Source organism: Megasphaera sueciensis, from assembly GCF_050219315.1.
GTDB lineage: Bacteria > Bacillota > Negativicutes > Veillonellales > Megasphaeraceae > Megasphaera_A > Megasphaera_A sueciensis.
In genome coordinates this window covers 749728-1211100 of record NZ_CP116939.1, presented here as the reverse complement: position 1 = coordinate 1211100, position 461373 = coordinate 749728, and the positions used below count along the sequence as shown (strand labels likewise).

The window sequence follows — 461373 nt, the reverse complement described above, 5'->3', positions numbered from 1 at the left end:
CGCAGTGCCGGTACCAGCGTGAGCTGCGGCGCCATTCCGACATATCACGGCATCGTACTGCTGCTGGAACGGATGAACCGTATCCTGGAAATCAACGAAGAAGGCATGTACATGGTCGTAGAGGCCGGTGTCCGCACGATCGATATCCAGAACCTGGCCCATGAAAAAGGACTCATGTATGCCGGAGATCCCTGCAGTTCGGACAGCTGCCTCATCGGTGGCAATCTGGCGACCAATGCCGGCGGCAACAAGGCAGTCCGCTACGGTACGACGCGCCATCAGGTATACTCCGTCGAAGTCGTGCTGCCGAACGGCAAGGTAACGACACTGGGGGCTACACTGAAAAAATGCTCGACCGGCTTTTGTCTCGATCAGCTGATCATCGGCTCCGAAGGGACGCTGGGCATCATCACCAAGGCCACGCTGAAACTCGTGCCCCTGGCGCCCTACAAACTGGATGTACTGGCGGTCTTCACGGATCTGGCCAAAGCAACGGCATTGGTGCCGAAACTGGTCAAAGCCGGACTCAATCCGACGAGCGTGGAATTTATGGACAATAACTTCGTCCGCAGTGCCAGCGACTATTCGGATCTGAAACTGCCGCATTACGAAGATGGCTGTTATGATATCGTGTCGATCGAAACCTTTAATGAAGATGAATTGGATGACAAAATGGAAAAACTGAGCGCCATCTGCGAAGAATGCGGGGCCACGGACGTACTCGAAGCCGACGACCGTGTATGGCAGGTGCGCCGCAACTGTCTGGAAAGCACGCGGTCCCTGTCCGAGGTACAGACCTCAGAGGATCTGGTCGTTCCGGTTACGAAGATTGCCGACTGCATTCAGGCTCTCGTCAAAGAAAGCAAGCAATATGATTTCCGGGTATTCTGTCTGGCCCATGCCGGTGACGGGAATCTGCACTTCCAGATTCTCCGATGTGATATGAGCGATGCCGAGTGGGAACGACAGCTGGAGGGATTCCGCCATACGGCGTACCGCTACGTCTATGACTTAGGCGGCCGCCTTTCCGGCGAGCACGGCATCGGCATGAAGCGGGTATGCTATATGGAAGAATATACAGATCCTGTAGAACTGGAACTCATGAAAACCATCAAGGGAGCTATGGATCCCAACTGGGTTCTCAATCCGGGAAAGGTATTTCATCCGGCGGAATAATAAAAAAAGAGAAAAAAGAGTTATTTGATCAACCGATATCAGATAACCCTTTTTTTATCGTACGAGGTCCGGATGTTTTTTTATGTATTTCTCCTGCGCTGGAAAACCGCCCAGCCGGGCGGCAGGGACACAGGATATGAAATCCTGGTGATAGATAAGGAAACTGCGAGTATATGTTTTTTTAAAAAAAAGGAAATACCGCAGAAAAATAGGAATGCTGAAATGCATATATATAACAAATAATATTGTATTTAAACAAATTCGTTTTTGAGAATATTGACGATACCGTTCTTGTTGGTGTATATTTATAAAAAGAGTATCCTTACGCGTGATGATGATAATAAAGTAAACGGCATATAGAAAAAGGAGTGGGGGTATCATGATAGATATACATTCTCATATTTTGTATGGCATAGATGATGGATCCCAGTCGCTGGCGATGTCCTTGGACATGCTGCGCATGTCTGCAGCATCCGATGTGACCGATATTTTTGCCACGCCCCATGTGAACCGCCGCGGTGTAGTCCCGGAATGGCCGGTCATTACAGCCAAGGCGGCAGACCTGCAGCAGCAGGCAGACGCGGCAGGCATTTCTATTCGGATCCATGCGGGGGCGGAAGTAGAACTCAACTATGATACGCTGGAATTTATCACCGAAGGCAGCCGGGATTATTGCCTGGCGGGCAGCCGATATATTCTCTGCGAGTTCACGGCACAGAGTCAGCCGGATCAAGCGGAGGCACTCTTATATGAACTGATGCTGCGGGATTTTGTACCGGTATTGGCTCATCCGGAACGCTATGACCGGATCATGACGCATCCCCGCCGGGTATTGGAATGGATGCATAACGGTGTGCTGGCACAGTGCAACACCGGCAGTTTCAAAGGCTCTTTCGGAAAAGATACGCAGCTCCGGGCAGAAAATCTGCTGCGCCACCATATGGTTATTTTCCTGGGGAGTGATGCCCATCGGACAGAAGCCCGCAATACAGACATGCGGGAAGGACTCCGGGCGATAGAAGCCATGGGAGATACGGATGCAGAGGATACGTGTACCTGGAATGCCGAACGGATCCTCGAAGACCGCGTTCTCTATCCGGAGCTTCCCGAACACTGGGATAAACCCAAAAAGGGGATCATTTCCCGTCTGTTGGGCAAGTAAACTGATACATATATTTTACATAGCACATACGATGTAAATAAAATAATACACTGTTCCTGATTGTACTCTTTGCAGGGGTATGATACAATGTGAACATACATCATAGCGATAGTGTATATACGAAAATGAATAATAATGATGAAATATCATTATAACTATGCAAAAATATGCAAGGAGGAGATACTGTTATGCGGCAGTATGTATTGCCGGGATTTTTGGTACTGGCTGATATTTTTACATTGATCATGGTTGCTTTCATCAGTCTTTTTTTACGCTTTGGAGAACTCGTGATCGATGCGTATTTTGTGCAGGTAGTAGTATGCCTGCCTTTTTTTGTTATTTCCTATCTGTTGATGCTGGCGGCCATGCATCTGTATACCCGCGTATGGCGTTATGCCGGCACTCGCGAGGTGGGGGCTGTGTTGTTTGCCACTTCCGCAGGCGCCGTGATTTTTTTTATTTGCACACTGCTTGTCAATATCCATCTACCACGCTCCTTGTACTTTATTTCCTATATTGTGGCGACCGGATTTATTGGCTTAGGACGGCTCCTGCTGCATTATGTCATTATCCATGCGGATACGGAAAAGGTGGCAGAGACAGAACAGACGCCGGTCTTGATCGTAGGGGCCGGAGACGCCGGTGCCATGATCGCGCGGGAAATCATGCAGTTCCATACGCGACGGCGGAATCTTGTGGGGTTTATTGACGATGACCCGCGGAAGCAGCATCATATCATGGGAGGGATCCGCATCCTCGGCGGGCGCGGCGATATTCCGACGATGGTGGAAAAATACGGCATCAAGGAGATCATCATTGCCATGCCGTCAGCCAGACGGGCCGTCATCAGGGAGACGATTGAGATCTGTTCGCCTCTCAAATGTCAGGTAAATACCTTGCCGGGATTGTACCAGCTTCTGGATAATGAGGTACTTATACAGCGTCTTCGTCCGGTATCCATTGAAGATCTGCTGGCACGGGACGTGGTAAAGCTGGATATCCAGAACATCGAAGAGTACATTACGGGGAAAACCGTTCTTATTTCCGGGGCCGGCGGTTCTATCGGCTCGGAAATATGCCGCCAGGTCATGTATATGAAGCCGGCGCGGCTGATCCTCATGGGACACGGAGAAAACAGCATTTATCTTATTCATCAGGAACTAAGCCAAAAATACGGGACGGAACGGATCGTTCCCATCATTGCCAGTGTCCGCGATCCGCGGCAGCTGGATCGTATTTTTGATAAATATCGGCCCCAGGTCGTCTTCCATGCGGCGGCGCACAAGCATGTCCCCCTCATGGAACACCAGCCCATGGCGGCGGTCCTCAATAACATATACGGAACGCGCAACATCGCAGAAGCTGCCGGCGGATACGGCGCAGAACGGTTTGTCATGATCTCTACGGATAAAGCCGTCAACCCTACTAGTGTCATGGGCGCGACGAAGCAGGTCGCGGAAAAAGTAGTCCATGTCATGAATGACCGCTATGCGACGAAATATATTACCGTCCGTTTCGGCAACGTCCTAGGCAGTCGGGGCAGTGTCGTTCCTTTATTTCACCGGCAGCTCGCTGCGGGCGGTCCGCTGACCGTGACGGATCCCGACATGACACGGTACTTTATGACCATTCTCGAAGCCAGTCAGCTCGTGCTGCAGGCCGGTTCCATGGGCAAAGGGGGCGAAGTATTCCTTCTGGAAATGGGAGAACCCGTCAAGATCATGGATCTTGCCAAAAATATGATCCGCCTCTCCGGCTATGAACCGGGAGTGGACATTCCCATACAAATCACCGGCATTCGCCCCGGCGAAAAATTGTATGAAGAACTGTTGACCCAGGCAGAAGGAACGCGGAAGACCGCTCACGAAAAGATTTTTACGGCACAACTGGAAGAAGTCGATGAAACCTGGCTTCATCAGCAGATCGATTCCTTTCAGCAATGCCGGACGGAAGAAGAAGTCATCCATGTCCTGCAGCGGATCATCCCAACCTATCATCCCAACCATGATCCGGAGTAAAAAATAGAAGAGCGGTTGTAAGGAGAAAGAGTGGTTGTAAGGAGAAAGAGTGGTTGTGGAAAAAGCGGAAGCGGTTGTAGGAATGGGTAAACAGGAGATGTGTGTTACAGATGAGTTTAACTACGCAACGATTCACTACGGTTACCTGTATATTTTTACTGACTCGGTATATAGAATATGCTATACTTAATTAGAAAGATAGTAGTATCATATTGCATTTATTTATTATTATTATCAGTTGGAGTGAATGATATATGAAAAAAAAAGTAGTAGCGATAGCCTTGGCACTGGCTATGTCGACAGGCATGGTATCGGCGGCAGACTATCTCATGCGTCCCGGTGATGAATTGTATATAACGGTTACACAGGAACCGGATCTGAGTAACTCAACGACCAACCCCAATCCGTTTCTCGTGCGCCCTGATGGTAAGGTATCCTTTCCTATGGTAGGAGAGATCGATGCCCAAGGCATGACGGTGGCGCAGTTTACAGATACTCTGCGCAATGGATTGAGCAAGTATATCGTAAATCCCGATGTGGCTGTGAACATTGCAAAACTGGGAACGGTCCGCGTCTATGTCTTTGGTGAGATCAATCGGCCCGGTGTCTATCAATTGGAAAAATCCCACCGGGTATTGGATGCTATCGGAGCAGCCAATGGGTTCAACTGGGATACGGCAAAGAAGAAAATCTTTTTGATCCACCAGGATGAACCGGATAAACCCATTGTCATCAATCTGAATCATATTTTGGAAACAGGAGACATGCGCCAGAACTACGTTATGCGCGAAGGCGATGTCCTGTACTTTACGAGGAACAGCCGCATCAGCTTCTCCCGTGATATAGCACCTATCCTGACAGGAGCCTATATGGTCTCGGAAATCAAGAACAATACGAATTAATATCATTGTGTATTATCTTCTACGGCTCCCTTGTCAGGGGAGCTGGCACCGAAGGTGACGGAGAGGTTATAACAAGCACGTTCATCTAGTACTACCATTATCCTTTAGGAGTTGATTTTTTTTGGAAGAGGAAATGACGATCGATTTGCGGGAACTCCTGCAAGTCGTCAATGATCATAAAAAAATAATTGCAGCGATTACGTCGGGATTTCTTCTCTGTGCGGGCGTGTATCTTCTTGTCGTATCGCCAACCTATGAGTCCGTATCCTTGGTCCGGGTAAAACAGGAAAAAGGACTGGGGGACTCGATCCTCAAAAGTATTACCGGTGGGAATGATATGGAGGACAAGAAATTGATGATGACCGATGCGGAAATTCTAAAAAGCCGTAACGTCGTCATTCCGGTCATTCGGGCTACCGAAAAAAAAGATAAGGATGGCAAGTACCCAGGCTACGAAGAATATGTAAAAGGACATATCAAAACGACACCGTTTAAAGATACGGAGATTTTACAAATCGCCGTATCCGGTACCTCGCCGGAACAGGCACAAAAAGCCAATACTCTTTTAGTACAGGGATTTATGGGACGGTTGACGGAAATGTCTCATGATGAACAGAAGTCCATCCGTCAATTTCTGGAAAAGCGGCTGACATCGTCGAAGCAAGAACTAACAGAGGCCGAAACAAAGCTGCAGCAATATCAGGTAGCCAACAAAGTATACTCTCCCAGCGAGCAGATGAAGGGGCTGACGGATAAGCTGTCCATGGTGGATAAAGCAAAGGCAGATAACCAACTGGCCTTGGAAACGGCACAGGCGGCGCTAGCCAGTGTCAACGGTCAACTGGAAAGTGCCGGCAAGAGTATTGCCGATAGTCCGGCCATTCAGCAGTATAAAAAACAATTGGCGGAGCTGGAATCAACGAAAGCAAGCTATGTCGGAAAATACACCGAGGACCATCCGAAGATGCAGGAAATCAATAACCAGATTGCCGCAACACAGGATGCCTTACATCAGGAGATTTCTAAAATCGTAGCACAAGAAGCCCCGTCGAGCAGTACGGTACAGCAAAAACTGATGGCGGATAAATTTCAGAACGAAGCTGCCATCGCTGTAGCGCAAGGGAAGAATCAAGCACTTGCCGACTTGGATGCACAAAATAATACGATGATAGCAACGCTTCCCGTACAGGAACAAGGGTTTGTCCGGGCCAAACGAGATGCCGACGTAGCACAGGAAATCTATGTTATGCTGGCAAAACGGTTAGAAGAAGCTAAAGTTGCGGAAGCCATGGTGCCGACGGAAGTCCAGGTGGTCGATGCGGCGACCTTGCCGGAACGACCGATCAAACCGCGAAAAGCATTGACACTGGTCTTAGCCGCTGTATTAGGTATTCTTTGTAGCATAGTCCTCGTTGTGGCACGGTATTTACTGAATCGTAAGATACGCACGGCGGACGACGTGGAACAGTTGCTCCATTTGCCTGTATTGGGAATGGTTCCCGATGCAGATCACATGAAGGAAAAAAATAGATATAGAGGAGTACTGGCGAAGGTGAGGGATAAACTATGGCGGAAATAAATCTCATAACCCAATATAATAAGAAATCCCCTATTTCCGAAGCCTATCGGGCGATTCGTACGAATCTGCAGTTTGCCGGTGCGGGAAAACCGTTGAAATTAATCAGCTTTACGTCGGCAACACCCTCCGAAGGAAAATCGACGACCGTATCCAATCTGGCCATCGTCATGGCGCAGAATGAAAAGAACGTGCTGCTTATCGATTGCGACATGCGTAAGCCCGTACAGCATAAGTATTTTGAATTGCCGAATCGTGGACTCAGTAACTATATCGCTACGGGAGCCAAACTAGACACCGTGATTCAAAAAGGGGTACTGCCCCATTTGGATATTCTGCCCAGCGGGCCGGTGCCGCCGAATCCGTCGGAACTGTTGAGCTCGGCAAAGATGGAAGAAGTCTTGCAGGCAGTCCGGGATGTGTATGACTATGTTCTGCTCGATATGCCGCCGGTCCTGCCGGTGACGGATGCGGCGGTCCTATCCTCCAAGGTAGACGGGGTTGTTCTCGTACTATCGTCAGGAGATATCTCACCGGAGGAAGCCAACCGGACAAAAGCGCAGCTGGAACAAGGAGGAGCCAATATTCTCGGTGTGATTCTCAACAAGGTACCCGCACAGCGAGGCTATGGGTATAGTCATTATTACTATTACTACTACTACGATGCAGATCATGTAAAACATAAAGGGCATAGACATCATCGTAAGGAATCGGATAGTGGACAATAGTGGGTAATTAATTGTTAGCAGTTAATGTTATTACAGGCTCCCTTGACGGGGGAGCTGGCGCTGAAGGTGTCTGAGAGGTTGAGTTTTACGCTTTTTTTCTTTACTATTTTAAACATAAGAAGGGATTCCATTGCCAATTGAAAAATTTCCAATTTTTGAAAAACGAGTATATCTGTCTTCTCCTACGATGCATGGAGAAGAACAGCGGTATGTTCAGGAAGCATTTGATACCAACTGGGTTGCTCCATTGGGAAAAAATGTCGACGAATTTGAAAAAACAGTAGCGGCGTATGTAGGGGTACAAGAAGCAGCGGCGTTGACTGCCGGTACGGCAGCACTCCATTTAGCCGTAAAACTTGCCGGGGTACAACCGGGAGATATAGTACTGTGTTCCGACCTTACCTTTGCGGCGACGGTGAATCCAGTAAGCTATGAAGGTGGCATTCAAGTATTTATCGATAGTGAACGGGATACATGGAATATGGATCCACGGGCACTGGAAGCGGCATTTGAAAAATATGATGGGAAAACGTATCCCAAACCTAAAGCTGTTATTGTAGCCAATCTCTACGGAACACCGGCAAAGTTGGATGAATTACGCACGATTTGCGACACCCATGATACGGTCCTTATCGAGGATGCAGCAGAAAGTTTAGGAGCTACGTATAAGGGGCAGCAGACGGGGACCTTTGGAACCTGGAATGCCATTAGTTTTAACGGCAACAAAATTATTACAACCAGTGGCGGCGGCATGTTTCTTAGCGACGATGTGGAAGCCGTCAAAAAGGTACGATTCTGGGCAACGCAGGCACGGGAACCGTTTCCCTACTATGAACACAAGGAAATTGGCTATAACTATCGCATGAGCAATATCGTAGCCGGTATCGGCCGGGGACAGATGCATCATATTGACGAACACATTGCACAAAAGCGAGCCATTTATCATCGCTATAAAGAAGGGTTTACTGGGGTTCCTGTGCAAATGAATCCTTATGTACCTTACAGTGAACCTAATTTTTGGCTTAGTTGTTTCACTATTAATAAAGGACAAGCTGTTACACCCGATGATATTCGATTAGAACTGGCAAAGTATAATGTTGAATCCAGACCGATATGGAAGCCCATGCATTTGCAGCCCGTATATGCTGCAAACGATTTTATTACATTAGACGATCCTGTGGGAGAAGATATATTTGCTAGAGGACTTTGTTTGCCGAGTGATAATAAAATGACCGAAAAACAGCAAGACGTAGTTATAGAAATTATAGATGGATTATTTAAATAAGGAGTACATACATGAAGCGACTGTTGATTATAGGAACTGGAGGATTTGCGAGAGAAGTATACTGGCATGCACAAAATTCTATTGGGTATGGAACCGAATTTGAAATAAAAGGATTTTTAGAGGGGACACTGCCTTTAGAACCTGAAAAGTATTTTTTATTACCGGCTAAAGTATATGAAAATGTTACTAGCTATGAAGTGCAGAAGGATGATGTATTTGTTATTGCACTAGCCAATTCGCAGGTTAAAAATGAAATAGCCAATATTATTACTGAAAAAGGTGGACATTTTATTAACCTTATTCATAAAACTGCGTTGGTTGCACCAAATGCAATATTAGGAGAAGATTTAATCTTATGTCCATATACTATTGTTACCTGTGATACTACTATAGGCAGTCATGTGATGTTTAATCTGTATTCAAGTATTGGGCATGATTCTATTGTGGGAGATTACACAAGTATTATGTGTTATGTAGATATAGCGGGAAATGTAAAAATTGGGACACATAATTTTTGGGGGAATTGTTCATTGGCAATCCCAGGTAGCCAAATTGGAGATGATGTGATCGTTGGAGCAGGGGCAGTAATTCTTAAAAAAATAGAAGATAATCAAACAGTAGTAGGTATTCCTGCAAGAGAAGTTCATAAAAACAAGGTGGTGTAAATATGTATCGACATTGCATAAAGCGACTAATAGATCTGATATTATCTGTGATAGCAGTTGCAATGTTATCACCATTATTGATTGTTATTGGGACTTTAATACGCATAAAATTAGGAAAACCTGTTTTTTTTAAACAACAACGGCCAGGTAAAAATGAAGTAATTTTTGAAATTTTTAAATTTAGGACAATGAAAGATACCAAAGATCAAAATGGAAATTTATTATCCGATGAACTCCGATTGACTAAGTTTGGAAAATTTTTACGATCTACCTCGATAGATGAATTACCGGAGTTGATCAATATTTTAAGAGGGGACATGTCTATTGTTGGACCAAGACCATTATTGGTCAAGTATTTACCACTGTATGATGAGTTACAGCGTCAACGTCATGATGTTAAGCCGGGACTTACTGGACTTGCTCAAGTAAATGGTAGAAATGCAATTACTTGGGAAAAAAAATTTGAGTATGATGTTGCGTATGTTAAAAATATTACTTTTGTGGGAGATTGTAAAATTGTTTTTCAAACAATACTAAAAGTATTACAGAGAAAAGGTATTTCATCAAAATCGTCTGTGACGATGGAAGAATTTAGGGGAAGCAAATGAATATATTATTTCTTACGATTGCGTGGCCTAAATTGGGAGAAAATAACTTATATACAGATTTAATGGATGAATTTGTTGGACATCAACATAATGTAACGGTTGCTTGTTCGATAGAAAAAAGGTTTGGCTGTAAAACATATTTAGAAGAAGAAAATGGAATTAGAGTTTTACGAATAAAGACGGGCAATTTAACTAAAACTCCTTTTGTTGAAAAAGGAGTTTCAAATTTATTTATTAGTATGCAGTTTATGAGAGCCATTGATAGATACTTTTCTGGAGAACATTTTGAGCTTATTATAATGTCAACACCTCCCATTACCTTATCGGGTGTATATAAAAAATTGAAATATAAATATAATGCAAGTACGTATTTATTGTTAAAAGATATTTGGCCACAGGGAATTGCCGATTTAGGTTTAATTAAAAATAAGGGATTAATATATAAATATTTTTCATGGCAAGAGCAACGTTTATATAATACTAGTGATTTTATTGGCTGTATGTCTCCTGCAAATGTAAAGTTTGTGAAACAGCACAATATATTGGCAAATAAGCCTATTGTAGAAGAGAATCCTAATTCGATTAAAATTAGAAAATATAATGTAACTAAAAATTGGGAAGTTCGCAAAAAATATGGAATACCAGATAATCGGTGTGTTTTTTTGTTTGGAGGAAATTTAGGAAAACCACAAGGAATATTAAGCTTTTTGAATATGTTAAAAAAAACGGATAATGAAAATGCTTTCTTTTTATTTGTAGGAGATGGAACTGAAGCAAAAGTTGTTTCTGATTATTCGAAAGCACATGTAAATAATTTTAAATTTATTAAACGTCTTCCTAAAAGTGAATATGAAATATTATGTGAATCGGTTGATGTTGGGCTCATTTTATTAGATGGTCGGTATCATATACCAAATTTTCCTTCACGATTGCTGAGTTATTTAGAAAATAAACTGCCTGTACTTTGTTGTACTGATGCTAGTACCGATATTGGTGCTATAGTTGAGAAAAATAGATGTGGTATTAGTGTGTTACAAGGTGATTTAAAGACTTTTAATTGTGCTGTGGATACGTTGGTTGATAATGATCAATATAGAAAAGAAATGGGAAATAATGCATTTGAATTGTTGGAAAATAAATATACTTCATTACAATCATATCAGATTATTATAAATCATTTTTTAGAGGAGTAAATGTATGTTTAAAGATAGAATATTACTTATAACTGGAGGAACAGGATCTTTTGGAAATGCTGTTTTAAGACGATTCTTAGACACAAATATAAAAGAAATTCGGATATTTTCTCGAGATGAAAAGAAGCAGGACGACATGCGACATGAATATCAAGTACAATATCCTGTACTTAGCAATAAGATAAAATTTTATATTGGTGATGTACGAGATATTCAATCAGTCAAAAATGCTATATATGGTGTAGATTATATTTTTCATGCTGCCGCATTAAAACAGGTTCCGTCTTGTGAATTTTTCCCCTTAGAGGCAGTGAAAACCAATGTCATAGGGACCGATAATGTGTTAACGGTAGCCATTGAAGAAGGTGTGAAAAAGGTTATTTGTCTTTCTACGGATAAGGCAGCATACCCTATTAATGCGATGGGAACGTCTAAAGCTATGATGGAAAAAGTATATATAGCGAAATCACGTACAGTTTCACCTGATAAAATATTGATTTGCGGGACTCGGTATGGTAATGTGCTTTGTTCTCGAGGATCTGTGGTACCGCTTTTTGTGGAACAAATAAAGGCTGGATTATCACTAACTGTTACGGAACCGAGTATGACACGATTTATCATGAGTTTGGAAGAAGCCGTAGAATTAGTTATCTATGCGTTCGAACATGCGCATTCTGGAGACTTGATGGTACAGAAATCTCCGGCTAGTACGATTAGTGACTTAGCGCAGGCAGTTAAAGAATTGTTTCATGCGGATAACGAAATTAAAATTATTGGTATCCGTCATGGAGAAAAAATGTATGAAACGCTACTTACGAATGAAGAATGTGCAAGGGCAGTAGATTGTGGTAATTTTTATCAAGTACCGGCAGATAATCGTGACCTGAATTATGATAATTATTTTACACAGGGGAATACAAAGCGAAACAAGTTGACGGAATTTAATTCTGCAAATACAAAACTATTAAATGTAGCGGAAATCAAAGAAAAATTGTTGACAATTCCGTATATCAAGGAAGAATTAGCCAATTGGGAGGAAATGAAGTGAAAATATTAGTTACCGGATCTAATGGTTTTATTGGAAAAAACTTATTGGCTCAACTTCATAATATTCGGGACGGGAAAATTCCCAATTGTACATTAACTCGAGATTTGACATTATATGAATTTAGTCACGATAGTGATTCGGCTTTGTTGGATACATATACAGCAGATTGTGATTTTGTTATTCATTTGGCAGGAGTAAATCGTTCTAAAGATCGTGAAGTATTTATGCCAGGAAATTATGGTATTACAACTGAATTGTTGACTGCTTTAACAAGACATAACAATAAATCGCCTGTCCTTTTTACATCATCTATTCAAGCTGTTCTTGATAATGTATATGGTGTTTCTAAAAAGATGGCCGAAGATTATCTTTTTGCTTATGAAAAAGAAACGGGTGCTAAGGTATTGATTTATCGATTGCTGAATGTGTTTGGTAAATGGTGTAAGCCTAATTATAACAGCGTAGTTGCAACATTTTGTTATAATATAGCGCATGATTTACCAATACGAATTGATAATCCTGATACAGATATGTTCTTAGTTTACATAGATGATGTTGTTAATGAAATTATAGGAGCATTGCAGGGGAAAGAACATCGACAAAATGAATTTTGTAATGTACCGACGTCTTATGAAGTCAAATTAGGAAAGATTGCGGAGCTGATCAAAGAATTTAAGGAAAGCCGTACAAATCTTTCTGTGCCGCAATTGGATGATTCATTCACTAAGGATTTATACAGTACCTACCTCAGTTATTTGCCGATGGATAAATTTAGTTATCCTCTTAAAATGAATACCGATAATAGGGGCTCATTTACAGAAATTATTCGTACATTAGATCGGGGACAATTTTCCGTAAATATTTCTAAACCGGGTATTACAAAAGGCAACCATTGGCATAACACGAAAAATGAAAAGTTTGTCGTCGTAAGCGGTGAAGGGTTGATACAATTTCGTAGGATTGGGACGGAAAAAGTTTATCGGTATCATGTAAATGGTGATATGATAAAAGTTGTAGATATTCCTACGGGATATACACACAGTATCATGAATGAGGGAGATACAGATTTAGTGACATTTATGTGGTGTAATGAATGTTTTGATTCAGAAAAACCTGACACGTATAGTGAAGAGGTATAACAACATGGCGAAATTAAAATTAATGACAATAGTCGGAACACGTCCGGAAATTATTCGTTTATCGGAAACTATCAAAAAATGTGATGTTTATTTTGATCAGATATTGGTTCATACCGGACAGAATTATGATTATGAGTTGAACCAAGTGTTCTTTGAGGATTTACACTTACGGGAACCGGATTTTTATTTGAATGTTGTTGGAAAAGATTTGGGAGAAACGATTGGGAATGTCATTGCCCGAAGTTATACACTGATGGTGGAACAGAAACCGGATGCGTTGTTGATTCTCGGTGACACTAATTCCTGCTTATCTGCCATTGCTGCCAAGCGACTTCACATTCCTATCTTTCATATGGAAGCGGGGAACCGCTGTTTTGATGAATGTTTGCCGGAAGAAACAAACAGGCGAATCGTAGATCATATTGCTGATGTGAATATGTGTTATTCAGAACATGCCAGAAGATATCTGAATGCAGAGGGAACTGCAAAAGAACATACTTTTGTTACAGGTTCGCCGATGGCAGAGGTCTTGAGATCTAACTTAAAACAAATCGAAGCGTCAACAGTACATGAAAAGTTACATCTGGGAAAATGGAAATATATACTTTTGTCCGCACATAGGGAAGAAAATATCGATACAGAAAAGAATTTTTTTGATTTAATGAATGCAATAAATGCGATGGCAGAAAAATATGATATGCCTATTCTGTATTCTTGTCATCCGAGAAGTGCTAAATATATTGCTGCCCGTCATTTTCAATTTGACACGCGTGTTATGCAGCATCCGCCTCTGGGGTTTCATGATTATAACTGTTTGCAAATGAATGCGTTTGCTGTGGTCTCTGATAGTGGTACACTGCCGGAGGAAAGCAGCTTTTATCTTTCTATAGGAAAACCTATTGCTGCTGTATGTATTCGTACCAGCACGGAACGGCCGGAGGCTTTAGATAAGGGAAACTTTATTATTGCAGGAATTACTAAAGTACAGGTTCTACAGGCTGTTGATACAGCAGTTCAGATGATTCACAATCATGATTTTGGAATCCCGGTACCATATTATATGGAAGATGTAAGCAATAAGGTTGTTAAGATTATACAAGGTTATACGGGAATTATTAACAAAATGGTGTGGAGAAAATGAATATATTAGTATATGACGTGGCAGCAAGTGAGGGTGGAGCGTTAAGCATTTTACAAGAATATTATAGTAAATGTAGTAAAGATCAAAGCAATCACTACTATTTTGTGATTAGTACGCCGATGCTTGAAAATACAAACAATATTACGGTATTACGATTTCCAGATATAAAAAAAAGTTGGTTACATAGGATTTTTTTTGATATTTTCAAAATTCGTAAAATTATTAAATCCTATAATATTGAACAAATTATATCTTTACAAAATATAATAGTATGGCATATGACTGTTCCACAAATTTTATATTTGCATCAGCCACTTCCATTTGTACAATATCAATTTAGCCTTTTTGAAAACAGAACATTTTGGATATATCAGCATATTATCGGTAAATTAATAAAACACTCTGTTTGCCATGCAACGAAGGTGATTGTACAAACACAATGGATGAAGCAGGTTTGTATAGAACAATGCCACGTGGTCTCTAAACAAATAGATGTGATAGCACCATCCATTGATAGTAGTAAGCTGAAATATTTTGTTGAATTTAACTTAAAGCGGAAGACATTCTTTTATCCTGCTGGCGTGCAAAGTTATAAAAACCACATGATTATTCTTGAAGCTTGTAAAATGTTGCAAATGAAAGGTGTTGATAATAGCTTTTATGAAGTTTTATTTACTATTGAAGGTAATGAAAATTCATATACAAAAAAAATCTATCAATATGCTGTTAGAAATAAATTACCTATACGATTTCTGGGTCCCATAAAGCGAGAAAAAGTTTTTGATTTATATTCCAAATCCATTCTCTTGTTTCCATCCTATATAGAAACATTTGGTCTTCCATTATTAGAAGCTAAATTAAGTAGATGTCTAATTGTTGCGAGTGATACAGTGTTTTCCAAAGAGATATTGTCTAATTATGGTAATGTATTTTTTTGCGATCCTTTTGATAAAATATCATGGTTTCAACGAATTTATCAACTAATAAAGCAGGTGACATATTGATCTACAAAAGAAATGTGAGAAATTTGCTGTGTGTCAGTAATAGGTATAAGTGTTGGAAAACGCCATTGACCAATGTAATAATATCCAAAGATAGTTGTTCTAAATGACCATGTGGAAATAAAAATGTATGTACACATGTTTTAAAATATAATTTTATACGAAGTATTACAGTTGAAGATGTATATAAACAAATTATGAATGTACTACGCTTGAATAAAAACTAACTTGTATATTTAAGTCAAGTTATGAGAATATATGGGGGATTGAAATGATATTTGACAAAATAAAGGCAAATATTGCACATGGCATTTTATTATTCAGTAATGCAGTAATTTACATAATTACATCTGTTCTTTTTACATCAAAAGAACAGAATATTTTACGCATATGCATATACAAAGTAGGAAATATTGGGGATTTAATATGTATTATTCCAACATTATATGCTATAAAAAATTATTATCCAGATGCTCAAATAGTACTTCTTTCTTCGCCAGGGTCACTAAATTCTATTGGGGCAGCAGACGTTTTATGTGGAGTTTCATGTATTAATAAAATAATGCTTTATTATCATAATGACATTAACTCACTTTCGAAAATAAATTGCTTCAAGAAAAAAGTTAAAGCCGAAAATTTTGATAAATTATTTTATTTGTCTAATGAAAGTGGCGATATAAAGCGAGTGTTGAGGGATGCTGTCTTTTTTAGGTTTTGTGGTATTAGAAATGCTACTGGATTTCGTATTAATACAGTACGGATTTTTCCACAGGCACAAACTAAATTTTGTCATTTTCCCAATGAAGTGGAGCGGAATTTAAGTAATTTGCCGTTTAAATGTAAAAATATTCCCCAATTTGAGATCCATATTACAAAACGTGATAAATGTTTTGTAAATCATGTTTTAAAAGAAAGTGGAATAAACAGTAATGACAAGATTATGGCTATTTCTTTTGCTGGGAAAGGTGAAGCACAATGTTGGGCCAATGAGAATTTTTCTGAAATTGTTCGTCGGTGGGGTAACATTTCTGATCATCATAAAGTAATTCTCATTGGTGGATTAGGTGAAGTGGAGAACGGAAATCAAATTATGCAAGATAGTATGTCTCTTCATGTATTGAATTTTTGTGGAAAATTTTCTATCCAACAAAGCTTTTATTTCATGACGAAGATATTATTCTTGCTATCCATTGATACTGGGACTGCTCATATGGCGGCGGCTATGAATACTAAGTGTATAGAACTTTGTACTGCTTATGATTTTCCAAACAAGTGGGTGGCTTATGGGATGAATACTCTTGCAATTAGAAAAAATTTGTCATGTTCTCCTTGTCTTAAAAAAAAATGCAAGTATGGATATCCTGCTAAATGTATGCAGGCTATAACAATAAATGAAGTATGGCAAGCCATTCGGCAAATATGAAAGAAAGAAGGTAAATATGCTAAAAAAAACAAAAATGGGCATAGGGATATATAATACTGTTTTTTTCGAGCTATCTGTTTTTATTTACATAATATATTTGTATTCACTGTCGTCTGCGAATATAGATGATTTATTGTATGCTATAGTACATGGATGTTTTTCTGTATATATAATAATAAAAACATGGAAAAAAATATTGCATTATTATGCTGAGAACGACTTTCCATTGATTTTAATTACATTATTAATGTTTGCTATTTATTATGAACTAAGCTGTGTGAAATATTTTACTTCACCCCCATATTTTTATTTTGTGCAAGATAATTTATATCGCTTTTTGTTTTCTATATTTACAGGATTTCTTATATTGGGTAGTGTTGAATTAATGCCATGGCTTGCTTATAAAAATACAAAAGCAATAAAGACACCGATGAAATATAAGATCAGTAAAACTTGGTTAATGATATGTATAATATTATTAATTTATACAACTTATGCGAAATATTCCAATAATTACATATCTCCTTATTTACAGCCTACTATCGAATTAACGATGTATGATCAAATTATCTTATTTGCTAATGATTTTTTATATATTATTCTTTCAGTTTTGGCTGTTGCTCAATTTGAAAAAAAATCTTTTATTTCAAAAATTCCAATATTTTTTTTAATGGGAATTACGTTGGCGGAAAGCTCACTAAGTGGTTCTCGATATATTTTTTTTCACGAAATGTTGATTTTATTTTTTCTGTTTCTTTTGTTTAGGAAAATTAATCTTATTAAATTTACAAAGCTTTTAATTATACTTCCAGGGATTATAATTTTAGTAAGTCTATTAGCATTTAATGTTTCAGGAAGATATTCAGGTGATAATGCGGCAATAGTTGATGATTTATCATATAGATTTGAATTGTCTGATTATCCTTTAGCACTTATCCATAATAGAGATTGGGGGGAATTTTCTTTAGGAACGATTCAAAGTGGAATTATAGTTGCAATTCCATCAATTATTATAGGCGAGAAAAATGTAAATGATATGACTTTTTCTAAAGATAGGATTCTTAGTCAAGCCAATTTAAGTACTGATGTAGATTATGCAGATACGTATTTTTCTATGGGGACTGAAAATTTTGGAATTGTTGGTTTTATTACCATACTTCCTTTTATTATTTTTTTACTTAATGCATTGGATATTGAATTAAGTAAAATGGGGCCATATTCACCTTTTGCTAAAATTTCATTTATACAATTATTTACTACCATAGAACTTGAATGGCTCGATTTTTTCCCGGAAATACGAAATGGAATGTTAACTATGATTTTGTTATATGTTTTTTATAAGTTAGCCATAAGGAGTGAGAGATGAAAATTGTAATCATTGGACAATTTGGAATAGAAGCCTTTGGGTTTCATATCAAAGAAAATTTAGAAGCTATGGGGCATGAAGTAGTTGCCTGTATTCCTTTCTCGAATGATAAGAATGTGATGATGTATCGAGTAACTCCTATTGATAAAGTTATTAATAAAATCAAAAGAAAGATGCTATTTGCGTCTCCGAGATTAAGACGTTTTTCATTAAAACATATTTTTGTTGCGTTAAAACATATAAAATGTGATCTAGTAATATGCACATATGATTATTTTCTGCCTGATGAAATTGAGTTAATTAGAAAAATAACTGGAGGAAAAATAATTCTATGGTTTCCTGATGCTATTAGTAATTATCAACGTGGGCTTGCCATAATTGCTGGTTATGACGCTCTATTTTATAAAGAACCATATATTGTAAAATATTTGCATGATATTTATAAATTAAATGTATTCTATTTACCAGAAGCCTTTAGCAAACTTAGACACACGCCTACATGTGATTATCACAATGAAAATGTGTTAAAAGATAAATATCGTTGCGATATAGTTATGATTGGTTCATTACATTCAGCTAGGCTTCCTTTATTAGAACGACTTACTGATTTTGATCTTAAAATTTATGGTAATCGTGGAACGTGGTGGCTTAATACTTCTAAAGTTATTCAATATCATACTAATAAGTTTCTATCCAATCATGATAAAGCTGACGCAATTAAATATGCTAAAATTTCTTTAAATACAATAGATCCTCCAGAAATATATGGTGTAAATGTACGAACCTTTGAATATGCAGGCGCAGGAGGATTTCAGATTGCACAGCATAAAAAAGCGATTGGTGATTTATTTGTATGTGATCGTGAAATTGTTACTTATCGTACAATGGATGAAATGATTCAGAAAGTTCGATATTATTTAGGTCATAATGATGAGAGAAATAAAATTGCTAATGCAGGTAAGATACGAGCATGGAAAGATCATGACTATCAGAAAAGATTAACGAGACTTATTAATATGACTTTTAAAGAAAATATTATAGATGAAGATCGATTCGATTATAGAATTTTGAAATGAGGTTGTATTATGAGTAATGTTAAAGTATCTGTTTTGGTACCAATTTATAATGTTGAAAAATATTTGCCTGAATGTTTGGATAGTTTGAAACAACAGACGTTGAAAGAAATCGAGTTTATTTGTTTGGATGATGGATCTACGGATTCTTGTTCTAATATACTAGATAAATATGCAGATAATGATAAAAGATTTGTTGTTGTTCATAAAAAAAACTCTGGATACGGAGATACTTTAAATAAAGGGTTAAATATTGCACAGGGAGAGTATATTGGAATTGTTGAATCTGATGATTTTGCTGCATCAAATATGTTTGAAGAACTTTATGGATTCGCGAAAAAATTTAATGTTAATATTGTAAAGTCATTGCATTATTTATACTGGGATAACAAAAATGTTTTCCCGTTTGATGATATGCCTTTTTCTGTGCCGAGAAATAAAATCATCGATCCATTAATTAATACTGATATTTTTATGATAGGAGCTACTATTTGGGATTCTATTTATAAATCTTCTTTTTTAAGAAGTGAAAATATATGTTTTTTAACTACTCCAGGAGCTTCTTACCAAGATACTTCTTTTAATTTTAAAGCATTATCAAAATCAGGTCCAATTTATTTTACTTCAAACAGATATTTATACTACAGACAAGATAATCCCCAGTCATCGGTGAAGTCTGTTAGTATGAAAAAAGTGATGTCTAATCATATTGAATTTTTAGAAATTGAAAAATTTTTAAATAATAATCCTAGTATTGAAAGAAAAGTATTAGATATTTATAAAAAAAGAAAAATAAAAATTTTGATAGGAAATGTTTTAAAAATATATGATATTAATGAAAAAATGAAATATGTTTCTAAAATTTCAGAAGAATTTAAATGTTGTTATCAATTATATGGTTTTACTTATTTAAATAAAAAATATCAATTTTTATATTTTCTTGTTATGCATAAAGTGAAATATGGATTCATGATATATGATGGTTTAAGAAAATTAAGATGGTAGTTATTTTGGCTTTATTTTTTATTTATAATAGAATTATGATTTATAAGAAATTTTATGAATGTTAAAAGATAAATTTTTGATTTGATAATTTATTCAACAAAATTCTAGAGATAATATATTTGTTTTATTCAGGAGATGAAAAGATGAGTATTTATGATTATCTAATAGTTGGCAGTGGTTTATTTGGCTCTGTATTTGCACACGAGGCTAATAATAAAGGGAAACGATGTCTCGTTATTGAGCGAAGGAATCATTTAGGTGGAAATGTATATTGCCAAAATAGAGACGACATTAACATTCATTTTTATGGGGGACATATTTTTCATACTAATGCACCCGATATTTGGGAATATGTAAACCAATTTGTTGTATTTAATCAGTATATAAATAGCCCGATAGCTAACTATAAGGGGGAACTGTATAATCTTCCTTTTAATATGAATACATTTCATGAAATGTGGGGGGTTATAACACCTAGGGAAGCTAAGAGAAAAATTGCAAAGCAAAGAGCTTTAATTACTCATGAACCTCAAAATTTGGAAGAACAGGCAATTCATCTTGTTGGTACAGATATTTATGAAAAATTAATTAAAGGATATACAGAAAAACAGTGGGGAAGGAAATGTACTGAGTTACCTGCCTTTATTATTAAACGATTACCAGTCCGCTATACGTATGATAATAATTATTTTAATGATCGATATCAAGGAGTTCCCATTGGGGGATATAATGTGTTAATTAATCATTTGTTGGAAGGTATAGACGTTCGGTTAAATTGTGATTTTAATACAAATCAAGAAGCATGGAGAGATATAGCAGATAAAGTGATTTATACAGGAACGATAGATGAGTACTTTCATTATTGTTTGGGCGAACTGGAATATCGCGGTCTTCGTTTTGAGACGGAGAAATATAATATAGATAATTATCAGGGAGTAGCAGCTGTTAATTATACTGATGCTGAAACACCGTATACACGGATTATTGAACATAAGCATTTTGAATTTGGCACACAATCGGTTACTTATATTACCAAAGAGTATCCTGTGTTTTGGAAACGTGGTGATGAAGCGTATTATCCAATAAACGATGAGAAAAATCAAAATCTTTATCAACAATATTTGATAAAAGCTAAACAAGAAAAAAATGTTATATTTGGAGGACGGCTGGGAGAATACAAATATTATGATATGGATAAAGTAATACAATCGGCATTACATCTTACGGAAAAAGAGTTATCTTAATATGATGTAATTATTTTGATAAATGAATTTTAAAATATTATAAAATAAAGGATTTTATCAATAATGATGCAGAGAAAAGTTTTGATTTTATAAAAGTAAAGTGCAATAATTATTGATTATGAGTGATTGATATGGCGAGTATATCTAAAAATTATTTTTATAACATGATTTTTCAAGTATATAGTTTGATTTTACCAATAATTACTATCCCTTATTTGTCAAGAGTCATTGGTGCCGAAGGGCTAGGAAAATATGCATTTGCATTATCTGTTGTAACTTATTTTACGATGATTGCGTTTTTAGGAATGAATAATTATGGACAACGAACGATAGCTTATGTTCGTAATCAGGATATATATACACTAAGTGCAACCTTTTGGGGGTTGTTTATTGTCAAATTAGTGTTATCAACGATTGTGTTGTTTATGTATCTTGTATTCATATTTTTTTGTTTTTCTAATATATTTTTATATGTTATTCTTGCTATGGAGATTGTTACTGTTTCTTGTAATGTGGATTGGTTTTTTCAAGGTATTGAAAATTTTAGAGTGTTAGCAGTACGAAATATTTTTATAAGGACACTAGCTACTATATCTATATTTTTATTTGTTAAAACATCTAATGATTTTGTGATCTATGTTTTGTGTATGACATTTGCGGATTTTTTAAGCACAGCATCCATGCTCCCTTTATTAACAACATACATTTGCAAAGTTCATTTTATAGATATTCATTGTTGGAAGCATGTAGTAGGTTCTTTTCGATTATTTATTCCTCAAATTGCAATGACGATTTACTTGGTTATGGATAAGACGATACTTGGTGTATTAAGTAATTCGCCGATGGAAGTTGGGTTTTATGATCAGGCACATAAACTGGTTTTAGTCTTATTAACAATTGTAACTTCTTTGGGGACTGTTATGTCTCCTCAAATATCTTTTTTATATGCTAATAAAAATTATGAAGGTATTTTACGAAATTTGCGATATAGTTTTCACATTGTAGGGTGTTTGGCTATTCCTATGATTTTTGGAATTTTTTTAGTGGCTAACATATTTGTCCCATTCTTTTTTGGAAATGGATTTGACCAGGTAATTCCATTATTAAAAATTTTTAGTTTTCTTTTGTTAGCGATTGGATTAAGTAATATTTTAGGAAGTCAGTATTTGATACCCATTGGAAGAGAACATTTGTTGACTATTTCAGTGACAATAGGTGCTATAATCAACGTTTTTTTTAATATAGTACTTATTCCAGCCTATGCATCACTTGGATCAACAATAGCTTCTGTTATTGCGGAAATTGGAGTATTTGGTTATCAGTTTTGGGTGACACGAAAGGAATTACCCTTTCGCCAATATTTTTTGAGTATGAAAAATTATATTTTTGCTGGTGCAATCATGTTTTTTATACTGTATTTTATTCCTCAGAATATTCCCACTGTACTTTACTTACTAATTAGTATTTTTTCAGGAATTGTTATATATATTATGGTTTTAATTCTTTTAAAAGATAAGTTTATTATTGAAGTAATCAGTAGGATAAAAAGAATTTTAGTGAATAGTTAAATATAGAAACTATAGTAGAAGATAACAGGGACGCTCTTTTTTTGTCGCATTAGTTGATAATAGAGAATATACTGGTCGGATAGAGCCAACGTTTCGATGTGGCGTGAGCTACATGTCCGGAATTGTTGAGATACTATCCCTAAAAGTATTCGCTTACAGATTGTTCCAATTCATATCCTTCAATGCAGAGCGTATATGGATTGAAGCAATGCTTTACATGTTTATTTTGATACTGAGAGCAAAAGATGGTAGCGGATTTCTTTCGTTTCCGGTGAGGCAGTTCAACGATATACATGTAATTGTAGGAAAGGGGACATAGTTTGTGATTCCATTTGGAAATTGTTTTATGATGCGCTTCTTTTTTGTGCGTTGAATATACTGATCGGATAGAGCCAGCGTTCCGGTGCGGCGTGAGCCGCATGACCGGAACTGTTGAGCCACTATCCCCCAAAGTTATTCGCTTAAAGATTGATCCAATCCATATACTTCACGCATTGAAATATCCTTTGATGGATCTGTACTTTCGATATTGATTTTATATGCATCGTGTACGATGCGATCAAGGATGGCGTCGGCTAGTGGACTGGCGTCTCCTCCTAGTTGCTCATACCAGTCGTTGTCTCTATACTGAGAACAGAAAATGGTCGAAGATTTTTTGCGGCGCCGGTGAAGAAGTTCGAAAATATCTTTGCATTCCATCTCACTCGGCTTCATGAGCAGCCATTCATCAAAAATAAGCAGCACCGGATTGGCATATTTAGCCATAACGTTCTTATAAGTGCCATCATTCCTTGAGATTTCTATATCGATGAGAAAATCTGGCAACCTGACATATTTTGTTTTGTAATATTGTTTACAGGCTTCCATACCGAATGCACAGGCCATATAGGTTTTGCCGCTACCGGTTGCACCCGTAATGAAAATATTTCGATGTTCCGTAATATATTCACAATTTGCGAGTCTTTCAATAAGACCCCGATTCAGTTTGCGGCCAGATTTATAGTTGATATCCATAATGCTGGCATCTGACTGATCAAATCCAGCACCTTTAATAAGCCTTTTCCTTCGATTATTTTTTCGACTGCTGTATTCAATGTCCACCAGCATACCAAACCGATCCTCAAATGGAATTTCCTTCATTTTTTGATCATTTTGTTGAGTAAGAAAAGCATCCGACATCGCAGTAAGACGCATTGCAAGTAATTTATCTATTGTACTTTGATTCGTCATGGCTGTTTCCTCCCGTAGTATGCAGAACCTCTGGTAATGCCATGGTTCTTTCGCGTAGACGCTGACTCAACTGGTGTTTTATCCGTATCCGTTTTTGCTGACAAGATATTTTTGATGCTCTTGTAGCTCGGATTTACCGTATAGCTTAAAGCTTTTTGACAAGCAACTTCAAGCTGCATTCCAGAATATCTTTCCGTGAGCTTCAACAGTCCCATACAGCTTCGATAAGCCTGTTGTTCCACACGATGGGAGGTAAGGATTGCATCTATTGCCTTATACGTATTGGGCCCGATTTTTTCAGCCCATTTGCGGAATCTGTCGCCGTTCCATGACAAATATTGCTGATGATCCTTTGGCATGTGTTCCAGAATGGTACTATACTGCCCCTTACGTCCGTAAAGCCGACGATGTGATGCAATTCGTTTATGATTGTAAAAAATCTCAATGATTTTATCTGTTATCCGCACATCTACCTTCCGTTTTATATATTCATATGGGACGGAGTATAGCATTCCGCTGATAGATATGTGATAATTAAATTGAACGGTGTACTGTTTCCAGTCCGCTAGTTCATACGAGGTAGCAGGTAAAGGTGCCAATAATGGCAATTCTTCGTCGTGGAAGAGTCTCAGCCGGCTGCCTTCTTTCTTTTGAAAGAGTCTGGCATTAAACTCTGCCAGCTTTTCTCGGATTGATTGATTGATCTCAGCAAGAGAAAAGAACTGCTCATTACGAAGCGCCGCCGTAATCCATGTAGAAATTTTGCCGACTGTACCTTCAGCATTCGGTTTATCCTTGGGAGCTTTCACTCTGGCAGGAATAATAGCCGTGCCATAATGCTCCGCCATCTCATGATAGATGGTGTTGACCTGCTGACTATACCAACCACCGTTATGTACAACGGCTGTTTTGCAATTATCTGGCACAAGGATCTTAGCAACACCACCGAAGAACTCAAACATATGGATATGAGCTGTAATCCAAGCCTGTTGCTTTTCATTGATAAAGGCTTCGACATACGTGTATTGGCTGTACGTCATCACACCAACAAAAAGATATGCGTCTATAACTTCACCCGTATCAGGATCCATAATGTGAGCCGGATCTCCAGCCCAATCTACTTCGACCTGTTCGCCAGGCTTGCGGTTGATATGCATGGTGGCCCGACGCTTTTGTTCATCCTGTTGAATGTAGTAGCAAAACTGCGAGTACATGAGAGGCGCTTCACCACTTAGCCGGCACGTCTCCATATATTCTGTCCATAGGAGTTTCTTGTTTACCCCGCTTTTCATCAGTTCTTTGTGGATGTAGGACAAATTAGGTTGGCACCTTTGAACATTGGATTTTGGATGAGAAACCAATATTTTCTCAAGTGCAACATCTGTCATGTTTTCGTCCAAGGGCCAGAAAAGCTTTAATTCAGCAGCCTTTTTTAAAACTTTTGCGACGGTATTTCTAGAACAAGGGCAGCTACGTGCTATGTTCCGTTCACTGAAACCAAGGTGAATATTCCATTCCTAAAGTGCAATCTTTCCGAAGTTTTAGTGCACCCCTTTCTAGAAATTTAGTGCATAGCTCCCGAAAATTCAGTGCAGTGCTCCCGGAAGCTATGCAGTCGTAAACCTTTTAATAACTTAATGTTTTTTGTTGTGCAGATTGTTTTAACCCGTGACGTTCGCGCATTGAAACCTGTCCGTCAATAAAGACTTCATAACTGTTGTGTACAATCCTGTCAATAATGGCTTCAGATACGGTGGCATCACTTTCTGTACCAATCCTGTTGTACCAGTCGCCTGGTTCAAATTGTGTGCAGAATATCACAGATCCCTTAACGCTTCTTGCTTCAATAATTTCTAGCAATTCTCTTGCCTGATCACTGGATAAAGGTGTTAACAAGAATTCATCTACGATCAGCAATCCAACTTTTTGGTAAGATTTAATGAGCTTTTCAAATGTTCCTTCACCATGAGCAATTGCCAGTTCATCCAGAAGCTCTGGCAACCTTATATACCGAACCTTTAAGTAGTTTCTGCAGGCAGCATTGCCAAGGGCACAGGCAATATATGTTTTCCCATTTCCAGATGCTCCTTTCAGAATAATATGGTGACTTTCACGAATGTATTGGCAAGTAGCAAACGAATTAATTAGTGCTTTATCAAGGTTCCTGTCAGGCTGGTATTCAATATTTTCAACGCAGGCATCTGGATAACGAAATGCTGCTGTATGAATAAGCTTGTTCATCTTCGTGTTTTGGCGTTTAGTCCATTCTCGATCAATCATCATCCCGATTCTGTCTTCGAAGGAGAGATTGTCGAAATATTTATCATTGCATTGTTCTTCAAAAACAGCGGCCATTTCGGACAAACGCATATCATGTAGTTTATCAACAGTGGATTGTTTTAACATTTTTCTTTACCTCCCCGGAAATATGCTGCACCGCGTGTTATGCCGTGAGATGTATCAGATTGTAAGGACGGGGGCTTTACCTTAACTTTGTCCAGACCGTTTTTAAGAATTGTTGCAATATTTTTAAGGCTGGGACTTGGGGTATATGTTAAAGCGGTACCGCATGCTTGTTCGAGCCTGTTTGTAGAATAGCGGTCTGCTAGTCTCATTAACGAAACACAGGATTTGTAGCCCTGTCTTTCTATCTTATGCATATATAGAAAGTTTTTAATAACAAGCAGCGCGTTATCCCCTATGTTTTCACCCCATTTAAGAAAATTCTCACTGTTGTATGCAAGATACTGCCTGTGGTTTGCCGGCATATGTTCAGGTACATAAATTGGTTCTTGGGAGTATGCTCTACGGATATGCGAAGCAATTCTTTGTCCATGGAAAAACATCTCTATTGTCTTTTCCGTGGTTCGTACCTCAATTTTTTTACCAATAAATTCATATGGCACAGAATACTTGCAATTCCCGACGGGTATGAGATAATCGGGTTGTATGGTGGCTTTCGACCAGATAGCCGTCTCATACGGGGAAGCAGGCAGTGGCATGAGGAAGTCCTTTTCTTCCTCTTCAAATGCTGTGAATCTGCTTCCTTTCTTCTTTTGAAACGGTTTTTTGTTGAATTCTGTAAGCTTTTCAAGGATTACGGCATTTACTTCCGTAAAGGAAAAACACTTCCTGTTGCGAATTGCTGCCAAAATCCAGGTTTCAATAACGCCAACGGTTCGCTCAGCATTAGCTTTATCTCGTGGAGTGAATGGCCTAGCTGGAATTATGGCGGTGCCATAATGTTCTGCCATCTCATGGTAGGAATGGTTTAAAATGAGCTCTGTGCTTGTGTTTTTAATCACTCCTGTTTTGAGATTATCTGGTACAAGAATGCGGGTTACGCCACCAAAGAAAGAGTAAGCATGAACATGGGCTTCAATCCAGTGATTGGACTTCATGTCTGGAAATGCTTCGGCATAACTGTAAAGGCTGCATGGTAGGCATGCCACAAAAACATAAGCTTTTATTTCTTCTCCTGTTGTTTCATCAATAACAGACAATGTATTTCCAACCCAGTCGACCTCCATGATTTCTCCCGGTTTTCTTGTTATCCTAAGGGTTGCCTTCTTTGAAGCAGCGTATGCATGGTACTTGTCACTGAATTGGGAATGCTGATAGGGAATCATTCCTTCATGTCGACATTTCTCACAGTATTCCGACCACAACAGGGAAAGCGTAACTCCTGGTTTCGCCAGCTCTTTGTAAATATACTCATAATCAGGGAGTTTTCGTCCTTGAGACGTGAGTCGTCCAGGGTAGAGAATAGCAGATAGATCCTTATTTGTAAGATTATTTGGAATTGGCCATGTTAACTCTTTGTCTTGAGCTAATTTCCATACTTCGGCGATAGTATTCCGGGAACTTCCACAACTGTTGCCGACACGCAAGTTGCTGTACCCCAGGCTTTTAAGCCTGATGATTTCTCGATAATTTAACATGATTATCGACCTCCAATAATGATAGTCACACGTATGTGTGCCATTTTCATTATATAGGGCATGCACTGTTATCGAAAATGAGTGCACTTAATTATCGGAAAGATACGCACTAAATTGTCGGCAAGACTGCACTATTTTGTTGGAATATACAACCAAGGTGCTTCAACCTTATGATTTCGCGATATTTGGTCATCATATGACCTCCCGTATAATGTATTTACATCTCTAGATGTATACATACATTATACGGGTTATGGTCATGGCTCACTTCGTCCGGACAGGTGGCTCAGGCTTAAACGGTATGGTGGCTCACTTTGATCGGACAGGTGGCTCAACTAGATCCGTATTATTCATGCGTCACGTTGTTTCTTTATTTAACGTGCGGACTGTGTCAGCCCGCACGTTTTTTTATAGTATGACATTGTATACCACGATTTTGCCCAGTATTTTAAATTTTTCAAGATTTTCATGGGTGATGACGGTTTCACGGAAGGATAGATTTGTACTGTCGGGGCGTAAGATAATATCGCCTGTTTTTTTGTCCCGATAGAATCGTTTTATGATGTATTTTTTTTCTGTACCATATAGGGCGGCGATAATATCTCCGTTATGGAGTGTATCTATGGTTATCTGTGTGAGCACGGCAATGGCAGCGCCTTTTTTTACAATGTTGTTGATAGAGTCACCGGTGACGTGCATGATGACCAGGTTTTTGTTGCCGGCGTAGGGACCCAGCAACGTATCTGCTATAGACATGTGGGGGAGATGAATCATACTATCTGCGGTTAATACATCACCGATGGGCATACCGATAGGAATTTCATAATACACAGAGGAAGGAGACTTTTTTTGATAGGGTGTACGGTATGCTGCTAGGGGACTTGTCTTGTCTGACAGGGCACTGGCAATGTCTGCCGATATATGCAATACCTTTGCGATTTCACTGATCGCATCGAGGGGGATTTTGGATGTCCGCCCTGTGATGTAGCGTTGCAGTGTGGATTTTGGTATTTTTGTTTCTTTTGACAATTCACCGTAACTGACAGCATCTTCCTTCATTTTTTGTTTTATTAGCGATATGATTTCGTTTGGCAGGTTTTTTTGGTTCATAATAAACCCTCCTTATTAAAATATTATAAACTCTTGGTTTCATAAACGCAACGATGGATTGCGTAAAATATGCCAGTCGTTTCAAAAATGGGATTGACAGACTATATCAAATATTTTATAATATAGTTGTCCCAAAAAATGGAACGAAAAGGAGGGAGAATTCATGAATGTTCCAAAATTGCGAGCTAAAATAGCGGAAAGAGGAATTAAATATTGTGATGTTGCTGTCCAAATGGGAATTACACCACAGGCTCTCAACCGGAAGATGCGGGGAGATACCCGGTTTTTTCTGGATGATGCCATTAAGTTATGCGATATTTTGCATATTACAAATTCTTCGGAACGCAATGAAATTTTTTTAAGCCAATCGTCTCAAAAACGGGACGAAACAAGGATGTAAACTAAAAAATTGAAAGTGAGGTGGGCATAGTTAACCTGCGTAAGAGCTAGGCATCAGAACTTACGTATATACTATGATGACATAGTATGATTCGGTTACCGTGTATTGTATTGATGTGAGGTATCATATGGAAAATAATACTCTTTTTAAAGTGATACGTATTTTAGATGAATACCGGATTGTTATTAATGCCGGAGCGGACAGGCATATAACAGAGCAGTGCTATTTTCAAATTATAGGCGCAAATAATGAGATCATAGATCCGGAAACCAAGCAAAGCATGGGCATGATCCACAGTGTAAAGGAATTGGTACGGCCGATACTGATTGAAGATCAATTTTGTGTCTGCGAACATTTCGATGATCGATTTGTGAAAAACACGGATGTAGTGCAAGAGAATCAACTGCTGTTTACGAATTCGAGAAAATTGAATATTAATAAGGCGCAGATCACAACCTATGCGGTGGATGAACCCATCAATGTGTTAGATAAAGCGGTATTAATCGTGATGAAATCTGCGGCGGAAAATGCGAATCATTCCGGGCGTATTCCGGATAAAAAACATTCCCATTCCCTTTCTTTGTTTTCCGTATTTTTTGGATGACGATGGACATTTCTGCTTTTTAATATTTTTAATACTAGTACTGCACCTATGAAGCGTTTCCTGTGAAAAAAGGCTTTATAGGTGCAGTACTATTCGATTTCACTATAAAAAGCAACGGCTTTGCCCAGTATTTTGAAGGTGTCATCATGGCAGGTGTCAAAATACAGCGGTTTGTAGTTGGGATTTTCTGCCAGGCATTGTATTTTTTCGCCTATGAAGTATACGCGTTTCAAGGTCGTCGTGTCATTGATCAGGACGGCTGCGATTTCCCCGTCATCGACGTGGTCCTGCTTATGGATGAATACGATATCGCCATCGTTGATTCGTGCAGCGGTCATGCTGTCTCCCTGCATGCGGAGCGTAAAGTCGGCATGTATATCCAGCTGATACGGGGCCTGTTCTTCGATACAGGTGCCGGATTCTCCGGCGGGTTCTCGGATAATGGGAATCGTAATCGGCATAGGGACGTTTTCTGCGTATATACGGGTATATGCCTGCAGTTCTTCCATCGAAACATCATCTTTTAAGAGCAGGGCCGGGGGCAGGGTCAAGGCTTCGGCTAAGAGTGCTATTTTATCTCGTCCCATGTTTTTGATGATGCCGTGTTCCCATTTTCGCACGGTGCTTTTTCCGACATCTACATGCCGGGCGACTTCTTCTAAGGTCAGGTTTAATTGTTTACGGCGCCAGGATAGTACATCTTGTATTTTCATTTGGATTTACCTCATCTGTTAATATATTTATTATACTGTGAAAGTTGCTAAGAGGCAACGGTATTCATGCAATATTGGCAACTGTGTCCGCACATGTTGACAGCATCGCGGGGAATACGTATAATTAAAGTGTCGTAAAAGATACGTAGAAAAAGGAGGATATAGGAATTGAATGCGGAGTTATTGCTGGCTAAGATCAGAGAAGAAGGCATATCCATGGGGCGTTTTCTGCAATCTATTCATATGTCGTCTTCTACCTGGAACAAGAAAATCGGTGGCATCTATGAGTTTGATCGGGATGAGATGCAGCGGATTATCGTGCGTCTTAAGTTAAAGGAGATTGATGTGACCGTTATTTTTTTTGGCCGGAATGTATCTTAAAAGACACGTTTTAAATACGGCAGACAGCAGGGGAAAGGGGAGGATATGCGTATCATGTCAAAACGATACGTTTGTAACCGGATGTGCTTGTTTCCGGTTCCAGACAGTTAAAGGAGGCGAGGTTTCGTATATAAGGGATACCGTATCATATTTAAGGAGGAATAGAAATGGAACCGTCTTCAACAAAAACGTCTATGGCAGATGATTTTACTGCCGGGGCGTTGGAAAAGCATTCCGGGCTGAGTCCGGAGGAATGGAAAAAAGCGACCCGCTTCGATAGTACAGACTGGGGCTGGGTCATTATGAGTATCGGCATGGCTATTGGTGCCGGTATTGTATTTTTGCCGGTGCAGGTAGGCTTGATGGGATTATGGGTATTTTTGTTATCTTCGGTCATCGGATATCCGGCAATGTATTTATTCCAGCGGTTATTTATCAATACGCTGGCTGATTCCCCGAAGTGCCAGGATTATCCCAGCGTCATCAAAGGGTATTTGGGGAAGAACTGGGGCATGTTCTTGGGTGCGTTGTACTTTGTTATGCTGATCATCTGGGTGTTTGTGTATTCTACGGCGATCAACAATGACAGTGCCTCTTTCCTGCAGTCTTTTGGCGTGACGGACACGCTGCTGTCGAAAAATCCGCTGTATGGACTGGGAATCATCTGCTTGCTGGTCCTGCTGGCTTCCCGCGGGGAAAAAGTGTTGTTCAAGATCGCAACGGGCATGGTGCTTACTAAGTTGTGTGTCGTAGCTATCCTCGGCTGCCTGATGGTGAGCCACTGGAATCTGGCGAATGTCGGGGCCATCCCGCCGATCGGCCAGCTCATCCATGATACGATCGTCATGCTGCCGTTTACGCTGACTTCTATCTTATTTATTCAAAGCTTGAGTCCCATGGTTATTTCTTACCGGTCCCATGAAAAGTCTATTGCCGTGGCTCGGTATAAAGCGATGCGGGCCATGAATATCGCATTTTGCATCCTGTTCGTCACCGTGTTTTTCTATGCCGTATCGTTCACATTGTCGATGGGACATGACCAGGCAGTCGCGGCGTACCATGCCAATATTTCGGCACTGGCGATGGCGGCCCAGGGCAGCGGACAGCAATATGTTAAGGTATTCAGCTTGATTCTCAATATTTTTGCGGTTATGACGGCGTATTTTGGTGTATATCTCGGATTCCGCGAAGCCTGCCAAGGGCTGGCCATGAATATGCTGTGCCGTGTGATGCCGGAGGAACGTGTTAACAAGACGATCCTGAAATATGGCATTATCTTTTTTACGATCATGGTATCGTGGGGCGCTATCGTGCTGAACGCACCGGTACTGAGTTTTACTTCCATCTGCAGTCCGGTCTTTGGGATGGTAGGGTGTCTGATCCCGGCGTATCTTGTATATCGGGTGCCGCTGCTGCACCGGTATAAAGGTGTGTCACTGTACATCATTATTATTACGGGCATATTGTTGTGTGTATCCCCGTTCTTGGCGTTTATGTCCTAATTTAATTCGTTGGAAAGGCAAGGTGTTACGTTATGCAGGATACGAAAAGTAATACAGATATGAATCCATTATGGAAAGAAATGATCAAAGCCGTACGGCATGAAGTCGTACCGGCTATCGGCTGTACGGAACCGGTATCCTTGGCGCTGGCGGCAGCCATTGCGTCAGAAACCTTGGCATTACCTGTGTATGCCATAGAAGCGCGCGTGTCTGCCAATATGATGAAAAACGGTATGGGTGTCATTGTTCCCGGAACCGGGACCGCGGGACTTTTGATCGCGGCGGCTGTCGGTGCGATCGGCGGAGATCCGGACGGTAAACTGGAGGTCTTGAAGGATATTACGCCGGGGCAAGTTGCCGAAGCGAAGGAAATGGTGGCGGACGGAAAGGTAACGATCAGTGTTGCCGATGTAGACCATGTCCTGTATTCCGAAGTACGTGTTCTGCATGGGACGTCATCGGCACGTGTCTGCATCGCCGATACGCATACGAACGTCATCCGTATAGAAAAAAATGGGAAAGCCATTTTTAAAGCGGCTCCCCAACAATCTAATGACAGGCAAAAAGCCTATTCTCTTACCGGTATACGGGCGCAGGATATTTTCGAATTTGCGGCCCAGGCACCTATCGATTCTATATCCTTTATTGAAGAAGCAGCAAAAATGAATGATGCTTTAGCAGAAACCGGGATGCAGCAGGTGTATGGATTGCAGATCGGCAGAATATTACAAAAACAAATATGTGAAAAACAGTTGGATCAATCCCTCTTGCTGCAAATGGCAGCCTGCACGGCGGCCGCCTCGGATGCACGCATGGGCGGGGCCTCACAGGCGGCCATGACCAACTCCGGTTCCGGCAATCAAGGTATCACGGCTACCGTACCGGTAACCGTGGCTGCCAAATACCTGCGGGCAGATCGGGAAACTACGATACGGGCCCTCATGCTTTCTCACATGATGGCTATCTATATTCATAGTAAATTACCGAAATTATCAGCCCTGTGTGCCGCTTCGACAGCCGCCATGGGTGCTGCTGCAGGAATAGCCTACCTTTATACCAAGGATTTCAAGACGGTCTGTATGGCTATATCCAGTATGATCGGAGATATCCCGGGCATCATCTGCGACGGAGCCGCTCATAGCTGCTCGATGAAAGTCACGACTTCTGTTATGGCTGCCTATAAAGCCGTGCTCATGGCACTCCAGAACATTCGTGTCACCGGGGAGGAAGGTATTGTGTCGGATGATATTGACGACTCTATCGATAACATCGGGACACTGGCCTGTCAAGGAATGGCAGAAACCGACAAGCAAATATTGGCTATCATGATGCAGAAGAAGAAAAAAGAACGACGTTGATGTCTTATTGTGTGGCATAGGAAAGTGTAACAAAAATCCCCCAATACGGATTGTATTGGGAGATTTTTGTATATGATGCAGTGGGGATTTAAAGACACGGGAACGGGAGAAGGGCAGGAGCAAGGGCTAACCTCTCCGTCTTCGGACGAAACCCATGTCCGAATCCACCTGATAGACAAACTAAGCGATTCGCATGCTTTTGTGCGTCACTGCGTTCCTGCAAAAGCAGCTCTCTGCTTATCCCCTGTTAAGGGAGGCTTTCAGAGCTGTTGCATTTGGCCACCGGATAGACGGATTGAGCGATTCGCATATTTTTGTGCGTCACTGCGTTCCTGCAAAAGCAGCTCTTTGCTTATCTCCTGTTAAGGGAGGTTTTTAGAGCTGTTGCATTTGGCCGCCGGATAGACGGATTGACAATAAATAATAAATATTGTATAATGACAATATAAATAATTGTTATCAATTAACACGTATTATTTAATAAGTGGATATATTCATAAACGCTTATCGTTTTTTTTGGTTTGAGAGGTGGTTATCGTATGGATAAGGTTATATCGTTGGATACAGCTATGCAGCATGTAAAGAGTGGCTCGACTGTCATGATCGGTGGATTTTTGGGAGTAGGGGTTCCGCTGCGCTGTATAGAGAAGTTGATTGAAAGAGGTCTCACGGATTTGACGATTATTTCTATTGTGAGTGCCAGTCCGGCCGGTAATTTTGATTTGGCTCCTTTGTTTCAGCATAAAATGGTAAAGAAATTGATTACATCCCATGCCGGAACATGCCCCGAGGCAATTCGGCAGTATAAGGCAGGAGAGATTGATATTGAATATCATCCCATGGGGAGTTTTATAGAGAAGGTCAGAGCGGCAGGGGCCGGGTTAGGCGGCGTTTTGTCTCCTACCGGTTTGGGTACTATTTTGGAAGAGGGGAAGCAGAAGATCGTTGTAGCGGATAAGACGTATTTGCTGGAGACACCTCTTAAGGCAGATGTTGCCCTTATTAAAGGTTTCCGCGCAGATCGGATGGGGAATGTACAGTATCGCGGCGTAGCTGTTAATAGTAATCCCGCAATGGCTACAGCGGCCGCTTATACGATAGCGGAAGTGAACGAAATCGCAGCGATAGGAGAGATCGATCCCAACCAGGTAGGAACTCCGGGGATTTTTGTGGATGCTGTCGTACAGGGAAATAGTATGGAAGAGCAGCATCAGGTTTTGGGTGATTTGTGGTATAAGGCCGGTTTTTTGAAAACGGTTGCACCCGAAAAGGAGGACGTATAATGAGCGATAAAGAACGTATTGCACGGAGGGCAGCATTAGAGTTGCAGGATGGGGAATATGTCAACCTTGGTTTCGGCATGCCGATGAGTGTTGCCAATTTTGTTCCCAAAGGAGTGGAAGTTATTTTGCAGTCGGAAAACGGTTGTTTATTGTTCGGCGGGACACCTACGGGGGACACGTATGATTCGGATATTGCCAATGCCGGCGGACAGCCTATTACTTTGGTAGACGGGTCCTCGGTTTTTGATTCGACGACGGCGTTTGCCATGATCCGCGGCGGCCATATGGATGGTACTTTCCTGGGAGCACTGGAGGTAGACCAAGAGGGAAATATTGCCAACTGGGCATTGCCGGTCGCACCGGAACGATATTCGCCGGGACCGGGCGGCGCCATGGATCTGGTGGCGGGAGCCCGCAAGGTTGTGGCTATGCTGCTGCATACCAATAAACAAGGGGAATCTAAAGTAAAGAAACATTGTACGCTGCCGCTTACCGGAGCCGGCATCGTCGATATCATCATCACGGAACAAGCCGTGTTCAAGGTGCAGCCGGGAGGCTTAGTGTTGACGGAAATAGCAGCCGGAAAGACTGTGGAGGATATACGGAATATCACAGAGGCTGATTTTACCGTGGCTGAAGATGTAGGTGAATATCGCCTTGCCTGATGGTGTGATGGCATGAGTATATAGATAATGCATGGTAAAACCCCAAGGAGTATTGTACTGACCCCCATAAGTTAGACCTAGAAATCTAGCTTATGGGGGTCAGCTTTTTATGGCAAAATATAGTTTTGAATTTAAGATGAAAGTTGTCAACGAGTATTTGCAAGGAAAATTAGGCTATATGCTATTATCAAAGAAGTATCATATTCCTAGCAACAAAGTTCTCAGAGAATGGGTTGCCGTGTATCGTGAAAACGGTTCACAAGCTCTTCAACGGTCACGCCAGAAGAAAACATACTCTTTTCAATTTAAGCAACATGCGGTAGAGTTATATCTAAGTACAGAGTCATCTTACAACGAGTTAGCTCTTTCGCTAGGTATACATACGCCAAGTATGCTAACCTCTTGGGTTCAGCGTTATCGTGCGGTTGGTGTAGATGGCCTCAAACCGCAACGGAAAGGCAGGAGATCGAAGGTGTCAGATAAATCAACTATCCACCCAGCATCACCAGAAGCGCAGACGGAGAGACTTAAACAACTCGAGGAAGAAAATCTCAAATTACGAATTGAGGTAGCATATTTAAAAGAAGTGAGGAGACTGCGTTTAGCGGAAGAGGCGCAGAAAAACAAGCAAGGATCATCCACAGTCTCCGAGGATCATTCAAACTAAAAGATATCCTTGCCGTTGCCAAGCTTCCCAAGGCAACGTATATGTACTGGCAGAAGCGCTTCGATCTGCCTTCTCCAGATGCAGATATAGAAGCAAAGATTATAGCCATCCGTAAAAGTGATAAGGACTTTGGTTATCGTCGTATCTGGGGGAAACTGCATGAAGAGGGCCTTCTCATCAATCGAAAACGTGTACAACGACTGATTCAGAAGCTGGGGCTGCAGGTTACGTCATTTATACACAAAAACCGTAAGTATAATTCCTACAAAGGAACCGTGGGCCGCGTCGCGCCTAACCGTCTGCGCCGACGATTCGACACCTGTATCCCACATCAGAAAATCACCACGGATACGACAGAATTTAAATATTATGAGATCGACACAAAAGGAACCATCATTACACGTAAGGCGTACCTTGATCCATTCCTGGATCTATTCAATCGTGAGATTATCAGCTTCAGCTTTACGAAACGCCCGTCATCACAGGGAATCATGTCTGCCTTGGAACGGGCCATTGAGGTAACCGGCGACTGTCCTTATCGCCGGACCTTTCACTCCGACCAGGGTTGGGCCTATCAAATGGGAGGATATGTTAGTCGCTTAAAAGAAGAACGGATTTATCAGAGCATGTCCCGAAAGGGAACCTGCCTTGACAATAGCGTGATGGAAAATTTCTTTGGACTCTTAAAACAGGAACTATATTATGGCCGTACATATCACAGCTTCGAAGAGTTACAAAAAGCAATTGAGAAATACATCATCTATTATAACAACCGTAGAATCAAATCAAAGCTTGGCTGGTTAAGTCCGGTAAACTATCGGTTACGTCATGTCGCAGCATAATAAAAACCGTAGCAGCAATAAATGCTACTACGGTTAGGTCTAACTTTATGGGGTCACTACATATATACAAATTCCTTGGGGTTTTATCATGCATTTTTCATTACGCTTTCGGTGCGGGCATCTGATGACCGTCGTGCTGGTTATCCGTTTTTTTCGGATGGTGCTGTTGACAGTTTTTGTCCTTGCAGTTTGGATTTTTGCAGTTCATTTGCGGACATTTCATGTCTTTACAGTTTTTGTCCTGACATTGCTGCTGCATTTGCATGGGCATTGGCTGCGGTGGTTCCGCCGCAAAGGATACGGACAAACCCATCATGCATACACTGCCGATTACAAGGGCTGTTATTTTCTTCCATTTTTTTATCATGTAGGCAGCACTCCTTTCTTATAGAATAAAAATATATGTTTATATTTAAATTATAATTTATTTTAAGAAATTATTCAATGAATCATAAAATATTTAAATAATATAAGGCGGTATCTATTTTTGAATGTACTTACTATATAGTAAAATATGAAAATTAATATTATGTATTCATTCTGATGGGTATGATATAATGGTTACAATATTATGTAGGACAATGAGGAAATACATTAAGCATATCATACCAGGTCTAACGCGTATGGTACAAAAGTATATTGTTTTTTTGTAGTAATAACGGGGGCGATGAAGATATGAGATGTACTATGGTTCATTATATTGATGCTGTTATTACGAAAGGAATCCATGATTTACTGCAACAGCATATTCCACATCTTGTCAAGGCGTGTCACACTGCGCAGTACTTTGCCTGTATATGTATTCATGACGATATTGTTTGTCATGTCCAATCTCCGGCAAGTGTTTTTGAACGTGATTCGATGAAGCGGGTATTACAACCTATTTTTCGACAGATGCGCCAGACCGGAAAGGCGGTTGTTATTTATCCGTATCTTGCGTGGCCGCTGCGCATTCCTGATCCGGATTTTGACACGATTCGCCATATCGCTGTATTTCCCGTGCAATATGCGGGAAACTTGGCAGGAAGCATCGGCATTGCGTTTGCTGCGGAAGGGACGGTATTGCATCCCCATGAGATTCAGTTGATTCAAGAGTTGATCGATATGTATGCACAATTTATCTTAGGCTGCAGAAATAGTACGTTTTCCATTCCAGAAACGGGTATATGGATTTATAATACGGAAAACAGTATGCTTACCATGGGGCAGGAGTTGTGCGATATATGTGGGATTACGACTGCCTGCGGGACGACGAGGATTGCCGTTGATGAATATATTGAGAAATTCGTGTATCCTGATGATAGATGGAAAATCAGACAGATACGAAAGCAAATACGGCAAGAGGGTTCCGCTAAACTAAATGAAGTGCAGCATCGTGTTGTCCGTACCGATGGAAGGGTACGGTATATATTGACGCAGGGGATTTCGGTTAAAACCCTTGATGGCCAGCAGGATGTTTGCGGATTTACCCGGGATATTACAACACAGGTGGATACAGAGAAAAAGAAGAGACAGCATGAACGGCGTATTGAACGTATGGCATATTATGATTCTTTAACACAGCTTCCGAATCGTAGATATATGGGGAAATGGCTGAATCAGGAAATGAAATTGGTTCGAAAAGGAATGATGGGGGGGATCGTACTTTTTATTGATATAGATAATTTAAAAATAGTCAATGATACGTATGGGCATGAATACGGGGATCAGTTGATCATAGCGATGAGCAAGCGTATTCGGGATGTATTAGGGCCGGACGCGTTTGTGGCCCATATGAGCGGGGATGAATTTATTGCCGTTTTACATGGTGCGTATACACGTGACCCCATACAGCATATTGTGGGACGATTACATCGTTCTTTGCAGAAAAAGCATGAAATATTAGGGATTTCTTTTCATTTAACTGCCAGTATCGGTATTGCGGAGTATCCGAAAGATGGCAATACGACGGAAGAGATTCTTAAGAATGTAGATAATGCCATGCATGAGGCCAAGAAGAACGGCAAAGGGCAGTACCGATTTTATGTACCGGCAATGCAAGATGCAGCATTTAAGAAAATACAATTGTTGGAAGGGGTATATGATGCCTTTGATAACAACGAATTTTTTTTGGTATATCAGCCGCAGATTGCGGTTGCAGATACCTCGGTGATTGGATTTGAGGCACTGTTGCGATGGAATAGCCCTGTTTACGGGTGTATTTCCCCTTCTCAATTTATACCATTGATCGGTCAGGCCGGGCTTACTCGCAGTATGGGAACGTGGATATTTAAAACTGCATGTCAATTTGCTCGCAGGTTGTTAGATCAAGGGTGGAATGGGTGTGTACATGTTAATATTTCTCCTATGCAGTTAGCGATGGATGATTTTGTGAACATGTTGTTTCAGGTTATACAAGAAACCCGGGTCCCCTTTTGCAATATGGGAATCGAAATTACAGAAGATGCCTGTATGGCCTGTTTTATGTCTATGGAAAAGATTGTTGAGAAAATACGTAAGGTGACAGATGTGGGCATGCAATTGGCAATGGATGATTTTGGTACCGGATATTCTTCTTTGACACTTCTGAATCAGCTGCCCTTTGATACGATAAAAATAGATAAATCGTTTATTGATAAAATAGGAACTACGGTTAGTGATGAGGAATTGGTGTCTTCCATCATTCAAATGATTCATGCCGTACATAAAAAAGTAGTAGCCGAAGGCGTCGAAACAGAGCAGCAGTTAGCCTTTTTGCGAGTGCATCATTGCGACGTGATTCAAGGGTATGTGTATAGTAAACCGTTAACAGAAGAAAAAGCGATGGAATTTTTACTAACAGCACAGCCATCGACTTAAATAGCAAGCGGGAGTCGCTCTATTGTCATTTGCAATCAAGACGTGATGATACCGTGATACGTGAAATGATATATGGATTATAACAAGTATGTGACATTTTTTTCACAGTTTTACAACTCTTTAAGCCAAGGGGTAGATTCTACGTAACATATATTTTATAATTAGCGTATCTAATAGTACTATACTTGTTAAACATATGGATGGGGTGATTAAAAATGAAGAACATAGTGCATGCGCTTATTTTAGGAACTTTTTTATTTTCGTTGAGTGGGATCGGGGTAACGAATACATATGCCATGTCTCAAGATGAATCTCAGTGGCAGCATAGTCATAATCAGCAGAGCGATACCCGACAAAGGCCGAATACTCACGACAGACAGGGATCGCATACTCATGATAGACAGGGGCCGCATGAGTATGACAGACAGGAGTCGCATGAGTACGACAGACAGGGATCGCAGGAGTACGACAGACAAAGGCGGCATACGCACGACAGGCAGTGGCAGTATACCCATAAAAGGCAGTGGCGTGAACACTCGCAGGAATGGAAGGATCATGACCGCGAATGGAGAGAACATGAAGGGGACAGGCATTGGCGGGAAGTTCATGCGCGTGAATGGCATGATTGGTACCAGTGGCATCATGATAATGGAGATGATGGATTCAGCGAATTTTTACTCGGTACGATCGTAGGAGTCGTTTTAGCATCATCATGATAGGTTTCCGTTTACGAGAGTGGTTTGTTGACTGATACCGCAAGGTGTCGGAACGGTTGGTTTTTTGTCGTACAGTAAGGAAAAATAAAAAGAGGGCAGCGCATCCATGGGAAGGTGCTGCCCTCTTTTTATTTTGTCTTTATTTATAGGTAGTTTTTTCTTTTAAAAAGGTATTGTTTTTCAGTTCTGAAAATGCTTTTTTTAGTTCGTCCTGTGTATTCATCACGATGGGACCGCCCCAAGCGACGGGTTCGTGAATGGCCGTGGAGCTCATGTACAGGATTTGTGCCGGGCCTTCCTCGCTGTCGAGGGTGAGAGTGTTGCCGGCAGAGAGTGTGACAGCTGTTTTTTCTGGTATGGTTTCACCGCCAATGCATATATTTCCTACCAGTGTAAAGAGTATTACTGACCGGTTTGCATCGGTGTCGAGCGTAACCGTCGTATGGGGGTTCATATGAATGTCGTAGTAGTCCAGCGGCAGATAGCGGCTTTGATAGCCTTGGTGTTCGTGATACGAACCTGCCAGAAGGCGGAGTTTGCCGCAGGGCAAGGGAATTTCCTGAATGTCGGCCCGCTTGATGCTGTGATACATGGGTGGAGCCATTTTGTCCGCTGCGGGAAGGTTGAGCCATAGCTGCACGCCCAAGAGGTTCTTGACGGCGGGGACTTGTTCTTCGTGAAGAATGCCGGAGCCTGCGGTCATCCATTGTACTTCGCCGTCGGTAATGCTGTCTTCGTTGCCGAGGCTGTCTTTATGGACCATTTTCCCATTGTAGACATAGCTGATGGTTTCGATGCCCCGATGCGGGTGCATGGGGAATCCGGCCGTGTATTCGTCGGGATTTTGACTGTCAAAGGAGTCCAGCATCAAAAACGGATCGAAGGGACCGACGGTACGGTTGTCCAAGACACGTACCAGATGTACACCGGCTCCATCGACGGTACGAGTTCCCTGTATTTTTTGCAGGACATATCTTTCTTTTCTTTCCATAGTATAACGCCTCCTATCGTAGGGTCTGTATTCATGCTATGTGTGGCACTCCAAAACAGACTTCGGAAGTGCTGTGATATATTTTTATTGTACAATGATTTTTTCGGGAAGTCTATTGGGAGGAGAAAGATGCAAGGAAAAGATCTAACTTCGCCGTTTTTGGACGAGAAAAAAAGGATATGAAAGAGGTATTGTAGAATAAATATAGTATTAGGAATTATGCGTGCGGTATTGTAAGACAGGAGGTGCTTGCTGTGAGAAATCGAAAGGGTTGGAATGTATATGTGTGCGGCGTATTGAGCGGGTTTGTTTCTATTGGTTCCATTTGGTTTGTGGGTAAGTTTTTTGGGGCGTCTACTACGTTTGTCCGGTCTACAGGGATGATCGAGCAGATTTTTTCTCCGGATAGGGTAGCGAGTATGCCATATTTCTTAAAGGAGATGCCCGTGATTGATTGGCAATGGATGTTTGTCCTGGGGATCGCCGTGGGAGCGTGTATCGCTGCCGTTTTGTATCAGGATTTCAAAATACAGTGGGTTCCTGACCGCTGGCGTGAACGGTTTGGTCTGTCTGTACAGAAGAGAGCAGCAGTTGCCTTCTTGGGTGGGATTATTGCTATGTTTGGTGTACGACTGGCCGATGGGTGTCCGAGCGGGCATGGACTTAGCGGTGGCTTGCAGTTGGCGGTGAGTGGGTATATTGCATTGGCTTGCTTTTTTATCGGTGGGTTGATTGCGGCTCGATTATTGTATGGAAAAAGGGGGGGATAGCTTATGATGCTGGTATATGGAATCGTTACGGGGATTCTTTTTGGTTTCCTTTTACAGCGCAGTCATGTTATCCGCTATGATGTGCAACTGGGGGCCTTGTTATTGAAGGATATGACGATCATGAAATTTATGTTGTCTCATATTGTGACGGCCATGATCGGTGTGTATGTATTGTATGATTTTCAGATGGTTCAGTTGTCGTTGAAGCCGACGATTTTAGGCGGCGTCGTGATCGGCGGTCTTATTTTTGGTGTCGGCTGGGCGTTGCTGGGGTATTGTCCCGGTACGTCGTTAGGAGCTTTGGGAGAAGGCCGTCTGGATGCGTTGTGGGGGATTGCTGGGATGCTGGTGGGAGCCGGATTATATGCAGAAGCCTATCCGTATTTGTCCAAGACGGTACTGACGTGGGGCAATTATGGAAAGATCACGATCCCCCAGGTGCTGGGTGTATCCCATTGGGTCGTTATTTTCTGCATGACGGTGTTTGTGATACTGTTGTTCCGCTGGTTTGAAAAGAAGGGGTTGTAAGAGAGAGGAACGATGTTTTTTTGTCGCATTTAGCTGACAAGGTGGGATGGGTGGGAAGATTGGCAAGGGCATGCATCGTGTATATACACCGAAATCCTGTAGGGGAATGACATATGTTGAAGTATGGCATAGTAGTTACATTTCCATGTCACACGTCCTCCTTGTATTGAATATTTTTGCAGAAACCCGTAATTTTCTTCAATATGATTACACGCCTGTCACATTGTTTTTACAACTTCTATTGAACATTTTTGCAGAAACCCGCAAATTTCTTTCATGCGATGCCGCTCCTATCCCACCATTTTTTAGGATAGGAGTGGTGGCTATTTAGATGCTGAAATTAGTCAATTAAAAACAGAATATCGTCAGAATTGTAAGGGGTATTGAAGGGAAAACGAGACGTATGTTATACTTAATTTATATGAGGAACAGTGTAAGGTATAAGAGGGCTGGGATAGGCCCTCTTTTGGTATCTGCCTGTTGTGTATTTGATTTTTTGCAGGCATGAGTATGCCGGAAGGAGTGTTGAAGCGGTGGAAATAAAAACAATGATGGCGATCATTATTTTCTTGGTTGCCTATGTGATGATCGTTTCTGAAAAAGTTCATCGTACGATTGTGGGTATTGTGGGGGGGATACTGGTCATCCTTTGCGGGATTTTGACGCAGGAGAAGGCTATCGGGTATATTGATTTCAATACCTTGGGGCTTTTGATCGGGATGATGATCATTGTCAATATTACCACGGAAACAGGGCTTTTTAATTTTCTGGCTATTTGGTCGGCAAAGAAGGTCAAAGCTAAACCGGTAGCCTTGCTGGTAGTATTGTCTACGCTTACCATGCTTTGTTCGGCTTTTTTGGATAATGTTACGACGGTGTTGTTTATCGTGCCCATTACGCTCAGTATTACAACACAGCTTCATATGGAGGCCAAGCCTTTTTTGATTTCCCAGATTATTTCGTCGAATATCGGCGGGGCGGCGACATTGATCGGGGATCCGCCGAATATTATGATCGGCAGTGCTGTCGGCTTGGATTTTATGGATTTTATCGGGAACGTCATGGGGATCAACTTGTTTATTTTTGTTGTCGTGATGGTGCTGTTGGTGGTTGTCTATCGGAAGCAGCTGCACACGACACCGGCGCTGCAGGATCAGATCATGAAGCTGCAGGCGCGCAGGCAGATCAGTCAACCGGGACTGCTGAAAAAATGCCTGTTCGTATTATGTATTACGATTGCCTTTTTTATTTTCCATACGGCGCTTCATTTGGAAACCGCGACGGTCGCACTCACGGGAGCCGGACTGTTATTGCTCATCAGCTGCACGCGCGATGAAGGGACGATTGTCAAGGTGTTGAGCAAGGTGGAATGGACTACGATTTTCTTTTTTGCCGGACTTTTCGTTTTGGTCGGCGGGTTGGTGGAAACCGGCGTTATCCGAGATTTGGCTGTAAAAGCGATGCAGCTTACGCAAGGGAATCTGACGGCTGCGGCGATGCTGGTGCTTTGGATGAGCGCTATTGCATCGGCTTTTGTAGATAATATTCCTTTTGTGGCGACGATGATACCGTTGATCCGGGATATGGGGAATTTGGGAATCACGCAGTTGGATCCGCTGTGGTGGTCGCTGTCCTTGGGCGCGTGTCTCGGCGGGAACGGGACGCTGATCGGGGCCAGTGCCAATGTTGTTGTTGCCTCTATGGCGGCTAAGAGAGGAAAGCAGATTTCCTTTATGGGATATATGAAAATTGCGTTTCCCATAACGATTTTGTCCGTTCTCATTAGCAGCGTATACGTATACTGGCGGTATTTGTAGGATGGTAGAGGAAGACCTAATTTTTCTGCGTTATTCGATTCCGTTTCCATATACCTCTTGTTCATTACTGTTTGGGAGGGATATATATAGTATGACGGGTATTTTTATTTGTTGACTGATCCAGTTTTTTAATTTTTCTGCATCTGCTGGCGGTATTTGTTCTTTTACAGTGATAAAGGCAATAAAGGTTTGATACGTTATGGTTTGTTGTTCTGTTATGCTGGCAATCGAGCCGCCTTGGATGTTTATTATTTCCGGAAAGAGTGTAGGAGCTTGTTCTTTGAGAGCCAGAATAACTTTTTGATCGTTGATTGTTCGTCTGTAGTCCGGATAGTATTGATTGGCGAGTTCTTTATAGGATTTTCCATTATCATCTTTGGTTTCATTGCTTATTTTTGTGTTGATGATTTGCTGTATTTGTTCTTTGTTTAGTGAATCTCCACTGTTGTCTTGTACGATTCGTAGTTCTGCATTGTCTAATTTGCTGTAGTGTTTCATAGATTTTTTTAGGTTGGTAATTTGGGTATTGGTTAGTGGCATGCCGATCAGGTCTATCGTGAGTATTCCATTATCAAATTGGTATGAGACAATGCTGGATGTATCAAAGTCAGCTTCCTTAGAAATAAATTTTTTTACTTGAGCGTCTGCTATGTTGGTATCTACGGATTGATAGGCCATATAGATGCTGGGGACAGTAATCAGAATTCCGATAATCCATAGAAGTGTTTGCTGCCGTTTAAAATGTTCTCGTCCAATTCCATCTTTTACAGGCACGCGCAGTATTTTGAAAATCAAAAAACTTGACAGCGCGATGAAGAAACCGTTGATAAAAAACAGGTAAATAGCTCCACCAAAAAAATTTAAGGAGTGCATGGTAATGCCATAACCGGCTGTGCATAAAGGCGGCATAAGTGCGGTGGCAATTGCGACACCGGGTATGACGTTGCTTTTTTCTATTCTCGTATTTCCAACGGCTCCGGCAATACCCCCGCATAAGGCTATTAGTACATCCCAGATAGTGGGAGAGGTACGGGCGATTAATTCTGAAGAGGGAGTAGAAATAGGTGTGAGTGAAAAGTATATGGTTGAAGCAAGTAGTGCGAAACCGACTTGGAATCCTAGTTTAATAACGGATTGTTTAATAAACTGGATATCATATGTTGCCATTCCGTACCCGATGGCGACAATACCTCCCATGAGCGGGGATATGAGCATGGCTCCGATAATAACGGCAACGCTGTTCATATTTAATCCTACGCAGGCAATTAAAATAGCTGTTACTAAAATAACTAGATTGGGACCTTGTACTGTAGAGTCTTTTCCAATCCGATTGTATATTTCTTCCATGGAGGCACTGTCTTTTCTTAAGTCAAATAAGTCTGTCATCTTATCACCGCCTTATTCTTATTTCTGTATAATTGTATTATAGCATACCGCTGCATTATACAGTATATCCGGTGAATTATATGGAGAAAAAAGCTATGTGTGGTACACGTATTGAATGACAATCAGCATGTATATGGGATATGAAAATTGAAAGTAGAATTGGCAAAGAAAACTTATAAGGTGTTACGACGGTGTATTGCCAGAATAATGTGTGCTAATGGCATGGTATCTGTATATATAATAAAAAAATATGGGCATATTCATACGGAGTATGGCAGTGGATTTAAAATCATAAAAATAGAATTTGTCCGTTTCAAATTTTTAAAAAGCGTAAAAATGAATTATTTTTTTATACATGCAGGTGTATTATTTCCTTATATTTTAATAAATTTCTTGTTTTTTTGCATTTTATAAGAGTATAATAAAATATTTATGCTTATTTTGTTATAGTATCGAAATCTGCGATATATATATGGTATACTTAAAAGGTGCCATTTATTTTTTTTGTATCAATTTATTATGATAAAGGAGGTTATTATGGAAAAAATCAGAGTGGGCCTTTTTGGATTTGGCCGTACGGGAAAGCTTGTTGCAGAAGAGCTTATCCATGAGCCGAATATGGAGTTGGTTTGGGTTATTAAAAAGTCACCGAATTCAGAACCGGCATTTGCTGGGCAGGTTTTGCGTCTTCATGTGGATGAGGGGCCTATATATAGTATTAATGACCTCTCTGAGACGTTTTTTAAGGAAAAGCCTGTGGATGTTATTGTGGATTTTTCGACGAGTGCCGCGATTCGATTGTACAAGGATTATATAGGTGAGTCTACCGCGGTGGTGTCGGCTATTTCACATTATGAACCGGATGATTTGGCACTTTTGACGTCGTGCAAGGAAAAGGCTGCCATATTGTATTCGCCGAATATAACGATAGGAATCAATTTGCTGATGATTATTTCCCAAGTATTGGAAAAAGTAACTCCTCATGCGGATATTGAGATCATAGAGGAGCATTTTAAGGAGAAGGAGAGCGTGTCCGGCACGGCTAAAAAGATAGCGGATATGTTGAATTTGCCGCCGTCCTTGATTCATTCTATCCGCGTAGGGAAAACAATCGGCAAGCATATGGTTATTTTCGGTCTTCCTAATCAAACGATCCGTATCAGCCATGAGAGCACAAATCGGGCTGCTTTCGGTCAGGGCGCTATTTTTGCGGTCAACCGCATTGTTCATCAGCAGCCGGGATTATATAGCATGGAGCAGTTTCTTTTGAAGATGTTCCATGAAAATGTACCGGTGTATTGATATCCGTAGAGGATGGCGCGCAGCGGTGTGCCGTATGGAGCGTATAGTTGAAAAATAGTATAAACGTGTTAGTGCATAACGTGCTTCTCCTATGTCCAATATATCATTCTGTATATAGGGAAGCACTTTTTTTAAATAAAGGCTTCTTACTATTTTTCTTTTCGAAAAAAATAGTATAATGGGAACATATAGTATAGATGGGGGTGATTGGTTGATGGATAGGTTTTCATGCAGTAATATCAACGATCCGGAAATGAGAAAAGAGTGTAAGAAACAAGTAGTATTAGAAGAATATGAGCGTTTATCTCCGGATTTATTGTTTGAAATTATTCGGCAGGATGGAGAAGAGGAATTGCATCGATCGACGAAGGCCTTGGTTTATTCCGGAATCGCTGCGGGTATTGTTATTTCTTCTTCTTTTTTATTTAAAGCGGTCTTGATGGAGCATACGTCGTTTGTTTCTTGGGGAAATCTTATTGCTAGTCTGGGATATACCGTTGGATTTATTATTGTCATCCTGGGACGGATGCAGCTTTTTACCGAAAATACCATTACTACTGTTGTTCCTTTATTTTATGAACGATCTATGAAGAAATTTATTCAGGTGGTACGGCTTTGGGGAATTGTGTTATTGTCTAATTTACTAGGTACCTGTCTGGCGGCGGCTTTTTTGTCGAATTCATTATTGGTTTCTGCCGATGTGGCGGTACAATTGCATGAGATCGCTGTCCATGTGGTCCATATGGTACCTATGGAAAATATAATTCGCGGTATTCCGGCGGGAATTTTGATTGCCGCTGTGGTGTGGATGATGCCGATGTCACGAAGTTTTAGCTTTTTTATGATTTTATTTTTTACGTATTTTATTTCATTAGGAGATTTTGCCCATATTGTTGTTGGTTCCTGTGAAATGGCATATGCTGTTTTTCATGGCGATGCGGGATTATATCAATATTTTTTTACTTTTTTACTGCCTACGGGTATTGGAAATATAATAGGAGGAACTTTTGTGTTTACGCTGCTTGTGTATGCACAGGTCAGCAGTGAATTATCAAATCATTGAGCGGGGTGTAGGGATTGTGCGGTAATGAAAGCACGGAAAAAGACACAGCCGGCAGATGTAGTGACCCCATAAAGTTAGACCTAAAAATCTAGCTTATGGGGGTCAGTACAAGATTCTGCCGGCTGTGTCTTTTTTTCATATGAGTATACATTTTTTACTGTTCCATTTTTGTTATCGGTTCCAACCCATACAGCCGCCTCGGCCGGAGGAATAACCGGGAGCGCCGTATCCACAATAGTACGATTGTCCGTTGCTATCAGCTGTACTATTTGCGGCAAAGCCTACCCCGATTCCCAGAGCCAGAATGCCTATGGCAACTAAGCCTATGAGTTTCTTTGAGAGCATCATTTGTGTATCACCTCCGAAAGCACATTATACTAGTGCAATGATCTTGGGCTTTGTATGTTCTGCTTTTGATAGGGAACGATCAAAGAGCTTCACGCCTACTAAGCCCAGGGCAAAGGCTGCGATTCCGCCTATACTTTCTGCTTGGGTTATATCATAGCCCCAAGTTAGTGCCGCAAATCTACCGGCTAAGGCCCCGATTAAGGCAGCTAGCAGCGGCATGACAAAACATATGAAGGCACCGATGACAATGTTGGCATCTCGTACTTCAAATTCTACTTTTTGACCGAGTTTTGCATGCAGCGTATTTATGGCTGTGATCGTGATGTTTTCTGCACCCGGACAAGCGCCGCAAGCCATACAGTCAGAGTGTCTGCCGACTTTTACTTCGGCTAGATTATTATCCTTGATAGCGGTAATGGTTCCCACTTCTGTTTTCATAGAAATCACCTCATTCAACATTACTTATTAAATAAATACTAATTTTGTATACATTATAACATGAAAAATTAAATATACAAGATACTTCCTTCAAATCAATTGTAAATTTTTTGTTTCTTTTATCCTTTCATGGGTTTGGCGTGGTATTGGATACAAGTATATAGAGCGTTCGGATTAGTCCTTTAGCGAAGTGATGGGAACTACCATCACGCCATCTTTTCGCGTATATGCTATATGGGACATACCGCAAATAACACAAAGAATGGCTGGTTCATGTTCCTTCAGTATTTTCTTCATTGCTAGCAACTGTTCTGCCGCTTTATCAATTTGATTTGCCCCTAATTTAATTTCAAATGCGCCCCAGCGACCATCGGACAGTTCTACTACGGCATCGATTTCTTTATCCTTCTCATCTCGGTAATGAAATAGTTTGCCCCCGTTTGCTTCCGCATAAATTCTTAAATCACGTTCACATAATGATTCAAACAAAAATCCGAATGTATTTAAATCTTGAAGCAGCATCGTGGAATTAACTCCCAGTGCAGCTACTGCTAAAGAAGGATCGACATAGTGACGTTTCGGTGATTTTCCTACTCGGATGGAAGAGCGGATATTGGGACTAAAGGCAGGCTGATCTTCTAAAATAAAAAGTCGATGAAAGATATCCAAATAATTACTTACTGTATTTCGATCCATTGATTCATTATCATATTCTTGTATATCTTTTACAAGTTTTGTATTACTTGCAACCGTGCATTCGTTGCGCGCCAAAGATCGCAGCAACAGTATTGCAGCTTACCATCAAACAACGCTGCTAAAGATACTTGTCCGTTGGAATCTCCTGATTCATATAATGACATCGTTCGATTTTGAAAATTATTTGTGGGATCGCCCATATACACAACACTTTCGGCATGATTTAATGAAGTCCACGTTTTTCCACACCATTTAGGTCCTTCTATACAAAGTGCTCCAAACACCCTTTCGACTCCTGTTTTATGTTTATTTTATCTCATTCAGCAGTTTTCGCCAATTTCATTCAGCAGTTTTCATATTATATAATCAGCGGTTTAAAATGGTACGTTACCATTCGCGTATAGCCAGATATCCAAGTAAAGGGGATTTTTGGTAAAAAACGTATTCGTTTTTTGGGGTTGGGAGAAAAAAAAATACTACGTGAAGGGAGGAAACTACTATTTGTTAGGGGGAGAGATTGTACTACGGTTGCAATCACGGAGGGGAGTTTGGTACAATACATCTATCGGAGGGTATTACCGATACAATAAAACTATGATCTTGAACTGAAAAATCTTTTGTTGAACAGAAAGAAGGGAATCCTATGAGCATTTTATTTTCTCCTATATCCATCGGTTCTATGACCGTCAAAAACAGATTTGTGCGGTCGGCTACGCAGGATTGGCTGGGTGATGAAAACGGGTATTTAACAGATCGTTCGTATGCGCTTTATAAAGAATTGGCAAAAAATGATGTCGGACTTATTGTGACGGCCCATTCGTATGTATCATATCCGAGAGGAAAAGCGTCTCCGAAACAAAATGCCGTGTATGATGATTCTTTCATAGAAGGGTATGATGCATTGGCGACAATCGTTCATGCCTATGGAGCAAAGATCGTCCTCCAGGTTTCTCATGCCGGTGTGCAGACGACGCTGGAAACGACCCAGGGGGTTGCGCCGGCAGAAACCAATGCGCTGACCGAGGCGGAGATACAGGAAATCATCCGCTGCTATGCGCAGGCTGTCCGTCGGGCTCAGCTGGCTGGGTGTGATGGGGTACAGCTGCATTTAGCTCATGGGTATTTATTATCTCGGTTCTTGTCTCCGCAGTCGAACCTTCGGACCGATCAGTGGGGAGGCTCGGTGGAAAATCGCTTGCGCATCGTTACCGAAATAGTCCATCAATCCCGGCAGTGGGTAGGAGAGGACTTCCCGATTATGGTCAAGCTGAATTCTTCGGGTGGCTTTTTGGGTACGGCGGCCATTCCTATTCAGGATGTCGTGGAAATTGCTGTCCGGTTGGAACAGCTCGGCATATGTGCCATCGAGGTAAGCGGCGGTGTCACATCGGAGCCTGAAAATTCCTTGTCTTGGCTCGGAATCACAACGGAAGAAAAAGAAGGATATTTTGCGGAAAATGCGAAAATGATCAAGGATGCGGTCCATATCCCGGTGATTCTGGTAGGCGGCCTGCGTTCCCGGTCTGTAATGGAACAGGTTTTGGAAAGCCGGACGGCAGACATGGTCTCCATGAGCCGGCCTTTTGTACGGGAACCGGATCTGGTCCGCCGATTGGCACAGGGACAAGATAAAGCGGCTTGTATTTCCTGCAACCAATGCCGCAACATAGAAGGCATCGCCTGTCCGTTCGTTTAAAAACTGGCAGCGAGGAAGGTCCGTTGAACTAGGCAGACGATAGATCTGGGGGTATAGGGAAAATTTCCATAGGGGATAGGAGCGTGTCCACATGAACCATGACGTATTGATTTTGATTGATATTCAGAACATGTATTTTTCCGAAGGCGCGTATCAATTACATGAACCTGAAAAAGCAGCAGAAAAGGCGGCTATTCTATTAAAAAAATTCAGAGAGGAACAGAAACCGGTCATTCACGTCATGCATCGGTTTCCTGTTGGGGACCAGGCGGAAGGACGCTATCTGCTGGAATTTAATGAAGCGGTCCTGCCGCAAGCAGGGGAAACCATCATAGAAAAAGACTATCCCAGTGCCTTCTTGCAAACGGGACTGAAGGACGCATTAGATGCACTCCACGCAAATACGCTGGTAATTGCAGGCATGATGACCCATATGTGCATTGATACGACCGTGCGGGCAGCACAAAACTATGACTACAAGGTCACCGTAATAGACGATGCCTGCACCACGAAGGACTTGGTATGGAAAGGCGAAACGATTGATGCGAAAACCGTCCATGCCAGTATCATGGCATCGTTGCAGGGGACCTTTGCGACGGTAATGGGAATAGATAAGTTCATGCAGCAGCAATAAACGATTGATGGAAACAAAACATGGATATATTACATAACGGCAGATGACCAGTACAGGGCGCTGGTCATCTGCCGTTATGCGATCGTGTTTTTATTATGACGTTGCCTAGTTTCTTTTCCAGGGTTGCTCGAGAGAGTTTTGCTGTGGTATTTCCGCCTTGGCCTATCTTAAAGGTCATCCCGGTGTTTACCATGTTCTCTCCGCCGCCCATGGATAGACCGGTACTTACCATGGTGTTTTCACTGGGGCGGTAAAACATGCCGATAGCTACAGCGTTGGTATTTTTATAGTTGCCATAGCCGACGGCAAAGTCCAATTTTTCGTCGGGATTTTTCGCTCATGCTGCGAATTTGTCAAAACTCGTCAAATTGAAGGAAGTTTGCCCACTTTCTGCCCACTAAAATTACAATGAAATCATCTCACCTTTACCGCCTGCCAATGTGTAGGCGGTTCTCTTTTATATTGTGGAATGTCAACTTTTATCAATAATACGTATGGCATGGTTAATAACTTTTGAGTTATTGACATCATGATAACTTTAAAGTATACTTGTGATAGGAAAAGGGGGTAAATACTTGCATAAGATATTCTTTTACAAGGATAAAAGCGGCAATGAACCAGTCTTAGAGTATATGTATGAATTAGCAGATCGGAAAGACAAAGACAGCCGCATCAAACTTAACAAAATAAACGATTATATACAGGCTTTAAGCGTTTACGGTACACAATTAAGTGAAAACTACGTTAAGCATTTAGACGGGGACATATGGGAACTCCGGCCCATACGGAACAGGATACTGTTTGTAGGGTGGCAAAATGGCAGTTTTGTATTGCTGCATCATTTTATGAAAAAGTCCCAGAAAACACCACGGAAAGAAATAGATAAAGCCAAACGAGAATTGAATGATTTAATAGAAAGGGGGGTTACCTATGAAAAATAGTGCGATCGGTCATAGTTGGGAAGATGCAAGAAAAGAACTTTTTACCCCGGAAGAAAACGCCGCAAGTGATCTCCGAGTGGCATTGATTGGGGAACTTATACAGGCACGGCGGCAAAAGGGAATCAGCCAAAAGGAGTTAGAAAGATTAAGTGGCGTAAAACAGCCGATCATTGCGAGAATGGAAAAAGGCAGTACATCACCTAATTTGAATACGGTACTTAAAGTATTGGCACCGTTGGGCAAAACTCTTTATGTGGGAAACATCAAATAGAATATCCATCAAATGATAATCCGCATCAAAAAGGCCGGCAGTAATATGTCGGCTTATTATTTTTCCCCTGCGTATGTGTTGTAAAACTCCATTAATTGCCTTTTTAGGGCTTGTGTTATCTGTGGTATTAGGTCTGTGTTAAGTTTTTAGCATTTTTGCCGAAAGAACAGGATCCGGCTTTCAGAATCAAAAGCTTTTCCATGTTCTCCCGGTATCGTGTTACTTCATGCAATTTCAAAGCAGATCATGAAAAAAGTCAAATTTTCTGTATTTATTAAAAAAGTATTTGCCATACGGTCTGGCATTTTGAACGCTGCTTTTCGTTTGGTGGGGGGGACCGTCATTTAAAATGACACAATTACCGACACAAGCAGAAACACTTATAAAAATTTGTATAAATGAGGCAAATTATGTTCTACTATAATCGATTATACACTATAAAAAGAATTTTTAAACTTATTGGTGGAGGCATAAAAGTAATCGATTTAGATAATATCGTTTATATTGAATGTTTTTCTCATATTCAGAAAGTGTATATGAAAGAGTCCATATATCGAAAAGAATATATACGATGTATAGAAATTAGAGAAAGTTTAAATGAACTGTTACGTGTATTTGAAAGAGTATCATTCGGTCAATTTGTTTCTCCGTATAAAGGATACATTATCAACTAGCAAAAAATAACACTAAGCAATCACTCCTCTGAAAAATTGTCCGGAAAAGTGTTGCCAATCCAATTTTGTCTGTCAAAAAAGAAAAATACGTAACAAAGTATAATTTTCACTAGTTAATGATTTAAAAATTGAGGAAAAGTTGTTATACTGTATACGAGAACTACACGTCACATTTTTTGCGGGGGATCAGGGTGAATGAGTATAAGAACTGTATTTTTAATTTAGCCATGCGAGTTTCCAAAAATCGGACGTTACGAGCTATTCAGGATGGCTATCTGTTGATCATTCCGATCGTTGTTATTGATTCGTTTGTTTTGCTGTTTCTTTTTTTGCCTATTCCTGCGTATCAAACGGTTTTAAAAGATGCATCTTTTACGTATGTGTATACCGCTTTGAAACTAATCCATACGAGTTGTCCGGCAGGTTTTTTCCTTTACCGTCGCCGATATGATCCGCACGCTCGCACTGCGCAGGCCGCAATTCAGAAAGACGGCGGTATATGGGCACTTTGGCAGGGAAGAGGAAGGCTTTTTATGGGAACGCACGGATAAGAAGGACGAATTGCGGCGGTTAGCCGGAACGTAAATAGTGATAACAGAGCACCATCAATCGTGGTATTGGTGGTGTTTTTTTGTTTTTATGCTGCCGGCGGCGGTCATTTTCAGGCGAAACAGACGACTGTTTTTCCGTGGGAAAGAGAGACTATCAAAAAAGTGTTATTTCCGAAATAGGCGCATAATTTTGTTGTATTAGATCATGCTATAATCTATTCGAAACATCAGGTTGAGATTATCGCATAGGCCTAGATACATCGCGATTTGATGTCATACGTTAGCAGTAAAATACTAAGGAGGTATTGTTATGGATATGTTAGAAAAAGGGTTTTCCCAACCGACTGATCGGATCAAGGCATTACGGAGTGCAATTTACGATGCAACACCCATTGTAGAAGCAGATCGCGCGGAATTAATAACGGCTTCGTATAAAGAAACAGAAAGGATGCCGATTATTATTCGCCGGGCTAAAGCGGTAGAAAAAATTTTAACTGAATTGCCTGTTGTCATTCGTGATAATGATTTGCTTGTTGGTAGCATGACTGTAAATAATCGTAGTTGCCAAATTTTTCCTGAGTTTTCTTTTAAATGGGTAGAAAAAGAATTTGATACGATGGGAACTCGTATGGCAGATCCGTTTGTTATACCTGAAGAAACGAAGAAACGGTTGCACAATGCTTTTCAATACTGGCCTGGTAAAACAACGCATGCACTGGCAACATCTTACATGTCACAGCCATGTTTGGATGCGCAAGAAAATGGTATTTTCAGCGTTGGTAATTATTACTTTAATGGTATTGGTCATATGGTAGTTGATTATGGTAAGGTGTTGAATTTAGGATACGCAGGAATTATTCAAGAAGCAGAAGCTAAAAAAGCAACTCTTGATATTACAAATCCAGATGATTTAAAAAAATCACAATTCTATGATGCAGTATGTATTGTATATAGAGCAGCTATTACTTTTGCTCATAGATATGCTGATTTGTGTGATAAAAAGGCTGAGCAGGAAATGAATCCGACACGTAAATCTGAACTCAAGCAAATGGCTGCTAATTGTCGTCATGTACCAGAATATAATGCATCAACATGGTGGGAAGCTGTCCAAGGATTTTGGTTTACCCAACTAATTTTACAACTTGAATCCAATGGACATTCTGTATCCCCGGGACGTTTTGATCAATATATGTATCCGTTCTTAGTTGCCGATAAAAATATCAACAAAGATTTTGCTCAGGAAATATTGGATGATTTATGGGTCAAGTTTAATGAATTAAATAAAACAAGGGATGATATTTCGTATCAAGCTTTTGCTGGATATATGTGTTTCCAAAATATTCAATGTGGTGGACAAACCTCTGAAGGATTGGATGCTACAAATGCACTTTCTTATATGATGTTTGATGCAGCGGCTCATGTGGCTATGCCATCTCCATCCTTTTCTATTCGGTATTGGAATAAAACACCTGATGAATTTCTTTATAGGGCTTGTGAAGTTGTCCGCTTAGGTCATGGATATCCAGCTATGTACAATGATGAAGTAATTATCCCGGCGCTGGAAAATCGCGGTGTATCTTTGCGGGATGCTCGTGACTATGGTCTTGTGGGTTGTGTAGAACCACAAGCTAGCCATCGCACCGATGGCTGGCATGATGCTGCTTTTTTCAATATTGCTAAAATTTTAGAATTGACTCTCCATAATGGTCGCTGTGGTAAAAAGCAGTTAGGACCAAAGACAGGAGAAATGGAAGATTTTAAAAATTTAGGGGATCTAATGGTAGCCTATAAAAAACAGATGGAATATTTTGTTCGTTTAGTGGCTGAAGCTGATAATTGTGTTGATTATGCTCATATGGAACGAGCACCATTACCTTTTGAATCAGCTCTTATTGATGACTGCCTAGTAAATGGCAAAAGTGTTCAAGAAGGTGGGGCACGGTATAACTTTACGGGGCCACAAGCCTTTGGTATTGCTGATAATGGAGACTCATTAATGGCTATTGAAAAACATGTATTTGAAAATAAAGATGTTACGATGAGTCAATTACGGGAAGCCATGAATCATAACTTTGGATATTCAGATGCATCCGGCAAAAATGAACAATTTTATGGGACAGGCTCTGTTAATTCGTATACAGCTGTTCCAGGAACTGATGAACAGCAAATTTATGAAGCGGTTAAACGTATTTTGAGCGCTAATGGTAATATTGATATCAATCAACTTCAAAAGGATTTAGAAAAAGGAACATCTACTTGCCAAACACCAATTAATTCTAATGATGCAACGCAATATCAGCATATTAAACGTATTATGGAAAATACTACATGGTTCGGTAATGATGATGATGTTGTTGATTCTATTGCTCGTGAAGTGGGCCAGATTTATGCCCGTGAAGTAGAAAAATATAGAAATCCTCGTGGTGGTCAATTCCAAGCGGGGGCTTATCCAGTATCGGCGAATGTATTATTTGGTAAAGATGTGGCTGCTATGCCAGATGGACGATTAGCTTGGACCCCAGTGGCAGATGGAGTTTCTCCTCGTGCCGGAGCAGATACACATGGTCCAACAGCCGCAGTAATGTCAGTATGTAAGTTAGGACATGAAATTTTCTCCAATGGTACTTTGTATAACCAAAAATTTGCACCGGAAGCTTTAGCTGGTGATGAAGGTTTGAAACGGTTTGCAGCCATGTGTCGTACATATTTTGATAATAAGGGTATGCACATACAATTCAATATTATTGATAAAGCCACATTGCTTGATGCACAGCAGCATCCGGAAAATCATAAGGATCTGGTTGTCCGGGTTGCCGGGTATAGTGCACAATTTATTTCCCTGGCTAAAGAAGTACAGGATAATATTATTAGTAGAACAGAATTGCGGTTTTAAATTTTATATAAAAATCTTTTGATGAAGGGAGGTTAGTAATGGTAATTAAATATGATACAGAGGGCGATATCTTTGATATCCAGCGATTCTCACTGAATGATGGTCCCGGGATCCGAACAATCGTATTCCTGAAGGGCTGCCCCCTTTCCTGCTGGTGGTGCAGCAATCCGGAATCGCAGCGACGCAGACCGGTTGTCATGTACAATGAAGCGGAATGTCTGCATTGCAGACGTTGTGAAAGTGCTTGCAAGCAGCAGGCCGTTATGTTTACCGAGGACGGCACGCGGCATTTTTCTTATGACAAATGCATCGGCAGCGGGGATTGTGCTGCCGTGTGCCCGTCTCAGGCGCTGGTCATGAAGGGCAGTCGGATAACCGTTGGCAATTTGATCAGTGAACTGAAAAAAGAACGGTCTCTGTTCCGGCGTTCCGGCGGCGGTGTTACCTTGTCCGGCGGTGATCCGCTGATGCAGATCGATTTTGCGGTGGAACTGCTTAAGGCATGTAAAGCGCAGGGCTGGAATACGGCAATCGAAACGGAATGTTGTGCCGAACGAGAAGATATACTGCGGGCCGTTCCGTATATTGATCATATCATGGTCGATATCAAGCATATGGATGAAGAAAAGCACCGTACATTTACGGGTGTTTCCAATCGGCTGATCTTAGAAAATATCAAGGCCGTTGCCGCTTTTTCACCTATCACGATACGGGTGCCGGTGATTCCTCATGTGAATAATACGGAAAAGGAAATTGGCGATATTGCCCGTTTTGCTGCTACCTTGCCTAACGTCCAATGTGTCAATCTGCTGCCGTATCATTCGCTGGGTGAGAATAAATATAACATGCTCGGACGCGAATATAAAATGAATCGCCTGAGTGCGAAACCGCTGGACAATGCAGCGTTAGAAAAGTATCGTTCCCTTGTGGAACAAGCAGGTGTGCCTTGTAGAATAGGCGATGAATCCTAAAGGAGGGACATTCATGGATCAGGAATTATTAGAAAAAGTGATGAACCAGGTAAAGGCGGAACTGAATACTGCCGGCGAACAAAGCAGCAGTAAGGGGGATGCTTCCGGGATCAATCACGCAACAGGCAGAACAGAGTTTGTAGGGACATCGGTAGGCGATACGATAGGATTGGTTATTGCCAGCGTAGATCCGATGCTCAAAGATTCGATGAAATTGGGAAAATTCCGTTCGATCGGAATTATCGGCGGACGTACGGGAGCAGGTCCGCAGATCATGGCGGTAGATGATGCGGTCAAAGCAACGAATACAGAAATTATTTCTGTTGAAATGCCGCGTGATACGAAAGGTGGTGCCGGACACGGCTCCTTGATCATCATCGGGGCGGAAGATGTATCCGATGCTCGCCGTGCGGTAGAAACGGCACTTTCCGTATTACCGAAATATTTTGGCGATGTATACGGCAATGAAGCCGGACATTTGGAATTCCAATACTCCGCTCGTGCCAGTTATTGCTTGGAAAAAGCAATGGGTGCCAAATTTGGCAAGGCCTTCGGCATGACTTGTGCCGGACCGGCAGCCATCGGTGTCGTGTTGGCGGATACGGCGGTCAAAGCGGCGAATGTCGAAGTTGTCGGCTATTCGTCTCCGTGCAATGGCGGCACCAGCTATTCCAACGAAGTTATCTTATGTTTCAGCGGTGATTCCGGTGCGGTACGGCAGGCGGTCAAGGCAGCTATCGCGGTAGGCAAAAAACTGTTGGGGGCACTCGGCAGCGAACCTAAGTCTACAACGACACCGTACATTTAGGTACAACTATTACAGAAAATTATAAACTGGAGGAATTATCATGACAAATGAAGCATTAGGTATGGTTGAAACGAAAGGCCTTGTAGGCTCCATTGAAGCAGCGGATGCAATGGTAAAAGCTGCGAATGTAACTTTAATAGGATATGAAAAAATCGGTTCCGGATTGGTAACCGTTATGGTACGCGGTGATGTAGGCGCTGTTAAAGCGGCTGTTGATGCCGGTGCTGCATCGGCTAAAATCGTCGGTGAAGTTGTTTCTGTCCACGTTATTCCTCGTCCCCATACGGATGTAGAAAAAATCCTGCCGCATTTGGACTAGGTCGTCGATGAGGTGATATTTTGGATATCAACGGAAATGAGTTCAAAGAAATGGTCATGCGTATTGTGCGGCAGGTCTTACAAGAACAACAACATTCGGCGCGCCGATTGTACATCGTCTTTGAGGATTCCTTTGATGTTCGTTATGATACCTTCTTGCGTTCTCTTACAGGAGACTATGAGGTCTGCGCTGTTGTCCCCGATCACTGGCCGGGGTCTCCTTTGGCACAGCGTATCACGGATTCCTGTACGTGTTGTAAGCTGATAGGCCGGACGGCGTCAGTGGATCTAGCTGTATCCGATTCACTGACCGTTTATCCGGTAGCCTCGCGGAACGGTATTGTCAAGGCGGCGCTGGGCATCTGCGATACCTTTGAAACGCAGTGGTTTCAACGATGTTTGTCAGCAGGAGCAGCGGTGCGCCTGTTGTTGTCGGGACTGGAACCGTTTACGGGAAACGAACCGAAACCGTACAGAGAACGAATCTTATCCTATTACCGCATCTTATTGACGTATGACGTAGAAATCGGTTTTTGGGAAACCTTGGAACAGCTGTCTGATGCCCGTTTTCAGGCACTGCCGGGGGAACCTCACGATACCGTACCTGTTCGGGCGGTCCGTACGCCGGGGCGGCAGATCATTACGGCTGCCGATGTAGCCGGATACGCCGCGGGGAGCAAGGTATCGATTTCTGCAGAAACGATTATTACTGCTTTGGCACGAGAACGGGCAGCAGATAAAGACATTCAATTTGTAACTAGGTAAAGAGGCAGGTGAGTACAAGTGGAACAATCTTTAGGACTAGTCGAAGTACGAGGATTGAGCGGAGCGATCGCGGCAGCCGATGTTATGGTCAAAGCGGCTAATGTGACACTCGTCGAACTGGAAAGTGCCCGCGGCAGCGGGATGATGACGGTAAAAGTACGCGGCGACGTAGGTGCTGTCAAAGCGGCGGTGGAAGCCGGCAGTGCGGCGGCGATTGCCTGCGGTGCGTTTGTTTCTGCCGATGTTATTGCCCGGCCCATTGCCAGTACGGAAACGATGTTCCTTGATCCGTCCAGACGGCGTGAACGACCGATGTTTTACAACAGCCGGATGATGTCGGCAGCCGTCGCGGATTCTCCTGCGGGCTCACCGCAGCCGGCAGAACCACAATCCGATCCGACAGCCCGTGAGGCGGCAGATTTGAAAACGAAAGAGATAGCGGAACCAGAAAAGACGGTCACAGAAGAAGCAAGTGCTTCTTCGCAAGAAACAAAGGCAGTACCGGTAACACCCGTAAAAAAAACACGGAAAGGCAAGACAACGGCTAAACGCCGAAACACTTCGAAAAAAACGCAGGATGAATAGTAAAGAAGGGATTCGATCATGAAAATTGCAAAAGTAACAGGATCCGTCGTTTCAACCAAAAAGGAAGAAGCTTTAGTGGGATCTAAGCTCATGATTGTCCAATTTGAATCGAGTACAGGTGCTGCATACGGCAATGAAGAAGTTGCCGTTGATTACGTAGGTGCCGGAGTCGGTGAACTCGTACTGGTAGCCAGCGGATCCGCTGTACGTACGCGAGATGCAAATCATGAAAAGCCGGTAGATTTGGCTATCGTCGGCATTATTGATTACGTGAATTAGACGGTGCGATAGTACTTCGCCTGCTGCATGATATATATCATAAGGAGGAATAAAAAATGGCAAATGAAGCATTGGGAATGGTAGAAACAAAAGGCCTGGTCGGCTCTATTGAAGCTGCCGATGCGATGGTAAAAGCTGCCAATGTATATTTGATAGGGTATGAAAAAATCGGTTCGGGACTGGTAACGGTCATGGTCCGCGGTGATGTGGGAGCTGTCAAGGCTGCCGTTGATGCGGGGGCTGCTTCGGCGAAAGCCGTGGGACAGGTCGTATCCGTCCATGTTATTCCTCGTCCGCATGCGGATGTGGAAAAGATCCTGCCCCATTTGGCACAAGAAACTCCGGATACAACAAAAACGGAGTAGGAAAAAAAGGCAATTTACGTGTATGCCATAAATTGCCGTATAGGAAGGGGCATTTGCAATAATGGAGGAGCAAGATTTATTTGACCTTATTACAGCACGGATACAAGGTAAGGTCATTCAATACGATAAAGGAAAAATCAAAGTAGGTGTATCCAACCACCACGTACATGTGAGCCGTGCGGATCTGGATGTATTATACGGTGCGGATTATGCATTGACCCAAAAAAGCAAGCTGGGCCAGCCGGGACAATTTGCGGCAAAGGAAACAGTGACCTTGAAAGGGCCGAAAGGCGAATTTAAAAATGTGCGAATTTTAGGGCCTATCCGCCAACAAAGTCAAGTGGAAATCAGTAAGACCGATAGTTTTCGCTTGGGCATCGCGGCTCCGATTACCCTATCGGGTCATCTGGAAGGGACGCCGGGCATTACGCTCATCGGCCCCCGCGGTTCGGTGGAATTGCCGCAGGGTGTTATTATTGCCAAGCGGCATATCCACATGACTCCGTCACAGGCTGCAGAACGGGGACTCCATGATAATCAAATCGTATCCGTTGAAACCTTCGGGGAACGGCAAGGGATGCTGGGTGATGTGGTTATCCGCGTATCGGAAGCTTCGGCCTTGGAAATGCATGTCGATGTGGATGAAGCCAATGCTTGTTCATTAAAGAATAAAGACTATGTCATGATTTGCCCGTAGTGTTACGAAGTGAGAGGCGCATAGGATGATGGAAAATAAGTTGCTGGCAGAATTTGCCGAATTGGTACGAAGCGGACAGACGAAGCCGTTTACAGGTCCTTTGAAAGCAGGCGTCGATCTGGGAACCGCCAATATCGTGTTGGCCGTTGTAGATAGTCATAACCAACCGGTGGCCGGAATGACGACACCCTCGAAGGTCGTCAAGGACGGTATTGTCGTTGATTATGTAGGGGCCGTGCATGCTGTCCGGGCTATGAAAAATACATTAGAACAAAAGCTCGGTGTGGAACTGACAAAGGCTGCTACGGCCATACCGCCGGGCATTATAGAGGGCAATATACGCTGTATTGCCAACTGTGTGGCCGGAGCCGATTTTGAAGTGACGAATATCATTGACGAACCTACGGCTGCCGCTACGGTACTGGGTATACGGGACGGAGCGGTTGTCGATGTAGGCGGCGGCACGACGGGAATCAGTATACTGCATGACGGCGAGGTCATTTTTACGGCCGATGAAGCTACCGGAGGTACCCATATGTCTTTGGTATTGGCCGGTTACCACGGCATCGATTTTGATGCGGCAGAGCAAATGAAATTGGATCCGGCCCAGGAGGCGGATGTATTTCCTGTGATCAAGCCGGTAGCCGAAAAAATGGCATCTATTGTCGGGCGGTTTATTTCCGGTCATCCTGTTTCCGATATCTACGTTGTCGGCGGCGCGTGCTGCTTTACACAATTTGAAGACGTATTTGAAAAGCAATTGCACATTCCTGTATGGAAGCCTAATGATTGCTTGTTTGTTACCCCGTTAGGCATTGCCATGAACGGATAAAAGAATAAATGGGAGGGTGAATGATGAGTACCAATATTGATCCTGAAGTTATGCGGACATTGGTTTCGCAGGTCATAAAAGAATTAAAGGAAAATGGGGCGGGAACGAGCTGTCCTGCACCGGCAGCAGCGTCCAGCCTATATGGCGTATTCCCGACGATGGGCGAATGCATTGATGCATCGGCAAAGGCACAAGAACTATTGTTGTTCCAGACGCCGGCGGTACGCCAAAAATGGGTGGAAGTTATCCGCAGGACCTGTCTGGATAAACGGAATATGGAAATGATGTCCCGGATGGCCGTAGAAGAAACCGCTATCGGGCGGTATGAAGACAAAATCATTAAAAATACGGCAGCAGCCCAGTATACACCGGGTATTGAAGATTTGACGACAGATGCACGGACCGGCGGCCACGGTATTACTTTATTTGAATATTGTCCGTTCGGCGTTATCGGTTCCATTACACCGACGACCAATCCGACGGAAACGATTATCAACAATTCCATCTGTATGATTGCCGGCGGCAATACGGTGGTATTCAGTCCGCATCCGCGTGCCCGCAAGACTTCGGCATTTTTGGTGCAGACACTGAATCGGGCACTGGAAAAATCAGGCGCACCGGCCAATATGATCACCATGGTGCAAAATCCTTCTATCGAAGCAACCAATGAAATGATGGCCAGCCCCAAGGTTCGCATGCTCGTAGCGACAGGGGGTCCGGGAATTGTCAAGACCGTGTTATCTTCCGGCAAAAAGGCAATCGGTGCCGGACCGGGAAATCCGCCGGTCGTAGTAGACGAAACCGCCAATATCGAACAGGCGGCCAAAGATATTGTGGCAGGCAGTTCATTTGATAATAACGTGCCGTGTATTGCCGAAAAAGAAGTCTTTGCCGTGGATTCTATTTTTGACTATCTCCTGATCAATATGAAAGGTGCCGGAGCTTATGAGATCAAAGACCGGGAAACGATAGAAAAATTGTGGAACGTGGTTTCTAAGGAAAAGGGCGGTCCTAAAGTCGAATTTGTCGGTAAATCTGCGCAATATATCTTGGATAAAATCGGTATTCAAGTAGACGATTCTATTCATCTCATTATTATGGAAACAAACAAGGATCATCCCTTTGTACAAACGGAAATGATGATGCCTATTTTACCGCTGGTCCGCTGTGACAACGTGGATCAGGCCATCGAATGGGCCTATGAAAGCGAACATGGCAATCGGCACAGTGCCATGATGCATTCTACTAATATTGCCAAATTGAGTAAGATGGCAAAATTGCTGCAAACGACTATTTTTGTAAAAAACGGCCCGTCCTTTGCCGGTCTCGGTATCGGCGGAGAAGGCTATCCTACTTTTACCATTGCCGGTCCGACAGGAGAAGGACTGACCAGTCCTAAATCCTTCTGCCGCCGCCGGGAATGCGTCTTGAAGGACATGTTTAATATCCGTTGATAAGGAGGAAACTTATGGCCGAATGTCAAATTGTTACAAAAGTCGTTACAGGCATTCATTCGCTGACCATGCTGCGGACCTATCGGAAAGAACGGATATTGATTATTTGCGATCGATTTCTGCGTGATAATGGCAGTATTGCGCGCATAACGGAAGAACTGGATCCCAGCAATACTGTGTCTATTTTTGCGGATACGGTACCGGACCCGACCTTGGAGGTCATTGCCAGCGGGGTTACCATGGCAGCCGGCATGCAGCCTACGATCCTCATCGGTTTCGGCGGCGGAGCGGCTATCGATACGGCCAAAGGCATTATCTATTTCTCCTTATTTGGCAAGGTCGTAACCCATAAACCGTTCTTTATCGCAATTCCGACAACGAGCGGCACCGGTTCGGAAATGACAGCTTTTGCTGTACTGACTGATGCGCAGACCCGGCGCAAACTGCCGATCATAGATGATACTTTGTATCCGGATTTGGCCATCTTAGATCCCCATCTGGTCTTGTCGGTACCGCCGTCAGTTACGGCCAATACGGGATTCGATGTGATTACCCATGCTATCGAAGCGTATGTTTCCGTATCGGCCTCGAATTTTACCGATGGGGTAGCTTGCAAAAGTTTTGAACTGGCGCTGCAGTCTTTGCCGGTTTGCTATCATGACGGAGGAAATATAACCGCTCGCAAAATGATGTTGTCTGCATCGAATATGGCCGGCATGGCCTTTAATCTGAGCGGACTGGGAATGGCACACAGCTTGGCACATACGCTGGGAGGCATGTTCCATGTTCCGCATGGACTGGCCTGTGCGATGTTCCTGCCGGCTAGTATTACGTATAACAGCTGTTTATCTGAGGTAAAAGAAAAATATGCTGACTTAGCATATAAAGTCGGCATCGCTCCGCGATCCCTGACGCACGATGGAGCGGTGGCGGCACTGCGTGCCGTATTGCTGGCACTCATGGATAATATGGACATGCCGAGACACGTATCCGCATTGCCTGAATCCATACCGCAGCAGCACTATGAAGAAGAAATATCTCTTATGGCGCAAAATGCGCTGCAAGACCGATGTTTGCCGGAAAATCCAGTGCTGCTTACCTATGCGGCAGCCGTACGTATTTTCCATGAAATCTATTAAAACACAATCTAGCTCCTATATATAGTACAAAAGCCGGAGTTACGCCGCCAAGGACGTAACTCCGGCTTTTGTTTGTGGTTGCCTCGATTCTCTTGTCAGGATAACTGGCAGTACGTTCAGAGAGGTGTGTGAACGTACTTTTTGTTCGTAGAAAAGGATTCATACGGCTGCGTGGCAAGGCTTCTTTGTGATGTTACTTGGTAATTTTATTTTATAAGACGTTCCGTATGTAGACTGTTTTTAGGTGTTGCATTTGATAGTATTGCACTGTCCTCGTTAGGTGACGGAGAAGAGAACGGCTTGTTTTCTCATTTTACAGGTGCCTGGTTTTGTGGAATGAGGATGTCTTTCTGACCAACGATGTGTATTACGGCGCGGCTGTTGGCACTGTTTTCTTCGTCGGTGATAGTATCGCGCTGCAGCAGGGCGTGTTTCAGCGCAAAGGTTTTCATGTTTTGCGCAGTGTATGTTAGGTTGATGGCAGCGTGGGTCACAACTTGCATTTTGATTTTCTGGTCGGTGAGAAGGGGAACTAATTTTCTCAGGTGTGGCAGACAGAGCCCTTGTGATTGCTGGTAGTGATGAAATCCGACCGGTGTTTGCAGGAGAAGGGCGAGTTGATTGAGATAGTTGGTTTCAACGCGGTCAAGCATGTGACAGATGGCACATGCGGAGGGACTTGTTTGGAGTGGGGAGTTTTCTGTTACAAGGGGTGTAAGGGATAGGTAGTGATAAAGAGATTCAGCTGTCTTTTCGAGAAGAACGGCATAGCCTGTGGAAAAACCTTGGGTTGAGGAGAGTGTCAGCAACTGCCATGTATGGAGGTTACAGAAGCCTTGGTTTTGGGCAACGTTCAGCTGGATTTCCGGTTTTTTGCTGAATAGGTATTGAAAGTTTGCATAGTAGTCGAAAGTTACTTTTTCCAAGTGCTGACAGAGGGGGCATTCGGCGTCCGCACATTCGGCTAGAATTTCTTCGAGGGATACCTCGTATTTCATTTTGGGCAGTTCTGCGGGCGGTGAGGTAGTGTCTGAAATATGGTCATATTTTCGGGCTGCGGTTTGGAGGGGGCCGATTTCGGTTTCCATTTGGGTTATCAGTGTTTTTGTTTTATGGAAGGAAAGAAGGGCGGCAAGTTTTTTTTCTAGAAAGGCGAGTTGGCTTTTTATGTATCCGTCGTTATTGTTGTTTTTTTTGGACAGCAGTCCTTCTTCCGGAAACAGCCAGAGCAGATTTTCCGGCGGTAGATTTGTTTTTTTCTGTATGTCAGAGTAGAGGCGGGCGGCCGATTTTTCTCCGCTTTCTCCGGACGTATAGGTGTGCTGTGGGAGTACGAGGAGTAGCGGCGTGTCCTTCGGACAGTTTTGGAGGAGGGTCATTTCTGCTTCCGTCAAGGGAACACCGCTGGAGTGGACGACTAGCAGGAGATCTGCAAGCGGTTCTTCTGCTCCCTTTGGTTGTGAGAGGTGCGCAGTGAGGGCTTTCAGGCAGGGAACATAGGTGTAGATAACGCTGTTGCGTAGCATAGGGACCGGTAGTTCCACCCGGATGGATTTGATTGGCAGGACAGTGTCGGAATTGTATTTTGGGGTTATGATGATCGGCAGATCCTCTATGGCTTTTTCTTGTGGGAAGATAGAGTTTGTTTTGGTGAGGATTACTTTCTGTTTCGTACCGTATTGCATGTGGACAGGCATATCCATACGCGAGGCCGCGGCGGCATTGTAGATTTTCTGGCCGAGCAGGGCGTTTAAGACGGAATCAGTATCTTTGTTGTTTTCGCCGGTGATAATGCACCGGAACCGGTCTTCCAACAGCGTGAGACAGTGCTTTTGTGCGGCATCGGCGAGACATGTGGTTTTCTCTGTTTTGCTGAATAGCTGATATAATTCGTAACATTGTGCGGCTATGTCTATTTTTTTTTGATTGCATTGTTTTAGCGGCTGTAAGTTTGATTCCATATCTAATGCATTCCAATGAAGTTTCATCTTGTGCATCTCCTCTCTTTTTTTTGACATAACAAAAACTCCTACCTTGTTTATTTCAGGTAGGAGTCATTACGTTCAGAAGAACGGGGTAGAGACGAACTCCATCGTCTTATAGTTTCTATTGTAAAATATTATCGGCAAAATAGCAATATGATTTATTGACATTTTACGATGTGTAATTTATACTTAAATCAAATAAGCGATGGAGTTCGCTATAAACTTGCTCTTGATGACTCCTACCAGAAAACTGGTAGGAGTTTTTTTGTTCCTGCCAGGATGTGAAAATTTATGTAAACGGGCAGACGGGGGTGGAATATGGAACAAAATTTTTTGGTAGCTTCACAATGGTTTTTGTTAGCTTTCATTGCTACGGTGCTTTCCATACGGTTGGGTATTTCTGTCGCGTTGATGGAAATCATGGTGGGCGTTGTCGGAGGAAATGCAATCGGTATCGAAATCACGTCATGGGTTACATTTTTGGCAGGGTTTGGAGCGGTACTGCTGACGTTTTTAGCGGGGGCCGAAATTGATCCGGAAAGTTTGAAAAATAATCTCAGGGAGAGCTTGACGATTGGCAGCATGTCTTTTTTTCTCCCTTTTTTCTGCGGTCTTGGATTTGCGTATTATGGTCTCGGATGGGATGCCAATGCTGCAAAAATAGCCGGCATTGCCATTTCTACTACTTCGGTGGCTGTAGTATATGCCGTCATGATGGAGAGCGGATTATCAGAAGAATCTTTAGGGCAGGCTATTTTAGCTTCTTGTTTTGTTACGGATATCGGGACTGTACTGGCACTGGGGATTTTATTTACGGGGTTTTCCATACAGATACTGTATTTTGTGGTAGCTGTGGCGGTATCCGTTCTGTTGCTGATACCCGTTTCCAAAAGATTGTTTACGTCTTTTGGGGGAAGAGTCAGTGAATTGGAGGTAAAATTTATGTTTTTAGTTCTTCTCGTGCTGGCATATATTGCTGTCCGCTGCGGAAGCGAAGCTGTTTTACCTGCCTATGTCGTGGGACTAGCCATGGCCGGTTTCTTTCAAAAGAATAAAGAAACACTTACTAAGATGCGGACAATTGTATTTGCTATGTTTACGCCTTTTTACTTTATAAAAGCCGGGGCACTGGTGTCTCCTGCGGCATTATATCATATGATAGGAATCATATTGATTTTTCTTGTTTTAAAGGTAGCGGCCAAATTTATTGGGGTGTATCCCTTTACCCGGGTGTTCCATTATCAATTCCGGACGGGGATGTATACGACACTACTTATGAGTACCGGTCTTACCTTTGGTACTATTTCGTCCTTGTACGGTCTTACGAATCATTTTATAGACAACAGCCAGTATACCATTTTGGTAGCGACGGTCATATTCAGTGCCGTAGTCCCGACATTGGTGGCTCAACGATGGTTTTTCCCAAAGAATATAACTAGTAATGGTACATAACAAAAAGGAGTGGATAACGATGATGTTCAAAAAAATAATGGTAGCATATGATGCTTCGCCGCGGAGCGAAAAAGCATTGCAGTGGGCCATACAGCTTGCGTTACAATTGAAAAGCGACATAGAAATAATAACCGTGGTTACGCCCCCGGAATTCAGTACCAATGTAGATGAGATAGATGAATTTTATTCTGATGGAGATTCTCATTATATTCCGGCGCTAGAGGAGTCTAAGATCCAGGCGGAGCATGCCGGTATACCAAACGTGTCATACAAAATATTGCACGGACATCCGGCTGAAAGTATTGTGCGGTATGCATCGAACGGGAAATTTGATCTTATCGTCATGGGTACCCGTGGAATGGGTGGTTTTAAAAATCTGATCATTGGCAGTGTGGCACAGCGTGTGATGACTTATGCAGAGGTGCCGGTGACTATTATAAAATAACAAAGGAGTGATTTCCGATGGCTTTTACGGGGTTATTGTTTCCGTTATACGAGCCGCACCGAGTGACGGCTGATTTGCCGTTGTTCCATGATTTGCATTTATCTGTGATTATTGCAGAAGCCCTCCGTGGTAGAGAAGAATACAGATTGGAGGAATATTTTTACAGTCCTGTTCTGCATAAAGAAGAAGTGATATACCGGCAGGAAGTTATGCAGGATATTTCAAGACCCGATGTTTGTTCCTGTATAGAATCGTTTGCAAGTCACATGAAGGAATCGCGCCGATGGGAGCAGCAGGCAGCAGCTTGTTATGATATATATGAAAAGGCCAGCCTGCAATTACGTGCTATTTGTGCGTATGTAGAAGGTACGGATACATTGTATGCCGGTCTGCGTGCGGCAGGTGTCCTGTCAGAGGGAATGCAATCCTTTCTGGCATATATGGAGTCCTACTACACCTCCCCGGCATTTCAGCGGCTGTGGAATACTTCTGCCGAAACAGCGCTTTCCCTGGAAGGAGTCGTGTATGCGTTATATTTGCAGGATGCCGCGATTGAGGTCCGGCCGTATGAGGGAGAAGCGGATGTAAGTCACCGCATGCAAACGTTTTTTGCGCGATTTTTCACCGAGGAGACACCGCGTTTTTCCGGCGATACGATCCACAAGGACGGATTGAATCATATAGAAGCACGGATCGTACAGAAATTGGCAGCAATATATCCCCATGTATTCGAAGGATTGCTTTCCTTCTGCGGGCAGGCAAAACAGTTTCGGGAGGATACGCTGCTTCAATTTGAACGGGAGAGTCAATTTTTTTTAGCCTATCTGACCTGCATACGCAGCGGGAAGGAACGGGGACTGCTTTTTTGTTATCCCGAGGCAGCCAGTGAAAAAAGTGAAATATATTGTGAACAGGCCTATGATTTGGCATTAGCGATCCAGTCCGGTAAAGATACGCGGTTGGTGCCGAATTCCTTTTCGCTGCGGGGTACGGAACGCAACATGGTGGTGACAGGACCGAATCAAGGCGGTAAGACGACGTTCGCCCGCATGATCGGACAACTGGTATATCTGGCATCCCTGGGATTGCCGATTCCGGCGAAGACGGGCCGGATTTTTTTGCCGGATGCCATCTATACCCATTTTGAACGGCAGGAGCGAGAAGTTACTGCGAACGGGAAATTGCAGGATGATGTGGAACGTATCTATGATATATTGCAGCAGGCAACAACGAACAGCCTTATTATTATCAACGAAATGTTTGCGTCGGCGGTTTTGAAGGATTCCCTTTGTCTAGGACGAAAGGTTATGCATATTATTTCCCGGAAGGATCTATATTGCGTGTATGTAACGTTTTTAGAGGATTTAGCTTCCTTTGATGAAAAAACAGTGAGCATGGTGTGTACGATTGCACCTGATTTAAAAATGCGGACCTATCAAATCGTAAGACAGCCTGCCGATGGAAAAGCGTATGCTTATGCTCTTGCAGCACGATATAACCTGGGCCGGGAGGACATCATAAGGAGGGTTTTGCATGAAAGTATGTCTACTGGAGAAAACGGCTGATTTTAATTTTGATGCCGCCGTATCGAAACCGATGGAGGCTGTGTGGGAGGATTTGGAACTGGAAAAGGTGCTGCAGACGATGGCGGCTGACGATGCATTTCTGGCAGAATCGGGTAAAGCGGTGTTGTGCGGCGGCCGGAAAACAAAGGAAACAATCTGTTATCGGCAGGCGGTATTGCAGGATTGCATGAAATTTCCGGATGATTTTCGTGCGTTGTATCAGTTGGCTGTTGCGGGAATGGAATATCACGAAGGAAGTTATTTATCTATGTTTCAGCATTCGCCTTATCTGATGCTGGAGGGTTCGATCGCCGATTTGCACGGCTTTCTGCCGATCCTCGATGCAATGTGCCATATGGCGCAGCGCATGAAACCTCTGATGCAGTCCTCCGGCTGGCAGCGTTTTTTTGACATGCTGGAAGAGACTGTTCCGGCAGCCTATACGGCGGAAATGGAAGACCTATTACAATCCCTCCATTTTCCCCGGGGTATGTTGGTGAAAACACATTTGGATATTACCCTGAAAGGGGCTTCTTATATTCCCTGCGAACAACACAGCAAGCAGGAATCTGCGTTTCATGCTTGGGTGATGCATTTTTTCCGTAGGAAAAAAGAACATTGCATTTATATTGATCCTCGTGACGAAAGCGGGTCGCGCATTCTCGGCGAACTTCATGACCGGGGCCTGCGCAGCCTCGCCCATACGGTCATGGCGGTACGGGATGCAATCCGTTCGTTTTTCACGGTGCTCCGGAAAGAATTGGCGTTTTATATCGGCTGCCTGAATTTGGAAAATCGGCTGCAGGAATGGGGGATATCCTATTCCTTTCCTGTCCCGCGGGAGGAACCGGATATACTATCCGGCTGTGGATTGTGCAACATCAGTCTGGCACTGCGGACACAAGGCCGGGTGATTGCCAATACGATTACGGCGGAAAAAAAGCCGCTTATTTTGATTACGGGAGCCAATCAAGGCGGAAAAACCACGTTTTTGCGGGCAGTGGGACAGGCGCAGTTGATGATGAACAGCGGCATGTTTATTGCGGGAACGGAGTTTCAGAGTAGTGCAGGCGGTGTTTTTACCCATTTTAAGCGGGAGGAAGACCGGGCACTTCACAGCGGTAAATTTGATGAAGAACTTAAACGGATGAGTGATGTTGTAGCTTGCTTGCGTCCCGGTGATTTGCTGCTGATGAATGAATCCTTTGCTGCGACAAATGAACGGGAGGGAACGACGATAGCCATGGATTTCCTTGATGGATGTCTTGTCAGTACACTCCGGATTATTTTTGTTACACATTTTTATACCTTGGCAAACAGTTATTACGAAAGTGACGGTGCAGCACATGTATTGTTTTTGCGGGCTGAACGAGAGGCGGATGGCCGGAGACCGTATGTGATCGCGGTGGGAAGACCGCTGGAAACAAGTTATGGGGAGGATATTTATCAAAGAAAATTTGGGGTGATCTTATGAGTAATAAAACAAAGTCAGCCATGGCTTTTATTCTTTTTATGGGAATTGTCAGTCTTTTTGCCGACATGACGCATGAAGGCGCACGCAGTGTTTACGGAAATTATTTAAATTTATTGGGGGCCTCGGCTACGGTCATCGGTTTCGTTACCGGACTGGGGGAGTTGCTGGGCTACTCCTTGCGGTATGTTACCGGACGGATAGCCGATGAGACAAAAAATTACTGGACAATGACGATTTTGGGCTATACCGTAAATGTTATCGCTATCCCTTGCTTAGCCCTTATTCCCGATACCGGGTGGGTATGGGCATCGATCCTGATTGTTGCGGAACGCGTAGGCAAGGCGATCCGGCAGCCGGCTAAAAATACGTTGCTGTCGTTTGCTGCTTCGCAGAATGGCTTGGGGAAAGGGTTTGCCATTCAAGAATGTATGGATCAAATAGGTGCTTTTCTGGGACCTGTTTTGTTATACTATGTGGTTCTTATGAAAAGTGGCACCGGAGCGCTCCGGACCTATTCGTGGGGATTTGCCGCGTTAGGGATGCCGGCGGTTTGCTGTATCGCCTGCGTTCTTTTGGCTAAACGTTCGTTTCCTCATCCGGAAACCTTTGAACCGGTAAAACAAAAAAAAGAAACGATGCATTTGCAAAAATCGTTTATATGGTATATGGCGGCGATTTGCCTGACGGCGTTCGGCTTTATTGACTTTCCGCTTATTACCATGCATGTGGCGAATAACGGACTTCTTCGCACCGAAGAATTGCCGCTGTTGTATGCCGGGGCCATGCTGGTCGATGCGGTGGCAGCATTGACTTTTGGCTGGATGTTCGACATGATCGGTATGAAGGTGCTTATGATATCGACCTTGGTGGCGGCACCCTTTGCGTTTTATGTTTTTACGGCAACTTCACGCGAAGCGGTATACATGGGGGTCGTGTTATGGGGAATCGGGATGGGAGCCCAGGAATCAACGCTCAAATCCGCGGTTAGCATGATTATGCCGCGCGGGCTGCGTTCGACGGGGTTTGGTATTTTTGAAACGGGCTTCGGCATCGCCTGGTTTGCCGGAAGCTTTTTGCTGGGGGCGCTGTATGATTGGTCTTTGCCGCTGATGATCAGTATTTCCGTGCTGGTGCAACTGGCGGCGATACCGGTGTTCTGGTACACGAGCAGATGTATGAAACAAGCGGTATAAACGATACCTGCAAGGGAACGCAGGAAGGGTCAGGAGGAATGAGACATGGACAGAAAAACAGCATTTGTATTGTGGTTTGATGAATTGCGGCGTGCCGACGGGGTAATTGTAGGCGGTAAGTCATCTTCCTTAGGGGAAATGACCGGAAATATGAAACTCCCGGTTCCGTATGGATTTGCTACGACAGCCTATGCATACCGCTATTTTATGAGGCAGACGGGATTGGATATGCGGCTGAAAACAGTACTGGAAACGTTGACCGATGTCGAGGACTCCGCATGTCTTCGTAAGGTAACTGCGGCAATTAGAAAGGAAATCTGCATGGCAAAAATGCCGGCTGATTTGGCACAGGCCATACGTGATAGCTATGTGGAATTAGGTAGGCGACAGGTAGAGGAGGCCCCGTTTGTAGCCATTCGTTCCAGCGCTACGGCCGAAGATTTGCCGGATGCCAGCTTCGCCGGGCAGCAGGATACCTATTTAAATATTACAGGAGCAGACCGCGTTGTCGCCAAGGTTCAGGAATGCTATGCCTCCACGTTTACAGATCGGGCGACGTATTATCGGGTAAAAAAAGGGTTTGACCATTTGCAGGTGGCATTAAGTGCGGCGGTTCAGATGATGGTGTTTTCTAAGGCGGCCGGGGTTATGTTTACCGTGGATTTAGCGACAGGAGATGATTCCAGTATCACTATTGAAGGGGCTTGGGGACTGGGGGAATATGTAGTACAGGGAACGGTAGTCCCGGACAATTTCAAAGTACGGAAGTCGGATTTGGCAATCATGGGCAAGACGATAAATGCCAAGCAAGTTATGTTGGTGCGCAAAGAGAATGGTGATTGTGAAGAACAAAAGGTACCGGATGCGTTGATCGAGACACCGGTTCTTTCGGATGAACAGATACAAGAACTGGCGAGATATGCCAATCGTATTGAAGACCATTATGGCTGTTATATGGATATGGAATGGGCCGTAGATAGCCGAACGAATGCTTTGTGGATATTACAGGCCCGTCCGGAAACGGTTTGGTCCCAGCGCAATAAAAAAAAGAAGGTTGCCGTAGTTCGTTCATCTACAGCCATGACCAACGATCGTGTAGTAGTAGTCAAAGGACTGCCGGCCAGTCCGGGACGTATTGCCGGCAAAGCACACGTCATTCTGGATCCCGCTCAGATAGAAGAATTTAAAGATGGAGAAATTTTGGTGACGACGATGACGGCACCGGACTGGGTACCGGCTATGAAAAAAGCGAAAGCGATCGTAACCGATGCAGGAGGCATGACGTGCCATGCCTCGATTGTCAGCCGCGAATTGGGAATTCCCTGCATCGTAGGTACGAAGAGCCGCAGTCAGGAAGCGACAACGACGATTCAAAACGGTATGGATATTACGGTGGATGCGACAAACGGCATCGTATATGAAGGAATCGTAGCGGATATTGTAAAATCAGCAGAAGCGCCGCAGGCGGCAGGAAGTGCCGCGGTTACAGCAGAAAGCGCTCCGATAACGGGAACGAAAATTTACATGAATCTGGGAAATCCGGACCTGGCCGAAAAATACGGCGTGCTCCCCTGTGATGGGATCGGACTGATGCGGGAAGAGTTCATCTGGACGACGTTTATTCATGAACATCCGTTATATTTGATCGAAATAGGGCATCCCGAACGGGTAGTGGATCAATTAGCCGATGGCATACGGAAAGTATGCCAAGCGTTATCACCGCGTCCGGTCACGCTGCGGTTCAGTGATTTTAAATCGAGCGAATACCGCAATCTGAAAGGCGGCGATAAATATGAACCGGAAGAAAGCAGCGCCCTGTTGGGATGGCGGGGAGCATTGCGGTATTACGATCCTAACTACATAGAAGCTTTTAAATTGGAAATAAAAGCGGTACAGAAAGTGCGGGAAGAATATGGGTACAAGAATCTGCATGTTATGATTCCGTTTTGCCGAAGAGTAGATGAAATGTCACGGATCGTTGCTTTGATGGCGCAGGAAGGATTGCGGCGTGGGCCGGACTTTAAAGTATGGCTCATGGCAGAAATTCCATCCAATATCATTTTAGCCGATCAGTTTAACGAATTTGTCGATGGATATTCGATCGGATCGAATGATTTAACCATGCTGATCATGGGCTGCGACCGGGATAATGATACCGTGGCGCCGTTGTTCGACGAACGGAACCTGGCAGTCAAGAGAGCCATACGTCATCTTATTACCGTTGCGCATAAAGATGGCAAGACGGTATCCATTTGCGGACAGGCACCGAGCGTATATCCGGATTTCACCGAATTTTTGGTGAAGAGCGGAATCGATTCTATTTCGGTCAATCCGGATGCCGTGACAGCAACGAAAAAGTTAGTTGCCCATGTAGAACAACGTATTATGATGGATGCACTGACAGGCAAAGGACGTGCTGATACAGAAGATTATACTTGGTAAGATAAAAAACAGGAAATGTGATTATAAGGGGCTGTAACAGAATAAAGGTTTTTTTTATTTTGTTACAGCCTCATGATGTTTGTTTCTCATCGAGACTTCAGGAGGCTCAGCGGGATGGCACCGTGCTTTTTAAAGCTAGTGTACAAGGCAGGTTTATAAGGATTGTGCCGATGTATAGTTTTTGTATTTTTTTTTGTGCAAATGAACAATTGTCTATTATCGATAAGAATGTTACACTTAGTAAAATTGAATAACAAATTTTTACGACGACGGGGTCATGATACCATGATTTGCGTCGTTTTTTTATGGAAAAAATGAATGCCGAGGGGGAATCAGGATGGTTGAAATCAAGGCAATTATCAGGAGAGAGAAATTTGATTTAGTGAAACAGCAACTGGCGGAAAAAGGCTTTAACGGCTTGACTCACTGGCATGTGATGGGCCGCGGAAAGCAAAAGGGGGTTGTCATAGACGGAGTTTGTTATGATGAACTGCCGAAGGAAATGGTGTACCTCGTCGTGCAGGATGAGGATAAAACGGAGGTTGTTACGACGATTATTCATACAGCCAAAACCCTACCCAAAGGGAAGGCCGGAGACGGACGGATTTTTGTCCGCCGGATCGATGAAAGTTATACGATCAGTACACAGCTGATGTAAGCAGAAAAGCAGCGGCGTGTGGCAGCCGTCGGGGGCGGTTTGTGTGATTGTACAATCGTATTGGAAAAATGTAAAAAACAGAGTGTCCGGCCATATGGATTTCTCACATAGGAAAGAAGAAGGCAGCCTTTGCATGGAAGAAGCATACGGTATGGCGTATTGCATATACCGATAGAGATTGAGGGGATTCGGAGAGGGGCGATTATGTTGGGCGATACGTTGTTTTTGCAATTTATACAACAGCTTATCAACGGAATATCACTGGGGAGTATATATGCGTTGATTGCCTTGGGGTATACGATGGTATACGGGATTATGAAATTGATCAATTTTGCGCATGGCGATGTGTATATGGTGGGGGCCTATGTTGGATTTTTTGCTGCGACAGCTGTTAGGCTGCCGTTTTTTCCATCCATATTGCTGGCAATGGTGGTTACGGGTATTTTGGGGATGGCCGTAGAGCGATTGGCCTATAAGCCGCTGCGGCACAGTCCTAAAATAGCCATTTTGACGACGGCTATCGGGGTCAGTTTATTTTTGGAGTATACGACCATGCTGGTACTGACTCCGCAGCCGCGGACGTTTCCGCCGCTTTTGCCGGAGACGATTTATACGGTCGGCGGATTGATCGTATCCTTTCAGCAGCTGGTTATTTTAGTGGTATCCATTATCTTGATGATCTTATTAACGTATGTGGTGAACCGTACCAAAATGGGAAAAGCCATGAGAGCGGTCTCTTATGACCCCGATGCGGCACAGCTGATGGGTATCAATGTAGATAAGACGATTTCCTTTACGTTTTTTGTGGGTTCCAGTTTGGCCGGTGCCGCCGGTGTGCTGGTCGGTATTTATTATAACTCCATCGAACCGCTTATGGGCATCATGCCGGGGATGAAGGCCTTCATTGCGGCGGTGCTCGGCGGGATCGGCATTATTCCCGGGGCCATGGCCGGCGGTCTTATCCTGGGTATTGTCGAGGCGCTGATCAGCGGTTTTATTTCTTCTACCTTCCGCGATGCTGCGGCATTTGCTATTTTAATTATCATTTTACTTATTAAGCCGACAGGCCTCTTGGGCAAAAATGAACACGAGAAAGTGTAGGCGATGATAATGATAAAAAGACTACGTAAACAAGATGCGATATTTCTCCTTATTTCTTTTGTTGTTTTTGCGGCATTCCAATTCTTGATTTCTGAACGGATATTGAGTTCGTTTTGGCGGCTGAATATTGCCGTTATCTGCCTGAATATTATTCTGGCCTCCAGCCTCAATCTGATCAACGGCGTAACGGGCCAGTTTTCTCTGGGACATGCCGGCTTTATGGCGGTGGGTGCCTATGTGTCCGCTGTGTGCACGATGTTCTTTCATTTGCCCTTTATCTGCAGTATCCTTGCCGGGGCGGCAGCGGCCGGCGTGCTGGGATTTTGCATCGGCGTGCCGACACTTCATTTGCAGGGCGATTATCTGGCGATTGCCACCCTGGGGATGGGGGAAATCATCCGGATCACGATTCTCAACATCCCGCAGGTCGGCGGTGCGTCGGGGATGTCGGGGATCCCGACGGAAACGACCTTTACTTGGTTGTTTTTCTGCATGATCGTGACACTTTTCGTGCTGAAGAATATCATTAACTCCAATCAAGGGCGGGCCTGTTTATCGGTCCGGGAAAATGATATTGCCGCCTCGGCTATGGGAATCAATACGACGGAGTTCAAGGTATTTGCTTTTACGGTTGCCTCTATCTTTGCCGGTTTGGCAGGCGGTTTATTTTCTCATTATTTCGGCATCGCCCATCCGTCCAGTTTTACCTTTATGCGGTCCTTCGATATCATGACCATGGTCGTGCTGGGGGGCTTGGGGAGTTTGTCCGGTTCTATCATCGGGGCTGTTATTTTGACGTTTATTGCAGCGGCCATGCAGAGCTATCCGGAATATCGCATGATCGTCTACGCCCTGCTCCTGATCATACTCATGCTGTATCGCCCGAATGGCATATGCGGGGATAAAGAGTTGGTCAGCGTTATTCTAGGCAGGTTTAAAAAGGGAGGGAAGCATGATGGAACCGTTGCTGAAAACAAGTAATTTGTCGAAATCGTTCGGCGGTATTAAGGCTGTTCAGGATTTTAATATCTATTTACATTCGGGAGAGCTGGTCGGTTTGATCGGACCGAACGGAGCCGGAAAAACGACGGCTTTCAATCTGCTGACCGGCGTGTATACTCCGACGACGGGAACCATTACGTTTGACGGCAACAGTCTCGTCGGGTTGAAACCGTATAAAATTACCAAACTGGGAATCGCCCGGACATTCCAGAATATCCGGTTATTTGATAAGCTGACGGTACTCGACAATGTAAAAATTGCCTATCATTACCATATCAAGTACACGCTGCCCGAAGCGATTCTGCGTATCGGCCGATATGGGTCGGAAGAAGAATTAGTGGAAAAAAAAGCATTAGATTTGCTTTCTATTTTTAATTTGACCGATAAAAGGGATGAGCTGGCCTCCAACCTTCCGTATGGCCAGCAGCGGCGACTGGAAATCGCCCGGGCACTGGCGGTGCAGCCCAAATTACTGCTGCTCGATGAACCGGCGGCCGGGATGAATCCGCAGGAAACCAAGGAATTGATGGATATGATCCGCTGGATCCGAAAAACGTTTGCCTTGACGATCCTTTTGATCGAGCATGATATGTCTCTGGTCATGGGCATTTGTGAACGTATTTACGTGCTGGAATTCGGCAAAATGCTGGCCCATGGGACTCCGGATGAAATCAAGTCCAATACAGAGGTCATTAAAGCGTATTTGGGAGAGGAGGTGTAGTCGCATGCCGATGTTGCAGTTGGAGGATATTAATGTATACTATGGCGCTATTCATGCGCTTAAAGGAATTACGCTGTCTGTGGAAGAAGGACAAATCGTCAGCCTCATCGGGGCAAACGGTGCCGGCAAAACGACGACGCTGCGCACGATTTCCGGACTCCTTCGGTCTAAAACGGGAGGAATTACGTTTTTTGACAAACCGCTCCAAAAAAAAAGTGCAGAATATATTGTCTGCAGCGGGATTTCCCATTGTCCCGAAGGACGGCGGATCTTTGCGAATATGACAGTCAGCGAAAATTTGGAAATGGGAGCGTTTACCCGCAAGGATAAAAAAGAAGTGGCGGCAACGCTCCAAACGGTATATGAACATTTTCCCCGCTTGAAGGAACGCATGTTTCAAATGGCCGGGACGCTGTCAGGCGGGGAACAGCAGATGCTGGCCATGGGCCGGGCGCTCATGAGCAAACCTAAGCTTCTTCTGCTCGATGAACCCTCCATGGGGCTGGCACCTCTGCTGGTAAAGGAAATCTTTACGATTATCAAGGAGATTCACGAGATCGGTACTACGGTCCTGCTGGTGGAACAGAATGCCCGCATGGCATTGTCTATTTCCGACTATGCCTATGTGCTGGAAACCGGAACCATATCGCTGCAAGGGGATGCGCGGGCCTTATCGGAAAGCGAAGATGTAAAAAAAGCCTATCTAGGCGGATGATAGCAGCCTGTTCCTTGCGTTTTCCAAGGGATTGCGGGTGTGATTGGTGATTTTTATGTTTTTTCATGGCAAGGGTATTCATGTAATACTACATTATTATATTTTTTCTCTGGGATGAGCCTTCAAAGGCATATGCAGAGGACCTATACGGGGGAGGAACGAGCATGAAAAAATTTACATTGAGCAAGTGTGTATTGACCGCAATAACCATCTTATCTATGGCGGCCATACTGACCGGATGCGGCGGTTCAGAGGGGAACAAAGCAGATACGATCAAACTGGGAGCCAATCTTGAACTTACAGGCAACAGCGCATCGTACGGGGCATCCGCCAAAAACGGCATTGAAATGGCTGTTAAGGAAATCAATGACAACGGCGGTCTTTTGGGAAAAAAAGTAGAAGTCGATTTTGCGGATAACCGCAGTGAAGCAACGGAAGCAGCCAATGCCATGCAGAAATTACTGGATGACAAGGTCGATCTGATTGTCGGACCGGATACTTCCAGCGGTGTTCTGGCGTGTGTCAGTACGGCGGATAAGGAAAAAATACCGCTGTTGACGCCGTTTGGCACGAATCCCGATATCACGGTGGATCCGGCAACGAAACAGGTCCGTCCCTATGTCTTCCGCGCTGCCTTTATCGATACCTTCCAGGGGAAAGTCATGGCGACCTTTGTCACCAACCAGCTGCATGCTAAAACCGCCGCTGTATATGTAGACAATTCCAGCGATTATTCGAAGGGGCTGCAGAAGTTCTTCGTAGAAGAATTCCAGAAATCGGGCGGCAACGTGGTAGCGTCAGAAGCCTATTTGCAAAAGGATACGGATTTCAAAGCGGCTTTGACGAAAATCAAAGCGGCTAATCCGGATGTCATCTTCGTACCGGGCTATTACCAGGAAGTCGGGATGATCATCAAACAGGCCCGTGAAATGGGGATTACACAGCCGATCGTCGGCGGGGATGGTTGGGATAGTTCTAAATTAGCGGAAATAGCAGGTGCGGCTAATTTGGAAAACTGCTACTTTGCCAATCATTATTCAGCCGATGATACGTCGGAAAAGGTAAAAACTTTTGTTGCCAATTACCAAAAAGCATACAATCAAAAAGCCGATGCACCGGCAGCGCTAGCTTATGACAGCGTCATGATCGTTGCGAAAGCAATCAAAGATGCCAACAGCATTGATAAAGATAAAGTAAGAGAAGCCTTAGGCAAGATAAAAGATTTTGATGTAGTAAGCGGCAAAATCACCTTTAACGAATTCCATGATCCCGTTAAATCAGCGGTCATCCTGACCTTTAAAGGCGGACAGCAAGCATTTGTAACTAAAATTGCACCTTGAGTGAAGCAGTAGATAGTAAATAGGCTTAACACACCGAGGCACGGCGGCTTTCATCAGCTGCCGTGCTTCGGCGTGTTTTTGTTTCTCCATCATGGAGGGGACGTTGTTTTTTAGGAGACTTGCCGTACTTGTTTTTGTATTATAATTGAACTTAAGTTCAGTATTATACTCCTTTAGGGAAAGGAAACAGACAGATGGCGCAGGTGTTGAAGGAAGAAATCAAAAATAAAATATATCAGATGACAAAAGCTTCCTGGCAGAGAGGACATATTAGATGCAAAACGTTTGCATCTAGTTGACGATTTTTTGATTTCATGCTAAAATGACTCTTATATTGCGAATGCAAATTATTTGCAATTAAGATCAAGGAGGTACATAGTAATGAGAAAATGGATCGTACTGGTTATCAGTGCACTATTGGCAGTCGGGCTGCTGACGGCTTGCAGTACCGATAAAATACCGGAAGAAACGTCTTCTTCCAAAGTGAAGGTGGCGGTCACGTTTGATGCGATGCGGGAATTTGTACATGCCGTAGGCAAAGACAAAGTCGAAATCGTCACTATGATTCCCGATGGAACCGAACCGCATGGGTTTGAACCTACGATACAAACAGTAAAACAATTGGGGACGGCCCGCTTGTTTGTATACAATGGTCTGGGAATGGAACCTTGGGTAGAAAAAGCGGTGCAAAGCGCCGGAAATAAGAACTTGATCATAGTGGAGGCATCTAAGGGAATTAGACCGATCTCATTGACCGATACAGAGGAAATACAAGAACACGGCCAATATGATCCCCATTCCTGGCTGAGCCTCGAAAATGCGCAGATCGAAGTGAAAAATATTGCCGATGCACTGGCAGAAGCGGATCCTGACAATGCGGATTTCTACCAAACGAATGCAACGGACTATACGGCACAGCTGCAGCAGCTGGAGGAGGAATATGCTCGTAAATTCCAAGCCCTGCCAAACAAGCAATTTGTCACGGGGCACGCCGCGTTTGCCTATTTGTGCCGTGATATGGGACTGCAGCAAAACAGTGTTGAATCCGTATTTGCCGATGGAGAACCGAGTACGCAGCAACTGGTCCGTTTGACGGAATATTGCCGTCAGCACCATGTAAAAACTATTTTTGTCGAAGACATGGTCAGCCCGAAAACCTCACAAACCCTGGCTGACGAAGTAGGCGCCTCGGTCAAGCAGATACACACGATGGAAGCCAGTGAAGGCGGTGCCTCCTATCTCGACCGGATGAAAGAAAACTTGGATGAAATTTACAGCAGCCTGCAATAACCCCTGTCAGGGAGATGACTGTTGGGATACATCCGACTTGTAGGTGCTGCCCAGGCTCTCTTGACGGGAGAAAACAGCGTACCTTTTTCAAGGAATAGGAGGACGCACCAAAAGACGACCATGCAGAAGCGGAAAGGTTTCTGCGTGGTCGTCTTTTTTACGGACGCGCGCTAGGTTGCCGAATAAGCAGATTTTTTGTCCTATTATTTTTTGATACCCTCATTACGGATCGCGCGTGCGGCACAGATTCGCAAGATCGTTACTTTTTCCGGAGGAATATGAACGTCTGTTTTGGGAATTACCGTAGTACACAGTTCTTCGTCCGAAGCGGTTACAATATGCTGCGGTTTCAGCAGGTCTTCTATATCCTTCAGTCCGTAGAAATCTTCGCCCCGGCTCCAGTCATGCCGGCTGTTGTACGGACAGGCATCCTGACAAGCGTCACAGCCGCATATCCAAGATCCGAGGTCTTTTTCCTCGAGCGTATCGGGAACTATGCCGCCGCCGAATGTCGTTAGGAACGATACGCAGGTAAGAGGATTCATCGTATACGGTTCAGACAAGGATTTTGTGGGACATGCCTGACGGCAAAGGGTACATTGTTCGGCACACGGTTTGATAGTGGGTGTATGAATATATTCACCTTCCTGGTCGATCAGATAGCCTTCCAGCATATAGTACGAGCCTTTTTCCCCATAAAAGAAATTATTTTTTCGAAAAATTCCCAGACCGGCTGCGACGGCTGCATGACGTAAAGGCATAATGCGGGCCGGAGCACCCTTTTCTCCGCCTTCAAAATGGATATGCTGTTCCTGCAGCCATGTCTCGAATTGCAATTTTTTCTGATGTGCCGGACTTTCCGGAACGGTATCCGGGGACAACATAAATGCTTTGGCGTATTTTCCCTGCAGGGACTTGAGATAGGTGTATTTTCCTAACCAGATGGTACAGATAACAACCGACTTGGCCCAAGGATGCAACTCCCGAAGCCGGGTAAAGGCGTTATAAAAACCATATACCTTTTTGCTTTCCGGGATTTTTTCCATTCGTTCCTCTATACGCATTTTGTACCCCGTCATCGCTTCGATAGGAATGATACCACACCCATCATAGCCACACGCTAATGCCGTCTGATGGATTTTTTCTGAAAGAATTTGATTCAACATAGGATCGCCCCTTTTCCTATTTACCAATTGCTGTCGTCAGCAGTTTAAAAATATCTTGCAGGTCTTGCCGCATTTTTTCAAATTGCTGGCAGTCTCCGCTGATTCGGAACAGCAGGAGCCGGCCTTCATACATGGTAAAGAGTATATCTGCAACTTTTACCGCTGTTTCTTCCGATATGCCGGAGTTCATGATGACCGCGGTAAATACGTTTTTCAATCGTTTCAGTGCTGCTGCATAGTGTTGGGCGATTTCTGGTTCCGCCATAGCCAGTTCTATTCCTACAACAGCAAACGGGCAGCCGTAATGAGAGCCGTCCCGTGCAGCGTCGATCATATAATCATATATTTTTTTGATAAAGACATCCCACGCCGTGTTGTTAGCGAATTCCTGTAATGTGGCGGTGACGGTTTGTTCATAATAAGTAATACAGGCAGCTGCGATATCTTTCTTGCTTTTAAAATAGAAGTAAAAGGAGCCTTTAGGTAAGGCCGCTTCCTTTAATATTTCGCTTATCCCTGTCGCATGGTATCCGCTGCGCCAAAATAATTTTGCGGCACAGACGATCAAATGGTTTTTCGACTGTTCTCCTTTTTTCACGGGCCTCTATCCCTCCTGGTTATTTGTTGATTTTTTCATTATAGACCTATCGGTCTGTTTTGTAAATAGACCAATAGGTCTATTTTTATATTTTCGCTATATACCGGGAGAGAGGCAGATTTTTTCTTCGTATATATCGTATTTTTTCAAATAAAAATAGGACTGTCGTTGAACAGCCCCGTTTTTATACACCGGATAGTATCGTTTATCTGGCCATGCTGAAAATAAATTCATAGAGCAATACGCCGAAGGAGCCGCCCAGGATAGGAGCTATCATAGGTACTAAGGCGTAGTCTGCCCAGTGGGCACAGCCTTTGCCGTGGATCGGCATTACCGTGTAGGCAAGGCGAGGGCCCCAGTCACGAGCGGGGTTGATGGCATATCCCGTAAGACCACCGAGTGATTGACCGACGGCAACGATGATGCCGAAGATGTACAGATTTCCCATGCCGACGGCAAGTCCCATTCCTTGAGTCGGGTGCAGTCCGGCGGCGTTGGAGATACCCATGATCGAGAACAGCAGTACAAAGGTACCGACAAATTCGGTTAAGGAGTTCAGCGGAATATTGCGGACTGCCGGCTGCGTGCAGAAAATGCCTAATTTGGCATTGGGATCGCCTTCGGTTGCATTGAATTGATCACGGAAGAGGATTGAAACGAGTGCGGCGCCGCAAAAGGCTCCGGAGAATTGGGCAATCAGGTATCCGGGAACCATGCTCCAGGGGAAGAGGCCGCCGACGGCAAGACCTATAGTTACGGCAGGGTTAAAATGGCCGCCGGAAAACGGTCCGAAAATGTATACCGGGATCATAACGGCCAGGCCCCAGGCACAGGTTATCATGCAAAGACCGCCGCCTTTAAAGTTTGATTTGTTCAGCGTAACGTTGGCGACAACGCCGTTGCCGAGAAGAATTAGAATAAATGTACCTACAAATTCACATATGTACAAAAACATTTGAATACCTCCTTTAAATTAACTGCCTTATTATTTATAGGGTGCTGCCTGCTTTGCTTCTGCTATTTCCTTTGCATATTTTTCATCCCAGGGAAGTTTGTCATTTTCTTCTTTCAGGTACTCAAGCAGTTCCGGAATTCCTTCCCCGGTGATGGAATCTACATAAAAAATCTTTTTGCATCCCGTGAGCTCAAGCCATAGAGAAACCTGCGGCAGGTTGGCATAGGTATCGTGGATATGCGTGACAATGCCGATTACTTCGCGTGTGGCAAGAGAGACGATATTCGGACTATAGAGGGTATAGGCTTCTGCCGCGTTTACCAATAGACCGACGATATCCGCTTCATGTGAATAGACGATAAGGGCCCGGCCCAGTGCTGTATTTTCACAGTATTCGCCGGGGGTGTCAATGACTACATCTTCGTGTGTTATGTATTGGGTTTTATGATAGGTAATTCGGGAACCTTTTAGTGCTTGCGTTAATGTAGTCTTGCCGGCTCCGGTACGTCCTACCAGCATGATTTTTTTCATTCGGAACCTCCTTTCTTATTGACGGGAAGATTTTTTTTATGCTTTGGTGATGGGACAAACTTCGAAGCAGAGAACATGGGAAGCATACTCCAGTACTTTTTCCCAGGCAATGGTGACATCGGAAATAGAGCCGGTCACGACCAGGGTTCCGCTGAAACGGTCTACAAATCCCAGGGTAATTGCAGCGGATTTCAGTGCTATATCGGCGGTGATGATAGCGGTTTCATAGGGAGTCTGGCATAAGATGCCGATCGCTGCATTATGGTAATCGATGTTTGGGTCTAATCCCAGCTTGCGGTATAATATAGGATCGGGACTGGCAATGACATGAGCCAGTGTGATTTGTTTTCCCGGGACGCTTTCCATGATGATGCGAGAGGTTTTTTGCATGATATCTGACGTTGTAGTAAACTCCATGTGGGGTAAACTCCTTTCTTGTTGCTATGAGTGATGGTAATAGCTCCTATGTATTTATTGTAATGTCTTTTAAAAAACGCAACAAGGACGATGATTATTGTCTTTGTTGCGTTTTACTATAAAATAGGTTAATTTATAACACATTTTTATCTACTTGCGTCACAAGATTATGCTATAATTTGTTATCTTTTTATCAATAAATAAGATATATCCTTTGCTTCTTTGAGGAAAAGACAAAAACGGCAGTGTTTCATACCGGTGCTGCAGGCGTTAGCCCGTCGTTCTTATAGAGGAGCATTTGTTTTGGCTTGCAGGAAATGGACTGGCGGCACCGAATTATTTTTAGTATAAGGAAGCGTGGCCGTCCTTCGCCGGAACAGGAACCGGATAGATCGGCCGGATACAAGCGGTGCGCTGTCGAGTCCGCTTGCAGAAGCGGAGTGGTAGGGAGGAGGCAATAGGGTATGCGTATGTGGAAACGGATTCAATGGGGATTGATGATCAGCATTTTCGGAATCGTGATGTGGGTGGCGGCACCGACAACGGCGGTTGCCGAGGGGATGGCGTATCGGGAGCTTCCCGTAGGCGTGACTGTCCGCATCGATGATAGGAATACGACGACGGTCGGAGTCGCTATAACGCCGGGAGAGTGTCTGCGGGTAGAACTGTTGGCTGCCGGCGGAACGGGGTATGACTGGGTTATCGATAATACGGCATTGCAGCTGCTGGAGGTAAAATATCACACGGAGGCACCGGTGCTGCATGCGAACGGATTTACAGGAGGACCGGTGCGGACCGTATTTATTTTACAGGCTAAAGAAGGGGTACGCGGGAAGGAAACGGTGGTGTTTTCTTTGCGGCGGCCTTGGGAACCTGCCGGAATGGCAGCAAGACATGTATATTGTGATGTCCGTGTCCGAAACGGAGCGTCTATATCCGCTGCCGCTATGTGATCGTGTTGACGGAATGTTTCCCGGACGATAAGCTATCCGTGTAGATGATATAAAAAAGAGATGATAGTCTTTGCAAACTGCGAGGGTGGAAACCTTTACATAAGAGTCCAAGATAATGGTGAAATGATCGGGAGAGATGAAACGAAGATTCACTCGATCCCTATATAACAGCAAATACATCGGACGAATTGGATTATGATACGTCCGACGGTTGTAATCAGTTACTCAACATTGCAGCATCTGATTATGTAGAAACTATTTTAGACAACAAAGATTCTTCATTTCATAGTCACTTGCTTTGCAAGGTATATAATTCATTAAACAGAACACCCCGCTATTGCGATGCGTAGAGCAATAAATCCTCAGGCAACGTAATAACGGGGTGCTTTTTACCGAACAGTCCAGAAGACTTTTACTCAAGATAGTTGGTATCATATGTAAAATTTTTCGGATGATTAACATTAGATAGGGCAAGTTGATTTATATCTTTCCAGCGACGAATATCATATTGCACTTAAACCTATCAATGTGTTGCTATGTAGTTGCTACACGACATGAGTATTACATCAAAATGCTTTTGTCTGTAGAGGGGAAATCTTGATGCCTTTCTTTTCATGACTTCTCTTTGCAGCCGAGACCGCTTAACGTGTAGGGAGTGCTGAGATAATAAAATTATTTTAAAGAAAGATCTTCCTGAGACTTGTTATAGACATCGAATCTATTGTTTATGTCAATCTGGTTAACCATCCAACCACGAACCATGCAAAGTTTGATGAAATCATCTATTCGATTTTCACCAGACATTTCTTTTAGCGTAACAACAACGCCAAATGGTAATCCCCTACCATTTCTGGTACGTAGTCTTTCTTTTACCTTGATACTAAGGCCCCATGCACCTACACCATATACTTTTCGGGGTTTTGAGCGGTCTGTAATGACATCACTAATGAGCTTTATATTGTCCCATTTGCGATATAGTTTTCGCGCTTCCTCTTCAAGGAGTGGATTAAAACCCATATCACCTTGCTTGTTTGCATTTATCGATTTGATTGTTGCCCTGCCATTATCTTCTTTCACGCGTCCAAAGTGAACATCTATTTCTGTACTGGTATAATCAACGCCTTGGTTTCTAGAGCACTTAGGAAAATAACAAAGGGTTGCTCTAGCGAAAAACGGTTGTTTGTTGTTATAAATCGGAATAGGAATATTGTAGGTATATGTTTCGTAAGAATCACATGATCCGGTCATGATAAATCTGATTTCATCACTTGGAGTTTGGAGGATATTTTCAATTCGTTGTGGGACAACACCATACCCAACAGAATGAGATACCGTGTCCATGTCCATTCTATTCCATCCAGCAGCCGCATCGATAAGCAAAGCTTTTGCAACCTCTCTGGTAAAGCCCATAGTATAAATCAAGTATGCCATTTTTCGTGAAATCCATGGTGCTGAAAATGAAGTTCCCATGACGAATCCCTCACCACACGGAGTGCAAACTTTCATTGGCTGCCCTATATCTCCGCCATAATAACTAATATCTGGCTTATGGAAGAAAGAAAGGACAGGGCCGACTCTATGATAGGATACGGGTTTATTATTCAAATCTACTGCATTAACCACAACAGCGTTCAAAGAATCCGCAGGAGCACCAATTGGCATTTCTTCAGATGACGCTTCTCTTTTATTAGTGCCCGCAATAATAAAAATAATATCGTAATCACTTTGGATTTTATCGAGCTCCGCAGCTTCGGGAGATATAAAGTTTCTATTAATTGGCATATCAGAACCAAGTGATAAATTCCATACCTTGATATCTTGGTTTTTAGCAACAATATGGCGAATTGCTTTCAAAATACTGAATGAACTAAAACGCCCTGCTTTTGCGGCACCAAAGTGTTTGACTTTGAACCTACCACAACCATCATCTAATTCAGGATTAATAGTTGGTCCATCAACAATAATAGACGTTACCTCTGTTCCATGATTATAGTCTCGAGGTTCGATTTCAATACCTTCATCTATCATGGAAACGTAAGTAACCCATTCTCCGAAATACACTTTTTTATCGAACGGTGTATCAATGACGCCAACTGTTGGTTCTTGCCGGGGCGCTGGAATATTTACGATCTTTGTATTACTACCAAGTGCTTCTTCTGGGGTTACTTCCCTTAAATCGCGAACTTTCATTGCAATTAAATAGGGAGCATTTTCTTTCAATAGCTTAATTTCATCCGGTTCTAAACGGATGGTAGTATCATCAATAACTTTTGCATTGATCATGTCAATTCCCAATTTGCTAAGCAGATCTTTAGTCGAAACATTTGTTTTGTAAATGGTTATGATTGAGCGATCTTCCACGCCTTCGGCATCCTGATCCACATCGAACCTTTGGACGTAATAAGCATCTTTAATCACCTTTAAAAAATTGGTCTTCGCAAGTTTTGTATTTCTATAGGTTTTTCGCTTGTTGTTGAGTGCTTCGATATCTTTTTGGGTTATTTTCCCGGCATATTCATTTTTAACGACGGTAATACAGACATCCAATCGAATGATAGACTCTTGCAAGACATCTAGCATCACATAATGCGTAAAGACATGTTTTATCGGTTTTTCGCCATCAAATTTTGATCCTCTTATGGAATCGTTTGGATTCGAAGAACCTTTACATAATAGGCCCTGGATTCTGTTGCTTTTTGCAACAACGTGTTTATAATGTACACTCACAAGAGCGCCTTTTATCAATGTATTTTCCTGCCAAAACCGCAGTATTCGTTGCAGTTGATTTTTTAAATCCTCCAGATGGGTTGATTCAACAAAACCATTTTTAGGCAAATTCGGCGGACCCATTTTGCCTGGGTTGCTTTGCTGTTGAAATTGGCCTTTTAATTGCAATATATTATTCATTTAATTCTCCTTTAAGTCTCTGGATACTTGACTTTTTGAAACACCTGTAAGAACTTGTATTTCTCTTACTGTAAATCCCTGTTTCTGAAGCTTTTTTAGATCCGAAGTTTGCTCTCCGCTTACGGTATAATACAGACGTTTTAGATAGTCAAATTCATCGTTAGGATTACTAAATGCAATTGCTGTACGAATCATATTTTTTAAATCTCCTGGGTACGGAACAGGATCTAGTAGACTGATTATTTTTCTAAAAAGTCGAACATTTCTACCAACACATTTAAACTTGTTTAAAAAGGTATTCATTAGAATTTCGGCGATTTCCAATAGATCTTCTTTGCGATATCGGTTAAAATCTATTACTGAATCGAAACGCCTTATTAAGGCTTTATCAAAATGTTCAAATAGGTTTGTTGTTGCAATTAAAACAATGCGATCATCTAATCGATCCAGCCCCTTCAAAATGGTAGAAGTGGCTCTGCCCATTTCTCGTAAATCGTTAGAATTAGTACGATCCATTGCAATTGAATCGATTTCATCAAACATGATAAGTACTTTTTCCGGGTGGGCAAAGCTGTTAATCTCCTTAAAAAGCGAATCAATGTTTTTTTGCGTTTGGCCAAGTTTGCTATCAATTACAGTGGAAAAATTTACGGAATACAATTCTCGTCCCAAAATACGAGAAACTTGTTTTGCTGTTTCAGTTTTTCCTGTTCCGGGCGCACCTTGGAATAGAAATTTGTTAATTCCCAAATTACGTCCTACTGCATTTACCAGGCCAATTATATCTTCTTCCATTGACTCAGGTAATGGAAGTGGTTCATTACTAATACTTAATTTTTCAAAAAAGCCCGAGGGACTTTCGCTTATTTGAGGAATGAACGTATTTGCGTTTGACAATAAAGCCATAATATATTCAGCTAACTGGGAATCACCGGCAGAATCAAAGTCTTTAGCAATTTCATAGGCTTCACTTCTAAAACCGGCATCATTTTCTTCCGCATAGTATTTTATTAAGTTAATTATGTTCTTCTTTTTCATATAGAGGCCCCCTAGCAAAGTCTTTAATCATAGTATATCAGATTTGGGACAAAAGTAAACATATTGGGACATATTTTATTATTTATTTAATCCGTTTCACAAAGCTGACTCATGTATTTTGTCGTTTGGAATTAATTAAAGCGTATGGAACGGGTATGATTATCCAAAAAATAAGCAAGAGACACGTTGGGATACTGGCGAATGACCGGACGTCCTATAGTAACACGTGCCATCACAAACGAAAAGCTCGTATTGACGGGATAATATGACTTTCCGAGTCAATACGAGCGATTATGCAAACAGCACGAAGGCAGTTGAAACACTGTATATCGAACGATACGTACGGTGTTGTGAGAGACCGGTCACGCAACTAATGGGTGACCTCCTACGCGATTTTAAAAAATATTTTGTGTCGGTAAAAAATGTGATCAGGCAAGCCGTGCCGGCAGGAGTATGGAAAAGGTGGTTCCTTTCCCCGGGGTGCTGGCTGCCGAGATGGTGCCGCCGTGGCTCATGACAAATTGCCGGGCCAGTGCCAACCCGATGCCGGAGCCGCCGCTTTTACGGTTCCGTGATTTTTCGCCGCGGTAAAAATATTGAAAGATATAGGGGATATCCTCCGGGGCGATGCCGGGGCCCGTATCGGTGATCCGTATGCTGATATAGGGAACTTTTTTCTTTTCGATCCGGTCCGTGACAATAAAAATACTGCTTTTTTCCGGAATATAGCGGATCGCATTGCTGATAATATTATAGAGTACCTGATTGATCCGGTCTTTGTCGATATAGGCGGTACAGCCGTTTTTCAGCAGATTCAGCTGCACGGAGAGATTTTTTTCATCGATCAGGGGCTGCAGCATATTGACGGCACGGGATAGCATGGCATTGATGTCCGTATCTTCTTTGTGCAGTTCCAATTCGTTGATTTCCGCCAAGGATAAATCACGCAGGTCTTGTACCAGACGATTGACCCGCAGGACTTCCTCCTCCATAGACAGGAGCATGGTTTTGTTGACCGGTATCACATCGTCGATCATGCCTTCCAGGTTCCCTTGTATAATAGCCAAAGGCGTCCGGAGTTCGTGAGCGATATTGGTAAAAAGGTGATGCCGCATCTGGTCGTTTTGGTGCAGCTGCAGGGACATGGCGTTGATCGTATCGGCCAGCATGCCGACTTCATCCTGCCTCGTAATAGCCACAGTTTTTCCGTAGGTGCCTTCTTTCAGCGTTTGGGCGGCTTCATTGAGCGTGCATAAGGGTTTTGTAATGCTGCGGGCCGTCAAATAGCTGATGAACAGGCTGATCGTCAAGATGGCGGCGCCTACCCAGATGAGAGAGTGATGGACGGAGGCCATAAAGTGCTGTTCCGGCGTTCCGTGTGCCGAGTAGGGCAGCGTCAATGTCGTGCCGTTATACTGCAGATATTCGGAAAAATGCTGATCCATTTGCAGGTTGACAAGGAACAGCAGGATTCCGATCGTCGAAATAAGTAGGATAAACGACATTCCTGTCAAACGATAGACAATGCTGTTATATTTACGCATGGCTGCCTCCGGAAAATTTGTATCCGATGCCGTATACCGTTAGAATATATTCAGGGTGGGCGGGATCCCGTTCCAGTTTTTTCCGCAGATTGCGGATATGGGTGTCGATGGTTCGCTCATAGCCTTCGAAACTGTAACCGCCTTGGGCTTTTTCCATGAGCTGCAGCCGACTGTATACCCGGTCCGGGGAAGACGAGAGCACTTCCAGCATGTTGAATTCCGTCGGTGTGAGCAGGATGGGTTCCGTACCGCGGTATACGGTATATTTTTCTTTGTCGATGTGCAGGTCGCCGATGACGTATTGCGTCGTCGCTTGCACGATTTCGCCGCGGACGCGGCGCAGACGCGCATATACCAGGGCTACGAGTTCTTTGATGTTGAACGGTTTTGTCAGGTAGTCATCGGCACCGATATGCAAGCCTACGAGCCGATCGGTTTCATCATCTTTGGCGGTCAAGAACAAAATAGGAAGATCGTTGATCTGCCGGACACGGCGGCAGACTTCGAAGCCGTCCATGTCCGGCATCATCAGATCAAGGATCAGTATCTGCGGTTCGTAGCGTCGCAGCAGGTCTAAGGCACTGCGGCCGTCAAAGGCTGTATATACGACAAATTGTTCCCGTTCGAAATAGGTGCGCAGTACTTGGACCAATTTGACATCATCGTCTACGATTAAAATTGAATTTTGCAGCATCGCAATTCCTCCTGTCTCTTTTCCTTACTATACACTGTTCGGGCCAGGTACTTCAAGCGGTACCGTACATTTTATTTTTCGGTACCGCAGAACCGGGGACAGGGTGGTTTGCTGTTCCCGGTTCTGCTATGCTGCTAGGGGCGGTTCGTTTCATGGTTCATCTGGGAATGGTCCATCTGCATATAGGCTGCCGGCAAGGGTTCCTGCCAGCCGCCAAGAGTGGGATTTACCATGCCGAAGATCATGGCAATATGGCTGACGACGAGAAACGCGATCAACAGTACGGCATGTATTTTAAGACGGGTATGCTCGCTGCGGCCGGAGCCGAGGAGACCCCATTCCATGAGGGTAATGGAAAATAAAGGAATAACACCCAGCATGTATGCGTATACCGCGACTTGATCGATCCATCCGCGCCAAGTCAGAGACGGAACGATAATAATGGCTAAATAAAGGAATACGAAAAGGAAGTATACTCCTAATATCATACCGATATATTTATTCCACAGACGCCAGTACTTGTTTTTGCTTTCTCCCCAATACAGTGTAAAAAATTCGGTTGCTACAAGGGCCTCAGCCATTCCGACGGGGATGACCATAAACAAGATCAAGTTCCAAGGCTGATTCATCGCCAATAATTCCATATAATGTGTCATTATCATATATATACACTCCTTTTTTTTGATATATCCTTAGTATATAAAGGGTATATACAGAAGATATGAAGAACATGTGAAGGAATTGTTAAGATGTATACTTTTTTTCTGCTGCTATTCATTTTGCAATGCAGGGGAAGCAGGAGTTTGTTAACGTGTGCCGAATATTTTAAATAAGGATTTATCTGCTGTCACGGTTGTGGGTGTGATGATGGATTGTATCCGGAAAGAGACATCGTCCTTTTTTTGTGCTGCATAACAAGGAAGATGCCCATTGTTATTTTTATGAATCGCAAGAGCAGGATAACGACTTTTACATACAGGGAGTATGGATATCGGATATGCGGCTGATCCATAGGGAGTGGGATGAATAACCTGATTACAACAACTATTTACGTGCATATAAGGAACTCATTTACATGTTTTTACACCAGATACTAAATAAAAAAGGGCAAGGTATAACTGAATATGGCATCATTCTGCTATTTGTCGCACTCTTGGGAGTCAGCGAATATTACTCGGGAAATATAGGCCAAAACATCAGCTCGTTGTACAGTGCGGCCTCTACCCGTTTACATTCTATTGTGAACGGACCGAAAACGGACTATGATACGGGAATCACCTTCACGGATTCACAGGGCAATGTATGGCATCAGACCTCATTGATCTATCAGACGATGGACGGTGCCGATGATCCGACCAAGGACTATCGGGTATACTGGTTCATAAACGACGGCGGCAAGGGCAATAAAGAATATAAAGTGGGAATGAGCGCACGGGGCGGCGGCAACAGCTTGCAGGCATATCTGGGAGGAACTTCGTATTTTGAAGATACGGACGGCAAGTATTATAAATTAGTGGAAAACGGCGGAAGCAATACGACGATAGAACAAGTATCCGGCACGAGCATAGATACACATAAAATGAGAAATGTATTGCCCGCCGATATTCCGAACCTGTGATCGGCGGGATAAAGCAGCCCGAAGTGCCGTTGTTCCTGAAAGAGAAACGGATATTCTGCTTATTTTTCAGGAACGGTGACGGAAAGACTGTCGTTATATAGATTTTTATCATATGAGACATTGATTTGGGATGTATGGGAGAGACGATGTATGATGAATAGGGTATTGCGTTTTGGTATGGGTGTGTGTTTGGCGGCGCTGCCGGCAGTGGGAATGGCGGCGGCTCCGGTTGTGACGGCAAATGTTTCGGCGGACAGTGTGTATTATTCGTATGTAGACAAGTTAAGCGGCATGGGATATATTACCTCCCTGCCGAATGGTGCCAGACCGTACAGCCGCATGGAAATGGCCAAGTGGGTGCAGGAGGCGGAAAAAACGGCGAAGAAAAAGCCGATGCCCGGCTATTTGCAGGATGTGCTGCAAGCTATGGAGACGGAGTTTGCTCCCGAACTGGCGACGCTGCAGGGACATCGTACCTATGACGGGGTACGGCTGTATTCCGTGACGGCGGCGCTGGCTTATCAAGGCGGCGATGCGTCTTCGTACCGCTATCCTTCCGGAGTCCACGGCAGTTGGCAGCCGTTTGGGACAAATCGCAACGGATACCAGTACGGGGCGGATGGCAATGCGATTGCTTCCTTTGAAGCCTCCGGCATGATCGGGCATGAAACGGCAGTCTATATCCGCCCGCGGGTGAGCTACGACAAGAATAATCATCTCAGCATGAGTTTGGAGGAAGGATATATCAAAACGCGCAGCGGTATCTGGGCATTTGAAGCCGGCCGTCAGGCTATGCGATGGGGACAGGGAGCCACGGGCACGCTGGCTCTCAGCAATACGATGAGTCCTTTGACGACTTTGCAGGCCCATTTTATGGAACCGCAGCAGGTCGGTGGGTTTTTCCGTTTTCTCGGACAGGCCGACGTTCATCTGTTTTACGGAAAACTGGAGAGCGACCGATCGGATCGGGCGGCAGCGTACGGCCGGACGGAGTATGATGATGCCGGACTGCTCGGTATGCGTGTCGATATTACGCCGACTTCGTATGTTACGGTGGGGTTGGAACGGATATCCATGCTCGGCGGCAACGGCAACGGCTTGAATGCCTCCGACTGGGGACATTGGATATACGGACGCAACGATGATAATCGGAAGGACCGGTGGGATGATATTGCCGGGGTGGATTTCCGGCTGCGTTTTCCCGGCGTGCAGTTGTACGGAGAGTTGTACGGAGAGGATCAGGCCGGATATCTGCCTTCGGATATTGCATATCGGGCAGGCGTCTACCTGCCGCAGCTTACTAAGGATGGAAGCTGGGATATGACGGCTGAAATCGTAAATACAAATAACAGCTGGTATGTCCACAGTAAGTTCCAGAACGGCTGGACGTACCGCGGCGATATCATAGGCGATGCCATGGGAACCAATGCCCGCAAATATTATGTAGGTCTTACGCGGCATTTTCGCCGGGAAGGGACTATCGGCGTCTATGTCATGCGGACGGATATGGACCGGGGAACGGCCCAGCATCCCACGGTCGACGAAATCGGCCTTACGGGACAGCGGAAACTGCGTGACAATGTCTATCTGAACGGCACGATCGGAGCGGCACGGGTAGAACATGCTAACTATACGAGCAGCACCGATCATGATACCTTTGCTCTAGCCAGTGTGAAATGGCTGTATTAATGGTACTGTCAGACAAAAACGGGGCACGGAGAATGGTGGTGTCCGCCATTGGGCATATGCACAAAACGGAAGGGTAATTTTATTGCTGTTACACAATTGTTTCGTGCGCATGATGATGTTATACTTAATAAAAATAAAAAATAGCACATAACGACGGCGTTATCTTTACATAGATGCCGTCGTTTTTTGTTTGCGGGAGGGAGGATATACGCAGTATGACACCGTGGGAATGTGTTTTTGGGGGCAGGTAGCAAGAAAACAGTATCGAGGGGAGATAGGATATGATGAAAGACATACTGGAAGAGTATAAATTTGAAATATACTACATCGTATTTATTTATTTCAGCTTAATATTGTTGACGATCATGTCATTGCAATATGGCGAGTGATTTTTTAAGAGCCGTTTGTTTTTTTACTGTGTTTTGTGCATATGCTGAAGCCGGAACGCGGTGCTATCTGCCGGCCGGGGGCCGACGCAGGAGCCGTGCGTTGTGCAACTATACAAAATATAGCGGAAATATTGTATGATTTACTGATGGAATTTATACGGGTAAGTGGATATACTATACTATGTAAATCAAACAGAGGCATACACACAAGGACGTGTTTTTATATAGACTGCCTTTGTGTTTTTTTATTTATTGACTATTTATACTAATAAAATTAAAAATAATTGATATTGCACGTAATAATTTTATTTGGTATACTATCTTCAAGCAAAGAAGCTTGGAATAGCTCCTTTGTTTTTTTTATTACTTTAATCTGTACAGGACAATGGTGTTCTTCTGCCTCTTTAGGGAAGGTAGAGCGAACGCTTTTTTTGTTGCAGAAGGTCTTGGAGGAGCTTATATATATAAGGAGGAGTCAAGATGGGATTGCTGGCATCGCAAGTTATTAACGGGTTAACGAATACATCTATTCTGTTTTTGGTGGCCGTCGGGCTGGTCGTCATTTTTGGATTGCTGGATGTCGTCAATATGGCCCATGGGGAATTTATCATGTTCGGTGCTTATAGTGCCGTGGTATGTGTCAATACGCTGCATTTGCCTTTTGCCGCGGCAGTATTGATCGCGGCATTGTTTACGGCTCTTGTCGGATCGGTCGTAGAACGATTCATCATTCAGCGGCTGTACGGCAAGGTGGCGGAAACATTGCTGGGGACATTTGCCTTAAGTTATATTTTCCAACAGCTTGTCCGTACTATTTTCGGACCGGAGGATCAGTTGATGGCGCTTCCCCTTGATACGACCTTACATTTCGGGTCTATTGTCGTGCCGGTTTATAATGTAGTACTGATCGTTGTTTCTATCCTCGTTTTGGCCGGGACGCTGCTGTTGCTGATCAAAACAAAATTCGGGATGCAGCTCCGGGCCAATGTCCAGAATCGTACGATGGTGCAATGTCTGGGCGTTAATTCTGCCCGCATTGATAATCTGACCTTCAGTTACGGCTGCGCGCTGGCCGGGTTGGCCGGAGCGCTGATCGCACCGGTCAAGAGCGTTACGCCGGACATGGGAGTTACCTATGTTGTCGATAGCTTCATGGTCGTCGTACTGGGCGGTCTGAATTCTATTTTCGGCAGTTTTATGGGCTCCTTTGTGGTCAGCGAATCGTCTACGGTCATGGCTGGATACATGAGTGAAATCACGGCGAAGCTTTTGATTTTTATCGTAATCATCGGGGTTATCCGGTTCAGGCCGCAAGGCTTGTTCTTCAACAAGGATAAGCGCTAGGAGGGAGAGGACGACATGAAAAACATAAAATCGATGTTGGAAAATATGACGATTGATAAATATATTGCGTTGTTTATTTTTATCGGACTGTTGATATTGCCGCTGCTTTCCTCGCGGTACAGCGTGCAGATATTCGGTAAGTATATTACCTATACTATACTGGCGCTGGGGCTGGATATTCTATGGGGCAGTACGGGACTTATGAATCTGGGTTTTGCTATTTTCTTCGGGTTGGGTAGTTACATTTTCGGGATTTCCATGGCGATACAAAAGGGATTGCCGGCGTTTATGTCTTTCGGCGGATTGACGGAGCTTCCTTGGTTATATGTACCGCTTCAAAGTCCCGCCGTTGCCGCTCTCCTTTGCGTCGTGATTCCCGGACTGGTCGCGCTGATTCTCGGGTATTTTGTATTTACGAGCAAAATAAAAGGTGTTTTTTACAGTATTATTACCCTGGCTTTTGTAGCACTTTTTGAACTGTTTATTACGGATCAGCAGATTTATACGGGCGGCGCCAGCGGTGTCAACGGTATCCCGACAGGCCTTATGACGCTGCGCCTGTTCGGCAGCAAGATCTCGATCTTTGATTGGTATTATATTGCCTTCGCTTCTCTGGTGGTCATTTATATGTTCTGCCTATGGCTCAATCACAGCCGGTTTGGCAAAATCATCCATTCTATCCGCGATAATGAGATGCGGGTACAGTTTTTAGGGTATAATCCGGCGGTTTTTAAGATCGCTATCTTCACTATTTCAGCGGCCATCGCAGGCTTTGCAGGACTCTTGTACGTTCCGATGTCCTCCTTTGTGTCGATCGAAAATTCAGGAGTTGCTTTTTCTACGATGATCATCATCTGGCTGGCCGTAGGCGGCAGGGGGAACCTGACGGGAGCTATGGCCGGTGCCTTATTGGTCAGTTTTCTGCAAAATATTTTATCCGGATATTTCGGCGGCATGTGGCAGGTCGTCCTGGGTGTCGGCTTGATTCTTATCGTCATGGTCCTGCCCAAAGGACTGATAGGCAGCTTGATCGATTGGCAGTATATGCGGCGCATTCACGGCAGGCAGCATGCAAAATCCGGGACAGATCCGGTTCCTCCTGCGCAGAAAGTAGAGGTGTAGGCCATGTATTTGGAAGTGAAGCATTTAACCGTTGATTTTAATGGCTTTTTGGCCGTACATGATGTAAGTTTGGGAATCGAAAAAGGAGAAACCCGAGTCATTATCGGGCCGAACGGGGCCGGTAAAACGACTATTATCGATATGATCACGGGAAAGACAAAGCCGACGCAGGGAGAGATACTGCTGAACGGCGTCAATATCGCCGGCAGAGAATCCTATGATATTTCCAATACCTATGGGATCGGACGTAAATTTCAGGGACCGAATGTGTTTGATGAAATGAGCGTGTATGAAAATCTGGAGGTAGCCCTTTCCGGACATACGAGCTTATGGCAGGCGTTTACGTACCGCCGGACGCGGGCGGTAGATGCCCGGCTGGAGGAAATACTGAGCCAGATCAATTTGACGGAACAGCGGGATATGCTGCCGCGTTTCTTATCTCACGGACAGCGGCAGTGGCTGGAGATGGGCATGATTCTGGCACAGAATCCGGCGATTATCACGCTCGATGAACCGGCGGCGGGTATGACGGATGACGAGACCTTTAAAACGGGGGAAATGATCAAGTCGGTCATGAAGGATAAGACCGTCATCGTCGTGGAGCATGATATGGATTTTATCAAGCAGATCGCCAAGACCGTAACGGTGCTGAACCAGGGAGAAATACTGGCGGAAGGCACGTATGAAGAAGTTTCGCATAATGCAGAGGTCATCCGCGTATATTTAAAAACGGATGATACGGAGGAAGAGGAGGCAGGAAGCGTATGATGCAGGCAGCGGATATCTCTGTCAGTTACGGAGCGGGACCTATCGTATCGCATGTTTCCTTTACGGTGAACGCAGATGATAAACTGATTATTTTGGGCCGCAACGGCGTAGGCAAAACGACCTTGCTCAAGGGCATTATGGGGATTTTGCCGACCAAAGGAACGCTGACATTCAAGGATACGGATATTACAAACGATTCCGCATCGAAGCGATCCCGCAGCGGACTGGCGTATGTGCCGCAGGGACGGGAAATATTTCCCGATTTGACAGTGGAAGAAAATCTTCAGATCGGGGCCATGTCGCACCCCGTCGATTTTAAAAATAAATTGGCGGAGGTACTCGAGTATTTCCCTATTTTGGCCGAACACATGAAGCGTAAGGGCGGTGTCCTGTCCGGCGGACAGCAGCAGCAGCTGGCGATTGCCAGAGCCTTTATCGGTGAACCGGCCGTATTGATGCTGGACGAACCGACAGAAGGCATCCAGCCGAATATCGTGTCTCATATTTCTCATATTTTGACGCGGTATCACGAGGAAAAGCATATTCCGCTCATCGTGGTCGAACAGAATTTGAAGTTTGCACGTAAACTGGGAAATAAATTCCTGATTATTCAAAAGGGGACTATCGTGGAATCCGGCCCGATAGAAGCATTGACAGATGAAGTCAGCATTGCGTATTTAAGTGTATAAGAGTGAGGGGAATACAGCATGGATATAGAACATACGGCGGCAGGCGTTATTGCCGATCTGCAGGAACTGGCGGCCCTGACGTCCGATGAAAAAGGAGCACAGCGTGTAGCTTGGACGCCGGTGTGGGATACAGCGGAAACATGGTTCAAGGAAAAAATGATAGCCGAAGGAGCAGAAATTACCGTGGATTCGGCGCATAACGTGTGGGCGAAGTTTGCCGGAGAGACGGAGGAGGCGGTCGTCATCGGCAGCCATCTGGATAGTGTTCCGGACGGCGGCTGGTTGGACGGTGCGCTGGGTGTTGTTGCCGGGATGGGAATCGGCAAGCGGTATGGAATACATGGAGTAAAGCCTGAAAAGACGATTTATATCGTCTGCTGGGCAGATGAAGAAGGCGCCCGGTTCAGTCAAAGCTGCATGGGATCGGCAGCGGTCAGTGGTATGTTTACTGCCGAAAAAGCAAAAAATCTTATGGATAATGAGGGAATACGATTCCAGGAAGCTTTACAGCGTTACGGACTGCGGGCAGAAGATTTCAGCAAGGCAAGAACGGAATTTTTGGAAAAGCCGATTACGGCGTATTTGGAACTGCATATTGAACAGGCACCGGTGCTGGAACAGGCGCATAAGTCCGTGGCCTGTGTATACGGTGTGACAGGGTGTTACCGCCAGTACCTTACCTTTACCGGACAACAGTCCCATTCCGGTTCCCCGATTGCTATGCGGCACGATGCGTTTTTAGCTGCCGCTCAGGCATCGCTGGCCTTCCGCGAGATAGGAATACGGCATGAAGGGTATTGCACCGTCGGCAAGGTGGCGGTAGAACCGGACGTGGTTACTATTTTTCCGGGACGCTGCATTATTTCTTTGGATCAGCGTTCCATTGAGGGTGCGACCTTGGATATCATGGCGGCGGAAGCGAAGCAGGCAGCGGAACAAGCAGCTGCAGACAATGGCGTCACTGTTTCCTTTGAAGAAATATGGTATACGCCGCCGACAGTATTTGATGCGTCCTTAACGGCATTGTGTCAACAGGCTGTAGAAGCTGAAACGGGCGAGGCTGCGACGATGTATTCCGGACCTCTTCACGATGCCGTCGAAATTTCCAAGGTCGTACCCTCTGTTATGATGTTTGCCATGTCCCATAACGGCTTGTCCCACTGCAAGGAAGAAGATACACCGCTGCCTGTTTTAAAACAGGCGATCCGCGCTTTTTTGCGGCTGGCTGATACCGTCGTAACCGTATAGGGAAAGGAATGATATCCATGTTAGATATTATAGGCATATCCGTTGTGACGTTTCAGGCACAATGGGGAAAGAAAGAAGAAAATCTGCAGCGCATGCTGGGATATATAGAGCATGCGGCACGACAGGGAAGCGATTTGATCGTGTTTCCTGAAATGAGCTTGACCGGGTATGACGATGAAGGACAGGTACCGGCCGCTTTGAAAATGCAGACACGGCTGGCCGAGACGATTCCCGGTCCGGCATCGGAGGCGGTGGCACAGGCGGCGAAAGCTCATGGTATCTATGTTTTGTTCGGCATGCCCGAGATGTATGAGGGCCGGGTGTATAATTCTCTGGCGGCTTGTTCGCCGGAGGGGACGATCGTTTCGTATAAAAAAATGCATCTGCCCCTGCAGGAACCCAATTGGGCGGCACACGGCGACAAACCGCTGCTGCTGCCTACGCCTTGGGGACCTATTGGGTGCAGTATTTGCTATGACGCATACAGTTTTCCGGAGTTAATACGATATTATGCGGCAAAGGGGTGCCGCTTGTATATCAATGCGACGGCGTTTGCCAAATCACGCAATCCGAATCGTGCCAGAACTACGCTGGAGGCGTCTGTATTGCGCGAAGATGTGTATATTGCTACGGCTAATTTAGGCGGGGTGGATCTGGTTACTGATTTTCTGGGTGGCAGCAGCATCATGGGCCCGTCACGGACGTATGGCGAGGTCCATTATTATGCCGGACGGACGTTTGATGATCCGGCGGCTCCGGAATCGGAAATGTACAGCGCCGTCATCGATTTGACCTTGGCGTCCCGGAGTTTGTATGTACCGAAGGAGGGAAGAAAAGAAGCCGATTTCCGGCCGGCTTGTTATGCTGCTATGTATGCGGAACTGGCTGGAAAATAACATCGGGTATCCGATAGACGATAGATAGGGAATATATGTATAGGGGGAACAGTATATGAAAAAGTTAAAAAAACTGTTGGTATTGGGAATGTCGGCGATGGTGTGCATTACGGCATTGAGCGGGTGCGGCGGAGAGACGAAAACCGCGGAAAAGGGACTGGGGGACAGTGTGAAAATCGGAGTGCTGTACTCGACGACGGGGGCCTTTTCCATTAATGAAACACCGATGCAGAACGCTGCTAAAATGGCGATCGACGAAATTAACGCAAAAGGCGGCATAAACGGCAAAAAGATAGATGCAATCTATATGGATTACGGTTCGGATCCGACGATGGCAGCACAGAAGGCCCAGGAACTCATCCTGAAAGACGGCGTTTGCGCGATCGTCGGGACCAATTCGTCGGCGACGCGGCTGGCGGTTATTCCGACAGTAGAACAGAATGATTCGCTGTTGGTGTACAATACGTATTATGAAGGGGAAAAGCCATCGCCTAATGTGCTGTATACCAACAGCGTGCCGAGTCAGCAGATCGATGCCTTCGTACCTTGGATGATGAAGAATCTCGGAAAACGGGTATTCTTTGCGGGTACGGATTATGAATTTCCCAAGAAGAGCATTGCCATTGCCAAGAAGCTGGTTCAGGATAACGGCGGTGTTGTTGTAGGAGAAGAATACGTACCGACGACGCAGACGGACTTTTCTTCGATGATCAATAAGATCAAGGAAGCTAAACCGGATGTGGTCTTTTCGGTGGTGGCCGGCAATGCGGCAGTTCCGTTCTACAAGCAATACAGCCAGTACGGCATGGATCCCAAGAAGGTGCCTATCTGCTCCATTTCTACCAGCGAAGCGACTTTGAAGGGAATCGGTGCAGCGGCGATCGGGACCTATTCGTCCTTTGATTATTTCAATACGATCGATACACCGGCTAATACAGACTTTATCAAGAAGTATCAGGAGAAATTCGGCACCGATACGACCGTAACCAATCAGGCCGAAGGGGCGTACCATGGTGTGTATATGCTGGCGGCGGCGATCGCCAAGGCTGATTCCAAGAGTGCGGCTGATATCATCAAGGCGGCGGCAGGACTGGAAATCGATACGCCCGCAGGGAAAATAAAAATGGATGATACCAATCATCATGCTTGGCTTAACAGTTATATCGGCAAAGTAAATGACAATCTCGCGTTTGATATTGTCTATCAGTCGGATGGACTCGTAAAACCGATAGCGGAATAAATAGTGACAGGAAACAGAGCCTTCGATGCCGTGTGTAGTTATCGAGGGCTCTTTCCGTATATAGGAGGTACGTATGGGAGTTTCCATTGAGTATTTATATGAAAAGAGCTCGCATCTTTATCGCATGGAGCTCATAGGCGGCAAAACCGGGGTAGATCATCCTGTCGAATGGATACATATGCTGGAAAGTCCCGATTCGGCTTTTTTCCTTCACGGCGGCGAACTGGTATTTACGACAGGGGTTATGAATAAGGGAGAAGCCTGGCTGGTTGATTTTGTCCGGCAGCTGCACCTCCATGGCGGGGCCGGTGTCGTTTTCAATATAGGACCGTATATCAAAAAAGTGCCGCAGGAGGCGGTGCGTTATTGTGATGAGCATGCGTTTCCTTTATTCGTGCTGCCTTGGGATGTTCATCTTGTTGATATTACCCGGTATTTATGCCGGTTTATTATTAATGACGAAAAACAGCGGCTGAGTATTTTGAACTTGTTGCAGCAGATCCTAATTATGCCGGAACAGGGAAAATCCATCTGCTTATCTTTGGAAAATCAAGGTTTCAGCGCGGTGGGACGGTTTCGGGCAGCCATTATCTGGTCGAAGTCGCGGGAGTATGATCAGGATGCCATTATGGCTTTGCTGAAAATGTGGAACAACCATGTTATCGTGTTTTCGTATCATGATGATCTGGTTGTCGTATTGGCGGAGCCGTCGTATGAAGCGGAACGGCGGGTTACGGAGGAACTGTATGCCTATCTGACCAGCCGGGTGAAAAAAGTCTGTATCAGCATCGGTGCGGCGGTTACTCATATTACGGAACTTTCCTGCAGCTATGTGCAGGCACATACGATCGTGCATCTGGCATGCAAGAAAGGCAAGCATATCTTTTTCTATGAAGAATTGGGAATCTACAAGCTCCTGCTCGAAGGGAACAACCCGGCCCTTCTGCAGGATTATTATAATGAAGTATTGGGAGCGCTGGAGACACACGATGCTATGCACAATGCCAATTTAACCGATACGTTGTATTACTATTTGATGCACGACTGTAATGTAAAAGAAACGGCGGCACATGAATATGTACACCGGAATACCATTATGTATAAACTCAATAAGATCGGCAGCATTATTGGAATGGACATTGCGGTGGAGGAGAATAAATTAGCGATTCTCATGGCATTTAAAATCCGGGATATTGCCGATCAGAAGTAGAATCCCGCGGTATTTGTGCATAGTGCATGTGCACAATAAAGTCGAGGAATTGACTAATTGTATTGCCTCGGTACAACGGCTATACTGAAAGTACAGAAAAAAGCAATGGTGCTGTCGCGCAAGATAGTTCCGTTGTTTTTTTATTTTATGTATTTCATTATATTTAAGGGGTGACGGGGATATGACCGGACAGGAAATCAAAGAAATGGATTTGCAATATAATCTGCATTCGTGGGCGAAGCAAGGTTCTTTACATCCCATGGTTATTACTAAGGCGGAAGGCATCTATTTGTGGGACAGTGACGGCAAACGATACATGGATATGTCGTCAGAATTGGTCAACTCCAATGTGGGACATGGCAATCGGGATATCATAGAAGCCATTAAGAAACAAGCCGATCTCTTTTGTTTTTTATCACCGGCGTTTGCGTTAGAACCGAGAGCCAAGTTGGCTAAGATGGTCATTGACCGCATGCCGGATACGATGGGAAAGGTGTTTTTTACGAACGGCGGCGCCGATGCCAACGAGAATGCCATTAAAATTGCCAGAATGTATACGGGACGGCATAAGATCATGAGTCGGTACCGCAGTTATCACGGATCCTCCTTCGGGGCCGGCAATATTACGGGCGAACCGCGGCGATATGCCTTGGAACCGGGCATTCCGGGATTTGTGAAATTCTTTGATCCCTATGTGTATCGGGAAGCTATTTCTTTTGCCAGTGAAGAAGAAGCCACACGCTTTTATATCACTAAATTACGGGAACAGGTACAGTATGAAGGGCCGGATAGCATTGCGGCTATCGTGATGGAAACGGTAACCGGTTCTAACGGCATCATTATCCCGCCGAAGGGATATCTGCCAGGCGTGCGCAAGATTTGTGATGATTACGGTATCATGATGATTTGCGATGAAGTCATGGGCGGTTGGTGCCGGACGGGAAAAATGTTTGCCTTCGAAAATTTCGATGTCAAGCCGGATATCGTATCTTTTGCCAAGGGAATTACCTGCGGCTATGTGCAATTGGGCGGCGTAGCGGTATCTAAAAAGATTGCGGCCTTTTTTGATGATCATGTGTTATCCTGCGGCTTGACGTACAGCGGCCATCCGCTGGCTTGTGCTGCGGGTATCGCCTGCTTGAATTATTATGATACGGCTCATATTCTGGAACACGTAAACGAAGTCGGGGCCGTGCTGGGAGAAATAGAAGAAGAATTGAAGAAAAAGCATGCCTGTGTCGGCGATGTCCGGTATATCGGCTTGTGGTCGGCGATCGAACTGGTCAAAGATAAAACGACCAAGGAAGCATTGGTACCGTACGGAAAAGATCCGGACGGCGTCATGCCCGCCATCATTAAAAAGCTTCTTGCCAGAGGGTTTTTCACCTATTCTCATGAAAATATTATTATGGTGGCACCGCCGCTCATTATTACGGAGGAACAGCTGCGGGAAGCCATGGCGATCATGGACGACGTATTAGGTGAAGTCGATGGGATGATCGCCTTGTAAGTGCGATCGGATCGTTTCTGAAATATACACCAAGCATCCTAAAAAGAGGTATCTGCGCAGTTAGATATCTCTTTTTGGAAATTTTCTATATATGAATTACTGCATGGAGATGGTCATATGTTTATGTATGAAATGCCGACAACATTATTTTTTGGCAGAGATTGTATTGCCCAGTCCGGGGCGGCGCTGGCCCGGCTCGGTAAGAAAGCACTCTTGGTGACGGGACGTCATTCTGCCAAAGTGAATGGGTCACAACAGGCGGTCGTCGACGTACTGGAGGCACTGCATATTTCCTGGGTCCTATTTGATGAAGTGGAAAGCAATCCGTCCATTGAAACGGTGCGCCGCGCTGCCGCCGTAGGCAGAGCGGAACAGGTGGAGTTTGTGGTGGCTATCGGCGGCGGCTCGCCGATGGATGCCGGGAAAGTCATCGCCTTATTATGTACTAACGAGTTGGACGACACACAGCTTTTTACCGGGCCCTACAACAAGGCGCTGCCTATTGTTGCCGTCCCGACGACCGCCGGAACGGGAAGCGAGGTGACCAAAGCGGCGATACTCACGAATCCGCACGCAGGGACTAAACAATCCGTAGCAGATCCGCTTATTTTCCCGACACTGTCCTTCGCAGATCCGGCGTTTACCCTGGGCGTTTCAGAGTCGGTTACCGTGGATACGGCTATCGACGCCGTATCGCATGCAGTGGAAGGGTATATGGCCCGCACGGCGACGCCGGTCAGCGATGTATGGGCGGAAGAAGCGATGCGTTTTCTGGGTTCCCAGCTGCCGGCATTGGGCGGACCGCTGACCTATGATGCCCGGGAGGACCTGATGTACGGCTCGACGCTGGCAGGTATCGTCATTGCCCAGACCGGCACGACCTTGATCCATGGCATGGGCTATCCGCTGACCTATTATAAAGGGCTGACACATGGCCGGGCCAATGGGATACTATTTCCCCAGTATATGAAATACATGAGCGAAACGATGCCGGATAAAACCGATACGGTTTGGGAACTGTTGGACGTGAACGGACTGGCGGAATTCACGGCGCTCATGAAAAAACTGATGCCCGATACGGTGCTACTTACCCAAGAAGAAATCGACCAATTTACAAAATTGACGATGCCGACTAAAGCCGTGCAGCATACCTCCTATGATGTAACGGCGGAACTGGTCGCTCATATTTACGGTACATTAGGCTGATTGCAAGGAGGAGGTCTCTGCGATACTGTTGCAGTTCGCTGGTTTACGGGGATTTTTTATATATTTCCTTTATATATTTCCTTATATATGTACATGGCAGACAGCCGGGAATCGTTGTATCTATTGGCGTATAGATACAACGATTCCCGGCTGTTTTTGCGTAGGGGATTCTATAGAGTGAAGAAATTACTCTTCCCCTTCTCCGTGGAAATCTACCAAATCATTTTTCTTTATCAGGGATTCGAGTTCTCCCGAAGTCTTCATCTGCTGAATAACTTTATTTAGTTCCTGCAGCAGGGCATTGTTGTCTTTGCGTACGGCAATGCCATAGTCCTGCGGTGCAAATTTTTCTGGCAGGATCATCATGTCCGGTGTTTTCATACTGTTCAGGATGGAAGAGTCCGTGCTGTAGGCCGCGGCGCGTCCGGAGCTCATGGCCGACAGGCTTTCCGTATTCGTTGGGAATTCTGTGAATTTCAGTTTGATGTTGGCTTTTTTGGCGTATTCCTGATCGGCCTGACGACTGGTAGCTCCTTGCTGTACGGCGATCGTCTGGCCGTCGAGCTGTTTGGCAGAGGTGATGCCGCTGGATTTAAGGACCAGGAAGCCGACGGGGTCCCGATAGTATACATCGGAAAAATCCCAGGATTTTTTGCGTTCGTCGTTGATGGTATAGGTAGCGATGACAAAGTCGACTTCATCACTATCCAGAATAGGGCCGCGGGCTTTTGCCACGACCGTCGTAAATTCTACTTTGCTGGGGTCGCCTAAAATATCTTTGGCAATGGCTCTGGCCATGTCGGCATCCAGACCGGTGATGGTCCCGTCTGTTTCTTTGAAGCCGAAGCCTTTTACCGTATCGCCGATGCCGACCTTGACTACGCCGCGGTCTTTGATGCGCTGTACACCGTCTATTTGCTTGCTTTTTTCTCCTGTTTTTGCATTGCCGCTGCCGGCATCATTACCGCAGCCGGCAGCTATCATGCCAAACATGGCGGCGCATAGTGTTCCGATAATCATTGCCTTGTTCCGTTTCATCATCATTCCCCCCTGCATATAGTTCTTATAAATTTTTTTGCATATAAAAACAACGGCGCTTTGATTTCCCCTCAGATACAAAGCGTCGTTGCTCTTGCTGTGTTATATAAAATATGTGTCTACCGTGCGTCTACGGCGGCTTTCATCCGCCGGCAGGCTTCTTTGATGACATCTAAACGGGTCGCATAGGACATACGCAGATAGGTATTTCCGCAAACGGAGCCGAAGACAGTGCCAGGGACTAAGGCTACATGTGCTTTTGTCATGAAAAAGTCGGAGGCTTCCTGGGCACTCATATGAAGTGCGTGTATATCTATCCAGGCATAAAAAGCGCCTGTGGGTTTGGGACAAGAGAGTCCGTCTATTTCATTAATGGCTTGAAATACATAATCCCGTCGTTTTTTGTATTCTGCCTGCATATGTGCAATGGATTCGTCTTCTTCCTGCAGTGCCGTAACGCAGGCATCTTGAATAAAACCGGGAAGGCAGCTGGAGCCATAGCCGTGTATGGCGGTTACGGCTTTAATGAGAGACGGCGAGCTGGCCACATAGCCGACACGCCAGCCGGTCATGGAATATATCTTGGAAAAGCCGTTCAAGGTAAGCGTCCGTTCTTTCATGCCCGGCAGGGCTGCGATGCTGGGAACTTCCAGATCGTCATATAGAATGCGGTTATATATTTCATCGGCAATAACATAAAAGTCATACTTTTGGGCAAGGGCAGCGATTTTTTCCAAGGTTTCCCTGGTGAGGACCGTGCCTGTCGGATTATGCGGAGTAATCAGGACCAGCGCCTTTGTTTTTGCTGTTATGCGCTGTTCCAATTCTTTTGTCGAAAGCTGAAAATCATTGCTGGCCTGCAAGCTGTATTCTACGATGCCGGCTTTCAGCATATGACAGATACCGTTGTAAGAAGGCCAGCACGGATCGGGCAGCAAGACTTCGTCGCCTTCTTCGACCAGTGCGTTCAGTACGTCATACACGGCTTCGGATAAACCGGAGGTTACGACGACTTCATCGGCTGTATAGGACAGCTGGTAATCCTCGGCGAGTTTATCGGCGATAGCGGTGCGAAGATTCAACTGACCTTGCGTCGGCGTATACGACGTGTTGCCGCTGCGCAGACTTTGTATACAGGCTTCTTTGATATAGCTCGGTGTATCGAAATCAGGCCGGCCGCTGGTCATGTAGATCATGTCACCGGCACCTTCCTGTTCCATTTTTTTTGCTTTTTCCGTGACGATACCGATTCCCTTTGGCGGCATATGATCGAGCAATGACGATAATTTTTTCATGTACAGTTTTCCCCCTCAACATACAAAAAAACGCTATGATTCCATTATATCACAGCGTCTTTGCCTATAAATTTATACATTTTATTTTTCTATTATAAAGGGACTTTTGTACAGTGTCAACAGATGTTACGTATAAGTATATCTATAGCGACAAGGTTTGCAGGAGAAAAAGATAAGTAACATTCATCGGTTATTCAATGGTTCTTCACAATTTTTTCACAATGACAGTATATAGTTAGATCTGCAATGAGAATCAAAATTGAGGGAGGGTGGAATCGATGACACAGGATACGGCAGCAGATGTTATTATTATTGGCGGCGGTATAGCAGGATTATCGGCAGCCTATATGCTGGCAAAGGAAGGAAAGTCCGTTATTCTTATGGAGCGCGGAGAGACGTGCGGCAGTAAGAATATGACAGGAGGGAGAATTTATATACATTCCTTAAAACAATTACTGGGAACTTCCGCAGTAGCGCAAGCACCTTTAGAACGATTGATTGTCAAAGAACGGATGTCTATTATGAGCACGACGGGAACAACCATGGTGGAATATACGGATGTCCATGCAACAGAGGAAGATTTTCAATCGTATTCTATTTTACGAAGTGTTTTTGATGCATGGCTGGCAGATAAAATCGAAGAACTGGGCGGGATGATCCTTACTGGCGTGCAGGTGGAGCAATTGGTAGAACAAGATGGCAGGATCGCGGGCGTACAAATTTCAGGAGAAGAAATTTTAGCAGATACCGTGATTGCGGCTGATGGTATTCACAGTTTTATAGCGCAACAAGCCGGCTTGAAAAATGATTTGGATACGGACTCGGTGGGACTGGGTGTGAAGGAAATAATTCAATTATCTGAAGAAAAAATAAATGAGAGATTCTCGTTACGACAAGGAGAAGGAGCTGCTCATCTGTTTTTAGGCGTGACACAGGGATTAAGTGGAGGCGGATTTATTTATACAAATCGTTCCAGTATTTCGTTGGGGATTGTCGTTGATCCGCAGGAGCTTGCCGGACAGGAAAAGACTATATATGAGCTGCTGCAGGAGTTTAAAACACGGGATGCTGTTTTTCCGTTGATTCAACAAGGGAAAACAGTAGAATATTCCGCGCATTTAGTAAATGAAGCCGGTCTGATGAGTGTACCTCGGACGTTGTGTCGTGAAGGCTTGCTGGTCATCGGAGATGCTGCCGGCTTTGTTATTAATATGGGGACGACGATACGAGGCATGGATCTGGCTGTCTGGAGCGGAATAAACGCTGCAAAGGCGATTCTTACAGCCTCTTCAGCCAGAGAAATCAATGAAATGTATATGAAATATACGAATGAAACGATTATACCGGTAATGGAACGATATAAACGGTATCCGAAGTTGTTGAAAAATCCCAGATTATTTAAAGAGTATCCAACAGCTGCCAATGATATGATGCATGCCGTTTTTTCTGTAGACAGCAGCATGGTTCCGGCAGAGTCAATCAAAGAAGCCTGGAAGATAGCGAAAAAATCCATTGGCATTAAACATTTAGCATTAGATTCGTGGGAGGTATTGCGTTCATTATGACTACTAAATATACATCTATAGAAGATCTATTGGCCTGTGACCGGTTTCATACAGATGAAAAACATCCACATATTGTTGTTGATAGCCGCCGCTGTGCAGCATGTACGAGCCGGCCTTGTTTAACCAGTTGTCCCGCACATTTATATACGCAGGATTTGCAGGACGGGAGTCTTCATTTTGATCATTTAGGCTGTTTGGAATGCGGGACGTGTCGTTTTGTATGTGCTGTCATGGGAAAACAGGGAATCATTCAATGGAGTTATCCCAAACGGACTTCCGGAGTTCAATACCGATATGGTTAATAGAGGGAAGAAAAAGCGGCAGCTGGATAATGAACCGAGGAGGGACTATATGATATCCGATGGTACGAGACTTAAAAAAGTAATGTGTAGTGTAACCGCATTTCTTATGTTTTCTATGCCTGCATTAGCGGCAAATTTTTCCGAGAAACCGTTGGTTGTCAGCATGACACAGGACGACATGAGCAGACATGATATGAACAAGGACGACATGAGCGGACATGATATGAGCAAGGACGACATGAGCGGACATGATATGAACAAGGACGACATGGATGAACATGATATGAGCGGACATGATCGTGAAACGCATGAAACGCAGACGCAGGATACGTCATTTAGTATTTTGTCTGTGTTTGCAGGTCTTTCCGTTCTGGTTATCGGTATTGCTGGGATATTGAAATACATGGGAATAAGAAAACGGAGGTAGCCTAATGAAATGGCCAATGGTACACACTGATACAATGTTAAAATCAATAGTAAAGAGCAAATGGTATCCCGGGATATTTCAATTTCCTGTGTTAGCGGTATTTATTTTTATTACCTATGAGTTGTTTTTTGGACCGATGAATGCGCATAAAAACTTTGGGACAGCCTTGACATGGGTCTTATGGTGGCCGGTACTTCCTTTGTTGTTTTTATGCATGGGGCGGTTTTGGTGTGCTATTTGTCCGTTTGCGACTATCAGTGACTGGGTTCAGAAAATAGTGGGAAATAATAGGCCCGTTCCTCGGTTTTTAAAAAAATACGGCATATGGTTTATTGATGTATTTTTCATCATGATTACCTGGGGCGATCATGTTTTTGGTATTGTGGAATCCCCGCGAGGATCGGGATTTATGATGGTGCTGATTGCATTGGGAGCGATTACGGCGGGAGCTTTTTTTGAACGTCGGACGTGGTGCCGTTATGTATGTTTTTTAGGAGGATTAGCCGGGAACTATTCCCGGGCAGGCATGGTGGAATTACGGGGAACTCCCGAAAAGTGTCGATCATGTACTGTAGCGGCCTGTTATAAAGGAGGACGGAAAGCTTCCGGATGTCCTATGTTTGAATTTCCTAAAACAATGGATACGAATGCCCGTTGTAATTTATGCGGGAATTGTCTGAAAAATTGCCCCTATGATTCTCCGCATATATCTTTTCGATTGCCGACTAAAGAACTTTGGTTCATTCAAAGACCTCGCTTTGAAGAGTCCTTTTTAGCCGTTGTCATTATGGGCATTGTATTTGTACAAAATATAACGATGGTAGCTATTTGGCAGGAAGCGCAGACATGGCTGGAACACCTGTTGGGCACGCAAGAATATGCCATCACGTTCACGGTCATATTCTTGATTGCCATGGCGATTCCCGTAGCTTTGCTGTATTTCGGCAGCTGGGGAGCAGCGAAAAAAGACGGAGAGTCTGTACATATGAATTTTTCACGGTTTGGCTATTCGTTGATACCACTGGATTTTTCTGCTCACATGGCTCATAATCTGTTCCATTTACTGGCAGAAGGAAAATCTATTTTTAGTACCGGTATGGCTGCTTTGGGCATATCGGTGTCTTCCTCCTCGGCCGCTGTCGTAAGTATGGGAACGATTCATATCTTGCAATATGTGTTGTTGCTGCTGGGAATGCTTGGGTCTATGTATACAGCCTATAAAATTTCCAAGTCTCATTATACTGCGGCAGATATTCTGCGGATTACGCTGCCTATCGGTATTTTGATTGTAGTATTAACGATGGCGAATGCCTATTTATTTACGCTGCCTATGGTTCATCGCATGTAGGATAGATATTTTATTTTTGATACCATATATTCCCGTTTTTTATGTGGTGTGTTTGGCGATTGCGCGATATAATAATACATGTATAATCGAAAAAAAGGCAGCTGTTTTGGTTTGCCGCCGGGTGGAACGGATATCTGGCAATTCGATTCCGAAGAGACATGCAGGGAAGGGATCAGCGTTCTTGCATACAGCATACATGGGAGGTTTTTTATGAAGCGGGATACGGCAGTGGAGTTTATTCGCGGACAGTTGGGACGGTATTTGGAAAATCGCGGAATCAGTACAAGTGATTCGTTTCCGTGTTTGAATCCACTTCATGCGGAAAAAGAAATTCAGTCTATGCGGTTTAATGAAAAGCGGAACAGAGTACATTGTTTTGGCTGCGGTGTAGATTATGATATTTTTGATGTGATTCGCGTGTTGGAGGATATATCCGACAGGGAGGCTGTTTTTCGGCGGGCTTGCGAGCTTTTTGACGTGGTAGTGGATGAAGATGAACAAACTGTTCCCGAAGCATGGCCTCTCTATGAGGGACTGCGGGAACGGCGTGAGGCTATGATGCGGCGCCGCGGCGCTGTAGATTATACGGAGTATTTCAAGGCGTGTGCCAAGCGTATAGGGGAAATAAACTATCTGCATCAGCGGGGGTTAAGTGATGAGATTATTCAGTGGGCCGGGCTCGGCTATGATCCCAATTATACTCGCGGGACAGGCGGCAAGGTTTGGAAAGCTGTCATTATCCCTAAAAATAAATCGGGATTTATCGCCCGTAATACAGATACGGCGTCGAATGAGCGGTACCGCAAGACAGGGCCGAATTCGATTTATAATGCCATTGCCATTAAAAATGCCCAGCAGCCTGTATTCGTCGTGGAGGGCGAACTCGATGCACTGAGCGTTATGGAGGTCGGCGGAGATGCCGTGGCCTTGGGCACGACATCTAATATCAATAAGTTTATCGAATTGTTAAAGACCTGCCGTCCCAAGCATCCGCTGCTTATTGCCATGGATAATGATTCCCAGGGTCGGTCCGCGTCCCGAGAACTACAGATCGCCTTGAAGCAGATGGATATCCCCTTTTACTGTGTCAATTTAACAGGACCGTATAAGGATGCCAGTGAGGCCTTGGTAGAGGCACGGGATGGTTTCCGGACGGTTGTGATGGAAAATGAAAGTATCGAAGAACCCGCTTGGGAGGTCGACAAGGAAGGGTATTTACAGAATAGCATGTTGAATCATATTCCGGCTTTCATCCGCGGTATCAATACCAGCGTCCATGCTTCCGTTATCCCTACGGGGTTTGCCAAGTTGGATGCCGTGTTGGATGGCGGCTTGTATGAAGGACTGTATATTGTCAGTGCCGCCGGTTCGCTGGGAAAGACGACGTTTGTGCTGCAGATGGCCGATCAAATTGCGGCGGGCAAGGGAGGTACTGCCGAAAAGGGCGGCACCGATGTTGTTTTCTTTTCTCTGGAAACCGGGCGGTCCGCATTAATGGCCAAGAGTATTTCCCGTATTACTTTTGAAAAGGCCATGCAGCAGTCGGCGGAGGTCAAACTGGCCAAGACGGCGCGGGCTATCAGTACCGGCCGCCGGTATACCTCCTATGATCAAGAAGAGATAGATTTGATCAATGAAGCGATTGAGACGTATAAAACATATGCCGGTCATGTGTATATCAGTGAAGACTTGGGAGATATCGGGGTTACGGATATCCGGAAAATGGTGGACAAGCATATTCGTTTTACCGGCCGCCGACCGGTGGTGATCATTGATTATATTCATCGGCTGTCGCCGTATGATGAACGGATGAATGATCGGCAGAATACGAATAAGGCCGTATTGGAATTGAAACGGATCAGTCGGGATTTTAAAGTCCCTGTGGTTGCCGTTTCCGGTGTAGATAGTGTGGACGGCGGTACCTATGCGTATGCCTCTCCCGGCGAGATGAAGGAACTCGGGGCCATCGAACATTCCAGTGATGTGCTCATCAGCATGCAGCTGGCCGGAGAGACCTATAGCGATATAGAGAGCGCACATCCGATCCGCAGCATTGAACTGGTCATATTGAAAAACCGCTATGGAAAAGCCGGTGATACGTTGTCTTACCGATATCACACGATGTATAACTGTTTTGAGGAATAAGTGCCGGCGTCTGGATCATTCGTAGTCGGTATAGAGGCTGGGCAGGGTGTTTAAAAACTGACTTTGTACATATTCTGTGTTGCGGTTTTGCTGGCACCAGGTGATACATAGTTTTTTCTTGGCCCGCGTTACGGCTACGTAAAAGAGCCGTTTTTCTTCATCCAGGTCGTTGGTTTTTAAGGCGAACCATGTCGGAAAGGTACCTTGCTGCATACCGGCAAGGAAGACATAGTCGAATTCGCTGCCTTTGGCTTGATGGATGGTGATGATCGGTATTTTGGGCTTTTTAGCGAGCAGCATATCCAGCTCCGTATTGGATAACGCCGTGTAGGTAAGCAAACTGAGCAAGGCATCATGGGGTGTTTGACCGAGAGTGTCCAGTTCTTTGGCCTTGCGGTAGAGGGACCGCAAATTTTCTACCCGGCTTTCTTCTCCTCTTTTTTCGTAATAGGCGACTATGCCGCTGGTTTTAATGATTTCAAAGAGGAAATCACAGGGCCGCAGGACCGCTGCTTTTTCCCGCAGCTTCTGCAGAACTGCGGCTGCCGGCTTGAATTTTTCCAGGTATTTTTCCGTATAGGCCTGGCGTACTGCCGCCGTCGGGTGAATATCATGAGATACGGCATACCATAGAAGCTCCGCGGTTGCCATAATATCGTCGGCAGCATCATGGGACGAGCGGTGGGTCACGTGGAAATACGAGCCTAAGTATTCCAATGTGTGGTTTTTCAAATTGGGATAGAAACGGCGGAATATATCCAGCGTATCGTAATAGGAAAGGTACTGTGGCTGCGCCATGTGCAGCCGGCCCAGGTAGCTTTTGAGGATATGGATATCATAGGAAACGTTGTGTCCTACGAGTACGGCTCCCTGTATAAAAGAAAGAAAAGCGGTCAATACGGTTTCCGGTTCTTCTCCCTGCTGCTGCAGCTGTTCATCGGTAAAATGGTGGATCCGCACGGAATCACCGACGGTTGGTTTATCTTTTAACTTGAGCAAGTGCATGAATTTTTCTTTTATGTTTCCTGTTTTGTCAAGACGGATAGCGGCTATTTGAATGATTTCGTCGGTTAAGGTATCGACACCCGTAGATTCTACGTCAAAGACAACGATGTTTTCTTTTTCCAATTCTTGTTCCAGCAGTGCAAAAGCATCTTTCCGGTTCTGCGTAGAGGAATCCAGGTAATCCGTAAGGCGAATACCGGCTTTTTTATAGGTTTCGGAGGAGATGGCCCGGAGTGCGGCGCTGCCGATGCCCGGGGCAAAGCGCTTTATGATGCGCGTCATGCTGATTGTATCATGGGGATTGATGCTTACTTTGGCAAAAGCCAAGACGTCTTTTATTTCTTGGCGGCGGAAGAATTTGAATTCATCGACGAGCATAAAGTCCAGGGGTGCGGTGTCCGCAGGCTGCCGGTTCAGGAAATCCAATTGCTGGCTGAGTTGTATATTGTACCGATTGGTGCGTGTGAGGATACAGATTTTAGACAATATGGCGGGATCTCCAGAGAGATGGCGGATTTCCTGTATGCGGCGATAGATCCAGCGGGCTTCCTCCGTGATATTGCGACAGGATTTGATTGTGATCCGGCTTCCTGCTTCTTGTTCTGGAGGTGTCTCCGGATCCTTGGCATACATGGCGGTGACCGTTTCGGGACCGAATAAATTTTTCAGGCAGTCTGCGGCAGCGTGCAAAAGTGTCCGGGTGGAACGATAGTTTTCGTTAAACCGGATGCAGCGCGGGTCATAGTTTGCTTTAAAACTGGCGAGTATGGCTTTGGGATGAGAACCGCGCCATTCATATACGGTCTGAAAATAGTCGCCGCAAAGAAGGATCCTATTGTGTCCGAAAATCGAAGAGAGAATATGATATTCCAACTCGCTTGTGTCCTGGACCTCATCAATGTTGATATACGTGAAGCGGTTCTGCCAAGTCGTGCGGATCGTTTCATTTTTGAAGCATTCATAGGTGGTAATGAGGAGATCGTTGAAATCAAGACCATGGGCATCACGGAGGGCCGCATTATAGGTCATGACAACGGTTTCGCCGGATATTTTCAATACGTTGTACAGCTCTTCGTCCAAGACATGCCGGGAATTGCCGCATATTTCACGCAGGCGTGCTTCCTTTTCTGTATACAGGCGGGCAATGGTCTGTTGATAGTCATGGGCGGCATCTTCCGAGTAATAGCCATAGGCGGGCCGGCTTTCCTTAACGAGATCGATGAAGCTTTGCAGGGCATGCACGGCATAATCCGGATATAGGGAGGAGATGATTTCTTTGCAGTCCTCTTCATCAAAGATCATATAGTCCGCATACAGATCGGAGTGCCGTTTTGCTTCCGAGCGGACGATGTCGGAGCAGAAACTATGGAAGGTGCGTACTACGACGCGGGTGCCGTTTTCGCGGACACGGGATATAATGCGTTCCCGCATTTCACGGCAGGCTTTATTGGTGAAGGTAAGACACAGGATTTCTTCCGGCTTGGCACGTCCCGATTCGATGCCGTAAGCAACCCGATAGGCCAGGGTATTGGTTTTTCCCGTACCGGCAGAGGCGATGAGCAGGATGTTGCGGTCCCATTCTTCTACTACTTGGCGCTGGGCAGGGTTTAATTGAGACAGATCAAGCATAGTATAACACTTCCTTTTCGGTTCGTATGGACAGGGTTTGCCTATATCTATCATACCATACTTGCCTCCGGGCGTGCAGGGTGGTGCTGCGGTAAATGCAGCACATTTTTTTTCTTGCATGACAGCGGTTTTCGGTGGTATACTGCCTTAGGCAGAGGTGATTTTTATTATGATGATTCGGAAAGGAATTCTCCATATTTTGGATTTTAATTCAGGCATGTGCATTTTGTCACAGGAGGAACTGGATTTTTCCCGTGGAGAGATAGATATATTTTTAGAGAAACACATAGAACGGGTACAGAACGATGCCGGCAGCCAAACGGGAATTTTTTATGAGTCCAGTCCGTGTAAGCTGCGCCTGCAACAGTATATAAGCGGACAAGTGGAGTTTATTCCTTTTACGGCGGATGTGGCAAATACACTGTATGAAGGACTGGCCGGGAGCGAGGAGACGGCATCTGTTGATTTGGCGGTTGTTGATTATACGGATAATGATATCCCGTATGTGGCGATATTGCTGTTAGGGCATAAGACGGCATATACGCATGAAGTGAACCGGACGGAAGGCAGAATATCCAATCAGCTTATCCGCCATTTTGCTATTTTGCCAAATGTGACGCAGAAGATAGAGTCTTATGCGGTCATCCGGTGTGATGATTTGTCGATCCGCTTGTTTGATAAGAAGCGGATCATAGACGGGCAAGAGGTGTTTGTTCTGGCAGACCGCGTATTGCAGTGTACGACGCAGATCTCGGCTAAAGATGCTATTAAAAAAGTCAATCAGACGGTCGGCAAGGTGGCAAAGGAATATGGGGCTAATTCAGCGGTAGCACTTTCCAAGGCGAAAAGTTATATTATGGAGAACGCAGCCGTATCTGATGGATTTTCTCCGGTAGCATTGGGAAAAGAAGTATTTTCCGATTCCCGCGAGATGCAGCATGCGTTTGAAACCCAGGTGGCAGAGGAAAAACTGCCGGCTGATGTGAAGGTAGAAAAGCAGGTTGCCGTCAAGACCGGAAAAAATCATAAAATCAAGACGGATACAGGAATCGAAGTTATATTTCCGGCGGCTTATTTTGAAAATCAGGAATATATCGAATTTGTCAATAATCCTAATGGGACTATTTCCATCGAAATCAAAAATATCGGCAAAATCACGAATACATAATATACAGCAAAACGGCGGATTTTTTTCAGTAATCTGTCGTTTTTTTTTGTACTGGTGTTGTGGTAAAATATACGATATACTATAGATGACAAGTGAAATTTGCGGCGTATTGTTATTGTATACAGCATAGAAAAGGGTGATCGTAAGATGAAGCGAATGATGCGGGTATGGATTCTTTTCATTGTATTGGTTTGCGGGGCGGTGTATGTTTCAGCGGCTGCTTCTGACACCGGCGGCGTTCGGGGCGTTGTTACCTGGAAGTACAGCAAGTTTATCAGAGAGCGGGGACATGATGGACTTTCGCAGGGCGGACTGAATCTCAATGCTTTGCGGGACAAAGAGTATGCCAAACCCCGGGGAGACGTGGGCGCTAAAGTAGAACTGATTCCCGTCACCTTTAACAAGAACAGCATTACTGATGTCCGGGAACGGCTGTGGTATAGTTCCAATCTGCCGCCGGAAGGAACGAATATTTTTTTTACAGCGGCAGATAATGCCGGATATTATGAAATCAACGGCGTTCCGGCTGGGGAATACATGTTGTTTATAGTGTCTGCCAAAGCCAGAGCGTATTATGCCTATCCGGAGAAGGACGTACTGCAATATATCCGGAATTGGGATTATTTCAACGCCTTTGTTCTTGACGGCAATGAGTATTCTTTGCGCCGGGTTACGATACAAAAAGGACAAAACCTTACGGTGAACCGTGAATTTGAATATACCGTACGGCATGAGTATTGATATAGGAGTAGGACATGCTTTTTTTGATTAAATGGGTATATGCCTGGTTGCTGCCTATCGGGTGCATTGCAGCGGCTTTGGTGTTTTTGACGATATATTTATATTGGCGCCGCTCACCGGGACGAAAACCGTTGCTGGTGATCACCGTATTGTTGTATGCTTTATCGGTGCAGCCCGTTTCCCATATGATCATGAAGCCTTTGGAAAACAGTTACGTGCCGCCGCAGGCAGTACAGGGAGATGTGATTATCCTTCTGGGCGGCGGGACACGCGCCGGCGTTCCTGATTTTGACGGGATTGGGCAGGTAGGCTCGGCGGCGGCTAATCGGTTTTTGACGGCAGTGCGGCTGCAGCGTACACTGGATCTGCCCATATTGCTTTCGGGCGGCGCGGTTTTTTCCTATGATGCCGACGAAGCGGAAATCGATAAGCGCATGCTTCTTTCTCTGGGGGTGGCGGAGGATAAAATCTTTCTGGATAATCAGAGCCGCAACACAGCGGAAAATGCCCGGTTTTCCAAAGAAATATGCATTGAACAGGGGTGGAAGCATCCTGTTGTGATAACCAGTGCGTTTCATATGCCGCGGTCTGTTGTGTTTTTTAAACGGGAGGGGATGGACATTACACCGTATCCTTGCGATTATTATACGGATGAGCCGTATCATTGGTCGGCATTTTCCGTTATTCCGAATTCGTTTGCGTTGTATACTTCGTGTTTAGCTATAAAAGAATATGTGGGCATCGCTGCCGCAAAAACAGGTCTGCAATAAGGCCTGTTTTTTTATCGGGTTTTCTATTTATTTATTGGGACATTATTCGTCCATGGGATTGCATTAAATTACCCGGAGTGGCATAATGACATTGTAAGAACGATGAAATTAAAAATTCCATGTTGTTCATTTATTTTTCAAAGGAGTGTACGATATGATTAAAGTAGGTATTAACGGGTTTGGCCGTATTGGTCGTTTTGTTTTCCGTGCAGCACAATCTCGTGATGATATTGAAATTGTAGGTATCAATGACTTGTGTCCTGTCGATTACATGGCTTATATGCTCAAATATGATACCATGCATGGCCGTTTTGAAGGTACTGTTGAAGCGGATATGAAAAACAGTCGGTTAATCGTTAACGGCAAGGCGATTCGCGTAACGGCGGAAATGGATCCGGCTAATCTTAAATGGGACGAAGTCGGAGCGGACTATGTTGTGGAGTCTACCGGTCGATTCCTTACCATGGATTTGGCGGAAAAGCATTTGCAGGCCGGGGCTAAGTATGTAGTATTGTCGGCACCTTCCAAACAGGGCAAGGATGGACGGCAGGCGGATATGTTCGTCTGCGGCGTGAATACGGATTCCTATAAAGGACAGCGTATCGTATCCAATGCCTCCTGTACTACAAATTGCCTGGCTCCTATTGCGAAAGTATTGAATGATGCCTTTGGAATTGCAGACGGTTTGATGACAACCGTCCATTCTACAACGGCTACGCAAAAGACTGTAGATGGTCCGTCTATGAAGGATTGGAGAGGCGGACGGGCTGCTGCCGGCAACATCATTCCTTCTTCGACAGGGGCGGCAAAAGCAGTAGGCAAGGTCATTCCCGAATTGGACGGGAAATTGACCGGCATGTCTATGCGGGTTCCTACGTTGGATGTATCTGTTGTCGATTTGACTGTCAACTTGGCAAAACCGGCTTCCTATGAAGAAATATGCCAGGCAATGAAAAAGGCTTCGGAAGGTGAATTAAAAGGAGTTCTCGGATATACGGATGAAGCCGTTGTTTCTTCTGATTTTCTGGGAACGACGCTGACTTCTATTTTTGATGCTTCCGCCGGGATTGCGCTGACGGATACGTTTGTCAAGGTTATTTCCTGGTACGACAATGAAATAGGCTATTCCAACAAAGTATTGGACCTTATTTCCAAAATGGAACGTTATCATGTCAAACATCATGATTGTGTAGCGGGCAGCTTTGATACAAAAAAAGATGCGGAAAAAGCAGTTGTATAATATAAGAGTGAGTCGAGGCGGCGAGGGAGACTTTGCCGCTTTTTGCTTTTTTGACAACACGGCGCGCTCTTTCCTGTACAGGCTGTTCGTTTGATACGGCCGCTATGGATAAAATTGTATTATTTCTCTTAATGTGCCATAATACATAGTAAGAAACAATCGAAATGTTTTATAAAGATGTATTTACGGCAGAAAGAGGTGGCTTGACATGATCAGAGTGGGTATTAACGGGTTTGGACGTATTGGCCGTTTTGTACTGCGTATGGCGTTGATGCGTAAAAGCATTGAGGTTGTCGCTATCAATGATTTGATGGATGTAGACTATATGGAATATTTGTTGAAATATGATACGATGCACGGTCCCTTTAACGGTACGGTGGAAACAGATGTTGCCAATCATTGCCTTATCGTCAACGGCAGCGTGATTCGGGTCACGCAGGAAAAAGAACCGGAAAAGATCGATTGGGGTGCTGTCGGTGCAGAGTATATCGTAGAATCGACGGGACTTTTCCTGAAAATGGACAAAGCGGAAAAGCATCTGAAGTCGGGTGCCAAGTATGTCATTATGTCGGCACCGTCTAAAAAAGGGGAAGACGGACGGCAGGCAGATATGTTTGTCTGCGGCGTGAATACGGACCGATATCATGGCCAGCAGATCGTTTCCAATGCGTCCTGCACGACGAATGGATTAGCGCCGGTGGCCAAAGTCTTGTACGATAATTTCGGCATCAAAGAAGGTCTCATGACGACTGTCCATTCCATTACAGCTACCCAGAATCCGGTAGACGGCGCTTCGGCTAAGGATTGGCGCTCCGGCCGTGCTGCGTTCGGCAACATTATTCCGGCGGCAACCGGTGCGGCAAAAGCTGTGGGCAAGGTCATTCCCGAATTGGACGGAAAATTGACCGGCATGTCCATGCGGGTGCCGACATTGGATGTTTCCGTCGTAGATTTGACGGTCGTGCTGGAAAATCCGGCACCGTATGAAAAAATCTGCGAGGCCATGAAACGAGCTTCCGAGTCGGGAGCGCTGAAGGGCATTTTAGGGTATACGGAAGAGGAAGTCGTATCCTCTGATTTTTTGGGCATGACGACGACGTCTGTGTTCGATGCGACCGCCGGGCTGGCATTGAATGACCATTTTGTCAAAGTGGTAGCCTGGTATGATAATGAAGTGGGATATGCCAATCAGGTCGTGAATCTGATCGAGATCATGGATCGATATAATAGCACTCATCACGAGTAACAAAGGAGAATGAACGAATGACATCAGCAAAAAAACCGATTATGTTGCTTATTATGGATGGCTTTGGCTGCAGCCGTATTCAGGAGGGAAATGCAGTAGCCCAAGCGAAGCTGCAGGTACTGCCCCGACTCATACGGACGTATCCGCATGCACAACTGGAGGCTTCCGGTGAGGCCGTAGGCCTGCCGGCGGGGCAGATCGGCAATTCCGAGGTCGGTCATTTGAATATTGGTGCCGGGCGCGTGGTGTATCAGGAATTGACACGCATTACGAAGGATATAAAAGAAGGTGCGTTTTTTCAAAAGCCTGTCCTTGTAGAAGCGATGCGGCAGGCTGTTTGCAATCATAAAGCATTGCATATCATGGGATTGGTTTCGCCGGGCGGCGTGCATAGCAGTCAGGCCCATGTATATGCGCTGCTGGAAATGGCAAAACGGTATGGTATTTCCCAGGTCTATATTCATGCGTTTCTGGATGGACGGGATGTGTTGCCGCGCAGTGCTGGCGCCTATCTGGCAGAGCTTGAAAAAAAATGCAAAGACATAGGGGTCGGTGAAATCGCTACGGTCAGCGGCCGATATTATGCGATGGACCGCGATAAGCGCTGGGAACGGGTAGAAAAAGCGTATGCCGCAGTGGCTTTGGGTGAAGGTCCAAAGGCACCTGATGCGCAGACACTACTGCAGCAATCCTATGCTGCGGGGATATCGGATGAATTTGTTGTTCCGACAGTCCTTCATACCCATCCGGTTGAAGAGGGCGACAGTATAATATTTTTCAATTTTCGTCCCGATCGTGCGCGGCAGTTGAGTGAAGCCTTCACGGCAGTAGATTTTCAAGGATTTTCCCGTCCTAAAAAGCTGGCAGTATATTATGCGACTATGACCTCTTATGAAGAAGGACTTCCGGCGCACGTCATATACGAAAAAGAAGAGCTTATACACACCTTGGGAGAGGTGCTGAGTACGGCCGGAAAAAAACAACTGCGTATTGCAGAAACTGAAAAATATGCGCATGTGACATACTTTTTCAATGGTGGCGTAGAAACACCTTTTCCGGGAGAAGATCGTATTCTGGTACCCTCTCCCAAGGTGGCAACGTATGATCTGCAGCCGGAAATGAATGCTTCTGTTGTTACCGACAAGGTTATCGCGGCTATTGAAACAGGCACCTATGATGTGATCATACTTAACTTTGCCAATGTCGATATGGTAGGCCATACAGGTATATTTGCCGCTGCAGTCAAAGCCGTGGAAACAGTGGATGCCTGCGTGGGACGCATTGTCGACGCCATGCTTCCCATAGGGGGACAAATACTGATCATTGCGGATCACGGCAACGCTGAAAAAATGATTGATCCGGAAAGTGGATCTCCCTATACGGCACATACGACAAACCCCGTGCCATGTATTCTCGTGAGCGGGCAGCATCAATCGGATACACTGGAAAATGGAATTCTGGCAGACGTAGCACCGACCTTGCTGCATCTGACGGGGATGGAACAACCGGAGGAAATGACCGGTAAAAATTTATTGATCACAACATAAAAGAACCTGAAAAAACAGGAATTGCCTGCATGCGGACAATGGGCCGGTGTGTAGACAGTTCCTGTTTTTTGCTATTTAAAAAAATAAGAAATGGTAATCCTGTAATATTTGCAATTGTGTTATAGAAAAAAGTATTTAAAATGCAAATACGTATATTGTATAGGTAGAAAATATAAAAGCGTTATTTGATATGATCTTGTAACGTTTTATTATACCATTACGTCCATGAGAGATGTAGGCAAGAGCGAATATAAGCTTCTAGGACGGATAGAATTTTTATGACATCATGCACTTTTTTCAAGATGGATGATGAATCTGTAGTGTGATACAATATAAGAAATAAGATATTCGTCAGGGAGGGAGCATATGGATACGCATACTTATATTGCAATTGATTTGAAATCGTTCTACGCTTCCGTCGAGTGTGTGGAACGTAAGCTGGATCCCTTGACAACACACCTTGTAGTGGCGGATAAAAGGCGGACGGAAAAAACAATCTGTCTTGCCGTTTCCCCATCGCTGAAAGCGTATGGTATTCCCGGACGGGCAAGACTATTCGAAGTCGTGCGGAAAGTCAAAGAGGGTAATGCAAAACGACAGCTCATGGCGCCCCGGCATACATTTACAGATTCTTCTTTTGATGATGCCAAATTGAAAGCTTCACCGGAATTATCCTTGGACTACATTACAGCGCCACCACGGATGGGACTGTATGTAACATACAGCACGAGGATTTATCAAATTTACTTGCAGTACATTGCGCCGGAGGATATCCATGTGTATTCCATTGATGAAGTATTTATGGATGTGACCGGCTACCTCAAAACATATAAGCTTTCACCGCGGGAACTTGCGATGAAAATGATTTTGGATGTGCTTCATACGACAGGTATCACGGCAACGGCAGGAATCGGTACCAATCTCTACCTGTGTAAAATTGCCATGGATGTGCAGGCCAAACATGTAGAAGCGGATGAAAACGGCGTCAGGATCGCAGAACTGGATGAGATGAGCTACCGGCGGAATCTTTGGAACCATCGTCCTATTACAGATTTTTGGCGGGTGGGGAGCGGCTATGCAAAAAAATTGGAAGAAAACGGCTTATACACAATGGGGGATATTGCCAGATGTTCTCTGGGGAAAAAGTATGAATATCATAATGAAGAATTGCTATATACGCTATTCGGTGTTCCTGCGGAGTTGTTGATAGACCATGCATGGGGCTGGGAACCCTGTACCATAGCAGATGTAAAAGCCTATACGCCGAGTTCGGCAAGTGTAAGCTCGGGCCAGGTCCTCAAGTTTCCCTATACTTTCGATAAAACCAAACTGGTCATTCGTGAAATGACGGAACGGCTTGTCCTTGATTTGGTAGATAAAAATCGGGTGACCGATCAAGTGGTACTAACGGTGGGGTATGATGTGGAAAACATTAAAAATCAAGCATTGCGAGAGTCCTATCAGGGCGAAATCACCACGGACCGTTACGGACGCACGATACCTAAACAGGCGCACGGTACAGCAAACCTGGGCCGGCAGACTTCCTCCACCCGGCTCATCATGAAGGCTGTTATGGAATTGTGCGATAACATTCTCGATCCTGCTCTTTTAGTCCGACGGATCCATGTAACAGCCAACCACGTCGTTGATGAAAAGGGTGTTATAGACATGCATACTCCGGAACAAGGGGATCTCTTTACGGAGTATGCCATGGAAGATCAGAAGCGGATAGAAGAGGAAGCAGCACTGATACGGGAAAGAAAAGAGCAGAGGGCGATGCTGGCTATCCAGAAAAAATACGGGAAAAATGCGATCTTAAAGGGAATCGACCTGCAAGACGGGGCTACTGCGATAGAACGGAATACACAGATAGGGGGGCATAAAGCATAATGAGTACATACGATGATATCATACATCTACCACATCCCACTTCGCCGACACATCCCCGTATGTCTATTTCAGCTCGGGCGGCACAGTTTTCTCCGTATGCAACGCTGGCCGGCTATGGCGATGCGGTAAAAGAAACGGCACGGTTGACAAATAAGAAACTGGAGTTAGATGAAGATAGGAAAGCTGACATCAATGAAACACTGATGCGAATACAGGCACAGATAGACTATAAACCGAAGGTTGCTATTACATATTTTAAACCGGATGATAAAAAAGACGGCGGCGCCTATATTACAGTTGTCGGTCATGTGAAAAAAATAAAAAAATATGAAGGCATTGTTGTCATGACGGATGGAATGGAAATTCCCATCGGTGATAGTATACAAATGAAAAAAATAGATACATTCGTTTAGCATGAGTAAAATGATGGTGTGGTTGTATAGTGAAATCTCCTTGTGATATTGGTTGGCAATATAATCCGCCAACTTCCGGTTGGTGAATTGGTGACGAGTCTATCGTACCAGAAGATGTTGTCTTTGTCTTTTTGTGTGTCCTACTTCGTATTATCATCAACCTTTGAAATTTCAGGTCATTTAGCAATATATTTTGATTGACAAAACACCGTGATTGAACTAGTATAAAAATATAGTAAAGACAAAGAGGTCTTGGCGCTGCCGAGGCTTCTTTTTGTTTTGAAAAGAGGTGGTACGAATGCGTTCACAAACCTATTGTTTTGATCAGGATGTTTTATATCGAGAAGTATTGGTACAGCATCCTATTATTGAAGCTTACTTTGAGTTTTATAATCCGGGTAATAAACCGATCATCGTTATACCTGATGGTGCATCTGATTTTTTGTTTCTCTACGGGCAGGAACATCCGGCGGTTTATCTGGGCGGCACGGCACTCAAAGGCAGAAATCGCATTATTCCTATAGCAGGAAAAGCTTTCGGTGTTCGCATCCGTCCGGGAATTGTATTTAACTGCTTTCGCGAGTCTTTGAATAAAATCATTGATTCGTTTATTTGTCTCAATGATAAAGAACCATTCAGCGATTTATTAGAAAAAATGTCTCATACTAAAGAGTTTTGCGAACGGATTCATCTATTTAATCACATGATGCCGATAGGGGACAATGTTCATTTTCATCCTATTACAAAATTTCTGCTGTCACGACTGGATGAGGCAGGGGGAGCTGCCGTGTTGGATGATCTTATCACGGAAACCGGATACAGCCATGTCCATGTTAACCGTATTTTTAAAGCGGAAACAGGCTTGTCCTTGAAATTTTTCATCGATACATTGCGGATGCAAAAGGCAATTTATCTCATGCGCCATAAAAAAATCAATAATTTGCAGTTATTTTCCACAGAAATGGGATTTTATGATCAGGCACATTTTTCAAAAACTTTTAAATATTACACCTGCTATTCACCTAAAAAATTCTATAAAACTTTTAAATTTTCTTTATCATGATGAATTTTTACAAGAATTGTCTTTGACTTGGTGTTATGATATACCATAAAGGAAAGAGACAATGAAGTCGTTTATCGATTTCATTGTCTCTTTTTGATTTTGTGGATGGGGGGAATCTACCTGTTTACTTCATGAAGTAATTAAAGAAGAAAAGGGTAATGGGGAGATAGATAAATCCCTTCATAAAAATGATGAATTGGCTGTTCGTATTGCTAAACAGTAAGAGGTGTGCATAGTGAATAAAATTATGTTTGAGGAAATGAAAGATTTAACGAAAAAGCTGGTTTCTATTCCAAGTATAAACGGTTCTCGTGGGGGAGAAGCAGCCATCGCTGATTTCATCTATCAGTACATTGCCGATATGCCGTATTTTCGAAACCATTCCGGAGATGTATTTGTCCAAAATATTGCCAAAGATTCGCTCGGGCGTAAAAATGTTTTTGCGCTGTTACGGGGGACAAAAGGGAAGAGCCGTAAGACGTTGCTTTTTCATGGACATATAGATACCGTTGGTGTTGATGATTTGGGTGTACTTAAAGAGGTTGCCTTTGATTGTGACCGGTTGGCAGAAGAAATGAAAAAACTGCCTCAGGATACAGAGGTTCGACATGATCTCGAGTCGGGAGATTATCTGTTTGGCCGCGGTGCGTCCGATATGAAAAGCGGCGATGCTGTTTTCCTTATCCTTCTGAAACATCTTAGTCTTCAGCCGGAACAGATCGATGGGAATATCTTGTTTATGTTCAACCCTGTGGAAGAGAATCATCATACGGGTATTCTTGCAGCATTGCAAACATTATTGGATTTACGGGAGCAAGAGGGATTGGATTATATCTTTGCTGTCAATAATGATTATATTTGTCCGTTGTATGCCGGAGATACAACACGTTATATCTATACGGGGGCTATGGGGAAAATATTGCCAAGCTTCTATGTGCTTGGCAAGGAGACGCATGTAGGACAATGTTATGAAGGCGTCAGTGCCGCTGGTATAGCTTCCCGTATTGTTCACGCTATCGACTTAAATCCTGCTTTATGCGATACCTATGACGGGGAATGTTCTTTGCCGCCGGTTGTGTTGAAGATGAAGGATCTCAAGCCGCGGTATGATGTTCAAACTATTCGTGAAGCGTTGGTGTACTTCAGTTATATGGTAGAAGATGACGATATGGGAAATGTTTTATTCAAACTTAAAGATATTGCCCGGAAAACGTTGACAGAAGTATTACAGCAGCAAGAGAAAAAAGCAAATATGTACTCGAAAATTTCCGGGAGCTCCCAACGTGCACTGCAATTTGAGGGACATGTATATTTGTTTGAGGAACTTATGCAGCGGGCTTTGCGACAAGGGATTTCGGATATGCCACAAGTACTTGAAAATATTGCAGCCAAGGAACAGGAAGCTGGCAGTGATGCTCGTGAGATTTCTCTTATGGCAGTGCGTGAATTATGCCGACGTCTTAATGTAAGTGCTCCGATTGTGGTTATCTTCCTGTCACCGCCGTATTTGCCGCATAATACACTTCACAGCAACAATAGCGCAGAATTGGAATTAATGGAAGGAATCGGAAACATAGCGGCCTCGGTAGGTAAAGAAACAGGGGAAACATTCGAAATGCTTCATTTTTTTCCAAGTCTGAGCGATAGCAGTTATTTGAAAATTGATGACAGTCAGGAATCGGTTGATGAGCTTATTCATAATTTTCCGCTCTACCATACACTCTTTCCTGTACCTACAGATATGATTCGACAGCTATCCATACCAAGCATCAATTACGGTTGTTTTGGAAAAGATGCGCATAGAAAGACAGAACGAGTATATATGCCATATAGTTTCGGCGTGTTGCCGGAACTGATTATGCAGACTATATACAACTATTTATAATAAGGGGGATGTTAGATATGGCAAGTTTATATGAAAGAGCATGTAAGGTGATCCCGCCGGTGGGTACGGCACGGTATACGAAACTGGGGGTCGTCAAAGGGGAAGGATCCTATCTGTATACGGACGATGGCCGGAAGCTGCTGGATTTCGTTATGGGCATCGGTGCCAATAATGTCGGGCACAACCATCCTCTTGTTATAGAAGCGGCTCGTAAACAAATGGAAAATCTGGTTCATGCCGGTCACAATGTGGTATATTATGAATCTTATGTTGCTCTTGCGGAAGAAATCACCAAAGCCGTCGGCGGAGATTCCATGATATATTTCAGCAACAGCGGCAGTGAAGCGAACGACGGAGCGATCAAGCTTGCCAAATATGCGACGGAACGTCCGGCAATCATCACCTTTATCAATGCATTCCACGGGCGTACGATGGGGGCGATGGCGTTAACGGCATCGAATTCGGCATACCGCAAGCATTATGAAGGACTTATGCCAAGTGTTTATTATGCCCGGTACCCGGATCTCTACCATAGTCCTGTACCGGTAAAGGACGGTAAGTGTCCGGAATTCTTCATGGAACAGTTCAAAACTATGTTTGATACGATCGTAGACCCGTATTCCGTAGCAGGCATCATTATGGAACCGGAACAAGGCGAAGGCGGCTATATCGTACCACCAAAGGAATTCGTTCATTTTATGCGTGATATGTGTGATAAATACGGTATTATGCTTATTTTTGACGAAGTTCAGTGCGGCAACGGCCGTACGGGCAAACTGTATTGCCAGGAACATTTCGGTGTCCGCCCGGACTTCTTCTCTACAGCCAAGGGCATCGGGGCAGGTTTCCCGCTTAGTGCCGTTATCGGCAAGACATCGGTGATGAAAAAATGGCTGCCGGGTGCGCATGGCGGCACCTTCGGCGGAAATCCCGTTTCCTGTGCGGCAGGACTTGCATCGCTCAAGATCCTTCGGAACGGCGGCATTGAAAATGCGGCCAAGATGGGAGCTTATTTCAAAGAACAATTACTGCAGCTGCAGAAGAAATATCCGGTGATCGGCGATGTACGCGGACTCGGCCTGATGCTGGCAATTGAAATGGTAAAGGATGGCAAGAAACCTGATACGGAATTGACAACCAAGCTTATTGATACAGCACTTGATAAAGGATTGCTGCTTATCAGCTGCGGCACATATCATAATGCTATTCGTTTTATCCCGCCATGTACGGTCAGCAAAAAAGAAATAGATGAAGCTGTCACGATTCTGGATAGTTGCTTTACGGTTTGTCTATCTTAATGGATTTTCTGAAATTACATAACGGACTTACTAAAAGCAACGGCGCTTTTGAACCCAACGTGGTTTAAGAGCGCCGTTTGTTTATTATCCGCAGAAAGGAGCAGCATGTTATGGATGTTATATTGAATACGGCTATCAAATACGGCGACATATTTATCATGGGAACAAAAATCACGATTTTCACATCGCTCCTTGCCACATTTGTGGGATTGCTGTTGGGTATTCTACTGGCTTTGTTCAAAATGAATATTTTCAAGATCCCGCCGTTGTATTGGCTTACCGTCGTTTATGTAGAAGTTATCCGCGGGACACCGCTTTTGGTACAGATCGCGCTGGCTTTCTTCGGTTTGCCGCTGCTGGGGATACAGTTTCCCTCGGTCGAGTTTATGGGAGTTGAATTCGACCGTATGTTTGCCGGTATATTCGCACTTACGATCAACATGTCGGCATATGCCTGCGAAATCATCCGTTCCGGCGTGCAGTCTATCGACAGCGGGCAGATGGAAGCGGCCAAATCATTGGGGTTCAGTACCTGGCATGCGATGCTGAAGATTGTCCTGCCGCAGGCGCTGAAAAACTTACTGCCGGTTTTGGGCAACGAATTCATCGTCATGGTAAAAGCATCCTCGCAGGTTTCCGTTATCGGACTGGCAGATCTCATGTTTTCCGCAACGACGGTGCAGGGCATCAGCTTTCAGCCGTTCCCGCCGCTTGTCATTGTAGCCGTTATCTATTTGATAATGACGCTTATTATCTCGGCCTTGGTCCGACTGATGGAAATGAATCTGAATAAAAGCAACAGTAAATAAAAATCGCAAGATGTCTGGTTTTGATTGTATTTATGTTTAAGGGGGAATTCATATGTTATGCAGTGAAAAGAAGACAAAGACTATCCTATGTACACTGTTGGCCGGACTTACGTTGCTGGCTGCCGGATGCGGCGGCGGTGCGACGCCGTCGAATGGCGGCGATACCAAAAAAGCACCATCCTCGCTGGAACAAATCAAGCAAAAGGGAGAAATAACTGTCGCTATCGAAACCAATTATCCGCCGTATGATTTCGTCGATACATCAAAACAGGGGAAAGTGATGACTGGCATCGACGTGGCGTTGTCCAAAAAAATCGGGGAAAAGCTGGGCGTCAAGGTGAAAATGGTTGACAGCAACTTTACGGCGCTCTTGGCTTCCGTCAGTAGCAATAAGGTCGATTTGGGCATGTCCGGTATGACGGCGACGGAAGAACGCGCCAAGACGATGGATTTTTCCGACCCGTATATCAATTCGAAATATGTCGTTATTATTCGCAAGTCTGATGCGGATAAATTTACGACGCTGGAATCCTTTGATGCCTCCACGAAGATGGGAGTAGAAAAATCTTCAACGGCGATTCCTGTTGTAACGGCCGATATGCCGAATACCAAGCAGGTCGTCCTCGACCAGATCCCGGATCTGCTCATGGAATTGAAGCAAAATAAACTGGACGGTTTTGCTGTGGATGAAGTTATTGCGCAGCAGTACCTTATCACCAATCCGGATGTTATGGTCGCTTCTGTTCAGTTCAAGAGCCCAAAGGCCAAAATGGATACGATCGTGAGTGCCGGCAAGGATCGCGATAATGCCGAATTGATGAACGTTGTCAACGAAGTGATCAAGGAAGCCCGCGATAGTGGTGAAGTGCAGCAATGGATCAAAGAATACAGCGAACTGGCTGTTAATAATGCGAAGAGTTAGTAATTAGCAGTTTGTAAGTTCGCAGTTAGTAAATTCGTAAGTTCAATAGTAGTTATTTAGTTATTAGGGGGGGAGTATGATGGACGCAAAAAAGATCGGTATTCCGGCTGCCGTACTGGTTGCTGCGGCACCCTGTGCACTGGCTGCCGGGACAGATGTTGCGTACCCCGCGGCAGATATCGGCTGGCTTGTCTTGGCAGCATTCCTGGCGTTTGTATTACAGCCCGGATTTGCAATGCTGGAGTCGGGTCTGGTCCGTACGAAAAATGCTGCCGATATCATGACCCGGATATTCATGAATCTGAGTTTGTCCACGCTGCTGTTCTGGACGATCGGCTTCAGCTTCCTTTTCGGGCGGGACATTACGGGGATACTGGGAGTCCCAGACCTGTTTGCCGCCGCCTATACATTGGGATATGGGAGCGAGTTTGATACACAGGCGATTCTGCTGTTTCAGACGATGCTCTGTGCGGCAGTCGTGGCCATCATATTCGGGTCCATGGCGGAACGGACCAAATTCTCTGCTTTTTGCCTCTGCAGCATAGGCATGAGTGCCATTGTGTACCCGATAGCCGGTCACTGGATTTGGGGCGACGGCGGCTGGCTTGCCTCTCTCGGTTTTCATGATTTTGCCGGCGGTGCGGCAATCCACTGTCTTGGTGGAATCGCAGCCTTTATCGGATGCAAGATGGTCGGGCCCCGTATCGGGAAATACAATCTGGATCGTACATCCAACGCCATCCGCGGTCATAATCTGTCCTTATCCGTACAGGGCATGTTTCTCCTTTGGCTCGGTTGGTTCGGCATCGCCTGCGGTTCCTTTCTCGTTCGACCCGGCGGTGAAACCATTGGAACTGTCCTGTTCAACCTGAATCTGGCAGTGGCGGCCGGTATTGCGGCGACGCTGTTTGTTACGTGGATCCGCTACGGCAAGCCGGACATTTCCATGATGCTGAACGGCGGTATTGCCGGTATTGCTGCTATTTCTTCCGGTTGCGATCTCGTATCGCCGTTCGGGGCGTTTGCTATCGGCATCCTTTCCGGGCTCGTTGTCGTATTCTCGATAGAACTTGTGGATAAGAAACTGCGGGCCGATGATCCGACCGGTGCCGTTTCGGCACACGGCGTCTGCGGCATCCTCGGCTGCATCCTTACCGGAGTCCTGTCACAGCAGGGCGGCATCTTGTATACGGGAAGCACGACGTTCCTTTTGACGCAGTTAGGAGGCATCATCAGTCTCCTGTTTTACGGAGCGATCCTGAGCGCTACTCTGTTTTATGTTATTTCCCGGCTTACGGGACTGCGTGTCGGGCAGGATGAGGAAGTCGCAGGATTGGATTTTTGGGAACAGGGGCTGGCCGGTATATATGCCGATTCGGCACCGGTACTTGATCCACTGGCTGATACGCGGATGTCCGGTGATCCCATACCCACGCTGCAGGGCATGAAATTAGGATGGCGGCCGCAGCGGGGCAGCACGGGCAAGGTCAATGTGGACGACGCGGTCCCGGTAGAGCATCTTCCGGCGGCTCCTGAAACGCGTAAAGGACCGAAGATGACGCATGTTGTCATCATTACATCAGAACTGCGCTTTGAAGCACTGAAGGATGCCCTGGAAAAAGTCGGCATTACGGGCATGACTGTGACACGGGTCCTTGGATTCGGTCTGCAGAAGGGGCATACGGATGTGTACCGCGGGTCCAAGGTGAAATCACGCCTTCTGCCCAAAGTGAAAATTGAGCTTATCGTTTCCGCTGTACCGACAACGACCATTGTCGACGTAGCCAAGAAGATACTCTACACGGGCCGTTACGGGGACGGGAAAATATTTGTATACGATGTGGAAAATGTCATTAAAATTCGTACCGGTGAAGAGGGCTATGACGCGCTTCAAGACTATCCGATCTCGTAGGCGGCTGAGGTGAATAAAATGAGTGTATTTAAAATCAAGAATTTGGAAAAGAAATTCGGGAATAACGAAGTCCTGAAGGACATCAACATGGAAATAAAAGAAGGAGAGGTCGTCGTTATCATCGGCCCGTCCGGATCTGGGAAAAGCACGTTTCTCCGCTGTCTGAACCTGTTGGAAACCCCGACGAGCGGCGAGCTCTATTACGAAGAAACATTGATCGATAAAAAAACGGACGCCCGCAAACTGCGCCAGGAAGTCGGCATGGTGTTCCAACGTTTCAATCTGTTTCCTATGTTTACGGTGCTGAAAAACGTGATGTATGCGCCGGTGGAAATCAAGCATGTCTCCCAGAAGGAAGCGAAGGAAGCGGCGATAGAGTTGTTGGAAAAGGTGGGCCTGTCCGATTTTTCCCAAGCCTACCCGGCAACATTGTCCGGCGGTCAGCAGCAGCGTGTGGCGATTGCCAGAGCACTGGCAATGCAGCCGAATATGCTGCTTTTCGACGAACCGACATCGGCATTGGATCCGGAACTTGTCAACGATGTACTTTCCGTCATGAAGGATTTGGCGAAGGCCGGCATGACGATGGCCGTCGTTACTCATGAAATGGGATTTGCACGCGATGTGGCAGACAGGGTCATCTTCATGGATAAGGGATATATTATTGAGGAAGGAAAACCGGCCGATATTTTCTCCCATCCGCAAAATGAACGCACCAAGGTATTTCTGCAGCGCGTTCTTTCATCGTGATCGGGCGACTTTTTCGAAAAACGGAAGGTTGAGACGAGGGGGACAACTGTAATGGCGGAATTTGGTGCATTACGGGAAAATTTTATTCCCTATTTGCAGAATGAAATCATGATGCATTATGACTTGAGAACGATAGAATCCATTTGCTGTATTTCGTATTCGGAAAATATCACTTACGCCGCATATGACGGAGCAGGTGGAAAGGTAGCGATCATATGTGTGAATAAGCCGGGATATCATCGACCCAAGGAATTGCTTGGAGAAGTTGCCTGGATGGATGAAATACGCAGAAAGACAGATGTGCATATCCCGCAGGTCTATACCGATATGCAGGGAACTGCCGTGCGGCATTTTACCTTTCCCGGCAATTCACAGATCTATTATTATATCGTCTCGGAATACGTGGAAGGAGAGGAATTGGAGCATCTTGCCGGACCCATCGACAGTAGTATGGCTGTACGAGTCGGGGAAATAGCGGCTAAATTACATGTGCAGTCTTTTCTTCGATCTCGTGAAAAACCGGATCTGGATTGTTTTCAGTGGGATGTGGAAAATCTTTTGGGACATCGGGCGCGCTGGGGTGATTTTAATCTGTATCCGGCAGCTGACGCATCCCGGCAGCTTTTAAATACGGCAGCGCAGCGGATCATTCGTAAATTGAAGACGTACGGGAAAAGCAGGGATACCTATTTCCTCATTCACTCCGACCTCCATACCGGCAATCTTCTGGTCAACGGGAACGATGTGACGGTCATCGATTTTGACGATTGCGGGTACGGTTGGTTTCTTTATGATCTTGCGGCTTTTTTGAGTCATCAGAATGATCATTTGGATGAGCTGGTCAATGGCTGGTGCACGGGATATGAAACTGTCAGGGCGCTTACGGATGAAGATATACAGATGATCCCTGTTTTTGTGCTGTTGCGCCGGTTAGTTCGTTTAGGCTGGCTTTCCACGCGTAAAGGAAATGATGTTGTTTCACATGTCGGAGACGACTATTTCGAGGTAACACTTGCTTTGGCGGAACAGTATCTATCCGGTGCAGTACATCATTGACATGGGGGCGAAGTATGGGTAATCAATTAGCAGGGAAAAAAGCGCTTGTTACAGGCGGCGGCAGCGGCATAGGAAGAGCCGTTGCTGCTGCCTTCAGTGCAGCCGGTGCCGTTGTTGCCGTTTTGGGACGGAGCGGAAAAGTACGGGAGGCCGCCGCTGTGTTGGGGGATACCGTTTATCCGTATCAGGCAGATATCGGAGACGCTGCATCGGTACGAGAAGCCGCAGCCAAAATTGATCAGGATATGGGCTCTGTTGATATCTTAGTCAATAATGCCGGCATGTCCCACCTATGTCGGTTTTTAGACATGTCCGGCGAATTGATTGAACAGCATTACAGAACGAACGTATTGGGGGCCGTTTATTGTACGCAGCTTGTTCTTCCGCACATGATGCGGCAGCACTTTGGCAGGATCATCAATATGTCTTCCGTGACAGGCCCGTTTGTGGCAGATCCCGGTGATTGTGCTTATGCTATGACGAAAGCGGCGCTCATCGGATTCACCAAGTCACTGGCTGTGGAGTTTGCATCGTATCATATTACGGTCAATGCTATCTGCCCCGGCTATATTCAATCGGATATGAGCCGGCACAGTGCAGAAATTTCGCAGCCGGGAAACCTGCAGGATGTCTTTGGGCAAATCGCTGCCGGCGTTCCTCTGCAGCGATTGGGAACGCCGCAAGATGTGGCGAATCTGGCTGTATATTTAGCAAGTGACGGCGCTGCCTACATTACGGGACAAGCCGTTATTATCGATGGTGGCCGTAGCATTTCTGAAACGACAGTCATGGGGTTGCGGGATTCATAGAGAAGTGGAGTGATACGATATGGACAACAAAATAAATCCGTCGGGAATGCCTAACGGATTTTCATTGGATCGTATGGGAGAGCTTGATGCAGGGGAGCAGCAGTTGATCACGCGGCGTATGGAGCTTCTGGGACCGGCGTATCGTCTGATGTACGATCATCCGCTGGAGTTCGTTCGCGGCGACGGCATGTATCTGTACGACGTGAAAGGAACGCCGTATCTGGACTGCTACAACAACGTCGTGTCTGTCGGACACTGTAATAAGCGGGTGGCCGAGGCCGTGGCAAGGCAGGTGTCGCTGCTGAATACGCATACGCGGTATCTGCACCCGGCTATTTTGGATTATGCCGAACGACTCCTCGCTACTTTCCCGGATCCGTTATCCCGTATTATGTTTGCTTGTACGGGCAGTGAAGCGGTCGATCTGGCGCTGCGCATTGCCTTTTCCAATACGCAGGCAGAGGGTGTCATTATCAGCGAGTTTGCCTATCACGGTACGACGATGGCGGTATCCTCCGTATCTCCGTCCCTGGGGGATGCTGTTCCGCTGGGGCAGCATGTGTGCACCGTGCGGGCGCCTATCGCCTATCGGTCTGATAGTGAAGACGTAGGGAGACGGCTGGCACAGGATGCGGAAGCGGCTATCACTGATTTGGAACGGCATGGCATACGGTTCGCCGCATTTTTGGCGGATACGATTTTTTCCAGTGACGGACTTGCGGCTGATCCTGTCGGCCTTCTGCAGCCGGTGGTCGATGTCGTCCACCGGCATGGCGGCCTTTATATTGCCGACGAGGTGCAGTCCGGATTCTGTCGCACCGGGGATGCCTTTTGGGGATTTTTGAGACATCATATCGTTCCGGACATTGTTGTAATGGGAAAGCCAATGGGGAACGGAATCCCTATTTCCGCATGTGTAACAGCTCCTGGATTATTGGATACATTCGGAACGTGTCGTTATTTCAATACCTTCGGTGGAAATCCTGTTTCCATTGCGGCCGCATCTGCCGTTTTAAGTGAATTGCAAGAATGTAATTTATTAGAAAATTGTCGTGTAACAGGAAATTATCTGAAACAGCAATTAAAAAAATTGCAGTGTAAATATGCATGTATTGGGGATGTACGGGGGGTAGGACTTTATTTATCTATTGAATTTGTTAAATCAAGAAAGACTAAAGAACCAGATTCCATAAAAACTTTGGCAGTTGTAAATTCTCTTCGTGAAGCGCATGTTCTTGTAAGTACGTACGGTATTTTTGAAAATTGTCTTAAACTTCGCCCTCTGCTTATTATGAAAAAAGAACATGTTGACTATTTTATTGATCAACTAGATAAAATATTAGATAAATTGAATAAATCCTAATGACTCAATAATATATTAGATCTCTAACTTCATAGAATTATAACATGTATAAACCAATGTTAATTTTTAAAAACCAAGGGGGCTGTCGCAGGCAGTGATTTTTACTGCTGCGACAGCCCCCTTGGTTTTTAATATAGGTTTTATTGCTTGTGGGTTTGAAAACTTTCCCGTTCGATCAAGTTGGCGTCGAACACGGTTTTGCTGGGAAGGGCCGGAGCCTCGCTTTGCATGAGCTGGATGATCGTTTTGATCGCCGTTTCACAAAGACGATCCAGGCGGTTATCTAAACTGGTAAGCGTCGGAGTGGCACATTCGGCAATGATCGAATTATTGCAGCCGATGACGGGGACACCATGATTATTTCTTCGTGCGATTCGCTGCGCGGCAACTGCCAGGATATCTTCGGAAGCGAGAATGGCGTCAAACGGTACTTTCTGTTTCAGCAGCCTATGGATCATGGCCGCCACGGCTTCAAAGGTGCGCGGTGTTTTTTGTGTCAAGGCAGGCTGTGTATCCAGACCGAGTTCAAGAACCCCTTGCTTATACCCGTTTAGTTTGTGCCGTCCGCTGTAGGTAAGGGCGTCATATAGATATAAAATAGAACGACAGCCAGTATTAGATAGCGCATATACGGCATTGCGCATGCCTGCTTGTTCATCGCAGATGATGCTGTAAGTCCCCGGAAGTTTATAATTATTATTGATCGCGACTAAGGGAATTTGTTCCGCTATTTTTTTTAATGCAGCCGCATTGCCCTGCACGGCAAAGGGAGTCCCGATGATAATGACGGCGTCTACATGTTTTTGCATCAAGTAACGGAGTGCTTTAATATCTTTGCCGTTACTTTCTCCCGTGCAGGATAACATCACATCAAAATTGTGTTTTTGCAGAGCATGTTCAATAAGCGATACGGCTTTGGCATAAAAAGCGTCGGCTACGTCCGAGCAGAGGACGCCGACCATTTTCATAGAATCCAGCCCCAGACCTCGGGCAAATGGGTTGGGGGCGTAATCTTGCTCTTTTATGGCGGCTAGTACTTTGGCTCTCGTTTTTTCGCTTACGCGATCACTGCCGTTCAATACACGCGAAACCGTAGCGATCGATACATTGCATTTTTTTGCTATATCGTAAATAGTCATGATTTTCCTCTTTATATTGTTACTATACGTATGACTACACATAGTAACATGATTTGCGGAACATGGGAAGAGAGAAGTCCTCATGGATAATAGTAGGAGGTTTGCCGAAGATTTGCAATGTATTATGTGAATATGATATATATGTGTGCTATTTTTCACGTTTTCATGCCGATTCGGCATAATCATATTGACGAATCAGGAAACGAATGATACATTACCATTAATAAATGTAAGCGATTACATTATAAGCGGAGAAGAATTCAGAGATTAAAAAATGAATGGAGATAAATAGAATGAAAAAATTTATGGATGAAGATTTTTTATTGGAAACGGAAACAGCCAAACGATTATTTCAGGATTATGCCAAAGATATGCCGATAATTGACTACCACTGTCACATTTCTCCGCAGGAAATCGCAGAGGATCACAGATTCGGAAGTATTACGGAAGCATGGCTCGGCGGTGATCATTACAAGTGGCGCTTGATTCGTTCCAATGGAACACCGGAAGAAAAAATCACCGGTAAAAATTCCAGCGATTTGGAAAAATTTGTCGAATATGCGAAAGCTCTTTCAAAAGCAGTCGGAAATCCGTTGTATCATTGGAGTCATCTGGAGTTACAGCGATATTTTGGCTGTACTACACCACTTAGTGAAAAAACAGCACAACAAATCTTTGATTTCTGCAACGAAAAGTTGAAACAGCCGGATATGAGCGTACAAGGTCTTATCAAAAAATCCAATGTAAAAGTCATTTGTACGACCGATGATCCGGCAGATGATTTAAAATGGCATAAGAAATTGCAGGAGGAACAGTCTTGCAGTGCCAAGGTATATCCCGCGATGCGGCCGGATAAAGCGCTTAATATAGATAAACCCGGGTTTGCGGACTACATGGCTGTATTGGGGCAGGCGGCAGGCGTATCTATTTGGACGATGCAGGATGTCCGCACCGCTATGGGAAACCGCATTGCTTTTTTTGAAACCATGGGCTGCCGGGCAACGGATCATGCTCTGGAATATGTATGCTGCCGGGAAGCAGATGAAAAAACATTGGATGCTATCGTAGACAAGGCACTGCGGCACGAATCGATTTCCATAGAAGAAATGGAAGCCTATAAAACGGCACTGCTTACGTATTTGGCCGGTGAATATGCAAAACGCGGCTGGGTCATGCAGATCCATTATGCAACGCTTAGAGATAATAACACACAGATGTTTAAAAAATTAGGGCCTGACACGGGATTTGACTGCATCGCAGAAGGAAATTGCGGCAGGGGACTGGTTGCTTTTCTGGATCATTTGAATGAACGAGGCATTTTGCCGAGAACGGTATTGTACTCCGGCACACCGGCCGATAACACGATGATCGGGACTATTATCGGTTCTTTCCAAGGAACGGAGGCTTGCGGTAAAATCCAGCAGGGAGCTCCCTGGTGGTTCAATGATACCAAGCAGGGCATGATCGACCAGCTGACCAGTATTGCCAATCTTTCCGTGTTCGGCAATATACTGGGAATGCTGACGGACTCCCGCTCCTTTTTGTCCTATGCCCGGCATGAATATTACCGCCGTATTCTTTGCAACTGGATCGGCAATCTCGTAGAAAACGGAGAATATCCCGCGGATATGGAATTTTTAGGACAGTTGGTGCAAAATATTTGTTTCAACAATGCCGCTGCCTATTTCCAATTCAAGATGTAAACGGCAAGGAGGAGGAGTTACCTGGAATGAAAAATGTTAAAGATGTATCGTCACGTGTTTCCCGGCCTGTCAAGATTCTTCAAATCGGCGAAGGGAATTTTTTGAGAGCATTCATCGAATATGGCATTGATATAGCGAATGAAACTTTGGACTATAATGGCAATGTTGCGATGGTCGTGCCGCGTTCTCCTAAAAAAGAAGCATTTGACAAGCAGGACAATTTGTATACGGTTTGCCTGCGCGGGCAGAAGAACGGCAGTGTTTACCGGGAAAACCGCATTATTACTTGTGTAGAAACGGTCGTATCCGCCAATTATGATTTCAGCGGATTTCTCCGTCTGGCCCATAGGGATACACTGGAATTTGTGATTTCCAATACGACGGATGCAGGAATATTGTTTGATGATACGGATCGGCCGCTGCCGGATACACCGGCGAGCACGTTTCCCGGTAAATTGACACAATTCCTGTATGAACGGTACCGATTTTTTAAGGGAGCGGCCGATAAGGCACTGACGATGCTTCCCGTGGAATTGATCGATCATAACGGCGAAGCGCTTAAAACATGTGTTTTTCAATATATTGATATATGGCAGATGGAGGCAGATTTTAAACATTGGGTAGACACGAAATGTGCCTTTGTCAGTACGTTGGTAGACCGCATTGTAACAGGATATCCCAAAGATACAGAAGAAATTGCGGCAATGTACGAAGAACTGGGATATGAAGATGAATTGCTGGACATTGCCGAACCTTTCAACAGCTGGGTCATTGGAGCGGCATCCTTGAAGGAAAAATTCCCGGTAAGCAGTCCGCAGTGGCAGGTGGAATTTACCGATGATTTGGAGGCGTACCGGGAACGGAAAATCCGTATTTTGAACGGGGCGCACACCTCTATGGTACTGGGGGCCTATCTTGCCGGCAAGGAGTATGTGGGAGAATGTATGGCGGATCCGGTGATCCGCCGGCAGCTGGATCAGTCTGTGTATGGTGAAATCATCCCTACGGTGCATATGCCGCGGGAAAAAGCCGAAGCGTTTGCGGCGGATGTATATGAACGGTTTGAAAATCCCTTTGTAAAGCATGCTCTCCTTTCTATTTCGCTGAATTCCATTGCAAAATGGAAAGGCCGGGTATTGCCGACACTGAAGGATAGCATAGCGCAGACGGGCAGACTGCCGAAATGGCTGACCTATTCCTTGGCAGCATTGTTGGCGTTTTATCGCAGCGAGCACAGGGGAGACGGCTGTCTGATCGGGAATCGCGGTACTGATATATATGAAATTCATGATGAACCGGACAATCTTGCATTTGTCCGCACGCATGCCGGCCTTGCTGCCGGTGACTATGTACGGGACATGATGGCGCATACCTCCTTTTGGGGAGAAGATTTGACTCATATAGATGGGTTTGCCGAAGCAGTAACAGCCCATCTGGAACGCATGGCCGAAGTCGGGGTCAAGGCGCATATTGCCGAATTGGGAGAGCAGGTATAAAAAATGGCAGATATCTATCAAATTAACGAAAAAGATAATGTAGCAGTTGCGACGGCAAGTATTCCTAAAGGGACGGTCGTTATGGTACAGCACCAGTCTATTGTGACCGGAGCCGCTATTCCGGCAGGCCATAAGATGGCGATACGACCCATTGCAGCCGGGGAGGATATCATTAAGTACGGTTTCCCCATCGGCGTCGCCCGGGAGGCGATCGCACCAGGTGCGTGGGTGCATACCCATAATACAAAAAGCAAACTGGGAAATCTTTTGACCTATACATACGAACCGGACACCGCGGTACGTCCGGAACTTGCCGGGACGCGGCAGTACGAATTTCTGGGATATCCGCGAAAACTTGGAAAAGCCGGTATCCGCAACGAAGTTTGGATTATTCCGACGGTAGGGTGTGTCAATGCGATCGCGCGGGCAATCGAAGAAGCGGCACAGCCGTTTAAAACAGCACATATCGACGGTATTTTTGCCTATAGTCATCCGCACGGCTGTTCCCAGCTCGGGGAAGATCATATTCATACCCAGAAAATATTGAGCGGCCTGGTTCATAGTCCCAATGCCGGAGCCGTATTGGTTCTTGGACTGGGGTGTGAAAACAACCAAATCGACCAGATGAAGGCCGTTATCGGCGAGTATGATCCGGATCGGGTGAAATTTCTTGTCTGCCAAGAGGTAGCGGATGAAGTAGCTGTGGGAACGGCGATCGTCAAGGAACTATGTCGGTATGCCGATCAATTTAAACGAGTGCCCTGCGATGCCGGCCAGCTGACGATCGGATTAAAATGCGGCGGTTCTGACGGATTGTCCGGTATTACGGCAAATCCGCTGGTCGGAGAAATATCCAACCGGATCATTGCTGCCGGCGGTACCTCGATATTGACCGAAGTGCCGGAGATGTTCGGTGCGGAAACGTTATTGATGAACCGGGCGCGGAATCGGTCTGTATTTGATAAGACCACTGTACTTATTAATCATTTCAAAGAATATTTTATGCGGTACGGAGAAAAAATCGATGAAAATCCGTCACCGGGAAATAAAGCCGGCGGTATTACGACACTGGAAGATAAATCTCTGGGATGCGTGCAAAAGGGCGGACAGGCAATCATTGAAGATGTCCTTGCGTACGGTGACCGGATACAAGGGTCTGGATTGCAGCTGCTGCAGGCGCCGGGCAATGATTTGGTAGCCGCCAATGCATTGGCGGCAGCCGGTGCCGATATGGTTTTGTTTACGACGGGACGGGGTACCCCGTTTGCCTGTCCCGTGCCGACAATCAAGATTTCTAGCAACAGCCAGCTGGCGGCGTACAAAAAGAACTGGATAGATTTTGACGCCGGGGTATTGGTCCGGGGAGAATCTATGGAAGAAGGGGCTGATCGATTGATGCAGTATATACTTGATGTGGCATCGGGAAAAAAGCATGCAAAATCAGAAAAGCTCGATAAGCATGATCTTGCTATCTTTAAGGATGGCGTGACTTTATAAAAAAGAAGTTCGTGAAACTAATGCTTAGGAGGCGTAATAATGGTTTTATTCTTCGCGGATGGGAACCGGAATGATTAACAGCGTCGTCTGTTTTGTTTGAACGGTATGCGGGAATGGACGAAGATAGATTACGCAGAAATTTGGAATATTTCTTGAAGGTCGCTATTTTGGTGGTTGAAAAATGCAGTATCAAGATTGCGGCTATGATAGATAGTGAAAGCAATGGAGTTACTATTTACATGGGAGGAAGAAGGTTGTCCGGGGGATGGATTGTTCGACAGAACGCTGGGGGCCAATTATTTATGCAGTTTGCGGGATGCGATTCATCGTATCTGCGGATAAAAATAAAAGGAGATGTCAGATATGTTGCATTTAAATCGTCAACATATAAAAGAACAGAAGACGGAATGGGAAAAAGCCGGTATTTCTTTGTACCATTTTGATGCAGATGCTGTTATAGCGGCAACGCAGCAGACACCGCAATGGATCCATTTTGGCGGCGGCAATATTTTTAGAGCCTTTATTGCGGCACTGCAGCAATCGCTGCTGGATCAGGGAGCGGTTAAAACCGGTATTATAGCAGCGGAAACATATGATGAAGAGGTAATCGAAAACGTATATCGGCCATATGACAATTTGAGTTTAGCCGTTACTATGTATGCCGATGGCCGATATGACAAGGAAGTCATAGGCAGTGTTGTTGAATCCGTCGTATGCCGTCCGGATTTCAAGGCCGATTGGGCTCGCCTGAAAGAGATATTTCAGTCACCTTCTCTGCAGATAGCCAGTTTTACGATTACCGAAAAAGGATATATAGTAACCGACTATTCAGGTCATTATTTTCCTGTTGTTGCCGAAGATATGAAGCAAGGACCGGAAAAAGCAAAAAGTTCTATGGGCTGCATTGCGGCGCTGGTCTATGCCAGATATAAAGCCGGAGCCTATCCTCTTGCTTTTTTGAGTACAGACAATTGTTCTCATAACGGCGATAAAATCAAAGAAGCGATTCTTACCTTTGCCGACAACTGGGCAGCTGTCGGAGCCGTAGAACCGGGGTTTGTCGCTTATGTCAAGGATGAAAGCAAGATTACCTATCCGTGGAGCATGATCGATAAAATTACGCCGCGGTCTTCCGTTAAAGTACAGACGTATCTGAAAGAGTGCGGGTTTGGCGATACGGAATTGATCAAGACGAAAAAAGGAACGTATGCTGCTTTTGTAAATACGGAAAAAGCACAATACTTAGTTATTGAAGATACATTTCCGAATGGCCGGCCGCCGCTGGAAAAAGCAGGTGTCATTTTTACGGATAGAGAAACCGTGGATAAAGTAGAACGCATGAAGGTCTGCACATGCTTAAATCCACTGCACACTGCGCTTGCTGTGTACGGCTGTCTTCTCGGGTATACGCGTATTGCCGATGAACTGAACGATCCGCAGCTGAAGCGGTTTATTGAATTGATCGGGTATCAGGAAGGGCTGCCGGTCGTTACGAATCCGGGCGTGCTGGATCCGAAAACCTTTATCAAGGAAGTTTTAGAACAGCGATTCCCGAATCCGAATCTGCCGGATACACCGCAGCGTATTGCTACGGATACGTCACAGAAGGTCGGCATCCGTTTTGGAGAAACGATCAAAGCCTATGGCGATGCAGCTTCCCAGCTTCGCTTTATTCCGCTGGCCATTGCAGGCTGGTGCCGGTATTTATTGGCTGTCGATGATAACGGGAAGGCCTTTGAATTGAGTTCGGATCCGTTATTGGAGGATCTTCAAAAGGCTTTGCGGGGAATCGAATTAGGAAAACCGGAGTCGGCAGCAGGCAAGTTACAACCGATCCTTTCCAACCGGAGCATTTTTGGCAGTGATCTATATGCCGTCGGACTGGGTGAAAAGATCGAAGGATATTTTACTGAATTACTAGCCGGGCCGCATGCCGTGAGAAACGTGCTGAAAAAATATATTAAATAGGGAGAGATTGAAATGGAACATTGGATACCTGTGTTATGGGTTATATTTGCCATCATTTTATTATTGATACTGACCGTTAAAGTTAAATTACACAGTATGATTGCTTTGCTTTTGATAGCTATATTTGTTGCTTTTGCAGAAGGTATGGATAGCACATCTTTAATTAAAGCTGTTACTCAAGGAGCGGGAAGCACTTTAGGGGGAGTAGGTCTTATCATTGTTTTAGGTGCAGCGTTGGGGCAATTGATGACAGATTGTGGTGCTTCCAAGAAGATAGCAGATACTATTGTAGCTTCTTGTGGCGAACGTTTTCTAAGATGGGGGCTCTTGATTGTTGGTACTATTTTTGGTGTCTCGATGTTTTTTGAAGTTGCGTTTATGGTTGTAGTACCCTTAGTAATTAGTATTGCTAAAGAAGCTAAAATACCGTACATGGTTTTAATTATCCCCGTTTTAGCAGCGGTGGCACAAGCACATAGCTTATTACCTCCTCAGCCAGGTCCGGTTGCATTGATGGATGCTTTTGGTGCTGATAGCGGATCTATTTACCTGTTAGGTATGATTGTTTTAATCCCTTCTGTTATCTGTGCAGGTATCATTCTTCCTCGATTTTTAAAGGGGATTGATACATATGCGGAACCTAAATTGGGAAGTTTTAAAGAGGAAGATTTGTGCAACTATAAATTACCGCATTTTATAATTTGTTTATTAATTCCGTTGATTCCTGCATTGTTAATGATTGGAAATACCATTCTTACAGGTCTTTATGGGACCGAAAATACGCTTGTTCACGTGTTTTCGTTTTTAGGGAGTCCTAATATTAGTTTATTATTAGCTGTATTAATTGCAGTATATGTGTTCGGAGTTCGTGCGGGTAGAACCGTTGCAGAAGCATCTGAATCTATTACTGTGGCGATTAAAGGAATTTCTACAGTAGTACTTATTATTGGAGCAGGCGGGGTATTTAAAGAAGTAATTATTAATGCTGGAGTCGGTCAGCATATTGCAGCGGCTGTTACTGGACTTTCTATTTCACCTCTTATTTTAGCATGGATTATTACTGTTATTATTCGTTGGGCAACTGGGCAAGGCGCTGTATCGGCGATTACGGCGGCAGGTATTGTAGGACCTTTGATTCCTGTGTTTCATGTTGATCCGACCTTAATGATGTTGGCAACCGCGGCAGGTAGTAACACAATTACCATGCCAAATGATGCTGCTTTTTGGCTTATGAAGGAAACTTTTAATTTGTCTATAGGACAAACTTTTAAAACTTGGGGACTGCTTGAATTAGTAAATTCTGTAGTTGGCTTAGGGATGGTTTTACTTTTAAGTTTTTTACTTTAAGGTTTTTTATCAGTCAGGATTGTTATAGAAAAATTAAATTTTAGTCGCAAGGGGGACAAAGTCGTGATAGATACTACTTGTGGATATTGCGTAAAGGGCAAACCGCTGGATGCCTTCGGCATATATATTTGTGATTTGTCTGTCAGCATGCTGGTTTTGTTCAAGGAACAAAGTCATCCGGGACGATGTATCGTAGCCTATAAAGAACATGTCAGTGAAATGACGGATATCAGTGACGAGGGACGGAACGCCTTCTTTGCCGATGTCAATCGGGCAGCGAAAGCGATCCGCGCGGCGTTTCATCCGGACAAAATCAATTATGGGGCTTATGCGGATACAGGGCATCATCTTCATATGCATCTCGTGCCAAAATACAAGGATCAATTTGAATGGAACGGAGTTTTTCAAATGAATCCGCAGAAAATTTTTTTACAAGAAGAAGCCTATGCGGCTATGATCCAAAAAATCAAAGATAATTTGTAAGCGCAGCAGATAGGAAAAGCTCTCTTTTTACAGAGAGCTTTTTAATATTATAAGAATATAGTTGGTAAGGTACATATAACTTTTGTATTTATTTTTATAAAAAATAAATATTATATAGCATAGTACCTTGCAATAAAAGATACTATGCTATATAATAACAGTAAGTTTAAAAAAGTAGTAAAAATAAGAACCTTGCAGTTTTAAATATGACCCGGGAGGTGAACGAATGAATATTCAATTAAAAAAAGGTGTTATTGAATTGCTTGTTTTAGCACAACTTGTCCATAAAGATTGTTATGGTTATGAAATTGTGGCAGAAGTATCAAAACATATGGAAATATCAGAAGGAACGATATATCCTTTGCTTAATCGTTTAAAAAGAGATCTGTTTGTAGAAACCTATTTGGCAGAGTCAAATAGCGGACCTCCACGTAAATATTATAAAATGACAGAAATGGGAAAAAGGGCTTTTTTAAAAATGAGAGATGAGTGGATTGTTTTTTCGGAAGCGGTAAATCAGTTACTAAACGAGGTGAAATAAATGAATAAAACAGAATTTATAGATTTATTGCGATACTATTTTAGTAAAGCTAAAAAAGATGACCTAACTGAAATATTATATGATTATGAAGAACATTTTCGAATTGGGGCAGAACAAGGCCTTACCGAACAAGAAATAATAGAATCGCTGGGAAGTCCTAAAGATATCTATGAGGCTTATATGAGTGAAGGCGTTATAAGTGAACGGAAAGGATTGCTTAAAGGAAATATACAAGAAATGGTAGAACGAGCACAAGAATCATTTAAGACAACCGTGCAGCCACAACTGCCTTATATGGCTAGAAGTGTATCAAAAACCGTTATATTGGCTTCCGGGGTTTTGTCATACATATTGACTATCTTATTCTGGTTTGTGACGCCGATTTTGGTGTATTTATTATCAATAGTATGGCAGCCTTTTACTAATTTACCGCCATTGCCGGTGATTTCACCGATTACGTTGGCAGCACTTGCCGGATTTGGGTTTTGCGGAGGGTTGACGTTCTTCTTTATTGGTAAGGAAATTATGAAATGGCGTAACCATGTTTGAAAGGGCGGATCGGAATATGAAAAAAATATTAATTACAGCCATATTGTCGTTATTTTGTTTAGGAATAGGCTTCACTTCTTTTATAGTAAATGACATTACCCATATTACTTCTTGGTATACCGACTATGGCAAACAGGTAGTACATTTTGAAAAACAGGAGAAGGATCATCATAGAAAATATGTTCACGATACAAAGGATGGGCGCGATCATAAGGAACAACTTAAACAAGAACCGTCCGATGATTTTATGAAAGAGAAAAAATCATTCGAACAACAGGATAATTCCAATTCAGCTCCATTGCATACTACTGCTGCTGATGATGGAAATTAATCGGAGGGAACAACGGAACTATGAATTATGAAGTATTTACTTTGATCAATGGAGCTGCGGGCAACATATACCTTTTGGACATCATAATGAAAGCATGTACGGAATATGTGCCGATTGTGTTTATACTTATTTTAATGGGAATGTATGGTATGGGAGTTTTTTATAAAAACTCCCATTTGCGTCAACAGGCTTTCGCTACAGGAGTATATGTGATATTGTCCTTGTTTATTACTCTTTGTATTGGCAGGGTATATTATGAAAACCGTCCTTTTGTAGATCACAAAGTCAATATGCTGCTGCCTCATGTTCCCGATGCCGGATTTCCAAGTGATCATGCAGTTGGGACTATGAGCATAGCTATGGGAATTCTATATAGTTCCCCTTGGGTGGGACGCCTGTTATTTATATTGTCGATACTAGTGGGGGTTTCTCGTATATACGTAGGTCATCATTATCCTATGGATGTATTGGGAGGATTTATTATTGTCTGGTGTACCTCTATAGTTTACCATCGTTATTTAGGAACGATGGTTATGATTGCGTACCAGCGTATAGAGAGATTTGTTTTAACTAAATGCCGCCGATACCATCTAGGTTAACTTATATAGTAAAGATGTCCGTGAATATGCGATTATTGTAAATGATATAATGTATAGGACAGAAAATATGTACAGATGCCTTGCTATTTGTTTGCATAATCTAATTGTAGTATGGTAGTATAATTAATAAATATATGTATGTCCGTGTATGAAAGGGGTCACGGGAGACCGGATTCCGTCAACACGTAAAAATGGAGGCGTGCCGGGGTGAGCAAGTTGGAAATGTTGGAACAGAAAACAAATGAATCTGTACGAGAGTATGCATATCGCGTTATTTTTGAGAATATTATGTCACTGCATCTGGTTCCGGGAACGGCAATATCCGAAAAGGAGATATCCGATCGGTTGTCTATCAGCAGGACTCCTGTACGGGAAGCGTTTATCCGCTTGGCTCAGGCGGGGCTGCTGGAGATTTTGCCGCAGCGCGGGACTTATATATCAAAAATTGATACGGCGCAGATCGCCGAGTTCCGTTTTCTGCGCGTAACGTTGGAACGGGCCGTCATGGAACTGGCATGCCGATCTTTTCCCGAGTCGTATTTAAAGAGGTTGGAAGCGTGTCTGGCGGATCAGGAGCACGTCTTGCAGAAATTCGATGCCAGCCGGTTTTATGAATTGGACAATGAAATGCATTGTATCATTTTTTCCGGTTGTGCTAAACCGAGTATTTGGCAATTGCTGCAAAATGCCAATATCAATTATATCCGTGCCCGCGTACTGAATGTATCTGCCGCGCAGACGGAAATGCAGCTGCTCTATGAGCAGCATCGCCTGATCATGCGGTCTATCGTCGGGCATGATGTGTCGGCGGGGATCGATATTATAACGAAGCATGTCAATAAAGTGATCGGAGACGTAGATGCATTGAAAAAGCAGTATCCGGAATATTTTAAATAAACGCAAGGTATTTTTTATGCTATACGCATAGGGATGATCGGTTGTTTGTGTACGCACAAGCAGCCGGTCATTTTTTATGGGCATATATTCGAAAAATGCATGAAGGTTGATAAAATGGTATGCTTTTTGCATTATAGGACTCTTATATTGCAAACAGATATACTAGTATGGTAGTATATCTTATGTAAGAAAAAAAGTCGATAGGGTAATACACTATATATTTCATAATGGAGGCATACGGCAATGAGAATGACATTTCGTTGGTATGGAGAGAAAGATGATAAAATCACATTACAGGAGATTCGGCAGATTCCCGGTATGGATGGCATCGTAGGGGCTTTGTTTGATGTTCCTGTAGGAGCGGCATGGCCGGTGGAACCGCTTATGGCGATTCGGGAGCAGGCAGAAGCACATCAGTTGGTCTTTAAAGATTTGGAAAGCATTAATGTTCACGAAGATATTAAGTTGGGTCTTCCCAGTCGGGATCAGTATATTGAGAACTATATTATTTCTCTGCGCAATGCAGCAAAAGCGGGGATCGAAATGGTTTGTTACAATTTCATGCCCGTATTTGACTGGACTCGGACAGATTTGGCGAAGCCGTTGTATGATGGTTCTACGGCTTTATCTTATGATTATCATTTGATTGCCGGTAAAACACCGCAGGATATGGCCAAAGAAATTATCGACAACAGCAATGGTTTTATTCTTCCCGGATGGGAACCGGAACGACTGACGGAACTATCTGTTTTGTTTGAACAGTATGCCGGCATGGACGAAGACGGATTACGCAAAAATTTGGAATATTTCCTGAAGGCCGTTATTCCGGTGGCTGAGGAATGCGGCATCAAGATGGCGATCCATCCCGATGATCCTCCTATTTCCGTGTTTGGACTTCCGCGAATTGTCAAAAATGAAAAGGATCTGGACAAGATTGCGGCTATGGTAGATAGTGAAAGCAATGGCTTTACTATTTGCACCGGATCGCTGGGGTCTAATTTGCAGAATGATATTCCTCACATTATTCGCAAGTTCGGCAAACAAAAACGCATCAATTTCATGCATGTCCGCAATATTCAGGTCCATGAACCGTGGGTATTTAACGAAGTGGCACATAAATCAAAATATGGATCCTTGGATATGTTTGAAATTATGAAGGCTTTGTATGATATTGATTTCGACGGACCGATCCGTCCGGATCACGGCCGCATGATATGGGATGAAACAGGCCGTCCGGGGTATGGATTGTTCGACAGAGCGCTGGGAGCTAATTATTTATGCGGCTTGTGGGATGCAATTTGTCGTATCTGCGGACAAAAATAAGTGATACATAAAAAAGGAGTGGTTTTATGTTTAAAATGCGTTGGGGACTCATTGGGTTGTGTTTTTTAGCGAATGCTATCAATTATATTGATAGAGCTAATTTAGCGATAGCAGCACCGCATATTCGACTTGAGTTGGGATTAGATGCAGCTACAATGGGGTTAGTATTAAGTGCGTTCTTCTGGACTTATGCACTATTCCAATTGCCATCTGGATGGTTTATTGACAAAGTCGGTGTACGTGTTAGCTTGGCATTTGCTGTGGGGTGGTGGTCTATTTTTACGGCAACGACGGGGCTTGCTCATAGCATAGGACAAATGATTGGTTCCCGATTTTTACTTGGTGTCGGTGAATCGGCAGCTATGCCATCTTTTGCTAAGGTTGCTTATAATTGGTTCCCTCATAGTCAAAGAGGAATAGCTTGCAGTATTTTTGATAGTGGCTCTCGCGTTGGTTCCGCTTTGTCATTACCTCTCATTGCTTGGATTATTACTATTGTTGGATGGAGAGGATCATTTATTATTACTGGTGCTATGGGTATTCTTTGGGCTTTTGCATGGTGGTTTATCTATCGTGATCCGGAAAAATACCGCGATATTGCACCGAAAGAGGTAGAAGCTTTATTGGCCGAACGAGGAGAACAAGCAACAGAGGAAACTTCTCAGAAGAAAGTGGCTTGGTCTAGCTTATTTCATTATCGTACCGTATGGGGACTTATGATTGGATTATTTTGTTTGAATTTTGCAATTTATTTTTTTATTACATGGTTTCCGAGTTATTTAATGGATACACGAGGATTTTCTTTGAAGGCACTGGGAACTTTAGGTATGTTGCCCGCATTATTAGCGATACCGGGGGGCTGGTTAGGTGGATTTACTTCCGATTGGCTTTTGCGTCGAGGACATACCGCTACTTTTTCTCGTAAAGTTTGCCTTGTAGGTGGGATGTTGACTTCTTCTTGTATTGCTTTGTGTGCTTTTGTCGATAGCATATGGATTTGTTTAGCTTTATTTGCATTATCTTATGCTAGTTTGTCTTTTGCAGGATCTAATACATGGGTAATAGTTGGGGAAATATCGCCAACGCCAGGACACGTAGCTTCTATTGGTGGAATTATGAATTTTGCTGGTAATTTAGCCGGTATTTTTATTACTACTTTTACGGGGGTAATGTTGACTATTACACAAGGATCGTTTTTTATTCCGCTGGCCGTTGCTGGTATTTTATGTATTGTAGGAGCTCTGTCATATTTATTTCTTGTAGGTAGGGTAGAACCTTTACCTATAGATATAAAATAATATTTTTATAGTTTATGGTACTTATTATATAATGTATGTAAGATATTTTTAACAACGCATATTCAAACGAGGATATGCGTTGTTTCTTATAAAATAAGGTAAATACCAAGTATTTAGCCTTTTCTTTCTTCAATCGTTTATTCTAATTAAATAATAATGCAAAAGTAGTAGACAAGAAATAAAGTTTAGTATACACTATAACTGTAAGATTTGAGTAAAGGGTCAAGCGTCCTTTGGAAAAATACTTTTGTCTAGCTTAAGTGGGACGAAAATCGTACCACTTAAAATGTAAGGAGGAAAAGTAATGACAGTAAAAATGGGTATCAGCGGTTTTGGAAGAATCGGGCGGTGTACTTTCAGGACTTCGTTCCTGCGTCCGGATGTTGAAATTGCGGCTATTAACAGCCGAACAGTCGGACCTATTATGGCCGATTTGTTAAAATTCGATACTGTTCATGGCACGTGGAATCATGAGGTTTCTTTTGATTCGGAAAAATCGCAGTTGATCGTGGATGGGAAGGCAATTCCGGTTACAAGTGAAACCGATCCCGCCAATATTCCCTGGAATAAAATGGGAGTCGATATCGTAGCCGAATCAACGGGTAAATTCAAGGACCGCGATTCGGCGGCTAAACATTTAGCTGATGGCGCAAAAAAGGTCATTATTACGGCACCCGGAAAGAATGAAGATATTACGATTGTTATGGGTGTCAATGAAGACATGTATGAACCGGACAAGCATCACATTATTTCCAACGGTTCCTGCACGACGAATTGTCTGGCTCCGGTGGCCAAGGTACTGTCTCGTGAATTTGGCATCGTTCGCGGCATGATGACGACCGTACACTCGTATACCAATGATCAGCTGCTGGTCGACGGCGTGCATAAAGATATGCGTCGGGCCCGTTGTGCGACACAGTCTATTGTTCCGACGTCTACCGGTGCCGCTAAGGCCGTGGCGCTTGTTCTGCCGGAACTCAAAGGGAAGTTTACGGGTATGGCGCTGCGTGTACCGACTCCGAATGTTTCCATGACCGATTTAGTCACTATTTTAGAAAAAAATGTCACCGTAGCGGACGTAAACCGTGTGCTGAAAAAATGGGCAGAAGGTCCGTTAAAGGGAATTTTGGCCTATTCCGAAGCACATACAGTCTCTTCTGATTATATCAGTGATCCGCATAGCTCTATTGTTGATGCGCTGGATACACAGGTCGTAGAAGGCAATATGGTAAAGACCGTTGCCTGGTATGACAATGAATGGGGATATTCGCTGCGCGTCAACGATTTGGCAGCCTATATTGCGAAAAAGGGATTTTGATTGACCCGGTGAGGCAGCGCGATATATAGCGGAGGAACGTATATGAAGCAAGATTTCTTGGAAATATTTCAAAAAATTGCCCCTGATTTGATGGGGACCGTCAAGGAACGGTATTTATTGCTGCGTCATATTTCAGATGCAGAACCGGTGGGACGGCGGACATTAGCCGGCATATCGGGACTTTCCGAACGGGTCGTGCGGGCTCATGTCGATGTTTTGCGGCGCAGCGGCATCGTTCGGTTTACGACGATGGGGATTGCCTTGGAACCGCAAGGGAAAGAAATGATGCCGGATTTGTTGGAATGCTTTTTGCGGCTGAACCGCTTAGATGAAATGCAGCAGTATATTCGCCAGAAACTGCGGCTGAAAGAAGTATGCATCGTGCCGGGAAACTGCGATAGTGACAAAACGGCAAAGGATGAGTTAAGCCGTAAGGGGGCGCTGCTGCTGGCTGATTTATTGGACGGCGTCAAGACCGTAGCGATCAGCGGCGGTTCGACGATGGCCGGAGTGGCGGCGACGCTTCCGGAAAATGCGTCGGGAGTTGCCGTAGTGCCTGCACGCGGTGGTATTGGGAACCGTGTAGAATTTCAGGCCAATGTCATTGCGGCACAGGTCGCTTCAAAAGCCAACGGAACGTATCATATGCTTCACATTCCCGACGGGCTGAGCGAATCGACCTTACGGGTCATGCTCCGCAGTGATATGCAGACTAAAAAAATAGTAGCTATGGCCAAAACAGCAGAGGTTATTTTATTTGGCATCGGCCGCTCCGATATTATGGCTGACAGACGGGAACTTACTGTGGCGGAACGAAAAAAATTGACGGATGACGGCGCGGTAGGGGAGGCATTGGGATCCTATTGCAATGTGTCCGGCGAGGTGGTTTATGCAACGAATAATGTTGGCATTTCGCTGACAGAGTTGCAGCATAATTTACATGTTATCGCAGTGGCCGGCGGATCCAGCAAGGCCAAGGCTATCATTGCCGTTATGCGGGCCTGCCATACGGGGACGCTGGTGACGGATGAAGCCGCCGCATCGGAAATCGCTAAGTTGATTTGAGGATATATAGTGAGAAAGGGTGTATATAATGGTAAAAATCGGGATTAATGGCTTTGGGCGTATTGGCAGATCTGCGTTTAAAATTGCCATGCGGTATAAAGATGAAATCGAGATCGTAGGAATTAATGATATTACAAGTGCAAAGAATATGGCTCATTTATTGAAATATGACAGTATTTACGGGAGAATGAATGCCGAAGTAAGCTATGACGATGCACATATCATCGTCGATGGTAAAAAATATCCTTATTTTTGTGAAAAAGATGTTACCCGTGTCGATTGGGATGCCTTGGGCGCTGATATTGTCGTAGAAGCTTCGGGCAAATATGTTGATGCCGATAAAGCTCGCGTGGAATTGGGCGGTTCGGTAAAAAAGGTCCTGATCACCGCACCCGCCATACATGATGATTTGACAATCGTTTTGGGAGTCAATGATAATGCCTATGATCCGGCTAAGCATGATGTTATTTCCGGGGCTTCCTGCACGACCTGCGTGTTGGCTGCCATTTTAAAACTCATGAACGACACCTACGGCGTTGCACGAGGCATGACTACTTCTATTCATTCGTATACGAACGATCAAAAGATACTTGATGTCTCGCATAAGGATCTGCGGCGTGCCCGGGCAGCGGCGGTTTCTATTATTCCTACCACGACAGGAGCGGCACAAGCGATTACCAAAGTGCTTCCGGAATATGCCGGCAAGATGAGCTGCTATGCTGTTCGTGTACCGACTCCCGATGTTTCTATCGTGGATATCGTCTTGGAATTAAAAACGGAGGTTACGACAGCTGAATTGAACCATACGTTTAAAGAAGCGGCGGCAGGTCCTTTTAAAGGCATCATTGACTGGACGGAGGATGAACTTGTCTCCGTCGATTTCCGAGGAAATGAAAATACGACGACTATTGATTTGCCGTTGAATATTGCAATGGAAGGCGGCATGGTGAAAATTTTAGCTTGGTATGATAATGAATGGGGTTACGCCCGCAGAGTCATCGATCTTGTTACATTTCTTGACCGCAAGGGGCTTTAACATTACGTTACGTAATATATAAAAGTGGGACGTAATGCGCGACTGGGGGTATACTCCATCGCGCATTCGTTATATACTACGTATAGTATGAAGAACTCTATGTAATATAATGACATGTCGTGCCGAGTGTCATATAAAGGAGGATGATAGTATGAAAAAGAATATAACTGATATAACAGTAGATAATAAGCGGGTATTTGTACGGGCTGATTTTAACGTGCCTTTGGATGGGGCAGGTACTATTACGGATGATACACGAATCCGGGCGACATTGCCGACGATCCGCTATCTGCTGGAACATCATGCAAAAGTGATATTGGCCAGTCATTTAGGACGTCCTAAAGGGCAGACTGTACCTGCTTATTCGCTGCGGCCGGTTGCCGACAGACTCGGCGAACTGCTTGGCATACCCGTGCAGATGGCGCCGGATTGCATCGGTGCAGATGTGCAGGCTATGGCGGAAGCCTTGCAGCCGGGACAGGTACTGTTGCTGGAAAATCTTCGTTTTCATAAAGAAGAAGAAAAAAATGATCCCCGATTTTCCCGCCAATTGGCGGGATTGGCTGAAATCGGCATCAACGATGCCTTCGGCGTGTCTCATCGCGCCCATGCTTCGGTTGCCGGCATTACGGCTTATTTGCCTATGGCGGCAGGTTTTCTGCTGGAAAAAGAAATCCGTTTTATCGGCGGCGCCGTGAGCCATCCGGCCCATCCGTTTGCTGCTATTATCGGCGGCGCCAAGGTATCCGACAAAATTGAAGTTATTTCCAACCTGCTGCCAAAGGTCGATGCCATGATCATTGGCGGCGGCATGGCCAATACGTTTATCGCGGCAATGGGGTATTCGATCGGAAAATCCTTGGTGGAAACGGATAAAATCGAATTGGCTAAGAGTCTGATTGAACAAGCTAAAACACAGGGAAAGCAACTGATGCTGCCGACGGATGTCGTCGTGGCTTCTGCGTTTTCTAATGATGCAGATAAAAAAGAAGTTCCCATCGAAGCGGTTCCTGCGGACTGGATGATTTTGGATATCGGCAGTCAAAGCCGGCAGGCCTTTGCCAAGGTCTTGGCTTCTATGAAACTTATTGTTTGGAATGGGCCTATGGGGGTATTTGAAATGGAATCGTTTGCCGGAGGTACGGAAGCGGTTGCCAAGGCCGTGGCTGATTCGCAGGCGGTTTCCATTGTCGGAGGCGGTGACTCTGTTGCGGCTGTCAATAAGACCGGACTTTCTGATAAGATAAGCCATATTTCTACCGGCGGCGGTGCTTCGCTGGAATATTTGGAAGGTAAAAAGCTTCCGGGAATTGAAGCTTTATCCGATAAATAATATAGCAATGAAGAGAAGGAGTTAAGTCCATGAGAAAAACAATTATTGCAGGTAACTGGAAAATGAATCATACCGGAGAGGAAGGGGCTGCTGTCTTGAAATCACTGGTGGAGCGGGTCACGGCAAAAGACGGTATGGAGGTCGTGGTAGCTCCGGTATTCCCGTATTTGGCATCCGCGGTGCAGATTACGGCCGGGAGTTCTGTAACCATTTCCGCCCAGAACATGCATTGGAAGGATACGGGGGCGTATACCGGTGAGGTTTCACCGGCTATGCTGATCGACATTGGTGTTACCCATGTTATTATCGGCCATTCAGAACGCCGTGAATATTTTAATGAAACAGATGAAACGGTAAATTTGAAGGTAAAGGCCGCCCTTTCTCACAAACTTACTCCTATCGTCTGCTGCGGAGAGTCGCTGGAACAACGAGAACGGGGCGAAATGAAAGCATGGATCGAAGGACAGATCCGGCATGCTTTTGCCGATATTGCGGCGGAAGATATGACAAAGGTCGTCATTGCGTATGAACCGATTTGGGCTATTGGCACCGGCAGGACGGCTACGCATGAACAGGCGCAGGAAGTGTGTGCTATTATCCGCCGGATGGTAGGCACGTTGTATAATTCGGCTCTGGCGGATAGAATCTCTATTCTTTACGGCGGCAGTGTCAAAGGCGGCAATATAGCAGTGCTGACGCAGTGTGCGGATATTGACGGTGCATTGGTTGGCGGCGCCAGTCTGCAGGCCGATGACTTCATGGATATTATTGACCATGCAGTAGTAAAATAATCTATTGTGAGATCGGCATCAGGGGGGGGAATTACTCTTGATGCCGGTTTTTTGCATGGCTGTATGCAAATTTTGCATTTTAAAGTTGTTAATATATTTAAGGTAGATGCGTGTTATGTGTAGATTAATAAATTTTCCTATGCTATAATTTATTGTAAAGAACATGTATCGTTATATGCTCTGTTCTTACATCTATAAGGAGAATTGATTATTATGGCATTCCGATTGAAGCCTAAGGAAGAAAAGTTTTTTTCGTTATTGGAGCAGCATGCCCAGTTTTGTTATGAGGCTGCCAATTTATTGAAGCAGGCTATGGACGGCGATATTGAAAAGAACGAAGCGTTGGGACAAATTTCTGTATTAGAAGGTAAGGCCAATGAGCTGGTCATGGAGACAATGAAACGGCTGCAGAAAACGTTTATTACACCCATGGACCGCGAAGATATTCAGCAGCTTATTGATCAGCTGGATCATGCCATTGACGCCATTAAGGAAATTATGGATAAGATGTGCATATACCAAGTCGGGGAAGCAACAGAGGGAGCCAAGCAGCTGGCATCTATTGCCGCTAAATCCATTAAGGAAACCCGGAAAAATATAGCGTATATGAAAAATCTGAAAAAGGATTATTTGAAAGTCGAAGCTCGCAGTAATAAGATTCTTGCATTGGAACAAGAAGGTGATGATTTATATCACTCGGAAATGGCGAAGTTGTTTACGGATTGCAAGGATCCCATTGAAATCATCAAATGGAAGGAAATTCTTCAGTCTGTGGAGGATGTCATTGATGATTGCGAGGATTTAGTCATTACGTTCAGACGGGTTGTGTTAAAGTATGCCTGAGCATTGGGTCATATGGACGGTTGTTTTATTTGCTGTCCTCTTTGATTATATAAATGGCTTTCATGATACGGCGAACGCCATTGCCACGAGTGTCTCGACCCGTGCTATTTCACCGAGCCATGCTGTTTTGATGGCAGCTACGCTTAATTTTGCAGGGGCAATGATCAGCACGGGGGTCGCAAAAACCATAGGCGGCGATCTCGTGGTGAATCCTGCCGGTATTAGTTTGGAAGTTATTGTCGCGGCCTTGATCGGTGCGATTATTTGGAATCTAGCTACGTGGTATTACCGCATTCCCAGCAGTTCGTCCCACTCTTTGGTCGGCGGTGTTATCGGTGCGGTTTCAGTTAGTGTGGGACCGCAGGCTTTATCGTATTACGGTATTGGAAAAATTGTGCTGGCACTGATACTTTCTCCGATCGTTGCGTTAGGAACCGGTTACTTTGTTATGATCGGACTGTTATGGATATTTCGTAATTTTTCACCTATTACACTGAATCACCAATTTCGCAAGATGCAGCTTGTTTCGGCCAGCTTGATGGCGTTTTCTCATGGGTCTAATGATGCGCAGAAGGCTATGGGGATCATCGCGATGGCGCTGTTGAGCGGAGGATATATAGATACCTTGGAAATACCGATTTGGGTCAAAATGGCGTGCGCTACGTCTATGGCGTTAGGTACATCGGCCGGTGGCTGGCGTATTATTTCCACGATGGGAACGAAGATTTTTAAGATGGAATCGATCAATGGCTTTGCCGCCGATTTGAATTCTTCTCTTGTTATTTTTACCGCTACGTTTTTGCATCTGCCAGTTTCTACTACCCATGTCGTATCCGGTTCTATTATGGGAATCGGTTCGGCAGAACGTGTTCGCGCCGTTCATTGGGGTGTTGCCCGCAGCATGCTTTTGGCATGGGTCATTACGATTCCGACCAGTGCTCTTATTTCCGCTATTATTTATTCTATTATGAAAGTGCTGTTTGGCTTGTAATGGTCGCTTTTACTGCATAAGGAGAGATGCTTATGCAGTTTTTTAATGTATTAAACTATACTTTTTCGGTTAATTATTGTATAATGGCGACATAGGAGGTGTCATCACATGAAATTGAATCAAGCTACGGATTATGCATTTCGAATGGTATTGTATCTGGCTTCGATGCCGGAAGGAACGAAAATGACCGGTGCGGCACTGGCTGAGAATCAACATATTCCCGAACGCTTTTTGTTAAAAATCATGCGGAGCCTTACGGCGGCAGGCATTATGAAATCCTACCGCGGTGTGGATGGCGGGTTTGCTTTGCAGCGTCATCCATCAGAAATTACGTTGTTTGATATTATAGAAGCGGTAGAAGGACAGACGGAGTTACAGCGCTGCCTGCATGACATGAGTTCCTGCACACGCGAATGCGGCGGCATGTGTGCTATTTACGGAGCTTTTTCAGACATCCAGCATCAATTGGCGGAACGGCTGAAGGCTATTAATTTTGAAGGGTTGGCAGAACAGGAAAGAACATTTCATGCCAATAAATAACTATATGATTTAAAATACATTTTTGCAGCGGACGTGGTATATATTTATGTATGCCACGTTTATTTTTGTCATATTTTTGCCATTATGTAAAATATATAGTAAAATAAGACTACATATGGTGATAAGGTCATTTTTTGCGAATAGTGTATTTTTTTTATATATGGAGAGAGCATATGTTTATTCCGATGCAAGGATTTATCAGCAGCTTTAGACTGCTTGATATATTAGATATCATACTGGTTGCTTTTGTACTTTACAAATTATTCATGCTGATCCGCAATACCCGGGCTGTTGCCTTAGTAAAAGGACTTTTGGTTCTGGGCGTGGTTACGGTTATCAGCAGGATCCTCGATCTGCACGTTATTAACTGGATGCTGCAGCAGGGGATGACGATTATTCTGGTGGCTCTTCCGGTAGTGTTTCAGCCGGAGCTGCGGCGTGCGCTGGAACAAATCGGCCGCGGCCGTTTTCTGCGTTCCGGACAGGTCATTAGCATAGAGGAAGTGGAACGGCTTTTGGATGAAGTGGTAGCGGTCGTAGATAATTTATCAAAGGAAAAAGTCGGAGCCCTTATTGTTTTTGAAAGAGAGGTAGGGCTTAATGATTATATCGATACAGGGATCGCCATTGATGGTAGGATTTCACGGGAATTATTGGGGAACATTTTTATTCCCAATACTCCTCTTCACGATGGTGCGGTTATCATACGTGAAAATAAGATCATGGCAGCGGGCTGTTTATTGCCGTTAACTTCAGACCGTTCTTTGGCAACAGAGCTGGGAACGCGCCATCGGGCGGCCATCGGCATCAGTGAATTGGCGGATGCTGTTGTTGTTGTTGTCAGTGAGGAAACGGGATCTGTTTCGTATACGTACGGCGGTCATATTTATCGACATCTGGATAGTACGGCCTTGCGTAATGTGCTGATGACATTTTTAAATAGGCCTTCCAAAGGATTGGCAAATATCTTTAAATGGAGGCCTTCAAAATGATGAAAACATTAGGTAAAAATTGGCAGTTAAAGATTATTTGCCTGCTTTTGGCTATTGTACTTTGGTTTGTAGTTATTTATCAGCAGAACCCCACGAGTGAAGGAAGTTATACCGTTCCGATTGTTATAGAAAATCTGGATTCTAAATATATTGCGACAAATGCACCCAAGACGGTGTATGTCCGCTTATCGGGTCCTCGCAATACGATCATTAATATAGGTGCTTCGGATATCAAGGCATATATTGATCTGAGCAAGGCGGAAGAGGGAGAAACAACCGTGCCGATTCATTTAGAGCTGCCTGCGGGTACGGAGCTCAAGAAACAGAGCATGACTGCGGCGAACCTGTATATCGATGTGTACGCCGTGCAGGAATTTCAGATCACGCCGCATTTAGTCGGCAGTTTGGAAGAAAATATTTCCGTGGAAAACTTGAAGTTAGTTCCGGAAAAGGTTATTGTTAGTGGTGCACGTCGATTAATCAATAAAATCGATCAAGTTGCGATCGATATTCCTGTAGATGGAAAAGTAAAGGATTTCTCCTTGATGGCTCCTATCCATTTGCTGCAGAAAGATGGGAATCCGGTGGAAGGTCTTGAAATTACGCCGTGGCAAAGCAATGTGAAGGTCACTCTTACGCATAATGCTGTAGCGAAGAAGGTTCCTGTCAATCTCATTACCTATGGAGCGCTGTCGCCTAAGGTTCATATGAAACAAGTGGTCATTACGCCGAATGAAATAGAAATTCGCGGCAATGCCAACGCAGTCAAGAATATTGATCGAATTAATTTGATGCCTATCAGTGTCGACGGTTTGGAAAAAAATAGAGAATGGAAAGTGGCGATTCCGCCATTGGATGGTGTCGTTATGAATCCAGATACGGTACAAATACGTGTTGAAGTTGAGCCGGATCAGTAAAAAGGAGAGATAGTTGTGTTACGTATTTTAAATATCCGGACAAAAGTGCCGATGGAAAAGACCTTGGAGAAATTGATTTCGTATAAACTCCATTGCAATTGGCAGGATATTGCAGATATCTGTATTGTGCGTCGTTCTATTGATGCCCGCCGTAAACCGAGAATTTATTTTGTGTTTACCGTCGATGTACGTTTGAAAAATGAAAAAGAAGTGTATGCCCGCTGCCAAGGGGATAAGGATGTCCGCCGGATAACGGAACCTCATCCGGTTTCTATCGTGCCGGGGACGCTGGCGCTACCTAAACGTCCCGTTGTTGTGGGAACCGGGCCTGCGGGCATGGCGGCGGCGTTTCTGCTTGCCCAATATGGGTACCGGCCTATCGTATTGGAACGAGGTTGTGATGTGGATACACGGACCGGACATGTCGAAGAATTCTGGAAGACAGGGAGGTTCCGGGCTGCGTCCAATGTTCAATTCGGGGAAGGCGGAGCCGGGACGTTTTCCGATGGAAAACTTACGACGCGTGTCAATCATCCGCTCATACCGATGATTTTAAAAAAATTTGTAGAAGCTGGTGCACCGGAAGAAATCATGTATGCCTACAATCCCCATGTAGGAACGGATATATTGCGGGATGTTGTGAAAAATATGCGCCATGCTATTGAAAAGATGGGCGGCAATGTTTATTTTAATCAATGTGTAACCGCTGTTAACCGGGATGCGGCAGGGACCGTACGCTCGGTAACCGTCAACGATTCAAAGGAAATTCCGACAGCTATTGTTGTGTTAGGAATCGGCCACAGTGCCCGTGATACATATCATATGTTGTACGATAAGGGAATCGCAATGGAGAGAAAACCTTTTGCTATGGGGGTGCGGATCGAGCATCCGCAGGAGATGGTCGATCAGTCGCAGTACGGGTGTCCGGCAGCGGAACTGGGATTGGATGCGGCGGATTATGCATTGGTATACCATGGAAAGAATGGCCGGTCAGCCTATTCTTTCTGCATGTGTCCCGGCGGTGTCGTCGTAGCAGCGGCATCAGAAGAAGGCATGGTCGTTACCAACGGCATGAGTCTGTATCACCGCGACAGCGGCATTGCCAACAGTGCTTTGGTCGTCAACGTATCGACAGAGGATATAGGCGGTACCGGACCGTTGGCAGCCATTGAATTCCAGCGGCATTATGAACGATTAGCCTTTGAAGCCGGGGGACGTAATTACTGTGCACCGGCGCAAACGGTAGGAGATTTTCTGAAACGTCCTGGTGTACAGGCCGACCCGCTGGTGTATTCCTATAAACCCGGTGTTGCCTGGGTAGATTTGCATACCGTACTGCCTGATTTTGTCAGTGCGACGCTGGAACAGGCGCTGCCGTATTTCGGACGGCATATACACGGATTTGATCACAGCGGGGTAGTCATGACCGGAGTGGAAAGCAGAACGAGTGCTCCTGTCCGGATTTTGCGGGGGGAAGACCGTGTGGCTTTCGGAGTGCCGGGATTATATCCCGTCGGTGAAGGAGCCGGGTATGCAGGGGGTATTATGAGTGCATCTATTGATGGAATGGAAACGGCAATAGAAATCATCAACAAATACAAACTTTTGGAGGGAATTTAAATGGCAAGATTGTTTGGAACTGATGGAGTACGAGGCATTGCAAATGATACATTGACACCGGAGTTGGCATATCATTTAGGCCGGGCTGCCGCTTATATTTTCGGTCGGGATAAGGAACATCCGACCTTTCTTATCGGACGGGATACACGTCGATCCGGTACGATGCTGGCCTCTATTTTAGCAGCCGGTATTGCGTCTGTTGGCGGAAATTGTTATATGGTAGGCGTTATTCCTACTCCGGCAATCGCTTATTTGACACGCATCCATCATTTGGATGCGGGAATTATGATTTCAGCTTCACATAATCCGTTTGAATATAATGGCATTAAATTCTTTGACAAATATGGTTTTAAACTGCCCGATGCAAAGGAAGATCAATTGGAAGAATACATGCTCAAGGATGAACAATGCGGCCTGCATAGCCGTCCTACAGGGGAAGCTATCGGGACTATTTCCGATTGGCATAACTTGCAGGAGGAATATATGAATTTTGTGCTGAGTACAACAAATGTGGATTTGACAGGCCTTAAACTTGTTCATGACGGAGCTAACGGATCGGCCTCCGTATTGGGACCGGAAATTTTCCGGCGTCTGGGGGCTGAAGTAATCGCTATTCATCATGAACCCAATGGCATCAATATTAATGATCAATGCGGCTCGACTCATTTGGAAAGCTTAAAGCAGGCTGTTCTGGAGCATGGGGCCGATTTGGGGATCGCTAATGACGGCGATGCCGATCGGTGTCTGGCTGTCGATGAAAAGGGACGTGAGATGGACGGCGATCAAATTATGTTACTTTGTGCGCTCAAATTGAAAGAAGACGGGCATTTGAAATATGATACGGTTGTCGGCACGGTTATGAGCAATATCGGCTTTCATAAAGCCTTGCAGCAGATTGGCTGCCGCAGTGAAATCACGGCCGTGGGAGATCGGTATGTATTGGAAAATATGCGTAAAAATGGATATTGTCTCGGCGGGGAACAATCGGGGCATATTATTTTTTCTGATTATAATACGACGGGAGATGGCTTGCTGACTGCCGTGCAGCTGCTTACTATTATGAAGAATAAACACAAGCCGTTATCTGAGTTATCGGATATGATGGTCAAATATCCGCAGATTTTGAAAAATATCCGTGTTCAGACCAAATCGGGATGGGAAGAAAACAACCTGATTATGGCAGCTATTGCTGCCGGTGAAGATGAACTGGGAGAAGACGGTCGTATCCTTGTTCGGCCTTCCGGTACGGAGCCGTTGATCCGCGTTATGGCGGAAGGTCCCGACCAGCAGCAATTGGAACGCATTGTGGATGATATTTCCACTGTGGTAGAACATGAGATGGGACCTGCAAAATAGAGGGTATTGACCAATGGACCCGATTATATTAAAATGTATGGATGGAATCACGTTATGATTCCATCCTGTTTTTTTTACAGGCGTTTGGAAATCCGTTCGTAAAATGGATAGCGCTAGTACCCGGAGAGGTATTTCCGGGTAGACGAGGTAGAGAAGTATCGAATTTTCAGCGGATGTCTCTCGGCAGCTTCGGTCGTCATATGTTGGGAAAACACAGCGGTAACGCGGTAGACAAACTCATCATAAGAAGCAGAATAGGCTAGGAGGTCTAAACATATGTGTGGTATCGTAGGGTATATTGGTGATCGTCAGGCAACGGAATTTTTGATGGATGGCTTGGCAAAATTGGAATATCGAGGGTATGATTCTGCCGGAATTGCCGTGTATCATGATGGCAAGATCACCGTACAGAAGAAGGTTGGCCGGTTGGTCAATCTGCAAAAGATAGTAGAGAAACATCCGAATGTAGGAACTGTGGGGATCGGACATACGCGCTGGGCTACGCACGGGGGTCCGTCCGATATAAATTCCCATCCGCATACTGATGAAAAAGGTGACTTTGCTGTTGTCCATAACGGCATTATCGAAAACTATCTGGAATTAAAGGAAGAACTGATCGGCAAAGGGTATCACTTTAAGTCAGAAACCGATACGGAAGTAGTTGCGCACTTGTGTGCCGATATGTACGATGGTGATTTTGCCAGCACGGTACGTCACGTATTGCTGCGTCTGCGTGGATCCTTTTCGCTGGTGTTCCTGTGCCGCTTTGAACCGGATAAGATTATCTGCAGCAAACGTGATAATCCGCTCATTATCGGTCTTGGAAACGGAGAGAATTATATTGCTTCTGACATCCCGGCTATTTTAAGCTATACGCGCCGTACGTATATATTAAATGATGAGGAAATGGCTATTGTTCAGAAGGACAAAATCTGGGTTACTGATTATGAAGGAATTCCTATTTCCAAAAAGATTTTCGAAGTGAACTGGGATGCCGAAGCGGCAGAAAAAGGCGGATTTGAACATTTCATGCTGAAGGAAATCTATGAACAGCCGAAAGCGATTCGCGATACCATGAGCTGCCGTATCGCCAATGACGGCACGCATGTCGTATTTGACAAATTGAAATGGACGCCGGAGGATGTTAAATCCATCGACAAAATTTTGATTACCGCCTGTGGTACGGCGTATCATGCCGGATTGCTGGCAAAGTATTTTATTGAAAAAATCGCCAAGATTCCTGTGGAAGTGGATATTGCTTCGGAATATAGATACAGAGACCCCTTGACGGATCATAAAACGTTATGCATCGTCATCAGCCAGTCCGGTGAAACCATTGATACGCTGGCGGCTTTGAAGGAAGCTAAGCGCCGCGGAGCTCGTTCGCTGGCTGTTACTAATGTCTTGGGATCTTCTATTTCCCGCGAAGCAGATCAAGTTGTATATACGTGGGCCGGACCGGAAATTGCCGTTGCCTCAACGAAGGCATATACCACGCAATTGGTAGCACTGCTGCTGCTGTCTTTGTATATGGGGCAGCTGAACGGAGAATTGGATTCCGAATTGGAAGGACATATTTTGAGCGATTTGATGAATGTACCGGATCAGTGCCAGCAGATTTTTGACCATGTGGACGATATCCATGCCTATGCGAACCAATTTAAAGAAAAAGAAGATGTTTTCTTTATCGGCCGTTCTCTGGATTATGCCTTGGCGATGGAAGGGGCACTGAAACTCAAGGAAATTTCTTATATTCATGCAGAAGCATATGCCGGCGGTGAGTTGAAGCACGGTACGCTGGCCTTGATCATATCGGGGGTACCTGTTATTGCTTTGGCTACCCAGACGAATGTAGAAGAAAAAATGATCAGCAACATCAAGGAAGTAAAAGCCCGGGATGCCTTTGTAGTAGGTGTCGTCCAAGAACACGATACGGAAGTGGCAAAATGTGTGGATGCTGTTATTACCATACCTAAAACCTCTCATTTCGTCGTTCCTATTATGACGGTAATACCGCTGCAGCTGTTGGCGTATTATACTGCTGTTGTTCGCGGCAATGATGTAGATAAGCCGCGTAATCTGGCGAAGAGCGTTACTGTGGAATAAAAGGCCGGCACTTTGATAGAACGAAACCCACCGTGATAAAAGATATACGTTTATCACGGTGGGTTTTTATAAAATCATATAACTTTCTGTTTTTTTCTATTGTCTAAATGTTGCTTGTATGATATAATAAACAAACCATCAGGGAAGACGTGAGCAACTATTAAGATATAAGTAATATATTTTAATGGAATTTGAAAAAAAGTTTTTTCGGATTAATGCTTGACAGGAACCTGTGATAATGGTAAACTAACTAAGTCGCCGCGGAGCGGCAATGACCTTTGAAAACTGAACAATGTAACGAACAAACAAACGCCAGAGTGCGAGGTCTTGGAAACAAGACGTCAAAACGAGTAAGAAAACGAACCAAAAACAATAGCAAGAAGGAGCCGAATGGCTCTTCATATATCATGGAGAGTTTGATCCTGGCTCAGGACGAACGCTGGCGGCGTGCTTAACACATGCAAGTCGAACGAGGTCTTTCAAGAAGCTTGCTTCTTAAAAGACCGAGTGGCAAACGGGTGAGTAACGCGTAAACAACCTGCCCTCAGGATGGGGACAACAGCTGGAAACGGCTGCTAATACCGAATACGATCAAACGGCCGCATGGCCGGATGATGAAAGGATGGCCTCTATATATAAGCTATCGCCGGAGGAGGGGTTTGCGTCTGATTAGCTGGTTGGAGGGGTAACGGCCCACCAAGGCGACGATCAGTAGCCGGTCTGAGAGGACGAACGGCCACATTGGAACTGAGACACGGTCCAGACTCCTACGGGAGGCAGCAGTGGGGAATCTTCCGCAATGGGCGAAAGCCTGACGGAGCAACGCCGCGTGAGTGAAGACGGCCTTCGGGTCGTAAAGCTCTGTTATATGGGACGAACGTATCTATGGCCAATACCCATAGATAGTGACGGTACCGTAAGAGAAAGCCACGGCTAACTACGTGCCAGCAGCCGCGGTAATACGTAGGTGGCAAGCGTTGTCCGGAATTATTGGGCGTAAAGGGCGCGCAGGCGGCCGGTCAAGTCTGTCTTAAAAGTGCGGGGCTCAACCCCGTGATGGGACGGAAACTGGCAGGCTGGAGTGTCGGAGAGGAAAGCAGAATTCCTAGTGTAGCGGTGAAATGCGTAGATATTAGGAGGAATACCAGTGGCGAAAGCGGCTTTCTGGACGACAACTGACGCTGAGGCGCGAAAGCCAGGGGAGCAAACGGGATTAGATACCCCGGTAGTCCTGGCCGTAAACGATGGGTACTAGGTGTAGGAGGTATCGACCCCTTCTGTGCCGGAGTTAACGCAATAAGTATCCCGCCTGGGGAGTACGGCCGCAAGGCTGAAACTCAAAGGAATTGACGGGGGCCCGCACAAGCGGTGGAGTATGTGGTTTAATTCGACGCAACGCGAAGAACCTTACCAAGCCTTGACATTGATTGAACGAGGCAGAGATGCCTTTTTCCTCTTCGGAGGACAAGAAAACAGGTGGTGCACGGCTGTCGTCAGCTCGTGTCGTGAGATGTTGGGTTAAGTCCCGCAACGAGCGCAACCCCTATCTTCTGTTACCAGCACGTAAGGGTGGGGACTCAGGAGAGACTGCCGCAGACAATGCGGAGGAAGGCGGGGATGACGTCAAGTCATCATGCCCCTTATGGCTTGGGCTACACACGTACTACAATGGCTCTCAATAGAGGGACGCGAAGGAGCGATCCGGAGCAAACCCCAAAAACAGAGTCCCAGTTCGGATTGCAGGCTGCAACCCGCCTGCATGAAGCAGGAATCGCTAGTAATCGCAGGTCAGCATACTGCGGTGAATACGTTCCCGGGCCTTGTACACACCGCCCGTCACACCACGAAAGTCATTCACACCCGAAGCCGGTAAGGTAACCGCAAGGAGCCAGCCGTCGAAGGTGGGGGCGATGATTGGGGTGAAGTCGTAACAAGGTAGCCGTATCGGAAGGTGCGGCTGGATCACCTCCTTTCTAGGGAGACATGGGCAGGACCCCGACGGGGTGCCTGCAGTCATCTTTAGGTCGGCACTTTGGTACATGTACGTTACATTGTTTAGTTTTGAGAGGCCATTTTTGTATGGTATCTCACGCGTACCTTGACAACTGCATAGAAAAGTATTGAATAAGTAAAACCTCTTTAAATAAAGAGAGTCAAACTTAACGAACCGAAGAAACTCAAACATAGTAGGTGGGTACGAACGTACCAAGAGAAAGTCAAGTAAGTAAGGGCGTACGGCGGATGCCTAGGCCATGTCAGCCGAAGAAGGACGCGATAAGCTGCGATAAGCTGCGGGGAGGTGCAAGTAACCAGAGAGCCGCAGATTTCCGAATGGGGAAACCCGGCAGCAGGAGTGCTGCCACTCCACGCAAGTGAGAGAGGGCACCCGGTGAACTGAAACATCTAAGTAGCCGGAGGAAAAGGAATCAACAGAGATACCCCAAGTAGCGGCGAGCGAACGGGGCAGAGCCCAAACCGGGACGGGCAACCGACCCGGGGTTGCGGACTACCAACAAGCGCGCAAGGCGAGCCGAACCAGCTGGGAAGCTGGGCCAGAGACGGTGAAAGCCCGGTAGGCGAAACGGCGCGCGCGGGGTAGGATCCAGAGTACCACGAGACACGAGAAACCTTGTGGGAAGCAGGGGGGACCACCCTCCAAGGCGAAACACTGACATGAACCGATAGCGCATAGTACCGTGAGGGAAAGGTGAAAAGCACCCCGGGAGGGGAGTGAAAGAGAACCTGAAACCGTATGTCTACAAGCAGTCGGAGAGCGTATATATATCAGCTCGACGGCGTGCCTATTGAAGAATGAACCGGCGAGTTACTTCATCCAGCGAGGTTAAGCGGGAAACGTGGAGCCGCAGCGAAAGCGAGTCTGAACAGGGCGACAAGTTGGATGGAGTAGACCCGAAACCACAGTGATCTACCCATGTCCAGGTTGAAGCACAGGTAAAAATGTGTGGAGGACCGAACCAGTGAGCGTTGAAAAGCTTTTGGATGAGATGTGGGTAGGGGTGAAATGCCAATCGAACGTGGAGATAGCTGGTTCTCCCCGAAATAGCTTTAGGGCTAGCCTCATGGCGAGAGTACAGGCGGTAGAGCACTGAACGGGGTAGGGTCCTATCCGGATACTGAACCTAATCAAACTACGAATGGCTGTACTTATACATGGGAGTCAGACTGCGAGTAATAAGGCCCGTAGTCAAAAGGGAAACAGCCCAGACCAACAGCTAAGGTCCCCAATGCCGTACTAAGTGGCGAAGGATGTGGAATTTCGAAAACAACCAGGATGTTGGCTCAGAAGCAGCCACCATTAAAAGAGTGCGTAATAGCTCACTGGTCGAGAGACTCTGCGCCGAAGATGACCGGGGCTAAAGTACGGAACCGAAGCTTTGGCATGTGTCTGAGGACACATGGGTAGGGGAGCGTTCCTGCAGGGAAGAAGCCTGACCGGAAGGACAGGTGGACCGGCAGGAAGAGAGAATGCCGGTATGAGTATCGAAAAGAAAGGTGAGAATCCTTTCCACCGAAAGCCTAAGGTTTCCTGGGCAACGATCGTCGACCCAGGGTAAGTCGGGGCCTAATCCGAGGCGGAGAAGCGTAGGAGATGGACAACAGGTTGAGATTCCTGTACCACGACAGTCTGTTCGAGCGAAGGAGCGACACAAGAAGGAAAGCGCGCATGCGATTGGAAGAGCATGTCCAAGCTGGTAGGTTGGATGAGAGGCAAATCCCTCATCCGGAAGGCCGAGAAGCGATGGGGAGCTTCTGGAGACAGAAGCGAAGGGGCCGGACCTAAATTGTCAAGAAAAACTTCTAGTGAGGACTGTGGTGCCCGTACCGTAAACCGACACAGGTAGGCAGGAAGAGAATTCTAAGGTGCGCGGGAAAACCCTCGTTAAGGAACTCGGCAAAATATATCCGTAACTTCGGGAAAAGGATAGCCCAGAGTAGGTGAAGCGCAGAAGCGCGCGGAGCCGGAATGGGCGGCAGAAGAGAGGCCCAAGCGACTGTTTACCACAAACACAGGCGTCTGCTAAAGGGAAACCTGATGTATAGATGCTGACACCTGCCCGGTGCTGGAAGGTTAAGAGGAAGTGTTAGCGCAAGCGAAGCAGTGAATTGAAGCCCCAGTAAACGGCGGCCGTAACTATAACGGTCCTAAGGTAGCGAAATTCCTTGTCGGGTAAGTTCCGACCCGCACGAAAGGTGTAACGATTTGGGCACTGTCTCAACGAGGGACCCGGTGAAATTGAAGTACCTGTGAAGATGCAGGTTACCCGCGACTGGACAGAAAGACCCCATGGAGCTTTACTGTAACCTGAGATTGAATTTTGGTAAGAGACGTACAGGATAGGTGGGAGGCAGGGAAGTGAGTACGCCAGTATTCACGGAGCCGCTGGTGGGATACCACCCTTGTTTTACCGGAATTCTAACGAAAAGCGTAACAAGCTTGCGGACAGTCTCAGGCGGGCAGTTTGACTGGGGCGGTCGCCTCCAAAAGAGTAACAGAGGCGCCCAAAGGTTCCCTCAGCGCGGACGGAAACCGCGCGCAGAGTGCAAAGGCAGAAGGGAGCTTGACTGCGAGACGGACAGGTCGAGCAGGGACGAAAGTCGGGCTTAGTGATCCGGTGGCATCCGAGTGGAAGGGCCATCGCTCAACGGATAAAAGCTACCCTGGGGATAACAGGCTTATCTCTCCCAAGAGTCCATATCGACGGGGAGGTTTGGCACCTCGATGTCGGCTCATCACATCCTGGGGCTGAAGTAGGTCCCAAGGGTTGGGCTGTTCGCCCATTAAAGTGGTACGCGAGCTGGGTTCAGAACGTCGTGAGACAGTTCGGTCCCTATCCATCGCGGGCGGAAGAAACTTGAAAGGGGCTGCTCCTAGTACGAGAGGACCGGAGTGGACGGACCAATGGTGTACCAGTCATACCGCCAGGTGTGCAGCTGGGTAGCTACGTCCGGGACGGATAAACGCTGAAAGCATCTAAGCGTGAAACCAGCCTAAAGATGAGGTTTCTCATTACGCAAGTAAGTAAGGTCCCACAGAGACGATGTGGTTGATAGGCCGGGAGTGGAAGTACAGTGATGTATGGAGCGGACCGGTACTAATAGACCGAGGACTTGACTTAAGCACGAAACATCCGCTATGTAAGACCTTTAGTTCGCAGATACTTTTCTTTGTGGTTGTCAGGGTATGACCCTGAACGATTCAGTGGCGACAGCTGCGGGGATCCACCTGTTCCCATGCCGAACACAGCAGTTAAGCCCGCAAACGCCGAAAGTACTTGGGTGGAAGCGCCCTGGGAGGATAGGAAGCCGCTGATTGGAAGCCAGCATACTTTACCAGTATGCTGGTCTTTTTGTCGTATTGAAAACCATACGCTGTGCGTATGGTTCTAAAAGCTTATAGCTATACGTAGAAAAAGCAAAACCTCCTTTGCTATACTAAGCACAGGTTCGCCAACCGTACTTAGAGCAAAGGAGGAAAATGCTATCCATGGACACTTCAAGTTTAGCACATACAAAATGGAGATGTAAATATCATCTTGTGTTTGCACCCAAGTACCGTAGACAATTGATTTACGGGAAATTAAAAAAAGATATTGGAAAAATTTTACGGGAATTATGTAGTCGGAAAGATGTAGAAATACTGGAAGCTAATGCGTGTAGGGATCATATACATATGTTAGTGAGTATTCCACCTAAGTTGTCCGTATCTGCGTTTGTGGGATATTTGAAAGGGAAAAGCTCTCTGATCATTTTTGAAAGACATGGGCAATTAAAATATCGATACGGAAACAGAAAATTTTGGTGTAAAGGATACTACGTTGATACAGTGGGAAGAAATCAGAAGGTAATTGCACAATATATCCGAGAACAGTTACAGGAAGATATGGTGTGTGACCAAATGACACTGAAAGAACTGGTAGATCCATTCACGGGGAAACCCTATAAATAAGAAGCGCCCCTCGGAGAGGGGCAGCAGGTAAGTGTAGTGCGGTTGGTGGATTTTCCATAGGCCCTTGCGGCCTAGGCAGGTAATAAGGCTTCTAGCCGCAGAGCAAACTACCTGTTATACAGGTAGTTTTGATTGTCGTATTGTATTGTCTATCGGGATATAGTTATCCGTAATCTTTTGTATACATGGGGGATTGTTGTTGTAAATTTCTTCTTCTTGTGCAATAATTATGAGTGTATATAAAGAAGGGGAGGATGATTTTTCATGTCAATGAGTGTTGCAGCACCACAAGCTAAGGGTAAGTGCGCAGAAGATACTATTTTTGCTGCTAATAACAGAGCAAATGCACTTGCAGAAAAGATAGGGGTAGATAAGGTTACAAATGGTACCGTTGGCTCTTTATTAGATGAAGACGGCAATTTGGTTATGCTGGATGTTGTTCAGAAATCCTATAAAGCACTGATTCCCAAAGAGATTGTTGCCTATGCGCCTATTCAAGGATATCCGGATTATTTGGAAGCTGTTATTGAGCAGTGTTTCGGAGAATCTCGCCCGGATGGATATATCCGCGCTTGTGCAACTTCCGGCGGTTCTGGTGTCTTGCATCATGTGATTCATAATTATTCCGAATGGGGCGACGATGTTTTGACCAGCGATTGGCATTGGGGCGCTTATAACAGCATGTGTATCGATAACGGCCGCAAGCTTCGCGAATTTGAATTGTTAGATGGAAAAGATCAGTTTAACTTTGCTAGTTTTAAAGAACATGTGACGGATATGGTATCCAAACAATATAATACCGTTATTATTATGAATTCTCCGGCCAATAATCCGACAGGTTTTGCTCTTACTGAAGAAGACTGGGATCATGTTCTTGCGTTTTTACAAGATATTATCAAAAATAAGGATAAAAATATTATTCTGGTTTCTGATGTAGCTTATTTGGATTACAGCGGTGAAAAGAACGAATGCCGAAAGTTTTTTAAAAAATTCGGCAATTTGCCGGCTAACCTTCTTGTCGTCGTTTCTTATACATTGAGTAAAGGGTTTACTATGTATGGGCAGCGTATTGGTGCGATGATCGGGATTACTTCCAACGCCGATGTGGCTAAGGAATTTGTAGATGTTAATCAATATACCAGCCGGGCGACTTGGTCAAATTCCAACAGTGCTGCCATGAAAGCTATGGTGAATATCTGCAAGAATCCGGAACGTATTGCGGAATTGGATGCGGAACGTGCTAAATACTTCCAGCTCATGAAGGAACGGGCTGCTATTTTTATGACGGAAGCTGCGGTTGCAGATTTGAAGATTTTGCCATATTTGTCGGGATTTTTTATTACGATACCGATGACGAATTCCAAAGCGGTTTGTGATATCCTGGAACGTCAGAATATATTCCTTGTTCCGTTGAAAAAAGGAATACGGCTGGCCGTATGCTCTGTTTCCAAGAAAAAGATTACAGGACTTGCAGCGCTCATAAAGACTGCTATTATAGAAGCAGGCGCACAACAGTAGGCTTGATCTTCTAATTGCCAAGATGCCGGTACAGGAGAAGTTTTCCGTACCGGCATTTACGTTCATCAGAGGAAGGAAGGACTTTTTTGAAAGACATATTTGATAGTATTAATAGCGTGCTTGCCTTTGTTGCAGCCGTATCCGATTTTTTCTGGGATTTTCCGACTAATATTGCTTGGTACAAGGCGATTCCCGTATTGGGTAATTTTTCTTTGGCAATTATTGTTTTGGTAGGATCCGGTATTTATTTTTCTATTCGCCTCGGCTTTATCCAGGTTACGGAATTTAAACGGGGTATCAAGCTTTTAGTGCAGCGTCGTACAGCTGAAACGGGAATTTCTCCGCTGGCGGCTTTTTTTCTGAGTTCCGCTATGCGCGTCGGTCCCGGAAATATTATCGGTGTGACGGGCGCTATTTCGGTAGGTGGTCCAGGAGCATTGTTTTGGATGTGGGTATCCGCTTTTTTTGGAATGGCAACGGCGTATATGGAAAGTACGTTAGCGCAGATATTTAAAGAGAAGAAAAATGATGAATTTGTCGGAGGTCTTCCTTTTTATGGCCGACGCCTACTGGGAAATAAAGTGTGGATTGGTATTGCATTATCCTGTGTATACATCTTGTATGCTATGTTTTGTTTGCCGGCACAGGCATTTAATGTCGTATCTTCGGTTGGGGCTATGGGAGAAATTGTTATGGGTACTAGTATTCCAACGGTTTCTGCCTTTTACTATGTTACTGCCGTTGTTTTGTTGTTGATTTGTGCGACTATGGCTTTTGGCGGTATCAAACGGGTGTCAAAAGCAACAGATGCTATGGTGCCTGTCATGGCGGTTGTTTATGTCGTTACCATTGTTGCACTTATTATTACAAATGTAGACAGTGTTCCGTATTTTTTTTCGGCAGTCTTTGGCGGAGCTTTTAAGCCGGAAGCCATTTTCGGCGGCCTTTTTGGGACGGCACTGGTACAAGGGGTAAAACGTGGCCTTATGTCCAATGAAGCGGGCCAAGGTACCATTACCATGGCAGCGGCCGCAGCAGATGCCAAACATCCTTGTGAACAAGGGCTTATTGCTTCTCTGGGGGTGTTGCTGGATACATACATTATCTGTACGATGACAGGATTCATCGTTATTATGGCACATGCTTGGACACAGAATGCGGCTGTATGGGAGACCGCCGGAAAACTTCCAAAATTTCTTATGTCTGTCAATATACTGGCACCCGGTTTTGGGAATGCGCTGGTCACGTTTTTGCTTACTTTTTGTTTTTGTCTATTTGCGTATACGACCATGGTCGGCTTGATTACGTATTCGGAAATTGCTGCCAACCGCATCAGCCGTAATACTGTTTTTATTAATACGGTTCGCAGTTTTGGCATTTTTGTCGCTGCTTTTGGTATTATGGTAAATATTGCTGGGTATGATTTGGGAAATCTTTGGGCATTTTCTGATTTGGCAAATATTACCATCGTGTATATTAACATCCCTCTTTTATATATGGGTGCCAAGTATGTTTTTCGTGCGACGACACACTATAGAGAGAGTGATGGGACGACATTTGATTCGAGTATTGTAGGTATTTCCAGTGAATACTGGGATAAAAAATAAGTGTTGTCAGCTTAGGTTTTTTTGGCGCAATGAATCATCTGTGTGCAGGGGATATTACTTTTTGGATTCTTGAAAATGTTTTTATGGCAGCGTATACTGAAGATAGATATTTTATATAAGGAAGGTATATACATGTTCAAAACGTATTTCATGCTGGCTTTTGCCAGTGCTGTTTGGGGATTTCAGCCTGTATGCGTAAAATGGCTGGTTTCCGAATGGACACCGGTTACCTTAACGGTGGTACGGTATGCTTTTATCAGCTTCTGTTTATTTTTTATCGTATATTTGCGGGAAGGGAAGAATATATTACCGCCTAAGGCAATCTGGGGTAGACTGATTTTAATGGGGTTTTTCGGGGTTTTGGTGAATAATGTATTACAATTCGCAGGCTTGCAGTATACTACCGTTACCAATTGTACGCTTATATCGGCAACGGCACCGGCTGTTACGGCACTGTTGGCTGTTTTTCTCATACGGGAACGGCTCAGTGTGATAAAATGGATTGGCATATTTTTTTCTTTTGCTGGTGTTCTCGCCATTGTCAGTAACGGTTCCATGGAATTGATACGGCAGATAGATTTCAATATAGGCGATATACTGTGTTTTGCTTCACAGGTTTCTTGGGCTGTTTATTGTTTTATCAGTTTGAAAGTTATGAAATATATTTCAGCAGCGGCGACTACGTTCTGGTTTGGCCTTATCGGCGGATTTATGACGTGCTTATATGGCATTGTTTCTGGAACGTTGCAAGTTACACCGCTATCACCGGTGGCACTGGGATCTTTCGCTTATATGGTGTTTCTGGGCGGACTTATTTCTTTATATTTCTATAATATAGGGGTAAAAATGGCCGGACCTAGTATATCGGCTATCTTTTTGAACATTATGCCTGTCGTGGGCATGGTCAGTGGTGCTGCATTATTTAATGACCAGATCGGTCCGATTCAATTGGTCGGTGCGGCGGCTATTATTATAGGTGTTTTTTTAACGACCCATCATTGGAATAGGGCGGAGTGAATATAGTAATGAAACGGCGTCAGCATTTTTACTTTATCAGGTAGTAGTTGAGGAGGAATGAAATTATGTTTACATCAATAGGTATATGCGGTACTGGGAATATGGGGAAAGCGATCATACAGGGATTGGTCGGATCCGGTTTGATAGGGCCCGAACACATTTATATATATAATATCCATAAGGCGAAAGCAGAAGCTATACAGCGGGAATTGGGCGTTTCTGTGGTTGATTCTGCAGCTGCACTTGTCAAACGGGCAGAAGCGGTGATTTTGGCAGTCAAGCCGAATAGTATGGACTCTGTTCTGGCAGAAATCAATGATGTGGTACAAGCTGATACGGTAGTGATATCTATCGCGGCAGGTTTAACGATAGACCGATTGGCGGCTCCGCTCCCGCAGGGAACGAAAATCATCCGGGTCATGCCTAATACTCCGGCTTTAGTCGGGGAAGGCATGTCGGCACTGGCTGTGAATGATGCTGTTACAGAAGATGAAAAAGCAGCAGCGTTAGCTGTTTTTGAAAGCTTTGGCAAGGCAGCATTAGTAGCAGAACAATTGATTGATGCCGTCTGCGGATTAAGCGGCAGCGGTCCGGCGTATGTGTATATGTTCATTGAAGCGATGGCAGATGGTGCCGTTCTTGAAGGTATGCCGCGGCAGATGGCATATACCTTTGCGGCCCAGACAGTTTTAGGAGCTGCTAAGATGGTATTGGAAACAGGCGAACATCCGGGAAAATTGAAGGATGACGTATGTTCACCGGGCGGTACAACAATTGAAGCCGTACGTGTATTAGAAGAAAAAGGATTCCGGGCGGCAGCCGCAGCGGCAGTTGTGGCATCGACAGAAAAAAACAAAGCCCTGTAATGCAACAATGAGAAATTCGGCATATGGGAGCAGATTTGTTTCCCTAATCGTAAATAGTATGATAAAATTAGAACATAGTATCGACTATTTACCCACAAAAAGGAGACGTTACGGTGTTACATATTGAACATTTGACAGTTGCAGTTAACGGAAAAACGATCTTAAAGGACATTAATCTGCATATTGCGCCCGGAGAAGTACATGTACTTTTGGGACCCAATGGGACAGGAAAGTCGACCTTGATCAGTGCGATTATGGGATTTGAACGATATAAAGTCTTAGAAGGAAAAATTCTTTTCAAAGGACAGGATATTACGGCAGCTCCCTGTTATGAACGAGCTAAATTAGGCATTGGCGTCATGATCCAAAGACCGCCGACAATTCGAGGCCTTTCACTGCGGAAAATGGTGGAAATTTGCGGAGCAACTCCTAAAGAAACAGAAAGCATGGCTAAATGGATGGGAATGAGCGATTTTCTGGACCGCAGTGTCAATGAAGGTTTCAGCGGCGGTGAATTAAAACGCAGTGAGTTACTGCAGCTGATGGCGCAAAAACCGGAATTGTTGTTGCTGGATGAACCGGAAAGCGGTGTTGATATCGAAAATATTGCTTTGGTAGGCCGAGCGGCGAATTATATTTTACAGCATACAGACTGTCGCAAAGGGGACTGTCAAAAGTCTTGCTGCGGCAATAACACGGAATGTGAAGATAATAATCCGCTCAAGGAAAGTGGTCATAGCGGCTTGATTATTACGCATTTGGGACATATCCTTAAATATGTGCCGTCCTCTTATGCACATATTTTATATAACGGTACGCTGACTTGCCAAAGCGGCGATCCGCTATATGTCCTGCAGTGTATTGCACAGTCGGGCTATGAACGTTGTGTTCGCGAAACATGCCGGGGAGGTGTGCGATAATGGATAAACACATACTGGAAGAAGCTCTGAGTAAAAAAGCGGCGTTTGGCAATGATATCGATTTAAGCGCATTTGATGATAATAATGATGCCCATGTTTTATCGGCAGAAGAACTGACAGATACGGGAAAGTCAAAATTGGAAAAAGTGGGTATTGATTTACAGGAGGAAAATCGCAGTGCTACGTATGTACAGGTGGATAATGCGGCTGTTGAATCCAAAGTCAAGGAACAAACACCGCTGGAATTGATGAATACCGGCACTGCAGCTAAAAAATATCCGGAATTGGTAGAAAAGTATTGGTGGAAGGCGGTAAAACCTGACACGGACAAATATACGGCAAAAACAGCATTGGAACAGGAACAGGGATATTTTATCCGGGTCAAGGCTGGAACTAAAATTACGGCACCGCTGCAGGCTTGTGTTTTTATGGGTCATGAAGATCAATTGCAGCGGGTTCACAATGTCATTATTTTGGAAGAAGGCGCCGAATTAAATATTATCAGCGGTTGTGCCAGTGACACGTCTGTTGAACACGGTATACATATCGGTATCAGTGAAATGTTTGTCGGTAAGAATGCCAAACTTTCTTTTACGATGATCCATAGCTGGGGAGAACATGTGACGGTCCGGCCACGGACGGTTACCATCGTCGAAGAAGGCGGGACCTATCTTTCTAACTACGTCAACATGGAAAAAGTCGCCGATATTCAGATGTATCCGACGGTACGTCTTGTTGGGAAGGGGGCTGTTACCCGCCTGAATTCTATTCTGGTAGCCCCCGAAGGCGCGCATATGGATATTGGCGGTAAGGCTGTTTTAGAAGTACCGGGGACCCGTGCTGAAGTTATTACACGGAGTATCTCTACAGGAGGAGAAATCATTAACCGCGGTAATTTAACGGGAGCTGCCGAAGAAGTCCAGGCACATTTGGAATGCCATGGATTGATGCTTTCCAAAAAAGGGTATATCCGAGCGATTCCCGAACTGAACTCGGAAACGGATAATAACGAAATGAGTCATGAAGCGGCTGTCGGACGGATTGCTCCTGAAGAAATAGAGTATCTGATGGCGCGCGGCATGAATGAAGAAGAAGCTACGGCGACCATCGTCCGCGGGTTCTTAAACGTCAATATCGAAGGTCTTCCGGATTCGCTGGCAGAACGGATCAATACAACACTGGATACCTTCAGCGTGCAGCACGGCTGTTGATAGCTGATTTGCTGCCGTTAGCGGGATAGACATATACAAAACTGCCGCATAGAGATACCTGATACAGGTGCTTATGCGGCAGTTTTGTGTTTTTGTACAAGCCAGTATGCTGTACTTATGTTAGAAATTGTGCTATTTTCTTATACGTAGCGCAAATTTCATCATAACAGATTTTTTCAAAGTTAAGATAGGAATGTACCATATTGGTTACATTATATAATTCGGTTCGTACGCCATATTGTTTCAGACGAGCGGTATACGCAGCACCTTCGTCACGGAAAGGGCAAAATTGTACGGTTATCATCAAGGTAGACGGCATATGGGGAGAAAGTTTTCCAAATAAAGGAGAGATAGCTTTCCGATTAGGTACATGGTGCAGATAACAATCAAAATACCATTTCATTTTATTTTTATTGGAACCGTATGTATCAATCCCGTTTTCTTCAAAAGAAGGAAGTGAATGGGTCATATCAAGGCTGGGGTATATTAAAATTTGATGTGTGATGGGAATACGTGAATCCTCCTGCAGATGAGAACTGACAACCGCTGCCAAATAGCCGCCGGCACTGTCCCCTGCCAAGGTGATATCCGGCAGATACGGAATATGAAGCTCATCTAACTTGGCCAGCGTTCGTTTGGCAGTTGCTAAGGCATCTACTTCAGCAGCAGGGTACGGATTTTCCGGGGCTAAACGGTATTCAGGTGCTACGACGATATGATTGGTAGCTTTGGCAATACGCCGTAAAATAGGATCATATACCATGATAGAATCAATAACAAAACCACCGCCATGATAATAAATCAGTACCGGCAGCGGCACCGTACCTGCTGTTGGCCGGTAAATACGGACGGGTACGTCATATTCTCCGCATTGGCTTAAAACGGCATCTGTAACGGCGGCCATTTTTACTTTTGGCAATTCCTGTGAAAAGGCAAGGCGCAGAGAAGCTTCCCGCATACTTGCCGGAGTCATGACGAAATGCGTAGCAGCAGCTTCTTGTACATTCCTTTTTATAAAAGCTTCTAATTCTGGTTTTAGCTGATAGTGTTCCATTAGTACACCTCACATAATGTAGTCTTTTATCATTTTAGCACAATAAAGACTAAAACAGAATACTTTTCTTGTCATTGCCTTATTTTTCCATTATAATAAAATAGAAGTAAAAAAAGAGGGGGATGTTCATTGGAAGAAATACTCATTCAAGATGTTTGGATGGTAGCGCAGGTTGTGTTAATTGATTTGGCTCTTGGCGGTGATAATTCTATCGTTATCGGCATGGCTGCTAAAAATCTGTCGCCGCAGCTGCAAAAAAAAGCAATATTATACGGTACAGCGGGAGCTATTATACTACGTTTTTTGATGGCACTGCTCGTTGTATGGCTATTGCAGATCCCCTATTTGAAAACGGTAGGCGGTATCTTGTTAGTTCTCATTGGTGTTAAACTGATTGGCAATCAGGACCAAAAAGAAAATTTGAGTGTAAAAAGTAAAGATACATTAATGGGAGCTGTAGAAACAATCGTGGTTGCCGATGCATTGATGAGTCTTGACAATGTGCTGGGAATTGTGGGTGCCACGGGTGGGCACATGGGACTTCTGGTATTTGGCATGCTGATCTCAGTGCCAATCATTATTTTCGGAAGTACGATGGTTATTAAAATCATGACACGGTTTCCCAGCCTGATATACATTGGCGGTGTCATTCTCGGCTGGGCTGCCGGTGGTATGTTGGCAACAGATGCATCGCTGCCTTTTGCTGACGGCAATGGTACCGTAATCAAAATTTGTTTGACTGTGCTTACCTTATCCGGGGGCTTCGCTTGGAAGCACTGGCATAAATAGGATATAATATGCACAAAGCGTCCCGTAAGCAGGGACGCTTTTATTAAAATTATTGCTTGACATTTTTTCAAAATATGAGATAATATGTAAGTCAGGTAACGGGGCGTAGCGCAGTTTGGTAGCGCGCTTGGTTCGGGACTAAGAGGTCGCAGGTTCGAATCCTGTCGCCCCGACCATAGTTACACGTTGAGTGTTTATCCCGAAGACACTGCATAATTTCATATATGCAACAATGTGTAAGACGTGGAGAGATGTCCGAGCGGCTGAAGGAGCATGATTGGAAATCATGTATAGGGCGAAAGCTCTATCCAGGGTTCAAATCCCTGTCTCTCCGCCATATAAATAGTTAGGGCCTATGTTTATAGGCTCTTTTTTTATTGCCTAAAAACAGGTTGACTGCCAGATATCATGCTCCTTTTGACTGTCATTTGACTGACACAGATAAATCGAGTATCTTTTCTATAAGTGATTGTTCCATATCAGGAGTTACGTGTGAATAGGTATCCATTGTGACTTTAAAAGATGAATGACCGAGTCGTGTTTGAATTAATTTAAAATTTACACCGGATTCCAATAATAACGTAGCATGGGTATGCCGTAGGCCGTGAAACGTAAAGTCATCCGGTAGTTTTAACAATTTTACGTATTTTTTTAACTTACGGGATACATAAGCGGGGAATAATGGTAATCCATTTTGGGTTGGGAATAATAAATCGTTATCTTGATAGTTTAATGTGGCGAGTTTTTCTTTTTGCACACATACGATCTGTTTCTTGATATAGGAAAAGGTGATATCATTCAGTGAAATGGTACGGTGACTGCTTTGATTTTTCGTTGTTGGCGTGATGTATGTTTCCTGATTATTATAATGGAGTGTCTGCTCAACCGACAATGTGTGTTTACGGGTATTAATATCTTGGATCCGTAGTGCTAAAATTTCTTCACGCCGTAATCCTGTATTGGCTGCGACATAAATCAAACGAAAATATTCTGAATCGTCAATTGTCGCAAGCAACCAGCGTAATTGGGTAAGTGTCAATACTACCATCTTGGATTTCTGTACATGTGGCTTTTTCACACCGGCCATTGGGTGACGATATAGTAATCCGTCGTTTACTGCAAGCGTCAACGCTGCTTTAAGTATAACGTGGATGTATTCAACGGTGCGCTTGGACTTTCCATCAATAACCTTTTTGTCGAGAAATTTACGGATAATGTTAGGCTGTAAATCAATTAATGACATATCGCCAAGTGCTGGCTTAATATGTATACGTATAATACTCTCATAGCTTGAATACGTTGCTTGGGACATTCTTGTTTTGGCATCGATAAGATATTATTCATCCATCCAGTCGGAAACAGTAACATTTGCGTCCATATTGGGCGCTTTTTTTACGTTTTCCATAAATATATCGCGCTTGGCAGTGGCTTTATTGCGAGTATTACCATAAAATAATGTCTCTTACCATGGTATGTGTATGTTACTTTATATCTCCCGTCTTCTCTTTTTTTAAGTGCCATATTATCAGCTCCTTTTAGTATAAACAAAGAATTTTGTAGGAGGCAGCTAATGAAAAATAATATGAAAAAAAGTGTTAAAACCATAGCAGGATCATCTAAACCTTGTAAGGATTGTAATTGCAATCATTGTCATAATACGGCATGCAGGAAACATAGCTGCTCATTTTGTGGTAAGAAGGGGCAATGGTACCCATTACAGGAAAAATGTAAACATGTGTGCTAAAGGAGTGATATCCCTTGATAAAAAAAGGACAGCGGACGCAAAAAGATCCCAAGAAACAAACAGTACAATTTATATTCTATCATAAACAAGTACTTAAACGGGCTGTCCGGGAAGCGCGAGAAGAATCACTTAGTATGGTCGGTCACACGGGCGGTTCAGGTGGTCATGCTTTTGTTTCTGATTCTACCGCAGTACAGGGTATTAAATTAGCAACGAAATTAAAATATGTAACACTTCGGGATGGAATTGTGATTGATAATCCCGGAAAGTGGATTCGGGTGATTGACTCCACGTATGACAGCTTGGATGATATCGAGCGTAGGGCCGTAAAGATGCGGTACGAGGGCAGTTATTGGCGACGGATATGCGATAAGCTGAATATGGGACGGACAATGTATTACAAAATTCTCGAGAAAGCGGATAACCATGCGATCGAGATTGCAATTGATTTGGGACTGATACATGTAGTTTGAATACAGAATATTGAAAATGGAAAAATGGTTACATTGGAATAAATCTTTGATAACCGTTTTTTCATTAGTATCTGTATTTTTTTGTACTTGACAGTTACATTTTCTCGGCGTATCTTTTAAATCAATATAAATATATATTTTTAAGATTAATAGGGAGATAATTCATGGACGATAAAGAACATAAAAAAATTGAAAAAATCTTGGGAATTTACAACAACCCCATATCTAAGATATTACGATTTTGGCTATTAATGGGAAGTACTGTATTTCCGCCTTTATCTATTCTTTCTTATGTTGTCGATGATGTTGTTCACAATATAGAAAATAAAAAGGTGCAAGAGTTAATTGTGGAGCTAAAAAACAGGCAAATGAACATGGAAGATTTTTTAAACAAAGTTGAACAAAGCCAAGAATGGGAAGAATTAGTGCAGCATGCAGTTGTTAAGGCTATAAGATGTAGCAAACAACAACAAATAAGATTAATAGTAGATATATTGCAAGGAAAATATGAGGCAGATAATGAAAATAGTATGTCTTTTGGTGATGCGGAAGATTTGATTAATATTGTAAGTGAGCTAAGCACAAATGAGGCTCAATGCCTACGTGAGATTTATCAATATTGCAACAATAATCAAAATGATGATTTTACCTATAAGGATATGCACTCTGATATTGATAAAACTATGTTTTGGTTTGGAAGATTGAATGGGAAAGGCTTAATACGAAAGAACGAAGAGAAAGGGCAACCAATTAGAGCTAATCGATTTATTTTAACGGAAGCTGGTAAATCTCTTTGTAAAGTATCGTTTAAATATGAAATATAACAGTAAATACTTCCTTGATGATAAGTAGAGGAAAATTATATGACAAATATAAATGAATTGATTGAAAAAGTCAGGCAACAGAAGATAATTTTATGGGTTGGCGCAGGTTTTTCTTTATATGCTGGAGCCCCGAGTGGTAATAAGCTTATGAAAGATATTATCAAACATTCAACAGGGGATGAAAAGACAAGCCTTGAGGAATGCACCCAAACGCTTGATTCTGTTGCGGAGACTTTCGAACAACTCTATAGTAGAGCAAAACTATTAAAAGTTTTAGAGCAGGAAACCATTATTCCTTATCAAAACGTTATGTATCATAATATGATAAGACAAATTCCACAAATAACGAATATTGTTACTACTAATTATGATACATTATTTGAAACTGTATATCAGGATGATATTAGTGTTGTTTATGGAAATACATTATTACCCCAGTCGAATAATAGAAAAGTTAAGTTGTATAAAATCCATGGCGATTTTTTAGATCCTCAATCAATAATCATTACAAAACACGATTATACGAATTTTTTCTCCCCAAGCAGAATATGGAATCCATTATGGTCTACAATTGTTTCTCTTTGTGCGCAGCATTCGATTTTATTTATAGGGTACTCATTAGAAGATCCTAACGTTGTCCAACTTATGGATATTTTGAAAGAGAATTTAGGAAATACACAAAATATTAATTACTTTATAGGGCCGCAGCTTCCTTCACATAAGCAAAGATCTTATGAAAAAAATTATAAAATAAAATATATTGAAGCAACAGTAGAAGAAATTATACCTATAATTCATAAAAATATTAAAAGAAACTTGATTACAGATACATTACAAAAAAAAATAGAATATTCTTCTGTATCTAAAATATTTCAAGATAATGGTATTGATCCTGTATTTGAAATGAACCAGGGAAATATATATTTAAGGGGGATAAAAAAGACTACGGAAAAGTCACTTAAAGGGAAAATTGTTTTTAATACAACATCTGATGATTACTTTAGTGATTTATTGAAGGGAGAAAGTTTTGAGAGTTTTAATATATCAAACAGTAATGTTGTTGAGCTTGATATAAATGGAATTAATTTGCCGTATTCTTATGAAGGAAGTTTAGTAATACAGGCAACGCCTATAAAAACGTATGAAGGGGATTTGGTTTTTAAAAATAGCGAATTAATTTTAAACAACGTAAAATGCAAGATTTATATATCGAGATCGGGAAAATTAAAAAAATTATCAATTGAGTGTAAATGCCTTAATCTTGTTTATCAGAATAATATAAAAGAAGATTCCATTAAGGTTTCCTTTACAGTTCCAGAAGATATTAATTTTATAAACACTAAAATGGCATTTGATTTTTTATATCATTGGATCTGTGAAAAAAATCCATGGACGTTCCAATCAACAGATAAAACATTTTCTGATGATGGGGAAGAGGGCATAGGATCTCACTTTTCTAGTGAGACAATAGAATGGATAACGAATGCACACCAGGTGTATTCAGCTTTATTTGCAATACAAATGCATTTTCATAAATGTTTTAGGAATCCTATTCAATGCCTATATAAATCTGATATAAATAAAATTCATGTTTTATTGTCTTATATTGAAAATAAAACAGATAATATTACAAAACTCACTGCACGGGTTGATTTTATGGATAACTTTAAAATAAACTTATTATATGCCCCGATTCCACTCAACATAGACCAACAATGCAATACAATTATATTGTTTGGTGAAGAATTTCGTATAAATAAGACATATACTATTTATGGCGATGATGTATATGCTGAGAATCTTGATGAAGTTATTGAATTGTATAAACAAGGACAGCATAATATTCCGATTGTCCTCAAAAGTAAATCTAATAATTTGAAAGGTGAATGGAAATAAACGTTGGGTTAATCCCACGTTTTATATAAACCTTCGTGTGGTGTAAAGTAAAATTACATCATACGGAGGTTTTATTATACATGTTTACTACGTAATATTTTATGTCGTAATAAATATTGACATTTATATCCTTTAATAATATTATGAGAACATAAATTATATCAATATGTCTTATTACGTAAGGAGGTAAGCGATGACTACGTATGACATTGCACGTACATTAGAAAAACAGTTTAGTAGTAAGTACAGACGTTTTTCCGGTTTTGTGAATGGAGGTGTATTGTGGGATAAGTGTATGGAGGCTATTAATAATCCTCAGCTTATGACACATATTAAATTTTGTAACGATGTTATGAAGATTCCGCCAGTCAAGACTTTTTTAATGGCTATGCATTTAACAGCCGAGGATTTTACCAAGACAGACCGTCAGGCTTTAGGTGCTATTTTTGGTTTTATCTTTAAAGATATATGGAAATATAGTGACCAAAAACGAGTTTCTTGCCGAATTTGTGGTATACAAACAGCGAGTTTGTTTGGAAGGAAAGAAGGCGAATGATTTATGTTGTATTCTGTTGACAGTGGGAAATATGTAACTCGAATGCCGCATAATAGAGAATTTAACGCATGGAGGAAAAAATTAAACAGTATTGATTATGATAATATCAAAAAGGCATTAATTAAACAAATTACGGAAAATGATATCAATACATCAAGCTGGATGCCAGGAAGTGATTGGACAGGTACTGTGTACGAAGCAATTTATCATGCTTGTGGTGATAATGTGGAGGAAGCTGGTAAATTTTTTGGACTTATCCTTTTTGATATATTAATGGATTATGAAGGTATTGTATGGGGATTCGGAAGATATGAGAAGGATGGCATACCTATAAGAGGCATGACATATTTTATATTAGATAATCCACCTAATAGGTGAATATTCATTAGTATTTTTTGAGAAAAGGAGTGAATGATTATGACTTTACCTAAAGGCAGCCATGCAGTTATTAATCCTCAAGCTAAATTAAGACTTGCTAATCAAGCAGAAATTATGGCGTTTATACAAGGCGCAGTTTATTCTTGGTGTGTTTCTTCGGGACATACAGAATTTTCTTCCACCGTTTTATTCGGAGGGATTAATAAAGATTGGAATGGAACACCGCTTCAGGCATTATATAATTGGCATATTCTTAATAAAACTGCGGATTCACATGATGGAGCAGGAAAAGATGTTGGGAAATTATTATATAAATTTCTTTATGAGGATGAAACCAGAAGTTTTGAAGAAAAAACACAACAGACTACAACATATAATCAATCTAATGAATACAGATGGATTTAAATGTTGGAGCATGAAGACAATTAAATTTACTCTCTCTTATTCGCGGAATAAGAGACTAAAATACATGTTATACTATATACAGTAGAATTATGTAAAACACTACTACAAGTAATGAGTTTGCATAGGTCTATGATTCAATGCCTCCTTTCTGGATAGCCGTCACTTGATGCAGTGACGGCTTTTTAATTGGTAGTATAAATCTGATGGTTTTTATGGTATCATCTCTATAAAGAGGCGATATATATGGATCCTGAAACAGCAATGATTTATGCGGCAATTATGGCTTGTGCAACTATTGTAGCAGCATGTGTTTCTGCTATTGCTATATGGTGGAGTGCTCGGCTGTCGAGTAAGGCGCTTACTAATTCAAAGAATATTGATTACAAAAACACTTATTATGCACTGGTCCTTCAAAAAAGAATGGATGCCTATGAATTAATAGAACAAGTGATTTCTGAATTTTCTTATGCGGTAGGAGAGAATGGACAACAATCTTATTATCCAAGTATTTCTACTAAAGACGATATTACAAAATGTATAATGTTATTGGTTAAGATAAAATTACATACATTGTGGATTAGCAATGATATGAATACTTCTTTAACTAAATTAAATTATATGTTATACAAATTACGTGAGTCAGCAGACATTTATAACAATAAACAGTTAATTGAACTTGGGAAAAAACTTTATGATGATTTTGGAAAGATACGAGTTGACATTGGAAATCAATTAACAAAAGATATGTTGTCATTGCATGAAATTGAAGAATTTCTCGCTACGAAAAAAGATCAAAGACTGGAAAGGATACCGGTTGATTTGTCGGCATATAAATTGTAATGCATATTAAGCACTCAGTAATGGGTGCTTTTTTAGTACGTAAATTAGATGATAGTATGGTGAAAGCAGGACGTAAAGGAAAATACGAGAAATGGCTGACGAATGAAGGACTATTACGTGTCCAAGGCTGGGCGCGTGATGGACTGACGGATGAACAGATAGCCGAGAATATGCAGATTGGTGATCGGACATTTTATGAATGGAAGGTCAGATTTCCGCAGATAGCGCAGGTCCTAAAAGAATCCAAGGATGTAGCTGATTGGCAAGTAGAAAATGCATTACATAAAGCTGCCTGTGGTTGGGAATATGACGAAACAACGAAAGAGCCGGGTAAAGACGGCAAATTAGTAATAACAAAGGTTGTACATAAAGTTGTGCAGCCTAATCCAACGGCACAGATATTCTGGCTTAAGAATCGTAAGCGGGATAAATGGCGTGATAAGCAGGAAACGGAGATTACCGGTAAAGATGGCGGTCCCATCAATGTATGCAATATGAGTGATGAAGATGCTGATAAGCGTATTGCGGAATTAGAATCAAAGCAAAAGCATTGATAGTTTGATGATTATTGTATGTTTATACATTAATATACCTAGTATAACAGGATTGATAACATAAAGTTGTCAATTCCGTTTTGTGTTTATACAAAATAATTACAAAGGAGACTGAATTATGACTAAAAAAAGCGAAATTGAAACAATAATATTTAATACAATGGACGAATTAAAATATATATCTATTGGGAAAATGGATTTAGCTGCGCTTGTAGTTGTCGTAGCATACAGGGCTTATGATAAAGGAAAAGCAGAAGGACTTCATCAAACAAAGATACTACAAAATTAAAACTTTCTTATTTTAACCATTTTTATTTATATTTCATATAGACAAAATATGGGGGAAAGTATTATATACCTCGTTTAGCATGCTATAACTTAAAAATTTGATCAAGAGAGATAACCGGGGGAACTGATTGACATTGTTTCATTATAACAGCAGGAGACAATAGGGCATGGATCGTAGTAAAAATGTAGCGGTAATAAAATACTATCTACAACACTATCAGGAGTAGATGACATATATAGAAAACGTGAAGGCGAATATTGCTAATTATGAAGCCATGCTGCCACTAAATGCGGCACCAAAATTCCATCTTTATCTTTTGCACCCGGAGGCAGTGGTAGTGATCTAAGTCAGCAAGAACAGGAATATTTCAAGAAAGAGAAAATTCCAAACAAGATTGCTGCACTTCGGACAGAACTTGCGGAGAAAGAACCCGCCATGAATCGCTTGAACAGATCATTGGAGGCATTAAATAAAACGGATCATGCAATTATTTGCAATAAATATATAAAAGAAATGTCATGGAAAATGACGGCATCCTGTGTGAATTGTTCGGAAGGGTACTGTCGCAAACACAGTGAAAAGGTATTAGAGATATTGGCAGGTATGGTATTTGGAACTTAAATTATATAATTCCAAAACAGCATTGAGAAAGTTTCTTGTTTTTAATAGTGTGTGAAATTTTAAGATAAGTATTTACTTTTTGTTGACTATTGTATATATACTAAGCACACTAAATATAATTTTATTATTTATAATCAATGAATTAATTAAAAAAACATTGTTTTTTTAATTAAATATTTCAATTTATTGAAAAAATAGCATTGACAATTAAAATAATTTATAATAAAATGAATGAAAATAAAATTACAAATACGAAGCCGTATACAAAAAGTATACGGCTTTTTGTGTTTGTAATAAAACGAGAGGAGAGACAAAACTTATGAAAATTAAGTGGAAAAAAAGTTATTTTTTTGTCATTGCTATTTTTATGATGGTAGCAATGTTTTGTAGTGGTTGTGGAGGAAATCAATCTGAACAAGAATCGTCAAATGAAAAAATCATTATGGCACGGGCAAATGATTCTAAAACATTAGATCCGATGATGGCAGTTCATAATGATGATTTGTGGATGATGAACTTAGTTACGGAAGGGCTTGTAAAGGCAGATAAATCAGGGAAAAAGATTGAGCCCTGTTTAGCTGATAAATGGACAGTTAGTGCAGACGGACTGACCTATACTTTTTCTTTAAAACCAGACGTTAAATTTTCAGATGGAGAAAAAGTAACTGCAGCTGATTGGATTTATTCGTTAACACGTATTCGTGATACTAAATCTGGATCATGGCAGTTTACAATGAAAAATGTAAAAGATATTACATCACCTAATGAAGATACACTGGTTATTACTTTAGAAAAACCATCATCGGCTTTTTTGTCTTATCTGTGTTTGCCAGCGAATACGGTTATGCCTAAGAAGTATTGTGAACAGGCCGGAAATGATGGTATTGCTCAGAAACCTATTGGTACAGGTCCATATATGTTAAAAGAATGGGATAAAGGACAAAAAATGATTTTCGTGAAAAATCCTAATTATCATGAAAAGGATAAACCTATATCTAATGAAATAGATATCAATGTTGTACCTGATGATAATACACGAATTATGCAGTTACAAGGAAAACAAATAGATATTGCCAGTGATATTCCTTTTTCTCGCGTAGAAGAGTTAAAGCAGACTCAAGGCATTAAAATGGATATGATTCCTTCAACAGAAGCTGATTATATCTCTTTTAATTATAAAAATCCTAAATTTGCTGATATACGTGTTCGGCAGGCATTGGCATATGGTGTGGACCGCCAGTCTATTATTGATGCAGTGTTCTTTGGACATGCTAAAATTGCTAATACTTTTATTTCTCCGTCAGCTCCGCATTTTGATGGCAATATTACGTCGCGTGATTATAATCCTGAAAAAGCGAAACAACTTTTATCGGAAGCAGGAGCAACAAATTTATCAATTGATTTTTTAGTTGCATCAGGTAATACACGAGATATGCAAGTTGCTACAATGTTAAAGGAACAGTGGGGAAAAATTGGAGTTAATGTCAATATTGAACAAGTTGATTCATCTGTATTCAAAGATCGTCGAAACTCCTTAAACTATGATATGCTTTTATCTTTGTTAACATCCGATATTACAGATACATCCGAATTGATGGATTTGATGTGTGTTAGCAATATGAGTGATAGCCAGCATACAGGTTGGAATGGTGAAAAACAATTAGAAGCACAAAAATTAGTTATGAACGCTGATTTATCAACTACTGATGCTGAACGGAGTAAACTTTATGGACAATCGATGCAATTAATACAAGATGATCAATTAATTATTCCATTATATTATGTACCATTTGCAGTTGCTATGAATGATCAAGTTAAAGATTTTGTACAGACTCCACTAGGTAATTATTATTTTGAGAATTTGTCTAAATAATCTAATGTGTTTTAAGAGAAGATTATAAATATATAATCTTCTCTTTGAACAACGTGATGTTGTGGAAGGGAGATATATGCAGTTATTATCGTATATTTTTAGGCGGCTGCTACAAATGATACCTGTATTGTTTGTTGTAACTATAATAATTTTTTTTAGCATGCATTTAATTCCAGGAGATCCAGCGGTTAACATGTTAGGAGATAAAATGGCAAATGATTCAGTTGCTGTTACCGCTATGAGGGAAAAACTAGGATTGAATCAACCATTAATTGTGCAATATTGTCTTTTTATAAAGGGAATATTTACGCTTCACTTAGGGAATTCAATTTTTATGAATAAACCCGTTTTGGATATTTTTAAGGAACGTTTTATAGTAACGGCTACTTATGTTGCCATTACTACGATATTTACAATTTTTATTTCTGTACCATTGGGATATTTTGCTGGAATTTGGCAACGGCGTAGTATTGGAAAAGGCATTTCTACAGTGTGCTTAATCTTATTATCTTTACCAGAATTTTGGGTTGGTATTCTCCTTTTGTTTTTTCTATCATTGAAATGTGGCATTTTCCCCGTTGGTGGTTGGGGAACAGGATGGCCGATGCATCTTAAAAGCATGATACTGCCAGCAGGAGCGGGATGCATTAGTTCTGTAGCAATGATGGTAAGAAATATGCAATCCGGCATTGGAATTGTAATGCAAAAAGATTATGTGGATTTTGCCAAAGCAAAAGGTATTACCTCTTCGCGAATAGCAAGACGATATATTTTAAAAAATGTAATGATTTCATCATCGACATTATTGGCGATGCGAATTGCGTATATGATGGGGAGCAGTGTCGTTATTGAAACAGTATTTGCTCTTCCCGGAATAGGGCAATTACTAATTAATGGTGTTTTAACACGGGATTATCCAGTTGTTCAGTGTACTGTATTATTATTTTCCGTTATGGTTATGTTTATTACTTTAATTACAGATATATGTTATTCTCTATTGGATCCACGGGTTAAGTTAAACTAATGAAAGGAATATGATAAGCGATGACTAAGGAAGAACGACTTTATTTAATTAGTTCTATTTCTGATGATTTAGATTGTAAAAAAAATATAGAAAAATTTTTTCAACCTAAACGAAATTGGTCTTTACGTATTGGTATAGTAGTTCTTTTCATGGTTGTAGTTGTAGCTATTTTTCCAAGTCTTTTTACGTCTGGAGATCCAACTATGCAAAATATGAAAGAACTTTTACAACCGCCTTCTATACAACATTTTTTTGGAACTGATAATTTTGGTCGTGATATTTATACGCGTGTAATTTATGGGGCACGTGTAGATTTATTCATTGGTGTTGTAGCCTCCGTTGTACCATTTTTATTGGGAAGTGTAATTGGTCTTATCGGTGGTTATTTTGGTGGTTGGATTGATGATATACTTATGCGTATTTTAGATATTATGACGGCTTTTCCTTTTATTGTATTAATTATTGGAATTGTTACGATTTTAGGGGCCGGTGTGGCAAATTTATTTATTGCTATTTGGATGGTAGGCTGGAGAGAGTATGCCAGATTAGTACGTAGTGAAGTACTGGTAGAAAAAAATCAAGATTATGTGTTGGCAGCACGTGTACTTGGATACTCATCTTTACGTGTTATGTTTCGTCATATTATGCCTAACGTACTTTCTAGTGCAATTGTGTATGGGGTATCTGATATTATGATGTGTATGCTGTTAGCAGCATCTATGAGCTTTTTAGGATTAGGGGTACAACCGCCCACACCGGAATGGGGAGCTATTATTTCTGATGGAAGGTCTTTTATGACGAATGCATGGTGGATTTCTACGTTTCCTGGAATAGCATTAGCTATTACTGGTAGTGGGTTATCTTTATTGGGCGCAGGGTTAGCTTCTTTAATGCGACAGGATAGTTAGGTGGTGAGTTAGGTATGAATCAAGAAAAATTATTGGAGGTAAAAGATCTTCATACGTGGTTTTCTAATAATGGGAAAATCGTACAGGCCGTTAATGGAGTTTCTTTTGATGTACACCGTGGTGAAGTACTAGGATTAGTTGGTGAATCTGGATGTGGGAAAAGTTCAACATGCCGCTCCATCATTGGTTTAGTGCAAGAGGGTGGTTATAATGTCAGAGGACAAATTTTATATAAAGGGAAAAATATATTGCAAATGTCGGAAAAAGAATTGACTTCCATACGAGGGAATCAGATTTCTATGATTTTTCAAGAACCAATGAATGCCTTAAATCCAGTTACAACAATTGGAGAACAAATGGCAGAAGCAATGATAGGCTTGCACTTAAATAAAAAAGAAATAAAAATGCGTTCTATTGAATTATTGAAACGTGTAGAAATTTCTTCGCCAGAAATGAGACTTGCTTTTTATCCTCATCAATTATCTGGGGGAATGCGTCAACGTGCTATGATTGCTATTGCTTTAGCACCTAATCCCAAATTGTTGTTAGCGGATGAACCTACTACTGCTTTAGATGTGACAATTCAAGATCAAATCATTAAATTGTTGTTGCAACTGATTCATGAACTAGATATGAGTTTGATTTTAGTGACACATGATTTGGGGGTAGCATCAGCCATGTGTGATTCTATTGCGGTTATGTATGCTGGAAGAATTGTGGAACAAGCGTCTGCACATGATTTATTTTATCATCCAAGTCATCCATATACATATGGGTTAATGAAGTCGCTTCCTTTATATCAAGATCAAAGAGAAAAATTATTGCCAATTATGGGAGTTCCTCCCAATTTATCTGATCCTATTGTAGGATGTCCATTTTCCCCTCGTTGTGAATATGTTACAAAGCAATGTAAGGAAAAACATCCAATATGTCAGCAACCGTTTCCACATCATTATAGTTGTTGTATTCATATTGATAAACTTCGAGAGCTCCCTTCAATTTTAGAATATCCAATATAAAATATTGTTAAAGTTTTAGGGAGGAGGAGATAAATTATGGAAATGCCTATTTATGAAATTAGTAACGTAGTAAAAGAATTTCCTATTAAACAAAATATATTTGAGATTCTACAACATAAAAAAGCTAAAACTGTATGTGCTGTAGATAATGTATCCTTTAAAATACAGAAGGGGGAAACACTTGCTTTAGTGGGAGAGTCGGGGTGTGGTAAGAGTACACTGGCGAAAACATTGGCGTTGCTATATACACCCGATAAAGGATCTTTGATGTTTAATGGTAAAAACTTACAAGATAAAAGCAATAAGAATAAAATTCGTTCTGAATTACAAATGATTTTTCAGGATCCACAATCCTCTTTAAATCCCGTTATGACAGTACGTCAAATGCTTTACGAGGTTTTTAGCGTGCATCATCTATGTTCTCGGACAGAACGTGAAGCTAAAGCATTACATGTTTTAAATTATGTTGGAATGGGGACGGAAGCGTTAGATCGTAAACCGACGCAACTTTCTGGCGGACAAAGGCAACGTGTTAACATTGCGAGAGCATTAGCGATGAATCCTTCCTTTTTAATTGCTGATGAACCTTTGTCAGCATTAGATGTATCTATACAGGCACAAATTGTTAATCTTTTGTTAGAATTACAGGAAAAACTTTGTCTCACGATGCTTTTTATATCACATGATATGAGAATGGTAAGGTATATAGCGGATAAAGTTGCTGTTATGTATTTAGGAAGTATTGTAGAAATAGGAACAACGAAGGATCTGTATGAACATCCAGCGCATCCATATACAGATATTTTAATTAAAGCGGCTCCATTGGTTAATCCTGATTACCGCTCGCGAAAATATGCTATTAAAGGAGAAATACCTAGTCCAATTGATCTTCCTTCTGGATGTCGTTTTGCACCACGTTGTCCTAAAACTTGTGAAAAGTGCAGAAAGATGCGTCCTGAGCTTACTCTTTTTGATAAAAATCGTAGTGTTGCTTGTTTTTATCCGGAAGAGTAATCGTATAAAGTAATAATAAAAAATTTAGAAGGGTAGTATAATGAATAAATATAATTTTTTAATGGCAGCGATTCATAATGTAATGGATTATTATCATATCCCAGGGTGTGCGATAGCAATTATAGATAAGGGTAAAAGTTTTTATTTTCATTTTGGATATGAAAATATAGAAAAACATATTCCTTTTACATTAGAGACGGTCAGTGGAATTGGTTCTTGTACAAAATCAATGACGGCATTTGCTATTATGCGTTTGATGGATCAGGGAATATTAGATATTGATGTACCTATTCATACGTACATACCTGGGTTTGCTTTATATGATGAAAAAGCTTCACAAATGGTTACTATTCGGGATATGCTTTGCCATCGTACTGGTGTTGCTGGGCATGATGGTACATGGCCAAATGATTCTATTAGTAGAAAAGAATTTGTATATCGATTGAAATATATGCAACCCAATGTAGCGTTTCGTACACTTGCTCAATATAGTAATGTTATGTATGTGGCTTTAGGCGGAATTATGGAAATGGTAACAGGAAAAACATGGGAAACTATTTTAAAAGAAGAAATTTTTGATCCGTTAGAGATGAAACATACCTATTGTCATCTTTCTGACGCATATAAGTCAGGACATATGGCTATGCCGCATTTATGGGATCATAAGTTAAAAGTAATATCTCCTTGGAAAATTGATATGGCAGGTCCTTGTGGTTCTGTAATGAGTACAATTCAGGATATGTGTACATGGGTTAGGATGCACATGCAAAATGGTCAATGGCAAGGGAAACAATTACTTTCCTCTTCATTGTTTCGGGATATGCATACACCACAAATTATAATGAATTATCCACATTTAAAAATGGGAACCGCTATTGGATATGGATTGGGGTGGAGAATTTTAATGTACCATGACACAGAAATACAGCAACATACAGGGAAGATAGAAGGATATAGTGCGTTTCAATTTTATGTACCCAAAGAAGATAGTGGTGCTGTATTTATAGATAATTTGCACACGCCTTCAAATCCGTTCTTCTTTACATTACAGGGATTATTATTAGATTATTTTTTGGGAATCCCACAACAAGATTGGCTTTCATTTTATATTCATCGAGGGGGAAAAAACCAAGAAGAGATATATCATCAGCTTGAGTTTAACTATATGCCTAAAAGATGTGTAAAAGAGACAAAACCATCTCATTTATTGCAAGATTATGAAGGTATTTATTCTAATCCTGCATACGGAGAATTTACAATACGGATGAACAAAAATGAATTGGAGTTGGATGAACGGTGTGTACGGCATTGTCCAATGAAGCATTTTCATTACGATACATTTAGTGTAGAAAAAATAAAAGAAGATACTAATATATATACAATACCATTAACTTTTTTAACTAATACAGATACAGGGGATATTAGTGGATTTACTTTGCGTATGGAGCCTAAAGTGTCAGATATTTTTTTCCATCGAATTAAATAAATAGGTATCAAATATGTAAATTTAGATATTAAGGAGAAGCAAATAAGAATAATTAGAAATCAGGATGAAATTATCAGTATGTTATTTGGCTACAATTTTCCAGTATAGAAGAATTTATTGGATTGTAATATCTTATAATAATTGTTAATTATATTTACTGTAGTTCTAATTTCTAGAATTACTTGATGTAAAATATATTGGCAATTTATCATCCTCAGACTGAAATAATACATTTCCTGAATTATTACAATTATAACTTTTTGTGGTTCTAATAAAAATCTCAACAAGATAGGAGATATAATTATGACACTAGGACAACAAATTAGAGAATTGAGAAAACAAAAAGGGATGAGTATCCAAACACTAGCTAAAGAATCCGGGCTTAGTACAGGTATTATTAGTCAGATGGAACGTGATTTGACAAAACCATCTGTAGATACATTGTGGAATGTTTCAAAAACGTTAGGTGTTCATATCAGTTATTTTTTTTGTGAATTTGACGGTAAAAAAGCAGTTATTAAGAAAAACGAACGAAGGAAGATTATTCTACCTGATTCTCATGTTACCTATGAACAATTAAGTCCGCAGAATCGCCGGATGGAGGTACTATTGGTTAAAATTGAACCGGGAGAATGTGATTATGATAAACTTATTGCTCACGAGGGAGAAGAGTGGGGTTATGTTATTCAAGGTATTATGAAAATAAAATATGGTTTTACTGACTACATTTTGTACGAAGGAGACAGTATTTATTTAGATAGTACTATTCCGCATCGCTATGTAAATATTGGAGATGTAACAGCCATTTCACTTTGGTCGATGACTCCTGCAAGCTATTAAAGGTGTTTGAAATACTACATGTGTAAAAAATAGAGGGTATGTATTACCGTTTTGAATTCTTTTTGAAATTTTATTAAGATAGTGTTATAGGCACTAAAAATTGGTAATTAGTTGTGAATTTAAAATTTTTAATGATATAAAAATAAAATGTTGGTTTTAAATAGTTGTTTCTAATTCAGCAAAAGGAAGATGACTAAATATGGATGTCAATGAACTTACGCAGAATTTTACGAAAAGGCCGGTGTGGGTACAAATCGATTTAGATGCAGCTGCACACAATATGCAAAATATCCGTAATTTTATTGGCCCGAAAAAAAAGATTGCAGCTGTTGTTAAGGCAAATTCATATGGACATGGTTCAGTAGAAATGGCTAAAACTTTTTTGGCTAATGGAGCTGACTGTTTAGCGGTAGCTTGTTTGGATGAAGCGGTAGAGCTACGTCAAGCAGGTATTACTGCCAAAACAATTATATTAGGACATACAGACGGTAGACGTGCGGAGGAGCTGATTAATTATGGTGTTGATGCCACCGTTTTTCATTATGATGATGCTAAGAAATTTTCAGATGAAGCGGTGAAGTTAAACCGTTTAGTTAACTTACATATTGCTATAGATACCGGCATGGGGCGGATTGGGTATCGTCTATGTCTGGAAAGTATCGAAGAAATTAAGAAAATTCATAAACTTCCCAATATTAGATTAGAAGGTATTTTTACCCATTTTTGTGTATCTGATATGATAGATTTGAAAAATGTGGCTTTTACAAAAGAACAATTTAAACGATTTTCTTGGTTCTGTGATATATTGAAAAAAGAAGGGGTAAACATCAATTTTCATCACTGTTGTAGTAGTGCAGCAATAATGAAATATCCAGATTTTCGATATGATATGGTACGGCCTGGTATTATCCAATATGGGTATGATCCATCTGATGAAGTATCAGGGAGAAAATTTAATGTTCAACCAACCATGTCGTTACATTGCTGTATTACGCATGTAAAAGTGATAAAAATAGGAGATACTGTATCATACGGACGTTGTTTTACAGCAAATAAACCGACGATAATTGCTACATTACCATTAGGATATGCCGATGGGTACTCACGTTTGTTGTCTAATAAGGCCAATGTATTATGTCATGGAAAACGGGTACCACAAGTAGGCAATATTTGTATGGATCAGTGTATGATTGACGTTAGCAGTATTCCAGATGTCAGAGTGGGAGATGAAGTAGTTCTTTTTGGTAGTCAAGGAAATCAAACAATATCTTTGAAAGAAATTGCTAATAAAATAGGAACAATTGTGCATGAAATTACATGTAATATAAATCGCCGAGTACCGCGTATTTATGTTAGAGGGGGAAAAATTGTAAAACGTATAGAGTACCTCTTTGATTAATTTACTGCTAGAATAAAATTAGTACAAACTAAAATAAGAAAATCTTATACATGAAACCATTTTACAATAAAAGTACCAAAAACGGTAAGAATTTATAATGGATAATAATTAAAGACAAATTAATTATTGAAACCTATTCTTTGGAAGAGTTGGAATGGGTAAACCTTTACACCAAAAGCACTCATTTTATATGGGTGCTTTTGTAGTGATCAAGCATTTTTGTAACACTTGAGTCTACTTTTTTAACGTCTAAATCTGGCCTCAAATGGAGTCATATTGTTGTTGTAAGAGTGGGGCCGTACATGGTTTTATACCAAATATAGGCAAAATCATTGACAGCATGGTCAAGTTCTTTCTCCGAATGGTAGTAATGTAAGTTGATCTCTTCATTTTTCAGTGTGTTGTAATATCTTTCCATGGGTGCATTATCATAGGGACAGCCCGCTTTACTCATGCTTTGGGTAATTTTTACCGACTTGCAGAAAGAAACAAACTCCATTGAACTAAATTGCGCCCCCTGATCACTATGAAGGAGAAGCGGTTGTTGCTATTCTTTGATTCAGCGGTAAAGTCTTGATGTAAAAGATTAGAAAATATTTTATGCGCTTTCCTTTTTACATAGCCTGGCTTTTTCCGCCTTACAATGGATTTTAAGCCTAACTGCTTATTCATATATTTATGAATGGTAGTTTTACTTAAATAGATATTTTTTCGTGCTAAAAACACCCGCATTATGCGATGGCCTATCACGCCATTCATATCGTGATATAACTTGCTAATGACCTTCAGAATTTTTGTTTTCTCAATGTATTTTTGCTTCTTCTTATTTTTGATGAAATTATAATAAGCGTTTGGACTTAACTTTAATTTGTATGAACAGAAGAAACACCTCGCCTTTACCAGACGAATCGATTAATGGGAAAGCATGCCGTTTACTGTGAATTTCTTGACACATACCTGTTCTATATAATAGTTTCTTTTTTTGATTTTTTTTGTTAGAATAAATAGTAAAGAGAAAGTTGCAATGGTATCGATGCAAGGAGAAAAAATTGTGTCCACGTGCATACAGTATTTAATGAAACGCTATTTTGGTGAAAAAGGGCAGGGATTCACCGAATATGCCATTATTTTATTACGTATTGTTTTAATAGGATGTATGGTATATAGTATGTCCACTATAAAAAGTCAAGTTGATAGTTTATATTCTTTCGTTTCATCTCATTTTACTTTTATTGCCGGTGCTGATAACGGTAATTTTACCACTTCAAGCGGTTTTTTCGTTGGTACGGGTAATAATAGTAAGTAAAATTTTGAACATAATCAGGGGAACGATACTGGGAACGGACAAGATAATATTCAGAATTAATTTATAAGTAAACAGCAATAGTATCCAGTACTATTTACAGAAGTAATTAGTGGAGTTGACAAAAATGGAAAAAAGCTTGGATGATGTAAAGCGTGTACTTGATGTTTTATCCGATATATATGATGTAGTTAGAATTGTTGATCCGATTTTTAACAAGGTCATATACAATGGACATAATTCTAAAGTTCCCCCTTCAACGGTTTGTTATAATGTTTTAGAAAAAAATAAATTTTGCAGCAACTGCATTGCATTGCGCGCTCTAAGTGAAAATAAAACACTCATAAAATTTGAAATATTGAATAATGAATGTTGTATGGTAACAGGGATTCCGTTTCTATACAAGGGAGGGCGATATGCAATTGAATTATTGCAAGATATTACGCATAAAAGTGTATGGAACAGCGTTATCAGCAATACGGAGGAAAATTTTACAGAGGCAATTTTACGTCTGAATGATTCGCTTTTTAAAGATATATTGACAGATGTATTTAATCGGCGATTCATTAATGAAAGACTGCCTGTAGAAATATTTAAGCAAAGTATATCCGATTTTCCGGCATGTTTGTTTATGATTGATATAAATTATTTTAAACGAATCAATGATACGTATGGACATCAAAGCGGCGATGCTGTATTACAGCAGTTTGCCTCCGCATTAAAGGAAAAAATACCAAATTCTACTAGTTGGGTGGCTCGGTATGGCGGCGATGAGTTTTTAATATATTTAGATCAAGTTACGAGGGGACAAGCACAAATAATTGCGACGAAAATATGTAGAAATATAGACCAGTATTCTTTTAATAGTGAGAATAGAATCATAAAAACAACTTGCAGCATAGGGGCGTGCATGTTACAAAAAGATATGGATATGGCGGCATGGATAAAAACGGCTGACAAAAATTTATATATAGCTAAGTCAAAACGTGAAGATAAAATTATATGTGGAATTATGCATGGGATATAGATTAATTCATATCATGGTCGTATTATTGCAGTTTGCCAATGAAACAGGTCGTCTAGCTTGAGATTGGGTGTTACAAGAAAAAATCAGACATGTAAAAAGTCGTGGTATTTATCAATAATAATTTTGCCAAACAGTAATAAGCCTCACAGTGTTATGATGTGGGGCTATTTTGCTGTCATACTGCGTGTTTTGACTACTTTCATTATGTGAGGTATTGCTTGTATCAAGTTATCTTCAATGTTTGATATGACCTGTGAGTACGTCTTCCCAAATATACAAAAGGACTATATCTTTTTCCGTTTGGAAAATCCAGGTTACAAGGAATTTATAAAAATGAAATGCATGCGTAGTAATTACTTGCAAGCAGGTATTTTTAACTAGGATATATTTTGAATAGTTTCTTGCTTTTCTATGGAAAAAGGTATACTATAATAGCGTATACGAGTAATCGAGTATACGAATGTAAAAAACATAGCACAGAGAGAAAGAGATAGGAAACAAACATAATAATCATATTATGTTATGCGAACGATGAAATTATATCAAAAAATATGCAAAACCAGTGTATACGGTTACAGCAAGGAGCCGGTATTTGTGATATTTATATTAAAGGAGTGAGTAATGATGAAAAAAATTGAAATTTTTGATCCCGCAATGTGTTGTTCCACTGGAGTATGCGGTCCTTCCGTGAATCCCGAATTGATCCGGGTGGCAGCAGTTGTTGAAAATTTAAAAAAAGAAGGAATCCATATTGTAAGGCATAATTTGTCTTCCGATCCTCAGGCATTTGTACAAAATACGATCATCAATGCAGCATTGAATGCCAAAGGAATGGAAATACTTCCGGTAACTATGGTGGACGGCGCGATCGTCAAGGAAAGTGGGTATCTTACCAATACGGAATTTGCGGAATATCTTCAGGTGGATATTGATACAGTACAATCAAAATCGGATACGGCACAGAATTCCAATTGTAACTGTAGTTCGAACGATTGTTGCTGTTAAGGAGGAATGCGGTTATGGAAATAGCATTATATGATCCTGCGAAAACAGTAGCAACGAAATATCTGTTTTTTACAGGAAAAGGCGGTGTGGGAAAAACTTCTATTGCCTGTGCCACTGCGGTATCCTTGGCAGATGCAGGGGAAAAGATACTGCTTGTCAGTACGGATCCTGCTTCTAATCTTCAAGATGTATTCGGTATCCCGTTGAATGATGCAGGTGTTGCTATCGCGGATGTCCCGCGTTTGATCGTTGCCAATCTGGATCCGCTGACGGCTGCTGCGGAATACCGGGAGTCAGTGATTGGCGCATATCGCGGTAAATTACCGGATTCTGCCATTAAAAATGTAGAAGAACAGCTATCTGGTTCTTGTACGGTGGAAATTGCAGCATTTAATGCATTTTCTGAATTTTTGACAAATTCGGAAAAAGCAGAAGAATTCGACCATATTATTTTTGATACGGCACCAACCGGACATACGCTCCGTATGCTCCAGCTTCCGTCTGCATGGAGCGGTTTTATCAGCGAAAGCAAACATGGGGCCTCCTGCCTCGGACAACTGTCCGGTTTAGAGGATAAAAAAGAAATGTATAAGAAAGCGGTTCATACGTTGGCAGATACCCGTCTTACTACGATCATTCTTGTCACCCGGCCGGAAACGGCACCGATACGGGAAGCACAGCGGGCTTCCCATGAATTGGAAGCATTAGAGATCCGTAACCAGGTACTTGTAATAAATGGTCTTTTGGAAACATATGACGCAAATGATACAGTTGAAACAGCTTTATTTAAAAAACAACAAGAGGCATTGCAGGAGATACCCCGGAGTTTAGTAAGACAATCTGTCACGAGGGTACCGCTGCGCGCGTATAATATTACTGGGGTGGATCATGTCAGACAGTTGCTTTCGTATTCCGGACATACCCCTGTCGTGTCTACAGTGCAGCATCCGAATGCGTACACGCTTTCGGATGTCGTAGATGAAATTGAAGCGTCAAATAAAAAAGTAATCTTTACAATGGGGAAAGGCGGAGTCGGAAAGACGACAATCGCCGCGGCTATCGCTCTTGGACTGCATCGTAAAGGGAAAAAGGTGCGTCTTGCTACCACGGATCCGGCTGATCATTTGAACCTTGTCATGGGACCGAAAGAAGATATATCTGTCAGTCATATCGATGAAAAGGGTGAATTGAAAAAATATCAGGAAGAAGTGCTTGCGAAAGCACGCCAGACTATGCCGGAGGATGATCTTGAATATGTCAAGGAAGATCTTCGATCGCCGTGTACCCAGGAAATTGCCGTATTTCGTGCCTTTGCCGATATTGTTGCGAAGAGTCGGGACGAAATCGTTGTACTGGATACAGCACCGACAGGACACACGATCCTTTTACTGGAATCTACCCAAAATTACAATCAGCAGATAGAAAATTCCGGTGGGGATGTATCGGATGCAGAAAAAGAATTACTTCCCAGATTAAAAGATCCTAATGAAACAGAAGTTATTATTGTAACACTTGCAGAAACGACTCCGTTTTATGAAGCAAAGCGGTTATTGGATGATCTAAAGCGGGCAGGGCTTGCCGTCAGATGGTGGGTAATCAATGCCAGTTACTCGACGGTGAATACAAAAAGTGATTTTTTGAAGGCAAAAGCCGCAACTGAATTGCAATGGATCCATGAAGTGGATACCATATCCGACGGTCAGTATGCGGTCATTCCATGGAAACCGTTTGAAGTAAAAGGTGAAAAATTGTTGGAATTGCTGTAATTTTGTTGAATCGCAACTCAATTCATATCAATTGAGTTGCGATTTAATAATCCATAATACATTACGAGAGAAGCTTCGCAAAAATATATTAGGGTATAGGTTGTACTAGAAAATGGGTACCGTTACATTTTCTTTTGCTGGTTTAAATAACTGAAACCAATTGTACCGATCAGTATAGCTGTAATGCCGATATACTGATATCCGTAAAGAAGTTCTTTCAGATACAGGACTCCGGCTAAAATAGAAATTACAGTAGAAAGGTTGTTGAATTGTCCAACCGTAGAGGCCTCTAATTTTCCTAGCGAATAGGTCGAAAGCAAAGATGTTAACAGGGATGATGCAATGCCTAGGTATAAAATGGGAAAAACAAATGATAGATTGGTAAAGGGGTCAAAATAAGCTGAAATTGTTCCTTCCAGGAGATGGCGAATGATTGAGAGTATATTGAAACTTATACAACCCAGTAGTGTCATTATATATGTAAGGATAAAGGTAGAATAATGTTTAGATAATTTTCTTGTAAATACGGTACATAATGCAGCGGAAACCGCGGATAAAAAGATATATAAAAATCCTATATACATACTATTTCCTGTGTCCTGTCCGCTCATCATGTTAATAAAAATGACACCGCATATGGAGAGGGACATCAATGCTTTTTGCTTCGGGCTAATGGATTCCCCTAATATGATGTTGGCAATAATCAGTGTAAGAATAGGCGTAATCGCATAGATGATTCCGGCTGCTGTAGAAGATACGATGTCCAGTCCCAGTGTTTGAAATAAGAAAAACAAGAAGGGATACATAATGCTTAAGGGGAGTATGTTTAATACATCGCGCCATTTGATGGAAATAGTATTGGTTTTGCATATCCGGAATATAAGAATAGCCATCGCAGCGATTGTAAATCGATGAGCTAATAGATCAATAGGATGGGTACTTTGGAGTGCGATTTTTACAAACATATAAGAGAGTCCGATAATACTTGATTGCAACGTTATTGCATAATATCCTTTAGTAGTATCTTTCATGAGAGATTCCTTTTTGAATGCAGTGTGCAGAAAATTGTTTTTTTTGCATGATATTCATCTTGCGGAGCAGGCTGCGAATTGCGTTATGTACCTGCAGTTTGTGCCGATGGACACCTAACACGATCTATCCTCTACACCGGGAATGATGGGTGGGGTGCAGCACGATATTTCGCTGTTCACAATTTTGATTCTCCTGTCTTAATTTCGAGGAATAAAGTAAAAATATGAGATTGCAGTCGATTCTAAGGGAGTGTGATATAGTCTTTCCCTTAGATACGGTTTCTTTGATTGTATCGGAAGTATACCCGTATGTCCATCTTTTTGTAAAAAAACAAAATTTGTAAAAAAAAAATAAACCGCACACATGGCTGAAACTAAATCGTTTCAAGACCATGTGTGCGGTTCGGGATATGCAAGCAGATAAACTTCCATAAACTGCTGCCTGCTGCATATAAGATGCTCGCAGGATAAGCTTACTTATTTCTTAGCAGTAGGAGAATCAGCGGCAGTAGTGTGTTGATCCGAGGGTTTCATAGAACCGCTGAAGAGTCCTCCGGAGATAATGCTATGATCATAGCTATAACCAAAATAGATAATTAATCCTAGTATCAGCCAAACAATAAAACGAATTTGCGTAACGACCGGCAGCATCCAAATCAATATGCCGCAGAAAATAATAGCTAGTGCCGGTACAACGGGAACCCAGGGACACTTGAAGGCTCTGGGACGATCCGGCGCTTTTTTGCGCAATACAATAACGGCAGCGGCTACGATCATAAATGCACAGAGTGTGCCGATGTTTGTAAGTTCAGCGACGATGCCGATGGGCAGGAAGCCGGCAACGATAGCAGTAATAATACCAATAATCAAAGAGCTTCTGGCCGGGGTTTTATATTTTTGATTAATATGGCCAAAAATACCCGGAAGAAGTCCATCACGAGACATAACAAACAAAATTCTGCTTTGTCCAAATAGCATGACCAGCAGCACGGAGGTCAAACCACAGATTGCACCGACAGAAATTATGGCAGCCCCCCAATGATAGCCTACTTGCTGTAATGCAAACGCAACCGGAGCTGCTTGGCCCTTAAATTCAAGATACGGAACCATACCCGTTAAAATAGCAGATACGATAATATATAAAACGGTACAAATAATTAATGATAAGATGATGCCGCGCGGCAAATCCTTTTGTGGATCTTTCACTTCTTCTGCAGCCGTAGAGACAGCATCAAAACCAATATAAGCAAAAAATATAACAGAAGCTCCGGACAGTACCCCGTTCCAACCGTAAGGCATAAACGGATGCCAGTTGTCAGGATTTACATTACTGAATCCCAGTACGATAAATAATAAAACAACGGCCAGTTTAATGGCAACAATGACGTTATTAACAGAGGAACTCTGACGGACACCCATGATATTGATCCATGTTACCAGAGCAATGATCAGCATAGCCGGAAGATTGACGATACCGCCGGCATAAGGAGCATTTGTCAAAATAGCGGGCAGATTTATACCGATATTCGACATGATATTGGCAAAATAACCGGACCAGCCGATAGCAACGGCACCGATAGCAAATGCATATTCCAAAATCAGATCCCAGCCGATGACCCAAGCCCAAAATTCACCGAGAGCAATATACCCATAGGTATATGCACTGCCGGCGACAGGAACCATGGCGGCAAATTCCGAATAGCATAACGCGGCACAGCCACAGGCGATAGCAGCAATAATAAAAGAAATAATCAAAGCAGGTCCCGCATAATCTGCTGCTGCCACTCCGGTAAGGACAAATATCCCCGTGCCGATAATACAGCCGATACCCAACATGGTAAGCTCGAAGGTCCCCAATACTTTATTCATGCCACCTTCTTTTTGCGTCTCTGAAATAAATTCATTGATACTTTTCGTCCTGAAAATTTTTCTAGTCATAATACCCCTCCCATGTGATTGCTGTCAGAAAATTAAAATAAAAAGCAATATAAAGAATATGGCAGCAAATGTATAATATATAAAAAAACTTCTTTTCAGATATCTGAAAAGAAGTTAGTAAGCAGCAATATACACGTTGATGGTCCTTCGAAAAAATAAATTTTCTTATATATGACTATCTAGCAAGTAATATGTAATACTCCGTAGCACTGATCATAACAGTGCTTCTTCTTTCCGATAAAATGCATGTTGATTATTTGCACAAAATTATAGTAACATAAGTATATTAATATAAATTAATTATTTTGTAAAGTGTATCTTGTTATTTTATATTAAATTTAAGTTGTTTTGTGGATTGTTGCAAAAAAAACATGAATTTCATTTTCTTATAACATTTTTATATAAATTGAAAGACAGAATACGTGCTAGATGTTGATACTATGTTGTTCATAAAAAATGCGGCAGGGTATATAGTAAATGTTTGTCTGGCAGAAAAAAATCGGTCTGTAATATTTTTCTGCCAGACCGGTTAGCATATGATACATTATTTTTCTTATGGAAACAAGGGTGCCGGCAGCAGTTTCGATATTACCTTGTAGGTTTGTCAAACATATGTTACACAGTAGCAAGAAAAGAACGAAGGACTTCGTTAGGAGATTTCCAAGCCAGAGGACGCATAGGAAAATTATTGTATTCTCTACTACGTACTGCTAACTGTTTTTTGAAATCTGCAAAAGAATAAAAACGATGCTCCGCATAGAAGTACTCGTTGTCTTTTCGATGAGAGCGCTCTACCTTTCCGTTATGCCGCGGCGTATACGGCCGTATTTTTTGATGGATAATGTGATAGGCTGCCAATTGTCGTTCAAACAGCGTGAGTTCCGCTGTCTTACTTCGACCAAATCGGTTGGTGAATTCAAAGCCATTGTCGGTTTGGATTTTACAAATGGGAAACGAGAATCTTCGTACCAAGTGTTGGAGAAATATCGTGGAAGAATAGGTGCTCTGTTCTTGGAATGCTTCCAAATACCGAACGCGCGTACATTCATCGATAGCCGTGTATTGGTACATTCTTTCACCCAGCGCATGTGCCTGCCCCACGATGCAAGCAGAAGGAACTACTTTGACATCTACCTGCACTTTTTCTCCAGGGAACAGTGCTTGTTGATAGGGCTTGGGGATGTACTTTGGGTTCGGTACGGATTCCCGTGTGAGTCCGATACGCTTTAAACAGCGATATAGGCCAGTGATGGATCGTGTATATCCCCGTTTTCTTAGCTTGATCCAAAACACGACCAGCCCGGCATGCGGATTTCGTCGTCGCATATTCTGAATAAACGTTATCTCTTGAGACGTGTGCTGATTGGGATGATGGTGAGGGCGTCTGGATCGGGGCTGTAACGATGCCGGGGTCCCATCATAGCGCCATTGCAAGCGATAGATAAACTGGCGATTCGTACGATATTTTATAGCAGCAATAGTCACACCATATTTTCTGGCGTAAGAAAGAATAGATAGACGATACTTTACATCTTGTGTTATGCTGTTCATGAGAGAGCACCCTTTCTGTTGTGGTTTGGTATAGACAACTTAAGCATAACACAAAATGGTGCTCTCTCTTTTCTGTTTTTGTAACATATCTATGGTAAACCTACAGCCGGCAGCAGTTTCGATATTACCTCCTTTCTTTTCTAAATACGTTATAACTATCTGCAGTAAAAATTGTAAGAATATTAAGATAATTGAATAGACAAAAACATTTTGTACATCGTGGGATATACAAGACGTTTTTGTTTATTCTGGGGATTCTATCGGTATACATTAGGAATTTATAGGAAACGAATTACGTATTTGCCCAAAAAAGATTCCTTTTATTTGTTATTTTGATACAATAAACTGCAACTGCACATCATCAAGTATTATAAGATTTTTTTTAGCCATATTCAATTTTTTTGCCAGGTTGGCAGTAAATTATATATGGACTTGTATGCCATAAAAAACAGCGAAATTTCCATAGGGAAGCAGAGGATGTTCTTGATCAGCCGGTTTAAAAAGATAGCTGAAACAGCCTTGCCGTAAAAGAACGTAAGCCATAGCGTGTTTAGTCCTAAATGAATGCAGAGGGTAATAAGCAGAAACGGGAGAACGACTTGACGGATCGTAATTTTTTTTTGATATAAGAAATATCCGAATATCCAGCCTGTCAAAAATCCGGATAGGATAAAACCAGGGAAAAATATACTGAGACCTAATACGCCGGTTCCGATAACATCTGCCGTGGCAGCTACGATTCCGGCTTGTCTCGGTCCGAACCGCATGGCGTATAACGAGATAGGGAGAAAGCCAAATGTAATATGAACAAAGGTTGTTCGTATGGCAAATACATAGGAAAAAATAACGGTTAGGGCAATACATATTCCTGCATATACAATGGTACGGGCTGAATCATTTGACATACGAAAGCGGTCATCCTTTCTTATTTTGCAATGCGTTTCCTATATTGCATTTTGGGGCGCGGGGGATTTTTATATTTTTACAGGAGACTGCCGTTTATTTAGCGAATAGCTGTTTTATGTCTTCTGTTATTTTTTTATTGTTGGTTTCTATTAAATCGGAAACAAAAGGATATAAGATATTTTCCGTGTATACAGCGGAAAATATTTCAAGTGATGCTAATACATCTTTCGTTGTTTGGGAGTGTAAATGGCGGATCGTATCAAAATATAATGCATTGAACAGCGTATGATATTTTCTGTTATCCAGGTGCCGCATGGTTTCAAACACTTCTTTTTTTGTCATTCCAATCATTTTTTCACTCACGGTAATCATCTCCTTTGAGTTGATTATAACATAAAAATAAAATGGGAAAAGACAGGACAGTTTAAAAAGAAGATAGGACAGATGACCGCAGCAGCTTTATATTTTGCGATATAAAGCTGCTGCGGGAGACTGCATATTTGTTTTTTAGCTGCTGTCAGAAGACTTCCGATAAAGGAAGAACAAAAAAGAAAATACAGTAGAAATGAGTGGCGCTGCCGGCTAAGACAAACATATGCCAAATGGCATGCTGGAACGGCAGCTTTTTCCAAAGATAGAAAATCGCACCTACGGTATAACAAATACCTCCGGCGATGAGCCACATGATAGCGTTCCATGACAGATATTCTATCAGCTGCGGCAGCAATAGGACGGATATCCATCCCATTGCGATATAGCAAAGAGTAGATACAATATGAAATCTATGTACATTAAAGCACTGCCATACGATACCCAGTGCAGCAAGCAGCCAAATCACGGCCGAGATGGCCAAGCCGGAGGAATGGCGGAGCGTGATCCATAAAAAGGGTGTATAGGAACCGGCAATTAGTATATAAATTGCAGAATGATCCAGTATTTTGAAAATATAGGAAACCTTTGGCAGTTTAAAAAAGCTGTGGTACAAGGTACTCATTAAATATAAGAGGATTAAAGAAGCACCATATACGGTAACAGAAAGTACATGCCAGGTTCCTTCATGATGAACCAATGTCATATACAGCATAATAACGAGAGCCAGGATGGACAACACGGTACCGATGCCATGGGTTACTGCGTTTGCAATTTCTTCTATCCATTTTTTTGATTGAAGAGTCATGATAGTTACTTCCTTTCTCTTTCTGCTTTCCATATCCTAGAAGATACAGCAGAAGCTTTTTTTCTTCCGGACTTTATTATATACCTTATTGTCTAAATCGTCATGTTTGAGCCGATGATTTTACAATGACAGGGAAATAAAATTGATTTACAGGATTATTGCTTTTCATTCCCTGCGAAATTCAGTATAATAAAACTAGGATCGACAAGGTTAAACTAAGGAGGCAATTTCATGAAAAGAACAGTAGCAATACTAATGGCTGTCTTGACTATGTTTTTAATAGCCGGATGTGATATGGGTTCTACGGCGACGCAGAAGAATTCGACGCAGCAGGGGCAGCAGGATACAAAGAATACGCAATCATCTAAAACTGCTGCGCGGCAAGCTGTAGTTTGCGAACTTCCCGGTTTAGGAGATACACGTACGGCGTGGACTGCGGAATGGGGCAGTCCGACAGCACAAGGGGATACGATCAGATTGTTTAATAATGGGGCCTATAAAACCATTTTTGATGGGGATAAGGCTATTACGATAACGTTTGCTTCTAAAGATGGCAAGAATCCCTTGCCCGAAACAATGGTTCCTAAAGATGGCAAGAAGCTTTCTGAAAGCAGTAAAAAAACGGGGGATTCCAAAATGGTCGTGCAAAAATGGCATAGCGATCTATTGGCGGCGGCTATTCCGGAAACAAAAGGGAATTATACCATTATGCAGCATATGGAAGGAACCGCATATACCAACGTTACGGTGGACTGCACACCGAATTTAAGTAAATAGAGATATTAAAAATGCTGTTCCATAGGAGCAGCATTTTTTAATATCTTTTATTTTTGTGGTTTGTTCATTCCTAATTGTTTAATCGAAAGACCGATACGGCTGCGCCCGGCATCAACTGAAATAATGACGGCGTCGATGATATCTCCCACGTGGATGATATCCAGCGGATGCTTAAAGGAATGGGAACTCAATTCGGAACGATGGATCAAACCGGGTGTTTTGAGTCCGATATCGACGAAAGCTCCAAAATCGACTACATTATGCACGGTACCGCGTACGATGGTACCGACTGGCAGCTCGTCCAAGGAAACGACATGTTTGCGTGTCAAAGGTTGTGGGAAACCGTCGCGTATATCACGGCCGGGCTTGCGCAATTCTTCTAATATATCCCGGATCGTAGGAATGCCGGCTTGTAATTTAGCCGCTAATTTTGGGGCAGCATTCATTTGTAATTTGCTTTGCAGGAGCCGAAGCTTTTCTTCATTTTCTAAATCCTGCATAGTAAAATCATATATCTTGATAATTTCTTCAGCCAGCGGATAGGATTCGGGGTGAACGGAGGTATTATCCAGGGGATTGCTGCTGTTTTTGATACGAAGGAACCCGGCACACTGGGTAAAGGCGGCAGGGCCCAGGCGATTGACGTTAAGCAGTTCCCGGCGATCGTGAAACGGACCATTTTCATTTCGGTAGGCAACGATATTTCCTGCCGTGCTTGCCGTAAGTCCGGAAATGTGCCGCAGCAGAGCGGGAGAGGCTGTGTTTAAATCGACGCCTACATAGTTTACGACAGATTCGACGACGTCATCCAAGGTTGCCGACAGTCGTTTTTGATTGACGTCGTGTTGGTACTGGCCGACGCCGATTGATTTGGGATCTATTTTTACTAATTCTGCCAGCGGGTCTTGGATGCGCCGGGCAATCGATACGGCACCGCGTATGGAAACATCAAGTTCCGGTAATTCTTCACGGGCCAGATCGGAGGCAGAATATACGGAGGCGCCGGCTTCATTGGCAATGCAATAGCGGCAGGATAAACCGTTGTCTCGTATCAGCGAGGAAATAAATTGTTCTGTTTCATAGGATGCCGTGCCGTTGCCAATGGAAATGAGCGTAACGTGATGCTGCTGTATCAAGGCGCTGAGGGCCGCGGCACTTTCTTCCCGCTGTTTTTGCGAGCTGGTCAAATAGTAAGTACCATAATCCGCTACATGACCGCAGGAATCAATGACGGCACATTTGCAGCCGGTACGGTATCCCGGATCCATGCCCAAGATGGTTTGGCCTGTAAACGGAGGCTGCAGAAGCAGCTGGCGCAGATTTTCGGCAAAAACGGTGATGGCTTGTTTTTCTGCACGTTCCGTTAATTCATTGCGTATTTCCCGTTCCATCTGTGGAAAAATAGTGCGCTTGTAACTGTCTGCGGCGGCAGCTTCCAGAAGTGCTGCATAGGGGGAGTGCTGCTGGACTAGCAGACTGCTCAAATGCTGAATATAGGTATCATCAGCAGCCGTCAGTGTGACTTTTAATACTTTCTGCGCTTCGCCGCGGTTGATAGCTAGAATGCGGTGGCTGGGGAGATGACGGATACTTTCGCTGAAGTCCTTATAGGTAAGCATTGCTTGTGCATCTTGTTCTTCGACCAGCAGCGTACATTCCAGCTTTGCTGATTTCCAAAGAGCGGAGCGGAGGTAGCGCCGGAACTCCGTCGATTCGGATAGATGTTCGGCAATAATATAGCCGGCACCTTGAAGGGCGTCTTCAACGGTCGGTATTTCTTCGCTGAGAAATGGAACAGCCAGTGATTCGGCCGGAGGTCCTGCCGGTTTTTGTTCCATTAGCAGTGCGGCCAGGGGTTCCAGTCCGGCATCACGGGCTATGGAGGCCTTCGTGCGTTTTTTCGGCTTATACGGAAGGTATATATCTTCTATATCTTGCAGACGTTGTGCGTTTTCCAGCTTTTCTGCCAGTTCCTCTGTCAGCTGTCCCTGTGAAGCGATGGATTGACGTACTGTTTCCTTTCGTTGAGTCAGTGCCATGTCATATTCAAAGTTTTCTTTTATTTGCCGTAATTGTACTTCGTCCAGTTCGCCGGTTGCTTCTTTCCGGTAACGGGCGACAAACGGAATCGTGTTTCCTTGATCGAAAAGAGTAAGAGTTGCAGCGACTTGTTTGGGGGTAATATGAAGGGTTACGGCAATTTTTCGGATGATTTTTTCTGGTTGCATATATATCTCCTCTCTTCTCTATTATGCGAAAAAAAAATGTGTACGTCAAATTAAAAAAAACATTTGCTATTTTCTTCAATAACCATTACAATGTAATAGTACAAATAATTAACAATGAAGATTATTAAAAAATCTGAAATTGGTAAAAATTGTTGTCCGAAAGGAGGATATAGGTTATGAACATTACTGAAGTTCTGCGTGAGCATGGTTATAAGGTTACACCTCAGCGTCTGGCTGTGTACGAAGTCATTGATCAGAATAAGACGCACCCGAATGCCGAAGCAATTTATAAAGAATTGCAGCCACGTTATCCGTCTATGAGCTTGGCAACAGTGTATAAGACAATGGAAATTTTTGCAAAAATTGGAATTGTCCAAATCTTGCAATGTGAAGAAGAATCACATCGCTACGATTTTAATGTTTCGCCTCATGCCCATATCCGGTGTACGATTTGCAACCGCGTTGATGATGTGGATGTCAATATGGAAGAATTAAAGCGACAGGCTGCAGACGAAACAAAATATAAAGTAAATGGTATAGGTGTATCTTTTACGGGTGTTTGTGCAGAATGTCAAAAAAAGTAAGCTGTATCAGCAAGGGAGCTGTCTTCTAACGGGGATGGCTCTCTTGTTTTTTTATGCTGCAGCATGAAGCGCAGGTGGTTTGAAAAATTTTACATAAATGCCTATCTTTTTACTGGATTTATACTATAAGCTGTGTTATACTTTTAGCAATCAAACAACATATAGATAAACGTTGGCGCGTACAGGACATTTGTACATACCGTACGTTGACCGAATGGGGGGCTGACCATGATTAAACATTTGATAGTCGAAAGAGATGATTTCTCTCTCTATCGTGATTGGATGAAGTCACAAGGGTTTATATCGGCGACATATTTTTCGGTAAACGGTTTTGATTTGAAAAAGATGAAAAAATTGGCAGAAGCCGGTAAATTGAATGCAATTTGTTGTTCTGTCGGAAAATCTGTAAAGTGGTACTATGCCGAAAACCAAACGGAATTAGCCTATTTACGCGGTGAAGTTTAATATATAGTTGTATAGGTATTCAGCAGGCCGAAGCGATATGCTTCGGTCTTTTTTGCTCTTTTTGAAGTAGTTGTATATAATAGAAACTGATTATACGATGAGGTGAAACCATGTTGCATATAGGATGTCATTTATCTATTTCCAAGGGATTTCTGCATATGGGGCAGGAAGCAGTTTCTCTTGGGGCTGATACATTTCAATTTTTTACCCGCAATCCCCGCGGCGGTACCGTACGCAAGCTTGATATATCTGATATACAGGCGTTGAATGTGTTTCGGGAGGAACATCATTTTGCCCCGATTCTGGCGCATGCTCCTTATACCCTGAATGCTTGTTCAGCCAACGATAACACCAGGAAGTTTGCATTTCATGCAATGGCGGAGGATTTGCAACGTCTGGAGTATGTCGCACAGTGCCGCTATAATTTTCATCCCGGCAGTCATGTCGGGCAAGGTGCGGAAATAGGAATCGCACGCATTGTGGAGATGCTGGATGCCTGCATGTTTGAGGGACAGAAAACAACGGTACTATTGGAAACCATGGCAGGAAAAGGATCAGAAGTGGGCAGAAACTTTGAGGAATTGGCCAGAATTCTGGAAACAGCCCGCCTGTCTGATCATATCGGTGTATGCTTGGACACATGCCATATCTTTGATGGCGGCTATGATATTGTGTCTGATTTGACGGGCGTTTTAACAGAATTTGACCGCATTATCGGCTTGGACCGGTTGCTGGCCGTTCATCTGAATGATAGCAAAAATGTTTTGGGCAGTCATAAGGACCGGCATGAAAAAATCGGTCAGGGATATATTGGAATGGATACGTTTGTTGCCATTATCAATCATCCGCGCCTGCGGAACTTGCCGTTTTATTTGGAAACACCCAATGATCTTGACGGGTATGCCCATGAAATAGCGTTGCTCCGCAGCGCGTATATCAATAGATAAGGGGGACGGGAGTATGCGTATATTACATACGGCAGATTGGCATTTGGGAAAAATGTTTTATGGTGAATATGTGACGGAGGATCAGGCATATATTTTGTCAGAACAACTGCTTCCGATGGTACGGGATGAAGGCATTGATGCGGTCGTTTTAGCGGGAGATGTCTATGATCGCAGCTTGCCGCCGACAGAAGCGGTGGAATTATTTGATGAAATAGCAACCAAACTTACGTGTGAACTTAAGGTGCCTCTGCTGCTTATCAGCGGTAATCATGACAGTGCGGTCCGTTTATCCTTCGCCAGCCGTTTGTTGATGCAGCAGCAATTATTTATTGCCGGGGAGCTGACGAAATTGACAGGTCCGGTATTACTGGAGGATGCTTTCGGACCGGTAGCCTTTATTCCGATTCCGTTTGCAGAACCCGCCGTGGTGCGTCATTTTTTAGGAAATGAAGAAATAAGAGATCATCAAACGGCTTTGGCAGGTTTATGTCAGGCGCAGTCCCGAAACCTGCCGAAAGGCATACGTACTGTCTGTATTGCCCATGCGTTTGTGACCGGAGGCAGTATCAGCGATTCAGAGCGCCCCCTATCCGTAGGTGGTTCCAGCTGTGTGGATGCAAGTATTTTCGAGCCGTTTTCGTATACAGCACTGGGCCATCTGCATGGCCCGCAGCAAGCAGGGCGTCCGGAAGTACGGTATGCCGGCAGCCTGATGAAATATTCTTTTAGCGAAGCACATCAGCAAAAGGGTGCTATATTGGTAGATTTGCATAAGGATGGACAGGTTGTTGCAAAGCGGCTGCCGTTTAGTCCCAAACATGATGTACGCATCATAGAGGGGTCTTTTGATACGATTATGAAAGCAGAAGATGACCACAAAGATGATTTTGTTTTGATACGGCTTAGCGATGCAGAGCCCATACTCGATGGCATGGCTAAGGTACGCCGAAAATACCCGAGAGCACTGGCTTTGGAAACACCTAACCGGCAATATGAAGGCAGGAACGAACGTGATTTTGACGTGCGCAATACAACGGAACGGCAATTGTTTGTAAGTTTTACCGAAGCTATGCGTCCGGAACAACCGTTGTCTGAAGCGGAAACAGACTGTGCCAATGGATTATGGGAACAACTGATCAAAGAGGAAGGAGACGGACTGCTATGAAACCGATCTGTTTGGAAATGAATGCGTTCGGTCCCTATGCAGGACGGCAGATTATTGATTTCCGGCTGTTGCGGGACCGTAAGCTGTTTTTGATTTATGGGCCGACGGGAGCTGGGAAAACAACAGTGCTGGATGCGATTTGCTATGCCTTGTACGGAGATACAAGCGGCAATACACGCACAGGAGCCAATATGCGCAGCGAATATGCATCACCGGAACAAACAACCTATGTGACATTTACTTTTGCTATCGGCTTAAAAAAATATAGAATCGAGCGGCAGCCGGAACAGGAGATCGCTAAAAAGCGCGGAACCGGTTTAAAAATAGAATCGGCTTCGGCTGTTTTATATGAACTTTGCGATGACGGAACAGATAAAGCCGTACTGGCCAGCAAAATGGTGACTCCCGCAGTTGAACGGCTCCTCGGGTTTAAGTCGGAACAATTCCGCCAAGTTGTGTTATTGCCGCAAGGTGATTTTCGTAAATTGTTGTTGGCGAATTCCAATGATCGCCAGCAGATCATGCAGGTCTTATTTCATACAGAACGGTACAGCCGTTTTCAAGAATTAGTCAAGCAGCGGCATGATGAAGTACAAGAGAAATATACGGCAATACAATATAAAATAGATCAATATTTGCAGATGAATGATGTCGGGCAGGAGGATTCCCTGGAAATACTGCGACAGGATCTTTTGGCGCAGCAAAAGGAGTTAGAAGCCAAAAAGGCCAAGGCACTTGCCAGCCGGGATGCCTATCAACAAGTCGTGCAGCGTGCGCAAGTATTGGCCGATCATTGGCAGGTACTGAAAAATAACCGCAAGGAGAGGGAAGTACTGCAGCAACAGCAGGAAATGATGGAAAAACGGCGCAGTCTGATTGAACAGCTAAAAAAAGCACAACTACTGGCCGAACCATGTCGTACACTCGAAGAGATACAACGGCAGGGCATAGCGGCAGGGACGGCACTGGAGAAAGCGGCGGTAAAATCAAAGCAAGCAGCGGCGGCACTCCGGGATATGGCTGCATATCAGCAGGCTCTGGAAGCCCAGCAAGAGGATATGCGCAAAAATCGGGAACGAATCGTGCAGCTCCACGGGTATGTGGAAAAGGCTCATGAATGTACCGAACTGGGAAGACAGTACGATAGGCTCCAAAAAAAATCGCAGGAGGCAGGGCTTCGCCTGCAGCATATCCTTTCGCAAAAAGAAGATTGCAAAAAAGCGATAGCAGCGGCGGCTCCTATTGTGGAAAAACAGCAGCAGCTTTTTGTTGCCTTGGAAAAGAACAAAGGAGAGGAAAAAAATCTCCGGGACCGCCTGCAGCAGGAACAGCATATAGATCAGCTGATGACGACAATCAACCGTACACAAAAACAAAGGACGGAGGCAGTACAAGCTTATACGAAACAGCAGCAGCAGGCACAGCAGGATGCGGTAGACTATGAGTCGGTGCAGACACTGTTTTTACAGGGACAAGCTGCTCTGCTGGCCCAGGGGCTAAAAGACGGAAGTCCTTGTCCGGTCTGCGGTTCACGGGAACATCCCCAGCCGGCTGCGGCAGCCGCACACCTTCCGCAGAAGGAAGATGTGGAGCGCCGCAAGCATATCGCTGCCACCAGTGAGAAAGGACGGCAGCAGGCGGAGGGAGCCGTACAAAAACTGGAAGCCGCATTGGCGGAACAGCAGCGTCAGTATGAATTACTTCGTTCTCAGTATGTAGAAGAGGGAAGCCTGGCAGAATGGGCACAGCGGCTGGCCGAAAAAAAAGCTGCCGGAGCAGTGCTGGAAAGTACTGCTGCACAGACTAAGCAGATGCAGAAACAGCTGCAGGATCGTCAAAGCGAATTAAAACAATGGGAAGAACAGGAAACTGCGGCTCGCAGCAGCGCGGAGGAAGCGCGTCTACATTTTGCGCGGACGGCAGAAGCCAAACAACGGGCAGAAAATGAACTTCCCGAGATATATCGTATAGAACAAACCCTGCAGCTGGATATCCAACGACTGGAAATGAAAGTAGCTGACTATGAAAAGAAGACAGCGGCGGCCCGGGAAAATCTAACGGCTGCGCAAAAGGCAGATGCAGGATACCAGGAACAGGTCAGATTACTGACGCAGCAGGTGGAAACACTGCGCAACCAATATTCTGAAAGCATGGAGGAAGTGAAGAAACGGGTGGTGCAGGCCGGATTCTCTACAGTCCAGGAATGCAGGATGCTGCAAAACGATATTCCCCGCCTGCCGGAAGAAGAAAAGAAATTGGCTCGCTATGAACAACTTCTTCAGCAGACAGCCGGCCGGATATCACAGGAGGAAGCTGCAATCGGTCAGGAACCGGAGCCGGACGTGGAACAGTATGCAAAGGAACTGCAGATGAAAAATCAAATATGGCAGCAGCTTTCCGATCAGGAAGCCGCTGTCAGAAGCCGGTACAATACCTTGAAAAAAGGACTCGGACAGCTGCGGTCTTGGCATACGGAACAAACGGCACTCACAGAACAGTATAAAACGGTAGGTTCTTTGTATGACTTAGTTAGCGGTAAAGTGACAGGAATCAACTTTGAACGATATATTTTAGGCGCGCTGCTTGATGAAGTACTGCAGGCGGCTAATCTGCGGCTAAGTGACATGAGCCGCAGGCGCTATCAATTGCAGCGATCCCATACTTGGGAGGATAAGCGCATCAAGCAGATCGGTTTGGATATTGAGGTATTTGACAATTATACGGGATACGCCCGTCCGGCCAATACCTTATCCGGCGGAGAAACTTTTCTGGCCTCGCTGGCGTTGGCCTTGGGATTGGCAGATGTAGTGCAAGCCTATTCCGGCGGCATCCATTTGGATACTATTTTTATTGATGAAGGCTTTGGCACACTGGATGCAGAAACATTGGATTTTGCTTTAAAAGCGCTGTTGGATTTACGGCAGGATGGACGACTGGTGGGAATTATTTCACATGTGCCGGAACTGCGGGAACGTATCGATACACGGTTAGCCGTGCAAAAAACGGACAGAGGCAGCACCGCAGCCTTCGAATTGTTGTGAATAATAAAATTATATAAAAATATTTGATAATTCGACACCTAAAAGGTATAATATTAAGCAACAGCAATTTTAGTTAAAGATAGGATGGAAAAGAGGGGGAACAGAGTGTCTATTGAAAAAGTAAAAGAATATTTTTCACAATGGAATATGCAGGACCGAGTCCGGGAATTGGATCATTCCAGCGCAACCGTGGAAGAAGCGGCGGCTGCTTTGCATACAGAAGGGAAACGGATTGCCAAGACGATGTCTTTTATGGTAGATACGCAGCCGATTCTTGTAGTCATGGCCGGGGATGCACGGGTGGATAATCATAAATTCAAGGAACGATTTCATAAAAAAGCATCGATGATCAAAACCGACGCGGTTGAAGAGGTGATCGGTCATCCGGTGGGCGGGGTCTGCCCGTTCGCGATCAAACCGAACGTCAAAGTGTTCCTGGATGACTCCTTGAAACGTTTTACAACCGTGTTTCCTGCCTGTGGAACGGGAAACAGTGCCATTGAATTGACGCTTCCGGAATTGGAAAAATATTCCCATTCGTCAGCATGGGTACAGGTTTCTAAAGGCTGGCAAATCGGATAGGAGGGATATCTATGCAATATACGTTTAAACATACTAATTTCAACGTTTTGAATTTACAGAAAAGCATGAATTTTTATCAGGAAGCATTGGGACTGAAGGAAGTGCGCCGTATTGAAAAGGATGCGTTTACAATCGTTTATTTAGGTGACGGCGTATCGGACTTCTGTCTGGAATTGACTTGGTTGAAGAATCGGAAAGAATCATATAATTTAGGAGAAAACGAATTCCATACGGCCTTCAGTGTTTCTGATATAGAGGCATCACATGAAAAACATGAAGCCATGGGGTGTGTCGTATACGATAACCCGGCCATGGGAATTTATTTTATTGCGGATCCCGATGGATATTGGCTGGAAGTAGTGCCTGAAAGGAAATAGGATGAAAAACGAATATACACAGCGGACAGTGCGGCTGATCGGACAGGAAAAAGTAGATATACTGGCCGAAAAAACAGTGTTGATTTTTGGCTTGGGCGGAGTCGGATCTTATGTTGTTGAGGCCTTGGTACGAGCGGGTGTCGGTACCTTGATCCTGGTGGACAAAGATGTGTTTGATCCATCCAATATCAATCGGCAATTAGGTGCGACCGTTAATACGATAGGCTGTTACAAGACAGAAGTCATGGCAGCCAGAGCGCGTATTATCAATCCCGATATCATCGTACGTTCCCGGTGTTTATTTTATCAACCGGGCAAAGACGAAGGATATATTTCTGGTTCCGGAGCCGATTACATTGTGGATGCCATTGATACGATCAGCAGCAAAATCGGCATTATTGAAGAAGCGTATCATGCCGGGATTCCCGTCATATCTTCTATGGGAGCAGGAAACAAGCTGCATCCCGAATTATTTGAATTAGCAGAAATTGAAAAAACGTCGGTGTGTCCTATGGCTAAAGTCATGCGACGTGAATTGAAGAAACGGGATATTCGCCACATTAAGGTTGTATATTCTAAGGAAATGCCGCGTCCGATACAAGTGCCGGACGATGCGGTACATCCCAGCCCCGGCAGTATTTCGTTTGTACCTTCTGCATGTGGCTTGATTATTGCCGGTGCGGTGGTACGGGATTTAACGGGATTACCATAATTACAATACGCAGATGTAAAGGAATATGAAAATGGATACGATGGTGCTGCAGCATCCTGCACGATTACAATTACATAAAAAGGATGGGACGATGATTTACGGGTATAATCAGGATTGGTTCCATACCTCATGGCAGCGGGCAAGCGGCTGCGGACCAACAGCTGCCGCACTGTTATCGGGTTATGTACTGCAGCGCGACGGATATATGCCGGATAATGCGTTGGACTCTATAGGTAAACGCCGGGAAGCGATGGAACGGGTGTGGGACTATGTGACCCCCAGCCACTGCGGTGGCTTGTACAAAACAGAATGGTTCAGAGATGGGCTGCAGCGATATCTTGATGAAGCCGCGCCGGCGCGATATAGTGTGGAAATGCTGCCTGTGTATCCGTTTCATCTTTGCGAAAAAGGAGCCAAGGATATTGTGGATTTTATCGGAGACGGTCTTGCAGAAGATTCACCGGTCGCTTTTTTAAACCGCAGCCGCGGCAATGAACTGGAACTTAGCAATTGGCACTGGATTTCCATTGTGGCTTTGCTGGGACGAAAACACCACCAATCCCTTTGCTATGACAGCGGCCTGATGACAAGATTTGATCCCGCACGGTGGTTTAAAGAAGCTGTATTGGGTGGGGGATTTGCATATATTAGACGTGCAGGCTGAAGCCTGCTATTCAAAGAGACCGGTCTTGTACCGGTCTTTTTTTAAAAAAATTACAACTATTTTCTTGCAAATATAAAATGATATTTTATAATAGATTTACATGTAAAAAAAGGAGAATAGCTTAATGAATACACCTGAATTGCTTATTTTCGATATGGATGGACTCATGACGGATACAGAACGATTAGCGGCTAAATGCTTAAAAGAAGTGGGACATTTATATGGATATACATTTCCTGACACGTTATTTGATAAGATAAACGGCATGGATAATCGCCGCATTGGATCTGTTTTTCGAACCGAATATGGAGAAGATTTTCCCTATGAACAAATATATGCAGAAAAGAGAAAACTGGCAGCTGCCTATATCGAAGAACATGGTGTACCGGCTAAACCGGGATTGCATGATTGTTTAGCATATGCCCAAAGTCGGCATATATGCTGTGCCGTAGCTTCATCGACACCGTTGGTGCGCATCCGCCAGTATCTGGAGCAGCTGGCGGTTCTCCCGTACTTTGAATTGATACAAAGCGGGGAAGAAATCGAACGTGGTAAACCTTTCCCCGATATATTCCTTACGGTTTGCAGTAAATTGGGAACAGAACCGGCCAATGCGATTGTACTGGAGGATTCAGCAAATGGACTGCGAGCAGCGGCAGCGGCGGCGATTCCTTCTGTTTGGATTCCCGATATGGTGGATATTCCGGCAGATGTGAAAAAAACAGTGTGGAAAGAATTACATAGCTTGCTTGAAGTTCCGGCAGCACTGGAAGAATTGCGGTAAGAAGAGGGGGTAATATACTGTGATAGCAAAGGTTCCTTCGGCGTATATGACGAAGGCATTGATCGTATTTTTGGGAATGCTGGCGGCCATAGCGCCTCTTTCAACGGATATGTATTTGCCGGCGCTTCCTGCAATGATGGCTGATTTCTCGGTAACGCCCTCCATGATTCAAATGACATTGACCGCTTCCATGGCCGGCATGGCGGTGGGACAGATTTTTGCCGGACCGGCCAGTGATGGAAAAGGACGAAAAGGACCGTTGACTGCGGGGATGTTGATTTTTACTGTTTCTACGATTATATGTGCTTGTGTATCATCTATTTCTGTTTTTCTTGTATTTCGATTTATCCAGGGATTTTCCGGCGGGGCCGGTATTGTGATCGCTCGTGCTATTGCCAGAGATGTATGCAAAGGACCGGCATTGACCCGGTTCTTTTCTATTTTGATGTTGGTGAACGGGATTGCCCCGATTTTGGCACCCGTCATAGGCGGTCAGATTTTACGTGTTTTTTCCTGGCGGGGTATTTTTCTGCTTCTCGTATTGATCGGCATTGCCTTAACGGCAGGAGCTTTGCTGATGCGGGAAACATTGCCGGCAGCACAACGCATTTCCGGCGGCTTGCTGGATCATTTAAAAAGTTTCGGCAGTTTATTCGGCAATCGATATTTTATGGGGCATTGTATCATGCAGTGCTTTGCATTTGCCGCCTTCTTTGCCTATATTTCCGGTTCATCCTTTGTATTTCAAAATATATATGGCGTATCGGCGCAGATGTTCAGCTATATTTTTGGGATGAACGGTATCGGACTGATGATCAGTGGGGCTTTGGTGGGGAAATTGACCGGTTGTGTGGAGGATTGGAAGATCCTTCGCATTTCTTTGTATCAGGCGTTGATAGGAAGTCTTGTCCTGCTGTTGTGTTTTATCATGACAGCGCCTCTCCTGCTGGTTGTCTTGGTATTGTTTTTGACGATTCCGACGCTGGCAGCACTCAGTACCAGCAGCTTTTCCATGGCTATGCAGGCTCAGGGGCGAAATGCCGGAGGCGCATCGGCTCTGATCGGTTTTTTCTCCATGATATCCGGCGCTGTGATGGCACCGTTAGTAGGTATTGCCGGTAGTTATACGGCGCTGCCAATGGGACTTATTATGGCTGGCGGGGAAATAGGGGCTATGGTTGCTTTTTATCTATGGATTTATCCTTTTCATAAAAACATCGAAAAAACTAAATAACTTTTCTTTTTTTATATCTATGTGTTAAAATATAAAAAAGACGATAGAGAAAGGAACGTTATTATGAATAAAAAGGCGGAAAAATTTGAAGCTATGCTGAAAGCCGAAGAGATTACGGCGTTTACTATGCGGGAAATGGGAGATGATTTTCATGGCAGCGTATATTACTCCAACTTGCAAATCAAGGGACAGCAGCTGCCGCTTATGGTTATCCTGGATGACAGCATTTACGCTATGCTGCGCGTTTTCGTTGCCGTCAAAGTGGTAACGGCGGAAAATAAAGACAGAATTGCTGTGTATCTTAATGAATGTAACAAGAAATTCAAGGTTTTTAAATATTATATTTCCGATGACGGAGATATTGTGTTGGACAGTTGTCTTGTTGCCGGTGATGATGCCTTTGATGCGGATATGGCCCGGACTATTATCGATGTGATGCTGCAGCATTTGGAGGCAACCTATACTGATACGATGCAATGCGTATGGGGAAGTCCGGCATAAGCCGTACGTATAGAAACATAAACAAGGTACCGCAGCGTGAACAGCCCCCTGCAAGTTGGATTTAAAATCTAACTGCAGGGGGCTGTTCCGTGAAGTGGTACCTTGTTGCATATATGATTATAGATTTCGCGATACTAAGTCTTCCATGGAGATGATATTGCGGTGGAAGGGAATGTCCGGCTGTTCTGTTAAATAGTCGAGGGCATAACCGATAGCGGTTGTTACGCCGTATATAAGACCGTCTTCATCAAGGTCAAATTCCGGAGTATGGTGATTGGCGCCACAGCCCTTTTCTCCATTGGCAATTCCCGTGAAGGTAAGTACACCGGGATACAGCCGCATGGTGAGTGCCATGGTTTCCGAGGCCATCCAGGGTTCGCAGGGTGTCAGTACGGCATCGCCTAAGTATTTTTTTATGGCCTGTTCTGCACGAGTTACACAGATTTCCGCATTGCGCGTTTCGTATAACGGTTTTTTCATATGAATAATTTCATAGGAACAGTTATAATTTTTGCAGTCATTTTCCAACAGTTTTAAAAATTCTTCGTAGAACATTTTTCCGGCATTGTCATAGCTGAAGAATCGGCTGGTACCTGAAAAAATCAAGTCGTTCGGAATGACGTTCAGCACATCGCCGCTATGGAGACTGCCAACGGAGACCGTCAGCGTTTCCATGGGAGAGACAGCCCGCATGCGCAATGCCTGCAGGTCTTTGTAAAATGCGGTAAAGCAGTCAATGGGACTTTGTGCCAAATCAGGACGGGAACCATGGCCGCCGTGTCCTTTGATTTTGATTTTGAATCCAAAGCCGCCGGCCATAGCAGGACCGTGGCAAACTGCCATCTTTCCGGCAGGAATATCCCAGCGTACATGGGTAGCATAGCAGGTATCAATATTCCAGCCACTTTCGTTTTCTAAATACGGCAGTAAATATCGTACGGCATCAGAGCCTTCTTCCCCTTCTTCAAACATGAGAATGACTTTGCCCGGCCAGTTGTCTTTTTGTTCCTGCAGCAGCTTAGCCTCCATGAGCAGCATGGCAATATGGCCATCATGACCGCATGCATGCATTACGCCTTTGTTTTGAGAAATACAGGTGCGTGGGCAGCTGAGGTTTTTTTCGTCTTCTACAATGGGAAGTGCATCTATATCGGCACGCAGCAGAATTGTTTTGCCGTTTCCCTTACCGTCGATCCAGCCGAAAATGCCACCGTTTTTGACGTAATGATAGGCAATACCATAGCTATCCAATTTTTTTTCAATGTATTTCATGGTTTCAAATTCTTCAGCCGACAGCTCCGGGTGTTCGTGGCAATAGCGGCGGATATTTTTCAATTCTTCGAAATGTTGCATTACTGTTTCTTTTACATTCATTTTATATATCATCCCTTTGTTTTTGGTATGTGATACAGGCCATTGACCGAAAACGATCAATGGCCTGTATCACATATATACTCGAATATGCTAACATTATAATCAGTCTTTCCGGTAAAGTCAATGAAGGAATTCTTGCCGGATGTGTTGAAAAAACAGAAGCGGTGATGCTATAATTACTTACAAAGATAGGTAGAAACGGTACATAGTGACGATATACAGGAGGAGATTCATATGACGAAGCCTATTATGGTTGTGGGAACGATGAGAAACACAGGAAAAAGCTGGATTGTTACCGGATTATGCCGGATTTTTCATCAAGATGGTAAATCGGTGGCTCCTTTTAAAGCACAAAATACGGCAAGCAGTTCTTTTATTACGGATACAGGAGAAGAAATCAGCAGGGCGCAGGCTGTTCAGGCTGAAGCCGCGGATATTGAACCTACGAGTTTGATGAATCCCGTACTGCTGAAGCCTGTCGGAGAAAAAACATTTCAAGTGATTGTGCAGGGGCATCCTGTCGGCAGCATGACGGCGGATACATTCCAGATATATCACGATAAGAAGCTGGGGGCTGTTTTGCGGGAGTCTTATGAAGCATTGGCGGCCGTCTACGATATTGTTATTCTGGAAGGGGCGGGAAACCCATCGAAAGTCGATTCCAGTGAAGATGACCTGGCTAATATGGGGATGGCTAAAGTGGCACAGGCACCGGGAATCCTGGTTGCCGATATGGATAGAGGCGGTGTTTTTGCGACGCTGTTTGGAACTATTATGCTGATGCGGCCGGAAGAACGGGTGATGATCAAGGGGATTATTATCAACAAATTCAGTGGAGAACCCGACAGCTTGACGTCTGGGCTGCGCATGATTGAAGAAAAAACAGGAATTCCCGTTTTAGGTGTTGTTCCCATGGCTAATATCGATATAGAAGATAATCTGTCCGCAAGCATCAAAAGTGATGATGTGGAAAAAATTATTACCATCGACGTTATAGCGCTGCCGCATATTTCTAATTTTACGGACTTTAATGCGTTTGAATGTATTCCCGGCGTTGCATTGCGTTATATTCATAAGGGAAGCGAATTAACTGATCCGGATATGATCATTATTCCCGGGACATTGAATACGATCGGTGATTTGAAATGGATGCGCCAGAATGGCATAGAAGAAGCGATCTTAACGAAGGCTCGTGAAGGCGTCGTGGTATTTGGTGTTTGCGGCGGGTATCAGATGATGGGAGAAAAACTGGCTGATCCCTATCATGTAGAAGAAGGCGGTGTACTGAAAGGAATGGGACTGCTCAAGACAGATACGATGTTTTCCGACCGGAAACGGACTTTTCGCGTGGAAGGATTTTTTGGCAATGTCCGAGGTATCTTTCGCCAACTAAAAGGCAAACGCTTTTATGGATATGAAATTCATTCAGGGATTACCGATTTTCCTACGGAAGACTGCTTAACGCATATGCGGCCGACGTATGAACCGGGAGAAATAGTGCCGGAAGGTTCCCAGTATGTTGATGATGTGATGAATGTGTACGGAACGTTTATACATGGCATATTTGATTGTGAAGGCGTAGCGTCGACGATGGCCCGGGCACTTTTCTCCAAGAAAGGAAGAAAACCAGCTGACATGCAGAGTGTTAATTATCGCTCTTATAAACAAGAACAGTATGATAAACTGGCGGATTGCCTGCGTCGGCATATCGATATGGAGAAAATCTACAAGATAGTGGAGGAAGGATTATAATGGAGACCGGACTGATTCATGTATATTGCGGTGATGGCAAGGGGAAAACAACGGCTGCGCTGGGACTTGCTGTTCGCTGTGCGGGAAGGGGCGGAAAGATATTGTTTGTCCAGTTTCTCAAGGATCGTCCGACAGGAGAACTTGCATCCTTAGCCTTGATTCCCGGGATTACCGTAGTGCGGGGAACGGGAAATAAAAAATTTACCTTCCAAATGACAAAGGCCGAACGGAAGAAAGCACATGATATACAGAATTCCTTATTTGATACGGTGCTGGCGCAATGCCATACACGGCATCTTGATATGCTGGTATTGGATGAGATCTTGGTGGCCTGCAGTACGGGTCTGGTCGATGAATCAAAGCTGCTTTCATTTCTGCGTACTAAACCGGCTAAGCTGGAGGTCGTTTTGACGGGACGCGGTCCTTCCCAAGCGGTGATAGACGCCGCTGATTATGTATCGGAAATCTGTAAACGCAAGCATCCATATGATAGAGGACAGGTTGCGCGAATCGGCATAGAAGAATAATTTTTTTAAGGCACCGGTACGGTAATGTGCACAGATTTTATAATAAAAATAGGAGGGAGCAAGGGCTCTCTCCTATTTTATTCCCAATATTTTCTTGATTTCTTTGAGGTGGCTTTTACCTATTGGAATTTCGCCTAATTCTTTTTTTCCGGGTAATGGAATTTTCAGCCAATATGTGCTTTTATACCAGGGAAGGATCTCTCGGACTTGGGACAGATTGACCAGATAACTGCGATGTACACGCTTAATCGATGTATCCTTTAATTTTTCTTCTAAGGAGGATAGCGTATCATTATATGTATACATGCCGCTTAACGCGATTACATGGACGACGCCGCCGGTTACATGGATATACAGTATTTCCGACATGTCGACCAAGTTGATATGTCCGTTTTTTTCTACGACTAACTTATGCAGCGGTCTGGGAGAAATTTTTGGCAGGGAATCATCGATAGAATGAAGTTTTCTGTTTTTTTCGGCAGAAGACAGTTCTTTTAAACGGGCAATGGTATCATCGAGCCGTTCTTCATCGAACGGCTTCAGCAGGTAGTCTATGGCATGGACATCAAACGCATTGATTGCATATTCATCGTATGCTGTGGCGAAAACAATCAAGGTATTCTGTGATAATTTACGGATAATACGGGCTGTTTCTATCCCGCTGATACTGCGCATCTGGATATCGAGGAATACGACATCCGGTTTCAGCTGCGCGGTTTTGGCAACGGCTTCTTCCCCGCTGTCGCACTCGGCACAGATAGTTAAATCGCTGTAGCGGGATAATAAATAGTGGAGTTCATCGCGAGCCGGTTTTTCGTCGTCTACAATGATGACATTAAGCATGAACTATAACCTCCTTTGATTTTGGCACCGTTGTTGGCAATAATTGTTTCGGCAAATGAACGAAGACCGTGGTTCCCTGCCCTAAGGTGCTTTCGATCTTAAGGCCGTAACGGTCTCCGTACAAGCCTTGAAGGCGCGCGTTGACATTATATAATCCAATATGATCTTGCTGTTCATGGAACACTTCGTCAGTTACGGTCATGCCGATACCGTCGTCCTGGATGGTAAAGCAAATCGTATCCTCTTCTAATGATCCTTTTATTGATAAAGTTCCACCGTTTTCTTTTTTGTGCAGGCCGTGTTGCAGCGCATTTTCAACAAGAGGTTGCAGCGTCAAGGATGGAATTCCGTAGGAGAAAATGTCAGGATCAATAGATTCTGTAATGGATAATTTATCGCCATCCCGTATTTTAGCAATTTCCAAATAGGCGTGAACTTGGAAGAGTTCTTCGCGGATAGAAATGATTTTCCCTGTTTTTTGCAGGGAAAATCGGAATAAGGAGCTTAGCTTAGTTAAGATATGACGTGCCGTATCCGGTTGTGTACGGATGAGCGATGAAATCGTATTTAACGTATTGAACAGGAAATGCGGGTTGATTTGCATGTGAAGTGCCATCAATTTCGCTTTGTCGGCCAACTTTGACTGGTTGTCCAGTTCTGCTAAATCAAGTTGAGTTGAAAAAAGTGTGCCGATATCCTTGGCGAAAACAAAATCGGAATGACTGATAGCATTTGCCTGTGTATAATACATTTTTAGAGTACCGGCTAAATGGTTGCGTTTAAATAAAGGTACGACGATTGCCGAGGCTAGTTTGCAGCCGGGGTAAGAGCAGCCGATTTCCTCGTGATTGGTAGCGACGGTTATTTTTCCGGTTTTCAAGGTATGACAAGTGGCACTGGTGAGGCCATCATTGCGATGGGGACCATGGTGTGCACTTTCGGCTCCGGCAAATCCCAGTACTTCCGTCGTATTTGTCAAGGCAACGGCTTGGTAATCTGTTGTTTGAAGAATGATATTGACAGCGGCCTGGGCATTTTTTTCCGTCAGTCCCGTACGAAGGTATGGCAAGGTATGATTTGCGATATGCAGCGCTCGATGAGATTGTTCGGCAGAAATTCTGTCTTCTTGTTCAAAGGCCCGACGGACGATGACCATAAAGATGACAAGACCCATGGAATTAGCTGCCGTCATGGGAAATCCGATGGTATTGACTAATTCCAAGGCGCGCGAAAACGGATATGCCGTGAGCAAAATCATAACCATTTGTAGGATATTGACGGTAATTCCCAATGTAAAAATAACGATCCAAGGTATTTTTTTCTTTTGATAATAATAGCATATAAAGCCGGAAATCAAACCTGAGAACATACAGGACAAGGAACAGGGCAGCGCGGTGAAGCCGCCCATCGTATAACGGTGGATTCCCGTAATGATCCCTACAACAGTGCCGATAATCGGTCCGAATAGCAGACCGCAGAGCATGATGATGACTTCGCGGGAGTTGGCAATGGCATCATTGATGGGTACACCGGCATAGGAGCAAAAAATACCCATGCCACTGAATAAAAGAATAATAATGACATTTCCCATAGAACCTATTTTACGTGTGAGGACTTGATGAAATACGGTCGTTTGCGTCAGCATATAGCCGGATATGGCGACGAGGCTGATGCGTTCCAGCATTTCTAATAACAAATTGGATATGACAAGCATCTTTATATAAATCCTTTCTCATAAATAGATAGTATAATACCATCTTAGTATAGCATATTTGCATGTACATTCAATCGGTAGAAAGAAAAATTCATTTATATGAAAGGCGCTCTATGGTATAATTAAATCATTACAGTATATTTATCCGTTGTGTGAGGTGTGTACCAAATTGGAACAAGCTGTGCGAAAAGTCTTAATAGCATTAACCGGTAAAGGCTATGAAGCGTATATCGTCGGAGGCGCTGTACGGGATTTATTGCTGCATCAGGTACCCCACGATTATGATATTACGACCTCCGCCCATCCGGAGGAAATCCGTGCGGTTGCCGATGAGCAGGGATGGCGTGTTGTAGATATACAAGGCGCCCAGTTCGGTATTATCGCGATTCTTGTGGATTCTGTGGTTGTAGAGACGGCAACCTTTCGCGGAGAATCCTATGGGACCGATAGCCACCGGCCTGAAAAGATATGGTATGCGACTACGCTGCAAGAGGATGTAAGCCGCCGTGATTTTACGGTGAATGCGTTGGCAATGGACGTATCCGGAACGATATACGATTATGTAGGCGGATGCAAGGATATACGTAAGAAGCGTCTGGCCGCGGTGGGGGATCCCGTGCGTCGGTTTCAAGAAGATGCACTGCGGCTGTTTCGTGTCTGTCGTTTTACGGGACAATTGGATTTTTTGCCGACTAAAGATGTATTGGCAGCGATGCCGCGTGCATTTTCCCGTGTAGAGGGCCTTTCGTTGGCACGTGTTGTTGCTGAAATTGACAAACTTATGGTTACACCGTATGTCGCAAAAGGCTTGGATGTTTTAGTGCGGTCCGGACTGGGTGACTGTTGCTGCCGAAAGAAAAAAAGCGGCGTCTATACACTTGTTCCGATTTTACCGGAATTAGCACATTTGCCGCATACACCGCAGTCCCGTCCTTTTCATGCTTTTGACGCATGGTTCCATACGCTGGCAGCGGTAGCACATACACCGCCGGAGCTGACGGTACGGTATGCGGCACTGTTCCATGATGTAGCCAAAGGGCTTCCCGGTATTCGCGGTGTCCATCAAGGACGCCTGACAGATTATGGACATGATGAAAAGGGTGCAGCAATAGCAGCACAGATTTTAACTCGCTGGGAAAAACCGGAAGCCTGGGTGTGTCGGGTAGCCTGGCTTGTAAAAACGCATATGAAATTCCATTATTTTGCCAATACGGGGATGGGAGATGTGGATAAGTGGCTGCGCAAGGAAGCACAGCAAGGTCCATTCCACAGAACAGGTGATCTTACCGAGGCAGTCGGACAGGCGACGCAGCTGGCTATCGGCGATGTGCTGGCTTGCAGCGGTTCGTCTGATACCAACGGTACGGCATCTTTTGGAGAATATATGCAGCTGTTGGCTGGACAAATGCCGGTCCATACGAAAGATTTGCATTATGACCGGCGCATACCGGAACAGTGTGGCATTTTAACGGGGGCTTGCTTGCAAGTATTATTGCAGCGAGTACAAAATAAAAATTTAAAAAATGATCCGGAGATATTAGCCAAGGCTGCCGGCAAATGGTTACAGCGGCAGCGTGGGGCTTATGATAATGACGATGAAAGCAAACAATAAAACTTGTACTAACAATCGAATACGCAGGAGAATCAGTACTTGCTTGGTTCTTCTTCTCGGCATGTGCATTATCATCGGAGGCCGGCTTTTTTGGCTGCAGGTCGTTCAAGGCAGCATGTTAGCGAAACGGGCGGATATGCAGTCGGAAGAAGATCGAAAACTGCAATCACCGCGGGGGACTATTTTTGATAGAAACGGGAATATACTTGCCGTAAGTTCTATTGCCAAATCATTGTATGCGGATCCTACGATGATTAATCGGTCACCCGCGGAGTTAGCTGTACTTTTAGCTCCGTACATTAATCTTGAACCGCAGCAAATCCAAGAACGGTTGCAGCGGGATACGGCGTTTGTCTGGCTGCAGCGGACGATGGATCACGAAAAATACGAAGCGCTGCAAGTTATGATCCAACGTGAAAAGCTCAAGGGACTGGCATTTATTGATGAAAGCTGCCGTTCTTATCCTAACGGTAGTTTGGCGGCTCAACTTGTCGGTTTTGTCGGGGATAATGACCAAGGACTGGATGGGATTGAAATGGTGCTGGACAAGGAAATTAAAGGAGATGTCCGTAAATTTCGGCTAACGACAGATCGCAATAATATACCTATTTTTGAATCGACGCTGGAGCAAATTTTGCCGGACAAGCAACGATCTGTTCAATTGACGATCGATAATACGATCCAGTATGTAGCGGAAAAAGGACTGGATATGGTCGTGAAGCAAAGTCATCCTACCGGAGCTTCTGTCATTATTATGAATCCTAAAAACGGAGAGATTTTGGCTATGGCCAGCCGGCCTACGTTTGACCCTAACCAGTACGGCAAGGGAAACAGCGAATCCTATAAAAACCGGGCCGTGATCAATATGTATGAACCGGGTTCTACCTTTAAAGCCATTGTGGCGGCAGCTGCTCTGGATGCGGGAACATGGGGAGTAGATACGACATATAATGATGTAGGATATATTAATATTGATGACCGGCAAATCCGCAATTGGGATGAGACCGGCATGGGTATCGTAACATTAAAGGATATATTGAAGTTTTCCATTAATACGGGTATGGCTAATATAGGACTTCATACAGGCGGAGATATTTTGACCTCCTATGCCAAGAAATTTGGGTTTGGCAAACCGACGGATATAGAACTTCCGGGAGAAGGAACGGGGATACTCTTTGATCCCAAAACAATGAGCCGTGTCGATGTAGCGACCATGTCCATCGGGCAAGGTGTGGCAGTTACACCGCTGCAGATGGTGCAGGCTTTTGGGGCGTTGGCAAATGGTGGACATATGATGAGACCTCATGTGCTTAAGGAAATAGATAATCCCGACGGATCGGTATATGAAAAAACGAAATCGCAGGAAATAGGTACGCCTGTTTCGGAGGAAGTGGCGCATACCATCGCTTCTATTTTAGAGCAGGAAGTATCTTCCGGCGGTGGACAGAATGCCAAAGTGGAAGGATATCAATTCTGCGGCAAGACAGGGACGGCACAACGGCTGAATGCCGAAGGAACAGGATATGCAGAAGGGCAGTATATCGGTTCTTTCATCGGATTCGGACCGTACGATGATCCGCAATATGTAGTACTTATCGTTGTTGATAATCCTTCGGGAACTTATTATGGTGCACAAGTGGCAGCACCTATTTTTAAAGAAATGATGACGCAGATCGTACGCATTAAAGGGATACGTCCAACGACTTCCGTTACCCATACCGATCTTCCTAAAAAGCAAGAGGCAATCAAAAAAAGGACGATTCCTGATGTGGTACAAAGCAGTGCCGGTATACTGCTGCCTTCTTTTATCGGCTGGGATAGCCGGGATGTAAATGACTGGCTTGATAAAGCGGATCTCGGATTTGTTCCCAATGGGACAGGACGTGCTGTTTATCAGAATCCGGCCAGTGGCCGGTATGTGGAACCGGGAACGGATGTCCACGTGACATTTATGCGATAGAGGTGACACTATGGAGATATTAGATGGAAAAGCCGTTGCTGCTTTTCATAGGGAACAGATTGAACAGCGATTGGATGATTTGCATGAGCGGCAGATTCATCCGGAATTGGCCATCATCTTGGCCGGTTCGGATAAACCGTCGGCTATGTATGCCAAATCAATGTGCAAGGTAGCCTGTTCGATGGGACTCAAAGCAGAAATATATGCAGAGCCTGGTACGGTCAGGGAAAACGAATTGATTGCCATGATCGAACATTTTAATGAACAACCGTCTATTTTCGGTATCTTGATGATGATGCCGCTGCCGTCGCATATGAATGCGAACCGGGTCGTGAATTGTATTGATCCTCGCAAAGATGTGGATGGCTTAACGGATAAAAGCATTGCCGACTTGTTTACGGGCCGTCCGGGTTTTGTTCCCTGCACGCCACGGGCGGTTATATCCATCTTGGATTATTATCATGTTTCTTTGTCAGGTAAAGAGGTGGTTATTGTTGGCCGCAGCAACGTGGTGGGAAAGCCACTGGCTCAATTGTGTCTTAACCGTAATGCCACGGTGACGCACTGCCATACCCGCACACGTGAATTAAGCGAGGTGACTCGACGAGCCGACATATTGATTTCTGCTGCCGGACGCGCTAAACTAATACGTAGGGATATGATAAAACCCGGGGCAGTAGTAATTGATGTCGGAATCAATCGATGGGAAGGGAAGACCGTCGGTGATGTTGATTTTGAAGAGGTAAAAACCGTCGCCGGAGCTATTACGCCGGTACCGGGAGGCGTTGGCGCCGTTACGACAATGATGATCGTTGAAAATGTAGTTTGCGGAACAAAGCAAACGGAGTGAGTGTTTGAAAAGAAGGTGTAAAAAATGCATTTAGCAGATAGTTTTTTAGTACATTATTTGAATCGTTTTGATAAGTATTGCTTTCATGTGATTCTTCATGGAAAAACGTATACCGTGGGGGAGGGAAAGCCTGTATTTCAGGTCACCATACATCAGGATATTCCGAAAAAAGAATTACTGGCGTCTACTTCGCTGGCGCTCGGTGAAGCTTACATGCGTAAAGATATTACCGTTGACGGAGATTTATTTACTGTGCTTAAATGCTTACTGGAACAGACCAGTCAATTTTCTTTGGATAAGAATGCGTTGGGAAATATCTTGTATACGCCGGAATCCAAAGCTAAGCAGAAAGTACAAGTTTCTTCCCATTATGATTTGGGCAATGACTTTTATAAATCATGGCTTGATCCGTCCATGAGTTATTCGTGTGCCTATTTTAAACATGCTGATGATACGCTGGAACAGGCTCAGTATAATAAAGTTCATTATATTTTAGATAAGCTGCATTTGGAAAGAGGAATGTCCCTTCTCGATATTGGATGCGGTTGGGGATATTTACTGCTGGAAGCGGCTCAAAAATATGGTGTAAAAGGGTATGGTTGTACGCTGAGCAAAGAACAGTGGAAGAAAGGACAGGAACGGATTCAAAAACTTGGTTTGGAAGGGCAGGTGCAAATCGATTTATTGGATTATCGCGATTTAAGTGAAAGCGAACGCAAATATGACCGTATCGTCAGTGTTGGGATGATCGAGCATGTTGGGCGTTCCAATTATCCCTTGTATATGGAAAAAGTGGATCATCTGCTGGTCGATGGCGGTGTGTTCATGCTTCATTATATCAGCGGACATGATGAAGAAATCGGCAATCCCTGGATGCGAAAGTATATTTTCCCAGGCGGTACGCTGCCCTCGCTGCGGGAAATCATCAATCTAGCGTATGATTATGATTTTCAAGTACTGGATGTAGAAAGCCTGCGCCGCCATTACTATAAAACACTGCATTGCTGGTATCAGAATTTTGAGAAGGTTCGTGATATGATCATTGAGGATAAGGGGGAAGAATTTGTGCGGATGTGGGAACTATATCTGTGTGGTTGTGCCGCATCTTTTTACATCGGCAGTATCGACGTACATGAAATCCTGATGACGAAAGGAACCAATAATCAGCTCCCCATGATCCGGTGGTATTAAAAATATACGATCTGGCCATATAATATACATAAAATAGAGCTGTAATTATTGAAAATAAGATATTTTTGTAGTAAGATAAAAAGATAAAGAGTATCAGTGCTTTTACTGATAATTCAATTACGAAGGAGGCTTTTACTATGACACAAGTAGAATTTTATCGCTGTGAATTATGCGGCAACATTATTGCAATTGTTCATGATGGAGGGGGCAGACAATTAACCTGCTGCGGACAGACTATGAAGCATTTGGAAGCAGGCGCTGTGGATGCAGCCAAGGAAAAACATATTCCTGTTATTGTAAAGGAAGGTGGAAAGATAAAAGTTACGGTTGGGTCAGTGGAACATCCTATGCTGCCGGAACATTTCATTCAATTTGTGGCACTTGCTGCCGGAGATAGACTGATGATTAAGTATCTAAAACCCGGTGATGCACCTAAAGCGGAATTTTGTGAAGTTCCTTCTGGTACAGTATATGAATACTGTAATCTTCATGGCCTTTGGAAAGCGGATTTTTAATTGGCTTGCCAGTATTGTATATAAAAGGATCTGCGATGCAGATCCTTTTTTTTCAAAAAAAACAGGTGGGAAATCATTGATTTCCCACCTGTTATGATTGCATGACCTTATACTATTATTTTGAATAGAATTCGACAATTAGTGTTTCGTTGATTTCAATCGGAAGTTCATCACGTTCCGGAATACGAGTCAACGTACCTTCAAAGTTATCAAAGTTCTTTTCGATATACGGAAGATCAAAAGTTTTTAGTTCTTGGAAGGATTTTTTGAACATTTCGTTGGAGCGAGAGCCTTCCTTCAACGAAATTGTCGAACCCACTTTAACATTAGCGGACGGAATGTCGCATCGTTGGCCGTTTACCAAGACATGACCGTGATTGACCATTTGCCGGGCCTGACGGATGGAGTTGGCAAAACCGATACGATAAACGATATTGTCTAAGCGGCATTCCAGCAGCTTAAGCATGTTTTCACCCGTAATACCGCCTTGTTTTCTGGCTTTATCATAATACCGGACAAATTGACGTTCGAGCAGGTTGTAATATGCTCTGAGCTTCTGTTTTTCCAATAATTGTGTACCATATTCAGAAACTTTCTTTTGACGCTGATCTTTTTTTACACGTTTCAATGCCTTAGGATGTCCGTACACATTGAGTCCGAACCGGCGACATTCTTTAAAACGTGGGTCTCTCCTTGTTGCCATTTATACATCACCTCATTTTATTATTCCTGCCTGAAAAGCAGTACTAAAATGATACCATGAATGGCTGTAAAAGTCAATGCAGTGAAGATCTTTTGATTGGAATAGTTGTAGGAATCCAGGTGGACAGAGAACGGAAAAATCAGTATACTGAAAAGATAGGAAGGAGAGTGTATATATGACGCATGCTCATGTTCATATTATTGCCTGCGGGGGTACGATTGCTGGAAAAGCAGGATCGGAAAAAGAACTGATTGGATATAAAGCCGGAGAACTTACGATTGAAGAACTATTGCTCTCTGTACCGGAGGTCACGGAGTATGCAGATATTACAGGAGAACAGTTTTGCAATATGGACAGCACCAATATGACGGAGGATTTATGGCTGCGTCTGGCTCAATGCGTAGAAGCGGCAGCGAATAGAGAAGATGTCGATGGTATTGTCATTACGCACGGCACCGATACGATGGAGGAAACGGCATACTTTTTAAATTTGGTGGTGCATAGCCGTAAGCCGATTGTTATGGTTGGTTCCATGCGGCCGGCGACGGCACTGAGTGCAGATGGACCGTTGAATTTGCTGGATGCAGTTCGTATAGCGGCTTGCCGACAGGCAGGAGATTATGGGGTCCTGGTAGCTATGAACGGACGTATTTGCGGAGCGCGCAGTGTAGAAAAAACGGATACTACGCATGTAGATACGTTTCGTTCCAGACAAATGGGATATATGGGAATCATCCAGAATGGGATTCCCTATTTTTATCAGCACAGCTTGCGGCGCCATACCTATCTTTCACAGTTGTCCTGTCAAGGAATTACGAAATTACCTGCTGTATGTATAGTGTATTGTTATGTGGGAATGTCGCCGACGTTGGTTCGGGCAGCTGCCGCATCTGGTGTGCAGGGAATAGTGACGGCCGGCTTAGGACATGGAAAGATTCCGGAACCCGTACTTAAAGAATTAAAGCAAGCAGCAAAACAAGGGATTGTTACGGTATGCACATCGCGTACATTGGGAGGCATCGTCAGCACAACGGAAGACGACTCTGGATTTTTCCGTATTGCAGGAGACAATCTTCCAGCACATAAGGCCAAGATAGTATTGCAATTAGCTTTATTGCAGACTCAAGACCCACAGGCTTTGCAGCATTTCTTTGATTTGTACTGAGGAATGTCTGCACTGCGGAACCGTATGCATTTATTGAAATAGACGGGGGTCTGTGTTACAATAAATTTATGTGTTGATATATGACATAGGTGTAATGATTACAAATAAGATGGGAGCGATCGGTGATGAAAAAATATGCAGCCTTATTGGCAGCTGCAGCATTGACGGCAACAATCAGTATGTCCGCTTTTGCTGCTGCCGGTACGACACAATTAAAAGATATAGATAATTACTGGGGAAAGGATGCAGTACAGTATTTTTATGATAACCATTATGTCAACGGTACCAACGGCAGTTTTTATCCGGACAAAGCAGCTACTCGTGAAGGGGTAGCTGCTATCATCAGCAATATGATCGGCAATGATGCAAAAGCTAAAAGTGCTTTTAGTGATGTAAAAGGACGCTGGTCGGAACATGCGATAGCTTCACTTTGTGAAAAAGGAATTATGAACGGGTATAATAACGGAACGTTTAAGCCGGAACAGAATGTAACGCGCGAAGAGTTTGCGGTTATCGCGTATAATTACCTGAATTATCGAGGTGCTACTACGGGAACTGTCGTTGATACCAGTTATGTCGATGAAAATCAGATTGCACCTTGGGCGCAGAAGGCGGTAGATGCATTGGCTGCTGCTGGCTATATGGAAGGAGCCAATAATGTATTTCATCCCAAGGATAATGTGACACGCGGCGAAGCTGTTGCAGTTTTATACCGTATTTTAAAGGGAACAGAGGCAGACAATGCAGCAAAGACCAAAGTAGAAAACCAAGTATTCAGTGATATTACGACGGTGTATGGCAGCGTCAAGAGTTTTGCCGGAGATGGAATTATGTACTGGCAGGCGAATAAACTTCATGTGGGTGCAAAAACCAGCACTAAGAGGGATAAATTGACAACGACTATTGCTGCTGATGCGGCATTGCCGGCTGATACGGTGTATATTCAGAAATCGAAATACAGCTATAATGATTATAAAGCTATGATGACACAGGCGGAAAAAGTATATCGCGCGACGGAACCAGCCGATGCTAAGGTTTCGACGGATGTGGATTATTTAAATGAAAAAATTGTTCTTACATGCAGCTCCATTACGCCGGAAACGCAGCAGGCTCTTAATAAAGCATTAGGCAATACTGTTAAAATTGTAATTCAATAAGGCACAAACCATGAAGGAGTACAGTTCTCATGAAATATATTAAAGCTGCGGTTGTGTTGACGGCAATGGCGCTGACGGCTGCGAATGTTACGGCTTTCGCGCGGGCCCCTTATACAGATATTGGAAATGTGGCGGCAGAAACAGCAATCAATTATCTGTATGATACAAAATGTCTTACCTTTGCAGGAACAGTGGATATCCGCCTCTTTCATCCTGATCAAGCTATCACGCGCGGAGAATTAGCGAAGTTGTTGTGTGATACGATGCCGGTGTTTCAGACTGCCGGTGATATCAATAAAATAGAGAATCCAGTTCAGGCAGGCGCTAAGGCTGTATCGGCTATGTTGCGCTGCGGTATCATGACCAATCGGGGAGATGGCACATTCCATCCAAAAGATATTGTTACACGGGAGGAATTGGCAGCAGCCGTATATCGCTATATGGCGTATTATCAAATGGAGACTGTCGATAAAGCAGTTAAGCCTTTTGCTGATGAGAAAGAAATTTCTGTTTCCTATCTGCCTATGGTTCAAGCATTGCATCGACAGCATATTATCGGGCAGAAAACGGAATATTTTAGACCGCAGCAACCTGTGACACGGGCGGAAGCCGTATTGCTTCTGTTCCATTTGGTTAAACCTGATGGAACTTATATTTCTCATGTTGATGTGCAAAAGCAGGTAATGAAGATATTAGGGACCGTGTATGGATCTCCTTTGAGCTATTTTGATCAAGGGACGATGTACTGGCAAGATGATACATTGGTATTAGCCTTGAAGGGGAATATTCCTCCGGAATTGGCACGGCGGTTGAAAGATGAAATAACGCCAGCAGGCATCGTTGTTTTGCGTAAGACAAAATATAGTCGGTCCGATTACGTCCATATGATGAATAAGGTTGTCCGTATATTTGTGAAGGCGGAGGGAGTACAAAATTATGTCGGAGCAGAACCGGATTATACAAAGGAACAAATTGTACTTACCGCTCATTATCCGGCTGATCCTGATACGGTAGCAGCTATAGCTAAGGCAGTTGGTGATCATGTCGTACGGATAGATGTTTTACCGGCCATTGCACAACACGATGCTGTCGTGACGGGTGTACAAAAATAAAATATATATGATTTTTACATAGAGAGAGGAAGAAGACCTTGCCACTACTGACAAGGTCTTCTTCTTCTCTCTATGTAAATTTATTTTGCAGGAATAAATAAGTGTTCTAGCTCTTTCGGAGATGATACAAGGTAATCCGGGTTTAGAGATTGCAGCAGCGGCTTATCCCGAAAACCCCAAGTAACCAGGGCAGAATCCAAACCGGAGTTATCAGCGGTTTTTTTGTCTACTTCGGAATCCCCGATGTATATGGCTTCCTGTGCAGCACTATCAAGTCTCCGTAAGGCTTCCCAGATCATATCCGGTTCTGGTTTCTTTTTATAGTTAGCCGATTCACCCAGAGAAAATTGTACGAGACCTTCAAAAAATTCTTTATGAAGTTCGGTCACGGCAGCCTGTCCCTTGTTGGAAACAATCGCTGTTTTATATCCGGCATCGCGAAGGGAGGCTAATATTTCAAGAATACCTTCATAGGGCTTAGTATGACCCTGACAGTGCGTTCCGTAGTAATTTTTGAACGCATCCTGCAGTTCCTGCTGAAAATCTTGGCTTGCTCCCGGGACCGCTTGGCGGATCAATCCGGCGTAGCCGTAGCCTAAATAGGAACGGACCTGCATTTTTGTTTTTTCTGTGAGCTGGTATTTCCGCAATATATAATTTAAGCTTTCTGTGAGCTCGTCCAGCGTATCAAGGACGGTTCCGTCCATGTCAAAAATAATTGTTTTATAGGTGTTCATCTGTACTGTAATAATTTGAAATCGTATCAATAAAATTCAAATTATCTGCCTCCTTATCCTGTAATAAAAAAAGTGTCTGAACCTATTATAGCTGTGAATAGGGTGTTTGTCTAATTTTAGTGTTTTTAAAAGCTATAAAAATATATAAAAACATGTTAAAATGAAGCTTGTATTATGTTACAATAAAAATAGAAAATACCTATTGCATATTAGGTGGATAGATATACAAGGAGTGGATGTTATGACGAAGTTTTTGCCGTATGTTATTTTAGCGGGTGTGGTTATTATATTTTTTGTGATCTGTTATATTATGTATTCCGGGCATTTAACGGAGAAACCTGTGAAGAAAAAACATAAAAATATAGCGTTGGAAGCACAAAAAAAACGAAATGAACAACATGCGGCATGGGCTACTTTAGAAACGCTGCACTCCAAAGATTCGACATCTTTGAAAGAAGATACGACACCGGTTCCAAAAATTTCTAATGTAAAGGTCAAGGAACGCAGAGAAAATCCGGAAGAAACAGGGTTTGTTACAACGAAAGGCGAAGTTGTGCGCGCGGGAGACCAGATGTATTATGAAAAAACAACGTCTAAAAAAGCAGGGGATGACGGTTTTGGGACGACACAGGTCATTTCCCGTGAGGAAGTACTGGCAGCTATGAAGGAAGCGGATAAAAATAAAGAGATTGCCCAGCAGGAAAAAACAGCAAGCCCGATTGTTGGTATGGCAGAGGTTGTTGCAGCCGATCTGAAAGAGAAAAAATCACAAGAAACGATGAGCGTTGCTGCACCTGTAGTACATTCCCCGGCACCGGCAGCTGCTGAACAAAAAAATATTCTTTCCGACGAAACCATGATTATGGATCCGGGAGCTCTGAAAACGAAACTTGCAGCAGCGGGGACAGCGGCCGGATCGGCGACGGTGGCAGATGTAACGACTAAAATGGCACCTGTTCATGTCGATACGGCATATACGCAAGAAGAACCTGTGAATAAGAATAAACGTACCGATATATCTTCTAAAAAAGAAGTTTCGCAAAGTCCATGGGGCAATGTGCTTCCCGGGACTGAAAAAACGGCGGAGGCATTCCCTTCAAAATCTATCTGGGCACAGGATACACATATAGATTCGCCGGTTATCAAAACGTGTGTTGCACATTTTCTCAATCATTACGGAATCGTAACACCGGAAATGAAACACCAAATTGAATTTATTACAGCAGCGGCGTTCCGACAGGCAGGAGTTTCTGTAGAAGCAGAACGGGAACGTATTATAAAACCGTTTATTATACAGGACGCGCTGCAGGATGTGCAAAAAACTTATTCGGCACATCCGGAGGAACATGCAGCGGCGGTGGCGCTGCGGGCTTTTTGTGATGTGGTTCATTGTCCGCCTACATCGACACGTCATTTAGTGGCGATCAACACATTGAAAGTAATGCCCTATCTTTCACAGGAACACTATCGTATTTTAGCTATCTTGCTGGTATTTTTGTATTCCCGTAATTCTCATAATGTGGACACGGAAACATTTAGGCAGTATATCGATAAATATGTAATGCCTTTCTTGGAACGATTTCCGACGGAACGTTCATTTTATCAGCAGCTGGATTATTTGCATTGTACGGCACTGGAAACTAAGGAAACGCCTTTTGCCGAAATATTGGCTGATTCATATCCGCTGTTATTCCGCTATCGGGGATTTACGCTGGAGGAATTACAGACATCCCTGCGGGGAAAACATATTCCACCGGAATTTATTGTTCCTTCTTTTAATTCTGATCTTTATAAACTAGCGCTGGTAGATGAAGGAATGGCCTCACGCTTTTTTCGGCAGACCGGGATTACCGACCGCAATACACAAAATCACTTGCTGCGTTTAGCTAAGAAACATCCTACCAGTTTTAATGGAGAAGAAGCCTTGGATATTTTGGAAGAAATATCTCCGGTATTTGCCGATATGGGAGATCTTTGGGACAGCACACTGCTGCGAGTATCAACATTATCTCTCCTAGGTTTGTATTTAGCACAGGCATATGTGAAGGAAATAATCGGGGAAGATTTTGATTTATCCCGATGGTTTGAATAAGGAGGAAGGAAAATGAAGAAGATACGCAAAGCTGTTATTCCGGCGGCCGGGTATGGGACTCGTTTTTTGCCGGCGACAAAGGCTACGCCAAAGGAAATGCTGCCTATTGTAGATAAGCCGACTATTCAATATATTGTGGAAGAAGCACTGCAAAGCGGCATTGAAGAAATATTGATTATCAGCGGCCATGCCAAGCGGGCAATCGAAGATCATTTTGATACGACCTTAGGCTTGGAATTGCATCTGGAGCAGCAAGGGAAAACAGACTTGTTGAAAATGATCCGGGACATTTCGGAAATTAATATCCATTATATCCGCCAGAAGCATATGCGCGGATTGGGGGATGCTATTCTTTGTGCCCAGTCTTTTATTGATGATGAACCCTTTGCAGTACTTTTGGGAGATGACGTTGTTTATAATGATGCTAATCCAGCTTTGCGCCAGATGATCGACGCATATGATAACGTAGGTGCTACTGTGTTGGGGTGTCAGGAAGTACCACGAGAACGGGTTTCTTCCTATGGGATTGTGAAAGGGAAACGGTTGGACGATTCTCGCTTGATACGCGTGACCGATATGATTGAAAAACCGGCTGTCGAAGAAGCACCCAGCCGATGTGCTGTATTGGGCCGATATATCATTACACCGGATGTTTTTGAAGTATTGCGTCGTACGGAACCGGGGAAGGGCGGAGAAATACAGCTTACAGACGCTTTAAAAGTGATGGCTGGACGAGAAGCCGTATTTGCCTATAATTTTGAAGGCAAACGGTATGATGTGGGGGATAAACTGGGATTTTTAAAAGCAACGGTAGAATATGCTTTGCGGCGGGATGATTTAGGGGAACCCTTCAAAGCGTATTTAAAGGAGTTATTTTCGGGAAAAGATTCTTTTTAATGTAATATGTATAGGGCATTCCGCGGTGGAAACATACTGTTTTCACCGTTTTTTTGTAGTTAAAATAAAGATATTTGTTCATCTTGAATATAAAATAACAATGCATATTATGTATGCAATATGGCATAACAGCCATGGATAATTCGAAATAGACAATGTAAATAAGCAATTTTAGATTGACGATATCTCCTGATCGTTGGTATAATTAAATAAACAAAAACGAACACATAAGAACAATTAAAAATCAAGGAGGAATATATATGCTGCCAGCAGAACGACGCCAATATATTTTAGATAAACTATACAAGAATAAAGCAGTTGAGGTAAATGATTTAGCAAAGGAACTGGAGGTCACTCCGATGACGATCCGGCGTGATTTACAGCTTTTGGAGGACAGCGGCCTTGTGGAGAAAAGCCATGGCGGAGCGATTCTTACGGAATCTGTCGTCAAGGAAGCTACCTATCGTAATCGTAAACTCGTACATATTACTGAAAAAAGACGGATAGCAAAAGCGGCGCTTTCTTTGATAGAACCTTCTATGAGTATTTATATGGATGCAGGAACGACAAACTATGAATTGGCGACACTTATAGCAGAACAGCATTGGTCTGACTTGACGATCGTTACAAATGATTTGGCTATTGCTCAATTGCTGAGTTCTGTTGCCGGAGTTCGTGTTTTGATGGCAGGAGGAACGATTGATGCCGAATCTGCGGCTACTTGCGGTGTTTTTGCGACCAGTATGGTGAAAAGCATGCACTTTGATATTTGTATCTTAGGAACGCAGGCAATTACTCCGGATTGGCGGATTATGAGTGCCAATGTGGAAAAGATAGGAGTTAAGCGCGCCAGTATTGCGTCTTCGGATAAAGTCGTATTATTGGCAGATCATTCAAAATTTAACAAACACAAGTTGTATTATTTATTCAATTTGTGGGAGGCCGATATTTTGGTTACCGATTACAGAGCCTCTGAAGCAGAAAAAAATGTATTTACGGAACATGACGTTGAATATATCCAGATATAGAAAGGGAAGGAGAAAGACAATGCGTGAATTTGTTATACTTGCGGATGATTTTACCGGTGCCAATGATACAGGAGTTCAAGTAAGGAAACAAGGCATACCGATTGATGTATTACTGGAACTGGACCCGGCTGCCCAAGGCGAGGGCAGCATTGTTATTGATACGGAAAGCCGGGTCATTCCGCCAACGGAAGCCTATGCCTGCATGGTACATATTGCGGAGATTGTCGTACAGCAAGGGGGATGTCGGTATTTATATAAAAAAGTCGATTCTACTTTACGAGGCAATTTGAAGGAAGAAATAAAAGCGCTGCTGGACATATATAAGCCGGAACTCATTGTTTTTGATCCGGCATATCCGGCTCAGGGAAGAACAGTGGAAAACCGCCGTCTTTGCGTATACGGAAAACCGCTTCTTACTACAGAAATAGCGGCAGATCCCCGCAATCCCGTTTTTGAAGATGATATTGCGCAGTTATTATCTTCGTATACAGGAACGGCGGTAATACATGTGACGGAAAAGGAACTGGCATCGGCAACTATGCAGCTGACGTCTGGGGCATATACGTTTGATACGACCCGGCAGGAACAGCTGGAACAAATAGCCAAGATGGTTCTGCGGACAGGCAGAAAAACCCTATGGATCGGGTCGGCAGGATTGGCAGCGGGATTGTTGTCGTCGGTCTATCACAAAGCACCTGTTCTTTCCGTTATCGGGAGCGTCAGCAGTAAGACAATGGAACAAATCGCATATTGTCAAGAACGAGGTATTTCTGTTGTGTGCGTCGATATGACTCGTATTTGTGAAGGAGACGCGATGGAAGAAGCTATTAGGCCTGCCGTTGACATATTGCAGAAGGGACAGGATGTTATTGTGACGGCAGCAGCGACTCGGCAGGATTACGAGACTTTCTTGAAGTACGGCAAGGACTGCGGCAAAGAACCGGCAGTATTAGCGGAAATAACGAAGCAGACATTGAGTGCAGCGGTTCCTTATCTCTTGTCCAAGGCCCGGATTTGTGGAATTTTTCTTACCGGAGGGGATACGGCGATTGCAGCGATTCACCGCCTGCAGGCCTCCGGTTCTCACATTGACAGTCAACTACTGCCGGGTTTTGTGCAGGGACGGCTGATGGGAGGTATCTGTGACGGACTTCCTATTGTTACCAAGGCGGGTGCTTTTGGGACGGACTCAGATATATACAGCAGTATGATGAAATTAAAGGAAATAGTAGGATAACATAGTACAAATATTGCAACGGATAAAAAACAGGTGTCGCAGTAACTAACGACAGCCTGTTTTTTTATGTTGACATAATAACATAAAAAAACAACGAATATCAGTATAAAAAACATAAAAGGAATAAATTTATGCATATTTGTAATGTATAAAGGGCGTTTCATCAAAGAATATTACTAATAAGCATAGGAATAATGCTGTTTTGTATTGACTGTTATAAAGTTATATTGATATAATAAATACGAACAAAAAAGAACATTAAATAACATAAAATAACAAAATAATTTGTTCGTTATAGTTACTATCGTAGTAGGAGGTAATGAAGTGAAATCAAAATTTGTAGGAATTACCATGGGAGATCCGGCGGGGATTGGGCCTGAAATATCGCTGAAGTCTATTGAAAAAAAAGAAGAATACAAAAAATCAGTATTGATTTATGGGAGTTACGATATACTTTCCTATTATCATACACTGTTGAAACTCACAACACCGTTAGTACAAATAGACAGTGTGGCTGATTTTCAAGAAGGAAAAATCAATGTTATTTCGGTTGTTGAGTTACAAGTTGGCCGGGATATTGAAATCGGCCAAGTTTCCCCTGTGGCCGGAGATGCGGCATATCGGTACGTAGAACGGGCGATTGCAGATGCCCTGAAGGGAGATATCAGCGTTGTAACAACGGCACCTCTTAATAAAGAAGCACTGCATAAAGGCGGGCATAATTTTGCGGGACACACAGAAATATTTGCCGCTTTAACGAAAACGAAATCATATACCATGATGCTTTGGAGCGACAAGATATCCGTTGTGCATGTCTCTACGCATTGTTCCCTGCGAGAAGCTTGTGACAGAGCAACAAAGGAAAGAGTGTTGGAATGTATTCATCTTGCCGATAATGCGATGAAAAAACTCGGTAAAATGATGCCGAAGATTGCAGTAGCAGGACTTAATCCGCATAGCGGAGAAGCGGGTATTTTTGGGCAGGAAGAAATTGATGAAATCGAACCGGCAGTTAGACAAGCACAACAGGAAGGTCTTAATGTAAGCGGACCGGTACCGCCGGATACGGTGTTTTTAAAAGCCTATAACGGTATATATGATGTAGTCGTAGCTATGTATCATGATCAAGGGCATATTCCTATGAAAATGGTGGCATTTGACAGCGGCGTGAATGTGACATTAGGCCTTCCTATTATCCGTACATCCGTAGATCACGGAACTGCCTTTGATATTGCGGGGAAAGGAATCGCCAATGAAGAAAGCATGCTCTATGCTGTGGATTTAGGCAAGCGGTTTGCCGAAGGATAAAAAATGATATGTTTTTATGATAGTTAGATTATGTATAGGACCTAATTTTTATTTATTACAAAGGAGCGTAATACTATGTTTAAAGCAGAAGGACTTATAACACCCGTAGTAACAGCATTAAATGAAAAAGAAGAATTCAATAAGGCGGAATATGCCACTTTTATCGATCATTTGATTGAGGCAGGGGTCAGCGGCATTTTTCCCTTAGGTACAAATGGTGAATTTTATGCTTTCTCTATGAAAGAAAAGCTGGAAATCATCGAAGCGGCAGTAGAAGCTGTCAACGGGCGCGTACCTGTATATGCCGGTACTGGCTGTGTTACGACCAAAGAAACGATTGAATTATCAAAAGCAGCGAAATCTATGCAGGTAGATTGCCTTTCTATTATTACCCCGTATTTTGTAAAAGCCTCTCAAGCAGATATTATTACACATTATAGTGAAATCGCAAAAAGTGTAGATATGCCTATTCTTATGTATAATATACCCGCTCGTACCGGTAATTCCATTGAATATAAAACAGTTAAAACCTTGGCGAAATTCCAGAATATCATCGGAATTAAAGATTCCAGCGGTAATTTTGATACTATGCTGAAATATATTGAAAATACGAATCCGCGTTTGAATGTATTAGCTGGCAGCGATTCTCTTATTCTTTGGGCCTTATTGGCTGGCGGCAGCGGAGCTATATCCGGATGTTCCAATGTTTTCCCGGAACTGATGGTCAGCATTTACACGTATTGGAAAGAAGGAAATATTGAAAAAGCAAACGAAGCCCAGAAGAAGATTCGTCCGTTCCGCAACGTGATGCAGATGGGAAATCCGAATTCCGTTGTTAAATTGGCAGTCAATATGCGGGGCTATCATGTAGGACCGGCCCGTCAGCCGTCAAACTGTACTGATCCAGCTATCAAAGCTGCGCTTGAAGAAATTTTTAAATTGTATTAATGCTTAGGAGGTTTATGAATTATGGCAAAAATTGTTATTTCCCATAGACTACATGATGATGGAATGGCTGTATTAGAAAAAGCAGGTGTCGATGTAGTTATTACTAATAGCGGTGAACCGGAAGATATGTTGCCGGAATTAAAAGATGCAGATGGAGTCATTATACGTATTGGGCATATCGATAAAGCGACTATGGAACAATGTCCGAATCTTAAGGTTATAGCTCGCCCCGGTGTGGGAGTCGATAATGTCGATGTAAAAGGAGCTACTGAATTGGGAATACCGGTAGTTATTGCGCCGGGAGCCAATACACGTTCAGTGGCAGAGCATTCTATGGCTATGATGTTTGCTTGTGCCAAGGATATGTTGCATAGTGATATTGAAATGCGAAAAGGAAATTTTGCTGTTCGCAGTGCGTATAAGGCGTATGAATTATTTGGCAAAACGCTGGGTCTTGTCGGCTATGGTCATATTGGCAGCGTATTTGCTGAAATGGCGACAGGCATTGGGATGAAAGTCCTTGTGTATGATCCATTTATTAATGAAGAAGTAGTAGAAAATCAGGGCTATGGGTATAGAGCTGATGTACATGACATTATTAAAGAATCGGATGTTATTTCGGTACATACACCGCTGACACCGGAAACACGGGGGATGATAGGAGAAGCAGAATTAAAGATGATGAAACCTACAGCGATTGTGATCAATTGTGCCCGCGGCGGTATTGTCGATGAAGCAGCTTTAGATAAAGCACTGACTGAAAATTGGATTCATAGCGCTGGTTTGGATGTTGTCGAACATGAACCCATAGATCCAAATGATCCTCTGTTTAAACATGAAAACATTATTGTTTCTCCACATATGGCGGGGCAAACGCAAGAAGCAGCCTCTGGAGTCGCTACGATGGCAGCCGAAGGAGCTGTAGCCATAGTCAATGGTCAAAAATGGGACAAAGTTTGTAATCCTAAAGCGTATGATCATTTACGGTGGCAAAAATAATTGCAGTATATTTTAATGGTCACCACTAGTTCAGTAAATTTTTTCTTTCATATTTAAATAAAGACGATATGAAATGATTGACGCTGTTTGAAAACGCCCATGCTCCCCGTTAGCAATGATTCATGCGTATGAAAAATAGTATGGCAACCGCTGTGCTAAACAGAAAAAATTATGCTGAATACGTTATTTTGTTATAAAGGAAGGTGTGTATTAAATGGAACAGATGAAAAAAACAAATGCACGATGGACAATCTTTATTATGCTGGCTGTAATTTGCACTATTAATTATATTGATAGAGCGGTTATATCTGTTTGCATGCCGCAAATTCAAGAAGAGTTACACTTTTCACCAGAAATAGTGGGTGCTATATTGAGTGCTTTTTTTTGGGGATATGCATTAATGCAAATTCCTTGTGGCTGGCTTTGTGATAGATTTAAACCTGGTAAGGTTTTATTGATTGGTGGTTTATGCTGGGGCGTTTTCCAGATTATAACAGGGTTTATAAGCAGCAGCAAAGTTTTTATGTTTATTAGAGCGTTGTTGGGAGTTTCAGAAGCACCGATTTATCCTGCCGGAGCTAAATTACAATCTATATGGCTTCCTGTTACGGAACGTTCTCGTGGCAGTGCTCTTGTAGATGTGGGTTCTTCCTTGGGAAATGCGTTTGGGGCACCACTTGTTGCTTTTTTTGTATTATGGCTTAATGGCTGGCGTGAAGCGCTTGTAGCGATTGGTATTTTAACAGCCCTTATCGTTCTTATTTGCGGCAGAAAATTGATGACGACACCTGATACAAATAAAAATGTGAATCAGGCAGAACGTGAGTATATTAAAAATGCGTTAGAAGAAGAATGGAAGTCTAACCAAGAAGACGATAAAAAAGAAAAAATTAAGGTAAATTTAAAACAATATTTTGCCCATAAAAGTTTTTGGGGAATGTGTTTTGGTTTTACCTGTGGTAACTGTATTGCATACGGTTTAATGACATGGGGTCCCATGTATCTGGCGACGGTGCATCACTTAGATATTAAAGGATTAGGCGGAGCTTTGTTCGTTATTTATGGTGTGAGTGTATTGGGTGGTTTATTGGGTGGAACCATTACGGATACATTGAAACGTAAGTTTGGAAAAGAAAAATATAATAAAATTATGCATGGGAATTTACTGTTAATTGGAGTTGCTACTGGAACGGCGATGCTTTTATTAAGTCAAACAAACTCTATATATGGAGCCATAGCTTGTATTACAGTGGCGTTATTTTTCCAAAAATGGTCTGGTTGTTTGTATTGGACCGTGCCGGCGGCATTGGCACAGCGTGAAAACATAGGTACAGTAGGCGGATGCATGAATTGTGTTGGTAATATTGGCGGAGCCATTATTCCATTGATTATTGGTGCAATTGTAGGTTCAACTGGTTCTTATTTTCTGGCAATATTGTTATTTGCTTGCTTTGGTATAGGCATTGGATTATTTTCCTTATTTATTAATTTCAATAAAAAAGTCGGAGAATAAAATCGTGTTCAACGTGTTAAACATTCTTTGTTAAAGAAAGGAGTTCGTCTAATGGGTGAACGCATAGACATATTAATTAAAAATGCAAATATAATTAATCCTGAAAAAGGTACATCTGCAAAAGGCAATATAGCAATTCGCAATGGAAAATTTGTGGAATATCATTCTAATACGTCATATACAATAACCGATGAACTAGATGCAGATGGGTATTATGTAAGTCCTGGTTGGATTGATTCTCATACACATATTTTCAAAGATGTTACAGAGCCGGGATTAGCCGCAGATTTAGGATTAATTCCCATGGGAATAACATCAACAATTGATGGTGGTAGTTCAGGTATTGCTACTTGGCCGATTTTTAAGAGTCATATCGTTGATGCAGGTTATTTAAATATTTTTTATTCTATTAATGTATCTCCGGCAGGCCAAATTACGGAACGGTATCCCGAGAATGTGGACCCACAACATTATGATGTTAATAGATTGAGGGATATCATGGTGAAAGATTCAAAACATGCAAGAGGGTTAAAATTACGTTATGGGGCTGAAGTTGTTGAAGGTTTTGGGAATACTGTTTTAGATAAAACAATAGAGTTGGCAAATGAACTGGATTGCCCAATCACGCTGCATGTTACCAATCCACCTTGCCCAATGGAAGAAATTGTTTCAAAAATGAGGCCCGGTGATGTTATTTGTCATATTTATCAAGGGAAGAGAAGTACTATCATTGATGAAAATGGAAAAGTAAAAGAGGCTGTATTCGAAGCGAGAAAACGGGGGGTATATTTTGATTCTGCAGATGCACGCATAAATCATTGTTATAAGGTGATTCAACCTGCGATAGCACAAGGGTTTAAGCCAGACATAATTTCTACTGATTTAACACAAAACGGTATATTTAGCAATATGTGCTGGGGATTGCCCGTTGTACTTTCAAAGTGGTTAAATTTAGGCCTGGCGTTGGAAGAAGTTATTGCGGATTGTACCTATCATCCAGCTAAAATTCATCATTTACCTGATGGAATTGGTACTCTTGACAATGGTGCAGCTGCTAATGCTACAATTTTTAGTGTTGCAGATAGACCGTTTCATTTAAAAAATAGAATGGGAGAGGAATTTGATGGAGAAAAAATGATTCTTCCTCAAGTTACTATTATTAATGGAAACGTCAGATATAAAAATTTGTCATTCCCATTTTAATTACGCAATAAAAAGAAATTTTGGAGGAAATAGTATGAAACAATGTCAATTGACGATTCCGGCCATTACGTATGCTGGGCAAGGAAGTATAGAAAAAATTACGGAAATCATTGAATGTGAACAGGTTCGTTCTATCCTTATTTTTACGGATAAGGGGGTACGGGAATCTGGGCTTACAAAACGAATTGAAGAACTTTGTTCTAAGAATAGTTACACTGTTATTGATGATCTTGCATCGGAACCGTCGTACCAAGATGTAGAACGAGTTATTGAAGAAACGAAAGGTGCTTCCATTGATTTTATTATAGGTGTAGGCGGCGGCAGCGTTATGGATGTTTCCAAGCTGGCCAGCATTGTAATCGGAGCCGAATATAGCGTTCGTGATCTTTTGCAAGATCCGTCTATTGCTAAAAAATATATTAAAACGGTTATGATTCCTACGACCTGCGGCACTGGTTCGGAGGCTACATGCAATGCTATTGTTGCTATTCCGGAAAAACAATCGAAGCAGGGCATTGTGAATAACTGCATGATTCCCGACTATGTCATACTGGATGCCGATATGATCAACCAGCTGCCGCCTAAGATTATTGCTGCGACCGGTGTAGATGCGTTGGCTCATGTAGTAGAATGCTTTACGTCCAAAAAAGCAACGATTCTTAGTGATACATATGCCAAAGAAGGTGCTTGCAAAATTTTCCATAATATCCGTGAAGCCTATGCTGATGCGGCAAACATGGAAGCGAAAATGGAAATGCTGATGGGTGCTTTTTATGGCGGAATTGCTATTACCGGGTCGGGAACGACGGCTGTTCATGCATTGTCATACCCATTAGGCGGCAAATACCATATTGCTCATGGTGTATCAAATGCCATTCTTTTTGCCCATGTCATGGAATTTAATAAGGATGCCTGTGCCAATCGGCTTGCGATGCTTTGTGATGCCGTATATCCGGAAAAATACAATGAGTCCGTAAATGTCAAAGCAGATTATATTATTGAAGAAATAAAAGACATTGTAGACAAAGTAAATATTCCGACAAATTTGGAAGAATTAGGTGTAAAAGCCGAAGATCTCGATTTTCTTGTAGAAGCAGGCAGTCAGCAGCAACGGTTATTGGTGAATAATTGCAAGGAATTGTCTTTGGATGATATCCGCTATATCTATAAGAAATTGTTTTAAAAATATTGGTTTCATTGTGATCGATTATATAACAAATGATATATAGTATTTTGCTGGATTCTGTTTGTATAGGATCCAGCTTTTATTTTTGGATAATTTATACTATATAAGTTATATTAGAAAACATAAAAATATATATATTCTACTTTTATTCATGAGAAACAATTAAATGTGTTATAATTTAATCATTGACATATATGCTGCATACTTGTCAATAGAGACGTAGAAGTGTTTGTGTTCTCGGCCGCGCGATTGATAGGATACCGTTTGCTGCGGTTTCTTAAGATGCAGCGGGAGGAAGTTTTTGATGATGCATACTCGTTTTAACATGATAGTGGAAGCCGGCCTGGCCATTGCTTTGACGTATATCCTTAGTCTTATTATTTTGTTCCAATTGCCGCAAGGGGGGGCTATTCATCCCGCCAGCATGGCTCCGCTTATCTTTTTTGCTTTTCGCTGGGGCGGACGAAAAGGGATATTAGTCGGGGTCGTATATGGGATGTTCCATTTCCTGCTGGGACTAAAATTTACGATTCATCCCATGAGTATTATATTGGATTACCTTATGGGGTACGGAATATTGGGAATTGCCGGATTTATCAGACCGTCTGCTTGTTGGAAAATAGCGGCGGGAACGCTGCTGGCTTGCATGGGGCGATGTGCGCTTTCCATTATATCCGGGGCGGTCATATTTGCAGCCTATGCTCCTAAAGGACAAAATCCGTGGATATACTCCGCTATATATAATGTTTCTTATATTGTACCGGAAATGATTTTAACCGTTATTGTCGCTTATATTTTTTACCCCAGGATTAAAAATAAGATATTGGAATTTCGATAGGGGAGAGACATATGGCAGGATACAATTGGCTGCCGACGTGTAGGCATGTAAAAAAAACAATCTTTTCGAACCTAGCAGGTTCAAAAAGATTGCTTTCTGCCGCGATATGACAGACACGGTCTGTTTTCTTGTTTATGTTTCTGGCAACGCATTGGCTAATTTCCACGTTGTACCGTCTTTAAAATGAATGGCCGTAACTGATAGGGAGGATGTTGTTGCGGAGAGGTCGGAGTATCCGATTATTGTATATTGAGAAGGAATCAGTGGATTCAGGAGAAACTGGCTGGTATGTGTCGCCTCCGCCTTATTAGGGTAGATTGATATCTCGGCATAATAGAGCAGTGTATTGTCATCACTGCTCTGCAGTGTATATGCAGCTTCTATATCCTTAATGTTTTCCGGATCTCCTTTGATGACAGGTGTATACTGGAGACGCAGAAAGGTTTGTTTGTGATCTTTGCTGCGGACCAGCTGAGAGGATAACCGGTTGAGGGTAACAAGGCGGTTGATTTTATCCCGAACCGGTTGGTTATATGCCGTTAATTCACTTTTATAAGCGCTGTGCAGGTTTTTGAGAAACGTATCTGCATGTGCGACCCCGGTGATATGCCAACAGTTTTTATCATAGCGGGTCAGAATGACAGTTCCGGTTATATTTTTGTTGAGAAGGTTTTGATGGAAGGTTATATCTATTTCAGCTGTTTTGTCATCTACGCGGCGGCTGAAGGAAGAAGAGACGTAATGCCAGCCTTTCATGGATAAGGGAAACCCGAATGTACGGAGCCGGTTGTCTATCTCTTCTTCTGCTTTTTTAAAAGAAGGAGTATCCACATCTCCGGTGATACGGTCATGCAGATATGTTTGCGTATTGGTTGTGAATTCTGTCTTCAGCGGCCGCCATGCTAATTGCAGCAGAACAGATGGTTGTTCAGCCGTGTCTGTATCTTGGATCATCGCATCAAACAGCTGTCCGGAGATGGTTGTTTCGTCCGTCATTTCCTCGAAAGTACGGGCATCACCGGATTGGGCAGCGGCAATGATGTGGGATAAGGAATAATCAGGTGTTTCTTTATACATATACGTATATGTATAGGCGGCGGCAGCTAAACATAGTATAATGATACATAAGGCAATCCAGATAGAAATATCCGGAGTAGGAATGCGGTGTTTCATAGAAATCCTTCTTTCCTGACAGGTCTTTTGTCACGTGGTTTCATTATAGCACATTTACCGGCAGAAAAAGGAAAACGGCACATTTTCCTGAATAGTTTGATATAATAAACGTATCATGTTTCTGGAGATGAGTATATGATAAAAATCCAAGATATAACCAATCATGCAGTGTATGAAGTGGAATATGGCACAACGCTGCTTAATATCAGCAATCAGCATTGTGCAGATTCAAAGGCGCGTATTGTGCTGGCTTTGTTTAATAACCAGATGGTCGGATTGCAAACAAAGATACTGACCGATGGAACAGTGGAATGGTTTTCCCTGGCGACGATAGAAGGTAATAATTGTATGCAGCGAACGGTTATTTTATTGCTTGTCAGAGCGGTTGCCGATCTATATCCGATGGGAAAAGTCTATGTCAAACATGCACTGAGAAAAGCGTTATATTGTGAGCTTAGCATAGGACATACGATAACCGTCGAGGATGTGCGGTCTATAAAACGGCGCATGCAGGAATTAGTGGATCAAAAAGCGGATATCCGGCAAGTCACAGTCAGTGCGGAAACGGCTAAGGACATGTGTTTGAACCGCAATATGGAACGGGAGGCCAATCTGTTAAGCCATGTAAATATCGAGCATATTATGACCTACCAGTGCGGACAGGTTTTTGATTATTATATGGGACCGCTGCTGCCTGATATGGGATATGTCACAATTTTTAATTTACGTTCGTATGCTCCCGGTGTCATTTTAGAATATCCGAAGGTAGATGCTCCCGAAGAATTGCCAGAATATATGGAAATTCCCAAATTAGCACGTGTATTTTTGGAATCCGAGGAATGGGGACGGATTGTGCGATGCCAATATGTGTCTGATTTGAATAAATATATCGAAGAAGGATCTATTCAAGATATTGTGGATATGGCCGAAGCACTGCAGGAGAAGAAATTGGCTCAACTAGCTGATTTTATTGTAGATCAGCACCCCAAAATAAAAGTAGTGCTTATTGCCGGCCCTTCTTCAGCTGGGAAAACTACATTCTGCAAACGTCTGGTTACGCAGCTCCGCGTTATAGGACTGCGGCCGGTACAGATTTCATTGGATGATTACTTTCTAAACCGGGAGGATACACCGCGAAATAAAGACGGCAGCTATGATTTTGAATCACTGCGGGCGATTGATGTGTCTTTGTTTAATCAGCAGATCGATGCTCTTCATCAAGGGTATGACGTTCATTTGGCACATTTTGATTTTGTGTCGGGACATCGGCATTTTGATGACAAAGTTACTGTTTTGGAGGAAGGCCAGCCTATCGTTGTGGAAGGATTGCACGCATTGAATGATTCCTTGACGTATATGCTGCCGCGTTATGAAAAGGTAAAAATATCGTTAGGGGTATTGACACAGATTCGCATTAATGACCATAATCGCATATCAACGTCTGACACGCGTATTTTGCGCCGTATGGTACGGGATCATCAATTTCGGGATCGTGGACCGGATGCGACGTTGGAAATATGGAGCGATGTGCGGGAAGGGGAAGAAAAAAATATATATCCCTATCAAGAGGATGCCGATACAATTTTTAATACGGCGCTTCCTTATGAAATTGCCGCGTTAAAGCCATATGCAGAGCCATTGTTAAAATCTATTACGCCGGACAACCCGTATTATCACGAAGCGCAGCGTTTATTGATGTTTTTATGGCCCTTTGAAGTCATTGATCAATCCATTGTTCCTGCCAATTCGTTGCTGCGGGAATTTTTAGGACAAAAAAGCTAGGCGGCAAACGTTTGGCAGATGAAAAAAATCATTGACAAAGCAAGGGTGTATCGATATAATAGTATAGTCGAGGTAGAAATGATGAAACTACAAGTAGAACAAGCAATGAAAGAGGAAGGCAGAAAATTTCCTTTTTCTTTTAGGGAACCAGCTGTCGCTCTCGGTGATGTAGCTGCTTTTTCTTGGAAGAGTCATGATGTGGCTGTAGAAGGTTTGTTTTGGTTTGATGGATGCCATTTGGTTGTTCATGGAACCGTCCAAATCTCGGGAATATACCGTTGTAGCCGCTGCCTGACACCGGTATCGGTGGATCGGAAGGAAACCTTGTCTGAAGTCTATGGTACGGAAGCCGTGCTTCCAGAAGATGTGGAACCGTATAACGGAGAATACATTGATTTGACGAAGACAGTGAGAGAAACCTTGGTCCTCAGCGAACCAATGCGGGTCTTGTGCCGGCCCGATTGCAAAGGGCTTTGCCCGCAGTGCGGCGCTAACCTGAACGAAGGGCCTTGTAGTTGTCCTGATGACAGGATTGACCCGAGAATGGAAAGATTGGGTGAATTACTGAAATCAAATCGCTAATACACGTACCATGATTTTAAGGAGGTGCAGAACATGGCAGTACCAAAACGCAGATTATCGAAATGTCGTCGCGACCGTCGTCGTGCCAACTGGAAATTAACAGCACCGGGATATGTGGAATGCCCGCAGTGCCACGAAGCAATGTTGCCTCATCACGCATGCCCGTCTTGCGGTTTTTATAAAGGCAAGCAGGTTGTAGCTAACACTGCAGCTGAATAAGCGAAACAAAAAAGTGTGCCATGGGCACACTTTTTTTGTTATGCAGATAGGAACATAGTGCCTATAGCTGTATCACAAAAAAACATTGTTTCTGCCTTGCTGCGAGATAATACGGCAGACGGGAACAGGAAACATTGGTTGCCCGAAAATGATTTAGCATGGTATAATATATTATTGTGAATAATTTATTTTATATTGATATAGAATAAAGCTGCTGCAGGGAGGAAAATTGTATGCGTGCCATGGGAATAGATCCGGGGACGGCTAGATGTGGTTTTGGAATCGTTGATTCACAGGGAAGCCGTTTGCATCCTGTTACGTACGGTGTTATCGAGACGACGCCGGAACATACGGATGGGCAGCGCCTGGTCATGATTTATGACAATTTAAATCGATTATATGAAACATATCACCCTGATATCATCGGCGTGGAACAGTTGTTTTTTAACCGTAATGTTACAACTGCTATCGCCGTAGGACAAGCCCGCGGCATTATCCTTCTGACGGCGCAGCAGGCAGGTATTACCTTGTTGGAATTTTCTCCTTTGCAGGTCAAGCAAGGGGTTACCGGTTACGGGCGGGCTACGAAGGAACAAGTCATTGATATGACGATGCGCCTTTTGAGTATTCGTGAGAAAATCAAGCCCGATGATGCGGCCGACGGATTAGCGATGGCCATTTATGCTTTATATTCCAATCATTCGCAAAGCTTAAAAAGGACGGTTCAATTATGATAGGGTATGTAAAAGGTGTTGTGACTCATATTTTTATCGATTCTTGTTTTGTGGATGTCCATGGAGTAGGCTATCGGGTATATGTTCCTGGGTCGACGATGGAAAAATTGACGGTTGGTCGGGAGATGCTGTTATTTACCTATATGAGCGTACGGGAAGATGCAATTCTGCTCTATGGATTTCAGAGCCAGGATGAATATGATTTATTTATGCTTTTGGTAGGGGTAAATAAAGTGGGTCCCAAGGTTGCCTTGGGTATTATGAGTGCTATCCGTCCCGACAGTTTTCGCATGGCTGTACGGCAGAAGAATATAGCGGTCCTTACTAAACTCCCCGGTATCGGGAAAAAGACAGCAGAACGGTTGATTTTAGAATTACAGGATAAAATAGGCAGACTGGACCGCGAAGACAATATTAGCAGCATGCCTATGGATAGTGCGGTCCCGCAGGGGATTGCACAAGAAACATTGGCGGCACTGACCAGTTTGGGATATTCTTCACAGGAAGTACTGCCCGCGATAGAAGGAAATGTACAGCAATGTACAACCGTGGAAGAATTGCTTAAAAAAGTATTGCGTGTTTTAGGAAGCGGGAGGTAGAACATGGAAGATCGTATTGTAGAAACAGAAGCACTAGCCGGTGATTCTTGGCAATACAGCTTGCGGCCTCATTATTTTAAAGAATATATTGGGCAGGACAAAGTCAAGGCAAATCTGATGGTATTTATTCAGGCGGCCAAGGAACGCAAAGAGGCATTGGATCATGTGCTGCTTTACGGACCACCGGGTCTGGGGAAAACTACCATGGCAGGAATTATTGCCAATGAACTGGGAGTCAATTTGCGAATCACTTCCGGCCCGGCGATTGAAAGACCCGGTGATTTAGCTGCTCTTTTAACAAATTTGCAGGAACGGGATTTGCTTTTTATAGATGAAATACATCGGTTGTCCCATAGTGTTGAAGAAGTATTATATGCGGCAATGGAAGACTATGCACTGGATATTGTTATCGGCAAGGGACCCAGCGCACGTTCTGTACGTATTGATTTGCCGCCGTTTACGCTGGTAGGCGCTACAACACAGGTAGGCCGCTTGGCTCCGCCTTTACGGGATCGGTTTGGTGTTATTTGCCGCTTGGAGTTTTATAAACCGGAAGATTTGGTCCTTATTATCAAACGGACGGCAGAAATTTTGGATATTGCTGTGGATAATCAGGGAGCACTGGAAATTGCCCGTCGTTCGCGGGGAACACCTCGGATAGCCAATCGGTTACTGAAGAGAGTGCGCGACTTTGCGCAGGTATCCGGCTCCCATGTCATTAGTGATGCCTTAGCGTCATCGGCCTTGGACCGACTGGAAGTGGACTGTTGTGGATTAGATCGTACGGACCGCAGAGTGCTGCAAGTCATTATCGAGAAGTTTTCAGGAGGACCGGTTGGTCTTGATACGATTGCAGCGGCGATCAGCGAATCCGTAGATGCCGTAGAAGATGTGTATGAGCCATTTCTTATGCAGATGGGATTTTTGAATCGGACGCCGCGAGGCCGTATCGTTACGGAATCGGCATACCGGCATCTGGGGTTGCCCGTGCCGAAACACGATGATACGTCCGTATCCTTATTTTGAGGAGATGTTAGTATGGCCAGAATGCTTATTGGTATCGGTATATTATGTATAGCAGCAGGCCTTGGCTGGATGTTTCTTGATCAAGTCGGTTTAAGCCGGTTGCTGGGGCATTTGCCGGGCGATCTTAATTTTACCAAGGGAAATATATCGTTTCATTTTCCTGTCGTGACCTGTATTATTATTAGTGTTATCTTAACGGTTTTTTTAAATGTATTTTTTCACCGATAAATTATAGATGTATTAACAGGAGGTATAGGTATGTGGCGGCAAAGACTCCTTCGTATGACTGCAGCGGCAGCTATTTTTTTATGTATGACCGCTTCTGTTCTGGCTTCTGGTACAGGTCCGGTTGTATGTATCGGGATTAAGGAAGGGCAGAACTCGACATCGGTCAGCGGAACCAGTGACATGATATTGTATAAAAATGGAACGATTTGGAAAAAAATAAGAGCGTATACTCCTGTTGCCGTGACCTATCATAATGGTGCACTTGCTGCCAGTGGCAGTTTAGCAGAGTCCATTACGATCGAACCTGTTAAAAATAGTGGAACAGCTGTTTTAATGGTAGGCAATCGTCCGTACCGGGGAGATATACGATTGATCAAATCTCCGGGGCGATGGGGGATGACGGTTATTAACGAAGTTCCTCTGGAATATTATCTCTATGGTGTGGTAGGAAGTGAAATGTCTTCTTCTTGGTCACCGGAAGCATTGAAAGCGCAATCGGTGGCAGCTCGGACATATGCGGTAGCACATAAAGAATATTTTATAAAACGCGGATTTGATATGACTGATGACACCAGCAGTCAGTCCTATGGCGGCGTTCTTGCAGAATCGCCGGCTATTAAGCAGGCGGTAGATGCTACGCGCGGAGAGATACTGACATACGGCGGACGGCCCATTGATGCCTTGTTTTCTGCTTCGGGCGGAGGATATACGGAACATAGCGAAAATGTTTGGGGCAGCATGGTCCCGTATCTGCGCGGTGTGTACGATGACAGTAGTAAAATGCCGGATTACCGCTGGCAAGTTACTACAACGGCTGCCGATATGGAACGCAAACTCAGAGCGGCCGGCAAGGATGTGGGAACGATTCGAGCCATTATGCTGACTCCGCTGAAGAAACGGCCGATTACAGCTGCCGATAGAGGGATATCGGGTAGAGTCACCTCGATGGTCGTTGTTGGGACAAAAGGACAAGTCCGTATGACGGGAAATTCTTTCCAGCAAATTTTTGGCTTAAAGAGTACCCTTTTTGATTTTTATCAGGGATCTGGAGTACCCGGAGATATTGACATGTTCAAGAAACCCCTGCGCAATACGATGTTCACTGTAAAAAGTACATTTCCCATTATGATTTATGGTTATGGATGGGGGCATGGACTGGGAATGAGCCAGTGGGGGGCCAACCAGATGGGGAGAGAAAATATCAGTTATCAAACGATTTTATATCATTATTATAGCAATACAAAATTAGAAAAGTTATACTAGGAAGAAGGATTTAAATTGAAATTAAGCGATTTTACCTATGAACTGCCGAAGGAATTAATTGCGCAGCATCCGGCTGAACCACGGGATCATGCTCGACTGATGATATATGATAAAAAAACGGGTGACGTAGTACACCGCTATTTTTATGATTTAGTTAACGAATTGCAGTCGGGAGATGTTCTTGTTTTCAACGACTCCAAGGTTATTCCTGCCCGGCTTTTCGGACATCGCATTCCCACGGGCGGAAAAGTGGAAGTACTCCTGCTGACGCCTTGCGGGGAAGATACCTGGGAGGTATTGGTAAAACCGGGGAAAAAAGCCTTGCCGGGTACGCAGCTTGCGTTTGAGGCGGGAATGACGGCAGATATACTGGATAAGACTGATTTTGGCGGCCGTATTGTAAAGTTTAATTATGATGGCGTATTTGACGATATTATTGATACTATTGGAGAAATGCCGCTGCCGCCGTATATACATGAAAAACTGGAAGATAAAGAGCAATACCAGACGGTCTATGCCCGTGAAAAAGGCTCGGCAGCCGCTCCTACGGCTGGGCTGCACTTTACAGATGAACTTTTGGAAAAGATACGCGATAAAGGTGTGCAGGAAATATTTGTTACACTGCATGTGGGGTTGGGTACTTTCCGGCCGGTAGAAGAGGAAAATATCGAAGATCATGAAATGCATAGTGAATTTTACAGTATTACACCCGAAGCAGCAACAGCTGTGAATCGAGCTAAAGCGGAAGGCAGACGTGTTATTGCTGTAGGTACGACTTCTATTCGTACGTTGGAAAGTGCAGGTACTTCTGGGGAGCTCAAAGCGGGCTCCGGATGGACAAATATTTTTATCTATCCGGGATTTACGTTTCATATCGTCGATGCATTGGTCACTAACTTCCATCTTCCGGAATCGACGCTGCTGATGCTGATCAGTGCACTATCGGAACGGGAAAAAATATTAAAAGCATATGAAATCGCCGTACAGGAACAGTATCGCTTTTTTAGTTTTGGCGACGCCATGTTTATACGATAAGGAGGAACACTCTTGGTTATTTCATACGAACTGCAGGCAGAATGTGACGGTGCCAGGGCAGGCTTGCTGCGAACACCGCATGGTACCTTTAAAACACCGATGTTTATGCCTGTTGGAACGCAGGCAACCGTAAAAACGCTGACGCCCGAGGAACTGTATGATATGGGAGCTCAGATTATTTTAAGCAATACCTATCATCTGTTTTTGCGGCCGGGGGAGAATTTGGTACGGGAGGCAGGCGGTCTTCATAAATTCATGCATTGGAAACAAGCCATTCTTACGGACAGCGGTGGGTTTCAGGTGTTCAGCCTGGGCCAGATGCGGAAAATTACGGAAGAAGGCGTTACGTTTCGATCCCATTTGGATGGATCACGCAAATTTTTGTCACCGGAAGTCTCTATGGATATTCAGATGAAACTGGATTCGGATATTGCCATGGCGTTTGATGAATGCATCCCATATCCGTCGGATTATGACTATACCAAACATTCGACGGAACGGACCAGTCGCTGGGCTAAACGCTGTCTGGACCATCATCGCAGCGATACGCAGGGAGTATTCGGCATTGTTCAGGGCGGTATGTATAAAGACCTCCGCCGGCAAAGTTGTGAAGAGTTGGCGTCAATGAATTTTGATGGATTTGGTATTGGTGGGTTGAGTGTTGGTGAAGCAAAGGATATAATGTATGATATATTAGAAAATACGACATCGTATCTTCCGATACACAAAGCACGCTATCTGATGGGCGTCGGCACACCGGATTGTCTGATTGAAGGAGTGGCACGCGGTGTGGATATGTTTGATTGTGTCTTTCCTACACGGGTAGCACGCAACGGCATGGCTATGACTCATACCGGGCGGCTTACGGTACGCAACGCAAAATATGCTCATGATTTTATACCGTTGGAAGCAGGATGTCAGTGTTATACCTGCAGGAACTATTCCCGAGCTTATATCCGCCATCTCTTTAAGGCAGAGGAATTATTGGCATATCGACTGGTCAGTATTCATAATTTATATTTTCTTTTGGAATTTATGCGGAATATGCGCCAATCTATTTTTGATGGTACGTTTCGGCAGTTTCGCAAGCAATTTTGGGACCGATATCAAGATGGATAAATTATATTCATCTTGCATATAGATATTATGTGTTTTAGGAGGTGAAAAGAGTGGAAGAATTGATAAACAGTATGGGCGAATTCGGGGCTATGTGGCCGATTCTCTTGATGGTGGTTATTTTTTATTTCTTGTTGTACCGGCCGCAGAAAAAGCAGCAGAAACAGCGCCAGCAAATGCTGGACAGCTTGAAAAAAGGTGCTAAGATAATTACTGTCGGAGGTGTTTACGGAACCATTGAAGCCTTAGATGAAAAAACGGCAACTCTCCGTATTTCCGAAAAGGTTGAAATCAAGGTCACACGCAGTGCTATCAATCAGGTGTTAGGTAAGGATAATGAAGATGCCGGAAATGATAAGTAAAAAACAGCTTAGAAAAGCCATTACGGCACGTCTTGGAAAAATATCTCCGGAAGAACAAGCTGAGGTAAGCAAGGATGTTTGTTGCCGTATTGCAGTGTTGCCGCAGTACAAAAAGGCGCAGCGGATCATGGCATTTTTGAGTATGCCCGGAGAGATATGCCTGGATTCCTTATTGGACCAGGCAATCCGGGAAGGGCGGCACGTATATGTGCCGCGATGCTTGTCCCGCGGAGTTATGGAAGCGGTCCGGCTGGATTCAGTATCAACAGCCGTAAACGGAAAATATGGCATACGGACAGCACCGGCGGAAAATCTGTCTGCTAGTCCGGATACCTTGGATTTGATACTTGTTCCAGGCGTGGCTTTTGATGAAAAGGGATGGCGGCTCGGACATGGGGCTGCTTTTTATGACCGTTTTTTGCCAAAAGCACAGCAAGCCAGTTGGATTGGCATTGTCTGGGATATGCAAATAGTACCGACCGTTCCTAAAGAATCGCATGATGTGTGTATTCCTTTTATTTTAACGGAACAACGGTATATTATTACACATTGGAAATAAAGTTAGTATTTCCCAAGAGGGGGGATATTGTTGCGGACTCGTAACATGGTAAAGTTTTTTGGCGCAGTCATTATTATTTTGGCTGCATTTATTACATTTATTTATCCGCTTGCCAATTCTATCAAGCAAGGCCTTGATTTGCAGGGCGGCACGCATATTGTGCTGGAAGCGGTGGATACGCCGGATGCACCGGTCACGGACGACTCGCTCAGCCGTGTCGTTACTATTATTGAAAGGCGTATCAACGAAATGGGCTTGACGGAACCTATCGTGCAGAAAGAAGGTGCCCGCAGGGTCATTGTAGAGCTGCCTGGTGAAAAGGATCCTCAAAAGGCGATTGAAACAATCGGCAAAACCGCTGTCTTGGAATTTAAAGATGAAAGCGGAGCAACGCGTATGACTGGTAAAGATTTGAAAACGGCAAAAGAACAAATTGATAACGGTAAGAAAAACGTTGTTGCTATTGAATTTACGGATGAAGGTGCCAAGAAGTTTGCCGATTTGACAGCATCCAATGTGGGACATCAGATTTCCATCCTCCTTGATGGCCAGGTGTTGACTTCTCCTGTTGTTAATGAAGCTATTACCGGCGGTAAAGCCGTCATTACCGGCAGTAAGACGTTGGAGGATGCAAAAAATCTGGCTATTTTACTTCGTTCCGGGGCTCTTCCCGTTAAGGTCCAGGTATTGGAAGTACGGACGATCGGTCCGAGCTTGGGGCAGGATTCTAAGATAAAGAGTGAAAAAGCGTTTGCTATCGGCATCGTTCTTATCATGATTTTTCTTGTTGCCATCTACCGAGTATCCGGTCTGGTAGCCAATGTCGCATTACTGGTATATATTATGATTTTATTGGCGATTCTGAAGTATCTGAATGCGACACTGACACTTCCTGGAATTGCCGGTATTATCTTATCCATGGGATTTGCCGTAGATGCCAATATTCTTATTTTTGAACGATTTAAGGAAGAGGTCTTGATCGGTAAAAGTCTGCGAACGTCTATGGAGGCAGGATTCAGGCGGGCATTCAGTACGATTTTGGATGCTAACGTATCCGTTATGATTGCAGCTATTGTTCTTATTGTAATGGGGTCCGGCACTGTAAAAGGATTTGCTGTTAATCTGGCGTTAGGCATTATTGTCAGTATGTTTACAGCAATTTTGGTTAGTCGTTCACTACTGACATGGTTCATTAATACTGGTCTCATCACGAATCCTTGGTTTTATGGTTTGAACCGTAAGCTGACGGCCGAATCAGAAACAAAAAAGGGGGGACGGTCATGAGATTCAATATTGTAGCTCATAAAAAATGGTGGTTTTCCCTATCCTCTATTCTGGTTATATTGAGTATTATCTCTATGTTTGTCTATGGATTTAACTTTGGTATTGACTATACGGGTGGCACGATCTTGGATCTGCAGTTTCAAAAACCGGTTACGGTTGCACAAGTTCGTGATGCCGTCAATAGCACGAATATGAATCTGGATAACAGCGTTATCCAATTGACCGGCGTGACCGATGAAAGTTCTTCCGCCGATGTTATGATTCGCATGCGCAATCTTTCCAGTGACGAAAGCAAATCCGTTGTTGATCAGGTGCAGAATAAGCTTGGCAATGTGGAAGTCAAGCGGACAGAATCTGTTGGAGCTGTTATTGGTTCGGAAGTGACTAAGAATGCTATTATAAACCTTCTGGTGGCATTTGTGGCACTGGCGGCTTATATTTCTTTCCGATTTGAGTATAAAATAGCCATATCCGCACTTGTATCCATTCTTCACGATTTAATTATGGTGCTTGGATTTTTCTCGTTTTTCCATTTGGAAATCGATGCGTCTTTCCTAGCGGCTATATTGACAGTAGTAGGCTATTCCATGAATGAAGCCGTCGTTATTTTTGACCGTGTGCGGGAAAATACACGAACGCACCGCCGTACGGATACTTATGAAAAACTGGCATATGACAGTATTGCCCAGAGTATTCACCGCAGTATCTATACCTTGACCACTGTACTTTTTGCCTGCGGAGCACTGCATTTCTTTGGTGGTGATTCGACCAAAAATTTTTCACTGGTCATGCTCATTGGTTTTATCAGCGGGGCGTATTCTTCCATCTGTGTAGATACATCTTTGTGGGTCGTATGGAAAAACCATACTTCGCATAAACGTGGTTCTAAACCCGAAGAAGAAAGCGGTATTGTCAGTGAAGAAAGCAACTAACCATACCTGACAGATATGCGAACCAGGCGTTCAGAAATTTTCTGAACGCCTGGTTTTTATTTTTTGAACTAATTTAATTTATATTTTTGGGTCTGGGGGCAAGAAAGGCAAAAATAGCACCAAAAACGGCAACAATCCATAGTACCTGCAGTGCAGTGGAAACGCCCCATTGATCGGCTCCCCAGCCAACGAGCGGGGATATGAGCCCTCCCATAGTAGTGCTCAGTCCCAAGGTCACACCTGATGCCAGACCTACGTTTTTAGATAAATAAGTCTGGCCGAGAACGACGATAGGGCTATAAGGTGCAAACAGAGAGAAGGCAACCGGAATAAGCAATAATGTAGATAACCAGATGTTTGTGCTGTTTGTGAAAAAGAACATAGCAGGGATCATTAATAAGAACGATCCCCGCATGATACGGATAAAGCCAAAGCGATCCGCCATAATTCCGCCTAAAAAGGTGATGCAGGCACCCATTGCAAATAAGATGGATAATGCAAGGCTGCCGTTAGCCGGCGTTTCATGCAGGACGGTAATCCAGTAAATAGGAATGAATGTATTGCAGGTTGTAAAGCCGACGGAACGTGCAAAAATAACAACGGTCAATTTGCTGAAAGCGCTCCAATCGTTTTCTTTTGTTTCATTTTTGTGAGCTATTGTGTTTTTGATTTCTACATCGGCTGCCATTTTTAGAACTTTGGGCATATTTATATATAAGATAGCGGAAAGAACGGTATTTACCAGTCCGAAAATGACTAATCCGCGAATGTCAAAGGCGTAGGCGCAAAAACCGGCAACCATAGGACCCACGGCAAACCCCGCATTCCCACCTACTGAAAAGCTACCCAGTGCCTGGCCTTTGAGTTTTCCTGAAATTTTGTTGACCATGAGCGCCGCTTCCGGGTGAAAAATAGAAGAGCCGAGACCACTGAACATGGCGCAGATAAAAATAGTCCAGTAATTGGTCGTAAATGCTATGATAGTAAGACAGATGCCGCACATCATAGTTCCGGCAGGGATAAACCAAGGTTTGGAAATTTTATCAGAATAATAACCAAAAAGTGGTTGTGATACAGAGGACAAGAGCATGTTGGCGAAAATTAACGTAGCGGCATCTTGATAGCTTAAGTTACAAACAGCAATAAAATAAGGCAGCAGTGCCGGAATTGCTCCTTGGCACCAATCAGCGGCAAAGTGCCCCATAGTAAAGAGATAAACAAAGGGATTTAGTTTTTTCATAGCAGATACGACCTTCTTTTTATAGGATGTCTATATATTCTTGTGTTACATATACGTTATTATTACATAGTACTTTATAGTTTTCAAGAGAAATAGGCAGATATCTACTATATACAGCCATGTAAAGTGTTTTTTTCAGTATATTTATGATTACAGGTGGTAAAAAAAGCTCTATGTGATATAATGGGAAAAATGGTATTAGATATTAAGGAGTTGAGCATATGGCGTCAAAAGAAATGTTTGAATTAGGCTCTAAGAGTTCTGCTATCAGAGATTTATTTGATTACGGGCAAAAGCAGGCAGTTATAGTAGGAAAAGAAAATGTTTTCGATTTCAGTATTGGGAACCCAACCGTACCGGCTCCGCCTTGCGTTAAGGAAGCAATTGAAAATCTACTGAATACCAAGGCTTCCGTGGAAATTCATGGGTACACTTCGGCACCAGGTGATATATCCGTCCGTAACGGCTTGGCTGACTTCATGAATACTACCTATGATGCCGGCGTCAGAGCAGAGAATTTTTATATGACTTGTGGGGCAGCGGCTTCTTTGACGATGTCTCTGAAAGCCTTAGTGGAATCGTCGGAGGACGAAATTATTCTTATTGCGCCATTCTTTTCAGAATACACTGTATTTATTCAAAATACAGGAGCAAAACGGGTGGTTCTTCCCCCGGATACAACGCATTTTCAAATTGACTTTGCGGCGTTGGAACATGCGATTACGCCGCATACACGAGCCATCATTATCAATTCACCTAATAATCCTTCGGGTACAGTATATACGGCAGATACTTATACACGGCTGGCTGCATTGCTTACGCAGAAATCAAAGGAATACGGGCATCCTGTCTACATTATTTCCGATGAACCTTACCGGGAAATCATTTATGATAATATGCCCATCCTTTATGTCCCGAAGTTCTATAAGGATACGGTGATTTGCTATTCGTACAGTAAATCCTTGTCCCTTCCGGGAGAGCGTATTGGCTATATTCTTGTACCGGACTATGTGGAAGGTGCCAGGGAAATTTATGCAGCTATTTGTGGTGCTGGCCGTTCGATGGGGTTTGTCTGTGCCCCGAATCTGTTCCAAAAGGTTGTTCTGGCTTGTTTGGGAAAAACGTCAGATATTGCTGTATATGATGCTAACCGAAAACTGCTGTACAATGGATTGAAGGATATGGGATATGAATGTATATATCCGAGCGGTGCATTTTATCTGTTTGTGAAGTCACCGGAACCAGATGCCAAGGTGTTTTCTGAAAAAGCCAAGGAACTCAATCTGCTGATTGTTCCTGCTGATGATTTTGGCTGTCCCGGATATGTTCGCGTATCGTATTGTGTGGATCCGGATATGATCCAACGTTCTTTTGCCGCGTTCCAAAAACTTATTAATCAATATAAATAGTAATGACGAGACTTTAACCATAGCAGCGGTGAAGTACTTTTTTACCGCCTATGGTTATTACGTTCTTGACAAACAATTTGTATTTTGTTAAACTGTTCAGGTCTTCCTTTTTGCGGGCCTATAGCTCAGCTGGTTAGAGCGCACGCCTGATAAGCGTGAGGTCGGTGGTTCAAGTCCACCCAGGCCCACCAAAATTCTCCCCTCAGTATAAACGGTTTTTATACTGAGGGGGCTTTTTATATACGTAAACGCATGTAAGTATGTTATAATAATACAATGCCATAAGAAAAAGGAGGTTAGTATATGGTAAACATTGCATCCTATATCGAACAAACGAATCTAAAACCAGAGGCGACGCTGCAGGATATATCCAAGCTTTGCAGTGAGGCTATAACATATAACTTTGCTGCTGTTTGCGTAAATTCTTCGTATGTAAGTACGGCGCATGCCATGCTTAAGGGTAGCGATGTACGGATTTCCTGTGTCGTTGGATTTCCCTTGGGTGCTATGGCAACAAAAATCAAGGCGGCAGAAGCAGTGTATGCGGTTGCTTGCGGAGCCGATGAAATAGATATGGTTCTGGCCATCGGACGGGTAAAGAGCGGTGACTGGGATTATGTAATAGAGGATATCCATCAAGTTGCGACGGCAGTTCCCGGGCACCCCGTAAAGGTTATTCTGGAGACAGGGCTGTTAACGGCAGAAGAAAAAAAGCTGGCTTGCCGTGCTGCTGTGCAAGCAGGGGCGGCTTATGTAAAAACTTCGACGGGTTTTGGCTGCGGTGGTGCTACTGTGGAAGACGTACGGCTTATGCGGGACATGGTCGGTAAGAATGTATGTATTAAGGCTTCCGGCGGTATACGCGATTATCAAACGGCGTGTGCCATGATTGCAGCAGGTGCCGATAGATTAGGAACCAGCAGCGGACCAGCCATTATGAAAGGTATGCAAGCATGACGGAAAGTGAATTTCAGTTACAGAAAATGGCGTATTCTATCGGACAGGCCCGCGGTTGTACTCCTAATATGGAGCTTCCGGAGACAGCCGAAGAAATAACATATACTCATACGGAAGCTTCTTTTATGGAGACGATGCCAACCCATGGTCCGTCTGATTGTACCGTTAGCATCCTGGCCAGCGGCAGCAGTGGCAATGCGACCTTTATCCGCTGGGGAAATACACGGATACTGATTGATGCGGGTATCAGTTACCGCCGCATTGAACAAGGATTGCGGCAGGTTCAATGCGCCGTGGCTGATTTGGATGCCATTTTTCTTACGCATGAACATTCTGATCATACGTCGGGGCTGCCTGTTTTGTTGAAGCATTCTCATATGCCGATTTATACAACACGGGACACTTGGCAGGCTATAGGCAAAAAGGTTGATGATTACAGTGAGCGGTTTGTCAGATTACCGCGCCGTGTCAATTTGAAAGATGTGCAGGTTATTCCTTTTGCCATTTCTCATGATGCGGCCCGTCCTGTAGGATATGCCCTGCGATGTGGTGACAGCAAGATCACGGTGGCTACGGATTTAGGTTATATCAGTCGGGATGTGGAATTAGCGGCAGCATATGCGGATATTTTGATTTTGGAAGCAAACCATGATGAACAAATGGTTCGTGAAGGTCCGTATCCGTATTGCCTGCAGTCACGGATTTTGGGACAAAAAGGACATTTGTCAAATAAAACGGCGGCAGCCTTATTGACGCGTTTGCCGCGCAAACAAGGCATGAAAGTATTGCTGGCTCATCGCAGCGCTAAAAATAATTCACCTGCTTGTACGGTACAGACGGTACGCGATATACTGTATAATGCGGGGATAGTGATGGGACAGGATATTATCATCCGGTTGGCCTGTCAATCAGGGCAAGTGAGATTTCAAGATAAGGAGTGATGACAGATGTCAAAAAAACATATTACCATAGTGATAGCGGCAATCATACTTATTATAGTTGGGGCAGCGGGAGGATATTTTCTCAACAATACGTTCCTTCATAACGGACAGTCTTTTAAAGGAACGACAAATCAATTGGAACCGCCTAAAAAAACGGATAAAATTTCCGATGCACGCAATACATGGGCTGTGCAAGCAGCTAAAAAAGTCAGCCCGGCTGTTGTCGGTATTACGACAAAAGTCTATAACCGCGATATGTTTAACCGCAAAGTTCTTGTCGGGGAAGGCGTCGGTTCGGGTGTCATTTTTGATAAAAACGGGTATATCGTAACGAATAATCATGTTGTCGGCGACGGCAAAACGGTTATTGTGTCATTAGCAGACGGACAAAGTACGGAAGGTACTGTTATCGGCCGTGATGCCAGAACTGATTTGGCTGTTGTCAAAATAAATGTCAGCAATCTTACGGTTGCTGAATTTGGCGACAGCGATTCGCTGCAGGCCGGGGAACCGGTCATTGCTATTGGTAATCCACTGGGATTGGAATTTCAAGGTACCGTCACTGCCGGTGTTATCAGTGCGTTGAATCGTACTATCGGGGCAGAAGGACAAAGCATGAAACTTATTCAGACAGATGCTGCTATTAATCCCGGCAACTCCGGCGGAGCTTTGGTCAATGCGGATGGACAGGTTATCGGTATTAACAGTGCCAAAATATCAAAAGAAGGTGTTGAGGGGTTGGGTTTTGCTATTCCTATCGACACGGTACGACCTATTTTGGAATCTTTGATTAAAAATGGCAAGGTAGTTCGGCCGTATCTGGGAGTATACGGACTCGATAAGCAAATGGCCGGACGGTTTGGCATGGACTTGCAGGTGGATGGTATTTATGTATATCAGGTTATTGCTGGAGGCCCGCTAGCACAGGCCGGAATTCAACATGGTGATATACTGATCAAGATGGATGATGCGGACTTAAAGGACTTTAATGCCTTGCAGGATGTAATGAAAGCACATAAAGTCGGCGATTCCGTGACGATTACCTATCTGCGCAACAATGCGCAAGAAACGGTGCAGGTAACATTGCAGGAAGCACCGAAGGATGATGAAAAATAGGATGAAATATCATATTATTACAATTGGGAAAATCAAGGAAGCGTATTTAACGGCAGGCATGGACGAGTTTTTGAAACGACTGCGACCGTATGGACAGGTGGAAATAACGGTTCTACCAGAAGAAAGAATGCCGGACAGACCTTCTGCTGCCGACAAAAAACGAGTTCTTGATACGGAAGGGGAAAAGCTTTTGCGCCAGGTGCGTGAGGACTCCTTTCTTTTTGTACTGGATGTACAGGGAACACTTATCTCTTCCGAAGCGATGGCGGAGAAATTTTCCGAATTGGCTGTCTATGGCTGCAGTGAATTATCTTTTATTATCGGTGGTCCGTTTGGATTATCGGACAGGATACGGCGCCGTGCAGATCTGTGTATCTCCTTTGGACGCATTACATTGACGCATCAAATGATACGTCTCTTACTATTGGAGCAACTGTATAGAGCTATTAAAATAGGACGTCATGAACCATATCATCTGTGAAATTTGAGCAAGTTAAAAATAAAAGCAGGAATTTCAACTTCTTTTGTGTAATTAGTATACTAAGAATGAAATTTACTTGGGATTTCATATCGTCAGTATAAAGACTAAAAGCAGGGAGGTTGAGCGTATGCAAGAACGTATAGCATCGGATATTATGGAAAAATATGTCATTACAGCAAGCCCGGATACATCTGTGTTTGATTTGGTAGACATGTTTGTAAAAAACAAAGTGTCTGCTATTCCGGTGGTAGATGATGAAGAAAAACTGATTGGAATTATTACAGATGGGGATTTATTATACAAAAAGATAAAGCCTCATGTACCGCATTATGTCAATCTACTAGGAGCCAGTATTTATTATAATGGCATCAGCGAATATGATAAGGGTTTTAAAAAACTGCTGGCTTGCACCGCTCGGGATATGATGACACGCAATGTTATTATTGCCGCTCCCGATGCCGATATCGAACAGATTGCCGGGGTTATGGTTGCCGAACACTTAAAGGTTATTCCTATCGTAAAGGATAAACGTGTAGTAGGAATCATTACACGGCGGGACATTCTGGAAGAGTTATATTCCGAATATGGTAAGGCAGATACGGAAGAAGAAAAGTAAAAAGTGATATAAAAACAGAGGAATGAGCTCATGACAGGGTTCATTCCTCTTTGTTTTTAAAAATTTACGGTTTCCATTCTATCTATGAGATGATATAATGAAATATACTAAAAGTATTGAGGAGGATATGAATGGATAACAAAGAGGTAGTAGTTGTTGTCGATTTTGGCGGTCAGTATAACCAGCTTATTGCGCGGCGCGTCCGTGAAAATCATGTGTATTGTGAAGTGTACCCGTATCACAAAGCGGTGAGCAAGATAAAGGAATTGCAGCCGCAGGGGATTATTTTCACCGGCGGTCCGGCAAGTGTATATGAAGAAAAGGCACCGAAAATTGAAGAAAAAGTCTTTCAACTGGGAATTCCTGTACTGGGGCTTTGCTACGGAATGCAGTTTATGGCACAAACACTGGGCGGCGAAGTAGAACAAGCCGATATGCGTGAATTTGGCAAGACGGCTATTTCTGTCGATACAGCATCCCCTTTGTTTAAAGGATTGCAGGAACAGGAAACAGTGTGGATGAGCCATACGGACTACGTTGCAAAAATACCGGCTGATTTTGAAATCATTGCACATACAGAAAACTGTCCGGTCGCGGCGATGCAGAATAAAGCAAAGAAACTCTATGCGATGCAATACCACCCGGAAGTACTGCATACCGAACACGGTAAGGAAATGCTTCATAACTTCCTGTTTGAAGTCTGCGGCTGTACCGGATCCTGGACGATGGCTAATTATGCAAAAACGGCAATCAATACTATTCGCAAGACCATCGGGAATGGAAAGGTAGTTCTTGCTCTATCCGGTGGCGTAGACAGCTCTGTCGCAGCGGCATTGATTTCTAAGGCTGTTGGCAGTCAGCTGACTTGTATCTTTGTAGACCATGGCCTGCTTCGGAAAAACGAAGGAGACGAAGTAGAAGCGGCATTTCAGAACTCCGGGATGAAATTTGTCCGTGTCGATGCCTCAGACCGATTCCTTGGCAAATTAAAAGGAGTAAGTGAACCGGAACGGAAACGCAAAATCATAGGCGAAGAATTCATCCGTGTATTTGAAGAAGAAGGACGTAAAATCGGAACCGTCGATTATCTGGCACAAGGTACGATATACCCTGATGTCATTGAATCAGGGGCCGGTGATGCGGCAGTTATCAAAAGCCACCATAATGTTGGAGGCCTTCCGGCGGTTGTCGATTTCAAGGGACTTATCGAACCCCTGCGCAACCTCTTTAAAGATGAAGTACGTGAACTCGGGGCTGAACTGGGACTTCCGGAATACCTTGTATGGCGTCAGCCTTTTCCCGGACCGGGACTTGCTATCCGTGTCATGGGTGAAATCACGACGGATAAACTAGCGGTCCTGCGGGACGCTGATGCCATCTTCCGTGAAGAAATTGCGAATGCCGGCTTGAACCGCTCCATTAATCAATACTTTGCCGTACTGACCTCAAACCGTACCGTCGGTGTTATGGGCGACTTCCGTACCTATGACTATACGCTGGCCCTGCGCGGAGTCACAACGACAGACTTTATGACGGCTGATTGGGCTCGGATTCCCTATGACGTATTGGATAAAATTTCCAGCCGTATTGTAAATGAGGTAGACCACATTAACCGTATTGTATATGATATAACCAGTAAACCACCTGCTACTATAGAATGGGAATAAGAAATAAATGTCTCAGGATACCCTCATGTATTCACCGAGAGGAAAAATGGTTAGCTTGCTGATATATACAAAAAGACCTTGTATAAAAGCTTTTTACGAAGCCTGTGCAAGGTCTTTTGTTATAATAGAAAAGTTTTCAAAAAGAGTTGGCCAAATCCTCTAAAAAATTTTTATTTATAACGTACATTACATCTATATGCAGTGAGTATGAATCCGATATGGGAGCAGACAGGAGCTAAAATCAAGAAGATCGGCATGGCAATTTGTGTTTTGTTTTTTTGACAAATTGCTTGAGAGAAACCAAAGCATGATTGTAACAAATTTCAGCGATGATTATATCGCTGCTGCATGCAGGACAGCAAAGCTGAGAATTCCATTCCAGCGGCCGGTCAAACGTATGGGGTACGCAACTAAAACCAGAGATAAAATTTTTGGTTTTAGCTAACTTATAGAATACAATAGAAATGACACTGTGAACAACGCGAAAATGAGAATGGAGAAGAAACCTGTCTTCGAGAAAAAGAACACTATCTTTCAAAATTAAGGGGATTGGGGAGTTGAAGTGTCGAAGAGCCTTTTTCGTAAGCATCCCGGGCCGTGGGGATGGCAAATAATAAAAATCCAATCTTACTTGTGACGCCATGTTACCGTGTCATTGGCGTAAATGGGAAATTGTGGGATATGCAGCCGGTTTGGATATTAAGGAAAAATTATTGAAATTGGAACAAACATATGCCAATTGTTGAAACAAAATATTTTGATTATGGAAGAAAAGAAGTGGAATACCTCGCTGTTACCGATCCGGTGTTAGGCACTGCAATGGCAATGCTTGGTAGTGTGGAACGCGAGGTGATTCCTGATTTATTTGCAGTATTGGTCTATGCAATTGTAGGTCAGTTGGTTTCTGTACGTTCCGCAAAGATAGTCTGGATGGATATGTAGCAAAATATCGACGATATTACACCGGAAAATCTGTCGTGCGTTTCTGACGATGCGATTCAACAATGTGGCATGATCATGAAAAAAGCGATTATGATTTCGTCATGGTCAAAAAAGATTATACAGTGCAGTATTTGTATGGAGAATTTATGGACATTGTCGGATCAGGCGGTTATTGAGCGTCTAACCGCAATCAAAGGAATCGGTCTTTGGACGGCATAAATGCTGTTGATTAATTGTATGGAACGGTCCGATATCGTTAGCTAGGGCGATATCGCTATTCGCAGAGGAATGGAAAAACTCTATGGGTTCCCAAAATTGACGACGGATCAGTTTGAAAGGTGTAAAAGCAGCTATTCACCGTATGGTTCGGTAGTTTCTATTTATTTATGGAAAATTGCTTTTTTATAGGCTGGATGGGAGCAGGACAACATGGAATCAAAGAAGAAATACACCTAGGAAACAAAAAGACAACGTTTATCTGACTTTAAATAAAAAGGAGAAGAAAACGGATGCAAAAAAAGATTAGACAGCAGATAGAAGCGCTGGCGGAAACAGACTATCGTATTTTTTCTTCCGGACTGCTTCCGCACACGGAACATGTTCTGGGGGTTCGGCTCCCTTTACTTCGAAAAATAGCAAAGCAGCTTTCAAAATCGGATTGGCGTACATATTTGCAAACGGCACAGGATGCTTCATTTGAAGAGATCATGCTGCAGGGAATGGTGATAGGTTGTGTGAAGTGCTCACCAGAAGAACGGTTTTTATATATACAAACTTTTGTTCCTAAAATTGATAATTGGTCGGTATGTGACAGCTTTTGCACGGGACTCAAATTTACGAGAGAATGTCCTACGCAAATGTGGGATTTTTTGCAACCGTATTTAACGTCAAATCAGGAATTTTATATCCGGTTTGCGGTCATTATGTTGATTTTTTACTATATTAATGAATCTTATATTGTGGAAGTTATTCATCAACTGGATAGGGTGCAGCATAGTGGATATTATGTAAAGATGGCAGTCGCTTGGGCAATTTCTGTCTGTTATATTCAGTTTCCTGAAATTACGCTGCAGTATCTGCAAAAGAATTGTTTGGATGATTTTACATATCATAAAGCATTGCAGAAAATCATGGAATCTTTAAAAGTAGATAAAGAAACGAAAAAACAAATTCGAACACTGAAGCGGGAATCTATCAAGATAATAAAAAAGAGAAAGGAATGACAAACTTATTTTTTGTCGTCCCTCTTGTAAATCTAAACAACCCAAGCGAAAAAATACAGTGTTCTTTGATACGGAAGAACAGGCGAGAAAAAATGGCATTCGTCCTTGTAAACGATGGCGCCCTGATTTATTAGAATTTCAGCCCAAAAAAGAGAACGCCGAAAAAATAAAATTAACCTATGTATACACAGTTCGGGCGATTCATGGATATGTCACCGAATGTATATCGGAAAAATGTCTTTAGTAAGGAGGCCGATTCATGATCGTGAGTGCGAGCCGTCGTACAGATATTCCGGCTTTTTATTCAGAATGGCTGCTTAATCGCTTGCGAGACGGGTATGTATTCGTTCCAAATCCAAGAAATCCGCTGCATTATAGTCGGGTGGAGTTACAGCCACAAACCGTAGACTGTTTTGTGTTCTGGACAAAAAATCCTGCGCCGATGATTTCAAAGTTAGACGAGATTGCTGCGATGGGCTACCCATTTTATTTCCAGTTTACCTTGACACCGTATGGACGGGAAATAGAGACATATTTACCACCTAAAACTATTTTAGTGCAAACCTTTCGCAAACTCAGTACATTGATAGGAGCGAAGCGAGTCGTATGGCGATATGATCCGATTATGCTAACAGATCATATGGATGTCAGCTATCATTTAAAACATTTTGAGCAAATAGCAGCTGCGATAGAAGGTTATACGAAGCGTTGTATTTTCAGCTTTTTGGATTTCTATCCCAAGGTGCGTAGCGCCTTGCGAAATATAGCCGTAATGGAAGTGCAGCAATCCGATATGCTTCGAATTGCGGAGGGCTTTTCTAACATTGCACAAAAGTATCGAATTCGGTTATCTACCTGCTGTGAAGCGATAGACTTGAGTCGATATGATATTGAACATGCTGCCTGTATTGATGCAAAGTTGATTGAGGATATTCTTGGTTGCGCTGTTCATTCAAAAAAAGATGCTAATCAACGTCCTGGGTGTGGCTGTATGGAAAGTGTGGAAATTGGCACGTACGATTCTTGTGCACATGGATGCATATATTGTTATGCGAATTCAGCCATGCAGACCGTGCGGCAGCATATAGCTTGTCATGACCCTATGTCACCTGTCCTATTTGGTCATTTGCCAAAAGATGCGGTTATTACTGAGCGGAAAATGATTTCGGTAAAGGATCCATACCAATGTTTATTTTAGATATTTTGAGTAGGTTGAAAAACTGCATCGCATTTTCAGCCTACTCATTTTTATATAGTTATTAGGATACAACTTTGCATTGCAGTACAATAATTTTAATGGCAAATCTAAAAATACTGATTTTACCCATACCATTTCCCATAGCAGTAAAATAGCGGACAGTGTCAAAAATTTGGCTATGCAGATGGTTAAGGGGCATGCTGCAGACGGTGCAGAAATTCGATACATGGAGTAAATAGAATAAAAAATGTAAGAACTGTTCCTCAACGGTTAAACTTCAAAAATATAACCTTTTGGGGACCGTTTTTGCATGGTAATCTATGGGAATAGGTTTAGAAAATAAATCGTGCGGGCATAGTGCGTAAATAGCTTTATGTGAATTCATTAAAAAAATATTAATATATAATAACAAAAGAAGTGTGTTATACTATGTGTAAATAAAAGTTTTAAATAAGCTATCATGTTTGGTTATTAAACTAAAATGAAAGTAATTAAAACTACGGGAAAAATACGATGTACATTATTGCATATAGAAAGGTAACTATAACTAATAAGCCTGCGCTTCTTATAGCTGCCTTTTGTTCTATATGGCGGGAATTTTGAAAGAACGAATGGAATGTTTGCGTGCAGCAAATATATGAGAAGCTTCGGATGATGGGAAAATACTGTTTGGTACTTGTTTTTGTCGTGAATGCAAAACATAGATAATCTTGCTAAGAATAATTTCATAACGTATGAGATATAAAAATTATTTTATAGGGGGGACATTTATGAATCAGGATATAACGTCATCTGATTTAAAAGCCATTTTGCACTCGAAACGTGCTAATATATATTATTTGAATAAATGCCGCGTGATGCAGAAAGACGGTCGGGTGGTGTATTTAACGGACGGTAAAAAAGAAAACTTTTATTGGAATATACCTATTGCAAATACCACGGTTATTCTTTTGGGAACGGGAACATCTATTACCCAAGCAGCTATGCGATTGTTAGCCAGTGCAGGTGTGCTTGTTGGATTTTGCGGCGGAGGAGCGACTCCGTTATTTTCGGGGACAGAAGTAGAGTGGTTAAATCCTCAGAGTGAATATAGACCGACGGAATATGTACAAGGCTGGATGTCGTTCTGGTTTGACGATGCGAAACGATTGCTTGTCGCGAAGGAATTCCAAAAGAAACGATGTGAGTTTTTGTGTAAGACGTGGGAAAAAGATAATGAATTGCAGGAAGCCGGTTTCTATGATGATGATGAAGCTGTAGACAATGCCTTACATACATTTGAGCGGAAAATTAAAAAAGCTGGGAATGTTACAGAACTTCTGGCGGGTGAGGCTGAATTTACAAAGAAGTTATATAAATACGCAGCTGGAGTTAGTGGGTTGCATAATTTCTCGAGAAAACATGATGCGGATGATACAGCAAATATATTTTTAAATCATGGTAATTATTTGGCGTATGGATTGGCGGCCAGCACGTTATGGGTGTTAGGAATCCCTCATGGATTTGCGGTAATGCACGGAAAAACAAGAAGAGGCGCGTTGGTTTTTGATGTAGCTGATTTGATTAAAGATTCTATTGTACTGCCATGGGCTTTTATTTGTGCGGGAATGGCCATGCCGGAACAAGAATTCAGACAAACATGTCTGCAAAAATTTACAGAACATAAAGCCTTGGATTTTATGTTTGATGAAGTAAAACAATGCAGCCAGCTGTTTTAAGGTGAAGGTGATGCCATATGATGGTTATATTTACCAGCAGAAGTGAAAAAAAAACATTATATACAGTCAGACGAATTTTGGATAGTTTTGCAGACCGCATTGGAAATGATACATGGAAAACAGTAATAACTGCAGAGGGATTACTTACTGTTAAGACGCTGTTACGTAAAAATGCGACAAAAAGTATGGCTGTTTCCTGTCATTGGATTCGATCTCGCAGCAGAAGTGAATTGGTTTGGATCGTGGGAAATCGGGATAAATTTAATGAGGAAGGTATTGTTCCGGTTAATTCGACGCTAAAAAATATTACTCATGGTGAATGGGAGAATGGATGGCGGTATTTGCCGGTTATAAAATCGTTGGCGGCAGTGGCAGGACTACTCCATGATTGGGGGAAAAGCAGTGATTTATTCCAGCAAAAACTAAGAAATAAAAGTTTTGAAGCAGATCCATTTCGACATGAATGGATATCTTGTAAATTAATGGAAGCTTTAGTTATATATTCCGGCGTATTAGATACTGATAGTAGATGGCTGGAGTTATTTGCAGAAAATACATTGGATATTCCTCAAATTGAAAGTATTGCAGCACAGCATAGTGGGGAAGATTCAATAGGAAAGTTAATTTCGTTGCCGCCGATAGCCAGCGTTCTTGTTTGGTTGATTCTTTCTCATCATCGAGTTCCCAATATAGAAAAAAATAAATATGAAAATACGTCAAAAGAAACCTTTTGGGAAATGCTTCATAGTATAGATGCGTCATGGGGCTATGAAAATACACATATTGAAAAAGAAGATGCAAAATGGGATTTATGCTTTACTTTTCATAGAGGAATTTTATTTGGCAATGCGGCAGTTTGGTTAAAAAATATAAAAAAATGGTCAGAACGTCTGTTATCTCAGCAGCAAATTATAATAGATATAATGGCAGAACCCGAATTTAAAAAATCGTTTCGGCTGGTTTTGGGGTATGCAAGATTATGCTTGATGTTAGGAGATCACTACTCTTCCTCTTTGCCAAAAGTAACAGATAGCAAGAAAATAAGTCAGTGGGCTAAAAATGAATTATGGGCTAATACCGATCAGAATGGAGTTAAACAGTATCTAGAAGAACATTTGGTAAACGTATCTCATCAGGCATTAAAAATAGCACATCAACTTCCCGTGTTTTATAACAATATGGAAAAAGCATATGATGTAAAATTTCTTAAGAAAAAAGGACCGATACAGTTTCGATGGCAGGATCATGTTGTAGAAAAAATAAAAGTCTTCCGAAAGGATCATGAAAATAATCAAGCCTATTTTATTGTAAATATGGCGAGTACAGGATGTGGAAAAACGATTGCCAATGCCAAAATCATGCAGGCTATATCTGATGATGAAAAATCACTGCGGTATATTTTAGCTTTGGGACTCAGGACACTTACATTGCAGACGGGAGATGAATATAGAGAACGGATTGGACTCGATGCAAGTGAATTAGCAGTATTAATAGGTTCCAGTGCCATTAAAGAATTGCATGAACAAGAAAAGCACGAGGAACCTTCTATAAGTGGTGTGATAGAGGAATTATTAGCTGAAGATTTGGATTATATAGATACCTGTAGTGATAATCAGACGGCTTTTTTGGATATATTTTTTAATGGGAAAAATGGTAACGTATCGAAAAATAAGGCTTTTTTATATAAACCGGTTCTTGTTGCAACAATAGATCACATGATGGGTGCCACTGAAACCACACGCGGGGGCAGGTACATATTACCCTTTTTACGATTAATGTCATCTGATTTGGTTATTGATGAAATTGATGATTTTGATAAAAAGGATTTAATCGCTATTGCACGGCTGGTTCATTTGGCGGGGATGTTTGGACGAAATGCTGTTCTGTCTTCTGCAACGATCCCTCCTGATTTAGCCGAAGGCATGTATCGGGCATATGTAGAAGGACTTGCGTGTTATAATAGTTTTTTTATTGAACCCAAAAGTTGTAATGTTATTCTTTGTGATGAATTTAAGAGCAAAATAGATAATATAAAGGGCAGAAATCCTGAAGCATATCAAAAACTGCATAATGGTTTTATTGAAAAAAGAATAAAATGTCTGGAACGAGAACCAGTAAGAAGAAAAGGATATATTGTTGAGTGTATGCTTAGTGAGGATATGGATGCTAAAAGCAATAAGAACAGCCTATCTCTGAAAGAAACTTATTTTGATACGATTCGGTCGACGATAGAAAAACTACACGATGCAAATTATGTAGTCGATAAACAAACGGGGAAAAAGATTTCTTTTGGTGTTGTGCGTGTGGCAAATATTCAACCTTGTGTGGCATTAAGTTTATATTTTATGCGATGTACATGGACTGATGGGTACGCGATACATATGATGACCTATCACAGCAGGCAAATACTACTTCTCCGTCACGAACAGGAACAATACTTAGATGCAGTCCTAAAAAGAAAATATGAGAGTGCAGTGCCTGTTGATTTTACGGATCCTGTTATTCGGAAGCATATTGATGCTGCAAAAGGAGATAATGTTATTTTCTTTGTTGTAGCCACTCCTGTTGAGGAAATCGGCAGAGATCATGATTTTGACTGGGCGTTAGTAGAACCTTCTTCTTATCGTTCTATTATTCAACTGGCAGGGCGGATATTGCGGCATCGTAAAATTAACCATGCAGTTAACACCTATAATATGGCTATCATGCAATATAATATTAAAGGATTACAAGGAAAAAAACAGGCGTTTAATTGTCCCGGTTATGAACAAGGAAAATATTATCTTGCAAGTCACAATTTGAAAGATATTGTGGATGAAGTGAGTTTGGAAAAGCGAATTGATGCAGTGCTGCGTATTAAAAAAGCTTCTCGATTAGATCCGCAGCATAAGCTGATCGATTTGGAACATAGTGTGATGCAAGATTTTAATAGTACCACCGAACAGGGACCGCAGTGCTTGCATGGATGGATACAAGAGTATTGGTGGTTGACGGCTTTACCACAGTGTTTTAACCGATTTCGGGAAAGTTATGCAGAAGATATAAAATTATATGCCTGTTATGATGAAGGTACAATAGATTTTTGTGAATATACAGCAGAGGAGTGTGTTAAAAGAACCGATTTTTTTGGAATACATGCGTATAAAAAAATTACAAACGAAATGGGTGAAAGGCTCTGGATTGTACGTGACTATATTTCTTCTTTAAAAAAACAAGTTAAGCCAGAAGATGAAAGACCGTTTGAAGTGATTATGAAGTATATGTCTTTACGGTTTGGTGAATTAACAATACCCGACCCTAAAGGAAAAAATATAAAATGGCAGTATTCAGATCAATTAGGGTTATTTAAAGAGGAAAATAGTGAATGAGAAGATGGAGGGATGATTTTGGGAATTTTAATGCAGTATGTGCAAGAATCTGCGGAGAAGAAGAATAAAACAGTAAATGAATGGTTGAAAAATACGGTATCACATATCCCTAACTGCCTGTTGGCAACGCATGTTGGAAAATTTACACATCCAGATATTATATCTAAAGTATCTTTATTGGATCAAGAAAATGAGCTATCTATTCCCTATGTAACGACCGCAGGTACTCATTGCAGTACCGATATCCTGACTCCGGCTCAATATATTGGAACCGCTAATTTTCTGTTGTTATTGCTGGAAGATAAAAAGACTGTTTTAGAACATATACAGCAACATACAGATTTTATTAAAAAAGAATTTGAAATGTTAGGTATAGAATTCATCCCTATACAGGATGCAATTGAAAAAATCAGTAAAGAACGGAATCTTGATTGCACTGACGGCAGATTAAAACAAGTATTTTTTCCTGTATCGAAAGAAACATACCATTTGTTATCTGTATTGCCTGCCTCCAGTTTGCTGGAAACATTGAAAGATAAGATTGATAGAATGAATCATTATAAATGGCAATGTTCTGACAAGAAAGATCCCTTATATGGACATGAATGCTACGAGATTACCGATATTACGGCTATTGGTTTTGGAGGGACAAAACCGCAAAATATTAGTGCTTTAAATGCTAAAAAGGGGGGGGAAGACATACTTATTATCCTCGCTTCCCCCTACATTGAAACAAAAACGGCTCCGCTTACCGAGAGTTGATTTTTTCGGTGAAACCTTACGTTATAGTATGTATGTTCATCAGTTTCGCAAATTAGATCGAGTCATGAGAATTGATAAAAATAATCGGGAAATACGAAATATGATGACAGATACGATTGATGATATTGTTGATAGGGTGTTGACTGTCAGTTATCAAGTCCGGAATGAAGGAGATGGGTGGAGTCAGGATGATTTATTCAGGAAATTACCATTATCGCAAAAAATATGGTTGGATAATCAATATGCGAATGTCAGAGAAAATAAAGTATGGATCAAAGACGTTAGCAAACAATTTGGCAGATGGTGTATTCGTACGTATGAACAAATTATGAAGAAAAATCGTATTCTTTTAGGTGATGCAGAATTAGTGTTCTTTCAAGAAAGATTATATAAGGTACTGGAAGATGAGGTGATATTCCGAACATGAAAGCATATATGTTGATACCTAAAATTAGCATTCACAATGCCAATGCTATGAGCAGTACATATACCATTGGTTTTCCTGCTATGACGGCGTGGCTGGGAGCTGTTCATGCATTGCAGCGAAAAATTGCAAAACAAGATGGGTTTTCTGATTTGAAATTAGTAAAAACAGCGGTAGTCTGCCATGAATGCAATTTGCAGGTATATAAAGGAATGGGAGACTATAAAAAATCTATTATAGCTACAGCGAATCCGCTTAGAAAAAAAGGCGCAGATTTTGAACGTCCGCCATTTATCGAAGAAGCGCGTGTTCATGTAGTGGTATCTCTGTTAATTGAAGTACAAGGAGTCAATGGAGATAATGACAAAGTTTTTCTAAAGGCAGTACAGCAACAAGTACCATCTATGAAAATGGCTTCCGGTGATATTATGGGGTTTGAAAAAGCGCAAATGATATATGTAGATGAAAATCAATTGCAGGCTATGAAAAAGGTGCTTTTTAAGCTAATGCCTGGATACGTTATCATTGAACGAAGTGACTTGATGTTAAAAGAATCAGAAAATGGTACAGATCGGTTGGATGCACTGCTCGATGTATTAAAAATACATCATATGGCCGAGATAGATGCAGAAGGCATTGTAAGTGGCTGGAAACATGAAAAGACATGTTCGGGATGGTTAGTACCAATATCCATTGGATTTAAAGGAATATCTCCATTAGGAATAGTTTCAGAACAGCGGGATGCAACAAAGAGACACCGTTTTGTTGAAAATGTGGTTACTGTAGGAGAATTTAAAATGGCACATCGTTTTGAGAATATAGAAGAGATTATGTGGCATTATAACTATGATGAAACCAATACTATGTATATATGTAAAAATCAACAATAACTGATTACATTAGGAGGAATTGACATGGCAAAACAAGATTCAAGAATGGCATCTGTATTGGCATTTGAAAAGAAAATGGTAGCATCTGATGGATTTATGTATGGAACTATTTGGGATAAAAGAGATGTACAGGCGATTCCTCTCAGCTTAGTGGAAAAATCTGTACGGGGGACAATTTCTAATCGACTTAAAGGGGCGGTTAAAGATGATCCGGTAAAACTTAATGCAGAAGTTGAAAAAGCTAATCTTCAGACAGTAGATAGTGCTTCTCTAAATTTGGACCAGAATACCCTGAAACTCGAGTTTACTTTGAAGATATTATCGGGAGTGCAATATCCTTCAGCGTGTAACAGTGAGGAACATTATAAAAAAATTGAAGAAATGGGAAAAAATTACATTGGAGAAAATGGATTTAAAGAATTAGCCAGACGCTATGCACTGAATATTGCTAATGCACGTTTTCTTTGGAGAAATCGTGTAGGAGCTGAAAAAATTGAAGTTGTTGTAACTGAAAAATTAGATAATAAAAAATGGGTTTTTAATGCCTATGATTATACGCTGAAAAATTTTGATGAAAAATATCCGGAAGTGGAAGAACTTGGCGATTTGATAGCCGATGCATTCTGTGGACGACGTGAGTATTTGTTCATTGAAGTAGAAACATATGCACTACTTGGAAAGGGACAAGAGGTATATCCTAGTGAAGAATTGATTTTAGATAAAGGAAAAGGGAAGAAAAGTAAAGTGTTGTATCAAGTCAATCATACGGCAGCCATGCATTCACAGAAACTTAGTAATGCATTGCGAACTATCGATACGTGGTATCCGGAGTATGATAGTGCAAAACTGGGGCCCATTGCCATTGAACCTTATGGCGCGGTTACTAACTTAGGGAAAGCGTATCGTACGCCTAAAGATAAGAAAGATTTTTATACTTTATTTGATAAGTACTCACTAGGGGAAAAACTGGCTGACGAAAACGAAGAAAATTATGTAATGGCAGTACTTGTGCGGGGTGGTGTATTTGGACAAAGTGGAAAGGAATAAAAAAATGCGCTATTATCTGGAGATAACGTTGATTCCTGCTGTTGAAATTCCAGTAAATTTTATTTGGACAAAAGTTTTTACGCAAATACATATTGCCATTGCAGAACAGAAAAACAAAAATGATTCTTTGGAATTTGCAGTATCGTTTCCAGAATATCAGTATAATGGTTTGGGAAGAAAACTTAGGATTTTTGCAGAAGAAAAAGAAAATCTGGAAGTTTTAAGTGTGGAAACAATATTATGGAGATTGCGTGACTATGTTCATATTACAAGTATAAGGAAAGTTCCAGAATCCAGAATACATGGGTTTGCCATATATAGCAGATATCAACCAGATAACTCATTAAAACAAAAGGCAAAGAGGTATGCTAAAAGACATGAAGAAGTATCTTATGGGCAGGCTTTTTCAATTATGAATTGTAATAATACTACAATTCATTTTCCGTATATCCATATGAAGAGTATAACAAATCAAAATAAATTTAGTATGTTTATATGTAAAAAAATAGTGGATAAAGAAGTAAATTGTGGATTTGGATCTTATGGTTTAAGTAAGGATTCAACAGTTCCCGAGTTTTGACCCAAAAAATTTTATGTAGAAGAAAAACAGCATAAAATAGGGGTTTCTAGTATGTATTGAAATTTTTGGTTTTTTTGTCAAAATTTGATTGCGTATAGTGTAGGCCTATTATTTTTTAGTTTGTTTTACTGTTATCTGCCGTATAGGCAGTTTAGAAATATGTCATACGGGAGGGATAAGAATGATAGACGTTATCTGCCGTATAGGCAGTTTAGAAATATTACACCAGTATCAGAAGGAATTTGCTAGGGTTATCTGCCGTATAGGCAGTTTAGAAATTAATAAAAATTCTTAAAGTATTTCTCAAGGTGTTATCTGCCGTATAGGCAGTTTAGAAATGACGATGAGACTAGAAGGAATCATTGCATTAGTTATCTGCCGTATAGGCAGTTTAGAAATTGATGATTCTTTTCCGGCATTTGTCCGACTGGTTATCTGCCGTATAGGCAGTTTAGAAAATCCGAGTGGCTCTACGCTACCGTCTAAGGAAGTTATCTGCCGTATAGGCAGTTTAGAAAAAAAAAAACAATGATTCAAATTCTAAGAATCGTGTTATCTGCCGTATAGGCAGTTTAGAAATCGACAATCCCATAAGAATTTCAACCCAATCAGTTATCTGCCGTATAGGCAGTTTAGAAAGGAAATGTTTCGTCTGTCTCCGCCCATTCGGCGTTATCTGCCGTATAGGCAGTTTAGAAAAGATAAAGAATGAAAAGAATTGGCCGACGCCTGTTATCTGCCGTATAGGCAGTTTAGAAATTTCCCTTTTATGTGGCGCGCCGACATCTGAAGTTATCTGCCGTATAGGCAGTTTAGAAAACTATATCCTAGCTTGGTGGCCATTTCTTCTTGTTATCTGCCGTATAGGCAGTTTAGAAAATTTCATATGCATTTCACCCCTTCCCGCACCGGTTATCTGCCGTATAGGCAGTTTAGAAACACACCGCTGAACAACGATAACATATTCATATAGTTATCTGCCGTATAGGCAGTTTAGAAAACTGTTTTATTTTATATGAGTCCTGCATACGCGTTATCTGCCGTATAGGCAGTTTAGAAAACTGAGCAAATAAACCATTATCGCTTATGCATGTTATCTGCCGTATAGGCAGTTTAGAAATCTAAAGGGATTGTTAGGAGGTTAATTATGAAGTTATCTGCCGTATAGGCAGTTTAGAAAACAGGGTAACCTTTCTGCGTATGCAACTACGTGTTATCTGCCGTATAGGCAGTTTAGAAAAATCATCCTTTTCTTTATCCGGATTTTTTGATGTTATCTGCCGTATAGGCAGTTTAGAAAAATAGAAGTCAAAACGAGTTCTACGAGACCAAGTTATCTGCCGTATAGGCAGTTTAGAAACTTAAAAATGGTCAACTAAACCCGGGACAGAAGTTATCTGCCGTATAGGCAGTTTAGAAAATCTGTTATTTCTTCCACGCATTCCTTTAAGTGTTATCTGCCGTATAGGCAGTTTAGAAATCAACCAAAATTTGTTTGTCATGCTATTCAGTGTTATCTGCCGTATAGGCAGTTTAGAAAAAGCAGAATGACCAGAAACTCTATCCATCCAAGTTATCTGCCGTATAGGCAGTTTAGAAAAATCGCAAGAACAGCCCACATATCACGCTGCCGTTATCTGCCGTATAGGCAGTTTAGAAAATGTGGCAAACGTTAGCAAAGATAGAACGAATGTTATCTGCCGTATAGGCAGTTTAGAAATACTGCTCCCCATGTCGTTGGCGCCGTTGTTCGTTATCTGCCGTATAGGCAGTTTAGAAATGCAAGAATATTCAATATCTGGGTAACAATCTGTTATCTGCCGTATAGGCAGTTTAGAAATGTTTTAGAAATTCATTATGGACGCGGGATAGGTTATCTGCCGTATAGGCAGTTTAGAAAGATACAAAAGTACACACAACAATACAAAAGTGGTTATCTGCCGTATAGGCAGTTTAGAAAATAAAGATACACCACCATACTCTTCTTTAAAAGTTATCTGCCGTATAGGCAGTTTAGAAATTGTTATCATCCTATGACCGCTTGGCGCTTAAGTTATCTGCCGTATAGGCAGTTTAGAAATCCTACGTGGGTTGCTAATGCTGTGTTTTTCGGTTATCTGCCGTATAGGCAGTTTAGAAAATTTACCAGTATCTTTATTAATACCGCCCACAGTTATCTGCCGTATAGGCAGTTTAGAAACATTGGCGGGAACGTTCAAGACGACAACCTATGTTATCTGCCGTATAGGCAGTTTAGAAATGAAGACTTCCAAGGTAATGATGCTACTGTACGTTATCTGCCGTATAGGCAGTTTAGAAATCCTAACAAACCTTTCAACGGATTAAAATCACGTTATCTGCCGTATAGGCAGTTTAGAAATTGAACAGGTTGTTGCTGATCGGTTCTGTGAAGTTATCTGCCGTATAGGCAGTTTAGAAAATCCGATGCCATTTAATCCCCAACGCTTACCCGTTATCTGCCGTATAGGCAGTTGTGTATATTCAAAAGGAGGAGAATATTATGTTGGATTCTAAAATTGTAAAGATTTGCAAAGAACAGATTTTTTTCTTAGGGACTGCCGTTAATCAGGTAGTACATGTTCGGCCTATGAAGTTGTTTGTTGATGAGAAAGAAAATGTTTGGCTTGTTAGTCATAAGGGAACAGATAAAACGAAGGAGATAGAGGTGAATAACGTTGTTGAACTTTGTACAGTTGATGATAATACCAATGTTCTTCGCTTACAGGGAAAATTATTACAGAGATCAGATATGTCTCCGGAAGAGATGCAGCAAATACGTCAGCAGTTGTTTGAAGGACTGCCGGGGATAAAAGATTTTTTTCAAACTTTCATGGATCCGGATATGGTGGTATATCAATTAGATATTGATCGTGTTATATTCCGTAGTTTAAATGCAGCATTGAAAGAGGAACTTCATTTTAAAAAGTAACCGTATCCGTTGGTATCATTGTCCATATCCTAAACGTTTATATCAGTGCGGTGTTCAGCATATGAATGTATTTTTTCATAGTGGTAACCGGGGGCGATGAGTATATGAAATGTACGACTAGTTATTATATTAACTCTGCAATTAGTAAGAGTGTCAGTGATTTACTGGAACAGCATATTCCGAAACTTGTTGAATCGTGTAAAACAGCACAGTATTTTGTGCGTATATGTATTGAAGAAGATATTGTCTGTCGTATCCAATCACCGGGGAGTATTTTTGAGCAGAAAATAATGGAACATGTATTCCATCCTGTTTTTCAACAAGTATATGAAACAAAAAAAACTGTTGTTATTTTTCCATATAACGCATGGGAGTACCGTGTTCCTAATCCGGGTTTTGATCAGATGCGGTATGTTGCAGTATTTCCTGTTCAGTATGGAGAAAAATGGGCTGGGAATATAGGTATTTCTTTTTTTTCAGAGAATGTAAGCTTAACTTTGCGTGAAGTGAAGTTAATACAGGAAGTGATCGATATATACGCACAGCTTATTTTAGAATGCAGGAAAATCACTTTTTCCATTCCAGGAACAGGTATATGGATCTGTGATATGGAAACGAGTGTGATTATCATGGGGCGGGAGCTTTGTGATATATATGGTATCGCAAGTGAATTGGAAAAAGAAATTCCTTTTGAGGTATATGTACAGAAATTTGTTTATTCTGAAGATCAAAACTGGGTTCGACAGGTAAGCAGGCAATTATTGTCGGAAGAAGTGAATAAATTGAAAGAAATTCGATATCGTATTGTTCGGACAGATAGACAAGTACGATATATATTGACACAGGGCATTTCTATCAATATAGTGGATGGTCATAGGGAAATATACGGTTTTTCTCGTGATATTACAGAGCAGGTCCGTATTGAAGAAGAGAAAAAAAGACATGAACAGCGTATTAAACATATGGCCTATTATGACACACTGACAAGACTTCCCAATCGGAGGTATTTGTTGGAATGGCTGTATAAGGAATTGAAGCTAGCCCAGGAGGGGAAGTCTTCCGGTGTAGTATTTTTTATTGATACAGATAATTTAAAAATGGTTAATGATACTTATGGACATCAATACGGTGATAAACTGATTGTATTGACGGGGATGTGCATTACAAATGCACTGGGACCAAGTGCATTTGTTGCGCATATGAGCGGCGATGAATTTTTTGTTGTTTTGCGTGGGACGTATGCGCACGATCAAATACGAGATATTGTAGAACAATTGAATATTTCATTACAGGCAAAGCATAATATATTTGGTATCTCCTTCCGATTGACTGCCAGTATCGGTATTGCAGAATACCCTAAAAATGGAACCACAACCGAAGAAATTATCAAAAATGTGGATAATGCCATGTATGCGGCCAAGGCCGAAGGAAAAGGACGATATCGGTTTTACACACCGGAAATGCAGCATATGGCATTTGAGAAAATTCGTTTGATTGAAGGTTTATATGATGCAATGGATAAGCATGAGTTTTCTTTAGTATACCAACCGCAGATTGCCATGGTAGATTCGGGCGTAGTCGGATTTGAAGCGCTCTTACGATGGAATAGTCCGGTTCATGGAATCCTTTCTCCTTCACGATTTATGTCACTGGTAGAACAAGCAGGGCTTACTCGTGTTGTAGGGGAATGGATATTCAAGAGTGCCTGCCAATTTGCCCGCAAACTTTTAGATCAAGGATGGAACGGTTGTGTACATGTTAATATTTCTCCCATGCAGCTTGCCATGGATAATTTTGTCGACATGCTGTTTCGTATTATCCGAGAAACGCAAGTTCCCGTTTGCCATATGGGTATTGAAATTACAGAAGATGCGTGTATGACTAGTTTTATATCTATGGAACATGTACTGAATCGGTTGGAACGAGTAACGGCAGCCGGAATTCATTTAGCAATGGATGATTTTGGTACTGGGTATTCTTCCTTGATGTTGTTGGATCGATTGCCTTTTGACACGATAAAAATAGATAAATCATTTATTGATCGGATAGGGACTAGTATTAATGAAGACAGACTTATTACTTCTATCATACAGATGATACATTCGTTGAATAAAAAAGTAATAGCGGAAGGGGTAGAAACAGAGCGACAGTTACTGTGTCTAAAAGGGAAACAGTGTGATTATATTCAGGGATATGTGTACAGCATACCCCTGACAGAACAAGAGGCAGTTGCGTTTTTAGCGGAAAGGCAGGGATAAAGCATATCGAATAGAATCGTGCTCTGACTGCTTGTTTGGTGCAATTACTTATTATTATGGTATTTTATAAAAAACATTAAAAAATATGGAAAATATATAAAAAAATAAATATTTTGCAGGAAATATATTAGTTTAGTAGAAATTTATATTTATATACTATACTTGTTTTATTTGTTGAAAACGTAAAGGAGATGTGTTGAATGGAAAATTTAGCAAGGATTACTATCGACAAATATTTTATGGACGAAGTGCTTAAAAGTAAGAAACACACATGGCCTTTTGAAGACGATTTTAGTGATGTGGAAGCCGCATATACGGAGGCTGTCGGTGGCAGAAACGGTGTCCGTAAATATGTGTTGTTGAAAAAGAACTGTCTGATGGTTTTGGAATATGCTGCCATAACAGATGAAGTGACAATTACTAAAATTTATGATGAACTCACAATTACCAAGATTGCATTAGACAAAATTATTTCCTGCAGAGAAACCTCTAAATCCGATGGAAAAGTCATGGGATTCAAGAATGAAAGAGTCCATGTCGTATTGCAAAGCGGAGCGTACTATGATTTGGTACAACCCTATTTTCGTGATAAGTTCCAAAAGGATAGCGCGGAACAGAAATTTATTGAAGATAATCTTGCAAATTATAATTATTTGATCAATCAGATTATGAAATAGATTTTAGACACGTTACATAAAAAGCAGCAATAACTGGATCAGGCGATAGCAGGGTCCGGTTTTTTTGTGAGTAAAAATTACCAGCATATCAAGGCAATGACAATGTGTTAAAAAAGATAAAAAAAGAACACTGCAATGGTTGCTCACAGCGTTCTTTTAGGATCCATTTGGAAATCAACGGAAAACAAAATCCAGTGACATATGGTAAGGTTTACACTTCTTTAATGCAGTCATGATGGGATACATAAACAGTTTTGATTTTTTCTAGTAATGCTTCTGTTATCTGGAGCTTTGCAGTCAATCGTAAATTATAATGCTTTCCTTCTTGGAATAATTCATTTAAGTGCTGGTTGTAATTAGTTAAAGCTTCCCGGATAATAGATAGTTCTAGTGATGTGAATTTGTTCATATAATCACCTCCTCTATACGTGATTATAGCACAAAATGGAGGTGGTTACGCTACTGAATTAGGGATTGTTTTTTTGTTTTTCAGTGAGAGCAGGACAGCATTTATACTTGAGATATCATCGGCAGTCAACTCATTAAAATTTTCTAATTTATGTTGGATATCGTGGATGATTGTTTCTTCATACGTTTCCTTTTTATGGTGTCCCTGAAAAATAAAGTAGGAGGAAATATTGCCAGTCAGCGTGCTTAAAAAACCGATGCCGATCAGCATTAAACAAACGGCAACAATACGGCCGCCGATTGATGAAGGTGCAATATCTCCGTATCCTACTGTGGTCGTTGTCACAAAGGACCACCACAAGGCATCTATTCATATCATCAACATATGAAATGGCGATGGCGCCGATAAATATGGTTAAAAATGTGAACTACAAGGAGAAGGTTCATGTTTACCTGCTTTCGAAAATAAACAATGTAAGGGGTAATGACAGTATCATGTCTTAACTTTTGGTCGTTACTTTTTTTATAATCCTAATTCTTTTATTTCTTGCTTTCTAAAACGTATCCAATTTTGAAAGGTGTCTATCAGGCGCAGTACGATATTCATACCCAAAAGAATAGAAATAAAATGGTGATCATATTTTCGGTAAGTATAAAATAAAAGAAATAATGAACTGTTCAAGGTATAGTAAAACCATGTTTTGAAAATGTTTGGCGGTGTCGTTACAATATAGGCACTCACTACTACGGCAATCAGGAAAATACAGATATCTTGATTGTATTGAATATTTGCCAACGACATAAAAAAGAATAAAAATAAAAGAGAATGACTTGCCAATAACAATTTTTTCATAATTTTACCTCGTTTTCTTAAATAAAATATTTAAATTTTTTTAAAAATAAATGGTTTTGACAGGTACAAATTCTACAGTATTCGTACATTTGGAAGTTTACGTGCAAAAATCCAAGTATCATATGATAAAGGCACTTGTTTTTCCGCTAGTGCTTCTACTATGTATATTAAAGTATCTGAAATGGATATACAATACAAATGATTTAAAAAAATAAAATAACCGCATAATTAAAAAAACAAGAGTGAACAAGTACTATATATATTATGCTTTATATTGACAAAGGCAGTTATTATTCACTATACTTAATATACATAGTACAATTGTAATCACATATACTGCGGTTATGCTTAAGCGGTTTCTTGCGTAGCCGGAAAGGAGAAAATTATGTTTACATTGACATCGGAAGCAGTTCAATATGTAAAAAAACATGGAAATCACATATTGATTACTATGAAATTTGAACCATCTTGTGGGTGTCCTTGTAGAGGTGACTTGATTTGGGGTAGCTATATACCCGAAATTGCTTTAGGGAAGGCAGTTGAAAACAGTCAATATCTACAAGAAACAATTGATGGTGTCACTATTTGGTATCCCAGTAAACTTATCATTAAACAAGGGTTTGATTCTATTCGTATTCATGTTAAATCTGTTCTTATCAGCAAATGGCTGGAAATGGATGGGGCTCAGGGTGTTTCTGTAACGCCGGTTACGGGATTCTCTTGCCATACAGAAAATATTCATAAAAATATTTCCTGAGAGAAGGGCGACGTTATGGAGTGATATGTTTATAATGATGCGTTGCCAAGTAGTTTTTATATTGAAATTTTGTTTTTGCTTTAAATGAAAGATATACCTTAACCCCTATACAGAGAGTTCTGCTGAAAGCGTAGGACTCTCTGCTTTTTCTATGTGCTAAAGCTGGTTGATGCTTTGATATTGGATTTATATGAAAGGCGGTATCTGTATGATACACTTTTATAGTTTATAGGGGCTGTGAAATAAAGCTCCTATAAAAATAAATGAGGATTACCGGTTCGAAAGAACCGGTGATCCTCATTTTGTGGTAAAATTTTACGTAACCAATGAAAAATTCAACTATACATTATTTTAAAACAAAACAGGATATTTTACCACTGTTTATTTCAGATTATCTGGATATCTGCTATCCTGTGCTGGTTTTCGAACGATTTATGGAGAAAATCGACTTGGAGAAATACCTGAGAAATGTTCCAGTTCACGTTACCGGACGTATTAACGTATTATATAAATTGTAACAGGTTTGATGCGGATATATTAATTGCAAAGATGGCAAAAAGATGGCAAAGTACATCAGACTTTAGGAGGGCAGGCAAAATAAAACCGCCTACGAATGTAGACGGTGTCTATGCTGGTGCGAGTGAAGGGACTTGAACCCCCATGGTGTTAACCGCCAGATCCTAAGTCTGGTGCGTCTGCCAATTCCGCCACACTCGCTCAAATTACTGCAAAGGTATTGTAACATACGGAGGGCGTTGCGTCAATGCTATTTTAACAGCAGTCCTACCGGGCAATGGTCACTGCCGGCGATGTCAGTGTAGATAAGAGCTTCTTTGATCATGTCGTTAAGTGCCTTTGAAGTAATAAAATAATCAATACGCCATCCGGCATTTTTTTCGCGGGCTTTGAAGCGGTAACTCCACCAGGAGTAGATACCGGTCGTATCCGGATACAGATAGCGGAAGGTATCGGTAAAGCCTGCTTGCAGCAGCTCTGTCATTTTGGCTCGTTCCTCATCGGAAAAACCGGCATTTTTACGATTTGTTTTTGGATTTTTGAGATCGATTTCTTCGTGGGCTACATTCAGGTCGCCACAGAGAATAATTGGTTTTTTCTTGTCGAGCTGTTGTATGTATTTGCGAAAATCATCTTCCCATTGCATGCGATAAGGGAGACGGACTAATTCATTTTGACTGTTTGGGGTATAGCAGGTGATACAATAAAAGTTTTCGTATTCTAGGGTAATAACACGGCCTTCGTGGTCATGGTCCTCCATGCCGATTCCATAGGTGACGGAACGGGGTGTTTTTTTTGTAAAAATAGCGGTCCCGCTATATCCTTTTTTTTCGGCATAGTTCCAATATTGTTCATATCCGGGCAAATTCAACTCTATTTGTCCTTGCTGAAGTTTGGTTTCCTGGAGGCAGAAAATATCGGCGTCCAAGTTGTGGAATACATCCATAAAACCTTTATTTACAGCGGCTCTGAGACCATTGACATTCCAAGAAATAAGTTTCATTCTTTTCTCCTTTAAAATAATACATAGACTGTATAAGTGGTGCAAATTTTGTTATAATAAATTACATCAATATTACTGTGTTAAGAATAATATATAGCTATATGCCTTCTGCGTGTTTTTTTTGAAGGTATCTTCATTGTATGAAAAAATTATATGTTTGTCAAAACTCAGAAAGACAGGTGATCAGTATGGCGGTCCACTATTTAGCGGGAACAAAGGTACGGAAGGAAGATTATATTGATTTGCAGGCCATAAAAAATGATTATACTAATATTCATCCGGATCCTGACAATCCGCATCAGCAAGTCCGGTTTGGTACGTCGGGACACCGCGGACAGGCCGATAATGGAAGTTTTACAGAGGATCATGTAGCGGCGGTAACACAGGCAATCTGCACGCTGCGAAACCAGTTCGGGGCTGCGGGTCCCTTGTTTGTCGGGCAGGATACGCATTATCTTTCTGAACTGGCGTTCCACACGGTTCTCTCCGTACTTGTCGCTAACGATGTTACGGTCTATGTGGATAGTGAACATGATTTTGTTCCTACGCCATCTGTATCACGTGCTATTTTGCGGTATAATGAATGCCGCTCAGAAAAGCAGGCGGATGGTATTATTATTACGCCTTCCCACAATCCGCCGGAACATGGTGGAATTAAATATAATCCTGTTACTGGCGGTCCGGCAGAATCGGATATTACAAAGGCTATTGAAAAAGAATCTAATCGCATATTAGCCGGGCATTGCCGTGAAGTGCAACGGGCAGCGGCTGCCGTTGTGCAAACCAGCAGTCTGGTTATTCCATATGATTATAAGGGATTGTATGTAGCAGAACTGGATTCGGTTATCGATATGGATGCTATTCGGGATGCAGGTCTGCGCATCATGGTGAATGCTCTGGGCGGTTCGGGAATGCATTATTGGCATGCGGTTTCGGAGATGTATAATATTCCCATGGACTTTGTCAATGATACGTATGATCCGCTGTTCTCTTTTATGAATTATGATCACGACGGCATGGTGCGTATGGATTGTTCTTCTAAATATGTCATGAGTTCGGCAGCAGCTCATGGGGCGTCTTATAATTTGATTTTTGCCAATGATCCTGATTATGACCGCTTCGGTATTATTTGCGGCATACTGGGAATGATTGGTGCCAATGCGTATTTGTCGGCTGCGGCTCATTATCTGTTGACTCACCGTAATTTTGAAGGCCGCGGTATTGCCGAAACGGTAGTAACGACGCAGCTCTTGGCACGGATTGCGGGGGAACTTCAAATTCCTATATATGAAGTTCCTGTGGGATTTAAATATTTTGGATCGTTGTTCACGTCCCAGCAGGTTGCCTTTGCCGGCGAAGAAAGTGCTGGAGGTTCTTTTATTGCAAAAGATGGAAGTGTCTGGACGACGGATAAGGATGGTATTATCATGTGTTTATTGGCAGCCGAAATGAAGGCGGTAACAGGAAAATCACCCATGCAATATTATATAGATATTTGCAATCGATTGGGGACACCTTATGCCATGCGCAGCGATGCTCCGGCTAGCCTGGAGGAAAAGAAAAAAATCGAGAATTTGACGGAGGCCGATGTTACGGATATTACGTTATGTGGTAGTCCTATTACGGCTGTTTTTTCTCAATCACCCTATGGCAATATGCCGATTGGAGGAGTAAAGATCTGCACCAAGGATGGCTGGGTAGCGGCTCGTCCGTCAGGTACGGAGGATATGTATAAATTGTACAGTGAAAGTTTTATTTCTTATAATCAAGCAAATTTGTTTCTTGATGAAGGGAAAAAATTAATAACAAAAGCGTTGCGGAAATAAAGCCGCAGATGTCTTGTTTTAAAAATTTCCGTATTGATTTATTCGTGTACATTTGTATACTAGATATGCTATAATAGAAAAGCGTGGAATCTTAATACAAAGGAGTTGGCATGTCCATGAAAGTTGTAATCACCGTAGTGGGTTTAGACCGCACAGGTATCATTGCTACAGTAAGTAATGTAATGGCAGAATATGGTATTAACATTGAAACAATCAATCAGGTAATTTTAGACGGACTATTTAATATGGTTATGATTGTTGATATGGAAAAATCTGCTATAGATTTAGAGGAATTGCAGAATGTATTAAAGGAAAAGGGCGATGTCCTCGGCGTCGAAATCAGAGCCCAGCATGCAGACATCTTCTATGCAATGCATCGTGTGGGATAAGGAGAATATAGAATGCTGACGATTCAAGATGTATTAGAAACGAACCAAATGATTCAGAAGAACAATCTGGATGTCCGGACGATAACGATGGGTATTAGCTTGCTGGATTGTTGTTCTGCCGACGGCAAGACGTTGTGTAAAAATATTTATGACAAAGTTACAAAATACGGAGAACATCTCGTAAAAACCGGAGAAGACATTTCGGCTGAGTACGGAGTTCCTATTATAAACAAACGCGTTGCGGTTACACCGATCGCTATGGTGGCAGGCTGCAGCGATCTTAAGGATTATGTTGCAGTCGCCCGGGCGTTGGATAAAGCTCGCGAAACGATAGGTATTGATTTTATCGGCGGATTTTCGGCATTGGTGGAACGCGGGTATACGGAGGGAGACCGCCGGCTTATTGCTTCGATTCCGGAAGCACTGGCCACGACCGAACTGGTCTGCAGCTCTGTCGGCATCGGTTCTACGAAGGCCGGCATCAATATGGATGCCGTTGCCGAAATGGGTCGTGTATTCAAAACGCTGGGAGAATTGACAAAAGAACAGGATGCATTGGGATGTGCCAAATTGGTCGTATTCTCCAATCCTGTTGAAGATAATCCGTTCATGGCAGGTGCTTTTCACGGCGTGACGCAGGGAGATGCCTGCGTGAGTGTGGGTGTCAGCGGACCGGGTGTTGTAAAACGTGCACTGGAAAACGTAAAAGGCGAACCATTTGATGTGGTCGCGGAAACAATCAAAAAAACGGCATTCAAGATTACCCGCGTAGGGCAGCTTGTAGCGATGGAAGCAGCTAAACGCCTTCAAGTACCTTTCGGCATTATTGACTTGTCTTTGGCCCCGACCCCGGCTGTGGGTGACAGCGTTGCTGCGATTTTGGAAGAAATGGGTCTGGAAAGTTGCGGTGCCTGCGGTACGACAGCCGCATTGGCGCTTTTGAATGATGCAGTGAAAAAAGGGGGCCTTATGGCTTCCTCCCGTGTCGGCGGTTTGTCCGGGGCCTTCATCCCCGTCAGTGAAGACAAAGGTATGTTGGAAGCGGTAGGAAGAGGCAGTCTTTCTTTGGAAAAATTGGAAGCGATGACATGTGTGTGTTCCGTCGGTCTTGATATGATCGCGATTCCCGGCGATACGTCAGCTGCGACTATATCAGCTATTATCGCTGATGAAGCAGCTATCGGCATGATTAACAATAAGACCACTGCTGTACGTGTCATCCCTGTTCCCGGTAAAGGAGTAGGCGATACCGTTGAATTTGGTGGTTTATTGGGATATTGCCCTATTATTAATGTGAATAAATATAAGTCTGATGCATTTATTGCCCGCGGCGGCCGTATTCCGGCACCGATGCGCAGTTTGACAAACTAATCAGTATGGCCGCAGGGCTAAACATTTTTAGAAAGTAGGCGTGTGTCGTGCTCGAATATTTTGTACCGTTTTTTATTGCATTGATCGTAACATATGCTTTGACGCCAAGTGTCAAAAGGCTTGCGATTAAAATCGGAGCTATCGATCGACCGAATGCGAGAAAGGTACACACCCGCATAATTCCTCGATTGGGCGGGCTGGCTATTTACATTGGTTTTATGGCCGCGGTGATTGCCCGCGTGAGTTTATCTTATGAAGTGATAGGCTTGCTTATCGGTTGTACGGCGATTGTATTGCTTGGTATTTGGGATGATGTGTGTCAGATTCCGGCTAAGGTAAAATTAGTCGGGCAGATAATCTGTGCTTTTATTCCCGTATTTTTCGGTATTCAGATTGAATGGCTTACGAATCCGTTTGGTGATTTGATTGTCCTGCCGGAAATCGTAGCTATTCCTGTTACCATTTTTTGGATTATAGGTTTTACGAATACGGTTAATCTTATTGATGGCTTAGATGGGTTAGCTGCCGGAGTTTCTGTGATTGCGTCGGTATCTATGTTTTTGATTGCTGTCAGCATGCATCAGCATTTACCAGCTATTATTATTGTAGCTATGGCGGGTGCTGCACTGGGATTTTTGCAGTATAATTTTAATCCGGCGAAAATTTTTATGGGTGACACGGGAAGTATGCTTTTAGGGTATACGATGGCGGTAGTCGCTATTCTTGGGTTAGTAAAAACGGCAGCTACCGTAGCATTGGTGGTTCCTATTATTGCGTTGGGACTTCCCATTCTGGATACTTTGTTTGCTATTGTTCGCCGTAAGATGAGTGGTGTTCCTATTTTTCAGCCGGATAAAGGGCATCTGCATCATCGCCTTTTGGCACTGGGGTTGTCACAAAAGCAGGCAGTCCTTACGATGTATTGTGTCAGTATTGTGCTTGGTTTTGTGGCTCTTTTTGTGGCCAATGTCAATTATAAGGTCGGTTTGTTGACCGTGGTTATTGTACTGGCGGTTATAATCTATTCAGCAAAGCGGATTGGTATATTGCATAAGACAACAAATTCTACCCGCAAAGGCTAAGGGTAGAATTTGCGACTTTAAGGAGGCTTTTCATATGCTCAAGGTGATGACTGTCTTTGGTACAAGACCGGAGGCAATCAAAATGGCACCCGTTGTGTTAGAACTCAAAAAACATGCTGGTCAAATTCAGACTATTGTGACAGTAACGGCACAACATCGTCAGATGCTTGATCAGGTATTGCGTTTGTTTGATATACAGCCGGATTATGATTTAGATATTATGTCGCGGGGGCAGACGCTCTATGATATTACGACGAAATCGCTGAATGGACTCCGGCAGGTTTTAGAAAAGGAAAAACCAGATATAGTTCTTGTTCATGGGGATACGACAACGACGTTTGCCGGAGCTTTAGCAGCGTATTATCAGCAAATCCCTGTAGGACATGTGGAAGCCGGCCTTCGTACAGGTGATATTTATTCACCGTTTCCGGAAGAGATGAATCGTAAACTTACCGGTGCTATTGCCGCCATGCACTTTGCACCGACTGCGACGGCTCGGCAAAATCTTTTGAAGGAGAATGTTGATACGCATTCTATTTATGTAACGGGTAATACGGTTATTGATGCATTGATGAATACGGTGCGTGATAATTATGAATTTGATGACCCGGCATTGCAGCATATTGACTTTACAAATCATCGTGTTATTTTGCTTACGACGCATCGCCGTGAAAATTTAGGCGAGCCGATGCGGCATATATATAAAGCGCTGCGCCGTATTATTGAAGAGTTCCCCGATACGGAAATTGTATTCCCCGTCCATCGAAATCCACTGGTACGTAAGGTCGTAGAAGAGGAACTGGATGGTGTCGAACGTATCCATCTGATTGATCCGTTGGAGTATGAGCCTTTTGCTAACGTAATGGGGCGTTCTGCCATTGTTTTGACAGATTCTGGCGGCATTCAGGAAGAAGCCCCTTCTTTGGGAAAACCGGTTCTGGTGTTGCGTAATACCACAGAGCGTCCTGAAGCGGTACATGCGGGAACCGTTAAACTGATTGGGACAGATAAACGAATCGTTTATGAGGAGACCAAGCGTCTTTTAGAGGACTTTGATGAATACAACCGTATGAGCAATGCTGTGAATCCGTATGGTGACGGTAAAGCGGCAAAACGAATAGTGGCATATATTCTTCATCGTATGGGAAGTGATATTGATATACCGGAAGCTTTTCAATAAGCAGGATTGATACGCTTTTCGTTATTAATTATAAACAAACTTTTTTAGTTTAGCTAAATTTGTTTGTTGATTTTACCTCTTTGACATGCTAGAATAATCTCAAGACGGTCAAATGGTTGTCACCTTTTCATATGCTTTGCAGGTATTGATGCGCTAACACCCTTCCACTTGCAGCCTTGCGATTACACTAGTTAGTTTATCCTTATAAGGGATTATATGCAATTTTCGCATGCTGTAAATAAATGGAAGGGATTTTTGTCGTCTGAAGGGAAAGCATCATATGATTCATAAAACAGGACCCTCTAAAGAAAAGAACGCGTTTTCTCTATTGGCTATTGTGACGGAGGCTGGAACGCTAGGGATTACACTGGTTATATGCCTGATTGCCGGCGTATTTCTTGGACGGTATATTGACAAGATAATGGATACATCGCCATGGGGGCTGATTTTTTGTTCCTTGTTGGGAGCCGTGACGGGTTTTTGGTCATTGTATAAAAAGGCATTGCGTTATATGAAAGAGGATAACCAAAATCGACATGGATCCCGTACGAAGCAAAAGGATACAGGTGGACCTGATTGAATTACTTTATTGACTATATAAAGGGAACTTTAAAAAAATTAATAGTATTTACCTGTATAATAACCGCACTACTGGCTTTGTGCGGGTATACGCACCTGATCTTGGGATGGCTTGTCGGCTGTTCTTTGAACATCGTATACTTTCTCATGCTCAGCAGTCGATCTTCACGGGCGATGAAAATGCCTCCTGTCCAAGCTGTGGCTTTTATCAAGGGGGGAGCTTTTCTTAGATTGATTACTATTATTCTTTCCTTTATAGTGGTATTACATTTTCCGATTATACATTTTGGGGCGGCAGTTGCCGGCGTATTGTCTTTTAAAGTTTATACGTATCTGGAAGTAACGGCAAAATTTATCTATGCCCGATTAGAAAGGAGGTGAAGGTATGGAGCTGCATACAGGACACCATTTAATTGCTCAGCTTTTTGGAATGAACGTTAATATGGATACTCTCTATATGACCTGGTTGACGGCGGCTATTGTAATTATTGTTACGATGGCGGCTACTCGCAGCAGGTCTCTAGTTCCCTCGGGAATACAGAATGTTGTGGAAATCATTGTCGAATCATTACTTGCCCAATTTAAGGAAACGTTGGGACCCAAATGGGGACAGGTGGTGTCAGTGCTTCTCACGATGTTTTTGTTTATCTTTGTAGGCAATGAACTTGGTCTGTTGCCCAGTCCGCATATTCTGACATCGCCGACCAATGACTTGAATACGACCTTGGGATTGGCGTTAGTTTCATCGTTTATGGTACATTTTGTTGCGCTGCGGAACCAAGGGGTAAAGAAACATTTCAAGCATTATTTTGAACCGTTTATCCCTTTTGTCGTGATAAACCTGATGGAAGAATTCACTAAGCCGCTGACGTTGGCTTTTCGACTATTTGGCAATATTTTGGCTGGTGAAATACTGATGGAAGTATTATATCTGCTGGTTCCTGTCGGAATACCGATTATATGGCTTGTTTTCAGCCTGGTCATCGGTTTGATCCAAGCCTTTATTTTCACGATACTGACGACATCGTATCTTGCAGATTCATTAAAGGAAAGTTGAGCTGTCGTATTCCGGTAAAAAATAACAAAAATTAGTAATCGTATAGGAGGTATTTTATTATGGAAAAAGCTATCGTTTTTGCAATTTCGGCATTAAGTGCCGGATTAGGGGTGGGACTTGCGGCATTAGGGGCCGCTATCGGGGATGGACATGCCGCGGCTAAGATGCTGGAAGGTCTGGCACGTCAACCGGAAATGGGCGGCAAGCTACTTGTCAATATGCTCATATCTATCGGCTTGATTGAATCTATTCCTATTATTGCAGCTGTTATTGCTATTGTTCTGGTATTTGCCAATCCGTTTGCCAGCATGCTTTAAGGTCGGATAAGCTATAGTATATATATGTAATGAGGGAGGAAATCGAATTGATAGATCTGAATGGTACATTATTATTCCAATTCCTCAACTTCTTTGTCCTTGTCGCTATTTTAGCGAAGTTTGCGTATAAGCCGATTTTGAAGACGCTGGAAGACCGCAGAAATAAAATTGCATCTGATTTGAATAATGCACAGGCAGCCCGGGATGCGGCCGAAAAAATGAAGGCCGACTATCAGGAACAAATCAAAAATGCACATGCGGAATCCCAGGCTATCATCGATAAGGCTGTCAAGCAGGCGGATAAAGAAGCCCAGGCGCAGCTGGCTTCTGTCCGGGCGCAGATTACGCGTGAAAAAGAAGTGGCCCAGGCGGAAATCATCAATGAACGGGAATCTGCTATCCGTGAAATGCGTAATGAGGTAGTGACGCTGTCCATGGCTGTGGCAGAAAAGCTACTGAAGAAGAATATGGATACGGATATGAATGCGAAATTAATCGCGGACTGTATTGAAAGAATAGATGCCCAAAAGGCAACAGGTAAATAAGTATGGTACCTGAAATTATATACAGCAAATACAGCCAGGCGATGTTTAATATTGCCAACGAACAACATAAAATTGAACAATATGGTAATGAATTGAAAACTGTTCGGGATACCTTGCAAATGAATCCGGATTTACGGAGTTTTTTGCTGCATCCTTTGGTACCGGATCGTTCCAAAAAAGATACGATCCGACAAATTTTTGCCGATGATGTGTCTCCCCTCGTGCTGCAATTTATGTACGTCATGATTGACAGGCGCCGGGAAGGTGCCTTGGCAGCCGCCATAGACGGGTTCATCGATTTGTCCCGTGCGGCGCAGAACATAGAAGTGGCAAGGATTCATGTAATCAAGCCATTATCAGCAAAAGAAGAAGCAGAACTCGTTGCCGGACTGGAAAAACTGACGGGTAAGAAAATCGAACCCTTGTATACTGCCGACCCGTCTATTATAGGCGGTATCGTTATCCGGATCGGTGACAGACTAATAGACGGAAGCCTGCTCAGACAGCTCCAGGACATGGAGCATGCCTTGCTGCAGGCGAACGTGACGAATGAGGTGACGGACGCGAAATGAATATGAAGCCAGAAGAAATCACGGCTATAATTAAAAAACAAATCGAAGACTACGACGTGGAGATGAATGTCGACGACGTAGGGACCGTCCTGGAAGTGGGGGACGGCATCGCCCACATATACGGGCTGGATAAGGCCATGTCCGGGGAACTCTTGGAACTGCCTCATGATGTATATGGGATGGCATTGAACTTGGAAGAAGATAATGTAGGCGCTGTGTTGCTGGGGAATGATTCGCTTATCAAGGAAGGCGATACCGTCCGCCGGACCGGGCGCGTGATGCGTGTGCCGGTGGGAGACAGCCTGGTTGGCCGGGTTGTCAGCCCGCTGGGGGTGGCAATCGACGGGAAAGGAAAAATAGAAACAGCGGAAACGCGGCTGATCGAATTTCCGGCGCCGGGCATTGCCGACCGCCAGCCGGTAAAGAAACCGCTGCAGACGGGCTTAAAGGCCATCGATTCGATGGTCCCCATCGGACGGGGCCAGCGCGAACTGATCATCGGGGACCGCGGAACCGGCAAGACGGCTATTGCGATTGATACGATTATAAATCAAAAGGACAGCGGCGTTATCTGCATTTATGTGGCGATCGGCCAGAAAGCCTCCACCGTGGCCCGGGTCGTACGCACCCTGGAAGCCCATGGGGCAATGGCATACACCATCGTTGTAACGGCTACGGCCTCTGACGGGGCGCCGCTGCAATATCTGGCGCCGTATGCGGGGGTGGCAATGGGAGAATATTTCATGTACCAGGGGAAGGACGTCCTCTGTATCTATGACGACCTTTCCAAGCATGCCCAGGCCTACCGGGCGATGAGCCTGCTGCTCCGCCGGCCGCCGGGACGGGAAGCATACCCGGGGGATGTCTTCTATTTACATTCCCGGTTATTGGAACGGGCGGCGAAGCTGTCCGATGACCTGGGGGGCGGTTCCATTACCGCGCTGCCGATCATTGAAACGCTGGCCGGGGACTTGTCGGCCTATATTCCGACCAATGTCATCTCCATTACGGACGGGCAGATATTCCTGGAAACCGAATTATTCAATTCCGGCGTACGGCCGGCGATCAATGTGGGACTGTCCGTATCCCGTGTGGGTGGATCCGCACAGATCAAGGCCATGAAGAATATTGCCGGCACCCTGCGCCTGGATCTGGCGCAGTACCGTGAATTGGCGGCGTTTGCCCAATTCGGGTCGGATTTGGATAAGAGCACGAAGGCCCAGATCGATCGCGGGGAACGGACCATGCAGATGCTGATCCAGCCGCAGTATGAACCGATGGCGGTGGAAGACCAGGTCATGGAAATATATCTGGCGGTCAAAGGGTTCTTGATGCCGGTGGAAGTCCAGGAGGTCACCTTGTTTGAAACGGAATTCATCAAATTCATGCATGCCAATTATCCGCAGGTCGGGCAGGATATCAAAGCCAAGAAGGAAATGACCGGTGAAACGGAAGCGGCTCTTGTTAAGGCTGTAGCAGAATTCACCCGGGAATACGGGGCATCCCATCAGCTGATCAAAGAGGAGGAATAGCGTATGCCGAGTGCACGTGAGATAAACCGACGGATTAAGTCCGTAACGAACACGCAGCAGATAACCAAGGCCATGAAGATGGTATCCTCCGTACGTCTGCGCCGTGCACAGGAACGCGCATTGGCGACCGCGCCGTTTACAGAAAAGATAGAAGGCATGCTGCGTCGCTTGTCGGCGGCCCTGCCGGAGGACGACAATCCTTTCTTTAAGAAAAGAGAGGTCCATCGTACGTGTTATATCGTTATAGGGGCGGATAAAGGGCTGGCCGGAGCCTACAGCTCCAACGTAAACAAAGCGCTGGTGTCGGTCCTTAAAGACAGGCGCCGTGACGGGATCTATCTGATGGTGACGGGACGAAAACCTGTAGAATATTTGAAGCATCTGCGCATTGCGCCGGAATTCAAATGGACGGGGTTTTCCGATAAGCCGCAATTCAGCCATGCACAAAAATTGGCGGCGCAAGTGACCAGGCAGTTCCTTGACGGAGAGTTTGACGAAGTATATCTTATTTATACCCGGTTTCAGTCCGCTTTATCGCAAGAGGTCCAACAGACCCGGCTGCTCCCGATTTCACAGGAAGCGGCGGCAGCGAAGCAGGGGCCGGCGGAAGAATATCTGTTTGCGCCGGATGCGCAGCAGGTATTGTCGACCTTATTGCCGCAGTACCTCAACATGGTGGTCTACAACGGGCTGCTTCAATCGGCAGCCAGTGAGCTGGGGGCCCGCATGACGGCAATGACGTCGGCAACGGATAATGCGGGAGAATTGATCGATAAACTGACGGTACATTATAATAAAGTACGGCAGGCCGGCATAACCAATGAATTGACGGAAATCGTAAGCGGCGCGAACGCGCTGCAGTAACGGTGACGACAAAATACTAGAGAGGAGAACCTCTTCATGAGCAATAAAGTAGGGAAAGTAATCCAGGTCATCGGCGCGGTTATCGATGTGCGCTTCTCTTCGGAAGAAGACCTGCCGAACATCTATAACGCCATCCATGTAACGGGCGGCGAAGGCGAACAGCAGATCGACCTGGTAGCAGAAGTAATGCAGCATTTGGGTGATGATGTGGTCCGGTGCGTAGCCATGAGTTCCACCGACGGATTGGTCCGCGGCACGAAAGCCGAAGATACGGGAGGCCCTATCGCCGTGCCGGTGGGCAAGGGCGTGTTGGGACGTATTTTCAATGTTCTCGGGAAAACGGTGGACAAGGATGACACTCCGGTGCAGGCGGACGCCTATTGGCCGATCCATCGCCCGGTGCCGAAGTTTGAAGAACAGTCGACGGAAACGGAGATCCTGGAAACAGGGATCAAGGTCGTCGACTTGATTGCCCCGTATGCGAAAGGCGGTAAGATCGGATTATTCGGAGGCGCAGGGGTAGGAAAGACCGTCCTGATCATGGAACTGATCCACAACGTGGCGACGGAACACGGCGGCTATTCTGTTTTTACCGGAGTCGGGGAACGGACGCGTGAAGGCAATGATTTGTGGAATGAAATGAAGGAATCGGGAGTCATCAGCAAGACGGCGCTGGTATACGGGCAGATGAATGAACCGCCGGGAGCGCGTATGCGTGTAGGCCTGACAGGCCTAACCATGGCAGAATACTTCCGGGATAAAGAACATCAGGATGTCCTGCTGTTCATTGATAATATTTTCCGATTTATCCAGGCCGGATCAGAAGTATCGGCCTTGCTGGGGCGGATTCCGTCGGCCGTTGGTTACCAGCCGACGTTAGGGACGGACGTAGGGGCCCTGCAGGAACGGATTACCTCGACGAAGAACGGCTCCATCACCTCCGTCCAGGCTGTATATGTCCCGGCGGATGATTTGACCGACCCGGCGCCGGCGGCGACCTTTGCCCATTTGGATGCCACGACGGTGTTGTCTCGTCAGATCGCGGAACTGGGTATCTATCCGGCGGTGGATCCGCTTGATTCCACATCGCGGATTCTGGATCCGCATATTCTGGGAGACGAGCATTACCATACGGCGCGGGCGGTGCAGGAAGTGTTGCAGAAATACAATGAACTGCAGGATATTATCGCAATACTCGGTATCGATGAATTGTCGGAAGAAGATAAACTGACGGTAGCCAGAGCCCGTAAGATACAGCGGTTCCTGAGCCAGCCGTTTGCCGTAGCCGAACAGTTTACGGGGCAGGCGGGACGGTATGTACCGCTGAAGGAAACGATAGCCGGCTTTAAGGAGATCCTGGCGGGCAAGTGTGACGATATGCCGGAACAGGCGTTTTATATGGTAGGGAATATCGAGGAAGCATACGAAAAAGCCAAGACGCTGAAAGGAGAATAAGGCGATGGCAGATACAAAGAAGACGATCCGACTGGAAATCATTACGCCGGACGCATCTGTGTTCCAAGGCGAAGTTGACTTTGTGCTGGTTCGCGCCTTGGACGGGGACTTGGGCATCATGCCCAGCCATGCACCGCTGCTAGCTTCTTTGCAAATCTGGCCGTTGATGTATGAAAAGGATCACGACCGGAATGGTATTTTTGTGGTAGGCGGTTTTCTGGAAGTAAAAAATGATACAGTGACCGTGATTACTCCGAATGCAGAATTATCGGGCAGTATTGATCGTAAACGGGCGGAAGAAGCAAAAAAACGTGCAGAAAAGCGTTTGAATGCTAAAACGCAGGATATTGATGTAGAAAGAGCCCAGTTAGCACTGCATAGAGCTATCGGCCGTATTACAACAGTTACGCAGTATGGGAAAAAAATTAAATAATTAATTTGGCAGGGCAGTTCAAATGAACTGCCTTGTTTTTCTATATTATAGTATTATAGAGTTGAACGGATTGACATAATAGTGTAAGATGTATTTGCATGTTTGTTTTTACTTGCATCGCATGTTTTATTGTTAGTCTTGAAGTAAAGGATGGGTTTCATGGAATTTCCAATTAAGCGGACTATTATTATTGACGATACGAAAAAGAAAAAAGGCAAAAAGGCGACGGCTAAAGATACCAAGAAGGGAAAAGCTACTATTATTAAAGGTACTGTTCATGTACCGGAAAAGGTAAAGCTTACTAAACTGGATCCCTTGCCGAAGAATGCTAAGAATCTGGTTATTGTGGAATCACCGGCTAAGGCCAAAACGATTGAACGATTTTTAGGCAGTTCCTATAAAGTATTGGCCAGCCGCGGTCATTTGCGTGATTTGCCTCGCAATCAATTCGGGGTCAATATTGAAGATAATTTCACACCGACATATACCAATATGTTTGATAAGAAAAAATTGATTGAAGAGCTTCAAAATGAGTTTGTCCGATCTAAAAAAGTGTACCTGGCAACTGACCCTGACCGTGAAGGAGAAGCCATTTCTTGGCATTTAGCACATTTGCTGGATATGGATACGCACGAAACGTGCCGCGTCATGTTTCACGAAATTACGAAAAAGGGCATTATGGAGGGAATGGAACATCCGCAGTGCATTGATTTGCAAAAAGTAGATGCACAGCAGGCACGCCGTGTTTTGGACAGAATCGTGGGCTATAAACTCAGCCCTCTGCTTTGGAAAAAGGTTTGCAAGGGATTGAGTGCTGGACGTGTACAATCTGTAGCGGTACGTCTTATTTGCGAACGTGAGGAAGAGATAAAGGCTTTTGTGCCACAAGAATATTGGACTGTCAATGGAAGCTATAAGACCGAAGATGGCATCGTACTGCAGACGGAATTGATTAAAATAGAGGGCAGGAAAGCAGAGATTGAAGACGGCCAGACGGCCAACCGTATTGCAGCAGAACTGCAGTGGGAAAAACAAGGGAGCACTATAACAACAGGCCATCAACCGGATATGGTTACTAAGGTGGAGCGGCGTAAGCGTAAACGGCAGCCGCAGCCTCCTTTTACTACTTCGACAATGCAGCAGGAATGTGTCGGTAAATTGAACTTTGGTGCAAAAAAAACAATGATGCTGGCTCAGCAGTTATATGAAGGTCTGGATATCGGAGAGCAGGGACATGTAGGACTGATTACCTATATGAGAACTGACTCGGTTCGTATTAGTGAAGATATGATTCAAGATGTGCGTACGTTTATTGCAGATACATACGGATCTGAATATGTTCCTGCCAAAGCACATGTCTATAAAACAAAACAGACCAGTCAGGATGCGCATGAAGCGATTCGGCCGACATCGTTGGAATTAACGCCGGAGATAGTAGCCAATTATGTGTCTCGTGATCAACTACGGTTATATACACTGATTTGGAATCGTTTTGTGGCAAGTCAGATGACGGCTGTTGAAACAGAACATTTAGCCGTAACCGTCGTGAGCGGTATTTATGAATTGAAAGCCTCTGGATATAAAGTTGTTTTCAAGGGGTTTACAGAGTTATATGAGGATGCAAAAAAAGATAAAAATGCGGCAGAGTTGCCGGATATTGCAGCCGATACGATTGTTCATAATGAAAGCACGGAGGCTTTGCAGCATTTTACACAGCCGCCGGCCCGGTATACGGAAGCCAGTCTTATCAAGACCTTGGAAGAAAAAGGGATTGGACGGCCTAGTACATATGCTCCTATTATGGATACGATCCAAAAACGGAATTATGTGGAAAAGAAAGAGAAACAGTTCATACCGACGGAACTGGGTGTAGTTATTGTCGATTTATTGAAAAAATATTTCGAACGTATTATCAACGTAAGTTTTACTGCGGAACTCGAAGAAGAATTAGATGGCATTGAACAGGGAAAGAATACATATACGCATGTATTGAGTGATTTCTACAAGGTATTTGAACCAGAAATGGAAAATGCAGAAAGCAAAATGGAAAAGGTGACGGTTGCCGGAAAGGAATCCGGTGAGATGTGTGAACTTTGTGGAGCTCCTATGGTTTATAAATTTGGTCGTTTCGGTAAGTTCTTAGCATGTTCTAACTTTCCTGAATGTCATAATACAAAAGCTATTGTAGAAGATCTTGGTATTACTTGTCCTAAATGCGGCAAGGGCAGCATGATTAAACGTAAATCAAAACGCGGCCGCGTGTTTTATGGTTGCAGTGAATATCCAAATTGTGATTTTGTGCTTTGGAATCAACCTGTAAATAAAAAGTGTCCGGTGTGTGGCAGTATTATGATTGTTAAACACTATAAGACCGGTCCTGATAAAATTTTCTGCAGTAATGCAGCATGTGAAAATTATAAAAAGGGTGAAACAGTCAATGAAGAATAAAGTCTTAGTTATCGGGGCCGGTCTTGCCGGATCGGAAGCTGCTTGGCAGCTTGTATGCCGTGGTGTTCCCGTGGAGTTGGTGGAAATGCGCCCTATCAAGGTATCACCAGCTCATCATACGGAACTTTTTGCTGAATTAGTGTGCAGCAATTCACTGCGGGCGGCTAATGTTGAAAACGCCGTAGGACTTTTAAAAGAGGAGATGCGGCGTCTCGGTTCCCTTATTATGGAGGCGGCTGATGCAACTCGTGTCCCGGCGGGAGGCGCACTGGCAGTGGATCGTGTTCCTTTCAGCCAGATGGTTACGGAGCGGCTGAAAAATCATCCGCTGGTTACCGTACGGCATGAGGAGATAACGAAAATTCCCGAGGATCAGGTGTGTATCATTGCGACAGGACCTCTTACTAGCGAGGGTTTGGCTGAAACGATCCGTACGATGACGGGTGCCGATTATTTTCATTTTCATGATGCGGCGGCGCCGATTGTTTCGGTCGATTCTTTGGATATGACGAAGGTATATCGGGCAGCCCGCTATGGAAAAGGCGGAGCCGATTATCTCAACTGCCCGTTTACGGAAGAAGAATATAAAGCATTTTGGCAGGCTTTGACTACTGCCGAATGTACGGAACTTAAAGAATTTGAAAAAAACGATGCCGTATTTGAAGGATGTATGCCGGTAGAAATCATGGCTGCCCGCGGTATCGATACGCTGCGTTTTGGACCTATGAAACCCGTAGGGCTCGAACTTCCCGGTACGGATACCATTCCCTATGCTGTGGTGCAGCTCCGTCAGGATAATGGCAGTGCTACCTTATACAACATGGTCGGGTTTCAGACACATCTGAAATGGGGAGAACAAAAAAGAGTGTTCTCCATGATACCGGGGCTGGAACATGCTGAATTCATCCGTTATGGCGTTATGCACCGCAATTCCTATATCAATTCACCGGAACTGTTGCATGCGACGCTGCAGTACCGCCATAATCCAAAACTTTTTTTTGCAGGACAGTTAACGGGAGTGGAAGGGTATTTGGAATCGGCGGCGATGGGATTGTTGGCAGGAATCAACGCCGTTCGTTTTTTGTCAGATAAAGAGAATATTGTTTTTTCGAAGCGTACAGCTATCGGCGGATTGAGTCAATATATTTCTACCGGCCCTAATGACCATTTTCAACCGATGAATATAAACTTTGGAATTATGGAACCTCTGGGTATAAAAAAACGCATGAAGAAAAAAGAAAAAAATGCACTTTTGGCCCAACGGGCACTGGAAGAAATAGATGCTGTAAAGGAGAAGATATAGATGGATACAGAATTTCATGCTACGACCATCGTGGCTGTACAGAAGAGCGGTAAGACCGCGATTGCCGGTGATGGCCAGGTTACTATGGGTAATTCGGTTATTATGAAGCAGACAGCACAGAAGGTGCGCCGCCTCTATCATGGCAAAATTGTCAGCGGATTTGCTGGTTCTGTTGCCGATGCGTTTACATTATTTGATCATTTTGAAGAAAAATTGAATGAACATAATGGGAATCTTGTACGCAGTGCGGTAGAACTGGCTAAAGATTGGCGTTCAGACAAGATACTGCATAAACTGGAAGCATTATTGCTTGTAGCAGATAACCAACGTATTCTGCTTATATCCGGTAATGGAGAGGTTATCGAACCAGATGACGGGATCTTGGCTATTGGTTCCGGCGGCAATTATGCATTGGCATCGGCGCGGGCACTCATGCAGAATACTGATTTATCAGCACGGGAAATTGCCGAAAAGTCATTGCATATTGCAGCTGATATCTGCGTATATACGAATCATCATGTTATTGTAGAAGAAATTTAAGAAAAGAGGAACAGTATATGTACGACATGGAATTAACACCAAAACAAATTGTTGCGGAACTTGATAAATATATTGTCGGCCAAGGGGAAGCAAAAAAGTCTGTAGCAATTGCATTGCGTAATCGCTGGCGCCGCAAGCATCTGAGCGAAGATATGCAGGAAGAAATTATTCCTAAAAATATTCTCCTTATCGGACCGACTGGTGTAGGTAAGACAGAGATTGCCAGACGGTTGGCACGCCTTGTAGGGGCTCCGTTTATTAAGGTGGAAGCAACAAAGTATACGGAAGTAGGTTATGTAGGACGTGATGTAGAACAGATTATTCGAGACTTGGTAGCTAATGCTATCCGTATGGTGGAAGAACAAGAAAGCCAAACATATAAGGTAAAGGCAGAGGAAGAAGCGAATAAACGGATTCTGCAGGTTTTTTGGCCGAAAAAAACAACAGAAGAAAAACTGCGCAATCCCATGGATATTATTTTTGGAAATGAGGAAGAAAAAAAGGGCGAAGAAAAGAAAAGTGAAGAAACACCAAAACAATTAGAAAGTGTGCAACCTGATCGCCGGCAGAAAATGTATGAAGAAATTTGTGCACATAAAATGGATGACCGGGAAATTGAAATAGAGGTCGCAGAACAAGATAAAGCAATCCAAGGCATTTTGACAGGAAATTCCACGGAAGAATTAACAAATAATTTTCAGGAAATGCTTGGCAGTATTATGCCTAAAAAGAAAAAGAAAAAGAGAATGACAGTCAGCAAAGCACGTGAAATTTTCAAGGAAGAAGAACTGGAAAAGTGTTTGGATATGGATGTCATTGTTGATAAGGCGATTGAAGCTACGGAGCAGGCAGGAATTGTTTTTATTGATGAATTTGATAAAATTGCCGAAAAAGGACGCAACAACGGACCCGATGTATCTCGAGAAGGGGTGCAGAGAGATATCCTGCCGATCGTGGAAGGCGCAACGGTCAATACCAAATATGGTCCGGTTAAGACCGATCATATCCTGTTCATAGCAGCCGGGGCATTCCATGTGTCGAAACCATCTGATTTAATCCCGGAATTACAGGGGCGGTTCCCTATTCGGGTTGAACTGCAGTCGCTTACGGTAGAAGATTTTCGGAAAATTCTTACGGAACCTGATCAATCGTTGGTAAAACAGTATATCGCATTGCTTTCGACAGAGGGAATCGAGTTGGAATTTACGGAGGATGGTATCGATACAATTGCCGAATTTGCTTATAAAGTTAACTTAGAAACAGAAAATATCGGAGCCCGCCGTCTTCATACGATTTTAGAAAAAATTTTAGAGGATGTAGCATATGAAGCTCCTGATGTCGATGATACACATATCGTTATCAATAGTGCGTTTGTTACAAACAAATTGAATGATGTAGTACAGAATGTTGATTTGAGTCATTACATTTTGTAAGGCATATATACGGTTCCAGAAACGGTTGAAGGAGAATTATGAGAAGTTATGCAAAATTGTATTTGACCCGTAAAGGGGAAAAAGCTGCCAAAGGCGGTCATCCGTGGGTTTATGGGGAAGAAGTTACCCATGTGGAAGGGGAGTACAAAACAGGAGATATTGTTGATGTTTTCAGTGAAAAGGGGCGTTATCTGGGAACTGGCTTTGCTAATGATATTTCTAAAATTCGTGTACGAATTCTGTCGACAAATGCCAATGATCGTTTTGATGAAGCATTTTGGCAGCGGCGCGTGCAGTATGCACTGGAGTATCGGCGTGCTGTCATGGGTACGGTTGATTTTTCTTGTTGCCGTCTTATTTTCGGTGATGCCGATCAAATGCCGGGACTGACAGTGGATCGGTATAATGATATATTAGTCGTACAGACTTTATGTTATGGCATGGATCAAATAAAATCCATTATATTCAAAGCCTTGCTGGAAGGCATGGCGGCAATGGGAGAAACCATACGGGGGATTTACGAACGGAACGATGTAAAGGTGCGGGAATTAGATGGGATGGAACAGTATAAAGGCTGGTATACGTCACCATCGGTGTCTGCATCAGGAATGCCGGTTACGACGATTGATGAAAACGGAATTTTGTATGAAGTAGATGTGGAAAATGGTCAAAAGACAGGATTTTTTCTTGACCAGAAATATAATCGCAAGGCTGTGGGAAAACTTGCAGCCGGTCGTCATGTACTGGATTGTTTTACCCATACGGGAGCCTTTGCTTTAAATGCAGCCCGAGGAGGTGCAGCCGTTGTCACGGCTGTTGATGTATCGGAGGACGCGGTTCGCATGACGGAAGAAAATGTTCGAAGAAATGGTATGGAAGCTGTTGTTACGGTACAGCAGGCAAATGTCTTTGATCTTTTGACACGACTGGTAGAAGAAAAGAATCATCTTTACGATTTTATTATTCTGGATCCGCCGGCGTTTACAAAATCGGGACATACCGTGCATAATGCGATGCGCGGTTATAAAGAAATCAATTTAAAAGCAATGCGCTTGCTGCCGAGAGGCGGGTATTTGGCCACGTGTTCTTGTTCTCATTTTATGAGAGAAGATTTATTTCGGCGGACGCTGCATGAAGCCGCTGCCGATGCCGGAGTATCGCTGCGGCAGATAGAGGCGCGGCAGCAATCTCCCGATCATCCCATTCTTTGGAATGTACCGGAAACAAATTATCTGAAATTTTATTTATTTCAAGTGGTTTAATACGAAAAGAACGTTACTGAAATATATGTAACGTTCTTTTCGTATTTTTACATTTTAAAAATTAATTTCATAAATTTTGTTAAATGTAATGATTTTAACAAATAAATATGCTATAATATGGAGCATTACAAGCTTCTTCGATAGATATGCATCACATTTAATTATACGGAGGTGGTTTTTATGGAAGAGAAGGGGCTGCAGAAAAAATACGGACTGGCTACAGCTGTTGCGATGGTTATCGGTATTGTTATAGGCAGCGGCGTATTTTTTAAGGCAGAAAAGATTTTGCAGGCGACGGGTGGAGATCTAGGAGAAGGGATTCTTTCCTGGATTATCGGTGGCATTATTATGGTCGTTTGCGCTTATGTATTTGCAACTTTGGCGACGCGTCATGAAAAAGTAAATGGTGTAGTCGACTATGCCGAAGATATGGTCGGTACGAAGTATGGGTATTTTATCGGTTGGTTTTTCGCAGTTATTTATTTTCCTACCTTGACTTCTGTATTGGCGTGGGTGTCGGCCCGATATTTTGGTGTTCTCATGGGCTGGGATATCGTTGGTGGAGAAACAATGACACTGGCGGCATTTTTCTTGATTGCCGTATTTTGCATGAACACGTTATCACCTAAGATTGCTGGTAAATTTCAAGTTTCGACGACAGTAATCAAACTTATTCCACTGTTTTTGATGGCTGTGCTGGGAACAATTGCGGGTCTCCACAGTGGTATTCTCGTGGAAAACTTTTCACAGGCCGCAGTGACGACGACTAGTTCGCAGCATCCTTTATTTACGGCTGTTGTGGCTACATCTTTTGCATATGAAGGATGGATTATTGCAACAAGCATCAATTCTGAATTGAAAGATGCTAAGAAAAATCTGCCTAAGGCACTGACCTTTGGCACCTTATTTATTGTATTGACATATGTATTGTATTATATAGGTCTTGCAGGAACTGTGGAAAATGCCGTTATGATGAAAAATGGGGAACAAGGGGCGAAAATCGCTTTCATGTCTGTTTTTTCCAATATTGGTGGCACTGTTTTGTTTGTTTTTGTCGTTATTTCCTGTCTGGGTACCTTGAATGGCCTTATGATGGGATGTGTCCGAGGCCTGTATGCATTGGCGGCGCGGAATATGGGACCTAACCCGGCGACGTTTAAGCAAGTCGATACACGTACTGATATGCCGGTAAATGCTTGTGTTATGGGATTAGGGCTGGCAGCTTTATGGCTTTTATATTTTTACGGGGCCAATTTAGTGAAAGTTCCCTGGTTTGGCTGGTTCAGCTTTGACAGCAGTGAACTTCCGATTGTCACTATTTATGCGATGTATATTCCTATCTTTGTTCAAATGATGCGCAAAGAAAAGGATTTAGGTAGTATACGCCGTTATGTTATGCCGTTTTTCGCTATTTGCTGTTGTCTATTTATGGTCGTTGCGGCTTTTTATGCTCACAGCAAATCCATGGCTGGATATTTAATTATCTTTGCAGTGATTATGATTTGCGGTGCAGTCTTTAACCGGGCCGGCAAACATTAGTATTCACATGATTTCGGTAAAGTATGGCTATATCGGCAGATTCTTCGGAATCTGCCTTTTTCGTGCATCAGAGATTATTTCGATATACGGCTATATTTATGATGCAGATAATAGGGATGTATGATGATAAGTATGTTGCCATTTTTCCTGTATTTGTTATAATAAAATGTACACGTATTCTAAACTATGTGTAAACAAAGGAGGATTTTACTACTATGAATTTTAGGAGCACACGTTCATCTGAAAAGGTTTCTCCGTCGTACGCATTATTACACGGCTTGGCACAGGATGGCGGGTTATATGTACCGTCAGTATTTCCCGAAGGAGTCTTGTCGTACACCGATTTGAAGAATAAGAAGTACCAAGAAATTGCTGAAGTCGTGTTATCTTATTTCTTTACTAATTTTACCGATGAAGAACGTAAGACGATGATAGGGAATGCTTATAATGATGTGAATTTTGCAGACAACCGCATCGTACCGCTCCATTCTATAGATACAGCATTAAGTATTACCGAATTGTTCCATGGCCGTACGCTGGCATTTAAAGATTTGGCATTATCTCTATTTCCTTATTTACTTACAGCAGCTAAAAAGCAAGAAAAAGAAGAACGAGAAATTTTAATACTTACGGCAACCAGCGGGGATACCGGAAAAGCAGCGCTGGAAGGATTCAAAGATGTTGAAGGTACAAATATCATGGTCTTTTATCCAAGCCTGGGCGTGAGTCCGATGCAAAAACAGCAAATGCAGAAACAGGAAGGAAACAATGTAAACGTAGCGGCTATTCATGGTAATTTTGATGACGCACAAAGTTTCCTGAAACGTGTGTTTACTAATGAAGAAGTCAATGCATATGCCAATGAAAAGGGAGTTCTTTTCTCTAGTGCGAATTCCATTAATATTGGACGTCTTCTACCGCAGATCGTTTATTATGTGTCAACCTATGTGTCGTTGGTTGATTCTGGCTGTATTGAAGAAGGTGAAGCATTTGATGTTGTTGTGCCGACGGGTAATTTTGGCAATATTCTGGCAGGATATTTTGCTAAAAAGATGGGAATACCTGTTGCACAGTTTATTTGTGCATCCAATGAAAATAAGGTACTGGCCGATTTCTTTGAAACCGGTGTATATGATATGAAACGCAAATTTTTTACAACGGCCAGTCCGTCTATGGATATTTTGCTTTCCAGTAATTTTGAACGCTTTCTTTTCTATGTTGCCGGTGAGGATAGTGCCAAGGTGGCGGCTTGGGAAAAAGATTTGCAAAAAACTGGCAAGATGGCTGTCAGTGCCGAAGAATTAAAGTCTTTACGTGAAGAATTTTCCGGCGGTTGGATCGATGATGATGAAACCCGAGCGGTAATCAACCATGTCTATAATGATTTTGGATATCTTCTTGATCCGCATACGGCAGTTGCTTACGGTGTTTACCTGAATCGCCGGAAACAAGGTCTGGCACAGCGGCATACGGTTATTATGGCGACAGCTCATCCATATAAATTTCCACCGGTCATTTGTGACGCATTGGCATTGGGACAGAAGGATAATCCTTTTGATATGTTGGAAACCATTGCGTCATGTACCGGCATATATCTGCCCAAGGCACTGGCTGAATTGGAAATGAAGCCTGTTCGTTTTGCCGATACGATTGAAAAGGAAGAAATGAGACAAGCTGTTTTGTCTTTTGTAGATGCGATACATGCCGAACACATGTAGAGCAGGTATAAAAATAAAGAGGGGATTATATGAATAAAGGGGTCATCATGGCGCTTATATCGGCGTTGGCCTTCAGTATTTTAAACGTTTTCGTCAAAGAATTGAGTTTTACGTTGCCTATTGGAGAAATAGCTTTTTTTCGTGGATTGATCAGCTCTGTTATCATTGTGGGATTAATGCGTTATCAGCATGTGCATTTATCACACCGGGATGTGCCGACGCTTATTATGCGCGGTGTTTTAGGTGGCATGGGCATGATTTGCTTGTTTTATGCTTTGTCGGGAATGCCGCTGGGGGATGTATCTATTTTGTCGCAGCTGTCTGCTTTCTTCGTCGTTATTTTTGCGGCTGTTTTTCTGCATGATATTTTACCTAAAAAAGCGATGATCCCGATGGCTATGATTGTTATGGGTGCCAGCCTGATCCTGCATCCTTGGAATTACAGCACGTTTAATTCCTATGCACTTTTTGCATTGGCGCAGGCCGTATTGTCGGCAGCGGTGTATACGACAATCAGCAAATTGACGAATGGCGGCGGTCATCATCAATATGAAGTTGTTTTTTATTTTTTGATTTGTGCCACTATTTCCGGAGCTATCCTGATGGGAAATGATTATATAGGACCCCAGGGCATCGAATGGCTGTATATTTTAGCAATGGGAGTTATATCTGTATTGGCTCAAATTTGGATGACCAATGCCTATGCCTGGACAGATCCGATTGTGGTAAGCTTTATTCAGTATACAGGTGTATTTTTTAACGCTGTATGGGGATTTTTTGTTTTTGGTGAAATCATGACGATTTTATCTGTAGCCGGTGGTGTGTGTATTATTAGCGGATCCATGTATTTATCTAAGATTAAACGCGATCGAGTGATGGATATGCGGGAAACTAAAATACGATAGCATATATGACTCATGAAAGAGAGATATGTCATGTCAATTCATAAAAGGAAGCTTAACGAAAACCATATCAAAGCAATTTTCTTTATAGGGTTATTGCTGGTGCTTGCTGGTATATATGCAGCGATTCCCGATTTTTACAGTACCGTATGGGAATTGTCTGTCAGCGGCAATATGCATGGTACTATAGCGTATCTTCGGTCTTTTGGCATATGGGCGATGCTGGTCAGCATGATTATTGATATTGTGATTAACATTGTAGGATTCTTGCCTTCTATTTTTATTTCGACAGCAAATGGCGTGTTGTTTGGTATCTATGTCGGTACACTGGTGTCTTGGCTGGGAGAAACGATTGGTGTTATTATCAGTTTTTTCTTTATGCGGACACTGTTTCGTAAAAGTGCGGAAACACTTATCAAGAAAAGTAAAATGCTCAGTAAGCTTGATCGTTACAGTACCTTAAAGGCGATGATCGCTGCCCGGGCGGTACCGTATGCTCCTAACGGCCTAGTAACGGCATTAGGGGCGCTGAGCAGTATTAGCTATCGGGATTATGTTATCGGCTGCTTGATTGGAAAACTGCCCTCTGTGGCGATAGAAGTTATTTTGGGGCATGATGTTGTTAACTATGAAGAACATGCTATGCGGCTTACGATAGTGACGATTGCTGTAGTAATTGTGTACGGCGGGCTATGGTATTGGAATCGCCGCCGCAAAACAACGGCTTTGGCAAAGGCTGTAGAGTCTAAAATTGATCAAGATCGTAAAAGTCATGATGTATAAAAAAATCCCCTTTTCTTGACTGGCAGGAAAAGGGGAATCGTGTATAAAGAAGACGATTATTCTTCGTCTTCCCGTTTTAAATTATCAGGAGTAGTGCAGAAGGTAAATCCGGGATTTCGTTCAATGATCCAGTTTGTCTGCCATTCATTGGAAATAAGGAGAACCAGACGCTGCTTATTATCTTTAACAATCATAGCACTGTCAATGTTTTTCATTTCTTTGTAATCGTGGCCGTTATCTTGAATCCAGCGGGCAACAGAGAAAGGAAGACGATTCATTTCCAACTCTACACCATATTCATGTTTGAGCCGGTATTCCAATACGTCAAACTGCAGCTCACCAACGGCACCGACAATGTAACTTTCCATAGAACCTAAATTTTCAAAAATTTGCACAGCACCTTCTTGGGCCAGTTGCGTCATCCCCTTCAAAAATTGTTTGCGCTTCATTGTATCTTTCGCACGAATGCGGGCAAATAATTCCGGTGGGAATACGGGAAAGTCAGCAAAAGTAACTTTCTTTTTTCCCGTATACAACGTATCCCCGACGCCCATGGTACCATTGTCGAAGACTCCGATAATATCACCGGGGTAGGCATCATCTATAATAGTGCGTTCTGTGGCTAAAAATTGCTGAGGCTGCATAAGACGTATGGTCTTCCCGCTTTGACGATGATTAACGGTCATACCTTTTTCAAATTTTCCTGAACAAATGCGCATGAATACGATACGGTCATGATGCTGGGGATTCATGTTGGCCTGGATTTTAAAAACAAATGATGTAAATTCTTCGGAGGCAGGATCGATTATATCTTCTAACGTTTTACGCGGCTGCGGCTGGGGGGCCATTTTTAGAAACTTTTCCAAAAATGGCTTGACGCCAAAGTTGGTCATGGCGGAACCGAAGAACATAGGGGTAAGCTGACCGTTTTTTACTTTTTCGAAATCAAACGTATCGCCGGCTTCGTCGAGAAGAGATATATCATCGATCAGCGATTGGTGTACGTCTTCTTCCAGGAGTTCACGGAAAACAGGGTCGTCAGCAGATCCCTTTGTGGAGGCCAATTTGTGCTGGCCGTGGGAGGTATCTTTTTCAAATAATTCGATAGTGGCTGTTTCGCGGTCGTAAATTCCTTGATAACTGCCATTGAGGCCGATGGGCCAATTCATAGGATAGGCGTGAATGCCAAGAAGACTTTCTATCTCATCCATAAGGTCAAACGGATTGCGGCCAAAGTGGTCGATTTTATTGACAAAAGTAAAAATGGGGATGCCCCGTTCTTTACAAACACGAAACAGTTTTTTTGTTTGTGCTTCTACGCCTTTAGCTACGTCAATAAGCATGACGGCGCTATCGGCGGCCATCAGTGTGCGGTAGGTATCTTCACTGAAGTCCTGATGACCCGGGGTATCTAAAATATTGATGTGGTGACCTGCATAATCAAATTGCAAGACTGAGCTGGTAACCGAGATACCACGTTGTTTTTCAATTTCCATCCAGTCCGATACGGCGTGTTTTGTTGTTTTTCTTGCTTTGACGGAACCGGCCAGATGAATGGCACCGCCGTAGAGCAGCAGTTTTTCAGTTAAAGTCGTTTTGCCGGCATCTGGGTGAGAGATGATAGCAAAGGTACGACGTTTGTTAATTTCTTCTATTAAGGACATAATACACCTCACTCAGTTTATCAAACATTATTAATTATAAAAGTTTTTTCTATTATATGCAATTCATTTTGAAAAATATCTTTCTATTAGCGTTAGCGTGTGATGTGTGTTATAATGATACAACAAATAAAAAATGACTGCCGAATGACTGGCAGTGGAGGGCTTTAGCGTATCTAAAGCCCCCTTTGCTGTGAGGTAATTTGAATATGAATGATATGTTATATCAAAGAATGTGTGAGGATACAAATCTGACTTCTTCGCGTAAGCTTTTTACTATTACCGGATGCCATAGCATATATGGTCTCGGAGGTTCTGCAAAGGTCGCTTTTACCGGCATGACATTGGCTATGTCGGGGAAAAAGGCCGTTATTGTTGTGCCGACAAAAGAGCAGCAGGTTTCCTGGATTTCTGATTTGCAGTTTTTTGCACCTGCTTTGAAAACGCTTGATTTTCCGCTCGTGGACAGAGCTGTTTTTTCAACAACGGCTAAAAGTATGGAGCGAGCTGCCAGACAGATGGAGGTGTTGAGTGGTTTGCGCCAGCAGCGTCCAGATGTTGTGGTTGCTACAGCGGAAGAAGCAGCGCAGTACGTTGTGACTCCTCAGGTTATTGATGATGCAGCTGTCGAACTGCGGGTACAAACGGAATGCGATCGCGATGCATTGCTTCAACATCTTGTAAACGGTGGCTACGAGCGAGTGGATATGGTGGATCGTCGCGGTCATTTTTCGGTCCGTGGGGATATTTTGGACATTTATGCTATAAATCAGGAATCAGCCGTGCGTATAGAATTTTTTGGAGACGAGATTGATAGTCTTCGTTTTTTTGATGCCAATACGCAGAAATCTGTCCGACAGGTTGCAGAAATCCGTATATTGCCGGTGTCTTTAGGAACGGAAGCGGGTATATTTAAATCGACGATTCTGGATTATATGGATAATGGTATTATTATATGGGATGAACCGAATCGGACTCGCGAAGCATTGAAAAAAGTTGTAAAGGAATCGGATGATTACAAAAAATGGCTTTGTCCTTGGAAAAAATTTGCTGGCGAGACCAGAGACTGTGTACAGATTATTTTGTCTCTTTTAGCACAGTCTGTGCCGGATATGTTTATTGATGAGTCGTCCAGTTTTACTGCAAAGACAATGGCAAGTTTTCAAAAACAGTTTGTTTTATTAAAAGATGAGTTGGATCATTGGCGAGAAAATAAAAATTCTGTTATTTTTGTTATTAGCAGTAAACAGCGCAGTGATTCATTATCCAGCTGGCTTCGGCAGAACGACATAGAACCTGTGTTTTATGAGGGGGAGCAGGAGTTGATTCCGGCAGCTGTTTATATTGCCGATGGTGAGATACGCAACGGATTTGAATTGCCCTATGCCAGACTGGTTATGCTTTCCGAACGCGATATATATGGCATGCAGAAACACCGATTGCGCCATCATGTGCAAAAGGGTGAAGAAATCAATTATTTTACGGATCTCAAAGTGGGAGATTATGTCGTTCACGAAGTACACGGCATTGGTAAGTATGTGGGAATCAAAACCATTGAAATGGATGATGTTCATAAAGATTATTTGGAAATTCACTATGCTGGGAAAGATACATTATATGTTCCGACCGATCAAATCAATCTATTGCAGCGGTATATAGGCAATGAGGGCGAAGCCCCGAAACTTCATACGATGGGGGGGAATGACTGGCAAAAGACCCGCAGTAAGGCCCAAAAATCAATTACTGATTTAGCGGAAAAGCTGGTAGCTATTTATGCACAGCGGGAAATTGTTGCGGGATTTGCATATCCACCCGATTCACCATGGCAAAAAGAGTTTGAAGAGGCATTTCCATATGAAGAAACCGAAGATCAGCTCAAAGCGGTTGTAGAGATAAAAAAGAGCATGGAACAGCCGTATCCGATGGATTGTTTGGTATGTGGAGATGTCGGCTTTGGTAAAACGGAAGTAGCCATGCGGGCTGTATTTAAGGCTGTGATGGGCGGCAAGCAGGTTGCAGTGCTTGTACCCACAACGGTGTTGGCTCAGCAGCATTTTCAAACCTTTACAGAACGATTTCGTAATTTCGGGGCACGTTGTGAAGTATTGAACCGGTTCCGTTCGGCTAAAGAGAAAAAAGATATTTTAGCGAATGTGTGGACTGGGGAAATTGATGTATTGATTGGTACGCACAGTTTATTGAACAAAAAGGTCCGCTTTAAAAATCTTGGACTTCTTGTTGTCGATGAAGAACAGCGATTCGGTGTAGCACAAAAAGAAAAATGGAAATCGTGGGCAGCTCATATCGATGTGTTGACGTTGAGTGCAACACCTATTCCGCGAACCTTACATATGTCTTTGGTCGGAGTGCGCCAAATGTGCGTTATTGAAACACCGCCGACAGATCGTTTTCCTGTACAGACATATGTCGTTGAATATGATGCCCACCTTGTTCATGATGCGATAATGCGGGAAAAAAGACGAGGTGGACAGGTATTTTTTGTCTATAATCGAGTGGCCACTATTGAGCGTATGAAGGAGGAGCTTCAAGCATTATTGCCGGATATTACAATTGGAATTGCGCATGGACAAATGAGTGGTGCCATGCTTGAACAAGTTATGTTTGATTTTTACGAAGGACAGTATGATGTGTTGTTGTGTTCGAGTTTAGTTGAAAATGGTCTTGATGTGGCGAATGCCAATACCATTATTATTTATGATGCGGATCATTTCGGGTTGTCACAACTATATCAGATGCGTGGGCGTGTAGGACGCAGTCATCGTATGGCATATGCCTACTTCTTGTACCGCAAGGATAAAATTCTTTCGGAAGTGGCTGAAAAGCGATTACAGGCTATCAAGGAGTTTACAGAACTGGGTTCTGGATTTAAAATAGCTATGCGGGATTTAGAAATCCGCGGAGCCGGAAATTTATTAGGTCGGGAACAGCATGGAAATATAGCAAGCGTAGGGTTTGCCATGTATTGTCATATGTTGGAAGAGGCCATTGCCAAAGCCCAGAACGAAAATGGACAGATCGGAGAAATTTCGCAGCCTAAAACGGTCATGGATATTCATATTGATGCCTTTATCGATGACGCCTACATTCAAAACGGCGGCCAGAAAGTTGAAATGTACCAGCGGATGGCGATGCTTCGAACTCAGAAGGAATTTACTGATTTGCGACAAGAAATCATTGACCGATACGGTAAACCTACCCTGCCGGTGGAAACCTTATTGCGGGCGACACAAATTCGATTAATGGGGAAAGAAATCGGACTTATCCTTATTGCAGAGAAAAAAGATTGGTTAGAGTTAAAATGGCGGAGTATTGCGGAAATGCCGCCGTTGGCACGACTAGAAGATGCGCTGTGTAAACGTTTTCGGATAGTTCCAGATTCATCCGTTACATTGCGTGTTTCTACGAAGGGAATCACAGATATATTGTCTTTTCTTGAATATTTATTTCAGTCGATTGTTAGGCTAAGAAAGGGGAATCGGCTTGACTAAGAGCTCATTTTTACGCGGAGCTATGATACTGACTTTTGCCGGTATTGTGGTTAAAATATTAGGCGGCGTCAATCGTATCCTTCTTTCCCGGCTTTTAGGCGGGGAAGGGATAGGTCTTTACCAAATGGCGTATCCTATGTACATATTGCTGCTTAGTATTGCCGGAGCGGGGATTCCGATTGCTGTTTCCATTATGATTGCCGAACAGGCGGCAAGGGGAAACTATAGTGGTACCAAGCGGGTGTTTCATATTACCTTGGTTTTTACATTGATTATTGCTGTACTATGCGGACTGGGATTAGCCTTAGGTGCAAACTTCCTTATCACTTGCGGTTTGGTGCGAGATGAACGGGCCTATTTGCCGCTTTTCGTATTGGCACCGGCTCTTACCGTGTCGATTATAACGTGTTGTTTCCGTGGTTATTTTCAAGGGTTGCAGCTTATGACTCCGACAGCTATTTCCCAAATGCTCGATCAGTTTGTGCGAGTGTGTGCTATGCTGGCGCTGGCAAGTTTTTTTCTGCCTTACGGGCTTGAAAAAGCAGCTGCCGGAGCGACTTTTGGCGCTGTTCCGGGTGCGATAGCCGGTTTGACCGCTATTGTTTGGATTTATTACCGGTATACAAAAAAACAGCAGCCTTGTGATACCGGGAAGTTTGTGCAAAGTTCTCCCGGGGCTGTTATCAAACGTCTTATTATTCTTGCCGTACCGGTTGCGGCAGCTAATATGCTGCTGCCTGCTGTGGCTAGTATTGATTTGTTCATTGTACCGCAGCGCTTGGAGGCTGCGGGGTATACTGTACATCAGGCAACGGCTCTTTTCGGGTATTTGACGGGCATGGCTAACGGTATCGTGCAGCTTCCGGCTATTTTGACGATGGCACTAGCAACGAGTCTTGTTCCTGCTGTATCAGCGGCATATGCCGCCAGTCGCATGGATATCGTACTGCAGCGTACGAATACAGCGATGCGTATTGCTAATCTTATTACGATGCCGGCAACGTTTGGCATGGCGGTGCTGGCTGTACCTATTTCTCAAATGCTATATGCAACGCCGCTGGCAGGGCCGGCTATTTGTGTATTATCCTTGTCTGTCCTGCTTGTCGGGGTACAGCAAGTTACCAGCGGACTTTTACAAGGAATGGGACATACAGCGATTCCTTTATATAATATGGTGGTAGCAGCATTGCTGAAAATCGTTTTGAGCTGGCATTTGACTGCGATTCCATGGTTGGGTGAAGTGGGGGCGGCATGGGCGACCAATGCAGATTTGGCAATGGCGACGGTACTGAATCTTTATTTTGCATATCGATACGCGCACTATGTCATACAATGGAAATATATGGGAAAATTACTTGCGGCATCGGCGTTGACAGGCGTTACGGCGTGGTTTGTATATCATGCACTGGTTTTTCTGTTAGGTAATACAGTGGCTACTACGGCAGCCATATTGACAGCGATTATCATCTATTTAGCGGGTTTGCTGCTAGTACATGCGGTGACTCCTGACGATGTGCAGAAAATACCAATCGCAGGGGAAAAATTGAATCAAATAATGGGGAAACTGCATCATTAACAAATCGTTTTTGGAGGATACTATGAGAAATATTCGACTTATATCAGTAGGCATGTTCCCTGATGAGTCCATTAGCCTTTCTGCGTACCGGAAGATGCAGCAGGCAGAGATTGTATTTGTGAGTAACCATTATCCCCATATTATGGACTTTTTGGAAAAAGAAAACATTACATATAAAAGATTACCATGTGTGCGGGTGATTGCTGGACAGGAAGTTCTCTGCCAGGAAGCCGTTTCCATGCTGCTGCAATGGGCACAGCAACATGAAGTATTATATATTACTGTCGATGCGGCTGCCGATCCTGTAGCAAAACAATTGGATGAACAGGTTCGGCAGGTGAATCCGGGCATTGCTATAGCTATCGAAACAGGAAGTCCGATTGATATAGGATTGCCGTTTGATATGCAGCCCCTGCTCGATGTTATGGCAGAGCTGCGGAGTGATGATCATGGATGTCCGTGGGACAGAGCACAAACACATCGTACGCTGCGACGTTACTTACTGGAGGAAGTGTACGAAATGCTGGATGCGGTGGATATGGACGATATGCTGGGTATTCGGGAAGAAATGGGAGATATACTGTATCAGATTGCATTTCACTGCCGATTGGCTGAAGAGAAAGGCCTATTTAGTGCACAGGATGTCGTGAAAGATGTTACCGATAAAATGATTAGACGACATCCGCATGTTTTCGATAAGAAAAAGCTTGAAAACATAGGTAAGAGTATGGTAAACTGGGATAGATTAAAGCAAGGAGAACAACGACAGCAGCATCAACATCTTCTTGACGGTGTGGTAAAAGGAATGCCTTCTTTACTTGAAACATATAAACTTCAAGAGAAATCTGCCAAGGTAGGTTTTGAGTGGGAAGTAACTGACCAGGTTTGGGATAAAGTACAAGAAGAAGTGCAGGAGCTGAAAGATGCTCTGCAGGAGAAAAATCCGACCCATATCGAAGAAGTAGCAGGTGATGTCTTGTTTGTGTTGGTCAATTTATTTCGGCGGCATTGTATAGAGCCGGAATGTGCGTTACATCGTGCTAACAGCAAATTCCGTCGTAGATTTTCTTACGTGGAAGATAAAGTTAAGGAAAGCGGTAAATCCTGGCAGATGTTCACCCTGCTGGAATTGAATGATTTCTGGAAGGAAGCAAAGGAAATCGAAGGGCGTAGTTCCACCGTATAGGGACGGAATTCATTTAGCAGCGAATTTATAGATGTAACAGAAAAAAGGAGGATTTGTTATGAACAAAACAGAATTGATTGCTAGTGTTGCACAGAAGTCCGATTTGACAAAGAAAGACGCTGAAAAGGCTGTAAAAGCTGTGTTTGCTTCCATCAGCGAAACCTTGAATAAAGGTGACAAAGTACAAATTATCGGCTTTGGTACTTTCGAAGTACGCCAGCGTAAAGCTCGTGAAGGTCGCAATCCCCAGAACAACAAGCCAATCAAAATCAAAGCTTCCAAGACTCCGGCATTTAAAGCTGGTAAACAGTTGAAAGATATGGTTAATAAAAAATAAGCTTTTGTAATGTACTAAGGGCCGCATCTTAATACGGCCCTTTTCTTTTCTTGGATTTTGTCGTAACATAGTAATATATCCAATTGTTTCATAAGTCTTGTCAAAAGAGGGAAACAGGATGAAAAAGAAAAAGGTGCTTATTCTGTCAGCATCAATTGGTGCTGGACATACGCAGGCAGCACGAGCAATAGAAGAATATTTAAGACAGGTTCCCGGACAATGTGAAGTAGAGCATGTGGACTTTTTATCCAATGATTTTCTTTCCATTGATAATTTGGTTAAGGAAACGTACATAAAAATCTTGGATGTATTTCCTATGTTGTATGATTTGATGTATTACTCTTCGCAAGGATACAAAAAGGGAATGATGGTAAAGACCATGGTAGCATGGGGCTTGAAACGGCGTATGATGCGTGTTATTACGGAAAGAAAACCGGACATTATTGTATTTACACACCCGTTTCCAGCTGCTGCGGCGGCTCTTTTAAAACGACAGCATCGCATTGATATTCCACTTGTAGCGGTCATTACAGATTTTGCTATCCATCAGTTTTGGATATATCAGCAGATGGATTTATATTGTGTTGCGGCTTCACAAATTAAAGACCTGCTTATTCACCAGCGCATTGATCGACAGAAAATTATTGTATCAGGAATCCCAATTCGCAATACGTTTCAACAGGAACGGTGGCAATTGGAAACAAGTCGTAAGCGGGAACGTAATATACTGATTATGGGCGGTGGTCTTGGCATGGGGTCCATTAAACAATCATTGGCGCTTCTTGATCAACTTGACAACGTGGATAGTTTTACTGTCGTTGCTGGATATAATGCGGATTTGTACGATCAAGTGTCTCAAATGCGCAGTGAATTACGACATACTGTATATGTATATGGCTATACAAACCGTATTTCTTCCTTGATGGTTCAGGCAACGCTGCTTGTTACTAAACCGGGAGCACTTACTTGTACGGAGGCAGCTACCGTTCAAATTCCGATGGTTTTATACAGTCCGATTCCAGGTCAGGAAGAGGCAAATGCTACGTATATGCAGAAAAAAGGATGTGCTCGCTGGGTGAAACATTCGGAAGAGTTGGTTTCAACCGTATCTGAACTTATGACCAATCCAGAAGAATTGCGGCATATGTCTCAAGCTAGTGTAGCATGTCATCGCTATGGGGCACAAATTGTCGGTAAACAAGTTTTACAGATGCTGCAGCTTGAAGAAGCAGCGCATGTTGCCAATATGGGCTTTGCGGAATGTTCCGATACCCGGGCATAATATATGATTTTACAACCGGAGTATTGAATAGCAGACAGTTATTCGCAACTCCGGTTTTATTATAAAGGAGTAACTTATGGAACGAAAATCCAGACGTCAACCACAAAAGCGTACTTCTTCAACATCTGTGTGCAGGAAAGAAACTCTCATAAAACCATTGTCTATTTTATTTCTTATGATAGCATTGTGTGTGGGCGCATATTGGAATATAAACGATACCAGCTCTTCAAAACATGTGGCCGATGAAAAGATGACACAGATTGAAGGAGGCAGGGCTTCTGGAAAAAATATGGATTATACGGAGGCGTCCAAAGAACTTCAAGATGCAGTAGATACATGGATGAAGTCACAGGGCGCGGCTATAACTGTTATTGATACGGCTAAGCGTGAAGAGAACCGCCGGGCGACACATGGCAAAATTTTTTGGACGACAAACCGCATGCAGGTAATACCGAAAGAAACATTTTCCCGCAGTTCTTTAGAAAAAGAATTAGCTATAAGCGGTGATAAAGCTGTTTTATATAATGTGGGAAAAACAAATTTCAACGGTACTGAAGTTACAGAATATGATATCGCTCTTTTCGATATGCTGGATAAGGAACAGTTATATCTTGTTGTTGAAAAACTGTATGTAACGGCGCCGGGGACCTCAGTAGGTATTATAGAAAAAATTAAAACCGTTATTGCTGGATCAAAATCGGGAATTGTGAAAAAAAGTTCAGAGGATAAAACGGATAACAGCAGTAGTCCGCAGACACATCCGAATACCATTAAAGGCCGATTGGCCATTGTTATTGATGATTGCGGTTCACGGACCGATGTTATATATACATTGAATACTCTTTCCATTCCTCTTACCTATGCCGTGATGCCGTATAAACCATATACTACGTTGAGTGCGAATCTGGGATATGCGGCGGGAAGACAAATTTTTGTCCACATGCCGATGCAGCCATTGAATGTTCCTTCTTCAGAAACTGTATATATCGGTACCCATATGAGCGACAGCAAAATTAAAACGACAGTAAATGAACTTTTGGATCAGGTGCCTCATGCAATCGGCATGAATAACCATCAGGGATCAGGAGCGACGGCAGACAGCCGTGTTATGAAGGCTGTAATGGAGGTTATGAAACAACGAGGACTTATATACCTTGACAGTCGTACAAACAGTGCCTCCATTGGGGCACAGACGGCAGCGTCGATGGGAATAGCGACTGGACGCAATTCCTTATTCCTTGATAATGATGCAGATGTGGAATCTGTAAAAAAACGCATTCGTCAGGCCGGACACATTGCTGTGAATAATGGCAGCTGTATTGTTATCGGACATTGCCGGCCTAATACGGCAGAAGCGATTGCAGAAATGATTGATGAATTGCATGATGAAGGGGTAGATATCGTCTTCGCTTCAGAATTAATGCAATAAGGGGGATGTTTTGTGGAAGCATTTGGTGGGGATTTTTCTTTGGGTACACTGTTATTTGTTATGTGCGGAGGTTTTTTGTCAGGGTTTATAGATTCCATTGCCGGCGGTGGCGGCCTTATTTCCCTGCCGGTTCTTTTAACTGCAGGATTACCGCCCCATTATGCGTTGGGGACAAATAAATTTTCTGCGACGTTTGGTATTTTAATGAGCTCGTATCAGTTTTGGCGGGCTGGTAAAGTGGATATGCATTTTGTTAAAAAATTACTTCCGTTTACTTTTATTGGTGCGGGTATCGGATCTGTATGTATGCTCCATTTATCAGCGGAAATTCTTAAACCCATCATTATTTGTGCACTTGTTGCTACTGCTGTGTTTGTTATGACTAAACGTGATTGGGGGAGTATAAGTACCTATCAGGGAGAGACAAGAAAAAAAATATTGTTGTGGTGTTTGATCGCATTTGCTATTGGTATTTATGATGGGTTTATCGGTCCGGGAACCGGGACATTTCTCATTGTTGGCTTTGTTATGACAGGTTTTGATTTTGTCGTTGCAGCAGGAAATGCCAAGATGCTTAACATGATGAGTAATATTACTTCATTTGTGCTTTTTGTTTTTTGGGATAAAGTATTGTATGGGTATGGCATTGCTATGGCAGTATCTTTGTTTTTGGGTGCCTACTTTGGAGCACGTTTGGCAATCACTAAAGGCTCGTCTTTTATTCGCATAGTTATGCTGGTTGTTACAAGTGTACTTATTGGTAAATTAGCTTTGAATTATTTAGGAGTGGTGTAATAAGGAGGCGCGTATGAAAGAAAAGGTAGCTCTTATTAGTGGCGGTACATCAGGTATTGGTCTGGCGTGCGCAGCAGAGCTGCTTAAGTGCGGCTGGTGTGTAGCGATAAATGGACGCAGTACGACACAGGGAGAAAAAGCTCTTCATATGCTGTCCGTGCTACCAGGACGGGCAATATATATACAAGGCGATGTTGCGCGTGATGAGGAATGCTGTTCTATGGTAGATAAAACCATTGCTTACTTTGGCCGTATGGACGGATTGATTACTTCGGCAGGTATTTATGAAGAACAGTTGTTGGAAGAAACAGTGCCGGAAGATGTGTTTCGTTTATTTACAATTAATGTATTTGGTACTATTTCGTTGTGCAGGTATGCATTGCCGCATTTAAAAAAAAATAAGGGAAGTATTGTTACGTTGGGTTCTGATGCTGGGCTGCAGGGAAATGTGGGATGCACAGTTTATTGCGCTACCAAAGGAGCTGTCGTGGCTTTTACAAAATCCTTGGCACTTGAAGCAGCACCGCATGGAGTGCGAGTTAATTGTGTATGTCCCGGAGATGTGGCAACGCCCATGCTGGATCGACAATTGCAGAAAAATCCAGAGGTATCGATTGAATCTATGAAAGAACTATATCCGTTGTATCGTATTGCGGAACCAGAGGAAATTGCCAAAGCAGCTGTATTTTTATTGGGAGATAATGCTTCTTTTATCACTGCTGTGGCTCTCCCTGTCGACGGAGGATTGACGAGTTGGTAAAACATAAGAAAAATTGAAGAAAAAAGAGGATATTTAACCTTTTTGGGAGAATATATTCATATAGTTATTTTTTATTATTGTGTTATATACTATTAACCGAATGAGGTGGTAATGATGACAGAAGAAGCCATTGCGAAAATGGAACAGATGCAGACGGAAATAGATAAGCTTCGCGAAGAATTGGCACAGATGAAATTGTCGGCTGAAAACAAGGAAAATGTATTGAGTGATGAAACAATGCCAGCAGATTCACTTGAAGTCATTCGCACCATGGACGAAGCAACAAGTGATGACGACTTGAAGGTGGAAACCTTATGCCGCTGGGCAGCAGCCCGTGCGGGTGTTATCGTAGTAGCCCCGCTTTTGGGAACAGCGGCTCTTATGGCCAATGAAGTGTATCTTGTAAGCAGGATCGCCCGGGTATACGGCATTAAGTTATCAGAACGTGCTGTCATTGCTTTTATTGGTGCAACTTGCAGCCGGATGGCCGGAAATTTTTTGACAACGCTTATTCCCATCAGTGCTATTCAAATTCCTATTGCTGTTGGGATTACATACAGCTTGGGGCGTGTAACACAACGTTGGCTTAAAGATGGAATGCCAAGTGATATGGGACCGTATATTGCTATGATGGGTGACTGGAAAGAAAAAGCTAAGGATCAAGTAGATAAGCTTCGGGATAATCCTTTGCAGAATATTCCGCTGGGAGATGAAACGGTAGACTTCATGAAAAAATGGGGCAATGCCGCAAAGGATATTTTTATGGATATAAAAGAAAAAGGGCAAGAAGCATTGAATAATGTATGCCATCGTAGTACGCTGGCCGACGAAGTGATAGAAGAACAAGAAGCAAAAATGGATGCGGCTGCTAAAAAGGATGCAGTCCAAGCAGAGGCAGAAGCTCCGAAAACAACGGAAGAACAAGTGAAAGCGGCTGTTGAAGACGCAAAAACACCGATTATTAACGGACACTAAGAAGGCGGATTCCCATGATTAAATTATTGTCTTTTTTCGCTCGTTTTTATACACCGGGAAAATTTATTTTATTTTTAAAAACAACTGGTAAGAAGGTGCATTTTCTGCCTAAACTGCTTACTATTTTTTATTGTATGCAGGATGAAGATACCCCAAAATTCATGAAATTAATTCTTATGGGCGCCATCGGATATGTTATTCTTCCTTTTGATTTTGTTCCGGATGTAATTGCAGGAGTCGGCTGGCTTGATGATGCAGCCGTCTTAGCTGCAGCCATGCATTTTGCTGGAGCATATATTAAACCGGAACATTGGGAAAAGACAAATCGTATTCTGCCTTTCTGCAAGAGAAGGTCATGAAAACGAGACATTTCCAACAGCTGCAACTGTTGGAAATGTCCTTCTTTTTTGTCCTTTTTTTTGACAAATTTCATACCACATCGTACAATAAAGACAATGTGGATTTTTGTAAATAGGAGTCTTAGATTATGGTTACAGTTTTAGAAAAAGTACGTTATTATGAAACCGATATGATGGGGATTGTACATCATTCTAATCACATCCGCTGGTTTGAGTGCGGGCGAGTGGAATATATGCGTAAAGCGGGCATTGATTTACTGGAGCTATTGGAAGAAGGAATATCCTATCCTATCAAAAATGTTTCCTGTGAATACATTAGACCTATTTATTTTGACGATGTTATTGCTATTGAAACAAGTCTCATCAAATTATCCCGGGCGCAGATGGTATATTCATATCGTATTCGCCGTGATAAAGATGGAGAACTTTTGGCTGTAGGAACGTCGCAGAATGTGTTTGCCTATAAAGATACCGGTAAAGTTGCACGCCTCGACATGAAACGGCTGGCCGGATTACAGGCTTTATTTGAAGAAGATAAGAAACGAGCCCAATAATGGAGGAGAAGTAATGGATAAGACTACTTTACCTATCGGTGTGTTTGATTCCGGTGTAGGTGGTTTGACGGTCGTCAATAAACTGCATATGCTATTACCGCATGAAAATATTGTTTATCTCGGTGATACAAAACGCAATCCGTATGGAGAACGAACAAAATCAGAAATTTTTCAATTTACAAGAGATTTATTGGGTTTTATGACACAGGTGAATGTAAAATTGGTTGCCATTGGCTGTGGTACAATTACAGCGACTTCCTATGATACAGTAAAGCATGAAGTGGATTACCCGGTGATCGGCATGAGCCGCGGATTGTATACGGCGATGGCAACCAGCAACAAGAAAAAAATAGCTGTTTTTGCAACTCCGTTGACGATTGCTAATCACAGCCATAAGAAAATGGCAGCGCAGATAGACCCGAAAATAGAGATTGTTGAACAGGCTTGTCCGGTATTGGCTAATTTAGTGGAACGAGGAATCCTCTCAGGGGAAGAAGTAATGAAACCGCTGCGGCAGTATACTGCGCCAATTGTTGCTTCCGGTGTAGATACGGCCATTCTTGGCTGTACACATTATCCTTTTGTTCAACCGCTGTTTGAACAGCTGTGTGGTGAACATATGGCGTTTGTTGATCCAGCTCACGAGATGGCATTGGAGACATTAGATGTTTTGAAAAAATCACATCTTCTCAATGAAAGCCCGGAACATGGATACCTGCGTTTATGTTTTACGGCGGAAGCTGAACGGGGAGCAACTCTTGCGCAGCATCTTATTCCGGCACATGAATTTACGGTGGAAAAAGTCTCTCTAGCCTAATATAAAATATAATTAAAAGGAGTCCTGTATTGTGTTATTTTATGTATTGATTAACATTATCGTTGCACTTATCGGTATATGCGCAGTTTTCTATTTGCTTTTCAGGTTGTTTGCCTGGAGACAAGGCGATGCTCATTTTGTTATTGAATCACGTAAGCGTAAACCATTTGTTCTTAAGAAAATTTCGACGGATACAGCCGTGTTTGAAACAGAAGTTCCTTTCAGGAATACTGGCAAGCAGGGGGGAACTATTATGGATTTTTATCCACGCCATCTTTTACCCTATGAACAATATGATAAGTGTATCGTTCATTCTCAACTGGCTAACAAAGCAGCCGAACGTGACGATGGTTATTGGGAATCAGTCATTATTCTTCCTGGTAAGGGCGGTCACATTCGTGTGACAGTAGAACTTATCAGTAAAAATGGAAATATAAAACAAGATTTACGGACTTTCCCCGATATGTCTATTGACTTAGTTTATCAGGTAGTAGCGCGCAGTGAATGGTATATTCATAAGGCTCGTATTACCTTGAAGGCTTCAGAAGTTCAGCATGCGTTAAAAAGCATATGGGAGGAAAAATAGATTATGGCAGAATTAGAACTGGTTCCGGTTAAAACAAGAATTCTTACAGACAAAGACGATATTGTAGATAGTATTGCTGAATATGCCTCTGCACTTGTAGGTCCCGATGATATTATCTGTTCAGCTGAAAGTGTAGTAGCGATTACGCAGCGGCGATATACGCGGCCAGAGGAACTGACGCCTTCGTGGCAGGCCCGCCTTATGCGGCGTTTTGTACCAGCAGAGGGAAGTATGGCTAGTTTGTATGGTATGCAGGCTGCAATGGAGCTGGAAGGTGAATGGAAAACGTTATTTTGTTTTATCCTGGGTTTTTTTGCCAAACTTATTGGCAAGAACGGTGTATTTTATAAGCTGTGCCGGCAGGCTTCCCTGACGGATGATGTGACAGGAACGATGCCGCCTTTCGATAAATGTATTGTTTATGGACCTGCAGATCCGGATGGAGTAGCTGAAAAAATAAAAAAACGGATGAATTGCTATGGAGCCTGCATAGCGGATGTCAATGATTTGAAACGTTCGGCTGTTTTAGGACATTCGCGGGGGTTGGATCCAAAAGAAATAGCTAAAATATTAATTGACAATCCGTTTGGGAATGCATCGCAAAAAACCCCCATTGTAATTATTAAAAATTATGCACAAGTCGTTAGGGAAAATAAAGAACGGATGAAAGCAAAAAAAACCGAGGATTCAACTGATGCAGAGTAAGGTAAGGATGAAATGACTAAAACAATTATACTTGCTACACATAATAAAGGTAAAATTCGCGAATTTCGGGCAATGCTGGTGCCTCTGGGCTATGCAGTACAGTCTATCCATGAGGTAATTCCTGATATTGCGGAGCCGGAAGAAACGGGACACTCTTTTGAAGAAAACGCCTATCTAAAAGCTGTTTATTATATGAAGAAGACGGGACAGCCTTGTCTGGCAGATGATTCCGGTATTATTGCAGATGCATTGCATGATCGTCCTGGTATTTTTTCGGCACGATATGCCGGAGATGATTGTGATGATGAAAAAAATAATCAAAAATTAATTCGTGAACTGGCGCGATTTCCTGTTGAAAAACGTACGGGACGCTATGTTTGCGTATTAGTGCTTGTCTGGCCCGATGGTCATTATATTACCGCTAAGGGGACTTGTGAAGGAATTTTGCGTGATTTTTACAGTGGTACTAGTGGGTTTGGCTATGATCCGCTTTTTTACCTTCCTGAAAAAGGAAAAAGTATGGCAGAATTGACCGGAGAAGAAAAAAATACGGTAAGCCACCGTGGCAAAGCGCTGCGAGAGCTTGTGGAGCATTTACGATGAGTCAGCGACGGATAGGAATTGTCAGTGACAGTCATGGCTGTGTTTATAATATAGAATGTATGGTGAAAAAGGCTCCGGAAGTTGTTTGCTGGATACATGCCGGAGATTATTGTGAAGATGCAGAGATATTAGCGGCTTATGCGGGAGTTCCTGTTTATTCGGTACGAGGAAATAATGATTTGTATGCGTATCAGAAACCGGATTGCCGGGATGTTGCTGTTGATGGAGTTATCATTACTGTAATACATGGACATCAATGGTATGATAACCGATTAAAAAAATTAATTGAATTAGGGAAAAATCATCAAGCTTCTTTAGTGGTATTTGGACATACACATTGTCAGATGCTGGAAAAAAGAGAAAAAATACTAATTGTTAATCCGGGAAGTATTTCTCTGCCGCGTGATGGTAAAACAGGAACATATGCTGTTGGTACTATTGATAATAGTACTCTTGTAGGTGTACAATTATATGAATTGTAATTACATATGATAACAATGCAGGTCTCTGCTAAAATCTATTGACGAGGGATAATACATTATGACAGTTAAGAAAAATAAACTTAAATTATATGGATTCAATAATTTGACAAAAACGTTGAGCTTTAACATTTATGATATTTGCTACGCAAATACGGAAGAAGCTCAACGCCAGTATATCGAATATATCGACGATGCATATAATGCAGATAGATTGACAGAGATACTAAAGAAAGTGGCATCTATTATTGGTGCAAATATTTTAAATATTGCCAGCCAAGATTATGATCCACAAGGGGCCAGCGTTACTATTCTCATTTCTGAGGAACCTATTGAGGGAAAAGATGCCGATGTGGTTTGTCATCTTGATAAAAGTCATTTGACGGTTCATACATATCCTGAAAGTCACCCATATCGTGGAATCAGTACGTTTCGTGCCGATATTGACGTATCGACGTGTGGAAAAATTTCACCGCTGAATGCGTTGAACTATCTTTTGGATAGTTTTGATTCTGATATTGTAACGTTGGATTATCGTGTTCGCGGATTTACGAGAGATATTAATGGCAAAAAACTTTTTATTGATCACCGTATTAATTCCATTCAAAATTATATTGCGCCTCGAACGCGTACATTATACGATATGGTTGATGTAAATGTATATCAGGAAAATATTTTCCATACAAAGATGCTTCTTAAAGAATTTGATCTTGATAATTATTTGTTCAATGTTACAGAAGACGAATTAAATCCGAAGGAAAAAAAGCTGATTAGACAATTGGTGCGTCAGGAAATGTTAGAAGTATTTAATGGAAGAAATATGCCAACAATTCGCGAATAATTGCGGATAAATGATTGACAAAAATTCATTGAACTGATATAATATTATTTGTTCGCGGGGCATAGCGCAGTTTGGTAGCGCACCTGGCTTGGGACCAGGGGGTCGCAGGTTCAAGTCCTGCTGCTCCGACCAAAAAATGCGGGTGTAGCTCAGTGGTAGAGCGCCAGCCTTCCAAGCTGGTTATGTGGGTTCGATTCCCATCACCCGCTCCATTTTTTATTTGACTCAGTAGCTCAGCTGGATAGAGCAACAGCCTTCTAAGCTGTGGGTCTAGGGTTCGAATCCCTACTGGGTCACCAAGTAGATATGCGGGCTCTCATTTTTGGGAATCCGTTTTTTGGCATTTTGACATCTTGTCGGCACTTTATTTCGAAGATTATAATTTTTGTGCTTAGAATTTAATATATAAATATTTATTTTATTAAGTTTTTATACATTATGTTTTGAACTGTTTTGTGTAAATGACGGATTATAAATTTAATTATTGATTGGCAACATAATTTTTCTCCCATGTCATATGGCATGGGATTTTTATTTTCTTAATAAAAGAACATATGTTTTATTAAATGAAAGATATTGATAATAGAGATGTCATGATTACGAATTCTGAATGGTGTGATCAGAAAAATGATATTGATGTAGCGGAGTGTGGTGTCCTAATCAGTATGGTATGAGTGTTCCGTCAATGTCATAGTTACAGAGCTTGTCATGGGTGGGTGTCGTCATCGGTGTTCAACTATTTTTGAAAATAACGTTGTATGGGAACAAATATTATGGATAATCTTTTTTAGTCAAATTAAAATCATAAAAACAGAATTTGCGGCATATGTGTATTGGTTTAACAACAAAACAATTCGTGGAAGTTTGAGCTATAAAAGTCTTATGAAATTTAAGCAATTACTCCTCTAAAAATTTCTCCCAAAAAGTGTTGCTAATCAAGTCAGCATGATATTGGACTATTGAGATTTGTTACATTATAGATTAGACGCTTATATTATATGGGATTATAATATAAGTATTAAACAAGTTTACTATTTTTATTTTGTATAGTTAGCTGTATTTATGTAAGAAGGTGGATAGTATGAAAATTGTTTTTATAGTTCCGGCGGCCCCAATCCGACGTACTGCGTTATATCGGATTGGCGGGGCTATTTATGGACATTCCAGCGCAATCACGGGACCTTTGATATTGGGACGGATTTTAAAAGAAAAAGGATATAACGTAGAGGTGTATGAAGAGTTAAATCACGATGTTAATTATTCATTGTGTTGTGCCGATGCCGATATCATTGGAATTTATACGATGACTTCTTGTGCGCTGCGGGCGTATGAACTGGCTGATTTTTTTAGAAGGCAAAGAAAAAGGGTCATAATTGGAGGTATACATGCCAGTTCTTGTCCTGAAGAAGCGATTTGTCATGCAGATCAAGTCATAGTTGGAGAAGGTGAACGTGTTATCGCCGATGTGGTTTCCGGTAAATTAACGACTCCTATTGTATATTCTCCCAGTATTCGAAATTTGGATATTATACCATTTCCGGACTATCATTTATTGAAAACACCTTGTGATTCTGCCAATGTTATGACTACACGCGGGTGTCCCTTTGCTTGCAGTTTTTGTACCACATCTCGGATGTTTCATCCATATCGTGAACGCAGTATTGAAAATGTTATAGAAGAATTACGTGGTTATAAAAAAGCAGGATTTCAATATATGAACTTTGAAGATGATAATTTTACTGCGAATAAAGAACGTGCTAAACAGTTATTACGACGTATGTTATCAGAAGGATTAATTTTTAAAGAAACATTTTTTTTTGGCCGGACTGATTTAGCCCGCGATGAAGAGTTGTTGCAACTTTTGCAGCAGGCGCATTTGAACCGGGTTTTGATTGGAATTGAATCATTAAATCAAAAATCCTTGGATTCTGTTCATAAAAAACAGCAGGTCATAGATATCAAGCAATGTTCCCAAGTAATGAAAAAGTACAAGATAAGAGTAATTGCGAGCATCGTATTGGGATTGGACAATGACAGTATAGAGGATATGAGACGTAATGTCCGATTTTGCCGACATATACATGCCTATCAACTGCAGCCGGCTATTTTGACTCCTTTTCCAGGGACCCCTATACACCAACAGTTTGTATCTGAACATAGAATGATAACTCATGACTGGAGTCGTTTTGACATGATGCATGTAACTTTTATGCCTAAACAATTGTCTGCAAAAGAATTGCAAAAGGAATTCTTTCGTGCTATTGCAAAGTTTTATAGTTTTTCTTCGTCGTTTACCATTATGAAAATTTTTGGGTTAGAATCAGGTTTTCGTCGATTAGGATTATGGATTATAAGCAGAATTGGTCTGCTTCTGCTGCATTTGGATATACGTATATGCAAAAATAATTATTTTCATTTGCTACAATGATTCCGCATAAACTAGTAAAAATCTCTATTTACTATTATATTCATGATAGTGTTTGTTTATCGTGCGGAGTTCTATGAGTAACATCCCCCTTGCCATATGGCAAGGGGGATGTTATATGTGGTGTGCCCATGAGCACAGCCTAACGGGTAAAAGTCCTGAGTGCAGGTTAATAGTGCCGAGCACATAGCGTAAGATAAGGGCGTCCATCGCAAGGTGGAATCGAAAGGAAGCCGGCAGCAAATCAGTCTGACGAACAGAAACTTCATACAAGGCAGGCGTAGGCGGACAAGGCTGCCACTCCACCTAAAACTCAAAAAACTATGCGAAGCCAATCCTGTAGATGAGGCAGGTTGAATTGCATCCGCTGAACCCCAAAATTATTTATTGCTAAAATTAAAATAGAAAAAACATATCCCAATACAGGGTTTGACTTTCTAGGATACACATTGCTAAGAATGTTCATAAAGAACAGACAATGTGTAAATACAAGAAGGGTAGAGGTCATCGGAAAAGAGCTGAAATTCCTATGGACTACTCGATGGAGAGGTCGGTTGTTTAACTAATGGGTGATTTCCTACGCGGTTCTGTAATTTTTTTTAACTGCCCATACATTCTTGGTTGATAATCAAAAAATATATTGAATTTGTATTATTTTTCTATGAGATGATAGTTGTAATAATACGATTTATAGGACGTGTAAATGCATAAAAATAAAATAAATGTTTTTTTATTTGATAGGAACATCACAAAAAATTTATCTTTTGCAATTAGTGTTGATGAGTATTGATGATGTGATAATCTATGTTATATGTGTAAAAAAATAAAAATTGAAAAACATTTTTATACATGCTATAGTTTATTTATAATAAAAGTAGAAAGTATTATAAGGAGGTGGATGTTTTATGTATACGCAAGTATTTGATCCAATGGGTAACATGGCTTTATCCGCGTTAATTGCATTTATTCCGATTATTTTTTTCTTTTTAGTGCTAGTGATTCTCAAGGTAAAGGGATATTGGGCTGGTTTAATGACAGCAGGTGTGGCAATCGTCTTGGCAGTGTTGTTTTTCCACATGCCGTTGAATCTAGCTGTTGTATCAGCAGTTCACGGTTTCGTTTATGGTTTTTTCCCTATTGGGTGGATTGTACTTGCAGCGACATTTTTATATAATTTGACTGTTGAGACCGGACAGTTTGAAATTATAAAAAAATCAATATCCTCTATTACGGATGACCGTCGTCTGCAAGTGTTATTGATTTGTTTTTGTTTTGGCGCTTTTCTTGAAGGCGCCGCCGGTTTTGGTACTCCCGTCGCGATTACCGCAGCTATGCTTGTTGGTCTTGGGTTTAGGGCTAGATATGCAGCTTGTCTGGCGTTATTAGCGAATACGGCTCCGGTAGCTTTTGGTGGATTGGGAATTCCTGTTTTAGTTGCGGCACAAGTAACAGGATTGGATAGTGCTAATATTTCACGTCTATTAGCTTGGATTTTACCTTTAATCGGCATTATTATTCCTTTTTATATTGTTGTTGTTATGTCCGGAATCAAAGGTGTATGGGAGTTGTTTCCGGCTATCATGGTCTGTTCCGGTTCGTTTGCGCTTGTATTAGGATTTACGTCTTATTTTTTAGGACCTGTTTTGCCTGATATTACGGCTTCTATTGCGTGTTTGGTTTGTATGACGCTGTTCTTGAAAATTTGGAAACCGACTACTGTTTTTCGATTTGAGAATGATGTACCTATTGAAGAAAATAAAGAAAAACTTCACATGAAGGAAGTTATTCGTGCATGGAGCCCTTTTATTATTCTGATTATTATGATTGCTGATTGGGGTATGAAATCGGTGTTAGCCTTGTTGAATACTGTAACAATTGCGTTCCCGGTACCAATAATAAATAATGCTATTATCAGTGGAACCACGCATAGAGCGTTGCCCATGATATTTAGTTTAAATTGGTTGTCTGCTGCCGGGACGGCAATTGTATTGGCCGCTTTGGTATCGTGTATTGTGCTTAGGGTTTCTCCGGTTCGAGCCATAAAAATTTTTATTAGTTCATGCAAGCAATTGAGATGGACATTTGTGGTCATTGGTTCTGTTCTCGGATATGCATACGTGGGCAATAATTCGGGAATGATTACTACTATGGGATATTTTGTGGCAGGCAGCGGTGCATTATTTCCTTTATTTGCATCAATCATTGGGTGGATCGGTACCTTTGTCACTGGTTCTGATACATCTGCGAATGCATTGTTTGCCAAACTGCAAACAACGGCGTTTGAAGCAATCGGCTCATCTGGTTTTTTGGGAGTAGGTGCTAATTTAGCCGGCGGAGGATTGGGAAAAATGATTTCTCCGCAATCTATTGCTATCGCAGCTGCTGTTACCAACATCGTAGGAGAAGAAGGCGAATTATATAAATTTTCCATGAAGCACTCTATTATTCTGCTGGCGATCGTCAGCATATATATTTATATGCTAGCGGGGCCTCTGAATTTCTTGATCCCGGTTGTTAAAGGAGAGGTTTTAGCTGCAAGTACCGTCGACCCGTCTTTGCTATATCAAGCGGGTGCGCTGTTCCTTGCAGGAACAGTTGTGCTATTTGCCATATTTGCTGTTGTATTTAAACCTGTTAAAAATAAAATTTGATATGTTACTTTTAATTTAATAAAATGGTTTTTCAACTTAGAAAAACACAACGAAAAACCGAAACAGTAAAAGATATGCATGTGATATAGGCAGAGACCCTTGCAGATGATTTGCAGGAAGCCGGTGATATATTGTTGCATGAAGGCCTTTACTATGCTTACGGTTAATTTTAAAAACATTTGGCTGTACGATATAATGACACGGATAAGTGTATGAAGTATTTCCTTCTTAAATTTGTCCGTGTCTTTTTGTATAATGAGAGTGTGGAATCGTTCGTGTAATAATTTTCTTTCGCTTGCGGATTTAAGGGCATTGCCTGATAACGTGGCCGGGTGCGCTGCGGTGATAAGCGAAAATATTGAAAGTAGGATGGGGAAACAGCACATCGAGTAGAATAATGATTATCTCATTTACAGGGACAACGATACCCATTGTGTTTTTAATATATAAAATATTTAGTGATAATTTTTGGATTATATTATTACTGTGTTTTTGTGATTGTTTGGTTTGTTATCAACAAAAAGTATATCAAAATTAAAGATCCTTAAAAATTATTAAAGAATGCCAAAAGTGAAAAAATGATTAATACTATTCCGTTAGATTATTCCTTTTTCTCTGGATACAGTATAAATGCGCAGATATGTGGGAGGTGTATAATTCTCTTATATGTATCTGTGTTTTTTTGATATTGTCGTAAATTCAGCTATTTCTTAAAAAATTGTAGAAATATAAAATATGAGTATATACATAATAATATTTTATGTGATAAGATATGATTTTATCATGAGCTACTGCCTATTTATAACAAATTAGCATAATAGTTATTATAAATTTTTATGGACGGGTATCAACATTCCATATTTTACAAAATAGTCTTAATACAGTACTATAAACTCATAAAGCATATCGTCTAAGGCTATAGATCAAAGTAAATATTAATTATTAGAAAAGAGTTCATTTTTTAGGAGGTTAGATTATGTTAAATTTAGAGACACAGAATGGGGTATTGGAGCGGTCAACATTTCAATCGAAGCTTTTTGGAATTAAAATCAATATCGTCCCCTTGGGCATTTATTTATTTATGCTTGTGTGTATGTTTTTAGCAGTAAACAGAGGTCTTATGCCGTCTGGACTTATCGGAGGCATGACGCTGCTGGCGCTTTATGGATATGCTTGCGCGGAACTGGGCGGGCGTATCCCGCTTTTAAAATATGTTGGCGGTACGGTTATTATGGCAACATTTTTGCCATCGTATCTGGTATATGCTGATTTGATTCCGAAACTTGCCGTCACGTCTATTGTAACCTTTATGAAAACTACTAATTTTTTATATGTATATATTGCTTGCTTGGTAGTAGGTAGTATTTGCAGTATGAATCGATATGTATTAATAAAAGCATTCCTTAAGATGTTTGTACCTTTAGTCATTGGTACTATCGTAGCTATGGCAGTAGGCACTTTAGCAGGTATACTTTTTGGTATTGGCTGGTATCATACATTTTTCTTTATTGTCATCCCTATACTTGCCGGCGGCGTGGGAGAAGGAGCACTTCCTCTTTCGATGGGGTATTCTTCCATCATGGGAACGGAACAAGATGCCATTTTTGCTTCTGTTCTTCCTTGTGTTATGTTAGGCAGTCTTATTGCTATTGTTATTTCCGGCGGATTGAATATGTTAGGACAAAAGCATCCTGAATATACGGGGAATGGAAATTTATTAAAAACCGGTGATGATGAAATATTGAAAGCAGCGGCGATTGCCGAAGAAGAAAAAAAGAAAATACCTATTGATAATACGAAAATGCTTAACGTTGCTTTATTTGCTTTTTCCCTGTTTATAGGCGGGACATGGGTGGATTCAGTTATTGGATTACCGGCACCTATTGTTATGCTGGTGACTGCGGTTTGTCTTAAAGCTGCCGGGCTTGTACCCGATTACGTGGACCAAGGTGCACACGCTTTATTTCGCTTTATTGTTCTTTTTACACCACCGTTGCTGCTTGGTGTAGGCGTTGCTATGACTCCATGGAAGAATGTTGTCGCTGTATTTACCAATCCTGCCTATCTTGTTGTTATTTTAATAACAGTATCTTCGCTTATTGCAACTGCATGGTTTGTCAGTCAAAAATTAAATATGAATCCAGTGGAAGCGGCTATGGTAGTGGCTTGTCACAGCGGACAAGGCGGAACGGGTGATGTTGCGATTTTAACGGCAGGCAAGCGTTTGGAACTGATGCCGTTTGCTCAAGTATCTACACGGCTTGGCGGTGTTGCCAACGTTACGATGGCGATTGCTTTAATGCGTATTTTAGCAGGAAATTAATTTATTAGTAAAGCAGTAAGAATTGAAATTTCTCTTTTCAATTCTTACTGCTTTATTATGTTTGCAGCGAGGTGTTTACATGGATCATACAATTTGTATTAAAGAAATCGGCAGTTTTTTTGTCGGAGGAAGACGTGTTACATTAAAAGGATTACCAGTATATTCTGCTTCAATGGTTAAGAATGGTAAACCTCGTATGGTAGATCCGAATGGTGAGTTTTGGGCGGGACAAATGTATGTGCAATATATCAAATTATCCAATCCTACGGCTAAGTATCCTTTATTATTATGGCATGGAGGAGGTCTGTCAGGATCATGCTGGGAAACGACACCGGATGGCCGAGAAGGATGGCAGATGTTTTTTCTACGTGCTGGCTATAATGTATATATTTCTGATGCTGTTGAACGAGGCAGGGCATCTTGGGCACGGTATCCTGAAATTTTTACAACGGAACCTGTTTTCCGGTCATATCAACATGCATGGGAATCTTTTCGTATTGGGAAAACGTATTGTAATGATCCCTGTCAACGCAAACCGTTTCCCGGAAGTCAATATCCCGTCGATTCTTTTGAAACTTTTATGATGTATTCTATTCCCCGGTGGTCATCGAACAATGATGTGACGCAAAAGGCATATGATCGATATGTTCAAAAAGTTGGTCCGTGCATACTCATTGCGCATAGCCAAGGGTGTTCTTTTGCAGCAGAAACAGCACTTCATTATCCTCAACTTGTAAAGGCTATTGTTTTTGTTGAACCATCGTCTATGCCTGATTATCAAACATATGATTTAAGCATTTTGAAAAATATACCTCAGATGTATATTTGGGGGGATTTTCTTGATGAATATACTATTTGGAATAAAACCATTCCCGATACAGAAAGTTATTATAAAGCAGTAAAAAAATATTATCAAGAATTAAAGAGAGTGTGTCATCGAGCAGAATGGCTGGAATTACCTGAAATAGGAATTCAAGGTAATACACATATGATGATGCATGATAAAAACTCTTCTCAAGTAGCTGCGCTTATTCTTGATTGGTTTAACAAACAAAAGATAATTTAACTTGTATGGCTTATTGTTTTTTTGTATAAAAGGGTAGACTTGAGATTATTTATAAAGGGAAATAAACCGTAAATAAAGTTCTATATAGAAAATTAGTTAATTCTACAACAGCCGTCGATAGCTTGTTCTGAGGTATAACGGAGTAAAACGTATTTTAAAAAAGTACCTGATTTGATAAAAACTGTAGCATCGTGTAAACATTATTTTTTAGAATAATCTATTAGTTAGAATGAATTAGAAAACCGTACGAATGAGCATCCTAATGGGATAATGAGTATATATTGTGAAATAATGGCATGTATAGTGTAGTGATAACGGGTGTTGTTGTGTAACAGACTGGCAGATGGATTATGGGTGGTATATTATATAAAAGAAGAAAGTCCGTGGTCAGAAAAATTATAAAACTAAAAATTTTTGCATAATGTATTCTATTGAGGGCACCAGATAGGATAGGCATATATTTTTAACTTATTATATAGATTTGTGTACATTGGGTATAATCGCTTTTTGTGAATAGTATGTATTTAATTTTACAGTTGTATCGTTTAATAGTATTATAAAGATATGCAAAACAGGAAAAAGGAGGGATATCCATTGGATGATCGAGATTGGCAGATATTATATATTTTGTATAAAGAAAAGAATATTACAAAAACGGCCCAGCTTTTATACATTTCCCAACCTGCATTGACAGCACGGCTAAAACATATTGAACAATGTTTCAATGTGACTGTAGTGAATCGGGGACATAAAGGAGTTACGTTTACAACAGAGGGAGAATATCTGGCACGTGTTGCAGAGAGTATGATGCAGCAAATGCGTCATATTCGTGAAGAAGTGTCAAATTTGGATACCAGTATGCGCGGTGTATTATTTATTGGAGCATCCAGTTATTTTACTATGTTTACGATGCCCCAAGTATTAAAGAAATTTAAAGAACTGTATCCTAATATTGATTTTAATGTCACTACGACCTGGAGTCAGGATGTTAGCAAATTATTAGACAATCAGCAAATTCATATTGGGTTTGTCAGTGCTGATTACGGAGCATGTTCTACACGTGAAGTGCTGTATGAAGAACCGATATGCATTGCATCTAGCCATGTATTTCAATTAGAGGATATCCCATTCCTTCCACGTATTGACTATGATACGGACGGTATGATAAAATTGCGTATTGATAAATGGTGGCGGCAGCATTTTAATAATCCGCCTTTAGTCAGCATGAAAGTAGATCGTCTGGCAACCTGCCGGGAAATGATTAAAGCGGGATTAGGATATGGCATTGTCCCTTCACGGATTGTTCGGGGGTTGGATGAGATATATACGTATAAACTTCAAGATGAACAGGGGCAGGATCTTATTCGGAAGACCTGGTTGTTATATCATCCGGAGGTTGTGAATCTGCGAATTGCAAAAGTGTTTATTGACTTTGTCAAAAAATTTGAATTTTAATAAAAGTAAAAGATCTGAAGGATTTAGTGTCCATCAGGTCTTTTTATTTTTTAAAAATAACTATCAAATTTTTTTATGGATAAGTATCGAAACCCAGTATTTTACAGTATAGGCAGCATGCGATATCCTACAGATAGGAAGAATAATAACTCAATTGACGTATAACTGTAGATTATAGGAAAATCAGTTATGAAGGAGGAACAGCGATGGAGACATTTGGTTTAGAAAAATTGGGAATGCATAATCTAAAATCTGTACACCGTAATTTACCCCCTGCGGTTTTGACAGAAGAAGCTGTTAAAAGGGGGGAGGGAATTATAAGCGAAACAGGTGCCTTATTTGTTAATACCGGTAAATTTACAGGCCGTGCTTCAGAAGATAAATTCATTGTTGATACACCTGCTATTCATGACAAAATTTGTTGGGGCAATGTTAACAGACCTATTACTAAAGCGAAATTTGATGTGTTAAAGGGAAAAATGATTGCGTATCTGCAAAATACAGATATCTTTTTATTTGATGGATTTGCCGGTGCCGATCCGGAAAGTACAAAAAAGTTTCGTATTGTAAATGAGTATGCGAGTCAAAATTTATTTATGCACAATCTTTTAATACGTCCTACAGAATCGCAACTAGAGAATTTCGGAGATCCGGATTTTACTATTATCGCTGCTCCCAGCTTTATGTGTGATCCTTTGATAGATGGGGTTCATTCAGAAGCAACCATTATTATTGATTATGAGGATAAACTTGTACTTATTGCCGGAACTCAGTATTCTGGAGAAATAAAAAAAGCTGTATTTGCTATCATGAATTATCTTATGCCGCAGGAAGATATCCTTCCAATGCATTGTTCTGCCAATATGGATCCTAAGACAAAAGAAACGGCTATCTTTTTTGGTCTTTCCGGTACGGGCAAGACTACGCTTTCTGCAGATCCTGAACGTATATTGATAGGAGATGATGAACATGGTTGGTCTGATACAGGAGTGTTTAATTTTGAAGGCGGGTGTTATGCAAAGTGTATTCATTTGAATCCTGAAAATGAGCCGGAAATTTATCATGCGATCCGTTTTGGTAGTCTTGTGGAAAATGTTGTTATTGATCCGATTACGCGTAAACCGAATTATGATGATAACAGCTTATCTGAAAATACACGTGTGGGATATCCTATAGAATTTATTCCTAATGTAGCGATTCCTGGTATCGGTGGTATTCCCAAAGTCATTATTTTTTTGGCTGCAGATAGTTTTGGTGTTCTGCCTCCTATTTCCCGGCTTGATAAAAATGCAGCAATGTATCATTTTGTGACGGGTTTTACTTCTAAGGTGGCAGGTACGGAGCAGGGAATTACGGAACCTGTGCCAACTTTTTCTACACTTTTTGGAGAACCTTTTATGCCGTTGCATCCCGATGTGTATGCCCATATGTTGGGAGAAAAAATTGAAAAATACAATACGAAAGTATATTTGGTAAATACCGGATGGATCGGCGGTTCATACGGAACGGGAAGCCGTATGAAGCTTTCTTATACACGCGCTATGATAACGGCTGCACTTAATGGTGAATTGGATACTGCTACATACAAGCACGACACTGTGTTTAATTTAGATGTGCCACAGTATTGTTCTCATGTGCCTGAGAGCATCATGAATCCCAGAGATACGTGGAAAGATAAAGATGCTTATGACAGAACTGCCAAGAAATTAGCGAAAATGTTCTATGAGAATTTTATGGAGAAATATCCTACTATGCCAAAAGAAATAATTAATGCAGGTCCTAGTGGAGATTCGTCGGTCAAGAAGAACACATATTTTAATGAGAATTGTGCGAGGGCAATGTGAAGGAGGAGTTTTTATATGGCAAATGTACTTGTGACATCGGCTTCTGCCGGTTTTGATGAAAAACAAGATGTATTAGTAACAGCAACAGCAGGTGAACCTGGTTCTGGAATTAGCATCCATCTACAATCAAAGGTGATGCGGCAATATGGAACACATATAAAAGAACTTATTAAAAATACGGTTACAGAGGCAGGATTTGAAGATATAGTTTTGGATGTTAAGGATAATGGAGCGTGGGATTACACCTTGGAAGCTCGGGTGGAAAGCGCACTGGAACGGGGGATGAATCATGCTGAATAATGAACAGGCAAAGCATAAACTTCGCAGAACGATGATGTTTGTACCTGGGAACAGTCCGAAAATGATTAATGCTGCGGATATTTACGGTGCAGATAGTTTGATGTTTGATGTTGAGGATTCTATTGCTGTAACTGAAAAGGATACGGCACGAAATCTTGTTGCCCATGCATTGAAATTTATGAAATTTCAGTCAGAAACCGTAGTACGTATTAACCATCCAACACAAACTCCTTTTGGGATGGAGGATTTGAAGATTATTTTACCGGCTAAACCAAATTTAATTCGTATGCCTAAGATTGAAGATATAAGCGAAATTGAATTAGTTGCCGATGCAATCGAAAAAGCAGAAAAAAAATATAATTGGCCGGAAGGCACAATCAATATCATTGGAGCCATTGAAAGTGTGAAAGGATTATATAATGTAAGGGAAATGTGTAAGCACCCCAGAATGGTGGCCATTGCCTTAGGCGCGGAAGATTTTATTGCTAATATTAAAACGAATCGCACAAAGTATGGTATTGAACTTTATTATTGCCGAGAACAAATTCTCATGGCTGCCAGAGATGCAGAAATTCAAGCACTGGATACTGTGTTTTCCGATATAAATGATATGGATACGTTTAAAGATGAGGTTACAAAAAGCAGAGATATGGGATTTGACGGCAAATCCTGCATTCATCCGAAACAAGTATCTGTAGTACATAGTATTTATACGCCGACAGATAAACAGATTGCAAAAGCAGTAAAGGTTCTGGATGCATTTAACGCTTCTTTAACGGATAATAAAGGAGTTTTGAATGTTGACGGCAAGATGATTGATAAACCAATTGTTGTACGAGCGCAGCGTGTGATTGATCAAGCTGTTGCTGCCGGTGTGAATATTGAAGAAAAGAGGGCTTGAGATGAAGAATGCAATTGGACGCGAGATTCCTGAAACGATTAGAGGTATAAAAAAGTTTCGTTTATATGGCGGTGAATTTATGGCTTTGCCGACTCATACCGGTACCGCCCGGACTATACGCATTAGCTTGCCGCACACGAATAAAATATTAGCCTCTATAGAGGAAGCAATTGAAAAAACTGGATTGAAGGATGGAATGACGATTTCTTTCCATCATCATCTGCGGAATGGTGATTATTTGATGCAATTGGTAGTAGGCGCTATTGCAAAGAAAGGTATCAAAGATATTACGATAGCATCCAGTTCCTTATCGCCTTGTCATGACTTTCTTATTGATTATATTAAAGATGGTACGATTACTGCGTTGGAATCCAGTGGATTGCGGGGTTCATTGGGAAAATTTATCTGTGCTAATCCTTCTATTTTAAAAAAGCCTGTGATTATTCGTTCTCACGGTGGCCGTGCTAGAGCTATCGAATCAGGAGAACTTCATATCGATGTGGCTTTTATGGGGGTGCCGACTTGTGACCGCCGCGGCAATTGTACAGGCCGCACCGGCAAGTCTGCTTTCGGGTCCATGGGGTACGCTATTATTGATGCGGAATATGCCGATCAGGTTGTTGCCATTACCGATAATCTACAAGATACACCTGTTTTTCCATGCAGTATCCCGCAATCAGAGATTGATTATATTGTTGTGGTTGATGCTATTGGTGATCCGGAGGGAATTGCGTCAGGGGCTATTCGCATTACGAAAAATCCAACACAACTTGTAATGGCTCGGTATGCAGCAGAAGTTATGGAAAAAAGCGGTTATTTAAAAAATGGATTTTCTATGCAGATGGGGAGCGGCGGTGCTTCTTTGGCAGTCGGAATGTATTTGCGCGAAAAGATGAAAGAAAAAAATATTAAAGGCAGTTTTGGTGTTGGCGGAATGACGGGTATTTTTGTTGATATGCTTCATGATGGATTATTTGATGCGGTATATGATGCCCAGACTTTTGATATTCCGGCAATTGAATCTATAGCCTCCAATCCTAACCATATTGAAATTTCTGCATCTACCTATGCCAACCCATGGAATTCTAGTCCTATTGTCAATGATTTGGATGTAGTATTCTTGTCGGCAACCGAAGTAGATGTTGACTTTAATATCAATGTTATTACCGACTCGAACGATATTTGCATGGGAGCTTCGGGCGGACATAGCGATACTGCGGCAGGAGCTAAAATGTCTGTGATTATGTGTCCTATTATTCGGGGACGCCTTCCTATGATACGCGATCATGTTCAGACTGTGGTTACGCCGGGGGATAGTATTGATGTTATCGTAACAGACCGTGGTATTGCGGTAAATCCTAAACGGCAGGATTTATTGGAAAAGTTGACAGCAGCTCATTTACCCGTTAAAACAATTCAGGAACTGCAGCATATTGCGTATAGTCTTGTCGGAAAACCTGAAGAAGTAAAACTGTCGCAAGATCCAGAGGATATTGTTGCTGTTGTTGAATATCGTGACGGTAGTATCATCGATGTCATTCGCAAACCTATTTTTGATTAATATATGCCATAGCTGTTATAAAGACACTGTACTTGTTATTGAGTGCAGTGTCTTTTTTAGAAACGGTTTTTGACGGGATCTTGGCAACCTTTATTTTTTATTGTACGAAACAGTATTGGATAGAATAAAATAATGAAGTATAATTTAAGCCATACATATAATGGTATGTATGGTATACAGCCGTATTACGATATAAAGATGTTTATATTTTGCTGTGCAGGGGGACCATTATGTGGTAGTTAAATCAGAGGGGGATATGTAAATGAACACGATACAATGTCAATTAACAGAACGATTTTTTCGATATGTGAGCATTCCATCTCAAAGTTGTTCCAATGGCGGGATTCAAGTACCAAGCACGAAAGGACAGTGGGATATGGCACGGCTGCTGCAAGAAGAATGTACTGCGCTGGGACTTGTTGATGTAGCGTTAAGTCCTACGTGTGTACTTACGGGAAAATTACCAGCTAGATTGCCGCAAGAATGTGATCGGCAGATTTCTTCCGTTGGTTTTATTGCACATGTAGATACTGTTGATGTTTGCCTTTCACCGGAAATTCATCCGCATGTGGTAACTGAATATGATGGCGGGGATATTCTTTTGAATTCAGACCCCCATATTGTTATGGCCGCGGCCGAACACCCGGAATTACAGAAATATATGGAAAACGATTTGATCGTAACGGATGGTACCAGTGTATTAGGGGCTGACAATAAGGCTGCCATTGCCAATATCATGACAGCTTTATCCGTATTAGCTGCAGATGATTCATTGTATCACGGTGATATTTATGTTGCATTTGTTCCTGATGAAGAATGTGGTTTATACGGATCTAAAAGTATAGATTTTTCTAAATTTCCTGTTGATTTTGCCTATACCATTGACAGTTGTGAAGAGGGGGAAGTTGTATATGAAACCTTTAATGCTGGTCATGCGGCTGTTACTATTCAAGGAGTCAGTGCACATCCCATGAATGCTAAAGGAGTGTTGGTAAATCCGACCTTGGTGGCGGTGGATTTTGTTAATATGTTTGATCGCAAAGATACACCGGAACATACAGAAGGAAAAGAAGGGTATATTTGGTGTCAATCGATTTGTTCCAATCAGTCGCAGGCAATTGTGAACTTGAATATTCGTGATCATGACAAGGAGAGATATAGAAAACGGAAAAGATGTATTGTAGAAAATATAGAAAAATTACGTGCTGCTAATCCGCGTGCTCATATAACGTATGCGATAGAGGATATATATGGTAATATTGCGGACGCTGTAACACCTGATAACCGGAAAGCCATTGACTATATTTATACGGCCATGCAGCACTTGAATATTAAACCGCATACGATTGCTATGCGCGGGGGAACAGATGGATCCTTTATTTCAACAAAGGGGATTTTGACCCCTAATTATTTTACGGGAGGACTTAATTTTCATTCTCGTTTTGAATTTCTGCCGGTGCCGTCGTTTGAAAAGTCGTATCATATGACGATGGCAATTATTTCTTTGATTTATGAGGGGTAATTATTATTTAATAAGATACTTGATATAATAAAGCACAAACAGAGGATGATTTCTATTTGAAAACGATCCTCTGTTTGTGCTTTATTAAAAAATTAACAATATATTACAAAATATCTATAAATAAACACGTCTGTTATATTGACTACGAACATTGTTAGTTTTATATTATATATAGTTCGTAAAAATAGATTAATCAGAAGGGAAGACTTTTATGCGGCGAAGTATAACACCGGCGATTATTATTGAAACAGCAATTGAAATCGCGGATAGTCAAGGGCTTGATAAAGTAAACTTAACATCTATTGCCGAGAAATTGGATGTCAAAAAACAATCATTATATAATCATGTAGAAAATTTAGCACAAATAAAATGTGATATGGTGGTATTTGCGTGTACAAAACTTCGTATTATATTGGCGGAAGCGGCTATTGGACAATCCAGAGAACAAGCTGTTTTTGCTGTATCAGAGGCGTATCGTAGATTTGCTCATGAACATCCCGGCCAATATCAAGTAATTATGTCAGATGCTTGGAAATACAAAACAAATAAAAAAATGAAGGAATCCATTCATGCCTTTATGGACATAATACGTAAGGTATTATCCCAATATAATCTGGAAGATGTAGATTTAACTCATGCTGCCCGCGGCTTGCGCAGTGTAATGCATGGTTTCGTTTCGCTGGAAGCCTCCGGTTGGTTTCAAAACCCAACGGATAAATCTGAAAGTTATCATCAACTGATCAGAGCGTATATCTATGGCATAGAAACATGGGAGATAAAGAAATTGCAGGAGGAAACGTAATGGATACGTGGAAAAGAAATCTCTGGATTTGCTGGCTTGGCAGTTTTGCTACTTCGGCAGCATTAAGTCAAGTTGCACCGATATTGCCGTTGTATATCCATGAACTTGGCATGGTTAATATAGGAGATATTGCTATTTGGTCCGGGTTTGCTTATGGAGCGACAACGTTCATTATGGCGATTGTCTCTCCTGTGTGGGGTAAATTGGCCGATAAATATGGTCGAAAACCTATGTTATTACGAGCTAGTTTTGGAATGACGATTATTTTGATATTTACTGCGTTTGTTACCTCTGTTTCGCAACTTGTGGCTATGCGTATGTTACTGGGAACTATATCAGGATTTAATTCCGGTGCAATCACATTAATTGCGACCCAGACACCGCGGGAAAAGGCGGGTTGGGCATTGGGGACGCTGTCCACCGGATCTGTCAGCGGTACATTGTTAGGACCGATGTTGGGTGGTTATTTGGTGGAAATTATTGGCATCCGCCATAGTTTTGTCGTTATGGCAGGATTGCTTTTTATTGCTTTCCTTCTTTCTCTATTTTTTATTCATGAAGATTTTTCTCCTAAGACTCGTCATATGCAGAAATTTTCAGAAATTTGGCATTCATTACCCAATCATTCTTTGTTTTTTTCTATGTTTATTACAACCTTTTTTATTCAATTAGCGCTTTTTTCCATTGAACCCGTTATTACTATTTACGTTAGGATGCTTTCGGCACGTGCAGATCATTTGGCATTCATTTCTGGATTGGTATTTGCTTCTTCTGGTGTTTCTACTATGCTTTTTGCTCCGTGGCTGGGGAAATTATCTGATCGTATTGGCGCACATAAGGTTATTTTTGCGGCATTAATTGCCGGAGCCCTTCTTTTTATTCCGCAGGCTTTTGTCCAAAATGAATGGCAGCTTATGGGACTCCGGTTTGGAGTAGGAATAGCAACGGGCGCTATGCTGCCGTCAATTAACACTATGCTTAAGCAAAATACACCCTCTGATGTGGCTGGCCGTATTTTCAGCATTAATCAATCAGCGCAATTTCTAGGTGTATTTATGGGATCGATTTTAGGAGGACAGATCGCGGCTCATTGGGGGATACGTAATGTATTTTTTATTACGAGTTTCTTATTAGTGCTTAATGCTGTTGATGTATATTTTAATGTGCTTCGTAAAATAGATATACAGAATGAAGGAACAAATCATCAGCCGGCATATCAGGTACACAGCAGATAACAGATATATTATTATTATGCATCTTGAATTAAAAAATATTTTGGATTTTTATGCCTGTTAAATATAAACGTGGGTATTATGGAAGGAACATCCAATTTTATTGTATTGGGTGTTCTTTTTTTATTGTCAAAAAAACAATATGGGAAAATTGTGTGAGTTAAATAAATTGTATAATTGCATAAATTTAAAATATTAAGTACAATGTAACTATTGAACTGTAAAAATAAGGGGTACAAGGTGACAGTTGTATTTCCTGTTTTTGCTGTTTCAAGCATGGATTTATAGGGATGCTTCATATAAAACAAAAGTTGGCAGACATTAATGGTGCTGTATAGAATGATATATATGTTATAAATTTGTGTTTTTGGGGGAAAAGATGCGATGACTTTGTGTTTGACTACAATTATGGATGCCCGTATAGAATATTTAATGAAATATAGATTGTCTCAAATGGCTAGTTTTTGTAAAACGGAACACTGTTTTATACGGGTATTCAGAAATGGAAAAACGATTCACCGAGTTCAACTGCGGCAGAGTATGTTTCAAAATGAAGCAGCTGATAGAATTATAGAACCTATTATACAACAAGTGTATGTTACCGGAAAACGTGTGGTAATTTGCCCATATAGTGCATGGAAAAAACGGATTACCGATTATATGTTTGACAGACTGCAGTATATAGCCGTATTCCCATTGCGATATCGGGGACAGTGGATTGGTGCAGCAGGTATTGCTTTTCTGGAAACAATGCCGCAGCCAACAGATAAAGAATTGCAGTTGCTGCAGAAAAATTTAGATTTTTCTGCAGCACTTATGGGTGATTCCTTTCGAAACTTTTTTTTGTACCGGCGGGCAAGAAAGATACAAAAGAGACTGAAAAAACAGCTTCAATTAAGTCAATACAAGTTGAATTGTCTTGTTCAAACGGATGAAACAGGAATATGGAAATATAATACGGAAACAGATATATACAATGTAGAAGAAGGGCTTTTTTCCTTGCATCATGCGACTATGGCCGAGCAAGCGCCGGCGATGACTTTTGACTCGTATTTGAATACTTTTGTGCATCCCAATGATCGCTGGAAATTGAGGCAATTGAGAAAAAAGGTATTGGAAGGGAAGTGTTTTGATTCTAAAAAGCTTCAATATCGGATCGTGTGTAAAGATGGAACTGTACGCTATGTGTTAACCCAACGCTTTTTGGAAAAAGAAAAGGATAGGAGTGTTATCAATATATATGGATATACTAAAGATATTACTAACTATGTATGTATGGCAAAAGAACGGCAACAGCAGCAGCAACGTATCCGGCAGATGGCCTATTATGATTCACTGACAAAACTACCGAATCGTCAATATTTACATAGGTGGCTGAATCAAGAAATGAAATGGGTATGCAAAGAGAAAAATTCCGGAGTCATTTTTTTTATTGATTTAGATAATTTAAAAATGATAAATGATGCCTATGGTCATTCCTGTGGAGATGCAATTATTGTAACGACAGCCATGCGTTTAAAGGAAGTGTTAAAAAAACCTTCCTTTATTTCTAGAGTTGGTGGTGATGAGTTCGTCATAATATTACGAGGAGTATATACCTATTCAGAGATGCATATGACAGCAAGAAAAATATGTGATGCTGTTTGCCGAAAACAGAAAATGTCGGGCTTGCATTTCCATATGACTGTCAGTATGGGAATTGCCGTGTATCCAAAGGATGGAAATACGGCAGTGGATATTCTTAAAAATGCTGATAATGCAATGTGTACGGCTAAAGAAGCGGGTAAAGATCAATATAAATTTTACACGCGGGAAATGCAGGATTGGGCATTGGAACGGATTTATTTGATTGGTTGTTTACATGAAGCATTGCAGAAAAATGAGTTATTCCTTGTATATCAACCGCAAATTGATATACGTAGTGCTGCTATAATCAGTTTTGAAGCACTTCTCAGGTGGAACAGTCATATACAAGGTTGTATCCCGCCAGGGAAATTTATTCCATTGGCAGAACAATCCGGATTTATTCATGTTATTGGGGAGTGGGTATTACAACGTGCTTGTTGTTTTATGCGGCAATTGCTGGATCAAGGATGGAATGGGCGTATCGATATCAACGTGTCGCCGAAACAATTAGCGGCAGTTGATTTTGTTGAAAATACCTGTGCTGTCATTCAGAAAGCAGGCATATCTTTTCAGCATATTGGATTTGAGATTACGGAAAGCTTTTGTATAGCAGGCATCATTCCTTTGGAGGAAGCAACTGATAAACTTAATCAATTAACTGCATTAGGAATACATATATCCATGGATGACTTTGGAACCGGATATTCTTCGCTGACACTTTTGGATGAATTGCCGTTTCATACCATAAAATTGGATAAATCTTTTATAGATAAAATAGAAACAGATTCACATAGAGAGAATTTTATTGGGGCCATTATTCATATGATTCATACTCTTGACAAAAAAGTTGTTGCGGAAGGTGTAGAAACAGAAAAACAATTGGAACATTTGCAGCATTGCGGCTGTGATTATATTCAAGGATATCTTTTCAGCAAGCCATTATCCATGAAAGAGGTTTTTGGATTACTACTGACGGAAGTTGATACGTACAAACACAGGTATAGATAATTACATTATATACAATTATAAAAAGCAACAAAGGGGAATTGCATATAATGTAATAAAAGAGTATTATAATAAAACAAATGGTATTTTTCTGGAGTAGGCACTTTATAATGGATGAGGCTTTTAGTGATGTTTTTTCATAAAGACAAAGAGAATAAAGAGAATAAAGAGAAAGAAAAATTATTAGTATTTGATCATCATTCGAACACGGTAATTATTATTGGCTGTATTTTGCTTGCGGTCGCGTTGCTGATTGCATATATAACCAGTGCCATGATTATAAATGAAACGACTTTTTATGAATCAAAACGGCATAAATTTCCAATTCAAGCAAAAAATACCGGCAGTATTGTTGAAAAAAACATTGATGAGGCTGCTGATGTATCTTTAATGATGGCACATGATCCGCTTATCATCCATTGGCTAACTACTGGGGAACACGATGATTTTGCGGATTCTTATATTTCACAGCGGATGGATCACTTGACCAAGTATATGAAGTATGATGATGTCTTTTTGATTAGTGCGCAGACTTTACGTTCTTGGGATTATCATGACGGGACATTTAAATCGCAGCGTATAGATATAGCGAAACATCCGACGGATCGACAGATGTTTTCTTTTCTGCAGCAGGATCGTGATTATGTAGTCAATATAGAAAATAACGACAATAAAACGGCAGTTATTCAGATTAATGCTGTGATTAAGGAAGATAATACAATCTTAGGCGTAACAGGTGTAAAGATAAGTGCAGCACAAATTATGCAAAAGCTCATAGATGCAGATGGAAACGAAACATGTGATGTCTGGCTTATCAATAACAAGGGTGATATCTGTTTTTCAACAAATACAGAATATTTAAATCATTCATTACAGCAGTATCTTCCTGAAAGTATTGTAACTGATATTAAACAAGATACAGCCAGTAAAAATTTTGAGGTTAGTAAATACAATAATGATACAGGGTCTCAAACATATGATATTGTATATAAACCGTTAAAGAATACAAATTGGAAACTCGTTGTCCGTGTACCGCGATCAACAAGTATAGAATCTTTGATGAATATTAAGCGAATCATCACGATATCCTATATATTTATTTTCATTTGTACTTCTTTGCTTTTTTATCTTATTACCCATCAAATTGTTAATCCACGCAAAAGGGCAATGCAGTTAAATCGAAGGTTGGAAAATGTGATAACTGACAGAACTCAAAAATTGCAGGAAAAGAACATCAAACTTCAAGATGGTATGGAATATGCACAATTGATTCAACAGGCTGTTTTGCCCTCCAGCAATGAAATCGCACGATATTTAAAAAACTTTTTTGTAATTTTTGAGCCGAAGGAAAGTGTTGGCGGTGATTTTTATTGGCTGAGAAATTATGATGACGGTATGTTGTTAGCTGTCGGAGATTGTACAGGCCATGGGGTATCAGGTGCACTTATGGCAACTGCTGTAAATGCTATGTTCAATCATATTACTGAGAATATTTGTCATGACGATCCGGCAATCATTTTGAATGAATTAGCACGAGCTTTTCGTCAATCTTTTAGCAGCGACAATGATAAATTTATTTCAACAGGGTTTGAAATTGCAATATTGTTTTTAACAAAAAAGCAACATGTTTTATTTGCAGGAGCTGACATGCCGCTTTATTATTATAATGGGGTACAGGTATCGGAAATAAAAGGCGATAAAATGGCAGTTGACTGCAAACCAATCAAAACGAAAAAGCTTTTTAGTAATCAGGTTATCATGTGTCATCCAGGAAATGCATTTTATATTATTACAGATGGGTATCACGAACAACCTGGTGGTAAACAGCATCTTCCTTATGGAAAACAGCGATTGCTGGCATTGTTAGGTGAACTGGTCAAAATGCCGGTGGACATGCAGAAAAAACAAATCATGGACACCTTTCATGAATATATGGGAAATGAACGCCGGCGTGACGATATAACTGTATTTGGTTTTAAAATATAAAAAGAGCGATAGGAGAGACAAAGGTATGGATATAACGATGTATAAATTGTATCAAAATTTGAAGGCAAACGACATTTTGATGACCTATTGCGGTGCCTTTGCACAGGAAAGTATTGAAGGAATTGGCAATGCAATACGAAAGAATTTAGCGGCTGAAGAAGCGGAAACCTCAACTGCTTTGACAGTGTTTTCGATTTTTATTGAGCAGGTTCAAAATATTTTGAATTATTCTGCTGAAAAATTAACCGTCCGGGAAGATGATGAACACGAACTTCGGTTCGGAATGGCAATTGTGGGACGAAATCCGGCCGGAAAATTTTTTGTTTGCTGTGGAAACAAGGTATTGAAAGAAGATATGCCGGTAATAAAAGAAAAACTAGAAATGCTTAATAAATTGAGCAGAGAAGATTTAAAGGATTTATATAAAAAACAACGCCGCAATGTACTTCCCTTAAATGGAAAGGGTGCAGGTCTTGGCTTGATTGAAATGGCAAGAAAGTCAGAAGGTCCGATGGAGTATTCATTTGAACCGGCAGGAAACGATTGGTTTTTTTTCAGTATTAAAGTAACTGTGAGGAGATAAAGTATGGAAAATTTGATTATTGAACAAACAAAATCGACACCGTATATCTTTTTTTGTGCAGAGACGGGAAAACTTCGAATTGAAGGAGAATCGTATCCAGAAAATGTGATAAAGTTTTATACTCCGGTTTTAGAATGGCTGCATGATTATTTTATAATGAATGTGAAGGACATGGTACTGGAGTTTAAAATCATTTATTTTAATAGCAGTACATCGAAAGTATTTCTGACTATTTTTGATTTACTGGAACAAAAAGCATCAACAGGATGTAATATCACAGTAAAATGGATTTGTGATAAAGATAATGATGTAGCTATTGAATGCGGCGAAGAATTTCAAGAAGAAATAAATAAGTTTTTATTTACGGTTGAAATCTGTTAAACGGGGGAATTTATGACAATCAGAAGTTTGTATATGGCCGAAGAAATGGTTTTGGAAAAATCAGAAAATTTACTGATGAGTAAACAATACTGTTCTGTTGAGGAATATCGCGAACTGTACGAAGAATATAAAAAGCTTTTTAAACAGGTAAAAACATTGGTGAAAATTGCCGATTTAACGGAGCAGGAACTTAAAATTTTATTTGAAAAATTCAGTGAAGTATCCCGGATAGATAGTTTAACGGGATTATATAATCGCAGATATTTTTGGGAAACTTTTTCAAAAGTATGGGAACAATCTATTGAGCATAACTTTGTGGTTTCATTATTAATGATCGATATTGATTATTTTAAAAAATATAATGATGCTTACGGACATTTACAAGGTGACGAATGCTTAAAAGCTATGGCGGTAGAATTTCAACGTTCTGTGCGGCGTCCGCAAGATATGGTAGTACGGTTTGGCGGGGAAGAGTTTGTTATATTGCTGCCGCAATCGGGGAAAGAAGCGGCTATTCATGTTGTAAAACGATTGTTTAGGAATGTTAACAGTTTATATTCTAAATATAGTCCGGTACAACTTAAAAGCCAAATGACTATTTCTGTCGGAATTGCTTGTTTGTATCCTCAGCAGGAGGATCCAATCATGCTGCTAGTAGATAAAGCCGATCAGGAATTATACAGAGCAAAAGAAGCGGGACGAAATTGTTTCAGGTTATATGAACGTCTTTGAGACGGTTGTTTTTAAAATATAGAATAGTAAAAATAAATTACTTTAATTTTTTATATAGCAGTTTGAGAATGTCGTTTGAAAACAATATTATGAACGATGCTGGTTTATATAAAAGGAGAATCAGTTTATTTTTATATTTCATAAAGGGCAAACATATTGCTGCTTTTTGTTTTGTAAAATTCTGTATTTATCAAGAACAGGAAAACGACCCCTGTTAAAAAAGCAGGGGTCGTTTTCCTGTTCTTGATAAATTACAGCTATATTGAAAACAAAATAGTTAAATTTCTAATTTGCAGCCGCCAAATTCTGGTGAGCAGCCACCGAGGGATGGTTGAATACCTTCTTTGCCAAATTCCTTTTTCCATAAACCATGTAAATTGCAGTACGCGTATACAGTTCCTGAGACATCAACACCTTTAAAAATTGTTTTAGGAGCTTGACCTGGAAATAATTTATGTGTTTCTATTTTATTTCCACTGACTAAGGTAATCCATTGAATAAAGTGTTCATCGGTCATCGGATGTTCAACAGAACCAATCGTTACCATTAAATCTCCATTATTTAATGTCAGCGCAGGAATGTGTTTTTCTTTGGCAGCATCTACTGCACCCGCAACTAATTTTTTCATTGGCTGACCACAGCAAGAGAGCTGGCTGTTACTGCCTTGAATAACGGCAACAAGATTACCGCATTTTTCACAATAATAAAAATCTACTTCGTTCATAATAAAACCTCCTGATTCAATACATATATAATATTAAATAAAACTAGTTTCCTGTAATTTAAATCGTTAACGAATAATTATTATTTATATCATTACATGATGATTATATAATAATTTTCTGTATAAGTCAACTCATTACGAATGGGAAAAAGATAGACCAGGGATATAATTTGCTACAAACATACGCGATGGATCACATGTGTAAAAGGTAGAAAAAATATAAGATACAGTAACATAAAAATGAGAGAAAAATGGTTATTTAAAAATTGGTACTTATTGTGAACTATATTTGTAATAGAAATACCCGTTGTCTTTACCGTTTTTCTAGTACGTTACTTCATAGAATCAATAATACTGGCTACCATATCATCCATAGATGGTTCTTGGGCAGTTGTCATAGCTGAATTTAAAGTAACAGTATCGTCTAATACAGTTATTCCTTTTAGTTCTTCATCGAGAAATTTACGTATTAATGATCCCGCTGTACATGCCCAAGAACCATTTTCTAAAATAGCTGCCGTACGATTTTGAATATTAAGAGCCTTCATGTCCATTAAATAATTGTGCATTTTAGGATAAATTCCTAGATTGTATGTTACAGAAGCAAATACAATATGACTGAGACGGAATGTTTCTGAAATAAGGTAAGATATATCGGTGTTTGATACGTCATACATAGATACATTTGTCATGCCTTTTTCTACCAATTTAGTAGCTAGCAGGGAAGCGGCACTTTCCGTGTTGCCGTACATAGAAGCATACACCAGCAAAACTCCTTTTTCTTCTGGTTCATACGTGCTCCATTTCATATATTTATCTATAAAATACCCAAGATTGTTACGCCATACCAAACCATGAAGTGGGCAAATTATTTTTATATCAATACCCGCGGCTTTTTTTAATAAATATTGGACATGAGGTCCATATTTTCCTACTATGTTTGTATAATAACGACGAGCTTCATCAATCCAATTACGATCAAAATTTACTTCATCGTTAAAAAGTTTTCCGTCAATAGCGCCGAATGTACCAAAAGCATCGGCAGAGAAAAGAACGCCATTTGTGGTATCAAACGTGACCATGGCTTCTGGCCAATGGACCATAGGAGCGGCTACAAATGTTACGGTATGTTTGCCGAAGGATTTAATATCACCTTCTTTGACTTCCTCATACCGACTATCAATAGAAAATCCAAATTGACGCATCAGCATAAATGCTTTTTCATTACTAATAACGACAGTTTCCGGATGACGAAGCAAGATTTCAGCTATGGAAGCGGCATGATCAGGTTCTACATGGTTGATAACTAAATAGTCGAGGGGACGGCCGGATAACACGGCATCTACGTTTTCTAAAAACTGACGACAAACAGACCAATCAGCAGTATCGAAAAGAACGGTCTTCTCATCGAGCAATACATACGCATTATAAGAAACTCCGCGGGGAATAGGATGAATATTTTCAAATAAAGCCAGGCGATGGTCATTTGCACCTACCCAGTATAAATCTTCTGTTACTTTTCTAACACAATGCATAATAAATCCTCCTTTTTATCTAAATGATGCAATTACGATTTGGTACTACTATAGTTTTATGAAATATATGCAGGGGTATATTGGGGATTAGGCCTTGATAAATCCTGTTTTATCTTCACCGCATTCCGGGCAAATCCATTCATCTGGAAGTTTTTCAAAAGATGTACCGGGACGAATATCATTTTCAGGATCTCCTATGGCGGGATTGTATTCATATCCACAACCGTTGCAAACATAGAGGTTTTGCGGGATTTCTTTTTTGGGAGTAGGCCGTTTCATTTTAACCATAGGGGGTGCCGGCTTTTTGGCTTTTCCGTTATCTAATGCTTTCGTAAGTAAGGGGAGTATTTCCATTAAATCGCCGACAATACCATAATCACAATTTTTGAAAATGGGAGCATGCGGATCTTTGTTAATCGCTACGATGGTTGCAGCATCCTTTATTCCTTTTAAGTGTTGACCGGCCCCGGAAATGCCGCAAGCAATATATAAATTTCCCTTGAATTTTTGTCCGGACATACCTACATAGCGATCTAACGGCACGTATTGCAGTGTTTCGGCTACAGGACGGGAAGAACCAATAGCCGCTCCTGCCTGGACAGCTAGATTTTCGATTAGTTTCATATTCTTTTTTTCACCGATTCCCTTGCCAGCACTGACAACTCGTTCTGCTTGGACAATAGGAGTATCCAAAGCAATACCGACAGTAAAATCAAAACCGTCGTTCTTTAAAGCGGCTACCAAGGCATCGGTACGTTCTTTGGCAGAACCTTCATTGAGTATCATTTTTTTCCGGTTTCCCGTAATCGGGCCGTGTTTTTTGCCAACAGCAGGGGTGTGGTCGTTAGATACCTTATCTGTAATGTGAGAAGCAATAACTACACGCTGAATTTCATTTGTACCTTCATAAATTGTACAAATTTTAGCGTCACGGTATGCACGTTCTACTTCCATACCTTTTAAATAACCGGTTCCGCCAAAAATTTGCAGTGCGTCATTAACAATTGTTAGACAGCTATCTGAAGCATATTGTTTAGCCATTGCTGATTCCATGCCGTACGGTTCATGATTTTCTTTTAATTCGGCTGCACTATATACAAGAAGACGAGAAGCACGGAGCATGGTAGCCATATCTGCCAATTTAAAAGAAATACCTTGCTGCTGGCAAATGGGTTTTCCGAATTGAATACGTTCTTTGGAATATTCCAGGGCATTTTCGTAAGCACCCTGTGCAATGCCCAATGCTTGAGAAGCGATGCCAATACGGCCTCCATCTAATGTAGACATGGCAATTTTAAAGCCTTCTCCTTCTTTGCCCAAAAGATTTTCTTTTGGAACTTTAACATCATTGAAAATAAGTTCAGCTGTAGAAGAAGAGCGAATGCCCATTTTATCATAATGATCGCCAAAGGTAAAACCTTCCATTCCTTTTTCAATAATAAAGGCGCTGATGCCGTGCGTTCCCGTATCGGGAGCAGTCACTGCAAAAACAACATAAATATCAGCTTTGTCAGCATTTGTGATAAAAATTTTGTTGCCATTCAAAATGTAATGATCTCCATCCAATACAGCGGTTGTTTCTGTGCCGCCAGCGTCACTGCCAGCTTCAGGTTCTGTTAAACCAAAAGCACCCAGTTTTTTGCCTTGTGCCAATGGGACTAAATATTTTTGTTTTTGTTCTTCCGTGCCATAGGCAAAAATAGGCCATGAACCTAATGACACGTGAGCAGACAGAATGACACCGGTTCCGCCATCTACGCGGGATAATTCTTCGACAGCAATAGCATAGCTGACGACGTCCAGACCGGCACCGCCGTATTCTTTGGGGTAGGGAAGGCCCATGAGGTTCAGTTTACCCATTTTTTTGACGATTTCATCGGGGAAACGATTTTCCTTATCCAATAAAAAAGCAATTGGCTTTACTTCCTTTTCCGCAAAGTCGCGTACTTTTGTGCGAAGCATCTCTTGTTCATCTGTCGTTTTAAAATACATAATTAGTGCCTCCTTAAAAGAACATTGTTGATAAAAATACTCCAGAATTGGAGTGTAACTAGTGAGTGTTTTCTGCATTCTTATATATTATTTTAAAATACGGGCATCAAATAAAATAGTATACAGTGAATAAGAATGTAGTTTTTCGTTAATCTCTTTTTGTAAGTGACTTAAATGGGTATGAACCAAACATACTTGCCGGTATTTTTCGCGCCAAGGACAATGATAATTTGTCTGCATACAAGCACTAATTGGTCTATCCGCATCCATAATAGTAATAAGCGTGAACAATGAAATATCATGGAGATCGCAGATTAAACGGCAGCCACCGCCAACTCCCCGACTTAATTCGATGATACTTGCTTTTGCCAGTTTTTTTGCTATTTTGTAGACAAATTGTTGAGGCAACAGTTCTTTATCACAAATTTCCTTGATCGGTGTTTTTGTATTACCGGCATCGGCCAATGAGCGAAGTATGCGCAATGCATAATCTGTTTCCTTTGTAATTAACAATTTTTTTCTCCTTTTAAGGCCTATGTGTTTGATTTATTTCTATTATAGTATTCTGGATAAAACAAGTCAAGAAATATTATAAAAAAACTATTGATGATGTAACACTACACCATTCATAGTTTTTTCATAATTTTCACACTATATTACAATTGGTTGTTTAATCTAATTCAGTGAAAATTTCTTTTTTTTCTAATCGGGATTTAGGAAGTGATTTGTTAAAATCATTTTCAGCATGATACCCCAAAGCAAGGACTACAAGAGCGGTATATCCTTGTTCACAAAGCTGAAATTCTGTGTCCATTATAGTTTCGTCAAATCCTTCCATAGGAGTTGCATCTAATCCAAGAAGTGCAGCACCAAGCAGAACAGTGCCTAGATTCAAATAGACTTGTTTACTTAACCAACTGGTACTGTCCTGTCGATCAAAACGATGTGTATTAACAAAATATGTACGGCCCTGCAATCCTTTTTCTTTTGATTGGGCGGTAGTATACCGGCCGCTTTGCTCTTCTGTATCGGTGATATGTTGAATATATTCGTCTTCTATATTGGACTTAGCGCAAAATACGATGACATGAGAAGCCTGTAATACTTTAGGTATATTATATTCATATTGCTCTGGTGCCATAGCTTTTGCAATACGGCTGCGTCCTTTTTCTGTAGAAGCGATGATAAAATGCCAAGGTTGTATGTTTACACTGGAAGGACTCAATTGCAGTAAATTTTCTATTTGCGAAAATATTTCAGGTGGAATGCGTTTTGATGCATCAAATGCTTTCGTAGCATAGCGGTGTGAGGTGATAGTTGTTATATTCATAAGTGTATCCCTTCTTTTTTATAATAGTAATAAAGTTATATATTTCCTATTTGAATTGTAATTGTTTTTTGTCATTAATACAAGAAATATTTATTTTACACTAAATTATTTTACGATTCATGATGTCGTGTAATCGTATCTTTTTCAATGAGCATAATTAAAAAAATAGACTTGACTTATATATTCAAATATCTTAATATATAAATATAACAAATTATAAAGGAGGACATAAAAATGGCAATTGCCGATTTTAATGAATTAAATGAAAAAGCAGAAATACTGAAAGTGCTTGCGCATCCTGTTCGTCTTTGCATTGTACGAGGATTATGGGAAAATGGAGGTTGCAATGTTTCGCATATGCAATCTTGCCTGGAAACACCGCAATCAACACTTTCTCAGCATCTGCAAAAATTGAGGACGGCAGGAATTATATTGGCGACACGAGAAGGTACAAAAATATATTATAAATTAAATATGGATGTAATAGGGAACCTTTTACCTTTTTTATTTTCTGAACAATGAGGTGAGAATATGATAAAAAAATATATTATTGTTGGTGGTGTAGCTGGTGGAGCTACTGCTGCCGCACGATTGAGAAGATTAGATGAAGATGCTGAAATAATTTTAATAGAACGCGGTTCTTATATATCTTTTGCAAATTGCGGACTGCCTTATTACGTAGGAAATGTTATTCAAGATAGAGAACGATTGCTTGTACAGACAAAAGAAAAATTTCATCGTCGATTTCATATTGATGTACGAACAGAAAGTGAAGTCATTTCTGTTGATACAGCTAATAAAATAGTTACGGTGCGATCAAGTGATCGGGTATATGAAGAAAGCTATGATGCATTGCTTTTGTCGCCGGGAGCTCAGCCGGTACGACCTCCTATTCCGGGAATTGATAACGAACGTATTCGGACGTTGCGCAACGTCCCGGATGCCGATGTATTGAGAAAATGGGCGGATCAATACGAAGGGAATGGACATGCGGCTGTAATCGGCGGTGGGTTTATCGGAGTAGAAATGGCTGAAAATTTGCAGCAGCGTGGTATGAACGTTACGCTGATTGAAGGAGCTCCCTACATTTTGGCGCCGTTTGATACCGATATGGTGAACATTGCGGAACGAGAAATTGTTCAGCATAAGGTTCAGCTTATCTTGGGAAATGGTGTACAATCTTTTGAACCTCTGCCTTCGCAAGTCCGAGTACATTTAGCAAACGGCACAAAAATAGATGCTGATTTTGTTGTTTTGTCTATCGGCGTTAGACCGGATACGGCCTTTTTGAAACAAAGCGGCATTGCTTTGACGGAACGCGGATATATTATGGTGAATGAAAAGATGCAAACAAGTATACCTGATGTATATGCGGTTGGCGATGCAGTGCAAATTACACATATTATTAATGGAGAAAAAACAGCAATTGCATTAGCGGGTCCGGCTAATCACCAAGGACGTATTGCAGCAAATAATATAGCAGGGCACTCAGAACGTTATGAAGGTGTTTTGGGAACTTCCATTTTGAAAGTATTTGATTTGACTGCTGCGGCGACAGGGGAAAATGAACGTACATTGAAACAACGCGGCGCAGCTTATCATGTAGCTAAAGTATATCCTGATTCTCATGCAGGATATTATCCCGGAGCAGTGAAAATGGCTTTAAAAATTATTTTTGACAATGAAGGACGAGTTTTGGGAGCACAAATAGCCGGGTACGAAGGGGTAGATAAACGAATCGATGTTTTGGCAAGCATGATTCGTCAGGGGCATACGGTTCATGACTTAGCTGAACTTGAATTAGCATATGCGCCGCCGTATTCGTCGGCTAAAGATCCGGTGAATATGGCAGGATATATGGCAGAAAATATATTGGATGGATTAACGGAACCCGTTTCTTATGATGAAATGATGGATATGACCGCCAAGGGTGCTGTCCTTTTAGATGTACGGACGCCCGATGAATGTGCCGCCGGCCAGTTGCCTCATTCTTTAAATATTCCCTTGGAAGTGCTGCGTGATCATCTTGAAGAGTTGGATAGATCCGTTCCTATTGTTACGTACTGCCAAATAGGGCAGCGAGGATATTTTGCTGAACGACTGCTGCGGCAGCACGGGTATACAGTTAAAAATTTGCTGGGAGGATATATGGCAGCAAAAGATCAGCAGTTTTCTATTCAAGAAGAAATAATAGATGGCTCTTGCCATGATTGCTGCAATACGGAAGAAAAAAAAGAAAATTACGCAATGGATAAACAGGTATTAGCTTTTGATGTAACCGGATTAAGTTGCCCAGGTCCCTTGATGAAATTACGGGAGCGCATGGAAACAGTACCTGTCGGTACTATTGCTAAATTTACTGCTTCTGATCCTGGATTTTATAGTGATAGCCAGGCGTGGTGTGAACGAACTGGCAATATCTTGCTTCAGCGTGAACGCCAGAAAGGCTTGGTATCCGTGTGGATACAAAAAAAAGACGTTATTAGTTCAACGGCATTTCCGTCTCTATCGGGAATGAAAGTACCTGATGATAAAACTATTATTGTATTTAGCGGAGATTTGGATAAAGTTTTAGCGGCTTTTGTTATTGCAAACGGTGCGTTAGCTATGGGGAAAAAAGTTACTATGTTCTTTACTTTTTGGGGATTGAATGCATTACGCCGGTCAGAAAAGGTATCGGTTAAAAAAAACTTGATAGAAAAAATGTTTGGCTGGATGATGCCTCGGGGCAGTCGTAGTTTAACACTGTCTCATATGAATATGATGGGTTTGGGGACTAAATTCATGAGGCAAATTATGCAGGATAAAAATATTCAATCATTAGAAAGCCTTATTCAAAGCGCGCAAGCAGGAGGTGTTCATATGATTGCCTGCCAAATGTCAATGGATGTTATGGGAATTCGCCAGGAAGAATTGCTGGATGGTGTGGATGTTGGCGGTGTGGCAACCTTTTTAGGTGCTGCCGAAAATGGGAATATGAGTTTATTCATATAAAGATTTTAAGATATAGTATATATAAGGCAATATTATTGCCTTATATATACTATTCTAAAAATTATAAAATTTTTACAGCTCTGTTATCTGCCTGTATTTAATAAACAAGCAGGTAGCAGGGTTGTTTGTTTATTTGAAAAGAAATACATTTATTTTTAAATATATAAAAAAAGTATTGATTTATTTCAAATAAAGATATATAATTAGTACATAACAAATAATGATAATTAAATAAGAATATCGATAAATTAAAAAGAGATAAAATAATTATGGAGGTGATTCATGTGTTAAGTTTTCAGGAAGTTATTCAAAAGCGTCGTACCAACTATGCATTGGGGAAACATATTCCTGTTTCTCAGGATCAAATTATTAAAACAATAGAGAGCGTCGTTCCAGAGGTACCATCAGCTTTTAATATGCAATCGGGGAATATCATTGTAGCTTTTGGCGAAAATCATAAAAAAATTTGGGATATCACCAAAAATATATTAAAAGAAATAGTTCCTCCGGAGAATTTTTCAACAACAGAAAATAAAATTGATTCTTTTGCCGCAGCATATGGAACGATTTTATATTTTGATGATATACAGATAGTAAAACAAATGCAGGAACAATATGCACTATATGCTGATAATTTCCCGGTATGGGGACAACAGGCGAATGGTATGATGCAGTTTGCTTTATGGTCGGCCTTGTCGGAATTAGGATTAGGTGTTAATTTACAGCATTATAATCCGATTATTGATGAAGAGATAAAAAAAATATTTCATGTTCCCGAGTCTTGGAAATTAATAGCGCAAATGCCATTTGGTGAAGCTGTAAAACAACCAGATCCTATACAAAAAAAATCGGTTGATAAACGCGTTTTGATTTTTAAATAATGATAAGAGGATAGATATATAATATAAAATTTTTGTGTATCGTATACTAGATGTATATGATAAAAAGGAGGAATATTTTATGTATGAAGATCAGGTACTTGCTATTATAAAAAAAGAACCGGCATTTATGGCATCTGTAGATGGACAGCGGCCACGGATTCGTCCTATGAAGGTTTTTGTTGATGAAACAGGTCATTTATGGCTCTTCAGTCGGTTTGATTCTAAAAAAGTCAGCGATCTAAGTGTAAATCCTCGTGTAGAATTGGGATTTATGGGAGAAGATTCCAGTGTCGTAACTGTTTTTGGACAAGTTAAAGATGCAACGAAACCGGGGACTCCTCAATTTCGTTTAGTGCGGGATATGATGCTTAACCATGTGCCGGAAATGAAACATTATTTTTCAGCAAATGAAGAAGACAGTATTATTTTATATCAAGTCATTGTTCATGAAGTAAATTATATGCGTACGGACAGGACTGTAGTTTCCAACATTAACTTACCAATGACCTATAGCCCGGAAGTGGAAGTAACCTTTTGCAAGGGTGGTTTTTGCTTAACAGATAAGGACAAATAATATATAAGTAATATGCAGACAAGTTACTCTATATATCATTCGTTAAATATATAGTAACTTGTTTGCTATACATTTAAGTAGATTATGAAGTTTTAATAAAATTATTGATTGATTAAATTGAAATATTTGGTATCATATAATTAAAAGGTAATATTAAATTGCTTTTTTGGTATGCTAATAATTTGTGTGCTTAAAGGAGGAATGGTACTTATGAAACAGTATTTACAAGACTCATATCAATTGTATATTAATGGAAAATGGGTTCCTGCTAGTGATGGAGCTGTGTTTAAAGCGTATAATCCTTCCAATGGAGAAGTATTGTCCACGTGTGCGCAGGCAACTAAGGAAGATGTGGATACTGCTGTTAAAGCAGCAAAAGAAGCGTTGAAAACATGGAAAAAAGTTTCTCCGATTCAACGTCAAGAATATTTATTGAAAATTGCAGATGTAATAGATGCCAACGCAGATCATTTGGCAATGGTTGAAACGTTAGATAATGGAAAACCTATCAGAGAAACCAGAAATGTTGACATACCTATGGCTGCCGATCATTTTAGATATTTTGCAGGAGCAATTAGAACTGAAGAAGGCCGAGCAGTTATGCTGGATGAACAAACATTAAGCATTGTTCTACGGGAACCTATTGGTGTTGTCGGGCAAGTTATTCCTTGGAACTTCCCGTTCCTTATGGCTGCTTGGAAATTGGCACCTGTATTGGCGGCGGGATGTACTACCGTATTGAAACCGTCTAGTCATACTTCTTTGAGTGTATTGGAATGGATGCGTTTGATTGAAGGTATTCTTCCACCGGGTGTCATTAATATAATTACAGGCAGCGGATCTAAGTCGGGACAATATTTATTAGATCATCCGGGTTTACAGAAACTGGCATTTACGGGTTCTACAGAAGTTGGTCGAGGAGTATACAAGGCAGCTATGGAAAAAATGATTCCGGCAACATTGGAATTAGGCGGGAAATCTGCGAATATCTTCTTTGAAGACTGCAAGTGGGATATGGCTATGGATGGAGCGCAAATGGGGATTTTGTTCAACCAAGGACAAGTTTGCTGTGCCGGATCACGTATTTTTGTTCAGGAAAGTATTTATGACAAATTTATTCACGATTTAGCGGAACGCTTTAATCGAGTAAAAGTAGGTTTGCCTTGGAATAAAGATACGCAAATGGGATCGCAGATTTACAAACAACAGGTTGATCAGATTTTAGAATACGTGAAAATAGGAAAAGCCGAAGGGGCTAAGCTTATATGCGGTGGCGAAAAGATCATGGATAATGGGTTGGATAAAGGCAACTTTGTCAGACCGACTATTTTTGCCGATGTAACAAACGATATGCGGATTGCACAAGAGGAAATATTTGGACCTGTTGTGTGCATATTAAAGTTTAAGAATGAAGAAGACGTTATCGCTATGGCTAATGACAGTGAATATGGATTGGGCGGCGCTGTTTGGACACGGGACATTAATCGTGCTATACGGGTGTCTCGAGGAATTGAAACAGGACGCATGTGGATTAACACCTATAATGCTATTCCGGCAGGAGCTCCGTTTGGCGGATATAAAATGTCCGGTATTGGACGTGAAACGGACAAGATGATTTTGCAGCATTATACACAAACTAAAAATATTTTTATTAATTTGTCAGAAACGCCGAGCGGATTTTATGAAAGTTGATATAGCGTAATAAGAAAATTTTGTTTTGAAACAGCAAGGGGATAGATGAAAATGATAGATAAAAAAATGGTAGCATTGATTAATAACCAAATTAATCTTGAATGGTTTTCAGCGTATTTTTACTTAGATATATATGGATATTACATGGATCAGAATCTTAATGGATTTGGTAACTGGTTTTATGTCCAAACGCAGGAAGAAAGAGACCATGCCATGTTATTTACACAGTATTTGCTGAATAATAATGAACGTTTTGTTTTACAAGATATAAAAGCTCCTAAGATTATTTTTACTGATTTTCGTGAACCGGCGAATGCCGCATTGCAGCATGAAAAAGCTATAACGAAGTCAATTAATACCCTATATGCGGCTGCATATGAACAGAAGGATTTTCGTACTATGCAGTTTTTAGATTGGTTTGTTAAAGAACAAGGGGAAGAAGAAAAAAATACGGAAGATGTTGTAAAACGGTATGATCTTTTTGGAAAAGATCCGAAAGGTTTGTATCTTCTTGATTCGGAACTGACCGCTCGTGTGTATGCTCCGCCTACTTTGACGATATAAAGGGGGAATTTTAATGACGGTGTATGATTATAAAGTTAAAAATATTGCAGGACAGGAAGTATCTTTGTCCCAGTATGAAAAAAAACTTGTATTAATTGTTAATACAGCAAGTAAATGCGGCTTTACGCCACAGTATGAAGGGTTAGAAAAGTTGTATCAAAAATATCAGAAAAAGGGATTTGTTATTTTGGGTTTTCCATCTAATCAATTTTTAGCACAAGAACCCGAAAATGATGATGCCATCGCGTCTTTTTGCAAATTAAATTATGGAGTGACATTCCCTATGTTTTCAAAAATTGATGTACGTGGAGAAAATGCACATCCGCTTTTTAAGTATCTTACAAAACAAGCTCCTTTCCAAGGCTTTGAACTTGATAAAGAAGGCGGTAAGGTAATTCGTGATGTTTTGAAAGAACATTATCCAGATAATCTGGAAGGTAATGAAGTAAAATGGAACTTCACTAAATTTTTAATTGGCAGGGATGGTACTGTATTAGGGCGGTATGAACCTACTGTTACCCCAGAGGAACTTGATCCTATTATACAAAAAAAGATATGAATATATGTATTGAAAGTTTGTGTTGTGTGCATAGAAGTTATACAATATAAATTTTGTTTTAGACGGAATATCCACAGTATGTGGGTATTCCGTTTTTTTGTGTGTTGAAATAAATAAGTGGAACATTTTATGTATCCGATACTATCAGATATAGTTGTTCTATTCTCCGTTCTTTTAAGCATAGGTATTTAGGTAGCGGCGCATTCTTCACACATGGGTTCTACTGCTAAGATATCTTGTTTTTTCTCTGCTGTAATGCCGGTGACCACGATAACATTCCTGTCAAAAATTCTATAATCGATACAGTTCGGTTGAGCGGGAGAATTTTGATAGAAAAAAATTAGGAAATAATCATAATGTATAGGCTTAATTTACTGTTTTGCATCATTTTGTAGAAAGTATAGATACGCATGTGTATGTTGATGGCAAAGCAAACTATTTTAGTGGCAACATTTTTGAAACTGGATTTGAATATGAGTTAGAAACAAATTATAAATTGAATAAAGAATCTACGGTATATGCAGATATTAAACATATCTGTAATGGTTCTATTATCCGGACATGAAAAATCAATGCGGATTATACATATGTTTTCTAAGAATCGGGTAAGATAGTAATATGTCTTGGTTGAAATAATGCAATTTGTCTGCTTTAAACAGAATATCCATGAAAATTGAGTATTTTATTGTTATTTGAATTTTTTTAATAGGATAGTCACTCCTTGTTTATTTTGAGACACTGGTCGTAGTCAGATATAAATTAGACATTAAGAGATAAAAATAATATAATAAACTCATAATGTCCGTAAATGACAACTAATTAGAGAAGAAGAGAGGAATCGTTATGGCAGAAGACGCACATTCAATGGAACAAGCAGTGCAATGTATTAAAAAAGGAAATTATGAACAGGCAGAAACAATATATCGCCAATGTGTAAAGAAGGCGGAATCATTAGAAGAGAAGGCGGAAATTTATTATGCGTTGGGAAAAACGTTGTATCTTCTTGGTAAATCCTATGAAAGTATTGAGGCTTATAATTTTTTGATTAGGTGTAATGTTTCTTTAAACCCGGAAATGTTGGAACATTATTTGGAAATTGTGAATAACCCAGATACCGAAAGGATTCAACAATTTTACAGTAAGGTCAGTAACTATATCAAACATATGGGAAATGCGGCTATGATTCATAATCAGGATATTGCAGAAAAATTTCGTGAGTCTATTTGTAAATATATGATATCTCTTGTAGGGGAAGAAAATGATAAAATAAGGGAATATAAAAGACGGTATAACTTAATGGGGCAGCCCAGTGATGAAGAATTGCAGAAATATATCCGTCTTACGATGAAAATGGGAAATCAACTTTTTGATTTTATGATGCGGCAAGTTTTAAAAGAACATAATCACATTTCCAGTCAAGTGAATTGACTACTTGTTTATGTTCATTTATACCTATAGCTTTTGAGTAAAAATTACGGAGGGTTAGGCATATACATATGAAAATTATCGACGCGCATTTTCATTTTTGTGATTGGGAAAAATTTAATGAACTTGCTATTACAGCGGGGCATATGAACACTGAGAAACATTTACGTCAAGCATATGCGGATAATGGCATTGTTCATGGTATTGTTATGGGAAATAAGACGTTGTCTCTTAAAGATCACATATATCCAAATTTTATGAGTTATTGTGTAGGTCTCGATAGTTCGGTTTTTAATACAAAAGACATCGCACAGCAGGCAGCGTTGGTAGAAGAACATTTAAAACGAAAAACTTGTGTGGGGATTAAACTTTATCCTGGGTATAATCATTTTTATGTGTATGAAGATTTTCTCCATCCATTTTATGAACTGGCAAGAAAATATGGTAAACCGGTTGCTGTTCATACCGGACTGACAGCAACTTCTGCCGCACTGCTTAAATATAGTCATCCCCTTACGCTTGATGAAGCAGCGGTCAAATATCCTGATGTGCAGTTTGTCATGTGCCATATGGGAAATCCCTTTCTGCAGGATGCGGTTGCTGTTTTGGAAAAAAATAGCAATGTCGCAACTGACTTATCAGGATTGTTAGAGGGGAAAATTCGCAATTTTTCTATTTTTTTCCAAAAAAAACATGGATATTTGCAAATGCTGGACAACTGGCTGGCCTACCTGGATTGTTATGATAGAATTATGTTTGGAACGGATTGGCCGCTGGCTAATTTGGGAGACTATATTATCTTTACTAAAAATATTATTCCCAAGGAGTGTTGGGATAATGTGTTTTTTAAAAATGCTAATAGTATATATAAGTTAGGATATGAATGATAAACAGGTTTGTGAGAAAATGATTATTTTACAGATTTATTCGTATATTCCGGTGTGTAACATAACAAAGAATTTAATGCTGTTCATTAAACTTGAAAATACATGGAAGGTTTACCGAACATATATTGTTATTATATGTTTTTTCATATATAATGTACATTGTACATTATTTTTTTTAGGAGGAATTCCATGTTTGGATTTAATATAATAGGTATTATTGCCGGTATTCCCGGATTGATTATTGCAATGGTAATCCATGAATATGCTCACGCCCGCATTGCCGATGTAATGGGAGATAATACTCCTCGGTTAACGGGTAGACTGACTTTAAATCCGTTGGCTCATTTGGATCCCATTGGATTGTTGATGTTGTTGATTGTGCAGTTTGGGTGGGCAAAACCGGTGATGATCACACCTAGTAATTTTCGTGATTGGCGAAAAGGAGAACTTCTTGTGTCATTGGCTGGACCGGCTGCTAATTTGCTTACAGCTTTTATTGCTTTGCTGTTCATGGTCATTTTTGTGAAATTAGGTTTTCCGATGTCTTATGGGTTACACTTGGTATTTTATTTGATTGTGTTGTATAATATTAACTTCGCAATTTTTAATATGATTCCCTTGCCGCCGTTAGACGGATCAAAAGTATTGATGACGTTTCTTCCTACGGAATGGTCTTATAAACTTATAAGCATTGAACGCTATAGCTTTTTGATATTAATTGGATTGATGATGACTCCCATATTGGGCAGTATATTAATTCCCTTGCAACATCTGATATTGAACATCTTTACGGCAATTATTTCAATTTTTATTACACTATAATTGCCCTTTGGGACAAAACCGCATGTATTGCTTTCAGCAATACATGCGGTTTTGTTGCTTTATTATAATAAACTTGCATAATATAGGCTGGTTTATTATAATAAAGTTAATAAAACTATTCTCTTACGTTATATGTAAACACTATAATGTATAGCTAATAGGCATTATAATGGAACTACATTTATATATGGTTTTTTGATGAAAATTAATTTAATAGCGTAATACGAAGTGCCGATATAGGTATGAGGAATAATCTGCAGTAAGGCGTATACTGTTATAATGCAAAAACCATTACCAGTGTTTTGAAACATACTAAAAGAGAAAATATGCTGTCTGGAGAACCTGCTGGCAGGCATGTAATTATAGGCATGCTGATTTAGATCCGTCTGGCGGCAGATATGGGAGTTGTAAGATGACGGTTCAGAGTATAGATTATAGATTGCGGGAGTATTTGAATAACATTATTTATAGGCCGGAGACGGCAAAGTTAGATCGATGCGGACTACAAGAATCTGAAAATCGTTTGGCAGATACGATGGATATGTTATTGAAATTCATTCTGGAAGAACGAACGTTTGCTAATGAATTGTCTTCTGGGAATATTCAAAGAGTGAGACTACCTTCGCCAGAAAATGTAATATGTGATCCTATTAAGTCAGTTTATGGAATGCTGCAGCATTTAATTTGGCTGATGGATCGTATTACTGCGGGTGATTATGAACAGCGTCTCCAATTCTCCAATGATTTATCCAGCTCATTTAATGCTATGTTAGAACATTTGGTTAATTTAGCATATTTGTCGTATCACGATCGATTGACAAATCTTTTAAATGTAGAAGGATTTGATGAACATTGTAAAATATTATTGGAGAATTGGCCGGCAGATGATAAATATTTTTTAATCAGTATAAATATCAATGATTTCAGGCGGTTTATCATGTTGTATGGACCAGAAAAAGCAGACTGGGTTTTAGTTAAAGTGGCAAATTTTTTGCGGGATATTTGTAAAAACAGAGAAATTTGTGCCCGTGTGAATGCTGATAATTTTTTATGTCTTTTGCGAGGCGGGTCAATTCATGAAATTATGATACGCCTTCATGACAATGAGCAAAAGATACACCAATTTATTACATTTCGGTCTCGTTTGTTTCATTATGGGATATATGAGGTACGGGATGTCCATGAGAACTTAAGGAAAATGCGTGCATATGCCATGTTTGCAGGGGCGAATGCATGCAGTAATACCAATGGATTTTCTGTTTTTGATGATCTGCTGTCTAAACGATATGCACTGGAAAATTCTATTTTGCCTCTCTTTATCCATGCCTTAAAAAATAATGAAATTACAGTATATTATCAGCCTAAGATAGATTCACGGCTCGATGTTATTGCCGGCAGTGAAGCATTGGTGCGATGGATTTTACCTAATGGAGAGGTAATGCGTCCGAATCACTTCATTGATTTATTAGAGAAAAATAGTTTAATAGTTTTATTGGATTTTTACGTATTGCGTAAGGTATGCCAGCACATACGGTCTCGCTTGAATCATCACCAATATATAGTACCTGTATCTGTTAATTTTTCAAGAGTACACATGCTGGATACAACCACTGTGCCGCATATGTTAGCTATATTGCAGGAATATAATGTTGATCCGCAATGGATTGTTATAGAAATTACGGAACGTGTATTTTTTGAACGAATGGAAAATATGGTGAAGATGATCCAATGTCTTCGGCAAGTAGGATTCAAAGTCAGCATGGATGATTTTGGTTCATCCTATTCTTCTTTGAATTTTTTGAAAAATATCCCTGTCGATGAAATTAAAATAGATAAACTGTTTTTTGATGACTTTGATACGGATGAACGGGTACGGATATTATTAAGTGATGTGCTGACTATTGCGAATCATTTACAGCTTGGTGTAGTTGCTGAAGGTGTTGAAACGGAAGATGCCGTTATTTTTTTAAAACGACAGCAATATGTTATGATACAGGGATTTTATTATTATGCACCTATGCCTGAAGATGAATATAATAACAGACTTGATGCAATCCATATTCATTAACTTTTGTTCAACCAGATAAATTTATTTTGCAAGAAAACATCCTGTGGTATAATGAAATTAGTCATTAATCTATTGAATGTATATTTTAAAATTATATTTTGAAGGATTAAGCTATGAAAAAATGACAGGAGGCGGCAATGTGATAAATAAAAAAGCTTGTGTTTTTTTTAGTAGTGCTGTTTTGACGTCTACCGCTTTTTTTTCTTGTGCGGCATTTGACTATAATAAAGCAGTTGATGAAATAGCTGCAGATCCATTGACATCTTATAATACTGTATATCTTGGCATGCCTAAATCGGATTTTGATCTTGATTTTTCAATGCTTCCCGATTGGAGTTTTTATAAAAATGAAATGGGAGTAAATGAAAAGGCGGAACGCGAAACTAAAATTGATGGCACAACACTTCTGGAAGGGATAAAAATAACAACGGCCATTCCGGCTGGATCGGCTAAAGTTATTGCATTTGATTGTTATTTTAAAACGGACAGTAAAAAAATAGCAAAAGAAATATATGACAGAGCGGTTTCAACTGTTTGGTCCGGCGTAGAGGACATGCCGGTTGCCCAAGCATCGGATTTTGTTTTTTGGAAGCAGAAGGATATATCTATTGTGGTATCATATCGGTATGAAAAAGATGAAAATCAATATGTCATTACTATCCGGCGGTTTAATAATCGTATACTAAATCAATAACTATATAACTACCATACAATGAGGGGATGGGATATATGCACATATCCCATATATTGACAGGAAATTTAACCTCATATATAATACTATTACGGTATATTTTTACCGCAGTAGCGTTTTAAGAATAGAGGAGACCTATAATGATGAACAGTTTGAAAACAGTTTTCTTGATGACGTTGCTGGCCGTTATCATGATGGCAATTGGGGGAACCTTTGGTGGCCGACAAGGTGTGTATATCATGTTCTTGATTGCCATGGGAATGAATTTTTTCTCTTATTGGTTCAGTGATTCTATCGTACTGCGTATGTATCATGCGGAAGAAGTCGATTCATCGCATCGTTTATATCAAATTGTGAAGGATTTGGCACAACGTGCGGATCTTCCTATGCCAAAGGTATATATTATATCGACGGAAGTTCCCAATGCTTTTGCAACGGGGCGCAATCCTTCACATGCAGCGGTTGCGGCGACGACCGGTATTTTGGAAATGCTGGATGATGAAGAAATACGTGGTGTCTTAGCACATGAAATGTCTCATATACTACATCGAGATATTCTTATCAGTACAATTGTAGCTTGTTTTGCCAGTGCTATTTCTATGATAGCCAATATCGCTCAGTGGGCAGCAATATTTGGCCGGGGCAGTGATGATGATGAAGGCAGTAATCCGATTGCCTTGATAGCAACTATTATTATTGCTCCTATTGCGGCGGCTCTTATTCAGATGTCCATTTCTCGAACTCGTGAATATATGGCTGACGAAGAAGGCGGGCGCATGATTGACGACCCGTTGGCTTTAGCCAGAGCCTTGGGGAAAATTGATAATTATGCGCATTATCGTGTTATGCCGGGAGCTACAAACGCTACCGCTCATATGTGTATTATAAATCCTTTCAGTGGCGTTTCCGGTGGATTAGTTAATTTGTTTAGTACACATCCTCCTACAGAAAAGCGGATTCAAAGATTGCAAGATCTGGATCGTAAACTTCATCATTAAACGGCACGTTTTTTATTTTGTTTGGTTATATAATATTGTAAAAATCCTTGCACGTTATTGTAGTGACCCCATAAATTAGACCTAGAAATCTAACTTTATGGGGTCACTACATATTGTGTGGGGATTTTTTTTGAATTAATTTATGGTATACAGGCGGTAATAGTACTATAATAGTTTAAAGCAACACAGTATTAGAAAATGGAAGGGGGAGCGTTGATGTATTCCTATATTCAACGTATTTGTGAACGACAGTTCCAACTTAAATCATGGGGGACATCAGTAAGTACGGAAATTATCGCCGGGATGACGACGTTTGCAACAATGGCTTATGTATTAGCTGTAGTACCAAAAATGATGGGAGATGCGGGATTGCCTGCCGGAGAAATTTTAACGGCTATGGTTATGATGATTTTTTTCACTACATTGGCAATGGGGTTGTATACAAATAGACCTTTTGTTTTGGCACCTGGCATGGGCGGGGTAGCTATTTTTTCGATTACGCTTGTACAATTGCAGCATGTTTCTGTGGGCATTGCCAGTGCTATCGTGTTCTTAAGCGGATGCCTGTTTCTTATTGTAACCGTATTGGGAATACGTGAAGCTATTGTAATGGTGATTCCCAAAGGAATTAAAATTTCTATCAGTGCGGGTGTGGGAATGTTTCTTGCCGTTATCGGACTGCGAAATGCTAAGGTATTAGCAGCAAACGCAAGTAAAGTGGCACTTTCATTAGGTGACATTTCTCAGCCTGTTGTTGTTTTAGCCGCTATAGGACTGTTTGTTCTTTTGGCATTGGAAGCACGTAAGATACGGGGAGCAGCTTTAATTAGTATAGTTATTGCAACGATTATAGGCATTCCCCTGGGAGTTACAAAAATTCCGGCTGCAATTTTTGCCGTTCCTTCAGGGATGGGCGAAGTTTTTTTCAATTTTGATCTGCTAGGAGCTCTTGACGTTCGATATGTTCCTTATTTATTTGTCTTTTTTCTGCCTGATTTTTTTTCTAGTTTTGGGACAGCTATTGGTATTGGTGGAAAAGCTGGGTTTCTTGACAAAAATGGTGATTTACCAGATTTGAATAAAATTTTTCAAGTAGATTCGATTGCCGCTACACTGGGATCTTTTTTTACAATTCCTGTATTGATTACTTATCTGGAGTCGGGAGCTGGGGTTGAAGCAGGTGGGCGTACAGGTCTTACGGCAGTGACAACGGCAGTAATGTTTCTTCTTGTATTGGCAATTACTCCGTTAGCTTTGATGATACCGGCAGCGGCTACCGCTCCTGTGCTGTTGTATGTAGGGGTAAGTATGATGGCGGGGATGCGTAATTTGGATTATTCGGATATGGCAGAATATGTTCCGGCGTTTTTGTGCATTGCATTTACTGCATTTACTTTTAATATTGCCAATGGTATTTCCTTGGCATTTCTTGCTTATGTTATTATTAAACTAGCATCCCGTCGATATAAGGAAATGACTTGGGGGCATTATTTGCTGGCATTGCTGTTACTATATTATTTCTATTCTATGGCCGGTGTGAAATAGCCAGAGAGGAACTTTACATGCAAATTGATTTATTATTAAAAAATGTACATGTTTTTAATGTGTATTTTAAAAAATTTATAATAGGTAATATCGCAATTTCCGGAGATAAATTTCTTTATATTGGAACAAAAAAAACTCCCGTAGTACCTAAAAACGTTATTGATATGTCTGGGAAATATATAATTCCCGGACTCGTAGATTGTCACATGCATATTGAAAGCACGATGTGTACACCGCGTACATTTTCGAAATGGGTTGTTAAAAACGGTGTTACGACATTGATCGCTGAACCACATGAAATTGCGAATGTTTTTGGACTGGAAGGCATTAAAGCTATGGTGCAATCTATAAAGGACGGACCCGCAGATATTTATATTGCGATTCCCAGTTCTGTACCGTCTACGAATGCCTGCTTGGAAACAACAGGTGCGGAAATAGGAAGTGACAGTGTTGCAGCCATGCTGCATATGGATAAGGTGATTTGTTTAGGAGAAGTGATGAATGGGCACGATATAATTGCTGGGCCGGATACTAAAACCAGCCGTCTTGTCCGGCAGGTAAAAGAAAATGCTCCGAAATTTCCACTGGAAGGCCATTTACCACGATTTCTTGATTGGGATTTGGCACAAATTTTGTATAACGGAGTCAACTCTGATCATACGGACCAGACATTGGAAACAATCCGCCAGCGAATTGGCGGTGGTTGTTTTCTGCAGCTTCAGGAAAAAACGATTACACCGGAATTCATTCAATATCTTGTAGAACATAATCTGTTTGAACATTTTGCGCTTGTAACAGATGATACTATGCCGGATTCTTTTATAAAACGAGGCCATTTGAATTATCTTGTAAAAAAAGCAATGAAAGCAGGTTTGACCCCCGAACAGGCAATATATGCAGCTACGTATACTCCTGCCAGGCGAATGGGATTGTCTGATAAGGGCAGTATTGCTCCAGGGAAAATTGCGGATTTTGTTGTTCTGGATGATCCAAGACAGTTTCATGTTCTTGCTACGTATTGCAGCGGCCGAGAAGTTTACCGGTGCGATGGTGTGCAGGAACCGGAAGAACGAGATACTTCATTTCCTTCGCATTTTTATCACAGTGTGCATGTTACTCCGCGTACGGAAGATAATTTTACACTTCACGTTGAACAAAAAACGGGAAGTGTATGCTGCCGAATTTTATGTGTTAGTAATAAAACTACATTTGTTCAGGAAGAAACTGCAATATTTCCTGTGAAAAATCATGAAATCTGCTGGGAAGATAGTCCATATAATTTGGCTGTTGTTTTTGAACGTCATGGAAAAAATGGCGGTTGCGGGTATGCATTGGTCGGGGGAGCGGCTATGAAAAAAGGCGCTGCTGCCACTACGTATGCTCACGATCATCATAATTTGCTTGTTATAGGACAAACGAAAGCGGACATGATGCTGGCAGCTAATACAGTTATTGAAAATCAAGGAGGATATGCAGCTGCTATTAATAACACGGTGACGGCTTTTGCCGCACTTCCTATTGCAGGGATCTTATCAGATCAACCGTTAGATGTATTAGGGAGACAAATACAAGGCGTGACGCAGTCGCTGCGGGAATGGGGATATGATCACCCTAATATCATTATGTCCTTGAGTACATTATCCCTGCCTGTCAGTCCTGATATAAAAGTAACGGATAAAGGTATTATAGATGTACGTAAGCAAAAAATTCTTCCCATGATCATAGACTGAATGAAATGGGTATGAAGTACTCCTCAAGTATGTATATAGCATATCCCGTATCCCCGTATAGGCAGAAAGTACAAAAAAACTGGATTCTGCCATAACAGAATCCAGTAAAATAACCGATATATATTTCTATTTTTTCAAAATGGATGCCAGTGTATCCGCATCGATATAGGTGTTTGAATCTTGCTCCTGACAGGAGGCATATACAATGGGAGAGTGGAAGGCATTACCTGCGGCTAAGGCGTTACGAGCGATAGTACCGGCTGGTTCACAAATTACCGTTGTTCCGTCATGAAGAGATGTAAAAGTATCCACAATACCTGTCAGATCGGATATATCCGTTTCTTTTTCTACGGGTCGGTATAAATGATATATTTCCACATCTTCATTATATGCATTTTCCAGTTGGGCGGTTATTTCTTGCCGTGTGGTACCTGCGGCTGCTGCTATGAAAAGAATTGGGGTTACCTCTGTATCCAGTGCTAAATCAATGGCATCGGCAATATGCTGTTCATCTCTATCCATATCAATTTCCACGGCATCGGGAATGCCGGAACGAATCGCAAATGTTATGATATCACGGTAATCCCGGTCGGTTTGAAAATAGGAATCAAGATTGGAAAAGCGGCAGGAGAAGATAATCGGGTTTTCTTGAAATTGTAAACTGATTGTCATAAGCGCATTCCAAAGTTGGGAAAGATTGGCACCACCATTGAACGAATCTGCTTTAAATTCGACGAAATCAAATGCATGTTCTTTAATTATATGACTTTGGCTGATTGCGCTGTAAATGCTTTCAGGAGTAAGGGGAACACATATTTTAGGATTTTCTGTGTTTAATTTGGTATAACCGATTTTTATCATTTAGATTTCCTCCTTATATATAAGAATGAAATTACATATGAATAAAGAGCAGCCGTTTAAACGGTTGCTCTTTTTTGGTGCGCCCGGTAGGAATCGAACCTACGCACCCGGTTCCGGAGACCGGTGCTCTATCCCCTGAGCTACGGGCGCATGATAAAAGTAAAAATATAAAGTGGTTTAAAAAGCACTTTACTATATTATCATGTTTTGGAGAAAATATCAATACAATTGTTGATGAGATTACCAAAGTATTATTGCTATTTCAAATTTTCGATGCTATTATTAAAAAAGAATATTCATATGAACATTATTCATGATATCACGAGGTGCATGAACATGGAACAGAAATATTATATTGGATTTGATGCGGGAACGCAGAGTGTCAAGGTTGCCGTTTATGATGACAAATTACAGTGTGTGGCAATGGATACGGCGAAGACAACATTGACATATCCTCATCCAGGATGGGTACAGATGGATATTGATGAATATTACCGATTAATCAAACAATGCATGAAGACCTGTTCGGCTAAATTAAAGGAGCAAGGGATACCCGTTACTTCTGTGCGGGCTATTATGGGAGATGGCATTATTTGTGGTATTGCCGGTATTGATGAAGATGGGAATGCGGTCACGCCTTTTATTAATTACCTTGATAGTCGCACTATGGAAGATGTGGAAGAACTTAAAAAAAAGAAACTTGATATTTGGGCGCAGGAGACTGGAAATGCTGAACCAAATTGCATGTTTCCTGCTATGCTGGCACGGTGGTTTATCAAACACAGTGAACCGTTTCGAACACAAGGGGTAAAATTTATGCATAACTGTCCGTATGTTCTGCTGCACTTAGCAGGACTTAAAGGAACGGATGCCTTCCTTGATTGGGGGGTAATGTCCGGGTGGGGATTGGGATATAATGTTATGAACAAGCAATGGTCCGAAGAACAATTGAAAATCTTAGGAATTCCCAGAAAATATATGCCGAAGATTTTAAAACCATGGGATATTATTGGAGGACTTTGTGAAAAAGATGCCAAAGAAACAGGATTTCCTGCAGGGATTCCTATTTGTGCCGGGGCTGGGGATACGATGGAATCCATGATGGGAAGCGGCGTATTGGAAGCGGGAAATGCTGTAGATGTGGCGGGGACGTGTGCCATGTTCTGTGTTGCAACGGAAGGAATTGTCCCAGAGTTATCTGTTCCCGGGAGTGGTCTTATTTTTAATTCGGGTACGCTTCCCAATAGTTATTTTTATTGGGGCTTCGTTCGTACAGGAGGGTTGGCACTTCGTTGGTTTAAAGACAGTATTTGCCGGCATGAAGAAGATACATATTATGAAAAGCTGGATTCCTTAGCCGGCCGGTATCCTGCTGGCTGCGACGGAGTTATATTTATCCCTTATTTGACGGGGGGGAATGGAGCGTTTCAACATGTGCGGGGAACTTTTTTAGGATTAACGCTTGATTCTGATCAAGGAGCTCTTTGGCGTTCTGTTCTGGAAGGGATTGGATATGATTATTTAGAAATAACGGATTTATATCGTCATGCTGGGATTTGCATTGATAAACTCACCGTTACGGAAGGGGGAAGTCGGGATTCATTATGGAATCAAATTAAAGCAGACATGCTTGATACACAGGTTTTGACATTGGAAGTTGCCGGTGGGGCCGTCCCGACTAATTGTGTTGTTGCTGCATATGCAGTTCATGATATCATTGACTTAAAGTTTGTGTTGCAGCGAAAATTAATGCCTAAGGAAGTTTATATGCCCCATAGTGAACATACAGTGGTATATCGACGTAATTATGAGAAAAGAAAGAATGTGCTGAGGGCTTTGAATGAAGTCAAATAGAAGCTGTATGTGGGATGACAGGGTTTGTGAAAAAACTCAAAAGGTATACATGATAAAAGTTCATAATATAACACAATGCAATGCGTATTTTGCATATATATATGCAGAGTACGCATTTTTTAGCGGTTTCCCATGGTTGAGCGTATTTTCTTTCATTTATTTTCTTATAAAAGAGTATAATTCAGTAGATTTTTTTACTAAGTGTGGTATACTATACATGTAAGCAAGGCAATTAAAATATCTAAATGCGTGATGAATGGGAAAAAAACAAGTGAAAAAAATCACGCGAATTGAAGGAGGAGTTAGTAATGTTTTGTAAAAAAGTAATGGTTATTGGTGCCGGTACAATGGGTTCGGGTATTGCTCAGGTATTTGTAACACATGGTTGCGAAGTAGTTTTGAACGATATTAAACAAGAGTTCATTGATGGCGGGAAAGCAAAGATTGACAAGAACTTGACAAAACTTGTCGGCAAAGGAAAAATGACACAGGAAGATAAGAATGCTGCTATGGCTCGCATCACAGGTTTTGTTGATGTGACGAAAGAAAGCATGGCGGGTATTGATCTTGTCGTTGAAGCTGCTATTGAAAACATGAAAATCAAAGCTCAGATCTTCAAAAATTTGGGTGAATGCTGCGAACCGCATACTATTCTTGCTAGTAATACATCTTCCCTGGCTATTACGGAAATTGCTGCGGCAACGAATCGTCCGGATCAAGTTATCGGCATGCATTTCTTTAATCCGGCTCCTGTTATGAAACTTATCGAAATTATTAACGGCATCGCCACTTCTGAAGATACTTTCAAAAAGGTATTTGAAGCATCTGAAGAATTGGGCAAATCTCCTGTTAAAGTAACTGACTTCCCTGGCTTTGCGGGTAATCGTATTGTTATTCCTATGTTAAACGAAGCTATATTTGCTTTGATGGAAGGCGTAGCTTCCAAAGAAGATATTGATAAAGTTTGCCAATTAGGCTTTAATCATCCGATGGGACCATTAGCTCTTTGCGATTTAATCGGTAATGATGTGGTACTTCATGTAATGGAAGTTCTGTATTCTGGTATGGGAGATCCTAAATATCGTCCGTGCCCGCTGCTTGTCAAATACGTGCAAGCTGGATATCTTGGCCGTAAGACTGGCAAAGGTTTTTATGACTATAAATAATTATTGTATTTGCTGATAAAATATTAGTATAATTACAGGAGGTCTAATCAATATGGAATACCAGAACATTCTTTTTAGTGTGGAAGACGGCATTGGGTTGTTGACAATCAATCGCCCGAAGGCCTTAAATGCTTTGAATGCAGCGACGGTTACAGAAATGAAAGATTGTGTTGGAAAGGTTGCTGCTAATTCTGACATAAAAGTATTGGTTATTACCGGGTCGGGGGATAAATCCTTTGTTGCCGGTGCTGATATCAAAGAAATGGCTACTAAAAATCCGGCGGAAGGACGTGCGTGGGGGATTTTTGGACAAAGTGTATTTACTGAAATCGAAAAATTACCTCAGCCCGTAATTGCGGCTATTAACGGTTTTGCACTTGGTGGAGGTTGCGAATTATCCTGTGCCTGTGATTTTCGGTATGCTTCTGAAAATGCTAAATTTGGTCAACCGGAAGTTGGCTTAGGCATTACCCCTGGTTTTGGCGGTACGCAACGGCTGACTCGTGTAGTTGGACGCGGGTATGCTAAAGAATTAATTTATACAGGTGGTATGATTGATGCTCAGGAAGCTCATCGCATTGGTCTGGTTAACAAGGTGGTTCCTCAAGCTGAATTAATGGATGTTGTCATGAAGGTTGCTAAGAAGATTGCTAAAAACGCACCTGTAGCTGTTCAGATGTCTAAAGCTGCTATTAATAACGGCGTTAATTGCGATGTGGTAACCGGCATTTCTTATGAAGCAGAAGTGTTTGGCCTTTGCTTTGCAACGGCTGATCAAAAAGAAGGTATGGGAGCTTTTGTTGAAAAGCGTAAACCGTCCTTTACGGGTAAGTAATACTGTTAAGTTGTTTTGCTGATAAGACGAGAGTGCATTCCGGGATTCGGAATGCACTCTTTTGTATTTGTATTTATATTTGACTTTTTGACTTTTATTTGATTTTTTGCCTTAAAATCATTGACAAATGAGACTTAACATGCTATGTTTTATATAGTTATTAGCACTCAATTAAAACGAGTGCTAAAATATAAAGGAGCAGAGGTGATAGATATGGAAATGGATGAAAGAAAAAAGAAAATACTGCAAGCTATCATTCAGGACTATATCACGTCTGCTGAACCTGTTGGTTCGAGGACTATTGCCCGTAAATATAATCTTGGTGTAAGTGCAGCAACCATCCGCAATGAAATGTTTGATCTAGAAATGCTGGGGTTCTTGGAACAACCGCATACATCTGCAGGACGCGTTCCTTCCGCTAGAGGATATCGATTTTATGTTGATTGTTTACTGCAGCCTACGGAAATCAGCAATGAAGAGAAAAAAATTGTGCAAGGTTGGTTTCAAGATAAAATGAGCGATGTTGATCAAATTTTCCAGTCAACGGCGAAAGTGTTATCTCGTATTACGCATAATGTGACTTTGGTTATGGCATCTCGGCAAATGACTTCTAAATTAAAGTATATTCGTTTTTTGCCGCTTGACGACCATCGTGCTATTATGATTGTTGTGACTGATACAGGCCAAATCGAAAATTGCATTTATTCCAAGCCAGTATCAGCAACGCTGGATGATTTAAATTTGATTGCAGAGAAATTAACGCATTATTTATCGGGAATCCCCATGTCTGACATTTCCATGCAGATGATTGATAAACTTCATGAGAGTATTGTAGATGATGTAGAGTTATATCGCGTGGCGTTTCGATCCTTGACAAAATCTTTCCATAAGCAGCAGCTATACAAGGGCGGTACGATGGAGCTCCTTAATAAACCTGAATTTAAAGATGTAGATAAAGCTAAAAACTTATTTACCTTATTAGAGGAACAAGATATGGTGGCTAATCTTTTGATGAGTGATGAGGGGGCGCACAACAAAAAAGTAAGTGTGCGTATTGGCGATGAAGCAAATCTTTCTTCCATCAATGATTGCAGTATTATTGAAGCTACATTTTCCGATGATAATGTGGTTTTGGGAAAAATAGCAGTGCTGGGACCTACGCGGATGGAGTATGCAAAGATTATCGGGCTTTTAGATTTCATGAAACAACACTTACAATATATATTAGAGCATTACCATGATAATCAATAGGAGGTTTTGAGACACATGGATGACGAAAACAAAAAATCAGATGTGGAAACAACTGATACATCTAAAGAGAAAGAAATGGATACACAGGAAAAGGAATCAAAGGTAAACGAGGAGGACGCACAAGCAAAGCGGACTGAAAATAAGGAAGCTGAAAATAAGGAAGCTGAAAATAAAATGGATGGTGTAACGGCGGCACAACCCGAAGAAACATCCGATACAGCTCTTGATGCTATGAAACAACAGTATACACGTCTGCAGGCAGATTTTGCTAATTATAAAAAGCGAACTGCCAGTGAAAAATTACAAATTTCTGAAGTTGTAAAGATGGATATATTAACGGGTATATTGCCCATTATAGATAATTTTGAACGGGCATTATGTGTGCCGAAGGATCAAATAACGGATGATATAAAATCCTTTTTAGATGGATATCAGATGATATATAATCAATTAATGACAGTTCTTAAAAAGGAAGGCTTGCAGAAAATTGATGCAGTTGGCAAGCCTTTTGATCCTAATTATCATCAAGCTGTCATGCGTACCCCTAGTGATGAATATGAAGATGACATTGTTATTGAAGTGTTGCAGGAAGGGTACCTGTTGGGAGAAAAAACATTACGCCCAGCAATGGTAAAAGTTGCATTTAACGGTTAATTATCGTTGTAATAAAAGAATGGAGGAATTTAAAATGGCTAAAGTAATTGGTATTGATTTAGGTACGACTAATTCGGTGGTTGCAGTAATGGAAGGGGGAGAACCTACTGTTATTACAAATACGGAGGGATCTCGTTTGACACCATCCGTTGTAGGGTTTTCCAAGACGGGAGAACGTCTTGTAGGACAGCTGGCAAAACGTCAGGCTGTTTCTAACCCAGGAAATACGGTCGCTTCTATTAAGCGGCATATGGGGGAAAGCTATACGGTAGATATTAATGGGAAGAAATATACGCCACAGGAAATTTCTGCGATGATTTTGCAAAAATTGAAAGAGGATGCAGAAGCGTATTTAGGTGAAAAAGTGACGCAAGCGGTTATTACGGTTCCAGCATACTTCTCCGACAGTCAACGTCAGGCTACGAAAGATGCTGGTAAAATAGCCGGGCTTGATGTACTGCGTATTGTAAATGAACCAACAGCAGCCGCGTTGGCTTATGGCCTTGATAAAGGCGGCGATGGTAAAATCTTGGTATTTGACCTTGGCGGTGGTACGTTTGATGTTTCTATCCTTGAATTAGGAGATGGCGTATTTGAAGTAAAGGCTACAAACGGCAATACAAAACTGGGCGGCGATGATTTTGATGATGCTGTTATGAACTGGATGGTTGCAGAATTTAAGAGTCAGACCGGTATTGATCTTTCTCAGGATAAGATGGCGGAACAGCGTTTGAAAGAAGCGGCTGAAAAAGCTAAAATTGAACTATCTACTGTTCTTTCCACCAATATTAACTTACCGTTCATTACGGCAGATGCAACAGGTCCGAAACATTTAGATCTTAATTTGACGCGCGCAAAATTCAATGAACTTACAGCAGATCTTGTGCATGCTACGATGGAACCGACTCGTAAAGCGATTGCTGACTCAGGGTTTTCAATCAATGAAATTGACAAAATTATTCTTGTCGGTGGTTCCAGTCGTATTCCGGCTGTACAGGAAGCGATAAAGTCTATCCTCGGTAAAGAACCAAATAAAGGTGTCAATCCTGATGAATGTGTAGCTGTCGGTGCTGCTATTCAGGCAGGTGTACTTGTCGGCGATGTTAAGGATGTATTGCTTCTTGATGTTACTCCCCTGTCTTTAGGGATTGAAACTTTGGGTGGCGTATTCACTAAAATTATTGATCGCAATACTACGATTCCTACGTCCGGAAGTCAAGTATTTTCTACCGCTGTAGATAATCAACCTTCCGTTGATGTTCATGTACTGCAGGGTGAACGTGAAATGGCTGCTGATAACAAAACATTGGGGCGTTTCGAACTTTCCGGAATTCCATCTGCTCCGCGTGGTGTACCTCGCATTGAAGTATCATTCAATATAGATGCGAATGGTATTGTGAATGTTTCGGCAAAAGATTTGGGAACTGGAAAGGAACAAAAAATTACGATTACTTCCTCCAGCGGTTTGGATAAGAGCGAAATTGATCGTATGGTCAAGGAAGCAGCTGCCCATGAAGCGGAAGATAAAAAGCGCAAGGAAGGAATTGAAGCCAAAAATAATGCGGATTCTATCATTTATCAGGCTGAAAAGACAATTAAAGATCTTGGTGATAAGGCAGATGCCGCTAAAGTTTCTGAAATCAAGGACAAAATTGCAAGTTTAAAAGAAGCTGTAAAAACTGATGATGCAGATAAAATTAAAGCAGCGACAGATGAATTGACAAAGCCGTTATACGAGCTGACTAGCGAAATGTATAAACAAGCTGATGCACAGCAGCAAGCTGCACAGCAAAGCGGCGGTGCGCAACAAGGTTCACAAGAAGCGCCAAAGGATGAAAAAGTCGTCGATGCAGATTATAAAGTAGTCGATGATGACAAGAAGTAAGATAGATAAGAGGGGCTGCCCATATGAGTAAAGATTATTATGAAATTCTAGGTGTTTCTAAAGACGCTAGTGATGACGAAATCAAAAAAGCGTTTCGCAAGCTTGCCATTAAATATCATCCCGATAAAAATCGGGATGATCCTAAGGCGGCTGAAGGAAAATTTAAAGAAATAAATGAAGCATACAGTGTTCTTTCTGATAAACAGAAACGAGCACAGTACGATCAGTTTGGACCGGAAGCCTTTCAAAATGGCGCTGCAGGTTCTGGAGGGTTTGGACAGGGTGGCTTTGGCGGTTTTGGTCAAGGAGGCGGATTTGGACAAGGCGATTTTGGCGGCTTCGGAGACATTTTTGATACGTTTTTCGGCGGTCAGGGCAGCCGCCAGACCAATGGACCTGAACGAGGAGCTGATTTGCGCTTCGATGTAGATATTTCTTTTGAAAATGCTGCTTTCGGCGTAGAAATGGAAATTCAGGTTCCTAAGAATGAAACATGTGATCATTGCCATGGGTCAGGAGCTGAACCTGGTAGTAAGGTAGATACATGTCCTATTTGTCACGGAACAGGACAGCAGCGAGTAGTTCAAAATACGCCTTTTGGACAAATGGTTAATGTACGGACGTGTTCCCATTGCGGTGGCACGGGTAAGATCGTTCATGAAAAATGTAAGAAATGTCATGGAGAAGGTACTCTTAAAATCCGTAAAAAGTTAAAAATTAAAATTCCCGCAGGTGTTGATGATGGAGCTCGCTTACGTGTAGCCGGGGAAGGTGAACCCGGTGTGCGTGGCGGCGGACATGGTGATTTGTATGTGTATATTTATGTACGCAAGAATAGTCATTTTGAACGCCGAGGTAATGATGTATTGTCAGAAGAAACTATTACATTTGCTCAGGCGGCTCTTGGAACTACGATACGAGTGGATACGTTGGATGGCAAGGTTGAGTTGAAAATTCCTGCTGGTACACAAACGGGAACTAGTTTCCGTATTAAAAACCGTGGAGTGCCTTATCTCCAGTCTGAAAAGCGCGGCGATCATTACGTGCGCATTCAAGTATCGACACCTAAGCATTTAAATGACAAACAGCGTCAAATTTTAAAGGAATTTGCTGCTTCTTGTGGTGAAAAATGGGTGGGGGAGCCTGAAAAGAAAGATGGATTTTGGGATAAAATAAAAAAAATGATTCGCACTTGGTTTGATCGCAAGTGCATGATATGGGGATTTAACGAATGAAATGGAAGAAAATAGACTTGTTTGTCCCCGGAGAGGCCACCGAATTGGTGGCCCTTCTTTTATGCGAGTACGGTAGTAACGGTTCTATTATTGATGAAGAGAAATCACATGGGGCCTGTGTTTGTGTTACGGCGTACTTTCCGGTAGAACAAGAACATATAATCTGTAGGTTAAAAGAAAAATTAAAAGAGTTGGAAACCCGCGGCGATTTTAAGGGAGCGTGGAATATTTCGGAGTCACAATCGGATGATTCTTCATGGCTGTATACTTGGCAGAAATATTTCCACCCCAAGAAAATATCAAATAGATTTTGGGTTGAACCGGCTTGGGAAAAGGTTAAACCTGGCAAAGACGATATGGTTATTACTATTGAACCAGGGGTTTCTTTTGGTAGTGGGTTGCATGATACGACGAGTCTTTGTATTTCTTATCTTGAAAAAACGATTAAAAATGGAGATAAAGTTTTTGATATTGGAACAGGTACTGGCATTCTTGCAATTGCTGCAGCAAAGTTGGGAGCAGCACATGTTACTGCCGTTGATCTTGATGAAAAGTCGGTAGTACAGGCAGCTGTCAATATAGAACTCAATAATATGGCCGCATATATTAATGTATCCTGCAGTGATTTATTGAATTCCGTAGTACATGGCACTGATAAAGCGGATGTCATTGTGGCTAATATTGTAAGTGATGCTATTATTTCTTTATTGCCAGCGCTTCCAAATTATTTGCGTGATGGCGGTATTTTTATTGCCAGCGGTATTATTGATGATCGTATTGAAGATATACGCAGGGCTGCAGATGAAAACGGTTTTATATGGATTGATGAACAACTCCGTAATGGCTGGTACGCTGTACGTATGAGGTGGATGTGATGAGAAAAATTTTTACATCGTTTCCGTTGACGAGCACATTTGAATTATCTTCTGATGATGCTCATCATGTAAGGGTAGTATTGCGCCATAAAGTAGGCGATAGCATTGCTGTAACGGATTCTACAGGTACTACGTATGATTGCATTATTACGCAAATAGAAAATCATGCTGTCTTTCTGACGCCGGCTCATAAAATAAGTGATGCTGTTATTTCGAATGATAAGGTGGTTCTTGCTGCGGGACTACTAAAGAATGATAAGTTTGAATGGATTGTCCAAAAAGCTGTTGAATTAGGGGTAGACCGTATTATTCCTGTACAAATGAAACATTGTGTAGTAAAATTAAACGAAACACATCAACAGGATAAAATAAAACGCTGGCAGAAAATTGCGCTAGAAGCAGCTAAACAATGTGGTCGCAATGATGTCCCTGAGGTCACTGCTGTTTTTGATATTCCTAAACTGATTAAAGCGTATCGTGATGTACGTTTTGTTGTTCCCTATGAACAGGAGACGGCACCTTTTCACGATATCTGCCAACAAGTGGGGAATGGTGACGTAGTTATTTGCATTGGACCGGAAGGCGGATTTGACAAAAATGAAATTGCTTTGCTGCGTGAAACAGTACCTTGGTGTCGTACCGTATCATTGGGTACACACATTCTTCGAGCGGAAACCGCGGCGATAGCAACTATTTCAATTATTATGTATGAAAGAGGATTTAAATAATGCCTACAATTGCATTTGCCACTCTCGGGTGCCGTGTCAATCAATATGATACGGACAGTATGCGTGGCTTATTTTTATCTCATGGTTATCATGAGGTTGATTTTCATGGTGTAGCAGATGTATATGTCATCAATACCTGTTCTGTTACACAAATGGGAGAAAAAAAATCACGTCAATATATTCGACGCGCGAAAAAATTAAATTCATCTTCTATTGTTGTTGTAACTGGATGTTATGCACAACTTGAGCCAGAATTTATTTCTACAATGGAAGGGGTAGATGTTGTTATTGGCATAAATGAAAAACATCGAATTGTGAATATTGTTGACATGTACATTGGGGAAGGACATCAATATGCTGTTACGGCGGTTCGTGATGTACGGACGTATAAGGAGTTTGAAGAAATTCCTTTATATCCGGCGGCAGTAGAACATACACGAGCCGACCTCAAGATTCAAGAAGGGTGTAATAATTTTTGTACATATTGCATCATTCCCTATACAAGAGGAAGTCTTAAATCCCGAAAACCGGATGCAGTTATTGAAGAAGCAAAACGCCTTATTACCTATGGATTCAAGGAAATTGTACTTACAGGAATTCATTTAGGTGCCTATGGGGTGGATCTTCCTGAACAACCAACATTAGCTTTGATTTTGCGCCGTCTTCTTGAAGAAACGCAAGTACAACGTATTCGGATGGGTTCTATAGAATCATTGGAAGTCGACGAAGATTTGATTGCTGTCATAAATTCTTCGAATCGAATTTGCCCGCACCTTCACTTGCCGTTGCAATCGGGATCAGATGAAATATTATCATCGATGCACCGGCATTATACAAAGACTGAGTATGTTCAATTAATTGAGTATTTACGTGAAAATATTCATGGATTAACGGTTTCAACAGATTTAATTTTGGGGTTTCCCGGTGAAACGGAGTCCTTGTTTCAAGAAACCTTAGAAACGCTGAAATATTTAAAATTTTCACACATTCATGCCTTTCCCTATTCTCCTAGACCGGGAACTCCGGCAGCCAGTATGGAAAATCAGGTTCCCGAGCAAGTAAAGAAACAACGGGTATCGCTTGTCAATGATTTGACAAAACGGCAGCAAAAAGAAGAAATGCAACACATGCTGGGACATACTGTCCGAGTTTTAATAGAAAAACAAACGGGGGACAGCGGTGAAGGGTTTTCGGAAAATTATGAACGGGTTCAAGTAAGCGGACTCCCCTGTGATTGTAAAAAAATAATAGTTCGGGCTGTATTAAAAGAAGTAACTGACGATACGTTATTAGGTAAATTCAGAGAGGGTGAATAAAATGGAAGATTGTTTATTTTGTAAAATTATTATGGGTGAAATACCTAGTGCAAAAGTGTATGAAGATGAAAATTTCTTTGCTTTTAAGGATATTGCACCAGTAGCACCTGTACATGTTCTTGTTGTTCCCAAAAAACATATTTGCAGTATTGCTGATTTAAAACCCGAAGATGCAGAAGTAGCAGGTAAAATGTTGTATGCTATCCAAAAGGTAGCGGATCTGCTGGGGTTGTCTCAAGATGGCTATAGAGTTGTTTTTAATACCGGTGAAAAAGCAGGCCAGACAGTACACCATATGCATGCACATATTCTCGGTGGTAAGGAAATGGCTTGGCCGGGAGTATAACGTAAAAAAATCCTCATCAGAAAAATTTCTGATGAGGATTTTTTTAATCTTTAAAGTAAGGTTTAAAAACAGAACGGTTTGGTTCTTTATGTTGTTTTTTTTCATTTGATTTGCGTGGTTCACGCGATTTACGATCTGAAGAACGAGAGTCGCTGAATCGGCGTTTTTTTTCTCGATCACCGGAACTGCGATGATGATCGCCTTCATGTTTTCGATCTTTGCTTCCCGAATAATCACGACGGCGGTTTGTGCTATTGTTGGAATGAAAACTGCGTTTTATACGAAGAGGCGCTTCTTCTGTAATTTTTACAGGAGTCGTATCTGGTTCTTTTGTCAGCAGTTTAATAGCAGCTGAAACCAAGGCAACAGAATCAAAATTAGATAACAATTCTTCAGCACTGGCACGATAACTTTCTACGCTCCCGTCTTCGGCTGCGGCAGCAAGGTTTCTGATAGCGCTCTGCTGTGCGCCTTCAAGAGCTTCTGAGAAGGAAGGGGCTTTGCGACGAGGAATAGGCCGTTTGATTAACCGTTCAATGGTGCGGAGATGTTCTATTTCACGAGGAATAACAAAGGTCATGGCTTCGCCGGTTTGTCCGGCACGGCCAGTACGGCCGACTCGATGAACATAACTTTCCGGATCTTGCGGCAGATCATAGTTATATACGTGCGTGACACCGCTGATATCTAATCCACGGGCAGCTACATCTGTAGCGACGAGAATATCAATTGTTTTTTCACGGAACTGCCGTATGACCGTATCTCTTTTGGCCTGTGTCAAATCTCCATGGATGCCTTCCGCAGAAAAGCCGCGCTTTTTTAATGCTTCTGATACTTCATCGACACGACGTTTCGTGCGGACAAAAATAATCGCTAGATCAGGATCCTGTAAATCGAGCAGCCGGCAAAGTATATCAAACTTTTGACGATCGGGTACTTCGATGTATGATTGTTCAATAAGATCAATTGTAACTTCCTTTGCTTTCATGCGTATGATCTGTGGATCGTGCAGAAATTTCTGCGCTAGTTCTTGAATCGGTTTAGGCATGGTTGCTGAAAAAAGCAATGTTTGCCGGGTATCTGCTGGAGTTGCAGCCATAATTAGGTTGATGTCATCGATAAAACCCATATTGAGCATTTCATCTGCTTCGTCAAGTACAATAGTTGAAATATGGTTAAGACGAATTGTACCTCTTTTCATGTGGTCAATTAAACGTCCTGGCGTAGCTACCACGATCTGCGGATTTTTTCGCAGACGACGAAGCTGGCGGTCAATATCTTGACCACCGTAAATTGGCAGTGCTTGAATGTTGGTAAATTGTGCAAGGTGGTTGATTTCTTCAGCAACCTGCATTGCTAGTTCACGTGTTGGTGATAAGACGACAGTTTGGATATCTTTTGTAGGTGTTGCGGCCAAGATTTTTTCCAGCACGGGAATTGCGTAAGCAGCCGTTTTCCCTGTACCAGTTTGAGCTTGGCCGATCATATCATTACCGGACAATGCGACCGGGATGGATTCGGCTTGAATGGGGGTTGGTTCTTCAAATCCCATTTCGTTCAGGGCTTGGATGATTACGTCATTGATGTTCAGTTCTTTGAATTTTTCTAACATGTATACCTCCTATTAATGTAACTTATCTAGTATAGCATTGATTGTCATAAAAAGATAGAGAAAACAATAAAGTATTTTTATTATTTCCTGTCATACACGCAGGAGATGCAAGATTGATAAATGTTAAGAAAACGACAAAAAAACAAGTGTTATTCCTCGGGCATTTGTGGTATGATACATAACGTGACAAACAAAGTATAAAAGATGGATATTTTTGACTAATAATATGTATTTATGATAAAATATATTATTGATGTTGATAGAGTAGATATCTTATTTGTGCAATTAATTGGAGGGCTGTTCAGGTGTTTGACAAATTAGTAAATAGATTACTTGGAAACAATACAGAGCGCGAATTAAAAAAGATGTGGCCGATTGTTAAAGAAGTCAATAGATTGGAAGCTTCGTTGGTAGATTTGAGTGATGCATCGTTGGCAGGTAAAACGCTGGAATTCAAAAAGCGCATACAGGAAGGCGAAACATTGGATGACTTGCTGCCCGAAGCATTTGCTGTTGTCCGTGAAGCATCAAGACGAGTTACGGGAATGCGGCATTTTGACGTACAATTGCTGGGCGGTATTGTGCTTCATCGTGGAGATATAGCAGAAATGAGAACGGGTGAAGGGAAAACCTTGGTTGCAACTTTACCTGTTTATTTGAATGCATTGTCAGGTAAAGGTGTTCATGTTGTTACAGTCAATGATTACCTTGCTACACGGGACAGTGAAGAAATGGGTCAAATTTATAAATTTTTAGGACTGTCTGTCGGATTGATTGTCCATGATTTAGATTATGACCAAAGACGCCGTGCGTATAATGCAGATATTACATATGGAACAAACAATGAATTCGGGTTTGATTATCTGCGGGATAATATGGTAATCAGCGCCGATCAGATGGTACAGCGCCCTCTTAACTATTGTATCGTCGATGAAGTTGATAGTATTCTTATTGATGAAGCCCGTACACCCCTTATTATCTCCGGTCCGGGAGAAAAATCAACAGATATGTATTATACACTGGCAGCTATTGTAAAACGCTTGAAAAAAGATGAAGATTATACGATGGACGAAAAACAAAAAACGATTGCACCAACAGAAGAAGGCGCTCATAAAATTGAAAAAATGCTGGGTATCAGCAATATGTTCGATAATGAACACTTAGAACTGAATCACTTGGTTATTCAGGCTTTACGGGCTTGTTTTATGATGCATTTGGATAAAGATTACGTTGTTAAAAATGGAGAAATCGTCATTGTCGATGAATTTACCGGTCGTCTTATGTACGGTCGCCGCTATAGTGATGGATTGCATCAGTCTATTGAAGCTAAAGAAGGTGTTAAAGTTCAAGGTGAAAGCAAGACGTTGGCGACTATTACCTTCCAAAATTATTTCCGTATGTATAATAAACTGGCGGGCATGACTGGTACAGCCAAAACAGAAGAAGATGAATTCAACAAGATTTACAAGCTGGATGTATATGTTATTCCGACCAATATGCCAATGATACGTAAGGATTTGCCGGATATGATATACAAAACAAAAAATGCCAAATATCGTGCCGTTGTTCGGGAAATTAAGGTGCGCCATGCCAAAGGACAACCGCTGTTAGTGGGCACGACTTCTATTAGTCAGTCGGAAATCATCAGTGGGCTTTTGGACAAAGAAAATATTGTACATAATGTATTGAATGCTAAATATCATGAAAAAGAAGCGGATATCATAAAAGAGGCAGGACAGCCGAATATGGTAACGATAGCCACCAATATGGCCGGCCGCGGTACGGATATCAAATTGGGTAAGGGAGTTCCTGAATTGGGAGGACTCATGATTATTGGAACAGAACGTCATGAAAGCAGACGAATTGATAACCAGCTTAGAGGACGTTCCGGACGGCAGGGAGATCCGGGAACTACACAATTTTTCTTGTCTTTGGAAGATGATCTCATGAGAATTTTCGGTTCTGATAACATTTCCAAGGTAATGGATAAGCTCGGGATGGATGAAGATGAACCGATTACACATTCTATGATTACTAAATCCATAGAAAAAGCACAAAAAAAAGTGGAAGCTCATAATTTTGAAATTCGTAAATATGTGTTGGAATATGATGACGTCATGAATCAACAGCGTGAAGTTCTCTATGGTCAACGACGCCAGGTTTTGCAGGTGGAATCGCTGCGGGAAACAATTATCGGTATGGTGGATGACATTATCATGGATGGATTGGAAAAATATGCCAATGAAAAACTATATCCGGAAGAATGGGACTTTACAGGCCTTTTACAGCAAATGGAGCAATATTTTGTACCTAAGGGAGCCACAACGGTCCAAGAACTGGAAAATCTCAGCCGTATAGAGGTACAAGAAAAATTGCATACGATTGCAACCGAACTGTATGATGCCCGTGAAAAAGAAATAGGGGCACCCACGATGCGTGAACTGGAAAAGGCAATTATGTTGCGTGTTGTTGACAGTAAGTGGATGGATCACTTGGATGCGATGGATGCATTAAAGGAAGGCATTAATCTGCGAGCTTATGGACAGAAAAATCCCCTTGTTGAATATAAATTTGAAGCCTATGAAATGTTTGAAGAAATGGTGGATTCTATCAAACGAACCGTTGTTACTTTCTTGTACCATATTCAAATCACGTACAGCAGCTCTGTGCCGAAAGCAGAAAATCATTTAGAAGGAGCTACAACCGTGCATCCGGAAAACAAACCGGTCAGCAAAGAAGATATTGAAGCAGACGAACGGGGACATGAAAAATAAAACGATTGGCTGTTGATGATATAAATGTATATATTTTGAAAGATGGTGAAACTTGTGTTACTAGATGAAATTAGAAAACCTTTAGAAGATTTGCAAAAAAGAATACAAGAAATCGGGGATTCACTTTAACTTAGTTCGAAAAAAAGAAAGAATTATGGATTTCGATATGCAGATGAGTGACCCGACTTTTTGGAATGATCAAGATAGAGCCAAAACAATTTCTCAAGAAGCTACGCTTTTAAAGACGGAAGTCGAAGGTCATGAAGCGTTGGTAAATAAAGCTGCAGATTTAATGGATTTCTTGGAAATGGCGATGGAAGATGGTGATACTTCCTTAACAGAAGACATAGAGAAACAATATGAAGAATTGGAAAAAGAAATAGAAAAACGGGAAATATTACTTTTGCTCTCCGGTGAATATGATAATTGCAATGCTATTTTAACTTTTCATGCCGGGGCAGGAGGAACGGAAGCACAGGATTGGACACAAATGTTGATCCGTATGTATACCCGCTGGGCTGAGCAAAATGGATATCGTATCATCATGATGGATATGCAGCCCGGTGACGAAGCCGGTGTTAAAAGTGCCATGTTTACTATTGAAGGTGACCATGCATATGGATATTTAAAATCGGAAAAGGGTGTTCATCGCTTGGTTCGGATTTCTCCTTTTGATGCAGCGGCTCGCCGTCATACATCATTTACGGCAGTTGATGTTATGCCGGAACTTCCTGACGATATGGATATAGACATTAACATAGATGAAGTGCGGGTTGATTACTTTAGAGCCAGTGGAGCCGGCGGCCAGCATGTCAATAAAACAAGTTCGGCTGTCCGAATGACACATCTTCCGACAGGAATTGTGGCTCAGTGCCAAAATGAACGTTCGCAGGTACAAAACAGAGAGATGTGTATGAAGTATCTGCGTGCTAAATTGTTTGAGTTAGAACAGGAAAAACAAGCACAGCTCAAAGCGGAAATTGGTGGTACCCACCAAGCTATTGAATGGGGAAGCCAGATTCGCTCATATGTATTTCACCCATATAATTTGGTTAAAGATCATCGTACCGGGGTGGAAACCAGCAATATTCAGGCTGTGATGGATGGAGATCTTGAACAGTTTATTGAAGGGTATTTACAACAAGAGAAGGATAAAAAACTAGCTAAACAGGACCTATAATGAAAAAACTGATTATTTTTTTGATATGCGTCGGCAGTTTTGTTTACGGAGCCAATCAATATGCTCCGCAGCTTGCCGAAGAAGGGCTGTATCACTCCCTGCAAAATTCTATGCAGTTGCGACGTTCTGATGTGCAAGTGAAGGCACAGCCAGGAATAAAAATAGTGACAGGGGCGATGGACACTGTTCAAATTCATGGCCAGGACGCTCAAGTCGGCAGTCTAAAATTGGCTTCCTTTGACTGTAATCTGCAGGGTGTCCATTTCAGTCCGCAAGCCTCTCTTATAGATGGAAAATTGAGTATTATGCGTGCAGAGAGTGGAGATATGACAGCATCTATACGCAGCGAAGATTTGCGTAGGTTTTTGATAGATAAAGTCGACAATCTTTCCAATGTAAAAGTTGTATTTGACGATGATATGGTATACGTAACTGGGACAATGTCTTTAGGCGGTATCATCGAAGCGAAAGCAAACATTCGCGGGCATTTTGGAATGCAAGAAAAAAAGCTTATGTTTATTCCTACAAATGTTTCCGTCGAGGGAATGGGAATGGCCTACAAAATAAAATCACCCAGCGTTGAGATATATGATTTTTCAAATTTTCCTCTGGGAATCCTGCCAGATACGGTTACCATGCAACGTGATATGGTAACCATTCATGGCAGAGTACGTAATTATTAATCAAGGTGGATATGATGGAATATACTAATAAACGTAGTAAAACGTTGATGATAATCGCGATCTTGATAGGCCTTTTGTGTGCTGTTTACATGTGCGTTCAGCGGTATTATGTCGAACAAAAAAACACAACAATAGAAATGGCACTAGATTATGATGCGATTTTGGCCATGGCGCGCAATGACGGCTATGATACAGATACGGCATTGGAAAAATGCCGTGAAGCTGGGATAACCAGTTTCACTATTTACGATTCGACATTAAATAAATTGACCCAGCGGGGAGATTTGTCATTGATTACTAAGCTGGGTTTCAAGTTGTATTATCCTCAATTCGATATTTCGGATTTATCGTATGATTATTATGTTATCGGAAAACCGAAGGGGTCCAAGGATGCCTACTTTGATGAAGTATGCATAGATTTAAAAAAACGTCTGGGAAATAAGAATGTAAAAATATTAGATAATCCACAATATCGTATTATGGGTGTACGTGGTGTTATGCCAACATTAGGCGAAATGAATCTAGGAATTTTGACTGCTGATGCAAACGAGATTGCCTCACATGGTTTTCATGTTATTCTACGTCCGACAAATTACAGTAATGTAACTAAGAATAAAATAGAAAGTTTCTTTGACCGTGCAGATACAATTCAAAATGTCAGCGGAATTATGTTTGTTGGAAAAGAAGTGCTGGGATATAATCCGGATCCAGCTATGCATAAAGAAATGTTGGACTATACGGCAGAATGTCTGAAAAAGCGCAATTTACCGTTTTACATGATTGAATCAGTAAATCAACTGCAGTATAATACACAAGATGGTATGTATGATTTGGCAGGCCTGCTTAATTATGATACGGGACGAGTCTATGCAATGGCCAAGGAAGAATTAGAAAAAATATCTCCGGAAGAAGCCGCGATGCGTTATTATATTAGTGATTTAGAACGAAATGTACGTATCAATCTGTTTGCTTTGTATAAGAAACCCGCTCATGGACGCAGCTTGACCGATACTAATTTGAAATATATTTCTGATGTGTCAAATAAACTTAAGGACCGTGGATATCATTTAGGGAAGGCGTCTATTTTACCGGCTTATTATCCTAATAAAATTTTATTGGCTATTGTTGCTGCTGCGGCTGTCTGCGGCTTTCTTCTTACTTTTAATTTGCTGTTTCCTTTTGCAGATAAATATAATTACATATTTATGTTAATTGGCATATTGGCAGCAGGCGGCGGTGCGGTTATAGCCAAGGGTGCGTTATTTTTACAAGTTATGGCTGTGGGGTGTGCTACTGCCACTCCTGTGGCTTCTATTCTTATTTTGCTGGATTGGTGGAAGAAAAAAAATATAACGAAAAAATTAGGCTTTGTCCGTATTTTGCGAGATGGCACTGTTGGTCTAGCCTGTGCGGTAGCCATGTCGATGATTGGCGGATTATTTATTGCGGCAATGTTGGGAAATATTCGTTTCTTTATGGAATTTGACTTTTATCGCGGAGTTAAATTGACATTCATCCTACCAATTGTTTTGATCTGTATTGGATATGTACGTCGTTTTCCATTATTTGACCGGACGATAAATTCACCAGAAGAGTTTATTGATTTTGTAAAACATTTCTTGAATATTCCCATTAAAATGGGCTCACTTATATTTGTTGGATTTTTAGCGTTTGCGGCATTTGTTTTTGTCGGTCGCAGCGGACATACTGCCGGTGTTCCTGTACCGGGTGCAGAAGTGGCTATGCGGCGCTTTTTGGAAAATACGATGTATGCCCGGCCGAGAGAAAAAGAATTTCTTATTGGTCATCCGGCCTTCTATCTGATGGTGGCGGCAATGTATCGAAAGTGGCCGCAAATTATACATTTTTTCATGGTGGTAGCGGCAGTTATCGGACAAGGATCTATGGTGGAAACATTTGCTCATATTCGCACACCCATTGAAATGTCTTTCGTACGAGGACTCAATGGATGGGTAACGGGAATGGTTTTGGGGATTATCGTCGTTTGTGCGTTGCCTATTTTTCAATATATCACGGCGTGGATGGGGAAGCAGGTGAGTCGCCGTGACTAAAATTGTTATTTCTGGATATTATGGTTTCGGTAATGCCGGAGATGAAGCAATGCTGGCGGCTTTATTGGACTCTATTTTAGAAATAATACCGGAGGCCGATATTACGGTAATCACTGGAAATGAAAAACTTACAAAAGCAAATCACGGAGTGAAAACAGTACATCGACTGAATTTTTTGGGGATAACGGCAGCGATTTCTCACAGCCATATATTGATCAGCGGCGGTGGCAGTTTATTGCAGGATGTGACTAGCTCCCGCAGTTTGTATTATTATTTGGCAATTATTAAAATTGCTTTATTGTTACATAAACCGGTCATGCTGTATGCACAAGGTATCGGGCCCTTGCGGCGCCGTAAAGCCAGAGAGGCTGTCCGTAAGGTATTGGAACGTGTGGATATGATAGGAGTGCGAGATGAAGAGTCGAAAAAAGAATTAATTTCAATCGGTGTTCTTACTCCGCCGATTGAGGTTACTGCCGATGCTGTATTATCTGCAAACCCTGTTGATAAAAAACTGGGTTTTCTTCTTTTAAAAAAATATGCAATAACCGGTATACGCCCTAAAATAGGGATAGCGATACGGAATTGGAAAAACCTAAGCCATTATAAAATTGAAGTAGCTAAGGCTGCCGATGTACTTCAGGAACGGTATAATGCGAATATTGTATTTGTACCTATGCAGTTTCCCGATGATATTCGAGCCGCAGAGGATGTGTGCGGATTTATGAAACGGGAAGCAATTATCCTCAAAGAACAGTATACAACGGTAGAACTTATGTCGATTATCGGTTGTATGGATGTACTTTTAGGAATACGATTGCATGCACTCATCTTTGCATCCATAATGCATGTTCCCGTGACCGCTATTTCCTATGATCCTAAGATTAATAATTTTATTGATTTAATTGGCGAACGCCTGTGCGGTACAATAGAAACAGTTACGGCGGATATGCTGATTGTTGATTTAGATAAAAAATTAACGATGGGTCAGCTGGCTCCGTCTGTATTGATTCGCATCAACCAATTGAGAGAATTATCTCTCCGAAATGCGTATTTGGCATTAAAGGTTATTGAAAAATATTCAAATTCTTTATGAATCGGAGGCACGTTATGCAAACCTTAACTGAGGAACAAGTACAATCTGTAAAAAACTATGCCACGGCAATGCGCAGGGAAATCATAAAAATGATTACCGAAGCTCAATCCGGACATCCCGGTGGTTCTTTATCCATCGCGGATGTGGTGGCTTTGTTATATGATGTAGAAATGAATGCATCACCGCAGGATCCGCATAATCCGGACCGGGACCGTTTGGTTTTATCAAAAGGTCATGCTGCTCCTGCTGTGTACGCAGCATTAGCATTAAAAGGATATTTTCCAATCGCTGAACTTGCTGGATTACGTAAGATCGGACGGTTGTTGCAGGGACATCCAGATATGAAGCATATTCCTGGCATTGATATGTCTACTGGGTCGTTAGGACAGGGAATTAGTGCTTCTTGCGGAATTGCAATAGCAGGTAAGCTTGACCATAAAGACTTCCGAGTATTTACAATTATGGGTGATGGTGAACAAGAAGAAGGTCAGGTTTGGGAGGCGGCAATGTTGGCAGCCCATTATAAACTGGATAATTTAACCGCTTTTCTTGATAACAATGGATTACAGATTGACGGTAAAATTGATGAGGTTATGTGTCCTGAACCATTACCTGATAAATGGAAGGCTTTTGGCTGGCATGTTATTGAAGTGAACGGTCATGATGTACAGGAATTGCATCAGGCTGTTTGTGAAGCGAAAACTACTACGGGAAAACCTACCATGATTATTATGCATACTATAAAAGGAAAAGGTATTTCTGAGATGGAAAATCAGGCTGGATGGCATGGGAAAGCACCATCAGTAGAGCAATGCGCAATATTCTTATCGGAATTGGAAGGTGAACAATAATGGCAAAAGCAACGCGTGACGCATACGGCGAAGCCTTGGCTGAATTAGGTGCCGTTAATGATGATATAGTTGTTTTAGATGCTGATTTATCGGCTTCTACTAAAACCAGTGTGTTTAAGAAAGCATTTCCAAATCGACATTTTAATGTAGGCATAGCGGAACAGAATTTAATTGGAGTAGCTGCTGGATTGGCTGCGACAGGGAAAATTCCGTTTGCTTCTTCTTTTGCAGTATTTGCAACAGGGAGAGCCTTCGAACAAATCAGAAATTCTGTTTGTTATCCCCGTTTAAATGTAAAAATCGCTGCAACACATGCCGGTATTACAGTTGGAGAAGATGGAGCTACGCATCAAGCGAATGAAGATGTTGCTATTATGCGTTCGTTGCCTAATATGTCTGTCGTCGTTCCTGCTGATGCCGCTGAAACAAAAGCTGTTATTAAGTGGGCAGCTGCATATGACGGTCCCGTTTATATCCGAATGGGACGTTCCAAAGTACCGGAAATTTTTGATGATTCTTATCAGTACACGTTTGGCAAGGGCATTGTATTGCAAGATGGGATAGATGTAACGCTCATTGCCATGGGAATTATGGTCGCAAAAGCACAAGAAGCTGCTAAAGAATTGGAAAAAGAAGGTATTTCCGCAGCGGTTGTTAATATGAGTACGATAAAGCCGATTGATTCGGAGATGCTTATTGCTTGTGCAAAAAAAACAGGGGCTGTCGTTACGTGTGAAGAACACACGATTATGGGTGGTTTAGGCAGTGCGGTTGCGGAGGTTCTTGGTGAATGCTGCCCAGTTCCTCTGACTCGTATAGGTATGAATGATGTTTTTGGCGAATCAGGGACACCGAATGAGCTTCTGGTTAAATTCGGACTAACAGCCGAACATATTGTCCAGGCAGCTAAATCTGTTATTGCTCGTAAATAAGCAGCTGCTTGAAAAGAGGTAAACTATGATTTATTTTAGGGATGTATCAAAAATTTATGATAATGGCTCCGTTGCATTAGATCATGTTACGGTTCATATTGAAAAAGGTGAGTTTGTTTTCGTTGTAGGTGCCAGCGGTGCCGGTAAATCAACGTTTATTAAACTTTTGTCACACGAAGAACTTCCTTCATCGGGAACTGTTGTTGTAAATGGTATTGAAGTTAACCGTATCGCAAAAAATCGTGTACCTTATTTACGACGCAAAATGGGAATTGTTTTCCAAGATTTTCGGTTGCTTCCGAATAAGACTGCGGCGGAAAATGTAGCATTTGCCATGGAAGTTATTGAAACACCGCGTAAAGTAATTCAAGAACGTGTGCATAACGTTCTTGATTTGGTTAACTTGGTGGGAAAGGCCGATGCGCTGCCGCAAAATCTCAGCGGCGGTGAACAACAGCGTATTGCCATTGCTCGGGCTATTGTGAATCGTCCGCTTATGCTGATTGCTGATGAACCTACAGGCAATCTGGATCCTGATACATCGCGCGGAATCATGGATTTGTTTACTAAAATCAATCATATGGGAACAACGGTATTGATGGTGACACATGATAAGCAAATGGTTGATATGATGAATAAGCGAGTGATAGAAATCGTTGATGGTAAAATTGTCCGCGACGAACAGAAAGGGGCATACGGCGATGAAGATTAGAACTATGCGTTATTATACGTCGGAAGCCTTTACATCTTTTAGACGCAACAGCTTTATGTCTTTTGCTTCTGTTGCTACTGTAGCGCTATCATTATTCATATTGGGTATTTTTATGACGATGGTAGCTAATCTTGATTATTTTGCTGATAATTTGGAAAACCAAGTTCAGATCAGTGTATATTTGAAGGATGGAATTACAACAGATCAGGTGATGAAAGTAGGACGGGAATTAAAAGAATTGCCGGATGTTAAATCCATTGAATTTACCGATAAGGATAAAGCAATGAATCGTTTGAAAGAAAGGATGAAAGACCAGCCGGGAATTTTGGATGCATTGGAAGGTAAAAATCCATTGCCTAGTTCATACGAAATAACTTTTACCAATCCAGAGGCAGTAAAGAAAACGGCAGCCGTAGTTGCTAACTATCCAGAGGTAGAAAGTTCACACTATGGACAAGAAATTGTTGAACAGTTATTTTCGATTACTCAGGTTATTCGTTGGGGCGGCATTGCTCTTATTATATTTTTGACGTTTGCTACATTATTTATTATTTCTAATACGATCCGCTTAACCGTGTTTGCACGTCGCAGAGAAATAGGGATTATGAAATATGTAGGTGCTACTAATTGGTTTATCCGCTGGCCATTTCTTTTGGAAGGGTTGTTTTTAGGTTTTATCGGCGGACTCATTGCGGATATGGCATTGTTTCAGTTTTATGGCTTTGTTACTACGGAAATACATGAATCACTAGCTTTTTTACCGATGGTCAGCATGTATCCGTTTATGTATGAGACCGGGGGCGTACTTTTAATTATCAGCATGATTATTGGCGCACTAGGTAGTACGATTTCTTTGAAACGTTATATGAAGGTGTAATATATGGTAAAGCAAATGTCTGGAAAAAAAATTATTGCTGTTATGATTATTTCGGCTATGCTTACTCCGTGTTTTGCGGTTGTGGCAGATGATGATGATTCCGATTTACAAAATCAACTATCTGATGTACAATCTCAAATGGATCAGCAGACACAAAAGAAGAATGAAGCAGAAGAGGTTATTGGTAGTGTTTTTGAAAAATTACGGGTTACACAAGAAAATCTTGATGCCGCATTAAAGGAATTTAAGACTGTTTCTGATCAACTTGCACAGACTGAAGAACAAATAACGAAGATGCAAGCTGAGCTGGAAAAAACGCAGACTAATTTAAGCCGGCGCCAAGATGTTTTAAGTACTCGTATTCGGGATATCTATATGCATGGACAATTAGACTATTTGGATGTTGTTATTGGAGCTAAAGATTTTAATGATTTTTCTAACCGTGTTGAATTGTTGAAACGTATTGTAAATTCAGATATGGAACTTATTACTTCCATCAAAGACGAACGAGATAAAATCAATGAACAAAAAGCAATATTGGAACAGGAACGGCAGAAACAGGTAGAATTGAAGGCTGAATCAGCTAAAAAGAAAGAAGAAGTGGAAAAACGCAAGGCAGAACAGCAGGCTATTTTGAATAAGGCTCAAAATGATAAGGCAACAGCAGAACAAGCTTATAATGAGTTGGAAGCATCCTCACAGCAAATCGGTGATATGCTGCGTGCCCGTGCGGCAGCTCGTGCCGCCGCCGCTTCTGGTTCGGATTCTTCCGGAGGAAGTTCTGATAGCAGCTATTATCAGCCTGTCAGTGGTTCTGGCCGATTTATATGGCCTGTCAACGGTGTGATTACTTCCCCTTTTGGATACAGGAACCATCCTATATTCGGCCGTCAGATTCTTCATTCTGGGATTGATATCGGGGTTGATTCAGGAACACCGGTGCATGCTGCTGATAGTGGGGTTGTTGTGGAAGCTGGCTGGCTGGGTGGATATGGTTATGCTGTTGTCATTGACCATGGTAACGGGCTGTCTACTTTATATGGACATAACTCGTCGTTGAATGTATCAGCGGGACAATCTGTTTCACAAGGGCAGGTTATTGCGTATTCCGGATCGACCGGAAATTCTACTGGTCCTCATGTTCATTTTGAGGTACGTGCCAATGGGGATCCTGTTGATCCTACTGGTTATCTATAATAGGGGCGCTACATGAAAATCAAGTATAAAAAAATTGTAAGTCTTGTATGGCATGGAGGGGCATGGATATTTTCTGCAATGCTTTGTTCTATTGTAGTATTTATTTTAGGATCATACTATTATACCGGTTCACCAACTGGTTTTTTAAAACTGGTTCGTACGTTTAGCATTGTAGAATCGCGATATGCAGGAGAAATAGATAAAGAAAAATTATTAAACGGAGCATTAGAAGGTATAGTAGCGAAACTTTCAGATAAGCATTCTATCTATCTTGATGGGGATAATTATGCATCTTTTGCTAATCAAACCTCCGCATCGTATGCCGGCGTTGGATTGTATCTTGGTAAAAACGATCAAGGACCTTTTGTTGTAGAAGTTGTGGATGGTAGTCCGGCTAAAGAAGCGGGTATTCAGCGCGGTGATATTATTGTTGCCATTAATGGAAAAAATGCGAATGAAATGGATATTGAACGAGTGGCACAAGAGGTTCGCGGCCCTGTGGGCTCTGCTGTCACGCTTGTACTAAGTCATAAAGGAACGGAATATACAAAAGAACTGGTTCGGAGCCAGATACAATTAAAAACAGTTGGTGGTCAGCTTATACCAGGAACGAATATTGGTTATATTCGTGTGGCTATTTTCAGTGAAAAAACTGGCAAGGAATTTACAGACTTGTATCAGTCTTTACGACAGCAGGGAATGGGGAAAATGATTCTTGATCTACGAAATAATCCCGGCGGACTTGTTGATCAGGCTGTTATTGTTTCTAGTAATTTTGTACCGCCGCATAGTACCATTGTTTCTTATGTCGACCGTTCTGGAAAAGAAACCGATTTTACAGCGGATGGTACCACAGACGGGATTCCCATGGTGGTACTTATCAATGAAAATACAGCCAGTGCTGCAGAAATTACAGCAGGAGCTGTTCAAGATTTAAAAATTGGTACAATTGTCGGAGTTAAAAGTTATGGGAAAGGAACGGTTCAGGGAGTTTATCCTATTGATGAAGGCAATGCCATCAAACTAACTGTTGCAAAATACAAAACCGCGAATGGCAGATTTATAGATGGGGTTGGGATTGAGCCGGATGTAGTAGTTCCTTTGCAGGCTGATGATACGACAGATAAACAGTTTGAAAAAGCGTATGAAATATTGAATCAGTAGGACAGATAGACAAGAGACATGGTCCTTACTGGCTGTGTCTCTTTTATAATATGATAGTATTCTGTAAATGAGGTGTAGTATGTTTATAGATAGAGCAAGAATATTTGTGCAATCAGGTAAAGGCGGAGACGGCATGAGCAGCTTCCGCAGGGAAAAATTTGTACCTAAGGGAGGTCCGAATGGCGGTGATGGTGGACAAGGAGGAAGTGTAATACTGGTTGCTGATCAGAATGTAAATACGTTAGTAGATTTTCGATATCGCCGTTTATTTAAAGCAAAGCCGGGTGGCAAAGGTCAAGGGAGTAATAAGTTTGGACGTGATGCTGAAGATTTTTTGATTCCTGTTCCCGTAGGTACTGTTGTAAAGGATGAATCTACGGATCGTGTTATTGCTGATTTAAGCTACGATGGACAACAAGCTGTAGTTGCCAAAGGTGGACGCGGTGGCCGTGGGAATTATCATTTTCGGACAAGTGCAAATCGTGCACCTACATTTGCTGAAATGGGTGAACCAGGGGAAGAACACTGGCTGCGTATGGAGCTTAAAGTATTGGCAGATGTTGGTCTTTTAGGATACCCTAGTGTTGGCAAATCTAGTATTTTACGTCAAGTATCGGCGGCAGAGCCGGAGATTGCGGCATATCACTTTACTACACTGAATCCTATCTTGGGTGTAGTGAATTTATCGGATCATCGCAGTTTTGTTATGGCCGATATTCCCGGACTTATTGAAGGAGCCAGTGAAGGCGTAGGTTTGGGACATGATTTTTTACGACATATTGAACGTACCAAGATTTTAATACATGTTCTGGATGTATCTGGGTCAGAAGGACGTGATCCGATAGAAGATTTTGAAAAAATCAATAGTGAATTAAAAAAATATAATGAACGACTGTCTCATAAATTGCAAATTGTAGCAGCTAATAAAATAGATCTTTTAGAAGATTCTGATAATTTAGAACGAGTCCGTGAATATATGAATGCAGAAGGGCAGGAAGTTTTCCCTATATGTGCAGCTACGGGAGAAGGAATTCCTGAACTTTTAGAACGAGTGTGGACTCTTTTGCAGGAATATGCTGCTGAACCGGAACAAACAGAGGATGTCGTGGTATATAAGGCAGAAAATAAGCCTGATTTTGAAGTGCATCGTGATGATACAGGGGCGTTTGTTGTCACGGGGCCTCGTATTGAAAAATTGGCAGCTATGACTAATTTTGCTGATGATCAGTCCTTACGTCGATTCCAACGTATTTGGCGTTATATGGAGCTTGATAAATTATTAATAAAAAATGGTATTAAAGATGGAGATACAGTTCGTATTAATGATATGGAATTTGATTTTCAAAAATAAGGAGGGTACAATAGATGATAGGGAAAGATAAACGGCAGCTGAAAGCCATGGCGAGTCTTATGACGGCAGTAGTACAGATAGGTAAAGATGGATTGACGGATGCTGTCATTGACAGTGCACGAGCGGCTATTACGGCTCGGGAACTTATTAAGGCACATGTACTTAATAATGCCAGCCTTGATACTAAGGAGACCATGACTGAACTTGCAGATATGCTGGGAGCTGAACTTGTTCAGATTATCGGCCATTATGGAATACTGTTTAAAAAAAAGAAGGAAAAGTCACATTATGATTTCATCCAAGAGTAAGGATGGTATACATGACAGATATACGCGAAGGTTTTATTCATAAAAACCGCATTATAATAAAAATTGGATCAAGTACGCTGACACATGCGTCAGGTAAATTAAATTATCATCGCATTGAGAAATTGGTTATGGAAATTGCTGATTTGCAGAATCAAGGAAAACAGATGATTTTAGTTACTTCTGCTGCTGTCAGTGCAGGTATGGCTCCACTTGGATTATCAGAGCGCCCGCAGAATATGCGGGAAAAGCAGGCATTGGCTGCTGTTGGACAAGGTATATTAATGAATATTTATGAAAAGATGTTTCGTGATTACGGCCAAACGGTAGGACAAATATTATTGACCCGTATGGATTCATATAACCGAAAAAATTTTATGAATTTGCGCAATACATTGCTTACCCTATTGGATATGGGAGTTATCCCGGTTATCAATGAAAATGATGCGGTGGCTATAGACGAATTGAAAATTGGGGACAATGACACCTTATCTGCTATCGTTTCATCCATTGTGGATGCAGATCTGTTAATTATTCTGTCTGATGTGGATGGGCTGTATACCGCGAATCCACTGACGCATACAGCGGCATCCGTTATTTCTCAAGTTGATGAAATTAACAAACATATTTATGACATCGCAGGGGGCGCTGGGACAAGCCGCGGAACAGGCGGCATGTATACAAAAATTCAGGCAGCAGCTATTGCTACGGCTTCCGGCGTGGATATGGTCATTGCTTCCGGAAGTGAAATGGATATTATTCGCCGTATTTGTGATGGTGAAGTGACGGGAACCTTATTTAAGGCTAAGGATACCAATCTTCATACAAAAAAACGATGGCTCGTATCGGGATTACGGATACATGGATCTATTATTGTTGATAAAGGGTGCCGTGATGCTATTGTAGAACATGGATCAAGTGTTTTGCCAGTGGGCGTAGTAGATGTTATAGGTGATTTTGGTGAAGGAGATATTATCGAGGTTTCATACGACGGATTAGTTGTTGCTAAGGGAATTGTCAATTATGATAGTGGTGATGTACAGCGTATCAAAGGCGTCCGAACTACTAAGCTTTCGGATATCTTAGGACATGATGGATGCTATGAAGAAGTTATCCATCGCGACAATCTTGTTGTCATGCAATAGTATAAAGGAGGATAGAATGATGGAATCGGAAGTGGTCATTAAGGCGAAAGCAGCTCAAGCAGCTTCGCGGGAAATAGGAATAGCATCCACAGAACAGAAAAATAAAGCATTGATATACATTGCAGAATTATTAGAAAAAAATACAGATGATATTATTGCAGCTAATATGCAGGATATAGAACATGCACGGACACGCGGCATGTCGGAAGCGATGCTTGATCGATTGAGACTGACAAAAAGCCGTATAGAGGATATGGCGGTTGGTGTACGGCAAGTTGTTGATTTACACGATCCCGCACATATCTCGTTAAAAGAAATATGTCGTCCGAATGGACTGAGAATTACCAAAGTGACCGTTCCACTTGGCGTTGTTGCAATGATTTACGAATCACGCCCTAATGTCACTGTTGATGCAGCTGCTCTTTGCATTAAATCAGGAAATGCTTGCGTTTTACGAGGCGGCAGTGAATCTATCCATTCTAATACTGTTCTTGTACGTATTTTAAAACAAGGTCTGCAGCAGGCAGGTCTTAATCCGGATAGTGCAGCACTATTGGAAAATACGGATAGAGCTTTGGTAGAAGAACTGTTGACACTGCGTCAATATATTGATGTAGCGATTCCGCGCGGCGGTGCCGGGCTTATTCAGATGGTTGTGCGTACTGCCAAAGTGCCGGTAATTGAAACAGGAAGCGGGGTATGTCACATTTATGTTGATAAGCAAGCGGATCTTGATATGGCGGTACGTATTGTAGAAAATGCAAAAGTGTCACGCCCTTCTACTTGCAATTCGATGGAAACTCTTCTTGTCCATGCAGATATAGCAGAGGATTTCTTACAAAGACTTACTCCTGTTTTACAAAAACAAAATGTAGAGATGCGTGGCGACATACTGGCTCAAAAGGCAGGCACAGGTGTCAAAGCTGCTAATGATACAGATTGGGGACAAGAATATAATGCGTTGATCATGTCAATAAAAACAGTAACTTCTATGGATGAAGCCATGGAACATATCAGAAGATATGGAACAAAGCATTCGGAGGCTATTGTGACAGAAGATACGGCAGCTGCTGAACGTTTTTTACGGGAAGTAGATGCAGCGGCGGTATATGTTAATGCTTCGACTCGCTATACAGACGGTTTCGAATTCGGATTTGGTGCCGAAATCGGAATTAGTACACAGAAACTTCATGTTCGCGGTCCTATGGGATTGGAGGCTTTAGTCAGTTACAAATATATCATTCATGGCCAAGGGCAGATCCGTACATGATGTCGCTTATACGCGGTTATATACGTACGTTTCGTCAGTATGCGAGTTCACCTAAAACACAGTATGAGTACAAACATTATGCCTTGTTTTTATTGCTGTTTCTGATGGTATTGATAGTAGTTTGGGGAGGAATATACCTATATCATGGATATACGTAAAATCGGAATCATGGGCGGTACCTTTAATCCTATACATTTGGGACACTTGATGATTGCCGAAGAAGCACGACAGCATTATGGATTGGAAAAAGTGATTTTTATTCCTTCCTATATTACACCGAATAAAGATATGACAGGAGCGGCAGCGAAACAGCGCTTGGAAATGACGCGGCTGGCTACCTGTGATAATCCGTATTTTATGGTAAGTGATATAGAAATTCAGCGTAAAGGATGTTCTTACACCATTGATACACTTCGTTATTTGAAAAAATTATATGGTATATCTTGTCATCTTTTTTTTATATGCGGTACGGATACGATACAAGATCTGCCTAACTGGAATAACCCGGAACAAGTATTGGATCTTTGTGAGTTTGTAGGAGCTACACGTCCTGACGGAACGGAAACTATTGATAATATTATTGCATATTTTGGAGAATTAGGCAGACATATTCATAAACTGGAAGTCCCGACGATGGAGCTTTCTTCTACGGAACTTCGATATCGCCTGCAGCATGGCATGTCTGTCCGATATTTACTTCCCAGTAAAGTTCGAGATTATATCATTAAAAATGAGGTTTATTTATGTATGAAAAATGTAAAACACGAATAAAAAATGACTTGACAGCGATTCTTTCAAAAAACAGATATACACATGTATTAGGAGTTGCGGCAGCAGCTAGAGAATTGGCGGAACGCTATGGTAGTGATTTAGATAAAGCAGAATTAGCAGGACTGTTGCACGACAGTGCTAAAGAATTAAAATTGTCAGAAATGCAGCAGCTAGCTGAACGCTCTTTTGGAGACCAACTTCCTCCTGAAATTACAGCTGTTGGAAGTTTGCTGCATGGTTATGCAGCAGTAACGATTGCTAAAGAAAAATACAATGTTCACGATGCCGATATTTTAGCGGCGATAGCTCATCATACGACCGGAGCCTTGCATATGAGTGTGTTGGAAAAAATTGTGTTTCTTGCCGATTATATTGAAAAGAGTCGTAATTTTAACGGTGTGCAGCGATTGCGAGAAATGGCAGTAAAAAATTTGGATCAGGCGGTTTTGTATGGATTTGATTTGACAATCTCACATTTATTGGAACAGAGAAAGCAGATTTATGTAGGTACAGTTCGCTTTCGCAATAGTCTGATTGAATATATGGAAAAATGTAATAGGGAGTGCAGATAGATGGAACGCAAAAAAAAGACACGACACCGGCGCTATCAATCGAATTTGCCAAAGAAAAAGCGCAATATCAAAAGAATACTGATAGTCGTTTTAGTCTTTGCTGCGGTTATTTGGATGATGGTGACAGCATATCAGCGATATAGTCAAACCAGGAATACACAGTTGCAAAACCGAATTGACGCTGTTCAAAATGGTTCTTCTGATTCTTTCACACAGGTTAGTCCGGATATTCCTTTATATGTACTTCTTGTCGGGGTGGATGATAAAACTCCACGCCAAGCCAACTTTGTTGCTTTAGCAGCTGTCAATAAAGAGAAAAAACATATTGATTTTATCATGCTTCCCGATAATACAAAGATAGAAGGCCGTCAGGAAAAAGGTAATCAACGATTGGCCGATATTTACAGTGAAGGCGGGTTAAAACTGACGCAAGCTGTAGTAGAAGATATTTTCCATATTCCTATTCCTTATTATGTTGTATTGACGCAGGATTCATTTAAAAAACTGATGAATGAGAATAATGGAATATCTATCTATGTGGAACGAGATATGTATCATGAAGATCAGCAAGGTACTACCGATATTGATCTCCGGCAGGGGTATCAGCATCTGGATGGGGATAAAGCGCTGGGATATATGCGTTATGTAGATCAAGACGGACAGTTGCCGCGGGTACAGCGTCAGGAACGTTTTGTAAAACTTTTTTATACGGAAATGGAAAAACATTTTGGTGTGACAAACATGTTCCGTATGTACAGGTATTGGAAAAATGTAGATTCTAATATTTCAGCTAAAGAAATAGCTGGATTAGCATATATATTTAAAGATACACCTGTTTCGAATATTACTTTTTATATCTTGCCAGGCGAATATTCTAAGATAAAAGACCAGATGTACTGGTCATATGATCCGATTAATGTGCAGAAAATACTGGGAAATTCCAATAATGCTATAGCTACGGATCCCAATGCAGTAAAAAATATAGATAATAAATAATTTTACACGTATGGTTATTGAAAGGGAGTTAACTAATGACAGAAAAACAAAAAAAATCTTATGAAATAGCGGCGCAGGCAGCATATGATAAAAAAGGAATGAATATCACGATACTGGATATGAAAAACACCTCTATCATGGCCGATTATTTCTTGATTTGCAGTGCTAAGAATATCCGACAAACACAAAGTATTGCTGACTATGTGGAAGAACAGCTTAAAAACAATGAAATGGAAGTTCGGCATGTAGAAGGTTACCGATCAGGCCGTTGGATACTTCTTGATACGGGGGATATGATTGTACATATATTTACGGAAGAAGACCGCAGCTTTTATGATTTAGATAATTTGTGGTGTGATGCCGGACGCATTGCGTTCGCAGGTGAATAAGATGGCAGAAACATTACAAGAAAACAGTATTGTTTCTTTAGAGGTACTCCGTTTAGGAGAAATGGGAGCTTTTTTGAACGGAGGTACGGGCAATACAAATGATGATATTCTTTTGCATAAGAACCAGCAGACAAAACCTGTAAATGTGGGGGATATCGTTACGGTATTTTTATATCACGACCCGGCAGGCCGATTGACTGCCAGTATGAACTTGCCTAAAATTAAGGTAGGACAGATTGGGTATACTCCTGTTATTAATACTACTCGATTTGGAGCTTTTGTTGATGTAGGGACAGAACGAGGGATTTTTATGCCTTTTGCAGAAATGAAAGGACGTCCTAAAGAGGGTGAATACGTATGGGTCAAATTGTATGAAGACAAATCTCATCGTTTGGCAGTGTCTATGGAAGTGGAAGATGAAATGCGGCGGGCTTCCAAGGCTGCTGCAGATGCTAAAGTCGGTGACTGGGTAGAAGGTGCCGTATATAATATGACCGATCAAGGGGCCTATCTCATGACACGGGAACGATGGATTGCTTTTTTACATCGCAGTGAATTTACCCGTCCTATATTGATAGGACAAATGATAAAAGGCCGTATTACCTATTTGCGTGAAGATGGCCGTATTAATATTTCATTGCGTCCTACAAAAGAAAATGCTATGCAGGATGATTGTGATAAAATTATTGCTTTTTTAGTAGAAAGAAAGGGAAAGATCCCTTATGGAGATAAAACAGCCCCTGCTGTTATTAAAACAAAATTTGGCTTAAGTAAAGCGGCTTTTAAAAGAGCGATAGGACATCTTATGAAAGAAAAAAAAATAAAGCAGGAAGATGGTTGGACATATTTGATACCTTCGACTGAAACAGATGAGGATAAAGGGAATATAGAGATATCATAACAAAGAACTGCAGTAAATTTATATTTACTGCAGTTCTTTGTTATGAGGGGAACGTATGTAACGGCCTGTACTATCTTCCCATATAAATCCCTTTATAATAAGTGTGGTTATCGTGCGGCTGATGGTACCGGCATCTATTTGAGAACGTACAATAAGATCATCTTGGGATAACGCTTCGTCATAAGAAATGAACTTTAAAAGTGTATTTTCCAGCAACGTGAGAGACATATAGTTATGCTTATCTGGTGGTGAATCTATAGATATACTGGAATTCCAGCCATATTCGTTTAATAGGTCATCTGTTTTGGTTAGTGGAATAGCTCCGATGCGCAGCAACTCATTTGTACCTTCACTGGTTTTGGAAAATATACTGCCGGGTACAGCAAATACGTCGCGTCCTTCTTCCAAAGCAAAATCCGCGGTTATCAAGGAACCGCTCCGTTTGGCAGCCTCTATGACGATGACACAGCGGGCCAATCCACTGATAATACGGTTGCGAGCTGGAAAATGTTGTGGCAGCGGTTCGATTCCCGGAGCATATTCAGATATAATTGCACCTTTCATATCCAATATATCCTGAAATAATCGTTTATTTTCAGGAGGGTACCATGTATGAAGACCGCAGGCCATAACTGCGATAGTTGGTTTTTCTTCCTGCAATGCTCCTATATGTGCCGATGTATCTATTCCTCGTGCACCGCCGCTTATGATCGTGATATCCTGAGCACTCAGATTTTGTGCAATATGGAGTGCTGCATTCTTACCATATGGAGTACAACGGCGAGACCCTACGATTGCCACACTTTTAATGTTGACAGGTAACGTTCCACGATAGAATAACGCAGCAGGAGGATTGTAGGTTTGTGATAAAAGTAGGGGATATTCCACATCCTGATAGCTAATTATCTGTAAATTAAGCTGATTTATATGGGTTAAAAAACGGTCCCAGTCAAAACACTTTTTTTCCTGTGAAATTTTTAATTGTTTTTCTATGCAATGATGCAGTATATTAAAAATTTCTTTGTCTGCTGTATTCCAAGCTTTTTCCGCAGAACCGAAATAATTGACTAATTTACGTACGCCGCTGGGACCTATAAAAGATAATGATTGCCAAGCGGCAGTATAGAGTTGTTCATTTGTCATTGTTTTACATCCTTTGCAAATTGTTGCGATAGCTTAACGCTTCGGCGACATGTATATCTTCAATAACGGCACTGCTGTTTAAATCGGCAATTGTGCGTGATACCTTTATGATGCGGTCATAACTTCGGGCACTGAGTTTTAGTTTATCAAATGAGGCATGAAGAAGTTTTTGTGCTTCTTTGGTCATAGGGCATGTTTCTTTAAGAGCTCGATGACTCATATGCGCATTACAGGCAATATGGTAACTATGCAGTCTTGTCTCTTGCAAACGGCGTGCTTTTAATACGCGCTCACGTATACAATCGGATTTTTCTTGCGGTAGTTCTGATGTCAGTTCGGTGTATTGAGGACGTTGTACTTGTACGTGGAGATCAATGCGGTCAAGAAGCGGTCCTGATATTTTTCGAATATATCGACGAATTTCGCCAGCCGTACAAGTACACTCTCTGTCTTTATCACCTAAATAGCCACAGGGGCAGGGGTTCATGGCAGCGATAAGCATAAAACGAGCAGGATAAGACAATGTTGCATTTACACGCGCTATATTCACTATTCCATCTTCCAGTGGTTGTCGGAGAACCTCTAAAACAGATCGGGGAAATTCCGGAAATTCGTCAAGAAATAATACTCCATTATGGCTTAGAGTAACTTCGCCCGGTTTAGGAATTGTACCGCCGCCTATAAGCCCGGCAGTAGAAATCGTATGGTGCGGACTGCGAAAAGGTCGTTCTGTCAACATGTCAACTTGTTGAAAAAGTCCGGCTACGCTGTATATTTTTGTAACCTCCAATGATTCCTGTATATTCATCGGCGGAAGTATAGTGGCAATCCGTTTGGCCAACATGGTTTTTCCCGCTCCCGGGGTACCTATCATCAATACATTGTGCCCACCGGCTGCCGCAATTTCTAAGGCCCTTTTTGCTGTATATTGACCTTGTACTTCTGAAAAATCAACATTATATTCTGGAACCGTCAGCAGTTCCTTTGCTCGGACAGCAGGAGTAAGCGGGGAAAGACCATTGAGATGATTAATTATTTCACAAAAAGTAGAGACACTATAGATATTCATATTTTCGCAAAGAAGCGCTTCCGTCGTATTTTCAGGACAGACATATACCTGTTTAAATCCTTCATACATACCTTGCAGGACCATAGAAAGAACACCTGTAACAGGGCGCAGATGTCCGTCTAATGACAGTTCTCCGATAAATAAAGAACCAGTAGTTTTGTCAGCAGCAATTTGACCGCTGGATACCATAATGCCGATGGCAATAGCGGTGTCTAAGCCGGCGCTGTCCTTCTTTAAATCGGCTGGAGCCAGATTTACTGTTATTCGGCGCATAGGAAAATCATATGCGGAATTTTTCATAGCAGAACGTACTCGTTCTTTGGATTCTTTAACGGAAGTAGCTGCCAGACCTACAATTTCAAAAGCAGGAAGTCCGTTTGAAATATCTGTTTCTACTTTAATGATATTGCCGTGGAGTCCTAATGTTGTAGCTCCGTGTATACATGCAAACATAAGTATTCCTTTCTAATAGGAAACGATAAATGCGTTTTTGATGTGATGTATGCGGTAGCTTTTGTCAGTTGCTGCGATCACTTCTATTACGTCAAATCGGCAAGGGGTGTTCCAACTGTTTTTCTGGGTTAAATATCCTTCAGCAACTTTTTTTAATTTACATTGTTTACGATATCCAACGGCTTCGGCTGGACAGCCGTATTGAAAAGAAATACGGGTTTTTACTTCTATAAAAATAATCATGTTACTTTTTTGTGCGATAATATCTATTTCGCCGATACGTGTCCGAAAGTTTTTAATGAGAATACCGTACCCCTGTTTTCGGAGATATTTGACTGCTAATGATTCTCCGATGTTTCCCAGTTCTTTATCTTTCATTTCCTGAAAATCCTTTCTTTATGAATATACAATACACTATATCAAGCAATTATTAAAAGAATATAGTTTCGTTATAAAAATAAAATTAAAAAAACGAAGAAAGATTTCTTATCGATTAAAATTAAATTAAGAATGTAATTATGGCAATTATGTGACACTTATTTCACAGTTTCTTTACTCTTTGAATAAGCTCATAGACGTCGTAAGCAGTCTGAATTATAATATGTTTTGTATAAAAGAATAAATAAGTATTGGGTGTATGAAAGTAAAGAAAGGTGGTAAAGGAACATCATTCGTATTTGCAGTATGATAGCAGTGTAAATGAGTTTCAGTACTTTCTTGTTTTTATGATATCTTGAGTTCTTTTCCTGTTAGCCATTGCGGGAAGTAGTGTAGTAAGGAAAAGGCAAAAATAGAAAAAGAGGGATTGATTACATGAAAAGTAAATTAATCGAAGCATTGGCATTGCGTTATGAACCAGTGGCCGTTTTGCTTAGCAATAAAAAGCCAGAATATGCACTGCAAAGTAAGGAAGGTATTAAAAACTGTATTATTTCTCTGTTTATTGCAGCAATGAAAGGAAAATCCTCTGTTTTTGAACGAAAAACTAACCTGTGTTCTGATGCCATAGCCGGATTAGGTTTTGGAACATTTCCGAATCATCCTGAGGGAGTTGCGTATTTTTTGACGACAGAAAAAACGAGACAGTTTGAAAGAGGGGGATGTATAAAAACACCGGAACTTGGTAAAAACTTTGTTGAATGCTTGCCCATTACAGACATATCATATCAATATGTTATTTTTAAGCCATTGTCACAAGTTAATACAGATGAAGAACGACCTGTATTATGTATTTTTGGTGTTAATAATGATCAGTTATCAGCACTTATCGTAATGGCTAATTATTACGGATCGGGGAATGAAAATGTTATAATTCCACAAAGTTCTGGCTGTCAATCTATTTTTCTTATACCGTATGCGGAATCACAGAAAAAGAATCCAAGAGCGGTGGTAGGATTGACCGATATTACAGTGCGGCCTATGTTGGATTCGGATATCGTATCTTTTGCTGTTCCTTATGCTATGTTTGTTGAAATGGAACAACATGTAACCGGAAGTTTCCTTGAAAAAAGATTGTGGCAGAGAATCAAGAATAAATAGGTATTACAATAAACTATAGATAATAATGATATAAAAATAAAATGTATAGAAAAACGTTTATTGCAGACACATTTTTATATAGTACAAATGCAGTAACCGAAGAAGGAGAATTGTATAATATTGATGGCAATGGCAGCAGAACCGCGGCAATGATATATGGACCGGATCAAGTAATTATAGTAGCATATCGTATTAATTTAAATAGCAGGGTATCGTCAAAATGAATTTTTTGTGTAATATGTAAGAATTTTGAGATATAAGTTAGTTTATTTTGTATATAAAATAAACTAACTTATGTTTTTATATAATAACATAAGAAAAGATAAGGATATTAATAAATTTGAAGTAAAATATCTTGCGTTTTATGGTATAATACATAACAGAGACGTTAACTTTATAATCTATGCAGTCGGTCATGAAGGATACGTCTTGCTGCAAAATTAGTATATTTAAGAAGTGATGTGTCTGGTATTTAGGGGTATATGTTTTATCTGTAAGCGAGTGGTTTGTTTAGATAAGAATGGATAGGCGGGTACAGTGAGAGAAGGTGCTAATGATCTTGCAAATTGTAAAGGATACATCCCATATTTTTTCTATGATTGTTTCGTCCTGTTTCAGAAAAGTAGTTGGAAAACGGATATTGATGATAGGGTTATTTGTCAGTATGCGCTTGTTCGAAGCAGATGCGATGGTCGAAATGCTTATGAGAATGTTGAATAATATTTAGGAAGAAGGCTCCTGCAGCAGTTTTAATATAGACGTACAACTCGGAATTCACGCGCTGTTTATATTGAGAAATATGAGAGATAAGCATAAAATTATTTATTATATGAATACAAGCTTTGACTATAAGCAAAAAGAAGTGAATAACACACAAGCGCCAATAATCCAACAATAAAACGCAAATGGCCTCATAGCGGTGATTTCATTTTTATGAAACCATTTCATCATAATCCAGACACTGAAAAATGCAGCTAATCCGGAGACAATGCCGCCCATGACAGCAATCCAGAAGAGATCACCCATACCCGTAACCATTAATTTGGGAACCTCCAGAATACCGGCACCAATGATAATAGGGGTTGCTAATAACATCGAAAAACGGACAGATTCTTCATGTTTTAATCCTGCGGCAAATCCGGCAGTTATGGTAGCACCCGAACGCGAGAACCCAGGAATTAAGGCAAGGGACTGAAAGGCTCCGATAATCAAGGCTTCTTTGTAAGTCAAGTCATTAATTTCTTTTTTACCGTGTTTGCGTATTTTTTCTCCCCAATATAAAAGACAGCCGTTTATCATTAAGAAAAAGCCGGCATTTACGACACTGCTGAAAATACCGCGTAATGCATGTTCTAAAAAAAAACCGATTAGAGCGGCTGGAATAGAACCAGCAATAATTAAATATAATAGTTTTCGATTTTGTTTATCTTTTTTTGCTATACTGCGGACAATACCTGTCCAATCACTGCCAAAAAACAAAAACAAGGCAATGGCTGTTCCTAAATGAAGCATGACAACAAAAGGCAGGAAATGTTCTTTTAAAAAAATATTGTCCAGTTGCCAATGGAATACATATGGAGTCAGTACGCTGTGTGCGACGCTGCTGATGGGGAATAGTTCGGTCATTCCCTGTACAATTGCTAAAATAACTGTTTGTAAAAAGTCCATGGAGAACACTCCTTGTATGAGGTCAATGTAAAAGCTTTACTTATGATAGAAGATAGATGTCATACTGTCAATCGCAGTAAAGTAAAATATATGTAAATTGATACGGCAGGCGTAAACTCGACAGCATAAAAACAAGGAATCTCTGTGAAGAGGTTCCTTGTTTTTTTTACGTTTGTTAGTTTTCAGGAGAAGGCATAGGTGACGGATGGTGGAAAAGTTCTTTTAATGTTTCCTTGGAAATTCCTGTTTTATCAGGCAGCTGATTCATAAATGTTTTCCATTTTGCCTGTTCTTTTTGGTGGAAATCATGCATGGCACTTTCTAACTTGTCTCCCTGACCACGCGTGATTTTTCCTTCTTGGACCATCGTATCTATGTGTTGTTTCATCCGCATCGGCGGAGTAGGAAAAACCTTCTGTAACGTTTCTTTGGAGATTCCTGTCTTATCCGGCAACTGCGCCATAAATTCTTTTCGTGCTGTCATCTGTTCTTCTTTCTGGCTTTGATGGAAATCACGAAGTGAAGTTTCTAAAGTATTGGCTTGGTCTTGGGTAAGGGTTCCCTGCTGTACGAGCTGATCCATGTGTTGCTTCATGTGACCGGGATGGTGATGGCCGTGCATGGGAGGAAGGATTTCTTTTAAGACAGCGGCATCAATCCCGGTTTTATCCGGTAATTGTGCCATAAATTTTTGATGATCCGCTTTCATCTGCTGATGAAATTCCTGCATAGCAGCATGGAGACTATCTGCTTGGTCTTGGGTAATTTTTCCTTCCTGGATCATGGCAGCCATGCGGTGCTGCATTGGGTTATGATGGGCAGGTGCAGTTGTGGTAATAGTAGGGGTATCGGAACCGGAAGCCATATCATCATTTGCCGAGACCGGGATAAATGAAGCAGTAGTTAATACGGCAACCGCGGTGCCGGCCAATAAAGTTGTTAAAAGTTTTTGTCGCAAAGCGAGCGTTGTTTTCATACTATTCACTCCTTTATTATTTCTATACTTTAAGTACTATCTGTACTATACACGGTAATTGTCACAATTCAATGACATCCATGTTACAATTTGCCTAAATAATCTATTTTGTTGACAGTATGGCAATAAAAAGTACTTTCAAAATATAGTTATTGAAAGGCAAAGAGAAGTTATTTTACGTTACACCATCTATAACCTAAAAATCTGTAAAGATAAAACAGGTGTGTATAGTTAGTGTGAACACACAAAAAAAATTTGACAAGAACGCAATACTTTGTTACAATGTGAATTGTAAATTGTAAAGTATAGCTCACATAAATTTGTAAGATTATTCTATGTACAATAATTTATAAATTTATGTGAGCTATTTTGTTTTGTTTTTTTTATTTAGGAGGAATTATAATGGCTACTGGTACAGTAAAATGGTTTAATGAAAGTAAAGGATTTGGTTTTATTACTCCCGATGACGGAGGCGCGGATGTGTTTGTTCATTTTTCGGCAATTATGTCCGATGGGTTTAAGACTCTTCATGAAGATCAAAAAGTAACGTTTGACGTTGAAGCAGACCCTAAAAACAAATCCAGATTTAAAGCTGTAAATGTAAAATAATTAATTATAGTATTTTTAATTGATTTTTTTGTAATACAAGTTGTAGATTATTGTACAAGTCCCTGCCTTAGACGGGGACTTTTTTGTTTGTTGTAATGTAATAAATCAAGAATTGACGATGAACACTATTTAGATGTTTTTTTTCAGTGTATATGTTTATAATAATTACAATGTACAGTATCTGAAATAAAGGCAAAAAAGTGAGATTGAAAATTTCACATACATTGTTGACGTGTATTTATTGGCAGTGAAATGAGATTTTTATTTATGAAAATATACAAATACGAAAATACTACAGAAGGTACATGACGGAAGATGATAAATACAAACCTATAATAAATGCAGTATTTGATGTCAAAATATATTTTCTATTCTCAGCAAGAAAATAAACAGAAAGTCCGTCGAGATTTTTTTGCTTTAGTTATAGACTTATTTGACACCTATTGTTATATGTATCAATCCGGGATTAGGATGTTGCTGTAAGGAGATAGTTGTTACGTGATTAGTACATACAGTATGTCACATGATACCCTCTATAAGGGGAACTGCAGCATGATTGTGAAAACTACTGTGATTTGCTCTGGGAAAAAATAAATAACCTTAATAATCTTAATTTCACAAGAAAATATTAATATTATATGTAATACAAATGATATAAAAAAAGCGTTGTCTTCTGATAAATTTTTTTTGTATGTCTAAGGATGACAAGCGTGTATTGATTATCAAATTTGAATTGTACGGAAGTATGTGTTTTTTTAAATATAAGTTATTTTTTAGAATAAGTTAGAATATTTTAAATTATATTATTTATGTAGTCGTAATTATAAAAATGATTTAATAAATGACGACTTTAAAAGATAAAGTTTAATTACCGCTTGTAATATATATATTGCATATTGAATATATAATATTTAACTGAAAAAGTTATTTATATAATTTTTTTAATTTTAAAACAATAAAATATATTAATTTTAATATATTTTATTGTTTATACTTTACAAAAATTAAAAATAGAGTATAATAAAGAACAGTTAATTTATATTTAAATTATTTACAATTTTATATGGTGCTTTGGCGGTGTATGAACCCATCCCTATGGAAATGAAAATATTTGTCTATGATGAATAAAAATGACAATTCATTGTATCATACTGTATGCCGAAATAACTCTGGAGAGTCCCTGGTGGGAGCCGAAGGTGTAAGGAATATTATATTCTCTATCTCTCAGGCAAAAGGACAGAGGTGATGTATTTCGCACACCTGTTTACCAACCTGTCTTCAGCTTTTTGAAGATAGGTTTTTTTATAAATATTTTTCATGTTTGTTACACACATTTATTAAGTTTTTTGCTATTTTTACATTTTAAGTAACAAACATAGGGGAGGGGCATTATGACTAAAAAAATTTTTAGGACAAAAAGTATCAATGAGTTTATTTCAGAGACTCAAAAGGAAGGCGGCATGAACAAGGTTCTGGGGACTTTTGGCCTTACTATGCTGGGGATTGGCTGTATTATCGGTACGGGGATTTTTGTATTGACGGGGGTCGCTGCTGCTGATTATTCCGGACCTGCACTTGTCATTTCTTTTGTTATTGCCGCTATTGCCTGCGCTTGTGCGGCACTTTGCTATTCCGAATTTGCGGCGATGGTACCGGTTGCTGGAAGTGCGTATACATACGGATATATTGCACTTGGTGAATTTTGGGCATGGGTCATCGGCTGGGATTTGATATTGGAGTATGCGTTTGCTATCGGAGCCGTAGCTATTGGGTGGTCTGGATATTTTGCCAATATTATGACTAATCTGGGTTTTGCGCTTCCCGTAGCTTTGGTAAAAGCACCGTATGAGGGGGGGATTATTAATTTACCGGCGATGGCTATTATTGCTCTTGTTACTTGGATTAATATTATGGGCGTACGCCAAAGCTCTGCGGTTAATAATGTAATTGTTGCTATTAAATTAGTTGTGGTTTTATTATTTATTGCGTTAGGATTTGGCCATGTTAACCCGGCTAATTGGGAACCCTTTATGCCGTATGGCTGGAGTGGCGTCTTCTCCGGTGCTTCTGTAATTTTCTTTGCATATATAGGATTTGATGCTGTTTCCACAGCCGCTGAAGAGGTTAAAAACCCACAGAAAGATTTGCCGCGTGGTATTATTTTATCTTTGATTATTTGTACTGTGTTATATATTATTGTTTCTGGTATTTTGACCGGCATGGTTCCGTATCTTGATTTTAAGGGCCAGGCTGCTCCGGTCGCGTTTGCATTGCAGCAGGTTGGATATCATTGGGGCGCTGCCGTGGTATCCGTTGGTGCGATTTGCGGGTTAACTTCGGTATTGCTTGTAATGCTTTTCGGACAAAGCCGCATCCTCTTTGTTATGTCTCGTGATGGACTGCTTCCAGGGGTGTTTGGTCATATTCATCAGAAATACAAAACTCCTGCCAGAAGTTCACTTATCATTGGTATCATTACGGCAATCGTAGCCGGATTTTTACCGATTGGGGTAGTTGCAGAATTGACCAATATTGGTACTTTGTGTGCATTCATGATAGTTGCCGCAGCAATCATTGTACTGCGTAAAAAAGCACCGGATCGCCCGCGTGCCTTCAAGTGCCCGTTTGTTCCGCTGGTTCCGATTTTGGCGATCGTTTTCTGCGGTATCTTAATTTGGATGCTGCCGGAAGTGACACAGATTCGTTTTGTTATCTGGCTTATTTTGGGGATGTTTATTTACTTTGGGTATAGCTATAATCACAGTATTATTTCCGGAGGACTTTTTAGCGGTCCTATGGAAACTTCTAATCGTAAAGCCGTATCACAAGATGATAACAGTCCGAAAGAATAAATTTTGTTTATTTAAGCCGCCATGGAATTTGGCGGCTTTTTTGTAGTTAGAAAACCCCTGGTTAGACCAGGGGTTCCAAAAAGCTTTAGCGATGAGTCTATAAAGGTTTAAAACAAAACACCTTTAATGTAAGATAAGAATGCGGTCCGTCAACTGCAAACCTATCCACATTAAAGGAGGTCATTCAATGAATGACACACACAGTCTATCACACAGTAAATGGAATTGTAAATATCATGTAGTATTTGCGCCGAAGTATCGGCGGCAAGTATTTTATGGGCAAAAGCGATATGAAATAGGGCAAATACTACGAGAATTATGCCAGTGGAAAGGAGTGACATTACTAGAAGCAGAAGCATGCCCGGATCATGTACATCTGCTATTGGAAATTCCCCCCAAGATGAGTATATCGAGTTTTATGGGATTTCTCAAAGGAAAAAGTAGTCTGATGATTTATGAAAAATGGGGAAATATGAAATATAAGTACCGGAATCGACAATTTTGGTGTCGTGGATACTACGTAGATACCGTAGGGAAAAACGAGAAGAAGATAATTACCTATATTCGCGAACAACTTAAAGAAGATGAAATGTCCGAACAGCTTACATTAGATTTAGAAGACCCGTTTACGGGTAACCGGAAATAATATGCAAGTAACGGACCGAACATGCGCTGTAAAGCGCTGCTGGTAGACTAGGCCTTATAGGCCGCATAAGAAAAACCACCAGCTAAGCTGGTGGATCATTATTGTTTTGCTTTGTTCTATTAAAATAATATGGAGATATAAACTGTAAATACAATAAATAAATTGCTCCGCAGTGTCCACTATGGTAAAATATAATGATGGTAAAATATAGTAAAGGAAAGGTTTATATTACATGGGAGAAAAATATTATTTTATTATTTCTTATGGTTGTCAGACGAATATCAGCGATTCGGAACGGTATGCCGGCCAGTTGGAAGAGTTAGGGTATCACATGACGGAGAATATGGAATTGGCTGATGTTATCTTATTAAATACATGCTGTGTACGCGAAACAGCGGAAGATAAAACACTGGGAAAAATAGGAGAACTGAAACATTTAAAGAAACGTAATCCTGATTTGATTATCGCCGTAACCGGTTGTATGGCACAAGAATGGCAGGACAAACTTTTTCATAGAGCCCCCCATATTGATTTGGTTATTGGTACACATAATATTCATAAGCTTGTTTCCCTTATTGAGGAACGTCAGAAAAAATCGGATCATTATCTTGCCACAGATATGAAAGTTCCGGCATTTCATGATTTGCCAACACGGCATTTTCGTGATTTTTTTGCTTGGGTACCTATTATGAACGGTTGCAATAAATTTTGTACGTATTGTATCGTTCCGTATGTTCGCGGGAGGGAAGTAAGCCGTTCTGTGGAGGATATCGCGAAAGAAATAAAAAAACTGGGAACGCAGGGATTTAAGGAAATCACGCTTTTAGGACAAAATGTAAATTCATATGGACAGGATCTTAAAAATGGAACCGATTTTTCAACACTCATCAGACGAATCGAAGATATAGAAGGTATTGAGCGAGTCCGTTATATGACAAGTCATCCTAAGGATATGACATTTGCCATGATAGATGCCATGGCAGAAAGTAAAAAAATTGTTAATCATATGCATCTGCCAATTCAAAGCGGTTCTGATGAATTATTAAAGAGAATGAATAGAGGATATACAACGGATCATTACCTGGAACTAGTTGAGTACGCTCGCAAAAGAATTCCTGATTTAGTTCTTACCACCGATATTATTGTTGGTTTTCCGGGAGAAACGGAAGAAATGTTTGAAGAAACACTGCATTTTCTGGAAAAGACCCAATATGATATGGCGTATACGTTTATCTATTCACCGCGTACAGGTACTCCCGCTGCTAAAATGCCGGATCAAATCCCGCAAGATGTAAAGAGCCTTCGTTTACGCAAGTTAATGGATATGCAGAATAAAATCAGCCTTTCCTATAATAAGAAAATGGAAAATAAAATCTATTCTGTCATTGTGGAAGGTCCGACAAAAAATGATGAAAATCATTGGTTTGGACGTACGACAGGAAATAAGATGATTATATGGGAAAATGATAATACCGTTGCTGTCGGTGATACGGTCCCCGTTGTTGTTGACAAAGGGCAAACATGGGTTTTGAAAGGACATATATGGAAACAGGAGGGATAGACGTTGCCAGCGGAAAAGAAGATTACACCGATGATAAAGCAATACTTGGAAGTTAAGGAACAATGTCAGGATAAAATATTGTTTTTTCGTCTTGGGGATTTTTATGAAATGTTTTTTGATGATGCATTGACGGCTTCCCGAGAATTAAATTTGACACTGACCGGCCGTGCCGGCGGTGACAAAGAAAAAGTACCTATGTGCGGAGTGCCGTTTCATTCTGCTGATACGTATATCGAACGGTTGGTACATAAAGGATATAAGGTAGCTATTTGTGAACAGATGGAAGATCCCAAACTTGCAAAGGGCCTCGTCGAGCGTAAAATTATTAAAGTTGTTACACCGGGTACCATTACGTTAGAAAATGCTGTAGCATCTAAGAAAAATAATTATATTGCCTGCTTGATGGGTAAAGAGGATGAAATAGCAATAGCGCTCATGGATGTGACCACCGGTGAATGCCTGTGGTCTCTTTGTGTTACTAACTCTATAGAGGATACGTTGTTTGATATGCTTTCCGTGTATGATCCCAGTGAATTGATTTATTCGCAGCTGGGCAGTTCTGCGGAAGTCATTTTGGAGTATGTGCATACCCGATTATCTCAATGTGTGGTAACCTTGTATGATGGTAAAGAAGATATAGATTACCGTGCAATAACAACCGCACATTTTTCTGAATATATTGATTCTTTAACTTTTACAACAATACAATGTCTGGGACTTTTGTTATCCTATGTGGCTACCGTTATGCAAACGGACATTTCTCATATTAATGTTCTGGAACAAGTGGATAATGAAAAACGTCTTATTATAGATGCCGCGAGTCTACGGCATTTAGAAATTACTCAGAATGTTCGTGACGGCGGACGTAAAGGGACACTGTTACATGTTCTTGACAGGACACATACTGCGATGGGGGGACGTCTTCTGCGAAAATGGCTGGAGTTTCCGCTAGTGCGAATTGCGGATATTGTGCGGCGGCAAGATGCAGTCGAGGAATTGCTGCAGCATGAAATCATTCGTCAGGATATGGGAGATACACTGGATCGCATATATGATTTTGAACGTATTCTTACACGAATTGAAACAGGTACTGCCAGCCCTAAAGATATGGTCGCTTTGCGCGAATCATTGGCAGTTGTTCCAGAATTAAAAAAGATTCTCGATGGAACCGTCTCACCTCTTTTACGGCAATTGAATGAACGAATTCAGAGACATGAAGAGACATATCAGTTGTTGTCTAAGGCTATAAAAGATGATCCGGGAACCGTGATTCGCAATGGCGGCGTGATTCGCGAGGGATATTCACAAGAACTTGATGAAATACGCGCAATATCTGCCAATAGCCGAGCTTTTATGCAAGAACTGGAGGAACAGGAAAAAGAAAAAACAGGCATTAAATTAAAAATAGGATATACTAAGGTGTTTGGGTATTATTTTGAAATTTCTCATGCCAATACCAAGCCTATACCTGCGTACTATGTCCGCAAGCAAACATTGGTCAATGCGGAACGCTATATTACGCCGGAACTTAAGGAGTTTGAAGTGAAGGTACTGACGTCACAAGAGCGGACACTGGCATTGGAGTATAAAATATTTTCTGAAGTACGTCAAAAAATACAGGAGCACATTCCTTCTATGCAGGAAACAGCCCGGGCGATTGCCAGGGTGGATTGCTTATATAGTTTTTCTTGTGCAGCGCATGAAAATCATTATACACGTCCACAGTTTACAAAGGATGATACGTTTATTATTCGTGATGGGCGACATCCGATTATTGAGAAATATATAAAGGATGAAATGTTTGTTCCGAATGACGTTACACTGAATCACAAAGATCATGAAGTGCTTGTTATAACGGGTCCTAATATGGCAGGAAAATCGACCTATATGCGTCAGGTTGCGGTTTTGACGCTTATGGCACAGACTGGTTCGTTCATTCCTGCCCGAGAAGCTGTTCTTTGTCCTGTCGATCGGATTTTTACCCGTATCGGAGCAAGTGATGATATTTTAACCGGACAAAGCACCTTTATGGTGGAAATGAAAGAAGTTTCATATATCCTAAAGCATGCGACATCTCGCAGTCTGCTGATACTCGATGAAATCGGTCGTGGAACAAGTACTTTTGATGGGATGTCTATTGCCAGAGCGGTTATTGAATATTGTCTTAAGAATGTTCATGCGTTAACGCTGTTTGCTACTCATTATCATGAACTTATTGATATGGCCGGACAATATGATAAAGTCAAAAATTATACTGTTGCCGTGAAGGAACGAGGCCGCAGTATTAAATTTTTGCGGCGAATTATTCCCGGCGGAGCTGATCGAAGTTACGGATTGCATGTTGCACGCTTGGCAGGACTGCCGGAGGGGCTATTGAAAAGAGCCGAAGTTATTTTGTCTGAGTTGGAAGCTCAGGGAGAACCTGGCGCGTCTCCCGGATTTTCTCATGCATCCGGTCCGGTGGAGGCTGGTGATGGATCAGGTGATCTGTTTTCTAATCCGGTTATAGACAAGTTAATGGGGGTCGATGTATCCAGTATGACTCCTATTGAAGCTATTTCTTTTTTATATTCCTTGCAAAAGGAAGCCAAGGAAGGAAGTGGTAAAAATTGAATTCAATTATTACTATTTTAGATGAAGCAACAACCAATAAAATCGCAGCAGGAGAAGTAGTGGAACGGCCGGCTTCCTGTGTAAAAGAGCTGGTGGAAAACGCTATTGATGCCGGCGCGTCTGCTATTGAAATTGAAATTGCCGATGGCGGACAGTCCTATATGCGTGTTACCGATAATGGTTGCGGTATGAATGCAGATGATGCTCATAAATGTATTATCCGCCATGCTACCAGCAAGATACGTTCTGTAGAGGATATTTATGCAATCAGTTCGCTGGGCTTTCGCGGTGAAGCCGTACCCAGTATTGCGGCGGTATCACATTTGCAGATAACAACCCGACAGTCTGGAGATACGTTTGCTACGCATCTTTTGCTGGATGGCGGAAAAGTTACTGCCGATGATCAAATGGGATCTGCTGTGGGAACAACCATGGAGGTACGTGATTTATTTTATAATACACCGGCTCGTAAAAAATTTCTCAAAAGTGAACGAACGGAGAGCGGTAAAATAAATGAAATGATTATAAAGCTTGCATTAGCGCATCCTTTTATTGAGTTTACTTTTATCAATAATGGCCGGACGGTTGTTCATACTGGCGGAAACGGAGAACTTCTTGATACGATCGCAAATATTTACGGTACGTCGCTGGCTAAGGAAATATTTCCGGTAACATATGACTCAGATAATATACATATAGAAGGATATGTTGGAAAACCTTCTGTTTTAAAAAGTTCCCGGGCCTGGCAAACGTGTATTGTTAATCATCGCATTGTTCATAATCTGGTTCTTTTTAAAGCGATTGAAAATGCGTATCATGCTATGCTGCCAAAGTCAGGTTATCCATTTGCTATGCTGCACTTGCAAATGGATCCGGCCTCAATTGATGTGAATGTGCATCCAGCTAAAACAGAAATAAAATTTTCGGAAGAACAGGCAATATACCGAGTCGTATATCGCGGTATTATCCAATCACTGATGCAGCAGGAAAAACCAGAACAAATAGCAACTGTTCCCCATATTTCTTCATTTCAGGCGGAAAAAATGGAGGTATCTGAGTCCATAACAGCACCTAAGGAATCAGTGACCGTATCGCCGGTTCCTGAAACACGTCCGTTATCTTTTGCACAAGAATCACTCGATTTACCTGATGCAAGGGGACAGTTGTCTGAAGCACATGATGTTTTCTCCTATACCGGCGGCAGTGCGGGGTATGCGGAATTGAATCACAGTGTTGCCTCTAGAGCAACGAAGCAGGAAGAGCATATTTTCAATGAAGTACTGGATCATGAATCGGCGCCGGCTGCAGTAGTTGCACCGCAAACAGATCCGGTAATTATTTTTGAAGGCGATGATTCTGTTTTTATTCCGTTAGGACAAGTGGCGGAGTGTTTCATTATAGCGAAAAAAGGGCAGGATTTGTACATTATCGACCAACATGCTGCACATGAACGCATTCGGTATGATACATTTTGCAATCGCATAGAAAAGATGCCATCACAACAATTATTGACTGCTGAATTTGTTGAAGTAGATGCAGAAGATATGACACTCCTTTTGGAGCGTCAGGAAATATTTGATGATTTAGGATATGTCTATTCGGAAGCAGGACCGAATACATTACGTATGCAAGCAATTCCCAGTGACTTGAAAACAAGTGATATTGCAGGTTCTTTGCGCGATATCTGCAAGTTTCTCCATGAAGATAAAGAGCCGGATAAAGCAGAGATGAGGCATCGGTCTTTGGCGTATTTATCTTGTCATGGTGCGATCAAAGCAGGAAATATTCTGAATATTCGACAGATGAAGCAGCTTTTAGAGGATTTATTCCACACGGATAAACCTTTTGTCTGCCCTCACGGACGTCCTATTATCTTACGTTTTACACCGGAAGAGCTGGCAAAGTTATTTAAGAGAACGTAGGATGAAAATGGAAAAGGTATATGTTACTACCTCGCTGCATGCCAGCGAATCGGTTTGTAACCAAGGCCGTAAATGGGCAGTTTCTATTCATGCTTTTTTTATAGAACGCGGAGAGCAGAATATAGAACAGCTTTTAACAGCATATCATATTGAAGCAATTCTTGTATTCACGATGCAGGGACCGGAAATACGGACATTCTTGGGTCGGCATGCTTTTCATTTAAGTATGGCGGAACTCCGTATTCAACATATCCGACAGGGAATGACGGATTATTTTCTTGAAGCTTTGGGAGCTGAAGGTCCGGTACGATTATTAGATTGTACATGCGGGTTTGGATCGGATGCGATTGTAGCTTCTTTTGGTCTTCCGGCAGGATCGGATGTGCATGCGTTGGAAATATCACCGTATATGGCGGCTGTTACCTCTTGGGGATTAGCTCATTTTGTGCATAAACAGGCAGATGTGACGAAAGCCATGCGGCGCATAGGATTGCAACATGATGATTACCGGGATTATTTGCGGCGGACGGATATAGCACCGTATGATATTATCTATTTTGATCCTATGTTTGCCCGCCCTATACGGAGCAGCCCGCAGTTTCATCCTGTAAGAAATTTGCTGGAACATGAAACCGTGTCGGATGAGTGTCTGGCTTTAGCATTAACCAAAGCCAGACGGCGAGTTGTAATCAAAGGAAGATCTTTTCAGCGATTGAAAATGGTATATCCCCGTGTAAAATTATATGGCGGCAAATATAGCAGAATCGGATATGCCGTATTGGAGTGTGAACATGGATAAAGTCATTGCTATTATTGGACCGACCGCTGTGGGCAAAACGTCTCTGAGCTTTTTTTTAGCGGAGAAGCTTCACACCGAGCTTATATCCGGTGATGCCTATCAAATATATAAAAAAATGAATATTGGTACGGCAAAGCCTACAGTAGAAGAACTGCGTCGTTATACACATCATCTTATTGATATTATCGATCCCTCGGGAACCTATTCAGCGGCTGTGTTCTGCCGTATGGCAGGACAAGCTATACAACAGTTGAATGCTAAAGGATCTATTCCTGTTCTTGTTGGCGGTACCGGTTTATATGTGCAGTCTCTTTTGGAAGGGTTTCATTTTGATGGTCCTAAATCAAGTGAAGCTATGCGGGAACGGGCACGAGAACGTATTGCTTGTTCGACGCGAGAGGATTTAGCGGCATATATCAGGAAAAATACAGATTGGCAGCCAGTGGATTGGAATGAGTTATTTTGCAATACACACCGTCTTGTCCGTCTTTTATGTGCGATCGAAGGCAAGGAGGGTATTGCATTTGTACATACGGATAAGGAAAAAGCACCTATATATGATGCTTATGTTGTCGGGCTGCAATTACCGCGGGAATTGTTATATAAACGGATTGATCAGCGAGTGGATGATATGCTGGCAAATGGATGGATCGCCGAAGTAATTTCATTGCTCGAGAATGGAATATCGGCGGATTGTCAGTCAATGAAGGCTATTGGCTATGAAGAAATTACAGCATATCTGAATCATCGATTACCCTTTGCAGAAATGGCAGAGCGCATTAAAATTCGTACACGGCACTTTGCTAAACGGCAGTTAACTTGGTATAAACGCATGCCATATATTCATTGGTATGAAAAAGAACACTATGATTCGGAAGAAGAATTAGCACATAGTGTTATAACGGATATAGAAATATACTGGAAGTTGAAAATGTAGCAGAAAGAAAGGATCTGGAATTTTGTCATTTAATTTTGAGTTAATTAGAAAAAAAGCGTTGGCTGTTTGTGCCAAACAATTTGAACATATTGACACGATCAGTTTGCATAATACGGGAAAAGTACTTCAGGCATTTAAGGACTGCCAAGTATCGTCATACCAATTTGCCGGCACGTCAGGATATGGGTATAGTGATTTAGGGCGGGAAAAATTGGATGAAGTATTTGCTCATATTTTTAAAGCAGAAAAAGCGATTGTGCGGCCGCATTTTGTTTCCGGCACGCATGCATTGGCAACTGTACTTTGTGCATTGTTGCAACAAAATGATGTATTGATTTCACTAATAGGTGCTCCGTATGACACGATGCAAAGTGTTATTGGATATACGCATGAGACGGCACATTCTCTCAAGGAAAAGGGTATTCGATATGATGAAGTGCCGTTAAAAAATAATACATATGATTTGGAAGGGATCCGATATGCCGCCGGCAAAAAACCTAAAGTTGTTTTATTGCAACGTTCCCGCGGGTATAGTACACGTGCATCTCTTTCACTTGAAGATATACAAACGATTATTGCTGCGGTTAAGGAAATTAGTCCTGATACAATTTGTTTTGTAGATAATTGCTACGGAGAATTTGCGGCGGAACAGGAACCCTTAGAGGTGGGAGCAGATATTATCGCAGGGTCTCTTATCAAAAATCCAGGCGGCGGTATCGCACCTACAGGCGGATATATTGCCGGACGAGCAGATTTAGTAGATGCGGCAGCCGATTATTTGACTGCACCGGGATTAGGAACAGAACTTGGATCCTATGCTGCCGGATATAGATTATTCTTTCAAGGTATTTTTTCCGCACCTCATGTTACGGCACAGGCGATCAAAGGCGCTGTTTTTGCGGCAGCCGTATTTTCTGAGCTTGGTTTCGATGTATCTCCTACGGCAGATACCCTTCGCTGTGATTTGATACAAACTATTTATTTGAAAAACGAAAAAAATATGTGTCTTTTTTGTCAGGGAATACAATCTTTTTCCCCTGTTGATGCGCATGTTAGACCGATTCCTGACGATATGCCCGGATATGCCGATAAAATTATCATGGCGGCGGGAGATTTTGTACAGGGATCATCAATTGAACTTTCTGCTGATGGACCTATCCGCGAACCCTATATGATTTATTTGCAGGGAGGTATTGTATTTGAACATAATGTGCTGGCTATTTTGAATGCGGCCCGTTATATTTCTGAAAATGGCGAGGAACAAGGTAATGATTAAAGAAGTCATTGTTGTTGAAGGAAAAAGCGATATAGCTCGGCTGCAGCAAAGTGTGGATGCCGACATTATTAAAACAGATGGATTTTGTCTGCGTTCCGATACATTAGAACAAATCAGGTACGCGTATGAAAAGAGAGGAATTATTATCTTGACAGATCCGGATAGTGCCGGTGAACGGATTCGCACGTATTTAACACAGCGGTTCCCAAAAGCTAAACATGCATTTATTCCTAGAGAAGAAGCGATTGCCAATAATGATCTTGGAGTGGAACAAGCTTCTCCGGAAGCCATACGTTCGGCACTTTCAAAGGTTCGGTGTGTTTCTTTTGAACCATATTGCGAATTTACTATGGAAGACTTAATGGCAGCAGGCATGAATGGAAGCGCAGCAGCGGCTGAACGACGAAATCGGGCAGGCGCGGTATTGGGTATCGGTTATGGTAATGCCAAGCAATTTTTACGACGTTTGAATCATTACGGCGTGCTGCGTACCGAGTGGGAAGCAGCGATATGCCAGATGGATGAGGTATCTGAGAATGAATGAAGTGGATTTGTCAAAACCGGATGTAGTTCGCTATATTGTTGATCGATTCGGGTTAAGAATGAATAAAAAATTGGGACAGAATTTTTTGGTAAATCATGCGGTTGTTCAATCTATCGCGGATGCCGCAGTACTCAAAGAAAATGATCCGGTCTTGGAAATAGGGCCTGGCATTGGTACCCTCACCCAGGCTTTGGCTGAAACAGGTGCGGCTGTTACCTCCGTTGAGCTTGATACACATTTACTTCCGGTATTGGAAAAGACGTTGGAACACTATCCCAATGTACGGATTGTTCATGGGGATATTTTACGGACGGATATACTTGAACTGATGGGACATAAACCGTTTACAGTATGTGCTAATTTACCGTATTATATTACGACACCTATTATCATGAAATTATTAGAACAGCGTCTTCCAGTGGAGAAACTGGTCGTTATGGTGCAGCGGGAAGTTGCCCAGCGTATGACCTCTGTACCAGGAAGTAAAGTGTATGGGGCGTTATCTGTGTCCGTACAATATTATACGGAACCGCACTTATTATTTGAAATACCACCGAGGGCTTTTATGCCGGCGCCGGAAGTTACTTCCGCTGTGATTTCTATGGATATACGCAAGGAGCCGGCGGTTGAAGTTCTTGAAGAAAAACGTTTTTTTCAAGTGGTGAAGATTGCTTTTTCACAACGTCGTAAAACGTTTTCTAATACATTAAAAGCGGCAGGACTTTCGAAAGAAGCAGTGACGGATATATTGAATCACTGCGGCATTGATGGGGGCAGACGCGGTGAAACGATGTCGCTGGCTGAATTTGCCTGTGTGGCAGATGCTTGGACACGATATATTCGAAAGTAGGTCAAAAAGAAGGTGAAAATTATGTTTGGGATAGGTAAAAAGACAACGATTATTGCGGCCCCCGTTGAGGGCCGCGTGATAGATATTACAGAAGTAAATGATTCTGTTTTTTCACAGAAAATGCTCGGGGATGGGTTTGCGGTCGAACCGGTAACATCTGATATTACGGCTCCCTGCGATGGCAAGATTGTTTTGCTTGCAGATACCTTGCATGCGATTGCTGTTGAAACGGGAAAAGTACAACTATTGATTCATGTGGGCATTGATACGGTCACATTACAGGGACATGGCTTTATATCCCATGTTAAACCTGGAATGACAATACGAAAAGGTGAAACATTGCTCTCTTTTAATGCGGACTATTTGGAAAGTCAGGGAAAGGTTTCTACGGTTGTAATTGTTGTTACCAATTTGGAAGATATTCATGGCTGTATAACGAAAAATTTAGAAGATAAATCGGCTGTATTGAAAATATCTTATAAATGATGCAGCAGTCATATAGGAGGGGAATGTATGGTATTTTTTTATATTTTAGAACATACGATGGTACCTATTTTTCTTTTAGTATTGATCGGTTTTTATTTAGATAAAAGATTCAGCTTGGATGTAAAAACATTATCTAAATTATTATTTTATCTAATTATACCGAGTTTTGTATTCACTAATTTGTATAAGACAGATTTTCCGGCTACCAGTGCCATCATTATTTCTTGTATTTTCTTTTTAATGTTTATTGGTTTTTTAGTAGCAACGTTTATCGGCAAACTGAGACACTACGATGCATGTATGCTGGAATCCTGCAGAAATGCTCTTATGTTTAACAATTCTGGAAATCTTGGGGTGGCTCTGGTTATTCTGGTGTTTTCTCATGACCCTTTTGTTGTAAATGGACAGACCCCTTATCTGGCAGAAGCGATGGTCGTTCAGATTTTGATTTTTGTTATACAAAATATTACGTTGAACACAATTGGTTTATACCAGGCAGGACGTGGACGTTTATCGGCAAGGGATACATTGGGAGTTGTTTTTCGGATGCCGATTATTTATGTGTTTATCGCAGCCTTGGCCGCACGTTTTTCGGGCTGGGATGCTACCCAATTTTTCTTTTGGCCTATTATGGAGATGTCAGGGGCGGCATTGCTGCCGGTAGCGATGATCAGTATTGGAATTCAGCTGCATCGTACAACGATTAAGTGGTTGGATCATGAAGTATGGCTTACGAGTATTGTTAAATTACTGTTGTTTCCTTTCTTGGGATTAGCAACGATTTATGCTGTTAATTTGCTTATTCCCGGGAGTTTTTCGCCGGTTGCTTCTATCGTTTTTTTAATTTATTGTTCTGTGCCGGTAGCCGTAAATACGGCAATGTATGCTATCGAATTTAATAACTGCCCGGAGTATGCCACCCAGGTTGTTATGAATACAACAGCATTAAGCGCTTTTACGATGACTTTTTTTATTTTTTTAGGACATTTGCTTTTTATATAAATCATGTTTTATGGTATGATATAGAGTAAGCTTGTTTATCAAGGAGTTAACTAATGAAACGTATATATTTGGATTACGCGGCGGCAACGCCTCTGGATCCACGAGTATTGCAGGTTATGCTGCCCTGGCTGACAACGGAATTTGGGAATCCTTCGAGTCTTCATTATTGGGGACAGCAGGCTCGGGCTGCAGTGCAAAAGTCACGGGAACAAGTGGCACATTGCTTGCGAGTTTCTGCAGAAGAGCTGATTTTTACCAGCGGTGGAACCGAAGCTGATAATTTAGCGATACGAGGGTATTTACGAGCGAATCATCCTGAGGGTGGACATATTATTACTACCGCAGTAGAACATCAAGCCGTATTGCATACATTTAGCGCATTGGAGCAGGAGGGGTATACAGTAACGATACTTCCGGTAAATAATGCAGGACGTGTAGATGCCGACGATGTTCGAAAGGCGCTTCGTAAAGATACGGTATTGATTTCCTGCATGTATGCCAATAATGAAACTGGCATGATTCAGCCGATTGCAGATATTGGAAATATTGCCAGAGATCATCATATTATTTTTCATGTGGATGCTGTACAGGCATTTGGTTACTTGCCTGTGTATCCTCAAAAAGATCATATTGATTTACTGTCTATATGCAGTCATAAAATTTACGGTCCGAAGGGAATGGGAACGCTGTATATTCGGAAGGGAATAGAAATTTCATCGGAAGCGTATGGTGGTCCGCAGGAGCGTCATTTACGGGCAGGAACAGAGAATGTAGCTGGAATTGTTGGCTTTGGAGCGGCTGCGGCTATTTTAGAAAAAGAAAGACAGCAGCGGTATGATCAGGCAAGAAAATTAAAAAAATATATGTATGAAACATTTAGTATGAATAGTGAAATGTTTCATTTAAATGGAGAATGGGAACATTCTCTTCCTAATATTTTAGATTTCAGTATCTCCGACATAGATAATGCAGTACTGTTAATTGCCCTTGATATGCAGGGAGTAGGCGTTTCGGCAGGTTCTGCCTGCGAAGCCGGAGCCGTTGAACCTTCTCATGTTCTTAAGGCAATGGGACTGCCGGAAAAATGGATACACAGTAGCGTTCGAGTTTCTTTTGGTACAGAAACGACAATGGAAGAAGTAAAGGAAGCTGTTGAAATTATAAATCGGACTGTTAGAGAGATGTTGGGAAAGGAGGAAGACCATGGATAAAAGAGTAGCGGTTGCTATGAGCGGCGGTGTAGACAGCTCTGTTACAGCGGCTTTATTGAAACAAAAAGGGTTTGATGTTGTTGGTATTACGTTGCGGTTGTGGGAAGAGGAGCCACAATGCAACGTTATTGATAATGTACATGCTTGCTGTTCGCTATCGGCAGTAGATGATGCCAAAGCAGTTGCTTCTATCTTAGGAATTCCTCATTATACATTGGACTTCAGAGATATTTTTAAAAAGACTGTTATTGATTATTTTGTGGAAGCGTATGCTTCAGGGAATACACCTAATCCGTGTATCGCCTGTAATAAGTATATAAAATTTGGACTACTCTGGGAGAAAGCCAAGCAATTTGGTGCGGATTTCCTGGCAACAGGTCATTATGCACGCATTGCATATAATCAAGAAAAGAATATATATGAACTTTTGCGGGGTACTGACAGGCACAAAGATCAGTCGTATGTATTGTATCAATTAACTCAGGATATATTGCCCCATATTTTATTTCCTATGGCTGATCTTGAAAAAACGCATACACGAGAATTGGCTAAAACTTTTGGATTACCAGTATTTGACAAACCGGAAAGTCAAGATATTTGTTTTATTCCTGATAATGATTATAAACGTTTTCTGCGCAGCCGCATTCCAACTGCTTTTTGCAGAGGTGATTTTGTGGATGCGCAGGGCAACTGTCTGGGATGTCACCAAGGTATCCCTTGTTATACTATCGGACAACGACGCGGTCTTGATTTAGGCGGGCCTGGAGGCCCGTATTATGTTACGGCTCTTGATGCACTTCATAATCGTGTTGTTGTGGGAGCTCAAGAATCTTTGTTTTCTCATACGGTTTTTGCTAACCAGGTATCTTGGGTCGAAGGGAAGCCCACAGCATCTTCATTTAGAGCACAGGGAAAAATCCGCTATGCTGCTAAGGAAGCAGCATGTATGGTTCATATAAATGAAGAACGGATACAAGTTGATTTTGATGTTCCACAACGTGCCGTGACAGCAGGACAAGCGCTTGTTTTATATGATGGTGAGCGTGTTCTTGGCGGCGGGGTTATTATATAAACAGAGGAGAAAGAATAATGGCAACAAAATATATACGCAATTTTTCGATTATCGCGCATATTGATCATGGAAAATCTACGCTGGCAGACCGCCTGATTGAAAAAACAGGGGCCGTTCAAAAGCGGGAAATGGAAGATCAACTTTTAGATACGATGGATTTGGAACGCGAACGTGGGATTACGATAAAGGCTCAATCTGTTCGCTTATCTTATGCTGCTAAGGATGGAAATACATACATACTTAATCTGATTGATACGCCAGGGCATGTCGATTTTAATTACGAAGTATCACGAAGTCTTGCCGCTTGTGAAGGAGCTCTTCTTGTTGTCGATGCGACACAAGGAGTTGAAGCTCAGACATTAGCAAATGTTTATTTGGCACTGGAACACAATTTAGAGATCGTACCGATTATCAATAAAATCGATTTGCCCAGTGCAGATCCCGAACGAGTTGCCAAAGAAATCGAAGATATCATAGGGATTGATGCCTCAGAAGCAATTCTTGTCAGTGCTAAAACGGGAGTTGGCATCGATGATGTTCTGGAAGCTATCGTGCAGCGCATCCCGAAACCGGAAGATGCTGCCGATGCACCGCTGCGGGCATTGATTTTCGATTCTCATTTTGATTCATACAAAGGTGCTATTGCTAATATCCGTATTGTAGAGGGAAGTTTAAAAACGGGAGAACGAATTAAAATGATGGCGTCCGAAAAAGTCTTTGAGACTACGGAGCTTGGTATATTTGCACCGCAAATGCGTCCTGTTGACTCATTGGAATGCGGAAGTGTCGGATATTTGGCTGCCAGCATGAAAAATGTCCGGGATTGCCGTGTGGGAGATACCGTGACAAAGGTAGAAAAATCAGCAACGGAACCTTTGCCCGGGTACCGCCGGGCGACGCCGATGGTGTATTGCGGTCTGTATCCGATAGAAACGAATGAATATGACAACCTTCGGGATGCGTTGGAAAAATTACATCTGAATGATGCTGCATTATTATTTGAACCGGAAACATCTTCTGCCTTAGGTTTTGGATTTCGCTGCGGATTCCTTGGTTTATTGCATATGGATGTTGTAAAAGAGCGATTGGAGCGGGAGTATGATTTACAACTTATTACTACAGCACCTTCTGTAATTTATCATGTGTATTTGACAGACGGTTCTATGCAGGAGATTGATAATCCTTCGCTGCTGCCGGACATGACTAAAATAGATCATATGGAAGAACCTTTCGTTAAAACTACGATTATTATTCCGAAGGACATGGTTGGTACGGTCATGGAGTTATCCCAGAATCGCCGAGGACAATATATAGGCATGGATTATCTTGATGAGACACGGGTATCATTAGTTTATGATCTACCTTTGTGTGAAATTATTTATGACTATTTTGATACATTAAAATCATCTACACGGGGATATGCTTCATTAGATTATGAATTACACGGATATCAACAGTCGCCGATGGTAAAATTGGATATTTTGATTAATGGAGAAAACGTTGATGCATTAAGTACGATTGTTCATCAAGACTCAGCTAAACGGCGCGGACGGGCATTGGTTGAAAAACTGCGCAGCATTATTCCGCGGCAGCTTTTTGAAATACCTATCCAGGCAGCGATAGGAAATAAAATTATTGCCCGCGAAAATGTTCGCGCTATGCGTAAAGACGTATTAGCTAAATGTTATGGCGGAGATATTTCACGCAAGAGAAAACTATTGGAAAAACAAAAAGAAGGAAAAAAACGAATGAAGCAAGTGGGGAACGTTGAAATTCCACAAGAAGCGTTTATGGCTGTACTACAGGTAGATAAATAATGCTTGGCATTTACATTCACATTCCTTTTTGTCAAAAAAAATGTCGGTATTGTGATTTTCCTTCCTATGGCGGTGTATCATACTTCCTCTCGCATTATGTAAAAGCATTGTGCCGGGAAATTATGTATGCGGCCGGTGCTGGCGAAACGGCGGATACAATCTATTTAGGGGGAGGGACTCCATCCTTACTGACAGCACAGCAAGTAGAATCTATTTTAGGTGCTGTAAGAAATCATTTTTCAGTGAATTCTTCTGCTGAGATTACCATAGAAGCAAATCCCAATAATATAACTGAAACGTATGTACAAGATTTGTGCTCTATTGGGGTCAATCGTTTCAGTTTGGGAGTGCAGTCATTTTCAGATGAGCAGCTGCAGCGATTGGGGCGTATTCATACGGCAGAAGAGGGAAAACATGCTGTGATGACTATTCGGGAGGGCGGTATATCCAATATTTCCGCAGACTTGATGTTTGGACTTCCCGGCCAGTCTGCGGCAGATGTATATACGGATTTAAGGATACTGACACAGCTGCCGATTACGCATGCATCCATTTATAGCCTTATAGTGGAAGAGCATACGCTTCTTTGGGACGATATACGCCACCAGCGGGTATTTCTGCCAGATGAGAGAGAAAAAGAGGCTATGGTTGAACTTGTACACGAAAATATGGCGGCAGAAGGCTTTGAACATTATGAGATATCCAGTTATTGCCTGCCCGGGTTTAGATCGCGTCACAACAGCAAATACTGGCAATATTCGCCATATCTTGGCTTTGGCGTATCTGCGCATTCTTTTTATCAGAATAAGCGATTTGCCAATATTGCCAATATCCCTGAATATATACATAACGCTGGTGTAAGCAGTGTCGTTGAGACAAGCGTTTCCATTACATCCAAACGAGCTGCTGAAGATTATTGTATTTTAGCGCTGCGTATGTGTGACGGTATTGATTATGAAAAATTTCATACCCTTTTTTCAACGACCGTAGAAACTGAATTTGGAGATATCATAGAACGATTATTTGCGCAGCAGCTTTTGGTTCCCATATCTTCCGGCTGTCGTCTCAGCAAATTAGGATTTTCATATGGAAACTATGTTTTTGAACAATTTATACGAGACTAAAGGTATCCCATTTGTTTACGGTACATACCGGCAGGATTGACAAAATAGCTCTTTTTGAGTATAATTTTAATGTGTGCAATATAAAAGCACTCCCTAACAAAATTTTGGAGGGAGGGAGATCAGATGGCAGAAATCAAAGTTGGTAAAAATGAAACGTTAGATAGCGCGCTCCGCCGCTTCAAACGTTCTTGCCAAAAAGCAGGTGTTCTTTCCGAAGTACGGAAACGGGAACATTATGAAAAACCAAGCGTAAAGAGAAAAAAGAAGTCCGAAGCAGCACGGAAACGGAAATTTAGAGCATAATCTTTTGGTAAAGACAGAAGGGTGATAGAATGTCTCTTAAAGAAAATCTGCTACAGGACATGAAAGAAGCAATGAAAGCCAAAGAATCTGGAAAAACAGCACTGTCTGTTATTCGAATGATTCGTTCTGCAATCCGTAATACAGAAATTGATAATAAAATCGAGTTAGATGATACGGGTGTAGGTGTAATCATTGCCAAAGAAATGAAACAAAGACAAGAATCGTTAGAAGAGTTTAATAAGGCCGGTCGGAATGATTTGGTCGAACAGACAACAGCCGAAATGGATATATTGAAAAAATATATGCCAAGGCAGTTGACGTCTGATGAATTACACCAGATTGTTATGGATGCCTTAGTTGGAAAAGACATGATTTCATTAAAGATGGGAGATGTCATGAAAATCGTTATGCCCTTGGTGAAGGGCAAGGCGGATGGCCGTATGGTTTCACAAGCAGTTAAAGATATTTTACAAAAAAATAGTTAAATTTATCAAGAATATGTATTGACAAATTTACTAATTGATTGTAATATCTAAGCATGATTTGTAAATAGAATAAGTCATGTCACTAAGTCAAAGAAGACTTCAACCCTGCAAGGGGGAGAAGTCTTTTTCTTTTTTTCAATAACTGCATATGTATTGGAAAAAGAAAGCTAAAGGCAAGCTTTAGCTATTAAAAGGAGGAGATTGTATGTCAAAGGAAGGTTTAGTTTATGTTATTCCTGCCGGTCAATATGGTAAGGAAGGTGTTCTTGCACTTTTAGAACAACACCCTGAAATCAAATTTGTATCTCTGGTGGGAATTGATTTGGCCGGGAACGATACGGATGAAAAAATCCCTATTTCCACATTCTTTGATGAATATGAAAAATTCTTTAATGCTACAGCTATTCAGACGGATGGTTCATCTGTCGTATTACCGGGTATCGCTACGCTGGATCAAGCCCGTGTGGATATGAAAGCTGATCCGGGAGTTAATTGGTTTGTAGATTATAATGACGGAAATATTGACTGTGTGACAGGAAAGCCGGTTGGGACTCTTCGAATTCCTTGCTATTTAAAACATGCGACTGGATATATAGATTCTCGTTCAATTTTACGTAATACGGTAGATTATGTAGGCGAAGAAGTATTGTCTTTGATAAAGAAACATGGCATTAAAGGAATTAATATAAACCCGGATGATATTGCAAAAATCGTTTTCACATCTGCTACAGAATTGGAATTCTGGGTAAAAACACCTAGTCAGGATGTAGCAACCCGTCTTTTGTCTGTTTCTCAGAAAATGCAGGAACAATACTGGCAGCGTACTCATGGCTTGGTTCGGACTGCGTTGGAACAGACCGTGGAACGTTTGGAACAGTATGGACTGGAACCAGAAATGGGTCATAAAGAAGTTGGCGGTATCAAAGCGCAAATTGATGATTCCGGCAAATTGATTTTTGTTTTGGAACAATTGGAAGTAGATTGGAAATACGCAAATGATCCGGTACAGGCTGCCGATAATGAAATTCAAGCTCGTATTATTATCCGTGAAGTATTTCGTGAAAATGGGCTTGAAGTTACATTCCAGGCTAAACCGATTACTGGAGTCGCCGGTAGTGGTGAACACACGCACGTTGGCATGGGTGCCATTTTAAAGAACGGAAAATTTGTTAATTTGTTCAGTCCGGATAATATGAATAAAGATTTTCTGAGTTCTGTTGGTTATGGCGCGATTATGGGGATTTTAAAACATTATGAAGTAATCAATCCGTTTGTTTCTGCTACGACCGATTCCTTGAATCGATTAAAACCAGGTTTTGAAGCTCCTATTTGTATTGTAACCGCGTTAGGCGGCGAAACACCGGACGTTCCGACGCGGAATCGTACAGTTCTTGCTGGATTAATCCGTGATATGGATAATCCGAAAGCTACTCGGTTCGAAGTACGTGCTCCGAATCCTTTCTCAAATACCTATTTGATTCTTGCTTTATTTTATTTAGCAGCATTGGATGGTATTAAATATGCGTTGGGAAAAGAAAAAGATACAACGGAATTATTAGCGGAAATTTCCAAGAAACAGGGCGAAGAAACAGGATATCTTGAAAAAGATCGCGAATATCGCTCAGAAGTTGATGTATTTGAAAACTTTGATGAAGAAGAATTGGTTTCTAAGTTTGGCAAGGCTCCCGCGACTGTTTGGGAAAATCTTAAAGCATTATCCGAATATCCAGAAAAGAAAGCAGA

The 461373-nt window shown here is 42.0% G+C and carries 419 protein-coding genes, 8 tRNA genes, 3 rRNA genes, 1 CRISPR repeat array and 2 riboswitches (2 of these 433 cut by a window edge); of the genes, 365 read left to right on the top strand and 65 right to left on the bottom strand.

Going from position 1 to position 461373, the window contains the following annotated elements:
- The 20 genes from NXG62_RS05765 to NXG62_RS05670 form a co-directional block, all read left to right on the top strand.
- Positions 1-1176 carry the 3' portion of an FAD-binding oxidoreductase gene (locus NXG62_RS05765; RefSeq protein WP_427113999.1) on the top strand. Its footprint begins 228 nt before the window's first position, so the window shows 1176 of its 1404 coding nt (coding positions 229-1404); its start codon lies off the left edge, out of view; the stop codon is at positions 1174-1176.
- Between the two features lie 379 nt (positions 1177-1555).
- Complete coding sequence (locus tag NXG62_RS05760) at positions 1556-2338, top strand: tyrosine-protein phosphatase (protein WP_427113998.1); 783 nt, start codon at positions 1556-1558, stop codon at positions 2336-2338.
- 188 nt (positions 2339-2526) lie between these two features.
- Positions 2527-4356 (top strand): polysaccharide biosynthesis protein, encoded by a 1830-nt coding sequence (locus tag NXG62_RS05755; protein ID WP_427113997.1) that lies wholly within the window; start codon positions 2527-2529, stop codon positions 4354-4356.
- A gap of 254 nt (positions 4357-4610) precedes the next feature.
- Entirely contained in the window at positions 4611-5258 is a 648-nt protein-coding gene (locus NXG62_RS05750) for a polysaccharide biosynthesis/export family protein (protein ID WP_427113996.1), read from the top strand.
- A 121-nt stretch (positions 5259-5379) separates the two neighbouring features.
- Positions 5380-6837: a GumC family protein gene (locus NXG62_RS05745; RefSeq protein WP_427113995.1), complete on the top strand. Its 1458-nt coding sequence runs from the start codon at positions 5380-5382 to the stop codon at positions 6835-6837.
- Complete coding sequence (locus NXG62_RS05740; protein WP_427113994.1) at positions 6825-7562, top strand: CpsD/CapB family tyrosine-protein kinase; 738 nt, start codon at positions 6825-6827, stop codon at positions 7560-7562. Before NXG62_RS05745 ends, NXG62_RS05740 begins: the two co-directional genes overlap by 13 nt.
- 130 nt (positions 7563-7692) lie before the next feature.
- Positions 7693-8847, top strand: coding sequence for an aminotransferase class I/II-fold pyridoxal phosphate-dependent enzyme (locus NXG62_RS05735; protein WP_427113993.1), 1155 nt, complete (start codon positions 7693-7695; stop codon positions 8845-8847).
- A gap of 11 nt (positions 8848-8858) precedes the next feature.
- Entirely contained in the window at positions 8859-9512 is a 654-nt protein-coding gene (locus NXG62_RS05730) for a NeuD/PglB/VioB family sugar acetyltransferase (protein WP_427113992.1), read from the top strand.
- A 2-nt stretch (positions 9513-9514) separates the two neighbouring features.
- Positions 9515-10120 (top strand): sugar transferase, encoded by a 606-nt coding sequence (locus NXG62_RS05725; RefSeq protein ID WP_427113991.1) that lies wholly within the window; start codon positions 9515-9517, stop codon positions 10118-10120.
- On the top strand, positions 10117-11313 hold the full coding sequence (locus tag NXG62_RS05720) for a glycosyltransferase family 4 protein (protein WP_427113990.1): 1197 nt from the start codon (positions 10117-10119) through the stop codon (positions 11311-11313). The genes NXG62_RS05725 and NXG62_RS05720 overlap by 4 nt, the downstream gene beginning before the upstream one ends.
- Positions 11314-11317: 4 nt before the next feature.
- Entirely contained in the window at positions 11318-12361 is a 1044-nt protein-coding gene (locus NXG62_RS05715) for a polysaccharide biosynthesis protein (protein WP_427113989.1), read from the top strand.
- Positions 12358-13500 (top strand): NAD-dependent epimerase/dehydratase family protein, encoded by a 1143-nt coding sequence (locus NXG62_RS05710; protein WP_427113988.1) that lies wholly within the window; start codon positions 12358-12360, stop codon positions 13498-13500. Before NXG62_RS05715 ends, NXG62_RS05710 begins: the two co-directional genes overlap by 4 nt.
- A 4-nt stretch (positions 13501-13504) precedes the next feature.
- Positions 13505-14641, top strand: coding sequence for a non-hydrolyzing UDP-N-acetylglucosamine 2-epimerase (gene wecB, locus NXG62_RS05705; RefSeq protein WP_427113987.1), 1137 nt, complete (start codon positions 13505-13507; stop codon positions 14639-14641).
- The gene (locus NXG62_RS05700; protein ID WP_427113986.1) at positions 14638-15645 is read left to right on the top strand and encodes a glycosyltransferase; all 1008 of its coding nucleotides are present in this window, start codon (positions 14638-14640) and stop codon (positions 15643-15645) included. The genes wecB (NXG62_RS05705) and NXG62_RS05700 overlap by 4 nt, the downstream gene beginning before the upstream one ends.
- A 268-nt stretch (positions 15646-15913) precedes the next feature.
- Positions 15914-17065 (top strand): glycosyltransferase family 9 protein, encoded by a 1152-nt coding sequence (locus tag NXG62_RS05695; RefSeq protein WP_427113985.1) that lies wholly within the window; start codon positions 15914-15916, stop codon positions 17063-17065.
- A 16-nt stretch (positions 17066-17081) separates the two neighbouring features.
- Positions 17082-18431, top strand: a complete 1350-nt coding sequence (locus NXG62_RS05690; protein ID WP_427113984.1) for a hypothetical protein — start codon at positions 17082-17084, stop codon at positions 18429-18431.
- Positions 18428-19507, top strand: a complete 1080-nt coding sequence (locus NXG62_RS05685; RefSeq protein ID WP_427113983.1) for a CgeB family protein — start codon at positions 18428-18430, stop codon at positions 19505-19507. Before NXG62_RS05690 ends, NXG62_RS05685 begins: the two co-directional genes overlap by 4 nt.
- Before the next feature lie 9 nt (positions 19508-19516).
- Complete coding sequence (locus NXG62_RS05680; protein ID WP_427113982.1) at positions 19517-20509, top strand: glycosyltransferase family 2 protein; 993 nt, start codon at positions 19517-19519, stop codon at positions 20507-20509.
- 143 nt (positions 20510-20652) lie between these two features.
- Positions 20653-21753: a UDP-galactopyranose mutase gene (gene glf, locus NXG62_RS05675; protein ID WP_427113981.1), complete on the top strand. Its 1101-nt coding sequence runs from the start codon at positions 20653-20655 to the stop codon at positions 21751-21753.
- Positions 21754-21884: 131 nt separating this feature from the next.
- On the top strand, positions 21885-23321 hold the full coding sequence (locus tag NXG62_RS05670; protein WP_427113980.1) for an oligosaccharide flippase family protein: 1437 nt from the start codon (positions 21885-21887) through the stop codon (positions 23319-23321).
- Positions 23322-23774: 453 nt separating this feature from the next.
- Here the strand turns inward: NXG62_RS05670 and NXG62_RS05665 are convergent, their stop codons facing one another.
- The 5 genes from NXG62_RS05665 to NXG62_RS05645 form a co-directional block, all read right to left on the bottom strand.
- Positions 23775-24551: an ATP-binding protein gene (locus NXG62_RS05665; protein WP_427113979.1), complete on the bottom strand. Its 777-nt coding sequence runs from the start codon at positions 24549-24551 to the stop codon at positions 23775-23777.
- Positions 24548-26059: an IS21 family transposase gene (gene istA, locus NXG62_RS05660; RefSeq protein WP_427114247.1), complete on the bottom strand. Its 1512-nt coding sequence runs from the start codon at positions 26057-26059 to the stop codon at positions 24548-24550. Before istA (NXG62_RS05660) ends, NXG62_RS05665 begins: the two co-directional genes overlap by 4 nt.
- A 118-nt stretch (positions 26060-26177) precedes the next feature.
- On the bottom strand, positions 26178-26957 hold the full coding sequence (gene istB / locus NXG62_RS05655; protein WP_427112184.1) for an IS21-like element helper ATPase IstB: 780 nt from the start codon (positions 26955-26957) through the stop codon (positions 26178-26180).
- Positions 26951-28492: an IS21 family transposase gene (gene istA / locus NXG62_RS05650; RefSeq protein ID WP_427112183.1), complete on the bottom strand. Its 1542-nt coding sequence runs from the start codon at positions 28490-28492 to the stop codon at positions 26951-26953. The genes istB and istA (NXG62_RS05650) overlap by 7 nt, the downstream gene beginning before the upstream one ends.
- Before the next feature lie 408 nt (positions 28493-28900).
- Entirely contained in the window at positions 28901-29602 is a 702-nt protein-coding gene (locus tag NXG62_RS05645) for a LexA family transcriptional regulator (protein WP_427113978.1), read from the bottom strand.
- Between the two features lie 163 nt (positions 29603-29765).
- On the opposite strand from NXG62_RS05645, the gene NXG62_RS05640 reads away from it, so the two are divergent.
- Together NXG62_RS05640 and NXG62_RS05635 are read left to right on the top strand one after the other, a co-directional pair.
- Positions 29766-30002, top strand: coding sequence for a helix-turn-helix domain-containing protein (locus NXG62_RS05640; protein ID WP_427113977.1), 237 nt, complete (start codon positions 29766-29768; stop codon positions 30000-30002).
- Positions 30003-30129: 127 nt separating this feature from the next.
- On the top strand, positions 30130-30606 hold the full coding sequence (locus NXG62_RS05635; protein WP_427113976.1) for a hypothetical protein: 477 nt from the start codon (positions 30130-30132) through the stop codon (positions 30604-30606).
- Positions 30607-30695: 89 nt separating this feature from the next.
- Here NXG62_RS05635 and NXG62_RS05630 read toward each other — a convergent pair whose 3' ends face one another.
- On the bottom strand, positions 30696-31319 hold the full coding sequence (locus NXG62_RS05630) for a LexA family protein (RefSeq protein WP_427113975.1): 624 nt from the start codon (positions 31317-31319) through the stop codon (positions 30696-30698).
- Between the two features lie 168 nt (positions 31320-31487).
- Here NXG62_RS05630 and NXG62_RS05625 point away from each other — a divergent pair, with 168 nt between their 5' ends.
- From NXG62_RS05625 to NXG62_RS05600, 6 genes are all read left to right on the top strand, one after another.
- Positions 31488-31700 carry a hypothetical protein gene (locus NXG62_RS05625; RefSeq protein WP_427113974.1) on the top strand — a complete coding sequence of 71 codons (213 nt, stop codon included), beginning with the start codon at positions 31488-31490 and terminating at the stop codon, positions 31698-31700.
- Positions 31701-31894: 194 nt separating this feature from the next.
- On the top strand, positions 31895-33202 hold the full coding sequence (locus NXG62_RS05620; protein WP_427114246.1) for a hypothetical protein: 1308 nt from the start codon (positions 31895-31897) through the stop codon (positions 33200-33202).
- Positions 33203-33234: 32 nt separating this feature from the next.
- Positions 33235-34560 (top strand): serine dehydratase subunit alpha family protein, encoded by a 1326-nt coding sequence (locus tag NXG62_RS05615; protein WP_427113973.1) that lies wholly within the window; start codon positions 33235-33237, stop codon positions 34558-34560.
- Positions 34561-35099: 539 nt separating this feature from the next.
- The gene (locus NXG62_RS05610; protein WP_427113972.1) at positions 35100-35843 is read left to right on the top strand and encodes a CoA transferase subunit A; all 744 of its coding nucleotides are present in this window, start codon (positions 35100-35102) and stop codon (positions 35841-35843) included.
- Positions 35843-36508 carry a 3-oxoacid CoA-transferase subunit B gene (locus NXG62_RS05605; protein ID WP_427113971.1) on the top strand — a complete coding sequence of 222 codons (666 nt, stop codon included), beginning with the start codon at positions 35843-35845 and terminating at the stop codon, positions 36506-36508. Before NXG62_RS05610 ends, NXG62_RS05605 begins: the two co-directional genes overlap by 1 nt.
- Before the next feature lie 109 nt (positions 36509-36617).
- A protein-coding gene (locus NXG62_RS05600) for an IS3 family transposase (protein ID WP_427111916.1) occupies positions 36618-38017 on the top strand; the annotation gives its coding sequence in 2 pieces (ribosomal slippage) (positions 36618-37109 and positions 37112-38017; 1398 coding nt in all).
- 100 nt (positions 38018-38117) lie between these two features.
- Here the strand turns inward: NXG62_RS05600 and NXG62_RS05595 are convergent.
- Positions 38118-38384 carry a hypothetical protein gene (locus NXG62_RS05595; RefSeq protein ID WP_427113970.1) on the bottom strand — a complete coding sequence of 89 codons (267 nt, stop codon included), beginning with the start codon at positions 38382-38384 and terminating at the stop codon, positions 38118-38120.
- 308 nt (positions 38385-38692) lie between these two features.
- Here NXG62_RS05595 and NXG62_RS05590 point away from each other — a divergent pair, with 308 nt between their 5' ends.
- Complete coding sequence (locus NXG62_RS05590; protein WP_427113969.1) at positions 38693-40855, top strand: putative bifunctional diguanylate cyclase/phosphodiesterase; 2163 nt, start codon at positions 38693-38695, stop codon at positions 40853-40855.
- A 215-nt stretch (positions 40856-41070) separates the two neighbouring features.
- Positions 41071-41571, top strand: coding sequence for a hypothetical protein (locus NXG62_RS05585; RefSeq protein WP_427113968.1), 501 nt, complete (start codon positions 41071-41073; stop codon positions 41569-41571).
- A gap of 139 nt (positions 41572-41710) precedes the next feature.
- On the opposite strand, the gene NXG62_RS05580 is transcribed toward NXG62_RS05585, so the two are convergent.
- Positions 41711-42562 (bottom strand): pirin family protein, encoded by an 852-nt coding sequence (locus tag NXG62_RS05580; RefSeq protein ID WP_427113967.1) that lies wholly within the window; start codon positions 42560-42562, stop codon positions 41711-41713.
- Positions 42563-42816: 254 nt separating this feature from the next.
- Here NXG62_RS05580 and NXG62_RS05575 point away from each other — a divergent pair, with 254 nt between their 5' ends.
- The 3 genes from NXG62_RS05575 (at position 42817) to NXG62_RS05565 (ending at position 45677) form a co-directional block, all read left to right on the top strand.
- The gene (locus tag NXG62_RS05575; RefSeq protein WP_427113966.1) at positions 42817-43332 is read left to right on the top strand and encodes a YeeE/YedE thiosulfate transporter family protein; all 516 of its coding nucleotides are present in this window, start codon (positions 42817-42819) and stop codon (positions 43330-43332) included.
- Positions 43333-43335: 3 nt separating this feature from the next.
- Complete coding sequence (locus NXG62_RS05570) at positions 43336-43860, top strand: YeeE/YedE thiosulfate transporter family protein (protein ID WP_427113965.1); 525 nt, start codon at positions 43336-43338, stop codon at positions 43858-43860.
- A gap of 533 nt (positions 43861-44393) precedes the next feature.
- Positions 44394-45677 (top strand): SLC13 family permease, encoded by a 1284-nt coding sequence (locus NXG62_RS05565; RefSeq protein WP_427113964.1) that lies wholly within the window; start codon positions 44394-44396, stop codon positions 45675-45677.
- Between the two features lie 30 nt (positions 45678-45707).
- Here the strand turns inward: NXG62_RS05565 and NXG62_RS05560 are convergent, their stop codons facing one another.
- Positions 45708-47063: a DUF389 domain-containing protein gene (locus NXG62_RS05560; protein ID WP_427111229.1), complete on the bottom strand. Its 1356-nt coding sequence runs from the start codon at positions 47061-47063 to the stop codon at positions 45708-45710.
- Between the two features lie 537 nt (positions 47064-47600).
- On the opposite strand from NXG62_RS05560, the gene NXG62_RS05555 reads away from it, so the two are divergent.
- Together NXG62_RS05555 and NXG62_RS05550 are read left to right on the top strand one after the other, a co-directional pair.
- Complete coding sequence (locus NXG62_RS05555; protein WP_427113963.1) at positions 47601-48365, top strand: 4-hydroxy-tetrahydrodipicolinate reductase; 765 nt, start codon at positions 47601-47603, stop codon at positions 48363-48365.
- Positions 48366-48579: 214 nt separating this feature from the next.
- Positions 48580-49428: a formate/nitrite transporter family protein gene (locus NXG62_RS05550; RefSeq protein ID WP_427113962.1), complete on the top strand. Its 849-nt coding sequence runs from the start codon at positions 48580-48582 to the stop codon at positions 49426-49428.
- Between the two features lie 171 nt (positions 49429-49599).
- Here the strand turns inward: NXG62_RS05550 and NXG62_RS05545 are convergent, their stop codons facing one another.
- The 4 genes from NXG62_RS05545 to NXG62_RS05530 form a co-directional block, all read right to left on the bottom strand.
- Entirely contained in the window at positions 49600-49776 is a 177-nt protein-coding gene (locus NXG62_RS05545; RefSeq protein WP_427113961.1) for a hypothetical protein, read from the bottom strand.
- A 24-nt stretch (positions 49777-49800) separates the two neighbouring features.
- Positions 49801-50214: a SoxR reducing system RseC family protein gene (locus NXG62_RS05540; RefSeq protein WP_427113960.1), complete on the bottom strand. Its 414-nt coding sequence runs from the start codon at positions 50212-50214 to the stop codon at positions 49801-49803.
- A 174-nt stretch (positions 50215-50388) separates the two neighbouring features.
- Positions 50389-50985: an ATP-binding protein gene (locus NXG62_RS05535; protein ID WP_427114245.1), complete on the bottom strand. Its 597-nt coding sequence runs from the start codon at positions 50983-50985 to the stop codon at positions 50389-50391.
- Positions 50940-51194 (bottom strand): hypothetical protein, encoded by a 255-nt coding sequence (locus NXG62_RS05530; RefSeq protein ID WP_427113959.1) that lies wholly within the window; start codon positions 51192-51194, stop codon positions 50940-50942. Before NXG62_RS05530 ends, NXG62_RS05535 begins: the two co-directional genes overlap by 46 nt.
- A 359-nt stretch (positions 51195-51553) precedes the next feature.
- Between NXG62_RS05530 and NXG62_RS05525 the strand changes: the two genes are divergently transcribed.
- Positions 51554-52606 (top strand): NADH:flavin oxidoreductase, encoded by a 1053-nt coding sequence (locus tag NXG62_RS05525; RefSeq protein WP_427113958.1) that lies wholly within the window; start codon positions 51554-51556, stop codon positions 52604-52606.
- Between the two features lie 91 nt (positions 52607-52697).
- Positions 52698-53240: a cysteine hydrolase family protein gene (locus NXG62_RS05520; protein ID WP_427113957.1), complete on the top strand. Its 543-nt coding sequence runs from the start codon at positions 52698-52700 to the stop codon at positions 53238-53240.
- Positions 53241-53304: 64 nt separating this feature from the next.
- Here the strand turns inward: NXG62_RS05520 and NXG62_RS05515 are convergent, their stop codons facing one another.
- Positions 53305-53556 (bottom strand): YadA C-terminal domain-containing protein, encoded by a 252-nt coding sequence (locus NXG62_RS05515; RefSeq protein ID WP_427113956.1) that lies wholly within the window; start codon positions 53554-53556, stop codon positions 53305-53307.
- A 259-nt stretch (positions 53557-53815) separates the two neighbouring features.
- Between NXG62_RS05515 and NXG62_RS05510 the strand changes: the two genes are divergently transcribed.
- From NXG62_RS05510 to NXG62_RS05440, 15 genes are all read left to right on the top strand, one after another.
- A complete protein-coding gene (locus NXG62_RS05510) occupies positions 53816-54181 on the top strand; it encodes a type II toxin-antitoxin system RelE/ParE family toxin (protein WP_091652388.1) in 366 nt (121 codons plus the stop codon).
- Positions 54171-54452: a helix-turn-helix domain-containing protein gene (locus NXG62_RS05505; RefSeq protein ID WP_427113955.1), complete on the top strand. Its 282-nt coding sequence runs from the start codon at positions 54171-54173 to the stop codon at positions 54450-54452. The genes NXG62_RS05510 and NXG62_RS05505 overlap by 11 nt, the downstream gene beginning before the upstream one ends.
- A 1121-nt stretch (positions 54453-55573) precedes the next feature.
- Positions 55574-55711: a methionine adenosyltransferase domain-containing protein gene (locus NXG62_RS05500; protein WP_427113954.1), complete on the top strand. Its 138-nt coding sequence runs from the start codon at positions 55574-55576 to the stop codon at positions 55709-55711.
- A 276-nt stretch (positions 55712-55987) separates the two neighbouring features.
- Positions 55988-58570: a glycyl radical protein gene (locus tag NXG62_RS05495; RefSeq protein ID WP_427113953.1), complete on the top strand. Its 2583-nt coding sequence runs from the start codon at positions 55988-55990 to the stop codon at positions 58568-58570.
- 38 nt (positions 58571-58608) lie between these two features.
- Positions 58609-59541 (top strand): glycyl-radical enzyme activating protein, encoded by a 933-nt coding sequence (locus tag NXG62_RS05490; RefSeq protein ID WP_427113952.1) that lies wholly within the window; start codon positions 58609-58611, stop codon positions 59539-59541.
- Positions 59542-59554: 13 nt separating this feature from the next.
- Positions 59555-60349 carry a propanediol utilization microcompartment protein PduB gene (pduB, locus tag NXG62_RS05485; protein WP_427113951.1) on the top strand — a complete coding sequence of 265 codons (795 nt, stop codon included), beginning with the start codon at positions 59555-59557 and terminating at the stop codon, positions 60347-60349.
- 40 nt (positions 60350-60389) lie between these two features.
- Positions 60390-60668: a propanediol utilization microcompartment protein PduA gene (gene pduA / locus NXG62_RS05480; protein ID WP_048513691.1), complete on the top strand. Its 279-nt coding sequence runs from the start codon at positions 60390-60392 to the stop codon at positions 60666-60668.
- A gap of 20 nt (positions 60669-60688) precedes the next feature.
- Positions 60689-61432, top strand: coding sequence for a hypothetical protein (locus NXG62_RS05475; RefSeq protein WP_427113950.1), 744 nt, complete (start codon positions 60689-60691; stop codon positions 61430-61432).
- Between the two features lie 18 nt (positions 61433-61450).
- Positions 61451-62017 carry a BMC domain-containing protein gene (locus tag NXG62_RS05470; RefSeq protein ID WP_427113949.1) on the top strand — a complete coding sequence of 189 codons (567 nt, stop codon included), beginning with the start codon at positions 61451-61453 and terminating at the stop codon, positions 62015-62017.
- 18 nt (positions 62018-62035) lie between these two features.
- Positions 62036-62296, top strand: coding sequence for a EutN/CcmL family microcompartment protein (locus tag NXG62_RS05465; RefSeq protein ID WP_091648251.1), 261 nt, complete (start codon positions 62036-62038; stop codon positions 62294-62296).
- 56 nt (positions 62297-62352) lie between these two features.
- The gene (pduA, locus tag NXG62_RS05460; RefSeq protein ID WP_427113948.1) at positions 62353-62661 is read left to right on the top strand and encodes a propanediol utilization microcompartment protein PduA; all 309 of its coding nucleotides are present in this window, start codon (positions 62353-62355) and stop codon (positions 62659-62661) included.
- A gap of 61 nt (positions 62662-62722) precedes the next feature.
- Positions 62723-63358, top strand: coding sequence for a phosphate propanoyltransferase (locus tag NXG62_RS05455; RefSeq protein ID WP_427113947.1), 636 nt, complete (start codon positions 62723-62725; stop codon positions 63356-63358).
- 25 nt (positions 63359-63383) lie between these two features.
- Positions 63384-64190: an ethanolamine utilization protein EutJ gene (eutJ, locus tag NXG62_RS05450; RefSeq protein WP_427113946.1), complete on the top strand. Its 807-nt coding sequence runs from the start codon at positions 63384-63386 to the stop codon at positions 64188-64190.
- A 20-nt stretch (positions 64191-64210) separates the two neighbouring features.
- Positions 64211-65644 carry an aldehyde dehydrogenase family protein gene (locus tag NXG62_RS05445; RefSeq protein ID WP_427113945.1) on the top strand — a complete coding sequence of 478 codons (1434 nt, stop codon included), beginning with the start codon at positions 64211-64213 and terminating at the stop codon, positions 65642-65644.
- A gap of 14 nt (positions 65645-65658) precedes the next feature.
- Positions 65659-66783 carry a 1-propanol dehydrogenase PduQ gene (locus NXG62_RS05440; RefSeq protein ID WP_427113944.1) on the top strand — a complete coding sequence of 375 codons (1125 nt, stop codon included), beginning with the start codon at positions 65659-65661 and terminating at the stop codon, positions 66781-66783.
- Positions 66784-67091: 308 nt separating this feature from the next.
- On the opposite strand, the gene NXG62_RS05435 is transcribed toward NXG62_RS05440, so the two are convergent.
- Entirely contained in the window at positions 67092-68801 is a 1710-nt protein-coding gene (locus NXG62_RS05435; protein WP_427113943.1) for a DUF6062 family protein, read from the bottom strand.
- Between the two features lie 159 nt (positions 68802-68960).
- Positions 68961-69017, top strand: a riboswitch (Fluoride riboswitch).
- Positions 69018-69086: 69 nt separating this feature from the next.
- On the opposite strand from NXG62_RS05435, the gene NXG62_RS05430 reads away from it, so the two are divergent.
- The 13 genes from NXG62_RS05430 to NXG62_RS05370 all read left to right on the top strand — a co-directional run bounded on the left by NXG62_RS05430 (position 69087) and on the right by NXG62_RS05370 (position 84166).
- Entirely contained in the window at positions 69087-70220 is a 1134-nt protein-coding gene (locus NXG62_RS05430; RefSeq protein ID WP_427113942.1) for a cation:proton antiporter, read from the top strand.
- A 19-nt stretch (positions 70221-70239) separates the two neighbouring features.
- The gene (locus tag NXG62_RS05425; RefSeq protein ID WP_427113941.1) at positions 70240-70665 is read left to right on the top strand and encodes a universal stress protein; all 426 of its coding nucleotides are present in this window, start codon (positions 70240-70242) and stop codon (positions 70663-70665) included.
- A 17-nt stretch (positions 70666-70682) separates the two neighbouring features.
- Positions 70683-72230 carry a MutS-related protein gene (locus tag NXG62_RS05420; RefSeq protein WP_427113940.1) on the top strand — a complete coding sequence of 516 codons (1548 nt, stop codon included), beginning with the start codon at positions 70683-70685 and terminating at the stop codon, positions 72228-72230.
- Entirely contained in the window at positions 72199-73704 is a 1506-nt protein-coding gene (locus NXG62_RS05415; protein WP_427113939.1) for a MutS-related protein, read from the top strand. Before NXG62_RS05420 ends, NXG62_RS05415 begins: the two co-directional genes overlap by 32 nt.
- On the top strand, positions 73701-74897 hold the full coding sequence (locus tag NXG62_RS05410; RefSeq protein ID WP_427113938.1) for an MFS transporter: 1197 nt from the start codon (positions 73701-73703) through the stop codon (positions 74895-74897). Before NXG62_RS05415 ends, NXG62_RS05410 begins: the two co-directional genes overlap by 4 nt.
- 45 nt (positions 74898-74942) lie before the next feature.
- Positions 74943-77339 (top strand): phosphoenolpyruvate synthase, encoded by a 2397-nt coding sequence (gene ppsA, locus NXG62_RS05405; RefSeq protein ID WP_427113937.1) that lies wholly within the window; start codon positions 74943-74945, stop codon positions 77337-77339.
- 337 nt (positions 77340-77676) lie between these two features.
- Complete coding sequence (locus NXG62_RS05400; protein ID WP_091648237.1) at positions 77677-77997, top strand: P-II family nitrogen regulator; 321 nt, start codon at positions 77677-77679, stop codon at positions 77995-77997.
- A gap of 129 nt (positions 77998-78126) precedes the next feature.
- The gene (locus NXG62_RS05395; protein ID WP_427113936.1) at positions 78127-79098 is read left to right on the top strand and encodes a branched-chain amino acid ABC transporter permease; all 972 of its coding nucleotides are present in this window, start codon (positions 78127-78129) and stop codon (positions 79096-79098) included.
- 3 nt (positions 79099-79101) lie between these two features.
- Positions 79102-80079 (top strand): branched-chain amino acid ABC transporter permease, encoded by a 978-nt coding sequence (locus tag NXG62_RS05390; protein ID WP_427113935.1) that lies wholly within the window; start codon positions 79102-79104, stop codon positions 80077-80079.
- The gene (locus tag NXG62_RS05385; protein WP_427113933.1) at positions 80051-80821 is read left to right on the top strand and encodes an ABC transporter ATP-binding protein; all 771 of its coding nucleotides are present in this window, start codon (positions 80051-80053) and stop codon (positions 80819-80821) included. Before NXG62_RS05390 ends, NXG62_RS05385 begins: the two co-directional genes overlap by 29 nt.
- 10 nt (positions 80822-80831) lie before the next feature.
- Positions 80832-81536, top strand: a complete 705-nt coding sequence (locus tag NXG62_RS05380) for an ABC transporter ATP-binding protein (RefSeq protein ID WP_427114244.1) — start codon at positions 80832-80834, stop codon at positions 81534-81536.
- Positions 81537-81700: 164 nt separating this feature from the next.
- Entirely contained in the window at positions 81701-82876 is a 1176-nt protein-coding gene (locus NXG62_RS05375; RefSeq protein WP_427113932.1) for an ABC transporter substrate-binding protein, read from the top strand.
- A 381-nt stretch (positions 82877-83257) separates the two neighbouring features.
- A complete protein-coding gene (locus NXG62_RS05370; protein WP_427113931.1) occupies positions 83258-84166 on the top strand; it encodes a metal ABC transporter solute-binding protein, Zn/Mn family in 909 nt (302 codons plus the stop codon).
- Between the two features lie 203 nt (positions 84167-84369).
- On the opposite strand, the gene NXG62_RS05365 is transcribed toward NXG62_RS05370, so the two are convergent.
- The 5 genes from NXG62_RS05365 to NXG62_RS05345 all read right to left on the bottom strand — a co-directional run bounded on the left by NXG62_RS05365 (position 84370) and on the right by NXG62_RS05345 (position 87833).
- A complete protein-coding gene (locus NXG62_RS05365; protein ID WP_427113930.1) occupies positions 84370-85332 on the bottom strand; it encodes an epoxyqueuosine reductase in 963 nt (320 codons plus the stop codon).
- Between the two features lie 16 nt (positions 85333-85348).
- Positions 85349-85930, bottom strand: a complete 582-nt coding sequence (locus NXG62_RS05360) for a TetR/AcrR family transcriptional regulator (protein ID WP_427113929.1) — start codon at positions 85928-85930, stop codon at positions 85349-85351.
- A gap of 205 nt (positions 85931-86135) precedes the next feature.
- Positions 86136-86885 carry an MIP/aquaporin family protein gene (locus tag NXG62_RS05355; protein WP_427113928.1) on the bottom strand — a complete coding sequence of 250 codons (750 nt, stop codon included), beginning with the start codon at positions 86883-86885 and terminating at the stop codon, positions 86136-86138.
- 30 nt (positions 86886-86915) lie between these two features.
- Positions 86916-87416, bottom strand: a complete 501-nt coding sequence (locus NXG62_RS05350; protein ID WP_427113927.1) for a EutP/PduV family microcompartment system protein — start codon at positions 87414-87416, stop codon at positions 86916-86918.
- Positions 87417-87452: 36 nt separating this feature from the next.
- Positions 87453-87833: a BMC domain-containing protein gene (locus tag NXG62_RS05345; RefSeq protein ID WP_427113926.1), complete on the bottom strand. Its 381-nt coding sequence runs from the start codon at positions 87831-87833 to the stop codon at positions 87453-87455.
- A gap of 464 nt (positions 87834-88297) precedes the next feature.
- Between NXG62_RS05345 and NXG62_RS05340 the strand changes: the two genes are divergently transcribed.
- Positions 88298-88786 (top strand): protease inhibitor I42 family protein, encoded by a 489-nt coding sequence (locus NXG62_RS05340; protein ID WP_427113925.1) that lies wholly within the window; start codon positions 88298-88300, stop codon positions 88784-88786.
- Between the two features lie 672 nt (positions 88787-89458).
- Here NXG62_RS05340 and NXG62_RS05335 read toward each other — a convergent pair.
- The 5 genes from NXG62_RS05335 to NXG62_RS05315 all read right to left on the bottom strand — a co-directional run bounded on the left by NXG62_RS05335 (position 89459) and on the right by NXG62_RS05315 (position 95631).
- A complete protein-coding gene (locus NXG62_RS05335) occupies positions 89459-91693 on the bottom strand; it encodes a S8 family serine peptidase (protein ID WP_322351660.1) in 2235 nt (744 codons plus the stop codon).
- A complete protein-coding gene (locus NXG62_RS05330; RefSeq protein WP_427113924.1) occupies positions 91694-92731 on the bottom strand; it encodes an ATP-binding protein in 1038 nt (345 codons plus the stop codon).
- 428 nt (positions 92732-93159) lie between these two features.
- Positions 93160-94275 (bottom strand): sensor histidine kinase, encoded by a 1116-nt coding sequence (locus tag NXG62_RS05325; RefSeq protein WP_427113923.1) that lies wholly within the window; start codon positions 94273-94275, stop codon positions 93160-93162.
- Positions 94268-94969, bottom strand: a complete 702-nt coding sequence (locus NXG62_RS05320) for a response regulator transcription factor (protein WP_427113922.1) — start codon at positions 94967-94969, stop codon at positions 94268-94270. The genes NXG62_RS05325 and NXG62_RS05320 overlap by 8 nt, the downstream gene beginning before the upstream one ends.
- 134 nt (positions 94970-95103) lie before the next feature.
- Positions 95104-95631, bottom strand: a complete 528-nt coding sequence (locus tag NXG62_RS05315) for a DUF6803 family protein (RefSeq protein WP_427113921.1) — start codon at positions 95629-95631, stop codon at positions 95104-95106.
- A gap of 413 nt (positions 95632-96044) precedes the next feature.
- Here NXG62_RS05315 and NXG62_RS05310 point away from each other — a divergent pair, with 413 nt between their 5' ends.
- The 12 genes from NXG62_RS05310 to NXG62_RS05255 all read left to right on the top strand — a co-directional run bounded on the left by NXG62_RS05310 (position 96045) and on the right by NXG62_RS05255 (position 109898).
- Positions 96045-96587 carry a hypothetical protein gene (locus NXG62_RS05310; RefSeq protein ID WP_427113919.1) on the top strand — a complete coding sequence of 181 codons (543 nt, stop codon included), beginning with the start codon at positions 96045-96047 and terminating at the stop codon, positions 96585-96587.
- A gap of 150 nt (positions 96588-96737) precedes the next feature.
- Positions 96738-98276 (top strand): capsule assembly Wzi family protein, encoded by a 1539-nt coding sequence (locus tag NXG62_RS05305; RefSeq protein WP_427113918.1) that lies wholly within the window; start codon positions 96738-96740, stop codon positions 98274-98276.
- 869 nt (positions 98277-99145) lie between these two features.
- Positions 99146-100009 (top strand): urea ABC transporter permease subunit UrtB, encoded by an 864-nt coding sequence (gene urtB, locus NXG62_RS05300; protein ID WP_427113917.1) that lies wholly within the window; start codon positions 99146-99148, stop codon positions 100007-100009.
- 15 nt (positions 100010-100024) lie between these two features.
- Entirely contained in the window at positions 100025-101131 is a 1107-nt protein-coding gene (locus NXG62_RS05295) for an ABC transporter permease subunit (protein WP_427113916.1), read from the top strand.
- Positions 101132-101134: 3 nt separating this feature from the next.
- Positions 101135-101899: an urea ABC transporter ATP-binding protein UrtD gene (gene urtD, locus NXG62_RS05290; RefSeq protein WP_427113915.1), complete on the top strand. Its 765-nt coding sequence runs from the start codon at positions 101135-101137 to the stop codon at positions 101897-101899.
- A complete protein-coding gene (locus tag NXG62_RS05285) occupies positions 101896-102588 on the top strand; it encodes an ATP-binding cassette domain-containing protein (protein WP_427113914.1) in 693 nt (230 codons plus the stop codon). Before urtD ends, NXG62_RS05285 begins: the two co-directional genes overlap by 4 nt.
- A gap of 18 nt (positions 102589-102606) precedes the next feature.
- Positions 102607-103836, top strand: a complete 1230-nt coding sequence (locus NXG62_RS05280; RefSeq protein WP_427113912.1) for a Zn-dependent hydrolase — start codon at positions 102607-102609, stop codon at positions 103834-103836.
- Between the two features lie 17 nt (positions 103837-103853).
- A complete protein-coding gene (locus tag NXG62_RS05275) occupies positions 103854-104732 on the top strand; it encodes a carbon-nitrogen hydrolase family protein (RefSeq protein ID WP_427113911.1) in 879 nt (292 codons plus the stop codon).
- A 55-nt stretch (positions 104733-104787) separates the two neighbouring features.
- The gene (locus NXG62_RS05270) at positions 104788-105972 is read left to right on the top strand and encodes a transporter substrate-binding domain-containing protein (protein WP_427113910.1); all 1185 of its coding nucleotides are present in this window, start codon (positions 104788-104790) and stop codon (positions 105970-105972) included.
- 73 nt (positions 105973-106045) lie between these two features.
- Positions 106046-107182, top strand: coding sequence for a PucR family transcriptional regulator (locus NXG62_RS05265; protein WP_427113909.1), 1137 nt, complete (start codon positions 106046-106048; stop codon positions 107180-107182).
- A 181-nt stretch (positions 107183-107363) separates the two neighbouring features.
- Positions 107364-108692, top strand: a complete 1329-nt coding sequence (locus tag NXG62_RS05260) for an aminotransferase class III-fold pyridoxal phosphate-dependent enzyme (RefSeq protein WP_427113907.1) — start codon at positions 107364-107366, stop codon at positions 108690-108692.
- Between the two features lie 117 nt (positions 108693-108809).
- Positions 108810-109898, top strand: coding sequence for an iron-containing alcohol dehydrogenase family protein (locus NXG62_RS05255; protein ID WP_427113906.1), 1089 nt, complete (start codon positions 108810-108812; stop codon positions 109896-109898).
- A 186-nt stretch (positions 109899-110084) separates the two neighbouring features.
- Here NXG62_RS05255 and NXG62_RS05250 read toward each other — a convergent pair whose 3' ends face one another.
- A complete protein-coding gene (locus tag NXG62_RS05250) occupies positions 110085-110942 on the bottom strand; it encodes a transporter substrate-binding domain-containing protein (RefSeq protein ID WP_427113905.1) in 858 nt (285 codons plus the stop codon).
- Positions 110943-111055: 113 nt separating this feature from the next.
- A complete protein-coding gene (locus NXG62_RS05245) occupies positions 111056-112231 on the bottom strand; it encodes a pyridoxal phosphate-dependent aminotransferase (protein ID WP_427113904.1) in 1176 nt (391 codons plus the stop codon).
- 278 nt (positions 112232-112509) lie between these two features.
- Here NXG62_RS05245 and NXG62_RS05240 point away from each other — a divergent pair, with 278 nt between their 5' ends.
- From NXG62_RS05240 to NXG62_RS05220, 5 genes are all read left to right on the top strand, one after another.
- Entirely contained in the window at positions 112510-113796 is a 1287-nt protein-coding gene (locus tag NXG62_RS05240) for an FAD-dependent oxidoreductase (RefSeq protein ID WP_427113902.1), read from the top strand.
- Positions 113793-114098, top strand: coding sequence for a ferredoxin family protein (locus tag NXG62_RS05235; protein ID WP_427113900.1), 306 nt, complete (start codon positions 113793-113795; stop codon positions 114096-114098). Before NXG62_RS05240 ends, NXG62_RS05235 begins: the two co-directional genes overlap by 4 nt.
- A gap of 49 nt (positions 114099-114147) precedes the next feature.
- A complete protein-coding gene (locus NXG62_RS05230) occupies positions 114148-114525 on the top strand; it encodes a hypothetical protein (RefSeq protein ID WP_427113899.1) in 378 nt (125 codons plus the stop codon).
- 4 nt (positions 114526-114529) lie between these two features.
- Positions 114530-115873: a 4Fe-4S binding protein gene (locus tag NXG62_RS05225; protein WP_427113898.1), complete on the top strand. Its 1344-nt coding sequence runs from the start codon at positions 114530-114532 to the stop codon at positions 115871-115873.
- A gap of 210 nt (positions 115874-116083) precedes the next feature.
- Positions 116084-118018 (top strand): DnaB-like helicase C-terminal domain-containing protein, encoded by a 1935-nt coding sequence (locus NXG62_RS05220; RefSeq protein WP_427113897.1) that lies wholly within the window; start codon positions 116084-116086, stop codon positions 118016-118018.
- Positions 118019-118033: 15 nt separating this feature from the next.
- Here NXG62_RS05220 and NXG62_RS05215 read toward each other — a convergent pair whose 3' ends face one another.
- The gene (locus NXG62_RS05215) at positions 118034-120652 is read right to left on the bottom strand and encodes a 3'-5' exonuclease (protein ID WP_427113896.1); all 2619 of its coding nucleotides are present in this window, start codon (positions 120650-120652) and stop codon (positions 118034-118036) included.
- Between the two features lie 169 nt (positions 120653-120821).
- Between NXG62_RS05215 and NXG62_RS05210 the strand changes: the two genes are divergently transcribed.
- The 18 genes from NXG62_RS05210 (at position 120822) to NXG62_RS05125 (ending at position 141534) form a co-directional block, all read left to right on the top strand.
- On the top strand, positions 120822-121820 hold the full coding sequence (locus NXG62_RS05210) for a nucleoid-associated protein (protein WP_427113895.1): 999 nt from the start codon (positions 120822-120824) through the stop codon (positions 121818-121820).
- A gap of 147 nt (positions 121821-121967) precedes the next feature.
- Complete coding sequence (locus NXG62_RS05205; protein ID WP_427113894.1) at positions 121968-122561, top strand: hypothetical protein; 594 nt, start codon at positions 121968-121970, stop codon at positions 122559-122561.
- Between the two features lie 14 nt (positions 122562-122575).
- A complete protein-coding gene (locus tag NXG62_RS05200; RefSeq protein WP_427113893.1) occupies positions 122576-123331 on the top strand; it encodes a YdcF family protein in 756 nt (251 codons plus the stop codon).
- A gap of 154 nt (positions 123332-123485) precedes the next feature.
- Positions 123486-124571 (top strand): type I glyceraldehyde-3-phosphate dehydrogenase, encoded by a 1086-nt coding sequence (gap, locus tag NXG62_RS05195; protein ID WP_427113892.1) that lies wholly within the window; start codon positions 123486-123488, stop codon positions 124569-124571.
- Between the two features lie 208 nt (positions 124572-124779).
- A complete protein-coding gene (gene gap, locus NXG62_RS05190; protein ID WP_427113891.1) occupies positions 124780-125817 on the top strand; it encodes a type I glyceraldehyde-3-phosphate dehydrogenase in 1038 nt (345 codons plus the stop codon).
- 17 nt (positions 125818-125834) lie between these two features.
- Positions 125835-127364 carry a 2,3-bisphosphoglycerate-independent phosphoglycerate mutase gene (gene gpmI / locus NXG62_RS05185; RefSeq protein WP_427113890.1) on the top strand — a complete coding sequence of 510 codons (1530 nt, stop codon included), beginning with the start codon at positions 125835-125837 and terminating at the stop codon, positions 127362-127364.
- 366 nt (positions 127365-127730) lie between these two features.
- The gene (locus tag NXG62_RS05180) at positions 127731-129254 is read left to right on the top strand and encodes a DNA repair protein (protein ID WP_427113889.1); all 1524 of its coding nucleotides are present in this window, start codon (positions 127731-127733) and stop codon (positions 129252-129254) included.
- Complete coding sequence (locus NXG62_RS05175; protein WP_427113888.1) at positions 129254-129667, top strand: hypothetical protein; 414 nt, start codon at positions 129254-129256, stop codon at positions 129665-129667. Before NXG62_RS05180 ends, NXG62_RS05175 begins: the two co-directional genes overlap by 1 nt.
- Positions 129668-129965: 298 nt before the next feature.
- Complete coding sequence (locus NXG62_RS05170; RefSeq protein WP_427113887.1) at positions 129966-130730, top strand: helix-turn-helix domain-containing protein; 765 nt, start codon at positions 129966-129968, stop codon at positions 130728-130730.
- 235 nt (positions 130731-130965) lie between these two features.
- On the top strand, positions 130966-132615 hold the full coding sequence (locus tag NXG62_RS05165) for a M20/M25/M40 family metallo-hydrolase (RefSeq protein ID WP_427113886.1): 1650 nt from the start codon (positions 130966-130968) through the stop codon (positions 132613-132615).
- A gap of 17 nt (positions 132616-132632) precedes the next feature.
- Positions 132633-133913, top strand: coding sequence for an aminotransferase class III-fold pyridoxal phosphate-dependent enzyme (locus NXG62_RS05160; protein ID WP_427113885.1), 1281 nt, complete (start codon positions 132633-132635; stop codon positions 133911-133913).
- Between the two features lie 110 nt (positions 133914-134023).
- Positions 134024-134722: an amino acid ABC transporter permease gene (locus tag NXG62_RS05155; RefSeq protein WP_427113884.1), complete on the top strand. Its 699-nt coding sequence runs from the start codon at positions 134024-134026 to the stop codon at positions 134720-134722.
- 52 nt (positions 134723-134774) lie between these two features.
- Positions 134775-135644 (top strand): transporter substrate-binding domain-containing protein, encoded by an 870-nt coding sequence (locus tag NXG62_RS05150; RefSeq protein ID WP_427113883.1) that lies wholly within the window; start codon positions 134775-134777, stop codon positions 135642-135644.
- A gap of 76 nt (positions 135645-135720) precedes the next feature.
- Positions 135721-137556, top strand: a complete 1836-nt coding sequence (locus NXG62_RS05145) for an ammonium transporter (RefSeq protein ID WP_427113882.1) — start codon at positions 135721-135723, stop codon at positions 137554-137556.
- An 18-nt stretch (positions 137557-137574) separates the two neighbouring features.
- Positions 137575-138306: an amino acid ABC transporter ATP-binding protein gene (locus NXG62_RS05140; RefSeq protein ID WP_427113881.1), complete on the top strand. Its 732-nt coding sequence runs from the start codon at positions 137575-137577 to the stop codon at positions 138304-138306.
- 51 nt (positions 138307-138357) lie between these two features.
- On the top strand, positions 138358-139362 hold the full coding sequence (locus tag NXG62_RS05135) for a phosphotransferase enzyme family protein (protein WP_427113880.1): 1005 nt from the start codon (positions 138358-138360) through the stop codon (positions 139360-139362).
- Between the two features lie 14 nt (positions 139363-139376).
- Positions 139377-140171 (top strand): SDR family NAD(P)-dependent oxidoreductase, encoded by a 795-nt coding sequence (locus NXG62_RS05130; protein WP_427113879.1) that lies wholly within the window; start codon positions 139377-139379, stop codon positions 140169-140171.
- Positions 140172-140190: 19 nt separating this feature from the next.
- Positions 140191-141534: an aspartate aminotransferase family protein gene (locus NXG62_RS05125; RefSeq protein WP_427113878.1), complete on the top strand. Its 1344-nt coding sequence runs from the start codon at positions 140191-140193 to the stop codon at positions 141532-141534.
- 140 nt (positions 141535-141674) lie between these two features.
- Here NXG62_RS05125 and NXG62_RS05120 read toward each other — a convergent pair whose 3' ends face one another.
- Positions 141675-142673: a LacI family DNA-binding transcriptional regulator gene (locus NXG62_RS05120; RefSeq protein ID WP_427113877.1), complete on the bottom strand. Its 999-nt coding sequence runs from the start codon at positions 142671-142673 to the stop codon at positions 141675-141677.
- Positions 142674-142966: 293 nt separating this feature from the next.
- Here NXG62_RS05120 and uxaC point away from each other — a divergent pair, with 293 nt between their 5' ends.
- The 36 genes from uxaC (at position 142967) to NXG62_RS04940 (ending at position 184720) form a co-directional block, all read left to right on the top strand.
- Positions 142967-144376 carry a glucuronate isomerase gene (gene uxaC / locus NXG62_RS05115; protein WP_427113876.1) on the top strand — a complete coding sequence of 470 codons (1410 nt, stop codon included), beginning with the start codon at positions 142967-142969 and terminating at the stop codon, positions 144374-144376.
- A 26-nt stretch (positions 144377-144402) separates the two neighbouring features.
- A complete protein-coding gene (locus NXG62_RS05110; RefSeq protein ID WP_427113875.1) occupies positions 144403-145872 on the top strand; it encodes a tagaturonate reductase in 1470 nt (489 codons plus the stop codon).
- Positions 145873-145875: 3 nt separating this feature from the next.
- Positions 145876-147369: a UxaA family hydrolase gene (locus NXG62_RS05105; protein WP_427113874.1), complete on the top strand. Its 1494-nt coding sequence runs from the start codon at positions 145876-145878 to the stop codon at positions 147367-147369.
- 363 nt (positions 147370-147732) lie between these two features.
- Positions 147733-149337, top strand: coding sequence for a hypothetical protein (locus NXG62_RS05100; RefSeq protein ID WP_322351643.1), 1605 nt, complete (start codon positions 147733-147735; stop codon positions 149335-149337).
- A gap of 12 nt (positions 149338-149349) precedes the next feature.
- Positions 149350-150684, top strand: a complete 1335-nt coding sequence (locus NXG62_RS05095) for a gluconate:H+ symporter (protein WP_427113873.1) — start codon at positions 149350-149352, stop codon at positions 150682-150684.
- A 63-nt stretch (positions 150685-150747) separates the two neighbouring features.
- Complete coding sequence (locus NXG62_RS05090) at positions 150748-151167, top strand: HIT family protein (protein ID WP_427113872.1); 420 nt, start codon at positions 150748-150750, stop codon at positions 151165-151167.
- Between the two features lie 226 nt (positions 151168-151393).
- Complete coding sequence (locus tag NXG62_RS05085) at positions 151394-151708, top strand: PadR family transcriptional regulator (RefSeq protein WP_091648158.1); 315 nt, start codon at positions 151394-151396, stop codon at positions 151706-151708.
- Positions 151709-152257 (top strand): DUF1700 domain-containing protein, encoded by a 549-nt coding sequence (locus NXG62_RS05080; RefSeq protein ID WP_427113871.1) that lies wholly within the window; start codon positions 151709-151711, stop codon positions 152255-152257.
- A gap of 16 nt (positions 152258-152273) precedes the next feature.
- Positions 152274-152588 (top strand): hypothetical protein, encoded by a 315-nt coding sequence (locus NXG62_RS05075; protein ID WP_427113870.1) that lies wholly within the window; start codon positions 152274-152276, stop codon positions 152586-152588.
- A 20-nt stretch (positions 152589-152608) separates the two neighbouring features.
- On the top strand, positions 152609-153187 hold the full coding sequence (locus tag NXG62_RS05070; protein WP_091648152.1) for an undecaprenyl-diphosphatase: 579 nt from the start codon (positions 152609-152611) through the stop codon (positions 153185-153187).
- 207 nt (positions 153188-153394) lie between these two features.
- A complete protein-coding gene (locus NXG62_RS05065; RefSeq protein ID WP_427113869.1) occupies positions 153395-154084 on the top strand; it encodes a GntR family transcriptional regulator in 690 nt (229 codons plus the stop codon).
- A 243-nt stretch (positions 154085-154327) separates the two neighbouring features.
- Positions 154328-155407 carry a mannonate dehydratase gene (gene uxuA / locus NXG62_RS05060; protein WP_322351581.1) on the top strand — a complete coding sequence of 360 codons (1080 nt, stop codon included), beginning with the start codon at positions 154328-154330 and terminating at the stop codon, positions 155405-155407.
- A gap of 26 nt (positions 155408-155433) precedes the next feature.
- The gene (locus NXG62_RS05055; RefSeq protein ID WP_091648149.1) at positions 155434-156705 is read left to right on the top strand and encodes an MFS transporter; all 1272 of its coding nucleotides are present in this window, start codon (positions 155434-155436) and stop codon (positions 156703-156705) included.
- A 304-nt stretch (positions 156706-157009) separates the two neighbouring features.
- Positions 157010-158023, top strand: a complete 1014-nt coding sequence (gene gap, locus NXG62_RS05050) for a type I glyceraldehyde-3-phosphate dehydrogenase (RefSeq protein WP_427113868.1) — start codon at positions 157010-157012, stop codon at positions 158021-158023.
- 42 nt (positions 158024-158065) lie between these two features.
- On the top strand, positions 158066-159088 hold the full coding sequence (locus tag NXG62_RS05045) for a sugar-binding transcriptional regulator (RefSeq protein WP_427113867.1): 1023 nt from the start codon (positions 158066-158068) through the stop codon (positions 159086-159088).
- Between the two features lie 28 nt (positions 159089-159116).
- On the top strand, positions 159117-160124 hold the full coding sequence (gene gap / locus NXG62_RS05040; protein ID WP_427113866.1) for a type I glyceraldehyde-3-phosphate dehydrogenase: 1008 nt from the start codon (positions 159117-159119) through the stop codon (positions 160122-160124).
- 151 nt (positions 160125-160275) lie between these two features.
- Positions 160276-161457: a phosphoglycerate kinase gene (locus tag NXG62_RS05035; RefSeq protein ID WP_427113865.1), complete on the top strand. Its 1182-nt coding sequence runs from the start codon at positions 160276-160278 to the stop codon at positions 161455-161457.
- A 29-nt stretch (positions 161458-161486) separates the two neighbouring features.
- On the top strand, positions 161487-162248 hold the full coding sequence (gene tpiA / locus NXG62_RS05030; protein WP_427113864.1) for a triose-phosphate isomerase: 762 nt from the start codon (positions 161487-161489) through the stop codon (positions 162246-162248).
- Positions 162249-162461: 213 nt separating this feature from the next.
- Positions 162462-163091 (top strand): DUF47 domain-containing protein, encoded by a 630-nt coding sequence (locus NXG62_RS05025; RefSeq protein ID WP_427113863.1) that lies wholly within the window; start codon positions 162462-162464, stop codon positions 163089-163091.
- Complete coding sequence (locus NXG62_RS05020) at positions 163084-164082, top strand: inorganic phosphate transporter (protein ID WP_427113862.1); 999 nt, start codon at positions 163084-163086, stop codon at positions 164080-164082. Before NXG62_RS05025 ends, NXG62_RS05020 begins: the two co-directional genes overlap by 8 nt.
- Positions 164083-164190: 108 nt before the next feature.
- Positions 164191-164622, top strand: coding sequence for an RrF2 family transcriptional regulator (locus NXG62_RS05015; RefSeq protein WP_427113861.1), 432 nt, complete (start codon positions 164191-164193; stop codon positions 164620-164622).
- Between the two features lie 173 nt (positions 164623-164795).
- Positions 164796-165614 (top strand): diadenylate cyclase CdaA, encoded by an 819-nt coding sequence (cdaA, locus tag NXG62_RS05010; protein WP_427113860.1) that lies wholly within the window; start codon positions 164796-164798, stop codon positions 165612-165614.
- On the top strand, positions 165611-166531 hold the full coding sequence (locus NXG62_RS05005; RefSeq protein WP_427113859.1) for a CdaR family protein: 921 nt from the start codon (positions 165611-165613) through the stop codon (positions 166529-166531). The genes cdaA and NXG62_RS05005 overlap by 4 nt, the downstream gene beginning before the upstream one ends.
- 15 nt (positions 166532-166546) lie before the next feature.
- The gene (locus NXG62_RS05000) at positions 166547-168151 is read left to right on the top strand and encodes an NAD(P)/FAD-dependent oxidoreductase (RefSeq protein WP_427113858.1); all 1605 of its coding nucleotides are present in this window, start codon (positions 166547-166549) and stop codon (positions 168149-168151) included.
- Positions 168152-169507, top strand: coding sequence for a phosphoglucosamine mutase (gene glmM / locus NXG62_RS04995; protein WP_427113857.1), 1356 nt, complete (start codon positions 168152-168154; stop codon positions 169505-169507).
- A gap of 276 nt (positions 169508-169783) precedes the next feature.
- The gene (gene glmS, locus NXG62_RS04990; protein WP_427113856.1) at positions 169784-171613 is read left to right on the top strand and encodes a glutamine--fructose-6-phosphate transaminase (isomerizing); all 1830 of its coding nucleotides are present in this window, start codon (positions 169784-169786) and stop codon (positions 171611-171613) included.
- Between the two features lie 404 nt (positions 171614-172017).
- A 16S ribosomal RNA gene (locus NXG62_RS04985) occupies positions 172018-173586 on the top strand.
- 241 nt (positions 173587-173827) lie between these two features.
- A 23S ribosomal RNA gene (locus NXG62_RS04980) occupies positions 173828-176751 on the top strand.
- A gap of 79 nt (positions 176752-176830) precedes the next feature.
- A 5S ribosomal RNA gene (gene rrf, locus NXG62_RS04975) occupies positions 176831-176947 on the top strand.
- The 16S, 23S and 5S rRNA genes sit together here, the layout of an rRNA operon.
- Positions 176948-177119: 172 nt before the next feature.
- Entirely contained in the window at positions 177120-177581 is a 462-nt protein-coding gene (gene tnpA, locus NXG62_RS04970) for an IS200/IS605 family transposase (protein WP_200809882.1), read from the top strand.
- Between the two features lie 264 nt (positions 177582-177845).
- On the top strand, positions 177846-179099 hold the full coding sequence (locus tag NXG62_RS04965; protein WP_427113855.1) for a pyridoxal phosphate-dependent aminotransferase: 1254 nt from the start codon (positions 177846-177848) through the stop codon (positions 179097-179099).
- Between the two features lie 86 nt (positions 179100-179185).
- A complete protein-coding gene (locus NXG62_RS04960; protein WP_427113854.1) occupies positions 179186-180706 on the top strand; it encodes an alanine/glycine:cation symporter family protein in 1521 nt (506 codons plus the stop codon).
- Positions 180707-180838: 132 nt separating this feature from the next.
- Positions 180839-181723 carry a DMT family transporter gene (locus tag NXG62_RS04955; protein WP_427113853.1) on the top strand — a complete coding sequence of 295 codons (885 nt, stop codon included), beginning with the start codon at positions 180839-180841 and terminating at the stop codon, positions 181721-181723.
- Between the two features lie 65 nt (positions 181724-181788).
- Positions 181789-182589, top strand: coding sequence for a pyrroline-5-carboxylate reductase (gene proC, locus NXG62_RS04950; protein WP_427113852.1), 801 nt, complete (start codon positions 181789-181791; stop codon positions 182587-182589).
- Between the two features lie 113 nt (positions 182590-182702).
- Positions 182703-183509, top strand: coding sequence for an ABC transporter ATP-binding protein (locus tag NXG62_RS04945; protein ID WP_427113851.1), 807 nt, complete (start codon positions 182703-182705; stop codon positions 183507-183509).
- Positions 183509-184720 (top strand): SufB/SufD family protein, encoded by a 1212-nt coding sequence (locus tag NXG62_RS04940; protein ID WP_427113850.1) that lies wholly within the window; start codon positions 183509-183511, stop codon positions 184718-184720. Before NXG62_RS04945 ends, NXG62_RS04940 begins: the two co-directional genes overlap by 1 nt.
- Positions 184721-184835: 115 nt before the next feature.
- Here the strand turns inward: NXG62_RS04940 and NXG62_RS04935 are convergent, their stop codons facing one another.
- Positions 184836-185774, bottom strand: a complete 939-nt coding sequence (locus tag NXG62_RS04935) for an alpha/beta hydrolase (RefSeq protein WP_427113848.1) — start codon at positions 185772-185774, stop codon at positions 184836-184838.
- Between the two features lie 129 nt (positions 185775-185903).
- Between NXG62_RS04935 and NXG62_RS04930 the strand changes: the two genes are divergently transcribed.
- The 3 genes from NXG62_RS04930 (at position 185904) to NXG62_RS04920 (ending at position 186900) form a co-directional block, all read left to right on the top strand.
- A complete protein-coding gene (locus NXG62_RS04930) occupies positions 185904-186563 on the top strand; it encodes a TerC family protein (protein ID WP_427113847.1) in 660 nt (219 codons plus the stop codon).
- Positions 186564-186662: 99 nt separating this feature from the next.
- A tRNA-Pro gene (locus NXG62_RS04925) sits at positions 186663-186739 on the top strand.
- 69 nt (positions 186740-186808) lie between these two features.
- Positions 186809-186900 (top strand) — tRNA-Ser (locus tag NXG62_RS04920).
- Positions 186901-186987: 87 nt separating this feature from the next.
- Here NXG62_RS04920 and NXG62_RS04915 read toward each other — a convergent pair.
- Positions 186988-187893: a tyrosine-type recombinase/integrase gene (locus NXG62_RS04915; RefSeq protein ID WP_427114243.1), complete on the bottom strand. Its 906-nt coding sequence runs from the start codon at positions 187891-187893 to the stop codon at positions 186988-186990.
- A 428-nt stretch (positions 187894-188321) separates the two neighbouring features.
- Here NXG62_RS04915 and NXG62_RS04910 point away from each other — a divergent pair, with 428 nt between their 5' ends.
- From NXG62_RS04910 to alr, 18 genes are all read left to right on the top strand, one after another.
- On the top strand, positions 188322-188780 hold the full coding sequence (locus tag NXG62_RS04910) for a hypothetical protein (RefSeq protein WP_427113846.1): 459 nt from the start codon (positions 188322-188324) through the stop codon (positions 188778-188780).
- A 164-nt stretch (positions 188781-188944) separates the two neighbouring features.
- Positions 188945-189604, top strand: a complete 660-nt coding sequence (locus tag NXG62_RS04905; RefSeq protein ID WP_427113845.1) for a hypothetical protein — start codon at positions 188945-188947, stop codon at positions 189602-189604.
- 39 nt (positions 189605-189643) lie between these two features.
- Positions 189644-191500, top strand: a complete 1857-nt coding sequence (locus NXG62_RS04900) for an SIR2 family NAD-dependent protein deacylase (protein WP_427113844.1) — start codon at positions 189644-189646, stop codon at positions 191498-191500.
- A gap of 193 nt (positions 191501-191693) precedes the next feature.
- A complete protein-coding gene (locus NXG62_RS04895) occupies positions 191694-192056 on the top strand; it encodes a hypothetical protein (protein WP_427113843.1) in 363 nt (120 codons plus the stop codon).
- Between the two features lie 3 nt (positions 192057-192059).
- On the top strand, positions 192060-192434 hold the full coding sequence (locus NXG62_RS04890; RefSeq protein WP_427113842.1) for a hypothetical protein: 375 nt from the start codon (positions 192060-192062) through the stop codon (positions 192432-192434).
- A 39-nt stretch (positions 192435-192473) separates the two neighbouring features.
- Positions 192474-192839, top strand: a complete 366-nt coding sequence (locus tag NXG62_RS04885; protein ID WP_427113841.1) for a hypothetical protein — start codon at positions 192474-192476, stop codon at positions 192837-192839.
- A gap of 243 nt (positions 192840-193082) precedes the next feature.
- A complete protein-coding gene (locus NXG62_RS04880) occupies positions 193083-193679 on the top strand; it encodes a hypothetical protein (protein WP_427113840.1) in 597 nt (198 codons plus the stop codon).
- Positions 193679-194233, top strand: coding sequence for a helix-turn-helix domain-containing protein (locus NXG62_RS04875; protein ID WP_427113839.1), 555 nt, complete (start codon positions 193679-193681; stop codon positions 194231-194233). Before NXG62_RS04880 ends, NXG62_RS04875 begins: the two co-directional genes overlap by 1 nt.
- Before the next feature lie 118 nt (positions 194234-194351).
- A complete protein-coding gene (locus tag NXG62_RS04870) occupies positions 194352-194522 on the top strand; it encodes a hypothetical protein (RefSeq protein WP_176762839.1) in 171 nt (56 codons plus the stop codon).
- Positions 194523-194957: 435 nt separating this feature from the next.
- The gene (locus NXG62_RS04865; RefSeq protein ID WP_427113838.1) at positions 194958-195143 is read left to right on the top strand and encodes a hypothetical protein; all 186 of its coding nucleotides are present in this window, start codon (positions 194958-194960) and stop codon (positions 195141-195143) included.
- A 319-nt stretch (positions 195144-195462) separates the two neighbouring features.
- The gene (locus NXG62_RS04860) at positions 195463-197016 is read left to right on the top strand and encodes an ABC transporter substrate-binding protein (RefSeq protein ID WP_427113837.1); all 1554 of its coding nucleotides are present in this window, start codon (positions 195463-195465) and stop codon (positions 197014-197016) included.
- Positions 197017-197092: 76 nt separating this feature from the next.
- On the top strand, positions 197093-198040 hold the full coding sequence (locus NXG62_RS04855; RefSeq protein ID WP_427113836.1) for an ABC transporter permease: 948 nt from the start codon (positions 197093-197095) through the stop codon (positions 198038-198040).
- A 20-nt stretch (positions 198041-198060) separates the two neighbouring features.
- Positions 198061-198948: an ABC transporter permease gene (locus tag NXG62_RS04850; protein WP_427113835.1), complete on the top strand. Its 888-nt coding sequence runs from the start codon at positions 198061-198063 to the stop codon at positions 198946-198948.
- Positions 198949-198962: 14 nt separating this feature from the next.
- Positions 198963-199967: an ABC transporter ATP-binding protein gene (locus tag NXG62_RS04845; RefSeq protein ID WP_427113834.1), complete on the top strand. Its 1005-nt coding sequence runs from the start codon at positions 198963-198965 to the stop codon at positions 199965-199967.
- A 36-nt stretch (positions 199968-200003) separates the two neighbouring features.
- On the top strand, positions 200004-200981 hold the full coding sequence (locus tag NXG62_RS04840; RefSeq protein WP_427113833.1) for an ABC transporter ATP-binding protein: 978 nt from the start codon (positions 200004-200006) through the stop codon (positions 200979-200981).
- Between the two features lie 40 nt (positions 200982-201021).
- On the top strand, positions 201022-202467 hold the full coding sequence (locus tag NXG62_RS04835; RefSeq protein ID WP_427113832.1) for a serine hydrolase: 1446 nt from the start codon (positions 201022-201024) through the stop codon (positions 202465-202467).
- Between the two features lie 303 nt (positions 202468-202770).
- A complete protein-coding gene (locus tag NXG62_RS04830; RefSeq protein ID WP_427113831.1) occupies positions 202771-203307 on the top strand; it encodes a helix-turn-helix domain-containing protein in 537 nt (178 codons plus the stop codon).
- A 199-nt stretch (positions 203308-203506) separates the two neighbouring features.
- A complete protein-coding gene (gene alr / locus NXG62_RS04825) occupies positions 203507-204706 on the top strand; it encodes an alanine racemase (protein ID WP_427113830.1) in 1200 nt (399 codons plus the stop codon).
- 271 nt (positions 204707-204977) lie between these two features.
- Here alr and NXG62_RS04820 read toward each other — a convergent pair whose 3' ends face one another.
- Positions 204978-205205 carry a hypothetical protein gene (locus NXG62_RS04820; protein WP_427113829.1) on the bottom strand — a complete coding sequence of 76 codons (228 nt, stop codon included), beginning with the start codon at positions 205203-205205 and terminating at the stop codon, positions 204978-204980.
- A 552-nt stretch (positions 205206-205757) separates the two neighbouring features.
- Between NXG62_RS04820 and NXG62_RS04815 the strand changes: the two genes are divergently transcribed.
- From NXG62_RS04815 to arsA, 4 genes are all read left to right on the top strand, one after another.
- Positions 205758-206012 (top strand): hypothetical protein, encoded by a 255-nt coding sequence (locus tag NXG62_RS04815; protein WP_427113828.1) that lies wholly within the window; start codon positions 205758-205760, stop codon positions 206010-206012.
- Positions 206013-206136: 124 nt separating this feature from the next.
- The gene (locus tag NXG62_RS04810; RefSeq protein ID WP_427113827.1) at positions 206137-207036 is read left to right on the top strand and encodes a GGDEF domain-containing protein; all 900 of its coding nucleotides are present in this window, start codon (positions 206137-206139) and stop codon (positions 207034-207036) included.
- A 621-nt stretch (positions 207037-207657) separates the two neighbouring features.
- Complete coding sequence (gene arsD / locus NXG62_RS04805) at positions 207658-208041, top strand: arsenite efflux transporter metallochaperone ArsD (protein ID WP_427113826.1); 384 nt, start codon at positions 207658-207660, stop codon at positions 208039-208041.
- A 14-nt stretch (positions 208042-208055) separates the two neighbouring features.
- Positions 208056-209807 (top strand): arsenical pump-driving ATPase, encoded by a 1752-nt coding sequence (arsA, locus tag NXG62_RS04800; protein ID WP_427113825.1) that lies wholly within the window; start codon positions 208056-208058, stop codon positions 209805-209807.
- A 122-nt stretch (positions 209808-209929) separates the two neighbouring features.
- Here the strand turns inward: arsA and NXG62_RS04795 are convergent, their stop codons facing one another.
- The 6 genes from NXG62_RS04795 to trhA all read right to left on the bottom strand — a co-directional run bounded on the left by NXG62_RS04795 (position 209930) and on the right by trhA (position 216410).
- Positions 209930-210838 (bottom strand): DMT family transporter, encoded by a 909-nt coding sequence (locus NXG62_RS04795; protein WP_427113824.1) that lies wholly within the window; start codon positions 210836-210838, stop codon positions 209930-209932.
- 477 nt (positions 210839-211315) lie between these two features.
- Positions 211316-212776 (bottom strand): amino acid permease, encoded by a 1461-nt coding sequence (locus NXG62_RS04790; protein WP_427113823.1) that lies wholly within the window; start codon positions 212774-212776, stop codon positions 211316-211318.
- 615 nt (positions 212777-213391) lie between these two features.
- On the bottom strand, positions 213392-214327 hold the full coding sequence (locus NXG62_RS04785) for a DDE-type integrase/transposase/recombinase (RefSeq protein ID WP_427089594.1): 936 nt from the start codon (positions 214325-214327) through the stop codon (positions 213392-213394).
- A 392-nt stretch (positions 214328-214719) separates the two neighbouring features.
- On the bottom strand, positions 214720-215232 hold the full coding sequence (locus NXG62_RS04780) for a folate family ECF transporter S component (RefSeq protein ID WP_427113822.1): 513 nt from the start codon (positions 215230-215232) through the stop codon (positions 214720-214722).
- 94 nt (positions 215233-215326) lie between these two features.
- Positions 215327-215596, bottom strand: coding sequence for a hypothetical protein (locus NXG62_RS04775; protein WP_427113821.1), 270 nt, complete (start codon positions 215594-215596; stop codon positions 215327-215329).
- A 154-nt stretch (positions 215597-215750) separates the two neighbouring features.
- The gene (trhA, locus tag NXG62_RS04770) at positions 215751-216410 is read right to left on the bottom strand and encodes a PAQR family membrane homeostasis protein TrhA (RefSeq protein ID WP_427113820.1); all 660 of its coding nucleotides are present in this window, start codon (positions 216408-216410) and stop codon (positions 215751-215753) included.
- Positions 216411-216641: 231 nt separating this feature from the next.
- On the opposite strand from trhA, the gene NXG62_RS04765 reads away from it, so the two are divergent.
- Positions 216642-217187, top strand: coding sequence for a hypothetical protein (locus tag NXG62_RS04765; RefSeq protein WP_427113819.1), 546 nt, complete (start codon positions 216642-216644; stop codon positions 217185-217187).
- Between the two features lie 47 nt (positions 217188-217234).
- Here the strand turns inward: NXG62_RS04765 and NXG62_RS04760 are convergent, their stop codons facing one another.
- Positions 217235-219415: a Tex family protein gene (locus tag NXG62_RS04760; RefSeq protein ID WP_427113818.1), complete on the bottom strand. Its 2181-nt coding sequence runs from the start codon at positions 219413-219415 to the stop codon at positions 217235-217237.
- Between the two features lie 176 nt (positions 219416-219591).
- Between NXG62_RS04760 and NXG62_RS04755 the strand changes: the two genes are divergently transcribed.
- From NXG62_RS04755 to NXG62_RS04700, 12 genes are all read left to right on the top strand, one after another.
- A complete protein-coding gene (locus NXG62_RS04755; protein ID WP_427113817.1) occupies positions 219592-219999 on the top strand; it encodes a Fur family transcriptional regulator in 408 nt (135 codons plus the stop codon).
- A gap of 228 nt (positions 220000-220227) precedes the next feature.
- Positions 220228-220464 (top strand): hypothetical protein, encoded by a 237-nt coding sequence (locus NXG62_RS04750; RefSeq protein ID WP_427113816.1) that lies wholly within the window; start codon positions 220228-220230, stop codon positions 220462-220464.
- A gap of 110 nt (positions 220465-220574) precedes the next feature.
- Positions 220575-221411: a deoxyribonuclease IV gene (locus tag NXG62_RS04745; protein ID WP_427113815.1), complete on the top strand. Its 837-nt coding sequence runs from the start codon at positions 220575-220577 to the stop codon at positions 221409-221411.
- Between the two features lie 13 nt (positions 221412-221424).
- The gene (locus NXG62_RS04740; RefSeq protein WP_427113814.1) at positions 221425-222576 is read left to right on the top strand and encodes an exonuclease SbcCD subunit D; all 1152 of its coding nucleotides are present in this window, start codon (positions 221425-221427) and stop codon (positions 222574-222576) included.
- Positions 222573-225617, top strand: coding sequence for an AAA family ATPase (locus NXG62_RS04735; protein WP_427113813.1), 3045 nt, complete (start codon positions 222573-222575; stop codon positions 225615-225617). The genes NXG62_RS04740 and NXG62_RS04735 overlap by 4 nt, the downstream gene beginning before the upstream one ends.
- A gap of 105 nt (positions 225618-225722) precedes the next feature.
- The gene (locus tag NXG62_RS04730; RefSeq protein ID WP_427113812.1) at positions 225723-226199 is read left to right on the top strand and encodes a YbaK/EbsC family protein; all 477 of its coding nucleotides are present in this window, start codon (positions 225723-225725) and stop codon (positions 226197-226199) included.
- An 11-nt stretch (positions 226200-226210) separates the two neighbouring features.
- The gene (locus NXG62_RS04725) at positions 226211-226576 is read left to right on the top strand and encodes a VOC family protein (protein ID WP_427113811.1); all 366 of its coding nucleotides are present in this window, start codon (positions 226211-226213) and stop codon (positions 226574-226576) included.
- A gap of 1 nt (position 226577) precedes the next feature.
- Positions 226578-227288: a tRNA threonylcarbamoyladenosine dehydratase gene (locus NXG62_RS04720; RefSeq protein WP_427113810.1), complete on the top strand. Its 711-nt coding sequence runs from the start codon at positions 226578-226580 to the stop codon at positions 227286-227288.
- A gap of 31 nt (positions 227289-227319) precedes the next feature.
- Positions 227320-227952, top strand: coding sequence for a hypothetical protein (locus NXG62_RS04715; RefSeq protein ID WP_427113809.1), 633 nt, complete (start codon positions 227320-227322; stop codon positions 227950-227952).
- Between the two features lie 124 nt (positions 227953-228076).
- Entirely contained in the window at positions 228077-228736 is a 660-nt protein-coding gene (locus NXG62_RS04710; protein WP_427113808.1) for an HAD family hydrolase, read from the top strand.
- Between the two features lie 19 nt (positions 228737-228755).
- The gene (locus tag NXG62_RS04705; RefSeq protein ID WP_427113807.1) at positions 228756-229970 is read left to right on the top strand and encodes a multidrug effflux MFS transporter; all 1215 of its coding nucleotides are present in this window, start codon (positions 228756-228758) and stop codon (positions 229968-229970) included.
- A 63-nt stretch (positions 229971-230033) separates the two neighbouring features.
- A complete protein-coding gene (locus tag NXG62_RS04700; protein ID WP_427113806.1) occupies positions 230034-230471 on the top strand; it encodes a hypothetical protein in 438 nt (145 codons plus the stop codon).
- Positions 230472-230588: 117 nt separating this feature from the next.
- On the opposite strand, the gene NXG62_RS04695 is transcribed toward NXG62_RS04700, so the two are convergent.
- On the bottom strand, positions 230589-231845 hold the full coding sequence (locus tag NXG62_RS04695; protein WP_427113805.1) for a M20 metallopeptidase family protein: 1257 nt from the start codon (positions 231843-231845) through the stop codon (positions 230589-230591).
- A 234-nt stretch (positions 231846-232079) separates the two neighbouring features.
- On the opposite strand from NXG62_RS04695, the gene NXG62_RS04690 reads away from it, so the two are divergent.
- Complete coding sequence (locus NXG62_RS04690) at positions 232080-233597, top strand: cobyric acid synthase (RefSeq protein WP_427113804.1); 1518 nt, start codon at positions 232080-232082, stop codon at positions 233595-233597.
- Positions 233597-234124: a cob(I)yrinic acid a,c-diamide adenosyltransferase gene (locus NXG62_RS04685; RefSeq protein WP_427113803.1), complete on the top strand. Its 528-nt coding sequence runs from the start codon at positions 233597-233599 to the stop codon at positions 234122-234124. The genes NXG62_RS04690 and NXG62_RS04685 overlap by 1 nt, the downstream gene beginning before the upstream one ends.
- Positions 234125-234196: 72 nt before the next feature.
- On the opposite strand, the gene NXG62_RS04680 is transcribed toward NXG62_RS04685, so the two are convergent.
- Positions 234197-234967: a LytR/AlgR family response regulator transcription factor gene (locus NXG62_RS04680; protein ID WP_427113802.1), complete on the bottom strand. Its 771-nt coding sequence runs from the start codon at positions 234965-234967 to the stop codon at positions 234197-234199.
- Positions 234960-236681, bottom strand: coding sequence for a LytS/YhcK type 5TM receptor domain-containing protein (locus tag NXG62_RS04675; RefSeq protein ID WP_322351574.1), 1722 nt, complete (start codon positions 236679-236681; stop codon positions 234960-234962). Before NXG62_RS04675 ends, NXG62_RS04680 begins: the two co-directional genes overlap by 8 nt.
- A 169-nt stretch (positions 236682-236850) precedes the next feature.
- Between NXG62_RS04675 and NXG62_RS04670 the strand changes: the two genes are divergently transcribed.
- The 5 genes from NXG62_RS04670 to NXG62_RS04650 all read left to right on the top strand — a co-directional run bounded on the left by NXG62_RS04670 (position 236851) and on the right by NXG62_RS04650 (position 242809).
- Positions 236851-238293, top strand: coding sequence for a CCA tRNA nucleotidyltransferase (locus NXG62_RS04670; protein ID WP_427113801.1), 1443 nt, complete (start codon positions 236851-236853; stop codon positions 238291-238293).
- On the top strand, positions 238277-240253 hold the full coding sequence (locus NXG62_RS04665; protein ID WP_427114242.1) for a penicillin-binding transpeptidase domain-containing protein: 1977 nt from the start codon (positions 238277-238279) through the stop codon (positions 240251-240253). The genes NXG62_RS04670 and NXG62_RS04665 overlap by 17 nt, the downstream gene beginning before the upstream one ends.
- A 10-nt stretch (positions 240254-240263) precedes the next feature.
- Complete coding sequence (locus NXG62_RS04660; protein ID WP_427113800.1) at positions 240264-241103, top strand: bifunctional 5,10-methylenetetrahydrofolate dehydrogenase/5,10-methenyltetrahydrofolate cyclohydrolase; 840 nt, start codon at positions 240264-240266, stop codon at positions 241101-241103.
- 24 nt (positions 241104-241127) lie between these two features.
- A complete protein-coding gene (locus tag NXG62_RS04655; RefSeq protein ID WP_427113799.1) occupies positions 241128-242294 on the top strand; it encodes a class I SAM-dependent methyltransferase in 1167 nt (388 codons plus the stop codon).
- A gap of 137 nt (positions 242295-242431) precedes the next feature.
- On the top strand, positions 242432-242809 hold the full coding sequence (locus NXG62_RS04650; RefSeq protein ID WP_427113798.1) for a desulfoferrodoxin: 378 nt from the start codon (positions 242432-242434) through the stop codon (positions 242807-242809).
- Positions 242810-242924: 115 nt separating this feature from the next.
- Here the strand turns inward: NXG62_RS04650 and rpsD are convergent, their stop codons facing one another.
- Positions 242925-243512 carry a 30S ribosomal protein S4 gene (gene rpsD / locus NXG62_RS04645; RefSeq protein ID WP_322351575.1) on the bottom strand — a complete coding sequence of 196 codons (588 nt, stop codon included), beginning with the start codon at positions 243510-243512 and terminating at the stop codon, positions 242925-242927.
- A 175-nt stretch (positions 243513-243687) separates the two neighbouring features.
- Here rpsD and NXG62_RS04640 point away from each other — a divergent pair, with 175 nt between their 5' ends.
- From NXG62_RS04640 to NXG62_RS04630, 3 genes are all read left to right on the top strand, one after another.
- Positions 243688-244677 (top strand): asparaginase, encoded by a 990-nt coding sequence (locus NXG62_RS04640; protein WP_427113797.1) that lies wholly within the window; start codon positions 243688-243690, stop codon positions 244675-244677.
- Between the two features lie 125 nt (positions 244678-244802).
- Complete coding sequence (locus tag NXG62_RS04635) at positions 244803-245834, top strand: S-layer homology domain-containing protein (RefSeq protein WP_322351576.1); 1032 nt, start codon at positions 244803-244805, stop codon at positions 245832-245834.
- Positions 245835-245863: 29 nt separating this feature from the next.
- Entirely contained in the window at positions 245864-246946 is a 1083-nt protein-coding gene (locus tag NXG62_RS04630; RefSeq protein WP_427113796.1) for an S-layer homology domain-containing protein, read from the top strand.
- Between the two features lie 80 nt (positions 246947-247026).
- Here NXG62_RS04630 and NXG62_RS04625 read toward each other — a convergent pair whose 3' ends face one another.
- Positions 247027-247713 (bottom strand): HAD family hydrolase, encoded by a 687-nt coding sequence (locus tag NXG62_RS04625; protein WP_427113795.1) that lies wholly within the window; start codon positions 247711-247713, stop codon positions 247027-247029.
- 211 nt (positions 247714-247924) lie between these two features.
- On the opposite strand from NXG62_RS04625, the gene NXG62_RS04620 reads away from it, so the two are divergent.
- The 11 genes from NXG62_RS04620 to thiT all read left to right on the top strand — a co-directional run bounded on the left by NXG62_RS04620 (position 247925) and on the right by thiT (position 260932).
- Complete coding sequence (locus NXG62_RS04620; RefSeq protein WP_427113794.1) at positions 247925-249775, top strand: LPO_1073/Vpar_1526 family protein; 1851 nt, start codon at positions 247925-247927, stop codon at positions 249773-249775.
- A 12-nt stretch (positions 249776-249787) separates the two neighbouring features.
- Positions 249788-250672: a UTP--glucose-1-phosphate uridylyltransferase GalU gene (gene galU / locus NXG62_RS04615; RefSeq protein ID WP_427113793.1), complete on the top strand. Its 885-nt coding sequence runs from the start codon at positions 249788-249790 to the stop codon at positions 250670-250672.
- Between the two features lie 260 nt (positions 250673-250932).
- Complete coding sequence (locus NXG62_RS04610) at positions 250933-251700, top strand: DeoR/GlpR family DNA-binding transcription regulator (RefSeq protein ID WP_427113792.1); 768 nt, start codon at positions 250933-250935, stop codon at positions 251698-251700.
- A 19-nt stretch (positions 251701-251719) separates the two neighbouring features.
- Complete coding sequence (locus NXG62_RS04605) at positions 251720-252937, top strand: four-carbon acid sugar kinase family protein (RefSeq protein ID WP_427113791.1); 1218 nt, start codon at positions 251720-251722, stop codon at positions 252935-252937.
- 324 nt (positions 252938-253261) lie between these two features.
- Positions 253262-254245, top strand: coding sequence for a 4-hydroxythreonine-4-phosphate dehydrogenase PdxA (pdxA, locus tag NXG62_RS04600; RefSeq protein WP_427113790.1), 984 nt, complete (start codon positions 253262-253264; stop codon positions 254243-254245).
- 75 nt (positions 254246-254320) lie between these two features.
- Entirely contained in the window at positions 254321-255193 is an 873-nt protein-coding gene (gene dapA / locus NXG62_RS04595) for a 4-hydroxy-tetrahydrodipicolinate synthase (protein WP_427113789.1), read from the top strand.
- A 21-nt stretch (positions 255194-255214) separates the two neighbouring features.
- Positions 255215-256192, top strand: coding sequence for an NAD(P)-dependent oxidoreductase (locus NXG62_RS04590; RefSeq protein WP_322351657.1), 978 nt, complete (start codon positions 255215-255217; stop codon positions 256190-256192).
- 214 nt (positions 256193-256406) lie between these two features.
- Positions 256407-257705, top strand: coding sequence for an MFS transporter (locus NXG62_RS04585; RefSeq protein WP_427113788.1), 1299 nt, complete (start codon positions 256407-256409; stop codon positions 257703-257705).
- 51 nt (positions 257706-257756) lie between these two features.
- Positions 257757-258908 carry an amidohydrolase family protein gene (locus NXG62_RS04580; protein WP_322351658.1) on the top strand — a complete coding sequence of 384 codons (1152 nt, stop codon included), beginning with the start codon at positions 257757-257759 and terminating at the stop codon, positions 258906-258908.
- Positions 258909-258942: 34 nt separating this feature from the next.
- Positions 258943-260091, top strand: coding sequence for an iron-containing alcohol dehydrogenase (locus tag NXG62_RS04575; RefSeq protein ID WP_427113786.1), 1149 nt, complete (start codon positions 258943-258945; stop codon positions 260089-260091).
- 307 nt (positions 260092-260398) lie between these two features.
- Positions 260399-260932, top strand: coding sequence for an energy-coupled thiamine transporter ThiT (thiT, locus tag NXG62_RS04570; RefSeq protein ID WP_091649473.1), 534 nt, complete (start codon positions 260399-260401; stop codon positions 260930-260932).
- Positions 260933-261064: 132 nt separating this feature from the next.
- On the opposite strand, the gene NXG62_RS04565 is transcribed toward thiT, so the two are convergent.
- Positions 261065-262105, bottom strand: coding sequence for a hypothetical protein (locus tag NXG62_RS04565; RefSeq protein WP_427113785.1), 1041 nt, complete (start codon positions 262103-262105; stop codon positions 261065-261067).
- A 135-nt stretch (positions 262106-262240) separates the two neighbouring features.
- On the opposite strand from NXG62_RS04565, the gene NXG62_RS04560 reads away from it, so the two are divergent.
- The 14 genes from NXG62_RS04560 to secF all read left to right on the top strand — a co-directional run bounded on the left by NXG62_RS04560 (position 262241) and on the right by secF (position 273826).
- The gene (locus NXG62_RS04560; protein WP_427113783.1) at positions 262241-263887 is read left to right on the top strand and encodes a nucleoside kinase; all 1647 of its coding nucleotides are present in this window, start codon (positions 262241-262243) and stop codon (positions 263885-263887) included.
- 81 nt (positions 263888-263968) lie between these two features.
- Positions 263969-264469, top strand: a complete 501-nt coding sequence (locus NXG62_RS04555) for a YceD family protein (RefSeq protein ID WP_427114241.1) — start codon at positions 263969-263971, stop codon at positions 264467-264469.
- Positions 264470-264502: 33 nt separating this feature from the next.
- The gene (gene rpmF, locus NXG62_RS04550; RefSeq protein WP_091649484.1) at positions 264503-264688 is read left to right on the top strand and encodes a 50S ribosomal protein L32; all 186 of its coding nucleotides are present in this window, start codon (positions 264503-264505) and stop codon (positions 264686-264688) included.
- Positions 264689-264921: 233 nt separating this feature from the next.
- Positions 264922-265422 (top strand): crossover junction endodeoxyribonuclease RuvC, encoded by a 501-nt coding sequence (ruvC, locus tag NXG62_RS04545; RefSeq protein WP_427113782.1) that lies wholly within the window; start codon positions 264922-264924, stop codon positions 265420-265422.
- On the top strand, positions 265419-266021 hold the full coding sequence (gene ruvA, locus NXG62_RS04540; RefSeq protein WP_427113781.1) for a Holliday junction branch migration protein RuvA: 603 nt from the start codon (positions 265419-265421) through the stop codon (positions 266019-266021). Before ruvC ends, ruvA begins: the two co-directional genes overlap by 4 nt.
- 3 nt (positions 266022-266024) lie before the next feature.
- Positions 266025-267047: a Holliday junction branch migration DNA helicase RuvB gene (gene ruvB, locus NXG62_RS04535; protein ID WP_427113780.1), complete on the top strand. Its 1023-nt coding sequence runs from the start codon at positions 266025-266027 to the stop codon at positions 267045-267047.
- 12 nt (positions 267048-267059) lie between these two features.
- Positions 267060-267275 carry a DUF2905 domain-containing protein gene (locus NXG62_RS04530; protein WP_427113779.1) on the top strand — a complete coding sequence of 72 codons (216 nt, stop codon included), beginning with the start codon at positions 267060-267062 and terminating at the stop codon, positions 267273-267275.
- A gap of 30 nt (positions 267276-267305) precedes the next feature.
- On the top strand, positions 267306-268538 hold the full coding sequence (locus NXG62_RS04525; protein WP_427113778.1) for a SpoIID/LytB domain-containing protein: 1233 nt from the start codon (positions 267306-267308) through the stop codon (positions 268536-268538).
- A 15-nt stretch (positions 268539-268553) separates the two neighbouring features.
- Positions 268554-269573 (top strand): tRNA preQ1(34) S-adenosylmethionine ribosyltransferase-isomerase QueA, encoded by a 1020-nt coding sequence (queA, locus tag NXG62_RS04520; protein WP_427113777.1) that lies wholly within the window; start codon positions 268554-268556, stop codon positions 269571-269573.
- Positions 269574-269585: 12 nt separating this feature from the next.
- Positions 269586-270692 carry a tRNA guanosine(34) transglycosylase Tgt gene (gene tgt, locus NXG62_RS04515; protein ID WP_427113776.1) on the top strand — a complete coding sequence of 369 codons (1107 nt, stop codon included), beginning with the start codon at positions 269586-269588 and terminating at the stop codon, positions 270690-270692.
- A gap of 71 nt (positions 270693-270763) precedes the next feature.
- Positions 270764-271051: a preprotein translocase subunit YajC gene (gene yajC / locus NXG62_RS04510; protein ID WP_427114240.1), complete on the top strand. Its 288-nt coding sequence runs from the start codon at positions 270764-270766 to the stop codon at positions 271049-271051.
- A complete protein-coding gene (locus tag NXG62_RS04505) occupies positions 271041-271610 on the top strand; it encodes a 5-formyltetrahydrofolate cyclo-ligase (RefSeq protein WP_427113775.1) in 570 nt (189 codons plus the stop codon). Before yajC ends, NXG62_RS04505 begins: the two co-directional genes overlap by 11 nt.
- Positions 271611-271655: 45 nt before the next feature.
- Complete coding sequence (gene secD / locus NXG62_RS04500; RefSeq protein ID WP_427114239.1) at positions 271656-272894, top strand: protein translocase subunit SecD; 1239 nt, start codon at positions 271656-271658, stop codon at positions 272892-272894.
- Positions 272891-273826 carry a protein translocase subunit SecF gene (gene secF / locus NXG62_RS04495; protein WP_427113774.1) on the top strand — a complete coding sequence of 312 codons (936 nt, stop codon included), beginning with the start codon at positions 272891-272893 and terminating at the stop codon, positions 273824-273826. Before secD ends, secF begins: the two co-directional genes overlap by 4 nt.
- Positions 273827-273899: 73 nt before the next feature.
- Here secF and NXG62_RS04490 read toward each other — a convergent pair whose 3' ends face one another.
- Positions 273900-275066 (bottom strand): MFS transporter, encoded by a 1167-nt coding sequence (locus tag NXG62_RS04490; protein WP_427113773.1) that lies wholly within the window; start codon positions 275064-275066, stop codon positions 273900-273902.
- A 221-nt stretch (positions 275067-275287) separates the two neighbouring features.
- On the opposite strand from NXG62_RS04490, the gene NXG62_RS04485 reads away from it, so the two are divergent.
- From NXG62_RS04485 to NXG62_RS04370, 24 genes are all read left to right on the top strand, one after another.
- Positions 275288-276475 (top strand): pyridoxal phosphate-dependent aminotransferase, encoded by a 1188-nt coding sequence (locus tag NXG62_RS04485; RefSeq protein ID WP_427113772.1) that lies wholly within the window; start codon positions 275288-275290, stop codon positions 276473-276475.
- Between the two features lie 114 nt (positions 276476-276589).
- Positions 276590-276666 (top strand) — tRNA-Ile (locus NXG62_RS04480).
- Between the two features lie 112 nt (positions 276667-276778).
- Entirely contained in the window at positions 276779-277432 is a 654-nt protein-coding gene (deoC, locus tag NXG62_RS04475) for a deoxyribose-phosphate aldolase (RefSeq protein ID WP_427113771.1), read from the top strand.
- Positions 277429-278373: an MBL fold metallo-hydrolase gene (locus NXG62_RS04470; RefSeq protein ID WP_427113770.1), complete on the top strand. Its 945-nt coding sequence runs from the start codon at positions 277429-277431 to the stop codon at positions 278371-278373. Before deoC ends, NXG62_RS04470 begins: the two co-directional genes overlap by 4 nt.
- A 6-nt stretch (positions 278374-278379) precedes the next feature.
- Positions 278380-279489: a S1C family serine protease gene (locus tag NXG62_RS04465; RefSeq protein WP_427113769.1), complete on the top strand. Its 1110-nt coding sequence runs from the start codon at positions 278380-278382 to the stop codon at positions 279487-279489.
- Position 279490: 1 nt separating this feature from the next.
- On the top strand, positions 279491-279970 hold the full coding sequence (rlmH, locus tag NXG62_RS04460; protein WP_427114238.1) for a 23S rRNA (pseudouridine(1915)-N(3))-methyltransferase RlmH: 480 nt from the start codon (positions 279491-279493) through the stop codon (positions 279968-279970).
- Positions 279971-280097: 127 nt separating this feature from the next.
- The gene (locus NXG62_RS04455; RefSeq protein WP_427113768.1) at positions 280098-280586 is read left to right on the top strand and encodes a CBS domain-containing protein; all 489 of its coding nucleotides are present in this window, start codon (positions 280098-280100) and stop codon (positions 280584-280586) included.
- Positions 280587-280717: 131 nt separating this feature from the next.
- Entirely contained in the window at positions 280718-282253 is a 1536-nt protein-coding gene (guaA, locus tag NXG62_RS04450) for a glutamine-hydrolyzing GMP synthase (protein WP_427113767.1), read from the top strand.
- 597 nt (positions 282254-282850) lie between these two features.
- A complete protein-coding gene (locus NXG62_RS04445; RefSeq protein ID WP_427113766.1) occupies positions 282851-282970 on the top strand; it encodes an MGMT family protein in 120 nt (39 codons plus the stop codon).
- 15 nt (positions 282971-282985) lie between these two features.
- The gene (locus NXG62_RS04440; RefSeq protein WP_427113765.1) at positions 282986-283195 is read left to right on the top strand and encodes a hypothetical protein; all 210 of its coding nucleotides are present in this window, start codon (positions 282986-282988) and stop codon (positions 283193-283195) included.
- A 75-nt stretch (positions 283196-283270) separates the two neighbouring features.
- Positions 283271-283414 (top strand): hypothetical protein, encoded by a 144-nt coding sequence (locus NXG62_RS04435; protein WP_427113764.1) that lies wholly within the window; start codon positions 283271-283273, stop codon positions 283412-283414.
- Positions 283415-283704: 290 nt separating this feature from the next.
- Complete coding sequence (locus NXG62_RS04430) at positions 283705-284418, top strand: DNA alkylation repair protein (RefSeq protein ID WP_427113763.1); 714 nt, start codon at positions 283705-283707, stop codon at positions 284416-284418.
- 7 nt (positions 284419-284425) lie between these two features.
- Positions 284426-284662, top strand: coding sequence for an Ada metal-binding domain-containing protein (locus NXG62_RS04425; RefSeq protein ID WP_427114237.1), 237 nt, complete (start codon positions 284426-284428; stop codon positions 284660-284662).
- 15 nt (positions 284663-284677) lie between these two features.
- Positions 284678-285616: a DUF1848 family protein gene (locus NXG62_RS04420; protein ID WP_322351648.1), complete on the top strand. Its 939-nt coding sequence runs from the start codon at positions 284678-284680 to the stop codon at positions 285614-285616.
- A gap of 770 nt (positions 285617-286386) precedes the next feature.
- Positions 286387-287334 (top strand): type I-F CRISPR-associated endonuclease Cas1f, encoded by a 948-nt coding sequence (gene cas1f, locus NXG62_RS04415; RefSeq protein ID WP_322351647.1) that lies wholly within the window; start codon positions 286387-286389, stop codon positions 287332-287334.
- A 17-nt stretch (positions 287335-287351) separates the two neighbouring features.
- Positions 287352-290702: a type I-F CRISPR-associated helicase Cas3f gene (gene cas3f / locus NXG62_RS04410; RefSeq protein WP_322351646.1), complete on the top strand. Its 3351-nt coding sequence runs from the start codon at positions 287352-287354 to the stop codon at positions 290700-290702.
- An 18-nt stretch (positions 290703-290720) separates the two neighbouring features.
- Entirely contained in the window at positions 290721-291464 is a 744-nt protein-coding gene (locus NXG62_RS04405; protein ID WP_427113762.1) for a type I-F CRISPR-associated protein Csy1, read from the top strand.
- Positions 291379-291891, top strand: a complete 513-nt coding sequence (locus tag NXG62_RS04400) for a type I-F CRISPR-associated protein Csy1 (RefSeq protein WP_427113761.1) — start codon at positions 291379-291381, stop codon at positions 291889-291891. Before NXG62_RS04405 ends, NXG62_RS04400 begins: the two co-directional genes overlap by 86 nt.
- Positions 291888-292778, top strand: coding sequence for a type I-F CRISPR-associated protein Csy2 (gene csy2 / locus NXG62_RS04395; protein ID WP_427113760.1), 891 nt, complete (start codon positions 291888-291890; stop codon positions 292776-292778). The genes NXG62_RS04400 and csy2 overlap by 4 nt, the downstream gene beginning before the upstream one ends.
- A 24-nt stretch (positions 292779-292802) precedes the next feature.
- Positions 292803-293825 (top strand): type I-F CRISPR-associated protein Csy3, encoded by a 1023-nt coding sequence (gene csy3 / locus NXG62_RS04390; protein ID WP_427113759.1) that lies wholly within the window; start codon positions 292803-292805, stop codon positions 293823-293825.
- Entirely contained in the window at positions 293812-294405 is a 594-nt protein-coding gene (gene cas6f / locus NXG62_RS04385; protein WP_427114236.1) for a type I-F CRISPR-associated endoribonuclease Cas6/Csy4, read from the top strand. The genes csy3 and cas6f overlap by 14 nt, the downstream gene beginning before the upstream one ends.
- Positions 294406-294535: 130 nt before the next feature.
- A CRISPR array of direct repeats spans positions 294536-296905; the repeat unit is 28 nt; unit sequence GTTATCTGCCGTATAGGCAGTTTAGAAA.
- Positions 296906-296926: 21 nt separating this feature from the next.
- Complete coding sequence (locus NXG62_RS04380) at positions 296927-297355, top strand: pyridoxamine 5'-phosphate oxidase family protein (protein ID WP_427113758.1); 429 nt, start codon at positions 296927-296929, stop codon at positions 297353-297355.
- 104 nt (positions 297356-297459) lie between these two features.
- Positions 297460-299613, top strand: a complete 2154-nt coding sequence (locus tag NXG62_RS04375) for an EAL domain-containing protein (protein WP_427113757.1) — start codon at positions 297460-297462, stop codon at positions 299611-299613.
- 200 nt (positions 299614-299813) lie between these two features.
- Positions 299814-300290, top strand: a complete 477-nt coding sequence (locus tag NXG62_RS04370; protein ID WP_427113756.1) for a hypothetical protein — start codon at positions 299814-299816, stop codon at positions 300288-300290.
- 211 nt (positions 300291-300501) lie between these two features.
- Here the strand turns inward: NXG62_RS04370 and NXG62_RS04365 are convergent, their stop codons facing one another.
- From NXG62_RS04365 to NXG62_RS04355, 3 genes are all read right to left on the bottom strand, one after another.
- Positions 300502-300699, bottom strand: a complete 198-nt coding sequence (locus NXG62_RS04365) for a hypothetical protein (RefSeq protein ID WP_427113755.1) — start codon at positions 300697-300699, stop codon at positions 300502-300504.
- Positions 300700-300744: 45 nt separating this feature from the next.
- Positions 300745-301059 (bottom strand): potassium channel family protein, encoded by a 315-nt coding sequence (locus NXG62_RS04360; protein ID WP_427113754.1) that lies wholly within the window; start codon positions 301057-301059, stop codon positions 300745-300747.
- A 162-nt stretch (positions 301060-301221) separates the two neighbouring features.
- Positions 301222-301551, bottom strand: coding sequence for a hypothetical protein (locus tag NXG62_RS04355; RefSeq protein ID WP_427113753.1), 330 nt, complete (start codon positions 301549-301551; stop codon positions 301222-301224).
- Between the two features lie 385 nt (positions 301552-301936).
- On the opposite strand from NXG62_RS04355, the gene NXG62_RS04350 reads away from it, so the two are divergent.
- Positions 301937-302308, top strand: a complete 372-nt coding sequence (locus tag NXG62_RS04350) for a hypothetical protein (protein WP_427113752.1) — start codon at positions 301937-301939, stop codon at positions 302306-302308.
- A 632-nt stretch (positions 302309-302940) separates the two neighbouring features.
- Here the strand turns inward: NXG62_RS04350 and NXG62_RS04345 are convergent.
- Together NXG62_RS04345 and NXG62_RS04340 are read right to left on the bottom strand one after the other, a co-directional pair.
- Positions 302941-303025 (bottom strand) — tRNA-Leu (locus NXG62_RS04345).
- 49 nt (positions 303026-303074) lie between these two features.
- On the bottom strand, positions 303075-303827 hold the full coding sequence (locus tag NXG62_RS04340; protein ID WP_427113751.1) for an exodeoxyribonuclease III: 753 nt from the start codon (positions 303825-303827) through the stop codon (positions 303075-303077).
- 140 nt (positions 303828-303967) lie between these two features.
- Here NXG62_RS04340 and NXG62_RS04335 point away from each other — a divergent pair, with 140 nt between their 5' ends.
- The 24 genes from NXG62_RS04335 to NXG62_RS04220 all read left to right on the top strand — a co-directional run bounded on the left by NXG62_RS04335 (position 303968) and on the right by NXG62_RS04220 (position 328957).
- Positions 303968-305653: an alpha-D-glucose phosphate-specific phosphoglucomutase gene (locus NXG62_RS04335; protein ID WP_427113750.1), complete on the top strand. Its 1686-nt coding sequence runs from the start codon at positions 303968-303970 to the stop codon at positions 305651-305653.
- Positions 305654-305769: 116 nt separating this feature from the next.
- Complete coding sequence (locus tag NXG62_RS04330; protein WP_427113749.1) at positions 305770-306042, top strand: ACT domain-containing protein; 273 nt, start codon at positions 305770-305772, stop codon at positions 306040-306042.
- Positions 306043-306054: 12 nt separating this feature from the next.
- Entirely contained in the window at positions 306055-307413 is a 1359-nt protein-coding gene (locus tag NXG62_RS04325) for a PFL family protein (protein WP_427113748.1), read from the top strand.
- A 47-nt stretch (positions 307414-307460) separates the two neighbouring features.
- Positions 307461-308495, top strand: coding sequence for a glycosyltransferase family 4 protein (locus NXG62_RS04320; RefSeq protein ID WP_427113747.1), 1035 nt, complete (start codon positions 307461-307463; stop codon positions 308493-308495).
- A gap of 34 nt (positions 308496-308529) precedes the next feature.
- On the top strand, positions 308530-309675 hold the full coding sequence (gene wecB / locus NXG62_RS04315) for a non-hydrolyzing UDP-N-acetylglucosamine 2-epimerase (RefSeq protein WP_427113746.1): 1146 nt from the start codon (positions 308530-308532) through the stop codon (positions 309673-309675).
- A 280-nt stretch (positions 309676-309955) separates the two neighbouring features.
- Positions 309956-310255, top strand: a complete 300-nt coding sequence (locus tag NXG62_RS04310) for an AtpZ/AtpI family protein (RefSeq protein WP_427113745.1) — start codon at positions 309956-309958, stop codon at positions 310253-310255.
- A complete protein-coding gene (locus NXG62_RS04305) occupies positions 310252-310635 on the top strand; it encodes an ATP synthase subunit I (RefSeq protein ID WP_427113744.1) in 384 nt (127 codons plus the stop codon). Before NXG62_RS04310 ends, NXG62_RS04305 begins: the two co-directional genes overlap by 4 nt.
- Positions 310636-310639: 4 nt before the next feature.
- Entirely contained in the window at positions 310640-311311 is a 672-nt protein-coding gene (atpB, locus tag NXG62_RS04300; RefSeq protein ID WP_427113743.1) for a F0F1 ATP synthase subunit A, read from the top strand.
- A gap of 59 nt (positions 311312-311370) precedes the next feature.
- Positions 311371-311628, top strand: coding sequence for a F0F1 ATP synthase subunit C (gene atpE, locus NXG62_RS04295; RefSeq protein WP_427113742.1), 258 nt, complete (start codon positions 311371-311373; stop codon positions 311626-311628).
- A 47-nt stretch (positions 311629-311675) separates the two neighbouring features.
- On the top strand, positions 311676-312173 hold the full coding sequence (gene atpF / locus NXG62_RS04290) for a F0F1 ATP synthase subunit B (protein WP_427113741.1): 498 nt from the start codon (positions 311676-311678) through the stop codon (positions 312171-312173).
- A gap of 2 nt (positions 312174-312175) precedes the next feature.
- Positions 312176-312745 carry an ATP synthase F1 subunit delta gene (gene atpH / locus NXG62_RS04285; RefSeq protein WP_427113740.1) on the top strand — a complete coding sequence of 190 codons (570 nt, stop codon included), beginning with the start codon at positions 312176-312178 and terminating at the stop codon, positions 312743-312745.
- Complete coding sequence (gene atpA, locus NXG62_RS04280; RefSeq protein WP_427113739.1) at positions 312742-314277, top strand: F0F1 ATP synthase subunit alpha; 1536 nt, start codon at positions 312742-312744, stop codon at positions 314275-314277. Before atpH ends, atpA begins: the two co-directional genes overlap by 4 nt.
- 3 nt (positions 314278-314280) lie before the next feature.
- Entirely contained in the window at positions 314281-315141 is an 861-nt protein-coding gene (gene atpG, locus NXG62_RS04275; RefSeq protein ID WP_427113738.1) for an ATP synthase F1 subunit gamma, read from the top strand.
- 36 nt (positions 315142-315177) lie between these two features.
- A complete protein-coding gene (gene atpD, locus NXG62_RS04270) occupies positions 315178-316596 on the top strand; it encodes a F0F1 ATP synthase subunit beta (protein ID WP_427113737.1) in 1419 nt (472 codons plus the stop codon).
- Between the two features lie 4 nt (positions 316597-316600).
- Positions 316601-317029, top strand: coding sequence for a F0F1 ATP synthase subunit epsilon (locus tag NXG62_RS04265; RefSeq protein ID WP_427113736.1), 429 nt, complete (start codon positions 316601-316603; stop codon positions 317027-317029).
- Positions 317030-317188: 159 nt separating this feature from the next.
- Complete coding sequence (gene topA, locus NXG62_RS04260; protein ID WP_427113735.1) at positions 317189-319477, top strand: type I DNA topoisomerase; 2289 nt, start codon at positions 317189-317191, stop codon at positions 319475-319477.
- Positions 319467-320780, top strand: coding sequence for a methylenetetrahydrofolate--tRNA-(uracil(54)-C(5))-methyltransferase (FADH(2)-oxidizing) TrmFO (gene trmFO, locus NXG62_RS04255; RefSeq protein ID WP_427113734.1), 1314 nt, complete (start codon positions 319467-319469; stop codon positions 320778-320780). The genes topA and trmFO overlap by 11 nt, the downstream gene beginning before the upstream one ends.
- Complete coding sequence (gene hslV / locus NXG62_RS04250; protein WP_427113733.1) at positions 320781-321320, top strand: ATP-dependent protease subunit HslV; 540 nt, start codon at positions 320781-320783, stop codon at positions 321318-321320. It abuts the gene before it with no gap.
- Positions 321321-321337: 17 nt separating this feature from the next.
- A complete protein-coding gene (gene hslU / locus NXG62_RS04245) occupies positions 321338-322753 on the top strand; it encodes an ATP-dependent protease ATPase subunit HslU (RefSeq protein WP_427113732.1) in 1416 nt (471 codons plus the stop codon).
- A gap of 38 nt (positions 322754-322791) precedes the next feature.
- Complete coding sequence (locus NXG62_RS04240) at positions 322792-324015, top strand: class I SAM-dependent rRNA methyltransferase (RefSeq protein ID WP_427113731.1); 1224 nt, start codon at positions 322792-322794, stop codon at positions 324013-324015.
- Positions 324016-324195: 180 nt separating this feature from the next.
- Positions 324196-325554 carry an APC family permease gene (locus NXG62_RS04235; protein ID WP_427113730.1) on the top strand — a complete coding sequence of 453 codons (1359 nt, stop codon included), beginning with the start codon at positions 324196-324198 and terminating at the stop codon, positions 325552-325554.
- Positions 325555-325769: 215 nt separating this feature from the next.
- Positions 325770-327272 (top strand): threonine synthase, encoded by a 1503-nt coding sequence (gene thrC / locus NXG62_RS04230; protein ID WP_427113729.1) that lies wholly within the window; start codon positions 325770-325772, stop codon positions 327270-327272.
- A 29-nt stretch (positions 327273-327301) separates the two neighbouring features.
- Positions 327302-328177, top strand: a complete 876-nt coding sequence (locus tag NXG62_RS04225; protein ID WP_427113728.1) for a DMT family transporter — start codon at positions 327302-327304, stop codon at positions 328175-328177.
- A gap of 30 nt (positions 328178-328207) precedes the next feature.
- A complete protein-coding gene (locus NXG62_RS04220) occupies positions 328208-328957 on the top strand; it encodes a TVP38/TMEM64 family protein (protein ID WP_427113727.1) in 750 nt (249 codons plus the stop codon).
- A 56-nt stretch (positions 328958-329013) separates the two neighbouring features.
- Here NXG62_RS04220 and NXG62_RS04215 read toward each other — a convergent pair whose 3' ends face one another.
- Positions 329014-330621, bottom strand: coding sequence for a peptide chain release factor 3 (locus NXG62_RS04215; RefSeq protein WP_427113726.1), 1608 nt, complete (start codon positions 330619-330621; stop codon positions 329014-329016).
- 206 nt (positions 330622-330827) lie between these two features.
- Between NXG62_RS04215 and mfd the strand changes: the two genes are divergently transcribed.
- From mfd to NXG62_RS04030, 37 genes are all read left to right on the top strand, one after another.
- Complete coding sequence (gene mfd, locus NXG62_RS04210) at positions 330828-334127, top strand: transcription-repair coupling factor (protein WP_427113725.1); 3300 nt, start codon at positions 330828-330830, stop codon at positions 334125-334127.
- Positions 334120-335703 (top strand): putative polysaccharide biosynthesis protein, encoded by a 1584-nt coding sequence (locus NXG62_RS04205; protein ID WP_427113724.1) that lies wholly within the window; start codon positions 334120-334122, stop codon positions 335701-335703. Before mfd ends, NXG62_RS04205 begins: the two co-directional genes overlap by 8 nt.
- A gap of 22 nt (positions 335704-335725) precedes the next feature.
- Positions 335726-336889 carry a nucleoside triphosphate pyrophosphohydrolase gene (mazG, locus tag NXG62_RS04200; protein ID WP_427113723.1) on the top strand — a complete coding sequence of 388 codons (1164 nt, stop codon included), beginning with the start codon at positions 335726-335728 and terminating at the stop codon, positions 336887-336889.
- 58 nt (positions 336890-336947) lie between these two features.
- On the top strand, positions 336948-337226 hold the full coding sequence (locus NXG62_RS04195; RefSeq protein ID WP_091648908.1) for an HU family DNA-binding protein: 279 nt from the start codon (positions 336948-336950) through the stop codon (positions 337224-337226).
- Positions 337227-337344: 118 nt separating this feature from the next.
- Positions 337345-338508 (top strand): MGDG synthase family glycosyltransferase, encoded by a 1164-nt coding sequence (locus NXG62_RS04190; protein WP_427113722.1) that lies wholly within the window; start codon positions 337345-337347, stop codon positions 338506-338508.
- A 76-nt stretch (positions 338509-338584) separates the two neighbouring features.
- Positions 338585-339937, top strand: a complete 1353-nt coding sequence (locus NXG62_RS04185; protein WP_427113721.1) for a divergent polysaccharide deacetylase family protein — start codon at positions 338585-338587, stop codon at positions 339935-339937.
- Between the two features lie 12 nt (positions 339938-339949).
- The gene (locus tag NXG62_RS04180; RefSeq protein WP_427113720.1) at positions 339950-340732 is read left to right on the top strand and encodes a TSUP family transporter; all 783 of its coding nucleotides are present in this window, start codon (positions 339950-339952) and stop codon (positions 340730-340732) included.
- 13 nt (positions 340733-340745) lie between these two features.
- Positions 340746-341492, top strand: coding sequence for an SDR family NAD(P)-dependent oxidoreductase (locus NXG62_RS04175; RefSeq protein WP_427113719.1), 747 nt, complete (start codon positions 340746-340748; stop codon positions 341490-341492).
- A gap of 111 nt (positions 341493-341603) precedes the next feature.
- Positions 341604-342467 carry a hypothetical protein gene (locus tag NXG62_RS04170; protein ID WP_427113718.1) on the top strand — a complete coding sequence of 288 codons (864 nt, stop codon included), beginning with the start codon at positions 341604-341606 and terminating at the stop codon, positions 342465-342467.
- A gap of 14 nt (positions 342468-342481) precedes the next feature.
- Entirely contained in the window at positions 342482-342826 is a 345-nt protein-coding gene (locus NXG62_RS04165; RefSeq protein ID WP_427113717.1) for a YkvA family protein, read from the top strand.
- Positions 342827-342954: 128 nt separating this feature from the next.
- On the top strand, positions 342955-343380 hold the full coding sequence (locus NXG62_RS04160) for an acyl-CoA thioesterase (RefSeq protein ID WP_427113716.1): 426 nt from the start codon (positions 342955-342957) through the stop codon (positions 343378-343380).
- A 13-nt stretch (positions 343381-343393) separates the two neighbouring features.
- Complete coding sequence (gene murI / locus NXG62_RS04155; RefSeq protein ID WP_427113715.1) at positions 343394-344197, top strand: glutamate racemase; 804 nt, start codon at positions 343394-343396, stop codon at positions 344195-344197.
- A gap of 31 nt (positions 344198-344228) precedes the next feature.
- On the top strand, positions 344229-344783 hold the full coding sequence (locus tag NXG62_RS04150; RefSeq protein ID WP_427113714.1) for a hypothetical protein: 555 nt from the start codon (positions 344229-344231) through the stop codon (positions 344781-344783).
- Between the two features lie 3 nt (positions 344784-344786).
- Entirely contained in the window at positions 344787-345488 is a 702-nt protein-coding gene (locus tag NXG62_RS04145) for a coenzyme F420-0:L-glutamate ligase (RefSeq protein WP_427113713.1), read from the top strand.
- A gap of 12 nt (positions 345489-345500) precedes the next feature.
- On the top strand, positions 345501-346091 hold the full coding sequence (locus NXG62_RS04140) for an XTP/dITP diphosphatase (protein WP_427113712.1): 591 nt from the start codon (positions 345501-345503) through the stop codon (positions 346089-346091).
- Positions 346088-346573 carry a metallophosphoesterase family protein gene (locus NXG62_RS04135; RefSeq protein WP_427113711.1) on the top strand — a complete coding sequence of 162 codons (486 nt, stop codon included), beginning with the start codon at positions 346088-346090 and terminating at the stop codon, positions 346571-346573. The genes NXG62_RS04140 and NXG62_RS04135 overlap by 4 nt, the downstream gene beginning before the upstream one ends.
- A gap of 58 nt (positions 346574-346631) precedes the next feature.
- A complete protein-coding gene (gene speD, locus NXG62_RS04130) occupies positions 346632-347411 on the top strand; it encodes an adenosylmethionine decarboxylase (RefSeq protein WP_427113710.1) in 780 nt (259 codons plus the stop codon).
- Between the two features lie 55 nt (positions 347412-347466).
- Positions 347467-347543: transfer RNA gene (locus NXG62_RS04125), tRNA-Pro, on the top strand.
- A gap of 6 nt (positions 347544-347549) precedes the next feature.
- Positions 347550-347623, top strand: a tRNA-Gly gene (locus NXG62_RS04120).
- A 10-nt stretch (positions 347624-347633) separates the two neighbouring features.
- Positions 347634-347710 (top strand) — tRNA-Arg (locus tag NXG62_RS04115).
- Positions 347711-348492: 782 nt separating this feature from the next.
- Positions 348493-349839, top strand: coding sequence for a B12-binding domain-containing radical SAM protein (locus NXG62_RS04110; protein WP_427113709.1), 1347 nt, complete (start codon positions 348493-348495; stop codon positions 349837-349839).
- 902 nt (positions 349840-350741) lie between these two features.
- Entirely contained in the window at positions 350742-352487 is a 1746-nt protein-coding gene (locus NXG62_RS04105) for an L-lactate permease (RefSeq protein WP_427113708.1), read from the top strand.
- Between the two features lie 976 nt (positions 352488-353463).
- Entirely contained in the window at positions 353464-354810 is a 1347-nt protein-coding gene (locus NXG62_RS04100) for a 2-hydroxycarboxylate transporter family protein (RefSeq protein ID WP_427113707.1), read from the top strand.
- 79 nt (positions 354811-354889) lie between these two features.
- The gene (locus tag NXG62_RS04095; RefSeq protein ID WP_427113706.1) at positions 354890-355876 is read left to right on the top strand and encodes an alpha/beta fold hydrolase; all 987 of its coding nucleotides are present in this window, start codon (positions 354890-354892) and stop codon (positions 355874-355876) included.
- A gap of 594 nt (positions 355877-356470) precedes the next feature.
- Entirely contained in the window at positions 356471-357331 is an 861-nt protein-coding gene (locus NXG62_RS04090; protein ID WP_322351602.1) for a LysR substrate-binding domain-containing protein, read from the top strand.
- A gap of 206 nt (positions 357332-357537) precedes the next feature.
- On the top strand, positions 357538-359175 hold the full coding sequence (gene pckA, locus NXG62_RS04085; RefSeq protein WP_427113704.1) for a phosphoenolpyruvate carboxykinase (ATP): 1638 nt from the start codon (positions 357538-357540) through the stop codon (positions 359173-359175).
- Between the two features lie 15 nt (positions 359176-359190).
- Positions 359191-359475 carry a citrate lyase acyl carrier protein gene (gene citD / locus NXG62_RS04080; RefSeq protein ID WP_427113703.1) on the top strand — a complete coding sequence of 95 codons (285 nt, stop codon included), beginning with the start codon at positions 359191-359193 and terminating at the stop codon, positions 359473-359475.
- Positions 359465-360376: an aldolase/citrate lyase family protein gene (locus NXG62_RS04075; RefSeq protein WP_427113702.1), complete on the top strand. Its 912-nt coding sequence runs from the start codon at positions 359465-359467 to the stop codon at positions 360374-360376. The genes citD and NXG62_RS04075 overlap by 11 nt, the downstream gene beginning before the upstream one ends.
- A gap of 1 nt (position 360377) precedes the next feature.
- Entirely contained in the window at positions 360378-361937 is a 1560-nt protein-coding gene (gene citF, locus NXG62_RS04070; RefSeq protein WP_427113701.1) for a citrate lyase subunit alpha, read from the top strand.
- A gap of 262 nt (positions 361938-362199) precedes the next feature.
- Positions 362200-363459 (top strand): peptidase T, encoded by a 1260-nt coding sequence (pepT, locus tag NXG62_RS04065; protein ID WP_427113699.1) that lies wholly within the window; start codon positions 362200-362202, stop codon positions 363457-363459.
- A gap of 211 nt (positions 363460-363670) precedes the next feature.
- Entirely contained in the window at positions 363671-364261 is a 591-nt protein-coding gene (locus NXG62_RS04060) for a TetR-like C-terminal domain-containing protein (RefSeq protein WP_427113697.1), read from the top strand.
- Positions 364261-365496, top strand: coding sequence for a multidrug efflux MFS transporter (locus tag NXG62_RS04055; RefSeq protein WP_427113696.1), 1236 nt, complete (start codon positions 364261-364263; stop codon positions 365494-365496). The genes NXG62_RS04060 and NXG62_RS04055 overlap by 1 nt, the downstream gene beginning before the upstream one ends.
- Before the next feature lie 381 nt (positions 365497-365877).
- Positions 365878-368127 (top strand): EAL domain-containing protein, encoded by a 2250-nt coding sequence (locus tag NXG62_RS04050; protein WP_427113695.1) that lies wholly within the window; start codon positions 365878-365880, stop codon positions 368125-368127.
- 126 nt (positions 368128-368253) lie between these two features.
- A complete protein-coding gene (locus tag NXG62_RS04045; RefSeq protein WP_427113694.1) occupies positions 368254-370110 on the top strand; it encodes a SpoIIE family protein phosphatase in 1857 nt (618 codons plus the stop codon).
- 25 nt (positions 370111-370135) lie between these two features.
- Entirely contained in the window at positions 370136-370693 is a 558-nt protein-coding gene (locus NXG62_RS04040; protein WP_427113693.1) for a SiaB family protein kinase, read from the top strand.
- Between the two features lie 3 nt (positions 370694-370696).
- Positions 370697-371074, top strand: a complete 378-nt coding sequence (locus NXG62_RS04035) for a DUF1987 domain-containing protein (protein ID WP_427113692.1) — start codon at positions 370697-370699, stop codon at positions 371072-371074.
- Between the two features lie 12 nt (positions 371075-371086).
- Positions 371087-371806 carry a GGDEF domain-containing protein gene (locus NXG62_RS04030; protein ID WP_427113691.1) on the top strand — a complete coding sequence of 240 codons (720 nt, stop codon included), beginning with the start codon at positions 371087-371089 and terminating at the stop codon, positions 371804-371806.
- Between the two features lie 277 nt (positions 371807-372083).
- Here NXG62_RS04030 and NXG62_RS04025 read toward each other — a convergent pair whose 3' ends face one another.
- The 5 genes from NXG62_RS04025 to nfsB all read right to left on the bottom strand — a co-directional run bounded on the left by NXG62_RS04025 (position 372084) and on the right by nfsB (position 377387).
- Positions 372084-372530 carry a desulfoferrodoxin family protein gene (locus tag NXG62_RS04025; protein ID WP_427113690.1) on the bottom strand — a complete coding sequence of 149 codons (447 nt, stop codon included), beginning with the start codon at positions 372528-372530 and terminating at the stop codon, positions 372084-372086.
- Positions 372531-372862: 332 nt separating this feature from the next.
- The gene (locus NXG62_RS04020; RefSeq protein WP_427113689.1) at positions 372863-374065 is read right to left on the bottom strand and encodes an FprA family A-type flavoprotein; all 1203 of its coding nucleotides are present in this window, start codon (positions 374063-374065) and stop codon (positions 372863-372865) included.
- Between the two features lie 87 nt (positions 374066-374152).
- Complete coding sequence (locus NXG62_RS04015) at positions 374153-376057, bottom strand: acyl-CoA dehydrogenase family protein (protein WP_427113688.1); 1905 nt, start codon at positions 376055-376057, stop codon at positions 374153-374155.
- A gap of 87 nt (positions 376058-376144) precedes the next feature.
- Complete coding sequence (locus NXG62_RS04010) at positions 376145-376570, bottom strand: RrF2 family transcriptional regulator (RefSeq protein WP_427113687.1); 426 nt, start codon at positions 376568-376570, stop codon at positions 376145-376147.
- 157 nt (positions 376571-376727) lie between these two features.
- Entirely contained in the window at positions 376728-377387 is a 660-nt protein-coding gene (nfsB, locus tag NXG62_RS04005; protein WP_427113686.1) for an oxygen-insensitive NAD(P)H nitroreductase, read from the bottom strand.
- A gap of 234 nt (positions 377388-377621) precedes the next feature.
- On the opposite strand from nfsB, the gene NXG62_RS04000 reads away from it, so the two are divergent.
- The 15 genes from NXG62_RS04000 (at position 377622) to NXG62_RS03930 (ending at position 394817) form a co-directional block, all read left to right on the top strand.
- A complete protein-coding gene (locus NXG62_RS04000) occupies positions 377622-377909 on the top strand; it encodes a metalloregulator ArsR/SmtB family transcription factor (RefSeq protein WP_322351590.1) in 288 nt (95 codons plus the stop codon).
- Positions 377910-377918: 9 nt separating this feature from the next.
- Positions 377919-380381 carry an FAD-dependent oxidoreductase gene (locus NXG62_RS03995; protein WP_427113685.1) on the top strand — a complete coding sequence of 821 codons (2463 nt, stop codon included), beginning with the start codon at positions 377919-377921 and terminating at the stop codon, positions 380379-380381.
- 284 nt (positions 380382-380665) lie between these two features.
- Positions 380666-381262 carry a nitroreductase family protein gene (locus NXG62_RS03990; RefSeq protein WP_322351591.1) on the top strand — a complete coding sequence of 199 codons (597 nt, stop codon included), beginning with the start codon at positions 380666-380668 and terminating at the stop codon, positions 381260-381262.
- A 79-nt stretch (positions 381263-381341) separates the two neighbouring features.
- Positions 381342-381836 (top strand): pyridoxamine 5'-phosphate oxidase family protein, encoded by a 495-nt coding sequence (locus NXG62_RS03985; protein ID WP_427113684.1) that lies wholly within the window; start codon positions 381342-381344, stop codon positions 381834-381836.
- Positions 381837-382046: 210 nt separating this feature from the next.
- Entirely contained in the window at positions 382047-383528 is a 1482-nt protein-coding gene (locus NXG62_RS03980) for an aldehyde dehydrogenase family protein (RefSeq protein ID WP_427113683.1), read from the top strand.
- A gap of 51 nt (positions 383529-383579) precedes the next feature.
- On the top strand, positions 383580-384092 hold the full coding sequence (locus tag NXG62_RS03975; protein ID WP_427113682.1) for a ferritin: 513 nt from the start codon (positions 383580-383582) through the stop codon (positions 384090-384092).
- 13 nt (positions 384093-384105) lie between these two features.
- On the top strand, positions 384106-384651 hold the full coding sequence (locus NXG62_RS03970) for a glutathione peroxidase (protein WP_427113681.1): 546 nt from the start codon (positions 384106-384108) through the stop codon (positions 384649-384651).
- 843 nt (positions 384652-385494) lie between these two features.
- Positions 385495-386079 (top strand): hypothetical protein, encoded by a 585-nt coding sequence (locus tag NXG62_RS03965; RefSeq protein WP_427113680.1) that lies wholly within the window; start codon positions 385495-385497, stop codon positions 386077-386079.
- A 68-nt stretch (positions 386080-386147) separates the two neighbouring features.
- Positions 386148-386963, top strand: a complete 816-nt coding sequence (locus tag NXG62_RS03960; protein ID WP_427113679.1) for an amidohydrolase family protein — start codon at positions 386148-386150, stop codon at positions 386961-386963.
- A 189-nt stretch (positions 386964-387152) separates the two neighbouring features.
- Positions 387153-387785, top strand: a complete 633-nt coding sequence (locus tag NXG62_RS03955; RefSeq protein ID WP_427113677.1) for a site-2 protease family protein — start codon at positions 387153-387155, stop codon at positions 387783-387785.
- A 412-nt stretch (positions 387786-388197) separates the two neighbouring features.
- Complete coding sequence (locus NXG62_RS03950) at positions 388198-389853, top strand: EAL domain-containing protein (protein ID WP_427113676.1); 1656 nt, start codon at positions 388198-388200, stop codon at positions 389851-389853.
- Positions 389854-389992: 139 nt separating this feature from the next.
- Positions 389993-390547, top strand: coding sequence for a hypothetical protein (locus tag NXG62_RS03945; protein WP_427113675.1), 555 nt, complete (start codon positions 389993-389995; stop codon positions 390545-390547).
- Between the two features lie 140 nt (positions 390548-390687).
- Complete coding sequence (htpX, locus tag NXG62_RS03940; RefSeq protein ID WP_427114235.1) at positions 390688-391542, top strand: zinc metalloprotease HtpX; 855 nt, start codon at positions 390688-390690, stop codon at positions 391540-391542.
- Between the two features lie 216 nt (positions 391543-391758).
- Positions 391759-393087, top strand: a complete 1329-nt coding sequence (locus NXG62_RS03935; RefSeq protein ID WP_427113674.1) for an NCS2 family permease — start codon at positions 391759-391761, stop codon at positions 393085-393087.
- A 17-nt stretch (positions 393088-393104) separates the two neighbouring features.
- Positions 393105-394817, top strand: coding sequence for an adenine deaminase C-terminal domain-containing protein (locus NXG62_RS03930; RefSeq protein WP_427113673.1), 1713 nt, complete (start codon positions 393105-393107; stop codon positions 394815-394817).
- A 126-nt stretch (positions 394818-394943) separates the two neighbouring features.
- Here the strand turns inward: NXG62_RS03930 and NXG62_RS03925 are convergent, their stop codons facing one another.
- A complete protein-coding gene (locus NXG62_RS03925; RefSeq protein WP_427113672.1) occupies positions 394944-395678 on the bottom strand; it encodes a type I 3-dehydroquinate dehydratase in 735 nt (244 codons plus the stop codon).
- Between the two features lie 75 nt (positions 395679-395753).
- Positions 395754-395828: transfer RNA gene (locus NXG62_RS03920), tRNA-Arg, on the bottom strand.
- Positions 395829-396014: 186 nt separating this feature from the next.
- On the opposite strand from NXG62_RS03920, the gene NXG62_RS03915 reads away from it, so the two are divergent.
- The 11 genes from NXG62_RS03915 (at position 396015) to NXG62_RS03865 (ending at position 407823) form a co-directional block, all read left to right on the top strand.
- On the top strand, positions 396015-397532 hold the full coding sequence (locus NXG62_RS03915) for an FGGY-family carbohydrate kinase (protein ID WP_427113671.1): 1518 nt from the start codon (positions 396015-396017) through the stop codon (positions 397530-397532).
- Between the two features lie 308 nt (positions 397533-397840).
- Positions 397841-398698, top strand: a complete 858-nt coding sequence (locus NXG62_RS03910; RefSeq protein ID WP_322351586.1) for a 3-hydroxybutyryl-CoA dehydrogenase — start codon at positions 397841-397843, stop codon at positions 398696-398698.
- A gap of 52 nt (positions 398699-398750) precedes the next feature.
- Complete coding sequence (locus tag NXG62_RS03905) at positions 398751-399533, top strand: short-chain-enoyl-CoA hydratase (protein WP_427113670.1); 783 nt, start codon at positions 398751-398753, stop codon at positions 399531-399533.
- Positions 399534-399746: 213 nt separating this feature from the next.
- Positions 399747-400784 (top strand): heat-inducible transcriptional repressor HrcA, encoded by a 1038-nt coding sequence (gene hrcA, locus NXG62_RS03900; protein WP_427113669.1) that lies wholly within the window; start codon positions 399747-399749, stop codon positions 400782-400784.
- A gap of 15 nt (positions 400785-400799) precedes the next feature.
- Complete coding sequence (gene grpE / locus NXG62_RS03895) at positions 400800-401438, top strand: nucleotide exchange factor GrpE (protein ID WP_427113668.1); 639 nt, start codon at positions 400800-400802, stop codon at positions 401436-401438.
- 34 nt (positions 401439-401472) lie between these two features.
- Positions 401473-403323, top strand: coding sequence for a molecular chaperone DnaK (gene dnaK / locus NXG62_RS03890; RefSeq protein WP_427113667.1), 1851 nt, complete (start codon positions 401473-401475; stop codon positions 403321-403323).
- 23 nt (positions 403324-403346) lie between these two features.
- Positions 403347-404558 carry a molecular chaperone DnaJ gene (gene dnaJ, locus NXG62_RS03885; protein WP_427113666.1) on the top strand — a complete coding sequence of 404 codons (1212 nt, stop codon included), beginning with the start codon at positions 403347-403349 and terminating at the stop codon, positions 404556-404558.
- Positions 404555-405433 (top strand): 50S ribosomal protein L11 methyltransferase, encoded by an 879-nt coding sequence (gene prmA, locus NXG62_RS03880; protein ID WP_322351585.1) that lies wholly within the window; start codon positions 404555-404557, stop codon positions 405431-405433. The genes dnaJ and prmA overlap by 4 nt, the downstream gene beginning before the upstream one ends.
- Positions 405433-406161 (top strand): RsmE family RNA methyltransferase, encoded by a 729-nt coding sequence (locus NXG62_RS03875; RefSeq protein WP_427113665.1) that lies wholly within the window; start codon positions 405433-405435, stop codon positions 406159-406161. Before prmA ends, NXG62_RS03875 begins: the two co-directional genes overlap by 1 nt.
- Complete coding sequence (gene mtaB, locus NXG62_RS03870; protein ID WP_427113664.1) at positions 406161-407477, top strand: tRNA (N(6)-L-threonylcarbamoyladenosine(37)-C(2))-methylthiotransferase MtaB; 1317 nt, start codon at positions 406161-406163, stop codon at positions 407475-407477. The genes NXG62_RS03875 and mtaB overlap by 1 nt, the downstream gene beginning before the upstream one ends.
- 1 nt (position 407478) lies before the next feature.
- The gene (locus NXG62_RS03865) at positions 407479-407823 is read left to right on the top strand and encodes a histidine triad nucleotide-binding protein (protein ID WP_427113663.1); all 345 of its coding nucleotides are present in this window, start codon (positions 407479-407481) and stop codon (positions 407821-407823) included.
- A 43-nt stretch (positions 407824-407866) separates the two neighbouring features.
- Here the strand turns inward: NXG62_RS03865 and NXG62_RS03860 are convergent, their stop codons facing one another.
- Positions 407867-409435 (bottom strand): DEAD/DEAH box helicase, encoded by a 1569-nt coding sequence (locus NXG62_RS03860; protein ID WP_427113662.1) that lies wholly within the window; start codon positions 409433-409435, stop codon positions 407867-407869.
- Between the two features lie 365 nt (positions 409436-409800).
- Here NXG62_RS03860 and secA point away from each other — a divergent pair, with 365 nt between their 5' ends.
- The 20 genes from secA to NXG62_RS03760 all read left to right on the top strand — a co-directional run bounded on the left by secA (position 409801) and on the right by NXG62_RS03760 (position 430673).
- Positions 409801-412209, top strand: a complete 2409-nt coding sequence (secA, locus tag NXG62_RS03855; RefSeq protein WP_427114234.1) for a preprotein translocase subunit SecA — start codon at positions 409801-409803, stop codon at positions 412207-412209.
- Positions 412210-412251: 42 nt separating this feature from the next.
- Positions 412252-413389, top strand: a protein-coding gene (prfB, locus tag NXG62_RS03850) for a peptide chain release factor 2 (RefSeq protein ID WP_427113661.1) whose coding sequence is annotated in 2 segments (ribosomal slippage) — positions 412252-412335 and positions 412337-413389 — 1137 coding nt in all. Because the reading frame shifts where the segments join, the coding sequence is not laid out codon by codon here.
- Positions 413389-414072: an LmeA family phospholipid-binding protein gene (locus tag NXG62_RS03845; protein ID WP_427113660.1), complete on the top strand. Its 684-nt coding sequence runs from the start codon at positions 413389-413391 to the stop codon at positions 414070-414072. The genes prfB and NXG62_RS03845 overlap by 1 nt, the downstream gene beginning before the upstream one ends.
- A gap of 11 nt (positions 414073-414083) precedes the next feature.
- Positions 414084-416144 (top strand): DUF5693 family protein, encoded by a 2061-nt coding sequence (locus NXG62_RS03840; RefSeq protein ID WP_427113659.1) that lies wholly within the window; start codon positions 414084-414086, stop codon positions 416142-416144.
- A complete protein-coding gene (csaB, locus tag NXG62_RS03835; RefSeq protein ID WP_427113658.1) occupies positions 416137-417240 on the top strand; it encodes a polysaccharide pyruvyl transferase CsaB in 1104 nt (367 codons plus the stop codon). Before NXG62_RS03840 ends, csaB begins: the two co-directional genes overlap by 8 nt.
- Positions 417241-417254: 14 nt before the next feature.
- Positions 417255-418091, top strand: coding sequence for a transketolase (locus NXG62_RS03830; protein ID WP_427113657.1), 837 nt, complete (start codon positions 417255-417257; stop codon positions 418089-418091).
- Positions 418091-419023 (top strand): transketolase family protein, encoded by a 933-nt coding sequence (locus NXG62_RS03825; protein WP_427113656.1) that lies wholly within the window; start codon positions 418091-418093, stop codon positions 419021-419023. Before NXG62_RS03830 ends, NXG62_RS03825 begins: the two co-directional genes overlap by 1 nt.
- Positions 419024-419048: 25 nt before the next feature.
- Complete coding sequence (gene ftsE / locus NXG62_RS03820; RefSeq protein ID WP_427113655.1) at positions 419049-419735, top strand: cell division ATP-binding protein FtsE; 687 nt, start codon at positions 419049-419051, stop codon at positions 419733-419735.
- The gene (ftsX, locus tag NXG62_RS03815) at positions 419725-420612 is read left to right on the top strand and encodes a permease-like cell division protein FtsX (protein ID WP_427113654.1); all 888 of its coding nucleotides are present in this window, start codon (positions 419725-419727) and stop codon (positions 420610-420612) included. Before ftsE ends, ftsX begins: the two co-directional genes overlap by 11 nt.
- 3 nt (positions 420613-420615) lie before the next feature.
- The gene (locus NXG62_RS03810) at positions 420616-421809 is read left to right on the top strand and encodes a murein hydrolase activator EnvC family protein (RefSeq protein ID WP_427113653.1); all 1194 of its coding nucleotides are present in this window, start codon (positions 420616-420618) and stop codon (positions 421807-421809) included.
- 12 nt (positions 421810-421821) lie between these two features.
- Positions 421822-422973 carry a S41 family peptidase gene (locus NXG62_RS03805; protein ID WP_427113651.1) on the top strand — a complete coding sequence of 384 codons (1152 nt, stop codon included), beginning with the start codon at positions 421822-421824 and terminating at the stop codon, positions 422971-422973.
- A 79-nt stretch (positions 422974-423052) separates the two neighbouring features.
- Positions 423053-424324: a GTPase ObgE gene (obgE, locus tag NXG62_RS03800; protein WP_427113650.1), complete on the top strand. Its 1272-nt coding sequence runs from the start codon at positions 423053-423055 to the stop codon at positions 424322-424324.
- Between the two features lie 14 nt (positions 424325-424338).
- Complete coding sequence (locus NXG62_RS03795) at positions 424339-424632, top strand: YhbY family RNA-binding protein (RefSeq protein ID WP_427113649.1); 294 nt, start codon at positions 424339-424341, stop codon at positions 424630-424632.
- An 11-nt stretch (positions 424633-424643) separates the two neighbouring features.
- Positions 424644-425774: a glutamate 5-kinase gene (proB, locus tag NXG62_RS03790; protein ID WP_427113648.1), complete on the top strand. Its 1131-nt coding sequence runs from the start codon at positions 424644-424646 to the stop codon at positions 425772-425774.
- Between the two features lie 19 nt (positions 425775-425793).
- Positions 425794-427044, top strand: coding sequence for a glutamate-5-semialdehyde dehydrogenase (locus tag NXG62_RS03785; RefSeq protein WP_427114233.1), 1251 nt, complete (start codon positions 425794-425796; stop codon positions 427042-427044).
- A 144-nt stretch (positions 427045-427188) separates the two neighbouring features.
- The gene (gene nadD / locus NXG62_RS03780; protein WP_427113647.1) at positions 427189-427815 is read left to right on the top strand and encodes a nicotinate-nucleotide adenylyltransferase; all 627 of its coding nucleotides are present in this window, start codon (positions 427189-427191) and stop codon (positions 427813-427815) included.
- A complete protein-coding gene (gene yqeK, locus NXG62_RS03775) occupies positions 427788-428387 on the top strand; it encodes a bis(5'-nucleosyl)-tetraphosphatase (symmetrical) YqeK (RefSeq protein ID WP_427113646.1) in 600 nt (199 codons plus the stop codon). The genes nadD and yqeK overlap by 28 nt, the downstream gene beginning before the upstream one ends.
- Complete coding sequence (locus tag NXG62_RS03770; protein WP_427113645.1) at positions 428388-429383, top strand: LCP family protein; 996 nt, start codon at positions 428388-428390, stop codon at positions 429381-429383. It begins immediately after the preceding gene.
- Between the two features lie 35 nt (positions 429384-429418).
- A complete protein-coding gene (rsfS, locus tag NXG62_RS03765; protein ID WP_427113644.1) occupies positions 429419-429772 on the top strand; it encodes a ribosome silencing factor in 354 nt (117 codons plus the stop codon).
- A gap of 1 nt (position 429773) precedes the next feature.
- Positions 429774-430673: a CvfB family protein gene (locus NXG62_RS03760; protein ID WP_427113643.1), complete on the top strand. Its 900-nt coding sequence runs from the start codon at positions 429774-429776 to the stop codon at positions 430671-430673.
- A 24-nt stretch (positions 430674-430697) separates the two neighbouring features.
- Here NXG62_RS03760 and dprA read toward each other — a convergent pair whose 3' ends face one another.
- The 3 genes from dprA to NXG62_RS03745 are packed head-to-tail and all read right to left on the bottom strand — an operon-like array spanning position 430698 to position 433716.
- Positions 430698-431816: a DNA-processing protein DprA gene (gene dprA / locus NXG62_RS03755; RefSeq protein ID WP_427113642.1), complete on the bottom strand. Its 1119-nt coding sequence runs from the start codon at positions 431814-431816 to the stop codon at positions 430698-430700.
- A gap of 4 nt (positions 431817-431820) precedes the next feature.
- Entirely contained in the window at positions 431821-433338 is a 1518-nt protein-coding gene (locus tag NXG62_RS03750) for a YifB family Mg chelatase-like AAA ATPase (RefSeq protein ID WP_427113641.1), read from the bottom strand.
- 12 nt (positions 433339-433350) lie between these two features.
- Positions 433351-433716: a YraN family protein gene (locus NXG62_RS03745; protein WP_427113640.1), complete on the bottom strand. Its 366-nt coding sequence runs from the start codon at positions 433714-433716 to the stop codon at positions 433351-433353.
- A 435-nt stretch (positions 433717-434151) separates the two neighbouring features.
- Between NXG62_RS03745 and NXG62_RS03740 the strand changes: the two genes are divergently transcribed.
- The 3 genes from NXG62_RS03740 to NXG62_RS03730 all read left to right on the top strand — a co-directional run bounded on the left by NXG62_RS03740 (position 434152) and on the right by NXG62_RS03730 (position 435604).
- Entirely contained in the window at positions 434152-434877 is a 726-nt protein-coding gene (locus tag NXG62_RS03740; protein WP_427113639.1) for a DUF169 domain-containing protein, read from the top strand.
- Between the two features lie 41 nt (positions 434878-434918).
- A complete protein-coding gene (locus NXG62_RS03735; protein WP_427113638.1) occupies positions 434919-435101 on the top strand; it encodes an LUD domain-containing protein in 183 nt (60 codons plus the stop codon).
- A 329-nt stretch (positions 435102-435430) separates the two neighbouring features.
- Positions 435431-435604, top strand: a complete 174-nt coding sequence (locus NXG62_RS03730; RefSeq protein ID WP_176763015.1) for a hypothetical protein — start codon at positions 435431-435433, stop codon at positions 435602-435604.
- 119 nt (positions 435605-435723) lie between these two features.
- Here the strand turns inward: NXG62_RS03730 and NXG62_RS03725 are convergent, their stop codons facing one another.
- Entirely contained in the window at positions 435724-436545 is an 822-nt protein-coding gene (locus NXG62_RS03725) for an undecaprenyl-diphosphate phosphatase (RefSeq protein WP_427113637.1), read from the bottom strand.
- 175 nt (positions 436546-436720) lie between these two features.
- On the bottom strand, positions 436721-437521 hold the full coding sequence (locus tag NXG62_RS03720; protein WP_427113636.1) for a hypothetical protein: 801 nt from the start codon (positions 437519-437521) through the stop codon (positions 436721-436723).
- 402 nt (positions 437522-437923) lie between these two features.
- On the opposite strand from NXG62_RS03720, the gene NXG62_RS03715 reads away from it, so the two are divergent.
- The 20 genes from NXG62_RS03715 to NXG62_RS03620 all read left to right on the top strand — a co-directional run.
- Complete coding sequence (locus NXG62_RS03715) at positions 437924-438130, top strand: cold-shock protein (protein WP_427113635.1); 207 nt, start codon at positions 437924-437926, stop codon at positions 438128-438130.
- A gap of 1159 nt (positions 438131-439289) precedes the next feature.
- A riboswitch (glycine riboswitch) is annotated at positions 439290-439380 on the top strand.
- Positions 439381-439521: 141 nt separating this feature from the next.
- A complete protein-coding gene (locus NXG62_RS03710) occupies positions 439522-440982 on the top strand; it encodes an amino acid permease (RefSeq protein WP_427113634.1) in 1461 nt (486 codons plus the stop codon).
- A gap of 187 nt (positions 440983-441169) precedes the next feature.
- Entirely contained in the window at positions 441170-441628 is a 459-nt protein-coding gene (tnpA, locus tag NXG62_RS03705) for an IS200/IS605 family transposase (RefSeq protein WP_427113633.1), read from the top strand.
- A 232-nt stretch (positions 441629-441860) separates the two neighbouring features.
- The gene (gene miaB, locus NXG62_RS03700; RefSeq protein WP_427113632.1) at positions 441861-443189 is read left to right on the top strand and encodes a tRNA (N6-isopentenyl adenosine(37)-C2)-methylthiotransferase MiaB; all 1329 of its coding nucleotides are present in this window, start codon (positions 441861-441863) and stop codon (positions 443187-443189) included.
- Positions 443190-443219: 30 nt separating this feature from the next.
- Complete coding sequence (mutS, locus tag NXG62_RS03695; RefSeq protein WP_427114232.1) at positions 443220-445802, top strand: DNA mismatch repair protein MutS; 2583 nt, start codon at positions 443220-443222, stop codon at positions 445800-445802.
- Positions 445799-447724 carry a DNA mismatch repair endonuclease MutL gene (gene mutL / locus NXG62_RS03690; protein WP_427113631.1) on the top strand — a complete coding sequence of 642 codons (1926 nt, stop codon included), beginning with the start codon at positions 445799-445801 and terminating at the stop codon, positions 447722-447724. The genes mutS and mutL overlap by 4 nt, the downstream gene beginning before the upstream one ends.
- A 1-nt stretch (position 447725) precedes the next feature.
- A complete protein-coding gene (locus NXG62_RS03685) occupies positions 447726-448523 on the top strand; it encodes a class I SAM-dependent methyltransferase (protein ID WP_427113630.1) in 798 nt (265 codons plus the stop codon).
- Entirely contained in the window at positions 448516-449460 is a 945-nt protein-coding gene (miaA, locus tag NXG62_RS03680; RefSeq protein WP_427113629.1) for a tRNA (adenosine(37)-N6)-dimethylallyltransferase MiaA, read from the top strand. Before NXG62_RS03685 ends, miaA begins: the two co-directional genes overlap by 8 nt.
- A 22-nt stretch (positions 449461-449482) precedes the next feature.
- Positions 449483-450736, top strand: coding sequence for an aminotransferase class I/II-fold pyridoxal phosphate-dependent enzyme (locus tag NXG62_RS03675; protein WP_427113628.1), 1254 nt, complete (start codon positions 449483-449485; stop codon positions 450734-450736).
- Positions 450729-451280 carry a ribonuclease M5 gene (gene rnmV / locus NXG62_RS03670; protein ID WP_427113627.1) on the top strand — a complete coding sequence of 184 codons (552 nt, stop codon included), beginning with the start codon at positions 450729-450731 and terminating at the stop codon, positions 451278-451280. Before NXG62_RS03675 ends, rnmV begins: the two co-directional genes overlap by 8 nt.
- Complete coding sequence (gene rsmA, locus NXG62_RS03665; protein WP_427113626.1) at positions 451273-452130, top strand: 16S rRNA (adenine(1518)-N(6)/adenine(1519)-N(6))-dimethyltransferase RsmA; 858 nt, start codon at positions 451273-451275, stop codon at positions 452128-452130. The genes rnmV and rsmA overlap by 8 nt, the downstream gene beginning before the upstream one ends.
- 21 nt (positions 452131-452151) lie before the next feature.
- Entirely contained in the window at positions 452152-452616 is a 465-nt protein-coding gene (locus tag NXG62_RS03660) for a PTS sugar transporter subunit IIA (protein ID WP_427113625.1), read from the top strand.
- Positions 452617-452643: 27 nt separating this feature from the next.
- Positions 452644-453618: an AEC family transporter gene (locus tag NXG62_RS03655; RefSeq protein WP_427113624.1), complete on the top strand. Its 975-nt coding sequence runs from the start codon at positions 452644-452646 to the stop codon at positions 453616-453618.
- 53 nt (positions 453619-453671) lie between these two features.
- Positions 453672-454829, top strand: a complete 1158-nt coding sequence (locus NXG62_RS03650; protein ID WP_427113623.1) for a cysteine desulfurase family protein — start codon at positions 453672-453674, stop codon at positions 454827-454829.
- Positions 454822-455901 (top strand): tRNA 2-thiouridine(34) synthase MnmA, encoded by a 1080-nt coding sequence (gene mnmA / locus NXG62_RS03645; RefSeq protein WP_427113622.1) that lies wholly within the window; start codon positions 454822-454824, stop codon positions 455899-455901. Before NXG62_RS03650 ends, mnmA begins: the two co-directional genes overlap by 8 nt.
- 17 nt (positions 455902-455918) lie before the next feature.
- Positions 455919-457718 carry a translation elongation factor 4 gene (gene lepA, locus NXG62_RS03640; protein WP_427113621.1) on the top strand — a complete coding sequence of 600 codons (1800 nt, stop codon included), beginning with the start codon at positions 455919-455921 and terminating at the stop codon, positions 457716-457718.
- Entirely contained in the window at positions 457718-458842 is a 1125-nt protein-coding gene (gene hemW, locus NXG62_RS03635) for a radical SAM family heme chaperone HemW (RefSeq protein WP_427113620.1), read from the top strand. The genes lepA and hemW overlap by 1 nt, the downstream gene beginning before the upstream one ends.
- Positions 458843-458965: 123 nt before the next feature.
- Positions 458966-459145 (top strand): 30S ribosomal protein S21, encoded by a 180-nt coding sequence (rpsU, locus tag NXG62_RS03630; protein WP_091649940.1) that lies wholly within the window; start codon positions 458966-458968, stop codon positions 459143-459145.
- Between the two features lie 29 nt (positions 459146-459174).
- Complete coding sequence (locus NXG62_RS03625) at positions 459175-459630, top strand: GatB/YqeY domain-containing protein (RefSeq protein ID WP_427113619.1); 456 nt, start codon at positions 459175-459177, stop codon at positions 459628-459630.
- Positions 459631-459835: 205 nt separating this feature from the next.
- On the top strand, positions 459836-461373 hold the 5' portion of the coding sequence (locus tag NXG62_RS03620; RefSeq protein WP_427113618.1) for a glutamine synthetase. It continues 364 nt past the right edge of the window; 1538 of the gene's 1902 nt are visible here — the first part of the coding sequence; its start codon is at positions 459836-459838; the stop codon falls past the right edge of the window.

Coding starts and splice junctions, on each gene's coding strand:
- topA (WP_427113735.1), top strand. CDS start 317,189: ATGGAATTTCCAATTAAGCGGACTATTATTATTGACGATACGAAAAAG.
- wecB (WP_427113987.1), top strand. CDS start 13,505: ATGGCGAAATTAAAATTAATGACAATAGTCGGAACACGTCCGGAAATT.
- NXG62_RS05170 (WP_427113887.1), top strand. CDS start 129,966: ATGCGTTCACAAACCTATTGTTTTGATCAGGATGTTTTATATCGAGAA.
- NXG62_RS03840 (WP_427113659.1), top strand. CDS start 414,084: ATGATGGAATATACTAATAAACGTAGTAAAACGTTGATGATAATCGCG.
- NXG62_RS04620 (WP_427113794.1), top strand. CDS start 247,925: ATGACGAAGTTTTTGCCGTATGTTATTTTAGCGGGTGTGGTTATTATA.
- NXG62_RS04020 (WP_427113689.1), bottom strand. CDS start 374,065: ATGCATTGTGTTAGAAAAGTAACAGAAGATTTATACTGGGTAGGTGCA.
- NXG62_RS04565 (WP_427113785.1), bottom strand. CDS start 262,105: ATGAAACACCGCATTCCTACTCCGGATATTTCTATCTGGATTGCCTTA.
- NXG62_RS05495 (WP_427113953.1), top strand. CDS start 55,988: ATGGATATGTTAGAAAAAGGGTTTTCCCAACCGACTGATCGGATCAAG.
- NXG62_RS03770 (WP_427113645.1), top strand. CDS start 428,388: ATGGAACGCAAAAAAAAGACACGACACCGGCGCTATCAATCGAATTTG.
- NXG62_RS04050 (WP_427113695.1), top strand. CDS start 365,878: ATGACTTTGTGTTTGACTACAATTATGGATGCCCGTATAGAATATTTA.
- NXG62_RS05180 (WP_427113889.1), top strand. CDS start 127,731: ATGGATACGCATACTTATATTGCAATTGATTTGAAATCGTTCTACGCT.
- nadD (WP_427113647.1), top strand. CDS start 427,189: ATGGATATACGTAAAATCGGAATCATGGGCGGTACCTTTAATCCTATA.
- NXG62_RS04785 (WP_427089594.1), bottom strand. CDS start 214,327: ATGAACAGCATAACACAAGATGTAAAGTATCGTCTATCTATTCTTTCT.
- NXG62_RS04810 (WP_427113827.1), top strand. CDS start 206,137: ATGGAAAAAAGCTTGGATGATGTAAAGCGTGTACTTGATGTTTTATCC.
- NXG62_RS04580 (WP_322351658.1), top strand. CDS start 257,757: ATGGGTGAACGCATAGACATATTAATTAAAAATGCAAATATAATTAAT.
- NXG62_RS05310 (WP_427113919.1), top strand. CDS start 96,045: ATGTTTTTACACCAGATACTAAATAAAAAAGGGCAAGGTATAACTGAA.
- NXG62_RS04765 (WP_427113819.1), top strand. CDS start 216,642: ATGAAAAGAACAGTAGCAATACTAATGGCTGTCTTGACTATGTTTTTA.
- NXG62_RS05640 (WP_427113977.1), top strand. CDS start 29,766: ATGAATGTTCCAAAATTGCGAGCTAAAATAGCGGAAAGAGGAATTAAA.
- rnmV (WP_427113627.1), top strand. CDS start 450,729: ATGATTAAAGAAGTCATTGTTGTTGAAGGAAAAAGCGATATAGCTCGG.
- pduA (WP_048513691.1), top strand. CDS start 60,390: ATGACAAATGAAGCATTAGGTATGGTTGAAACGAAAGGCCTTGTAGGC.
- NXG62_RS05345 (WP_427113926.1), bottom strand. CDS start 87,833: ATGGAGTTTACTACAACGTCAGATATCATGCAAAAAACCTCTCGCATC.
- gap (WP_427113868.1), top strand. CDS start 157,010: ATGACAGTAAAAATGGGTATCAGCGGTTTTGGAAGAATCGGGCGGTGT.
- NXG62_RS04585 (WP_427113788.1), top strand. CDS start 256,407: ATGGAACAGATGAAAAAAACAAATGCACGATGGACAATCTTTATTATG.
- rpsD (WP_322351575.1), bottom strand. CDS start 243,512: ATGGCAACAAGGAGAGACCCACGTTTTAAAGAATGTCGCCGGTTCGGA.
- NXG62_RS04435 (WP_427113764.1), top strand. CDS start 283,271: ATGAAAAAAGCGATTATGATTTCGTCATGGTCAAAAAAGATTATACAG.
- NXG62_RS05125 (WP_427113878.1), top strand. CDS start 140,191: ATGGACAACAAAATAAATCCGTCGGGAATGCCTAACGGATTTTCATTG.
- NXG62_RS05015 (WP_427113861.1), top strand. CDS start 164,191: ATGAAATTGAATCAAGCTACGGATTATGCATTTCGAATGGTATTGTAT.
- NXG62_RS03995 (WP_427113685.1), top strand. CDS start 377,919: ATGATAAAAAAATATATTATTGTTGGTGGTGTAGCTGGTGGAGCTACT.
- NXG62_RS05440 (WP_427113944.1), top strand. CDS start 65,659: ATGGCCGAATGTCAAATTGTTACAAAAGTCGTTACAGGCATTCATTCG.
- NXG62_RS05305 (WP_427113918.1), top strand. CDS start 96,738: ATGATGAATAGGGTATTGCGTTTTGGTATGGGTGTGTGTTTGGCGGCG.
- NXG62_RS04105 (WP_427113708.1), top strand. CDS start 350,742: ATGTATACGCAAGTATTTGATCCAATGGGTAACATGGCTTTATCCGCG.
- NXG62_RS04875 (WP_427113839.1), top strand. CDS start 193,679: ATGCATATTAAGCACTCAGTAATGGGTGCTTTTTTAGTACGTAAATTA.
- NXG62_RS04490 (WP_427113773.1), bottom strand. CDS start 275,066: ATGAAAAAACTAAATCCCTTTGTTTATCTCTTTACTATGGGGCACTTT.
- NXG62_RS05730 (WP_427113992.1), top strand. CDS start 8,859: ATGAAGCGACTGTTGATTATAGGAACTGGAGGATTTGCGAGAGAAGTA.
- NXG62_RS04820 (WP_427113829.1), bottom strand. CDS start 205,205: ATGGAGTTTGTTTCTTTCTGCAAGTCGGTAAAAATTACCCAAAGCATG.
- NXG62_RS05070 (WP_091648152.1), top strand. CDS start 152,609: ATGAATTATGAAGTATTTACTTTGATCAATGGAGCTGCGGGCAACATA.
- NXG62_RS03985 (WP_427113684.1), top strand. CDS start 381,342: ATGTATGAAGATCAGGTACTTGCTATTATAAAAAAAGAACCGGCATTT.
- trhA (WP_427113820.1), bottom strand. CDS start 216,410: ATGACTCTTCAATCAAAAAAATGGATAGAAGAAATTGCAAACGCAGTA.
- NXG62_RS05045 (WP_427113867.1), top strand. CDS start 158,066: ATGAAGCAAGATTTCTTGGAAATATTTCAAAAAATTGCCCCTGATTTG.
- NXG62_RS04955 (WP_427113853.1), top strand. CDS start 180,839: ATGTTCAAAACGTATTTCATGCTGGCTTTTGCCAGTGCTGTTTGGGGA.
- proC (WP_427113852.1), top strand. CDS start 181,789: ATGTTTACATCAATAGGTATATGCGGTACTGGGAATATGGGGAAAGCG.
- NXG62_RS04715 (WP_427113809.1), top strand. CDS start 227,320: ATGGATACGATGGTGCTGCAGCATCCTGCACGATTACAATTACATAAA.
- NXG62_RS03685 (WP_427113630.1), top strand. CDS start 447,726: ATGAAAATGGAAAAGGTATATGTTACTACCTCGCTGCATGCCAGCGAA.
- hslU (WP_427113732.1), top strand. CDS start 321,338: ATGTACGACATGGAATTAACACCAAAACAAATTGTTGCGGAACTTGAT.
- NXG62_RS04170 (WP_427113718.1), top strand. CDS start 341,604: ATGATGACAGAAGAAGCCATTGCGAAAATGGAACAGATGCAGACGGAA.
- NXG62_RS05135 (WP_427113880.1), top strand. CDS start 138,358: ATGGCGGAATTTGGTGCATTACGGGAAAATTTTATTCCCTATTTGCAG.
- NXG62_RS05410 (WP_427113938.1), top strand. CDS start 73,701: ATGAGTAATAAAACAAAGTCAGCCATGGCTTTTATTCTTTTTATGGGA.
- htpX (WP_427114235.1), top strand. CDS start 390,688: ATGAACAGTTTGAAAACAGTTTTCTTGATGACGTTGCTGGCCGTTATC.
- NXG62_RS04215 (WP_427113726.1), bottom strand. CDS start 330,621: ATGTCCTTAATAGAAGAAATTAACAAACGTCGTACCTTTGCTATCATC.
- NXG62_RS03710 (WP_427113634.1), top strand. CDS start 439,522: ATGACTAAAAAAATTTTTAGGACAAAAAGTATCAATGAGTTTATTTCA.
- pckA (WP_427113704.1), top strand. CDS start 357,538: ATGGAGACATTTGGTTTAGAAAAATTGGGAATGCATAATCTAAAATCT.
- NXG62_RS03830 (WP_427113657.1), top strand. CDS start 417,255: ATGCAAACCTTAACTGAGGAACAAGTACAATCTGTAAAAAACTATGCC.
- NXG62_RS04195 (WP_091648908.1), top strand. CDS start 336,948: ATGAACAAAACAGAATTGATTGCTAGTGTTGCACAGAAGTCCGATTTG.
- NXG62_RS05425 (WP_427113941.1), top strand. CDS start 70,240: ATGATGTTCAAAAAAATAATGGTAGCATATGATGCTTCGCCGCGGAGC.
- NXG62_RS04900 (WP_427113844.1), top strand. CDS start 189,644: ATGACAAATATAAATGAATTGATTGAAAAAGTCAGGCAACAGAAGATA.
- NXG62_RS05120 (WP_427113877.1), bottom strand. CDS start 142,673: ATGACTATTTACGATATAGCAAAAAAATGCAATGTATCGATCGCTACG.
- NXG62_RS05595 (WP_427113970.1), bottom strand. CDS start 38,384: ATGATAAAAAAATGGAAGAAAATAACAGCCCTTGTAATCGGCAGTGTA.
- NXG62_RS05260 (WP_427113907.1), top strand. CDS start 107,364: ATGACCGGACAGGAAATCAAAGAAATGGATTTGCAATATAATCTGCAT.
- NXG62_RS05690 (WP_427113984.1), top strand. CDS start 17,082: ATGCTAAAAAAAACAAAAATGGGCATAGGGATATATAATACTGTTTTT.
- ppsA (WP_427113937.1), top strand. CDS start 74,943: ATGGACAGAAAAACAGCATTTGTATTGTGGTTTGATGAATTGCGGCGT.
- NXG62_RS04340 (WP_427113751.1), bottom strand. CDS start 303,827: ATGAAACTTATTTCTTGGAATGTCAATGGTCTCAGAGCCGCTGTAAAT.
- obgE (WP_427113650.1), top strand. CDS start 423,053: ATGTTTATAGATAGAGCAAGAATATTTGTGCAATCAGGTAAAGGCGGA.
- tpiA (WP_427113864.1), top strand. CDS start 161,487: ATGAGAAAAACAATTATTGCAGGTAACTGGAAAATGAATCATACCGGA.
- NXG62_RS03795 (WP_427113649.1), top strand. CDS start 424,339: ATGATAGGGAAAGATAAACGGCAGCTGAAAGCCATGGCGAGTCTTATG.
- grpE (WP_427113668.1), top strand. CDS start 400,800: ATGGATGACGAAAACAAAAAATCAGATGTGGAAACAACTGATACATCT.
- hemW (WP_427113620.1), top strand. CDS start 457,718: ATGCTTGGCATTTACATTCACATTCCTTTTTGTCAAAAAAAATGTCGG.
- NXG62_RS04575 (WP_427113786.1), top strand. CDS start 258,943: ATGAAACAATGTCAATTGACGATTCCGGCCATTACGTATGCTGGGCAA.
- NXG62_RS05175 (WP_427113888.1), top strand. CDS start 129,254: ATGAGTACATACGATGATATCATACATCTACCACATCCCACTTCGCCG.
- mnmA (WP_427113622.1), top strand. CDS start 454,822: ATGGATAAAAGAGTAGCGGTTGCTATGAGCGGCGGTGTAGACAGCTCT.
- atpG (WP_427113738.1), top strand. CDS start 314,281: ATGCCGAGTGCACGTGAGATAAACCGACGGATTAAGTCCGTAACGAAC.
- NXG62_RS04855 (WP_427113836.1), top strand. CDS start 197,093: ATGCAGTTATTATCGTATATTTTTAGGCGGCTGCTACAAATGATACCT.
- NXG62_RS03785 (WP_427114233.1), top strand. CDS start 425,794: ATGGAATCGGAAGTGGTCATTAAGGCGAAAGCAGCTCAAGCAGCTTCG.
- NXG62_RS03910 (WP_322351586.1), top strand. CDS start 397,841: ATGTTTTGTAAAAAAGTAATGGTTATTGGTGCCGGTACAATGGGTTCG.
- ftsE (WP_427113655.1), top strand. CDS start 419,049: ATGATTTATTTTAGGGATGTATCAAAAATTTATGATAATGGCTCCGTT.
- NXG62_RS04835 (WP_427113832.1), top strand. CDS start 201,022: ATGAATAAATATAATTTTTTAATGGCAGCGATTCATAATGTAATGGAT.
- NXG62_RS03865 (WP_427113663.1), top strand. CDS start 407,479: ATGGAAGATTGTTTATTTTGTAAAATTATTATGGGTGAAATACCTAGT.
- gap (WP_427113891.1), top strand. CDS start 124,780: ATGATCAGAGTGGGTATTAACGGGTTTGGACGTATTGGCCGTTTTGTA.
- NXG62_RS05340 (WP_427113925.1), top strand. CDS start 88,298: ATGCGTATGTGGAAACGGATTCAATGGGGATTGATGATCAGCATTTTC.
- NXG62_RS03805 (WP_427113651.1), top strand. CDS start 421,822: ATGAAAATCAAGTATAAAAAAATTGTAAGTCTTGTATGGCATGGAGGG.
- mutS (WP_427114232.1), top strand. CDS start 443,220: ATGATAAAGCAATACTTGGAAGTTAAGGAACAATGTCAGGATAAAATA.
- rsmA (WP_427113626.1), top strand. CDS start 451,273: ATGAATGAAGTGGATTTGTCAAAACCGGATGTAGTTCGCTATATTGTT.
- NXG62_RS05610 (WP_427113972.1), top strand. CDS start 35,100: ATGGATAAGGTTATATCGTTGGATACAGCTATGCAGCATGTAAAGAGT.
- NXG62_RS05375 (WP_427113932.1), top strand. CDS start 81,701: ATGAAAAAATTTACATTGAGCAAGTGTGTATTGACCGCAATAACCATC.
- NXG62_RS03970 (WP_427113681.1), top strand. CDS start 384,106: ATGACGGTGTATGATTATAAAGTTAAAAATATTGCAGGACAGGAAGTA.
- ruvC (WP_427113782.1), top strand. CDS start 264,922: ATGCGTGCCATGGGAATAGATCCGGGGACGGCTAGATGTGGTTTTGGA.
- urtB (WP_427113917.1), top strand. CDS start 99,146: ATGGGATTGCTGGCATCGCAAGTTATTAACGGGTTAACGAATACATCT.
- NXG62_RS04525 (WP_427113778.1), top strand. CDS start 267,306: ATGTGGCGGCAAAGACTCCTTCGTATGACTGCAGCGGCAGCTATTTTT.
- NXG62_RS03660 (WP_427113625.1), top strand. CDS start 452,152: ATGTTTGGGATAGGTAAAAAGACAACGATTATTGCGGCCCCCGTTGAG.
- NXG62_RS04055 (WP_427113696.1), top strand. CDS start 364,261: ATGGATACGTGGAAAAGAAATCTCTGGATTTGCTGGCTTGGCAGTTTT.
- NXG62_RS05605 (WP_427113971.1), top strand. CDS start 35,843: ATGAGCGATAAAGAACGTATTGCACGGAGGGCAGCATTAGAGTTGCAG.
- NXG62_RS05620 (WP_427114246.1), top strand. CDS start 31,895: ATGGCAGATGATTTTACTGCCGGGGCGTTGGAAAAGCATTCCGGGCTG.
- NXG62_RS05295 (WP_427113916.1), top strand. CDS start 100,025: ATGAAAAACATAAAATCGATGTTGGAAAATATGACGATTGATAAATAT.
- mazG (WP_427113723.1), top strand. CDS start 335,726: ATGAGAAATATTCGACTTATATCAGTAGGCATGTTCCCTGATGAGTCC.
- dapA (WP_427113789.1), top strand. CDS start 254,321: ATGTTTAAAGCAGAAGGACTTATAACACCCGTAGTAACAGCATTAAAT.
- atpB (WP_427113743.1), top strand. CDS start 310,640: ATGGAGCTGCATACAGGACACCATTTAATTGCTCAGCTTTTTGGAATG.
- NXG62_RS05750 (WP_427113996.1), top strand. CDS start 4,611: ATGAAAAAAAAAGTAGTAGCGATAGCCTTGGCACTGGCTATGTCGACA.
- NXG62_RS04840 (WP_427113833.1), top strand. CDS start 200,004: ATGGAAATGCCTATTTATGAAATTAGTAACGTAGTAAAAGAATTTCCT.
- tnpA (WP_427113633.1), top strand. CDS start 441,170: ATGAATGACACACACAGTCTATCACACAGTAAATGGAATTGTAAATAT.
- NXG62_RS03715 (WP_427113635.1), top strand. CDS start 437,924: ATGGCTACTGGTACAGTAAAATGGTTTAATGAAAGTAAAGGATTTGGT.
- NXG62_RS04650 (WP_427113798.1), top strand. CDS start 242,432: ATGACACAAGTAGAATTTTATCGCTGTGAATTATGCGGCAACATTATT.
- NXG62_RS04375 (WP_427113757.1), top strand. CDS start 297,460: ATGAAATGTACGACTAGTTATTATATTAACTCTGCAATTAGTAAGAGT.
- prmA (WP_322351585.1), top strand. CDS start 404,555: ATGAAATGGAAGAAAATAGACTTGTTTGTCCCCGGAGAGGCCACCGAA.
- NXG62_RS05105 (WP_427113874.1), top strand. CDS start 145,876: ATGGCAGATATCTATCAAATTAACGAAAAAGATAATGTAGCAGTTGCG.
- NXG62_RS05570 (WP_427113965.1), top strand. CDS start 43,336: ATGATGCTGGTATATGGAATCGTTACGGGGATTCTTTTTGGTTTCCTT.
- uxuA (WP_322351581.1), top strand. CDS start 154,328: ATGAGAATGACATTTCGTTGGTATGGAGAGAAAGATGATAAAATCACA.
- NXG62_RS03925 (WP_427113672.1), bottom strand. CDS start 395,678: ATGATAAAAATCGGTTATACCAAATTAAACACAGAAAATCCTAAAATA.
- NXG62_RS04135 (WP_427113711.1), top strand. CDS start 346,088: ATGAGTCAGCGACGGATAGGAATTGTCAGTGACAGTCATGGCTGTGTT.
- NXG62_RS04035 (WP_427113692.1), top strand. CDS start 370,697: ATGGAAAATTTGATTATTGAACAAACAAAATCGACACCGTATATCTTT.
- NXG62_RS05370 (WP_427113931.1), top strand. CDS start 83,258: ATGAGAAAATGGATCGTACTGGTTATCAGTGCACTATTGGCAGTCGGG.
- NXG62_RS04095 (WP_427113706.1), top strand. CDS start 354,890: ATGGATCATACAATTTGTATTAAAGAAATCGGCAGTTTTTTTGTCGGA.
- csy3 (WP_427113759.1), top strand. CDS start 292,803: ATGGCAAAACAAGATTCAAGAATGGCATCTGTATTGGCATTTGAAAAG.
- dprA (WP_427113642.1), bottom strand. CDS start 431,816: ATGACAAATGAACAACTCTATACTGCCGCTTGGCAATCATTATCTTTT.
- NXG62_RS04795 (WP_427113824.1), bottom strand. CDS start 210,838: ATGAAAGATACTACTAAAGGATATTATGCAATAACGTTGCAATCAAGT.
- NXG62_RS05285 (WP_427113914.1), top strand. CDS start 101,896: ATGATGCAGGCAGCGGATATCTCTGTCAGTTACGGAGCGGGACCTATC.
- NXG62_RS03740 (WP_427113639.1), top strand. CDS start 434,152: ATGAAAAGTAAATTAATCGAAGCATTGGCATTGCGTTATGAACCAGTG.
- NXG62_RS04440 (WP_427113765.1), top strand. CDS start 282,986: ATGCCAATTGTTGAAACAAAATATTTTGATTATGGAAGAAAAGAAGTG.
- NXG62_RS04610 (WP_427113792.1), top strand. CDS start 250,933: ATGCTGCCAGCAGAACGACGCCAATATATTTTAGATAAACTATACAAG.
- NXG62_RS05075 (WP_427113870.1), top strand. CDS start 152,274: ATGAAAAAAATATTAATTACAGCCATATTGTCGTTATTTTGTTTAGGA.
- rlmH (WP_427114238.1), top strand. CDS start 279,491: ATGAAATATCATATTATTACAATTGGGAAAATCAAGGAAGCGTATTTA.
- NXG62_RS05270 (WP_427113910.1), top strand. CDS start 104,788: ATGAAAAAGTTAAAAAAACTGTTGGTATTGGGAATGTCGGCGATGGTG.
- NXG62_RS05225 (WP_427113898.1), top strand. CDS start 114,530: ATGAAATGGCCAATGGTACACACTGATACAATGTTAAAATCAATAGTA.
- tnpA (WP_200809882.1), top strand. CDS start 177,120: ATGGACACTTCAAGTTTAGCACATACAAAATGGAGATGTAAATATCAT.
- NXG62_RS05335 (WP_322351660.1), bottom strand. CDS start 91,693: ATGAATAATATATTGCAATTAAAAGGCCAATTTCAACAGCAAAGCAAC.
- NXG62_RS03650 (WP_427113623.1), top strand. CDS start 453,672: ATGAAACGTATATATTTGGATTACGCGGCGGCAACGCCTCTGGATCCA.
- NXG62_RS04655 (WP_427113799.1), top strand. CDS start 241,128: ATGCATTTAGCAGATAGTTTTTTAGTACATTATTTGAATCGTTTTGAT.
- NXG62_RS05025 (WP_427113863.1), top strand. CDS start 162,462: ATGGCATTCCGATTGAAGCCTAAGGAAGAAAAGTTTTTTTCGTTATTG.
- istB (WP_427112184.1), bottom strand. CDS start 26,957: ATGTTAAAACAATCCACTGTTGATAAACTACATGATATGCGTTTGTCC.
- NXG62_RS04675 (WP_322351574.1), bottom strand. CDS start 236,681: ATGCTTGTCATATCCAATTTGTTATTAGAAATGCTGGAACGCATCAGC.
- NXG62_RS05670 (WP_427113980.1), top strand. CDS start 21,885: ATGGCGAGTATATCTAAAAATTATTTTTATAACATGATTTTTCAAGTA.
- NXG62_RS03915 (WP_427113671.1), top strand. CDS start 396,015: ATGGAACAGAAATATTATATTGGATTTGATGCGGGAACGCAGAGTGTC.
- NXG62_RS04895 (WP_427113843.1), top strand. CDS start 191,694: ATGACTACGTATGACATTGCACGTACATTAGAAAAACAGTTTAGTAGT.
- NXG62_RS04380 (WP_427113758.1), top strand. CDS start 296,927: ATGTTGGATTCTAAAATTGTAAAGATTTGCAAAGAACAGATTTTTTTC.
- glmS (WP_427113856.1), top strand. CDS start 169,784: ATGTGTGGTATCGTAGGGTATATTGGTGATCGTCAGGCAACGGAATTT.
- NXG62_RS03860 (WP_427113662.1), bottom strand. CDS start 409,435: ATGTTAGAAAAATTCAAAGAACTGAACATCAATGACGTAATCATCCAA.
- cas3f (WP_322351646.1), top strand. CDS start 287,352: ATGATGGTTATATTTACCAGCAGAAGTGAAAAAAAAACATTATATACA.
- NXG62_RS05760 (WP_427113998.1), top strand. CDS start 1,556: ATGATAGATATACATTCTCATATTTTGTATGGCATAGATGATGGATCC.
- NXG62_RS05550 (WP_427113962.1), top strand. CDS start 48,580: ATGGATAGGTTTTCATGCAGTAATATCAACGATCCGGAAATGAGAAAA.
- NXG62_RS04465 (WP_427113769.1), top strand. CDS start 278,380: ATGTCAAAAAAACATATTACCATAGTGATAGCGGCAATCATACTTATT.
- NXG62_RS04740 (WP_427113814.1), top strand. CDS start 221,425: ATGCGTATATTACATACGGCAGATTGGCATTTGGGAAAAATGTTTTAT.
- NXG62_RS04185 (WP_427113721.1), top strand. CDS start 338,585: ATGGAACGAAAATCCAGACGTCAACCACAAAAGCGTACTTCTTCAACA.
- NXG62_RS05615 (WP_427113973.1), top strand. CDS start 33,235: ATGCAGGATACGAAAAGTAATACAGATATGAATCCATTATGGAAAGAA.
- wecB (WP_427113746.1), top strand. CDS start 308,530: ATGCTCAAGGTGATGACTGTCTTTGGTACAAGACCGGAGGCAATCAAA.
- NXG62_RS03625 (WP_427113619.1), top strand. CDS start 459,175: ATGTCTCTTAAAGAAAATCTGCTACAGGACATGAAAGAAGCAATGAAA.
- dnaJ (WP_427113666.1), top strand. CDS start 403,347: ATGAGTAAAGATTATTATGAAATTCTAGGTGTTTCTAAAGACGCTAGT.
- atpA (WP_427113739.1), top strand. CDS start 312,742: ATGAATATGAAGCCAGAAGAAATCACGGCTATAATTAAAAAACAAATC.
- NXG62_RS04660 (WP_427113800.1), top strand. CDS start 240,264: ATGGAGATATTAGATGGAAAAGCCGTTGCTGCTTTTCATAGGGAACAG.
- NXG62_RS05685 (WP_427113983.1), top strand. CDS start 18,428: ATGAAAATTGTAATCATTGGACAATTTGGAATAGAAGCCTTTGGGTTT.
- NXG62_RS05235 (WP_427113900.1), top strand. CDS start 113,793: ATGACTACTAAATATACATCTATAGAAGATCTATTGGCCTGTGACCGG.
- NXG62_RS04060 (WP_427113697.1), top strand. CDS start 363,671: ATGCGGCGAAGTATAACACCGGCGATTATTATTGAAACAGCAATTGAA.
- alr (WP_427113830.1), top strand. CDS start 203,507: ATGGATGTCAATGAACTTACGCAGAATTTTACGAAAAGGCCGGTGTGG.
- NXG62_RS04265 (WP_427113736.1), top strand. CDS start 316,601: ATGGCAGATACAAAGAAGACGATCCGACTGGAAATCATTACGCCGGAC.
- NXG62_RS03935 (WP_427113674.1), top strand. CDS start 391,759: ATGTATTCCTATATTCAACGTATTTGTGAACGACAGTTCCAACTTAAA.
- NXG62_RS05580 (WP_427113967.1), bottom strand. CDS start 42,562: ATGGAAAGAAAAGAAAGATATGTCCTGCAAAAAATACAGGGAACTCGT.
- NXG62_RS04355 (WP_427113753.1), bottom strand. CDS start 301,551: ATGAAAAAATTGTTATTGGCAAGTCATTCTCTTTTATTTTTATTCTTT.
- ruvA (WP_427113781.1), top strand. CDS start 265,419: ATGATAGGGTATGTAAAAGGTGTTGTGACTCATATTTTTATCGATTCT.
- NXG62_RS04860 (WP_427113837.1), top strand. CDS start 195,463: ATGAAAATTAAGTGGAAAAAAAGTTATTTTTTTGTCATTGCTATTTTT.
- glmM (WP_427113857.1), top strand. CDS start 168,152: ATGGCAAGATTGTTTGGAACTGATGGAGTACGAGGCATTGCAAATGAT.
- NXG62_RS04145 (WP_427113713.1), top strand. CDS start 344,787: ATGGCAGAATTAGAACTGGTTCCGGTTAAAACAAGAATTCTTACAGAC.
- NXG62_RS05215 (WP_427113896.1), bottom strand. CDS start 120,652: ATGCTTGATCTGTCTCAATTAAACCCTGCCCAGCGCCAAGTAGTAGAA.
- NXG62_RS04865 (WP_427113838.1), top strand. CDS start 194,958: ATGAATCGCTTGAACAGATCATTGGAGGCATTAAATAAAACGGATCAT.
- NXG62_RS03980 (WP_427113683.1), top strand. CDS start 382,047: ATGAAACAGTATTTACAAGACTCATATCAATTGTATATTAATGGAAAA.
- NXG62_RS05145 (WP_427113882.1), top strand. CDS start 135,721: ATGATGGACGCAAAAAAGATCGGTATTCCGGCTGCCGTACTGGTTGCT.
- NXG62_RS05320 (WP_427113922.1), bottom strand. CDS start 94,969: ATGCTGCAAAATTCAATTTTAATCGTAGACGATGATGTCAAATTGGTC.
- NXG62_RS03655 (WP_427113624.1), top strand. CDS start 452,644: ATGGTATTTTTTTATATTTTAGAACATACGATGGTACCTATTTTTCTT.
- gap (WP_427113892.1), top strand. CDS start 123,486: ATGATTAAAGTAGGTATTAACGGGTTTGGCCGTATTGGTCGTTTTGTT.
- NXG62_RS03845 (WP_427113660.1), top strand. CDS start 413,389: ATGAAAAAACTGATTATTTTTTTGATATGCGTCGGCAGTTTTGTTTAC.
- NXG62_RS05695 (WP_427113985.1), top strand. CDS start 15,914: ATGATATTTGACAAAATAAAGGCAAATATTGCACATGGCATTTTATTA.
- NXG62_RS04330 (WP_427113749.1), top strand. CDS start 305,770: ATGAAAGTTGTAATCACCGTAGTGGGTTTAGACCGCACAGGTATCATT.
- NXG62_RS04110 (WP_427113709.1), top strand. CDS start 348,493: ATGAAAATTGTTTTTATAGTTCCGGCGGCCCCAATCCGACGTACTGCG.
- NXG62_RS04870 (WP_176762839.1), top strand. CDS start 194,352: ATGACTAAAAAAAGCGAAATTGAAACAATAATATTTAATACAATGGAC.
- NXG62_RS04695 (WP_427113805.1), bottom strand. CDS start 231,845: ATGAATGTAAAAGAAACAGTAATGCAACATTTCGAAGAATTGAAAAAT.
- yajC (WP_427114240.1), top strand. CDS start 270,764: ATGGGCGAATTCGGGGCTATGTGGCCGATTCTCTTGATGGTGGTTATT.
- NXG62_RS05385 (WP_427113933.1), top strand. CDS start 80,051: ATGATGGAACCGTTGCTGAAAACAAGTAATTTGTCGAAATCGTTCGGC.
- NXG62_RS03905 (WP_427113670.1), top strand. CDS start 398,751: ATGGAATACCAGAACATTCTTTTTAGTGTGGAAGACGGCATTGGGTTG.
- galU (WP_427113793.1), top strand. CDS start 249,788: ATGAAGAAGATACGCAAAGCTGTTATTCCGGCGGCCGGGTATGGGACT.
- NXG62_RS03725 (WP_427113637.1), bottom strand. CDS start 436,545: ATGGACTTTTTACAAACAGTTATTTTAGCAATTGTACAGGGAATGACC.
- NXG62_RS04040 (WP_427113693.1), top strand. CDS start 370,136: ATGGATATAACGATGTATAAATTGTATCAAAATTTGAAGGCAAACGAC.
- NXG62_RS04015 (WP_427113688.1), bottom strand. CDS start 376,057: ATGTATTTTAAAACGACAGATGAACAAGAGATGCTTCGCACAAAAGTA.
- NXG62_RS05420 (WP_427113940.1), top strand. CDS start 70,683: ATGGCTTTTACGGGGTTATTGTTTCCGTTATACGAGCCGCACCGAGTG.
- NXG62_RS04560 (WP_427113783.1), top strand. CDS start 262,241: ATGATAAAAATCCAAGATATAACCAATCATGCAGTGTATGAAGTGGAA.
- NXG62_RS03975 (WP_427113682.1), top strand. CDS start 383,580: ATGATAGATAAAAAAATGGTAGCATTGATTAATAACCAAATTAATCTT.
- NXG62_RS03960 (WP_427113679.1), top strand. CDS start 386,148: ATGAAAATTATCGACGCGCATTTTCATTTTTGTGATTGGGAAAAATTT.
- NXG62_RS04045 (WP_427113694.1), top strand. CDS start 368,254: ATGTTTTTTCATAAAGACAAAGAGAATAAAGAGAATAAAGAGAAAGAA.
- NXG62_RS04710 (WP_427113808.1), top strand. CDS start 228,077: ATGAATACACCTGAATTGCTTATTTTCGATATGGATGGACTCATGACG.
- NXG62_RS03745 (WP_427113640.1), bottom strand. CDS start 433,716: ATGAAAGATAAAGAACTGGGAAACATCGGAGAATCATTAGCAGTCAAA.
- NXG62_RS04365 (WP_427113755.1), bottom strand. CDS start 300,699: ATGAACAAATTCACATCACTAGAACTATCTATTATCCGGGAAGCTTTA.
- NXG62_RS04605 (WP_427113791.1), top strand. CDS start 251,720: ATGCGTGAATTTGTTATACTTGCGGATGATTTTACCGGTGCCAATGAT.
- NXG62_RS04235 (WP_427113730.1), top strand. CDS start 324,196: ATGGAAGAGAAGGGGCTGCAGAAAAAATACGGACTGGCTACAGCTGTT.
- NXG62_RS05560 (WP_427111229.1), bottom strand. CDS start 47,063: ATGACAGACTTATTTGACTTAAGAAAAGACAGTGCCTCCATGGAAGAA.
- miaB (WP_427113632.1), top strand. CDS start 441,861: ATGGGAGAAAAATATTATTTTATTATTTCTTATGGTTGTCAGACGAAT.
- NXG62_RS04690 (WP_427113804.1), top strand. CDS start 232,080: ATGACGAAGCCTATTATGGTTGTGGGAACGATGAGAAACACAGGAAAA.
- NXG62_RS04965 (WP_427113855.1), top strand. CDS start 177,846: ATGTCAATGAGTGTTGCAGCACCACAAGCTAAGGGTAAGTGCGCAGAA.
- dnaK (WP_427113667.1), top strand. CDS start 401,473: ATGGCTAAAGTAATTGGTATTGATTTAGGTACGACTAATTCGGTGGTT.
- NXG62_RS03760 (WP_427113643.1), top strand. CDS start 429,774: ATGGCAGAAACATTACAAGAAAACAGTATTGTTTCTTTAGAGGTACTC.
- NXG62_RS03810 (WP_427113653.1), top strand. CDS start 420,616: ATGGTAAAGCAAATGTCTGGAAAAAAAATTATTGCTGTTATGATTATT.
- NXG62_RS04905 (WP_427113845.1), top strand. CDS start 188,945: ATGGACGATAAAGAACATAAAAAAATTGAAAAAATCTTGGGAATTTAC.
- NXG62_RS04850 (WP_427113835.1), top strand. CDS start 198,061: ATGACTAAGGAAGAACGACTTTATTTAATTAGTTCTATTTCTGATGAT.
- ftsX (WP_427113654.1), top strand. CDS start 419,725: ATGAAGATTAGAACTATGCGTTATTATACGTCGGAAGCCTTTACATCT.
- NXG62_RS05240 (WP_427113902.1), top strand. CDS start 112,510: ATGACACAGGATACGGCAGCAGATGTTATTATTATTGGCGGCGGTATA.
- NXG62_RS03875 (WP_427113665.1), top strand. CDS start 405,433: ATGAGAAAAATTTTTACATCGTTTCCGTTGACGAGCACATTTGAATTA.
- csy2 (WP_427113760.1), top strand. CDS start 291,888: ATGAAAGCATATATGTTGATACCTAAAATTAGCATTCACAATGCCAAT.
- NXG62_RS05005 (WP_427113859.1), top strand. CDS start 165,611: ATGATGAAAACATTAGGTAAAAATTGGCAGTTAAAGATTATTTGCCTG.
- NXG62_RS05400 (WP_091648237.1), top strand. CDS start 77,677: ATGGTTGAAATCAAGGCAATTATCAGGAGAGAGAAATTTGATTTAGTG.
- NXG62_RS04505 (WP_427113775.1), top strand. CDS start 271,041: ATGATAAGTAAAAAACAGCTTAGAAAAGCCATTACGGCACGTCTTGGA.
- NXG62_RS04890 (WP_427113842.1), top strand. CDS start 192,060: ATGTTGTATTCTGTTGACAGTGGGAAATATGTAACTCGAATGCCGCAT.
- NXG62_RS04400 (WP_427113761.1), top strand. CDS start 291,379: ATGCTAAAAAGGGGGGGGAAGACATACTTATTATCCTCGCTTCCCCCT.
- arsA (WP_427113825.1), top strand. CDS start 208,056: ATGGAAATAGCATTATATGATCCTGCGAAAACAGTAGCAACGAAATAT.
- NXG62_RS05555 (WP_427113963.1), top strand. CDS start 47,601: ATGGAAAAAATCAGAGTGGGCCTTTTTGGATTTGGCCGTACGGGAAAG.
- NXG62_RS04175 (WP_427113719.1), top strand. CDS start 340,746: ATGAAAGAAAAGGTAGCTCTTATTAGTGGCGGTACATCAGGTATTGGT.
- NXG62_RS04885 (WP_427113841.1), top strand. CDS start 192,474: ATGACTTTACCTAAAGGCAGCCATGCAGTTATTAATCCTCAAGCTAAA.
- NXG62_RS05205 (WP_427113894.1), top strand. CDS start 121,968: ATGAAGCGAATGATGCGGGTATGGATTCTTTTCATTGTATTGGTTTGC.
- NXG62_RS04430 (WP_427113763.1), top strand. CDS start 283,705: ATGCAAAAAAAGATTAGACAGCAGATAGAAGCGCTGGCGGAAACAGAC.
- NXG62_RS04685 (WP_427113803.1), top strand. CDS start 233,597: ATGGAGACCGGACTGATTCATGTATATTGCGGTGATGGCAAGGGGAAA.
- proB (WP_427113648.1), top strand. CDS start 424,644: ATGACAGATATACGCGAAGGTTTTATTCATAAAAACCGCATTATAATA.
- NXG62_RS05095 (WP_427113873.1), top strand. CDS start 149,350: ATGGAACATTGGATACCTGTGTTATGGGTTATATTTGCCATCATTTTA.
- NXG62_RS04325 (WP_427113748.1), top strand. CDS start 306,055: ATGCTGACGATTCAAGATGTATTAGAAACGAACCAAATGATTCAGAAG.
- NXG62_RS05155 (WP_427113884.1), top strand. CDS start 134,024: ATGGATGTTATATTGAATACGGCTATCAAATACGGCGACATATTTATC.
- thrC (WP_427113729.1), top strand. CDS start 325,770: ATGAATTTTAGGAGCACACGTTCATCTGAAAAGGTTTCTCCGTCGTAC.
- NXG62_RS04880 (WP_427113840.1), top strand. CDS start 193,083: ATGGATCCTGAAACAGCAATGATTTATGCGGCAATTATGGCTTGTGCA.
- atpE (WP_427113742.1), top strand. CDS start 311,371: ATGGAAAAAGCTATCGTTTTTGCAATTTCGGCATTAAGTGCCGGATTA.
- NXG62_RS04350 (WP_427113752.1), top strand. CDS start 301,937: ATGTTTACATTGACATCGGAAGCAGTTCAATATGTAAAAAAACATGGA.
- NXG62_RS03735 (WP_427113638.1), top strand. CDS start 434,919: ATGTATAGAAAAACGTTTATTGCAGACACATTTTTATATAGTACAAAT.
- glf (WP_427113981.1), top strand. CDS start 20,653: ATGAGTATTTATGATTATCTAATAGTTGGCAGTGGTTTATTTGGCTCT.
- hslV (WP_427113733.1), top strand. CDS start 320,781: ATGGATACAGAATTTCATGCTACGACCATCGTGGCTGTACAGAAGAGC.
- NXG62_RS04030 (WP_427113691.1), top strand. CDS start 371,087: ATGACAATCAGAAGTTTGTATATGGCCGAAGAAATGGTTTTGGAAAAA.
- NXG62_RS03955 (WP_427113677.1), top strand. CDS start 387,153: ATGTTTGGATTTAATATAATAGGTATTATTGCCGGTATTCCCGGATTG.
- NXG62_RS04640 (WP_427113797.1), top strand. CDS start 243,688: ATGACGCATGCTCATGTTCATATTATTGCCTGCGGGGGTACGATTGCT.
- NXG62_RS04750 (WP_427113816.1), top strand. CDS start 220,228: ATGATTAAACATTTGATAGTCGAAAGAGATGATTTCTCTCTCTATCGT.
- gpmI (WP_427113890.1), top strand. CDS start 125,835: ATGACATCAGCAAAAAAACCGATTATGTTGCTTATTATGGATGGCTTT.
- NXG62_RS05725 (WP_427113991.1), top strand. CDS start 9,515: ATGTATCGACATTGCATAAAGCGACTAATAGATCTGATATTATCTGTG.
- NXG62_RS05490 (WP_427113952.1), top strand. CDS start 58,609: ATGGTAATTAAATATGATACAGAGGGCGATATCTTTGATATCCAGCGA.
- secD (WP_427114239.1), top strand. CDS start 271,656: ATGGTAAAGTTTTTTGGCGCAGTCATTATTATTTTGGCTGCATTTATT.
- NXG62_RS05085 (WP_091648158.1), top strand. CDS start 151,394: ATGAATATTCAATTAAAAAAAGGTGTTATTGAATTGCTTGTTTTAGCA.
- NXG62_RS05680 (WP_427113982.1), top strand. CDS start 19,517: ATGAGTAATGTTAAAGTATCTGTTTTGGTACCAATTTATAATGTTGAA.
- urtD (WP_427113915.1), top strand. CDS start 101,135: ATGTATTTGGAAGTGAAGCATTTAACCGTTGATTTTAATGGCTTTTTG.
- mtaB (WP_427113664.1), top strand. CDS start 406,161: ATGCCTACAATTGCATTTGCCACTCTCGGGTGCCGTGTCAATCAATAT.
- guaA (WP_427113767.1), top strand. CDS start 280,718: ATGGATAACAAAGAGGTAGTAGTTGTTGTCGATTTTGGCGGTCAGTAT.
- atpD (WP_427113737.1), top strand. CDS start 315,178: ATGAGCAATAAAGTAGGGAAAGTAATCCAGGTCATCGGCGCGGTTATC.
- NXG62_RS04630 (WP_427113796.1), top strand. CDS start 245,864: ATGAAATATATTAAAGCTGCGGTTGTGTTGACGGCAATGGCGCTGACG.
- deoC (WP_427113771.1), top strand. CDS start 276,779: ATGGTAAACATTGCATCCTATATCGAACAAACGAATCTAAAACCAGAG.
- NXG62_RS05520 (WP_427113957.1), top strand. CDS start 52,698: ATGAACCATGACGTATTGATTTTGATTGATATTCAGAACATGTATTTT.
- NXG62_RS05540 (WP_427113960.1), bottom strand. CDS start 50,214: ATGAAAACAGAAGTGGGAACCATTACCGCTATCAAGGATAATAATCTA.
- pduA (WP_427113948.1), top strand. CDS start 62,353: ATGGCAAATGAAGCATTGGGAATGGTAGAAACAAAAGGCCTGGTCGGC.
- NXG62_RS05280 (WP_427113912.1), top strand. CDS start 102,607: ATGGATATAGAACATACGGCGGCAGGCGTTATTGCCGATCTGCAGGAA.
- istA (WP_427112183.1), bottom strand. CDS start 28,492: ATGTTAAATTATCGAGAAATCATCAGGCTTAAAAGCCTGGGGTACAGC.
- NXG62_RS05355 (WP_427113928.1), bottom strand. CDS start 86,885: ATGTTTTTGTACATATGTGAATTTGTAGGTACATTTATTCTAATTCTT.
- NXG62_RS03720 (WP_427113636.1), bottom strand. CDS start 437,521: ATGAAAACAACGCTCGCTTTGCGACAAAAACTTTTAACAACTTTATTG.
- NXG62_RS05755 (WP_427113997.1), top strand. CDS start 2,527: ATGCGGCAGTATGTATTGCCGGGATTTTTGGTACTGGCTGATATTTTT.
- NXG62_RS05325 (WP_427113923.1), bottom strand. CDS start 94,275: ATGCGTAAATATAACAGCATTGTCTATCGTTTGACAGGAATGTCGTTT.
- NXG62_RS05220 (WP_427113897.1), top strand. CDS start 116,084: ATGAAGCGGGATACGGCAGTGGAGTTTATTCGCGGACAGTTGGGACGG.
- NXG62_RS05590 (WP_427113969.1), top strand. CDS start 38,693: ATGAGATGTACTATGGTTCATTATATTGATGCTGTTATTACGAAAGGA.
- NXG62_RS04760 (WP_427113818.1), bottom strand. CDS start 219,415: ATGCAACCAGAAAAAATCATCCGAAAAATTGCCGTAACCCTTCATATT.
- NXG62_RS04745 (WP_427113815.1), top strand. CDS start 220,575: ATGTTGCATATAGGATGTCATTTATCTATTTCCAAGGGATTTCTGCAT.
- NXG62_RS05465 (WP_091648251.1), top strand. CDS start 62,036: ATGAAAATTGCAAAAGTAACAGGATCCGTCGTTTCAACCAAAAAGGAA.
- murI (WP_427113715.1), top strand. CDS start 343,394: ATGGATAAGACTACTTTACCTATCGGTGTGTTTGATTCCGGTGTAGGT.
- NXG62_RS04240 (WP_427113731.1), top strand. CDS start 322,792: ATGAGAAGTTATGCAAAATTGTATTTGACCCGTAAAGGGGAAAAAGCT.
- NXG62_RS04335 (WP_427113750.1), top strand. CDS start 303,968: ATGAAAAAATTATATGTTTGTCAAAACTCAGAAAGACAGGTGATCAGT.
- NXG62_RS05700 (WP_427113986.1), top strand. CDS start 14,638: ATGAATATATTAGTATATGACGTGGCAGCAAGTGAGGGTGGAGCGTTA.
- NXG62_RS04735 (WP_427113813.1), top strand. CDS start 222,573: ATGAAACCGATCTGTTTGGAAATGAATGCGTTCGGTCCCTATGCAGGA.
- NXG62_RS05245 (WP_427113904.1), bottom strand. CDS start 112,231: ATGAAAAAATTATCGTCATTGCTCGATCATATGCCGCCAAAGGGAATC.
- ruvB (WP_427113780.1), top strand. CDS start 266,025: ATGGAAGATCGTATTGTAGAAACAGAAGCACTAGCCGGTGATTCTTGG.
- NXG62_RS05200 (WP_427113893.1), top strand. CDS start 122,576: ATGCTTTTTTTGATTAAATGGGTATATGCCTGGTTGCTGCCTATCGGG.
- NXG62_RS04220 (WP_427113727.1), top strand. CDS start 328,208: ATGTCAATTCATAAAAGGAAGCTTAACGAAAACCATATCAAAGCAATT.
- arsD (WP_427113826.1), top strand. CDS start 207,658: ATGATGAAAAAAATTGAAATTTTTGATCCCGCAATGTGTTGTTCCACT.
- NXG62_RS05035 (WP_427113865.1), top strand. CDS start 160,276: ATGAAAAAGAATATAACTGATATAACAGTAGATAATAAGCGGGTATTT.
- cas1f (WP_322351647.1), top strand. CDS start 286,387: ATGAATCAGGATATAACGTCATCTGATTTAAAAGCCATTTTGCACTCG.
- NXG62_RS05350 (WP_427113927.1), bottom strand. CDS start 87,416: ATGAAAAAAATCATGCTGGTAGGACGTACCGGAGCCGGCAAGACTACA.
- NXG62_RS05140 (WP_427113881.1), top strand. CDS start 137,575: ATGAGTGTATTTAAAATCAAGAATTTGGAAAAGAAATTCGGGAATAAC.
- lepA (WP_427113621.1), top strand. CDS start 455,919: ATGGCAACAAAATATATACGCAATTTTTCGATTATCGCGCATATTGAT.
- citD (WP_427113703.1), top strand. CDS start 359,191: ATGGCAAATGTACTTGTGACATCGGCTTCTGCCGGTTTTGATGAAAAA.
- NXG62_RS05665 (WP_427113979.1), bottom strand. CDS start 24,551: ATGACGAATCAAAGTACAATAGATAAATTACTTGCAATGCGTCTTACT.
- NXG62_RS04370 (WP_427113756.1), top strand. CDS start 299,814: ATGGAAAATTTAGCAAGGATTACTATCGACAAATATTTTATGGACGAA.
- NXG62_RS05150 (WP_427113883.1), top strand. CDS start 134,775: ATGTTATGCAGTGAAAAGAAGACAAAGACTATCCTATGTACACTGTTG.
- NXG62_RS04680 (WP_427113802.1), bottom strand. CDS start 234,967: ATGCTTAATGTCATCATTGTAGACGACGAAAAACCGGCTCGCGATGAA.
- NXG62_RS04830 (WP_427113831.1), top strand. CDS start 202,771: ATGACACTAGGACAACAAATTAGAGAATTGAGAAAACAAAAAGGGATG.
- NXG62_RS05430 (WP_427113942.1), top strand. CDS start 69,087: ATGGAACAAAATTTTTTGGTAGCTTCACAATGGTTTTTGTTAGCTTTC.
- NXG62_RS05365 (WP_427113930.1), bottom strand. CDS start 85,332: ATGTTGAATCAAATTCTTTCAGAAAAAATCCATCAGACGGCATTAGCG.
- NXG62_RS05545 (WP_427113961.1), bottom strand. CDS start 49,776: ATGATGCTCTCAAAGAAACTCATAGGCTTAGTTGCCATAGGCATTCTG.
- NXG62_RS04635 (WP_322351576.1), top strand. CDS start 244,803: ATGAAAAAATATGCAGCCTTATTGGCAGCTGCAGCATTGACGGCAACA.
- rpsU (WP_091649940.1), top strand. CDS start 458,966: ATGGCAGAAATCAAAGTTGGTAAAAATGAAACGTTAGATAGCGCGCTC.
- NXG62_RS05715 (WP_427113989.1), top strand. CDS start 11,318: ATGTTTAAAGATAGAATATTACTTATAACTGGAGGAACAGGATCTTTT.
- NXG62_RS03950 (WP_427113676.1), top strand. CDS start 388,198: ATGACGGTTCAGAGTATAGATTATAGATTGCGGGAGTATTTGAATAAC.
- NXG62_RS04160 (WP_427113716.1), top strand. CDS start 342,955: ATGGTTACAGTTTTAGAAAAAGTACGTTATTATGAAACCGATATGATG.
- NXG62_RS05315 (WP_427113921.1), bottom strand. CDS start 95,631: ATGATAATGACACATTATATGGAATTATTGGCGATGAATCAGCCTTGG.
- NXG62_RS04935 (WP_427113848.1), bottom strand. CDS start 185,774: ATGGAACACTATCAGCTAAAACCAGAATTAGAAGCTTTTATAAAAAGG.
- NXG62_RS05455 (WP_427113947.1), top strand. CDS start 62,723: ATGGAGGAGCAAGATTTATTTGACCTTATTACAGCACGGATACAAGGT.
- NXG62_RS04455 (WP_427113768.1), top strand. CDS start 280,098: ATGCAAGAACGTATAGCATCGGATATTATGGAAAAATATGTCATTACA.
- eutJ (WP_427113946.1), top strand. CDS start 63,384: ATGATGGAAAATAAGTTGCTGGCAGAATTTGCCGAATTGGTACGAAGC.
- NXG62_RS04165 (WP_427113717.1), top strand. CDS start 342,482: ATGATTAAATTATTGTCTTTTTTCGCTCGTTTTTATACACCGGGAAAA.
- trmFO (WP_427113734.1), top strand. CDS start 319,467: ATGAAGAATAAAGTCTTAGTTATCGGGGCCGGTCTTGCCGGATCGGAA.
- NXG62_RS03730 (WP_176763015.1), top strand. CDS start 435,431: ATGATCTTGCAAATTGTAAAGGATACATCCCATATTTTTTCTATGATT.
- NXG62_RS04530 (WP_427113779.1), top strand. CDS start 267,060: ATGGCCAGAATGCTTATTGGTATCGGTATATTATGTATAGCAGCAGGC.
- NXG62_RS04755 (WP_427113817.1), top strand. CDS start 219,592: ATGAACATTACTGAAGTTCTGCGTGAGCATGGTTATAAGGTTACACCT.
- NXG62_RS05100 (WP_322351643.1), top strand. CDS start 147,733: ATGTTGCATTTAAATCGTCAACATATAAAAGAACAGAAGACGGAATGG.
- NXG62_RS05160 (WP_427113885.1), top strand. CDS start 132,633: ATGGCAAGTTTATATGAAAGAGCATGTAAGGTGATCCCGCCGGTGGGT.
- NXG62_RS03930 (WP_427113673.1), top strand. CDS start 393,105: ATGCAAATTGATTTATTATTAAAAAATGTACATGTTTTTAATGTGTAT.
- NXG62_RS05585 (WP_427113968.1), top strand. CDS start 41,071: ATGAAGAACATAGTGCATGCGCTTATTTTAGGAACTTTTTTATTTTCG.
- NXG62_RS05020 (WP_427113862.1), top strand. CDS start 163,084: ATGCCTGAGCATTGGGTCATATGGACGGTTGTTTTATTTGCTGTCCTC.
- miaA (WP_427113629.1), top strand. CDS start 448,516: ATGGATAAAGTCATTGCTATTATTGGACCGACCGCTGTGGGCAAAACG.
- NXG62_RS04790 (WP_427113823.1), bottom strand. CDS start 212,776: ATGACTAGAAAAATTTTCAGGACGAAAAGTATCAATGAATTTATTTCA.
- NXG62_RS05445 (WP_427113945.1), top strand. CDS start 64,211: ATGATGAGTACCAATATTGATCCTGAAGTTATGCGGACATTGGTTTCG.
- citF (WP_427113701.1), top strand. CDS start 360,378: ATGAAGAATGCAATTGGACGCGAGATTCCTGAAACGATTAGAGGTATA.
- speD (WP_427113710.1), top strand. CDS start 346,632: ATGACAGTTAAGAAAAATAAACTTAAATTATATGGATTCAATAATTTG.
- NXG62_RS04485 (WP_427113772.1), top strand. CDS start 275,288: ATGGCGTCAAAAGAAATGTTTGAATTAGGCTCTAAGAGTTCTGCTATC.
- NXG62_RS05500 (WP_427113954.1), top strand. CDS start 55,574: ATGATCCGCACGCTCGCACTGCGCAGGCCGCAATTCAGAAAGACGGCG.
- NXG62_RS04720 (WP_427113810.1), top strand. CDS start 226,578: ATGAAAAACGAATATACACAGCGGACAGTGCGGCTGATCGGACAGGAA.
- NXG62_RS05110 (WP_427113875.1), top strand. CDS start 144,403: ATGAAAAATGTTAAAGATGTATCGTCACGTGTTTCCCGGCCTGTCAAG.
- NXG62_RS04470 (WP_427113770.1), top strand. CDS start 277,429: ATGACGGAAAGTGAATTTCAGTTACAGAAAATGGCGTATTCTATCGGA.
- thiT (WP_091649473.1), top strand. CDS start 260,399: ATGATGCATACTCGTTTTAACATGATAGTGGAAGCCGGCCTGGCCATT.
- NXG62_RS05055 (WP_091648149.1), top strand. CDS start 155,434: ATGTTTAAAATGCGTTGGGGACTCATTGGGTTGTGTTTTTTAGCGAAT.
- NXG62_RS03965 (WP_427113680.1), top strand. CDS start 385,495: ATGGCAGAAGACGCACATTCAATGGAACAAGCAGTGCAATGTATTAAA.
- pduB (WP_427113951.1), top strand. CDS start 59,555: ATGGATCAGGAATTATTAGAAAAAGTGATGAACCAGGTAAAGGCGGAA.
- NXG62_RS05380 (WP_427114244.1), top strand. CDS start 80,832: ATGTTGCAGTTGGAGGATATTAATGTATACTATGGCGCTATTCATGCG.
- NXG62_RS05130 (WP_427113879.1), top strand. CDS start 139,377: ATGGGTAATCAATTAGCAGGGAAAAAAGCGCTTGTTACAGGCGGCGGC.
- NXG62_RS05330 (WP_427113924.1), bottom strand. CDS start 92,731: ATGAAAAAGAAGAACATAATTAACTTAATAAAATACTATGCGGAAGAA.
- NXG62_RS04665 (WP_427114242.1), top strand. CDS start 238,277: ATGAAAGCAAACAATAAAACTTGTACTAACAATCGAATACGCAGGAGA.
- NXG62_RS05635 (WP_427113976.1), top strand. CDS start 30,130: ATGGAAAATAATACTCTTTTTAAAGTGATACGTATTTTAGATGAATAC.
- NXG62_RS04225 (WP_427113728.1), top strand. CDS start 327,302: ATGAATAAAGGGGTCATCATGGCGCTTATATCGGCGTTGGCCTTCAGT.
- atpH (WP_427113740.1), top strand. CDS start 312,176: ATGGTACCTGAAATTATATACAGCAAATACAGCCAGGCGATGTTTAAT.
- NXG62_RS04780 (WP_427113822.1), bottom strand. CDS start 215,232: ATGTCAAATGATTCAGCCCGTACCATTGTATATGCAGGAATATGTATT.
- NXG62_RS04940 (WP_427113850.1), top strand. CDS start 183,509: ATGGATAAACACATACTGGAAGAAGCTCTGAGTAAAAAAGCGGCGTTT.
- NXG62_RS04555 (WP_427114241.1), top strand. CDS start 263,969: ATGAAACTACAAGTAGAACAAGCAATGAAAGAGGAAGGCAGAAAATTT.
- gap (WP_427113866.1), top strand. CDS start 159,117: ATGGTAAAAATCGGGATTAATGGCTTTGGGCGTATTGGCAGATCTGCG.
- NXG62_RS04420 (WP_322351648.1), top strand. CDS start 284,678: ATGATCGTGAGTGCGAGCCGTCGTACAGATATTCCGGCTTTTTATTCA.
- NXG62_RS05255 (WP_427113906.1), top strand. CDS start 108,810: ATGTTTATGTATGAAATGCCGACAACATTATTTTTTGGCAGAGATTGT.
- hrcA (WP_427113669.1), top strand. CDS start 399,747: ATGGAAATGGATGAAAGAAAAAAGAAAATACTGCAAGCTATCATTCAG.
- secA (WP_427114234.1), top strand. CDS start 409,801: ATGTGGCCGATTGTTAAAGAAGTCAATAGATTGGAAGCTTCGTTGGTA.
- NXG62_RS05230 (WP_427113899.1), top strand. CDS start 114,148: ATGATATCCGATGGTACGAGACTTAAAAAAGTAATGTGTAGTGTAACC.
- secF (WP_427113774.1), top strand. CDS start 272,891: ATGAGATTCAATATTGTAGCTCATAAAAAATGGTGGTTTTCCCTATCC.
- NXG62_RS03825 (WP_427113656.1), top strand. CDS start 418,091: ATGGCAAAAGCAACGCGTGACGCATACGGCGAAGCCTTGGCTGAATTA.
- NXG62_RS04310 (WP_427113745.1), top strand. CDS start 309,956: ATGATTCATAAAACAGGACCCTCTAAAGAAAAGAACGCGTTTTCTCTA.
- NXG62_RS05390 (WP_427113935.1), top strand. CDS start 79,102: ATGATAATGATAAAAAGACTACGTAAACAAGATGCGATATTTCTCCTT.
- NXG62_RS05505 (WP_427113955.1), top strand. CDS start 54,171: ATGAAAAATAGTGCGATCGGTCATAGTTGGGAAGATGCAAGAAAAGAA.
- NXG62_RS05645 (WP_427113978.1), bottom strand. CDS start 29,602: ATGAACCAAAAAAACCTGCCAAACGAAATCATATCGCTAATAAAACAA.
- NXG62_RS05415 (WP_427113939.1), top strand. CDS start 72,199: ATGAAAGTATGTCTACTGGAGAAAACGGCTGATTTTAATTTTGATGCC.
- NXG62_RS05435 (WP_427113943.1), bottom strand. CDS start 68,801: ATGTCAAAAAAAAGAGAGGAGATGCACAAGATGAAACTTCATTGGAAT.
- NXG62_RS05080 (WP_427113871.1), top strand. CDS start 151,709: ATGAATAAAACAGAATTTATAGATTTATTGCGATACTATTTTAGTAAA.
- nfsB (WP_427113686.1), bottom strand. CDS start 377,387: ATGAATATAACAACTATCACCTCACACCGCTATGCTACGAAAGCATTT.
- mfd (WP_427113725.1), top strand. CDS start 330,828: ATGAATGATATGTTATATCAAAGAATGTGTGAGGATACAAATCTGACT.
- NXG62_RS05630 (WP_427113975.1), bottom strand. CDS start 31,319: ATGAAAATACAAGATGTACTATCCTGGCGCCGTAAACAATTAAACCTG.
- NXG62_RS04590 (WP_322351657.1), top strand. CDS start 255,215: ATGGCAAAAATTGTTATTTCCCATAGACTACATGATGATGGAATGGCT.
- NXG62_RS05265 (WP_427113909.1), top strand. CDS start 106,046: ATGGGAGTTTCCATTGAGTATTTATATGAAAAGAGCTCGCATCTTTAT.
- NXG62_RS05275 (WP_427113911.1), top strand. CDS start 103,854: ATGTTAGATATTATAGGCATATCCGTTGTGACGTTTCAGGCACAATGG.
- NXG62_RS04075 (WP_427113702.1), top strand. CDS start 359,465: ATGCTGAATAATGAACAGGCAAAGCATAAACTTCGCAGAACGATGATG.
- NXG62_RS05250 (WP_427113905.1), bottom strand. CDS start 110,942: ATGATGATGAAACGGAACAAGGCAATGATTATCGGAACACTATGCGCC.
- NXG62_RS04845 (WP_427113834.1), top strand. CDS start 198,963: ATGAATCAAGAAAAATTATTGGAGGTAAAAGATCTTCATACGTGGTTT.
- cdaA (WP_427113860.1), top strand. CDS start 164,796: ATGTTTATTCCGATGCAAGGATTTATCAGCAGCTTTAGACTGCTTGAT.
- rsfS (WP_427113644.1), top strand. CDS start 429,419: ATGACAGAAAAACAAAAAAAATCTTATGAAATAGCGGCGCAGGCAGCA.
- NXG62_RS04700 (WP_427113806.1), top strand. CDS start 230,034: ATGAATAAAAAGGCGGAAAAATTTGAAGCTATGCTGAAAGCCGAAGAG.
- NXG62_RS05525 (WP_427113958.1), top strand. CDS start 51,554: ATGAGCATTTTATTTTCTCCTATATCCATCGGTTCTATGACCGTCAAA.
- NXG62_RS05740 (WP_427113994.1), top strand. CDS start 6,825: ATGGCGGAAATAAATCTCATAACCCAATATAATAAGAAATCCCCTATT.
- NXG62_RS04000 (WP_322351590.1), top strand. CDS start 377,622: ATGGCAATTGCCGATTTTAATGAATTAAATGAAAAAGCAGAAATACTG.
- yqeK (WP_427113646.1), top strand. CDS start 427,788: ATGTATGAAAAATGTAAAACACGAATAAAAAATGACTTGACAGCGATT.
- NXG62_RS04190 (WP_427113722.1), top strand. CDS start 337,345: ATGAAAAAGAAAAAGGTGCTTATTCTGTCAGCATCAATTGGTGCTGGA.
- NXG62_RS03750 (WP_427113641.1), bottom strand. CDS start 433,338: ATGTTTGCATGTATACACGGAGCTACAACATTAGGACTCCACGGCAAT.
- rpmF (WP_091649484.1), top strand. CDS start 264,503: ATGGCAGTACCAAAACGCAGATTATCGAAATGTCGTCGCGACCGTCGT.
- pepT (WP_427113699.1), top strand. CDS start 362,200: ATGAACACGATACAATGTCAATTAACAGAACGATTTTTTCGATATGTG.
- NXG62_RS04025 (WP_427113690.1), bottom strand. CDS start 372,530: ATGAACGAAGTAGATTTTTATTATTGTGAAAAATGCGGTAATCTTGTT.
- NXG62_RS05720 (WP_427113990.1), top strand. CDS start 10,117: ATGAATATATTATTTCTTACGATTGCGTGGCCTAAATTGGGAGAAAAT.
- NXG62_RS04725 (WP_427113811.1), top strand. CDS start 226,211: ATGCAATATACGTTTAAACATACTAATTTCAACGTTTTGAATTTACAG.
- uxaC (WP_427113876.1), top strand. CDS start 142,967: ATGAAAAAATTTATGGATGAAGATTTTTTATTGGAAACGGAAACAGCC.
- NXG62_RS04140 (WP_427113712.1), top strand. CDS start 345,501: ATGACTAAAACAATTATACTTGCTACACATAATAAAGGTAAAATTCGC.
- NXG62_RS05210 (WP_427113895.1), top strand. CDS start 120,822: ATGATGATTCGGAAAGGAATTCTCCATATTTTGGATTTTAATTCAGGC.
- NXG62_RS04100 (WP_427113707.1), top strand. CDS start 353,464: ATGTTAAATTTAGAGACACAGAATGGGGTATTGGAGCGGTCAACATTT.